This is a genomic window from Vibrio spartinae (assembly GCF_024347135.1).
Classification (GTDB): Bacteria; Pseudomonadota; Gammaproteobacteria; order Enterobacterales; family Vibrionaceae; genus Vibrio; species Vibrio spartinae.
On sequence record NZ_AP024908.1, the window covers coordinates 403,701 to 865,073 of the forward strand.

Here is a 461,373-nt window from a genome sequence, read left to right on the forward strand (position 1 = left end):
GTCCGGTATTGCCGATAATTAATACGTTCCCGTTTCATCACTCCGAAGAATCCTTCACAGGCCGCATTGTCTCCACCGTGACCTACGGCACTCATGCTGCTGAGCAGTTAATTGCGTTTGAGCAGACTCTGGTAATCAACACCGGTAAATTGTGTGCCGCGACCAGAATACCCCGCTAAACTGAGTTTTTAGTCGAGATCAGCAGACAGATATCAACTCAACGCCACCGATATGCGCCGTACGGTATATCGGCTTATTGATATCTGTCTCATTTTCGAACTAACCCGTGCTCTGAATGTCTGTAAAGGGAGATGTAGACCGCGAAAAGAAGCAGGAGCCTGAAAGTATGCGAGGGTTAAGCACGATGATTCTAATTGCTGTCGGGTGTTTGATTGGATATTTCACACCCCAGTCGTTTGGCAAGAAACACCACCGCACCAATATGCAGGTGGTCTCGGAGAAAATTGCACCGGGCGTGGTGCTGACGGGTTACCGGGAGCCCGAAGAAAGCGAAGAAAGCGAAGAAAAAGGCCCTCAAGGTTACCATTATCTTTATTATCTGCACGCTCCCGATGAAGCGCTGAGCGATCCCTTCCTGATTACCGATACCCCGGAATTTCACCTGCGTCAGTTAAGCTCTCACCATTTGAGTATCCGTTTAACCGGACATGTTTTTCACTACCAAAGTTTGTCGCAGGTCGAATGGCATAAGCATCTCACCACCATTGTGGTTGATCTGACGGCTCACAACCCAGCGCTTTCGTCATAGGATCGGTGTTGTCAATCGACAAACGTCTGAGCGAGCAATCGCGGGACGTGTAACCTGTTCTGTTCCTTTATGTTTATCTGCAAAAATCTGCTAATTTAAATAAGATAATGATTCTCGGAGGCAGCATGAGTCAAAGTGCGTTTATAGCAGCTTTATTATTTGATGGGCAGGGTGGTGCGGTTGCGCTGGATCTGGAGCAGGTCAATGCCTGGCAACCCGAACAGGGCACATTATGGGTACATATCGATTGTGCCAATGAACAGGGGTGTCACTGGTTGTCGCATCAAAGTGGTGTCGGGGAGTTGGTCGCAGATGCCTTACTGAGTCATGATACGCGTCCGCGAGTGAGTCACGTTAATGAACAATCATTGATCTTTTTACGTGGTGTGAACCTGAGTGAGGGCGCAAGCCCTGAAGATATGGTCTCGGTGAGGATTGTGATTGATGCGCAGCGGATTATCTCTACCCGGCGGCGGCGGTTATTGTCGGTCAGTGATTTAATTCAATCTCTTCATCAGGGGCAAGGGCCAGTCAACCCTTCTGATTTTCTGGTGAGATTGTGTCATTACCTGACGTTGCGGATTGAGGCGGTGTCTACCACGTTTGAAGACCGGATCGTGCAGATTGAAGAACTCGTGCTTGAGGCGTCGGATCCTGCCAGACCACGCAAAGAATTGATGGAAATCCGGCGTCAGACGATTCATCTGCGGCGCTATCTGGCACCTCAGCGTGAGGCGATGTTGAAAATGATGGCTGAGCGCAAGGCATGGTTACTGGCGGATGACCGGCTCTATTTACAGGAGAGTACCGATCGGTTGATTCGTTCCGTCGAAGAACTGGATGCAGTTCGTGAGCGCGCGGTGGTGACTCAGGAAGAGTTGGTCAGTCAGGTCAATGATCAGATGAACCAGCGGATGTATGTCATGTCGTTGATTGCCGCGCTGTTTTTGCCGCTTGGATTTTTGACCGGGCTGTTGGGTGTCAATATCGGCGGGATTCCGGGGACGGATAATCCCGGTGCCTTTCTCTGGTTTTCTGCCATGCTGATTGTGGTGATGTTCATTATTTTAGGACTCTTCAAGCTCAAGCGTTGGTTTTAGTGCTGACGTAATAAAACAGCTCAGCACGATATGCGCTGAGCTGTTTTGATAAGAGAGACGGTCTGAAATCGAAGACCGTCTGTCAGGGGGTGAGGAGCATCGGTTAATCCGGTAAGCTCATTATTACCATTGATGGATTATCGATAAATAAACCGATTGACCAGATTTTCCAGATATTCTTGCTGGCCGGATACTTTTTGTGGCGCGATGTCATTGTCTACAGCGAACTGAGCCAGCGATGCCAATGAATGCTCTCCGGATAGGATGTCACGGCCCAGTGATTGGCTCCAGTCGGCATAACGTTGTGCGATATGTTTACCGAGAAGATCATTTTCGATCATGTCTGCTGCCCGTTCGAGTGCCAATGCCATGATGTCCATGCCACCGATATGACCGTGGAACATATCTTCGGCATCAATGGATGGACGACGCAGTTTGGCATCAAAGTTCAGCCCGCCGGTTGTGAAGCCACCTGTTTTGAGAATCTCGTACATGATCAGCGTGTTTTCTTCAACACTGTTCGGGAATTGGTCGGTATCCCAGCCAAGCTGCGCATCACCGCGGTTGGTGTCAACAGAACCGAAAATACCCAGCGCTGTTGCTGTCGCGATTTCATGATGGAAACTGTGCCCGGCCAGTGTGGCATGGTTCGCTTCAATATTGACTTTCACTTCATCTTCAAGCCCGAACTGTTTTAAGAAGCCATAAACTGTTGCACAGTCGTAATCGTACTGATGTTTAGTGGGTTCTTGTGGTTTAGGTTCGATCAGGATGGTGCCTTTAAAGCCGATTTTGTGTTTGTGTTCGACAACCATTTGCATCAAGCGGCCAAGTTGTTTGCGTTCCTGACGCAAATCGGTATTCAGCAAGGTTTCATAGCCTTCGCGGCCGCCCCATAAAACATAGTTTTCACCGCCAAGCTTTTGGGTTGCACTCATCGCATGGAAAATCTGAGTGGCTGCAAAAGCAAATACTTTTGGATCCGGATTCGTGGCAGCGCCAGCCATATAACGTGGATGAGAGAACGCATTCGCAGTACCCCATAACAGTTTGACGCCGGTGTCCTGTTGTTTTTGTCCTAAAACATCAACCATTTCTGCGAAATTATTCGCATATTCTTTGATGGAATTGCCTTCAGGAGCGACATCGGCATCGTGGAAACAGTAGTAGGGCACACCGAGTTTGGTAAAGAATTCAAATGCAAGATCTGCTTTTAAGCGAGCCAGTTCCATTGCACTGCCGCCGTGATGCCATGGTCGGTCGAATGTTGCTGAACCAAATACATCAGCTCCCGGCCAGACGAAGTTGTGCCAGTAGCAGGCAGCGAAACGCAAATGGTCTTTCATTGATTTGCCAAGAATCATCCGGTCCGCATCATAATGATGGAATGCTAAGGGATTCGCTGATTCTGTCCCTTCAAATTGAATGGGTTCAATGTGTTTAAAAAATTCAGTCATGATGGTTTTCCTGTATGAGTGGTAAATGCAGAGCGAATAAACTCAATTTCTATTCATCATGAAGGGATTGTTGAGTCGACGGCAATTGTGATTTTTCTTATCGCTATTATTCATTTTTTTAAATTTGAACTGCGTTGTTTTTTTAAAATATGGGCTTATCTACATGATCACATAAATAAAAAATCATAATTCCTTTGAATTATTCCATAATATGCAAACCTGAATCGTTTGACTTTATATATAGCCAGACAACGCCAAGGTGAGGCGAAATCTGCATCTTGAGATTGTGAGATAGAAAGACTCCCTACAAATATAAAAGAGGTCATTCAGATGAAAACAGGTACAAATGTTATTCACCTAACGCTGGTTGTAGCGTTAGGTGGATTGTTATTTGGTTACGATACCGCAGTGATTTCCGGTGCGGTTGAAGCACTGCAAAATTATTTTCAACTTACCGCAACCGAGTTGGGGTTTGCTGCATCCTCTGCTTTAATCGGTTGTGTTCTTGGTGCCGCGTTGGCTGGTTATGCCAGTAACCGTTACGGACGGCGAGGCGCATTAATTATTGCCGCGTTACTCTTTCTGATTTCTGCGATTGGCTCCGCGATACCAGAGTACTATTGGACCTTTGTGACTTATCGGATCATTGGGGGCATCGGTGTGGGAATCGCGTCGATGGTTTCTCCGATGTATATCGCAGAAGTCGCGCCACCTGCACGTCGCGGAGGATTGGTGGCATGGAACCAGTTTGCCATTATTTTCGGTATGTTGGTGGTGTACTTTGTCAACTACGGCATTGCACTGCTGGGCAGCGATAATTGGCTCAATGACGTGGGCTGGCGATATATGTTTGCATCGGAAGTTATTCCTGCAATCCTGTTCTTCGGGCTGTTGTTTACCGTACCGGAAACGCCACGCTGGCTGGCACTGAAAGGGCGTGATCATGAAGCACATGGCCTGCTGAAAGCGATGAATCCACAGCAAGATATCGAGCCGCAATGGCAAGAAATTAAACAGTCGTTGATTAAGGTTAATCGGCCGGGGATTGTCGCTGCGGGATATCTGGGCGTGTTACTGATCGGTATTATGCTGAGTGTATTGCAACAGGTCACGGGGATTAATGTGTTTCTCTACTATGCGCCAGCAATTCTCAAAAGTTTCAGTGATTCCACCACGGATATTGCACTACTGCAAACGATTCTGGTCGGTGCCGTCAATTTAAGTTTTACCGTGTTGGCTATTTTCACCGTGGATAAATTCGGACGTCGGCCGCTGATGATGATTGGTGCCGGTTTGATGGCGGTCAGTATGTTAGCGATTGGTACCGCTGCCTATCTGAATGCAATTGGTAGTTATCTGTTAGTGTTTATGCTGATGTATATTGCTGCGTTTGCATTGTCACTGGGGCCGGTGACTTGGGTTCTGTTGTCTGAAATCTTCCCCAACAGCGTTCGTTCCAGAGCATTATCCATTGCTGTGTTTGCGCAATGGTTCGCTAATTTTGTGGTGTCTCAGTCCTTCCCGATGATGAATGAAAAAGAGAGTTTTATATTCCAGCAGTTTCATGGCGGTTTTCCATTCTGGTTGTATGGGATTATGGGGATATTTACCGTTTACTTTATTTATCGCTGGGTTCCGGAAACCAAAGGCAAGTCGTTGGAACAACTGGAAACTCTCTGGCAGCGTGATTCAGAGCAAACTGGTAATCGCATGAAAACGGCTAAATTATCTTGAGCGGTGAGGATCACTTGGTGCCATCTGATGAGGTTGATGGCTGATCTACATAAAAGAATGATTTGATGGTCATGATTATCGTTCTGTGCAGTTGCCCACCGGGATTCGGTGGGCCTGCCTATTCAACCACTGAGTTATTGTGGTTATAGCGCATCACGATGACGCCATCTGTCGTGATGCTGTTCGCGAAATTCTTTCGGTGTACATTGCTGATGTTTTTTAAACACGCTGTACATGTATTGCAGTGAAGGATAGCCACATAATTCAGCAATTTCGGCGACCGGTAATGATGTGGTTGCCAGCAGATGACGTGCTTGCCTCAGCTTAGAATTATGGATTTCCTGATGAATGGAATGCCCGCATTCTTCTTTAAAACGGATTTCCATGTTGGAGCGAGAAATACCGACATAGTCGAGAACCTGTTCGACTTTAATACCTTTGCAGGCGTGATGACGGATAAAATGCATCGCCTGAATCACATAGGGATCTTTCAGGGCTTGATAGTCGGTACTCTGCCGTGCGTGGACTTGTGTCGGAGGAACCAGCCGACGCGTTTGCCTGAGTGCCTCTAACTGCTCTGTCTCTTCGGGGGCGGTGGTCAGCAGGCGGTGCAGTAGTTTGGCAGCCTGATAGCCCATCTCTTTACATCCTTGTTCGACCGAAGATAACGACACGCGGCTCAGATAGCGGGTCAGCTCTTCATTATCAATGCCAATGACGGAAATTTTGTCCGGCACCATCAACTTCAAATGATCGCAAACCTGAAGCAGGTGGCGAGCCCGGGCATCGGTGACCGCAACAATGCCGACCGGTGTCGGTAGTTGCTGCAACCAGTCCGCGAGACGATTCATATCGTACTGCCATGTTTGCGGGCTTACCTCATTGCCCCGATATACCGAACCGGAGTATCCCTCTCGTCGTAAGAGTTGAATAAAGGCCTGTTCTCGTTCATGAGACCAGCGTCGCCATGATTCTTGCGGCATCCCGTAGAACGCGAAATTTTCAATCCCTTTGCTTTTGAGATGCTGAAATGCCAGTTCAATCAATGCCTGATTATCGGTGGCAACATAAGGGACATCCGGATAATCGGATGGATGTTCATAAGAGCCACCAATTGCGACAACCGGGAGCGTGGTGTCTTCGAGCAGTTCCCGAATGTGAGGGTTGTCGAAATCAGCAATTACCCCGTCGCCTTTCCAAGTATGGAAATTCTCCAGATGCGTCGTGAATTCTTCTTCAAGATAAATATCCCAGTTACATTGCGACGCCTGTAAATATTCGCCGATACCTTCGATTACCTCCCGGTCATACACTTTATTGGCATTAAATAATAGTGTAATCCGATAACGGTGATCGATGAACTGACGATATAAGTTGTGAGGGTAAGGTTTCAGAGCTGTCATGGATGGGGTTTTATTCATAAATAATATTAATTATATTTTGTCCATAATTTTTAAGTCTAACAGGCAAGTACTGTGTTAAATGTGATCCTTCACTCAGTCGTTAAATCCATGAAGCTATCTATGAAAAATCGTAATTGTTTCGTGAACTGAGAGACTTATGATAATGATTCGATAAATAAAATCATCACGAAGCGTAAATATATCCGGATGGCCCCATGACACTGTGTATTTCCTGAGGTTATCCGAGTCTATAGAGTGAAAATGAAAGGGTAGCTTATGTATGTTGGAATCGATTTAGGGACATCCGGCGTTAAGGTCATTGTACTTGCGGAAAATGGTGATGTGGTGGCGAGCGAGGTGGCACCACTTGAGATATCACGTCCATTTCCGCTGTGGTCAGAACAAGATCCGCAGCATTGGTGGCAAGCCATGTGTCAAGCCATTCAGGCGCTGGGAAAACAGACAGATCTTCGCGCGGTGAAAGCCATCGGGTTGTCGGGACAGATGCATGGTGCGGTGCTGCTCGATCAGCAAGGGCAGGTGCTGCGCCCTGCGATTTTGTGGAATGACGGTCGCTGTCAGGCACAATGCGCCGAACTGGAGCGGCGTGTCCCCGACAGTCGTCAGATTACAGGGAATATGATGATGCCGGGCTTTACCGCCCCGAAACTTCTGTGGGTCGCAGAACATGAGCCGGCGGTTTTTGCTCAGACAGACAAAGTTCTGTTGCCGAAAGATTACTTGCGTTATCGGATGACGGGGGTGTATGCCTCGGATATGTCCGACGCCGCCGGGACCATGTGGTTAGACGTCGCCCAGCGAGATTGGAGTGATGAGCTGCTTGATGCAACCGGGCTGGCGCGCCGCCATATGCCGGATCTGTATGAAGGGAATGCGATCACCGGCACGTTGAGTCGCGAACTTGCCAATGCATGGGGCATGCCTGAAGTACCCGTGATTGCCGGTGGCGGTGATAATGCCGCTGGCGCTGTCGGAGTCGGGATTATCGAACCGGGGCAGGCGATGCTCTCTTTGGGAACCTCCGGTGTGTATTTCGCGGTTAGTGATGGTTTCCTTGCGAATCCGGATTCCGCATTACACAGTTTCTGTCATGCATTACCGGGAACTTGGCACTCCATGTCGGTTATTTTGAGTGCTGCATCTTGTTTGTCTTGGGTATGTGAATTGACCGGATTTACCGATGTAAGCGAGATGTTGAGCGAGACGGAAAGTCATGCTAATCCCGATTCCGGGGTGGTGTTCCTTCCTTATTTGTCGGGCGAACGGACACCGCATAATGACCCGTATGCAAAAGGTGTGTTCTTCGGCATGACCCATTCGACATCGAAGTACGAGTTGATTCAGGCGGTATTGGAAGGGGTGGGTTTTGCATTTGCCGATGGGTTTGATGCATTACATCAGACGGGTTTATTACCGGAAGAGGTGGTCCTGATTGGCGGTGGGGCTCGCAGCCAGTATTGGCGTCAGATGTTGGCGGATATTGTCCGGTTGCCGCTGGCATATCGTCAGGGCGGTGATGTTGGCCCGGCGCTCGGTGCAGCACGACTGGCGATGTTAGCCGTCAGGCCTGAAATGACGGCTCGGGATATTTGCGCGTCACCGCTATTGATCGAAAGACATACGCCGGATGAAGAACAAACGGTACATTACCAACGCAAGAGAGCGGTTTATCAACAATTATATCGTCAATTAAAGCCGCTTTTTGTGTAAGCAAGATAGATTTGCCTCGGCGGTGTCTCGGTTATTTTTCAATGATCGAGTGTATAAACTGAATGGTGCCATAAACTGAATGTCATAACCGAGCGTCATAAAATAAATAAGGAGCCATAAGGCTCCTTATTTTGATCTCGCTGAAACTTGTGCCGTTCAACTCAATTGTCTCTTAACACTTCATTGTATTCTCAATATATTAAGCAGTATTTTCAATATATTAAGCAGTTTGAGTCACACTGTCAGCGTCTTGAGGTTTTCGGTTCATATGAGAGGTTTGTTCTGCACCGTGCATCCACATAACCAATTGATTAGAAAACAGGAGCAGGACGAGGCCGGAGATTGTCGCAGTGACGGCAATGCCACCAAAAATCGCTAAGGCGCCGAAATCGCCAACATGGGCACCGATCAGCCCGGCAATGTAGTTGGCTATCGCATTAAATCCGAACCAGACACCCATCATCAGTGAAGCAAGACGAAGCGGTGCCAGTTTGGTGGTCATCGATAAACCGATTGGTGACAGGCACAGTTCCCCGATGGTATGAAAGAAGAATGCACCAACCAGCCAGAACATGGAAGTTTTCACACTCAGATCGCCACCTTGCTCTAACACCGCACCAATCATGCACAAGAAACCGATCGCCAGAAAGAATAGTCCAAATGCAAATTTGACGGGTGAGTTGGGTTCTCGGCTGCCAAGTTTAACCCATAGTGCAGCAATCAGCGGTGCACAGACAATGATGAAAAATGGATTCAGAGACTGGAACCAAGCCGCCGGTACTTCAAAGCTGCCGATCATTCGATCAGTATACTGTTGGGTGTAGAGGTTCATCAAACCACCGGCTTGTTCAAATCCGGCCCAGAAGACAATCACAAATAATCCCATGATGATAATGACCTTCATGCGGTCAATTTCTTCTTTGGTTAACGGTTCTTTCTTCGTTGATTTTTTCTGTTGTAAATCGCGCGCGGCAGCCGGTTTGAGGCCGATATCTCCCAGCCAGCGTTGAGCAAACAGGATTTGGATCACGAAGCTGATGAGCATACCGATACCTGCTGCAACGAAGCCTGCTTTCCAGCCAAAGCTATTGGTCGCAATACCGGAAATAATCCCTGCGAGTAGCGCACCGATATTAATGCCCATATAAAAGATGGTGAACGCACCGTCGCGACGATGGTCGCCTTCTGTGTATAGATCGCCAACCATGGTTGAAATGTTGGGTTTAAACAGACCATTCCCGATGATCAACAGTGCCAGACCAAGATAGAAACTGTGCGCGGCATCAAGACCGAGTAATTGATGCGGCAGTGCCAGCGTAAACTGACCGATTGCCATCAGGGCACCACCCGCGAGAATCGAGCGACGTTGACCGAAATAGTTATCAGCCAGCCAGCCACCGATTAAGGGCGTAATATAGACCAGCCCGGTATAGATACCATAGAGATCCAATGCCTCTTTGGCTGACCAGCCCATGCCACCGTTTAGTGTTGTGTCTGTGAGGTATAAAACCAGGATTGCTCGCATTGCGTAGTAGGAGAATCGTTCCCACAGTTCAGTGCCAAACAAAAGGAACAAGCCACGAGGATGGCCTAAGAATTGATGATTGTTGTGATTCATATTTGCTTTGTTTAGATTATTTATTAGCTTTTTATTTTACTTTAATGTTACATATTGGGTAAATGATTTGGTTTTTAACATTTATGCAATATATTATAAAGTTGTTTTTTTAACGTTTTGAAATTAAAGAGTTTTATGATTTTGGCTGCCAAGGAAGAAAATCGGGGTGAACTAAGTTTTCATTTATGAAACAATTGTTTGCATGGTTGATACAAAAAAATCAGTAAATATTAAAGATTTGTGACGGTGATTGATATAAAGATAAAAAAAGCCAGCACGGAATGCTGGCAAGGTCCCACAAAATGAGGATATCAGAGCGTATTGGTTAATCTGTACAGATGCCGGTTAAAGTCCAGGCGTTATCACTACCGGGAATGGACGTTGTATACCAGTTGGCCTGATAGAGCTTATTCTGATACACCATGTAGTCACCGTCCTCGCTATGGTCGTAATTTCCGTGTTCCCATGACTTACGTGTCCAGTTCGGATAGACATTGATACCAGCACAATCTTGTGGCGTGCGATTATCGAGTTTATATGGCCAGTTCTCGATAATCGATTTTACTTTCTTACCGGAGGGGGTCAGCGTCATGGTATCCGGATAGTAGGTCGATGCGCCTTCGTCCTTGTCGTTCAACGCCCAGTTCGCATTGCTGAGGTCATGCGCTTTCATGAAATTCACCCAGACGTCAGTCTCTGCTTGATTGACATCGCCATCCCCATTGGCATTGATTGTTCCCCATTCGGTTACGAATAGCGCAATACCATTATTCATCGCTGTGATCGCTTTATCTCTGAGAAATTGTCCGTGTGTTCCGGCATAAAAGTGCAGTGTATAGGCGATGTTTGTGCCGTTGATCGGGTTCCAGGATGCGGTATCGACGTCTTGTGACCAGCTTGGCGTGCCGACAACGATTAAATTATCCGGATCAAATTCACGGATTGCTGCAATCACGGTTTCTGCATAGGGTTTGATGACGTTATCCCAAGAGATTTGCAGGGGCTCATTGTAGATCTCATAAATGACATTGGGGCTGTCACCATATTTCTGCGCCATTTCCCGGAAGAAGCTGACCGCTTCGGCAACATTGTCTTCAGCATGATGAGAATGCCAGTCGATGATGACATACATATCGTTAGCGATGGCAGCATCTACGACCGTCACCACTTTAGCTTTATTACCTGCGGGATCATCAAGATAGCCACCTTCCTCCTGAATGCCCATTGAGGCTCTGACGATACTGGCATTCCAGTCTTCCCGGAGCATCTTAACAATGTCTGCACGGTAGAATTTTTCACCGCCCCACTCATTATTACTCCAGAACAAGCTATTTCCTGAGAAGCTTTTGATGGTATCGCCGGCATAGATTTTATTGCCGGAAACGGATAAAGGTTCAACAGCATATGCTTGCTGTGTTAATCCAATCAATAGGCATCCCAGACAGGAAAGCAATAATTTTTTGGCCGAGGAACGACTTTTCCTCGTGGATAGACGTTGTATTGGTAAATATGACATCAGTTCACCTCTAATTAAACATGACGTACCATTCATTACGAGTTGAATGACTCATGATAATTGTATTGTTAGCAGAAATTATGTTTGACAAAGATTGCCGCTTAATAAATTAGCAACTACTTTCAATATAGGCGGTAATAACAAGGTGGGGATACAAACTATAATAGTTGTGACAGTACACTAGATAGTCGATTGTTATATTTTTATTTATATTATTAATGAGCCTGTTTTAAATTTATTGAAACGATATCTGTGATCTGGATTTGAATCGTCAGCATGAACAAGGAATGATAAATCATAAAATAAAATATTCTGTGCTGTATAAATATGACATTCCGTCCTATAACACCGGACGGAATGACGACATGGTTCAACCATACATCTATTCTATACAGAATAAAAAATGATGGTATGCGCTCTTTGTTTTGTCGGTAAAATTACAACCCATACTTGGATGGTTGGCGATTATCATTCTGAATCATGGTTTTTAAATCAGATAAATATTGCAGATCATCGTCATTATTTTCCCAGTAGAAATGACCGAATGCTTCAACGGCTTCGCGCATTAAAATCGCTTTGACTTTGCTGACACCGGATTCGCGCAGTAGCTCATAGAACAGTTGGTCTGCATCTGAGCGGCTTAACAAATGTGTGTAATAAAGCCAATCGTGAATAACCGCTGCTTTCATAAAACGCGGGTTAAACGGCGTACCGATAATGCTGTAGGCAGCACTCGGGATACTCGCACCATCATACTGAAAGAACTTCGGTACCCAGATTGCTGTTCCTTGGTTCACGATGCCAAAGTCTTCAGCGACCTCGTAGGCTTCATCGAGTTTGCTGTTGTGAGTTTCAGTCACCGGAAATATATATAAATTGCTCATAGTTGAGTCTCCATATTGAAGCGTGTGATTTGGTTGTTGTGTTCGTCCGGACGGCTGAGGCACATAATCCGCAGCAGGGATAGACTATGTGCTTCGACGACGATTGAATAGGGGGGCTTGCGAACAGTTTTGCGAATAAATATAAGATTTACAGCGAGTTATATACGGGATTGGCGGTGAACGTCGGAGAAAATGCGGGGAAGTTGCCAAGAGTAATACAGTCTGTGCATTTTATGTTTTTTGTTGCATACTAGTCGTCGCGTGGTAAGAATCGTCGCGTGGTAACAATCGTCGCGTGGTAACAATTGTCGCGTGGTAACAATCGGATGAAAAACCAGAACGGAGAACATCATGAGAGCGATTGGCGAAAATATTTGGATATTTGATGGTAAAGCGGTCCCGTTTTTGACCTTGCCTTACTCAACCCGGATGACGATCGTTCGGCTTGCTGATCAATCGTTATGGGTCCACAGCCCGATTGAATTAAATCCTGATCTGAAAGCTTCCGTCGATGCTTTAGGGACAGTCAAGTATTTGATAGCCCCCAACCAACTTCATCATCTGTTTATTTCCCAATGGCAAGATGCCTATCCAGAGGCGTTCACCTATGGAACGGAAGGGGTGCGTCACAAACGTCAGGATTTAACATTCAATACGATTTTGTCTGTACAGGTGGATTATCCTTGGACGGATGAACTGGATAACGTGTTATTTACCGGTTCTCGGGTTATGGAGGAATGTGTCTTTTTTCACCGTTCGAGTGAGACTTTAATTGTGACTGATTTGATTGAGAATTTCTCACCGAAGGCTTTCAATGTCTTTCAGCGCTTTTTGGCTCAGCTGACTGGGGTTCTGGCACCGACAGGGAAAATGCCACTAGATTGGCGGTTAACTTTTATGACCGGAAAAGCGACGGCCCGGGCGCATCTGAAAAAGATCCTGAGTTGGCATCCTCAGACCATTGTTATGGCTCACGGTCTCATTGTGACTGAAGATGCTGAAACATTCTTACGCCGTTCGTTTCGTTGGCTGTTGTAAATCATGCGGCATCATCGAGTATGAACTGGCCGATGAATGACAGACGTTTTTCCTGTGTCATTCATTTTCATTGAATGATCACATCGCTTAAATAATCCTCAATAGATGATGGAACGAATATTGAGGTTTCTGACTCCTTCAACTAACTTAAAATTATCGCTTTGATGTTGGACAATGATATTGATGTCATCTCAATCAAAAGAAATGGAATATAAAATTATTGGCGTCTCTTCCGGGTTGCATTGGTATCATTGGCTTGTGATCTCTCTGTCTCTATTATTAACGTTTGGTGCTTATTACGTGACCGAACGTCAAACCAATCTTAAAATCGCTAATCAATTTGGGTTTCAGTCACAGCAAATTGTCGAGCTGGTACAAGAGCGAATGATACGCTACGAAGAAGCATTATGGGCGGGCGTTTCTGCATTGAAAATGTTCCCGCATGATGCTGCGCGGGCAGATTGGCGAACGTTTTCAACCAGCTTACAGATTGATCAGCGTTTCCCGGGAATTAACGGGATTGGCGTCATTCATTATGTTCCCCCGGAAAAGCTCTCGAACTACCTGTCATGGCAAAGATCATCACTGGATGATTACGCGATTCATCCTGAACACGTTGAGCCGGAATACTGGCCGATCACTTATATTGAACCGCAAGCGGAAAACCGCAGAGCGGTTGGTTTAGACATGGCGCACGAAATCAATCGATATACCGCAGCGAAAAAAGCACGCAATACACATCTGGCGAACATTACCGGCCCGATTACTTTAGTTCAGGATGACCAGAGAACACCGGGATTTTTATTTTATGCGCCGTGGTATTCATCGGGTCAGCCTTCTGACCAATATGGTGAAACGAATGGTGATTTTAAAGGGCTGGTGTATGCGCCTTTCATTATGTTCAAATTGATGGATGGCACGTTAAAAAATGTCAACCGCCTCGTCAATTTCAGCATCTATGACGGTGACACGTTACTGTACACCGAACTGGATTCAAATTCTGAAAATCTCGATCCTGACCCATTGTTCCAACGAGAGATTACTCTGGAACTCTATGGGCGGGTATGGCGTTTTAGTCTGCAATCGACAGAGCTATTCCGAGCGCAACAAAGCTATGCTCAGCCTTTCATCATTTTGTTTGGTGGCTTGGTGATTGATGTGCTGCTCTTTGTTGTCTTCTTTATTCTCGCCCGATCAAATCGCAATGCGATTGAGTATGCCCACAAAGCCACCGCCAATTTGAAATTGCGGACAGAAGAACTGGAACAGACCAGTTACAGCCTCCAGCAAAAAAATCGAGATCTGGAAGAGGCAAACAGCGAACTGGATCAGTTTGCCTTTGTGGCCTCACATGATTTAAAAGCGCCGCTCAGAGGGATCAATCAGTTGGCGCAATGGATTGAAGAAGACAGTGAAGGGGCGCTGACAGAAACGACTTATTCGCACCTCAATTTAATGAAGAGTCGGATCTCTCGCCTTGAGCGTTTATTAAATGATTTACTTATCTATTCTCGTGTTGGCAGAAATGACGAATTGACCAGTTCTGTGAATGTCGTGTCTATGATTGATGATATCTTTCATTTGCTCAATCACGACAGTCGTTTCTCGTTAACCGTCGAGGGACCAGATGAAGAGGTGATAACGATGGTCACGCCGTTGGAACAAATTATCAGAAATCTGATCGGCAACGCAATGAAGCATCATGACCAAGAGACGGGAAATATTGCCATCACAGTGTCTCAGTCTCCTCAATCTCTTCACTTTGAAGTGAGCGATGATGGGCCGGGGATCCCGGCTGAACATCAGGAGAAAGTCTTTGAATTGTTCCATACCCTAAGACCGCGAGATCAGGTTGAAGGCAGTGGCTTGGGGTTATCGATCATTAAAAAAATATTAGACCGGTACCACTGCGCATATCAGATTCAGTCCGATGGGCAACGTGGGCTCACTTTTTCATTTGCTTGGCCGATTGGTATGCAGCCACAGAATACAAAAGACGATGCAAAAGACCAATCATAAACCCGTCTCAAGGTGTGAAGAGGAAGTTGCACAGGCTTAGCAAAATATAGGTTATCAAAACACGGGTTTATCAAAACACAGGTTTATCAAAACACAGGTTTATCAAAACAATGTGGCCGAGTATATCGTGGCCGGATATATCGTCCAGTCATCGATCAATCAAGATTTCGAACATGTATCAGGATGTCTCGAACACGACTGGCGATTGACTGAAATCTCGCATGAAAGGCAGGCGCTCTATGGATATTTTGATTATTGATGATGATGCGGTTGACCGGATGTCAGCCATCAGAACTTTGCGTAAATCAGAACTGGTTTTAGATAGAATTGATCAGTCTGATACTGCTGCCGAGGGCATTCGTCTGGCTTCTGAGCACAACTATGACGTGATTTTACTCGATTACCAGATTCCGCCTTCAAACGGTATTGAAATATTGCGTGAGATTCGGGGCGGCAATGATTATTCCACCGCGATAGTGATGCTAAGCCATAGTAATGATGAAAGACTGGCGTTGGCGTGTGTCGAAGCCGGTGCGCAAGATTTTATTATGAAAAGTGAAGTCACATCGTCACGTTTGAAACGTGCAATTTTGATTTCACAAGAACGGCATTCGCTTGAGCAAGAAGTTCGTTCAAGCCATGATCAACTGCGGTATATCGCGGAGCGTGATAGCTTGACTGGGTTACGCAATCGATATTTTTTTGATGAGACACTTCGTGATGCCGTGACCAGAAACTCACGCACTGGTGAGCAACTGGTTTTATTATTATTAGATTTAGATAACTTCAAAAAAGTCAACGATGTGCTGGGGCATCAGGCCGGAGACCGCCTGCTTCAAGAGATTGCCCGGCGCCTGGAGCAACCGATCCGAGAAAGTGACAAGTTGTGCCGTTTAGGCGGTGATGAATTTGCGATTCTTGTTTATGATCTGCCGCAACTTGAGCATGTCCGGTTACTGGTTACTCGTATTTTTAAATCGTTAGAGAAACCGCTGATCATTCATGGACAAACCGTAGAAGTCACTGTAAGTATTGGGGTTGCGACTTATCCATTATGTGCGACAGATGCGACAGGATTAATGAAGTGTGCTGATGTTGCGATGTATCGCGCCAAAGAGCTTGGACGCAATCGCGTTCAATATTATTCCGTTGATTTCCATGAAAAAATGGTCTCGCGGATGCAACTGGAATTTGACTTAAAGCAAGCGATTAAAGGCGATCAATTGACTCTGTTTTTCCAGCCACAATTGGATACACATTCAGAGCAGTTGGTGGGTGTCGAAGCCCTGATTCGTTGGCAACATCACACATTAGGCATGATACAACCTGATGAATTTATTCCGATTGCCGAGGAGTCGGACCTGATTATTGATATTGGTCGCTGGGTGATTGAAGCGGCTTGCCGCCAGTTTAGTCAATGGGTCGAGACCGCCCAAGGAACGCATATCTGCTTTTCCATCGCGGTCAATCTTTCTGCACGTCAATTAAAGGATCATGCGTTGTCGGAGTTCCTGCAACGCTGTCTGGCACAACACAATATTCCCGCAGATCTCGTTGAATTGGAGTTAACGGAAAGTCATTTAGAAAATAGCCTCAGTGCGGTTGAAATGCTAAATAGTCTGTCCGCAACGGGAGTGCGGCTCTCTTTGGACGATTTTGGCACCGGCTATTCATCTTTATCGCACCTGAGTCAGTTTCCGTTCAGTATCTTGAAGATCGATAAATCCTTTGTGCAAAGCGGCGATGATAAGCAGCAACGAACCTTACTCAAAGCTATCTGCGCATTTGCCCATTCATTGGGCTACGAAACGGTGGCTGAAGGGATTGAAACCGAAGAACAGAAACAACTTTGCCAGTCACTGAATGTCAATCGACTCCAAGGTTATTTATTTTCACAGCCTATCTCGGCAGAGTCATTTGAAAACAACTGGCTTCAGAGCGTGGTGTAAACTGTCTGCACTAGGGATTGATGCCGGTATTGCGCTATATTGATATTGATACCACTGCATTATATTAGTACCACTGCGTTATATTAGTATCACTGTACTCTCTTTGATCATTGCACTATATCTGCATCGCAGTGACCGTGCCTTGATGAATGGCTCGTTTGGCATCGAGTTCAGCAGCGAGATCAGCCCCCCCGATCAAATGGTAGGGTTTATTCAGGCCCTCGGTCAGTGTCCGCAGCGGTTCTTGTCCGGCACAAATGATCACATGATCCACGCAGAGACATTGCTCTTCGTGGTTGACGTGTAGCCACAGGCCATCATCATCAATCCGCACATACTCACAGCCTGATATCATTTGAACGCCTCTGTTTTGTAAACTGGCGCGATGAATCCAGCCGGTTGTTTTGCCTAATGCTGCACCTACTTTGGCTGTTTTACGTTGGAGAAGATAAATCTGGCGTGGCGATTTCGGGTGGGAGGGTTGCATGCCTTCGATGCCACCGCGGGCCTTGAGATCCATATCAATCCCCCATTGCTGCATAAAGGTCTGGGGTGTGGTCAATGCGGCTTGACCCGGTGCATGAGACAGATATTCCGCTACATCAAACCCAATACCTCCGGCACCGATGATCGCGACTCGTTGACCGACAGCGTGTTGTTCCCGTAAGACATCGAGATAACTGAGCACTTTTGTGTGATTGATCCCCTCTATTGCGGGTGTCCGGGGAAAGACGCCGGTTGCAATGATAACTTCATCTACATCCGACTGATTGAGTTGCTCAACATCAACGTGTGTGTTGAGCCGAATATCGACCGGCAATAACGCGAGTTGACGAGCAAAATAGCGTAGCGTCTCGTGAAACTCGGATTTGCCCGGAATTTGTTTAGCAATATTAAATTGACCACCAATGTCAGATGCGGCGTCAAATAAGGTGACTCGATGACCGCACCGGGCCGCTGTGACAGCCGCGGCTAGTCCGGCCGGGCCGGCACCAACCACCGCGATTTGCTTCGGTTGAGCGGTGGGGCTGATCACGAATTCGGTTTCATGACAAGCCAATGGATTCACCAGACAACTAGCGATCTTGCCGGCAAAGACATGGTCGAGACACGCCTGATTACAGCCGATACAGGTATTGATTTCATCACTGCGGCCATGCTGGGCTTTGTAGACGAATTCGGGGTCGGCCAAAAAAGGGCGAGCCATGGAAACCATATCGGCATCACCACGGGCTAAGACACTTTCAGCCATTTCCGGGGTGTTAATACGGTTGGTGGTAATCACCGGAATCTTAAAGGCTTGACGAAAATGTTTTGTCACCCACGTAAAAGCGGCCCGTGGGACACACGTTGCAATCGTGGGGATTCTGGCCTCATGCCAGCCAATGCCGGTATTGATCAGGGTTGCGCCGGCGGCTTCAATGGCTTGACCGAGCTCGGTAACTTCTGCAGCACTGGAGCCACCCTCAACCAGATCCAGCATCGAAAGACGGTAGATGAGAATGAAATGTTGACCCACTGCGGCTCTGACGCGTCGCACGACTTCTAACGGAAAGCGAATGCGATGGTGATAGTTTCCTCCCCAGTGATCATCGCGTTGGTTGGTACGCGTCGCAATGAACTGATTGATCAGATAACCTTCAGAGCCCATGATTTCGACACCATCATAACCAGCCTGTTGTGCGTTGAGTGCCGTTTGCACAAAGTCATCAAGTTGTTTTTCGATACCTGATTCATCGAGGGCATTTGGTTTGAAGCGGTTAATCGGTGCCTGAATTGCCGATGGTGCCACCAGCGCGGGGTTATAAGCATATCGTCCGGTATGCAGAATTTGCAGGCAGATTTTGCCACCTTCGGTATGAACGGCTTGGGTGATCACCCGATGGGCCTGAATTTGTGCAGCGGTGATGAGCCCCGGACTATTCGGATGTGTTGCGCCTTCGGGGTTCGGGCCGATGCCACCGGTCACAATCAAACCGACGCCGCCTCTGGCACGTTCGGCATAATAAGCGGCAAGGCGTTTTTCACCGTGAGGGATGTCTTCCAATCCGGTATGCATCGACCCCATCAACACTCGGTTTTTCAGGGTCGTAAACCCTAAATCCAGTGGTTGGAACAGATGTGGATAGTGCGGATGAGCAGATGCCGTCATAAATCATGTCCCTCGATTGTTATCTTGACAGTGTCAATATTGTCGATGATTTTGACACTGTCAAGATTCATGCTAATTTACAGAGTATGAAATCAAGAAAATTGAACTACCATCATGGTGATCTGCGGCGAAGCTTATTACAGTCAGCCGATCTTATGCTGAGAGACACAGGGATTGAAGGGCTGTCATTACGCAAGCTGGCGGACCACGTCGGTGTGTCACGGACCGCGTTATATCACCATTTTCAGGATAAAAATGAATTACTCTGCGCGTTGGCTGAGCAGGGGTTTCATCATTGGTATCAGCGTACCCGTCAATTAGTCGAAAGCGCAACGCATGATCATCACGAGACGTTTCGCCAGTTCTTTTATCACTATATTCAGGATGCGACCACAACGCCGGAAACATATGAACTGATGTTTGGCCGGGCTATCTGGAAGCAAGCACAGGCCACTCCCGCATTAAAAGAAATTGCCTACCTCTGTTTTCAGTATCAGGTCGACATCACCGCTCGCTGGCAGCAATTGGGGCTTTTTCCTCAGGAAGAAACAACCGTACGGCTCGCACAGGTTATTTGGAGCACCATGCACGGTTTAGCGCGATTGGTCATCGATGGCGTGTATGCCGATAGTCAACATATTGAAGATATGTGTGATTGTGCGATTCGAATGTTGGTCATACCAAAAGCGGGTGAATGCGAATAGAGAGAAAAGCGGAGAGAAAAACATGTTGGGTGTTGCCTTGGACTGATGGCGCGACCCAAACATGTGGGGGAATTTCTTTAAGAGCTACTTAGTCGATGGTAATCAACTGAGTCAAATGAGCTACGAGCTGAATCGAACTTCTCCAGACTCATTGAGACAAAGGTGGGCTTGGCGATTTTTGAGTAATTGAACAGCAAGTATTGGACTGACAGCGAACAATTCACCTTTAGCATGAGCAATCGGTGCTTCCCAAGCGTGGTCTCTATGTTTGCCACTTTGATCAAACTGAACTAAAACTTTCATATTTACTTCTCCTCAACAAAGGTTTTTATTGAATTTTTTTAGTAACCTGTGTGTAAACGTAGCGTAACTAAAGTGTTACTTCACTAGTTAAAAGTGAAAGATTAATTTGATGAAATAGTTATTAATATCATTAGTGAATGTAATCTCATTCTTATATCGAAAAATTCTACGACTGATGTTGAGTATGACCTGCCGCAACAGGACAGCCCACTTGACTCAGCGGAGACACACGATTGATCTTTTTCAGGTTGAGACATCCGGGTCATTTCCCTCCCCTCCCTTATATCAAGACATCAAGACATCAAGACATCAAGACATCAAGTTTTTGACATCGCACAGTGAGCATTATCTTTAATCCGTGATCTTGGTGAGTGGTGCCATTTCTCTATGTAATATACTGATCTATATCGCGTACTTATCGACTTTCAATACGAATGGAGTGTATGTGGTGAATCGTTTCGACCACTAAGAATGATGACATACTGCGGAATACGACCGAGATTACGGAGAGACATTGATGAGAATTGTGATTGCCCCTGATTCATTTAAAGAGAGCCTGAGCGCCGTTGAGGTTGCTGAAATCATTGCACAGAGCTGGCAGCAAGTTTTTCCTGAGGCAGAGTGTATCAAAAAGCCGGTCACCGATGGCGGTGAGGGCTTTGTCGATGCGCTGGTTACGGCATCTCAAGGGCAAAAAGTGACGACGCGCGTTCACAACCCGATTGGCGTTGCCATTGATGCGAAGTGGGGGATGAGTCATGATCGACATACCGCGTTTATCGAAATGGCGGCAGCCAGCGGATTAGCATTACTGACGACAGATGAACGTAATCCGTTACTGACGACGAGTTTTGGTACCGGACAATTGATCAGTGCTGCACTCGATGAGGGGATTCGTCATCTGGTGCTGGGAATCGGCGGGAGTGCCACCAATGACGGTGGTGTCGGGATGATGCAGGCGTTGGGGGTGTCGTTTGTCGATGCACAAGGGCATGAGTTGCCGCCCGGTGGCGCGACGTTGTCTCGGCTCGATTCAATCGACCTTTCCGGCTTAGACCCACGCTTGCAGTCATGCCGGATTGAGGTCGCTTGTGATGTGACGAATCCATTAACCGGAGAATCGGGCGCCGCAGCGGTTTATGGACCGCAGAAGGGTGCGACCCCGGCGATGGTTCGGGCGCTGGAGCGGGGCTTGGTTCATTATGCTGATGTGATTGAAAGGCAGTTCGGTCAAGCCGTTGATAAACGGCCCGGAGCGGGGGCCGCGGGTGGGGTTGGCGCTGCACTGATGGCGTTTCTCAATGCCCGGTTGTCTCCGGGGATTGAACTCGTGATCGAAGCGCTTGATCTAGCACCGGAAATTGTCCGCTGTGATTTGGTCATTACCGGTGAAGGATGCCTTGATGCACAAAGCCTCAATGGTAAAGTGCCGGTTGGGATTGCCCAGCTTGCAAAACGTCATGGTAAACCTGTTATCGCGCTTGCCGGAAGCGTGAAAGCGACGGACCAGCAATTGCATGCGGTGGGGATTGATGCCGCTTTTGGTACGGTACAAGCGGTCATGACACTAGAGGCTGCACTCGCTCAGGCTGCCAGTCATCTTGCACAGACTACGGTTCAGATCGCCCGTCTGGTCCATATTAGTGGAAAGCAGATCACTGGTGAGTCGACATAAAGCGTAAAAACTTGTGGTTTTCAGGACAAAAAATCGACTAAAATCTTGAAAGTTAACTATAAACCGCCACACTTTGATAAGTAATAAATAGATAAGTAGTAAATAGATCAGTAATAAAGAGAACAGTCATCAACCGATATGATTCAGTTGATGAATTTCAGTGGCAGCATAAAATTTGGCGGCACAATAAGCGTGGGGGAACCGGATGAAACGACCATGGAAGTCATGGATGATATTAATGCTGTTTAGCGGACTGGTGGGATGTAGTCATTCGGGGTCTGTTGGTGTGGCGGTATCAACAACACAGCAGGATGCAAGCCAGGCGGATCGTGACAAAGCACTGCAACCGATCGATCAAGCCTATGGGTATGAATTCGCACCCCAGCAGAGTGATGTGGCAACGCAAGAGACATTGAGTGTGCCAGCGGATGTCACTGATGAGCCCGAGGAGATATCTGCTGAGCCAGTGCAGTCGGAACGCCTTGATGAACAGGCGATGACGGATATTCAGACGACCACACATGTAACAACTGTCTCTCCGGCTCAGCAGTCAGACGTCGCTCAGAAAGATTGGGTGTATCTGCCGGGGATCAATGAGAAATTTCCGGTTCAGCTTGATCGGGATGCTGAGATATCCCGGTTATCGACGACCGATGTCAACTATTTTCAGCGCAGTGGTCAGGATTGGGTTCAGTTCAGTATTCAATCTGGTCAGCGCAAAAGCGCTGCCGTCAGTTTACCGGTAATGCGCTGGATGAAGACAGCATCGGGCAACACTGATGCTGCCGGGGAACGACATGCCGTGGTAGTGACTTGGGTTGAATTTGGCCAAGAGATCAAAGAGCGAACTGAATTTATGCTGACCGATGCTTCACAGCGGACGCGTTCTCCCGTACTGCTCGGACAAAGCTTTTTTCGAGATATGGCATCTCATGAAACGGCACAAATTATTGATATTTTCAACTAAAGACAAGTAATAAAATTAAAATGATGGTTTAATAACAATGAATTAATATAATGGATTACTCAATGGCCTCAAGGTATTTTATACCCTGAGGCCATTTTTTATTCATATCATATTGATAGAAGGCCAAATTTGTTCTCCATTGATTGCAAACGTTAATTCAACGACGCGATCACAGATTGATACTTCGTTTTAAAAATATATGGACGCAAATAACAAAAAATTAAGATGGCATATCTCATATTTTTAATTTGGTGATATTCTATATGCGACCTGATTTATATTTCTGGTCTATATTTGAGCTGTTTGTCATGGGCTTTTTCATTATCGAAAAATTCGCTTGATAAACAGTGATATCAGCGTCTTAACGCAAAGGAGAAAACATGAAGGAAATAACACAACGACAATGGCTAGGCTTCAGTGCAAAGCAGGTTCGGACAGGGCCGATTTTAACGGCTTTGGCTGCCCTGATGATGCCATTCATGAGTGCGACTGCCGACACTCAGGCAGATGTCAGTGCTGCAGCGTCATCTGGGTTCGAAGCATATTATGCTTCTGAATCATTTGCTGGTTTGGCAAATAATGGTGGTGTTGAAAATGGGTTAACCAACTGGTCATCAGTTGGGGGGTATATCACTCGTACGAATCAAGCAAGTCATAGTGGGGCGGCAAGTGTCCAAATCTTAAACCGCAACGCGACTTGGAATGGTATTACGTTTAAGCCTGCACCATTAGTCAATGGTAAAAAATATAATGTATCCGTTTGGGTCCGGTTAGCGCCGGGATCTCAAGGTGCGAACATTATTCTGACTGGTAAACGGACGAATAATGAATATGTCCGGATTGGAAGCGTACAGGCTAAAGATTATCAGTGGGTTGAGCTGAAAGGGTCATATAGTCAGTCTGGCTCACCGTTCCAGCATTTCATTATTGAATCTGATAATAGCCGCGTCAGTTACTATGCAGATGATATGTCGGTTGAAGATGTCGGCGGTGGTGATCCTGGCAACCCCGGAAACGGTAAAAAATTCGTCGGAAATATCACCACTTCTGGTCAGGTTCGTGGCGATTTTGCCAGATACTGGGATCAGATCACACCAGAGAATGAAGGTAAATGGGGATCCGTCGAAAGAACCCGTGATGTTTACAACTGGAGTGGGGTTGATGCCTCTTATAATTATGCGAAACAACATAATATTCCATTTAAACAGCATACGTTTGTCTGGGGAAACCAGTATCCGTCTTGGGTCGATCGCTTAAGTCCATCTGAGCAGGCGGCCGAAATCGAAGAATGGATGCATGATTTCTGTCAGCGCTATCCTGATGTTGCGATGATTGACGTCGTTAACGAAGCAACACCGGGCCATGCTCCGGCTCAGTATGCCAGAAGAGCCTTTGGTAATAATTGGATCACCAAGTCATTCCAACTAGCACGTAAACATTGTCCGAATGCAACATTGATTCTTAACGATTACAACGTGTTAAGCTGGAACACGGATCAATTCATTGCGATGGCAAGACCTGCGGTACAAGCTGGGGTTGTCGATGCGATTGGTCTTCAGGCCCATGGGTTAGAAAACTTCTCTGTATCTCAATTGCAATCGAATCTGAACAAAGTGATCGGACTGGGATTACCAATTTATATTTCCGAATATGACGTTGCCAGAGGGAATGATCAGGAACAACTGAATGTCATGAGACAACAGTTCCCGTTATTCTATAACTCCGATGCGGTTGCTGGGATTACGTTGTGGGGATATGTTGTCGGCAGAACATGGGTTGATGGCTCAGGTCTGATTTATGACAATGGCGCACCACGTCCGGCAATGAATTGGCTGATGAACTACTTAGGCCGATAATCAATGGAGTGATACTGATACGTTCTATTTACCATTTGGAACCGGTGGTTGAGCGAGCGTATTGATCTACTACATTGACGATCCCCTCAGACATTGGGTCTGAGGGGATTTTTTATATCTGGTTATTTATATCTGGTTATTTATATCTGGTCATTGATAGCGAGTCATCAGGAGGAAGCGTCGCGATGGTGACGTGTTTTATCTGTCATGACCCATCTTATGGATGAGCGTCGAATATAAAAAAGCCAGTGGGAAATTATTCCCACTGGCTAACCGTTTTCAATGGAGCAAAATGATATGCCCCAAGGGGTTTAGGAGACTGCTTTTTCTAACGCTGACTGAGGTTTGAGCATCGCATAGCCAATACCGGTAATTGCTGTACCGACAGCAATCGCAACCAAATACATCAGCACTGGTGAAATTGCATTTGGAATTAACAGTACGAACAGACCACCGTGCGGTGCCATCAGCTTCGCACCAAACAACATTGATAATGCACCGGTGACTGCACCACCAGCCATACAAGCAGGGATGACGCGCATTGGATCTTTCGCTGCAAATGGAATCGCACCTTCAGAGATGAAGCACAGACCCAGCACGAATGATGCTTTACCTGCTTCTTGTTCACTTTTCTCAAATTTACTTTTGGCGATAAAGGTTGCAACACCCATACCCAATGCCGGCACCATACCGGCAGCCATGATTGCCGCCATTGGCAGATATTGTTGAGAAGCCAACAGACCAACACCAAAGGTATAGGCTGCTTTATTGACCGGACCACCCAAGTCAAAGCACATCATTGCACCAAGAATAATCCCCAGCAGAATCGCATTACCTGAGCCCATGTTCTCAAGGAATGTGGTCATTGCTGACATGATATTCGCAACGGGCGTACCCACGATATAAATCATGATCAAACCGGTCGCCAGTGTGGCTAAGAATGGGATGATCAGAATCGGTTTCAATGCTTCCATCGACTGAGGCAGTTGTACTTTATCTGCAATCAGTTTTGCTGCGTAACCTGCGATGAAACCAGCGACAATACCACCGAGGAAACCAGCACCGATAGAGCTGGCTAACATACCACCGACTAAACCGGGGGCAAGTCCGGGACGGTCTGCAATCGAGAAGGCAATGTAACCCGCCAGAACCGGAATCATCAGCGCAAATGCGGAACCACCACCGATTTTCATCAGTGCAGCGGCAAGGGTGCCTTCTTCTTTAAAGGCTTCAATCCCGAAGACGAATGACAAGGCGATGATCAAACCACCGGCAACCACTACGGGCAACATGTGTGATACACCAGTCATCAAGTGCTTATAAACACCTTTTTTCTCTTCAGTTGCCGCTTCACTGGAACCGGCAGACCCCTGATAAACAGTTGCCTGAACGAATGCTTTTTCGATCTCTTCCTGTGTTTTTTTCAGGGCCGGGCCTGTTTTGGTCCGGTAGAGTGTCTTACCGTTGAAACGATCCAGTGGTACCTCAATATCCGCAGCGATGATCACGAGATCCGCTGCTGCAATATCTTCGGCAGTCAGTTGGTTTTTTGCACCGACAGAACCACGCGTTTCCACCTTAATTTGGTGCCCCATGGTTTTAGCCGTGTTTTCCAGTGCTTCAGCCGCCATGAATGTGTGCGCAACACCCGTCGGACAGGCAGTAATTGCCACGATTTTTTTGGCTGTCCCTGCTGATGCAGCCGGGGCCGCAGCTACAGATTGTGCTTTATCAAGGACTTGCGCTTGTTCAGCGGCTGTTTTCAGATATGCAGTTGGATCTGCTGTACATGCGGCAATATCGCTTTGGTAAACTTTTTTGCCAACGAAACGGGTGGTATCAACAGGTGTATTGGCAGCAATGACAACCAGCTCCGCTTCAGCAATATCGGCGTCAGTGAGCGTATAGCCATCGACAACGGAAGAGTGACATTCAACCGTTGCTGACCAATCCAGAGACTTCGTTGCTTGTTCTAACAAACCGGCAGCGAGAATACTATTTGCGACGCCACTTGGGCACGCAGTTATAATGGCAATTTTCATAGTTACGACCTTATTGTTGTCCTTAATTACTAGCCTCAGGGCTATACGGTTGTAATTGGATCTGCTGTTGTAGGGTGTTTAACTGTTGGATATCGGCCACACCGACACCCACCTGACTTACTGCGAGTGCAGATAGTGCCGTTGCAAAGGTAAGTAGTTCCTCCTTCTTCATGGACTGCATATGTCCCCAGCACAACCCGGCAACCAGCGTATCACCGGCTCCGACGGTACTGACGACATTCATCCGAGGTGGTTGTGCATGTAGCCATTCATTGTTGTTGAGCCACATCACCCCGTTTGCACCCATTGAGACAACGATATTCTCAATCTCTTTTGCCGCGAGTTCACTCGCTGCTTGCTGACATTCAGCCGCAGACTCAAGCAGTCTACCGACGAAATGCGACAATTCTTCATCATTGGGTTTAATTAACCACGGATGAGCGTCCAGACCAGCGGCAAGCGCATCGCGGCTGCTATCGAATAACACTTTCTTACCCAGTTGGTGGAGTTGCTCGATCCAAGATGCACAAAGCTGAGGAGAAATGCCTTTCGGCAAGCTGCCTGCCAGAACAAAGTATTCGTGACTTTCAGCCAGTCGGAACAACGTTTTTTCAAATGCTGTAATCGCCTGTGCGGATACTTCGACACCGGGGAAGTTGATATCGCTGACTTCACCGGAAGATTCAACCAGCTTCACGTTGATTCGGGTTGCGCCATCAACGCGGATAAATTCATCCGTTGCGCCCATTGCTTCAAATGTCTGACAAAAAATGTCTTGATTGTCTTTACCCAGAAAACCGGTCACGGTGACTTCGGCACCCAGATCACTAAGCACCTGAGCGACGTTGACCCCTTTTCCTGCGGCATGAAGCGAACCTTGATTGACCAGACTGACCGAACCGACTTGTAATGTGTCAAGGCTGCCAGTCAGATCCAGTGCCGGGTTGAGTGTAATGGTGACTACTCGATTCGTCATAATGACCCCTTAATGTTCGCCTAGACCCGCATTAATCGCGGCACCCAGCGCTTCAAGTGCTTGGCTTGCATCTGAACCGTTAGCGGTAAATTCAAGTCTGTGCCCGCATTTCACACCCAGTGCGATGACTTTCATCAGGCTCTTCGCATTAACGACTTTACCATCGCCATCGAGATTGGCGACTTTGATGTCAGATTCAAATTTCTTCGCTTCCGCCACCAGCATTGCGCCCGGACGAGCGTGCAGACCATGTGAATTTTTCACTTGGAAAACCGCACTGTTGGCGCTGTCGTTTGCACTTGCCGGTACCGCCTCTGCCATGCCAAACGCTGCCAGAACGGCTTGTTTGTCACTGGTGAATAGGGCTTGTTGATTTTTCTGGAAGACAATCTCAGTGATTTTTTGCATCAACGGCTGATGTGCGCCATTGCAAGCAGCAACGACGATCAGTCCTTTGACTGACTGACCTTGGATGTCAAAAGCATCATTGGCAGTGATGAATGCCAGACCGGTACGGGCAACACCGCGATTGCTACTGGTGAGCCACAAACCACCACCGAGTGGGGTTGCCTCTTTGGCGACCACATCGGCCACAAACTCGCTGTTCACACAACCTTTGTTTTTCAGCAAGCCGCTGGCGACCGCAGACAGCGGTGTCATGTCCGTTGCCGGGAATTGCAATTGAATCAGCGAGTCATCAAAGTCAGCTTCAAACTGAACATCACCATTAAGCAGGGCAATGATTTCTTGCGCTTGAGTTGCCTGTTGCAGTTTTTGTTCAACACCATCGGCTGACAGCACTTTGGTCAGCTGTTTTAAAATACCGAGATGCTCGTCAGATTTGGCAGCGATACCGATTGCGACATAAACGGTATTGCCATCACCCCAATCAACGCCCTGAGGAAAATGGTGCACAGCCACACCGGTTTCTTTGACTAAAGAGCGGGTATCGGTTGTACCATGCGGAATGGCAATACCATTGCCGAGGAATGTTGAATTTTGTGCTTCCCGGTTGAGCATGCCATCGACGTAACCAGCATCAACGAGTCCCTTCTCGCTCAGGTGGGTCGCAATTGCACGAATTGCATCTTGTTTATTCGATTGAGACTGTCCCAGATGGATGTCATGAGGAGTGAGTTGCAGCATGTTTGGCCCCTTTAATTGCCTTATTTGGCGCTTTGGTGCGGACATATCCGATAACTCTCTAAATGGAGTTTCTGGTTGGGAAAAACATCCCTGGGTGTCTGCACCATCGTTTTGTTATGAAAATAGCTGAATCGTTTCAGTATCTATTTAAAAAAAGTCAGCAAAAATCACTTCATATTGCTCATAAAATGGAAGTTATCTAATAAATAGTCCAAAAAAGTCGATTTCGCTATCATTTTTGAATTTTGCTGAATCCTTTCAGCTTTTATAGTGAATCGATTCAGCTTATAGTTCAATCCTATTGAGGATCTTAATTTTTATTTCTATGATCCGACGCACACTAAAAAGAGTAGCGATATGACACTAGATGAAATTGCCAAATTAGCTGGCGTGTCGAAAACCACTGCAAGTTATGTGATCAATGGAAAAGCACAAAAGTATCGCATCAGTGAAAAGACTCAGTTGAAAGTTATGGATGTGGTGAATGCGCATAATTACCGTCCCGATCACACGGCTTCTGCTTTGCGCGCCGGGAACAGTCGGTCATTCGGATTGATTATTCCGGATCTAGAGAACACCAGTTATGCGCGTTTATCTAAATTACTGGAGCAGAACTCCAGACAAGCGGGATATCAAATTCTCATTGCTTGCTCGGATGACAATCCCAAAACGGAAATGTCTGTCGCAAACACGCTGATTGCTCGCCGGATTGATGCTTTGTTTGTTGCCAGCTCGATTCCGAACGCCAATGAATTCTATTACGGGCTGCAGCAAGCCGGAACCCCCGTGATTGCGATTGACCGTCCGTTGGATGATGAATTCTTCGCCTGTGTGGTCAGTGAAGATTATAGTGCTGCTTTAGAGTTGACCGAATCGGTTTTGGACGATCAGCTTCAGTCGATTGGTCTGATTGGTGCATTGCCGGAGCTGAGTATTTCTACCGATCGGCAGTTGGGATTTGAAGCAGCAGTCAAGCCCAAGGGGATTCAGATTTTAGAAGGGTACGGGAATCACTTTAACCGCGAAGAAGGGAAGAAAATTTTTTCTGAGTGGGTGAATAAAGGCACCGTACCGGAAGCGATCGTATCAACCTCATATACCTTGTTGGAAGGGATTCTGGATGTGTTACTGGAACACCCACAACTGATGGACAACATCCGCTTGGCAACGTTTGGTGATAACCGGCTACTCGACTTTTTACCGCTGAAAATTAACTCCTTACCGCAGCAGTTCGAACTGATTGCAGACAGCGCACTGGCAGTGGCTTTAAATGCAACCGCGAAACGCCATCAGCCCGGCATTGAATTGGTACCACGAAAATTACGGGTGCGTCGCAATCTCAATCTTTCATGACAACCTGACTCAAATCTAGCTCGCTGTTTATCCTACTGGATGACAATATAAAATGAGGGCGACCGTCTGTATCCGATGGTCGCCTCAGTCATCGATGAACCACGTATCAAGACTAAATTCAGTAAAAAGTTACCTTTTATATGTTACCTCATCAGATGGTGTGCCTTGCTCAAATCCCTCAGGCAACGAGTGATCCGTTGATTGATATCCTGTCTGAACCACAGAATTCAAGCGGCCTCCGTGATTTTGGTTTCGGTCAGTCTTGCTGTACATTTGGCGAGTTGTTGCAAGGGATGTTACCCAATGGGCAAGACTTCCTCGTGACTTTCCCGATTCATCGCTACGTGAAAGCAAAGTTTTATCGCGGCGAAGATGATATGGGATTGCAAGTTTGTCCTCCTCATAAGACTAAGGCACTGGCTTTGGCAGATGCGCTGTTGCGTCGCTATCAACTGCCATGCACTGGCTTGCTTGAGATTGAGTCGGATATCCCTGAGAGTAAAGGATTAGCAAGCTCATCAGCCGACCTCGTTGCGGTTGCCCGGGCAATTACCGACCATTATCACATGCATATCAGCGATGCCGATCTCGCTCATCTGTTGTGTCAAATTGAGCCAACAGATGCTGTGATGTTCGGCCACTGTGTCGCATTCCATCAAAATATCGGGCATTTAATTGCCGATCTTGGCCCATTACCTCCAATGGTCATTGTTGCTCATGATGAAGGGGGAAGTGTTGATACCGTGACGCATCAGAAAACGCACCCCGGCATGGGTATTGCCGAAAGAGAGCAATATCAGGATTTGTTGCAGCGCATCCAGCATGCAGTCAAGCACGGTGACTGTGATGAGATCGGTCATGTCACCACGATGAGTTCAATTTTAAACCAACGGTTCAGACCCAATAAACACCTGAGTTTATTCATTGATATTTGTGATCAGTATGGTGGGCTCGGCATTGCCGTCGCACACAGTGGTACCTATATCGGCATCCTTCTCGATGCCAGTGATATCAAGCTGACCGACAAGAGAACAGCAATAGAGGATGCACTGAAAGCCAATAACTTAGCGCCTGAAACGTTTTGGAGCTCATCGACCACGAGACGGTTACCTCATACTGCCAAAAAGTAATCCAACACCGGGTGAAATTTTCCTGTTTCGAGCTGCAACTTTATTTGTATTTATGTATAAAGATAGACGTTGAAATATAATACAAGTTTTTATTTTTTTGACACATGAAGGACCGTATGTCGCTATTTTAAGATTATTCATCCTATTTGAAGAGGCTAAATGTTTTCGTCAAATCCTTAATCTCGGAAGTATTACCAAACATACATATACCAAAATACTCCAAATCATGGTCTTCGGTTTCTGAAGTTGCTTTTAGTTGTTCTTCAGACGTACCGATGATCATCGTATGAATAAAGTCAGTGAATGGAATCTGACGTTGTATCAGCTCATTCCGCACTTTCCGTATTTTATTTGAATTATCCGCTCTCAAAACAATAAATGGATAATGTGAAATCGAAGGATGAACGCCTCCGTCCATGTCTTTGTATTCTAAGAAACACAGACTATCAACATCTTTAATCTGGGCAATAAGTCCAGAGGTCATGTGCCCAAGAGCATTCAATAGCCTTCCTATATCAACTTTTTTATTCAATACGGCAACCAATCTTTTAGCATTTTCATCTGGTAATTCATTTATTGCAAGCATATAAAACCTTTTGTTAGAAATGCGGATACATGATGATTATCGGTAAGATTTCGTACAAACCGTCATCAAGTGTAGATTTTTATTCACTAAATTTACAATTATTCAATGAATCATTCAAGCGATTAACACCCTTGCAATCCTTTTCCTTCTCATTTATTATGCCCGCAGTTGATTATATATGTGTTATATTGCATTTTTAATGAGATGTTCTGCTGCAAAAGTGTTAACCAGATTATATGCTGATAATTTGTTAATTAAATGGCATGTTAAACTATTCAGCATTTTAGAAGAGATGAAAGCAGAATGTTACAAAAAAATCAGTTGTTCAGAGCACAATCAGTACATATCAAGCGCCATAAGTAAATTTACAGTGTGAATCAATTGAAATGGTCGAGATCAGAACGACTGAATATGTGTTAACCATATATTCTTCCACAATAGTGAGTAACGAATGAATCATGTCACTAGATAATCTATGGATCCGTCTATTTCTATTAACACGGATAAATCGTTATCTACAATTTTATATATTTCTCAGCACAATGCTTTATATCGAATCAATTATAATTTAGTAAAAAGGCAATTATACGATGATCATCGAAAATGATATTTCCGACAGTAATTACAAAACGGATACGGATTTTGGCACACCACTCACTTGTCAAGTGGACGCATATTCTAGTATGACGGATCTTGGGTTTTGTTATTTACGTTCGAATGATTTCACTCTAAGTATGAGTCAGCAGCATGACTTAAATATGATTCAAAAGCATTTTGATTCTCTTGCTAACGATCCATACGATCAAAACTCCGGCCGTTATCGTCAACACAGTAAGTACATATTCTTGCCTTGTTATAAACTCCTTGTTCCTCATGCTTCTGAGACTACGTCTTATTACAAGCAAGATATTGGATTCAATGATGAAGTCATCAGTCAAGCGAGAGCGTTTCAACCTGTACCAGATGACATATTGTCAAATAACCTAATTCGGTCAATGGTTCTTCACGACTTTGAGAATTCTCCATTAAGACAGCATCCTTCAACACTTCCGATGGAAGTTGGAATCCATTTTATTCGCATGGAAGCGAAAGTTGATTCACCTAGCATTTCAGTACCTAACCGACTTCATAAAGATGGTGAGCCATGTACGTGGATCCACTTGATAAATCGTGTCGGTGTGTGTGGTGGTGAGAATATCATTACAGATAATACGAAGACGAACGTTCTTTGCCGACAAATCATGCATGATACGCTTGATTCGATCGGCTTAGTTGACGAATTAGTATGGCATCAAGTAAAGCCCATTCATGTAGACGAGCAATCAGAAATCGGTCATCGGGATGTAATTCTCATTGATTTCACGCCAATGTTAGCAACACCAAACACGCCATATTAACCACGATATACATCGTGTGATCATAAACCCACACCTACAGTTACTATATAAAGAGTATCAATCGTGCAATCAAAACAAACTATTGCTGTTCACAGCGGGACAATAAAAGATGACATGCATGGTGGGATCCTATCGCCACTATTTCCTTCTAGTTCCCATCGACATCTTGATATGAATGAAGATGTTTATCCAAGGCATGCAAACTTACCTAATCAACGTGCAGTTGCTCAAAAGATGTGTGCATTAGAGAGTGGTGGTGAAGCTGCATTGATCTTGAGCTCAGGTATGGCTGCTATCTCGACAGCGATGCTTTCACATTTAAAAGCCGGTGACCATATTGTTCTACAGAATAGTGTTTATTCGGGAGCACTAAAGTTTGTTCAGAATCATTTCTTAAAGCTTGGGATCACATACAGTGTCTCCGAAAGTTGTGACGTTGAGAGTATCCTCAAAGCAGTAAATTCTAATACTAGGGCTATTTATATAGAAACACCGACCAATCCATTATTGAAGATTATGGATATAGAACGATTAGTCAAATTCGCAAAAAGCAAAGGGCTATTCACGTTCATAGATAACACCATTGCGACACCAATTAACCAAAACCCATTGGACCTCGGGGTTGATATGGTGTTACACAGCGCGACCAAGTTTTTAGGTGGGCACGGCGATGTATCAGGCGGTGTTGCTGTCGGTAGTGAAGCGTCGATTTCACTGATGACTGACTATATGAACGATTTTGGCGGATGCTTAAATGCTCAGGCTTGCCACCTTCTTGAAAGGAGTTTGCGTACATTGGCAATCCGAATGGATAAGGTGAATCAGAATGCTTTGGAGCTTGCTTCTCGATTAAATGAACACCCAAACATTACGAAAGTCCACTATCCCGGCTTACCCAGTCACGAAAATCACAAGATAGCATGTGACCAGATGCGTGGCTTCGGGGGAATGGTTAGCTTTGAGTTATCACACAAATTTGATGCGACAAGTTTTCAACGGCAATTAAACTTAATTACTCCATCAAATAGCCTAGGTGACTTAGAAACCACATTAAATTCGCCTTATCAGGCTTCATCATCTTTCAGAAGCCTAAGTCCACAGGAACAAAAAAAGTCTGGAGTTACGACACAGTTAATCCGAATGTCTGTCGGGATCGAAGACGTTTCAGATCTATATGAAGACTTAAACCAAGCACTATCATGAATGCATGTGGAAAAGATAATGAAAACGAGTTTAAAGTTAAACCGTGATGAGATTCAGCATATTGAATCCGTCTATGGGCTCACGATAAAAACCAGTGCTTTCCTGGGGGAGGGCTCTGGCAATACCAATTTTCTTATTGAGACGAATATTGGTGACTGTGTTCTGAGTATTATTGAAGAGCAAACCCGCGATGAAGTTGAAATCATGGCCAATACACTTGTTTGGCTGGCGTTAAATGAGCTTAGGACTTCGCTCTTAATCAGCCCTAAACAACAAGAAAACTACGCGATTACACTCAGGGGAAAACCATCGCTATTGCGAACTTTCGTGCATGGTCATGTCCATAAAGATTTGAGTGAAAGAATGCTCAAACAACTTGGTGTGACGATGGCTAAATTACATGAGATACCGGCCCCTGACTTCATCGGTGATTCTATTTTCTATGAGCAGAAGAAGTTTATGGATACTCTTGACGCCAATATCGACATTGAGTATGAAAACTGGGCTAAACTCAGGCTTAGTGAGCTGGCTGTAGACCGTATCCACGGTTTACCTACATCAGTGATTCATAGTGACCTTTTCTACGATAATATGTTATTCGACGGAGAGCACTTCGTCAGCATGATTGACTTCGAGTTGGCCTGTATCTACCACTCAGTCTTCGATATCGGTATGGCTATCGTCGGTACTTGTAGCATCGATGGGGAATTATCACTGACAAAAGCAAAATCGTTAATTACTGGCTACCAATCAAGAAGAGTTATATTGGAAACCGAGTTTAATGTGTTAAAAACCTATACGGAATATGCGGCTGTACTGACCTCACTTTGGCGTTATTGGAGATACAAAATATATCAGAGTGAAGAACATAACGCGGACAAATATTTAGAAATGATGACGTTAGCAAAAAACATTGAAGGTGCTGATTTTTCCACATTAGTGAAACCGTCTACTAATGCAGTATCACGAGATAACAGACTTGATACTATATATGATATCTAACCGATGATGATATTTTTGGGGTAATACGTAATATGCAAGTTGAACATTCACAAAAAGTTGTAGTCCTTGTTGATGCTTATTCATCGGGTAATGTTCTCGCTCATGAATTTATTAAAAAAGGGTGCCGGTGTGCCCATGTACAAAGTAGAAAAAACCTGCCGACAAGTATTTTAGATAGTTTCAGGGCTGATGATTTTTTCATCAACCTCCATTACGAAGGCAATGACACAATCAATACATTGAAGGATTTTGACGTAATTGCTGTCATTGCCGGTTGCGAAACTGGTATTGAAGTTTCAGATGCTTTAGCCGCTGAATTACAAGTGAACGGAAATAATAAAAATACAAGTCATGTTCGAAGGAACAAATACTTGATGCAGCAAAGTCTGAGTGATTCCAATCTGAGACACATACCGACCTACCGCATCACGACACAGGCCGACGCGATTGATCATGCAGTGGAATTATTGAATGACTATTCTAAAGTTGTCATCAAACCGGTTGACAGTGCAGGTACTGATTCCGTATTTGTATCTGGCAATTTAGATACGGTTATAGAACACTCAAATCGGTTACTAAATGAGAGTAACCGACTCAATTTAAAAAACGAGGCTATCATATTACAACCCTTTATTGACGGAGAAGAATACGTTGTAGATACCGTTAGTTACGCTGGTTCACACAAAATTTGTGCTATCTGGAAAATGGGGAAAGGGAATTACAATGGCTGCAATTCAATTTGTGAGTTTACAGAGCTAACGTCACTTGATGCTCAAACCTATGCTACCCTCAAGGAATATGTATTTAGTGTTCTGGATGCTATCGGAATAGAATATGGTGCTGGTCACTCAGAACTGTTTTTAACGCAGGATGGATGGAGACTCATCGAAACCGGTGCCCGACCTCACGGCTCCGGTTTTCCAGCGCTATCTTCCTTTGCGTTGCAGCGAACGCAGATTGATGAGTTTGTACTGAGTATATGTTCACCTGAGCAGTTCATCGCCTCAATTGATGAAGACTATCAACCTTTCCAATATTTAAAAATTAAAGAACTGATATCATCGAGTTCAGGTATCGTTGAGTCGATCAAAGATGTCGAGACTATTCTGACATTACCGTCTTACAAGGCGTCACATATGCCGTCTCACGGTCAAAAGGTTACGGTCACGACCGATGTATTTACTTCGCCCGGTTGGATCGCGTTAAGTCATTGTAACTATGACCAACTTACTGCTGATTATCATTTTATTGTCTCACTTGAGGAAAAAGGAATGTTTAACTTCCATGAATAACGATAGTAAGACAACGGGTCAATATTTTATTCTTGGTTATTGTATCTTAGGATCGGCCATAGATGTATTATTATCAGGGTTATTGCAAAGCGTCGCATTATTTGTGTTACTGTTTTGGACTTTCTCTTGTACTTGGCTTGGTTTTGTACTGGTGACACTCACAATATCACCAGTAAAATTTAGTAATTTAATTAAAAGTTACAAATTAATTATTTTATTAAATATATCGACCCTAGGCTCTTGGGTTGGACTATTTATTGGGTTGAAATGGACGGAACCCTCAATAATGGTTGCTATTATTTTTGCGCTTTGCCCGATAATATCAGTCTTGGTTGAGCTTGTTACTGGCAAATCTATTGACTCCAAAAATACTGTCATCACCGTCATGTTAGCGATTATTGTAACGATGCTAGTTATGCTTGCTGTTGAGTCCACAAGGTCAAATGTATTCCATTCTGATTTAACATTTACGCTGATGCTCAGCTTTGTTTGTATCTTAACTTCAGCTTGTCTGGTTATGGGTACTTATATAGCAAAAAAATTATCAAAGATGTCATTCAAAGCAGAAAGTATACAATCATTCCGGTTTCCACTGCTGATCTGCGTATGCTATTTATTATTACCAACACCTGAATCTTTAACGGAGGTACAACCTAGTTTTTGGGCGTACCTTCCAATTATAGTTGTATTAGGGAATATACTGCCGTTATGGATGCTTCAAAAGGGTATCGAAAGAACAAGCGTCATTAAAACGAACATTATCATTAATATAACGCCCTGCATTACATTTTTATTGGAGCTTTTTGATTCAACAATAGAATACAACAACATGAAGCTTGCTGTATTAGTTTTGCTTCTCCTCGTCATGCTCATAAATAATGATGATATTTACATATTCATTAGAGATAAGATAAAGCAAGTACCTAAACGTATAATGAATTAAATATTTTAAGCAATCTTCCGCCTGTTCTCAACTAGAGAATAGGTGGTAGACACCTTTTGTTTCCCACCTTTTGTTTTCCACATCGGCGTATCATTTCACAGGCAAGAACACAGTACGGTGATGGTGACAAACCACCGCATTGGTGTGATTGCATTGATGAATTTACTACGTAATCCCACCACTCATTAATTTGTATTCCATAAATCGCCCGTTTGTCGATAAACGTGTCACTAGGCTGACCCTCATGAACTCCCTTTCCCCTCGTTGGTGATGGAGATGTGCCGTATCACTCGTTGCGTCCTCTTATGCTTCTCATTGTCGAATGAGTGTACGAGAGGATTCGTCAATCTTGTTTTGGTGAGTCGCACCGTACGTATGAGGGGGAGAAGAGAGTCTCAGAATGGTATGCAACAAACCTGTCATTGCGCTGACTTGATGATCATCCTCTTAACAGGTTGATCATAATTGTGACCAGTATTAAAAATAGGTTAACAAGTATGTATGACTTGGTGAAGATTAGTGTAACTTTACCCTCAGAGAGCCTCAATCACACGACGCTGAGATGTCAGTCTCACAATGAGTCAGAAACGGTTGTCAGAGTCACCGGATATCTTATTTGTGGCGGTTGAATTGAGGCGATTAATAAATATAACGATTTGTTAATTAAGATTTTTTTATTGTTAGCATACATGAACGAAGCAGTTTGCTTTTAAAGGAAGTCACAAAGGCAATGCGAATTTTAATTGTAGAGGATGATCAATTAATCAGTGAGTCACTTGAGCAACGGTTTAGCGACCTTGGTCATGGTGTTGACTGTGCTTATGATGGCGATGTTGCCTACTCACTGGTTTCACACACCCAGTACGATTTAGTGATTCTGGATCTTAATCTACCGAAACGCTCAGGTGAAGAAATAACCAAGAGAATCCGTCAACGCTCAAATACCCCGATTCTGATTTTAACGGCACGTAAAGACGTTTATGACCGCATTCATTTGCTTGATTTGGGCGCTGATGATTTTTTAAGTAAGCCTTTTGATTTCGGTGAGCTAGAAGCACGTTGCCGCAGTGTTGTGCGTCGCAGCCGGGGGAATGACCATAACGTGATAGAACTGGGTAACCTGAGTTTTGATTCCGTCACGGCGACAGTGAAAGTGAACGGTGAAAGTATCCAACTCAAACAGCGTGAGTACCGACTCCTCGAAGTTTTTATCAATCATCCGAATCGCGTCCTGAGTAAAGAGGACATCATTGACCATTTATATGGCTATGATAATCCGCCCAATCAAAATGCGATTGAAACCTATGTAGGGCGATTACGCAAAGCACTGGTGACCAGTAACGTTGAGATTAAAACGCTACGCGGTTTGGGTTATGTATTCGCTGTGCAGCCATAATGTTTTCTTTATCTTCTATTTCAACCCGCTCACTCCGTTTTCAGCTTCTTGCTTACTCCGCAAGTGCTTTACTTTTTATCGGCTTGCTCTCCATGTTGGCGGTGAAGCGCTACGCCTATCAGACCGCGCAGTACACCTTTGATCGTCCTCTGGCAAATGCAGCATTACAAATTTTGGAAGATGTGCTGTTAGACGGTGATGAACTGAGTGTTGATTTACCGTTCTCTGCATTTAGCGGGCTGGCTGACTCACCGCGTGATAAAGTTTTTTATCTCGTGACGACCAAACAGAAGGCATTTGTGACCGGCTATCAGGCGCTATTATCTGAAAAGACGGTGATCTCACAAATCGATGCTCATCCGCTTCAACTGGAAGTCGCGCCCCATTTCTTTGATCTGGTGTTTAAACAGCAACATGTGCGTTTTGCACTGGTTGGCCGGGTGATTAACACCAGAAAAGGGCCGCATCAGGTGTATGTGTTGGTCGGACAAACAACAGAAGCGAGGACCGATTGGGAGCAGCAATTATTGAGTGTGGCGTCCAAGCTCATTTTTGGTGTGGTCTTTTGTACCATTATCGTCATTGTGATCTTAATCGCCCAAGTGATGAAGCCGCTGAAAAGTATTAACCGAAAAATATCGAAACGTTCAAATGTTGACCTGACGCCGATAGACGTACAGGGGCCCGAAGAAGTGACGCATCTGGTTAAAACGATTAATAGTTTCATGTTCCAGTTGGATGAAACCTTAGTGAATCTGAAAAACTTTACCAGTGAGGCAGCGCATCAGTTAAAGACGCCTGTCGCAGGGATGCGGTCTCAAATTGAGCTGATGTTGAGTCGGGAAAGTTCGCCCCAGACCGCCCAGTGGCTGATGCGGCTCTTAGAAGCTTGCGGCATTTTGGAGCGCACCATCGAACAACTGTTGAATCATGCCATGATTAAACACCGTTTTCGCAGTGTCGAACCGACCAATAACAATATCAATCAACTTGTCCAGTCCATCTGCCGAGAGCTTGCAATTAACGCATTGAAACGAAATATAGAGCTGAGTTATCAGCAACATGGTCAATACCAAATCAAAGGCGATGAATTTGCGTTAACGCAGATGCTATCCAACTTGATTGAGAATGCGATCAAATATTCTCCCGACAATAGTGTTGTCGAAGTTGAAGTGGCTCGTCGTGGCACAAAAGCGATTATTCTGATTCGAGACTTTGGGGTCGGAATTAAAGATGAAGACAAGCCGCATGTCTTTAAGAGATTCTACCGAACCTCAGGCAATCGCCACTCTGGGACTGGATTAGGCATGACTATCGCGGCCGATGTGGCGAGGACGTATCACGCTCGGTTAATTTTACATGATACGGTCCCTCAGGGGTTGACGGTCGAAATACAGTTCCCATACCGGAAATGGAAGGAGATTCAATGACTATCCTGCGATTGTTCTGCTTTGCTGTATTATTGGGTGTGAGCTTTTCGGGGGCGTTTGCCAGTGAAAATCAACCGCGGGTGATTCGGATCTTTGGCGCGGCTTATTTGTCAGAAATGAAACCCCTGTTGGATGACTTCTCTATGCGACACCCCGAAATCAAGATTCAGTACCGGTGGATGAGCAGTGACGATCTCGACCGTTATATCCGCGAGCGGAAGGCCCCTCAACCGGATGTCACCATCAGTTCGGTGATGCATTTACAGCTTGGTCTGGTCAATGATGGTTATGCGCTTGAACATCAACGTGAAGCCTTGAACGGTAGATATAACGACCTTGTTTTGCCCGCTTGGAGTCAGTGGCGGGATGAACTCTTCGGGTTTAGTTTTGAACCGGCTGTGATTGTATTCAACAATGCATTCTTAGCGGGTAAACCCGTTCCCACCAATCGAATTGAACTCCTGTCTTTTATCCGCCGTTATAGTGACGAGCTGATGGGAAAAATCGGATTGTACGATATTCGCCACGTGGGAATCGGATATTTATTCTGGTCTTTTGAACGACAACAAGCGCGTAATTACGGACAATTTCTGGAATTATTTAATTATCATAATGCCCGCACATTTAATAGTTCACGAGAAATGCTCGCAGCGCTAAGCAAGGGCGAGATTGCGATGGCGTATAACATATTAGGCTCTTACGCGCGGAGCTGGCAAATGCTGAATAATAACGTAACAATAACAACGATGTCCGATTATACACCGGTGATTATTCGCACAGCGCTCATCAACCGAACCACAAAAAATGCCCACGATGCAAAACTGTTTATCGATTATTTACTGTCATCCTCAGGTCAATGGGTGATGGCCGAGCAAACCAACATGCCCCCCATCCGCTCTGATATTAATACGGTGAATTCTGCTTCCTATATGCGAGCACAATATGCAGAGCAACTGAAACCGTTACCCCTCGATGTCCGTTTATTGGTGTTTTCTGATAAAAGTAAACGTCAGATTGTGACCACGGAATGGGAAAATGCCCTGAAAAATTATGACTGATATAACGTGAACGCATTTTACCGAATGACGAGTCAGTGATTTGACAGGTTCATTTTGTAGCTTGATACCACCGCTTTTGGGACTTGAAAGCGAACGTAATGGTAAGGAGCTCAAAATGACACATTCCCGATTTATTCCTTGTATGCTGATTCGTGGTGGTACATCAAAAGGTGCCTATTTTCTGGCAAGTGATCTGCCCCAATCTCCTGAAGAAAGAGATCAGTTACTGATTCAGATTATGGGATCCGGTGACGCCCAGCAAATTAATGGCATTGGCGGCGGAACAACGTTAACGAGTAAAGTCGGTATTATATCGCTGTCGCAGTCACCAGAGGCTGAGCTGGACTACTTTTTTGTCCAAGTCGGTGTCGAAGAAAAAATAGTCGATACCAAACCGTCTTGCGGCAATATCTTATCCGGTGTTATCGCATTCGCGGCAGAAAAAGGGTTAATTGAATTAACTGAAGGCTCGACAACCGTCCGCGTGCGAAATGTGAATACCAATACGATTATCGAAGTGACCGCTGAAACGCCTGATAAAGCACTAAAATTTGATGGTGACACCTCAATCGACGGTGTCCCCGGTTCTGGCTCTCCAGTGTTACTGAACTTTTTAAATGTCGGTGGCGCGAAAACCGGTAAACTGTTCCCCACCGGATCAACCAGAGAAATGATCCATGGCATTGAAATCAGTTGTGTCGATGCCGCTGTCCCGATGGTCCATATCCCTGCTCAAGCTCTGGGTTTAGTGGGCAACGAATCCAAAGCAGCCATCGACAGTAACCCTGATTTGCTCAGTCAAATAGAATCGATTCGTCTCGTCGCCGGTGAGCGCATGGGGCTAGGGGATGTCCGGGGCAGTGTCATCCCCAAAGTCGCCATTGTTTCTCCGCCTCATGCGGGAGGCACCATCACTTCTCGTTACCTCGTGCCGCATAATTGCCATGCCAGCCACGCGGTTACCGGGGCAATCTGTGTCGGCGCTGCAAGTTTGATTGAAGGCACGGTGACCCACCAGCAAGCCCAAATTTCCTCAGAACTCGTCAGCATCGAACATCCCAGCGGAAAAATCGACGTGAAACTCACCTTGCTTGAAGGTGAATCTGAACCTGTGATTGCTCAAGCCGCGTTAGTCAGAACAGCAAGACCACTCTTTAAAGGAGAAGTCTATATCGCTTAGCCGATTCCGGCTGTCTCCGGCGCTTGGGCTTAATTGCGCGATCTATGTATCAATATTGTTAATAATATGTAGGTATGTCAGTTTGGTGACAGCTTGAATCTTTACGGTGAACCCATCGCTCTGCCGCGATAGAGATTAAATCATACTGTAAAAGGAGGAGGCGCTATGCTGCTTAGCAATCATTTTAACAAAAACGTATTCCGTGTCAGCAGTCAGATAGTATCCACAGTGTTCATGACATTTTGTCTGACATCAGCAGGGAATGCACAGTCGGTCAGTAATTCACAATCGGTCAATAATGAACAATCGGTCAGTTTTGAAGATGAACGGATTGAAGTGACCGTGCCTTATAAAGAAGGTGGCGGTACAGATACCTGGGCTCGTTTCTTCGGCCCTTACTTTTCACAGTCGCTTCCCGGTAAGCCCGTGGTGGTGATCAGAAATATTCCCGGTGGTGGTTCCACCAAAGGAGCAAACCAATTTGCCCGACGCGCCAGTGATGATGGTTTAGATGTTCTGGCAAGCTCGGCATCGACGCACTATACATATCTGCTCAATGACCGTCGTGTCAGATACGACTACAACGATTGGAAACCGGTTCTCGCCACACCGACAGGGGGCGTCGTTTATATCTCCGCAGATGAAGGTATCAAGAATGTCGAGCAATTTGTAAACAATCTGGACAAGCTGCAATTCAAATATGCGAGTCAGGGCGCGACAACCATCGATCTGGTCCCGCTACTGGCCTTAGATTTAATCGGTGCCGATGTTCAGGCGGTATTTGGCATGAAAGGACGTGGTGCGGGCCGGCTGGCATTTGAAAGAGGCGAAGTAAATATCGATTCACAAACCAGTTCAGCTTATTTGAAAAAAGTAGTGCCGCTGGTTGAAGAAGGGAAAGCAATTCCGCTGTTCAGTTTCGGCGTCGTCGATGAACAAGGTCATCTGCAACGGGATCCCAACTTTCCGGATCTGCCTCACTTTGGTGAAGTGTATCAACTTGCGAAAGGGGATATCGATAGCTCACAAGGTTTTAAAGTCTGGCGTTCATTCTTTATCGCAGGATTTGTTGCCCAGAAAGTTTTCTTTTTACCCAAGTCAACTCCGCAAGATGTTCAGGATGCATGGCGTGATGCAATGATTAAATTAGTCGCCAAACCCGACTTTCAAAAACGAGCCAAAGAGGTATTGGGTAATTATAAACAGCTGACAGGCACCGAAGCGGATCAAGCGGTCGATGCCATTCTTTCTTTAGATGAAAATAGTAAAAAATGGGTGGCGAAATGGTTGAAGGAAAAATACAACACCAGACTTTAATCCGTCTGACTTATCAATATTAATCATTCGTCGATCGATATTCGACAGAACTTTATCAAATGAAGCATATAACGGCGCACTGTGGCTGTATTCAGTGTGTTGTTTATATGCTTCATTTTCCAACACTGATATTGCAATGTGACATTATAAGGATTCAATGATGTTGAATGAATTGCTTACCGCTTTGCAGACGATTTTAACATTGCACCATCTTATTTATATGCTGAGTGGTGTATTGCTGGGTCTTGCAATTGGAATTTTCCCCGGACTGGGGGGGATTGCCGGTTTATCTTTATTACTACCATTCTTATATGGTATGGAGCCTGTCTCTGCGCTCGCGATGCTCATCGGTTTGGTTGCAGTCATCCCAACGTCTGACACCTTTACTTCCGTATTGATGGGGATTCCCGGATCGAGCGGTTCGCAAGCCACCGTACTGGATGGCTTCCCGATGGCTAAAAAAGGACATGCAGCGCGGGCGCTGTCTGCTGCTTTTACCGCCTCTCTATTCGGGGGACTATTCGGTGCCGTGGTTTTGACGGGTTTTGTGCTCATCGCACGCCCTGTGATTCTGGCTTTTGGATCAGGTGAACTCTTCATGCTCACCTTGCTTGGACTGACCATGGTTGGTTCACTGGCAGGGAAGAGCCTTGCCAAAGGGTTGTCTGCCTGTGGTTTGGGGATGCTGTTAGGTAGTGTCGGCAGTGCGCCTGCAACGGGTGAATATCGAATGACATTCGATAATTTCTATCTGATGGACGGCATCCCGTTGGTTGTGGTCGGGTTGGGAATTTTCGCTTTGCCGGAGATTATTGACCTCTTACGTCAGAACAAACCCATCGCCAATGCCAGCAAATTAGGGGCTGGGTGGTTTCAGGGCGTTAAAGACTTCTTCGCCAATAAATGGCTGGCACTGCGGTGCAGTGTGATCGGCTGTATTGTTGGGGCACTGCCCGGCTTAGGCGGTAGTGTGGTGGATTGGATCGCTTATGGTCACGCGGTACAAACCACGAAAGATAAGCCTGATTTTGGTCATGGTGACGTCAGAGGTGTGATTGCACCCGAGTCATCCAACAATGCCAAAGAAGGCGGTGGACTGGTTCCGACACTGTTATTTGGCATTCCCGGTTCAGGCAGTATGGCCGTATTCCTCGGCGGCATGGTTCTGGTTGGTTTAGAACCGGGCCCGGCGATGGTCGGCAAAGATCTCGACATCACATATACCATTGTGTGGTCGCTTGCACTGGCAAATATCTTTGGTGCAGCCGCATGTATGCTTATTTCACCTTGGGTCGCAAAATTAACGACGGTTCGTTACGCACTTTTAGCCCCCTTTATGGTGATGGTGATCTGCTTTGCAGCTTTCCAAGCAACGCGTGATCTGGCTGATTTGGTCACCTTGCTCGGTATCGGTGTGCTTGGCGTACTGATGAAACGATTCGACTGGCCAAGACCTGCCTTTCTGATTGGCTTTGTGCTTTCTCCGGGCATGGAAACCTATTTATACCAAGCGATTCAATTTGATGGTATCGAGTTTTTGTTGCGTCCCGGTGTGATGATTATCGGCGCCATCATTCTCTCTTCACTGGTATTCATGATTCGTCAAAACATGAAAAAGAATCACACCGTTGAAAAGGCAGCAAGAGCACCAACCCGCAAACCGCAAGTGTTATTCGCTATCCTCGTGAATATTGTTTTTGCATATGGCATTTATGACAGCAACCAGCACAGCTTTTTGGGCGGCATCTTTCCGACCGTCGTCGCGAGTGGGATGTGGTTTTTATCCGCCATTGTGATTGTACAGCTTCTGACTCGTCCGGAAGGATCACCGGTCTGCTATGACCACGAATATGTCCAAGGATACGCTTATGACAGTCATACCGCGTCAGTGATGCATTATATCTACTGGATAGCCGCATTGATCATCGGCAGCTACTTCGTCGGATACATTATTTCAATTACGCTATTTTTCTGTGCGTTTTTAATGAATAAAGCCGGGATGGGATTGTGGCGCGCATTCGCTGTAACCGTTGCGGCAGTAGGCTTTTTGATTGGTCTGACCCACATCATGATGCTTGATTTGCCAATCGGCTTGTTACAAGAAAACGTTTCACTACCGTGGCCGCTAGGTTAAAAGGAGTACCGCATGCCAATCAAATCTATCATTATGCCGTTTGCTTCTCAGGAACACGGTGAACAACGGTTAGAGGGCGCACTCAATGTTGCCAAATTCTTCAATGCTCATTTAGACGTGTTACATGCACAAGTTGGCGCAGAGAAATTCATGCCCAGCGAACAGCGTTTAGTCTCAAGGAAATTTTACGACCAGATCGATAAGTTGGTCCGTGATTATGTCCATGATGATATGACACAGGCCAAACAGAGCTTTGAACGTTTATGCCAACAACTGGGCATTCAGGACGAAATCATCGATTCGGATCAAGTCAGTGCAAAATGGCATGATATTTTCGGTTATCGAGGCGAAATCGTTGCTGAGTGGGGGAAAGTCTCTGATGTGATCATTATTCCTCAATCTCTCAACGGACAAACCAGTGTGAGTTTTGAGACGGCGGTCAGTCATGGCGGTAAACCGATTTTAGTGATGCCCCGTGAGCAAACACACTTCGCGCCAGAGACGATCATGATAGCCTGGAACGGTGACAAACCGGGTGCAAACTCGGTCAATAGTGCATTGCATTTACTGCAAAGAGCGAAGCAGGTCGTTGTGGTTACCAGTGAAAAATACCTGTCGAAAAGACCGACTCAAGTTGATTTAGTCCGTTATCTGGCCCGACATAAAATCGAAGTTGATTGCATTACATTCGCGCATAAAAGCAGGAATACGGGGTCGCAACTGTTAGAAGTTGCCGCCGGGATCAATGCTGATGTGATTGTGTCCGGTGCTTTCGCCCACCAAAAACTGCATCAAAAAGTATTTGGTGGTGTGACTCAGAAGCTATTGATGCGTGCTGATGTGCCTTTATGGATGATGAGCTAATTACAACGATGTCAGCTTGACGACAGGTTCATCGATTATCTTAAAATACATGGCTGGTTAGTCATTAATTCGTCCCCCCTAAGAAAACACAAGGTTATCAATCTCCTGCCTTGCTTAGCTAACCAGCCTTTTCTTTTTTATCATGATGTTTGGGTGCGGTTAAACCGCGGTATCTTCATTCTCAATTCTTAATTTTCCCAGCCTTCGGCTCTCCAGATTTGACGCACAATTGAGTTTTTCGGTTTCAGGGATATTGGTGTTCTGTGCGCCAGTTCATCTTTCAGAGATGAAAGACGAACCAGAAAATCTTTTTTTGTTTGACTGAGTCGAACGTTGTCCAGAACCGCCTTTTACGGGCGTCCTGCCCGGAAAAGCCTAACCATTCTTCCATGAATGGTTTTCTTGGTTTGGTGGTTGATTTGAATTGAGTGACACATAGCAAAAGCCAATTTGATCGATGAAATGAAAGGACGTACCGATTAAATAAAATATACCCATAATGAATTGAATTTGATGGGAAAGTAGACTTAATAAATTATTCTGAATGAATTCAAATATCTAACATGTCCTCAATCCAAGGGGAAATTTCAAGGATGAAATTTAAGATTTTCATGAGCAGGAGCGAATAAAATCGTCCCGGCCAGTGTCCACGAACTAAACCGTTCTTTTGGGTACTTTTGGAACGCCAAAAGTATCTGGGGCGCGTGCATCAGATGCCGCAGAAATTAATAAACTCTTTGCGCACCAAATCACTACACCCCAATTTTCAACCTTCCCAGCCTCCGGCTCCAAATTTTGACGCACAATTGAGTTTTTCGGTTTCAGAGGCATCGGTGCTCTGTGCGCCAGTTACTCTTGCCAAGATGCAAGAGTAACCAGAAAATCTTTTTTGTTTTGGCTAAGGCGCGCGTTGTCCAGAACCCGCTTTTACGGGCGTCCTGCCCGAAAAAGCCTAACCATTCTTCCATGAATGGTTTTCTTGGTTTGGTGGTTGATTTGAATTGAATGAAACATTTTAAGAGCCGACTTGAACGATGATCTCAGGGTAAAATTCAGGGATGAATTTTAAGCTATCCCTTAACAAAAAGGCTGAGCAGGAGCGAATAAAAGCGACCCTGATCACGCGCGCTGAAGTCAAACTCAAGGCACTTTTGGGGACTTTTGCTGCTGGGCAAAAGTCTCTGGGGCGCTTTCGGAGATGTGATTGAAATCGAGGAAAGTAATCGCGCACCAAACCGCTGTACCTCAACTTTCAATCTTTCCAGCCTCTGGCTCCAAATTTTGACGCACAATCAGCCTAACCATTCTTCCTTGAATGGTTTTCTTATTTCAGCGACTGATTTGAGTTGAGTGAAACATGACAGAAGCGAAAGCCAACTTTATCGATGCACTCAGGATGAAATTTAAATCATTTAGACCTTCTTTTTTTGCCCCTAAAAAATAACCAATAAAAACAGTAAGATACAGAAGGGCAATTTTAACAAGGTAAAAAAGGGTTTTTGTGGCTAACACCTTGCCAGTGCTTATTTTTTCGTGATATGTTCATTGTTCACTGCCGCATAGGCAGCTTAGAAAGAGACGCGGTCGAGTGCCGAACTAACGATCCGGTTCACTGCCGCATAGGCAGCTTAGAAAAACAGTATTTGCAATCACAGAGGATTAATCATGTTCACTGCCGCATAGGCAGCTTAGAAAAATCTGACGGAAATCCTCTGTCAGGATCAATGGTTCACTGCCGCATAGGCAGCTTAGAAATTTTCGAGAATGCCTGACAGCGACTTATTCAAGTTCACTGCCGCATAGGCAGCTTAGAAACGGCGCGGCGTCCGGTCGTCGTATACCGGTCGGTTCACTGCCGCATAGGCAGCTTAGAAACGTAAGGAACGGTTATGACGAAAGAGCATACCGTTCACAGCCGCATAGTGGGTAAGCAGAACTATTGCTTTGAATTGAATCGCATTTTTCCCAGTAATATGCGTAACGTGAGGGTTGATGGTGTTCTTTGTCAGCCCCTTCTTTTATGCTAACCTCATTCATCCACAACCAGCCCCATGCCACGATTATGAAAACAACCCTCGACCATCTTCCCGAATATAAACAGCATGAGCTGGCGATAATCTCAACGATTCTGCGTGACACGTTAGATGATTATCTGCAAGGCAAAACGGGCAGTAAAAGTGAGTTTCGTATACTGAAAATCATCCTGTTTGGCAGCCATGTCAAGGGGAATTGGGTCAGTGATCCGGTCAATGGCTATATCAGTGATTACGATATTCTGGTGATCGTCAATAAAGCAGCGTTGGTTGAAGATTATGTGGTCTGGCAGTGTGCCGAAGAGCAAATTGATCGAAAAGTGAAATCGGCCCCATTGGGTTTGATTGTGCATGATTTGAACGAAGTGAATAATCGACTGCAACAGGGTCATTATTTCTTTAAAGATATTCGCGAAGAGGGGATTGAGCTGTTTGCCGCGACGCCGAAACCACTGGCGGAGCCGGGTGATCTGACTAAGGACGAAAAACGGGAAATCGCCCGTAAGCATTATGAGCAGTGGATAGAGAATGCTACTGATAGTATTAAAGTTTTCCATTATACTTTTCATGAATCCATGCTTAATGAAGCAGCCTTCAACCTGCATCAGGCAACGGAGCGTCTTTTTGCCTGTACATTATTGACTTGTACTAACTACTTACCGAAATCCCATAATATCGAGAAACTTGGCAACCTATGTGCACAGATTGATCCGGCCTTTGCTGAGATTTTCCCGATGGACAATAAATTTCACCGTCGTAGTTTCCGCCGTTTGCAACGGGCGTATATTGATGCGCGTTATTCAGCCCACTACGAAATCACTGAAGAAGAACTTAATTATCTGACAACCGAAGTGCAGCGTTTGCAGGCATTAACGGAGCGGATTTGTCGGGATAATATTGGGGCTGAGCGCCCCTGAGCGCTGTATTTTAACTTTGATTTACCCAGCCTCCGGCTCCGAAATTTGACGCACAATCTTGTTTTTCGATTTCGGAGGCATCGGTGTTCTGTGCGCCAGTTACTCTTGCCAAGATGCAAGAGTAACCAGAAAATCTTTTTTTGTTTAACTGAGTCGAACGTTGTCCAGAACCGCCTTTTACGGGCGTCCTGCCCGGAAAAGCCTAACCATTCTTCCCTGAATGGTTTTCTTTGGTGGGTGGTTGATTTGAATAAAGTGAAACATTGAATCAACAAAGCTCAATTGATCGATGCTCTCAGGGTGAAAAATCAGGACGATTTTTCAGGATTGCCTGAGCAGGATGCGAATCAATCCGACCCTGATTACGTGCGCTGAACTCAAAAAGATGCTTTTGGTTACTTTTGACATCTATCAAAAGTAACTGGGGCGCATTCGGAGATGGTAATGAAATCGAGGAAAGTGATTGCGCACCAAACCGCTGCACCTCAACTTTCAATCTTTCCAGCCTCTGGCTCCGAAATTTGACGCACAATTACGTTCTGCGATATCAGAGGCAGTGGCGTTCTGTGCGCCAGTTACTCTTGCCAAGATGCAAGAGTAACCAGAAAATCTTTTTTTGTTTAACTGAGTCGAACGTTGTCCAGAACCGCCTTTTACGGGCGTCCTGCCCGGAAAAGCCTAACCATTCTTCCATGAATGGTTTTCTTTGTTCAGAATTTTATTTGAATTCAGAGAAACATATACAAAGCCAATAGGATCGATGGACTCAGGGTAAAATTCATGGATGAATTTTTAGCTTTTCGTGAGCAGGAGCGAATAAAAGCGACCCTGATAACGCGCGCTGAAGTCAAACTCAAGGCACTTTTGGGTACTTTTGCTGCTGGGCAAAAGTCTCTGGGGCGCTTTCGGAGATGCTATTGAAATCTAGGAAAGTGATTGCGCACCAAACCGCTGCACCTCAATTTTTATATCCCAGCCTCTGGCTCACGGGCGCTGAAGTCAAACTCAAGGCATTTTGGGATACTTTTTCTGCCGTGAAAAAGTATCTGGGGCGCAGTCGGAGATGCCATTGATATCCTGTACGTTAGTGACTTTTGCCAAACCACAACCGAGTCATTTCAAGTCGCGCTTCATGTTATTCCCGTTCCAGAAATCATATCTCGCCCCTAAAACTCCAGATTAGAGCATGATTTATAAACTTTATTGAGTATAATTATGCATTCATATGAAAATAATATTATCAATAAATATCAATCACCATCAATCAGGAAACAACACAGACAGACTTTTATGACCCGACTTAAATTTAAACTCACCATTGATGGCGTCAATGATGAGACATTGGTGGTCCGTGACTATCAGGGCGTCGAATCGATTTCAGACTCGGTGGATGATCAGGGTCAACCAGTTTATGGCTATCGGTATCGCATCGATATTGCCAGCCGCAACAGTGACCTGAGTTTCGAGCAGATGGTCGATAGCAGTGCATTGCTGGAAGTGCTGCGTGATCAGGAAGTGGTGCAAAAAGTTCACGGCATTATCCGCAACTTCAGCCGGGGCGATACCGGGCATCACCATACATTCTATTTACTGACGTTGGTGCCTTCTCTGGAAAGACTGTCGCTACGCCATAATAGCCGGATCTTCCAGCAACTGGATGTGCCGGAAATCCTCTCGGTGCTGTTTCAGGAAATGGATATCAATGATTATGCGTTTTCGGTACGCCGTGAGTGTGCCAAACGCGAATACTGCGTCCAGTACCGCGAGACCGATTTAGCATTTTTCCACCGTCTGGCGGCTGAAGAAGGGCTGATGTACCACTTTGAGCATCAGCAAGACAAGCATGTGTTAGTCATCACCGATAATCCCGAAGGGTTCGGCCGCCTTGCCATGCCGGTGCCGTATAACGCGCTGTCCGGTGGGGTGTTTGAAACTCCGTATATCTCGACCCTGACCGAGCATAAACAAATGGACGTCAGTGACGTCCGACTGGGCGATTACAGTTTTAAAAAGCCATCCTACAATCTGGCCCAGTCCGCCACTGGCGCTGATATGAGTTATCAGCGCGGTGACTATGAGCACTTTGACCATCCGGGACGATTTAAAGACGACCCCAGCGGTCAGGCGTTTACGCAAATCCGTCTTGAAGCCTTGCGCCGACATGCGCATACCTTCAGCGGTAAAAGTAATGAGGCGCAACTTCAGGCCGGGAAGCGCTTTGATTTGATGGAGCACTTGGATGGTGAGATGAATCGCAATTATTTGCTGATTCAGGTGACGCATCAGGGCAGTCAGCCGCAAGCGCTGGAAGAATCCGGTGGCAGCGGTGCCACCACGTACGCCAACCAGTTTGCTGCGGTGGGCGGTGATCAGGTGTGGCGCATGACCCCCCGCAACAAACCCATTCTGAAATTCCCGACCATGGCGAAAGTGGTCGGCCCTGACGGTGAAGAAATCTACTGCGATGAGCATGGTCGGGTGAAAGTGCACTTTTCTTGGAACAGAAAGGCGTGGGATAGATACGGCAGCTCAAATGAGCAAAGTTCTTGCTGGTTACGTGTCACACAAGGTTGGGCCGGCGCGCAATATGGCATGATGGCCGTACCGCGCATCGGGCATGAAGTGGTGGTGCATTTCCTCAATGGCGACCCCGATCAGCCAATCATTACCGGTCGGACTTACAACGCCAATAATGTGACGCCGTATCCGTTACCGGAGCACAAAACCAAGACCGTGATCCGCACCGAAACTCACCAAGGCGAAGGTTATAACGAACTGAGTTTTGAAGATCAGTCGGGCAGCGAGAAAATCTATCTCCATGCGCAAAAAGATACCGACACGCTGGTCGAAAACGACGCGACCACGCATATCAAGCATAACCAAAGTACCACCATCGACAATGACCGTTACAGCCATATCAAGGTCAACGATCACCACACCGTCAGCGGTGAAGCGCGCACCAAAATCGCCAAAAGCCAGACACTGATGATTGAAGGCGAATTACATGTGAAAGCCGGTAAAGTGTGGGTCAATGAAGCCGGTACAGAAATCCACATCAAAGCCGGTGAGCATGTCGTTATTGAAGCGGGTAACGAAATCACCCTCAAAGCCGGTGGCAGCTTCGTTAAAGTTGATCCGTCCGGTGTTTCCCTCAGCGGTGCCGGGGTGAACCTCAACTCCGGTGGCAGTGCCGGGAGTGGCAGTGGGTTTAGCGGCGAGAACGTGATTCTGCCGCACCTGTCAGCCAAGGCGACTGCCGGTCAAAAGGCTACTTATTTTTCGAAACAAGCCACATTGACCACGGCTGATGCTGTGGTGAAAACTCAGATGCCAAACAGGGTGAAAGAAAACAGCGCCATGAACATCACCGAAGACAGCACGGATGTTGCGGCGAGTGCTTCAGCAGGTTCGGGAGAGCCCGTAAAGGTTGACCCGGAGAATATGTACTGGCCCAACTATGACTTTATTCACCATCGGGAGATTGCGGTGGAATATACGCAGAAGGCGGTAGACCTAGCGGTGCTGTCGCTCGAAGAGGCGGAAGAGTTTGCCAATAATTTGTGGCGGGAATACAACGGTAAAGATACGCTGGACAATACCAAGAAAGTTTGGGATGGTGCTGCCAACGCCCATGATGCATATCGACTGGCAAAAGGGTTGGGCGGCATGGGTGTCGTCGTGTACACCAAACCCTTCAACGGACGGGATTACGTGATTATCAAAGGGTACAAAAAGCATCTAAAAACCCTGATGAAAGGCAATCGCTGGCGCGCTAATAATCCGCAGGTAGTTCAACTCGGTCTGGGCACGAAAAACATGGCGAGAAACATGCTGCGAGTGGGGCTGGTGGTAGATATTATCTTCGCCGTTGCAATTAATGCCGTTGATTTTTTTGTTCATGATGAGAAAACCATGGCAGATTTAGTGGGTCGATCCGGTGTGGATATTGCCAAAGGGATGATCGCGACGGGGGCTGGTACTGTCGCGGCTGTGGTTGCAAGTGTTTATAGTGCTCCATTAATAGCTGTGGGATGTATTTTCGCCGGAGTCGGTTTTATTATTAGTGTCGGGCTTGACTGGGCTGATAATGAATGGGGGATTTCCGATGTGATTGTAGAAAAATTAAAAGAGGTCAATGAATGATAGTGAGAATCGCTGGGCTTGTATTTTTTGTGCTGATTTTAGGCGGAGATCTTTTATTGGCACCAAATCTATTACTTCCATTTCAACCTCTTGAAGCAAGGATCCGTCTTCTGGCATATACGAATTTTGTCGCTATCGCTGCTGTTATTCCATTAGTCGGTGGCGGTATATTAGTTGGTATTCACCAACTATTTCACCCAAGAAAAGATACAGGGGAGTATGTGACTGTATATCGCGGTGCTTGGATGAAGATTATGTGGGTCACGCTAGTTGTTACCATTGCTGCTATTTCTGCCCGTTTCTACCTTGGCTACAAAGTCGATCAAGCCGGATATGTAAAGTGCGTAAAAGAATCTCGCACTTCAGCAAAAAGTAGCTGGCGAGTCTATGCCAAATCAGAAAATTTATGTAAAGACTCTTCTGGGATTTATGGGGGGTAGATATTCTGTTTTGGGAGTTAAATGTGTATTCGGTGCCGTTCCCATTCAGAGTCTAAGCTATCTTTTAAAACGAGCCGCACTCGCGGCTCACTTTCTAACCAATCATCACCGCTCAGATGAAATCTTCTGCATCAGCAACTTTATGGTACCGACAATAAAGCGGTAGATATATTTGTTCATGATGAGAAAACCATGGCAGATTTAGTGGGTCGATCCGGTGTGGATATTGCCAAAGGGATGATCGCGACGGGGGTTGGGACTCTTGTTGCTGTTGGAGTTAGTGCAATGGGATTTCCGTTAATTGCAGTAGGAGGCGCTTTTGCTGTGGTAGGGTTCTTAGCTAGTCTCGGGTTAGACTGGATAGATAATGAGTGGGGAATATCTGATTTATTGGTAGAGAAATTGAAGGAAATTGACTAATGATTTTGAGAATTTCATTTGTTTTATTCATGGTACTGTTCTTAGGTGGAATCGCTGCATTAGGAATATTTTCATCTTTACTTTTACCTTTTCAACCACTAGATGATCGTGTTCGATTGATATCATACATAAATTATATAGCTGTTGCTGCCGCGATCCCACTCTTAGGAGGATTAACATTAGTGGTCATACATCAACTATTTCACCCTAAAAAAGATATTAGTGAATATGCAGAAGCTTATCACAGCGTTGGGATGAAGATTATGTGGGTCACGTTAGCAGTTGTTATCGTTGCTATTCCTGCCCGTTTCTACCTCGGCTACAAAGTCGATCAGGCCGGATATGTAAAGTGTGTAAAAGAATCTCGCACTTCTGCCAAGAGTAGTTGGCGAGTCTATGCCAAATCAGAAAGTTTATGTAAAGACTCTTCTGGGATTTATGGGGGATAGACAAAGGCAACGGTGTTGAAAGGTTATCGGGCCCCATAAATGTTACCTTCCCAGCCTCCGGCCCCAAATTTTGACGCACAATTACGTTCTGCGATTTCAGAGGCATTGGCGTCCTGTGCGCCAGTTCATCTTTCAGAGATGAAAGACGAACCAGAAAATCTTTTTTGTTTGGCTGAGGCGAGCGTTGTCCAGAACCTGCTTTTACGGGCGTCCTGCCCGGAAAAGCCTAACCATTCTTCCATGAATGGTTTTCTTGGTTGAGAGGCTCATTTGAGTTGAGTGAAACATTCTAAAAGCCAATTTGAACGATGATCTCAGGGTAAAATTCATGGATGAATTTTTAGCTTTTCGTGAGCAGGAGCGAATAAAAGCGCCCCGGTCAGCGTCCACGAACAAACCGTTCTTTTGGGTACTTTTGGAACGCCAAAAGTATCTGGGGCGCGTGCATCAGATGCCGCAGAAATTAATAAACTCATTGCGCACCAAATCACTACACCTCAATTTTCAACATTCCCAGCCTCCGGCCCCAAATTTTGACGCACAATTACGTTCTGCGGTTTCAGAAGCATTGGCGTTCTGTGCGCCAGTTACTCTTGCCAAGATGCAAGAGTCACCAGAAAATCTTTTCTGTTTTGGCTTGGTTACGTGTTGTCCAGAACCGCCTTTTAAGTGCATCCATGCCCTGAAAAGCCTAACCATTCTTCCATGAATGGTTTTCTTGGTTGAGGGGCTCATTTGAGTTGAGTGAAACATTCTAAAAGCCAATTTGAACGATGATCTCAGGGTAAAATTCATGGATGAATTTTTAGCTTTTCGTGAGCAGGAGCGAATAAAAGCGCCCCGGTCAGCGTCCACGAACAAACCGTTCTTTTGGGTACTTTTGGAACGCCAAAAGTATCTGGGGCGCGTGCATCAGATGCCGCAGAAATTAATAAACTCATTGCGCACCAAACCGCTGCACCTCAATTTTCAACCTTCCCAGCCTCCGGCTCTCCAGATTTGACGCACAATTGAGTTTTTCGGTTTCAGGGATATTGGTGTTCTGTGCGCCAGTTCATCTTTCAGAGATGAAAGACGAACCAGAAAATCTTTTTTTGTTTGACTGAGTCGAACGTTGTCCAGAACCTGCTTTTACGGGCGTCCTGCCCGGAAAAGCCTAACCATTCTCCCGGAATGGTTTTCTTGTTTCAGCGACTGATTTGAGTTGAGTGAAACATAGCAAAAAGCCAATTTGGTCACAGGACTCAGGGTGAAAAACCAGGACGATTTTTCAGGATTGCTTGAGCAGGAGCGAATCAATCCGACCCGGCCAGCGTCCACGAACTAAACCGTTCTTTTGGGTACTTTTGGAACGCCAAAAGTATCTGGGGCGCGTGCATCAGATGCCGCAGAAATTAATAAACTCATTGCGCACCAAACCGCTGCACCTCAATTTTCAACCTTCCCAGCCTCCGGCCCCAAATTTTGACGCACAATTACGTTCTGCGATTTCAGAGGCATTGGCGTCCTGTGCGCCAGTTCATCTTTCAGAGATGAAAGACGAACCAGAAAATCTTTTTTGTTTGGCTGAGGCGAGCGTTGTCCAGAACCTGCTTTTACGGGCGTCCTGCCCGGAAAAGCCTAACCATTCTTCCATGAATGGTTTTCTTTGTTCAGAATTTTATTTGAATTCAGAGAAACATATACAAAGCCAATAGGAGCGATGTACTCAGGGTAAAAATTCATGGATGAATTTTAAGCTATCCCTTAACAAAAAGGCTGAGCAGGAGCGAATAAAAGCGACCCTGATCATGTGCGCTGAAGTCAAACTCAAGGCACTTTTGGGGACTTTTGCTGCTGGGCAAAAGTCTCTGGGGCGCTTTCGGAGATGCTATTGATATCGGCAAAAGTAATCGCGCACCAAACTGCTGCACCTCAATTTTCAACCTTCCCAGCCTCCGGCCCCAAATTTTGACGCACAATTACGTTTTCCGATTTCAGAGGCATTGGCGTCCTGTGCGCCAGTTACTCTTGCCAAGATGCAAGAGTAACCAGAAAATCTTTTCTGTTTTGGCTTGGTTACGGGTTGCCCAGAACTAGCTTTTACAGGCGTCCTGCCCGAAAAAGCCTAACCATTCTTCCATGAATGGTTTTCTTGGTTGAGGGGCTCATTTGAGTTGAGTGAAACATTCTAAAAGCCAATTTGAACGATGATCTCAGGGTAAAATTCATGGATGAATTTTTAGCTTTTCGTGAGCAGGAGCGAATAAAAGCGCCCCGGCCAGCGTCCACGAACTAAACCGTTCTTTTGGGTACTTTTGGAACGCCAAAAGTATCTGGGGCGCGTGCATCAGATGCCGCAGAAATTAATAAACTCATTGCGCACCAAACTGCTGCACCTCAATTTTCAACCTTCCCAGCCTCCGGCCGCAAATTTTGACGCACAATTACGTTCTGCGATTTCAGAGGCATTGGTGTTCTGTGCGCCAGTAACTCTTGCCAAGATGCAAGAGTAACCAGAAAATCTTTTTTGTTTGGCTAAGGCGCGCGTTGTCCAGAACCTGCTTTTACGGGCGTCCTGCCCGGAAAAGCCTAACCATTCATCCGTGAATGGTTTTCTTATTTCAGTGGCTGATTTGAATTGAGTGAAACATTCTAAAAGCCAGTTTGATTGATGCACTCAGGATGAAATTTAAACCATTTAGACCTTCTTTTTTTGCCCTTAAAAAATAACCAATAAAAACAGTAAGATACAGGAGGGCGATTTTAACAAGGTAAAAAAGGGTTTTTGCCGCTAACCTCTTGCCAGTGCTTATTTTTTCGTGATATGTTCATTGTTCACTGCCGCATAGGCAGCTTAGAAAGCAATGTGGGAGAGCATATAAACATTTTTTTTGTTCACTGCCGCATAGGCAGCTTAAAAAGAATTATGAACCGCTTATCAGAAATGCAATCTCATGCATTTCACCAACAATCACCTCTGGTATGATGAGTTGAGATGATTGCTTGAGGCAAACCTATGGATGACCTTTCTCCCTCAGACTTAAAAACCATCCTGCATTCTAAACGTGCCAATATGTATTACTTGGAATATTGCCGGGTGATGCAAAAAGACGGACGCGTGCTGTATCTCACCGAATCGAAAAAAGAAAACCTCTATTACAACATCCCCATTGCCAATACCACGGTATTACTGCTTGGTAATGGCACATCCATTACGCAGGCAGCCATGCGCATGTTATCTCAGGCTGGCGTGTTAGTTGGGTTTTGTGGCGGTGGCGGGACGCCACTGCATATGGCGACAGAAGTTGAATGGTTTACCCCGCAAAGTGAATATCGCCCGACCGAATATCTGCAAGGCTGGCTCGCTTTTTGGTTTGATGATGCAAAACGCCTTGATGTTGCCAAACAATTTCAAAATGCCCGTATTGACTACTTACAGTCGGTATGGTCGAAAGATCGTGAATTAAAAAGCCATGGCTTTGTCTTTCAGGATGAGGCCATCCAAACCGCTTTAGCCACTTTTCATCAGCGGACCGATAAAGCGACCCAAACCGCAGAATTACTGCTGACCGAAGCTCAACTGACCAAGGTACTATACAAATACGCTGCCAATAATACCGGGCTGAAAAACTTTACCCGTCAACATGATTCCACCACGCTTGCCAATGATTTTCTTAATCATGGTAACTATTTAGCGTATGGCTTGGCGGCCAGTTGTTTATGGGTGTTGGGGATCCCACATGGGTTTGCGGTGATGCATGGTAAAACCCGACGTGGGGCGCTGGTGTTTGATGTGGCTGATTTGATTAAAGATGCGGTGGTGCTGCCATGGGCATTTGTCTGTGCCAAAGAAAATGCAACTGAGCAAGAGTTTCGTCAGCAAGTGCTGCAAGCTTTTATCGATCATCAATCGATGGCCTTGATGTTTAATACCATCAAAGCCATTGCTTTGGGGGAATCTGTTCAGTCAGGAGACCCCGCATAATGATGGTGACCTTTGTCTCTGAGTGCGAAAAGAATGCCCTCAAGAAAACCCGCCGTGTTTTAGATGCATTTGCTGATCGAATCGGTAACAACACTTGGCAAACTTTGATCACCGAAGATGGCTTACAAACCGTAAGAAAAATGCTCAAACAGACCGCCAGTCGCAGTACCGCGGTGAGTTGTCATTGGATTCGCAGCCGCTCTCGGAGTCAACTGCTATGGGTGGTGGGTAATCGGGCTCAGTTTAATTTAGACGGTCTGGTCGCGGTGAACCGCACCTCACTCAACCTTGAACACCGCGAATGGGAATCCGGCTGGTATTTGCATGAAATAGTGGCCTTAGCCAGCGCAGTCGCGGGGCTGTTTCATGATTTTGGTAAAGCGAATGCATTGTTCCAACACAAGCTACAAGGGACAACGCAGCACAAAGGAGAGCCGTATCGCCATGAATGGATCTCACTGCGCCTGTTTGAAGCGTTCACCAAAGGAAAAACCGACTCGGAATGGATCCAACAACTGGCGCAATTCACCGATCCCACAGTCGCAAAACAGTGGGATACCCAACTGACCCAAGCGATGTTTATCGATGCGCCGGATGCCCTGCAAAATCCGTTTGCTCAATTCGCACCTTTTGCCAAACTCATCGCATGGTTGGTGGTGTCACATCACCGGTTACCGAAAAATAATGACCGCGCTAAGCCCGTGAATATTGAGGAAATGGCGGGCTGGTTAGACAAAGATTTTGATTGTCATTGGAATTCTCCCAACGCGCTGGACCTGTCTCAATATAGTCCACAAGCCTTGCAAGAGAATTGGACATTCCCCCATGGTACACCGATGCTCAGCCGGACTTGGCAAAGAAAAGCCGCCAAGCTGGCGCTGCGTTTGCAAAAGACCCCATTACTCGTAAGCAGTCCGATCCCTTGGTTCGAACAGCGTTTTGTCAGTCACATGGCGCGCTTATCACTGATGTTGGCCGATCATTACTATTCCTCTCTCAGTTTGGCCGAGGGCAAAACCGCGTGGCAAGATCCGGCTTATCAAGCCGTTGCCAATACCGACCGACCATCTGCGCATGACTCAAGCACCGTGCCGAAGCAGCAATTAGATGAACACAATATTGGTGTCTGTGTGAATGCGCAGCGATTTGCCCGCAATTTACCCGCACTGAAATACACCTTACCGGCCATTACCCAACATCGGATCTTCTCTAAAAGTGCCGGTATTGAAAAATACCGCTGGCAAGATAAAGCTTATGCCAAGGCTAAAATCATTGCGAAAGCCACGGAGCGGCAAGGTTTTTTTGGTGTGAATATGGCCTCCACCGGCTGTGGTAAAACCATTGCTAATGCCCGTTTTATGTATGGGCTGGCGGATGAGCGGGAAGGGTGCCGGTTCTCGGTGGCGTTAGGGTTAAGGACTTTAACACTGCAAACCGGTGATGCTTACCGTGATTTATTAAAACTGGGTGATGACGATCTGGCGGTTCTGATTGGCTCGCAAGCCGTACAGGCACTGCATCAACTGAATCATAGCGCGACCAATCATGGCAGTGAATCGGCAGAAGATTGGTTTGAACAGTTGTTCATTCACTATGAAGGGCAAATTTACGATGGCCGACTGAAGCACTGGCTCAGCGCCAGCCCAAAATTAGAACAACTGGTCAGTGCGCCGATTCTGGTTAGCACGATTGATCACCTTATGCCCGCAACCGAAAGCCAACGTGGTGGCAAACAGATCGCACCGATGCTGCGATTACTCACCGCCGATTTAGTGCTGGATGAGCCGGATGATTTCGGTTTAGAAGATCTGCCCGCTTTGTGCCGTTTGGTGAACTGGGCCGGAATGCTTGGTTCACGGGTTTTGTTGTCCTCCGCCACTTTGCCGCCTTCGTTAATCAAAACCTTATTTGATGCCTACCAAGCAGGCCGTAAGCAATACAATCAGGCGCAATTTGCCGACCAAAAACAGCCCCCGATTTGGTGCGGCTGGATTGATGAATTCACCACGCACACCCAAGAAATCACGCAACTCAGTGATTTTACTGCCATGCATCGCCAATTTGTGGATAAACGTGTCACCAAGCTGAGCAACAACGATCTGCCACTCCGCCAAGGGAAGATTGTCACGGTTGAGCCGCTTACTCTCACCGATTCTATGCAGCGCTCAGAACGTCATCACGCGATTTACGATCATGTGGCTCACACATTATATGAGCAGATTCATCAGTTACATCAGGCGCACACTGTCGAAGCGCCAAACGGTAAACGAGTTTCACTGGGGGTGATTCGGATGGCGAATATCAACCCGATGGTGGCTACCGCACAGGCGCTCACGCAGTTACAACCCCTGCCGAATTTTAGAATCTGCTACTGTGTGTATCACGCACAGTTTCCACTGGCACTCCGTTCCGACAAAGAGCACAAACTAGACCGGATTCTTGATCGTCACGATCCCGAAGCATTATGGCAATATCCCGAAGTCAAACACGTTTTAGAGACCGCCAGCGAAGAGAACATCGTTTTTGTGGTGCTCGGCACGTCAGTGGTCGAAGTCGGGCGCGATCATGACTACGACTGGGCGATTGCAGAACCCAGCTCGATGCGGGCGCTGATTCAGTTGGCCGGGCGGATTCAACGTCATCGCCGGCAAATCCCGACACAACCGAATCTCATGGTACTCAATCAAAATATCAAAGCGCTGAAAGGTGAGTCGGTGGCGTATTGTCATCCGGGCTTTGAAAGCAAAGCGCTGCCTTTGGCCTGTCATGATATCTCTGAATTGCTGCAAGGTGAGTTGGCCCATATCTCAGCGATAACACGCGTGAAAGAACCTGATTTTGGATTTGTTGACCTACAAATTGATCAAAGCAAAGGGGAAAGGTTCGCCACACCCGTTCAGCGATTGACCGTGCAAGAACACCGCGCGCTGCGCTTTGCATTAACCCGTTTAGACCGAGAGAAAATCCCGCTCGCGTATCAGTCAAACAAAGAAGCCTGTTTGTGGTGGGCTCAACCCCATGCGATGTGGAACGCCGAGTTTATACGACAAACCGAGTTTCGCAAATCCGCACCACAGGAGCCGTTTGTGTTGCGCTGTGATGAAGAAGAACAGCTTGAGTGGTGCCAACTGGATACGTCATGTCAACCGTATCGGTATGTCTCTCAATCTACGCGCTTTCACACCGTTGAGTTGCAAATGGCACCGGGCTGTCAGTGGTGGTTCACACCCTCTCCGCTTGATATTTATACGCAGTTCGCGGAACAGTTTGGCCAGCCATTGACCCGAATTAGCAGCCGGTTGGGAGAAATACAACTGCGTACCGGCAAACAAGATCAAACCATTGAGTGGGCTTGGCATGAGCAACTCGGTGTGTTTCAACCAGAAAATCAATAAGGAAGGCGAATGGACGAAACATTAAGTGCCGCAATCGCGGCATATATCGAACAGCGCAAACAGACCAAGCTTGAGCCGTTGCAAAAAGCGCTCAATAAAGCGCTGGCGCAAAGCGATGACCCGGTCGCCATTGCACAGGCGCAAGCTGAATATCATGAAAAGGCGGAGCCCATTGAAACGGCTTATGATCCGGTGACTTGGTTAACCGATGCGGCATCCAAGGCTAATAAAATATCAGTAGCAACACATGTTCCTAAATTTACTCACAGTAGCGCCAAAGCAAGTAGTGTTATTGTTGTTCCTGAAAATAATGGTACAAGTAAATATCTGACTACATCTTCTTTAAAAGAGGTTTTGTTAGATTTCAGTGTTTCTGACGCTAAACTATTACCAATTGCTGGGCTATTACAACTTGAAGTCAATGGAGAATCACTACTAACTCAAGTTCGAGAAAATACCATTGACGCACTAGCAGAATTTACTCAGGATGCCGCTTTATTAAAATCATGGCTACTTGGTTTTAGTCAAGCTCTTAGTGACGATGTAATTACATCTCACACATTAATGAAACAAGTTTATTTCCCGATCAATTCAAGTTTGACTCAGGAATATCACTTACTCTGTCCAATTTATTCATCAACATTGGCTGATAACTTGTTTAATAAAATTCGTCGATCTCGTTTTGGTGACTCTATAGACATTCGTGATGCTCGCAAAAAGGGACTTTACGATAGCCGTATAGATATAAGTTTTCCCGCTACTGCTGTACAAAAATTCGGAGGAGATAATGCTCAAAACGTATCTCAACTGAATAGTAAACGCTACGGCCAAGGCTTTTTACTCAATTGCGCACCGCCGACTTACCAAACGCAAACCAAACCACCGCTTCATCATCTCTCAATGTTTAATCGTCAATTTGGGTACCGGACCGCGACGTTAGTGCGTGAATTCAAAGCCTTTCTGGCCGGTTTGACCGAGCGTGATTGCAACTTTAAAACCCGCTATCAACGTGACTACCATTATGTCAAACCGATGATTGATAGCTTGTTGAATTACATCGCTGATATCCAAGCGATTCCCGATAGCGCCGGTTGGACTCACTCACCGGAGTGCAACATGAAACGCGCTCATCAACTGTGTTTAGATATTCATAACCCAGACAGCGCTTTTCAGCGTGAACGGGAGCAAGGCGATTGGTTAGCCGTAGTGGCGAATGATTTTGCGCATTGGCTGTTACGCCAGTCAGACAACAAACAGGCATACCTGCTCGGGGATGTCGAACAGCGCTATTTTAAAAAACTGTGCTTCAATGAATTACGGGCTTTTGAACGGATGAACATCGTACCAGAGGAGCATCACGCATGAAGCATTATCTCTTATTGAAAAAAATAGCGGTGCAAAATGCCAACGCGATTGCCGGGCTGACGTATGGCTTTCCGGCGATCACCAATTTTTTAGGCTTTGCCCATGCTTTATCACGCCAATTATCGCAACAGCTCGCGGTGAATTTAGGCGGTGTAGCGGTGATCAGCCATAAAAATACGGTTCATGCCCGTCAGCCTTCAGGGTGGGGGGATTACGTCTTTGCTTTAACGCGTAATCCGCTTACTCAGCAAGGTAACACGGCGCCAATCAACGAAGAAGGGCGAATGTCGATGCAAATTTCCCTGTTGATTGAAATCGAGGGGATCAGCGGTGGTGACAGACAAACGGAACAGACGCTGATTGATGCATTGAAAACACGGGTCCCGTCGATGCGTTTAGCCGGCGGGCAGATCACCCATATAGAAGACTATCAGTTATTAACCAGTGCGCACCAACAGCAGCACGCATTACGTCGGTTGATGCCGGGGTTTGTACTGATCGACCGCCACGATTATTTAGCCCGGCATTTTGCCCGGTTACAGCAGCAAGACCCGACTCTCACTTTAATGGATGCCTGGTGTGATTTTGCGACGCTGAAATACCGGGCAATCCCGCGGGAAGATGAGGCGCATTCAGCAAGCAGCGAGACGCAACAAAAGGCGGTCTGGCAATATCAACCCAAACCGGAACCCGGTTATTTAGTCCCGATTGCAACAGGATATTGCGCAATTTCTGAATGCTATGCGCCGGGCAAAGTCGCTCATGTGCGTGATAGCTCTGTCCCGGTCGCATTCGCTGAAACGGCTTATTCCGTCGGCGAGTGGCTCAGTGTGCACCGTTTACAAGAGATACAGCAAGGGATCTGGCGTTACCACCATGATGACTCTTGGTATTTAGCGAGAGGCGGTCTGGTCGCGCAGATGGTTATCCCTCAACCAGATGAATATGACAATCAAGCAATTGTTCCACAAAATTTACTGGATTAACAAGGACATAAAATTATGGCTGATCAAAAATTAAAAACTCCCTCCGTACTGGCATTTGAAGCGAAACTGATTCCGTCTGATGCCTTAATGTTTGCCGGCAACTGGGCGCAAAATGAATGGTCACCAATTATGGTGGGCGAAAAATCTGTGCGCGGCACGATTTCCAACCGTTTAAAAAATGCGCTGGCGAATGACCCTGCCAAGTTGGATGCTGAGGTAGCAAAAGCAAACTTACAAACCGTCGATACAGCGGCATTACCTCATCATGCCGACACCTTGAAACTGGTTTTTTCACTGCGTGTGCTGGGTGGGCTAGATGTGCCTTCAACCTGTAACGATCCTGACTACCAACGCGCGCTGGCGGATAAAGTTCATCATTACCAGACAGAGACTGCATTCAAAGAATTAGCACAACGCTATGCGCTCAATATTGCCAATGGCCGTTTTCTCTGGCGCAACCGGGTCGGTGCTGAGAATGTCCGTGTGGTCGTTGACGTTGCCGGAGAAAGCTTCACCTTTAACAGTGATGAATATGATTTGCGCGTTTTTGAAACCAGCGAGCAAGTCGATCAATTAGCTGCGCTGATTCAGCAAGGTTTACAGGGTGATACTGTCTTTTTGAAAATTGCAGCTTATACCAAACTGGGGGAAGGTCAGGCGGTTTTCCCGTCTCAGGAGCTGGTCATGGGCGGTGGCAAAGGGGATAAAAGCAAGTTCCTTTATCAGTTAGACGGTCAGGCCGCGATGCACTCGCAAAAAATCGGCAATGCCTTGCGCACCATCGATACATGGCATTCAGCCGTCGATGAAGTGGGCCCGATAGCGGTAGAACCATATGGTTCGGTCACGAACCGCGGCGCAGCTTACCGCCAGCCGAAAGAAAAAATGGATTTCTACAAACTGCTTGATAGTTGGATGTTAAAAGATCAGACACCGGCAATCGAACAACAACATTACATTATGGCGATGCTGATTCGTGGCGGGGTCTTTGGCGAATAAGGGCAGGGTATGAAATATTATCAAGACATTACCTTACTGCCGGATGCTGAGATCTCTCTCGGCTTTATCTGGGAGAAAGTTTATCAACAAATACACTTGATGCTGGTGGCGCATAAAAACGGCGCTGATGTCTCTGATATCGGGGTCAGCTTTCCGGCTTATGGCGATCAAGCGTTTCCGTTAGGCAATCGGTTAAGGCTGTTTGCTGAAAATGAATCGCAGCTGAGCCGTGCCAGTGTGGCGCAATGGCTACAGCGTTTGCGTGACTATGTCCACATTAAATCGATCAAACCGGTGCCAAATGATGTGACGGAATACGCGTGTTTTTCTCGCTGTAATCCTAAATCGCAACAGCAGCGTTTAAAACAGCTCGACCGCAGAGTCGCCTGTTTATCACAAAAACACAGGGTTGATGAAACCGTGATGCGGGCAGAATTACTCAAATCAGTGCAGCAACAGACGGGGAAAAGTAAATTACCCTATATTCACGTGCAAAGCTTATCGACGCCCGCTGAAGGTCAGTCGTACCATAAATTTATGCTGTTTATTCAATGTGATAAATCAGAGATCGCGCCAAATCATCGTAATGGTTTTACGTGTTATGGCTTGAGTTCGAAAGCAAAGGAGCAATCAACGTTTGTGCCGTGGTTTTGACCTTTATTTTCAGAGGTTAGACCCTTTATTTTTTGCTCTTTAAAAATATCAATGAAAACAATAAGCTACAGAGCGGTGTTTTGAACAAGGTTAAACAGGGTTTTTCTGGCTAACACCTTGCTGTGGCTTATTTTTTCGTGATATGTTCATTGTTCACTGCCGCATAGGCAGCTTAGAAATACCGCTTCACTCAACTTTTCTTTCGTATCACGTTCACTGCCGCATAGGCAGCTTAGAAATTCACGCTTAGTGGCACCGTACTGATGGAAACGTTCACTGCCGTATAGTGGGTAAGCAGAACTATTGCTTTGAATTGAATCGCATTTTTCCCAGTAATATGCGTAAAGTGAGGGTTGATGGTGTTCTTTGTCAGCCCCTTCTTTTATGCTAACCTCATTCATCCACAACCAGCCCCATGCCACGACTATGAAAACAACCCTCGATCATCTTCCCGAATATAAACAGCGTGAGCTGGCGACAATCTCAACGATTCTGCGTGACACGTTAGATGATTATCTGCAAGGCAAAACGGGCAGTAAAAGTGAGTTTCGTATACTGAAAATCATCCTGTTTGGCAGCCATGCCAAGGGGAATTGGGTCAGTGATCCGGTCAATGGCTATATCAGTGATTACGATATTCTGGTGATCGTCAATAAAGCAGCGTTGGTTGAAGATTATGTGGTCTGGCAGTGTGCCGAAGAGCAAATTGATCGAAAAGTGAAATCGGCCCCATTGGGTTTGATTGTGCATGATTTGAACGAAGTGAATAATCGACTGCAACAGGGTCATTATTTCTTTAAAGATATTCGCGAAGAAGGGATAGAGCTATTTGCCGCGACGCCGAAACCACTGGCGGAGCCGGGTGATCTGACTGAGGACGAAAAACGGGAAATCGCCCGTAAGCATTATGAGCAGTGGATAAAAAGTGCTACCGAAAGCATTAGAATGTTTCACCATGCTTTTAATGACTTGATGCTTAATGAAGCAGCCTTCAACCTGCATCAGGCAACGGAGCGTCTTTTTGCCTGTACATTGCTGACTTGTACCAACTACCTGCCGAAGTCCCACAATATTGAAAAATTGGGGAAATTGTGTGCACAAATTGATCCGGTCTTTGCTGAGATTTTCCCGATGGACAATAAATTTCACCGTCGTAGCTTCCGTCGTTTGCAACGGGCGTATATTGATGCGCGTTATTCAGCCCACTACGAAATCACCGAAGAAGAGTTGAATTATTTGGTGGCAGAGGTGCAGCGGTTACTGGGGTTGGTAGAGCGGGTTTGTCGGGAGAGGATTGGGGCTGAGCGCCCCTGATGAGGGCTGTATCTTTACTTTGATTTTTCCAGCCTCCGGCTCCGAAATTTGACGCACAATCTTGTTTTTCGATTTCAGAGGCATCGGTGCTCTGTGCGCCAGTTCATCTTTCAGAGATGAAAGACGAACCAGAAAATCTTTTTTGTTTGGCTGAGTCGAACGTTGTCCAGAACCCGCTTTTACGGGCGTCCTGCCCGGAAAAGCCTAACCATTCTTCCTTGAATGGTTTTCTTGGTTGGGTGGCTTATTTGAATTGAGAGAAACATTTTAAGAGCCGACTTGAACGATGCACTCAGGGTAAAAATTCAAGGATGAATTTTTAGCTTTTCGTGAGCAGGAGCGAATAAAAGCGACCCTGATTACGCGCACTGAAGTCAAACTCAAGGCACTTTTGGGGACTTTTGCTGCTGGGCAAAAGTCTCTGGGGCGCTTTCGGAGATGCCATTGAAATCGGCAAAAGTAATCGCGCACCAAATCACAGCACCTCAATTTTTATATCCAGCCTCCGGCTCTCCAGATTTGACGCACAATTACGTTCTGCGATTTCAGAGGCATGGGTACTCTGTGCGCCAGTAACTCTTGCCAAGATGCAAGAGTAACCAGAAAATCTTTTTTGTTTGGCTGAGTCGAACGTTGTCCAGAACCCGCTTTTACGGGCGTCCTGCCCGGAAAAGCCTAACCATTCTTCCTTGAATGGTTTTCTTGTTTCAGCGACTGATTTGAGTTGAGTGAAACATGACAGAAGCGAAAGCCAACTTTATCGATGCACTCAGGATGAAATTTAAACCGTTTAGACCTTCTTTTTTTGCCCTTAAAAAAGAACCAATAAAAACAGTAAGATACAGGAGGGCAATTTTAACAAGGTAAAAAAGGGTTTTTGCCGCTAACACCTTGCCAGTGCTTATTTTTTCGTGATATGTTCATTGTTCACTGCCGCATAGGCAGCTTAGAAATATCAATGCTTCGCACTCTGATTCACTGATGTGTTCACTGCCGCATAGGCAGCTTAGAAAGGATTGGAAACATTCGACACGACCTCCGTAATGTTCACTGCCGCATAGGCAGCTTAGAAAAGAAGCCGCTCGATGATGAAAAACGGCGTTATGTTCACTGCCGCATAGGCAGCTTAGAAAGTTAATCTTAACTTTGCTTCCGTTGGCGACGAGTTCACTGCCGCATAGGCAGCTTAGAAACGCATGAAGCGCCGCCAACCAAAGGCATTCTTGTTCACTGCCGCATAGGCAGCTTAGAAATCTGTGAAGGTTAAGTCGAACACTACCCTATTGTTCACTGCCGCATAGGCAGCTTAGAAAAGTTGATTCAGTGTTTCAATACTGTCTACCCCGTTCACTGCCGCATAGGCAGCTTAGAAATTTCTAGATTTGATTGTGCAGATATCTACTGTGTTCACTGCCGCATAGGCAGCTTAGAAATGCTAAAACGCCACTCACGGCATCGCCTGTTGCGAGTTGAGTGAAACATTGAATCAACAAAGCTCAATTGATCGATGCTCTCAGGGTGAAAAATCATGGAAGATTTTTCAGGATTGCCTGAGCAGGATGCGAATCAATCCGACCCTGATTACGTGCGCTGAACTCAAAAAGATGCTTTTGGTTACTTTTGACATCTATCAAAAGTAACTGGGGCGCATTCGGAGATGGTAATGAAATCGGCAAAAGTAATCGCGCACCAAATCACTGCACCTCAATTTTTATATCCCCAGCCTTCGGCCCCAAATTTTGACGCACAATCAGCCTAACCATTCTTCCGTGAATGGTTTTCTTATTTCAGCGACTGATTTGAGTTGAGTGAAACATGACAGAAGCGAAGCCAACTTTATCGATGCACTCAGGATGAAATTTAAACCATTTAGACCTTCTTTTTTTGCCCCTAAAAAATAACTAATAAAAACAGTAAGATACAGGAGGGCGATTTTAACAAGGTAAAAAAGGGTTTTTGCCGCTAACCTCTTGCGAGTGCTTATTTTTTCGTGATATGTTCATTGTTCACTGCCGCATAGGCAGCTTAGAAAGGAAAGTAAGGGGGCGTTATGGCCTTGAGTAAGTTCACTGCCGCATAGGCAGCTTAGAAACCGATATGATCCAGCTCTGGGCCTTTGGCATAGTTCACTGCCGCATAGGCAGCTTAGAAAACTAAGGTGGCCGATTCGCGGCGAACCCTTGAGTTCACTGCCGCATAGGCAGCTTAGAAATCTTCGTGACTAAACTCGCGATCATCAATCTGGTTCACTGCCGCATAGGCAGCTTAGAAAGTTCCGTTATTAGATTTTGTAAATTGAATTGCGTTCACTGCCGCATAGGCAGCTTAGAAAGATCAGAGGATGCAATCCGTTGATATTGGCTCGTTCACTGCCGCATAGGCAGCTTAGAAATGCTAAAACGCCACTCACGGCACCGCCTGTTGCGAGTTGAGTGAAACATTGAATCAACAAAGCTCAATTGATCGATGCTCTCAGGGTGAAAAATCATGGAAGATTTTTCAGGATTGCCTGAGCAGGATGCGAATCAATCCGACCCTGATTACGTGCGCTGAACTCAAAAAGATGCTTTTGGTTACTTTTGACATCTATCAAAAGTAACTGGGGCGCATTCGGAGATGGTAATGAAATCGGCAAAAGTAATCGCGCACCAAATCACCACACCTCAACTTTTATATCCCAGCCTTCGGCTCTCCAGATTTGACGCACAATTACGTTCTGCGGTTTCAGGGATATTGGTGCTCTGTGCGCCAGTTACTCTTGCCAAGATGCAAGAGTAACCAGAAAATCTTTTTTGTTTGGCTGAGGTGCGTGTTGTCCAGAACCTGCTTTTACGGGCGTCCTGCCCGGAAAAGCCTAACCATTCTTCCATGAATGGTTTTCTTGGTTGAGTGGTTTGTTTGAATTGAGGGAAACATTTTAAAAAGCCAGTTTGATTGATGCACTCAGGATGAAATTTAAACCATTTAGACCTTCTTTTTTTGCCCCTAAAAAATAATTAATAAAAACAGTAAGATACAGGAGGGCAATTTTAACAAGGTAAAAAAGGGTTTTTGCCGCTAACCTCTTGCGAGTGCTTATTTTTTCGTGATATGTTCATTGTTCACTGCCGCATAGGCAGCTTAGAAATTGTTCGGCAGTGGTGACGACGTCGAAGTCTCGTTCACTGCCGCATAGGCAGCTTAGAAAGAAATCAGATTCAGATACAGGCCTTCCGGTTTGTTCACTGCCGCATAGGCAGCTTAGAAATGCTAAAACGCCACTCACGGCACCGCCTGTTGCGAGTTGAGTGAAACATTGAATCAACAAAGCTCAATTGATCGATGCTCTCAGGGTGAAAAATCAGGACGATTTTTCAGGATTGCTTGAGCAGGATGCGAATCAATCCGACCCTGATTCGGTGCGTTGAACTCAAACCTTAGGCATTTTGGGGTACTTTTTCTGCCGTGAAAAAGTATCTGGGGCGCTTTCGGAGATGCTATTGAAATCGGCAAAAGTAATCGCGCACCAAATCACTACACCCCAATTTTCAACCTTCCCAGCCTCCGGCCCCAAATTGTGACGCACAATTGAGTTTTTCGGTTTCAGGGATATTGGTGCTCTGTGCGCCAGTTACTCTTGCCAAGATGCAAGAGTAACCAGAAAATCTTTTTTTGTTTAACTGAGTCGAACGTTGTCCAGAACCGCCTTTTACGGGCGTCCTGCCCGGAAAAGCCTAACCATTCTTCCATGAATGGTTTTCTTGGTTGAGTGGTTGATTCGAATGAAGTGAAACATTGAATCAACAAAGCTCAATTGATCGATGCTCTCAGGGTGAAAAATCAGGACGATTTTTCAGGATTGCCTGAGCAGGATGCGAATCAATCCGACCCTGATTACGTGCGCTGAACTCAAAAAGATGCTTTTGGTTACTTTTGACATCTATCAAAAGTAACTGGGGCGCATTCGGAGATGGTAATGAAATCGGCAAAAGTAATCGCGCACCAAATCACTGCACCTCAATTTTTATATCCCCAGCCTTCGGCCCCAAATTTTGACGCACAATCAGCCTAACCATTCATCCGTGAATGGTTTTCTTGTTTCAGCGACTGATTTGAGTTGAGTGAAACATGACAGAAGCGAAAGCCAACTTTATCGATGCACTCAGGATGAAATTTAAACCATTTAGACCTTCTTTTTTTGCCCCTAAAAAATAACTAATAAAAACAGTAAGATACAGGAGGGCGGTTTTAACAAGGTAAAAAAGGGTTTTTGCCGCTAACCTCTTGCGAGTGCTTATTTTTTCGTGATATGTTCATTGTTCACTGCCGCATAGGCAGCTTAGAAAACTGTACGCCGTCCGCGCCCGGGGTCAGTCCCGTTCACTGCCGCATAGGCAGCTTAGAAAATGATGTCCACCGAGGAAAAAGCCAACTTCATGTTCACTGCCGCATAGGCAGCTTAGAAAATTAGGGTGATGGTTAAATCCACATCTTTTATTGTTCACTGCCGCATAGGCAGCTTAGAAAAAACAAACCAGAAGAGGGGATCGGATAATGGCGTTCACTGCCGCATAGGCAGCTTAGAAAATGTCCAGTCGGTTAGTTTACCGTTTATGTATGTTCACTGCCGCATAGGCAGCTTAGAAATGCTAAAACGCCACTCACGGCGCCGCCTGTTGCGAGTTGAGTGAAACATTGAATCAACAAAGCTCAATTGATCGATGCTCTCAGGGTGAAAAATCATGGAAGATTTTTCAGGATTGCTTGAGCAGGATGCGAATCAATCCGACCCTGATTACGTGCGCTGAACTCAAAAAGATGCTTTTGGTTACTTTTGACATCTATCAAAAGTAACTGGGGGCGCTTTCGGAGATGCTATTGAAATCAGCAAAAGTAATCGCGCACCAAATCACCACACCTCAACTTTTATATCCCAGCCTTCGGCTCTCCAGATTTGACGCACAATCTTGTTTTTCGATTTCAGAGGCATGGGTGTTCTGTGCGCCAGTTCATCTTTCAGAGATGAAAGACGAACCAGAAAATCTTTTTTTGTTTGACGGCGTCGCATGTTGTCCAGAACCGTCTTTTACGGGCGTCCTGCCCGGAAAAGCCTAACTATTCATCTGTGAATGGTTTTCTTGGTTGAGTGGTTTGTTTGAATTGAGGGAAACATTTTAAAAAGCCAGTTTGATTGATGCACTCAGGATGAAATTTAAACCATTTAGACCTTCTTTTTTTGCCCCTAAAAAATAACCAATAAAAACAGTAAGATACAGGAGGGCAATTTTAACAAGGTAAAAAAGGGTTTTTGCCGCTAACCTCTTGCGAGTGCTTATTTTTTCGTGATATGTTCATTGTTCACTGCCGCATAGGCAGCTTAGAAATGGCGGCTAGAGTTGTTCAAAAAACAAACAGAGTTCACTGCCGCATAGGCAGCTTAGAAATCACAGACGTTTTGTAGACGGTAAAACCTTCTTGTTCACTGCCGCATAGGCAGCTTAGAAAATCACCAGCTAGGCGCTCATGTAAGTCTCTCTGTTCACTGCCGCATAGGCAGCTTAGAAAGGTACACAACATATAGGAATTATTACGATGGAGTTCACTGCCGCATAGGCAGCTTAGAAAACCCATGTGGAGGATTGGGAGCTGATCACCACGTTCACTGCCGCATAGGCAGCTTAGAAATGCTAAAACGCCACTCACGGCACCGCCTGTTGCGAGTTGAGTGAAACATTGAATCAACAAAGCTCAATTGATCGATGCTCTCAGGGTGAAAAATCATGGAAGATTTTTCAGGATTGCCTGAGCAGGATGCGAATCAATCCGACCCTGATTACGTGCGCTGAACTCAAAAAGATGCTTTTGGTTACTTTTGACATCTATCAAAAGTAACTGGGGGCGCATTCGGAGATGGTAATGAAATCGGCAAAAGTAATCGCGCACCAAATCACCACACCTCAATTTTCAACCTTCCCAGCCTCCGGCCCCAAATTGTGACGCACAATTACGTTCTGCGATTTCAGAGGCATCGGTGTTCTGTGCGCCAGTTCATCTTTCAGAGATGAAAGACGAACCAGAAAATCTTTTTTGTTTGGCTGAGGTGCGTGTTGTCCAGAACCTGCTTTTACGGGCGTCCTGCCCGGAAAAGCCTAACCATTCTTCCATGAATGGTTTTCTTTGTTCAGAATTTTATTTGAATTCAGAGAAACATATACAAAGCCAATAGGAGCGATGGACTCAGGGTAAAATTCATGGATGAATTTTTAGCTTTTCGTGAGCAGGAGCGAATAAAAGCGACCCTGATAACGCGCGCTGAAGTCAAACTCAAGGCACTTTTGGGGACTTTTGCTGCCGTGAAAAATGTGTCGGTTTATTATGTATATTGGTGCATTTGATCTAAAAACGCCGTTCAGGTTCTTTTTATTTCAATTCAATCGATTACTATGGTTGAACAGCGTTGAAAGTAAGGATTGCTCATGCGAAGGAAAACTGAAGACAAGTTCGGATCACTCCAAAATGCACTTGATGCTCCCCCGCGCAAAGCTTGGCAAACCTACCAATGTGAATTAGTCACGCCTATGTATGGCGGCGGTGTGGAAGCGGGCAAGGTCGATGAGAAAATGCCCATCCGAGCCAGTGCCATTCGTGGGCATTTGCGTTTTTGGTGGCGTATCGCCTGTGGCCCTTTTAATAGCCCCAAAGAGATGTTTGATAGAGAAACCGCGATTTGGGGTGGGATTGGTGATGATAAAGCCAAGTCCGAGCAGAAAGAGTCATCTGAGCCTGAAAAGTATGGCTCAACAAAAAGTAAAGTACAAATTCTAGTATCGAATGTTGTCTTCAAAGGTGAAGAAAAAGCTTTTGAATATGAAAAGAAGACAGACGGCAAATATAAACAGGTTCCAGCCTCTGAGACTGGTTATGCTTATGTGCTTTTTGCTTTGCAAGGGAAGTTACGTAAAGGGGCGACAGAGTTAGTCGAAGAAGCAAAAAACATAGCAAAATCAGGTTTGACTTTTGATTTAAATATCCATTTTAAAACACAAGGTAAACGTGCTTTAACACCAGAGCAGGTTGGTGAGGTACACGAAGCAATACGCTGGTGGGCAAGCTTTGGTGGCGTTGGCAGTCGAACACGTCGCGGTCTAGGTGCTGTTAAGGTGATTGGCGAGGGAATTACCCCAGTAACTCGTGATGAAGTGGAAGCAAAAGGTGGTGTATTAACTTTAGTCTCTCGAAATGGAAAGCCAGAGACTGATGCCCATGCTGTGGCGTGTTGGCGGTATGGTTGCGATAAGTTAAGAGATTTTCGTCAAGGCAAAAAAATAGGTCGTAATGAAGGGAGTAGTGACCCTAAACGCCCTGGTCAAAGCCGTTGGCCTGAACCTGATCAACTGCGTCGTTTTACGCAAGATTGGAAATTCAAGCATGACCCTAAACATGAAGCGGGTAATGTCTTTCCTCGTGCTGCCTTTGGTATGCCGATTATTTTTGATTTCAATGATAAGACGAGAAAAGAGCCTGACACTATGGTTCTACAACCTATCGATTCTGAACGAATGACAAGCCCTTTGATTTTGAGACCTTATAGAGATGGCGATCATTGGCGTGCCGCAGCGTTATTACTCCCTAACTGGAAAGAAGTGTTAGCTCAGCCATTAGAATTAATGCGGCCATCAGAGCATAAAAAATTAGATTACCAACCTAATCATTGGCCTATCTTACCAGAAGAACAGAATAAATTAGCGCAGCGTATAGAGCCAATGTGTGGCCGCGCCAATGACCCGCTCTCCGCCTTCCTCGATTACTTTAAAGAAGGAAATTAAGAATGGATTATTTAGTGGCTATCAGCATTGGCCCAGTACAAAGCTTGATCGAAGCGGGGCGGCGTAGCCAAGATTTATGGTGCGGTTCGTGGTTATTATCCGAAGTCTCACGGGCGGTGGCAGAGTTTTTAAAGGTACACCCCGCGGCAACGTTGATTTTCCCTGTTCTGGATGAAGTTGATTTAAAGCATAAGTATGAAGCCAATATTGCTAATGTGGTGCGTGCTGAAGTAAAAGGTGTCTCAAAAGAGGACTTGAGCGAACTAGTTGAAAACGCCAAAAAGGCGGCGAATCAGTGTGTTCAAAAGATTTTTGACGATACGTTGCAGAGCCTAGATTTCTCATTAAACCAAACGCGTTGGCAAGCCCAACAAGACGATGTACTGGAAGTCTTTGCCGCGTGGGTTGTCTTTACTGAACCTGACTATCAAACTGCATCAAAACGTTTAGGGCAGTTACTGCAAGCACGTAAACAAACCCGTAATTTTGCGCCAATAAAAGACAATGAAGATGGCTGGTTTAAATCCTCTCTGGATGGGGCTAACAATACCGTGCTGCATCAGACTCGATGGCAAAAGCTTGATCCCAAATCAGATGAGAAATTGATCCAAGCTTTAGGGCTAACCAAGGACGAAGATTTGGATGCTCTTGGTGTCGTGAAACGTAAAGCGGGTGATTCGGAGCAGTTTACGCCATTTAGCCGTATTGTTGCCCATAGTTGGATTCAGCATCTCAGCTCGGAGGCATTACAAGAGCTCAAACAGTTATACCAGCCATTACAAAAATTGGGAAAGGTAACCAAGGTCACAGGTAATGACGCTTGCTATGCGGCTTTCCCATATGATGGTGAGTATCTATTTAGTAGTCGTCTGGAACGAAGTGATATTGATCAAGAGACCCAAAAGCCACTGTTAAAATTTTTAGCAGAACAGGGAGAGCCTGTGTCTTATGGCGTGTTGCTAAAAGCGGATGGCGATCATATGGGAGACTTGCTCAAGGAAGCCAAAACACCTGGGCAATCCCGTGATATCTCTCGTTGTTTGCATGGATTTGCGACTCAAGTGCGCAGTACTGTTCGTCAGCACGGCGGTCACGCTATTTATACGGGTGGGGATGATGTATTAGCATTTTTACCATTGGCAACGGCTTTTGAATGTGCGCAAACATTGGCGCAAGACTTTAAGCAATGTATGGGTCAATTAGCAGAACAGTTAAACGTGGCGTGTCCAACTTTATCCGTAGGTTTAGCTATCGGCCATTTTGTACAGCCGATGCGTCAGTTAAGGCACCGAGCCATTGCAGCGGAAAAATTGGCAAAAGGGAATGAGCAGGCAAAACCGCGCAACGCGCTGGCGATCCAATTAGGCATTCGCTCGGGACATGAAATTGCATGGCGTTGTCGTTGGGATGACAAAGCTACGCTCACGGCCCTTAGTACGCTGAGCGATGCCTTTGCTGAAGGTCAATTGCCGAGCCGAATTATGCAAGAGGTGCGTGCCATGGCACAGCGTCTAGCTTGGGCCAAGGATCACCATGGCATTCAGCAAAGTGAATTTGAACGCATGCTTGATCGAGCGATGGAACAGGGCGGCGAAACCAAGATTAGCAGCGATACCAAAGCGCTATTGCGCCAATTAAGCCACAAACACTCGCTCTCAGAGCTGGCCAATTTACTGATTATTGCTCGCTGGCTATCTGCTAAAACCCATTCTGATATTCGAGGGAACGACTAATGAAGTATTACTTAATTAAACCCAAAGACCCTTTGGTGATTCGTTCCAGTCGTCCATTTGAAGAAATATCTGACGCTAAGGCGGCACGCTTTCCGCCACCGTCTACTGTTGCGGGGGCTATGCGTAATCTATACGCTCGCAGCCGTGACCTTCCACTTGATGCAGAATTGTTAAAGGTAGCCGTGACTGGCCCTTTAGCCGTGAAATTAAGCCTTGATGACACAGCGCCAAGTGAAAAAGATATTCTGGTGCCGAAGCCTGCCGATGTTCAGTATTTCTGTGAGCAAAAACAAAATGGCAAAAAATATCTAGTGCGTTCTGTGCCAACCCAATTGGATCAAGAGCAAGAAGGCTGTGATCTCCCTGATAGTGAATTAATGCCTTTGCTTCCCAGTGCAGAGAGTACGAACGGTAAGCCAGTCAATGGCCCTCAGTGGTGGTCTTTGAAGGATTTACAAGAATGGCGTCAGGGTAAAATGCTTACGTTTGGGCAAATTGAATCCAACGGTTGGAATCCGACAGATCCTGATATTCGCACCCATATCGCGCTTGATAATCCCCACAAACAAGCCAAAGAAGGCATGATCTTTCAAACCACAGGGTTAACCATGTGGCAAAAGCCTCAACCTAATTCTGAGTCGCCATTCCCCGAAGTTTCCATTGCGCTTTTAGCTGGAATAGAAACCCAAATGGCCGAGCCGTTGCCTATGATGAATTTAGGTGGCGAACGGCGCTTAGCACAAGCGCAAGCTTGTAATCTATGGCCTCAACGGCCTGAAAATCTTGCTCAAAACATCATTGATCAGAAGGGCTTAACCATCACCTTTCTAACACCAGTATTGTTTAATCAAGGTTGGCTGCCCGGCTGGATTGATAGCGACACGCTAATAGGCACGCCGCCCTGTTGTAAAAAATTAGAGCTTAAATTACGCGCTGCAGCGTTGGAGCCTTGGTTACCTCAATCCGGTTGGGATCTGGTCAACAGGCGTCCCCGTGCGGCACAAAAGATGGTTCCCGCAGGGGCAACCTATTGGTTTGAGCTGAACAACCCTGTTGAAGCTGACATTAGCGATATCGAAGCATTATGGATGGCGCATTTATGCGACCCTTCTCTAGCCGATCAGTATCCCAATAATCAAAGCGGCTTTGGACTCGCGTTGCCCGCGGTCTACACCTTCACTCATTCATAGCGTTTTAGGGAATTTACCTATGACTTTTCAAGTTTACCAATTAGTTAGCCAAACCATTTTGCATTGTGGTGCAGGCCAGTCTGTCGGCATTGTGGATCAACCGATTGCTCGAGACCGTGCCAGTAATTTACCCATTGTGCCAGGTTCAAGTATTCGGGGGGTATTGCGTGCCGAGATGGCTCAGCAACAAGATAAAAACCTTTCAGCCACCACTTTATTTGGCAGTGAAAGTAGCGCTGAAAAAGGTAATGCGGGGGCATTATCGGTGAGTGATGCGCATTTACTTTTGCTCCCTGTTCGTTCTATCTACGGCGTTTTAGCGTACGCCACTTGTCCGTTTATTCTGAAACGCTATAAACGCGACCTGCAACTCAAAGAATTAAGTGTTCCAGTCCCCGACCCAGACCAAGTGTTATATGCCAAAGCTGGTAGCCCCAATGAGCACAACAGCCAAATTTTATTGGAAGATTTGGATTTGCAAGCCAAGCATTGTGCAACCACGCAAGCTTGGGCAGAGCATATCGCTGCGAGTGTGTATGAGGAAAGTAAACATAACGACAGCGATTATCAAGATATGATGCAGCGCATTATTATATTGCCAGATACCATATTTTCTTTCTTAGCGGACACGGCTACAGAAATCCGTACCCGCATTCGCATTAATGCCGACACCGGTGTGGTAGACAGTGAACGCGGCGCACTATGGAGTGAAGAAAGTCTCCCTGCTGAAAGCATCCTCTGGGGCGTTTATTCGTTTAATGACTCGTTACTGAAAGAGCAAAAAGCCCAGATTAAAAGTGCTTTCGAGAAGTATTCAACCCAAGCACCTCTACCTTTACTACAGGTAGGTGGTCATAGCAGTGTTGGCGGTGGCTTGGTGACGTTTTCTACTGTTAAGCGAGGTGCTTAACATGCAACCTCGTAGCCAAATTATTGCTTCTAAAGTCTATGACCAGATCAAGGCACGGGAAGACACACCGGACAGCCAATACAATGCCTTGGTAAAAGAACTCCCCAGCATGATCCTACAAAATGGACTGGTTCAGGCCACTGGCTTTTTATGGTCTAAATACGAAAAAGAGCCTCACTTTAAAAAAGTTCTGGATGACTTGCGGCGTAGCTTCCAAAGCATTAATGAGCCCAGTGCCGAGGCGTTCCACAATAAGTTAGTTGAGTCAAAGCTTTACGACAGTATTCGTTATACCCGAGAAGCTCTTGAAATTGCAGGTTGGATGCGCCGGTATGTGCAAGGGATCTTAGATCCGAAGGAAAAAGAAAAATCCAATCAGAGTCAGGAGGCGAGTGCATGAGCGAGCCTATCCCACTTGTCCGAAAAGAACTCAAAGATGGTTGGCGTGATACCCAATCCGCTAATCCAAGTTTACTGATGCAAAAAGGTTTTATAGAAATAGAAAACCCTAAGGCACTGAAAAGCAGTGGTGAAGAAGCCAAGAAATTTGCGCATTTGAATAAGATGGCAAAACTTCCTGCTCCAAGTATCTACCAAAGAGCCTTTAATCGCTGGTTTAACCTGACATCCGATAGCGATCACTTCGGCCAACGAGTAATGAAGCTAGAGAATCGCCTGCTGATTGGTCTTTCTGGCTCTGGTGCATTAGAAACGGGTTGTTCTCTGAGCTATGGTTACGGGATGCCCTATATTCCGGGTTCCAGTGTCAAAGGCGTGGTGCGCGCTTGGGTTGAGCAAAATTTTAAAGACAATCACCCTGATGAACTCGCCGAGCTGTTTGGTACCCGTGATAGCGATGATATTGACTGTGTGTCTGGCCTCGTCACCTTCCATGATGCGTGGTGGATACCTCATGCTAAAGGGAATACTAAGCCAAAGCCATTTGTATTAGATGTGGTTACCACCCACCACCAAGCCTATTACAACGATAAGCAAGCCGAACCATCGGATAAAGATAGCCCAATCCCGAACCATCTTCTCGCCGTGCAAGGCAGTTTTCTGTTTGTTATCGAAGGCGCACCCGAGCACGTCGAACTGTGCCAGAAAATGCTGACTCAAGCGCTGCAAGATAACGGCATCGGCGCTAAAACCGCGGCTGGGTATGGGTATTTTAGAGGTGATGATCAAGAAGCATTGGACTTACTGAGCTGTTTACAAAAACTGTCTCGTGAGCGTCGAATGAGTGATGAAGAAAAGCGTGAGTATGATGTTGAGCATCTTACCGAAAAGCAGCTAACGACTATGTTTAGTAAAGATCTGAATAAGACCAAAAAACGTGATGATATTCAGTGGCTTATCGCAATGGTTGTTAAGCATCATGGCGAGATTATTGATTCTTGGAAAAGTGAAACAAAGAAAAGCTCTGTAAATCGTTGGAAGGCATATAACTTTTTAGTTGAGGAACAATAATGAATATAAAGCGAACATGGCCTTTTTGGCTGGTGGTATTTCTAGTACCGCTTTTAGCGATTATTTTAGCAGGAATATGCGGCAATGAAATTGGTATTCATTTTATTAATAATGAGTCTAATTTTTATTTGAAAGGGAGTTTTATTCATAGCCTTGTCGTTTCAGTATCAACCAGTTTGATCGCGGCGGGGGTTGTGTACCTCTTTATTGATAAAAAGTTACGAGAGTTGTTGGCTCACGATGAAGTGATTACGGTGATCTTAAAAACGAAAGAAGGCAAAACGAAAGAATGCCCTCCGATGAGCCGTAAAGATTTTTGTCGTCAAGAAGTGTTGGGTTACTTAGGAATGCTTGGTGGACCGGAGCGGTTTACATTGAGTTATATGAAAAAGAAAGAGTTCGGAAATCGCATCCTAGCAATACAACAGGGTAAGGGGAGCGATAAACTGATCATAGAATGTACAGATGATGAATTGAAACAATTCGACCCAGACCACCACGAAAATGATGATATTACAGTTGTTCTACAATCTAAGTCGAATCTCGACAATAAGATAACTTGCCCACCAATGCCAAGAAAAACCTTTAGCCGCGCAGAGGTGCTCGGCTATATTGGTATGATGAGTGGTGCGCAGCGCTTTGAGATTGCAAGCTTAAAAACCCCTCAATTCGGTGCAGACCTTCTTAACGTGGCGAAAAGTAAAGGTGCGCAGTTGCTCGTCGTTCATTGCACTGATAAAGAAATAGAACAATTCAAAGCGCCTTGATGGGGATAAAATGAATTGAAACACATTTGTTAGTCGGTTGTTTTTAGAATCACTGCCGCACAGGCAGCTTAGAAAAAGCTGGAGAATCAGCCAAGACCGAACCAAGTGCAGGCCGCCTGTTGGAGGGATTTTTCAATTTCAGCCGATGGAGGGGGCATTCTTGTTACTTGGAGTACTGTGAATCAGTGTATTTTAAGTCAGTGAATAACAGTGTTAAGTGAAAACATATATTGAATATATGATGTCAATTTAATTATTCATATTAGTTGTGAGCAAAAATGACACACGAACAAGATTGACATATCTGAAAAAATTAATAATCTTTATGCCTATATAATTAAGGGAATATTTATTCTTTAACAATTGGGTTAGGTATATATGGCTGAATATGAAAATAAGAAAGACTTAGTTATATCTGAGCAAGAAATTGTTCATCTAAATGAAATGATGAAAAGTTTTGATTCCGATATTTCTGCGGCAATGTCGTATGTCAGGCGGGTGCAAAAATTAACATTCAGCCAATTAGAGAAACGGTTTTCTGGAATACAAGGAAATACCTTAAAACGGTATATGCATCAAAGTTATCCTTCGATGCGTCCTATTCATGTGGTTGCTGCATATTCATGGCTTACCATGGTTCCAATGACGGCATTCTTTCATGGATTTAAGAGAAATAAACGCTATAGTGGCATGGATGATAGTTTAGTTGAGGCTTTAATTCGTATTGGACGTTTACCAACAGAATTAATGGAACTTTTTCTGGCGATGATTTGCAGTATACTCAGTGATGAATCGAAACAACAATTCCTGATATTCAGACAAAAAATAGAAAATAAGTATAATAAAATACAAGAGAGTAATGATATTGTTCCTCCTAAAAATCTAGATATAGAAGCTTTTGCTATTGATTATTATCGTTCAATTGCACTGACTGTGAAACAATTCAGACAAGAAAATAATTTTGCTATCAATACTATGTCGAGAGTACTTGGCTTATCCGATTATCAGTACAATATTTTGGAAAATCCGAATAGAACAACACACTTTCCCGTCTCAATCGGATTTAGGGTGATGCAGGGATTTCAGCTTGATAATTATGTGAATTTTACCTGTGAAATGAGGTGGTTTCCTGAATTCCATGAACTCAGACAGAACCAACATGTGCAGCATGTCCGAGAACTATTAACCATTGAGGCACTAGGATACCTCAAAACGAGTGAGCGGAAATACATGATTAATATCCTGATAAACTTATTAAATATTGCATAGATGCACGTTATATTAAATATACAGATCGTATTTACCTACACAGATAGTACAGGCAGTGCTGTCAAAAAAGCCTAACCATTTTCCCTGAATGGTTTTCTTGGTTGGGTGGTTGATTTGAGTTGAGTGAAACATAGCAAAAGCTAATTTGGTCACAGGGCTCAGGGTGAAAAATCAGGACGATTTTTCAATTATCCCCTAACAAAAAATCTTGAGCAGGAGCGAATCAATCCGACCCTGATTTGGTGCCGCTGAACTCAAACCTTAGGCATTTTTGGGGACTTTTGCTGCTGGGCAAAAGTCTCTGGGGCGCTTTCGGAGATGCTATTGAAATCGGCAAAAGTAATCGCGCACCAAACCGCTGCACCTCAACTTTCAATCTTTCCAGCCTCCGGCTCCAAATTTTGACGCACAATTATGTTCTGCGATTTCAGAGGCATGGGTACTCTGTGCGCCAGTAACTCTTGCCAAGATGCAAGAGTCACCAGAAAATCTTTTTTGTTTGGCTGAGTTGCGCGTTGTCCAGAACCTGCTTTTACGGGCGTCCTGCCCGGAAAAGCCTAACCATTCTTCCATGAATGGTTTTCTTTGTTCAGAATTTTATTTGAATTCAGAGAAACATATACAAAGCCAATAGGATCGATGGACTCAGGGTAAAATTCATGGATGAATTTTTAGCTTTTCGTGAGCAGGAGCGAATAAAAGCGCCCCGGTCAGCGTCCACGAACTAAACCGTTCTTTTGGGTACTTTTGGAACGCCAAAAGTATCTGGGGCGCGTGCATCAGATGTTGCAGAAATTAATAAACTCATTGCGCACCAAATCACTACACCTCAACTTTCAACCTTCCCAGCCTAACCATTCTTCCATGAATGGTTTTCTTTGTTGAGTGGCTGATTTGAATTGAGTGAAACATTCTAAAAGCCAATTTGATTGATGCACTCAGGATGAAATTTAAACCGTTTAGACCTTCTTTTTTTGCCCTTAAAAAATAACCAATAAAAACAGTAAGATACAGGAGGGCAATTTTAACAAGGTAAAAAAGGGTTTTTGCCGCTAACCTCTTGCCAGTGCTTATTTTTTCGTGATATGTTCATTGTTCACTGCCGCATAGGCAGCTTAGAAACTGAACGTGCATGAGCTGAAATATTCATTGCTGTTCACTGCCGCATAGGCAGCTTAGAAACGCTCGTTCAGACATGAAATCCGGGGCAACAGGTTCACTGCCGCATAGGCAGCTTAGAAAGGCTAAAACGCCACTCACGGCACCGCTTGTTGCGACTGATTTGAATTGAGTGACACATAGCAAAAGCCAATTTGGTCACAGGACTCAGGGTGAAAAATCAGGACGATTTTTTCAATTATCCCCTAACAAAAAATCTTGAGCAGGAGCGAATCAATCCGACCCGGCCAGCGTCCACGAACTAAACCGTTCTTTTGGGTACTTTTGGAACGCCAAAAGTATCTGGGGCGCGTGCATCAGATGTCGCAGAAATTAATAAACTCATTGCGCACCAAATCACTACACCCCAATTTTCAACCTTCCCAGCCTCCGGCCCCAAATTTTGACGCACAATTATGTTCTGCGATTTCAGAGGCATTGGTGCTCTGTGCGCCAGTTACTCTTGCCAAGATGCAAGAGTAACCAGAAAATCTTTTTTGTTTGGCTGAGTTGTGTGTTGTCCAGAACCAGCTTTTACGGGCATCCATGCCCGAAAAAGCCTAACCATTCATCCGTGAATGGTTTTCTTGGTTCAGTGGTTTGTTTGAATTGGGTGAAATATTTTTAAAAACTGAGTCTCCCTGTTATTCCCATTCCAAAAATCACCTTTTCCCATCAGAAAACCAAATTCAAACATGCTTTATACTTCCTATTGAGTATAATTATTTATTCATATGAAAATAAATTTATCAATAAGCATCCATCAATAAAACAATCACGGCTCAGCCAACAACGTCAATGAACGATCAAACCATTCAAATCTATAACCTGATGGCTTATGAATTTGCTCAGGTTGAAGGGGATTTCATGTCCCTGCGCGAATCGGATATCAAATCCGTGATGCCTTCCGGCATACGCTTTGCTGATTTTCTCGAACAGCTTCGCAGCGGCCATCAAGTCTTACTCACGGATACGCCATCCATCCCCTTATTGATCCGGGATCGGGATGAATGGGGCAATCAATATTGGCGAGTCAATCCCGAGGTTGAGCCTCAGCTCGACGGACTGGCATACAAGGCTTATACCGCACGGGTTGAGCTGGTCAATCATGGCATAGGCTCATCTTACGTCGGTAGTGTCAACGCTTCGGTGTATACCGAGCCTTATGTTGAACGTGAACCTGTGAAACTCACTTTACAAGAGCGGCTAGTCAGGCAGCGTCAGGAGCGGTTACAGGAATTAGAGAACATACAACTGCCCCCGTCATCATGGCAAGACGCGTTTAACAAACCAGCGTTTAAATCGGAGCCTAAACTGCAACAGGTATTTGCCAAATCATCTCTCGTACCCAGCGGCACCTGTGATATCGGTACAGTGAAAGAGCCCCTCGCTGCTATTGGTCAGGTGGCCGTCTATGGTGCTGTTGTGGCCAAGGGCACTACCGGGGAGATCACACTTGCCGAAGTGGGCGGATCGGTTCTCAAGACTTTTAGTGATATGGCACTACGGCTGGTGAAGGGGGGAGCATCTCCGGCCACTGCTGCCCTTGCGTTATTTATGCCGACCAAGGTCGCAGACGGCACCTTATACGATGAGGACAACCTGCGTAATATGGCCGTTGCCAACACCAACATCCGTTTGGGCTTCGACGCGTCAGGGCAACTTTACGGCTACCATGTCAAAGGTGCTGATATTCCGGTGCGTCATGTTGAGCAAGTGGAAGACAAGTTTGTCGTTGGACTGGAAGTTGGAAACACCCTAGAGTGGGTGCCGATGCATCCGCAAGACAAAGAGAGTCACATTAATGCGTCGCCAATTCCTGCTTTAGACAGTTATCATATCTGGATCGACCCAGAACACGGTGAAGCGGAATTGGCTGGGGCAAATGGGCCGTACACCACTCCGATTCATCAAGTCGATGTCAGAGATTACATATTGACCTTTCCGACAGAAAGCGGATTACCAGCGTTGTATGTGGTGTATAGTCAATCAATAGATGACCTGAAATTTGTTCCTTCACCGAAAGGCTATCCTCCTCTTCCTGCGTTTCCCGATGCTGTAAAAGCAAAAAGAAAAACATTGGTTCAGGGAGGTGGAAAATTGCGGGATCGCTGGAAAGATCGTAAAGGACGAATTTATGAATGGGATTCTCAACATGGGCGTGTTGAAGTCTATTCAAAACAGGGTAAACATCTTGGAGAATTTAACCATGTGACAGGGAAACAAACAAAATCCGCAGATCCAAACAGAAAGGTAGAAAAATAATGAAAGTCGTTATTGAAGCATATGATAAAAAAACAGAATTGCTGGTTAGCGAAAGGGAAATTCAAGATAAATTCTTAGCGGAAGTAATGCATAACATTGGATTCTCATCAGAAGACGAATCTTTCCTCTGCTCTGGCTCTGGTGGTTTTAATCTGACTGAAGAACAAGTCAAGATAATTGAAGCGATCATTGATGAGTCTATCTACAGTGTGAATTATGATTTCCAATTAGGAACAGCCTAACCATTCATCCGTGAATGGTTTTCTTGGTTCAGAATTTTATTTGAATTCAGAGAAACATATACAAAGCCAATAGGATCGATGTACTCAGGGTAAAATTCAGGGATGAATTTTAAGCTATCCCTTAACAAAAAGGCTGAGCAGGAGCGAATAAAAGCGACCCTGATTACGCGCGCTGAAATCAAACTCAAGGCACTTTTGGGGACTTTTGCTGCTGGGCAAAAGTCTCTGGGGCGCTTTCGGAGATGTGATTGAAATCGGCAAAAGTAATCGCGCACCAAATCACTGCACCTCAATTTTTATATTCCCCAACCTCCGGCCCCAAATTTTGACGCACAATCTTGTTTTTCGATTTCAGGGATATTGGTGTTCTGTGCGCCAGTTACTCTTGCCAAGATGCAAGAGTAACCAGAAAATCTTTTTTGTTTGGCTGAGGCGAGTGTTGTCCAGAACCTGCTTTTACGGGCGTCCTGCCCGGAAAAGCCTAACCATTCTCCCGGAATGGTTTTCTTGTTTCAGCGACTGATTTGAGTTGAGTGAAACATAGCAAAAGCCAATTTGGTCACAGGACTCAGGGTGAAAAATCAGGACGATTTTTCAGGATTGTTTGAGCAGGAGCGAATCAATCCGACCCGGTCAGCGTCCACGAACTAAACCGTTCTTTTGGGTACTTTTGGAACGCCAAAAGTATCTGGGGCGCTTTCGGAGATGTGATTGAAATCGAGGAAAGTAATCGCGCACCAAATCACTACACCTCAATTTTCAACCTTCCCAGCCTCCGGCACCGAAGTTTACGCACAATCAGCCTAACCATTCTTCCGTGAATGGCTTTCTTATTTCAGCGACTGATTTGAGTTGAGTGAAACATGACAGAAGCGAAAGCCAACTCTATCGATGCACTCAGAATGAAATTTAAACCATTTAGACCTTCTTTTTTTGCCTTTAAAAAATAACCAATAAAAACAGTAAGATACAGAAGGGCGATTTTAACAAGGTAAAAAAGGGTTTTTGCCGCTAACCTCTTGCGAGTGCTTATTTTTTCGTGATATGTTCATTGTTCACTGCCGCATAGGCAGCTTAGAAATCACGGTTATCCGCAGTCGCCCGGCGTGATTCGTTCACTGCCGCATAGGCAGCTTAGAAATATCTCGATGTTTGTTCTCGCGTCCTGCGAAAGTTCACTGCCGCATAGGCAGCTTAGAAAACCACCATCACCAAGGATCATTGCGCCAGCACGTTCACTGCCGCATAGGCAGCTTAGAAACGTAAGGAACGGTTATGACGAAAGAGCATACCGTTCACAGCCGTATAGTGGGTAAGCAGAACTATTGCTTTGAATTGAATCGCATTTTTCCCAGTAATATGCGTAAAGTGAGGGTTGATGGTGTTCTTTGTCAGCCCCTTCTTTTATGCTAACCTCATTCATCCACAACCAGCTCCATGCCACGACTATGAAAACAACCCTCGACCATCTTCCCGAATATAAACAGCATGAGCTGGCGACAATCTCAACGATTCTGCGTGACACGTTAGATGATTATCTGCAAGGCAAAACGGGCAGTAAAAGTGAGTTTCGTATTCTGAAAATCATCCTGTTTGGCAGCCATGCCAAGGGGAATTGGGTTAAGGATCCGGTCAATGGCTATATCAGTGATTACGATATTCTGGTGATCGTCAATAAAGCAGCGTTGGTTGAAGATTATGTGGTCTGGCAGTGTGCCGAAGAGCAAATTGATCGAAAAGTGAAATCGGCACCATTGGGTTTGATTGTGCATGATTTGAACGAAGTGAATAATCGACTGCAACAGGGGCATTATTTTTTTCGGGATATCCGCGAAGAAGGGATTGAGTTATTTGCCGCGACGCCGAAACCACTGGCGGAGCCGGGTGATCTGACTGAGGAAGAAAAACGGGAAATCGCCCGTAAGCATTATGATCAGTGGTCTTATTCAGCGCAGCGTTTTTTTCGTTATTATGAAGTTGCTGCTTCTGATGAAGATTGGATTCATGCAGCCTTTATGCTTCATCAAGCCACAGAAAAAGCTTATGCCTGCACTTTACTTACTTGTACCAACTACTTACCCAAATCCCACAATATTGAAAAACTAAGCAAGCTGTGCGCCCAAATCGATCCTGAATTTACAACAATTTTCCCGCTCGACAACAAGTTTCACCGCCGCAGCTTCCGCCGTCTACAACGCGCTTACATCGAAGCTCGCTACTCTGAGCATTATGAAATCACTGAAGAAGAGCTTAATTATCTGGCAACCGAAGTACAGCGTTTGCAGGCATTAACGGAGCGGGTTTGTCGGGATAAGATTGGGGCTGAGCGCCCCTGAGCGCTGTATTTTAACTTTGATTTACCCAGCCATTGGCACCGAATTTTGACGCACAATCTTGTTTTTCGATTTCAGAGGCATTGGTGTTCTGTGCGCCAGTAACTCTTGCCAAGATGCAAGAGTCACCAGAAAATCTTTTTTGTTTGGCTGAGTTGCGCGTTGTCCAGAACCCGCTTTTACGAGCGTCCTGCCTGGAAAAGCCTAACCATTCTTCCATGAATGGTTTTCTTGGTTGAGTGGTTGATTCGAATAAAGTGAAACATTGAATCAACAAAGCTCAATTGATCGATGCTCTCAGGGTGAAAAATCAGGACGATTTTTCAGGATTGCCTGAGCAGGATGCGAATCAATCCGACCCTGATTACGTGCGCTGAACTCAAAAAGATGCTTTTGGTTACTTTTGACATCTATCAAAAGTAACTGGGGCGCATTCGGAGATGGTAATGAAATCGGCAAAAGTAATCGCGCACCAAATCACTGCACCTCAATTTTCAACCTTCCCAGCCTCCGGCTCCAAATTTTGACGCACAATCAGCCTAACCATTCTTCCTTGAATGGTTTTCTTATTTCAGTGGCTGATTTGAGTTGAGTGAAACATGACAGAAGCGAAAGCCAACTTTATCGATGCACTCAGGATGAAATTTAAACCATTTAGACCTTCTTTTTTTGCCCCTAAAAAATAACCAATAAAAACAGTAAGATACAGAAGGGCAATTTTAACAAGGTAAAAAAGGGTTTTTGCCGCTAACCTCTTGCGAGTGCTTATTTTTTCGTGATATGTTCATTGTTCACTGCCGCATAGGCAGCTTAGAAAGGATCATTTCTCGCTTGGACGTCACGCAAATGGTTCACTGCCGCATAGGCAGCTTAGAAATGCTAAAACGCCACTCACGGCACCGCCTGTTGCGAGTTGAGTGAAACATTGAATCAACAAAGCTCAATTGATCGATGCTCTCAGGGTGAAAAATCAGGACGATTTTTCAGGATTGCTTGAGCAGGAGCGAATCAATCCGATCCTGATTACGTGCGCTGAACTCAAAAAGATGCTTTTGGTTACTTTTGACATCTATCAAAAGTAACTGGGGCGCATTCGGAGATGGTAATGAAATCGGCAAAAGTAATCGCGCACCAAATCACCACACCTCAATTTTCAACCTTTCCAGCCTCCGGCCCCAAATTGTGACGCACAATCTTGTTTTTCGGTTTCAGAGGCATCGGTGTTCTGTGCGCCAGTTCATCTTTCAGAGATGAAAGACGAACCAGAAAATATTTTTTGTTTGACTGAGGCACGTGTTGTCCAGAACCGCCTTTTACGGGCGTCCTGCCCGGAAAAGCCTAACCATTCTTCCTTGAATGGTTTTCTTTGTTCAGAATTTTATTTGAATTCAGAGAAACATATACAAAGCCAATAGGATCGATGGACTCAGGGTAAAATTCATGGATGAATTTTAAGCTTTTCGTGAGCAGGAGCGAATAAAAGCGACCCTGATTACGCGCGTTGAAATCAAACTCAAGGCACTTTTGGGGACTTTTGCTGCTGGGCAAAAGTCTCTGGGGCGCTTTCGGAGATGCCATTGAAATCGGCAAAAGTAATCGCGCACCAAATCACAGCACCTCAATTTTTATATCCAGCCTCCGGCTCTCCAGATTTGACGCACAATTACGTTCTGCGATTTCAGAGGCATGGGTACTCTGTGCGCCAGTAACTCTTGCCAAGATGCAAGAGTCACCAGAAAATCTTTTCTGTTTTGGCTTGGTTACGTGTTGTCCAGAACCAGCTTTTACGGGCGTCCTGCCCGGAAAAGCCTAACCATTCTTCCATGAATGGTTTTCTTGGTTGAGGGGCTCATTTGAATTGAGTGAAACATTTTAAAAAGCCAGTTTGATTGATGCACTCAGGATGAAATTTAAACCGTTTAGACCTTCTTTTTTTGCCCTTAAAAAATAACCAATAAAAACAGTAAGATACAGGAGGGCAATTTTAACAAGGTAAAAAAGGGTTTTTGCCGCTAACACCTTGCCAGTGCTTATTTTTTCGTGATATGTTCATTGTTCACTGCCGCATAGGCAGCTTAGAAATGTGGCAACGAAAGTTCTACATTCTTTAAAGAGTTCACTGCCGCATAGGCAGCTTAGAAAACGATCGCGGTTTCTGGGTTTTCAATGATGTCGTTCACTGCCGCATAGGCAGCTTAGAAAGTTTGATGTGTACACGGTGTTGAGCAGTACGGTTCACTGCCGCATAGGCAGCTTAGAATATTCGGAGTGGCTGCTTAGCTGAGGCTGCACCACTCCGGTTTTTATACTTGGTTCAATCCCACACGCACTTATTCATCAAGCATTATTTCTTCTTTCCTCAGGTTCATTTCATCAAAGGTGATCAGATTGTTGAGAAACAAGAGAATTTCCCGCAGTTCAATTTGGTTGACACTGGGAGCTGTATTGGTCACAAAAAAATCAATCAGATAGCTGCGGGCGGTTAGGTGTAGATTTTGGTTAGGTTGTAGATTTGGCATCATTGCTTTCCCTCTGAGGCGTGATCGATTCACCACTCAAAGGTTCCTAATCTTCGGGTGGTGAGTTGAACAGGGTTAGGAACTACCGCCTCAAAGGATTACGGCCAGCTAACGCTGCCCTGCCCAACACACCATAATTGAGAGGTGAAAGGCTACACATAAAGACTATCTTGTACAAGATGACATTTTAGTGCCTTTGAGAGTTATACGGGGTCCTAATCCCGACACCGGATTTTTCGGTGCCAGAGCAGGGTAAGTCGTATCGGACTTGTTGGCGAGTAGGCGCAGCGCAAAATGCGTGTGGTATGGCGAAATCTCATTCTTTTCTCATCCTTGGTTAATCATTTTTTGCGAGTGATTTCAAAGTATTATCGATATGGCGCGACGGTGTCGCTCGGAGGGAGAACAGAATCACCGCCGACTTACCAATGTTCTACTACACATACGGTGCGATTGGTCACCGCCCCGTGATCGACATTAATCCAGTCCGGGGCGGTAATCGCGCAGGTCTCTTGCGGCCGGGTATAGACTGTGACCTCTTCAGCACTGATTTGATCATTTTCATAGATGATCAGCCGAGACTTTTGTAGACGGAGAGACTGGGCATCCAGCCATAATTGCAGGCTGACCGATGTGTTGTGTTCCGGTGGTGTTTGCGCCATTCGCAGGAACAGATAAGGGGTGTGATGAATCGTGGCACGACCGATGTATTCGAGTTGCTGCGCTGGCAGCCCGGTCGCAAGGTGTTCCGGCATGAAGTGTTGGTTGAAGGTAAGCCGTTCTCTGATTTGTGCCTGATCTTCAATATCGAACCATAGTCCTGTATTGACAAACAGGTGCTGACCAAGGCTGATCCACTCGTCTAAAGCATATTTTTCCCCGTCCCGAATTGCCTGACTGACATGCGCTTCATCCGGTTTGACACAGTCGATACGCCAGCTCTGAAGGATTCCCTTGCCGACGGCACTTTGATATGACAGTGCGGAAAAACACCGCTCACCGTTCGCTGCCTGAATGATATTGTCGATCAATCCCGCTGGCGGTTCGATGGCGGTCCACCCTGCATCTGGCAACTGAATATTTCGTTGCAGAATCAGCGCGATTTCTCCGCTCATTTCATGCGGTGTTGTGCCGGAAAAAATACTTTTGGCTGTTGGTGACGTCGTTAGCTGAATATTCGCTACATCTTGTTTTATCTTTTTTTGATAGAGGTATGCAAGCCAAATTGTTCTAACCATGATGACGCCAAAGAACACAGCCATACAAGCAATGATCAAAATTGCTGGCTGGCCCATCTGATTACCTATCCAAACTGTGCAACTGATAGACTTATTGTATACCCGAATAATTGTATATGCGTATGATTGATTGTTTTATTGCCACTTCGGTGAATGTTCAGTGAACGTGATGCTGTCAGATGAGTGTCGTGCGGTACAGGGGCATTTATTCCGTCGAAACCACCGAGTTTCGTCGCAATAGCGTCGGTAACATGGCGAAAATAAGCTCAGCATGACGGTCAGAACCGTACTTAGCTGAGGCGTATTTTTTGTGGCAGGGAACGCGATGACAGAAAAAGTCATGACAGAGAAAAACATGGCAGTCAAAACTATATTATGTGCTGTTGTGGTCGGGATGTTTGCCGGGAGCTATCTTTTGCTCTCACGACCGTTGCTTCATGATTTATCGAGTGCCATGCCATCAACGGCCAGGGTGTCTGAGACTACATCTAAACCAGTCACACCGGCTGCATCTCATTTGTCTCCGGTTGAGAAATCAACATCGCGACTGACCGCAGAAAGCGGTGCGCCAGAATCGGCAGCCATTACATCATCAAGCGATACAACCGGGGCGCAGCATCAACGGGCGCAGGGAATTGATGTTTCCCACGATCAGGGGCGGGTGGTGTGGCGTGATGTGATTGCGTCCGGTATCGATTTTGTTTATCTGAAAGCGTCTGACGGTATCACGTTCCTCGACCCGATGTTTGCGACCAACATGCAGGCGCTCATGCCGCATCAGATTCTCGTCGGTGCTTATCATTTCTTTGAAGCCGGTGATGACCCTCACCAGCAACTGAGTAACTTTTTGCGTGCGACCAAAGGACATCCGCTGACTCTGGCACCAATGGTGGATGTTGAGGTATCCAGAGGCGTCAAACCGCAAGTCTTACAAACGCGTTTGCGGCAATTTTTAAGTGGCGTCGAGAAGGCAACGGGGTGCACCCCCGTCATCTATTCCTATGGTGATTTCTGGCAGACTTATATCGGACGCTCATTCAATCATTATCCGTTCTGGTTGGCTGATTACTCACCGGAAATCACACGACCAGCCGGGTTGCAGCATATCCAGCTCTGGCAGCATTCTGAACAAGGGCGGTTGCCGGGCATCCGGGGCGCGGTCGATCTGGACAAAGCACTTGATCATACCGCCCTTGAAACGATTCGGTGTCGAGTCCGTCAGGAGGCTATATGAGTCCAACCACCGCATCCAAACAGCAAGCCCAACAGGGGCCGTCTCAACAAAGGGCATCTCAGCAGCGGGAATCTCAACAGGGAACGCCCGCTGAAAAATCACCCACGTCGCATCAGCAAAAAACGTCTTCGTCCGGGCAGACGGCACCTGCTGACCAATCATCCGCACCACCAATCAGCCGTTGGTGGTTGCTGTGTGCCATTGTGATGCTCGGGGGCGCGGTGTTGCTCTGGTTTCCCGGTTCGTTTTCGCCGTCAGGCGGTGAGCCTTCTCGCGATCTTTCTCATGATCCGGTATATCACGCCAACTTATTGTATCTGACACATACGGAGCAGGAAGTCGGTACAGAATTATTGCATTTGCTGGAACTGGATGCGTTGATCAGTGTTGCCGGAAGCAGTCAGTTCGGGGTGTCATTTATTGTTGATATGAATGTTGAAGTGGGTCGCATTTTGAAGCGACTGAATCAGGTTCTTGAACGGGGCACAGAAGCGATTGCGATGTCTCTGGCTGCAATTGCATTGTTGCGGGTGTTCGTCATCGGTGCGGAATTGGCAACGCCTTGGCTCTTTCTGATATTTGTCGGCCTGTCGCTTAGCTGGCTGATACTGGCGCTGTTTCACCGTGCGATTTTGCAATGGTCGGTTGCCCGAAAGCTGTTACGCCTGACCGCAACCCTGTTTTTGCTTTGCTGGTTGATCATTCCCTATGCACTGCATTTGAGTGTTGTGGTGGCAACTGTGATTGAGCAAGGTTTTACGGAGCCGACGAGCTTTGGGTATTTCTCTGAGGTTGCCGGTGAACTGAAAGGTCATCCGCGTCATCATCGTGATCTGAAAGGACACGCTAAAAGCAGTGTGAAGTTACTACATAAGGCAACGTCGGCAAAACTTCATCACAAGGTGGAACGCGGTCTTCTGGTGGTGATTCAGTTTGCCATCAAAATGTTATTGGGGCTGATCGTCGTGCCGCTGGGGCTTTCGGTGCTATTACACCATCTGTTATGCCGGGTTTTACTTCATCATTTCATGGTCGAAAAGGGGATGGTTAAAAAAGTTATAGCTGAAACCCACCATCCCTGAAAATGAGCGTTGGAGCCGCTCCCCAACCTGTGTCGCGTCATCATAGGGTTATGCTGTTTGCTCAGGCATTGTGATGCCTGGGCTGCATGCGACGATCATTTCTTATACTTCCGATTTCATAATCATCATTCGCTCATCAAATCATGCTTGTTCAGTGATCCCGTTCAATTTTTTTAGCGAGTTTAAGTGACTTTCACTGATCTGCTTCACAGTCTGTATTTTACTGGGGTTCATTCTTTTCAGATTGCGATATGATTTTATCGAAACGTTTCGATGAGTGTTTTTTATACAACTGGTCGAAACTCAACGGCAAAAATTGATCACGACGTTGATCAATGGTTTGCACGACTGTTGAGGCATTGTGATGAAAAAAAATCAGTTACTGAACTCAGAGCTTTCTTATTTGGTTGCGACATTAGGACATACCGATGAAGTGACCGTCTGTGATGCCGGATTACCGATTCCGGAAACGACATCGCGTATTGATCTTGCTTTAACTCATGGTGTACCGGGATTTATTGAAACGGTACGCACGTTATTGGCAGAGATGCAGATTGAAGGGGTTGTCCTTGCTGCTGAATTTCGTGAAGTCAGCCCGAATTTACATGAAGAATTGCAGCATTTGCTGCAAATTGAAGAGCAAAAGACCGGTAAAGCCATCCGTCGAACCTATATTAGTCATGAAGCGTTCAAGAGCCGCACCGAAGGTGGTCGTGCGGTCGTGCGGACCGGTGAATGTACACCGTATGCCAATGTTATTTTTCAGGCTGGTGTCGTTTTTTAGTTCGAAAACAGGTTGCTTTAGTTCGAAAACAGGTTGTTTGAGGACAAATTGAAGTTCCGGCAGCATTCCAGAGTCAATTGAGGTGAAATCATGATAGAACCCATTTTAGCGCTCAGCCAGATAGACAAAGCATTCCCCGGCGTGAAAGCGCTCGATGGTGCCAGCTTGAATGTCTATCCGGGACGAGTGATGGCGTTGATGGGAGAGAACGGCGCAGGAAAATCGACACTGATGAAAGTGTTGACTGGTATTTATTCGAAAGACGCCGGAGACATTCTTTATCAACAAGAACGCGCTGCTTTTGCAGGGCCGAGAGACTCTCAGGAAGCCGGTATTTCTATTATTCATCAGGAATTAAATCTGATTCCTGAGTTGACGATTGCAGAGAATATCTTCTTGGGACGGGAAAAGACCAATGTTTTCGGTCGGATCTTGTGGCAAGAGATGTATCTGGAGGCGGACCGTTTGTTGAGTCGCCTGAATGTCCGTCGTAGCTCGAAAACACCACTGGGTCAGTTGAGCCTCGGTGAGCAACAGATGGTTGAAATTGCCAAAGCGCTCTCGTTTGAATCGAAAGTTATCATTATGGATGAGCCGACAGATGCGCTGACCGATACGGAAACGGAATCACTGTTTAGTGTGATCCGGGAACTCCGTGACCAAGGTTGTGGCATTGTCTATATCTCTCACCGACTGAAAGAAATTTTTGAAATTTGTGATGATGTCACGGTGTTGCGCGACGGAAAATTTATTGGTCAGCGCCCGGTTGAGGAGATTGACGAAGATACGCTGATTGAGATGATGGTCGGACGTAAACTCGATGAGCAGTATCCGCGGGTCGATTCGATGAACGGTGACATCTCGATGGAAGTGAGCGGTCTGACCGGGGCCGGGGTTCATGATGTGAGCTTTGTCCTGAAACGCGGTGAAATTCTTGGCGTATCCGGATTGATGGGCGCAGGACGGACCGAGTTGATGAAAGTGATTTATGGCGCATTCCCGCGGGAGAAAGGGGAGATTAAGCTCAATGGCATGGTCATTTCACCCAATACCCCACAAGAAGGTTTGGCCAGCGGGATCGCTTATATCTCGGAAGATCGTAAAGGCGACGGGCTCGTGCTGGGCTTATCCGTTAAAGATAATATGTCGCTGTGTGCCTTGAATTATCTGTCGAAAGGGATGCAGATTAACCATCAGAATGAGAGAGAAGCCGTCGCAGATTTCATTCGTCTGTTTAATATTAAAACCCCTTCTCAGGACCAGATTATCGGTAACTTATCCGGTGGGAATCAGCAGAAAGTGGCCATCGCCAAAGGCTTGATGACGCGGCCTAAAGTGCTGATTCTCGATGAACCAACGCGTGGTGTGGATGTTGGTGCGAAGAAAGAAATTTACCAACTCATTAACAAATTTAAAGCGGAAGGGATGAGTATCATTCTTGTATCTTCCGAAATGCCGGAAGTCCTCGGAATGAGCGACAGAATTCTTGTCATGCATGAAGGACGCATTAGTGGCGAGTTCGCGGCGCAAGATGCCAATCAAGAAAACCTGCTGGCGTGTGCCGTGGGTAAGCATATGCACGAGGTAGCAGCATGAATACCAATTCTATGAATCAACCGACATCCAAGCAACGCAAGTGGTTCAGTAAAGAGTGGCTTATTGAGCAAAAATCATTGATAGCACTGCTTTTTTTGATTCTTGTTGTGTCGTTTCTGAACCCTAACTTTTTTACTGTTGATAATATACTTAATATTTTGCGTCAGACCTCAGTGAATGCCATTATGGCGGTCGGGATGACATTGGTTATATTGACCGCAGGAATTGATTTGAGTGTCGGGTCTGTTTTGGCCCTCTGTGGTGCCTTTGCCGCGAGTATGATTGCGCTTGAGTTACCGGTGTTTGTTGCGGTTCCGGTGTCGTTACTGGCCGGTGCCTGTTTGGGTGGACTGAGTGGCCTGATCATCGCCAAAGGGAAAGTGCAGGCGTTTATTGCGACCTTGGTGACCATGACATTATTACGTGGTGTCACGATGGTTTATACCGAGGGGCGGCCTATCTCAGCCGGATTTACGGACGTTGCCGATGATTTTGCTTGGTTCGGAACCGGTTATGTATTTCATGTTCCGGTACCGGTCTGGATGATGGTCATCGTGTTCGGGCTGGCGTGGTATTTGTTAAACCACACTCGATTTGGACGTTATGTTTACGCATTGGGTGGCAACGAATCGGCAACCCGTTTATCCGGTATCAATGTGGATCGCGTCAAAATTGGTGTCTATGCTATTTGTGGTCTGATGGCGGCTTTGGCGGGTGTGATTGTCACCTCTCGTCTTTCTTCCGCACAACCAACCGCTGGTATGGGGTATGAGTTGGACGCGATTGCCGCTGTTGTTTTGGGCGGAACCAGCCTGATGGGTGGTAAAGGCCGAATCATGGGGACATTAGTCGGGGCGTTAATTATCGGATTTTTGAATAATGCGCTCAATCTGTTGGATGTCTCTTCCTACTATCAGATGATTGCCAAAGCGATCGTGATTTTGCTGGCAGTTCTGGTAGATAATAAAAATAAGTAGTTTGTGTTTAACCAGTAGTTCGTGTTTAACCAGTAGTTCGTGTTTAACCAGTAGTTTGTGTTTAACCAGTAGTTCATGTTTAACCAGTAGTTTGTGTTTAAACAATAGTTCGTGTTTAAACAATAGTCTGTGTTTAAATGATAAGTCATTAGCAACACCCGTAGTACCTATACAATCATGGAATCTTGAATCGGGTTAACGGTCGATTCAGAACCTGAAAATAAGGAAAACAAGATGAAAAAACTAGTTACGCTAATCTCTACAGCTTTACTTTCGTCTACGATGTCTATTGCAGCGCAGGCGCAGGACACCATTGCGATTGTCCTATCGACATTGAACAATCCATTTTTTGTCAGCATGAAAGATGGTGCAGAAGCGAAAGCCAAAGATTTGGGCTATAAACTCATCGTTCTGGATTCACAAAACGATCCAAGTAAAGAGCTTTCCAACGTGGAAGACTTAACGGTTCGTGGTGTGAAAGCCATTCTGATTAATCCGACAGATTCCGATGCCGTTTCGAATGCCATTCGTCTGGCTAACCGTGCCAAAGTGCCAGTCATCACACTTGACCGTGGTGCCAACCATGGTGATGTGGTCAGTCATATCGCATCGGATAACGTTGCCGGTGGTGAAATGGCAGGTGATTTCATTGCTGACAGACTTGGTGATAAGGCCAAAGTGATTCAGTTGGAAGGGATTGCCGGGACCTCTGCCGCTCGTGAGCGTGGTGAAGGTTTCATGAACGCTGTGAAAAAACGTCATCTGAACCTTTTAGCCAGCCAACCTGCAGACTTTGACCGGACAAAAGGGTTGAACGTCATGGAAAACCTATTGGCGGCAAACTCTGACGTGCAAGCTGTCTTTGCTCAGAATGATGAAATGGCGCTCGGTGCAGTTCGTGCTGTTCAGGCGGCAGGCAAAAAAGTGATGATCGTTGGGTTTGACGGCACAGATGACGGTATGAAAGCGGTTCTGCGCGGTCAATTATCAGCAACGATTGCCCAACAGCCGGATGTTATCGGTGCGCTGGGTGTTGATATCGCTGATAAATTACTCAAAGGCGGCACTGTGAACAAAAACGTTCCTGTACCTTTGAAAATTATTAGTAACTAAGCCAGATAGGTCAGCGGCGGCCGTCGCTGACCTGCCTTTTCTCGATAATGTTCGTGAGTGAAACGCGCCACAGCATCCTGAGAAAACCTGCTATTCAAGATAAAAAAAGAAATCGAATATCGTAAGGTCTGCATTGTTGCGAGAGTTCAGACCTTACATATATTGAACTGATTTTCGAGGAAATCCTTATGAGTAAATTAGTTGTACTTGGCAGTGTTAACGCTGATCATGTGTTGCGAGTTCCGACTTTTCCACGTCCGGGAGAAACACTTCATGGACATGATTATCAGGTAATTCCTGGCGGGAAAGGGGCCAATCAGGCGGTTGCAGCTGCTCGTTTGGGAGCCGATATCAGTTTTGTCGCCAGTGTTGGTGACGACCCGTTTGGTGTGAACATCCGGGAAAGTTTTAAGCTGGATGGCATGGATATCTCCGGCGTGAAAATTCAGCCGGATTGCCCGACTGGGATTGCGATGATTCAGGTTACTGATAGCGGTGAAAATGCGATTTGTATCTCTTCTGAAGCGAATGCCCGCCTCACGGCTGAATCACTGGACAGTGATCTGACTCGCATTCAGCAAGCAGCGTATTTTCTGACTCAGCTGGAAACACCGCTTGAAGGGGTGATTCGTGGCGCTCAGACTGCAAAAGCAGCGAGCACGCAAGTGATTCTCAATCCTGCACCCGCGCGTTCGCTGCCGGATGAATTGCTCAGTTGTGTTGATATGATCACGCCGAATGAAACCGAAGCCGAGGTTCTGACGGGTGTGGCTGTCACGGATGAGCCAAGTGCTGCGCGTGCGGCTGCGGTGCTTCATGAGAAAGGCATCACCACAGTGCTGATTACCTTGGGCGCGAAGGGCGTGTGGCTCAGTGAGAACGGACAGGGAACTTTGATTCCCGGATTTCGGGTTGACGCTATCGATACCACTGCTGCCGGAGATACATTTAATGGCGCACTGGTGACCGGACTATTGGAAGGGTTGTCAATGCATCATGCCATTCGCTTTGCCCATGCATCGGCTGCGATTTCTGTGACTCGTTTTGGCGCACAGACCTCGATTCCGGCGCGACAGGAAGTGGATACTTTTCTTGCACAACAAGCATGACAGATAAATCATGATGTAGACGGTTCAACCACAAAGGAGAGATCACATGGCGACGATGAAAGATATTGCCAAACGTGCTGGCGTTTCGACCTCAACGGTCAGTCATGTGATCAATAAAACTCGTTATGTGAGTGATGGCATTGCCGCCCGGATCAATCAGGCGGCGAAAGAGCTGAATTATTCGCCTTCTGCATTAGCACGTAGTCTCAAAATGAATCGAACCAAAACGCTTGGTATGTTAGTGACGACCTCGACGAACCCGTTCTTCGGTGAAGTGGTGAAGGGTGTTGAGCGGAGTTGCTATCAAAAGGGTTACAATCTCATCTTATGTAATACCGAAGGTGATGACCATCGGATGAAAGAATCGATCAATACTTTGCTTGAGAAGCGGGTGGATGGTCTGATTTTGATGTGCTCAGCCCTTGAAGGGGAGCATATTGATGCGTTTGATCGTTTTCCGGAAGTGCCTGTGGTCGTGATGGATCGTGGCCCCGTCCATTTTGCCTGTGATAAAATTCAGGACAATTCGTTGCTCGGTGGATTGATGGCGACCAATCATCTGATTGAGTGTGGCCATCGGGAGATCGGTTGTATCACGGGGCCGTTGCAGTTGCATCAGGCTTACATGCGTTACGAAGGCTTTAAGAAAGCAATGACAGAGGCCAAACTGTCGATTAATCCGGCATGGATCGTTGAAGCCAATTTTGAGTGTGACGGTGGCGTTGATGCCTTTCAGCGTATCTGTCAGCGGGGTCAGCTACCCAGCGCTCTATTCGTCGGGAATGACATGATGGCGATGGGGGTGGTCAATGAAGCCCACGTCCGGGGCATCCGGATTCCTGAGGACTTGTCGATTATCGGTTATGATGATATCTACATTGCCAAATATATGACCCCGCCATTAACGACCATCCACCAGCCAAAGCATCGTTTAGGAACGGCTGCGGTTGAAGCGTTGGTCAATCGTCTTGATAAACGGCAGAGTGATGCACAAGTCGTTCATCTTGAACCGACACTGGTGATTCGGGATAGTGTCCGTCAATATGTTGTTTGATTCCGAATGAAGCATTACCACCAGCCATGAACATTCAAAATATATAAAAATCATTAAATCGATTCATTGAACCTATTGTCCTCACAAATTGAACACTTCCCTTTCCAGAACTCTGATTAATGTTGCAATTTTTAACCTTTATCAAAAATAAGACAGATCGAAGGCTATAGACTGATTTTCAGAGCATTTATTTTTGCACACTGGTGATTCAAAACTATTTTATTAAGTGCAGATAAATTTAATTTTTTCATTTTTTAAATCTGATAACGGAAGTAATAACTATGGGCGAAGTCGCACTCTCGATACTTGTCCTGTCCTTGGTGGCAGTGATTGGGTTGTGGTTAGGTGGCTTGAAAATCAAAGGTGTCGGGCTCGGTATTGGTGGCGTGCTGTTTGGCGGAATTTTCGTCGGGCATTTCATCAACCAGTTTGGCTGGCATCTTGATAGTCATGCTATGCATTTTATTAAAGAATTCGGGTTGATTCTGTTTGTTTACACCATCGGGATTCAGGTCGGGCCGGGGTTTTTTGCCTCTCTGAAAAGTAGTGGTCTCAAGCTGAATGGACTGGCGGCAGGAATTGTCGTGGTTGGTGGTTTAACGGCAGTTATCCTCCATTTTATTTTCAATATTCCGCTGCATATTTTCCTCGGAATCTATTCCGGTGCGGTGACCAATACGCCTTCTTTAGCGGCCGGACAACAAATCCTGCATGAGCTGGGAGAAGTGGACAGCCAAGTCGATATGCTGGGGCTCGGTTATGCCATGGCTTATCCCTTCGGGATTATCGGGATTTTGCTGTCAATGTGGGTTATTCGGATTGTTTTTGAAATTAATGTGGATAAAGAAGCCGAGTCTTATGACAGCCGCAGTCAGGGGAGTAGCAAAGACCTGTTATCGGTCAATGTGATGATCGACAATCCGAATATGGATCAGATGAAGTTTGCTGAATTGGTCACCTTGATTGGTCAAGGGGTCGTGTGCTCCAGAATGAAGACACAGGGCAACTTGGTTGTCCCCGGTGAGGATACCACGCTCCACATCGGTGATTACCTGCATTTTGTCAGTGACCGTCAGGAACTGTTGCATAAAGCGGTCTTGATTGTCGGGCGTGAGGTTTCAGAATCGTTATCCACCAAAGGGACTGTGCTGAAAAGTGATCGGGTGGTGGTGACCAATGAGAAAGTGCTCGGTAAGCATTTGGGTGAACTGAGCCTCAAATATAAACATAATGTGGTTATTTCTCGGTTGAACCGGGCTGGTGTCGAACTGGTGGCAAACCAAGATTCGGTGCTGCAATTCGGGGATATTCTGTATATTGTCGGCCAGAAAGAAGATATTGAATATGTCGGCAAAATGCTCGGAAATACGGCAAGTAAGCTACATCATGTGCAGATGTTGCCGATTTTTATCGGTATTGGCTTAGGTGTGTTACTGGGGTCGATTCCGTTTCAGCTGCCACATTTACCAGCGCCGTTGAAGTTGGGACTGGCCGGCGGCCCATTAATTGTTGCTATTATTCTGGCAAGAATCGGCAGTATCGGTCGGCTTTACTGGTTTATGCCGCCAAGTGCGAACCTCGCTTTACGGGAAATTGGTATTGTGCTCTTTCTGGCGGTGGTTGGGATCAGTTCCGGTGGTGATTTCTTTACCACCATTATGGATGGTGAAGGGCTGACGTGGATGGGGTACGGCATTATCATCACGCTGATCCCGTTGATCACCGTCGGGATGTTCGCTCGCTTTTTCGGTAAAGTGAACTATCTGACGATTTGCGGACTAATGGCGGGTTCGATGACCGATCCACCGGCACTGGCATTTGCCAATGCGATGCATGCGACCAGTGGCGCTTCATCACTGGCTTATGCGACGGTTTATCCGTTAGTGATGTGTTTAAGGATTCTGACACCGCAGGTGATTGCTGTGTTGCTGTGGGTGACCGGCTAGTTGATTGTCACCGAAAATATGGGTTGTCACCCACATATTGATTGTTAAAAAATATTGATTGTTAAAAATATTGATGGTGACAAGACAAAAAATACCGCCAACCGGCGGTATTTTTTTATGTCTGTCACTGAGTATGCAGCGCAGCGATCAATGGGAGGTGCGGGTGTTTGTCTCTGGTGACGGTTCGTTGAGCATTGTCATCCGGGTTTTTAGTTTGGTGAAGGTGAGTGCCAGCATAAAAAATGTCGCCTGAACGAGTACGATACATGCGCTGGTCGCGCCATCGATATGAAAACTAATCAGAATCCCGAGAATGATTGCGCTCAGCGAGACACCCAATGCGATCCACATCATATAGGCGAACTGTTTGGTGAGGATAAAAGCGGTCATGCCCGGCGCCACCAGCATCGCGACCACCATAATGACCCCGACGGCTTGAATGGTTGCGACGATGGTCAGTGACAAGAGCACCAGTAAACTGTAGTGAATCAGCACCACGGGGAGTCCGACAACACGCGCGTGGCTGCGGTCAAAGCAGTAAAGTAAGAAATCTTTCCTGAATATGACGATAATGGCAAATACAATCAAGGATAGGGTCACGGTTTGAATGAATTCAAAATCCTGAATACCAAGCATATTGCCGAACAGAATATGTAGCAGGTGCTGATCGGTTTGTATTTTGGTGAACAGGATCAGACCCAGTGCAAACATGCCCGAATAGACAATTCCCATCACGGTATCTTCTTTGACCCGGCAATTTTCCTTGATATAGCCACTCATCAGGGCACAGGTCAGGCCGGAGATAAATGCACCGATTGGTAATGCGATCCCCAATGCGTAGGCAATTACGATGCCCGGTAATACAGCATGAGAGATCGCATCGCCCATCAGCGACCAGCCTTTCAGAACCAGATAGCACGAGAGTACAGCACAGACCGCACCCACGGCCAGACCGGCCCACAGGGCGCGCTGCATAAATTCAAACTGGAAAGGTTCACTGAACCATTGTATGAGATTATCCATCATAACCCCCTGAGGGAACGGTGTTGGGAGCGTGTGTCTGGTTTACGGACTTTTGGTGAAAAGTCTTCTTGTCACTCGGCTTGTCAACCGAGGTTCGATGTCTGGCATTTCTCCGGTTCGCGAGCACTCCATATTTCGGTGCAAAGACAAATGCGCAGAGAAAGATCAGGGTTTGCAGCAGTACAATCGTGCCGCCCGTTGCGCCATTGAGGTAATAACTGAGGTAGGCGCCTAAAGCGCTGGTGACAAAACCAAGCGTGATGGCAATGATTAACAGCAGGCCAAATCGGTCAGTCAGTAAATATGCTGTCGCCCCCGGTGTGATGACCATAGCGATCACCAGAATCGCTCCGACGGTTTGTAGTGAGGCAACCGTACAGGCACTGAGAATGGTAAAGAATATGACTTTCAGAGCCGTCGGTGATAAACCAACGGATGAGGCTTGGGTTTCATCGAAGAACACCAGCATGAGATCTTTCCACAGTAATGTCAGAAGCACAAATGACACCCCGGCGATGATCAGCATTTGCATTAAATCAGACTGACTTACGGTTAAGATACTGCCGAAAATAATTCCTTCAATATTAATTGACGTTGGATTGAGTGAGATCAGCAGTAGGCCAGCGGCAAAAAAAGTGGTGAAAATGAAGCCGATAATGGCATCTTCTTTCAAATGGGAAAGTGACCGGAGCAGCGCGATCCCGAGTGAAGCCAGAAAGCCTGCGATAAATGCACCGACGGAGTAAGGCAATCCCAGCGCATAGGCGCCGGCAACACCGGGAACCACCGAATGAGACAGCGCATCGCCGATCAGTGACCAGCCTTTGAGCATCAGGAAAGCGGATAAGAATGCACACACCGCCCCGACGATGGCACTACTTAAAATGGCGTGCTGCATATATTGATAGTGCAACGGTTCCAGAAGTAATTCCAACATGGCTGTTACCTCGAGGTTGATTGAGGTTGTTCGGGAGACTTGTTATCCCGAATCAGTGTGGCACTGTGTTGGTCTTTGCCATAAAAGACCGCGGGTTTTTCATGGTCTGAGAAAATCGTGACGGCACGTTCATCCTGATCCTGATGGAGCGTTTCACCGAGAATCCCGACGTGTTTCAGGACCCCGCCGAATGTGGCGATCAGATTTTGTTGGGTGAAGGTATCGTGAATATTGCCGGCTGCAACGATGGTTCGGTTGATAAACACCACTTCATTACAGTAATCGGGAATATTCCCCAGATTGTGTGTCGATACTAAAATCAGATGACCTTCATCTCTGAGTTCACGGAGCAGATTCATAATCGCTTCTTCGGTGGTAAAGTCGACACCGGTAAACGGTTCATCGAGTAGGATTGTCTGACTCTCCTGAGCGAGTGCCCGGGCGAGAAACACCCGTTTTTTTTGTCCGCCGGAGAGTTCTCCGATTTGACGGCTCGCCAGATTTTCAATGCCCATGCGCTGCATCGCCTGCTGAACTTTGTCTTTATCCGTCAGACTCGGGTGGCGCAAGAAATTCATAAAACCATAACGTCCTTGCATCACGACATCCCGAACCAGAATCGGAAAGTCCCAGTCGATGTCTTCACTCTGCGGCACATAAGCGACCTGATTCTGTTTGAGTGCATGTCGGATCGGGTGTTGGGATAGGCGAATCTCTCCTTGAGAGGTTTTGACCAATCCCATGATGCTTTTGAATAGCGTTGATTTACCACCGCCATTCACACCAACCAGCGCACAGATGGTGCCACCTTGCAAACTGAAGCTGACATCATGAATTGCTTTAAAACCATTATTGTAAGTAACACTTACTTGGGTTGCTTCAAGCGTGACGGGTTGATGGCTCATGATTGTAATCCTCTGACAATGGTATCGGTGGTGACCTTGAGTAGATCAAGGTAAGTCGGAACCGGCCCGTCCCGGGTCGAGAGAGAATCCACATAAAGGATACCACCATAGGTTGCCCCGGTTTCTCTGGCCACCTGTTTGGCGGGGCGGTCAGAGATGGTGCTCTCACTGAACAGCACATGAATATGATACTGATAGATGGTATCAATTAAGGCTTTCACTTGATGCGGTGTTCCTTGTTGATCGGCATTAATCGGCCAGAGAAACGCTTCTTTTAAACCATAGTCTCTCGCCAGATAGCTGAAAGCGCCTTCACTGGTAACCAGCCAGCGTTTTTGTTCAGGGATGGCTGCCAGTTGTGTACGGATATGCTCATTCAGTTGTTTGATTTTTTTCTGATACGCTTGGGCGTTGTGATTGTATGTTGCAGCATGGCTCGGATCGTATTTCACCAGTGCCTGACGGATATTTTCTACATAGATCAATGCATTTTTCGGAGACATCCATGCATGAGGGTTGGGTTTATTTTTATACGGGCCGGTATAGATCGAGAGTGGCTGAATACCATCGCTGACGACGATGGAAGGCACGTCTTTTACATTGGAGAAAAAACGGTGGAACCACCGCTCTAGATTCAGGCCATTCCACAACACCAGATCAGCGGACTGCGCTTTGATAATATCTCTCGGTGTCGGCTGATAGTTGTGAATTTCTGCGCCGGGTTTGGTTAAAGAGACTACCTCGGCAGCGTCTCCGGCAATATTCTGTGCCATGTCCTGAATAATGGTAAATGTTGTTACAACTTTAAACTTCGCCCAGGCCATGCCGGGTAAGAGCATCAAAGCACAATAAAATGAGGTCATTAAATATTTTTTCATACAATCGCCACCTTCAGGCCTGATTGAAAACTCTATATGATAATAATTATCATTTATATTTGATGAGTTGTCTACTGAGCATAGCAAAGTATTCCATCTGCCGGACCGATATCTGTGATAGGAAGAAACAATGGGGAGATTGCAACGGCGAGAGGGGGAATGGATCAAATGATTGAAATTTTGTGCATGATGGCACTGTTTTTGTATGTAATAGAGAGTCTGGTCGTTTTTAATCTTTTATTTTACATCAGATTGAACCGGGAAATATGAAGATTCTATGACATTGATTTATAAGCTGAAAGCTAAAAATGGGCTTCATTTGAAGCAAATGGAGCCTATGCATGCAGAGCGAGCATACCAGTGCTGGGTGATGTTCTAATAAAATGGCGTTTTATTTGTAACTTAATGAAAAATATATAAAAAACACTGTTCAGTTAACGCATGTACGCCCGAAAGTATTTGCACCTTTCTGTGAAGTAGTTCAAAATCAAACTGTTATAGACTTCATAATAATGAAGCAAGGAGTTGAGATGAAAGTCGTTGAACTGTTCAAACAACGTGGTGAAATATTAAGCAAGCAGCATGCAGAACTGATGCAGAAGATGCCGCCGGCGATGCGCGATTATTGGGAAGAATTGTTGACAAAAACGAATAACTTTCACCTGTTTTCGTGGATCAGAGATTTTCATCAACCAGCGGTGAATGAAGAAGTTAGTTTGCCGAATGATGCAGATAATGCTGCGTTAAAGCGTGAATCTGCGACCTTTGCTTATGAGTCGCTGAAGTTAACCCCGGAAGCTCAGGCTTTGTATGAAGAGCTACGGGAGAAAATTGGTGAAGTGATCCATGTTGGCGACTGGCTGAATATTGACCAATCCCGGATTGATCAATTTGGTTCTGTGACTGAGGATACACAGTGGATTCATATGGATCCTGAGCGGGCATCCGTTGAATCACCGTTTAAGACAACCATTGCACATGGTTTTCTGACGTTAGCATTGTTACCGAAACTGACCGATAGCGTGAATCCTGAAGTGCCGTTATTTCCGACCGCAAAAATGGTGGTGAACGTCGGTCTGAATCAGGTACGCTTTCCGTATCCGGTAAAATCGGGTGATCGTGTCCGGGCGAAAAGTATTCTGACCAAAGTCACCCCCGTGCGTAAAGGGCTGGAAATCGAGCGTGAAATTCGCGTTGAGATTGACGGTATCAGACGTCCTGGCTGTATCGTTGTGTCGGTGATTCAACTGCATTTCTGAGATGGTTACATTATTTTTAAAGACATATTGTTTTTAAAGACATATTGTTTTTAAAGACATCGTGTTTTTACAGACATCGTATTTTTACAGACATATAAAAACGGGGGCTTTGATGCCTCGTTTTTTTATGCTGCGACTTGCTCTTCCTCAACCATGACAGCATATACCATGGGCTAGAACCGTAGCGGAGCATGGTGAATGACTTCTTTCATGACAAAGAAGGTTCGGATCTGTCGGACACCGGGTAGGGCGATTAAGTGATTGGCATGAAGTTGATTGAAATCCGCCATATCTTGCACCCGGACCCGAAGAAAATAATCAAATTCCCCCGCAACTAACTGGCAATCAATAATGACAGGCAGGCGAATAATTGCCGCTTCAAATTCGGCAAAGCTTTCCGGTGTTGAGCGATCCAGCACCACACCCACAGTGACCAAGGTGCCCAAATCAAGATCCTGTGGATTCACTTCTGCTCTGACTGACTGAATTGTCCCTTGCTTGAACAGGCGTTCAACACGGCGGTGACACGTCGCCGGACTAATGTTGGTTTTTTCTGCCAGAACGGCATTACTCGTTCTGCCATCTTGCTGTAACAGGCGCAGCAGTTTCAGATCGATTCGATCAAGTGATTGATTCATGAAATTATCTTTCATTTTAATAGGAATATATTCATTAAAATATCTATTTATAGTACATATGTAAAATTAATATTAAAAAAATGAAAACAAATAGAAAGCACATTTCATTTCAGATTGCGTAATCTAAATGTATATCCTTTCAAACAAGATTGATTGGTTTGGTCATCGCATATAAGGAAATTTGTCATGAAATTGGAGAAGTTTGAACGTTACCCGCTTAATTTTGGTCCGACCCCGATTGAAAAACTCAGTCGCCTGAGTGAATTTCTCGGAGGCGAGGTTGAAATTTATGCAAAGCGAGAAGATTGCAACTGTGGGCTGGCTTTTGGCGGTAACAAAATTCGCAAGCTGGAATATATTGTCCCTGAGGCGCTTGCCAGTGGTGCCGATACGTTAGTCACCATCGGGGGTGTGCAATCAAACCATACCCGTCTGGTGGCTGCGACAGCGGCAAAGCTCGGTATGAAATGTCGGCTGGTTCAGGAGAGCTGGGTACCCTTTCAGGATGCGGTCTATGATCGTGTGGGGAATATCCTGATGAGTCGGGTGATGGGGGCTGAGATTGAACTTGTTGATGAAGGGTTTGATATTGGTATTCGCGAAAGTTGGGAAAATGCCATCGAAGATGTGAAAGCAAAAGGCGGTGTTCCTTATCCGATTCCTGCCGGTGCATCAGAGCATCCATATGGTGGGTTGGGGTATGTCCGGTTTGCTGAAGAAGTTCGCGAACAAGAAGCCGAAATGGGAATCAAATTCGATTATATCGTGGTGTGTACAGTGACGGGGTCGACAATGGCCGGGATGGTTGTCGGCTTTGCGGCTGATGGCAGAGCACAGAATGTGATCGGTATTGATGCTTCAGGCACGCCGGAGAAAAATCATGGGCAGGTGTTACGGATTGCACAGCATACGGCTGATTTAGTCGAACTGGGTCAGGAAATCACAGCAGAAGATATTGTCATCATGGACGATTATGCTTATCCGGCTTATGGCGTTCCTTCTGATGAGACCAATGATGCAATTCGAATTGCAGCGCGCACGGAAGGTATGATGACCGATCCGGTTTATGAAGGAAAATCAATGCAAGGTTTGATTGATCTGACACGTCAGGGATTCTTCCCGAAAGGTGCCAAAGTATTATATGCACACTTGGGTGGTGTACCGGCAATTAATGCCTATAGTTATATTTATCGTAACGGCTAATTGACTGAAATCAATTCGCTCATATATCTGGCACAATATTTTTTGTGTCAGATATATTGAATATCTCCATTATTTTATTTAGATCAATTTTTGTTTATTTATTCTTTGGTCAATAATGGGATGCACCAAAAAGGTGATCTAAGTACTGTTATTTTTGCGTTGGTACGGTATGATGAAACCCAAAATCAGGATAGATTTTTAAACTAATCTTTGCTCAGAAAGGATTCTTATATTTTAGTGGCAGGCAATCATTACATGATTTCCGACATAATAAACTAAGGATTCTTGATGATTAATATGAGAGATATTTCCTACTCCTATCTATTCGTCTCCCTCGATCAGGTTAACCTGTCAAGACTTCCTCCGTTTCTTCTATTGTCACTGAATATGAAACAACAAGCGTTATCAATTTAAGTCATCTATTTTACCGATAGGGAATAATAAAGTTTCAATCGATTTATTCAAATGATCAATTGTTTCAAATGTAAATATAGTGTGTTTTTTATTTGTAGATTGAGGAAAAATATTGATTTCATAAATATATTTTTGTGTTAAGAAAGTTATCTATCATTTTATTTTTTGTAACAAAAAGCAAGACAGAATTCGTAAATTAAAGTCGTTATTGAGTGGTTGAGACGTAAGGGATTTTAGTTTGTGAGAGGGTGCTTGCAATGGATCTGCTATCAATTGCCCCACTAAGTCATTATTCAATATTGAAATAATAATTTTTAATTAAAATACAATAACTTAACGAGGTATCATCATGGTAGCAGTAGAGCTGTTTATTGTCCTGCTCTTCATTTTTCTCGGCGCCAGAATTGGCGGTATCGGCATTGGATTTGCCGGCGGGGCAGGTGTCATCATCTTGACAATGGGATTGGGGATGCACGCTGGTACTATCCCGGTCGATGTTATTTTAATCATTATGTCCGTGATTACCGCAATTGCAGCGATGCAAGTTGCCGGTGGGATGGACTGGCTGGTTGACTTGGCAGAAAAGTTTTTAAGAAAAAATCCGAAACATATTACCTTTTATGCGCCTATCGTAACTTTTGTGATGACACTTTTGGCGGGAACCGGTCATACGGCATTTTCAACCTTGCCGGTTATTGCTGAAGTGGCGAAAGAGCAAAAAGTCAGACCGTCACGTCCACTGTCGATTGCGGTGGTGGCATCTCAAATTGCGATTACAGCATCCCCGATTTCTGCGGCTGTGGTCTTTTTCTCCGGTATTCTTGAGCCATTAGGCGTCGGTTATCTGATGTTGCTGGCCGTATGTATCCCAACCACGTTTACAGCATGTATGGTGGGTGCTTTTGTCGCGAACTTCTTAGGTAAAGATCTGGAAGACGATCCGATTTATCAAGAACGTCTGGAAAAAGGTCTGATTAAAGTCCGTGGTGTGACCAAGCGTGAGATTTTACCATCCGCGAAGACGTCGGTTTATATCTTCATCATTGCGATCGTTGCTGTGGTTGCTTATGCCACAATGATTAGTAAGGCTGTCGGATTGATTACAGATCCTGCAATCGGTCGTAACCAAGCTATTATGGCGATTATGCTAATGGCCGCGACGGCAATTATCCTGTTTACCAAGGTCGATGCTTCAAAAATCAGCTCGGTTTCAACGTTTAAATCAGGGATGAGTGCTTGTGTCTGCGTACTTGGGGTTGCTTGGTTAGGTGATACTTTTGTTTCTGGCCATATCAACGAAATTAAAGAATTATCTGCACATATTCTTGAACAATATCCGTGGATGCTAGCGATTACATTGTTCTTCGCATCAATGCTTCTTTATTCACAAGGTGCAACAACCACCGCATTGATGCCCGCTGCGCTGGCCATCGGGGTTGCACCGTTAACAGCCGTGGCTTCTTTTGCAGCTGTGAGCGCGCTCTTTGTTCTGCCAACTTATCCAACATTATTGGCGGCAGTGGAGATGGATGATACGGGTTCAACCCGAATCGGCAACTATGTCTTCAATCATCCGTTCTTTATCCCGGGTGTGGCGACCATCACTTCAGCCGTGACATTCGGATTTATCTTCGGTGGTATGATTCTGTAACAGCGTGATTGGTTGTATCTGAAAGGGGGAGCTTCTATCGCTCCCCCTTTTTAATGGGTTCAATGTTAAACAGGTTCAATGTTAAACAGAATGTTAAATGGGTTTCATGTGGGCAATCACTGTCCCGATGATTTGACAGTTACCATTGATAGATAAAAACCGCAACTCTGGCGGATAGGAAGGATTGAGCGCCTTCAGATAATTTTTATTATCAATGACTTGTATCTGTTTGAATGTTGCTTCTGCCGAATCGGTCAGCATCGCAATGACGAATTTGTTGTGTTCTGGCTCGACGAGATTCGGATCAATAAAGATCAGGTCGTTTTCCTCAAACCTTGGCTCCATCGAGTCTCCCCGAACCCGAAGAATATAAGTGCCGGGGCCACTGTGCACCGGGCAAGGATAATATTCATATTCATCCGGCGCGTACGGCGTTACTGCTTCAGAAAAATCACCGGCTTTGACCCAGGAAATCACCGGACACATGGTCGAAACGGCAGGGCCAGTACTGACGTTTGCCTGCGACGCTGTTTCAGCGTGTTCGGCATTGGCTGAATTGGTGCCGTATACGATCCATTCCGGTGAACATTCTAATGCTTTAGACATCGCCAGTAATAAGCGGTCTTTCATACTTGACTGAATGCCGTTCTCGATCTGGCTGATCGTAATTCGGTTCAGACTCAGTGATGAATCAATCTCTTTTACTCGGGCTGTCAGCATGTCTTGGGTGAGCCCTAAACTTTCTCGTCTGGCTTTGAGACGTTCGCCTAATTCAACAATCATAAATCACAATGCCCGTGATAACGGGATATCCTCAATTGGTTGTTTCTTTTCAGAACCCTGACAGGTGTTCGCATTCAGAGTCCCAATCATAGCCCTTTTCAATCCAAGTATACAGCACTTTTGTAATGATTTTTACACCAAAAAAGAAAATTTTATTACGTCGTTATATTTACACTTGCTGAAAGTTTCCTTACTATTGCTATCAAAATAGCGGTGAGACGTTGGATCCTTACCCGTTTTTCAGTATGGCAAAGGTGTGATATTCCGGCGGTTAACAAGGTGTATGAATGAGTATTAGACGGGCCAAGCGGGAACAGTGTTTTACGTTGGTCGGCAATCATATTTTTCAGGAAGGGCATTTGTCTTTTCAGGCGATGGGGATGTTGACTTATCTGCTATCGAAGCCGGACCACTGGCAAGTCAGCCCGGCGCATTTAGCCAATGTGACACAAGGATCTGCGAAGAAAACCGGTCGGGATGGTGTCTACGCCATTTTGAAAGAGCTGCGACAGGTCGGCTATGTCACGACACAAAAGCGTGCCACCGGAGAGATTGAATATATTGTTTTTGATGAACCAAAAACGGTTCATCCGGATAAGGCTATTGGGGAAATGCCTTGTGCTGAAACGGATAAGCCAGATCTGGCTGAACCAGATCCGGCTCAGACGACACAAGTAATGACTGATCCAAAACAAGAACAGAATGATCAATCAATGATCCTTGCTCAGCCATCAGCAAAAGTTGATGTGGCTATGGCCGGGTCATCACAACAACAAGCGATGCAAGCAGTGGTTGTTCATCTGAATCAAACTGCACAGACACGGTTTCAGCCGAAAGGTCAAACTGCCAGTTTCATTGTGGCTCGCTTACAGGAAGATTTTTCAGTTGAGGAGCTCATGGCTGTGATTGATCACAAAGTTCGAGAGTGGGGAAATGATGCCCGGATGCGCCAATATTTGCGTCCGGCCACGTTGTTCAACACCAATAAATTTCCGGGCTACCTCTCACAAGCGCAGTATGTGCGCGAGAACGCTAGCGCGGGGCAGTCGTTGCGAAATTGGGAGCCTGATGATGAGGATACCGGTTGGATTCATGCGTTACATCAGTTTCCTGAACAACATAACTGATTCATAACACGGGTGAGGGAATCGATGATGAAGTCAATAACCGATAAAGCAATCCAGAATGAATTGAAGGTTTTGTCCGCTGACCGTGAAGCTTCCGCAGATCAGCAGTCTGCCGATACTTTTGCAGCCCAGATCGTCAACATGATTTTACGTGAGCTACGGGGGATTCATCCGGCATGGCGCGCCTCAATCCGGAGTGAACAGGAATACGAAACGCTCAAGTTGAATTATGTCAAAGCCATGATGGAGCAGGGCGTGAATACCATGGTGCAGGTGCAACGTGGTCTGCGGATGGCACGGGCTAATTCATCCGATTTTATTCCCGGGCCGGGAAAGTTCTGCGCCTGGTGTTTGGATGATGAGGCGTGGTTGTCTGCTTATCAGCGCATGATGATGCGACGTGTACCACAAAGTCGTCTGGAACAATTGGTGCGCAACGAGTGTGAATTTGATGTACGTAAGTTAAATCAGGAAAAAGCGCAGCAGCTTTTTGAAAAAACGTATCACAAATGGGTACAGCGGGAACGGAATGGCACGTTACCCCCGCAGGTTAGCCGACTGTCATCACCACTCGTGACGACTGAATTTGACCGATTGCGTTGTGAGCGAGGGGTACCGGATCCGAATACATTAACCGGCATATTTAAACGTGTCGCTGAGCTAGGGCAGCGATATCAGAGCAATAAAATGGGGAATAAATCATGGAATTTACCACAGTAGAAATTAACGCCATGCGTAAAGAACTCATGAATTATGCGTTCTCAGCTTTGGTCCGGCGCATGCCGATGAATAAGTGTAAAGCTTATGAATATATTGCGAATTATCTCGGTGTGAAATACAGCACCGTAACCAATATGGTTCAGAAAGGGATTTCCGCAAAACATGCTGCCGGGTTATCTGCCATCGCATCCCGGTTTAAAACCCGAATGTATCGTTATCAATTTGCCCCGACCGATGCCATTTGTCAGGCATGGCTGGAACATGATTATCGCTGTGATAAAGGTAAGCATGCCAGCAAACATCTGTTCAAGCATTGGGAGCGGGATATGAACAAGTTACATATTTATGAGGATGCATGAATGTTCCAAGACAAATCTGACGGGGTTCATTTCAGTGTATTCAATATCAATACAAATCATCCTTTCTGCCTGAAAGGAGAACCACAACGATGAGTCTTTTTTCTTTCAAAACCGGACATGGGGGAGCAGTTATTTCTGAAAAAGCAACGATGTCAATTGCTGTTGGAAGTGGTACGGGAGTTGGTGTCAGTGTCGCTCAGGGTGCAGAGAATTATCAGTCGATGATGAATTCGAGTTTACATGACATCCTGACGGGAAACTTTGTCTGGTATGGTTCAGATATCGCTTTCCTCATTGGCACAACCTTATCCGTGATCGGCATTGGTATTACATTGGTGCGTTTGTTTCTGTTTCAGTCACAAAGGTAAAGGTCAAAATAAAGATAGAGGTCAGCATGAAATATAACCGATTGATTGGTACGGTACTTTTTGGTGCTGTGGCGGTCACCGGCACATTTGAAGGTCAGCGAAATGAGGCTTATCAGGATCCGGGAGGGGTATGGACGGTCTGTTTCGGAGAAACGGCAGGGGTTCGTCAGGATATGTCTTACAGTGATCAGCAGTGTGCCATGATGCTCGCCAGTTCCCTGAATTATCATAATCAACCACTGGAGAACCTGCATTATCAATTGCCACCCAATGTGCACATTGCCGCTCTTGATTTCAGCTATAACCTCGGGACGAATGCGCTGCGCCGCTCAACACTCTATCGCAAACTGAAGCAGCAGGATATTGCGGGGGCGTGTCTGGAGTTTAATCGGTGGGTATATCTGAATGGCAAAGACTGCCGTGTGACAGGGAATCGTTGCCGGGGGATCGTCACTCGCAGAGAGATTGAAACTCAGCTTTGTCTGGGACAGATTTCGGTCAGGGATGCATTGATACAATTGGGGCATACGCCCTCGGATTCTGAGGTGATGTATGATCTTTAAAGGATATGTAAGACTTGGCATTTTGGTGCTGCTTGGGTGTGGGGTTGGCAGTGTTATTCTCAGAATCAAATGGTTGGTTGCTGAGAATGAAAAACTGACCGCTCAAGTCGCTCAATCGAGTGTACAGATTATGATGCAGAAAAATGTGCTGGATCAGGTTGCTCAGGAACGGGAACAGATCAATCAGCTCCTGATCAGAAGAGCCCGGAACAGTGCTGATAACGAGGAAAAACTACGCCATGAGATTCAAACACTACAACAGGAAATATCGGGTCATTCTTGCGTTATCCCTGTTACCGTTACTGAACGGTTGCGCGAGTCATACTGACCCACCGCCGGTGATTCAGACACAGTATATTTTGCCACCGGAAGGCATGATTGTTCCCTGTTATAAACCAAGCATCAGCGGCACTTGGCCGGAGATTATCACGGAAGATATTCCCCGGCTGAAATCAGCGTTGAGCCAGTGTGCTGGCCAGGCTGATGACTATCTGCAATGGCGGGCATCCAAAGTCACGCCTTGAAATCTTTTCCCGCAACATCCTGAGTGATGTGGTCAAGATGCGTCACGCAAATCCGATATTCACGCTAAAAATCTTTCTGTTGATTCCCGAGGCTAAGTCGTTTGGGGATGAGGCTGGAAGATTTTTTGATATTTGCTGCTTCTATACCGGTTCGCTGCATCGGCTTGCGGTGATGCCAACACGTCTTATCGAAGCTTTGTACGCTACTTAATGAAAGATAATTTACATTCATCCTAAGTCGGTCTGGCAATGTGATGAGGAAACAGAAAGGAGAAAAAATTCAGTCAGCCGATAGAGAAAAAACGCTAAAAACGGCTGACTGAAAAGGAGAGAAAAGGATTAAATTAAAGACAATTCTTGTTGCAGACTGGCGCGGCTTTCAGGCGGCAGGGATTTAATTAGATTGCAGACTAACTGGTTGGCGGCCTTGGCCGAAGGGCTCAGAGTGTGGCTGTAAGATAAATTCATGACGAACGTGTGACCGCACTCAGGATCACTACAACTACAGTACAAATCAGCATGACTGTTGGTAATCCGGTTCGATTTTTGGATCCGGCTTTTCTGACCACACTCAGGGCATAACACTCTCATATTTATACCTTCCCTCTGATGAATAATTGACACAATTATAACAAGGTTGATGGCATACACCTAGCGAAATGTAAAAAAACTTACCAAGAAGTGCGAACAATCGCAGTGCAACGTTGATGCTGTCTGACGTGCGCGGGTTTTGCTGCGATTGGGCACAGAAGTTAGACCGCGGTCGTCGCCGAGTTATCCCTGACATGTTTGCTGAAGAACGTTGATGTCGAACGATATGATGTTGAACAAAATATCGACAAAACAGCACGGTTCATCACTCATTTTATCCTGATTGATTCCAGTCTGTTCCGTTTTATGCCATATCCGAATCAGGCCGAATTCAACGTGATGCATCTTTTTTCCAGACCGAGTATTCTTCTCTCAACCCAACAAAACGGGGAAATAAAACGAAGTTGCTGTTATCTAATAAATTGATATTTATAAATAAATTATCAAATGAAGAGATGTCAGACTCGGGAAAGCTAACCCATAGTAAGGTGACAGTTTCATGGCTCAGTATGAAGCGGGCGATAAGCTCAGAGAACTTAAAACATTCATCACGACGTGTGTCGGAGACGAAATTGCACAAACCCTGACAACCCAAATGAAGAATATCTCTCTGAGTCTGGACAGTCAGTTTCTGGGCAACGGTTGTCAGTTACTAAGGATGCGGTATCACGCTCGTCTGGTGTTCAATCACTTTCCACATCTCACCTATAGCCCTGCGGTACTTTTTGCCAATGTAGGGGCTTGGTTGATGGATCATGACTCAGAGCGGGAAACTGCCGCGATACTGGCAAATCCAGTCATTGAGATGACGACCGTCGATGAAACGTATTCGACAATCATTATCGAGATTGAGTTTGAAGAACCTGTCAGCGTGACAGAAGACACTGCGGGACCAATCTATTGGCGTGGTAAACAGTGGCGCATTGATGCATATGAAATCTGGGTGGCGGAAACATTGGGCAATTTCACCACAGGCCGACGTTAAGCGGCCGGAAATTGCAGAACAAAATTTCTGATTCACCCATACCAAAGGCGATTGAATCCCGACCGGGATTTGATCACACAAAGCGATTGTCTGGCATTGTCAGTGAGCGATATGACAAGCAAGCAGGACAATCGGATGATCACATAAATAGGAGCGGATAACATGGCGTGGCCCAGCGTTATTATTAATATTAAAAACATGATGAAAGGCCCCATTGCCGGGGTGGAATATCACTTTCTGTTTGTCGGATACGGAACTGTTTCCGGTGCCAAGCGTGAGTTAACGGTTGTTGATGCTTCAACCGATCTGGAAACGGCATTATCTTCAGCCGGAGAGTCTCTGCAAGCGACGGTGATGGCTGCGCAGTTGAATGGTGGCAGCGAATGGACTGCCGGCGTGATGGTCCTTGATCAAGCCGATGACTGGAAAGATGCGGTCCGTAAAGCCAATGAAACTGCAAGTTTCGAAGCATTCGCTCTGGATTTTCCTGCAACGGATAAAACCTTGCTTGAAGATGCGATTGCCATGCGTACCGAGCTGAAAAATGCACTTGGCCGGGAAACCTTCGCCGTTTGCTGTTTGCCGGAAATCGATAATACCGACGCAACCAACGGTGAAACTTGGGAAGCTTGGTTAGCGAAGTCGGTTGCGATTGTTGACGGTGTTGCCAGCCAATATATTACGGTTGTGCCATCGGTTCATGCGGATGGCTCAACACTGGGTAAATACTGTGGTCGTCTGGCGAATCAAGTGAATGCATCGATTGCTGATTCTCCGGCCCGGGTTAAAACCGGTAGTGTTGTCGGTTCAACGGATTTTCTGACAGACAAAGACGGTAAAGCGTTAGCACTGTCTGTATTGAAAACACTTGAGTCAAACCGAATTGCCTGCCCGATGTGGTATCCGGATTACGACGGCCAATACTGGACAACCGGTTGTACACTCGATGTTGAAGGCGGTGATTTCCAGGATATCCGTCATATCCGTGTGGCAATGAAAGCGGCCCGTAAAGTTCGCATCCGTGCCATTGCCCGTATCGCGGATCGTACATTCAACTCAACGCCACAGAGTGAAGCGCAGGCAAAACTCTTTATGACGCAGGATCTGCGTGAAATGGCACTGATCGGTAATCCGGGTGAGATTTATCCACCGGAAGATGATGACATTCAAATCAAATGGGTCAACAGCACTGAAGTTGAAATTTATATGGCTGTTCAGCCGTATGAATGCCCGGTCAAAATTACTGTTGCAATCTATATCAGCCAAGGAGATGAAGCATGAGTGCCCGTTTTTCCGGTCGTAGCTTTGATACGACATTATTTGGAGTATTTGTCCATGTTAAAAGTGCGACAGCGACGATCAGTGATGAGTCAGCCGTTGCATTTACTCGCGGTGTCACTGATGGTTATACCGACGGTAAAGTTAGCTGTGATGTTGAGCTTGAAATGGATCTGAAACAGTTCCAGAAAATCCATGCAGCCGCCAAAGAAGCGGGCAGCTATCGTGATATTAAACTGCAAGAGCTTCAGTTTTATGCGCATAACGGTGAAGATGAAGACAAAATCGAACTGTACGGTGTGAAATTCCTGGTTTCAGATCTGCTCAATATCGACTCAGAAAGTGCGGATAAGTCAACCCGGAAACTGAAAGGTTTCGTCACCAGCCCGAACTTTGTCCGGATCAATGGTGTGCCTTATCTGTCTAAAGCGGATACCCGTAACCTGATCAGTTAATCGATACGGGTTCAGATTAAATGGATGGTTGAATGAAAACGTATGGCATTTTTGCCGACAGAAAAATCACAATCGGACCTGTTTTAAATCCGGCTGATTAGGCCGTTATTCCAACAACGGGGAACAGCCTGACATCATCAGGCTAGCGATACCGAGGCTGAGAAAATCATCGAGAAACCACTATATCAGGGTCAGCTCTGAGGGATTTTTGCGGCCTGAATTGATGGTTGTGCCCCACTTAACAGCAATTTTATACGTGCCTCAGTGCACATAATGAAGAGAGAAACAGACATGACTAAAGCAGCTTTTACAATTCAACCGGTTGTCGTCACGATTGGTGAGACTGATTTTACGTTCAAACCAACAGTGAATGATGCCAACAACTACACCAACCATGTATCGATGGACAGTAAAATTGAACCGGCACGAACTTATCTGGAGCGTACGGTTGATGCTGAGCAGAAGAGTGAATTAGTTGAACTGATGAACACGGTTCCCGGTCTGGTGATGGAAGTTTTCGGTCTGGTTCATGAATCTTCCAAAGGCGGGATTTCAATTACCCTAAAAAACTAACAGAGCGGGTGAAGCGCATTGAAACCAATGGGTTGGAACAGGCGCTCACCCTGCGGCGGCATTACTTTCCGGACGGAGAGGATGAGCCGCAAGAGTTAGCCAGGGCGCTCTGGCTCGATCAACACGAGAAAGAGCGTATGGAAGTCGCGGTTATGAGTGCAGTTGCGAGGTTATTTAATCACCGATGAACGATTCAGTCTTAATAGAAATCAATATGATTGATCAGGTGACTCAGCCCTTATCCGGTGTTGTTGACGAGATCAATCAGATTGTCCAAACCGCCAGTAGCGATTTTGACAAGGTAAAATCCAGTGCCTCAGATGTCGTACAGACGTTCACTGAAATGGGAACGTCACTTGAACCGATATTGACGATGGATTGGGAGGTCGGCGGTGCCGACTCTCTGGAAAATGTCGGTCGCATTCTTGAGCATGTTTCTACAGCATCGAGCGAGATCCTCTCGCTCGGGCTTGGGAGTCAACTGGTCCAAGTGTTTAAAGATGCAGAAGGAGGCATTAATCAGTTTGCTGACAGTCTTGATCAGGGGATCGACACTATCGTTGAAACGTTTGATCTGGCTAAAACGAAAGCCAAAGATTTTTCCAATGCTGCCAAGGCGCAATTTGCAGCGTTGTCACAACGAACCCAGAATTATATTCAAATTGGTAAGCACCTGACCACGTCATTTTCGGCGAATGGTGTCAAGGGGTTTGCCAGCGCTGTAAAACAACAGTTTGCAGGCATTTCACAGCAAACCCAAAGTCTGATCGGCCGTATCAAAAACGTCGGAACGGTTTTTTCTACCGGCGGATTTAAAAATGGTGCCAAGAATTTTGCGAAATCTGTCAATCAGCAATTAACGAGTATTTCGCAAAAAGCAGCAGGGCTGTCTGGCATGGGCGGGCGAGCACAACAGTTTTTAGGTCCGATTTCTTCCTCGCTCGATAATGTTAAAAATAGCCTGTCTCAAGGGATGGGGGAAGGGATTGCCAAAGTCACCGCATTGGGTGAAAAGTTCCCCTTTCTGGCTGGTGGCACAGAATTAGTTGCTGCCGGCATGACATCCCTTGATGGGGTCATGAAATCGGCTTCCGGGACTATCGGTGGGGTGCAAAGTGCGATCACATTGGTCTCCGATTCTGCCGGTATTTTCCAAAATGTGATGGGATCGGCTTCAACCGTGATCACCACGTTTCAAGGCGTCATGGGCGCGATGTCAAACGTGATGGCTGTTTTTGGCCGTTTGATTCCGAGTGTCTCAACCGCGATGATGGTGATGACCAGCCCTGTCACTTGGATTGTATTGGGAATCGTTGCGTTGATCGCAGCTGTTTATCTGATTATCAAATATTGGGATGACTTGGTTGCGGCCATGTCGAAAATCGAGATTTTCCAGCAAATCGGCAATCTGTTTGGCTGGCTGGGCGATATGTGGGGACAGTTTGTCTCTTATCTTTCCGGCACAAGTTTTGGTGCCATTTTCGGTAAGATTTTCAATCAGATAAAGTTCTATATTGATAAGATTATTGGGATGTTCAAAAGTATTGGCTCTGGTATCTCCTGGGTAGCAGGCAAGCTTGGTCTTTCATTCGGCAGCGATGATGCTGAGAAACCTGAACAAGGTGTGTCCACGGAGACCCGTGCAGCGGAGAACATTCAAAAGCAGGTTCAATCCGTTAATCAGACATCGGAGTCCGTCAGTGAACGTCCATCCGGGAGTGATTCTGTGATGGCTTACAAACAGAAACAGAACACTTTGCCTTCCGGTATGGTGCAGAACATGAACAAGACACAAAGCCAACAGGTGAGTGAGGTGAAACGCTTTGGTGACATTTACATCACCGCACCGAATGGTTTGACACCGGATCAACTCGCAGAATGGGACGAACTCAATGTCGGATAAACAGTATATCGATATCAAAGTAGTCGATGGCGGCTGGGATATTGATGCCGGTCAACAGCCAACTATCTGTAGCGATACATACAGTATCGCTCAGGATGTCAAGCACGCCATCATGGAATCCGGCTTAGCCAGAGCGCTTCAGGCTGAGAGAAATCCAGTGCTGCGGGCCAATGTGTTACTGCAAATTGAACAAATTGCGGAACAGGATCCCCGGATTATTCCGGGCACAGTCACCGTGACCGGAGATGTATCCGGCACCATCGGGCTCTCTGCTCAGGCATATGACAGTGAGGGCGTTATCAATACAGAGGTAAACACATGAGTAACAGACCCCAAGCCGATTTTTTAACCATTCTGGCGGAATCCGGCGTTCCGCTGAACGAGCAGGCATTAGAAGACCAATTGAAAACCGAAGTGTCTGCGGCTGGCAGTTTACTGGCGAATGACTCTGAAATGTCACCGTTCTGGCGCTGGGTCCGGGCGGCGGTCATCAAACCCGCATTATGGATGACCAGAACGCTTTTAGTGACACATGTCATGCCAAATATGTTCGTGGCAACCGCAGAACGCTGGGCACTGGAACTGAAAGCGTGGGAACTGAATGTGGAACCGAAGCAAGCTGTGAAAACGCAGGGTAATCTGAAGATGACCAAAGAAAATGCCAATGATGAAGTGCTTGTCGAACGGGGTGTTTTTATACAGACACTTGCAATTGAAGGCGTTGTTTATCGGGTTAAGGTTACTGAAGATACGGTGATTCCTGCCGGACAGACAAGCGGACAGGTTCCCGTTGAAGCAGAGCAAGCTGGTGTCGCTTATAACCTGCCTGCCGGTTATCTCAATATTTTACCGACAGAGGTTGCGGGCATTGTTGCTGTGGTGAATGACGCAGGATGGATTACCCGGTTGGGCGCGAATGAAGAGACTGATGAAGAGCTCGCATTGCGACTTCAAAACGCCTTCACCGGTTCCGGTGAGTGGCATATTAATGATGTTTACCGTTCGATTATTGCCAGTGTTGCGGGCATCCGCAGTGATAATATTTTCTTCCGCAATACTGGCGATATCACACCGGGGACGGCAGAAGCGCTGATTTTGGTTGAAGTGGGTGAAACCCCGCAGTCGATCATTGACACACTAAATGATTACATCATGAATCAGGGCCATCACGGTCATGGTGATGTGCTGACCTGCAAACCGATTCCCGAAACACGTCACGATGTGATTGCAGATGTGGTACTGGCAAAGAATCTGACTGTCGCACAGATGACAGAAACACTTCAGGAAGTGAAAGATCGGATTCGCGCTGCATTTCGTGAAACCAAAGCATATGACGAAATGACCCGCGCAGCGCCACAGAGCCGGTTTAGTATCTCCCGTATGGCGACAGAGATTCACAATAACATGGCCAATGTGAAGTCAGTCCGTATCACGCTTGATGGCGAGATTCAGGAAGACATTGTCAGTGGTTATACGCAGCCGCGTTTAAACGCTTTAACGGTTGGGGAGTTGGCAGATGAATAGTAACAATGCGCCTCAAATGGAAGAGATTGTGATTCCGTGGTGGGAAGATGGTGAAACGACCTCGGAAGCGCTGAAAGAACCTTATTTTCTGACCCGGGGGGTGAAAGCTTTCCTCAACAAAATTCGCTCGGGCTTGCTGTTTCCGTTGCAACAGATCGATGCACTGACCTGTCATGAGTCCTTGTTGAACCTATTGGCTTGGGATCGCGATATTCAACGTTTTGCCGGAGAGCCGTTGAGTTTGTTCCGGTCACGGGTGAAATATGCCGCGATTAATGCCAAAGATGCCGGCAGTGTTGCTGGGTTTAAACGCATTTTTGCCCGGTTAGGCGTTGGGATTGTCGATTTTAAAGAGCGGCAAGACCCGACCGAGTGGGATGTCTGTCTCATCCAGTTAACTGACAGCGATATCTCGATGAATACCCGCTTGGTTCAGACCTTAATTCGCCAGTACGGCCGCACTTGTCGCCGTTACCGTTTTCAAATTGTCTATCCGTCAACGGTAACACTGGCAGCCAACGGATTTCATCAAACGTTTGCACTGTATAGTGCATCACTGTAATGGGGGCGATGATGAGTCAAGTAGCAATTCCTTTGGCCTTTGAAAACTATCTGCAAGATCGAGTGGTCAACGGTCTGGCCCCGGATATGAATGAGATGATCTTTGCTTATCTGCCGGATTTGGACTCGGAGCAAGTGATTGATCGCCATTTAGGACTACCGGCGCCGAGTTATTGGGTGTATCGGCAGGATATCACCCAGAAAGCGAAACTGAACGATGATTCCGTGGCTTATTCAGTCGTGATACCCAGTGAGGTTGAAGCGTTTACTTTTAATGCGATCTACCTGCATGACAAACAGACTGCGAATTCTTGTGGTCTGGTGGTGCACAAAAGCGCGGAAACCAAAGAACCGGGGATGTCGAGTGTCCGCACTTGCGTGCAGCAATATTCCGGAGCTGCAAGGGCAGCCAAGATTACCGTAACACCAGAAAGCTGGCAGATCGATTATCAGGCCCGTTTATATGGGATGGATGACGACTTACGTTTGGCATGTTTGGACCTGTTTGGGAAGGCGTCATTCTTTGCCGATGGTTTTTTGGTTCAGGCGGTTGATGGTCAGTATGTCTGTGCAGCCGGAACCGGTTATGTTGCCGGTCTGCGTTGTGTCAATGACCATCAGGTTAACATCATCGATGTTCAGGTCGGTGCCGGCATTTATTTGGATGCCAGTTGGCAGGGACAAGTGGTGAGTCGCTGGACGACGGACTGGCAATTAGTCGCGAGTACCACCCCATTAACCGATTATGTTGAAGACGGTATTCAGCACTATGTTACGCCAATTGCCCGGGTTGAAACGGATGGTCGCGTGACGGATTTGCGGCATTTAGGGCTGGATGAGAACAAGCTTCCGGATGCGACGAGTCTTGCAAAAGGTGCCGTCATTTTAGCAACTGATCATCAAGCGAATACGGGGCAGGGAACTGGTGTTCTATCTGCGCAGCAATTGAAACAAGCACTGGGCCAGTTTGGCAGTTTTGGTACCGCCATTGATTTAGGCGTTATTGCAAACAATGCGGCGTTCGATTCTGTCCCGACCGGGTTGATTCATTTTGCCTCCAGTCTGATCTCCGGCACGCAAATCGAGTATCAGGGGATGAAAGTTCGGCATCCCAGTGGTGATTACTCAGTGATTGCCGGCGGATATCACGCAGGTAACAATGCCTTGGTTATGTATCACTCGTCTGGCAAGAAATGGACAGATGTGCTGATGGCGGATCATGCGAACAGCATGTGTCCGGTCGGAGTCCCCCAACCATGGCCGACAGATACCGCGCCCGCGGGATGGGCGATCATGAAAGGACAGGCGTTTGATACAAAAGTTTATCCGGTACTGGCTGCTTTATACACCGATGGGATTTTGCCGGATATGCGCGGGCTGGCGATTGTCGGTAAGAAAGATGAGGAGTCAGTGCTTTCTTATGAAGCCGATCAGGTTAAACGGCACGGACATACAGGTACGATGGCTAACGCGGGTGCACACTATCACTATCGCGGTAATATGAATATTTACGGTATGCTTAGTGGGGTTCAGTCTGGTGTCAGTACGGTAATTGGAGCCAATGGTGCTTTTTCTGCTAGCAAAACGACGAATAATGGTAACTCGGCTGCGGGGGGATCCGGACAATATAATATTTATTTTGATGCCAAGCATAACTGGGTTGGTGGTACTTCAATCTCTGGTGAACATACGCACCCGATCAATATTGAAGCTTATGGTGCAGAAGAAAACACGATTAAAAACCGTAAGTATAACTGGATTGTGAGGTTAGGATAATGAATGCTTTTATGACTGAATCTCAACACATCGAGGTCTCATATATCGATGGTCACGGATGGTGGATGGGTAATGGTGTTGAGCATGTGGCTGCAGGGACAGCCCTTGGGGAAGACTGCACGCCGACTGTGTATCGTCCGTCGGCTGCCGGAAAAACAGCGCGTTTTCATCCTGAAAGTGGCACATGGTCGGCAGAAATTGAGAATATGGCGGCAAAGACCTATTACTCGGACACCGGTGCAGCATTCACCATTGGCGTGCCTGACGGGACATATCCAGGAAACGCGATTACAGCACCACCACCAGATTATGACCCACGTTCTCAAGCCGTTTTATATAAGGACGGTGTGTGGAAAATTTATCGCAACCGGATTGGGATGTCTTATTGGGATCATGAAGGTCATGAGCACACCATTACTGAACCGTATTTTGATCTGCCGGCAGATTGTACCTTTGAGGTACCACCACCGCCAGAGGATGGTTACGTTGTTCGCTTGATGGATAACCAATGGCAGCAAGTGGCAGACCATCGGGGTGAGATTGCTTATGTCAAGCTCCGAGCGAGTGATACGGACGCAGATTATCAAATCACCGAGTTAGGTGCGGTTGCTGAAACTCATACATTGATTGCTCCCGATTTATTCGATGCCTGGGATGACAGCTCGGATACATGGGTCTATGACGTCGAGAAAGAGCGTCACTATAAAATGTCAATCGAGAAAAACTGGCGTGATGAGCAGCTTCGCAATGTACTCGATCGCATCGACCAGTACGAAAAAGATCAGAACTATGAGCAACATTACCGGACTTCTCCGCTGAGTGAGACCGAGTATTTAGGCTTGCTCGGCTATCGAAAACTGCTGTGCGATTACCCGGAAAGTGATGGTTTTCCGTTTGGTGAGCGTCCCGTTGTGTCGTATCCCGAGTCGGTTGAAGAACCACCCAAACCGACCATGATGCAACGTGTACTGAACAAAGTGAAGCCTCGCTGAGGGTGTGATCACAATCATCATGTCATTCAAAACACGATAACGATAAGGCAGCTGACAGATATTTCGGATGCTGTCATCCCTTTCTGCATCGTGTTCAAGAAAAAGGTTTATTATGAGTCAAGTTGTTATTCCTCTGGAATTTGAAAGCTATTTACAAGATCGGCTGATCAACGGGCAGGCCCCGGATATGAATGAGATGATCTTTGCTTATCTGCCGGATTTGGATCCGGAGCAAGAGATTGATCGTCATCTGGGGCTGCCGGATCCGTCTTATTGGGTACATCGACAAGATATTACCCAAAAGGCAAAGTTGAATGATGATGCTGTCATTTACTCGGTAGTGATCGCCGGTGAGATTGAAGTGTTTACCTTTAATGCCATTTATTTGCATGACAAGCATACTGAGCATTCTTGTGGTTTGGCGGTACACAAAACTGCGGAAACCAAAGAGCCGGAGATGTCGAGTATCCGTTCTTGCGTGCAGCAATATTCCGGTGCCGCCACTGCGGCGAACATTCATGTGACGCCGGAAAGCTGGCAGATCGATTACCAGGCGCGCTTGTATGGGATTGATGACGATTTACATTTGGCATGTTCTGACCTGTTTGGCGCAGCTTCGTTTTTGGCGGATGGTTTTCTGGTCAAATTTGTGGGGGGCAAATATGTCTGTGCTGCCGGGACGGGCTATGTTGCGGGGCTGCGTTGTGTTAATCACGGGCAGACCGACATTGCCGATGTAGCGCCCGCGTCCGGAATTTACCTCGATGTGAGTTGGCAAGGAGAAGTGGTAAGCCGTTGGCGCAGCAACTGGAAACTCACGGCCAGTACCACGGCTCTGACCGACTATGTTGCTAATGGCGTTCAGCATTATGTGACGCAAATTGCCCGGATTGAGTCAGACGGTCGTGTGACGGATCGCCGTCATTTGGGGCTTGATGAGCACAATCTTCCTGATGCAACGAGCCAATCCAAAGGGGCGGTTGTGCTGGCGAGTGATGCACAAGTCAATGCCGGACAAGGGCGTGGTGTGGTGTCTCCGCAGCAGTTGAAGCAGGCATTCGATCAGTTTGGTACATTTGGTTCAGCGGTGGATTTAGGCGTTGTCACAGATGATGCACAATTAGATGCCGCGCCGACCGGGCTACTCCATTTTTCAGCGAGCTCTCAACAAGAGAGTCAGGGCATCAAAATCCAACATCCGGAGGGGTATTATTCTGTGATTGCCGGATCTGACAATCACAATAACCCCAGTGTGTTTTTATATCATTCTGTATCAGGCTCATGGCGGAGAATGACAACCGACAATGATATCCAGCGGAGTTTTGTCGGCATGATTGCTGATTTTCAAATCGCAGCACCTCGCCCCGGTTGGTTGAATGCCAACGGAGGCGAAGTTTCCCGCACCACCGACGCAATTTTGTGGCAATACGCTCAGGATGCCGAGCTGATCATTGAACAGACGAACAAAGATGCTGACCCGATGAAGTATGCCGCCTATTTTGGTGATGGCGATGGTTCAACAACGTTTACCTTGCCGAATTTCCATCTGGGACATTTCCGGCGTGGTGCGAAATCGGGTGTGGCACATGGTGCAACACAAGGCGATGCAATTCGGAATATTTATGGAAGCATTGATGGTATTCCACATAAAGACGGTTTTGCTACATCTGGTGCAATTAGTGTGGCGGTATCTAACATTTCACCATCAAATTTAACCGATGGTGGAGCCAGAGTTTATTTGCACACATTCGATGCCTCTCGAGTTGTACCAACTGCTGATGAAAACCGCCCGTATACGGCAAATATTTCGGTGAAAATTTTCAGAGGATGGCTATAAGCATGAACAAAAAAATTACCGCTTATCATTATTCATATGAGACTGGTTTGTTCGCCGGTACCAGTCTGGCTTTCATTGAATACGGCTACGATCACTATATCAAACCGCAATGTGCCACATTTACACCGCTGCCGGAATTCGATAGCGCGACCCAGCAGTGCCGTTATCTGGCAGAGCATGATCGCTGGGCTGTTGAGGCGATTCCTGAAGAGCCAGGTGACGATACTGAAGCGACGCCAACAATGCTGTCGGAGCTATCTGAAGCGTCATCATCCGTCATCGATGAACAGACACACTCTGCGCAAGCGAAGCCCGGAGCGATGCGACGGCTGTTGAATCGACTCTCTTCCCGCTGAGCGCAGAGCACACAATACGGTTAACCATGCTGAGCGGTGCAAATTCAACTTTATAAACAGAGCTTTATAAATATAGCTTGATGTTTTCATCGCTCAGCTCATCAAAAAAGGTTTTTATCATGAGTCAGGTTGTGATTCCTTTGGAATTTGAGCGTTACCTGCAAGATCGGATTATCAACGGGCAAGCCCCGGATATGAATGAAATGATCTTTGCTTATCTACCCGATTTGGACCCGGAACAGGCCATTGATCGTCATCTGGGATTGCCGGACCCGTCTTATTGGGTCTACCAACAGGATATTACGCAGCAGGCGAAACTGAATGATGATTCTGTTATTTATTCGGTCGTCATTCCCGGTACGGTCAAGGCATTTACATTTAATGCCATTTATCTGCATGACAAACAGACCGCCAATTCATGCGGTTTGGTTGTGCACAAACTGACAGAGACCAAAGAGCCGGAGATGTCGAGTGTTCGGTCCTGCGTGCAGCAATATTCAGGGGCTGCCACTGTCGCAAATATTGATGTGACACCGGAGAGTTGGCAGATCGATTATCAGGCCCGTTTGTATGGTATGGATAACGACTTACACTTGGCATGTTGGGATCTGTTTGGCGATGCGTCATTTTTTGGCAGTGGATTTCAGGTCAAAGTGTCGGGCAGTGATTATTTGTGCTCTCCCGGTGTCGGTTATGTGGGCGGATTGCGTTGTGTCAATGACACGCAAACAATCCTTCCGAATGTGCAAGTCGGTGACGGGATATATTTGGATGCAAGTTGGCAAGGGAATGTGCTGAGTCGTTGGACAACGCAGTGGCAATTGGTTGTGAGTGCCACTCCATTAACCGACTATATGGACCACGACACACAACATTATGTGACTCAGATTGCCTCCGTGAAAGCGAATGGGAGTGTGACTGATCTCAGACATTTAGGCATTGATGAGCGCAAGCTGCCAAACGCGGCCACAACCAGAAAAGGGGTCGTGAGTCTCGCGACTGACGGGAATGTGAAAGCCGGGAAAGGGACTGGCGTGATCTCTCCGCGGCAGTTGAAGCAGGCATTGGATCAGTTCGGGGGATTTGGTCAGTCTGCCGATTTGGGGATGATTACGGATAATGCAGTATTAGATGCAGCACCGACGGGATTTCTTCACTTTGCCTCTCATCTGATGACGGGAACACTAGCAGAATGTCAGGGGATGAAAATTCATCACCCGGATGGTTATTACTCGATTATTGCGGGGTCAGGCAGTCAGCAGGAACCAGCGCTCTTTTTCTATCATTCGGTACAGAATGAATGGACGTCTGTCCTGACAAATCTCAACGCTCAATTCGCCCCATATCAATCAGATCGAATCTATCGAACTGGTGATGTATGCACGACCTATGATTCTGGTACCGGTGAGCGAAAATTCTGGCAAATGTACGCAGGCCCGAATATGACTTGTGTCGGGAAAGACCCGGAAGATCTATTAAATCGACATGATGGGTGGTCAGATCCGTCAGCGCCATTTTGGTGGATCCCATATGGTGGAAAAGTAGGGCAACCCTTTTTCTGGCTTGATACGACCCCTCCAGAAGAAGCGGTTATGGAAATTAATGCTGACTTACCTATTTCAGTTTACTGGCGCTTAGCCAGAGCATATCCACATCTGGTGACCGGAGATACGATCAACACAGGTGAAATCCGCGGTGAGTTTTTGCGTGTGCTTGATCAAGGGAGGGGCGTTGATTCTGAGCGCAGTATTAACTCATGGCAGAATTCATCAGCATTTGTGGGAGATGGTGATGGTTATAATATTCTGGTCCCTAATTTAAGGTCGGCAAAACACAAAAAAGTTTTAGGTTTTGAATTTGATAAGGCAACTGATTCAATATCAGCAAATTTCGCTGCGCTTGATAATAATGATCGAAATTCAAAAGTGATCACTTCTGGGGCAAAAAGTCTTGAGACAGCGAATATAACATCAGATTTTGCTCGGTTGAGGGTTCGTAATATCGCTCGTCCAATGGCCATTTATATATAGAGGATTCACGATGAAATACTGGCAATTTGACACAGTAACAAGAGAAGTTTCTACCGTTGCAACAGAGGCTTTAAAGCGTGGGGGTATATATCATATTCCAACCAATGCAATTACGGTTTGTCCTCGAAAACCTAAATCTGGATTTGCCGTTGTTGCTTTCAAAAATAAGAATGGCACAAAATATATTGAGGATTATCGCGGATCATTAATTACTCATACAACCAATCATTCGACAAAAGTTCACAATATTCTCGGACCTATTCCGGAAGAGTGGACACTTAAGCCTCGGCCTTTGCATGGTTATTGGGATAGCAAGATTAGCGATTGGGTGATTGATAGCGCTTCCCAGAAAAGAGAGATAGCAGAATCTGAATACCAATGGGTTCAAAAAGAACTGGCTGATGTAGATATCCAGCTCAAGTATCACGCCACCGGTGATACCAAAAGGCAGCAACTGACCGCTGAAGACTGGTATGCCTATGCGATTGCGCTACGTGATTACACCAGCACTGACGACACAGGCAATCCGATACTGGTGGGCGATGTGCGTCCGAATCGGCCTACGGGGGGGCGCTGATGATGTGGACTCAATCATCACTCACATGGCCAACATCGGCCAACGAGATTCAAATCCGCGCGTCCTCGGTGATCGAGCAAGTCGGTGCTGATCATGGCGAAGAGCGCTTAGCGGCACTGGAAAGTGACGCAGCTTTCGGCCGTCACCCACTCAGTCAAGATGCTCAGGCATTGCTGAATTTGCGCACGGAACTGGATCGTTTACTCAGTCAGGGGCAAGTGCTGACGGTGACGCCGTATCAGTTTCAGGTCGGGGGGGAATCGGAATCCGGAGAGATTCTTGATACCGATGCTGCGGTTAAGCGCCTGGCTGAAAAGCTCAGAGACTATGCAGATACGCACCGACCCAATGGTCAGCTTCACGCGATTGTGGTGATGTTGACGGCTCCGACCCGACAGCAGTTTGCCGAGCAGCTTCAGCGTGTGACGACCGTAATGCCGCTGCCTGAATGGTGTCAGGCCCAGCGTCACACAGAGTCGTTACTGGCCGCAGACCACGAAAAATTACGCAAACCGGCGGCCATTATTCAGCCTCGGTTTAAACCGGTGGCGCCTGTGTCGACGACGCCATTTGCCGACATGAATGCTGCGCTGGGAACGCACATTGCAACGTTGGAATCACTGGCCAGTGATCGGGTTAATGTTATTGGCAAGCTCCGTCAACTGGCGGAAAAACGTCAATCGACACTGCAAACGGTCAGCGACACGCTCCAGGCAATGCAAACAATGAATGCACAAGTTTGGTCGGTTGCTTTAACGGGTGAACTGGCAAGCTTAAGTCATCAGTTAGCGGAGATGTTGCCGCCCAATTATCATCGCTATGCGGTTGCCAGTTTAATACTCAGTGCATCTCCGATGCCATTCTTCGAGGAGCTACTATGTTCGCCTTAAATAATCAGACATTTGGATTAAAGAATCTTACCGTCAGCTTTGAACGGGAATTAAAAAGCAAAGATATGAGTGCTCAGTCGTCTGGCACGCAAGAAGCGGAACAGGGTGATAAAGCCGCAACACTCAATGTCTCCGGTCTGATTGCTTTTCATCACATTCGCAAGCTGGAAGAATTGCAAACCATGAGCTCGGCAAAGGACGATAAGGGTAATCGCATGGTCTATACGATTGTCGAAGAGATGGCGAATGCGTTTAAAATCAAGAATGTCAGATTCTCCGGCCGTTTTTCTGCAACCCAACAGGAAAATATGATGGCCTGGAAGGTCTCTTTTCAGCTGAAAGAATCGAATAGTGTCGCAGAGCAAAAAGAGACACGGCAAAAAGAAAAAACCAAAGCCAAGCCGACTCAGAATCCTCGTCTTCAGCAGTCATTGCAACAAAATCAGCGGCAAACAGAACAGACCAAAGCCAAACCGATTCAGAGTTCTCGGTTTCAACAGTCATTGAAACAGAATAAGGAGGCGACCCGATGAATTTGGAAAAACGGCTCTATATTTCCGGGGAAGAGGTATCTCTCGCCCGACAGATGATCAGTCTGAAACTGTCGCTGGGTAGCAAGGCCATTTTCACCATTCAGGCTGAACACGCCCCGGAACGGTTCGAACTGGTTCGGCTGGATATCGGCTATGAGCATGACCTATTTATCTTTTTTGAAGGTTATATTGATAAAATCCAACCGGCAGAAAATGGCTTCTTCAAGATTACGGTCAAAGAAAATGCCGGAATTCTCAGCCAGCGGTGGCCAATCAGTCTTGAGCATCCGACAGCGATTGATGTGCTTGATCAACTGGCTTTACTGACCGGACTGGATTTTAAATATCCGGATACCGACTATATGCGGCAAATGATTCCTAACTTTGTGCATCAGGGAAATGGCTATCAATGTTTGGATGCGCTGGGCAAAGCATTTGCAATCGAAGACTGTATTTGGTGTCAGGATACCGATCAGAACATTTATGTGGGTAGCTATGCCGATAGCCGCTTTGCCGGAAAACCGATGTCGGTTCCGGCTGAGTTCACTTCTCGTCAGACGAGTAATAGTGTTACGTTTGTGCCATATCCGATGCTGCGACCCGGCAGAGTGATGAATGGTCACCGGATCACGCGGGTTGATCTGATCGAAGATGAGATGACGGCTTACTGGCACCCCGTCAGTAGTGAAGCCGCAGCACAGAAACAGCAGATCTATAATGAGTTTCCTGAACTCTCGGCAGGATATCATTTGCCGTTGTTCGGCCGGGTTGAAGCGGTTCGTGATGCGGTGCCGCAAGGGAAGATCGCAGATTCATTTCGGCCACGTTATGCGGTTGATGTGCAGATGTTGGATGCGGATCTTCAGCCCGATTATTCTGTGCCGGTCTATCGCTCAATTCCGTTGCCGATCGCGATGGGCGGTGTTGAATCGGGGTTACTGGCGTATCCGCTCGAAGGTATGTTGGTGGAAATCGCTTTTGCTTACGGGCGCAGTGATCGGCCGATCATTCGGGGAGTTTATGGTCTCAATTATATGCTGCCATCGATTGAGCCCGGAGAGCAATTACAGCAACAGCGAGATGAAGTCAGTCGACGGATCGACGCTGCCGGGAATATCACCGATAGAACCGATCAACAGATGATGCGAGCAGCGGAGCAGATACAGGATCAGGCACAGCATTATCAGGGCGCATTCGGTCAGCATCAGTTGGATATCCGGGAACATAGTCAGGAAAATATCTCGGGTAAGAAACAGATTGAGGCTTTGGGCGCGGTTGAATTGCTGGCCGGAGATAATCTGGAACTTGGTAGTCTCGGCAATTTGCATATGGCAACTGCCGGAGACTGGATTACCACGGTTGGCCAGCTGCGGAACACCGTCATTCAACTTGATGAGCGGCTAAAAGTGATGGGGAACCGGCTGGAAGTGATTGAAAAAGACTGGGAAGCCTCAGCGACCAATATGCGTTTTACCGCAGACTTGATCACGATGAATGGTGGCAGTGGTGTTGTGCAGGGCGACTGTATCTGTGCCTTTACCGGTCAAAAACATTCTGATTTCTCTTCAACAGTTAAGGCAGGAAAATAATGGCACTGAGTAAAAAATCATTAAAAAAACGGATTATCACGGAACTGAAAGAGCAAAAATTTGTAACGGAAGGAACACATGCCCGCTCAGATGAACTGGCCACTGCACTGGCAAACGCGATTGTTGATGAAATCACAGAAAATGCCAAGGTTATCGTTGCCGGAGGAAGCTCTGCGGGACAGTGGCCAGTCAATTAGTCCGCTTGTATAGAATTCATCGATAGCATTTTATGAATGCTGCGTTTCAAACCGGATCGTAGTCATCAGTGATAACACCACTTGTTTGAGATTGGGCGGCATTTGATGCCAGAGGGTCAGGTATTCAGCGTTGTTGAGATGATCCGCTTGCGTCATCTCAGCAACGCCGAGTACCAGCATAATTTGATCTCGCATCTCTAGCGTCATGGACTGGCGTCCGGATAGAACACGTTTAATTTTGGATTCGTCGATTCCGGAAAGAGTTGCCAGTTGCGCATAAGAGAGCCCTTTATTTTTTAATATTTTCCGAATGAAGATAACAGTGGGATGCAAAATCAATCCTTAAGACAACGCATATGATAGTTAACAATATTATCATTAAAGGTATTGATTCTATTGCCGATTTTATGATGGGAGAGTAGTTCGCCTGTTGAACCTTTTTCGCTGCTCAGTTTGTTTTTCGGACTAATTGAAAGTTGTTGGTAGCAGATCTCATAAAATTTATTGCACTATAGCAAAATAAACAAATTCAACGTGAGGTGTAGGGTTATTATGAACAGAAAAATCAAAGAATTAGAGTATATTGCTGATGAGGCTGAACTGGCGGTGCTGGCACTATCTTCTACATTATTGATGGAGTATAAAGGCGTAGCGGTACTACAAAGAAAGATGTATGAAATTAGTCAGAAAGCCCATCAGCTGATCGCACAGGAAACACGTCAGCGCAAAGAGGTGGTTTGCAAGGCTGAACCTGAGACAAAAGAATATCATCCATCGGTTTGATAAATGGGTTGAGATTTCATCTCGTTGATTTAGAATAGTTGATCAGGTACTCAGGATGGTGCATCCGTATTTGCATCAAAATGGGTACTATTTTTATGTCGCGCGTTTTGCTCTGAAAAAACAAAATGTACGAATTAATAAAGCAAGTGTTGCTTGGTGCGCAACACCACTGTAAAGGATAAATCATGCCTATTATTACTCTTCCTGACGGTAGTCAACGTCAATTCGAAAACCCAATTTCTGTTTCAGACGTTGCCTTGTCTATCGGTGCAGGTCTTGCGAAAGCAACCATTGCCGGACGTGTTAACGGTGTTCGTGTTGATGCCTGTGATCTCATTGAAAACGATGCCAGCTTAGAAATCATCACCGCAAAAGATGACGTTGATGGTTTGGAAATCGTTCGCCACTCATGTGCCCACTTATTGGGACATGCGCTCAAACAACTGTATCCTGATGCCAAGATGGCGATTGGTCCAACGATCGACAGTGGCTTTTATTACGATATCGATGTAGAACAATCATTGTCGCAAGAAGATTTAGAAAAAATCGAAGCGCGAATGAAAGCGCTGGCGAAAACCAAATATCAGGTGGTCAAAAAGAATGTCAGTTGGCAGGAAGCCCGTGATGCGTTTGAATCTCGTGGGGAACCATACAAGATAGAAATTCTGGACGAAAATGTGGCGCGTGATGATCGTCCCGGCCTTTATCATCATGAAGAATATATTGATATGTGCCGCGGCCCTCATGTTCCTCATATGGGGTTTTGTCAGCATTTTAAACTACTGAATGTGGCTGGTGCTTACTGGCGTGGTAACAGCGACAATAAAATGTTGCAGCGTATTTACGGCACGGCCTTTCATGATAAGAAAGCCTTGAGTGCACATTTGACTCGTCTGGAAGAAGCAGCTAAACGCGATCACCGTAAAATCGGTAAACAACTCGATTTATTCCATATGCAGCAGGAAGCGCCGGGAATGGTGTTTTGGCATCATAACGGTTGGTCCGTCTTCCGCGACTTAGAAGTTTTTGTGCGTGAAAAACTGACGGAATATGATTATCAGGAAGTGAAAGGTCCACTGATGATGGATCGCGTCCTGTGGGAACGTTCAGGGCATTGGGATAAATATGCCGAAGCGATGTTCACAACGAATTCTGAGAATCGTGAGTACGCGATTAAGCCAATGAACTGTCCCGGCCATGTACAGATTTTTAATCAAGGTCTGAAATCCTACCGTGATTTACCGTTGCGGATGGCTGAGTTTGGTTCATGCCATCGGAACGAGCCGTCGGGGTCTCTGCATGGCATTATGCGTGTTCGTGGTTTTACTCAGGATGATGCGCATATTTTCTGTACTGAAGAACAGATTCAGCAAGAAGTCACTTCTTGTATTAAAATGGTCTATGATGTTTACCAGACATTTGGTTTCGACAACATCGCGGTGAAGCTTTCTACTCGCCCTGAACAACGGGTTGGTAGTGATGAAATTTGGGATCGTTCTGAAGAAGCATTAATGCTTTCGCTGAAATCAATGAATATTGATTATGAAATTCAGGAAGGCGAAGGGGCATTCTATGGGCCGAAAATTGAATTTACATTGCATGATTGCCTTGACCGGGCATGGCAGTGTGGTACAGTGCAGCTCGATTTTAATCTGCCGAACCGTTTAGGCGCGACTTATGTCGGTGAAAACAATGAGCGTCTGGTGCCTGTGATGATTCACCGGGCAATTTTAGGCTCACTGGAACGGTTCATCGGTATTTTGATTGAAGAATATGCAGGATTTTTCCCGACTTGGCTTGCACCAGAGCAGGCGGTCGTATTAAATATTACTGATAAACAATCTGATTATGTTCAGAATGCGGTACGAAAACTACAAAAATGTGGAATTCGAGCAAAAGCAGACTTGAGAAATGAAAAGATAGGCTTTAAAATCCGCGAACATACTTTGAAACGTGTACCGTATATGCTGGTTTGTGGTGACCAGGAAGTAGAAGCTGGCGAAATCGCAGTACGGACACGAAGAGGCAAAGACTTAGGTAAATTTAAGCTGGATGATTTCATTGAGTTGGTCCGGACCGAAGTCTTAAGCCGTAAGCTCAATCTGGAGGAATAAACTATTAAAGGTGGAAGACGTGGCCAAGTGCCGGCCAAACAAAACCAACATCGTATCAACGGAGAAATTCGGGGTGTACGTGAAGTCCGTTTATCGGGAGCAGAGGGTGAAGAATCGCGGATTGTTTTAATTCAAGAAGCGCTTGATACGGCTGTAGAAGCCGGTATGGACCTTGTTGAAATCAGTCCCAATGCAGAGCCGCCTGTCTGTCGTGTGATGGATTATGGTAAATTCCTCTTCGAGAAGAGCAAAGCTGCAAAAGAGCAGAAGAAAAAGCAAAAGCAGATCCAGATTAAAGAAGTAAAATTCCGACCTGGAACTGATATTGGAGACTATCAGGTAAAACTACGCAACCTGTTACGTTTCCTTGAAGAAGGCAACAAAGTGAAGGTAACAATTCGCTTCCGTGGCCGAGAAATGGCACACCAAGATATCGGTGTCGATGTTTTGAATCGTCTGAAAGAAGATACAGTAGATATTGCTGTTGTAGAATCTTTCCCTAGTCGGATCGAAGCCCGTCAAATGATTATGGTGTTAGCCCCTAAGAAGAAGTAATGACCGGCTTGCAAGTAATAAGCCCCCGCTGTCTGAGTACGGCGGGGTTTTATTCGCCCTCATTACATGGTTATTAAAATCGAAACAATGCGGAGTTATTCATCATGCCTAAGATGAAAAGCAATAGAGGTGCTGCTAAGCGTTTTAAGAAAACTGCTGGTGGTATTAAGTACAAGCACGCGACTAAACGTCACATCCTGACTAAGCGTACAACTAAGAACAAGCGTCAGCTACGTCCAAACTCTGTCCTTCCTAAATGTGAAGTGGCTGCAGTTGCACGTATGTTGCCATACGCTTAATTCTTTTTTAGTTTTTAATTCGTTTAGTTTAGGAGAAGCAGAATGCCTCGCGTAAAACGTGGTGTACAAGCTCGTGCACGTCATAAGAAAGTTCTAAAACAAGCTAAAGGTTACTACGGTGCTCGCTCTCGAGTTTATCGTGTTGCTTTTCAAGCAGTGACTAAAGCTGGTCAATATGCATATCGCGACCGTCGCAACAAGAAACGTCAATTCCGCCAACTGTGGATTGCACGTATCAATGCGGCATCTCGCCAAAATGGTCTGTCTTACAGCCGTTTCATCAACGGTCTGAAGAAAGCATCTATCGAGATCGATCGTAAGATCTTAGCTGATATTGCTGTATTTGATAAATCAGCATTCGCTGTGCTTGTTGAGAAAGCAAAAGCCGCACTTTAATTCAAAGTTGTAGCCCAGTTTTCGAAAAGGAGAGCTTTTAGCTCTCCTTTTTTTATCTGTATAGAAAATGAATCGTCCCAGTTTTCTTACTGAATTGAGTTGATTCAGAGCTTGTCGATGTTTTGAGCATAAAGGAATTATTGGATGAAGTTTGAACTTTTTAGAGGGAATTCAGGGGTATATTTCTGGTTAAATGGACTAGCAGCAATGGCTTTCTCATTTATTTTACCAGTGATGAGCTTGTTTCTTATCGAAGGTTTAGGCATTGAACCGATGTATATCGGGATTTATACAGTGGGTACTGCAATTTCTACCATTCTAATTAGTCAGATATTAGGACGTTTGGCAGATAAAGGCATCAATAGTAAAACATTGTTGCTGATCGCAATTGGCTTTCTTTGTCTGGCGGCATTATGTTTCTCTCTACTGACGCAATTCTGGCAGGCGATTATTGTCGGTTGGTGCTTTATGGCATTTGGTGCGTCATCGATTCCGCTGCTACTGGCAATGATTCGGCGTTTCGCAGAGCAGTCTGGTAAGGACAGTACCAAGCTTAATTCTCAGATGCGTTCTTCGGTTTCACTGGTTTGGATTGTCGGTCCGGCTCTGGCTTTTGCATCGGTTGGTACTTTTGGCTTTCGGGCAAACTTCACTCTGGCTGCGACTATTGCGCTGCTCGTTTTTGTGATGGTATGGCGATTGTTACCGTCTGCATCAAAACCGGCGACCTCCCAAACCGCTCATCATGAAACTGTGCCCCCTTTTCCTTATAAAGTCTGGTTTCTTGGGATTGGTATTTTATTTGCGAACATGGCCAATAGCACTTATATCAATGCGATGCCACTCTTTATCACCAAAGAACTCGATTTGCCAGTTTCATATCCGGGAATTTTTATGGGATTGACTGCCGCATTAGAAATACCCGTGATGCTCCTTTCCGCATCTTGGTCACACCGCTTCGGCAAAATGCCGTTGATGATGGTGGGTTTTGTCATTGCCATGTTTTTTTATATCGGCATTCAATATGCTTCGACCATAGAATGGTTGTTGGCTTTGCAATTGTTAAACGGCCTTTTTTACGGAATTTTCGTCGGTTTGGGGATTACGCTTCTACAAGACTCGGCACCGAAGCGAGTGGGGCAGGTTTCTGCTTTCTATACGAACGCGATGTCAGTCGGCACGATGTGTGGTACTTCATTAATGGGCTTCGTTGCACAACAATATGGGTTCCGCAACGCGATCTATATTTCATTCGTTGCCATTGTGATTTCATTGATTATCTTTCTGATGATTCATTTACATGAAAGTAAGCGGGACAGGCTTGCCGAACAACAATTACCGCTTTTGTGAGCCGTTAGGTTCCTATTGCGTGTAACCCGAGTAATTGTATGTAATTGAGCTATATCACGGTAGAAAAAACTGAATGTGTTGCGGCAGGATGTTGATTGCTTGCAAAAATAATGATGCCGTCGTACGGTGATTGCCCTGTCAGAGATTTTACCGGAATGTTATGCTTTTGGGTAAAATGATGTCAGTATAAATGTAGAGAACAGAGCTAACAGGAAGTTAGAAGGGCTATTAAATGGATATTCGAGTAGCTGAATATAATGATTTTGAAAAAATTGCCGAACTACATGCTCAGAGTTGGCAAAAGAATTATCAGGGAGTGATGGAAGCTCATTACCTTCAGGATGAGGTTGAAGAAGATCGGCGTTTAATCTGGCAAACCAGATTAATTAACCCACCGATTAATCAGCATGTGGTTGTGGCAGAAGAAAAGGGTAAGCTTTGCGGTTTTATTTGTGCGTTTGGGAATCACGATTTTGAAAAAGGTACGGTGATTGAATCGTTGCATGTTGCCTCTGAATTTCAGGGAAAAGGGATTGCAAAGTTGTTGCTGAAAGACGTCACTGAATGGATTCAGCACTATTTCTCTGATCGCGGTGTGTATATTGAGGTCATGGAACAGAATATCCGGGCCATTGAATTTTATGACCACCTCGGGGGCTTACATACGCTGGATAGAATCTGGCACTCTCCATGTGGTAGTGACGTTCCGGAATGGATCTACACTTGGGAAACACCTCAGGCGATTCTGTCTGCTATCGGATAAAACCAAGTGGGCCTGCGGGCCCATTTTTAGTCTGTTTTCTCATAAGAAAAGTGGCTGCCAGTACGAAAGAAGTAGGAAAGAAGTTTATGAATCAGCCAGAACCCGCTGCTCACGCCTCCCGGCCATGTCACATTGAGCATGTTTCTCAACCAGAGTTATTGAACCACCTTTCCCAATATAAAGGACTGATTTTTGATATGGATGGGACGTTGCTTGATACCATGCCAGCGCATGTTGAGTCTTGGAAAAAAGCATCGGAACATTTTGGCTTTCCTTTCACGGCACAATGGCTGCAAAGTATGGGTGGCATGCCGAGTATCAAAGTTGTCGGTGAGATTAACCGACGGTTTGGTTTATGTTTGAACCCGCACGATGTTTCACTATTTAAACAGGATATGTTTCGCTTACTTGATTATCAATATCAGCGCATTGCACTGACCTGTGACATTCTCGAACAAGCATACGGAGAAAGGAAGCTTGCGGTCGGTACCGGTAGTCACCGGGATAATGCACTGTCACTATTAAAAAATGCAGGATTGCTGGATAAACTGGACACGGTCATCACCGCAAGTGATGTGGAAAATCATAAACCTCATCCGGATACGTTTCTTAAAGCCTGCCACCAAATTCAACTGCAACCGGAAGAGTGTGTTGTGTTTGAAGATACCATTCTTGGGAAACAAGCTGCGCATGCTGCGGGGATGGATTGTTTTTTAGTCACGGAGCAGGGGCTAGTGTTTTATCCACTGATCAATAAGGCGTCATGAGCTGCATCGCGAACGATGTGAACTGATGATGATAAGAGCTGCATGAGCAGCTCTCTTGATTTTGGTATGACGGATAATAAATACTACTGAATATCGATGAGTTCAACGTCAAAAATGAGTGTTGAGCCTGCAGGAATTGTAGCAATGCCGCGATTACCGTAGGCTAGCTTTGCCGGAATAAATAAGCGCATTTTCTGGCCGACAACCATCAATTGTAATCCTTCTTGCCAACCTTTAATGACTTGTTTAACGCCAAAAGTAATCGGTTTCTTGCGTTCAACTGAACTATCGAACACTTTACCGCTTAATAATGTCCCATGATAATGCACCGTAACTTTATTGGTCGATATTGGGTGTTGCGTGCCGGTCCCTTCTTCCAAAATCTGATATTGCAAACCGCTTTCTGTTGTCACAACGCCGGCCTGTTGTGCATTTTGTTCCATAAATGCTTTTCCTTCACTGATATTCTTTGCGGCTGTCTGACTTCGTTTCCAGTTCCGGTAAAGAAAAATAGCGGCGATGACAAACATAAAGAGCGAAAAAATATAATTTTTATCCATGATGAATCTGTTCCTTGGGTTGAATCAATGCTCCCATCCACAATCAATCACTCGAAGACGCTGCCGATGAGAGAAAGTATTGTTGAATGAGTTTTTCGTCTGGGAGCTTGCAGATAGATATATTTCATCGAAAAGAGCGGGTAAAGGCAATCTTTGTTGTCTCACAATCAGGCAAATGTCGAAAAATCAGCTATAAAGTTTTTATGATTTAGCCGATAAAGTGAGTATGTCGGAAATGAGGATCGTGAATCAATGAAGTTTATCGTTTATCTATTAAGCTTCAGTCTTTTCGGGTGTGGTTCACTCGTCACTGAGCGTTTGTTTGATGACAATTTGCTGGACCGGGCGCCCAAGAACAGCTCAGATGTCATTTATCCTGAGTGGGGGAAACACCCTAAAGCAACGCGCTCTGGTGTTCAGGGGCCGCAAGGGCAGAAGAGAGCCGATAGCGCTTATCTATCACTGCAACGGTTTTTGCTCAAGAACCGTATTGATTACGAAGTCTTACCGGGTCAGTTTATGGTTGTTCGGGTGAAGCGGACCATTCAATTTGCGGTTGGTTCTGCGAATGTGAGACCGGAATCGCGGCTCTGGTTAGAAAAAATCAAAAACTATCTGGCAACTGCATACGGTCTTGAGTTGGTGATTGACGGGCATACGGATGACCTTGGAGATTCTCGTTACAATGATAAATTATCGAAAAAACGAGCTGAAGCCGTCAAACGAATTATTGCGAATAATCGTGTTTCTCTCGACTCGATATACACCCGTGGGTATGGTGATGTTATTCCGGCATGTACCAATCAGACGCAAAAAGGGAAAGCGTGTAACCGACGTGTCGAACTGTTCTTTATTCTGCCAAGCTAGTTTATTTATTGGGTCACGATTCAAAAAAACGCCAGCAATTTGCTGGCGTTTTTGTCATGATGTTTGATTCACTGTTTTTAAAAAAGGTTTACCCCAAAGACAGTGCCACTTCCACGACATTATCTACGGTAAAGCCGAACAGTTTGAACAGTTCGCCAGCCGGTGCCGACTCACCAAAGCTATTCATACCGACAATGCGACCATTGAGGCCGACATACTTGTACCAGTAATCCGCAATCCCCGCTTCGATCGCAACTCGTGCAGTCACTGAAGCTGGCAGTACCGCTTCACGGTAAGCGGCATCCTGACGGTCAAATGCATCGGTTGAAGGCATGGAAACCACACGAACCTGCTTGCCTTTCGCTGTTAATTCCGCTGCCGCCTGAACGGCTAAATCAACCTCAGAGCCGGTGGCAATCAGAATTAAATCCGGGGTGCCCTGACAATCTTTCAGGATGTAGCCGCCTTTGGCGATGTTTGCCACCTGAGCCGCATCACGCGCTTGTTGCGCCAGATTCTGACGAGAGAAAATCAGCGCAGTCGGGGCATCTTTGCGTTCAATCGCCAACTTCCAAGCCATCGCGGATTCAACCTGGTCACAAGGACGCCATGTGCTCATGTTCGGTGTCAGACGCAGTGAAGCAATTTGTTCAACCGGCTGGTGGGTCGGCCCGTCTTCACCCAAACCAATGGAATCATGGGTGTAGACCTGAATGTTCTGCACTTTCATCAGCGCTGCCATGCGCATTGCATTGCGCGCGTATTCCATAAACATCAGGAAGGTCGCACCGTAAGGAATGAAACCGCCATGCAGCGCAATCCCGTTGATGATGGCCGTCATGCCGAATTCACGCACACCGTAATGAATATAGTTGCCGGATGCATCATCGGTCGTCAGTGATTTCGAGCCAGACCACATGGTCAGGTTAGATGGCGCAAGGTCAGCCGAGCCACCCATGAATTCAGGCAGTAACTTGCCGAAGGCTTCCAAAGCGTTTTGCGACGCTTTACGAGAAGCAATCGAAACCGGATTGGCTTGCAAGTCAGCAATAATTTGGCTGGTTTGCGTTTCCCACTCCGCAGGCAGTTCACCATTGACCCGACGCTTGAATTCAGCCGCCAGCTCAGGGTAAGCCGCCTGATACGTTGCGAACTGCTCATCCCATGCCGCTTCTTTCGCTGCGCCGGATTCTTTCGCATCCCACTGCGCATAAATGTCAGCCGGAATCTCAAACGGGCCATATTCCCAACCCAGTTGCTCACGTGTCGCTTTGATTTCATCCGCACCCAGTGGCGCACCGTGGCAATCATGAGAGCCGGATTTGTTCGGTGAGCCAAAACCAATCACGGTTTTGGTACAAATGAGTGTCGGACGTGAGGTTTCCGCTTTGGCTGCGGTAATCGCCGCTTCAATTGCCGCCGCATCATGTCCGTCGACAGCCGGAATCACATGCCAGCCGTACGCTTCAAAGCGTTTCACGGTGTCATCCGTGAACCAACCGTCCACATCACCGTCAATCGAAATGCCGTTGTCATCCCAAAACGCAATCAGTTTGCCCAGCCCCAAAGTACCGGCCAAAGAGCACGCTTCATGAGAAATTCCTTCCATCAGACAGCCATCACCAAGGAAGGCATAAGTATGATGGTCAACAATATTGTGCTGCTCACGGTTAAACTGCGCGGCAAGCGCTTTTTCCGCAATGGCCATACCGACCGCGTTGGTGATGCCTTGTCCGAGCGGCCCGGTAGTGGTTTCAATCCCCGGTGCATAGCCGTACTCCGGGTGACCCGGTGTTTTTGAATGTAGCTGACGGAAGTTCTTCAGGTCATCAATCGACAGGTCATACCCCGTCAAATGCAACAGCGAATAAATGAGCATCGAGCCGTGGCCGTTAGAGAGCACGAAACGGTCGCGGTCAGCCCAATTCGGATTTTGTGGGTTGTGGTTCAAGTGAGAGCGCCACAGCACTTCAGCGATATCCGCCATCCCCATCGGGGCGCCGGGGTGACCTGAATTGGCTTGTTGAACACCATCCATACTTAACGCGCGGATTGCATTCGCGAGATGTTTACGGTTCATAATTTTTTCCAACAGATTATATAAAGATTAAAAAGCGGTATAAATAGAAAGAGGACTGTGGGTACAGTCCTCTCAAATATCGTCTTAAAGCTGCTTGCTGATCATCACTTCCAGCTTGCCTTGGTCAATCGCGAAATTGCGAATCCCCTCAGCCAGTTTCTCAACTGCCATCGCATCCTGATTATGCTCCCACAGGAATTCAGCGTGAGTCATTGGTTGCGGGCGTTCTTGAACGCGAGTTGCCGGAGTGAGTTTCACATCGACTTGGCTTTCGGTTTCTTCCAGCGTCTGGAGTAATTGAGGGCTAATGGTCAGGCGATCACAACCAGCGAGTTCGAGGATTTCACCGGTATTACGGAAGCTGGCACCCATCACGACAGTGTCATAACCATGTTCTTTATAGTAGTTGTAGATTTTCGTGACAGAGAGAACACCCGGATCTTCATTCGCTGCAAAGTCGCGGCCTTCTTTCGCTTTGTGCCAGTCCATGATGCGGCCGACAAATGGTGAAATCAGGTAAGCTCCGGCTTCTGCACAAGCGCGGGCTTGCGCAAAAGAGAACAACAGGGTCAGGTTACAGTTGATACCATCTTTTTCGAGCACTTCAGCGGCACGAATGCCTTCCCATGTGGAAGCGACTTTAATCAAGATGCGATCATTGCTGATCCCGGCATCGTTATACAGACTGATGAGCTTGCGAGCTTTTTCAATGGTCTTCTCGGTATCGTAAGACAGGCGTGCATCAACTTCAGTCGAGATACGGCCGGGAATACTTTTCAGGATCTCTTTACCAATGGTGACTGCCAGCATGTCACTGGTATCTTCAAGCTGTTGTGCTTTGTCATCACTTTTAGATTTGGCATAAGCGACGGCCTGATCGATAAATGCTGCATACTCAGGAATTTGGGCGGCTTTTAGAATCAACGATGGGTTCGTTGTTGCATCTTGGGGCTGATATTTTTTGATGGCATCAATCTCGCCGGTATCAGCAACGACAGTGGTATATTTGCGAAGTTGTTCTAGTTGATTGCTCATATTCCGATCATCCTCTTTTAGGGCAAAAGCACAGCTGAAAGACAAACATGACATTATGAGGGTGTCTGTTTCAAGAGCTGGCTTGATAAATCTTCAACATTTGTACCATTGCTCTGAACATATGATCAAATGTTGAGTAAATGATAGGTCCATATTTATCTGAACGATTGAGAAAGTCAACGGCTATCATGAATTTATTCTAAGTAGTGCTGATATTCAGAAAATGTGGTGAGTTTTTCCTGTTATTTTATCGTTTTTTCCTAAAATAAGTATCATTTTTCAGTTAAAAATACGGTAGTTCTTTGTGAGCATTTGTCTTGTTGTTGAACATTTGATATATAGGTAAACATTGTTCATGATGATATTACTGCCGCTTTAATTGTCTTGAGTGGGTAAATCATTACTGCTGTGAGCCAGATGCATTGGAGGTGTATATGACGGGGTTGCAAGAGATATCCGTTGAGGATTCGGATCTACTGACAGAGATTTCGGTTGCCTATTATCAGGATGGTGCAACACAGGAAGAGATCTCTAAGAAATATGCGATCTCCAGAGCCAAAGTGGGGCGGATGCTGAAGCAAGCCCGGGATGAAGGCATTGTCGAAATTACGGTGAAATATCATCCGGTATTCAGTGCAAAAGTCGAGCAACGATTGATTGAGCGGTTTGGGATTAAGCGTGCCCTCATTGCCTTGGATCAACCAAAAGAGGCGCAACAACGTCAACAAATTGCCGGGCTGGTTTCGAATTATTTATCCAGTTCACTCAAAAGTGGTCAGGTGATCGCTGTGGGTCAGGGGAGAAATGTCTCGGCTGTTGCTCACCATGTGGGGGTAATTTCACCGAAGGATGTCAAATTTGTTTGCAGTATGGGTGGGATTCACCCACGGGGCGGCATGTTTAACGCAGACCATATTTGTCGCCAGTTGGCAAAAAAATATGGGGGGACATCGGAGACCCTCTATGCACCGGCATATGCCGTGAACCGAGCGCAGAAACTGGCATTTATGGAAAATGATACCATCAAGCAAACGCTGGACTTGGCGAGAAAAGCGGATGTTGCGCTGGTCGGTATTGGCGATATGAGTGAGAACAGTTATATGGTGGACTTAGGATGGTTTACACCACAGGAAGTGGTTCAGTCTCGTCTTGAGCAGGGGGTTGTCGGTGATTTTGCCGGATATGATTTTTTTGATATTTACGGGCAGATTGCCAAAACGGCGATGAGTGATCGAATTATCGGATTAAGTATTGAAGAATTCAGACCGATTGCTGAGGTAATTGCCATTGCCGCAGAAAATAGTAAGCCATTGGCGCTATTAGGGGCCTTGCGTACCGGTGCCATTGATGTGATTGCAACCAGTGTGTCCAACGCGCTGACGATTCTCAACCTTGATGAGCAAATGAGCTTTAAATCAGTGTAACCGCGGTTACACTGAGGTGATGCAAGCAGCGCTGCGTCATACTTGATGCTCAAATATCCGTCATCGTGACCAAGCCTGCGTGCTCAAGTCACACCGACTCAGACACCGTGAGCGAGATGATATTGTGTCCGTTCACCGTGTCTTGTCTGGTTATCCGATATGCTTGTTTCATTTATCTGTTGCGATGGGATGCTGGGATGATCCCCATTCGGTCCATGAGCCGTCATAGACTTTCAGGTTTTGATAACCGCAAATATATGCTGCCAGCAGAACAATACAAGCTGTCACACCAGAGCCACAACTGAAAATATACTCATCGGCATCATGAGGCAGTGTCTCTTGTAGTACTGTGCGAAGTGCTTCCGGTGATTTCAGCGTGTGTCCATCGATGAGACATGTAAACGGCACACAGACTGAATGAGGAATATGGCCGCTCCGAATACCGGCTCTGGGTTCGGCCACGGCACCCGAAAAACGCGCCTGAGAACGGGCATCGATTGTCAGGCTGTTTTGCTGCATGATTTGCCCGAGGACATAGTCGGCATCCACAAAGAAATCAGGGGTGAGCTGACCAGAAAAATTACCGGGTGCTGTCGGCTTCTGAAAGCGCGTCGCAAGCGGATGTCCCTGGCGTTTCCATTCGGGCAATCCCCCGTTGAGAATATAAACGTGTTTATGTCCCATCACCTTGAGCATCCACCATGCCCGGGGAGAAGCCAGTGTGCCGCTGTTATCGTAGACGACGATCAGTGAGTCCTGATTGAGTCCGATTTGGCGGGCACATTGATTGAAATGCCCCTCGTTCGGCATCATATGTGGCAGGTAGCTATCCGGATCGCAAAATATCTTATCGTAATCAAAGCGCCGCGCACCGGGTATGTTATGCACGGTATCTTTTTCCGTTTCTGAGGGGATTTGAAAAGCAATACTGCTGTCTAAGATGACCAGTTTCGGGTCGGATAGATGTTCTGACAGCCATTGCGGTGAGACAAGTGGTGACATGATTTATATTCCTTCTATTGTTCAGTGAACGCTCATCCGGGAGCTTTTTAGATGAATTTGTGACATTGTCACTGAATTGTATTAAATCAATTGTATTAAACAACTGTATTAAACAACTGCATTAATCAACTGTGCTGCAACAGCAGACCGGGCAGTTCTCTCGCTGGGGGAGTTTCATTACTTGCCATGACAGTGTCATCGCATCGAATAACAGCACTTTCCCTCGCAACGGTTGGCCATAATTTGCCAAGACTTTGAGCGTTTCCAGTGCTTGCATTGCCCCAATTACACCGACGACTGGTGCGAGTACACCATTTTCGACACAAGTCGGGGTATGATTGCCAAATAATGTACTGAAGCATTGATAACAAGGTTCACCAGCTTGATAGGTGAAGACACTTAAGAAACCTTCCATACGGATTGCAGCACCGGAGATAAGCGGTGTCTTACTTTGAAAGCAGAGTTGATTGAGCTGATTACGGGTTGCAATATTGTCACTGGCGTCCAGAACGGCATCGTGATGTTTCATCAGTGCCAGTAGCGCAGGCTCGTCAAGCCGTCGCGCAATGGTTTCAATCTGGAGGTAAGGGTTCAATTGACGCAGCGAATCTGCCGCAGAATCGACTTTCAGCCGCCCGATATCCTGATCAGTATGTAAAATTTGCCGCTGAAGATTGGATAATTCCACCACATCATCATCGACCAGTGTGATGTTGCCAACGCCTGCACTGGCAAGGTACTGGCTGGCTGCGCACCCCAAACCTCCGGCACCAATGATGAGCACCCGACCTTCTTTCAGCGCTTCTTGTCCCTCAAAATCAAACTGTTTCAAGATAATCTGGCGGTTGTAGCGCAGATGCTCGTCATCACTGAGCAGCTCGTCATGCGTCGTCATGTTGTTTCTCTCTAATATAGCGCTGGATTAAACGGTTCGATAGTGACGGTTTCACCGGCTTCAACGGACCCGCGTTGCTGTTCAAGAACAATGAAGCAGTTGGCTGCACTCATTGCGCGGAATGCGCCGGAACTTTGATTTCCCGCGTTATCGACAACGATTTGTCCATTATCCACGCTAAAAACCCCGCGTTGATAATCGGTTCGGCCGGGGGATTTTTTAAACGCAACCTGACTGACCGCTTGCATCTGCACAGGTGCTTGCCATTGGGTGTGACCCGCAAGTTTGGCGAGCATCGGTTGAACTAAAACATATAAGGTCACCGCTGCAGAAACCGGATTACCCGGCAGCCCGCAAAACAGCGAATGATTCAGTTTACCGAAAGCAAAGGGTTTACCCGGCTTAATGGCTATTTTCCAGAAATTAATTTTGCCGAGAGATTCGAGAATCGTTTTAGTGTAATCGGCTTCTCCGACACTCACGCCGCCCGACGTTATGACAACATCTGCAAGCGATTGTGCTTTTTGGAATGTTTCAGTGAGTTGGGTCTGATCATCGGGAATGATCCCTAAATCGAGCACATCGCAACCGAATTTTTCGAGCATGGGCCGAATGGCATAACGATTACTGTCGTAGATTTGTCCTGCGTCGAGTGTTTCACCTACGGGTTTGAGTTCATCCCCGGTTGAGAAAATGGCAACTTTGGGCTTGCGTAGCACCAGTACCTGACCAATTCCCAGTGATGCCAACAGTGGTAAATCTCTGACGGTCAGACGACTGCCGGCAGGGAGGACAACCTCATTCTGCTTGAGATCATCACCTTGAGGACGAATATTGGCCTGTGCTTTCACGCGAGAGGTAAGGAAGCGAATGCCTTCAGCAGTTGATTCGGTTTTTTCCTGCATAATCACGGCATCACAACCCGTTGGTACGGGGGCGCCTGTCATGATTCGAATACAGGTATTTGTCGGCCAATCTCCGCTAAAAGGCTGTCCGGCAAAGGCTTTTCCCGCAAGAGGGAGTGTGTCTGTTGTGGTAAGGTCTTGCGTACGGACGGCATAGCCATCCATTGCTGAATTATCAAAAGGGGGCACATCAATTGGAGAGTGGACATCTTCGGCGAGAACATGACCTAATGCCGTTTCGATGGGGAGTTTTTGACTGATTTTTAGCGGAGAAACATCAGCCAGCATGGTTTGAATCGCATCTTCAATTGGGAGAAGTCCTTGGGTATCACAGCATCCCATATCTGTTTATCCTAATTCGCATTGTATGATGTTGAGGGGGTACTTTAGCATGAATCGTTGCATTCCGAGTGTGCTTTCATGAATATTTTAATGCAATGTGTTGCATTTTATAGGGCAGGTATACGGATTCATTCGTAAATCATAATGCACTGAGGGGCTTCTGATTTCCTGCCTTAAATTGTGGATGTAATTATGACAAATTCCGAGTATCCTTGTCAGCCATCCGGAAGGGTTGAATCAGAGAGGTTATGTCATGTCAGGTCTGAGCGAGTCTGCTTTGCTGGTCAAAAATGCACTCGAAAATCGTGGTTTAGAAACGCCGATGCGTCCGAATCCTATTGGGCGAGAAGAGAAGAAAGAAAAAATAGAATATCACATGCGTGAAATTCTCAATCTGCTCGGACTGGATTTAACGGACGATAGCCTTGAAGAAACACCGCATCGTATTGCTAAAATGTATGTGGATGAAGTTTTTTCCGGCCTTGATTATTACAATTTTCCGAAGATCACCTTGATTGAAAATAAAATGAAAGTCAGTGAGATGGTTCGGGTCAAAGACATTACCGTAACAAGTACCTGTGAGCACCACTTGGTCACCATTGACGGAAAAGCGGCTGTTGCCTATATTCCCCGAGGCAAAATTATCGGTTTATCGAAAATTAACCGGATTGTTCGCTTCTTTTCTCAGCGTCCGCAGGTGCAGGAAAGAATGACCCAGCAGATTCTGGTGGCGCTACAGGCGTTGTTAGAAACGGATGATGTTGCGGTAACGGTTGATGCGACCCACTATTGTGTCAAAGCTCGTGGCGTGATGGATGCAACCAGTGAAACGACGACGACGGCATTGGGGGGACTGTTCAAGTCTAACCCCGCGACGCGCTCCGAATTTTTACATGGTCTTTTAGGTTAATAGTCTTTTAGGTTAGCCTCTTATGGTTAACTGTGGCTGAGGTGAATGACCGCTTCAGTTCATCGATCGGTTAACATAGAGAACAGGTTCAAAGAGAAAACCGAGTGGTTAGAGCCCCTCGGTTTTTTTATGGATGTTGCAAACACATCAGTCAAAAACACGTTAGTCAATAAAATGCTTGAATCAGAACGTGTCACGCGATGGACGGGGAAGTTGTCTCGCAAGGTGATGGAGTGAAGGATTCTGGTGGATGGCCTGAATCACGAGTTGAGCAATCCGTTGTGCGCCTTGCTGTTGAAAGTGGGTGGTATCGGGTTTGGCGAATGAACCAGTCCGATCGGCATAGTAAGGATATTGTGTCGGATCCACGGCCAGCCAGATTGATTTCCATTCATCACCGGTTGTCTGATTCGCCATATCAATGACCAGAGCCTGTAGATCGATCAGCGGTACATGATTGAACTGTGCGGTGTCTTCAACCGTTTGGGTATAGTTTCCGACATATTGATAGCCGTTGTCTGCATTCTGTGTTGTGACATGCTGTTTTGCCGTAATGGGCGTGCCATTACCGCCATACAGACTTTTCGCTCGAGGCACCGGGGTGATCAACACTGGATGCATGTGATGACGACGGGCAAAATTCAGATATCTTTCCAGTGAGTGCTGGAAGGAATTGTGCCATGCCAAAAATGGGTATTGAGGATTGCCCCAGGCATCATTCGGGTAGGTACATAAGTTTGCCACATCAACCGCTCCTCGCCCTGCTTTTGCACCGTTGCATTTCTCATCATTGTGTCCAAACTGAATGAGCAGGAAATCATGAGGCCGGACAAGCGAATCGATTTGGCTGAGCCAGCGAGCATTGATGAAATCTTTGGAACTTCGTCCTGAGCGAGCAGCATTGACCACCTGTAACCGACGACCATTGGATACCATATCAGCAAATGCCTGTCCCCATCCCATGCGTGGATAAACCGTATTGTCATAGTTTGAGACGGTTGAATCACCGACGAGAAAGATCCGACGTTTAGCCGATTGGATTTGTTGCTGAGTGTCAGCAAGCTGTTCACCGGTGACTTGGTATCCTGCAACGGTTTCTGCGGCAAGGATCGAATGAAATGACAGGTCGGTCAGGGCGGTTTTTGCCGTCAATCCGGTGTGAGTATCATAGCCGCGATTATGGATGACCTGACTGGCAAGTTTACGAATGATCGGCTCATAGAAATCACCATAACTGACAGGATCCCACGACTGTTGCGCATCAATCCCATATGCGTCGGCCACAGACTGGAAGGCGGTTCTGAAATTTTGCTGTGCTTGTTGGAGTACCGTTGCTGAAAAGGCCGGTAGTTTATCCATATCATTCAGCAAGGCCGGGCCGTTAATCCCTTCATGCGCAGCAAGCTCGGAAACGATCAGGTCACTGAACGGATTGACATTGCCGATCGCCGTGCCGTTATTGGTGATGTCACTGACCAGAGCGCTGGCACAGACCGATTGGTAGGAATCTCTGTGGAGACAGGAAGCACCACTTTGATCGTCAACCGCAACCAGAATCGGTGGCGTCATGCCTGCAATTGAGGCTTGATAGTATCCGGCGGAATCAGTCAGGGTCGTGACTGTCTGGCCGCTACTGCCTTTCAGATGGACATTGGCAGGAAAACTCATCCGTGCATGAATGACCTGACCTTTGAGCATACTTTGTGGACCGAGAGAGACATCGGGTTGCCAGCCGGACAAAATATGACTGCGGGTATATTGTGCCGCATCGGTATCACTCAGTTGTCGTCTTGCCGTATCGGAAGCGTCGGCTGTGCCGGCTCCGGTATTCTGATATTCCCAGAAACGACTGTCTTCAGGATAGAACCAGATCACATTGCCGTTGATGTCTTTACCGCTCATTTTATCCCAACCGAAAATATGATCGTCTACATCACAGTTGATGAAAGCGGTGTGGCCGATTGCATTCGGATCGGCATAGCGGCCATCCTCGAATGTCCGGGTGGGATGCCAAGGGCGTCCCAGACCATAACTTGCAGCCGGAACCGCTTCTTCTTTTGACAACTGACAATCTTTAAATACGAGACCAAAAGGAGAGTTGATGTTCGTGCTAGGGGCGGTGAGATAACCTTGAATGTTACCCGGTGACACATCATCACGATAGCGAGCGATCAACTGACTGTTTTCGAAAAGAGCTGTGCCTTCACCGAAGATAAAATCGACGGTTCCGGTAATCACGGAGTTATCAACGTAGGTGTGTGGTGCGCGGAGATAGACTGTATCCTGATAGCTCACCAGCCGGACATCTTTAAACTGTGAGTGATCCGCTTTGGTCGAAACCAGGAGCGCAACGGCTTGTGTCCCACGGAGCTTCGTCGGGTCATCATCACTTTTAGCTTGATTGGCCGGAAAATCAAACCCGTTTTTGATGGTCAGAGAACGGGCAGTGAAATTAGCGGCATTGATGTACACGGTGCGGCTGCCGGATGTACCGTATTTCTTGCCATTTTCATCCAATGTGCCATTGGCGGTTGTCGCGGTAATGACCGTTTGATCGCGATTTTCACCAATGAGCATCACATTGGGGCGAGAGACATTGAGTTTTTCGTGATAAATGCCATTGGTGACATAGATAACATACGGTCTTCCATCATCCGGAGCACTGTTAATCGCCTCCTGGATTGAAGTAAAGTCCGCAGAACCATCTAATGCAACCTTACTGTCATAGAGTGGGGCTGCGATGGCAGAAGAAAGACAAAGGAGGGAAGAGAGTCCCAAACCCGTCGTTGTCAGGTGATTCATACAGAGGTTCCTTCTGTTATTGGTTATGCTGTTATTGGTTAAAATAAAATAAAGTTATTTTAATTTTGAAATGGTGTTTTATTTTATAATTTTCAGAATAGATTAACTGTGATCAAATGAATAAGCAAGCCACGAATGAGTGATAGAATGGTCAATATGTGAGCAGGAATTCATTGATAAGTGAAATGTCTGGGTGAATCAATGACATCTCTTTTGTTTGCATAAGATGGAAGCGATGAATGCTGAGAGATTAGAGATTAGAGATTAGATGGTTTGGCTGTGAGGATTTAAAAACGATCGGAGATGCCGATCGTTTGTCAGTGATCTGAGGGTATCGTTGAGAATCGATACGATCTTAAAAAGCTTAAGCCAGCTCGACGAGTTTCTTGACCAGTTTATCGATGCCTGAAGCGGCTTCTGAAACACTGCCCGCCAGCATATAGGCTGGTGTCGATAATACGTTGTGGCGTTCGTCATAAACAATATCATCAACCGGACAATTGATATGTTCACCACCGAGAGCCTGAAATGCAGCGGCCATATTGGGGTCATGGCCGATTGTGCCACGAACGCCTGCTTCGTAAATCATTGGGATAATCGCCGGTGCAATGCACAGATAACCAGCCGGTTTTCCTGACTGGGCGAACGCCCGACATGCAGAAGCTACGTGAGTGTTGATACTGCATTCTGCGCCATTGATAGCAAAATCTGTCAGATTTTTCGCGGCACCGAATCCACCCGGTAACAGCAGTGCATCATATTCGCTGGGATTGATGGTCGAAAGGTCGGTAATCTGGCCACGAGCGATGCGGGCAGACTCTGTCAGAACATTTCTTTTCTCTTCGGTGACATCACCGGTTTTATGGTTGACGACGTGGTGTTGCTCAATATCGGGAGCAAAACAATGCCAGCTTGCACCTTGACGTTCGATAGCAAGCAGTGCCAAAACACTCTCGTGGATCTCCGCTCCATCGAAGACACCGCAACCGCTTAAAATGACAGCTATCTTTTTCATGTTGTAATCCTTTCTGTGATTCAATTGTGTCGTGATTTGTATAAGCCTAGCATGATTTTTACCGTGCTGAGACTGTCGGTTCAATCTGTTGAAATGCCTGATCCCAATATGGTGTATCGATACCGAATTTTGATTGAATGAAGTCAATAAAAAGGCGCACTTTATGCGGCAGATACTGCCTGTCTGGATAGACCGCATAAACCGCATGATTTGGTAGGTGATAGCGAAACATAACGGGGATCAGCAGCCCTGCGGTTAAATCTTTACCAATCATAAATGTCGGGAGCTGTGCAATCCCTAATCCGTCCAATGCTGCCCGACGAATGCCTTCACTGTTATTCATGACCAGATTTCCTTTGGGAACGACTTTATATTCTTTGTCTCGCTGGTGGAATGTCCAAGCCTGTCCACCACGAAAATATGAATAGAGCAGGCAGTTATGATGACGGAGATCGGTTGGGTGTTCCGGTAATCCGAACTGAGCGACATACTCGGGAGATGCACACAGCACGGATTGACAGTCGGTGAGGCGTTTGGCGATCATATTCGACATCGGTAAACGGCCGATTCTGATCGCCAGGTCGAATCCGCCCTGCAACAGATCAACCATTTGATCTTCAAGCTCGACCTCGATATCGAGTTTCGGATACTGCTTCATAAATTCACTGATATAAGGGGCGATATGCCGGACGCCAAACGACATCGGGGCCGCAATCTTCAGTTTTCCCTGAGGCTCTCCCTGAAGTTCTAACACCGAATCCAGCCCTTGTTTTGCATAAGACAGAGACTGAGATGCATAAAAATAAAGTCTTTCTCCCGCTTCGGTCAGATGAATTTTTCGCGTGGTACGATGAAATAACCGCACGCCAAGCATTTCTTCGAGCTGGGTCAGACGTTTACTGACCGCTGACTTGGTAATATTGAGCTGGCTCGCCGCTGCGGAAAAGCTGCCCAATTCGACAACAGCAACGAAAATCGGTAATGAAGAAAATTTAGGACTAATCATTAATGTTGACCTACAGGAAACAGTTAGTTTCTTTAGTAAGGGATTATAGCCAATTCAAAAACAGTATAAACTGATTGTACACAAATGATCGGCAGATGCATTTGATCGGCAGAAGCATTGTGAGGGTGAGCAGTATGATACAAAAGGATAATTTATGAAATTTGACTGGATCTTATTCGACGCGGATGAAACCTTATTTCATTTTGATGCGTTTACTGGGCTGGAGAAAATGTTTTCCGCTTTTGGTGTGGACTTTACCCCAGAAGATTTCAAACAGTATCAAGCACAAAATCAACAGTTGTGGCGCGATTATCAAGACGGAAAACTTGATGCAGCGACCCTGAAACATCAGCGTTTTACGACATGGGCTGCACGGCTTGGTCAGACGACCGAAGCATTGAATCTCGGTTTTTTTCAGGCAATGGCCGAGATCTCTACACTACTACCCGGAGCCAGAGCTTTACTGGAACAGTTACGCGGGCAGGCTCAGCTCGGGATTATTACCAATGGTTTTATCGATTTACAATCCCACCGTTTGGAAAAGCACGGTCTGACCGATTATTTTGCTCAAGTGACAGTTTCTGAACAAGTCGGTGTCGCCAAGCCGGATCCGGCAATTTTTGCCTATACGCATCAACAGATCGGTTATCCCGAAAAAAGTCGAGTGCTCATGGTCGGTGATAATCCAGTGGCAGATATACAGGGGGGGCACCAATATGGGTTTACCACGTGCTGGCTGAATACCGCTCAGCAATCGATTCCCGAGCATGTTGTTTGCCACTATGAAATCCAATCTTTAACCGAATTATCAGCGGTGATTTTTGCCTGAATATCACCGGACACGGTTTGAGCGGTCTGACGGAAAAAGATCTCATTGTATCCGCAGAGAAAGCCCGTTAAATTGAGTGTATTCGTTTCTTTATTGTGACAATGTCACTTTGAGTTGGTTATCCGTGCAATACATTAAAATTAAAGAAACCATTGCCGAACAGATAGAGCAGGGCATGTTGGCCGCTGGGCAGAAATTGCCTTCAGAGCGACAACTGGCTGAAACATTTGCCACCACTCGGGTGACGTTGCGTGAAGCTTTGTCGTTGCTGGAGACCGAAGGATTGATTTATCGGGAAGATCGTCGGGGCTGGTTTATTGCACCGCCGCGGATCGACTTCCCCTTATCAACGGCTGAAGACTTTCTCGTTCTGGCAGAAAAACAGGCACGTCAGGCGAGTTTGTCGGTCATTCGTGCGAAAAATACACTGGCGAATAAACAGGTGAGTGGCTGGCTTCAATTGGGGCCTTTTGCTGAAGTGTATGCTGTAGAAATGTTGCGTTATCTAGAGAAGCGTCCGGTTTGTCTGGTTCGTTACTGGGTTCATGCTGAGAAACATACAGTACAGAATTGTGATGCAGCGCAAGAGTTATTTGCATGGCTCCGGCAACGAGAATCACTGCATGAGCTCAATGTTAGTGATAGTGTCACTGTTGGTTGCCTGACCGGTGAAACAGCGGTCAGGCTTCATGCTGCCCCGGGGACTCCGGCAATTGTGATAGAAAGAAAGGTGTATCGTGGTGAGTATCCTGTCGCAGCAGAAATCACCATATGGCGGCATGACACTTTAACCGTGACTTCAAATGCTGTGCATTTGTCTCAATGAATTTTTCCCAATGAATCGGTTTGTCTGTCAATTGATTGATATGAATCGAATGAGCCTGCTGAAAAGGATTTCGGGATGTTTCGTTGTTGATATGAAACATCCCGTATTTAATACTGAAATATGAAATAAACCGGTTTATTTAACGATAAATACTTTCATGGATATTGATCTGCTTGCGCGGTTGCATCGCAGCATGGGTTTTTATGTAGAGTTGCGTTGACACTGCTGAGTAGCTGATGAGCGCATAACACAGTAGTTCAGTGCCTTCCTCGACAATGTTTTTTACATTACGAATATAGCCTTCTTGCATGACCATATGCCAGAAGCTCCCCATCCCAAATAACCGTGAAAACGAAATTAAAATGATGACGCTACAGACTAACAAGCGCATGTTGGGGATGCTGAGAATTTCAGCCATTTCATGGAATACCTGATCTTTCCCTCGCCATGCATAAATCAAAGCGCTGATGGTGACGAGAACAGCCGGGTAAATCCAGAAACCATGCCATATATGATCAAACAGGAAGTCGAGTTCTCGGATAAATAAGACCATAAAAAAACCGCTAATCAGGATAGCTGCATGACGTAGGGGCTCATGACAAGCCTTGATCCGATAAAACGCGATGACCGCAACACCCAAGAGAATTTGTTGAACATACTCGGTGACAGAGGTTTCACCAATATAGTGGTCTCCGTACAGGTAGTCGAGCCAGAGACAGGCAATTGCCAGTACACTTGATCCGAGGACGCCCAGTATCAACATACCGGTATCAATCCATATTTGCTTCGTTTTCTCGTGTTGTTCATGTTGAACATGAATCGATGACGACGAGTGTTGATTTTTCATAGTAGTCACCTATTATTGATAATAGTATATATTTATTTTATTAATCAAAGACATATTATATAAATTGTTTCACTGCTCATGTGTTGCAGTGCAAATTGAGAAAATATGTCAGATCAAACAGTAATCATCCTTGGTTCATGGTACTTTGTTCCGGCTTGCTTCGAGATATGGAACTCGAAGTACTGAAAATATTGCATTTTATTTTTTGCTAACTTATTGTTTTTATGGCCGATGGTCATCAGCATTTGCAATTGATTAGCAAGGACAGACAAGGAGAAGCCCTTATGAGACATCTGGCCACATCAGTCGATCCTGAGGTGCAAGCCCAGAAGGATTTTCAGACACAAGTTCGTCTGGCTAGTCGAGCGATTGTGCTGAACAAGCAGAACGAAATTTTAGCACTGTATACCGACCGTTTTGATGATTACAGTCTACCGGGAGGCGGGTTAAGAGACGGTGAAGACCCGATAGTCGGCATGGTTCGTGAGCTGCAAGAAGAGACCGGCGCCTACAATGTGCACAATATCCAACCCTTAGGCATTTATGAAGAGTTCCGGCCGAAAGGCACCGAAGCCGGACAGGTTGTACATGTCGTCTCTTATTGTTATGCCTGTAAAGTTGCTGACCAACTCAAAGAACCCACACCGGAAAATTATGAGATCCAGAACGGAAGTCATCCAGTTTGGCTCGATATTCATCAGGCTATTGCGCATAATGAGCAGGCGTTGATGGATCCATCCCATCATGGGGAGAATCTGGGGCGGGAAACATTTCTACTCCGGTTGGCTGCAAAAGAATTATTGATTTAGGAAAAGTAATCGTATGGGTAAAGTAAGACTGGCTTTATTGAGTTGTGGCTTGATGATATTCAGTATGGCCAGTTTTGGCAAAGTGATTGAAACGACCCGCTTGGTTGGATATGGTCAGGCGAAATATCCTGAGAATTTCAAGCATTTCGATTATGTGAATCCGAACGCCCCGAAATATGGCAAAGTCACTTATGGTCAAATCGGGACGTTCGATAATTTTAACCGCTACGCTTCACGGGGTGTCCCGGCGGTTGCCAGTGGAGAGCTATACGATAGCTTAATGTTTTCTCCCAGTGATGAAATCGACACCTACTACCCGCTGATTGCGACCAAAATTCGTTATTCGGATGACTATCTTTGGCTTGAAGCCGATTTGAATCCGAAGGCTCGTTTCCATGACGGGCAGCCGATTACAGCCCATGATGTCGCATTTAGTTTTAACAAGATGAGCACCGAAGGTGTGCCTCAATTCCGCGTTTATTATAAAGATGTCAAAGCGGTAATAGCACTCAATGATCGGACCGTTCGGTTTGAAATGTCACAACCGAATCGGGAAAAATTGTTCAGCCTTGCTGAAACGCTTCCGGTTTTACCCGCGCATTTCTGGAAGGATAAGAACTTTGCCGAACCGCTGGCGACGCCACCGGTCGGTAGTGGTGCGTACAAAATCATCGATTATAAAATGGGACAGAGTATTACTTACGGTTTGGTCGATGATTATTGGGCTCGGGACTTACCGGTGAATGTCGGACGGAACAACTTTAAGGTGGTTCAGTACGATTATTACCGGGATGATACGGTCATGCTGGAGGCTTTTAAATCTGGTGAATTTGATTTTCGTCAGGAAACCGATGCCAAACAGTGGGTAACCGCATATACAGGCGTGAATTTCGACAATGGTGATATTATCAAAGAAGAAATTCCGCATCAGAAACCGGCACCGGCAAAAGGGTTTGTCTTCAATACGACCCGGCCAGTGTTTCAAGACCGACGCGTCAGAGAAGCGTTGACGTATGCACTGGATTTCCAGTGGATGAATCAACATATGTTCTATAACCAATATACGCGGACGAGAAGTTATTTTCAGAATACGGCGTTTGAAGCGAAAGGACTACCGTCTGAGGCCGAGCTGGCGATTCTGAACCCGTTGAAAGATCAGATCCCGCCACGGGTTTTTACCCAAACGTATCAGCCGCCGGTCACCGATGGTTCCGGACAAATTCGGGCTCAGATGCGTCAAGCGTTCAGGTTGCTTAAAGCAGCAGGATGGCAGGTCAAAGATGGTGTCATGACCGATATGAAAAGTGGTCAGCCATTCACATTTGAGTTGTTAATTTATAATCCGACCGATGAACGCATTGCGATCCCTTTGCAGAAAAATCTAAAGCGGATGGGAATGACCATGAACATCCGTACCGTGGATACGACCCAATACACCAAACGTCTCCGTGACAGAGATTTCGATATGATTTCAAGAGGGTACAGTGCGAACGCTTATCCGTCATCGGATTTGATGATCGTCTGGAATTCTGGCTTTATTAACTCAACGTACAATCAGGCGGGGGTCTCGGATCCGGCAGTGGATCAACTCACGGAAGCCATTGCAGCGAATCAGCATGATGCACAAAAGCTGGTCGCATTAGGGCGTGCATTTGATCGGGTATTGCAGTGGAATTTTTATATGATTCCGCAATGGTATGTCAGCACCTATCATGTTGCGATGTGGGATAAGTTTGAACGCCCGAAAGTGATGCCAAAATACACGCTCGGTGTGGATAGCTGGTGGATTTCAGCCACTAAAGAACAGGCGTTGGCAAGCGGTAAAAGCCATTAGAGGAAATTATGGCTGCATATATATTCCGTCGGTTGTTGTTAGTGATCCCGACGTTGTGGGCAATTATTACTATTAATTTTTTTATTATCCAAATTGCACCCGGTGGGCCTGTTGAGCAGGCGATTGCGCAAATGCAGGGGCTCGGTTCAGGGGTGATGGAGCGGCTCGGTGGTGGTGGTCATGATGTCTCCCTTTCAGACGAAAAAGCGGGACACTCAGGCTATAAAGGTTCAAGAGGACTCGATCCCGAAGTGGTTGCCGAGATTAGACGGCAGTTCGGCTTTGATAAGCCGCTGCTGGAACGGTATGTCGAGATGCTAAAAAACTATGCCACGTTCAACTTTGGTCAAAGCCTGTTCAAAGGTGGGGATGTTATTACCCTGATCAAGGAACGCTTGCCGGTTTCTATCTCGTTGGGTTTGTGGAGTACCTTAATTGTCTACCTTATTTCGATTCCGCTTGGGATTATGAAAGCGATCCGCCATGGTTCGCGTTTCGATCTTTGGTCCAGTGCCATGATTATCATCGGTTATGCGATCCCCGGTTTTCTGTTTGCGATTTTGTTGATTATTGTCTTTGCCAGTGGTAACTATTTCGACTGGTTTCCACTGCGGGGATTGGTCTCGGATAATTTTGAACAACTGACGTGGTATCAGCAAGTTGGTGATTATTTTTGGCATCTGACCTTGCCGATTCTGGCGATGGTGATCGGTGGATTTGCGACATTGACCATGCTGACGAAGAACTCGTTTCTCGATGAAATTAATAAACAGTATGTGGTCACGGCCCGGGCGAAAGGGTTGGATGAGCGCAGTATTCTGTACCAGCATGTGTTTCGGAATGCGATGTTGATTATCATTGCTGGTTTCCCCAGTGCATTTATCAGTATTTTCTTCACTGGTTCGATGTTGATTGAAGTGATGTTCTCACTCAACGGTATTGGTTTGCTGGGATTTGAATCGACAATCCAGCGGGATTATCCGGTGGTATTCAGTTCTCTTTATATTATGACTTTGTTGGGGTTGGTGTTGGGCATCATTTCAGACTTGACGTATACCTGGGTTGACCCGCGTATTGATTTTGAGGCCCGTTGAATGGCGTTGATCAAGATGAATCCAATGAATGCTGAACGCTGGCAACGCTTCAAAAAAAGCAAACGGGGTTACTGGTCACTTTGGCTTTTCAGTCTCCTGTTTCTGATCAGTTTGTTTGCTGAATTCATTGCCAATGATAAGCCCCTTTTCATTTCTTATGACCATCATTGGTATTTCCCGATCATGTATGTGTACCCTGAAACTCAGTTTGGTGGTGAGTTTCCGACGGAAGCTGATTATACCGATCCGTATGTTGATGGCTTGATTCGCGAAAAAGGCATGATTGTCTGGCCGTTGATTCGGTTTAGTTACGATACCATCAATTTTAATATTGACAGTGGCAGCGTCCCGTCGTCGCCGGATGCGGTTAACTGGCTCGGAACAGATGATAAAGGACGGGATGTCTTAGCCCGGATTATCTATGGGTTCCGTATTTCGGTCTTATTTGGGTTTGTACTCACGCTGGTTTCTTCTGTGATTGGCGTTGGGGTCGGTGCGATTCAGGGATATTACGGCGGGTGGATTGATCTGTTCGGCCAGCGTTTTATTGAGGTTTGGTCAGGCATGCCAACGCTGTTCTTACTCATTATTCTGTCTAGTTTTGTTGAGCCGAATTTCTGGTGGTTACTGGGGATTATGGTGTTGTTCAGTTGGATGAGTCTGGTGGGTATTGTGCGGGCTGAATTTCTGCGGTGTCGTAATTTTGATTATGTCAGAGCAGCACAGGCGATGGGCGTCTCCGATCACCAAATTATGCGCCGCCATATGCTGCCGAACGCCATGGTGGCATCATTGACAATGGTGCCATTTATCCTTTCCGGTTCGGTGACGACATTAACGTCACTGGATTTTCTGGGTTTCGGTCTGCCGGTTGGGTCACCATCACTCGGAGAGCTGCTGGCGCAGGGGAAAGCGAATCTCCAAGCCCCTTGGTTAGGTATATCAGCCTTTGTGGTTCTATCGTTGATGCTGACTTTACTGGTATTTATCGGTGAAGCGGTGCGAGATGCATTCGATCCACATCAGTACGGGAAACGCACATGAGTCAGGATGTATTGAGTTTAAAGAACCTGTCGATTGGCTTTCGTCGTCAAGATCGTGCCGCACAAGAGCGTATTGAACAAGTGACACATCAGGTTAGTTTCTCTATCCGTAAGGGGGAGACTCTTGCTCTGGTCGGGGAGAGTGGTTCCGGAAAGTCGGTGACAGCCAATGCGATTCTGAAGCTGTTGCCACTTCATGCTGCACACTACTGTGAAGGTGAAATCTTTTTTGATGGCATCAATACATTAACCTGTTCTGCCCGTCAATTACGCGGGATTCGCGGTGGACGGATTGGTATGATTTTTCAAGAACCGATGGTGTCACTGAATCCGCTGCACAAGGTTGGCAGACAGTTGGTAGAAACTCTGACAATCCATCGGGGAACCCGGTCTCGTCAAGCTGAAGCAATTGCATTGAACTGGTTAGAAAAGGTTGGTATTCGTGAACCGGCAACGAAAATTAATGCTTATCCGCATGAACTCTCCGGTGGTGAACGGCAGCGAGTGATGATTGCGATGGCATTGATCAATGAACCTGAGCTGTTGATTGCCGATGAGCCGACCACGGCATTGGATGTTTCGGTACAAGCCCAGATCCTTGACCTATTGAAAGCGCTCCAACAAGAGCTGGGTATGGCAATGCTGTTTATTACGCATGATCTGAGTATTGTCAGGCGGATCGCCGATCGGGTTGCCGTGATGCAACAGGGACATTTGGTCGAAACCGGTGAAACACAGCAACTGTTTACGTCACCGCAACATCCTTATACTCATCAGTTAATTCATGCCGAGCCCAGAGGAAAGCCGGTTACCGTCGCTGATCACGCCCCAACATTGCTTCAGGTTCAAGATCTGAAAGTCTGGTTTGCGATAAAAGGCGGCTTACTAAAGCGCACGCTCAGTCATGTTAAAGCGGTCACGGATATGCAGTTCAATCTGCGAGAAGGTCACTCAATTGGCTTGGTTGGAGAGAGTGGATCCGGCAAGTCAACCACCGGATTAGCAATTCTCAAATTGCTTCATTCCGAAGGTTCGATTCGGTTTCGGGAGACAGAATTACAGTCACTGGATCGTCAAGGGATGTTGCCTTTCCGTCACCAGATGCAAGTGGTATTTCAGGACCCATTCTCGGCACTCAACCCAAGAATGTCCGTCGCTCAGGTGATTGGTGAAGGGTTGCGAGTCCATCAGCGCTTGAGTGATGCAGAGATTGATCAGCAAATTTGCGAAGTGATGATTGAAGTCGGGCTCGATCCGCACAGTCGTTATCGTTATCCCAATGAATTTTCCGGTGGTCAACGGCAGCGGATTGCGATTGCCCGGGCATTGATCTTACAACCTCAGTTTATTCTACTGGATGAGCCGACATCCTCGCTTGACCGGACCGTGCAGGCGCAGGTGTTGGATTTGCTGAAAATGTTGCAGGAAAAGCACGGTTTGACTTACTTATTTATCAGTCATGATCTGAATGTGGTGAAATCCTTGTGTCATTACACCATTGTAATGCGCCAGGGGAAAATGATTGAACAGGGAGAGACACAAACACTCTTTGCCGACCCGCAACATGAATATACCCGAGAGCTGGTGGCTTTATCTTCATTGTCATAATCTTATTGTCATAAGATGTGAACATCGTCAGTGTTGAGTGATGAGCGAAAAAAAGCCGCTTTAGTTGAGAAAGCGGCAAGCACTCAGGTGCATGATCAATGTCATCGGTATACGCAGAAGAGATATCGATAAACTGACGGCATCGATCGGTCATTATTATTATGTTGTGGAGACGAAACTGGTTATTGGGCCGGATAAGTTTGGTAGCGAACGCCCATCATCTGTTCCATACAGTGAATCACCTGACCACTGTAGCCAAATTCATTGTCATACCAGATATACAAGACACAGCGAGAATCCTGAGCAATCGTTGCTGCACCATCGATGACTCCGGCATAGCGCGAACCGACCAAATCAGTTGAAACGATTTCAGTGGATTCGGTGTAATCAATTTGTGGTGCCAGCGGTGAATTCAGCGCGATATCTCGCAAGTAGTGATTCAGAGTGTCTTTGTCGGTATCCGTCGCTAAATTTAAGTTGGCAACTGCCATCGATACGTTCGGGGTTGGCACTCGGATCGCATTACCAGTGAGTTTCCCGGCAAGTTCCGGCAGTGCTTTTGCAACTGCTTTGGCCGCACCGGTTGAGGTCAGCACCATATTGAGTGAAGCACTTCGTCCACGACGTTCACCGGTGTGAAAGTTATCAATCAAATTCTGATCGTTGGTAAATGAATGAACGGTTTCAATATGACCCGATAAAATCCCATACTGTTCATGAACGGCTTTTAGTACCGGAGTGATGGCATTGGTTGTACAACTTGCAGCGGAAATGATGGTGTCATCAGGCAGAATCGTTGATTCGTTGACCCCGAAAACAATATTTTTCATCTCACCTTTGCTCGGTGCCGTCAGGAGCACTTTGGCTGCGCCTTGACATTGCAGATGCTGACTTAAACCTTCTTGATCACGCCAGACCCCGGTATTATCGACAATGAGTGCATCGTGAATCCCATAATCGGTATAGTCGATGTCTTGTGGCTGGTTGGCATAAATCACCTGAATATAGTTGCCATTGGCAATGATCGCTTTACGCTCATGATCAACGGTAATACTGCCGTTGAATAGACCGTGAACCGAGTCACGACGTAATAAGCTGGCTCGTTTCTCCAAATCTCCGTCTTTCCCGCCGCGCACTACAATCGCCCGTAAACGTAACGGATAGCCGGGACCACTTTTTTCGATCAGCAGGCGTGCCAGTAAACGACCAATTCGACCAAACCCATAAAGCACAACATCTTTGTGGGCGGCTTTCGGTGTGTGACTCAAAGCATCGTGCAGTGATGTTTGTAAATAGTCCTTCAGGCCGGATTCATCATTGTGGGTCTGCCAGTATCGATGGGCGAGTTGGCCAATATCAATACGGCTCGGGCTTAATTCAAGTTCGGTGAGCTGTTGTAAAATAGGGCGTGTTTGTTGTAAATCGAGAGGAGAACCAATATAGCGCCGGGCAATCCGATGCGTTTTAATAATTTCAATCGTTGCTGCGTTGATTAGCGTTTTACCGAATAAAATGACTTCAACCCCGTGGTTTCGGTATAGCTGCCCGATAAGGGGAGACATGGATTCCGCAATCGTTTGGCCAGCGTGCCAGTCGAGTAAATGTTTCTCTGGGCTCATGATTCAGGGACCTTTTTATTTTGTTTACGTTGAGCTTAAGTTCATACCTGAGGTATGAATTCAGTCATCACCTGTGACTAACGATTGTCTGTTGCAAGGGATGGCTGTTGTTATGAATTTTATGGGAGGCGATTCTAATCTGAGTTGTTTTATTTTCCTAGTAAAAATAAAACGACATATTTTACTGTAAATAGAGAGTAAATTAGTTTTTTGAATGGCAAAAGTATCGATGCATATCGAATGAAAGGATGGACTTCAATTCTGCGTGAATTCGAAATGATGCATCGGCAAGATTTGATGATTTGCCGTTACGATTTTTTTGGGGATGAGCAGAGTGGGACGAGGATCGACATTAGGCCCATTGCAACACAGCGTACAGTTGAATGTATTTACGCACCAATTGCTGATCTTTGGAGCGTCTGAGTGGGTGACCATACTTAATATAACAAGGCGAAACCGCATGACAGGTTTCTAAATGTTGGCTTAATCGTGAGTCACTTTCATATAGCGTGATGCCCTGAGCATTGTACTCGGCGAGCTCATCCGGTAACTGTCCCATCCACCAATAGAGCAATTCCCGGCTGGTGGTTCGACGCGAAATCCAGTGATCAGCGAGCAACAATAGTAGGTCTGAGGGTTGAATGGCATAGGCATATTCTTCTTTCCAGAGGGTAATATCCTGAACCAGTTTTTCCCGGCATGTCTTTCCGGCACTGACAAGATGGTGCGTTAAGATCCACACGGTGCCTATTTCTGAGGTCACGCGAAAATGATGGGGGAGTTCATGGTGGACATGCAGGTCGATCGGCATATATTCACAAGAATGGCCGAATTCAATGAGCGTACGGGCGAGTCGTCTGGCAAATGCTTTGGCAAGGTGATGTTCAGTCATTCCCTGATTGTGAATTGTCGGATAATGCTTTTCACATAACTTCAGACAGTCAGATTGAAACTCATTGACACTTTGAATCAGGATATCCAATAACAAGATTAACACTCCTTGTAAGAACAACACTCAGCGTAGCATATTTTATACCGAACTCGATTTTTTTTATTCTTTTCGGAGAGCTATTCGACTAAAAATCTTGAGTTTTTGTGATGTTTTCAGCGCATTTGAATCAGTTAATTTGGGCGAGAGATCACCGAACAAAATGGGGGTAATCAATGATGAACACGCCAATGAAATGCATTTAAATGCGTATAGTTCAATAAATTAGAATGAGTTCATCGATTTATTAAGGTGTTCGATGAAATATTTATAAGAAATACTTATTAAAGAAAGTTAAGATATACCAATTTCTACTATAAGTACTATTGGAGCAACAATTGTTTTCTATTTGGGGAAACCATTATTGGGCAATGATTGTTATGAGCAAATAGACCGTCAGGAAGGGCAATATGAGCACTGATGTTAAAAACTATAATCTTGTCGCTAGGTGCATACACTGGCTCTCGGCAATCGTTATCGTGGGAATGTTTGCGGTTGGTATTTGGATGGTTGATCTGTCTTACTACAGCACTTGGTATCATGAGGCGCCTTTTTTACATAAATCTGTCGGGATACTTTTGGCTCTTTTGACCATTTTCCGAGTGATTTGGAAAGCCTCAACCGTATCACCAAAAGTGACAGGGTCTCGTTTTGAGAAAATTGCATCGAAAGCCGTTCATCATACGATGTATCTTGATTTGTTTATCATCTTTATCTCCGGTTATCTGATTTCTACAGAAGATGGCCGAGGCATTGATGTGTTTAACTGGTTTACCATTCCCGGCGCGGGCGCACTCTTTGAAGGGCAGGCTGATCTGGCTGGGGTTGTTCACGAAATCGCAGCTTGGACATTGATCATTATGGTTGTTCTGCATGTCTTGGCCGCGCTACAACATCACTTTATTTCCAAAGATGATACGTTACGAAAAATGATAGGAGCATCTAAATCATGAAAAAGACATTACTAGCAACAGGATTGGCATTCGCGACAACATTATCTTTTGGTGCAACTGCTGCCGATTATGTTATCGACACAGAAGGTGGTCACGCATCGATTAACTTTACCGTGAGTCATCTGGGGTACAGCTATATTCAGGGACGCTTTAATCGTTTTGACGGCACATTCTCTTATGATCCGCAGAATATCGCTGCATCAAAGGTTGAGGTTAAAGTCGATACGACTTCTCTGGATTCAAACCACGCAGAGCGAGATAAGCACCTTCGTGGCGGAGAATTCATTAACGCAGGTAAATATTCAACAGCAATGTTCAAAAGCACCAGTATTGATGATCAGGGTGATGGTGAATTTACGATCAATGGTGATCTGACGCTGCATGGACAAACGAAGCCAATCAGTATCGATGCAGAACTCATTGGTGCAGGCCCTGATCCATGGGGAGGCGAGCGTGCCGGTTTTGAAGGGACGACCACACTACAGTTATCGGACTTTGGCATCAAAGCAATGGACATGGTTGAAACCGTCGATATGCAGCTTTATGTTGAGGGTATTAAAAAATAAATTGCATCCGATACGATAGATAAAGGAAAGCCTCTCGTTTGAGAGGCTTTTTTGATCAACGTTCGTTTTGATGAACGGTGCAACCATCGATGATCCAATCATCCATTTGCGTTGGTGTTTATTAACGCTTAGGCATCACTTTTAAGTGCGTCAACTTGCGGCATGGCGTCTGCTTTTTTCTGATTCGGATGGCTGAAGACAAACCAGTTACCTAAACCAACAAGGAAAGCCCCACCGACAATATTGCCCAGAGTCACTGGGATCAGGTTGGCAAACACAAAGTGAGAAATCGTCAGATCAGCATATTGACTGGCATTTGTACCGACAGCGTGCCAGAACGTATCCGGTGCGAATGTTTGAATCGCAATGCCTAATGGCACCATAAACATATTGGCAACACAGTGTTCAAAACCTGAAGAAACGAACAGCGCGACGGGTAAAATCGTCATCATTGCTTTGGTTGCTGCATTTTTTGAACTGAACGTTAACCAAACGGCAAGACAGACCAACAGGTTACACAAAATGCCGAGGGCGAATGCTTGAATAAAAGTGTGGTGGAGTTTGTGTTGCGCTACATTCAGAGCATTAAGACCCCATTGCCCGTGAGCGCCACCGTACAAACCTGCCGCCATCACTAATACTAACAGCAACATGGCACCTAAAAAGTTACCCAGATAAACTTTGCCCCAAATGGTCAGCATCTGTGTGGTGTTTATTTGTCGATTTGCCCGGGCAAGAATAGAGAGTACAGAACTGGTAAAAAGTTCTCCGCCACAAATCACAACCAGAATCAACCCCAGGCTGAAAGCGATACCACCGGCCAGTTTTGCTAATCCCCAAGGGATATCAGCAGAGCCAGTTGTCACTGTAATATAAAATACAAATGCAAGCCCGATAAAAAGGCCAGCCATTATCCCGAGTCCTAAAATCATCCCTGTTGATTTCTTGGTTTTACTCTGCGCGTAATGTTCTGCTTCAACCATCATTTCAGCAGGCGTTAAGTAATCGGTGTTGTTCGCCATATGGGCTCTCCAGATATAACTCAAAGCGTTTAAATTGTGTGCTACAGCACATTCCTGTGCGTAGAGTACCTAATTTTACACCATACGGTAAATTGGTAATTCTGAATATAACTATCAATTTGATTGATAGTTGCCGCAAGCCCCGTAGAATAAAGGTGTCGTGGATGCACAATGAGATAGGTAAATCGGTGAGATATACATTAAAACAGATCGCTGTCTTCGATGCGATTGCTGAGAACGGCAGTGTCAGTCAGGCTGCGGATTATTTGTCTCTGACACAGTCTGCAACCAGTATGTCTTTGTCGCAACTGGAAAAAATTTTGGGGCGCGCATTATTCGAGCGTCAGGGTAAACAGATGCGACTGACTCATTGGGGAGAATGGCTGCGACCAAGAGCAAGACGTTTGTTGCAGGACGCCCGACAGATCGAGACTGGTTTTTTTGATTTGCAGGGCATTAGTGGTGATCTGACGCTGTGTGCCAGCCAAACACCGGCAGAGCATTTGCTTCCGGAACTGATCAGCCTGTTGGATCATCGTTACCCCGATGTCCGGATCAAAGTCAGTGTCAAAAGTTCACATAATGTCATTGAAGATGTTCTGAATTACCGCAGTGATTTAGGCATTATCGAAGGTCGTTGTGATGATCATCGACTCTGTCAGGAGATTTGGTGTAGTGATCAGCTGATGATTGTTGCTGCGCCTGATCATCCGTATGCAAGCTTGCCCTCTGTCAGTTTCGAGTTACTTGCACAAGCTCGCTGGGTGTTAAGAGAACCCGGATCAGGCACTAGGATGGTGTTTGAAAGTGCGATTCATCCATATGTTGCTCAGTTGGATGTCTGGCGTGAGTACGATTTTGTGCCGCTCCTGTGCAGCCTGACAGCACATTCAGATTATTTGACCTGCTTGCCGTATCTTGAAGTCAAACCGTTAATTGAAAGTAACCAGTTAGTCGCCTTGAATGTTCCTGAATTAAAGATGGATCGGAGCTTGTCTTTTATCTGGCGTGCCGATGTCGGTGAACATCCATTAATCGACTGTATCAGGACAACCGGCCTGCACATGGTCGAAGGCCGGTCTCTGTTACGATAGACAAAGTTACGATAGACAGACGCTTGGTCTGGAACCATAGCAGAGTCAGCGTTTGGTTTAATATTAGGTATTGCCATTTGCCATTGTGACAATCCGTTTCAGCGTTTGTCTGAGGAGCTTCGGAATACAGACGACACCGCGTTGTTCACAATAAGAAACAATCGCGAGGGCTAAATCAGGTTTTGCATATTTCTTGAGTACCCGAATGACCACTTTCTTGGCGGGAATCGGGTGGTCGTGTGGGATTTTAAGCATATCTTTAAAGAAAAACTCGAAGCCGTGATTATATAAGAAGTGTTCGATATCGCGGTCCGGGAGTTCGGTCAGACGGTGTAAGAGCTGATCATGTTCCAGTAATGCGTGAACGGTTGCCGCATATTTCTTGCCGGCTGAATCTCCGTCAGTGACAACATGCCAATCGATGCCGAATGCTTTGGCAACTTTAATTAATGACTTGAGTCCGGATTGCGCAAATTCGATGATCTGTATCCCTTCAGCCATCAAATCATAACCACACTGGCGAGCCAGTTCACTAAACAGCCAGACCTCGGTTTCACCTTCGACCAATAACCAGCAGCGGGCGAATAAGGCACTGGAGCGATGAAAGCGAATGTGAAAACCGATACGACGCAGGTCGTCCTGAGATAACATTTTATCCGGGACAGACATCGCTTTGGTCCGGTCTGTCATTCTGACCAGTCGTCTGATTGAATAAAGGGGCACGGCCGCAAGCAACTCCCCACTGTTCGTCGTGAGAATCTTTTGCATTGGTAGCAATTGTAAAATCGTCCAGGCCCGTGCCAAATGCGTCGGGTGCAATCGGCCTTCCGGATCTTCAATAATGAGAATCGGTCGGGCACATCGGCGGAGATCGGTCGGGCCTTTGGCTTGTAGATAAGCATTCAGTAAGCGCATCAACAACAACCGACTCTGACGGTTTTTGGTTTCTTCAATATATTGAATGAAAGTTTTTTCTGATGCGGGTGAGGCATACACCAGACTGGTTCTCTCAAACCTCGGCTTCTTTTTACTCCGGCTTTTGAATGAGAAGTAGTGTTCAACCAATGAATTCATTGAATTGAGGCTACTTTTGATCTCCCCTTTATTCACGTGTCCGGGGGTTGCCAGCAACCGACGACAGGTATTGTCGATTCTTTTCTCTATTCTGGCATTCTTACTGTGATTGTTGCCATTGGTTGAGACTTCGACATGTCGCGAATCTCTGAGACGCAGGACGGGATGAAGACTGCTTAACTCTTGGGCGAGTTTTTCTGAATGGTGTAGCCTGAGCGGTTCGCCATCCTGATCAAGAAAGTGATGGATGGTTGTAATTCGATCATGTTCTCTGGTACCACTGATCCGATAAATGATCCGGCTGAATCCCCGGGGTGCAGGTTGCCAGATTGGCTTAAGTTTACGATATCGTCCGGATTTCGGCTCATATTTCTCGGTGGTGATAAAACAGAGCACAATTTGCAGATGTTGAGTCTGTGGTTGAGAAACCGCGTAATTGACATGAAAGTCCTGAAGCGAAAAATGATACAGACTACCGTCAGGTGGAAGGGCAATACTGAGTGCGTCCAGCAGGGAAGACTTTCCCCAAGTGTTTTCTCCGATTAAAGTGGTGAGCGCTTCTAAACTCAGTGATAAACGACGGATTCCTCGGAAGCCGGATATTTCGACTCGCTCTAAATGCATAGGCATCTTCCCAGAGAGATAGCTCTTCGTGTAAGAATAATATAAAAAGCCAGGCATACGAGTTACTTACATCACAGATGATGAATATTGGTGGTGTGGCTGCTTGAGAGACAAAAAAAGTTTGAACTCTATTTCACAAACAGAGATGAATCTGTCATGCTTTTCTATCCATGATACAAAGGGAAATGCTTGAATCTATGCATCACCATCACCAGCCACTGTCCATCACGATTGCACACTTAAACGACACCCACTCATACTTTGAGCCTTCATCATTGCAGCTTGAAATGACCGTGCATCAGGATGAAATTTCACCATATGTCAGTGCGGGGGGATTCGCCCGCATTGCAACTCGCGTCAGTCAGTTGAAAGATGAGGCCCAAAGCCGTGACCGTCCTTTTTTACTACTGCATGGCGGAGACTGTTTTCAGGGAACCTTATATTTCTCCCTGTTTAAAGGGGAAGCGAATGCCACTTTGTTGAATGCATTGGGGGTAGACGCGATGGTGTTGGGGAATCATGAGCTGGATTTAGGCAATGAACCTGTCGCTCGGTTTGTGCGAAATATTAATTTTCCGCTTTTAGCGGGCAACTGGGATCTGAGTCAGGAACGACCAGACAAACCATATCGGTTGTCTGATCAAACCAATGTGTACCGATATAATGTTCAGCAGCAAACAGCCCAATGGTTGGTGCGGGAATATGAGCAAGATGCTGTGGCGATCTTCGGGCTTTCGCTGGATCGGATGGATGATATTTCAAATCCGGATGCCGATACGCCGTTTGTCGCTGCACTGGCGGTTGCTCGTCGGACAGTGGAGGCAATCCGGCACAGTGGTATCAATAAGATTATTTTACTGAGTCATCTTGGGTATGAAATGGACAAACAGCTTGCCGAAGCGGTCAGCGGCATCAGTTTGATTATTGGCGGGCATAGCCATATTTTACAAGGTGACTTTGCGGATATTGGACTGGAAGCGGCCGATCCGTACGGGATCAAAGTGGGAGACACCCATATCGTGCAGGCCGGATGCCATGCGTTGGCGTTGGGGCACTGTCATATTGACTTTGATGCCGCAGGCAACGTGGTGCGTTTTCAGGGCAAGAATGAGCTGTTAATTGGTCGGCGTTTGTTTGTCGATGCGGCCAGACAGTCCCTTGGCAGTGACTGGCGGCATCAACATGCCTGTGATTATCTGGAACAACATCCCATGGTGTGTGTTTGCCGCAAAGATCCTCAGATTCAAGATATATTGAATCGTCATTACCTGCCGGTGGTGCGTCAACAGCAAACCAAAGCAGTGATTCGTCTGACACAACCTTTATTCCACACTCGGATCCCCGGAGAAAATGGCGGAAGTGAAATCGCACCGTTGGTCGCCCGGTCATTTCATTATGCGATGTCTAAGCGAGGGCATCCGGTTCAGTTTGCGGTACATAATGCCGGGGGCGTGCGTTGCTCTTTGTCAAGTGGTGTACTGACGGTTGCCGATATTGCCGGTCAATTATTGCCATTTGCCATTCCGATCGGCGTGTATTATGTCACCGGCACGACTCTCAGACGTTTACTGGCCGGTGCGATTGACAATGCGTTAGGCTATCGGGCAGAGAGTACCGGTACGGGAAGTTATCCTTATTGCCATGGTCTCGACTTTCACTATCAGGCCGACATGCCGGCAGAAGAGCGGATTCAGGCCTTGAAGATTTATCAAAATGGTCACTGGACATCTGTTGATGATTCAACAGTTTATTGTGGAACATCATCGGCCTATACGATGAAAGGAAAAGAAGGTTATGAAGCCATCCTTGGTATGGTTCGCCCCGGTATTGTTTCGAATATCTCAATGGCCGATGCTTTGATTGAGATGTTTAAGGATAAACCTGAATGGCTTGAAACATCTGTCGAAGCACAATTTATCAGCTAATTTTACCCGCTTCATGTACTGAACATCATTATGGCATTGTCTTTGCTTGTTTGATGATGTTGAAATAACCTCATCGGTGAGGAGGGAATATGCGGCATAAAGATTGGTTTGATGCGCTGGTGGTTGTCAGTTGGATAAGTATCTGGTCATTACTGGTTTATTTTCTACCCTATTCGGTTGTTTAAATCAGTTGGTCTTTCACATGGATAAATGCTATTAAGCAGCTATTGAAATTGAAAATAGCTGCTTTTAATATTGCGCTGCCTGTTCTGATAAATGAAGCTTGGTTATTTTCCTGTCAGCTCGTCGTCGTATTGTTAAAATAACCGTTTACAGGTTTGGAATCGATATCTCATTTTGGTTAGTATTCTGCAAAATCTCCGAAAAAAACATCCAGAAATAGTCAATATCCCATCAATTCCGCTTGCCTAAATAAGTGAGCGCTTTAAGATCGGTGCGTTGTTTTTCATATCTTTGCTAGGTATATAATCATAATGACTACACAAAAAATAAGTGAATCTATCTCGGTTATTTCTAAGGCCGGTTTTTTTCTCGGTGCAGTAATAACACTGATATATTGCTCAATGATTGGGTTCTATCCTCAAGGCCTTACATTAGGTGACGGGGCATTCATTGGTTTCGTATTTCTCTCGTTCGGATTCTTAGCCACATTATTCATCTTTTTGTTTTCGATCTCGTCTTTATCGCTGGTCAATGTACTGATTTTTCTGTTTCGGTTGCCATCGTTTATCTTTAAAACGTTGTCGATGACCAAGAAAGAGAAACATTTGCGTGGCATGGTGTTTGGCGGGATGCTCAAAAACTTTATCAAAGACCATCATATCGGTTCGATCTCTTTCTTAGGATTGGTTTGGTTGGTTCCGCTGATTTATATTATTTGTCAGTATGCGACGGTCAGAGATTCAGACTGGTTTGCAACCCTCCTCATGTTTACACCGCTGTTGTATTGTGGCATCGCCTGTAAGATGTATCTCAATCATAAAGAGAAGAATATTTTCAATAGTCTGGTGACACTATTTATTTTATTAACACCTTTTATGGTGGTGCCCGGATTATTTAAATATACCTTATATACCGCGATGGAGAATATTGGTGTCAGGGATAGCCATGTCTCACTTTATATCAACAATCAGTATGTTCCAGTTGTGAATGATATTATCAATAAAAATGAGTTGAGTGACTATCAAGTGACCAAGGTTGATGGCAATTTCAGTCAAATTGATAATGTTGATGTCATTTTCACCGGGGCAGGGAACCGAAGCCTTTTGAAACTGGCGGATAAACGAGTGTCGGTCAACTTTGTGTTACCGTCGGATGCCTTTTATACAGAAAAATCCTATTTGAATCACGACTTGAATCGTCTTATTGCAGCTATTCAAGCGAATAGCTCGGATGCGTTCCAACACAATAAAGTTTCGTTTGATTATCATCACATGGTGTTGAATTTTGGTTCGTATGGCTATTTTAAAGTCGGAGAGTATACCGTTTCACCTCGGTTTGAAACCGCGATTACGTCGACCCTGAACCCATTATTTGATGTACTTTCACAGTATCCGGAACAGATTCAATCTCTGGAAGTGATCGGATTATCCAGTCAGGAATGGAAAGGCTCAAGGGATAATCTGGATGCTTACAAGTATAACTATGATCTGTCTGTGAAAAGAGCGTTAGCGGTGTCTAATGTCTTGTTTGAAAGTGAGATGTTACAGCCATACGGACAGTGGTTGAGTGATAAGCTGGTGATTCGCGGAGAGCTATCTCAACAAGATGGTCGGGATAAAAAATCAGACCGGAGAGTGATTATCAAATTGAACTTGAAACAGTAACGTTGTATCAAGAAAAGTTGTATTAGTAAAAAAACCGGCGTCAGAGACTGGCACCGGTTTTTTATTGCATCAAGATTTATATCAAGTCGGCTTTATTTTTTACGGGTATATTCAGCAATAATATACATCGACTGACCGTTTGCTTTTCCTGAAACCAGCTTCGGATCATCGCTCAGGCTGATGCCACGAACAACCGTTCCTTGCTTAATGACTTGGGAAGAGCCTTTAATCGGTAAGTCTTTAATAATAGTGACGTCGTCACCTTTCTTAAGCTCAACACCGTTGACGTCGCGAGGTTTCTCAGCATCATCATCCATGCCGATCATTGCCCAGTTGGCAACATCTTCTTCCAGATACATCATATCCAGCAAATCATGAGCCCAAGCTTCAGATTCTGATAAATGCTTCAGTTGACGCCATGCGACGACTTGAACGACCGGCGTTTGATTCCACATACTGTCGTTCAGACAACGCCAGTGGTTCGCATCAGCCGTTTCCGGGTTTTCAATTTGACTCTTACAGGTGTCACAGAGCATCACTGCATGATCGACTGTAATTTGTGTATGAGGTGCAACAACAAATGGTTGAAGCTGAGCGGTAGACGAACAAAGTTCACATTTTGATTCACAACGTTCAAGCAGCGCTGATTCTGTTGCCATATGATTGGACTCCTGTAAAAAGAATAAGGGCGTATTATCCACGTCGTGGCAACAATTTAAAGTTTTTTATCCATTAAGATGATGTTTCAGCAACAATGAATAAGGAGAGGAAACCATATCAATGAGATACCAACGCTCATCCATATGAATATCGTTTGCTGGCGTCAGCTATGCTTGTCATGCTATTTTCTGAGCGGAAAACTTCGGCTCACTCACCTCTGTTCGATTTGTGAAAGGTAGATTATGCGTATCTGGAAAAGACCGATTGATATTGATTTATTGAATCAAACTTCAGTCAACACCATGATGGAACATCTGAATATTGTTTATACAGAAGTTACCGATTCAACGATATCGGCAACGATGCCGGTTTGTCATTTTACCCATCAGCCATTAGGGATGTTGCATGGCGGAGCTTCAGTTGTGCTTGCAGAAACATTAGGCTCGGTTGCGGCAAACTGTTGTGTTGATGAAAATGCTTATTGTGTTGGGTTGGATATTAATGCCAATCATATCCGAGCGGTCAGAAGCGGTACGGTTACAGGGGTTGCCCAACCGATGCATCTCGGTGTGTCGACACAAGTATGGCAGATCAATATTCATGATGAGCGGGATCGATTAGTGTGTACCAGTCGTTTGACCATTGCCGTCAAAAATAAAAAATAACAATAATATGCGGACTAAGTTTGCAGAAAAGGGGAAAATAGGAAACTATAGAGCTATGGATAATATCATCAATTTCCCCCTTTATTTTTATGAGTAGTCCAAGATTACGTGTCCAGTTTGAAACCTTATTCGAACACTTTGACGGTCAAAATATGGAAGTCCATCTGGAAGATGTGACGGATATACTGTTTTGTACGCGCCGTAATGCCCGTATTGTCTTGAATAAGATGGAAGAAGAAGGCTGGATCGAATGGCATCCGGCAGCTGGTCGGGGCAAATTATCACACCTGATTTTTAAACGCAGCCGGAATGATGTCAGTGAAAATCTGGCGCGGCGATACCTTGAAGAAGGGAAGTTCGGACAGGCGTTCTCCGTACTGGATCAGAATGCTGATAAACTGACCCAAGTCATCCAAAATTATCTTGGCATCCAGCATCAGCAGGGACGCCAAGTTGTTCGCCTGCCTTACTATCGCCCGTTATCAATGCTCAATCCTCGCAAACCGATGCGGCGTTCTGAACAGCACATTGCCCGGCAAGTTTTTAGTGGTCTCACTACCTTCGATGAGAATGAAATGCTTCAGCCCGATTTGGCGCATAGCTGGCAGAGTCTGTCTGCAAACCATTGGCGGTTTTATTTACGCCCCGGTGTCCGATTCCATAATGGTCAATTGCTGACATCAGCGTTGGTCGTTGACAGTCTTTGTGAGTTGCAGCATTTCAGGTTGTTCCATCATATTGAGGAGGTCTCATCACCGGGAGATTGGGTGATTGATATTCATCTGAGTAAACCCGATTTTCATTTACCGACTTTATTAGCTGAAACGTGTGCAAGAATTGTGAGTCCCAACGTTCAGCAAGAGAACGAGTTTGATATTATGCCGGTTGGTACCGGACCATTCAAAGTGGTGATTAATGATGATAAACGACTCATTCTGGAAGCATTTGATAGTTATTTCGGTTATCGTCCGCTGTTAGATCAGATTGAAGTCTGTGTCATTGATGAAGCGGACTCTTCTTTGGTATTTCCAACCCTGAATACACCACTCAAACTGAGACGAGGCGCGTCTCGTGAAGATGTTGATTTGGATCCGGGATGTATTTACCTACAATTGAACCGTAGAAACGGGATTGCCTGTGATCGTGTGTGGGCTGAATACCTGAGTAGTAAACTGAGCGCACTGAGTCTGTTTAGTCTCTTGCCGGAAGAAACCGTTGTGACGTGGGGAATGTTACCGGCCCACGGGTTGAAACCCGGATGGTATCACCATCGTCCCTGTCGCCAAATGATTCTCCCTGCGATAACGCGTCCGGTTCGGATCGCCTATCATGCCAAGCATCCGATGTTTCCTCATTTGGTTGACGTGATTCAGACTTTATTGACGCAAGATGGTATTCAGGTTGAACTGAGTACGTATGAACATGCGGTGGATGTAACCCAAGAGATTGATATCTGGATAAAAGCAATGGGCATATCAAACCATCGCGATGATGCACTGGCGGGATGGCTTTTGGATTACTCTCATGTTAGTCATACCAGTCAGCCAGAGGATTTTGCCGGTTGGCAGCAGTTGATTGATTGCTGGCGGACTGAGCCTGAACAGCCATTTCCTGCCAGAGACATCGGCAAGTCTTTGATTGAAAAATATCAAATAGTGCCACTGTTTCACAGTTGGTTTGGCATCAGTCACGACCAGTGTGGTGCATTGCAAAACGCCAAATGTAATGCTCTGGGATGGTTTGATTTTGGTCGGGTATGGGTCAAACCGGAGCTGGATTGAGCCCGAGTGGGGTTCATGATGTTTCATCAACTCGCTTGAATAAATATGGTTTTAAAGCATATGGTTTTTAAAGTACATAGTTTTTAAAGTATATGGGTTTTTAAAGTATATAGTTTTTAAAGTATATGGTTTTTAACCAGCGTTTAAGAAAATAGCTTAAGGATACTGATTTTGCATAGTCCTATTACATTAGAAGCGCTTTACATTCTCGATGCGATCGAACGGCGTGGCAGTTTTGCTGCGGCTGCACATGAGATGAATCGCGCACCAAGTTCCCTGAGTTATCAGATTCAAAAACTGGAGCAGGATCTCGATATCATCATTTTTGACCGCTCCGGTCATAAGGCCAGTTTCACTGATGCCGGACGATTGCTACTGGATCACGGGCGACAAATTCTCTCTGAAACCGACAAACTGGTGAATGATGCAACGGTTCTGGCAAATGGCTGGGAACTGGATCTGACGCTGGCTTATGATGGTATTATTCCGGTGGATAATTTCTTTCCATTGGTGGAAGCGCTCGGTAATGTGAGTAAGACCAGAGTCCGGCTTCAGGAGGAAATTCTGGCGGGATGTTGGGAGTCACTGGCATCGGATCGTGCTGATCTCTTGATTTGTCCTCGTCTTGAAACCATGCCTCACGATATCAAAGTTGAGTCATTGGGATCCATGTCGATGGTGTGGGTGGCCGCAACCGGACATTACGTTCATAAACGGAGTGGTGTTTTTGATGAAAATGCGCGACAGAAGTATCGGATTATTGCGATTGCAGATACTGCCAGAGAGCAACCACCACTCAGTGTGAATATACTGCAAAAACAACCGCGGCTGACTGTGACAAATTTTGCGGCTAAGTGTCAGGCGCTTACGTCCGGGCTTGGGATTGGGACGCTACCACAACAGGTGGCACAGCCCCTGATTGATGCGGGCAAACTACAAATCATTCACGGTACGGAAAAGAAAGATGCAGATATAGTGCTGGCTTGGCGTCGGAATAAAATGGGAGAGGCCAAATCTTGGTGCATTCAGTATTTGAAAAAGCATTGGAACTTACTCAATTGAAGAATCATGTGACATAAAACAGCGCAAAGGAACAGAGTCGCAGATAAGCGACTCTGTTTGCGTTTGATCATCATTATTCACTCGTTTGAGATAACAATAGTTGCATTTCTGCCGTTCCATCTTCGAAATCAACTTCCACATGAAATCCGAGTTTTTGAGCCAGTGATAACATACCTTGGTTACTTGGCATGGTGATGCCTGATATTTGTTGCGTTCCCTTATTGGTACAATAGTCGATAATCTTTCTCATCAGAATGCGTCCCAGTCCCAGACCTTTTAAGTCGGAGCGGATTAAAATTGCAAATTCGGCATCACTGTTGTCCGGTGAGATTAATGCACGCGAGACACCGATAATCTCGTGTTCAGGGGATGAACGAACCGCAACAAAAGCCATTTCTCTGTCATAGTCAATCTGAGTCATATTCGCTAAAGCTTCATGGTTGAACGTGCCCACTTCTGTAAAAAAGCGTTTATAGAGATCCTCTTTGGAGACTTTATTGATGAAGTCTGCATGATCGGGTTCGTCTTCCGGTAAAATAGGACGAATCAAAATGGATTCTTGGTTTTTCATCACCACCTGAGCTTCCATCTCAGATGGATAGGGACGGATGGCTAACCGCTGTTGCGCATCACCGTGGTAAGGTTTGAGATGCAAATCGGCATCCAGAATCGTAAATTGATGACCATTGACCAGCAGGGGATGAATATCTAATTCATGAACTTCAGGACACGTTTCGATTAATTGTGAAAGTCTCACTAAAAACTGAGAAAGCCCGGCAATATCAATCGGAACCGGAAGTTTTTGCAGGCGGATTTTATTGTTCTTGATCGCTTGGACGATTAAATATCTCGCCAACGTCATATTTAATGGTGGCAGTGCCGCTTCAGCATCTGTTGCTTCTTGCCATTCGGAGCCTCCTTGTCCCAGAAGAATCACCGGGCCGAAGGTCTCGTCATGTTTGACTTTGATCCGCAGTTCTTCGCCGCCAGCAAGTTTCGCCATCCCTTGCACAACTAAGCCATGAATGAGTGCTGCCGGATAAGACAGACTCACCCGGTCAAGGATTGCCTGTGAGGCACTTTCAACTTCGTGACGATTTCTGAGGTTGAGCATGACGCCTTGCACATCTGATTTATGCGCAATATCCGGTGAGCGTAATTTGACCGCAACCGGATAACCAATAGTTTCGGCAATATGGACGGCTTCGCTACTATCTTGTGCCATCCAAGTCGGGAGCACATCAAATTCAAAACAGGTCAGTAAGTCACCAATTTGGTGGGTATCGAGTAATGTTGCTTGCTGGTTTGCAAGATGGAGATGTTCTTGAATCCACTGTTGAGCTTTGTGAATTTTTTCTGGTGGAAGAAAATCAGCAGTGGTTGGTGTCTCCATTAATTGCTTTTGATTGCGCTTGTACTCAACCATATGCATAAATGCAGTTACTGCACTTTCCGGGGTGCGGTAAGTCGGAATTCCGGCTTGATAAAATCGTTGCCGAGCTGCTTTAGCGGTGAGTTCACCCGACCAGTTGGTCAAAATGTTAAACTGGCGGCTGCGTGGATGCTGATTTAAGGCATCAATCACTGCCTGAGCGGTCTGCTCTGACTCTGCAACGGCTGAAGGGCAATGCATAATTAAAATCGCATCGGCAACGTCTGAATCTAACACGGCATTCAGTGCTGACACATAGCGTTGATGCCCGGCATCGCCCACAAGATCAATGGGATTGGCGTGTGACCAACTTGGCGGCAGGCACTGATCGAGTTCGTGCATGATGTCATCATCCAGCCGTGCTAATTTGCCACCCCGTTCGAGTAAGGTATCAATGGCCATAATGGCTGGGCCGCCACCGTTGGTAATAATTGCCAGCCGTTCACCACGGAGTGGGAGAGGGTGAGTTAAGGTTTCCACTGCGGCAAACAGTTCATGTGTGTTATGAACACGCAACATACCGCTACGCCGAATGGCCGAGTCATAAATAATATCGAGGGTATCGATACCACCGGTATGTGCTTTGGCCGCTTTTCTACCTTCCAGCGTTCTTCCGCCTTTCAATACCAGAATTCTTCGATTTCGTGAGGCTGCCCGGGCCGCAGAGATAAATCGTCTGGCATTTCGAATTGTATCGATATAGAGCAAAATCGCATCGGTGTGACGATCTGTACTGAGATGGTCGAGCAGATCATTGAAATCAATATCGGATGCATTGCCCAGAGAAATAAAGGCAGAAAAGCCAATCTGTTTTTCATTGGCCCAGTCCAAAATAGTGGTACACACCGCCGCTGACTGAGAAATAAAGGCAATATTGCCTTTCAAGGCTGGGACCGGAGAAAAAGAGGCATTAAATGAGATCCAAGGGAGAATGATCCCCAGACTATTTGGGCCAACAATCCGCATATTCGCTGCTTTTGCGATAGCAAGACACTGTTGTTGAATCTGATGATTTTCTGGATCATTGCTATACATATCCGAAGACAAAACCACCACGTAAGCGACTTTTTTCTCGGCAAGCTGGTGGAAAAGCGAAATATTTCTTGAGGCGTGCGTACATAAAACTGCGATATCCGGTATGATAGGCAGTGAGTCGATTGTTTGGTAAGCCAGTACGCCACACACAGAAGTATAACGGGGGGTGACCGGCATGACCGTGCCATCGAAGTTACCGCTGAGCAGGTTTTTCATCACGACATGACCGGCTCGTAGTGGGCGATTGGAGGCACCAATGACGGCAACCGATCTGGGCTTTAAAAAATGAGACAGGTTGTTCATTTTTATTTCTCACATCAGCAAGGATATCCGTCTGATTATACAATTGGATTGATGAAAGCAGGGATATGGAAAGCAAAACTTGGATATTCGCTTAATATTGTTTAATACTTTGTGTTTTATATCACATGTTATTCATTTGAATTTATTACCTAAACTTGATTCTAGACTCGGCTATGGGCATGATTGATACACTCTTTATGAAAGGCACGAAAACTATGGAAAAAAAAGTCATTCTCGGTTTGTCTACGTTACTGCTGGCGGCATGCTCTTCTGGTACCTATGTAACGGACGTGACAACTGAAAGCTACCAGGAAGAATATCCCACGGCCAAAATACAGCAGCCGGTGGTTTCTCAGCAGGGAACAACCGCTGAAGGTGTGACAGAGATGAATGTGGTTCGGACGACAGGGCAACCGGCAACATCTCAAAAAATGTCTCAACCGAGTCAGTCCGCTGTGACGATTACTCCGCCAACGGCAAAACAGGTGGCAATGAATCCACGTTTTGGTTACACCATTCAGGTGGTTGCGGTTGGTAGTCAAAGTAAAGTGGATAAATTTTCTAACAAGCTTCCTAAAGATGGTCAGCCTGTTTGGGAAAACTACAAAGTCGTGAATGGGACGAAGTGGTATACGGTCTTATACGGTGATTTTGCAACGCGTGCTAAAGCGCGTCAGGCCATTCAGATGCTGCCGGCTGAGTTCCGTCAACTCAAACCTTTTGTGAAAAGTATTGACGCAATTAAAAACTCAGAATATCCGACTTTAAACAAACTTAATTAAACAGAAAAAGGGCCCGGAGCCCTTTTCTTGTATAAATAAAGAACGGTTAGCTATTTAGGGCAAGATTAAGACTACAACTTTATCTGGAATTATCTATGATAGGGGCGGTTTAAACTGAAAGGAACTGTGGAAGAATAATGGACCGTATCAATATATTATTGCTTTGTGGTGGTGGTTCATCAGAGCATGAGGTGTCATTGGTTTCTGCGAATTATGTTCAGGAACAGCTCCAAACTAATCCTCTCTTTGACGTAGAACGTATTGAAATAAAACGTGACGGATGGTTTACCGAAGACGGCCATCTGGCATATTTGGATATCAATACTGCAACCTTGAATACTGATGTTAGTCGTCAGAAAATTGATTTTGTGGTGCCATGCATCCATGGTTATCCCGGAGAGACCGGTGATATTCAATCGATGCTTGAATTAGCTGCCATTCCATATCTGGGATGTGGTCCCGAAGCGAGTTCAAATAGCTTTAATAAGATTACCTCGAAGCTTTGGTATGATGCGTTAGGTGTGCCCAATACCCCCTATTTATTCTTGTCTGAATTTACGGATCAGACGGTTGCACAATGCGAAGAAGCATTGCATCGTTGGGGCGCTTTATTTGTCAAAGCAGCACGACAAGGCTCTTCCGTTGGATGTTACAAGGTCACTGATTTAGCGCAATTGCGTCAGTCTGTTGCCTCGGCATTTCAGTTTTCTGAACAGGTTCTCGTTGAAAAAGCAGTGACACCGAGAGAGTTAGAAGTCGCTGCTTATGAAATCGGCGGGGAACTTCATATTTCAGCACCGGGTGAGGTTATTGCTCCGGCTGACGCTTTTTACACCTATGAAGAGAAATATAGTCAAACCAGTCACTCTCATACCAAGGTTGAGGCTGAAGGTCTTACTGCCGAACAGCTTGCCTCTATTCGTGCATACAGCGAGAAAGTATTTCGCCATATGAAACTTCGACATCTTGCCCGGGTTGATTTTTTCTTGACCTCGGATGGACAAGTTTATTTGAACGAAGTGAATACATTCCCAGGCATGACTCCCATCTCAATGTTCCCGAAAATGTTAGAAAACAATGGCCATCATATGGCAGATTTTTTAACGGATTGCATTGAACGCTCATTGGAACAAGTTACGACTTCCAAGGTTTAAACGATTTAAATTGTTGCATTCCAATTTCAGCCTGGCGATGCTTTCCAACGTACTGAGAAGGCATCACAGGGCTTTGCCAGCGACCAAAAGACTGAATTTCTTTGATTTTCATCCCTTGTTGATAGAGTTCTTGTGTTGCTCCGATGCGGGTCGACTGACCTGAAAATTTAAGATGAGCAATCCCAAGTCGTTCTCCTGCGCCTCTTAAAATTCGATAGATCGATGAGTCATTCAGTTTTTCAATCCCGATGTTTTGATGACGATCGATCGAACGAAAGACATAAGGTGAAGCGTGGATATCAATCAGCTGATACCAACGGTGAACGGCTTCAGAAGCCGGTGGAGACAGTTGGTAATCATTGCCTCTGAGTTCAACCCGTACCTCTGAGTCCGAGTGAAAGGTCAGCTGTTCCACGCGAAGTTCTCTGAGCTCAACTCGTTTTAGTATGCACTCAAACATCAGATGATAGATGGCAAGATCTCGAATATCTTTGGCTTCTTTCGATGTAGAAAGCTTTGTATCGAGTTGTTCAAGATGTTCCCGGCCTAATGCATCTGCTTGACTATTATCGCCTTTTTTCTCTGTTCTTAAAGACATTAAGTGTAAACGGACCTGATGATTTGTGATTGGATCCGGATACCCAAGCAATTTATGGAGCACAGTTATAGTGACGGTGTAACGACGCAAGGTTGAAAACTTCCTAATCCGTGATTCCTTTTCAAGAAAAAGGCGAATCATATCCGGGGATGCCGGATAGGGAGCAACATGCTGATTCTGACAAAATTCTACAAATAGATTCCAGTCTTTGGTCATGGCAAGTAAAGAACTATTTGAATACTGATGTTGCGTCAGTTCATCGAGTTGTTCTTTATGGATAAAAGCACAAAGTTGCTTGGTATAGTTTTCTATTATTGTCTTTTTTGTGATTAATATTGGTTTTTTTAACATTTTAATGCACTATAACTAGTCTATTAGCCATAAATATACTTGATCATGTGTCGATTACAATTAATATTAAATAGAAATACATAGAAGAGCTGAGTAGGCATATGGCTGTTGCAACATACCGAGGGTTTACCCTCAAATCTGCCGGTCAATCCAGTGATATCTGGCAAGTAAAAATCAAGCATCATGTCCTTTCCGGTAATAAAACAGCGGTGCAAAAGAGTATTGATTGGTGGTGTGATACTGCTTCGATTATTGATCCCAAAGAATTTTCTAACATCGAAGCTAAAAGAGAGCAGCAGACAGCGAAACAAGAACAATTTGCTGGCTTTACTCTGAAAAATGATACGGGTGAGCCGAATGATTGGTACTGTATATTCAATGGACGTTTGCTTAAGGGCTCCAAGCTCGCAATTGAAAAACACATTGAAAAAACAATTATAGAACTCCGTCAGGCGAAGGCAGCCGCAGCAGCAAAGAAGTAATCAAATATGACATTAGTATATTCCACAGAAGTTGGACGCATTAAACCTGAAGATTCACAGCCTCAGCGGCCGAAAGGCGATGGTATTGTAAGAATACAAAGACAAACCAAGGGGCGAAAAGGGAAAGGTGTTTGTGTTATCACAGGTCTTGATCTTGATGATGCAGCATTGAAACTCTTGGCAGCAGAATTAAAAAAACATTGTGGTTGTGGTGGTGCAGTAAAAGACGGTCATATCGAAATCCAAGGGGATGACCGGGAAAAAATCAAAACGCTTCTGGAAAAGAAAGGCCATACCGTTAAACTCGCCGGTGGTTAATTCCAGATAAAATCAATCAGAAGGCTCCTTAGTGACAATGTCACAATGGGGCTTTTTTATCCTTATACAACACAATATTTATATTCCCTTGGTTGAGTCAATCATCCATATTGCTCCTGTTGTACAAAAAATATCTAGCGATTTCATATCCATAGAATTTATTCGTGATTAATGATTCAAATCAGTGTTTCACTGCGCTTGTAAGCATATTGTATATTGAATCACATTTTCATATGCAAACTATAGGAGATAAGTATGAGCGTCATGAGATTTTCTGTACCCAGAGACATTATCTATGGAGAAGGGGCGCTGGCTGAATTGGCAACGTTAAAAGGTCAAAAGGCTGTGATTGTGACCGGTGGGAGCTCAATGAAAAAATTTGGGTTTTTAGAACAATGCCAGGATTATCTGTCGCAAGCCGGTATTCGTAGCATCATCATTGATGGTGTTGAGCCAAACCCATCGGTTAAAACAGTATGGCGCGGTGCTGAAGCCATGATGAGTTTTGAACCTGACTGGATCGTGGCGATAGGGGGTGGATCGGCTCTTGATGCAGCCAAAGTCATGTGGTGCTTCTATGAACATCCTCACTTAAAATTTGAAGATATCATTGAAGTCGGCTCCATGCCGGCATTACGTCAAAAAGCGAAATTTATTGCCATTCCATCAACCAGTGGCACCGCTTCTGAAATCACAGCATTTTCTGTGATCACTGATACCGAAAACCATATCAAGTATCCCATTGTTGCTGCTGACATGGTGCCGGATATTGCGATTCTTGATCCCAAACTACCAGAAACGATGCCGGCACATATTACGGCCAATACCGGTATGGATGTCTTGACACATGCTGCAGAAGCGCTTGTTTCCATTGCTGCCACATCATTTACAGATCCGTACTCGATTGAAGCCATCAAGCTGGTGATCGATAACATTGAAACGGCGTATAAAGAACCTGATAATAAAGAAGCTCGCTATAATATGCATAATGCATCCGCGCTTGCAGGGATGGCATTTACCAATGCCTCATTAGGATTGGTCCATTCACTTGCTCACAAAATTGGTGGTGAGTTTGGCGTGACACATGGCCTGTCAAACGCGATTTTGCTACCATATATCATTGATTTCAACAGACAGTACACCGCCAAGTATCAGTTTGCTGAAAGCATTCTCGGTATTGATAATTTGGCCCAAACAGTCAGAGAGCTAAACAAAGCATTGAATATTCCATCTTGTTTTAAAGATTGTGATGAGGTTGATTTCAGCGAAGAAAAATTCATTCGAGTATTGGAAAGAATGAGTGAGCGGGCCTATGGTGATCCGTGTACATTGACCAATCCAGGAAAACCAACCGTTGAAGACGTGAAAAACTTATACCGTAAAAGCTATTACGGAGAGTAATCTTCAATTGTTAGGAACCAAAATGACATACCAGAATAACAAAGCCCCGTATTGGGGCTTTTTGCTATCAATTAGCTGTTGTGTTTGTCTCAGTAACACCGATATTTGCAATACTTGTTGGATGAGGCCAATCAGTGGCGGTACAGTATCGACGGCTTGGGATTTTTACAATGATAACTGGGATGATCTTAAAGATGCTCTTGCCGGGATTCCCATTTTGGAAAGAGCAACATTAGAAAGATAGCTTTGAATGAACCCATGTATCAGATGGAAAGGATAAAGGACAACGATAAAAAAACCGCTGTCATTCGCGGTTTCTGTAATGAGGGGGACAGAAAGCCTTAACAGATTGAATTGCCTGAATTATCCTATTTAACATAACGTACATAATGCGCACTTAATGTGTTAAAGCAATCGTGAGTCGTATTCCGATTTTTCTGACGTTTGCTCAATAAAACTACAACTTGCCCATATCTAAAGAAACACTCCGTCAATAATAGATGATCACTTTGAGGCCCGCACACAAAACGTAAGCCTCGCATCTATTAGCCATGCTACCCGGAGAACTCATCCAAATCGATGACTCCCATCATGACCGAAGCGACAAATGCAGCCTATTAGTGTTCATTGATACCGACGGATAAGCCGCCGCTCGTCCATTCCATACATTGCCGCACATTCCATATACTAGTCAGAGCCTTTACTTCATTCTCATTCGAATAAGTCTACGGTATCAAAAACTCACTTTCTCTGTGGTTATCCTAGATTTGTGACTGCATCGAAAAACCTAATTCAGCCCACCCATTGAAGATAAATTTTTTATTTGTTGTGGTTGTTATTTTTAGTGCTGTGAAATGAATCGATTATTGATTACGACATTCTTAGTTATAGTGCATCAGGATATGTATCTAGCGTGATACTGTCACTCAGCAGAAGTATTCACTAACATGAGATCCTAAAGGATCGTCTTTCTTTGAGAAACGTATACTCGGTTAATGCACATGCTATATGTAGTAGAACATATCGGGATAAGTTAATGAAAAATATAAAGTTTGCATGGTTTTCATTAAAAAATGGTCACGAACAGTAAAACGATCAACTTATTTTTCATAGAGAATTAACTGGGCAATGTAAGTAATTACTACGCGCTGTGGTGTTGGTATATTTGGTTCAGATTTCAGAAAAGAAAAAAGCCCCCTCTTTTCAGAGAGAGCTTAGATAGGCGTGCCGTTAAGAAAAGAATAAACGCGTTAGTATGTGGACAGGAAGTTCACATAAGCACCTTTGGCATGGGCATTGGTATAACTGACAGCAGCATCAAGCTCAAATAGTCCAAGTAGGGATAATCCTATCCCCGCTGTATATACCCCATCGGAACCACTATAAACCAGGTTCTTTTTATAACCGGCTCGTAATTTTAGCTGACGCAGAATATCAATTTCGCCACCGACACGCAGCATCTGTGTATTGTCGTTGAAATTGGTATAGCGCTCTTCCTCATTCAGGTCATAATCGACGCTAATCGAGGCATAATCACCAATCAGCCCAACACCAACCGTATACAATGGTCTAAGTTGATAACTATATTGCAGATCCGCCTTGCCAGATATACTGGAAGCAACTAGCCGGGTCGTGATATCACGAGAAACCAAATTGGTTGCCGCAAATCCAACTCTGACTGGTCCATAAAACCACAGAAGGCCTGCATCTAAGTTAAATACCGTTTCCCCGGTACTGTTGGCATCGATATCACTGAGATCGTAGTTCTTCAAACTGGCTTCATATACATAGGTATACACGCGTTGAAGTTTGGGAGAAACTCCGACTGAGATATGTTGCCCGAGAAATGTTTGATACTTTGCCAGAGAAAGTCCCACCTCAGTAACCGCAACAGAAACAGCGTCGATCGTACTATTCTGCGCATTATCAAGCGTTGAGGAACCGGTTGTCGCAATTGATGGCGTCACATAAGTCTCTGCATAGGCTTTACCAAACAAATTCATCGAAATATATTGATTGGGAATCCCTATTGCGATCGCACCACCAATATCAGCTTTGAGTTCTCCGCCATTAAGCGCATCTAGCTGACTTTGGAGCTGAGCTTCTTGTGATGAATCTCCGCCTTCCACATTTTTGATTAAGTCACCCACATCATCAATGGTATTTGAAATATCATCAGGATCGTTATAGGTCAGTCCAAAACTGGGAAGTAACATTCCCGCATCATCGTTTTTTCGATAAATGGCGACAATAGCAGGATTATAGAAAGGAGCAGTGAGATAATTGGCAGAAACAACCCCGGTGCCTCCCATTGCATCCCCTCGGGCTTCAACAGCGTAGGAAGCTGCCATACTCCCGGATGAAACAACGAGAAGTGAAGGAATTAAATATTTTAGTTTTATATCCATATGCGCTATAAACCGAATAAAATTTAATGTTTATAACGACAGATTGTCATATATCTTTAGCTATTCCTCTAGTGAAACATCATATGTTTTACTAATAACTTGAGATTGCTCAATAGTTATCGGCCCTTGCCACCGCTGATGATTCATCGATACCGCCAGAACATATCGTCCCGGTTCTAATGTTTTAGGTGGCAACTCGCTCGGATAATTAGACTCATAGGTCTGTTTCCAAACGTCTGAGTATTTCCCATTATGATAGCTATACGCTGAAACTCTCATTTTGGGTAATGGGCAGTAACGATTCGGAATCGCTGTTTTTTCGACACGCCATTGTTCTTTTGAACGCCAATGAATCGTGTGATACGTCTTCGGATTATCAAGGATGATCCAAGAACTCCACGATTCACCATTTTTTCGAGAAACGATCAATCGATAGAGCCCCATCGGCAAACGATTATTCAGATTATAACGCTTCACGTAAGTGAGCTCACTTGTGACACCGTCACTTTTTGTCTGGGAAAAAGAGCTATCGAGTGAAATTGAATGATCAATCCAGCGAGTGAACGAAACCTCTTCTATTTGTGACGTTGTCACCATATTAATCAGTAATTGGAATGCATCCCGTCCCGGACTCTGAATCTCTACTCTTCGTACTGCGAGAGATTTAATCCAATCAGGAAAAGGGCCACGCTCCAGACTCTTTCCACAATCTGCGCTTAAAGATTGGAGTAACAAGTCATTCAGATGACTGCTGAGGTGATTACTTTTAGCGTTCTGCCATACTTCAACTAAAGAGTTAAACATTTTAGGCAGATCATCTTCCAGCAGATGTTCATGGGCTTGAGTTAATGGCGTGTTGCGTTCAAACCAATTCGCATAAACAGAATAGCTGGGAGCGCATATCAGTACTCCCAGTAAGAAAAAACTCTTTTTTCTCATCATCAGGCTTTCATTTTATAGCCGACACCCCGTAAGGTTTCAATTTCTAGTCCGGAAAGTTTTTGTCTTAATTGCAGAACATGCGTATCAACCGTTCTTGTTGTTGGAAAGTGATTGTAGCCCCACACATGATCCAATAATTCATCTCTGGTAAATACTCGGCCTAAGTTACTGGCCAGAAATAGCAGTAAATCAAACTCTGTACGGGTCAACGTAATCAACTCACCTTTGTAATGCACTTCTCGCGTGGCTTTATCAATCGTTAGTTCTGTTGTGACTACCTTTGTATCATCCTGCGACTCTCCATCAGGCGCTCGAAGTTGCGCTCTCACTCTGGCAAATAACTCGGCTTCAGCAAATGGTTTGGTTAGATAATCATTCGCACCAGAATCAAGTCCTGCAACTTTATCTTTCACCGTGACCAGTGCCGTCAACAGAATAACCGGAACATCTTTCAGGTTTTTCCAATCAACGAGGTGTTCAACTGAATCACCATCAGGAAGCTGTCGATCCAAAATCACTAAATCAGCCTGCTCCCAATACTGTCTTACTTCTGAAATCTTCTCCGCATGTAAACAGTTATATCCGGCTTGTTCTAGACTAACTAATAATCCATCAGCCAAGTTTTTATCATCTTCAACAAGAAGCAACGTCTGTTTCACAAGGTATCTCCAAAATAAATGTTGTTGGTGGCCCGACTAGAGACATCTTGCCTCCCATTCTCCCAACCATTGATTCTACTATTGTTAAACCTAGGCCTAAACCACTTTTACTGACGAAGGGCTTACGTAGCTGACGCCAGTCTTTCTGTATCAGCACACCCTGATCGATGACCTTGAACGTAACCATATGACTTGACGTCGTTACATCCAACTGCACGGGGGCAGTACCATATTTAATGGCATTTCTTAGCAAATTATCTATACAAGTTCCCAACCAATAGACATTTAATTTCGCTGCAACATCCTGATTGATTGAGAAATGAATAGATGATTCAAATTCTTCCTCTAATTTATATTCTAACCACTCAGCGACTGACGGTACCCAATCCACCGCTAAAGGTTTGGTATCAGACTGTAAATAATCTTTACTGGCCTCTGCCAACTGCCTCAGACGGCGGGAATCTTCACATAATCGCCGAAATTCATCATAAACAGTTTCGGGAAGCCGCTCAAACTCTCGTCTGAATCCTTCAACAGTCAGTGAAAGGCTGGCAATTGGTGTCCGCAATTCATGTGTCAATATCTGTAAAATAAGCATGCGGCTTCTCAGTTCAAGCCGCTTTGTATTCCAACGATAGACAAACCAACTAATCACTAATAAAACATTGAAAGCAACAAGGCCAACGAGGATATAACGTAAAATATCCGATTGGTCTTCTTCTTCCCAACACAAGTTACCGCGTCGAACAAAACAAGTTGAATCCTCATTATTGACATAACTGAAGACTAAACCCGCCTGTTCGGCATTATTCTTCCACACACGATCAGCAAAAACGTAATACCGATCACCTTTTCTCAACCAAAGCTCATCTTGCTCACTAAACATTGAGTCACCTGAGATTAATGAGGTGACCGAGTCACTGTCCATCCGCTGCAAACGCCCTAATAAAGTATCTTCGGGTGCTTGAGGACGCTCCTGAATATGCATATAACCTTTTAGCTCATCATAAAGCTTAGGGTATTTTTTTACATATCGTGCAGCATATGTTCCCCCACCCGGATGAATCAAAGCGCTTCTGGCAAACCAACGCAGCGGGAGCTTCGTCCCTTTACACATCGCCCGGGTAAAAACCAGCGGCTCTGTCGTTAAAGGGCTCAGCGGTAAGTTGCCGGTACAATGCTGCGCTAAAGCGTAAAGCTGCTGAATATCTTTCAAAGGATATTGAAATGTCTGAGGCAGCATAGATTCGGGTGTAATAAGTCTTGTGGCATACTCCGCTTCTATTTTTCTCAAATCATATGAGACAAGTGCCTCATTATATCGAAACAAGGATATAAAATTATCGATTCTTGCTGGCAAAGAGTCCGCATATGCATATGGAATAGTAAACATGAACAACAGCACGAATCGTTTTAATATCATTTTTTATGTGACTCTATATTCTCAGGCAAGTTTCATGATCCGGTTAGCATTATGACAAAAATAGTTACCTACGTGTTATGCCGGTGTCAATAATGTGCCCCCTAAATAAATAAAGCCAGCATTATTGCTGGCTTATATTACAAAGTTTTCTACTGTTTTTTAGTCGTGATTAATCCAAATGTTCCAGAATCTGCAAACATGATGCTTTTGCATCCCCAAATAACATCTGAGTATTCTCTTTAAAGAAGAGCGGATTCTGAACACCTGCGTATCCGGTATTCATTGAACGCTTAAAGACAATCACATCTTTGGCATGCCAAACTTCCAAAACTGGCATGCCAGCAATTGGACTATTCGGATCCTCTAGCGCTGCTGGGTTGACCGTATCATTCGCACCGATGACCAGTACAGTATCTGTTTCACTTAAATCATCATTGATCTCATCCATCTCTAATACGATTTCATATGGAACTTTGGCTTCAGCCAACAGCACATTCATATGGCCGGGCAAACGCCCCGCGACCGGATGGATCCCAAAACGCACTTTGATACCTTTGGCTCTCAGTTTCTCGGTAATTTCAGAGACTGGGTACTGAGCCTGAGCCACCGCCATACCATATCCTGGTGTGATCACGACAGACGTTGAGTTTTTAAGCATATCTGCAACATCTTCAGCCATGATCTCGCGATGTTCACCTTGCTCTTCTCCATCATCACTTATCACGACTTCCTGACCAAATCCGCCCGCAATCACGCTGATAAAAGAGCGGTTCATCGCTTTACACATGATATAAGACAGAATCGCCCCCGAAGAACCGACAAGTGCACCAGTCACAATCAATAGATCATTCGCCAGCATGAATCCAGCCGCTGCGGCGGCCCATCCTGAGTATGAATTCAGCATTGAAACGACAACGGGCATATCTGCACCACCGATCGACGCAACCAAATGATAGCCAAAAACAAAAGCGATCAGCGTCATCACCATTAGTGCGAAATAACTCCCGTCAACATTGACAAAGTAGAACAACAATAGTGTGGAAACGATAACTGCCGCAAGATTCCACTTATGTTTATGAGGAATATTCAACGGCGAAGATTTAAACACACCATGGAGTTTGCCAAACGCAACGATCGAACCGGTAAATGTAACCGCCCCAATAAAAACCCCCACAAAAACTTCAACCAAATGGATAACATGTTCAGCATGTGTCACGGTTTCTGGGGCTTCAATAAAGCTATTATATCCAACCAACACAGCGGCCATACCGACAAAACTATGAAGGATTGCGACCAACTGGGGCATCTGTGTCATTTCGACTTTCTTCGCAAAATAGATACCGATCGTCCCACCAATCGCCATTGCAATGATAATCCAGGCAATTCCCGACGTATCGGGAGCGAAAATAGTCGCCAATAAGGCAATCGCCATCCCGGTGATACCGTAATAGTTACCAGCCCTCGCCGATTCCTGTTTCGACAAGCCCGCCAGGCTCATCACAAAAAATAAAGCAGCAACGATGTACGCCGCTTGTACTAATCCTGCAGACATTCGCTACTCCTTGTTATTTTTTACGGAACATTTCAAGCATACGCTTGGTGACGGTAAAACCACCGAAGATATTGACACTTGCGATCAACACAGCAATAAACGATAAAAATGTAACAAAGCCATCGCCCTGACCAATTTGCAATAAACAGCCGATGACAATAATCCCTGAAATGGCATTGGTCACGGACATTAAAGGTGTATGGAGTGCATGAGTCACATTCCAGACAACGTAATAGCCGACCACGCAAGCAAGAACAAACACCGTAAAGTGACTGAGGAAGGCAGCAGGTGCAACAGAAGCAACCCAAGCGAATGCACCAACACCGACAACGAGGCCCAATGCCTTCTTCATCGGGGACACTGCTTTTTCTTCTGTTTTCTGGGGCGATTTTACTGGCTCAGGTTTAGCCTGTGGTTGTGCTGAAACTTGAATCGGAGGAGCCGGCCAAGTCACTTCACCTTCCTTAACGACGGTCACACCACGTTGAACAACATCTTCGAAATCGATATAGACTTCACCATCTTTTTCTTTGCACAGTAATTTCAGCAGGTTAACCAAGTTGGTGGCATACAGCTGAGAAGACTGTGTCGGTAGACGCCCGACCATGTCGCTATATCCGATGATCTTCACACCATTCTCAGTCGTCACCACTTGATCGGCCACTGTATATTCACAGTTTCCGCCATTAGCAGCCGCGAGATCGACAATCACACTGCCCGCTTTCATACTGTCAACCATTGCTTTGGTAATCAGTTTGGGCGCAGGCTTCCCTGGAATCAATGCGGTCGTAATAATGATATCGACATCTTTTGCCTGCTCTGCATACAGTTCAGCCGCTTTGCGATTAAAATCATCAGACATCTCTTTGGCATAGCCGTCTCCGGCACCGGAATTTTCCTGAAAATCAACGGAAAGGAACTCCGCGCCCATCGACTGGACCTGCTCTTTTACTTCAGGACGAACATCAAACGCCCGGACAATAGCCCCCAAACTACCAGCGGCACCAATCGCAGCTAACCCTGCCACACCGGCACCAGCGACAAAAACTTTTGCAGGCGGTACCTTGCCGGCAGCCGTAATTTGTCCGGTAAAAAATCGGCCAAATTCATGTGCCGCTTCAACGACAGCCCGGTATCCGGCAATATTGGCCATCGATGACAAAGCATCAAGTGCCTGCGCCCGAGAAATACGTGGCACGGAATCCATGGCAAGCACATTAATTTTTTTACCGGACAAGGCTTCAAGTAACTCTGGATTTTGTGCCGGCCAAATGAAGCAAATCAACGTCGCCCCTTCTTTGATCAGCTCGATTTCTTCAGCAGTTGGCGCATTAACTTTCAAAATAACATCTGCACGCCATACGTCTTCATGAGACACAACCTGAGCGCCAGCAGCTTCGAAACTCTGGTTGTCAAAACTCGCTTTGTCTCCGGCATCGGTTTCAATAAGAATATCAAAACCTAACTTTAGCAGCTGCCCTACCGAAGTCGGTGAAGCTGCAACTCGCGTTTCACCCGCAAGTCGTTCTTTAGGCACACCAATTTTCATAGTTATTTCCTTATAATTGGCACAGTAATATATTTAATCTAACGGCTTACTTACATATTCAAGCAGCTGACAACCACTTGCACTTCTTTGTAACATATTGTTTATAATGTATCGTCTATAACATGTTGTTTCTATGGCATTGATCCAACATCTGCCATGATGTCATCACCATACTAACGAGAATGTCCAGTGAATTGAATATCATGGTAAAAATTAATCATCGCAAAAAAGAAACCACAAGCTTATCGGCTTGTGGTTTCTTTCATTATGATTTTAATCAACTTGGGCAACACTCAACTGAAAAGCTTTTCTCCCATCTGATCAATAAACATCTTCGCCTTATGGACCATCAGATCATCAGCACTGCCGCGACTGGCCAAAACATCCGACCGAATGAAGCGATGCTCTTTGATTTCCCCATTGATTTCCCGGGTAATCCGTCCGGCAACCCGATACTGACCATTTTCGGCAATCGCTTCAGGAAAAATGGCAAAATCTTTGTAATAAACAGGTTCAACAGGTGTTGACTCTTGCTGACGTTGACCAAACAACCGAGATAAAAATCCCACTTACTTCTCCTTTTGATATTCTGTTTGATGACTAATAATCGGGCTTTCATGCCATTCCAATTCAAGGTCATCATCATAACGAGCCGTTGCAACAACAACAGGAACCTCACGATACTCAGGGTTCTGACGACGGTCATTCTTGATCATCGTCTCTCCGGCTTCAACGGCATCTTGTGCAAACTGCTTTAACTTCACTAAACGAGCTTCCGGAAGCGTGGATAGAAAATCGATATCATGGCGAATGTATACAGGACGCAACTGACTTAGCGCTAAACAAGCCAAATCAGCCAATTGTTCATGACCATAGCGAGCTTTAAAATCATCTGAACTCAAAATTTGACCGACTAAAGTTTCCATATAATTATGGACATCAACACTGATATGCATATTTATTCTCCAGTAACTGTTAGCATCCAAATGGATATAATCTTCAGGATTCAGGGATATCTATATCATAAACATAGTATCAGATAACCAGCCTGACATATTTTTATACATATCAGTAACAACCATGTGAGCCAAATAATGTGAATATTCTGTATTTCTTTAGTTTTTTGGTATTCTCATCTTTGTGGTTCATTGATGCATTTAGTTACGCATACCTCACCCAAAATTCAAGAAAGTCGTATAAAAAACGACAAAATGGTGTATTTTTTGCTAAAAATCACGTAAAGTTCAGTCAATTATTTGACGAATCAACCATCTATGTTTTCAATGTCGGTCAGTTCTTCCTGGTTCCGCTGTCTACTTCCTATTCTGTTCATTGTGGCTATCCATATCGGGATGGGCCACGAGATGTTTACGCAGCTATCAAATTCCAATGTACTGCTTAACTTACCTTATGTTTTACTTTTCACGGCATTAGCGGTTGCGCAAATATTCAAACAAAGTCGTATGGGCATGTTAGCTGTTGCTCAGATACTGGCCTATGTTGTCATTCAGCTTTGTTTGCAAACACCGTTAATCAGTGGCTCAACACTTTTAGAGTTATCTTTACTTGCTTTGCTCTTTCCAATCAGTTGCGTCATCTGTTATGCGTTCCATGACTCAGATCTTTTCACTAAAGAATTTCTGTACTATTTACTTATCCAAGGTCTGTTCTTCGCTTGGTCACTATTAATTCTGGATTATTTTAACCAAGGTGACTTTCCGGAGCTTTTTACGCAGTTATTGTTATCAGTGCCTCAGGTATCACGATTACCGTTTATTCTATTCCTTTACCTGATTGTTTTAGGTGGTCTCACCATGCTGCGGCTATTGAGGAAGAATCATAAACTTGATGCTATTGTTTACACATCTGTTCTACTTATTTCAGATGTCTTTGTTTCTTTTCATCTTCCGCACATCTCCAGCATACTATTCTCTATCTCTGGTATTTTTCTGGTGCTATATGTTATTGCTGCCGGACATGAGCTGGCGTTTAATGATCGACTCACCCACCTCCCCGGTCGCGCAGCGCTCGACCATACCATGAAGTCTCTGGGACGACATTTCACCATCGCTATGATTGATGTTGATCATTTTAAACAATTCAACGATAACTACGGCCATGATACGGGAGATGAAGTTTTAAAACTGGTGGCGAGCAAATTACTCCAAGTCAAAGGTAAAGCAAAAGCTTATCGCTATGGCGGCGAGGAATTTACCATTATTTTTAAAGGAAAAAGTTCAGAAGAAGCATTTGATTACCTTGAATCTTTACGCCAAGATATCCAAAATTATGACATGTATCTACGAAATACGGATAAGCGCCCAAAAAATGATAAAGTGGGACGCCAGAAACGGCAAAAAGATCAATCCAACGGTATTGTGAATATTACGGTCAGCATCGGTATCAGCGACAGTCGGTCAACCCGAAATCCCCAAGAAGTCATCAAATCCGCAGATCAGGCTCTCTATAAAGCGAAAAAATCTGGGCGGAATCAAGTGTCGGTGTAAACGGAGCCCGAATAAACCTCACACCTATCGATAAATTAGCATTAAAAATAAAACGAGAAGAATCAGTCTATTTATGACTAAAAATACAATTATCAATTTTATCATTCAATATTGATTTTATCGCTATACTGCCATTTTCATTTAAGTGGTCACCATTCCAGAACATTTTAGTTGGCAACGAGTAATTATATAAATTGATATAACAATCAGCACCTAACTGGTTCATATGATGATTAAGCATATTTAAATCAGGCACATCATATTTTGATAGATAATTTTTGAGCTGATTGATATAAAGGTCATGCAATGGCATAGAAATCAGAATAACCACATGGTCTTTGTGTTGCTTTAATAAGTGAATCATTTTTCTTAACTTATTTTCACTATTTTTGTAATAGTTTAAATCTGGTTCTTCCCCTTGAAAATGGGACCTTCTGAACCAATCCCCACCACCACTACTATGTACACCATCATTGACTTTCCGCCCATTCGATAAAAAATAATCATGGTTTGAATTGTTATCGAATATAGATAATGGTGATTTTACCAATTTATCTTCAAAAAAGTCGATCAAATCTAGCGGCTTACTGACATATAATAAATCATTATCATTAGATAAGGCATTTATTCCTTTATATAATTCTATTGGTGTAAGGTTAATAATAAAATACTTGGCATTTTTAAAATCACTCACCCCCAGTTTTACTTGCTTCATTCGCCGTTTAATATCAGCTCCATCTTCATTAAGATAATATACATTATTTCCATTCATCAGAATTTTATAAGCATGAGAGTTGCCTATAATGAGCCATTTCACATTTTCAGAGTTAGTAATTCTTTTAAATGAATCATCCGATATCATAATATAAATAAGATGGATAATAATCACACTAAAAAAAACCAGTGATATGATTTTAATTTTTCTAAAACTGTGCATAATAGAATTGCCCATCTACTTTTCTGAAAAATAAGGTAAATGCTACAAAAACCAGACATAATATAATAACAACTAAAGGATGATGATTTATCGTTCTTCGAACTAACGAAAAAGACTTATAGTCAAAAAATAGCATAATAAAAACAGATAATACCCATAAGAGAATATATAACCAGTTCAGAGAAACGGGTATAAAATGATTCGGTAGAAATCCATTGAATATAAATCCTATAAAAGAATAGTAGAATATCTGACTTGCCCATAATAGTTTATTATGCTTTTTCATTCTATTCTGCAAGAAAAAATAAATAAAGTTAAATACTCCAAAAAAAATAAAATTAAACCCCACCCCATGCCATAAGGCTAAAGAGCCAGTTGCAATACCTATATTAGTATAAGCCCAAAACTTGTTGTAAATCTTTATTTTAATGAAATCCATACACCATTGATAAATGGTTGCATTCCATCTCCTATAAAACTGAGATATATTCTTACTAAAAAAAGGTGATTTAAAACTAACTGGCATCTTAAATCCTGAAAGGCCAGCAATACCAATTCCCATTAATGACCAAGAGAGAAAGTCAGAATACATATATGCCCACCAATATATAGAGTTCAGAAAGCTATCATCATTGGAATAATTATAATGTGTTATATAGGTAATATATGTTTTGTAGAATAGCCCAACAGAAAATATAATATGATATAGCGCCAAAGACTTTATGTTCATCTTTTTCTTTCTTGCAAACCCTGAAGGTTTGACGACTGGACCACAGTACATTTGAGGGAAAAAACTCAGTCTGCTCACGATTGTATATAATGACATATCTTCTTTAATATAATAACAAACTTGAAATAGTACAAAACTTAGCCCAAGAAGATTCTCTTTAATATCTGTCGACAATAGCGTATTTTTGAATGAAATTAAAAATAAAACAGCCAAAGCCAATATAAATTCTCGATTTTTAACAAATCGGTTAAATTGAATCATAAGAAAAGCTAAAAGAACAATCAAAATAAAAGTTACGGGATATAATACACATGACATTAAGACACCACAAAAAATAACAATATCTTTAGAGTTGGTCATGGCAGATATAAAATATATCAGAATTAATATAGTAACCAAATCCCACCCTTGCCATTATCGTTATCGTTATCGTTATCGTTATCGTTATCGATTAGAAAAATCAGTATATTACAAGTCACAAGTTAGTTCACCTTGTTTGAGAGGATACCTAGAAGTAAAACATTATTCATCTATAAGCATATAAATACAAGTGCTCACACGTTCAATATTATACAAAAGGAAAAATCAGGAACGGTGAGCCAATCGGAGATGCTCATCTGAACCCAGAAAAAGAAGCGGCTTGATACTTAAGCAAGTTGTGACAACTAGCTTGAAAAACGCCGTCATTTTCCATATTTTATAAATGCTTATATTACGTTCATTATAAATGGCATATGATAACTTGCTGTTTTTTACATGATTTCCTATATTTAGTCAATACAGATGCTGGGTATTCCTGTTGAGCATCAGCCGTTTTTGTGGAACTACCACGTTATAAATTTATCAAGTATGATTTTTAGGCAGGGGTGCACTTGAGACAGAATCAACATAAAAACAGTAATAGTGATGTAAATAATCTAAAATTAATGTCTAATCAAGACTTTGGTTTTATACTTTCTATCATAATGCTTACTTTAGCCGGCTACCTCAACGCTGATGAAGTAGAAAATCTTAGTACACCACTGGCATTTTTAGGAGGGAGTGTTGCATTTGTCGCAACCATTCAACCTGAACGGTTGTACAAACTTAACTTTCTATGGACTTTCACCGGACTCCTGTTAGGAAAAGTCACTCAGACCATCACACTTGGCCTCATTTTTTATCTCTTCTTTTTACCTACAGGCTTGGTGATGCGTCTATGTGGCAAGGACGAATTAAAATTAAAACAGACGCAATCATACAGTTTCTGGTGTTACCGACAGCAACAGCGAGTTCCCCTTGAAGATACATTCAAGAATCAATTTTAATTGTTGGATTTAATATGGATCATCTCAAAGAACTTTTAACTTTTCTAAAAGTGCGCAAAAAATTATGGCTTGCCCCGATCATGATTGTCATGTTTCTCCTATGCGGATTATTCTTTTTAGTTCAGGGGACAGTCGTTGCACCATTTATTTATACCCTATTCTAGGAGAAATAATGTACATTTTGGGGATATCGGCATTCTACCATGACAGTGCGGCCTGCCTGATTTTCAACGGAGAAATCATTGCAGCAGCACAAGAGGAAAGATTCACCAGAAAGAAACATGATGACAATTTCCCTGTAAATGCTGTTCAATATTGTGTGGCAGAAGCAAACATAGCTGCCTCTGATATTGACTATGTTGTTTTTTATGAAAAACCATTGATTAAATTTGAAAGGTTAATAGAGACATATTTAGCATTTGTTCCCCATGGTTTCAGCAGTTTTCGTTTGGCAATGTCATTATGGATGGAAGGAAAACTATTCCAAAAATCACTCCTTGTCGATGGGCTACGCCAAGCATTTGAATCCCGGATTAATTGGAAAGAAAAACTCCGATTCTCAGAGCATCACCTGTCTCATGCTGCAAGTGCTTTTTTCCCTTCACCATTTGAACGGGCAGCAGTGCTGACACTGGATGGTGTGGGTGAATGGACAACAACATCTCTGGCTATCGGCCATGGGAACCAATTAAATATCATTAAAGAGATGCACTTCCCTCACTCTCTTGGGCTGCTTTACTCATCGTTTACTTATTATCTCGGTTTTAAAGTCAATTCCGGTGAATACAAAATGATGGGATTAGCCCCTTATGGAACACCTAGATATTCTCGCCTTATCAAAGAAAAACTGGTCACGATTGGCGAAGATGGCAGCTTCCATCTGGATATGCGCTATTTTAACTATTGTTCTGGGTTAACGATGACGAATAAACGGTTTCATCACCTTTTCGGAGGACCGCCACGTAAACCAGAATCGACAATTACTCAGCGAGAAATGGATATTGCAGCCTCGATTCAAAAAGTCACAGAAGAAATTATTACCAAATTAGCACATGCGATTGCCCAAGAAACAGGTGAATGCAATTTATGCCTCGCAGGAGGTGTCGCACTCAATAGTGTTGCCAATGGTGTGATCTTGCGAGAAAAAATATTCGATAACATATGGATCCAGCCTGCTTCAGGTGATGCAGGGAGTGCCTTGGGCGCTGCACTTGCGTATTGGCATATTCATCATCAAGGAGAACGCAGTTGCCCTTCCACACTACGAGACCATATGCAAGGCGCTTATCTGGGGCCAGCTTATTCAGATCACACGATAGAACAAGTTTTGAACAAACATGATGCGCGATACAAAAAATTGACGGAAGATGAATTGATTCATAAAGTCGCTATCCTGTTAACGGAAGGAAAAGTCATAGGATGGATGCAAGGACGAATGGAATTCGGGCCTCGAGCCCTTGGTGCAAGAAGTATCCTTGCCGATCCGAGAGCAGCTTCTATACAGAAAACACTGAATCTTAAAATTAAATTCAGAGAAAGTTTCAGGCCATTCGCCCCCAGTGTTTTAAGAGATCATATGGCAGACTGGTTCATGCAAGATGTTGATAGCCCATACATGTTATTGGTCGATCATATAAATACTGACAAGCACTATAAGGTAAACGATGTTGAAGCAACAGGGATAGAAAAGCTACACTTTTCCAGATCTGTCATTCCTGCAGTAACGCATGTGGATTATTCAGCGCGTATACAGACTGTCCATCATGATACCAACCCTAAATATTATGCATTAATTAAGCGTTTCTACGAATTAACGGACTGCCCGGTTATCGTCAATACATCATTCAATATTCGTGGCGAGCCGATAGTCTGCTCACCGGAAGATGCTTTCCGATGTTTCATGGGGACAGAAATGGACATTCTAGCCATCGGGAATTATCTGTTGATTAAAGATGAGCAAGATATATCACAGAGAAGTAACTATGTGAGCCAGTATGAACTGGATTAAGCTGATATCAATTAACCTTTGTGTGCTTATTATTCTGCTGCTTTTTTTGGAAGTCGGTGCTCGACTGGTATGGACGTTAAAAACCTGTATAACGGGTGAATGTGATTCAAGTCGGTTAAGGCACTTAGCAGTACGAGAGCTTCCTGAAGATATCAACATTGATTTTATCGAAACCAATAACCAGTTAGGTTATATACCTACACCAGGATTCAACCAGATCGTCAACTTCCGTCACTGGCCTCAAATCAAAGTGTCAATTGATGAAAACGGTTATAGAAAGAATGACAATGACGCCATTTACACTCATTCCATACTTGTGGTCGGAGACTCATTCACATTTGGTGATCAAGTATCGAATCATGATACGTGGCCATCCTGTCTTGAAAGAAACTTAAACAAAGGCATAACAAATGCTGGCGTTTCTGGTTACGGCGCAGCTCAAGCTGTGAAGCGAGCAGATAGTATCTTAAAAACAAATCATTACGATACCGTGATTTTATCTGTCTTCTTAAGTGATGATTTCCACAGAGATCAACTGGATTATTTTTCCGGTTTTCCTCGTCCTGCGGTCATCACAAACCACAATATGATTGAGTGGGCATCATTATCATCACTGAATGCGCAAGGAAGTAAATGGACCCCTGCCCCGCTATCCCCCTCACTTACAATCCTTAGATATGCTTGGCTCAACTCGATTATTGCCGCAACCCTTATAGACCGAATATCTGCCATGCAAGGTATATCAATTGACTGGACAGGCCGTCGTTTGACGCGAAAACATCCCGACGCAGCACCCATTAATTCGATCATCGATTTCACATTCGGAAAATTATCACGTTTACCCGTGACTGAAAAATATGTTCTATTTCAATATTCACAAGGTGATCTCTTCAATCCTGAAATTGAAAAAATTCGTCATATGGCGACAAACGCAGCACAACATCGACATATAAACATATTAGACAGCTTTGATGATTTAAAAGCAGCAACAAAAAAATCCTCAATCCCCATATGGGATGGACATCATACTGCCTACGGAAATCAATTGGTCTGTCAGTTTGTAGTATCTAATATAAAATCGAGATAGCTCACTAGCGAGTAAGGAGTAAGGAGTAAGGAGTAAGGAGTAAGGAGTAAGGAATTGGAGCGGGCAGCGGGAATCGAACCCGCATCATCAGCTTGGAAGGCTGAGGTAATAGCCATTATACGATGCCCGCATCGAGATGACGGTGTTAATATGCCACAATCGACGAAAAAGAAAAGTGCTATTTACAAAAAAACCGTTTGATTGCACACTTCATAATCAAATTGATTTCAATTGGTTATCATACAACCAGTCGTGCGTTATCCAACTTATATCCTGCGCCAATCATTCATACATTACATATTCGTATACAGTGGGCCGCCTCCACCTTCCGGAGGTGTCCAAGTGATATTTTGGGCCGGGTCTTTGATATCACATGCCTTACAATGGAGGCAATTTTGTGCATCAATAACAAAACGTTTCTCATCATTTTCTTCCACGATGTTGTAAACACCGGCAGGACAATACCTTTGTGCCGGCTCTCCATAAACAGCCAAATTTTCTGCTAACGGAATGTGTGGGTCACGTAGTCGAAGATGACAGGGCTGGTCATGCTCATGAGAGACTTTGGCAATATAGACAGAAGAAGCACGATCAAAACTCAACTGTTGATCCGGTTTGGGGTAGTTGATCGGCTGACATTGATTCATCGGTAACAATTGAGCATGATCTGCTTGATTATCCCGGACACGCCATGGCAGACGCCCACGGAATATATTCTGATCAATAAAATTAAATAACCCGCCAGCCAAAGGCCCAAACTGATGCATTGCCGCACTACTATTTCTTGCCGCATATAACTCTTCATGTAGCCAGGAATCCTGAATCGCCTCTGCATATGACGTTAAATCGGCACCTTGCATCTTCTGCAAAAGTGCGGGATAAACTGTTTCCGCAGCCAGCATCCCAGATTTCATGGCAGTATGAATTCCTTTCAGTTTCGCGCCATTCAATACACCCGCTTCACAACCAATTAATAGACCTCCGGGAAATGTCATTTTAGGCTGAGCATGGAATCCCCCTTTGGTTAAGGTTCTTGCCCCATAAGACAACCGCTGTCCGCCACGGAGATACCGAGCGATCTCAGGATGATGTTTCATCCGCTGAAATTCGTCAAACGGGCTCAAATAAGCGTTCTTATAGTTCAGATCAACCACCAGACCGATAGCAACCTGACAATCATCAATAAAATAGAGAAACCCTCCGCCATTCGCATGACGCGTCAAAGGCCAGCCAAAGTGATGAATCACCTGCCCCAATTGATGACGCTCAGGCTCAATCTGCCAAACTTCCTTTAATCCTAAGCTAAAATGCTGCGTATCAGCATCTCGATCCAATGCATAACGCTCAAGCAGTTGTTTACCAAGATGTCCCCGGCTTCCTTCAGCAAATAACGTATATTGACCTCGTAATTCAATGCCCGGCATATGGTCGGATTTCGATTCCCCCCTGGCATTTAACCCCATATCACCCGTGATGACTCCACAAACTTCATTCTGTTCATTGATGAGTAATTCTGCAGCAGTAAACCCGGTAAAAATTTCTACACCAAGTTGTTCTGCTTGTCTGGCGAGCCACTGACAGAACTTCCCTTGTCGAATCAGATAGCTCCCTTGATGATGCATACTCTGAGGTACAACAAGGTTGGGAATACGCCATGCCTTATCTTCATCCCGGAGATAGAAGAGCGCTTCCTGCTCAACTTGGGCAATCAGCGGCACATCTTGCTGTTGCCAGTCGGGAAAGAGCTCATCCAAGGCGCGACTTTCCATAATCGCGCCTGATAACGCATGGGCTCCGATTTCTGCACCTTTTTCAATCAGACACACGTTCAGTTCCTGATTCTGCGCTTGTGCCAGTTGCATCAGACGGCAGGCGGCCGATAAACCAGCGGGCCCGCCACCAACAATCACAACATCAAATTCCAGAACTTCTCTCATGAATTTCCCTTACTTCTCTCTCACAGGATGAATGATGGTGGCTGGCTTGAGTGATCTCACACCATTTTTTCTATCAATTCAGGCAGCACTTCCAGACAATCCGCCACAAGCACATAATCCGAGGACTGAAATATCGGTGCATCAGCATCATTGTTAATTGCCACAATCGTTTTGGCATCTTTGACACCGGAAATATGCTGAATAGCCCCGGAAATACCGACAGCAATATACAAATCCGGCGCAATCACTTTCCCCGTTTGTCCAATTTGCAGATCATTGGCAGTAAACCCGGCATCGACCGCTGCTCGTGTTCCCCCGATTGCAGCCCCAAGCTTGTCGCCCAGCGTCTCTAACAAAGCGAAGTTGTGTTCATTTCCCAATCCACGGCCACCACCAATCACAATATGTGCCGATGACAATTCCGGACGAGAAGATTCAACGGTCTGATGACTGATCACCTGTGCAAGCTTGACGTCTGCTGTGACCGGTATTTGAACCACAGTCGCTGCACCGCCCATATCAGCACTTGCAGAGAAAGCGGTTGTTCTGATGGTTAACATCTTGATCGGATCCATCGATTGAATCGTGGCGATGGCACTCCCCGAATAAATCGGCTTGCGGAAAGTATCATCACTCTCGATATCAATGACTTCCGAGATCAAGGACACATCCAACAATGCAGCCGATCTGGGTAAAAAGTTTTTCGAAAATGACGTCGCAGCAGCAAGGATATGGGTATAATCGCTTCCGATATCAGCAATGAGATTGGCAATATTTTCAGCTGGCGCACCAGTATAGATATCAGAGTCAGCAACGAGAACCGTCGAAACATTGCCCACCTGGGTGGCATGTTCAACGACCGACTCACAATGATGACCAATAACAAGTAAATGAATATCATCACCGATCTGTTTACCGGCCCCGATCGCATGGAATGTCGTCTCGCCTAATTTGAGATGATCATGCTCCGCAATAATCAAAATAGTCATCAGATTACCCTCGCTTCATGCTTTAATTTATTCACCAACTCATCCACGTTTTCGACTCGGATACCCGCCCGATGACCATTTAACGATTCAACATTGATAAGACGCGTTCGCCGATGCATCGCAACGTTTAAGCTCTCCGCTGCAATCGATTCGATGGGTTTTCTGCGGGCCTTCATCACATTAGGGAGAGAAGCGTGGCGAGGTTTATTTAAGGGTAAGTCAGCAGTAAGCACCGCTGGAAGCGTGACCCGGATAACCTGTTGACCATGATCGACTTCTCGCGTCACAAGGGCAGAATCGGATTCAAATTCAATATTTGAAGCAAACGTTCCCTGAGCGATGCCGAGCAACCCCGCCAACATCTGGCCGGTTTGATTATTGTCACTATCCACTGACTGTTTACCGGTAAAGATGATTTGTGGCTGTTCTTTCTCGACCACTTTGACTAATAATTTAGCAATCACCAGCGGGTCCAAATGATCTTCTGACTCAATATGGATCGCACGATCTGCACCCAGAGCGAGTGCCGTTCTCAGCTGATCCTGACACGGCAGCGTTCCGACAGAAACGGCAACGATTTCGGATATCACCCCGGCTTCTTTATGCTGGATTGCTTCTTCCAATGCAATTTCACAATAGGGATTCAACACCATTTTGGCATCGGATAAATCAACGTCCCGTTGATCACTCTGAACACGAACCGCCAACGACGGATCCGCGACTCGTTTGATTGCTACTAATGCTTTCATATACCTAGCCTTATTCGTGAACTGACTGACTCAGAGTCCCAATTTTCTTGCGATGATGCCTCTTTGAATATCATTCGATCCGGAGAAAATTCTTGAGGGAACCGCATCCAGTAATAACTGCATGATTCCCATTTCTTTTTCGATTGCGGAACCCCCGAACGTCTGAATGGCATCCAAACCACACTGCACAGCCGATTCAGAGATAACCAACTTACTCATCGCAATTTCCAACTCACTATCTTTCCCTTGGTCGTAAAGCCAACCCGCGCGGTACAGCAGCAAACGCGATGTATCCAGATTGATTTTCATATCAACGATCCGGTTAGATACTGATTGATTCTGAGCGATCGCCCGACCAAACTGCTTTCGTTCCTGCGCATGATGAATAACTCTTTCAAGCATTCGCTCCATCGCTCCCACGTAATACGCGAACAGGCATCCTTTTTCCCAAATCATCGAATCATAAAACATCGCCCCGCCGGCACCTTCCGCACCAACACGATGAGATTCAGGGACAAAAACATTCTGTAAATAAACTTCTGACCACAGGCAAGTCCCTAAGCCATCTTTGGCATGGTGATTCCCGACGGTTAGCCCTTCAGTATCTTTTGGCACCAAAAAGGCACTCACACCTAGGAACCCCATTACCGGGTTTGTTTTTGCGTATACGAGGAAGTAATCAGCGACAGGGGCATTAGAGATGAAACATTTTTTGCCATTTAAGCAATAACCGTCCGAAACACGTTCTGCGGTAGATTTCATCCCGTAAATATCAGAACCGGCTTCTGGTTCGGTCGCGGCGTTTGCCATAATACAGGAGCCGTCAATCAATCTCGGCAGATAAGTTTGTTTGAGGGTTTCACTGGCAAAACTACTGAAAGGAACAACACAGGCGAACAAGTGAGCAGAAAGCGAAAACGCCAGCCCTAAATCATGACAACCTTTGCCCAAAGCTTCGACCATAAGCATGGTTTCCAGTGTTGATAAACCACTACCGCCATCCGCTTCAGAAATCGGAAGACTGGCATAACCGAACTGTGCGGCTTCCTCCCATACCTGACGATCAAAAGTGTGTGTCGCCATCCGTTCAGCTGCACCTGGTTCTAAGACATCCGATGCAAAACGGAGTGCGGTATCATAAAGCTCTGTTTGTTGTGGTGTTAACTCAAAGTTCATGCTTACATCCTTATTAGGAATGAATTATCAAAATGGTGGGGACAACACATCCATTAAAATAAGTGCAGCACGATTAAATTACATTTATACTGTCTAAATGTAATTTTAGCTGATGAGATTATTTCTTATTTTTATCAGAGATTGATAGTAATATTTATCAATCATTAAATTATAAAAACCTAACCTAGCCTGTTCATCGATATGTCGGTTTAGAACCTGCACTTTATTATTAAATATCAGGAAGTGTCTGAATTTAAATTATTAATATGGTAATCATCATAAACACACATTTTTCAATGTAGCTAGTCATATCTGTCATATATTCAACTCAGCCCACAGATTTAATTATATTTTTAATATATAAATATCAATAAAACTAATTCAATTTATAAATCTTAGTTTTTAAATTAGTGTATTTATTCTATATCAACATCAGATGACAATTAATGAACAATTTTGTTTCAACGAATTTAATTTTCATAGTTCACATGAACTTTTCATGAAGAAAAAATGACACTTATCGTAAAATATATGGGGCTTAAAAATAAGAACCGCCCTTGAAAATACATTGGCGGCTCATTTTTAGGATGGTGTAGTTTGTGGTCTTATGGGGTGACAACTCACTGCTCAGTGAGCCGTTCTAACTTGATTAATATTGCGGTTTCAGGATCCAGAACCGGCAATGCAATCCCCACTTCACGACACCAAGAACCAGAAACCTCGCCCCCCGATAATGTCCATTGCGGCTGCGCATGCACAATATTTTCGTAAAATGATGGTTTGTCCAAAACAGAGATTCGGTACATCGCCTGATCATCCAAACCGGGAATTCTTAAACACCCACTCAAGGCATGAGTCGGCATTGCCAACTGCGCAATCAGCACGACCGCCTCTGACTGATCAGCAGCGACCACCGCTTGAGCCTGATGCGCATCATCATCCGTCGGAATTCGCCAGTTGGTTCCGGAGTGAAGCAAAGGTCGTAAAGATTGATGGAGTGCCACATAACGTGCAAAATTTTCTTTCTCCGTCACATCTTCTTTCACCGGGTCAAGCTCGATCCCCATATGGCCGAACAACGCAGTCAGACCACGAAACTCTATACTGTGCCGCCGGCGTGTACTGTGACAATGCCCAGCCCCGATATGGCTGCCCATCACTTCAGGTGGGAAAAAGTAGCTCATCCCACGCTGAATCCGCTGCCGCTCCAATGCATCATTGTTATCAGATGGCCAGAATCGATTTGTGCGTTTGAGGACCTCATAATCAATTCGTCCGCCACCGGAAGCACAAGATTCGATACTCACATGAGGAAATTGCAACCGTAACTGATCAACCAAGGCATAAAATCGCTCAGTCTGCCGCACGCCAGATGCCCTTCCTTGATGTCCGGGTTGAACAATTTCGCGATTCATATCCCATTTAATATAAGCAATATTATATCGACTCAAGAAATAAGACAGCCTTTCATATAAATAATCAAATGCATCATCATTCTGTAAATCAATCGCGTACTGATTTCTTCCCGTCGGTTGTTCATACCCGTCTAGCGCTAATAACCAATCAGGATGCGTTCGGTAAAGTTCAGAATTTTTATTGATCATTTCCGGTTCAAACCAAAGACCAAATTCCATTCCCAACTGATTGACATGTTCAATCACCGGCTCAAGACCATCAGGATATTTACTTTCATCTAAAAACCAGTCTCCCAATGCTGCCGTATCATCATTTCGTGCGCTGAACCAACCATCATCAATAATAAACCGCTCAACACCTAATTTGGCGGCCTGAGTGGCCATCGACATAATATATTCAGGCTCATGCTCGAAATAGATACCTTCCCATGTATTGAGATGAACTGGCCGAGGCTTTGCAACAAAATCAGGTGGGCATATTGAGTGGCGGACATGCTCATGGAACTGTTGACTCATCCCATTTAACCCTCGCCCACTGTAACTCGCATATAACCATGGCGTTGTCAGACTTTCTCCTTCCTCAAGTGTCACTTCACCGGGTAAATAGATCACTTCAGCCTGCATATAACGTCGGCCGTCCGCTTTTACATCAACCCGGAGTCGATGATTGCCGCTCCATCCAAAGTGAAATCCCCAGACATCACCATGCAATTCATCAAAATTCGACGAACCGGCAATCAGAGCCGGATAGTGTTCATGAGAAGTTCGCCCGCGCCGATTTTCTTGCTGATAACCGCCCTGAAGCAATGGCTGGCGCTCAGTCTGAAATTCTTTCACCCAGCGTCCGTAGAATGTCATCAGCTCTTTCGCTTTCGCCGGTAATGGCAACGTATTGGCAAAACGGTTGACCTGATAGGCCCCAGACTTGATGTTTGTTAGCTGATGACGCGTTTTCACCACATCATATTCGTCCAGATGAATTTCTGTACTCAGGCGAAGGCCCGCCAACGGATCCTCACTTTCCAGATATAGTGTCTGTCCTTGCAACGGCGTCTGTCCTTGTAACGCTTTTTGCACACTTTTCAGCATGAAAACCGGTGCCCAGTCTTGACCATTGCGATGACCTTCCAAGCCCGGACTGCTGAACACCCCGCGTCCTAATTCAGGTGACAGGGTTATCGCGACATCTGCATCCAGACGGCCATATGGGATAGGACGATGTAAAGTCGAGCGGTAACGCGCTATCTCACCATCGACTTGGTTCCCCCAATACAGTATTTCTGCAAATTCTCCCAACTCAATCATTAACTGAGTTTGCTTGCCGGTTAATTCAATCAGTTCTCGCTCTTTCATCACAAGTCACTCTTTCGTTCAGTTCGCGCGGTGTGTTGTCACATCAGGCAGGTTATCTTTGAGAACATGAGCAACACTTGCAAAATCACATGAAAATAACTATCGGGCGAGCGCCCCACGTTCCGTTGTAAACAAATTAATCGACTCAGACATGGTCAGCAAATTACATTCAACGCATATATCACAAAATCTTACTTTTCCGGATAATATGGCAGAATTACCAAACCGGACTATGGACTTTAGTCAGGCGAAAATCATAATATCTTGGTGATATTACTTACATTACATATTGTTTACAGTAGATGTTGTTTACAATATAGACATACCGGCTGTGTGGCATCGTTCTTATCACCGAGCCTTACTTTTAAGCACTCGGCGGTGAGCGATTCATGCAGAGTGATATGCGCATATAGACCGATATGTTGATATAGACAGATGGAGATAAAGACATGGATGAACCATTCATCCACACACCGGACAATGATAAAATTCAAGCCTCCCCTGAGCATCACGGCCCATTGCTTGATGGTGAAGCGGAGCTAAGCTTTGAGCTCCGTCAGCCCTTCTACATGGAGGCGTATCACTGGCACCAGCAAATTGAAGTCAATATTCTTTATCAGGGGACATTGACGTATACGTTCAATCATACCGACGTATTGATAGAAAGTGGTCAAATGGCCATGTTTTGGGCCGTCACTCCCCACCGGGTCAAACAGACCAGTGATCATGCACTCATGGGAATTATCAACATTCCTCTCAACATGTTGCTAAGTTGGCCACTCCCTCAGGAATTTGTTCAACAGATCATGAATGGCGGTGCGATCTCAGCTCGTCATACAGAGATCGTCAGCTTTGCAGAGAATCAACGCTGGATCGCGGCGTATCGGGAAGGCCATGAGGTTCGTAATCAAATTGTTCAAGAAGAGATCTTCTTAATGCTTCGCCGGCTTTGTTCCTATAACTATCATGTTGAAATGTTCAACTTTATGCGTGAAACCCCATTACGCCATGCTAATTATACCGGCTATAAAAATGTTCAGTTCATGCTTGATTACATTGCTAATAACCACAACAGGGATATTAAGGTTGAAGATATCGCGTCTCATGTAAAACTCCACCCTAAATATGCCATGAGTCTATTTAAAAACATGCTCAGTGTTTCTATCAAACAATACTTAATTATTATGCGTATCAATCATGCCAAAGTGTTACTCGGCAATACCCGTCACCCCATTAAAAATATTGCGACCCATAGTGGTTTTAAACATCCGAGCTCGTTTTTTGCAGCATTCAGAAACCATACTGGCATGACCCCACAAGCATTTCGAGAGCAAAGTCAGCAGCAAACGGTACTGTAATTGATTCAGGTAAGGATTTGGACGTTGTGAGACATTAACAAAAACATGCCAACATATCGGTATAAATCGAAAGTGTTGAGGAGAACTGGAGCGGGCAGCGGGAATCGAACCCGCATCATCAGCTTGGAAGGCTGAGGTAATAGCCATTATACGATGCCCGCATATCGGCTTGAGGTCGATAAGATGCCATAACTAAAAAAAAAGAAAAGCGCTTTTTGTCTAAAAACCGTTTGTTTGTACACTTCATCAGCAAATCAAGATCAATTGGTTACCGAATAACCATAAAAACAGTGATTTTAATCATCATCACTCGTCGGACCGCAAAAGTTTCCGCTCCCCGATCATTTGACTACACTTTTTACTACACTAACACTGAGTACCACAGTGAGATACACCATCATCGATAGCAGGAGGTGCAATATGAACATTCGCGATCGTATTGAATCACTTGAGCAGCAGATCTATGTTGCTTGCTCCGAAGGTGATTACCAAGCCGTCAATCATCTGGAACAACAGTTAGAACATTTACAAGGCATCGTAGACCATTCAATGAATGACGAAGGCCCATATGCGCTGGAAGGCAAAGACATCTTAGATGAGGACTGGCGTTAATCATCGAGGAACCGATTTTGATAAGAATATGCCCAAATAGCCCATGCTGTTTGGGCATATTGATATGCGTTCAGCTCGGATCAGGACAATGCCACAGACTTGATTTGTGCCCACACGGACATGCCGGCCGATAACCCCAATTCAGATGCTGATCTCAGCGTAATTTGTGCCAGCAAACGATGGTGACTGGACAATGCCAGTACCACAACCACCTGTCCTTGCTGCGCCTTGCGATGGTCAATATCGACAATCACAGCCGGCAGGCGATTGAGCATTGTGGTTTGTTCCGGCTCATACAGCGCAATACTGACATCAGAAGCCAACACCCGGCACCGGTACAACTGACCTTTCTCCCCGATATGTCCGGGTGCCCAAATCGTGACATTGTCACTTTCAAGTTGTGTGACCCGATCCGAATGATGGTCAACTACGCGGGTATCAAAAATACTCCCCAACTCCTCACCAAATATATCCTGATGACCAGGATCGGACATCACAACCTCGGCTTGATCACTGACCACGACTTGTCCGTTTTGAAACAACACGACATGATCGGCTAAACGAGCCAGCTCCCGAACCGAATGTGTCACATAAATCACCGGAATGGACAGCTCCTGATGAATCTTCTCCAAATACGGTAGGATCTCGGATTTCAGTTTGACATCCAGTGCAGATAACGGCTCATCCATCAATAATAATTTGGGACAAGTCAGCAACGCGCGCGCAATCGCAATTCGCTGCTTCTCTCCCCCTGAGAGTTGATGAACCGAGCGATCCAACAGATGACTCACACCGATAAAACGACAAATACTGTCCACAGAGATCCGCCGTTTACTGGCTGGGATCCGTCGATAACCGTATTCCAGATTCTGCTGAACGGATAGATGCGGAAATAATCCGGCCTCCTGAAAAACATAGCCAATATCACGCCGATGTGTCGGCAGAAAAACCCCTTGTTCAGAACACTGCCAGATCTCGTCACCGACTTGTAGTTTCCCGTGCGCTGGATTTTCCAACCCGGCAATCGCTCGCAGGCATGTCGTTTTTCCAGAGCCGGAGGGCCCAAATAACACCGTAATACCGGAAGCGGGTAACGTTAAATCCACCGCTAAAGAGAAGTCAGGATAAGTAATGGCGAATGCCGCATGAATAGAACTCAAAACTTACCTCTCCGAATAATGATAGCGATGGTTCAACCAATACATCACCAACAAGGCAATAAAAGAGAAGGCAACCAGACTACCGGCAAGTAAATGCGCTTTACCAAATTCAAGCGCTTCAACGTAGTTGTATATCTCAACCGACATCACCCGAGTTTTGCCCGGAATGTTACCACCAATCATCAAGACAACCCCGAACTCGCCCAGTGAATGACAAAACCCCATAATGGCTGCCGAAAAAATCCCCGGCCAGGCCAGCGGTAGAATCACAGAACGGAAACGATCCCACGGAGAAGCTCTGAGCGTTGCCGCGACTTCAATCGGTAATTGACCAATCGCGAGAAATGCATTTTTCAAAGGTTGTAAGACAAATGGAAAAGAATGAATGGTACAAGCAATCGCAATCCCAGTAAAAGAAAAGGGTAACTGCCCAAGATGGAGTTGTTGCAATAACTGACCAATCATACCTTGAGGCGAAAATAGCAGTAACAGATAGAACCCCAGTACCGTCGGTGGTAATACCATCGGCAGAGAGCAAATCGCCTCAACGACTCCTTTATAGCGACATTTAGAAATACATAACCACCACGCAACCGGGATCCCAAGCACCAACAAACTGAAAGTGACGACCCCGGCTAGTTTTAAGGTTGTCAGCACAACAACGCTGTCAATTTCCATCCCTTTACCTTTATGCTCACTTTACCGATATCCATAACTTTGGATGATACGCTGTGCCCTATCCGTCTGCAGATAATTCAGAAATGCCTGCGCAGCCTTATTCGTCTGTCCGGCTGGTAACACCACCGCATCTTGCCGGATTTGTGCATAATCTTCACACGGAACTTCCCAGTAAGAACCGGATTGATAATGATGATTCTGATAAACCTGAGATTTCGCCACAAACCCTAGCGCAGCATTGCCGGTGACGACAAACTGGAATGTGGGATTCAATCCTTTACCTTGGACGATTTTATCCTGAATTTTCGAATATAGTCCCATTTTTTCAAGAACCTGTTGCGCAGCAAGACCATACGGTGCTAATTGAGGATTTGCCATCGCGAGATGTGCATACTCCCCGCTCAGTAAGAGATCTTTCACCGCAATCTTCGGCTGTGCAGACCATAAAACTAATGTGCCTCGCGCATACGTAAATTGATCACTCGCCTGCTGATCCTGAACCAATTTAGTCGGGCGGGCAGTATCCGCTGCAAAAAACAGATCAAACGGTGCCCCTTGCGTAATCTGAACATATAACTGCCCAGTCGCACCGGTTGAAATTTCGATATGATGTGGAAACCGTGACTCAAAATCTTGACTCAACGCTTTCATTGGCCGATAAAAATTATTCGCAACCGCAAATAAAGCATCTGCTGACCAACAAGACGCACTCAATAACAATCCACTCATCAATACGATGAACCGAGCTTTCATACTTATATCCTTAATCGACAGGTAACGATGACTCAACCTATTGAATATTCATCAATTGAATCAGAATATACCCAAGTTGGCCTAAGATGAAGTTTTAACAGCGATTATTCAACAACTGTTATTCCCCAGGCGAAATCAGCCATGAACCGACATCTCTGGTATGAGCCCAAAGGATGGATTGAAAAATATGAGGGAGATGGCGTTGAGGGAAAGAGAAGAAAAGAGCCCTCGGGCTCAAACCACGTCTGATATATCTAGCCGTTCGATACGTTTGCTATATTTGACATTATACATTGATTTGTCAGCATGAGAGAGTAGCCCTTGTTTATTGGATGCATCATCCGGAAAACAACTCATCCCGATACTGACACCAACAGAAACTTGTACATCGTTCACCGAAACCGGTTGAGAGATCTCTTCTGACAAACGTTGAATTCGGGCTTCAATACAATCGATATTTTCCAACAAATCCAAACAAATCACGAATTCATCGCCACCGATACGTCCGGCAAAATCAGAGGTTCGGATATGATGATGAATCCGTTGACCAATGCTGCGGATTAATTCATCACCGATTTCGTGTCCGTGATTATCATTTATCTGTTTAAATTTATCCAAGTCTAAAAACAAGACCACCACTTTCACACCAGAGCGATTTGCTTTGATTAAAGCTCGCTCCAGATGCTCCTCAAAAGCGCGCCGATTCAACAATCCGGTCAGATAATCATGTTCAGACAGAAAAAGCAGACGCTCTTTTTGCGCTTTTAGCTCCTCAGTTTGTCGATGGACTTCCGTTTGCAAATCATCCCGGGATACCATGGTCTTTCTCAGTGCACTTTTCATCTGGTGGAATAACTCCGCCAGTGAAACAAATTCTGAGTCTAAATGACTGGTTTCTATCTGACTGCTCAATTTGCCTTGCGATAGCTCATGAAAACCATGTTTCAGGGCTTTAAAACCATACTGGAAATGTCGATAAATCAGCAAAGCGAAAACCCAGACAAACGCAGAAAAAATCAATAAATTCGCGGCAGTCAGCAACAGCGTGATCTGTTGATTTTTCCGACTTTGATTTAATGTTTTCCTTTGCAAGTCGAGCAGATTTTCCGTCATATTCTGCACCAGCATGTTATATCGGGCATGAAGTAAATCCCGGCCAGACATTTGTCCTTCCCTTGTCATGGCAGACAAGCCAGATTTTATCTCCTGAGCGACCAAAACCGATAAATGTTCATTCATCCGGATCATATTTCTCGTATAGCGGTCTGAATAAGCAAACTGTTCTAATTTTTCCGATAGCTTTCTCTGTGCCACAGAAACCTGTTTCAACATATCGGTGTCTTCATACTGTAAGAATCCCCACAACTGACTACGCAGTGAATCAATACTCAACTGAATCTGCATTATGGACTCTAAATTATTCCGGGTCTGAGCTTGATCTTGGGCTAAACTCCAGAGCGAAAAAATAATCAACCCGAACAGGAGTAAGGTCGAGATTAATAGCAACAGTAGTTTTCGAGAAATTGAACGGATCATGGTAAGACGCCCTGTTGATCCTGTAACCGTTCTAACGTATCTGACGCAAGCATCTTGCGGTAATCCGGCAACGGACCATTGATGATACCGGTATCAATGCCCCAACGCGCCTGCAACTGCAAATTAGACAACAATGCATTGCCTAACGAAAGCCGGAAAACATAATCTTTCCAAGTACTTTCCAGCTGAATTTTCTTGACAGAAAGTGCTCTACCGACAATGCTCCGGGACGATTCAGGATGTTGATGAATCCAATCAATAGTTTCTGCCAATGCTTGTAACAAACGTTGATGGGTCTCTTGTTTTTGAATATAAGACGTACGCATCATCAACAAATTGAATGAGAGTTGATACACACCGCTTAAACTTAAATCAACCAGAGGTGTCGCTGATTGTGACGCTGCCTGATAACCATAGGGTTCCCATACAGATATCGCCTCAACCCGGCCCTCAAACAGCGCAGTGGTCAGCGCTTGTGGCTTTAAATAAACTTTTTTAACTTGATCATGGGTGAGGTTATGTACCAATAACAAAGCATCCAGATAGAACTCTGAAGCACTTGCTTTAACCACCCCCACAGTTTTACCAATTAAATCACTCACTTGACGAACACCGGTACGTTGCAATGACAACAGTTTTACGTCATGGTCTGACTCGACAAAACTACTCAGAACCATAAAGTCTTCGCGTTTAAAACTCTCAAACATCACCACTGACTCAGAAGCCGTGGCGTAATCCACCGCACCTGAAAATAATTCATCAATACAGGCAACACCGCCATAACAGGGAACAAACGTCACATCTAATCCATATTTAGCGAATATGTCTAATTGCCTTGCAACCAAAAATGGCGAAGATAATGGTGTCTGAGAAACAGCAATACGAATATGCTCTTTCGACTCTTGTATCATGATTGATTGCTCTTTATGCACCCAAAGTAAAAATATAGAAAAACCGACTGCCAGTATGATCAGCAATCCGATCCACCGGAGAAAAGTAAAACGAGTTCTCATCTATCCATTATCCATATTTCTCCACCCCTGAATGAAGGTTCAGGAGCGACTCATGATGTCATCAATAATCTATTCAGTTAGCCTGGCTTAACCTGAAACTGAGACATTAAATGACGTAAATCAGATGCTTGTACCGATAGGTCTTCACTGGATTGTTTGGTTTCATCCGTACTCATCAGTACGGATTTCCCGGAGTCTCTGATATGAACCATACTGCGACTGATCTGCTCTGCCGCAACCGACTGTTGTTCACTGGCCGTCGCAATCTGAACATTCGCCTCGTTCAATTCGATGAGAGCTTGATCAATAAGCCCCATTTGTTGCCTGATATCCTGAATCAACACTGAAGACTGACCAATTTGCTCACCGCTGACCTGAATCGCACCAACGGCCGAGTCGGTATTGCTCACCAATGATTCAATTAGTGCGTCAATTTCTTGGGTCGCTTCCTGACTACGTGCTGCCAACACTCGGACCTCATCGGCAACCACAGCAAAACCCCGCCCCTGTTCACCCGCTCTTGCGGCTTCAATCGACGCATTCAACGCCAGTAAATTGGTCTGTTCTGCAATAGCATTCACGACAGACACAAAATCCTGAATTTTCGTCGTGCCTGCCTGTAAATTGGTGATCAGAGCCTGTGATTTTTCAGCACTTGCCACCAAATTCTCCGCAAGATGACTGGTTTCTTCAATCATCCGACACCCATCTTTCACATAGGCTTCCGCTCGTTGACTGGATGAGGAAGCGTCTTCAGCATTGGCGGCAACCTGCGTAATTGTCGCGGCCATTTCAGTCATGGCACTTGCCACCTGCTCAGTATTCTGCTGTTGTTCATCAACCGATTGTCGGTTACTACTGGCAACAGTCGATAACTCAACCACCGAGGTCGCAATTGAATCACTACTCTTCATCACTGACGACACAATATTGCCCAATGCGTTCGACATCATCTGCATCGCGCCTAATAAACGCCCGACTTCATCATGACGATCCACCTGAACATCAAGATCAAAGTTGCCTTGAGCCATCTGCTCAGCAACCGTACAGGCATAAGACAAAGAATGAACTAACTGACGACTGATAAATAAACCAATCAGCAAACCGACCGATAGCGCGATAGCCACCAATAAAACCATCCCCCATATAGCCTGTTGCTCTTCGAGCTCCGTTTGCATCAGCGATGATGTGGTGAGTTTTTCAACTTCGGCTAAAAGTGCCCCAAGCTCATGGTTCTGAGCGGTTTGTTGCGCTTCCAGTTGCTGGGCTTTTTCAGATAATGTTTGACTGGTTTGATGATCGGCAACGGCCTGAAGGATCTCGGTGGCAGAGTCTTCATAGCGCTGGCGATGGACAATCACAGCATTTAAATGCTGCAATAATCGTTGCTCTTTCTCAAGCATTCCATCCTGATGATCTTGCAACATCTCTTTCAGGTTGGACTGTGCTTGCAGAACTTCCTGATCAAAGGTCTGCGAAACAAGGCCAAAGTTCTGTTGTAGCCCTTTTAACTCTTCCACATCAACATCTACTGTAAATTCCGCAGCTCGCAGTGCTTTTTCAACAATCAACGCACTTTGTAGCTGTTTCACAGTGGCATCATTGATAAGTTGAATCAAAGGTATGTGCTCATGAGCAATTCCTTTAACCTCTTCAGCAACTCGATTCATCTTAAACAGGCTGAAAGAAGAAAGAATAATGGTCAGTATGAGCATCGTCCCAACAAGAAAGACCATCTTGACAGTAATAGACTGATTCTTTATCCATTGCATCATAAAACCCGGCCAATTGACGTTTATATTTTCATGAGTCAGACATATTCATACATATGCTATACAATCACGTCAAAACTCACATATTTAACTTAAGTGTATCGGGCTATTGCGTAATTGCTCATATTTTTTTGGTAGTAGACCACAAAACAGGCTTGCATCTCTGCTTAAAGCCTGAAAAAACAATCGGTAATATCACTCAAAAATATAAAAATGGTCAGAGAGACTCAATCTCAGCAGTCAAGTTGTTCCACACGTGAAATCAAATAAATATCATTTTATCAGCACATAATGAGTGGCTTTCTACGCCATGGTAAGTACATCATTCACTTAAGTGATTAAGTCCGAAGTCCCAGCCCCCGTAAAACCATATCGACAACAAATTGCGTCGCATCGTCAAACTCTTGATCATTAAGCGGACGCTTTTTGATCAGGATAATTTCTGTATCACAGTCGGCATAAAATTGTGTCGTTCCCCAAATCATGAATAACAGATACAACGGTTCAATTGGGCGAATTAACCCCCGTTCAATCCAGATTTGGATAACCGTGGCAGTTTTTTCTGTCCACTTCATCATTGGGAGCTGCATGGCGTTCTGGATATGTTGTGCACCATTGATCAACTCCAGCGCAAAAATTTTTGACGCTTTCGGATGGGTGCGGCTATAACGCATTTTCCCTTGGATATAACGTTCAATCACTTCATCTGGCGGTTGCTCTAAAGCCGCTTCGGAGAAGCCTTGGTTCCAGAGATTGAGAATATCTTCCAGCACGGCTAAATACAGACCTTTTTTGGAACGAAAGTAGTAAAGAATATTTGCCTTCGGCAAATGCACCCGATCAGCAATAGCCTGAACAGATGTGCCTTTATAACCATGTTTGACAAATTCATCCGTAGCAGCCTGAAGAATCAGTGCTTCATTGCGCTGACGAATCATACCGGTCTGAGCTTGACGCGACGACGTTTGTTGCATATGAAGCAGAGTCCCTTATTGAGGCATTGATGGAGTGGATCCCTTATTCCTGATCCCCTTCATCGCTGTCAAGTTTTTCTCTGATTTTTAGTTGCGAGGACAGACACTTTTAACACATCGTAATTACAACGTAATTACAAGGACAGGCATCGTAATTACAAGGACAGGCACTTTCAGGTATTCCTACCCAAACACTGCCTATACATTATTCACCATATTGATAATAAAGTCAGTAAAAACTACACAGTTGGTCAGTTTTTTGCATTACGCCTGCTGATATGTTGAAGGGAATACATTGAATATGACAAAAATACCACTCTTGGAACTCTGGAATGTCAGTAAATTTTTTCCGGGGGTTGTGGCAAATGATCAGGTGAATTTGAAACTTCATACAGGTGAAATTCTAGCCTTGTTGGGTGAAAATGGAGCCGGAAAATCGACCCTTGTCAAAATGATATATGGTGTCACACGCCCCAGCCAAGGATCGATCTTATGGGATAATCATGAAGTTGAAATCCATTCTCCTAATCAAGCCAGAACAATGGGAATTGGCATGGTTTTCCAACATTTCTCAGTGTTTGAAACGCTGACAGTATTGGAAAATATCGAATTGGGTCTGGATCGAGAATTTCTTCACAAAATTGATAATCTGAAACAGAAAGTGTTGGAAATCAGCCAACGTTACGATCTGCAAGTTGATCCGGACCGCTATGTGCATCATCTTAGTATCGGCGAACGGCAACGGTTGGAGATATTACGCTGCCTCATTCAGGATATTCGCTTACTCATTCTTGATGAACCCACATCTGTTCTAACCCCTCAGGAAGTCGCCGGATTATTTCGTGTGCTACGCAAACTCGCCGGTGAAGGTTGTAGTATTTTATTTATCAGCCACAAACTCAAAGAAGTTACAGCCCTGTGTGATCGAGCGCTGATCCTCCGTGGTGGCAAAGTCACAGGGGCGTGTATTCCGGCACAAGAAACCCCGAACTCAATTGCCCGAATGATGGTTGGTAGCGATACCGAACTCTCAGAAAGTTATCCAAAATCGTTGGGGGGACAGACACTTTTACAGACCAATGCGCTGACTTTATCGCCAACCCACCCGTTTGGCTGTGGCCTGACGAATGTCAACCTGTCGATGCACAGTGGCGAGATTCTCGGCGTTGCCGGTGTGGCCGGAAATGGTCAGGAAGATCTGTTGGAAGCGTTAAGCGGAGAAGATCACCGTACACCAAAAGAGAGCATTTTCTTTCATGGTCAACCTGTCGGGCATTTAGATGCAGGCGCCAGACGCGCACTCGGCATGGCGTATGTACCGACCAACCGTTTAGGACAAGGTGCCGTACCGGATATGACGCTGGAAGAAAATACACTACTGACACATACCGCTGAACTGACCCGTTTCGGCTTTATTCAGCAAAAAATGATGCAAACCCTCGCCCGCAAACTGATCCGAGATAATCAGGTGAAATGCCGGAATGAACAAGCTCAGGCCAAGAGCCTCTCCGGAGGGAACCTACAAAAGTTCATTATTGGCCGTGAAGTCAATCAACAACCGACCATCTTGATTTGCGCCCACCCGACTTGGGGCGTTGATATCGGTGCAGCCAGTGCCATTCATCGTCAACTGATCGCCTTAAGAGATGCCGGTGCTGCCATTATTGTCATCTCGGAGGATATCGATGAACTGTTCGTCATTAGCGATCGGCTTGCCGCCATTTATGAAGGACAGGTGTCTCCAATCGTCAAGACCAGTGAAACCAATATCGAGCAAATCGGACAATGGATTGCCGGTGGCTTTTTAAAGGATGAGGAACTCGCCAATGCTTAAAGTTCAACCGCGCGTCGAAAGTTCACGCATCATGGCATGGTTTTCACCACTGATTGCGATTTCACTGACATTACTGATTTCCAGCCTGATGTTATTCTGGCTGCATGTCAGCCCGGTCAAAGCTTTCAACGTCTTTTTACTCCAACCTTTCAGCGATAATTACAACCTTGGTGAATTGATGGTGAAAGCGACCCCTTTACTGCTCTGTGCTGTTGGTCTGGCTATCTGTTATCGGGCAAATATCTGGAATATAGGTGCGGAGGGGCAACTGTTGATCGGTGCCGTCGCCAGTAGTGCTGTCGCAGTTCATGCCAGTGAAGATGCGGGTATGGCCATGTTAGGGCTCGCCTTATTAGCTGGAATTATCGCGGGCATGTGCTGGTCGGCAATCCCCACATTACTCAACCGACTGTTTCATACCAATATTATTCTGACTACGATCATGCTCAACTATATTGGACTGTATGTTCTGCTTTGGGCGGTTCATGGACCATTGAGCGATCCCGATGGTTTTGGTTTCCCTGAGTCGATCATCTTCCCTGACAGTGTCATGTTACCACTCTTGTTTGACAGCGGACGCGCATCGGTCAGTATTATTGCTGCCATTGTGATTGCCTTCATTACCGCCATCCTTCTGTTCAAAACATTGCCGGGATTTAAAATCCGCGTTTTCGGTGAGGATGCCTCCGCGGCACAATATGCCGGATTTAACCGGAATAAAATTGTCTGGGGCGTCATGCTATTTGCCGGCGCATTAGCCGGATTCGCCGGTGCTGCTGAAGTGACTGGTCCGATCGGGCAATTGATCCCTTCCGTCTCTCCGGGATATGGCTATGCTGCGATTATTGTCGCTTATCTGGGCAGACTCAATCCAATCGGAATTATTGTGTCATCTTTCTTCATGGGCGCCTTATACATGGGGAGCGATCTCGCTCAGATTGAATTAGGTCTGCCGACCGCAGTCACCGGCCTCTTTCAGGGCATTCTGCTGTTTTCACTGCTCGCGTGTGATTTCCTGATCCATTACCAAATCAAAGTCCGCAGAAAAAGACCGACCGTCACAACGACCGCTTCTGCAATCACACCAGCTCTCGCGCTCTCAAATGAGACGGTTCCCCCTCAAACCAGCCACCAGCAAAATGATAACGGAGCGGCTTAATGGACATACTTTTCATCCAACAAATATTAATTGCTGCTTTAAAAACAGGCACCCCATTACTGCTCATTGCTCTGGGGGAACTGGTCTGTGAAAAATCAGGCGTACTGAATCTCGGTCAGGAAGGCATGATGCTCATGGGGGCAATGGCTGGATTCGCCGGTACCTACTTCAGTGGCAGTCTCGCCTTAGGATTGCTCATCGCAATGTTTGCCGGCACCATGATGGCGCTATTGTTTGCCATACTGACTCAGACCCTGAACACCAATCAGGTCGCCACCGGCTTGGCCCTGACGATTTTCGGTACCGGGCTGAGCGCATTTCTCGGCAGTCAATTGGTAGGGAATACCATTGAAGGGTTTCAGGAGATAGCCATTCCCGGGCTCAGCCAGATTCCTTTTATCGGCCCGATCCTATTTCAGCACGATTTATTGGTCTACCTCAGTTTTATGATTGTCGGTCTGACTTGGTGGGTCATGCATAGAACTCGCTTAGGACTGACCATCCGTGCCGTGGGAGAAAACCCACATGCAGCGAATGCATTGGGGATTCATGTCATTCGCCTTCGCTATGGCGTCATTGCATTTGGTGGGGCGATGGCCGGGCTTGCTGGCGCTTATATGTCACTGGCTTATACCCCGATGTGGATGGAAAATATGACCGCAGGGCGAGGATGGATCGCGCTCGCACTGGTCGTCTTTGCATCTTGGCGAATTGGTTACCTGATGCTCGGTGCCTACTTATTTGGATGCAGCTCAATCATGCATTTGGTGATGCAGGGATTAGGCATTGATATCTCCCCCAATTTATTAGCGATGATTCCCTATCTGGCGACAGTGATTGTCATGGTCTTGATCAGTTCTGATGCATTACGTCAAAAATTGGCAACCCCGATGAGTCTGGGAAAACCATTTGATCCCAAATTACATTCATAGCTAAGTTCGTTCATAAATAAGTTCGTCCATAGATAAGTTCGTTCATAGATAAGTCCGTCCATCGCTAATTCATCATGCAGTGGCACCACCATTTAATCACCCATTATGGGGCAATGCTTGCACCATAATGGGAATTTTCAGTTCAGATTTTCCACTCCCTGCCCGACTTTGAATACACCGCTAACCCATTTGAAGCGGTTCAATCGATAATTAAACGAAATGACACTGCGCTGAGATTTGATTTTGCCAAAATACAACCATGTGGTCAGTTTTTTGCAAGTCTGTCTTTGATCAACGGTTTGGCAAAATTGTGTTTGATAAAACAGCCCCTCACCGTGAATGTCTATACCCAATTAATAATCACAATAATCAATAGAATGATGAAATGGAGTTTTTCATGAAAATGAATCAGTGGTTGTCCGTCGCAGCCTTGTCGCTGTCAGCGTTGTTTTCCACTTCTACACTTGCCAAAGACCCCCTGAAAGTCGGATTTGTCTATGTCGGACCGGTTGGTGATCATGGTTGGAGTTATGAACACGATCAGGCTCGCCAAGAAATGGCAGCTCACTTTAATGGTCAAGTCAAAACAACATTTGTTGAAAATGTTTCCGAAGGCGCTGATGCTGAGCGCGTGATTACGCAACTGGCAAAAGCAGGCAATAAGATTATTTTTACCACCTCTTTTGGATTCATGAATCCGACACTCAAAGTTGCCAAGCGCTTTCCCAAAGTTGTGTTTGAACATGCCACTGGCTATAAGCGCAGCAAAAATGTCGGCACTTATGCCCTGCGCACTTATGAAAGCCGTTACGTCTCTGGCGTTGCCGCTGGGATGACGACTCAATCGAATGTCATTGGCTATATTGCCACCTTCCCGATTCCAGAAGTGATTCGAGATATCAATGCGGTTTATCTCGGAGCGAAAAGCGTCAATCCGGATGTAAAAATTAAAATTGTCTGGGTCAATACTTGGTATGATCCCGGTAAAGAATCTGATGCAGCAAATGCATTGATCGATCAAGGGGTTGATGTTCTGTTGCAACATACGGATAGTCCTGCACCACTGATTGCCGCAGAGAAACGTGGGGTGATGGGAATTGGACAGTCATCAGATATGCAACACTTCGCCCCCAAGTCACATATGTTCTCAGTCAGAGATTACTGGGCACCTTATTACATTAAAACCGTTCAGGAAGTGATGGACGGAACGTGGAAATCCACAGACTACTGGGGAGGACTCAAAGATGATGTCATTCATATTACGTCGATCAATCCGGCTTTACCGGCCGATGTCAAGACAGCAATTCAAGACACTCAAGACAAAATCAAATCCGGTGCGATAGTCCCGTTCGCCGGTCCGTTAAAAGATAATCAGGGCCATCTGAAAGTTGCCGCAGGCAGCGTAGCATCAGATAAAGAACTGGTCGGAATGCATTGGTACGTCGAGGGAATTGGCGCCAGCATTCCTAAATAGTCACTGAACTCACTTCGTTCGATACATGCCACGAAGTGAGTTTTTTTTCGACATAACTTGACCAAATGGACAGCTTTTTCAGGGAAGGAAAATCATGCTCGAAGTGATGATCAACAACCAAATCGTCAGTATTCCTGCGATATCTGCCGATATGATGCTACTGACTTATCTCAGAGAACACCGTGCATTAAAAGGCACCAAAGAAGGCTGTGCCAGTGGTGACTGTGGTGCATGTACCGTGGTGATGGTTGACCAAGATGAACACCATGCACTGCGTTATCGCCAGATCAATGCATGCATTACCCCATTACATGCGGTACACGGAAAACAGATCATCACCGTCGAATCCCTGAAACAAGGGGAACAGCTCCACCCGGTTCAGCAAGCCGTTATCAATCGGCATGGCAGTCAATGCGGGTTCTGTACCCCCGGTTTTGTGATGTCACTCTATGCGCTCTCAAAACAGAAAAACCGCCCCGAGAACCCCGCTGATTTTCTAGCAGGCAATCTATGCCGCTGCACCGGATACGGCCCGCTCATTCAAGCCGCCCATGATATCGTTCAAACCAATTCCCCCGATCCCCTTGATGCGGATCAACATGCCGTCCAACATTGGCTGGCTCAAGTACCACCACTCCAGTCTGAACACTATTTCATGCCGGAGACTCGTCAGGCGTTAGCTCAGTTACGCCAAACGCACCCCACGGCAAAATTGGTTGCCGGAGGGACCGATCTCTCTTTGGAAGTGACACAACGGTATCAGTCTCTCCCTTTGTTGATCGATGTTTCCAAAGTCGATGATCTGCTCACCATCACTGAAACCAACGATGGCTGGCGACTGGGCGCGGCGATCCCGATGTATCGTGTTCATCAATTTATGCAGCAGCACTTCCCGTCAACCGATGAAGTGATTGAACGCTTGGGAAGTATAACCATCCGTCACCGCGCGACGTTGGGCGGCAGTCTCGGCCATGCCTCACCTATCGGTGATATTGCACCTTTACTCATCAGCTTAAATGGTCAGATTGAAGTTGATAATGGCAGACAACGCATCCGATATGCGCCCGAAGATTATATAACCGGTTATCGTCAGACTCGGTTGCAAGATGATGAATGGATCAGTGCCATCTATCTACCCAAACTAGCGCAACAGCAGCGCCATGCGATCTATAAAGTCAGCAAACGTTATGAAGACGATATTGCCACCGTTGTACTCGCCTTAAATTTCACGTTTGATACGCATCAACATATCAGTCACTGCATTATCGCCGCCGGTGGCGTTGCGGAAAAATCCGTGCGTCTGACAGCATTAGAGACCCCATTTATCGGTCAGCCCCTGACCCAATCGCTGATCCGTGACGTTCAGACACGGGTTCCTCAGGTTATCCATCCACTGAGTGATATTCGCGGTTCAGCCCAATATCGGATTCATCTGGTGCAAAACCTGCTTCAACGTTATTTCTTAGAAAATCAAAATATTACAGTGCAACAGCAACAACCCGAACATCAATCTCCCTCCATTCAAACGAGGTTGACTTATCATGCGTAAACTTATTCGTCAGCCCTATACGGCACAACCAGCCCACTCTTCTCAGCATCGATCAGACGTAGTTGGTCAATCGTTACTGCATGAAAGTGCTAAAAAGCAAGTTTCCGGAGAGGCATTGTTTGTCGATGATTATCCGGAACCACACGGATGCTTACATGGTGCAGTGATCACCAGTACCATCGCCAAAGGCACCATCAAGCATCTCGATCTGTCTGAAGTACAGCAGTCTCCGGGAGTCATTCGCGTCATAACCCATCACGATATTCCGGGTCATAATGAAATTGGCACCATTCATAAAGGCGATCCGCTGCTATGTCAGCATGACATCCGCTATTTTTGTCAACCCATTGCCTTTGTCATCGCAGAAAGCCACCAACTCGCTTGCCAAGCGGCACGCAAAGCATTGATTGAATATGAAGAAGTCAGCGATCCCGTGATCTCGTATCAACAAGCGTCGCAACAGGCTCATTTACTTCCACCTCACCAGATGGGAACCTACCGAGGACAGACGTTTTTAACCAATTCTTACCGAGGACAGACACTTTTAAAACCGACACTTTTAAAACCTGCAACAAACCCCGTAAACATCAGCGGTACGTTGGCGGTCGGCGGACAAGAGCATTTCTATCTGGAAGGACAAATCAGTCTTGCCGAGTTGACGGAAGACGGCGGCATTTTTATCCGGGCATCAACCCAGCATCCGACCGAAGTGCAAAATCTGATTGCTGAAGTGCTGAACATCCCTTTCAATCTCGTCACAGTTGATATGCGCCGTATGGGTGGTGGATTTGGTGGCAAAGAGACGCAAGCCGCGGCATGGGCTTGTCTTGCCAGTCTGGGTGCAAAACTCACCCGGAAAGCGGTTAAATTCAGACTCCCGCGAGCAGTTGACATGTCAACAACTGGTAAACGCCATCCCTTTTTTAATCGTTATGAACTGACGACAACTGACGATGGGGAAATACTGGCGGCGAATATCGAAGTCAATGGATTATGCGGTCATTCCGCCGACTTATCTGATGCCATTGTTGATCGCGCCATGTTCCACGCTGACAACGCTTATTTTCTCGGACAGGCCAGCATCCTTGGCAACCGCCTCAAAACGGATACCGTTTCACATACGGCATTTCGAGGGTTTGGCGGACCACAAGGGATGCTGGTGATTGAAAAAGCGATGCAAGATTTGGCAATTACATTGCAGCAAGATCCGTTCGATATTCGTCTCAAAAATCTCTATCGCCCGGGGAAATCCGTCACACCTTATGGGATGGAAGTCGAACAAACCGCTGAACTTTATGAGGTACTCACCCGACTGGAAACTTCCTGTGATTACCGTCAGCGACGTCAGGAAATCCACGTATGGAACCGACATCATCCGGTGCTCAAAAAAGGATTGGCGCTGACCCCAGTTAAATTTGGTATTTCGTTTACAGCAACACACCTCAATCAAGCTGGTGCACTCATCCATATTTATACCGATGGAACAGTGCAGGTTTCACATGGCGGTACCGAAATGGGCCAAGGGCTCCATACAAAAATCCAACAAATTGTTGCTCAGACATTCGGCATTCCCACCGACTGGATCTTAGTCACATCGACGAGAACCGATAAAGTACCGAATACTTCACCAACGGCGGCTTCTTCCGGGGCCGACCTCAACGGCATGGCTGCACATAACGCAGCTATGGCCCTCAAGGAGCGACTGCTCGACTTTGCGGTAAATCATCACGAGTGTCTGTCCTCTCAGCACGCCTCTCAGACACAACGACCGGCTCACGGATGCCTGTCCTCGCAACCTCTATCCTCGCAATCTAGCTCGCCCACACCTGAGATTAAAGATGGCATCCTCTATCTCGATACCGCAAAAATTGAATGGGCCACCTTAATTCAGCAGGCTTATTTAAATCGTGTGTCCCTGTCTGCAACAGGTTATTACAGTACCCCTAAAATTGGTTATGACCGCTCACAGGCTTGTGGGCGTCCCTTTTTCTATTTTGCCATCGGCGCTTCCTGTTCAGAGGTGATGATCGATACACTCACTGGAGAAATGACGGTCGAGCGAGTGGATATCTTGCATGATGTTGGCAGTAGCTTGAATCCAGCCATTGATATCGGACAGATTGAAGGGGGATATATTCAGGGATTAGGCTGGCTGACGACTGAAGAACTCGTCTGGAATGATCGAGGACATCTGGTTAGCCATAGTCCGATGAATTATAAAATCCCAAGTATCTGTGACTATCCGAAGCAGATGAATATTGAACTCTACGAGGTTCCCAATCCGGAACATAGTATTTACCGTTCCAAAGCGGTCGGTGAACCCCCTTTTATGCACGCAATCAGCACTTGGTGTGCGATTTATGATGCCATTGCCGCAATTTCTGAACATCAGTTCATTCCTGATCTAGACACCCCTGCCACAGGCGAAAGAATACTCACGGCTTGCCAACAACAATATCAATGGTTGGCACACCAAACACAGACAACGATGGTTCACCGTCAAGCAGATAGCGAGGGATAAAAATGACTGTCCATTCATCCCAATCATCCGTTTATACATCTCTTTGTACTGCAATGCACTGGCTGGACGCTTGCCATATGTTGCAACAGCAAGGTTGCAACTACTGTCTGGCGACCATTGTTGCAACAGCCGGGTCAGTGCCACGCGGTTGCGGGGCGAAAATGGTAATCACCACACAAGGACAGTATGACTCTCTCGGGGGCGGAAATTTAGAGCGACAAGTCATTGAGACGGCCAGAGCCGAACTGCAACGTCGCTGTCAGCAGCCTAATCAAGATCCGACAGTGTCGATCGAGCGATATAGTCTGGCTGCGGATTTACAACAATGTTGTGGTGGTGCCGTTCAGGTCTTGTTCGAATATTTCAACACACATCAATCTCACGTTGCCATTTTTGGTGCGGGTCATATTGGGCAAGCTCTCGCCCCGATTATTGATAAGTTACAATGTCACGAAACCGTTTTTGATTCTCGCCCGAACTGGCTGGCACCGCTGAGTGAACAAGGGATTTCAACGCAGTGCTTTGACTCCGCTGAAACCGTGATCGCATCGTTACTCCCCCACACTCATCTGGTGATCATGACACACGACCACCATTTAGACTATGAGCTAACCCGGCTGGCTTTGGAAAGACAATGCTTTCCATATATTGGTCTCATTGGCTCTGAAGGTAAAAAACAGCGTTTCACCTATCGACTCACAGAGCAATTAAGTCAGCCCGAACTCATCTCTCAGTTAACTTGCCCAATCGGACATCCCGATATCAAAGGCAAACGACCGATGCAGGTGGCTCTTTCCATTGCAGCGCAGTTGAGTATGCTTTTTGAACAACAAGAAGCGTCAATTCGGAGCCAAGTCGATATTGAAGCGACGTCCACCGATTCAGCTCAAAAAAAGCAACGACAGCTCTGGCAACAAGCCAATGTATTGCTTAAAAAGATGTCCAAATCTCCCTACCAATAAGGAAAGAGATGAACGCTGCAATTCGAACCATTCATTTAACGCCGCCCCAACTGGCTCAAATCTGCACCAGTACATCGTGGCAGCAGTTTATGCTTGCTCATATGCCGAGTCCTGACTATGCGACATTTTGTCAAAGTGCTGATGTCGCATTTGCACAACTGTCAGAATCTGACTGGCTGGAAGCGTTTGCAGGTCATCCGATGATTGGTGATCTTGACACGTTACAGAAGAAATATAGTCAGGGAAAACATCTCAGTGAACAAGAACAAGGAGAAATCAAACAGGCATCAAAAGCTGTACTGCATGATCTTTTGTATTACAATCAGGCCTATCTGAAAAAATTCGGTTTCATTTTCATTATTTGTGCGAGCCAACAATCGGCAGAACAGGTCTTGGAACAGCTAAAGGCAAGAATCAAAAATAATCGCAGCGATGAATTAATGAATGCGGCCATAGAGCAACAAAAAATCAGTCGCCTGCGTATGGAGTCTTACCAATGAGTACATTAAGTTGCCACATTCTTGATACCGGTTCCGGTATGCCTGCTGCTCATGTATCGGTGACACTGTATCGTTACCAGACAGGAAAACCGCTCGCATCAGCAACAACCGATGCCGATGGTCGTATCCGTTTTGAAGATATCACGTTATCATCCAATAATTATACGCTCTCATTTGATGTGGCATCTTATTGTGAGAATGCCTTTGGTCAGGCATTTTTCCCCCAAATCGATGTACATTTTCATGTGACGGAACAAAAGCATTACCACATTCCATTACTTCTCTCGCCCTACGCCTATTCAACCTATCGTGGAAGTTAAGAGTAAAGTATGCAGAAAACATTTCACCGGGGCGAGATTTTGCACTTCCCCAAAAGGACACACAGTCCTGAACAAAATTACCAATATCTGAATGACGGCATTCTCGTTATCGAACAAGGGAAAATCATTGATCTACTCGATGCTGATGTTTTTTTCCAGCACCACCAGATTGCCCCGGAACAAATAGAAACACATTCGGGATTATTGATACCGGGAATGATTGATAGCCATGTTCACTATCCTCAAATGGAAATGATCGCCAGCTATGGTCGTCAACTCCTAGAATGGCTCAATGACTATACATTCCCAGTCGAAACAAAGTATGCCGACTCATCCTATGCGGCACTGCAAGCTGATGCTTTTCTCCACCAACTGTTTGCTCACGGCACAACCACCGCCAGTGTTTTCGCCACCGTCCACCCACAATCCGTCGATGCTTTCTTTACTGCTGCGGCGACTTATCAGGCCCGCATGATTTGTGGCAAAGTTTTGATGGACCGCCATAGTCCTGAGAATCTACGTGATACCGCTGATTCCGGCTATCGTGAGAGTAAATATTTACTGGAAAAGTGGCATCATCAAGAGCGGGCGCTGTACGCTATTACGCCTCGATTTGCACCAACAAGCACGCCGGAACAATTGGCATTAGCAGGACAGTTGGCACAAGAGTACCCAGATGCTTTCATTCAGACCCACTTGAGCGAAAACACCGACGAAATTCACTGGGTCAAAACCCTATTCCCGGATGCCCAAGATTACTTGGATGTTTATGAACGTTATGGATTAGTGCGTGACAAAGCATTATTCGGCCACGGGGTTCACCTTGAACCCAGAGAATATCAAGCACTGGCTCGCAACCATAGTAGTGTGATTTTCTGCCCAACCTCCAATCTCTTTATCGGCAGTGGTTTATTCCCTTATTTTACCGTGAAAGAACATGGGATACCGGTTGCCATTGCCAGTGACGTCGGGGGCGGTACCAGCCTCAATCTACTGGTAAATCAGGCTGAGGCTTACAAAATCTTGCAATTACAGCATCAAAACCTCAATCCTTTTGAATCGTTATATCTATGTACACAAGGAGCTGCTGTTGCAATGCAGTTGGATCACCAAGTTGGTAATTTAAACCCCGGCACAGAAGCTGACTTTATTGAACTCGATATCAACGGTACACCAATGCTAAAACAACGCATGGCGCAAGCAAAGACATTAGAAGAGAAGCTATTTGCTTTAATTATGCTGGCCGATGAACGGGTTATCCGTCAGACCTACGTGAATGGACAACGGGTTTATCATCGCCCATAAACTGCGGAAAATGTCGGGACTCATGTTGATGTCCCGACATTTTTCAACGATAGCGAATCAACCAACCGATTATCCTCGATGACATTGAATATTATCTGGTAAGTTTTTCGCTTTTAACGACAAGCGTTGTTGATCCAAGCGGACAATATCCAGCGTTCCCCCTGCATGTTTAGGGATATATTGTTTAAGATTCAGCATCGCTTCCCATTCAGGATGTGTCAGGTTCTCCACCTTCAGCTCATTCGCCTCAAGGATCAACTTATCTCCTTTCATTTTCCAACTACCATTCCCAGCAACAGAATATGACACTTCAATAGGCTGTCCTGGTAAACGAGCAATCAGTGTCCCTTTGGTCACATATTTATGGGACGCAAGATAATGTTCCTGAGTGGTTAAATTTAACTGATACAAAGGCTGGCGAAGAGATGCAGAGCAATCCCACTTTCCCCGCAATAAAGACTCATTTTCAGCGGCTTGAGTTGCTACCGAAAATCCAATGGGTAAACAGCAGCATAGCAAATAAAAATAACGCATCACAATCTTCACTTCATCTGAACAAGTTTTCGAATCATAACTAATTTTAAGCTAAAAGTGTCAGCATCAGGTCGAAACTCTTCTCTGCCAAAGAAACTCTTCCAAGGACAGACGTTTTTAGTCCCATTCCAAGCATTATAAGGACAGACAAAATTATTCAATTTGTCACTTGTAATTCAGGCAAGAACCATGCATCTTTAGGCAGATTAAATATTTGATAAAAAAGGATAATATAAGTGAATATATCCAAGGCTCTATCATTCACCAGCATGATTTTATTAAGTGGTTCAGCAATGGCATCGGTCACGATTGATCTTCCAGAAGCCGTTAACGTTCTGGTAGCCAATGGTGGTAAAGCAAACATATCAAGTGATGGTTTTTTTAGCTCACAAAAAAAACTACAACTGGAAGATGGACTACAACAAATTGTCTTCCGTTATGAGCCTTTCTTTCAAGAAGGCAAAGACAATATCGGTATCGAAAGTGATGTGACGGTTGCAGTATTTAATGCGGCAGATGCAGAACTGACGCTGCAAGTTCCTCAATACAGAAGTTCGCGCGAAGCTCGGGAACATATCAGTGGTATGCAATGGTCGCTGACCAATCAAGACGGACAAAAAATCCCTGTTACGCAGGACAAACTACTCAAAGACGGTATCCAGTTTGGACGCAACTATTATACCGAAATGTCTGTTTACAATCAGTCTGACAAAGTCGCATCCGTTCCTGAGTACGCGCCTCAATCAGGATTATCGGCCAAAACCATTCCGGCTCGCTCACTTAGAACGTCTTCTCAAACCAAGGCTTCAGCAACCACAGCGGAAACAATGTTGCATTACTGGTATGAACAAGCGGATGCGAAAACCCGGTCTCGTTTTAAACAATTTATCAACCAGCAATAATTTTCTTACCACTGACAGCTGATCTTTCTGTTCTATATCGAACACAGTGAGTCTATCAGTAAACGGCCACCGTCCCGCATCAGGACGGTGGCCGCTGTTTTATTGAGCGACCGAATCTTTTTAAACAAGCAATGCCACTCCTCGTTGTTCGGTATCACGATATCAGCAGATAATGGTGTTTGATATCCTGCACATTATTTCCCACAACTCACCCACTCAAATGTGAAATCACTTCAGCCCTCATTGTCGCTCTTTCCGATGATGATCACTAAACTGGTATAAAAGGTAACGTTATGGCAAGGTACTTATCATAAAAACAGGCCATGCTATAAAAACAAGCCATAACATTTGCTAAGTAGATAGATTGATCATAAGGATAAGCAACATGAAACCAATAACATCCGCAGTCGCTTTATGCCTACTGATTGGCATAGCGGGTTGTCAGAGTACGCCGCATCAGACATCATCGGATAATCCAACCGACGAACAATCCCAGTCTTATGCGCTGTTTACTCATATTCAAACCACTTATCAGCAATGGGATGAAACGCTCACGGATGTTGAATCGTTCAAAATTTACTCCGAATCTCATTACAACAAGCTACAAGATGCATGGAAAGATGCTCAATCTTTATATCAGGAGATTCAGTCCGATCCATCAAGAACCACCGAAAGTGTGTCAATTTTCTCCAGTCAAACTTATGCAGACAAATTTAACCAGTATATTGACACGATCGAGCAGCAGTTAAACCAACTTCAGACCTTCAAAGAAAAAGCGGATCACTTCCTTGCCGATGCGATTGCTGAGATGGATTATTTAACAAAGATCGATGCACAACAGTATGATCGCAGAGCATATAAACGAGTGAATCAGCTATACCATGACTTATTTGAATATGTTGCTGAAGATAAATTAGAAAAGGCACAGACAAAACAGGTGGCGTTTCTGAATCTCTCTCGGAGCCTTGAAGTGAAGGTAATGCGCCTCAAATATGTCCAGCCATTACAGAAGAAACTCACATTATTGAAACAAGAAGACTTTAATGAGGTGGCTCCCATCACCTTTGCGAAAGCCAACCATCAAATCCAATTGGTTGAGGCAACGGTTCAGTCCAATCCTCGGGATATTACAGCGATAGAAAAAGCAGCACAGTCCGGTCAGTTTGAAATCGCTCATCTAGAACAAGTCACACACATGGTGAAACAATTACGTAGTATTGAAGATGGTCAATTCGAACCAATTGTTCTTGAGATCGAAAACAAACTACTGGCTATTTCACAAGCTATCGACCATTCAGACTTCCGGGATCAAGTGCTAAGAGAACAGACAAATCATATTCTGGAGAGTGTCGCAACCCTTCAACAACTCGCGCAAACACAACAAGAAAACTGGCAGGCCAAAAACACGGCGCAACAGCAAAATAATCAGAAGCTACAAACAGCACTGACAGAAGCCTATCAGCAACAACAAACACTACAAAAGCAATTGCTTCAAGAACAAACGCATATAAAAAATCTGGAAACATTGGTGACACGATTAAAATCACAGCAATCACCATCAAAAGCCGCGCCTCAACCAGAACAAAACAAATTAGGGGAAGCAGCGGATAAATCCCCGGCCTCCCAGCAAACGGAGTCGGAAAATTTACAAGCACAGTAAAACAACTATCCACGCCAACCCATTTATTTAAAATAATTTTGCTCGCAGGGATGACAAGTTTGTCATCCCTGATATTTTGATCGTTTGATAGTCCATGGTTGTCAGGGGGCGCCGCAGGCCAGGTTCTTTTTTCTTCTAGGGACAGACGTTTTAAGGAAACTGAAACACATTCTCTTCTCATGGGGACAGATGTTAAAGCCAACAAGTATGTCATTCTTTATCAACATCAAAATTACACCGAAAAAACCGACATGACTCGTATCATGAGAATCATGCCCTTCCTCGCTATTCTTTCATTCGACATACTTCCAGCTCAATTCGTTGATGCGGTTTCTTTTTATGACTATCCCCAGAACACAGTTGGTTTCTCCTGATATCACAGCCTACTATCACTGCGTGTCACGTTGCGTCCGACGAGCATTCTTATGCGGAGAAGATCAACTGACCGGGAAATCCTACGAACATCGACGTTACTGGGTTGAACAACGTATTTTGGCTTTAGCCCAAGTATATTGTATCGACATCTGCGCCTATGCGGTGATGAGCAACCATTATCATTTGGTCGTTCATCTTAACCGACAAAAAGCAGAACAATTATCGGACAGGGAAGTCATCATACGCTGGGGAAAGGAGCATCAGTTGCCATCATTGATCCTGAAATATCTAAAAAATCAGACGACCAATTCTGAAATTCAGACCTGTCGAACAATCATCTATCTTTGGCGAGAGCGACTCTATTCTCTAAGTTGGTTGATGAAAGAAATCAATTTCAGTATTGCTAAACAAGCGAATCAGGAAGATCAATGCCGCGGGCATTTCTGGGAAGGTCGATTTAAATCTCAGGCTTTACTAGATGAGAAAGCGCTGCTGGCAGCAATGGCCTATACAGATCTAAATCCGGTTCGAGCTGGCATCGCTAAAACACCAGAAGCTTCAGAGTATACATCGATTAAGAGACGGCTTGATTTACTGAATGCAGCTCAAGCCCCACGCTCAAGGCTTTTTCCATTTGTTGGTGAATCCTCTCATAAAAAATCTGATGGGATTCCATTCCGCCTGATTGATTATATTGAGTGGATTGATTGGGTTGGTCGACAAATTCGAGAAGGAAAACCGGGCCGTATTGACAACAAACAACCAACCATTCTCATCCGATTATCTACCAGTCATCCCGACAACTTCGACTTATGTACCCGACTAGAACGTAAGCGATGTTTATGGGTCGGTTCATCAAAGCGACTTCAAGTCGTGAAACATCGATTGAATAGGCAACGTTTACATGGATTATCCATCTAAATAGCGCTCCAAATATCCGTTCAACTTGTATTTGACAACTGCACGAAGCCAGTCACTGGCCATACCCTTACACCATTTAAAACTCATTCTATAATCCAACACTCTTATTCCATCTCAGAACATCGCTCAACTGACACCCATTAAGAACTCGCATTAAGAACTCGGCTGCGGAGTTGGAATGCCTGTCCTCGTAACTCTCGTAACTTAAACCCGGTTGAAACGTGTGTCCTTATTAATATGTCCTTATTAATATTAATGCTTATGAATGCCACTTGTGACTTACCAACGCTTGTGGCAGATTAACCATTCAAATATGTCTGAGATACACGTTGTTTATCCACTTTACTTACCATGGTCTCCCATCCTTTATGAAAAAGCTTTCAAAACAATGGTTGTTATTCGGTATCATTTTACTCTTGGTTCTCTCAGTTGGTGTCACTTACTGGTGGCTGCAGCCGGAGCCACAGCCGGTTTACGCGACACAAACAGTCAAAAAAGGACACATTGAAAATAATGTCCTTGCGAATGGGATGTTACAAGCTTCCAAATTAGTCAGTGTCGGTGCCCAAGCCTCCGGACAGATTGTGACTTTACCCGTCAAGCTCGGTGAGCAAGTCAAAAAAGGGCAGCTCATCGCACAAATCGATAGCCTGACACAACAAAATAGTCTTAAAGAATCCCTTGCCTCGCTTACGAGTTTGAAAGCACAGTATCGTGCTAAACAAGCGCAAATCCGCCAAGCTCGACTGGCCTATAACCGTCAAAAAGCAATGCTGGCAGACAATGCCAGCTCCAAAGCCGATTATGAATTAGCCGAATCAAACCTCGCTGTCTATCAAGCAGAACTGGATCAACTGAGCGCCGGTATTGAACAAGCTGAAATCAATGTTGATTCAGCCAAAGTCGATCTGGGTTATACAACAATTTCAGCACCGATGGACGGGACAGTCGTTTATACCGCAGTGGAAGTTGGCCAAACGGTGAATGCCAATCAGACAACCCCCACCATTGTTGAACTGGCAAACCTAAATCAGATGACAGTGAAAGCTGAAATATCCGAAGCAGACGTCATCCATGTTCATGCGGGGCAACCGGTCTACTTTACTATTCTAGGCCAGCCAAACCACCGTTATCACGCGACTTTACGTGCCATTGAACCCGGCCCGACTGTGATGGACGGTGACGATAGTGATATGACATCGAATGATTCAGAAGCGATTTATTATAACGGTTTGTTTGATATTGATAATCCAGATGGTGTGCTACGTATCGGTATGACGGCACAAGTGACGATCGTCCTCAATCAATCTGACGATGCGTTGATGATTCCCTCTCAGATCTTACGCTCCAGTGACAATGATCCAAACGGTTATCAAGTCCCGGTATTGGTGAAAGGCCAAGTCGAATTTCGTGATGTTACGATTGGTATTAACAATAAAGTCCGGGCGGAAGTTCTCAGTGGTTTGAACGAAGGCGATCAAGTGATTCTCAGTTTACCAAATGATGACTCACAGACACCCCGCCGTTTCCGCCGCTCAACGAGGATGTAACAGATGAAGGATGCATTACTCCATTTGTCTGGTGTATCTCGCAGTTTTCCTGCCGGAGAACAGACGCTGACGGTTTTGAAAGACATCGATTTGACGATTGAGCGCGGTGAAATGGTCGCCATTGTCGGCGCCTCCGGTTCGGGGAAATCGACACTGATGAATATTCTTGGTTGTCTCGATAAACCCTCACAAGGTCATTATCTCATTAATGGCCAAGATACCTCGACAATGCGGGGAGATGATCTGGCCCAACTCCGTCGGGAATATTTTGGGTTTATCTTCCAACGCTATCATTTATTGGGTGATTTAACCGCAGTCAATAATGTTGAAGTTCCGTCCGTTTACGCAGGGAAAGCGCGCAAAAGTCGTCGAGAGCGATCCAGTCAACTGTTAACACGTCTTGGATTGGGTGAGCGTTTAGATCATAAGCCCAGTCAGCTCAGTGGTGGACAGCAGCAACGAGTCAGTGTCGCCCGGGCACTGATAAACGGTGGCGATGTCATTTTAGCGGACGAACCTACTGGCGCTTTGGATAGTCACAGCGGTGAAGAGATGCTCAAGCTATTACAAGAGCTGCACCAAGATGGACACACGATTATCATCGTTACCCATGATATGCACGTTGCACAATTCGCCGACCGCATCATTGAAATTAAAGATGGTGAAATCATTCGTGATCAACAGCATCACGCACAACGACATCAGACACAGCGACAACCGCCATCTCCGCAGGTTCAACGTTGGTTCAACTGGGATCGTTACATCGAAGCGTTCAAAATGGCTCTGCTTGCCATGTCGAGCCATCGACTCCGAACGTTTTTGACTATGCTGGGAATTATTATCGGCATTGCATCTGTCGTATCGGTTGTTGCCTTAGGTACCGGATCACGACAAGCCATTTTGAAAAACATCAGTTCCATGGGTACCAACACCATCGATATTCGGCCGGGAAGCGGATTCGGTGACCGGCGAGCCAATCGAATCAGAACGCTGAGTGCCAGTGATGGTGATGCACTGAAAATACTACCTTTTGTCGATAGCGTGACCCCGTCCATCAGTAGTAGTGTCACCATTCGCTATACCAATCAGGCTGTGACAGCCAGTGTTGAAGGGGTCGGGCCTGAATATTTCCGTGTCAGAGGTTACGAGATTGCAACAGGGCAATACTGGGATAGCAACAGTGTTCAGTCATTAGCACAGGAAGCGGTGATTGATAACAATACAAAACAGTCACTGTTTCCACGGAGCGACCCTATCGGTCAAGTCATTTTTCTCAATACATTACCCGTGCGAATCATCGGTGTCACCCAACCGAGAGAAAGTCCATTCGGCAATAATGATTCACTAAGAGTCTGGGTTCCCTATACCACCGTAGCGGGTCGGATGCTCGGTCGCCCTCATTTAGACCGACTCACCGTTAGAATCAATGACTCCGCACCCAGCCAAGCGGCCGAGCAGGCGATCATCTCGCTTCTGACAATGCGTCACGGCACGCAAGACTTCTTTACGATTAACACAGATACCATCCGCCAGAATATTGAAAAAACAACCGCGACAATGACCCTACTCATTTCGGCCATTGCTGTTATCTCGCTCATTGTCGGCGGTATCGGTGTCATGAATATTATGCTGGTTTCCGTTACGGAAAGAACCCGGGAAATCGGGGTTCGTATGGCGGTCGGCGCGAGACAAAGTGACATCTTACGCCAGTTTCTGATTGAAGCAGTACTGGTTTGCCTCTGTGGGGGTATATTAGGCATTTCTCTCGCCTTCCTGATTGGCGTCATATTCTCGTATAGTGGTGGTGGCAACAACTTCCAGATGATTTATTCCACAACATCCATTATCACTGCATTTCTCTGCTCAACACTTATTGGGGTGCTGTTCGGATTTTTACCTGCACGTAATGCGGCACGTCTGGATCCAATCGAAGCGCTGGCAAGGGATTAATGACCAATGAATTCAATCATGATCAAACCATTGTTGCACATTGCGATATCAACCCTGCTGCTATCGGGTTGTTCCTCGCTAACTCACACCAAGTTCACACCGCCACAAGTAGACGTTCCGGCGGCATGGCAAACCCAACAAGTGACCGATCAGGTCAGCCTTAGCCCATGGTGGGAACGATTTAACGATCCGGTACTCAATCGACTCATTCAACAGATGTTGCGCATCAATAATGATCTGACGCTGGCAACACTGACACTGCAAAAAGCGCGTCTGGAAGCCGGCCTGAGTGAAACGGATCAATACCCTGAATTGTCATCGACACTTGCCGCTTCACACTCGAAACGATTAGATTCAGGCACCAATAGTAAAAATTACTCGGCCAACCTTTCTGTTCGCTATGAATTGGATCTATGGGGACGGGTCGCTTCATCCGTCAATGCAGCCCAATGGACCGCAATTGCCAGTGCCGCAGACAGAGAAAGTACCGCACAAAGCCTCGCCTCAACGACGGCTTCACTCTATTGGCAAATTGGTTACCTAAAAGAACGGGTCGCACTCAGTGACAAGAGTATCGCTTATGCCAAACAAATTCTGGCGCTGGCGCAACGCCAATATCACAGTGGTGCCGTTTCCGAACTGGATGTTCTGGAAGCCAAACGTAGTTTAGCCGGGCAACAAGCTGCCCATAGTGACTTGCTGCAATCTTTGACCGAAGCAGAAAATGCGATGGCAATACTCTTCAATCAGCCACCGAAACAGGGTGAATTACAGATTCAGTCGCTCCCTAAAGAGCCGATTCCCGAAGTGGCTGCGGGCGTTCCGGCGGATCTGTTGATCAGAAGACCAGATGTCAAAGCTGCTCTTTATGAACTGAAATCAGCATTGGCGACCAGCGATGCAACGGTTGCCGGATACTTACCGACGCTGACGCTGACCAGTTCTGTTGGAGACGCTTCTTCGCAGTTGCGTCATCTTCTGACCGATCCACTCGGCACGCTGGGGGCAGAAATGATCCTGCCTTTTTTACAATGGAATCAAATGTCCCTGAACCGAAAAATCGCGCAAACCAATTATCGAACGGCACTGGTGAATTATCGTCAGACCCTGTATACCGCGATGACGGATGTTGATAATGCGCTCTCAGCGAAACAGCACTATCAATATCAAGGGTTTAGACTCAAAGAGCAGTATGACGCAGCAACAGCGGCAGAGCAGATTTATGCCAGTCAGTATCATCATGGTGCCGTGAGTATCCGAGACTGGTTAGATGCACAAGAAAACCAACGCAGTGCGCAGGAGTCGTTACTGGAGAACCGTTATAACCAGTACCATATTCAGGCCACGTTATATCAGGCGCTGGGAGGAAGCGATATCGCCCCCCCTTTAACCGCGTCCAATCCTTAACGCATCGATATGGCGGTATTGATCAGCACACAACCAAACGGCCGGTGTAAACCGGCTGCAGTGCTGAACTCAAGGTTCTGAATTCAAAACTCAGAGGGGTGGTATCTCAGATATCGCCCACTCACCCAAGAGACTTCATTTCTGAACTGAATCATCGCCCAGCCACGAGAAAAACGATAAACATAAATGTTCTCGCCGTATTCCAGCTGACCAACCGGCCGACCATCCAGTAAATTATCGCCACGCACATTTAACCGTTTTGCCGTCACCACATAGTTGCCAGCACCCCGGTAAAGTTTTTCCCGGCTCTCTTTATGAGCGGATAACATCGGCTGAAGCTGATGATATCCACTATTCTGAACATGATGACATGTCTGTCCTTTCAAACAGCTATTGGCTTGAGCGGTGAGTGTGAAAGACAACCCCATACAGCACAACATTATTATTTTCATACTTTTTTTCATCATTTTTTCATACTTTCTTTCATACTTTTCATATACGACCTTGCAGCATGACCCAACTGAAAATAACCGCATTGACGTATATTCTATACACAACTGATTTCAAGATACAGTTATCGTATAACAATGACGCATCCTAATTCAGGATATGAATGATTTGGTTGATAATCACCCATTGCCCCCAGCAGTCATGTTCTCTCTCAGAGAAAGGCTGGGTGCAAAACGTGACTTCGCTATTGACTAGAGAATCAGCGATTTGAACGCGAATGAGACTGCTATCTTAAAAAATGCCGTACACCGGATTTTTATTTATGCCATTTTTAGCAGTTATAAAAACTAGCTACCAACAACATTTATAAGGCAGTGAAGATGAACAGCAAGATAATTAGCTTCTTCATTTGATATATTTTATTTGTACGTATAAAAAATATAATCACGAGATTTAAATGCACCATTCATTGCTTTAGGATATTTAAAATAAAAATACTCAAATAGAGGAAAATCATTATCATGTTACATTTGTCTAGTGCAGAATCTCTCTAGAAAAAATCAATGTGAGCAATACATCTCATATAGTGAATCACCCAACGCTTCAACATACAAGTGGTTAACTAAAACTGGCCATGATTTGAGCGTTTTCCTAATAAAAATAACCTTATCATCTTCATAAGAAAACATTATTCTATCCTTTAAATTTAAAGTGTATTGATAATATCAAATGGAATGAAAATAAAATTCCCGATACCAGTTTACGAATTCCAAAATACCATCACTATAATGCGTTTGAGGTTGGTATCCTGTTAGATTTTTCAGTAAAGTACAATCAGCCCAGGTTGCTGGAACATCACCCTGTTGCATCGGAAGATAATTTTTTTTCGCTTTCATGTGCAATGAATCTTCGATGGCTTCAATAAAGTCCATCAATTTGACTTTTTCTGAGTTCCCAATATTTACGATGCGAAATGGGGCAACACTGCTGGCATTCTCATCATAATCATTTTCTAACGTTCGACGCGGAATTCGCTCAAGTAGCAGAATGATTGCTTGTGTAAGGTCGGCAACATAGGTGAAATCACGATACATTTCACCACCATTATAAATATCAATGGGATCACCATTTAATATACACTGAGTAAATTTAAAAAGAGCCATGTCAGGTCTTCCCCATGGTCCATAAACAGTAAAAAACCGGAATACCGTGATAGGGAGCTCAAATAGATGGGAGTATGAATGTGCCATAATTTCACCACATTTTTTAGTGGCAGCATAAAATGTCAGTGGATTATCGGTATGCTGACTTTCATCAAATGGTAATGATGTATTCGCTCCATAGACCGAAGATGTCGACGCCATAAGCAGATGCTTCACTCGCGTAATACGCGCGCATTCAAGAATGTTAAACGTGCCAGTAATATTAGTATCCAAATATTCATTCGGATGATCAATGCTATAGCGTACACCTGCTTGAGCAGCCAAATGAACAATAACCTCAGCTTGGCTCTCTTCACAGACTGACAATAACTTCTTCTTATCTTCCAACCTAATGGTGGTATGCTGATAAGAAGAGTATTCTTGAAGAATACTAAGTCTTTTTTTCTTCAACTCGACATCATAATAATCAGTCAGTGCGTCAACACCCGTAACTTTCAACCCCATCTGCAACAAATGAAGAGTCAGATGAAAGCCTATAAACCCAGCGGAACCTGTCACTAATATATTTTTCACTATAACCTCACACATAATGTTCTCCCCAACTGAAAATGGTCTAGTATCCACGAAGATGGAATCTGATTCTCCTTACCCATTACAGCGATAGATTTCGGCAGTTATACAAAGCCATCTGACTGCTAATGATTATCGAGAATGGCGACAATTGCCCAGGTTATCGCAATACCCGTTTATTTCAGTGCAAATGGGAAAGCTCTACTTACCAACATACATTTTCTGGGGAGAATTACATTTAAATATGCTTTATTTTCCAATTTTTATTAACAAATAAACTCAAACAATAAAATTAATTTGATTAGCTTCTAATTTAACAGGTGCAATAATGTCAACATTATTAATATAGAGAGTTTATTTCTTATAATTGAATTATAAATAAAACGTCGACTATAAATTATATATTGGTAAAACACCAGATCTCTATACACTATCAAACTTCTGAGAACACTGCCTTTCATACTTATTTGGTGACAGTCTACAATTAGTACCATGATTCCATTTAGGGTTGAAGCACTCGATATAATCAAATATCTCTGAGCGAGCTTCATCACAGATTTTGTCTGTTTTCCTCTTTATCCGATCTTTCTTCAGTAACGAGAAAAAACTTTACCTACAGCATTATAATGATAGTTTCCCTTGCGACCCATGCTGATTTTCATATTGTGTTCCTTTAAGAAGCTTCGTCAATCACTAGAAGTATATATTGAACATTCTGTCTGAGTGGATAAGAACTTTTCTCTTCGATCCTCGACGCCAAATAATATAGCAAGGTTTAAACTTGAAGCTGCATATTTGGTCCTTGACCAAGGTTATTCTATACCTGAAGCCAGCTGTTCCCTTGATATCGGTGAAACGGTTCTCCGACATTGGGTTAAACAGCTTGAACAAGAGAGAACTGGCGTAATGCCAGGCAATAAAGCGTTAACGCCTGAGCAGCAAAAATTCAGGAGCTTGAAGCCAGAATTAATCGTTTGTAACGAGAAAAAGCCATATTAAAAAAGGCTTCAGCTCTCTTAATGGCGGATGAATGAGAACGTACGCGCTGATAGACCAATTGAGGGAGCATGAAGACACCGAACTGGTCTGTGCATCATTCGATATCGCTACATCTTTTTTTATGGTTATTTAAATCGTCGTCAATCTATTGATTTAAATAAAATTACTTAGCGAGCTGAAACGGCTATTTCGAATTAGCCGAGGCTCAGCAGGAAGTTGGATGCTCATTTCGATGATGAAAGCTATCGGATATCAGGTCGGTCGCTTCAAAGTCCGTCGCTTAATGAAAGAAGCTGGCTTAATATCAAAGCAACCCGGTGTTCACCGTTATAAAACCGGTGGTATGAAACGATCCGATATACCCAATCAGCTCACCAGACAGTTTGATGTTCATTCTCCAAACGAAGTTTGGTGTGGTGACATCACTTACATCTGGGCTGAAGGTCGTTGGCGTTATCTGACTGTCATTCTCGATTTATACACTCGTCAAGTGGTCATCCGCAGTTTAAAATCGGAATGGATACCAGAAATGGGTTACTCATCGGTTCGGGAAGCAAAACAAGATATCAGTGGACCTGATGGACTATTACAACTGGCAACAACCTCATCAACGTATACGCTCAATTCTCAGCGTAATTCCATAATCTGAGTGAAGACCGATAATGACAGTCGTCATTACTTAACTGGAGGTCTTCACCATGTCACTTTCACCGCAAGCCTAGCTTGGGGTCTGCTATAGCATTGTGGAAACTGCAAAGCTGAATGGGCTTTAACCCTACGAATACCTTCATACCGTTCTGACTAAACTACCGTATGCCGAGACGGTAGAGCAAATCGAATCTCTTCTTCCGTGGAATATCGCCAGAGGTTAATACTTCTGGCTATCAACCTTAATACTGCTGAGAATAAATCGCTTACTCATCAACATAATGATGGCGTTCCGCCTGCAATTGCCGAAAATCGGCCTAACCGCGTGTCCGGTTTTAGTTACCTCTATATTTCTCCTTAGGTGTCTTTAAGGTAGTTGGAATTTTGTAGGTATTGTTCTCTCAGAAAGAAACGAAAAACTCACCAACAACATTTTTGGCCAAACTAACGAGGTTCACGATCAAATCGATGGATAACCTGATTACTGGAGCCACACCAAAGTAATTCAGGATCATATTTGTCTTGTTCAAATTTGCCATCGATCAGCACATCAACCATATCGACAATCGCACGCTGTGACTCTGATAGCTCATTGAGCGTATACCCAGTCCACATCCAGATATCCTTATCAGGACACTCAGTTTTTACTCTGGAGACTAATTGATATATAGCCGAAAGATTTGCAGGATGAAGGGGATCCCCACCAGATAATGACAAACCACGGCGTTTGATACGAGTGTCTTGTAAATCGGCAATAATCTGGTCTTCCAATTCTTGTGTAAATGGATGGCCAGAACGAGGAGACCATGTACATTGGTTATAACAGCCCCGACATTGATGCTCGCATCCTGAAACGAAGAGAGTACACCGCGTACCCTCTCCATTCACAACATCAACCTGATGATATTGATGATAATTCATAACAGTTATAGGTGCTTCACTCGTCGTTTAACTTCTTCTTGCTTACCAAAATTGAACGGTCGAGCATCAGGGCTGCCTAAATAGCCGCATACCCGGCGGATGACGGACACTTTGGCCGGGTCATGGTTACCACATTTCGGACAAACAAATCCTTTACTGGTACAAGAAAATTCGCCGGTATAACCACACTCATAACATTCATCGATCGGGGTATTGGTCCCGTAGTAAGGCACGCGACTGTAGCTGTAATCCCAAACGTTCTCCAACGCTTCAACATTACGCTGCATATTCGGGAACTCGCCGTAACAGATAAAACCACCACTCGAAAGCGCCGGATATGGCATTTCAAAGTCAATCTTGTCGTATGGATTGACCGTTTTCTCTACATCCAAATGGAAACTATTGGTGTAGTAACCCTTATCGGTTACACCGTCGAACATCCCAAACTCTTTGGCATCAATACGGCAGAAACGGTTACACAAGTTTTCACTCGGTGTACCGTACAGACTGAACCCATACCCCGTTTCTTCCGCCCAGCGGTTGGTGGCTGCTTTAAGGTAACCAATAATTTTTATCGCTTCATCCCGGAGTTTTTGGTGATCATAAACATGCTGTTGATCACCAAACAGTGCGTTGATCGTTTCATGAACCCCAATATAACCCAGTGAAATCGATGCCCGACCATTTTTAAAGATATGAGCAATCGGCTCATCCGCTTCCAGTCTGACCCCACAAGCACCTTCCATGTACAGAATCGGAGCAACCCGCGCGCGGACTTTTTCTAAACGGCTAATTCGGGTTTCCAGCGCCCGACGCGCCAGTGACAAACGTTCATCAAGAATTTGGTAGAAGCGCGTCAAATCCCCTTTGGCCTGCAATGCAATCCGCGGCAGATTTAGACTCACGACCCCAAGGTTATTGCGGCCGTCATGTATTAATTCGCCATGCTCTTCATAGGTACTGAGGAAACTCCGGCAGCCCATCGGGGTTTTAAAGGAACCGGTAACGTCAACCACACGGTCATAGTTGAGAATATCCGGATACATCCGCTTGGTTGCACAGTCGAGCGCCAGTTGTTTGATATCATAATTCGGCTCACCCGCTTGATGGTTTAAGCCATCTTTAATCGCAAAAACAAGTTTTGGAAACACAGCGGTTTTATGATTTTTTCCTAAACCGGCAATCCGGTTTTTCAAAATAGAAATTTGAATCAGCCGCGAAGCCCAACTGGTACCCAGACCAAAACCGAACGTCACAAAAGGAGTCTGTCCGTTGGCAGTGTGCAGCGTGTTCACTTCATATTCCAGCGATTGAAATGCGTCATAACACTCTTTTTCAGTCCGCGTGGCCGCAAATGCTTCGGGATCGTGAATATCCCATTCGTGGGCAACATCAAGATGTTTGTGATAGCTTGCCAGAACGTAAGGTTCCAAGATTTCATCAATGCGATTAATCGTCGTCCCGCCATAAATGTGGCTGGCAACTTGAGCAATAATCTGGGCCGTCACGGCTGTTGCTGTCGAGATCGATTTCGGTGTATCGATTTCTGCATTGCCCATTTTGAAGCCGTGCGTCAACATGCCTTTCAAATCAATCAACATACAGTTGAACATCGGAAAGAAAGGTGCGTAGTCCAGATCATGGTAGTGAATATCGCCGGCTTCATGTGCCTGGACGATATCACGGGGAAGAATTCGGGTCTTGGCATAGTGTTTCGCGACAATCCCAGCCAACAAGTCACGCTGAGTCGGAATCACCTTGCCATCTTTATTGGCATTTTCATTTAGCAAGTCAGCATTGCTTTCATTGATCAACCCTTCAATTTCTCGTGTCAGCGCACTTTGTTTCTCTCGGGCAATATCACGATCATGACGATATTCAATGTAAGAACGAGCCAATGATTTATAAGGGCCCTGCATTAATTCGTTCTCAACCAACATCTGAATTTCTGCAATATGAACTTCTTTGTAATCCTTGAGCTTCAACTCTACAGCCAGCGCAACATTTAAGGCATAGATGGCCAGTTCTTGATCAGTATGTTCGGCTGCTGCTTCAACAGCAGCCTGAATTCTGTCTCGATGAAACGCTGCTCTTGAGCCATCGCGTTTGATCACAATCGGTTTCACTTTATCTCCTTACCCATCATCATTCACTTTGGGTGAAACACATGATATAGGGTTTCATATCGATACATTAACACTACATATTGTAGTGCATTTAACGAAAAGCCCCTTCGGCATGTATTGATCAAGATCAACAAAGCACAGCGAATGGATAAGATAAACACGATTATTATCAGCAGATCTCATTTATGAAAGAACATCCCTGAAAACAAAAAATTTTCCACCACCAAGGTGGATTTTTTACTCAAAACGATTTTTCATCACCGCAAAATACAGCACCGGTATCACGATTAATGTCAATAACGTGGACACAAATACCCCGAAAATCAAACTAATCGCGAGCCCATTAAAGATTGGATCATCGAGAATAAACAGAGAGCCAATCATTGCTGCCAACGCAGTCAACAGAATTGGTTTTGCCCGTACTCTGACAGAATTGATCACGGCTTCAGAGAAGGCCATCCCCTGTTGATGTTCCTGACGAATGAAATCCACCAGCAAGATAGAATTACGCACAATGATCCCGGCTAACGCAATCATGCCGATCATGGAGGTCGCCGTAAATTGTGCATGCAAGAGTGCATGTCCCGGCATCACACCAATCATCGTCAGCGGAATCGGAGACATAATAATCAGCGGTGTCAGGTAGGATTTAAAATGAGCCACAACCAATAGATAGATCAAGATCATCCCGACAGCATAGGCAATCCCCATATCCCGAAACGTTTCATAGGTAATTTTCCACTCACCATCCCACAAAACCGAGACCTGACTAAGACCCGATGGTTGATTGATGTAGTTTTGCTCAACCGGAAACGGCAGCGTTTTCATCCGGCTGGCTATCTCAAACATCCCATAAAGCGGACTATCCGTACGACCGGACATATCACCGACCACCATCACCATCGGGACCAGGTTCTTATGCATAATATAATCATCTGCCGCAACCTGACGCACCCGAACCAAATCAGACAGCGGATACGCGATCCCATCCTGACTGGTAACGCGCATCTCAAGCAACTGGGACAGATTTGCCTTATCGCCTTCAGTTGCCTGAAGCTGAATCGGGACCGGATACTTACTATAATCGGTATGCAGATAACTGACAGGCTGCCCGCCAATGGCGGTGGTCAGCGCTTGCACAATCGATGCGTAAGGAACCTGAACAAGCGCAGCTTTATGACGATCAATCCGCACCTGCCACTGTTGATGAGGTTCCGGCAGATAAATATCGACATCGACGATATCGGCACTGGTCTGGAATAAGTGACGGATCTGTCTCGCAGCCTGCGAACGGACCTCAGCCGTCGGCCCATAAACTTCAGCTAAAATCGGAGACCAGACCGGCGGGCCCGGTGGCACTTCGACCACTTTCACTTTTCCGCCAAATACGCTGGCAACAGCCACTAATTTTGGCCGTATTTCGCCGGCAATCTGATGGCTGTCTTTATCCCGATCGCCCTTCGCCAGCAAATTCACCTGAATATCCCCCTGATAAGGGCTAGAGCGAGTAAAGTAATGTCGAACCAGACCATTAAAGTTCATTGGTGCAGCCGTACCGGCATAAATTTGGTAGTCATGCACTTCAGGTGACTGATCAAGTACGGCCGCCATCTCAAACAACACCCGCTGCATGCGTTCTAACGACGTATCATCCGGCATATCCAGTATCACCTGAAATTCAGATTTATTATCAAACGGCAACATTTTCAGGACGACAGCCTGATAGACAGGTAGCAACAGAGACCCGATAATCAGCATCACAATACCGCAACCGAGCAACCAGCGATTACGCCGCTGTTGGGGCGATAGAACAAATGGTGCCATGATTCGCTGCACAATCGCCTGATTCGGTTCTTTTGACTCTTTTGACTGCTGATGAGGCCGATCACGCAGTAATTTCACCGCTAACCAAGGGGTTAACACAAAAGCGACGGCCAGCGAGATAAACATCCCCATCGAGGCATTGATCGGAATCGGACTCATGTACGGCCCCATTAATCCGGTGACAAACGCCATCGGTAATAGCGCAGCGATTACCGTAAAGGTCGCCAAAATTGTCGGCCCCCCGACTTCATCGACAGCATAAGGCAGCGAAAATTGCCGACCTTTTAATGACATATGTCGATGAATATTTTCCACGACCACTATGGCATCATCCACCAGAATGCCGATGGAAAAGATCAACGCAAACAAAGAGACGCGGTTAATAGTGAACCCCCATGCCCATGAGGCAAACAGCGTCATCATTAAGGTAATCATCACCGCGATACCAACGACAATGGCTTCTCGCCATCCCATCGTAATCAGTACAAGAATCACCACAGCACAGGTTGCAAACATCAATTTACCGATCAGTGTATGGCTCTTCTCCGCTGCGGTATTGCCATAGTTGCGCGTCACATCGACTTTCACATTCGCGGGGATCAACTGGTTTTCAAGTCCCTGTAATCGCGTTTCAACATCCTGGGCAACCGTCACCGCATTTTCTCCGGCCTTTTTAGCAATGGCGATAGTGACCGCGGGGACTAAATTGGATTTATCACTGGTCCAAACATGCTGAGTCGGCGTATTGGCACCTAAAGTCACGGTCGCAATATCACTGAGGTAGACCGGCGCCTGATGATGCATACCGACCAAGAGTTGCTTAACATCTGACACGCGATGGAGAAACTGCCCGATTCGGACCGGAATCGCTTGATTATGATCCGTGATGATCAACTGCGGCGAATGGACGTTTGCAGACTGAAATACCTGATTCAGTTGATCAATGGTGATGCCAAAACTATTCATCCGTACCGGATCGAGCCGGACATCAACAATCATGTCATGTCCCCCGACGGTATAAATATCCCGTGTTCCGTCAATCGTTTTCAGCGTTGTTTCAAGGCCATGAGCCACTTCTGTCAATTGCTGTTGAGTCATCTGACCGTCTGGATTACTCAGGGTAAGGCTGACAATTGGCACATCTTCAATACCTCGCGGTTTAATCACCGGCTCACCGACACCCACGCCGCTCGGCATCCAATCTTTATTCGAATACAGTTTATTATAGGTTCGCACCACTGCATCATTGCGCGAGACACCCACTTTGAAAATCGCAACAATCAGGGCCCCGTCCGGCTGTGAAAAAGAATAGATATTATCAATTCCCTGAATCTCCGAGACTATTTGCTCTGCCGGGTTGGTGACCAAATGTTCAACTTCGGCCGGAGAAGCACCGGGAAAAGGGATATAAATGTCGGCAAAAGTCACATCAATTTGGGGCTCTTCCTCTTTCGGTGTCACCAGCACAGCAAACACGCCCATGAGTAAACCAACCAATGCTAACAGAGGGGTAATTGCCGAGTGTTGAAACAGTGCAGCAATACGCCCGGAGATGCCCAGTTTTTTTTCCATTATACGCCCCTCCTACTGTGCATCGATTGGAAACACATGGGTCACAATCTGATCCCCGATTTCCAGTCCGGATAAAATTTCAACCGAGTCACCATAATCCTGCCCGAGCCGGACTGGATTCAGTCGCTGTGCTTTTCCTTCGCCCTTCACGCGCAACACCGCACTGAGCTCTCCTCGTCGGATCACCGCAGTTTTCGGCACCAGCACAACTTGTCTGTCCCCAGTATGGAATGAGGCTTTCACCCACATCCCCGGTGCAAGTTCAGCGTCACTTGTCTCAGGCAATCTCAAGCGCATCGTAAACGTATGGGATTGCGGATCTGCATAACGGAATAACGTATATTGGCTGGGTTGTAGAATGTGTCCGTCCGGCAATTCAATCGAAAACTGTTGCGCCTGTGTCACCAAAGCACGATATCGTTGCGGCATTTGAAATTCGACCCGCAGCGGTGACATCCCATAACCACTCAATAATGGCATGCCGGGCGAGACGGTTTCTCCCAACTCAACGTGACGCTGGGTTACAATCCCTGAATAAGGCGCTTTGATACTGGTATAGCCTAACGCATCTTTCGCTTTCACCGTCGCAGCCTTGGCCGCTTGAACTGCCGCAGCAGCGGTTCGGGCACGTGCTTCTGCACTATCCAGTTGCCCTTGAGAAACCGCGCCTCGTGAGATCAACTGTCGAAAGCGCTTCACCTGAGTCTGCGCTTCTTTATTCTGAGCAACCGCCTGATTCAGTTGTGCGATTGCGGCATCGTAAGACGCTGTTTGTTGTGTCGCACTGATTTCAAGTAACACATCACCTTGTTGTACGACATCATTCACATCCACGTACATTCCCACGACTCGCCCGGAAGTTTGAGCCGCAACCGTTCCTTGATTGACCGGCTGAACAATCCCATCGAAGGTGACTTGCTCGGGTATCGTTGCCCGCTTGACGATCAGTGTCTGTCCCTCTAGGCGCTCCGTTGTCTGTCCCGCTAACGATTCTCCTGCCTGCGCCTCAAAAAACGTCTGTCCCGCTAAGACCACCACCAGACCCAAAGCCAGTTGCCGTATATGCTGTTTCATCAGATTCCCCTCCTTTGGCGAACCTCTTGTTGTTTTCATTTTCATTGATGATATGCCTGAACGAAGCCCACCGAATCAATCACCCATTGCATAAATACAAACCGATTGTTTTTACCAAGTGGGAGGTTCACACAATGGGGGTTCACACAATGGCTTGCCACCAACATGCTCATGACTTCTCACTCAGTGATTCTGGTTCTTCACAAAATAGCATCTGCAAATTGACAATGATTTGTGCAGCCCGGCTATCGGTCAGTGAATAAAACACCTGCTGTGAGGATTTGCGGCACGCCACCAAATGATGTTTACGCAGCACCGTCAAATGCTGAGAGAGTGCCGACTGACTCAAAGTCGAATTCTGTTGGAGTTGTCCGACGCCGACCTCTCCCTGTATCAATTGGCACAACACCATCAATCGTTCAGGGTGTGCCATCATTTTCAAAAAATCAGCCGCATCCTGGGCATGGGCTTTGATTCGCTCAACCTCAGTGACTTGGTTTGGTTCATGGTTAACTTGCATGAGCACTCCACGGGGAAAAATCTCAATGCCTTTATATTAGTCAAAACTTATTTAGAAAAGCAAATATTAGTTAATAATAAATTAGACTTTGCTAATTTTTAGATCTATAGTCACAAAGAATCCAAAAAAAGGAGTATGTCATGACCATTGAAAATGGCGTCCGAGTCATCGCTGGCAGCATGGTACTGCTTTCCGTTATTTTGACTTATTTCGTCCACCCCTACTTTGTCTGGTTGACAGTCTTTGTCGGGCTCAACCTTATTCAAAGCGCATTGACTGGTATCTGTCCGGCAGTCTTTATTCTCAAAAAGCTCGGATTGAAAGCGTAGTATCAGTCTCAAACGTGAAAAGGCTTACTTTATGACAAAAATCGTAATTATTGGCGGCGTTGCGGGCGGTGCATCTGCAGCAGCTCGCGCGCGCCGTCTTAGTGAAGATGCTGAAATTATAATGCTTGAACGCGGTCCCTTCGTTTCGTTTGCTAATTGCGGGCTGCCCTACCATATCGGTGGAGACATCAAAGAGCGCGGCCACCTTCTACTGCAAACACCGGAAAGTTTTCTGGCACGTTTTAACGTAGATGTACGCGTCATGAATGAAGTGCTCCGTATTAACCGCGCAGAGAAAACGCTCACGGTTCGTAACCTTTCAGACCAAAGCGAGTACACTGAAAGCTACGACTTCCTGCTTCTCAGCCCAGGTGCGGGGCCGGTTGTGCCGCCCATTCCGGGGCTAGACAATCCATTAACGCACTCGCTACGTAACATTCCAGATATGGATAAAATTATCCAAACTATCAATACCAACCAAGTTGATCACGCAACGGTTGTGGGCGGTGGTTTTATCGGTTTGGAAATGATGGAAGCTTTCCACCAGCTCGGTATTCAAACCACACTGCTGGAAATGGCTGACCAAGTGATGACCCCAGTCGATCGAGAAATGGCAGGTTTTGTACATGCCGAAATCAAAGCAAAAGGCATTGATTTACGTCTGTCCACAGCGTTGCAATCGGTCGAATTCAAGCCAACCACCTCACTGGCAAGCATGGATTCAGGTCAAATAGAACACCAGCACGTGAATGGCGAACTCGATCTGACACTCAGCAATGGCGACACACTGACCACTGATATTCTGATTATGGCCATTGGTGTTCGTCCTGAAACCAAACTGGCTTCAGAGGCCGGTCTGCAAATTGGTGAGCTTGGCGGCATTTACACCAATGAATACATGCAAACGAGCGATCCATCGATCTACGCGGTTGGTGATGCTATCGAAGAGAAAGACTTCGTCACGGGTAAACCGACACTGGTCCCTTTAGCGGGTCCTGCAAACCGTCAAGGCCGGATGGCGGCCGACAATATGCTTGGTCGTCGCGAAACTTATCAGGGCACTCAAGGCACTGCGATTTGTAAGATTTTCGATTTAGCCGTGGCATCAACGGGTAAGAATGAGAAACAGCTCAAACGTGAAGGTACCGAGTACGAAAAAGTGTATGTCCACACAGCGAGCCACGCGAGCTACTACCCGGGGGCAGAAGTGGTGTCGTTCAAAATGCTGTTCGATCCAAAGTCAGGCAAGATTTTCGGTGCGCAAGCGTTGGGTAAAGATGGCATCGATAAACGTATCGACGTCATGGCAGTGGCTCAGCGTGCCGGAATGACCGTCGATCAGTTACAACACCTTGAGCTGACTTACGCGCCACCTTACGGGAGTGCGAAAGACGTGATTAACCAAGCCGCATTTGTCGCAAACAACCTCATCAAAGGCGATTCTGCAGCGATTCACTTTGACGAAATTGATCACCTCACTGCCGACCAGTTGTTACTTGATGTCCGTAATCCCGGCGAGTTACAAAACGGTTATCTGGCAGGTGCTGTCAATATTCCGGTCGATCAACTCCGCCAGCGTATGCATGAGTTACCGAAAGACAAAGAGATCATTATTTACTGTCAGGTTGGGTTACGCGGTAATGTCGCCTATCGCCAACTGGTGAATCATGGTTTCAGAGCACGAAATCTGCTCGGTGGCTATCGCACTTATCAGTTCGCCACAGCTTAGTGGATGTTCTGTCATTTAACGCCCTCACCACCACAAAAAACGCGCCGGGTATTTGCAACCCAGCGCGTTTGATGCCAGTCACCCGATATCGGGTGAAATGGTCAATCTATGCGGTAACACTACCGTGTGGATCAATAACGAATTTTTTCGCTGCGCCACCATCAAAATCAGCATAACCTTGCGGTGCCTGATCCAACGTGATCAGCTGAACGTTCACCGCTTTTGCAATGTTGACTTTATCAAACAGAATCGCCTGCATCAGAGAGCGGTGATATTTCATCACCGGGCACTGACCGGTATGAAACGAATGGGATTTCGCCCAACCGAGACCAAAACGCATACTCAACGCACCGATTCTTGCCGCTTCATCCGTTGCGCCCGGATCATCCGTCACATACAGCCCCGGGATACCAATTTGGCCACCGGCACGAGTGATTTGCATCGCTGAGTTTAACACAGCCGCAGGCGCTTCTTTATGGTGTCCGCCACAGCCACAGCCATGCGCTTCAAACCCAACACAGTCAACAAAACAGTCAACTTCTCGTTCACCGAGAATCACTTCCAGTTTATCTTCCATATCGCCGTCTTGACGCAAGTCGATCGTTTCACAGCCAAAGCTTCGTGCCTGTTCAAGACGTTCCTCTATCATGTCACCCACGATCACACACGCAGCCCCCAGCAATTGGGCCGACACAGCAGCAGCGAGACCAACCGGACCAGCCCCTGCGACATACACGGTTGAACCGGGACCGACACCCGCGGTCACACAGCCGTGGAAGCCGGTCGGGAAGATATCAGAGAGCAATGTCAGATCCCGAATTTTTTCCATTGCCTGATCTGAATCAGGGAACTTCAGCAGATTGAAATCAGCATACGGTACCATCACGTACTCTGACTGGCCACCGACCCAGCCCCCCATATCGACATAACCATAAGCAGCGCCGGGACGTGCCGGGTTGACATTCAGACAGATGCCCGTCATACCGGATTTACAGTTGCGACAGCGTCCACAAGCAATGTTGAAAGGAACGGAAACGATATCACCCACATTCAGGAATTCAACGTCGTCTCCTTTTTCAAGGATCACACCGGTGATTTCATGACCCAGAACGAGTCCCGCCGATGCGGTTGTCCGTCCGCGGACCATGTGCTGGTCACTCCCACAAATATTGGTGGTCAGAACCTTCAGGATGACGCCGTGATTACACTTCCTTTTTCCCAGAGCCAACTCCGGAAAAGCGATCGATTCAACGGCGACTTGTCCCGGTCCTTTATATACAACACCGTGATTACTGGAATTGCACATTCTGTTCTCCTTAAGCGAATTATTATTGTACTGCGTCTGCCACGTTAGCGAGCATGAATTCACAATAGATATTCGTATACGACACCATTCAGTCAAGTCGCGACTCATGACTGTCAAGAAAGTATTTTCTGTGGTGTTGATTAGACTTTTATCACCACAGAAAAGATCCCCGTCAATCATCGCGTTCAATCACCCATGTGATAGCCAGCAATTATCTCAGTTCCGATAAAATAGATTTTTCCTATCAAATGAATAGCTACAAGTGATTTTATTTTGTGGTGCGGCAGTGCGAATATACATCTCGAAGGCAAGATATTGCAAAGCTAACCAACTGAAAGGAAAGTAAAAAAATCATGATCAATACAAAAATCAAACCATTTAGTGCAACCGCTTATAAAAACGGTGAATTTGTTGAAGTCACAGAAAAAAGTGTCGAGGGCAAATGGGCAGTATTTTTCTTCTATCCTGCTGATTTCACATTCGTTTGCCCAACAGAATTAGGTGATCTTGCCGATCATTATGCTGAGCTTCAAGAGCGTGGCGTTGAAGTATTCTCCGTCTCAACTGACACCCACTTCACGCACAAAGCATGGCATGACAGTTCTGACACGATTGGCAAAATTCAGTATTACATGCTTGGTGACCAAACCGGTAACATCACCAACAACTTCGGTGTGATGCGTGAAGGTCAAGGCCTTGCAGACCGTGCAACATTCCTCATCGATCCTGAAGGTGTCATTCAGGCAATGGAAATTACTGCTGAAGGGATTGGCCGTGACGCTGAAGACCTGCTGAGAAAAGTCAAGGCAGCACAATATGTTGCAGCACACCCAGGCGAAGTTTGCCCGGCAAAATGGAAAGAAGGTGAAGAAACATTGGCACCTTCACTGGATCTTGTCGGCAAAATCTAACGATTTTCTGATTTAGATTTTTTAATTTGAGAGTGGGCTGGATGTACCATACGACCAACGCATCCGGCTTGCTCTCTCCCCTCTCTCATTATCTAGAGTGGTCACTCTCTTTATCTATCTAAAGACAAGGTGTAATCGAAACATGCTAGACCAAGCGATCAAACAACAATTAAAACAATATCTCACAAACTTAAAAGAAGATGTCCGCTTAGTGGTCAGTCTAGATGAAAGTAAAACATCTCAAGAAATTCTTTCACTGGCTGAAGAGATCGAAACATTAAGCGATCATGTCTCGGTAGTACATGATAACGCGGCCAGTGAACGTAAACCCGTCATGGCGGTCACGAATCCGGAGAAAGGTACACAATTGCGTTTTGCAGGTGTGCCGATGGGACACGAGTTTACCTCATTGGTTTTAGCGCTGCTCCACTCGGGTGGTCATCCGATGAAACTTGAAGATGAGACCATCACGCAGATTGCCAGTCTTCATAAAAAACTGGATGTGGAAGTCTTTATCTCCCTCTCGTGTCAGAACTGTCCCGATGTGGTTCAAGCTTTCAACATGATGGCTGCAATCAACCCAGACATTCGGGTCACGATGATTGATGGTGCCCTGTTCCAAGATGAAGTCAAACAACGTGATATTCTGGCAGTGCCAAGCGTTTTTGTGAATGGTGAGTTATTCGGGCAAGGCCGGATGTCATTAGCAGAAATCTTAACCAAAATTGATGATGGTGCAGCGGAAAGAGCAACAGCCAGTATTAATGAAAAAGACCCATACGATGTATTGGTCGTCGGTGGCGGACCTGCCGGTGGTGCTGCGGCTGTTTATGCCGCTCGTAAAGGCATCCGGACAGGTATCGTTGCGAAGCGTCTCGGTGGTCAAGTGATGGACACGATGGCGATTGAAAACTTTATCTCCGTCAAGAGAACCGAAGGGCCGAAACTGGCAGCCGATCTGGGTGAGCATCTCAAAGAATATGATGTGGATATCATTACTGATCAGCAAGCAGACCGGTTGATGGGTGCAGCTTATACCGAAGATGGGTATATTCACGTCAATCTTGAAAGCGGTGCAACCCTCAAGAGTAAAAGTGTCATTCTCAGCCCGGGCGCACGCTGGAGAGAAATGAATGTTCCCGGTGAACATGAATACCGCAATAAAGGGGTTGCTTACTGCCCACACTGTGACGGTCCACTGTTTAAAGGGAAGAAAACAGCCGTTATCGGTGGCGGCAACTCCGGTATTGAAGCCGCGATTGATTTGGCCGGGATTGTCGAACACGTCACGGTCCTTGAATTTGCCGATATACTTCGTGCAGACCAAGTACTGATTGATAAAGCAAACTCTCTGCCGAATATCGACATCATTACCATGGCACAGACCACCGAAGTGATTGGCGATGGAAAACGGGTGACCGGTCTTAAATATAAAGATCGCCATACCGATGAGATCCATACTCTCCTGTTATCCGGTATTTTCGTGCAAATTGGTTTGGTTCCCAATACAGAATGGCTGAAAGATTCAGATGTAACGCTCTCACCAAGAGGTGAAATCGAAGTCGGTAGCCGAGGCGACACCAGTATGTCAGGAGTATTTGCTGCCGGAGATGCGACGACTGTCCCTTATAAACAAATTATTATCGCTATGGGCGAAGGGGCGAAAGCCAGTCTGGGAGCATTTGATTACCTGATTCGTCATCAGGGGTGATGGGTTCGAGTGACTGTCAGTTCACTCATACATGAGTCATTGATAGTTACTTATATCCATTGACTCTCAATAGGCAAAACGGGCGCTTAAAACAAGCGTCCGTTTTGGTAGTGTTCAAATTTCTGTGTCATTTCTTTAAACTGAACCAAAAAGGAAATGACACCTTATGTCTGACGATAAATTCGAAATTGATATTCAAGCTTTTGCCAAAGCATTGCAATCCGGTCAGGGCCTCAACGGCAAAGACGGTTTGCTCACCCCGTTGATTAAGCAAATCACTGAAGCCGCGCTCGGGGCTGAAATCGAACAGCACCTTGAAGCTGAGCCCGACAATCGCAAAAATGGAAAATCCCGCAAAACCGTTAAAACCTCATCCGGGGAATTTGAACTTGAAACGCCCCGTGACCGAAATGGCTCTTTTGACCCGCAAACTGTCAAGAAGCACCAGACCCGACTGACCGATGAGATGGAACGTAATGTCCTCTCCCTGTTTGCCCTTGGCAACAGCTATCAACATATCCGGGAATATCTGCTGGATATGTATGGTATCAGCGTTTCCAATGGCACGATTAACGCCATCACCGACCGTCTTATCCCTGAGCTCAGAGCATGGCAGGAGCGGGATTTAGACCCCGTCTATCCGGTCGTCTGGCTTGATGCCGTTCACTACAAAATCAAGGAAAACGGTCGCTTTGTTTCCAAAGCCATTTACACCATCCTTGCACTCAATATCGAAGGAAAAAAAGAGCTGCTGGGGATTTATCTCTCTGATGCCGAAGGCGCGCATTACTGGCTCAGTGTCCTGACCGACTTACAAAATCGCGGTGTCAAAGATATTTGTATTGCTTGTGTCGATGGCCTCAAAGGGTTCCCTCAGGCGATTGAAACCATTTACCCGCAGACTGAAGTCCAACTCTGTGTTATCCATCAAATCCGTAACTCGATGAAGTATGTCGCCAGCAAAAATCAGAAAGCGTTTATGGCGGATTTAAAATGTGTTTATAAAGCGGCAACCCTTAAAGCTGCCGAACATGAGCTGGATGAGCTGGAAGCCAAATGGGGACCACAATACCCGCTGGTGATTCAGTCATGGCGCAATAAATGGGAGAACTTATCGGTGTATTTCAAATATCCCGAACAGGTCCGCAGAGCCATTTACACCACCAATGCGGTTGAGGCGGTACATCGTCAGTTCCGCAAACTGACCAAAACCAAGGGCGGTTTTGCTAATGAAACCAGCTTGCTCAAGCTGTTGTATGCAGGTATGTTGAAAGCCAGTGAAAAGTGGACGCATCCGGTGCAGAACTGGAACCTGACACTGTCTCAGCTCAGCATCCACTTTGAAGGCAGACTCACTCCATATCTGGATTTATAAAAATGGGCGTGACACAGAATAATGAACAGTCTCTCCGTTTTCTGTTGTTACCTTTGCCTGTCCCTCTAAATCTCTCTAAATCGTCTGTCCCTTTTAGCCCATTTCGTCAGCCCCTAAATCGTCTGTCCCTGTAATTCAAATTCATCTGTCTCTTGAGTTCTTCTCTTCAAGTGTCTGTCCCTTCAAGAGTACAAGTGTCTGTCCTTTCAATTGCTTTTCGATACAAATCAATCTCGACCGAAAATATGCGAGTTATGTCTTTTGCGCCTGAATTGTCTATAGTAGCTTAAGAATCAGTTACATCGTGCATAAGGACGTTCAATCATGCTCAGATATCTTTTCATCGTGTTTGTGATGATCGTGACTCTCAGTTGTAGTGGTGGGGACTGGCGCACCGCAAGCCGTCAACCCGCAGGTATAGCCCCGGAACCGGGACAAGAGAAAGAAGCGGTGATTGAAGTGTATGCCGCCGACGCGTTCGGCTGGCGCGGCTGGTTTGCGGTGCACACTTGGATAGCACTGAAACCGAAAAATGCCCCTGAATATACCGTTTACGAGGTGATCGGCTGGCGACTCAAACAAGGACGCTCGGTTCTGACCCAATATCAAACCAAACATCCGGATCGCTACTGGTATGGTGCCAAACCAGAAAAAGTTTTATCCCTCCAAGGAGAAAAAGCGAGCCAGTTGATCCCTGAAATTACGGCTGCCATTGAATTTTACCCGTGGGCAGATGAATACACCCTCTTCCCCGGACCGAACAGTAATACATTTCCGGCATGGGTTGGCTTACAGGTACCCGCACTGGGATTAAAAATGCCTTTCCGGGCGATCGGGAGCGGCTACGCGAATTAGCCGAATGGTAAGTTGGGTTGCTCACAGATTTTGCGCTGTCTTCGGTTCGCTGTGATCGACACTCAATGCTCATGGCTGACAATGCATCCACATGATCACCAGACATATTCACACTTGTGCACATGCTTGAAATGAAATAGCATACGTAAAAACAGACTAACTGTGTGGTTGTTGTCTATTTCATGAATAGTTTCATATAGATATTATCATGTTGGTGAATTATCCAGTGAATCGATAGATTTAATTTCGTTCATTTCAATTAAAAATTATCGCCGATACTCATCTCAAAAATACACCAAAATGCGAGCATACTTTTAATGATTCAGTCATAATGAATCATTGAAAGTATGAGAAGTGCATCAGGACGATCACACTGTTTACGAGCTGGATATCAAAAGCTCTGATGATCAGAAATACTGATTATCAGAAACAATGGAGAGTCATCATGGTGAATATTATGATCGATGGATCAACGTATACAGTCGATCCGAATCAAACGCTGCTCAGTGCGACAAGAGCCTGTGGTGTTTCCCTGCCTTCACTCTGTGATACCGATGCTGCTGGCAGTATTCATCAACACTGTAAACTCTGCGAGGTTGACATTCTCGGTACAGGTATCGAGCCCGCTTGTCAGCAAATGCCAGTAGAAGGCATGGTGGTCACCACAACATCCAGCCACCTCTCAGAACGCAGAAAAAAACACCTTCAGGACATTCTTTCTCAACCCAATATCATCTGTAGTGAACCGCCTTGTCAAACTGCCTGCCCTGCCCACGTCGATATTCAGCAATATCTGGCGCTCATCGCACAGGGTAACTATCAGCAAGCAATTGCCGTCATCAAAAAAACACTCCCGATGCCGCTGTCAATTGGCCGGGTCTGCCCGGCTTTCTGTGAATCCGGATGTCAGCGCCAACAGTTGGACGAACCACTGGCAATCCGTCAGTTAAAACGCCATGCAGCCGATCACGATCTGGCCGCGTATCAGTCTTATCTGCCAGAAAGAAAAGCAGAGAAACATAAAAAAGTAGCGATTGTCGGTGCCGGACCAGGAGGGCTCAGTTGCGGCTACTTCCTCACCAACGAAGGCTATGATGTCACTATCTTGGAGGCCATGCCCCAAGCAGGTGGATGGCTTCGCTATGGCATTCCCGAATACCGTCTGCCGAAAGCAATTCTTGACCAAGAAATTGAATTGATGTGTCGTCATGGCATGGCCATCAAAACCAATCAGCGACTCGGCAAAGACTTCCTGCTCTCGTCACTGAGCGATAATTATGATGCGGTTTGTCTGGCAATTGGTGCATCGCAAGCCAGTGGTATGGCTTATCCCGGTAGTGACCTCGACGGCTGCTATCTCGGTGTGGATTTCCTGAAAGATCACATGCTCGATCAACAGTATACCGTCGGTCAGAATGTTGCGGTCATCGGTGGCGGTAATACTGCGATTGACTGCGCCCGGACCGCTTTACGCCTTGGGGCGCAAGCAACGATTATTTACCGTCGTTCCCGAGAAGAAATGCCGGCAGAAGATTATGAAATCGAAGAAGCAGAACATGAAGGGGTTCAATTTTATTTTCTGACCAACCCCGTCGAGAATATCGCAGATCAAAATGGTCGGGTCGGTCAGGTCAAACTGGAAAAAATGGCTTTAGGTGAACCAGATGCTTCCGGACGCAGACGCCCTCAGCCGACGGGTGAGTACATCATGGAATCCTTTGATACCGTGATTTCAGCAATTTCACAGCAAACGGATGTCAGTTTTCTCGATAATGACAACATCGCACTGCCACTCAACCGGTATCAGACCATTGATGTGAATGAAGACAATATGTTCTCCGGCTCACGCAATATTTTTGCAATCGGTGATTTTCGCCGCGGCCCGGCAACCGCAGTGGAAGCCGTTGCCGATGGGCGCAAAGCGGCATACGGCATTGACCGTTTTCTTGGCGGCGATATGGAAAAACTGTACACCGAGTCCTTCCGGGAAAGAAATATCACCAGAAGCCACCTGATCCGGCCTGAACATGTTGAGAAGCTCAAAGACGAACTCCGTTCAATCGTTCAGGGCGATACTCAGGCACAACGCGATCAAGCGCTGACACAGGCACTGCAACACATTCTGAGGGCCAAAATGCCGGAACTGACATTAGCTGAACGCCGGCATAACTTTAAAGAAGTCGAAACAGGCTTCACCGATCAGGTCGCAATGCACGAAGCCCGTCGCTGTTTAAGCTGTGGCTGTCCGGATGGAAATGACTGCAAACTCCGCCACTATGCGACGGAGTATCATGTCGATAAATCTGTACTGCCACATTCAGATTGTGCTTAAAGCAATGATTCTTCACTGAAAACAAACAATCGTGCTTCAGTCAGAAGAATGCCGACACCCCCCACCCAAATACAACAGGGGCAGATATTTTCTGCCCCTGTTCAGTTTCAAGCCATCAACATGATCACTTTTGGATCATTAAATGACGCTCATTGAATCAATAAGGGTTCACTCTGCGCCGGAGCCAACACGACCGCCACCGTTTTCGATGTGGGTGTATCACTCCAGTCTCCTTTGCTGTCGAGTGGAATCAACGCATTCGCTTCCGGAAAATACGCAGCCACATTTCCCTGCGGGATTTGATACGGGACAACCTTAAAGTTATCAATTTTCCGCCGCACATCATCCGTCCAGATCGTCTCGATATCGACTCGCTCTTCCGGTTTTAATCCCAGTAATTCAATATCTTTCGGATTCAGGAAAATAACCTGACGCTCACCCCGGATCCCCCGATAGCGATCATCATACCCATATACCGTGGTATTGTACTGATCGTGTGAGCGCATTGTCTGAAGAATAAAGACCGGTTTATCCGTCATACTTTGCGGGTCAAATGCCAATATGTGCTCCGGTAGTGGATTGGCAGCGATCACCGCTTTCCCTGAGGTAGTTTTCCAGTTGAGCTCTCTGGCACTATTCCCCAGGTAAAACCCGCCCGGTATATCGAGGCGCTGATTGAAATTGTCAAAACCGGGAATCGTTTGCTCAATCAAATCACGGATATGATCATAGTTATCCGCCAGTGCTTGCCAGTCGACCGGGTTGTGTGCCCCCAACGTTGCTTTAGCGATACCAACCACAATTGCCACTTCTGAATGAACCGACTCTTCACTCATATCCACCCGCCCGGATGAAGCATGAACCATTGAAAATGAATCTTCGACCGTCACCCGCTGTTCACCGCTGGCCTGCATATCAATATCGGTTCGCCCCAGACACGGTAAAATCAACGACGCTTTACCGGGATTCACATGACTCCGGTTGAGCTTCGTCGCAATGTGGACCGTCAGTTCACATTGACGCATCGCCTGTGCGACCCGGGCCGTATCCGGTGCTGCCGCAACCAGATTGCCTCCCAAGCCGATAAACACTTTACTGTCGCCACGCGCCATCGCTTGTAATGCATGATGAACATTATGCCCATGCGCTTGTGGCGGTCGGAACCCGAATACCTTTTCGATATGATTTAACAACGCTTGCGGCGGATGGTCATTGATACCAACGGTCCGATCACCCTGCACATTCGAATGCCCACGAACCGGACACAATCCAGCGCCCGGTTTGCCGATTTGGCCAAACAGCAACTGCAAATTGACAAACTCTTCAATGATGGCAACCGAATGTTTATGCTGAGTAATTCCCATTGCCCAGGTCACAATCCGCCGTTCCGCATGAAGATAAATATCGGCGGCTTGGATGATTTCATCCTGAGTCAGACCCGATTGCTGAATAATCGCCGACCAAGGGGTGGCTTCAACCTGTTCGAGGTATGCAGATAATCCTTGTGTATGCTGTTCGATAAACACTAAATCAAAAACCGATTCACCACGTTGTACGGCTGCCTGATGATACCCCAGCAGCACTTTGACGATACCGCGAACGGCAGCCATGTCGCCACCCAACTTCGGCATGAAATAGTGGCTGGTGGTCGGTGTCGAACTATTACTGATCATTTCGAGCGAATGTTGCGGATTGGTAAAACGCTCTAACCCGCGCTCTTTCAGATTGTTGAAAGCAACAACTCTGGCACCCCGTCGGTAAGCATCACTCAATGTTTCGAGCATTCGAGGATGGTTCGTGCCTGGGTTTTGTCCGAATAAGAAAATTGCATCCGCTTTTTCAAAGTCATCAATTGTCACCGTGCCTTTACCGATACCAATACTTTTCCCCAGCGCATAGCTGGTCGCTTCATGACACATATTGGAACAATCAGGAAAGTTATTCGTACCAAAGCGGCGGACCAATAGCTGGTAAACAAAAGCAGCCTCATTACTGGTCCGTCCTGATGTATAAAATTCAGCCTGATTGGGATCATCAAGTAAATTCAGATAACTGGCGATCATCTCGTAGGCATCGTCCCAACTAATCGGCTCGTAGTGATCCGTTTCTGGATTATAACTCATCGGCTCATTGAGGCGCCCCTGATATTCGAGAAAATAGTCCGTCTGTTTGTTCAACCATTCTACAGAATATTGTGTAAAAAATTCCCGGCCGACCCGACGAGATGTCGCTTCCCAGTTGACGGCTTTTGCACCGTTTTCACAGAAACGAAAACGTCCCGGAACACCTTTCTCTCCCCAAGCACACCCCGGACAGTCAAACCCGTGATCTTGGTTGGTACGCAGTAGATTGGATATATTTTTTGCAACATTCCCACTTTTGAACAAATGCTGAGTCGTCGCTTTTAAAGCCGCCCACCCACCGGCAGAACCTGAATATTTTTTATAACTCATTTGCTTCTCTTCTTATTCTTGATGTTCAGAAAACATCCGCCAACGCAATGCCATCATACAATCATGCATCCGTATCCGGTCAGTCAATCAGGCTTCTCTCCCATCACATTTCCCATCATATCAATAGTCGATAAAGACGAGAGCGATAGAAATATATCTTCTCTTATTAACGAACCAACGAACACGCATCGAGAATATCTAAATGATAACAGTCTCAAAAACCGACAAATGACTAAAAACGACAAATGTCAGCTTAGTTTCACCGAAAATAACGCAGGTATTTGTTAGGAAGCCAAATTCATGTTGAAAAGAAAGAAACCTGATTTGAATACACCAAAAATACTCCTTAGCAATGACCAGGGTCAATAAAAAGCAGTTCATCACTGCCTTTCCTCAAATACTCGTTTTGCTGCATTTAATGCTAGTTGTTGAGTATTGGCTAACGTTTTATGCGATTTCGCCACAAGGTTACTAATAAAACCAAAAATAGAATCATATTTTCCATAAATGGGATACACAACTAAGCATCAATTCCCGGTTGTTGCTTTCAACGTTAAATTAATATAAGCATTAAAATGCATATTAATATTTCTATTTGCGAACAGAAAATTCAGATGACCCATCCGTATAATCATGTCATTTTATTTACATCTGTGAGGTAAAATGTTGCAGGTACTTTCTTAGAAGTATGCGATTACCCATAGTGAGAGATGATGAACTTCAAAAAAGGTGGAACCATAATTTTATGACGAAGATTTATGCTATATGTGGCTTTATTGGCTCAGGGAAGACAACATACGCGAAAGCTCTGGCGGAAAAATGTGGAGCGTTTCGCTTTTCTATGGATGAATGGATGATCCCGCTGTATGGCGAACATATGGAACGGGATGTATTTGACCATCGCCTGTCAACGCTAAAAGGGCTATTCGAAGATGCAGCATTACAGCTTTTCTCTCTGGATACCCCCGTCATTTTCGACTTTGGGCTTTGGACCGGCGCTAAACGTCAAGCTTTTAGGGACTGGGCATCTGATATTGGCGTGGATCATGAAATTCACTACTTGGATGTTAGCTTTGATATCTGCAAACAGCGGGCACTTGCTCGCAATTCAGAGCGCGAAAGAAAGTCTTACGCAATGACACCGGAAATGTTGGATTTATTCTGGTCCAAGTTTGAAGTGCCACATCCAGATGAAAATGTGATTTGGGTGCAAACAACAATGTAACGAACCTTCCTGACTTCTTTCTCACTCCCGATCAATCGATCATCATCAGCCGATGGGCATATCAAATGTATTGATGACATCCGCTCATCATCAATACATTTGCCTATTCGAGGACATATGTAATGCCTAGCAGCAAGCGCATGACATGCTCCGCATTTTTATCGATTACTCATAACATTTGGTTGATAAACCAGACAACTATCGTCATTTTGTTCTGAACCATACCTGTGGCGTGAAGCCCTCGAGAACATTGTCCATAAAGTTGGACATCAATAAATATAATTAGGCCATGGATATTTACCGAGATCATTTACCAATTGTCGCCCTTCCACACAATGATTCAACCAAACCAGCATCGTGCGTTGATTTATTGCTAAGCATGAATAGATCCATAAGAGAGGAGTTGAATACTAAAATAGCGCAAATGCCACCCGCACATAAACAATCAAAACAATTTATTAGCGCGGTGCATTAATACTATACAAAGCATTTAAGAAGATGTGGCACACGTAAAAATCCCATCTGCGTTAGGATTGATAGCACTTTGCAAACGTTTGTACTCTGTTGTACCAGCACCTTTAATATGTTCAGGCTGTAAGGGAAGTTATGTTTCAAAAATTAAGTATGATTCTATTGTCTGCACTGATCACTGCATGTTCCGGTGGAACAGTTGGTGGATTATTACCCGCCCCCAAAATATTGCATGGGAAATTAGAGGGCTTAACGTATACCTCACCGCAAGGTGACTTAACAATCACAGCCCCCGCTACAGAAGATCATGGGGAATGGACCTACACGCAAATAAAAGAACATTCTGAAAATACACCTGACCAAATTGATACTTTCGTCGGATTTAAAACACCTTATGACAGTCACTTTTACTCTGCTGAAGTAGTAAGTTATAAGCACCTTCCCCCTCTCACTGACAAGCAGTTTTTGCGATTTAAAAATGACAATTTAAAGCGCATGATAAATGCGACAGAAGAACGTTGGGGAAGCAAAGTTGAGCGACTCAATGAAACCCGGATTCATTGCGCAAACAATCAATCTTTTACCTATACGATATTGAAACAAAAAATCACATCTTACGAACTCAATTTTGTAAAATACTATTTAATTTCTCAATCTTATCAGGGAAATAGCGTCGCAGTTGTTACCAGTGAACTCAATTTTGATTTAAGAAATGAACGTACGCCTGAAGCCGATATAAAAAATGCAAAATATACCAAGCATCGGGCATTCACCTGTTCTTTAAAATACGTTACCTCTGCTCACTAAAAGCCATCCAAAAATGCCGCTTGTACTGATGCAGATGCATAAAGCGGCAACTTCCTCTCTCACCGAATAGATAAAGCTCTCATCAAGCCCAAGTTCGTGCTAGAATCGCGCGTTTTGTTCATTCAGCTGCACCAAAATCACCAGAGGTCACTATGTCATTCGCGAAACTCGGACTCAGCACGCCCCTCATTCAAGCGATTAGTGAGCTTGGGTATCATCAACCGACGACGATCCAGAGTCAGGCTATCCCTGTGATTCTACAGGAAAATGACCTCATTGCTGCGGCGCAAACCGGTACCGGTAAAACAGCAGGGTTTGTCCTCCCGATATTGAACAAACTCGCCCAAGGACAAACACAGCGTAAAAAACGCATTCGGGCTTTGATTTTGGTCCCGACTCGTGAATTAGCAATGCAGGTCGCGGAGAAAATCACCCAATATGGCAAATATCTCTCCCTGACATCACTTGCAGTTTATGGCGGTGTTGATGAGAAACCACAAAAACAACACCTGATTGAAGGCGTTGATGTGCTCGTCGCAACACCGGGACGGCTCCTCGATCTGTATCATCAACGGGCAGTGTACTTCGAAGAAGTCGAAGTGTTAGTCCTCGATGAAGCAGACCGAATGCTGGATATGGGATTTATCGATGACCTGAATAAAATTCTTGATCGATTGCCAGAAAATATTCAACACTTATTATTCTCTGCGACATTATCTAACAAAGTCCGCGATCTCGCCAAAACGGCCGTCCATCATCCGCACGAAATTACCATTGCAGCAAATCAGGCTTCCAAACCCAATATCGAACAGTGGCTGATCACCGTTGATAAAGACAAAAAATCAGCGCTGCTGGCTCATCTGATCCAAGAAAATCAATGGGGTCAAGCACTGATCTTTATTGAAACCAAACATGGTGCCGCCAAACTGGTGGCTCAACTGGAAAAACGAGGCATTCAGGCCGAAGCCTTTCATAGCGGTCGTAGTCAGGACATCCGAGCCAAGTTGCTGGAAAATTTTAAAAACGGCCAAATCAAATATATGGTGGCAACCGGTGTAGCAGCACGAGGCATCGATATTGATTCACTGCAACGTGTCATCAACTATGATCTGCCTTTCCCTGCGGATGAATATGTTCACCGTATCGGCCGGACCGGAAGAGCCAATGCATCCGGTGAAGCGATTTCTTTTGTTTCTAAAGACAATTTTAAAAATTTGTGCATGATTGAAAGCCGTCTCGGTCACCTAATCGAGCGCAGAGACGTTACCGGATTCGAACCGAAAAAACCGGTCCCCATCTCCATTCTGAACTATGTGCCTAAACATAAACGGACGGATCCTTAAACAGCGCAACTGATATTTAGTTCGACGTCCCAACCAACCGTACCATTAACCATCAGCGACCTAGTTTCAACTTATATGAGGAATGCCCTGTGAGCCAATTACCTTTTTCTTCTCTGCCTTTATCTCCGGAACTGTTGCAGAGCCTTGACACCCTTGGCTATACACATATGACGCCGATTCAAGCGCAAAGTCTGCCTTTTCTGCTTCAGGGAAAAGATATTATCGGACAGGGGAAAACCGGATCGGGTAAAACCGCAGCATTTGGCCTCAGCTTATTACATCATCTGAATGTGAACCGCTTTCGCGTACAGTCGCTGGTCCTGTGCCCTACTCGCGAGTTGGCGGATCAAGTGGCCAATGAAATCCGTTCACTGGCAAAAACCATACACAATATTAAAGTGCTGACACTCTGCGGTGGCATGCCGATGGGGCCACAAATCGGCTCTCTCGCTCACGGCGCGCATATTTTGGTTGGCACTCCCGGACGGATTCTTGATCATTTACAGAAAGGTCGCATTAACTTATCAGAATTAAATACCTTGGTCTTGGACGAAGCAGACCGGATGCTAGAAATGGGCTTCCAAGACGCGTTGGATGCCATTATTGACCACGTGCCGTCTCAACGACAAACATTGTTGTTCAGTGCCACGTTTCCGGCGCAGATTCAGTCGATAGCACAACGGATTATGCAGGATCCAGAGTGGATCAAAGTCGAATCTACCCATGATGACACCTCCATTCATCAGGTGTTCCATCAAGTCGGCGGGGATGATGATCGCTTACTGGCCCTGAAAAAACTGCTACTTGCTCATCAGCCGGAATCGACGGTTATTTTCTGCAATACCAAACGTGAGGTTCAAGAAGTCGCGGATACCCTCTACCATGACGGGTTCAGTGTCATCGATTTACATGGTGATCTGGAACAGCGGGAGCGTAATCAATCACTCGTTCAGTTTGCCAATAAAAGTGTGTCGATTCTCATTGCAACCGACGTCGCAGCGCGTGGTCTGGACGTTGACCAGCTCGATATGGTCATTAACTACCGTCTGTCACGCGATCCTGAAGTCCATGTTCACCGAATCGGGCGGACAGGCAGAGCGGGCAGCAAAGGTATGGCATGTAGTTTATTTAGCGCCAACGAAGGCATTCGGGTTGCTCAAATCGATGAGTACATGAACACACCGATTGATCCGGTTGCGCTACCGACTGACGACGTACTCAGCCGCTCACCATTTCAACCCCAGATGGTTACGATTGAGATTTCCGGTGGCAAGAAACAGAAAGTCCGTGCCGGCGATATTCTCGGAGCCCTCACCGGTCAGCAAGGCATCGAAGGGAAACAAGTCGGGAAAATTAATCTGTTCGATATGCGGGCTTATGTGGCTGTACACAAAAGTGTCGGCAAAAAAGCAGTGAAAAAATTAGAAAATGGCAAAATTAAAGGGCGTTCTTTCAGAGCACGAATCATCAAGTGAGGATATATCACCATACCATTGAGGTAATATTTATCTGGTAAATTCATCTCAATGAATTTATTTTCCTCTGGAATCATATGAAAAATATCCCGGCATTGGATTGATACCGGGATATTAAGAGAATGATCATCCAATTAATATGGGGACAAAAAATTCGTAATTGGGATCATTCAGAAATTTGAAACTCAATGATATGACACATGTGTCCAGCGGGTGTATCTACCCCTTGAGTAACAACCTTGACGGTTTTCTTCGCCACATATGCTGCCATTAAAGCGGACATCATCCCTTTACTCCCCGGATCATTTTCATTGATATATGACCAAGACGGATTTTTAGGGCCATTGTGACAATGCCATGCACCGGGATTATTTGAAATCACCCGAAAGTGAAAATTCGTCGGTCCCGACATAAAAATAGCACTAATCTTGAATGCTCCCGGATATTCTGCAGCTTGAATGACTCCACTCAAAGTAATTCCCATCACAATTAAAATTCGAAAAATATTCTTCATTGATATTCCTAGTTAATATTAAAAATAATAATAACACCTGAGTCCTGAAATAAAATTATTGGGTGTCATCATAAGAGTCAGAAATTGTATCAGTCTAGTAAAATGTTTCAACGATTCTGATATTTAGATTAAAGAATTGAGTGTATTTTTATAATTCTGCTGAAGAAAACACTAAAGCGTCTGTCCTCATAGCATATCTGTTCTCATAGCAATCATCCTTACAACAATTCAATATGTCGCTACGATTGTGCTAAAGCGTCTATGCCTTTATTCCAACAACTTTCCATCACTGTTATGAATACCCGAAGAGCCCGCTAACGTGTCTGTCCTCATAACTTCCATAACTTTTGTTCTCATAACTTTGTTGGACACAACAGGCGCTTTATGAGTAAAGTAATTGATAACCAAAGCCTAACCAATACCCGACTATTTCACTAAGTTAAATATGGTACACTTACACTAATGCAAACTTCCCACCGTAATATTACGTTAGGCAAACCCAGTTTATAATCAAATAGCAAAAATCCAGAGGTACTTATGAAAACGTCCAACCCACGACTGACGTTGCGTGTGATTGAAAAGAGCGACTACGATGAGCTCGCAGAACTCATGGATCTCGTCTTTCCCGACGTAGGTGGGGCATGGCCAAAAATGACCATCATGGATCTGATTCGCCAATTTCCAGATGGACAGATCTGTATTGAAGACAACGGAAAAATTGTTGCCGCAGCGCTCACGATCAAAGTTGATTACAACCGTTACTCACTGCCCCATGTTTACACCGACATTGTTGATGAAAAAAATGTCATTCAGCATAACCCACATGGTGATGCAATGTATGGGCTCGATGTCTTCGTTCACCCTGACTATCGCGGTATGCGTTTAGGCCGCCGTTTATATCATGCGCGCAAAGAACTGTGTCAAAGTGAAAATCTGAAAGCCATTCTGACTGGTGGCCGGATCACGGGCTACCACAAACTTTCTGATGAACTCAAAGTCGCTGAATACATTGAACAGGTTAAGCGTAAAACGATTCATGACCCAATTCTCTCTTTCCAGCTTGCCAATGACTTTGATGTCAAACGGATTATGCGCCACTATCTGCCTGAAGATGATAAGTCTCAGGGCTACGCGACTCTCCTTGAGTGGGATAACTTCTTTTATGAAGAAGACCAATCATCCATCCATGAGATTGATAAAACGCTGGTTCGTATTGGCATCGTGCAATGGCAAATGCGTCAAGTCACAAGTCTGGAGGATTTACTTGAGCAATCAGAGTTCTTCATTAGCTCATTATCGAACTATAAAGCCGACTTTGCGCTCTTCCCTGAGTTTTTCAATGCACCACTCATGGGGCTTCAGCAAGATCAAACCTCAGTCGAAGCGATTCGCTATCTTGCATCCTTTAGTCGCGCGATTAAACAGCGCTTTTCTGAGCTTGCTATCACATACAACATCAATATTATCGCCGGAAGTATGCCTGAAGAACGGGATGGCAAGTTGTACAATGTCTCTTATCTGCTTCAACGAGATGGCATGATTGATGAGCAGTTGAAGATCCATATTACACCACACGAACAACGCGACTGGGTCATTGATGGTGGTAATGAAATAAGGGTATTCGAAACCGATGCGGGACGGATTGGTATCCTCATCTGTTACGATAGTGAGTTTCCTGAGCTTGGCCGAATGATGGCAGAAAAGGATGTACAAATCATGTTTGTGCCGTTTTGGACCGACACCAAAAATGGCTATCAACGCGTCCGTCTCTGTTCACAAGCAAGAGCCATTGAAAATGAGTGTTATGTCGCAATTGGAGGCAGTGTTGGTAACTTACCACGTGTGGACAATGTCGATATTCAATACGCACAATCTGCGGTATTTTCACCATCCGATATCTTCTTCCCACACGATGCAACAATCACCGAAGCAAGTCCGAACACAGAGATGATCATCTTCGCCGATGTTGATCTAGATAAATTGAAGCAACTGAATACCGAAGGATCCGTGACGAACTTACGTCACCGCCGTCTCGATGTTTACGGTGGCTTTACTCAACCCAAACTAGGCAAATAATCAGAAAAAAGGAGGGGTAACCCGATAACCCTCCTTTCTTTTCCCACCGACTTAAAGTGTCTGTCCTTATAACTCAATAACCCTGTTCATCCCCGTGTGTACGGGGAACACTGGAAGCAAGTCGCGGAAGAGGCGAGACAGCGCGGTTCATCCCCGTGTGTACGGGGAACACGGTGAGTTGCTAAATGGCTTATTGGGTACATTCGGTTCATCCCCGTGTGTACGGGGAACACTCTAGTTGTAGTGAATTGATTTATAAATATAAATTTCTACATTTACAATCTACCAACATTTTTTGTCTGTTTTAACGTTCATCGATCCAACCGAAAATGGTAAAACTATCGAGGACTTGGACGCTATAGTGTCTGTCCTTATAACTTAGTGTCTGCCCTTATAGCTCACTTTCTAGCGGCTTGAATTTCACAAGTCTCAACCCCTCAAAATCAATCGGCTCTCGACGGTTTTCTCCATACGTCTGAAAGTCAAAACCAGATTCAGTATTGGTGGCCCATGCCATCACCACATTGCCCTCTTCAGCAAGTTGAATCACTTGCTCCCAAATCATCTCGCGTATTCTTCTAGAAACATCACCGACATACACACCAGCTCGCACTTCCAACAACCACACGGCCAATCGGCCACGTAAGCGTGGCGGGACAGCCTCCGTGACAACAACCAACATACTCACGACTATTTACTCCTGTGTCCGGCATCACCGTAAGACTCCGGTTCAGGAATTGCAGGTGGTTGGGCATCTTCCGGTGGCATTGGTGGTTCAATTTCTCCAGCAGCCAATACATCTTCAATCAGTGGAATCAGTTTTTTGAGGGTCTGATTTTTTCGAAAGGCTTCTCGACATTCCTGTCGTACTTTTCTATCGGGTTCAAGCGGCCGATACGAAGCGACCTTAAACGCGACAGGAACAACGGTATCAAATTTAATAATGTCAGCGATGTCATACACAAACGATAAAGGCTTACCGGTATGTAAAAAACCAATGGCAGGGGCATACCCAGCCGCCAAAATTGCGGCTTCAGTCACCCCATACAAACAAGCCGTTGCCGCACTGATACATTGATTGGTGATATCTCCTTTTTGCCAATCTTTGGGGTCATAGCGGCGTCCTTGCCAATCAACCCCATACTGTTTAGCGAGTATCTCGTAGGTTTTACGTACCCGAGCCCCTTCGATTCCCCGCAACTGGTCGACACTCCGACGCTCTGGCGGGGGCTCTTTAAAGCGAAGCTCGAACATCTTACGCACCACTTTTAAGCGTAGTGTTTCATCCAGTGCTAACTTTGCCTGATAAAGCAGACGGTCTGATCGCGCGCCACCCGGTTGGCCGACGGAGTAAAGACGAACCCCGGCTTCACCAACCCAAATCAATAGTGTGCCCGTGGTTGAAGCTAATTTTACCGCAGCATGACTAATCCGCGTACCGGGTTCGAGCAGAATACAAGCCAATGAACCGACCGGAATATGCATCCGTTCCCCATTGACTTCATCAATGACGACAAACGCCCCGTCACGAACATCGATTCTCCCCATCGCGATAAAAATCATCGAATTACGTTCTTTCATCGGGATCGGTTTAAGGGGAATAAATGACATTAGGTCCTCCTGATCAACATCAGACCACATCCCATAGCTTTCTCCCTGCCAAATCCCTCTGCATACTGGCTTAAGAATCGCTCTGGATCGGTTACACTCAGGATCCCCTGAACATCAACACTCGAAAAACGAACATGATGTTCATGCTTCTCCCGACGTTTTTTCTTATAGCTACGATGCTGCGTATAACGCTGAATATCAGGTACGGTGACCAGCTCAATCCCCCATCTGGTTAAGCGCGTTTCATTCCCTAACCATTGATGAATTGCCTCATCCATCTGCTGTTTCAGCACTGGTGGTGGCAATTTCTCACCTTGGAGCTGATGCTTGGTGTGCATCACAACATCATGACGATGTTGGTGCCCATCCTTGGTGATACAAATCGTTGGATTGACACGTAATTGGTAAGCGAGTTGCTGCCCAACCTGAAGCTGTGGTGCAAAAATTTTACTCTCGACCCGACAGTTACGACTGTATGGATCCGGCTGTGTTTTCGAGAGCGTGTAAAATAACGGCAGTTGATGAGAATTGACTTCCTGACGGTAGATAAACTGACGTTTTTCATCACGATGGAAAAGCTCACGCCATAAAAGCTGATGTGATGCGTATGCATCGTTATGGTCAAGTTCGAGGAGTATCTTGGCTAAATTGGCAGAAGGGCTCAGCGTGATTTTTGATAAATACAGTTGCATGTTTATGCCCTCTGATCTGCCGGAGCTGATGCTCCACTGTCTTTCTCTGCACCAGATTCAGCCACGGATAGCTGATACATCGTGCGTGACTGAAACTGCCAACGAGCCCGGTTTTCCGGTTCATCCCACGGAAACGTAGTCAAAACTGTCTCAGAGTGATCCGGTGCAATCGCTTGAGGGTTACTTTCCCAAAAGTAAGTGATCCACCCATCGTGTCGCAGCAAAAAATCATCCCCCTTTTGACTCCAACTGAGTGTATGAAATTCAGTGTCCAAGGCAGTCCTCAGAGAACAATCAGTAACAATTCGTGGTGATAAAGGCACGGCTGGTGGGCAGGACTTTCGGCCTAAATAGAGCGGGAAAACAGGGGTTTTCAAAGCTGAATTTAGTTCAGCAAGGGTATAATTTGACTGAGGCGTCAAAGTCACCGCAACCGTCCACATCCCGTCACATCGATAATCTCGGCTGGAAAGTACCGTATTCAGATGTGATTCAGACAATTCGCTCTTGCGTGTCCGGTGTGTAAACTTCCGATCCGCTGACGGAATTTGGGTGGTGTGATAATCACGAATCAGCCTTCCCGGTACCAACTGCTTTACCGCTATCTCGACACTCTGTTGCAAAGCGTGTAGCTGAGCTTCATCATCCCGTCGGATCCCCAATGCCGCACCCAACAACCCCAGAATCGCCGAACGGGATGGAGCAACAGCCGTCTGTCTATCCCCACCGACCGCTGGTAATCCCCAGCTAACCATCGGGCCATAAAGACGAAATACGAGATAAGATCTCATCATCTCTCCTTATTCAGCGACAAATTGCTGAAGTTGTGTCAGAGAACCTTCTCCGGTAAATGCATTGATCTGATAACGACTGTCGGCACAGTCACCGTAAATGGCGTCGAAGTTCTTAGCTTGTGTTTCCAGCGCATTCACTGCGGCTTCTCCCATATCGACATCCGCAACTGGCTTGAGGAAGGCGACAGAAAGCGAGCGTGGCTGCTGATTGCCTTTTTCTGCCATAACAAAACTCGCATAAGCACGTGAACCAAAACTGTTCTGTTTACCACTCGGTGACACTTTCACCACGGCTTCAGTGAGCGCCTGAATAGCCTGATTTGCCAACGCCTCATCGCCTTGTAAACTTTCGATCAATTGTGTTTTGTTAATGCAGATGTAGCTATAGAATAGTGCAGCAGCAAAGCCAGCTTCTCCAATATGGGCAGAACCGCTGTCGGTTTTTCCGTCATTTAAATCATCAACCGCTGTAAAATAGTCATCTTCTACCGTCACCGAATGCACACTAATCGCATGGGCGACCTGACATGCCGCTTCCACATTAAATTCAGGAGCAGACGCTAACATCCGACCGAATAACGCAATATCAACGCTAGTTTGTTTGTTTTTGAGCGCTTTGAGCTCTTCAGCACTTGGGGCGCGATCTTCTGCTGCAAGCACAGCAACCAGCGAGAGTGCGGCATCTTGCTCTGCCGGGCTGATATGGGCCAACTGTTCGATTTCGAGCGAATCTTTTTTAAGCTTACCATATTGACCCGACATGTCCGCAGCCCATTTTTGTGCTGATTTTTCTTTCACGCCCGCTTCAATGAGCGCCTCAAATAAGCTCAAACCAAATCGTTTCGTCCGAATGCCCAAATGTCCGGCCATCGACTCTTCAAATAGATCAGAGGTTCGCCAATGGCGTTTTAAACTTTGAGAGCTCACTCGAAGACGCTCGGTTCCGCCCATGATCGCAGTTTTTGGCCGCCCTAAATCATCACGATTTAAGTTTGAAGGGGCATAAGATGTTAACAGATGAAGCTGAATAAACTGACTCATTGTTGGTAATCCTTCATTGATAAATAAGGTTCACAGCACGAGATTCGTGCAAAACATTGAAACGTGATATGACGTGTCGGTTCACAAAGGTTTTCGCTAGTGTCCGGCAGCGCGGTAATAATCCATGGCCCATTGCACAGCAATACGTTTATCGGCTTTGTTAGGACGCATACTGTGATGTTCGAAAAACCATTGCTCAATATCTTGAGCCAGTGCCAATGAGGAGACTTGGCCTTTGACTTGTTGCAATATCCGACGTAACCGACGCAGAAACTCATCTGGCGTTTTGGCCGCTTGAAGTTGAGCAAAACGCATTTCACTGACCGCTGATTTATCATTGTCCCCTTTTTTTCCTGCAGCACGCGCGAATAAGGTTTTATATTCAGCCGGAATATAAACCAGTGCCGCTGCGATTGTGGCCCAGCATTCGATATCCTGTGGTTTAGCTTGCTCAGTCAATGCTTCAGGGAGTGCCATCCATAACAAACGAAATCCTTCCGTCATCATGGCACTATCAACCGAATCACACCGTTTTAAACGAGCCTTCGCACCACTCGGAGCCGGATAACCATCCATTTTTTTCAGTTCATCTTTCGATAACACCATGCTTTGCCACCAACGCTGTAAGGTCTGTCTGACTGCGCTATGATGACGGATGGAGAAAGACGTGGGCTTACTCTGTTCCATTACACCGCATCCTGTATTGTTGTCACTCGATAATCATTGATAAACCGCCGGACTGGATTCTTATCTTTACTGCTATAGAGCCAGCCTAGCAGCATCCGACGCGCTTTAATCCGTTTTGCCATATCACGCTGGTTCACAAGTTCAGCGGACAATGCATATTCATCGAACAGCGCCAGACAGCCACGCTTAAGTTGCTCGAACCACTGCTGTGCCTGCTCGGGAGTAAGTTGGTCCCCTGCTTGTGCCTGAGCAACCATCTGTTCAACAGCGATAAAAAAGCTATTTTCGCTACGCTGCCAGAAAGCAAGATCAATAAAAGAGGTATCCCCTTTGATATCTCCCGGTCGTTCGAACCATGCCTGTTTGATTTGAGTCCGGGTATGCCATAATGCTTCATTCGCAAGACTTTGTAAGCGTTGAACTTCACTGGCGATTTCGTCTTGTATGTCGTGTTCAATCTCAAACAGAGGCAGAGCGACTGAATACCAACCCCGGGCTTTCATATTGTCCATGTCATAACCGAACACCCACAAACGGGGCAGTTCATTCAGTTTCGCTTTTCGAGCAATAGACTGATAATGCGTCACGACTGAAGCGCATCGGATCCCCTGCGCTGAACTATTAAATGTAAGCACATCCCAAATTTTATAGTTGATCCCACCCGGCTGCCCTTTCATAGAAAGATGTTCTTCATCCGGTTTTTTCGGATCCCATTTATAAGGCGTGAGCGGATGATCCCAGCTCCCGCTGTAGTTGCCGCCATAATTTTTTGTCCGGTACTGACTTATCGATAATGGGGTTTCTCTGCCACTGATCTGGCATTGGCATGTCACTGTATCAACGAGTAAGCGGATACGACGCGGCATCGCCCAGAACATGTGCAGAGGATGGACATCCCTCGGATAGATTGCGCTATCTTTTTTCTGGCTTTCCCGGGTTGGTGCGAGCCAAGGAAAGAGGCAACCATCATTAAAATCTGGCTCATCATAGCGCCACGCTTCTCGGTTGATCACATTCAACCATAACTTTTGCCATAACGTACTGTCACTGTTTGCAGGTAACACTAATGTGGTCAGCGGCCCACCGCCTCGAAGACCAACCCGATGCCCGACCCCACCAGCAGGTGCATTGATCTGCATGGTAAATAAGGCTAATGCAGCCATCTCCAATGACATCACGTCACCAATACCACGTTTAATAAAATGATCAGTGTTGTGCCGTATCCCATTCGCTCCCGGGGCTTCAATCAACAAAGCAGACACAGGCGTCGGCTTCTGGTCTTCTAACGGGTCAAGGTCTTGCATAAATAACGGACCATCACCAAGCAAATTAAATGCGTGAGCGGCCCCCTCAAAAGCGGTCTGTAGCTGGGTGATTTGTGGCGATTGCTGAAAGCGCGCCCGCCACTGAGCAGCATCTTGTGGTGCAAACACCGTTTGGAGAACGCCAATCGTAAATTGATAAGCAGCCCCCTGAAAATCAGCCCGTGGCAGCGCAAAGTCCACAATATCTGGATCAACAATGTTGGCCAGGGCTAATACTTTCTCGGTGCCATCCCGCATTCGAAATGGCAACCAAGGTTGTTGTAACAAGTTCATCGCACCTCCTGTTTTTGCTGCGCACAAAAACCTGCAGTTTCATCATAAGTAAACAATGGATCCGTTTCTGGCATCCAGAGTTGTAGATACTTGGTCGTCGGATATGCGCGATGGACGGCATCAGTCTGCACCTCACTGAGCATCACTAAATGATCAGCAAACTTTTTTTTACCAACTTTGACCGTACTCAAAGCGATAGCAAATTGCGCATCATCGACCCACGGAACAAATTGACCATTTTCAGTCTGTTTCAGTAAAAGAACACTGACCATTTCAACATCACTATAACGGGTGCCAATTTCCTGATGATCTTCTGTCCAGTATTGTGAACTATTCGTATGATAGCCGTAGCGGAAATCAATCAACTGAGACCATGCCCGATTGGCTTTAGCGCACTCATCTCCCATCAGAGCCTCTTCTTGACTTTGCAGACTCGTGGGAATGCTTTCTGTTGCGGTATCACCATAGACCGCTTCAATCAATTGACGAGCCTGTTCAGGCATTCGAATCGCTTCGAGCTGGCGTAAAATACGCTGACCGAGCCATAAACGTCCCGGAGAACGGTAAACAAATTCTGTATTGCGGAAATTTCGGCTCAACCAGTCTTTGGCAGGCTCATCTTCCCACTCTGGCGCATGTACATATAAAATAGGGGCCGAACGTTGATCGCGCCCCTGAGCCATATAACAGCCACTCTCATTCCGAGTGTGACGGTGTAACCGACCAGCACGCTGAATCAGATCATCAATCGGACATAAATCAGAAATCATCACATCGGCATCAGCATCTAAACTTTCCTGAAAGACCTGAGTCGCAATCAAGACTTTACCCTGTCGATGTAACCCTGTACTTTTCTTACCGAACCATTGCAATACTTGTGTTTCTATCCGACGACGATCATTGAGAATGAAACGGCTATGGAACAACAAACAGTCATCCGGCCTCGCCAGTATCGTATTGAGCAACCGATAACCAGCCAATGCATCATCAACCGAGTTTCTCACCCATACCACACATTGTCCCTGTTCCACAGCAGACACGATCCGCTCAATACACACTTGCTCATGATGAACAAAATCAACCTGAACCGCTCGACTGACATCTGCACGACTGGCTAAAGGTTGCTCTCTGACTGGTGTCGGATTGCCATAGATAAGCTGGGTTGCTAAAGGAAAGTGTGTTTGTTTCAGAAGTAAATGTGGGCCGGATTCGGTATTCAGCCAGATATCAGCCAAACGCTGACGCTGTTTCAGGGAGAGTGTTGCCGTCAGTAAAATCGCTGATCCGCCTTGATGTAAATGCAACCGAAGCAGAGCCTCAAGTAACTCAAACATATAGTCATCTGCTGTATGTATTTCATCAAAAATCAGTACTTTTCGATGCAAACCCAATAAACGGAGTGACTGGTGACGACGCGGTAACACTGCCAATAGTGCCTGATCGATGGTTCCTACACCAACGGGGGCCAGTAATGCTTTTTTACGTGAATCCGCCAACCATTGACTACACTGAGCCGTTGCACTCCGGTCCATCTCCGCATAATTCGTATCTCTCGGGCCTGATTCCAGTGTTGCTTGTTGGAACCGTTCATTCATCTCCCGGGCGGCATGTGCCAAAACAATACTGGGAATATTGTCCTGATCCGCAACGAACATCTGTTGGTAGTAATCTGCGATTCTGTCGAACATCGCATTTGAAGTTGCCATAGTCGGCAGACCAAAATAAAAGCCATCAGCCGCATTCGCAGACATTAAGCGATGTGTCAGCACTAAAGCGGCTTCTGTTTTACCGGATCCGGTCACATCTTCCAACACAAATAACTGCGGGGCATCATCGAGAGGAACCTCTTCAGCCCATTGTTGTAATGGTGTCGGCTGAAAATGAAAATGAGCCTCTACAGACTGAAACGGTGCAGGCCGACTATTCTGCGATAAACCAAACATCTTGAGAGCCTCAGTTGCAGCCACTTGTGCCTCATGCCAATAGTCACAAAGAGGTTTCGGCTGACACTGATACTGAAAGTACACTTGATTCGAGCCAATCCAATCCGCCAACACAGCGATGCCAGCAAGCTGCCAACTCACCTGTGCCAGACGACTGCCCCATGCTTGATCGATCAACCTTTCCAACGGTATATCCGGCTGTATCAGATGATAAGCGTCATGAACAAAATGGCCAGCAGCATCAAGGTTATGCGGTTCAGTAAACTTTTTCATTGTCACCATTGCTGCATTTTCAACGGGTTGACCGTGATGACCGAAGACACAATGAAGCATCATCAACAGAGTTTGATCGAGCTGGTCTTGTTCGTTTTCACAATATTGGGTCAAATCGGAAAGCTCTGAATAGAACGAATCTTTCAATACTTCCCAAAAAAATAGCCCTAATCGATCATGTCGATACATGCTGCCATCATATGTCCGACGGCAATTTGGTAACCACAAAGCCTCCGGAGGCTGATATAACGCCTGAAAAGCTGAGGAAAATTTGCCTAGATCATGCAGAGCAAGCGCAAAAGTAAACAGACGATTAAGCTGACTAGGAGTGATATTTAGAAAAGCAGCCAGCTCGCAGGTTAATGGTTTTTCAGGATGTAAGAATTGCTGCCCGACCGCTGCGACATCAAGGCTGTGATAGGGTAGAAGATGATAGTCATCACCACCATGCTGTGGTGCTTGATGTGCCTTGCCCCAGTATAAGAAGTAGGCTGGTTCTTCCACGAGATGTTAATCCCATAAATAAATTTGGTTTCATCAAGTTAGCACACCGATTCGTCTATACGGGGGAAATGTTGCAGACCAAGAAGGCACTCAAATTTATTTACAAAATTAATGACAAATCCATTACTAACGATGGGGTATACCAAAATGCTCACATTGATTAATGCACGATCCCCGTGCATACGGGGAACACGGAGCTAACCATCAACCTAATGATGGAAATATCGGTTCATCCCCGTGCATACGGGGAACACACAACTGCTACATCGGGTATGGATTGGATGGGCGGTTCATCCCCGTGCATACGGGGAACACTAAATTATAAAAAGCGCGGTAAACGCTCGTCCCGGTTCATCCCCGTGCATACGGGGAACACCCATTGATGATCGATACCCGCGTGCATAATCTCGGTTCATCCCCGTGCATACGGGGAACACTATGGATGCCTATTTAGGTGTTCCTAATAAGCCGGTTCATCCCCGTGCATACGGGGAACACCGAATCCATGACTGACTGAATGGCTTCAATTTCGGTTCATCCCCGTGCATACGGGGAACACTCTAATTGTAGTCATTTGATTTATAAATACAAATTTCAGCATTAACAATCTACCAACATTTTTCGCCAGTTTCGAGGTAAATCGATGAGACCGGAGATAAAGAAACTATCGTGGGTTGGGTACGCTCAAAATTTGGTTTTGCCAATGTTTCACTTCGTTCAAATAAGCCGCTGAGGCTGCAACTTAAAGTGTCTGTCCTTATAACTAGACGGACCTCAATAAATATAAAACTTTCTTCATATAATATTAATGATTCCAATGACTAACTCAAAAGGAACACCATGAGAAGAATAATCCAGGCGTCCATGTCACTACTACTTGGCTTGGGAATATTGTCGAATACATATGCTGCACAAGTCGAAGTACATGACCCAGTGCTGGCACGCGAAAACGGGACCTACTATGTATTCAGTACCGGACCGGGCATCACCATGTACTCATCCACAGACAAAGTGCACTGGAAATATGCTGACCGAGTCTTCAGCAGCGAGCCCGAGTGGGCAAAGTCGGTCGCCCCGGAATTTAATGGCCATCTCTGGGCACCCGAGATCTACAAGAAAAATGGTAAGTTTTATCTGTATTATTCTGTTTCAGCATTCGGTAAAAATACCTCCGCCGTCGGTGTCACGGTCAATACGACACTCAACCCAGATTCACCCGATTATCAGTGGCAAGATCAGGGGATCGTGATCCAATCGGTTCCAGAGCGCGATAACTGGAATGCTATCGATCCGGCCATCGTCGAAGATGACAATGGCAATACTTGGATGAGTTTTGGATCATTCTGGAGTGGTCTGAAACTGGTCAAGCTTAACTCAGATATGAAAACCCTCGCGCAGCCGCAAGAATGGTTTGATATCGCAGCCCGTCCGGGAGTTACCGATAACCCGGTTGAGGCGCCCTTTATCTTTAAAAAAGATGGTTACTACTATTTATTTGTCTCATTTGATTTTTGCTGCCGCGGTGTGAACAGCACTTATAAAGTGATGGTCGGACGAAGCCAGAATGTCCAGGGGCCCTATTACGATAAGCAGGGTGTCTCAATGCTAAACGGTGGCGGGTCTCTGGTTATTGAAGGCAATCAGGACTGGGCAGCACTTGGCCACAATGCTGTCTATACATTCGATCATCAGGACTACATGGTGCTTCATGCTTATGAAACCGCAGATGATGGCGTACAAAAGCTGCGTATTCTGAAAGTTAACTGGGAGAACGGCTGGCCAGTCGTCAATCCTGACGACCTCAATACCAATACCACTGAACTGATTGAATAACACCACGCCGATAAAGCAGTGTGGGGACAGACATCTTTGGTACCGAAAAAATACGACTGGTGGGCTCCCTTCCTCGTCTGTAAAGCTTAACCATCCGACAGGCTCAGATCAGTGCTGATCTGAGCCTGTCGTTCTCGGACTAATTTATAACCGTGTAATGAATGACTTAAGTTTCAACACTAGAGCACTTGAAGTGTCTGTCCTTGAAAGGCCGTTCTTGAAAGACCATTATTGCCAATACAGATCCTGTATCTTAAACCATCCACCTTCACATCCATTAATTACCACTGTGAGTTTTTGTCCTGCTGTTTTTGCTGCCAGAATGACCGACTTAAACGCGCCATCTGCATTAGACACGCCAGCCCAACCGTTACTACCGGCACATTGACCAGAACTCACGGCATTGGGATAACCTTCATGTAATAGCAAGGCAATTGCGCCTGAAGGACTGACATACACTTTACTCACCGTCCCCGTATCTTGAGAATAATTAGCGGCATTCACAGAAACACTCAAAAACAGAGAACTAATCATTAGGATTTTCTTATACATGTAACATGTTTCCTTATTATCAAATTTATGTTGTATGGATAATGAGATAGTGACATCCATAATATCACGCGCCCTATAAACTGACTGAGTCTGTCCTTACAAAAATATTAAAGTGTCTGTCCTTACAAGAATATCTGCCCAAAAATAAAGCGATAATCTCTCCAATCTGCTCAGAATACTGACAACTGTCTCATTCTGCATACAGAATGAATTGACAAGAAAAAACTTCCTTTTAGCATGGGGGTTTTAACCCGATGAGTGCCTTTTATGTCTGATACGACACAATCCCAAGAACCTCAGGTTCAGCTTGACGAACTCTCTCCTGAATTACGTCAGGTCATTTTATTTGATGATGTGCCTCAGGAAATGTTTACCATGATTGCTTCGATCCATGAAGTCTCGGAAGAAGCCGTCAGAGAGGCATGGAATAGTCTGCCGGCTAGTGCGCAAAATATTTTAGATAATTTTGAACAATTTCATGCGCTGATATCGGTGAGTCAGGCTTTTGCCGGTATTGAAACGATGGAAGGAATTGCAGAGATGGACTTACCGGCTTCGATGGATGATCAAGCCAAAGAAGATTATCGGGCACAAATGCTGGATCAAGTGTTATTCAACTGTGTGAAAGATATGGTGAAACAACTGAAAAAAGCGCGTCGGGATCCAATTCTGAAGCGTGAATTTATCGAAGTCTTCCAATCGAATTAAACCATCGATTAAAGCGACTTCGATCAAACGGCAGGTCATTGTAAAATATTGCCCTGCCGTCTCTTGGGTAAGCTTTTATTCACAAACAAAAACCTGAGAATCAACTAACGGGAGTCGATTGATTTCTGGCTCTGCAAAATAAAAACCTTGCATAAATCGGATGCCTGCACGCTTCAACCAAAGCATTTCTTCTTTCGATTCAATCCCTTCTGCGATGACATCAATGTTCAGCTCATTCATCATATTCAACGAATGCTTCAAAATACACTGACGAACCGGATCTTGATGGATGTGCCGAATCAGAGACATATCTAGCTTAACGATATCAGTTTGCAGATCAGCAAGTAACCCGAGTCCCGAGTATCCGGAGCCAAAATCATCAATCGCCGTTTTAAACCCCAAGTTCTGGTATGTTCGGATAATTTCAAGCATCCCGGTAATATCTTCAATCGCTTCAACTTCGGTAAACTCAAAAATGATATTCTCGGTCGGAAATTTAAATCGCTCCGCCACTTCCAGCGTTGCTTGTAAACATTGCTCAGGATGCAAGATTGCATTCGGTAGAAAATTAATACTCAAGAGCAGATCCAAGCCAAGACGTGATGCATTTTCGATCGCCCTGACCCGGCACATCTGATCAAATGCGTAACGGCTGTCTTTTTTTACCGAAGCAATGATAGTATCGGCGTCTTCATCATTCTGACCCCGAACCAGTGCTTCATAGCCAACTATTACATTTTCCTGACAATCCACAATCGGTTGAAATGCCGTTAAAAAGTGTCCCATGCGTTGTCCTTCACGATGAGATGAACAGCAGTGCAGCAGATGTTCTGAGGACTTTGTTTTCATCAATTATCGCCTGCGTCAAAAAATATTCTCATTCTAACCCTAACCTGCTCTTATCACTGACACAAGTCCCTTTGTTTATACAACCTCATTAACTATCTGATAAGCATCATATATGCATATATTTTATGATCAATCAGTTTACCTGTTTCATGAGAATGTGATTTGAATGTTACCTAATCGTCAGTATCTTGGCGAGGTCAACATATCATTAGTGATAGAATGAAGAACGAATCCCTAGTGCTCAAATATAAAGGATGATTAAATCGGATGCGAATCACTAATCTATATTTTTGATATTATTCAAAAATATAACGTTCCCAAGTTTCTGTCTATGCTGCTATTCTGTCATCTATGTCATGCTTTTCAAAGGTTTGTGCTTGGATGACATCTGCATTTCAAATACAGTAAAATGATATTTATTTCACATTGAATATATAATTTTTCATTTATAAACATACTTTCGCGCATAAGCTTCTATAATTATTCATATCAGTGAAAATATTGAGTAATTGATACCTTTGCTATATTTTTTAATCCATGATTATTAAGGATTTTCTCATGTTTTTGAGCCGACAACTAAAATCAGACTTACAAAAAACACAACAACAATTACATACACTGCAAGGCACAACAACATCAATCGAAAAACATGTTGCTGTGGTTGAATTTGATAATGATGGCAAATTGATAAATATCAATGACATCTTTCTGGATACGTTAGGCTACAAACGAGAAGAAGTCCTTGGCAAACACCATTCCATGCTCTGTTTCGATGACTATCGTCGCAGTCAAGAATATACTCTATTCTGGAAAAATCTGACTGCCGGTCAGTCACAACAAGGTACATTCAAACGCAAAAGTAAAAGTGGTCAGTGTGTCTGGTTAGAGGCTACCTACTTTCCGATCGTCATCGACAATAAAGTAGTTCGGATTATGAAAATCGCCAACGATGTCACGGATAAATATGAGCAAAATCAGTCCAGAGAAAGTATTCTCGACGCTTTGAACCGCTCGCTGGCAATTATTGAGTTTGAGCCTGACGGACAGATTATCAGCGCGAATAAAAATTTCATGCAGACGATGGGTTATTCCCAAGAGCAACTTAAAGGCAAACATCACCGAATATTCTGTGATGAGGCTTTTATCCGCAATAATCCCAACTTCTGGCAAGAATTAGGGCAAGGCCTGTTTAAATCCGGTAAATTTCTCCGGATTTCGCGTCATGGAGAGCATATCTGGTTGGAAGCGACATACAATCCAATTCTTGATGCGAATGGTAAAGTGACGAAAGTCATTAAGTTTGCATCTGATATAACCCAGCAAGAAAAACGTAATATTGCGATTGCCGAGTCTACTGAGTTAGCTTTCAGTACTGCCGTGGAAACATCCCAAATCGCAAAACAAGGCGCGGGTCAACTTGATGAAGCGGTCGAAGTCTCTAAAAAAATCACCAGTCAGGTTCAGGAAACTTCAGAAAAAATTCAATCACTGAATGATAAATCCAAAAATATCGAGGAAATTGTCGATACGATCCGGGGCATTGCCGAACAAACCAACCTTCTCGCATTGAATGCTGCGATAGAGGCTGCTCGTGCCGGTGAGCAAGGACGAGGATTTGCAGTGGTTGCTGATGAAGTTCGCAAACTTGCGTCTCGGACGGCTCAGTCCACGGAAGAAATCGCCAAAGTCGTCAATGAGACCCATCAACTGATGCTTTCGGCAGCTTCGGCGATGTCTGAAGTCAATCAGATTGCTGATGAAGGTATGGATAAAATATCTCAGGTCGCAACCGTAATCGATGAAATTTATCTGGGTGCAGAGAATATTTCCCGCTCGGTCAGTGACTTAAACGAAAACCTTTAAACCCACGGCAATATCCGAACAACCCGGCGATTGTGTTCACGGTCACCTCGTTCAACGAGGTGACTCACTTGTGGGCTGCAATCCATCTCTTCGGCTGTACCACGTATCAATTCAATATTTTCGAATAGGTTAAGCGAATATTCCTACTTCTTTATTCTAGTCTGCGTCACTAAAATATTTTCCTGTTTACAGTTCACATGTTCCCAACTAAACAAGGAATTTATTATGTCTCATGTTCTTGCTCTGAAATCTAGTATTCTTGGTGAATATTCTCAATCCAGTAAACTGCTTGATGCGTATCTGGAAAAATTCAACGGTGCACAGGTAACGCTCCGTGATCTAGCGGTGAATCCGCTTCCTGTACTCGATTTCTCAGTTGCCACAGCACTACGTGCCACTGAAGACCTGAGCGATGAACAACAAGCCGTTGTCAATCTTTCTGACCAACTGATTGCTGAAATTAAAGCGGCCGATAAGATTGTTATTGCTGCGCCAATGTATAACTTCACTATCCCGACTCAATTGAAAAACTGGTTCGATCTGATTGCTCGTGCTGGTGTGACGTTCCAATATACGGAAACCGGTTTACAAGGGTTGCTTGAGAATAAAAAAGTTGTGGTGATCACCACTCGTGGCGGGATTCATCAGGGTAGTGCGACTGACAACGTCACACCATACCTCAAAACAATTCTGGGTTTCCTTGGTCTGACTGATGTTGAATTTGCATATGCTGAAGCACTGAACATGGGTGAAGAGTCTGCTGCACAAGGGATCGCAGCCGCAAAAGACCAATTGAAAGCCATTGCGGTTTAATTTTCCAAGCCGTCATTGGTTAAGCACAAAACAGCGCAATTTGCGCTGTTTTGTGCATTCATCTCGGCGATGAAACGCAGCCCTCCCCCATCGATGTGCTACTGGCATATATAATGGATGAGTGACTTGATAAATTTATAAAGTCACTTGTTTCTGAATCCCTGATTCATTAGCAAAGTCATCATCATGGCTAACCAAAATGAACCCCCCACGATAATTTCGCAGCGCCTGCGCAAGCATGATTTTAGAATCGAGATCGAGGTGATTGTCCGGCTCATCGAGAAGTAACAACGGTTGTTCGGGTTGATGACTGACGATCAGCATTGCTAATTTCATTTTTTCTCCCCCGCTAAGCACGGCGCCAAGACGAAATACACGATCACGACGAAATCCAATCCCCGCTAGCAGTGTTCTGGCATCGCTCTCTTGCATGCCTTCACACTGTTGTATCAAATTATCCAGCATCGACAACCCGGGCTCAATTGCACCAAAATGCTGCTCAAGATAATACAATGATGTATTCAAATGCAGTTCCCCTTGTTGAAGTGCCAGCTCTCCTAGCAATGTTTTCAACAAGGTTGACTTGCCGCAACCGTTTTTGCCCGTCAGATGAATCTTATCATCAGCATATACCTGAAGGGTGATCGGTTGACCACGACCAAAAGGCAATACCCCCGCCAGAATCGAAACGACTTGATGCAATCGGCTTGTGTTATCAGACAGATAGAGCTTTTGGCGTGTTACTTGTTCTTTCCTCGCTCTCAACACTTGTTCTTTTTCGTTTAAATGAGCTTGACGAAGTTGTTCATTTTTATGGCGGTTCGATGCACGAGCTGTTGCGGTATCTTTTTTGTAATCAAGTAAGAGTTTGGACTGACCACCGGCTTTACGCAACTTATCGCCTTTAGCCGCTCTTTGAGCAGCCTTTTCTTGATTACGCTGAGCTTGCGCTGCCAACTTTTTCTGCTGCTTACCCACACTCACGAGTTGTCGTGCGACGGCTTGCTGCTCGGTACGCATTTGTTGAATGTAAGCATCGTAATTTCCGCCAAACACTTGTAATCCCAGTCCTGAAAGCTGCCAGATTTCGTTCATTTCACGCAATAACAATCGGTCATGGCTGATCAGTAAAATCGCGCCTTTGAAAGCCTGTATTGATTCGATCAACCACTGCTTTGCATGAGCGTCAAGATGGTTGGAAGGCTCATCGAGAATCAGTAATTCAACGCCACTTTCAAACAACTGCCACAGTTGCAACCGGGCCAATTGTCCACCGCTCAGCTGAGCACAGGGAAAATCGGGATCTAAGGGGAGCCCCATCTCTTCGAGTTGCTGAGTGAGTCGCATGGAGAAATCCCATTGCTCCCCGATCACATCGAACCAATAGGCTGAACAATCCCCTGATTCAACCTGCTTCAACGCTTTCAGTACGTCGTCCTTACCCAAAAATTGCGCGATGGAAAGCTTACCAGATAACAAGTGTGATGGTTGCTGACGATATACCGCACATGACTTAGGAAAGATGACCGTTCCGCTCGATGGCTTTTGTTCACCACTTAAAATCGCAGCGAATATCGATTTGCCAACACCATTATGACCAACCAACCCAACTCTATTTCTCGTCATTGAGCATGATAATTGTTGAAACAGCACCTCGCCGTTATCAAATGTCTGGCTAATGTTGTGAACCTGTAATATCGGCATCGTTTGTCTCCTGTGTGACAGGGACAATAGCCGTAGCAAGTCAGTATGAGAGATGAAATCCATGCAAATACACACACTTATTCAAGTGTTCAAGTGTCAAAACATAATTGCAGAGAAATATCGGAAAGTGAGCTACGCCTACTAACCCTGTAAATCCAAAAAAATAAAATGAGAAATGGATGACAGGTTTAGTGATTCATATTGGCGTAATCTCCTAAAGAAGTGATGGACAAAGATTACTTGATTCACACGCATTCAGTCAAGGCCCACCATACTGACAAAGCAAGCCTGCAAATAACGTTTGACGGGGAGGTGGGGCTGAACGGGGCCCCTTCTTTGGCTCAGTCGCGAGTTTGAACAGGTATCAGTGCCCCTAGTGATCAATACTTTGCTAGAAATGCCGCAGCTATAGCATGTCAATGATGCCATCAGGATAAAACGGGAGGCTGCCGTTCAAAATATCATCCTCATCAAACCAACGGACAATAATCCCCTCTCCGTCCGCTTCAATCCCGGGAATGTTCTCCCGTTGATAAAACGATTTGTCTTTGAATTCTGCCTCGTAGACAAACACAATTTCATGTCCCGCGGCGCTACTGGATGTAAACATATTCTCACAGATCCCCAGCAGCCTCAGATTATCGATTTCTGCCCCGATTTCTTCGAAGGTTTCTCTGCGAACTGCATCTGTAGACTTCTCACCAAATTCAATCCCACCCCCGACTGGAATGACATATTTTTCATCTTTAATCAGGTCATTCCCTTCGGTGAGTAGAATTCGATGCTGATGCCGGAACAGGCAGACTACTTTAGCTCGGATATGTCGCATAAGGGACTCTCACTTCAAATCACAGGGAAACGTCTATCAAATCCTATTCAATCCATCACATACAATCAATGTTTGAACTATCGATCCCACAGAAATGATCCTTGGTCGAAACGGGAGCTAATTGCTCACTGACCGTTTTCGCTAACCTTCTCATTCTTTCTTTGGGATAACTTATCGTGATACATGCTTTTATCGGCCTCTGATAATATGTCATTGATAACAAGATCTCCTGATGGACCTTGAAAATGATAATGTCCGATACTTAAAGAGATCTCTATTTCATGGTTACGCCAACGTAAAGGGTTGGACTCGAAGTAAATATGTATCTTGTGGATGATCTGTTCAATATATTCTGGTTTTGTGGTGCGCTGGAGAATCACAACGAATTCATCACCACCAATTCTAGAAATAAAATCTGATGATCTTAAACACTTGGTTAACGACGATGCGATATATTTCAAGACTTCATCACCGGCCTCATGCCCTAACGTGTCATTAATCTGTTTGAACCGATTTAAATCAATATTCAAAACCGTCAATTCAATCAGAGTTCCGCTTCTTAATTTTATTCTTTCAAATTCATTGAATAAATAACGCCGGTTAGGGAGCTTAGTCAGTTCATCATGCAATGAAAGCTCATGAACACGTAAATAATTGTTAATCAAAAACAATATCAGAAAATAGACGACAGAAAATGTCATAAACCCCAGTGTGTAGAAAAGATTCTCAAACTGACTCACGCTCTCAATTTCATGAAAATTTTTATATTTAGCAAACAAAGTCCAATTCACATTGGGCAGATATATGGGATAGCTGATATCAAAATCTTTGAGAATCGCGTCATCACCTTCAATGAGTTTGCTGGTTGTACCATTATAGTTATTTGCAACTAAGGCGACGTCAACATCCTTGAACTGATGCAAATTAGACAGAGCTATCAGCTTGTCATAATTAATCACGACACTGAGTCCTCCCCAATAATTAGCGTTATGCGGTACATCCGTAAAAATCGGGTATCGGGCAATCAGCGCAGTACCGCCTTGGACCAATTCCAGTGGACCAGCAATGAAAACCTTTTGCGTCTCTCTGGCAATCTGAATCGTTTTATACTGTTGAGGTAATGTACGAAAATTGAGTCCAAGCGCTTCTTCATTCCCTTTTAAGGGATAAACATGGGAGATGATGTTATTGGGGGCAAGTCCGATATTTCTGACCAGAGCGGCTTTCGATAAAAATTGCTTGGCGACGTACTCCCAATTTTTCATAGCAAATTGAGGATTTAAAGCAACCACGGAAGCAAAGCTATCTGCAAGGTATGTATCACGAAAGACGTTGGCTTCAATACTATATCGGACCAATGCCAGCTCATGTTGTATGATCTCTTTAATCTCTTGACTCTGTTTGTTAACAAAGCGCTCCGTGACCAAATTTACGGCCATAAAAGAGAGTAAAACATACCCTATCGTCAACAGACAAAAGATCCATGGGTTGAACTTATATATTTTGATAATCACATCCTCCCATGGCAAGGCCAAACATTGACTGAAAACTACCTTTATAATCATATACTAGATATACAAGATCTGTTGGCGTTTTAGTCGAATTCACCTTGGTCGTTCCAAATTAGGTATTGCTCTCCTAGCAATGATAACCACCGATAACCACCGACTGAAGTCGGTGATTTAGAGCTGAAAGAAGGAAAAGGCACCGAAAGGTGCCTTGAAAACGTTTATGGTCGGATGTTAACGAATACAAGCTATGTCTTGATCTTAAATTTTCCGACTTGAGCAATCAGCTTCTCTGACATCCCATTTAAGTGCTGCGCTTGTATAGCGTCTTCTTCAGAGTCCTCACTTAGACTGTCAGAGATCACCTTGATGGACTCAGTGTTGACGTTAATCTCTTTACTAACGACCGCTTGTTCTTCTGCTGCGGTGGCAATCTGCGCTGCCATATGATTGATAGCCTCTGTAGATTCTTTGATTTCTTTGAAGCTCTCGGCAGCATTGCTGGTATCATCAACACTTTGAATAGCCAGATTGTGACACTGATTCATCACATCAACAGCCTCGGAAGTCGTTCCTTGCAGCTTACTGATCATTTGGCTTATTTCTTCGGTTGACGTTCGCGTTCTTTCTGAGAGTGTGCGCACTTCATCAGCAACGACGGCAAAACCGCGACCTTGATCCCCAGCACGCGCGGCCTCTATCGCTGCGTTTAGCGCTAGCAGGTTAGTCTGTTCAGCAATATCGTTAATCGACGAGACTATCGTCGTGATCTGTTCCCCTTGCTGATTAAGGTCTGCAATGACTCCACTTGCACTCTTAACCTCTTCAGAAAGCTTATGAATGGATTCCTCACTCTTTTGTGAAAGCTGGTTACCTCTGTTGCTGACTTCGACCGTATTTGTAGCGCTTTGAGCAGTCTCTTCGGCGATGTTAGCAATCTCACCTGTCGTGGTCGCCATTTCCGTCATAGCCGTTGCAACCATAGTGATTTCATTCTGTTGATTGGCGATTCTTGCCTGTCTTTCACTTGAAGATCGCGCACTAAGTTCTGACTGATTGAGTACTTCGTGTGATATCTCCTTCACTGTTGAGATAATACTGTGCAGCTTTTCGACAAACTGGTTAAAGCTTCTTGCCAGCTCGCCGACTTCGTCATTGCTCTTGGCATCAATACGTACCGTTAGGTCACCTTCACCCTTAGCGATATCGTTTAGTGCTACAGATACCGAAAATAGGTTTGAAAGCATATAACGCAGAGCACCACCCAAGATAACGATTGACAGAACAAACATAATAACCGCGGTTATAATTTGGTATGTCAATTGCTTCTTCATCGGTTTAAGGAGCACTCCCTTTTGACTCATGAGCACCAAATACCAATCAGTTCCCTTCACGTTAGATACGGTCAATAAGTTCTGAACGCCGTTTACTTTAATATCTAACAGGCTAGTCTTGTTAGCATGGCGAATCAACTCATTCGCCGTGACATCGCGTGTCAGGTCTGTCAAGGGCTTATTCCCCAACTCTGGGTTTGGATGCGCGATGATGGTTCCGGTTGAGGAAAGCAAGAAGGCTTTTCCGTCACCGGGAACCTTAATTGAGAGGATGTCATCATTAATTTTATCAAGAGGCAGAGTCGCCATCACGACACCCGTGACTTTGCCATCAATAATAACTTTCTTTGAAACAGTTGTGATAAGCACACCACTTGATGCACCCACGTAAGGTTCACTGAGGTACACATCTGAACTATTGATAGCATCTTTATACCAGGGGCGAACTTTAGGGTCGTAACCGGCTTTGGTATTCAACCCCTTTGCACGGTAGGTATCACCCGCAACGGTGCCATATAGCACTGAACCGAAACCACCTGCCATATCAATTGTCTTAATCTCGCTGGTAATTTTCTCTGTGGTATCCGTTCGGCTTAAAGCATCTGCAAATGCAGAGACCATACTCTTCTTCTCATTAATCCATCCGCTTACCGTCCGAGAACTACTTTCGCCATAAAGTGTATTCGAAGATGTAATGCTATTAAGTATTTGCGTTTGAATCGAATAGGCAGAAATGCTTGCCTGAACAAACGCAAGAACAGCAACGATTAAGCCGCTGATAATAAGTAGTTTCTTGGTAAGAGTCATGGGTTAACTCCTTACTAACCGGTTTGACACTCAGGTAAGTTTATACCACCACAGAGTATCATGTATCCGCAACATTGCAGTTTAATGATCCCGATCCACTTAAGGTGATAAATAACGAGTAAAAAAAGAAGTGTTTGATCACAAAACAACGTCCACACAACAACGTCGCTCATTTTCAGCAACATTTAAACTCTATACTGTCAGTCTCTCGATCAAATTCACACAATTTCTGGACCCTATTGGTCTCGATGCTCTCGGAAAACGGTCTTCGCCATTGGGTTAAACAACTTGAATGTGAAAAAGTCGATATAAAAAGGCCGAAAACCAAAAAAGCGCCCCAATCGGAGCGCTTCAGAATCAATATTCAACTATTCCCAATCAAGAATCACTTTCCCGGAAGCCCCGCTACGCATAGTGTCGAAGCCTTGCTGGAAGTCATCGATTTTGTAGTGATGGGTAATCATTGGCGTCAGATCGAGACCGGATTGGATCAGGCTTGCCATCTTGTACCAGGTTTCAAACATTTCCCGACCATAAATTCCTTTGATAATCAAACCTTTAAAAATAACCTGATTCCAATCGATTGCCATATCCGATGGTGGGATCCCCAACAGAGCAATTCGTCCACCGTGATTCATGGCTTCTAACATAGTGTGAAATGCCGCCGGAACGCCGGACATTTCTAAACCAACATCAAATCCTTCGGTCATTCCCAGTTCTGCCATGACATCATTGAGCCGCTCTTCTGCAATATTGACAGCTCGTGTAACGCCCATTTTCTCAGCCAATTGCAGACGATACGGATTAACATCCGTGATCACCACATGGCGAGCACCAACATGTTTCGCAACCGCGGCAGCCATAATACCAATCGGTCCGGCACCGGTGATTAGCACATCTTCTCCGACCATGTCGAACGACAGCGCGGTATGAACCGCATTGCCGAATGGATCAAAAATCGCAGCCAGATCATCGCAAATACCATCTGGTATTTTGAACGCGTTGTAAGCCGGAATGACCAGATATTCGGCAAATGCACCCGTCCGGTTCACACCGACACCAATGGTATTACGACATAAATGCGTTCTGCCACCACGACAGTTACGACAGTGACCACAAGTAATGTGTCCTTCTCCGGAAACGCGATCACCAATAGAGAAACCCCGGACTTCCTGACCAATACCCACGACTTCACCGACATATTCATGGCCGACCACCATCGGCACCGGGATAGTTTTTTGTGACCATTCATCCCAGTTATAAATGTGGACATCGGTACCGCAAATGGCAGTCTTCTTAATTTTGATCAGCAGATCATTATGTCCCATGACTGGCATATCGACCGAGGTCATCCAAATGCCCTGTTCAGGTTTTAGCTTTGATAATGCTTTAATTCTCATATGACTATCTCTGTCACAATTATCGACGATCACAACTGTCTCTACGACCATCATGATTCCGCTGATGTGAACAGAACAACATTACAGCGTACGGTTCACATCTCTTGGGCATTCAACCGTTAACTTACAACGACGAACCGGTGATAATACCCATCTCACGGCCAACCTGAATGAAGACGTCAATTGCCCTGTCCAGCTGCGCTTTTGAATGCGCCGCAGACATCTGAGTACGGATTCGTGCTTGCCCCTTCGGCACAACAGGATAAGAGAACCCAACCACATAGATGCCCTGCGCTAAAGCCCGCTCAGCAAACTCAGCCGCCACCTTCGCATCACCCAACATGATTGGAATAATCGCATGGTCTGCCCCTGCCAGCGTAAAACCGGCATCACTCATCCGCTGACGAAAATGCGCGGCGTTCTCCCACAGGTGTGTTCTCAGTTCACTGCTTTCTGCCAGTAAGTCCAACACCCGAATCGATGCGGCAACAATGGCAGGGGCAACGGAGTTAGAGAACAGATAAGGCCGGGAACGCTGACGCAACCAATCAATGACTTCTTTTTTACCGGCTGTATAACCACCGGAAGCCCCCCCCATCGCTTTACCTAATGTGCCGGTAATCAGATCCACTCGCTCAATGACCTGATGATATTCATGAGTTCCACGTCCATTTTCACCCATAAAACCAACCGCATGAGAATCATCCACCATCACTAAAGCATCATACTGGTCTGCCAGATCACAGATAGCCGGGAGATTAGCGACCACACCATCCATAGAGAAAACGCCATCCGTGACAATCATTTTATGCCGGGCACCCGCTTGATCAGCAGCAATCAACTGCTGCTCCAGCTCCGCCATATTGTTATTGCTATAACGAAAACGCATGGCTTTACACAACCGGACACCATCAATGATCGATGCATGATTGAGCGCATCAGAAATAATGGCATCTTCTTGGTCTAATAGTGTTTCAAACAGTCCGGCATTGGCATCAAAACATGAGGTATACAGAATAGTATCTTCCTTTCCGAGAAAGGCAGAGAGCTTCTGTTCTAAGGTTTTATGGATATCTTGCGTACCGCAAATAAACCGAACCGAAGCCATTCCGAATCCGTGGCTATCCATGCCAGCTTTGGCGGCTTGAATCAGTTCCGGGTGATCGGCCAGTCCCAAATAGTTATTGGCACAAAAATTCAGCACTTCATCACCAGTATTGATATGAACAGCCGCTTGCTGTGCAGAGGTGATGACGCGCTCCGACTTATACAGACCTTCTTCTTTGATGGATTCGATCTGATGTTGGATATGTTCGTAGAATGCAGAAGACATAATGATTCCCTTGCTATTTTTAGTTCACTGCCGTGATGATGCTGCAATATTTACAGTGTAAAGAGACGTGGTTGATCAGTGTAATCGATGTCGCAAAAAGCGATTATCCCTTATAGGGGAAAATCATTATTGAATTTAATTCACAAATAAAGCGTATTCCCATTTGTTCGGCTTGCCCAAGTTTTTATGCCATTCGACGGCTCTATTTTTGTTATCAACATCACATAATGGGATGAATGGCACAGTTTCACGGTGATCTCATTGATCTTGATTTCATACAGAATCTATCATTGGAACCGGTTCCAAAATTACAATTTTATCAAAATTACGGAGGAGTTAAATGAACCCGAAATTTCCGGAGAATTTCCTATGGGGAGGCGCTGTCGCCGCTCACCAGCTTGAAGGCGGCTGGGACAAAGATGGCAAAGGGATGAGTATTATTGATGTTGTAACCGCTGGTGCCTATGGCAAACAACGCAAGATTACCGATGGTATTCAGCCTGATGAATTTTACCCAAACCATGAAGCAGTCGATTTTCACGGGCGTTACAAAGAAGATATTAAACTCTTTGCCGAGATGGGATTCAAATGTTTCAGAACCAGTATTGCCTGGACGCGCATTTTCCCGACCGGAGAAGAAACGACCCCATGTGAGGCGGGATTGCAGTTCTACGATGATATGTTCGATGAACTATTGAAATACAATATTGAACCGGTCATCACCCTCAGCCATTTCGAAATGCCCTATCATCTTACTCAGAAGTATGATGGCTGGATGAGCCGGGAAGTCATTGATCTATTTGTAAAATATGCGATGACGGTGATTGAGCATTATCAGCACAAAGTGAAATACTGGATGACATTCAATGAAATCAATAACCAGAAGAATGTTGCCCTTGATATCTTTGGCTGGACGTGTTCTGGCGTCAAATTCACACAGAAAGAAAAGCCCGAAGAAGCCATGTATCAGGCAACGCATCATCAGTTTGTTGCCAGTGCTAAAGTCGTTGCCCAAGCCCATGCCCTGAATCCGGCGCTGAAAGTCGGATGTATGGTGGCAATGGTGCCATTCTATCCATATTCATCTCATCCTGACGATGTGATGCTGGCACAAGTCGCCATGCGGGATCGCTTTATTTTCGCGGATGTGATGGCCAAAGGTCACTATCCGACTTACGCCCGGAAAGAGTGGGAAGAGAAGGGCTATACCATTGAAATTGCTGAAGGCGATGACGCAATTCTCAAAGCCGGAGCAGTCGACTACATCGGGTTTAGTTATTACATGTCCAATACAGTCAATTCCCAAGCGACAGAAAGTAATCAGGAAGAACTGGTTGATGGGAGCCGTAAACATTCGGTCCGTAACCCGTTCTTGAAAGCCAGTGACTGGGGATGGCAGATTGATCCTGTCGGTCTGCGATATAGTCTGACAGCCCTCTATGAGCGTTACGAGAAACCGCTGTTTATTGTTGAGAATGGTCTGGGTGCCGTCGATAAAGTCGAAGCAAACGGCGAGATTCACGATGATTACCGTATCGACTATCTACGCACCCATATTCAGGAAATGGCGAAAGCAATTCATATTGATGGTGTCGAACTAATGGGTTATACCCCGTGGGGATGTATCGATCTGGTCTCTTTCACCACCGGAGAAATGAAAAAACGCTACGGTTTTATCTATGTTGATAAGCATGACGATAATACCGGTACGCTGCAACGTTCACGGAAGAAGTCATTTAATTGGTATAAGAATGTGATTGCCTCTAACGGTTCAGAACTCTAATCGGACAGAAGCAACGTCCAGTGATTCATATTCTGTTTAACGCTCATCGCGTCTTTGGAACTCAAAGACGCGATATATCTTCAATCTGATATCTGTGGTACTACCTTCAATACCCGCCCGTCGTTACCAATAACATCATTGCCATTGTAACAATTGAAATCATCACTGAATTTTCCCCAATACGTTTATTTTTTCCATCCCACTTAAGATATTTGTTAAACGTCACTTTTATTGAAGCAACGATAGTGCAGATGCAATAAATATATGAACTTCCTTCAATAAAGTACAATCGATTCAATCATTAGACCACTCACCTGAACGTTATTGATTACCATGTGCAAGCATGCCAATTCAGTATCTCATCATATATAACAAGAATAAAACAAGCCTTTCCTGAGCGCTTGAAATATGTTGATTGTGGTGTTGGCCTTTAGTTCTCAATCAAAGTGCAACACCGACATTTCCTGAATGATAAAAATAAGTCGCCCCTACAAGGAATATAATAATGAATCAATCTACACATCAAGGAAGTGAGGTTACTTTCAGACCTGACGAACTCTTAGTCTCAGCAACCGATTTGGATAGTTACATTACTTACGCCAACGATGAGTTTTGTAAAATTTCAGGCTTTAGTGCGGCAGAGTTGATTGGTAAACCCCATAATATGGTGCGTCACCCGGATATGCCGAAAGCCGCGTTTAAAGATATGTGGACACAACTGCAACAAGGACGAAGCTGGCACGGAATGGTGAAGAATCGTTGTAAAGACGGCCGCTTTTATTGGGTTGATGCATTTGTGACACCGCTATATGAAGGCGATAAAATGATCGGTTATCAGTCTGTCAGACGCTGTCCTCAACGTGAACATATTCAAGCGGCTGAAACGCTCTACGCCCAGATCAACCAAGGAAAACGCTCAATCTCCCTTCGAGAAAGCGATGGAATTAAACGATGGTTCGCCATAACATTCGCTGCGGGGTTGCTCGTTGGCGCATTCGCTTTATCAGGTATGTTGGCTGCGATGATATTATTGCTCTTCATTTTGATATTTCTCTATCTGTATTATGATGAACTGATCAAACTACCTCAATATATCAAACAACGGCAAACGGTGATGGAAAGTCCGTCACGTCTGGTTTTCAGTGGCTCGGGGCTCATCGGTAAGCTCAGTTATGACATCCAATTTCACGATGCCAAAATAAAAACGATCCTCGGCAGAAGTGCTGATAATGGTGCTGATTTGATCGCCTTATCACAAAAAATGAAAGATATCAGCCAGCACTCTCTCAATAGTATTGCAGCCGAAACAAATGAACTGACCCATCTGGCAACCGCAGCCACTCAGATCACCGACACCATTCATGATGTGAACACGAATCTCAGTTCGACCCATGATTATGTTCAGCATGTGAAAAACGAATGTAACCAAGCGGTACAGACCCTTCACGCCAATGGTCTTTCTTTGGACAACCTGCATCAAGGTATCGGAGAAGCCGCAGAAACGCTGCATAAGCTCACCAAAGATACCGATAATATTGCAAAAGTGATGGCAGAGATTCAGGGGGTTGCCGATCAAACAAACTTACTGGCACTAAACGCTGCAATCGAAGCAGCAAGAGCCGGTGAACAAGGCCGGGGATTTGCCGTCGTCGCTGATGAAGTTCGTAACCTTGCCGGCAGAACGCAAAATGCGACGCTAAGTATTCAACAATCGGTCACGGATTTACAAACATCGATGCATAACTGGCAGAAAACGATGTTAAAAAATCAGGAAACAGCAGATGGTTGCAATCAAGAATCACAAACCGTACGGCAAATGATGAATACCGTACAAGAGCAGATTACGATACTCGAAGAAAAATCGGCTCAGATTGCAGTAGCGATGGAAGAACAAGGGACCGTCATTACCGACATGACGCAGAATATGAATGATGCACAACAGCACGCTATTGACAACTATGAACTGGTCACGCAAGTCAGTGAGTATGCAACACAAACCGATGAACAAGCGATTTCTATTGCCCAGTTGAGCAGTACCTTTCGCTAAATCATACCGGTGACGAAAAGCGGCCCGCTCAAAGAGATCCGGCACGCTGCGTACAACATACGACTGAACAGAATACATCTCAAAAAAAGAGGGAAGCGCAAGCGCTTCCCTCTTTTCATTCAGTCTGACTGATTTATGCTTCAGTGTGACGTCGGGCGTGACCGCGTTCACCACGATGAGCACCTCGATGATCCCCACCACGATTACGATCAAAACGGCGTTCGCCTTCACGACGACTATTATCGCGGGAGCCACGACCTTCACCACTACGGTTTGGACGACTACCTTCACGACGGCCGCGAGATTCACGGAAGTCATCAAAGTCACACACGACAGCTCCGACATCTTTCTGACGAATCCGAAGTTTACGCAGCTTACGGGTCACGTCAGAAGACATGCTTTTCGGCAATTGAACGAATGTATGGCCTTGTGCCAGTTTAATGGCCCCGATTGAGCCTTTACCAAGCCCCAGTTCGTTTGCCAGTGCACCGACGATATCTTTAACCTGGACACCTTGTTCACGACCGACTTGTAGTTGGTAAGTATCCCAATCCTGATTTCCCTGACCATAACTCCGGCGGCTATCATCACCACCGTCACGACGATCACGACGACGTGATTTTTCACGCTCGATCTCAGCAATCATCGGGTCGTCACCCACGTAGAATAATGGACGTTTACCCTGTTGACGCTTCAGTAACATCGCTGCCAGTGTTGTGGTATCGATGTCTAAAGAATCTCTGAGGCTTTCAATCAGCTCGGAAAATTTTTCCAATGCTTTATGTTCTTTTTCAGTTTCAAGTTCTTGGCTCAGTTGAACCAAGCGTGCCTGAGCAACTTTGTCACGATGCGGTAACTGAATTTCTTCCATAGAAGAACGCGTCACTCGTTCGATCGTACGCAACATGCGGATTTGGTTTGTACGAACCAACAGGATCGCTTTTCCTTTCCGTCCGGCACGGCCAGTACGACCAATACGGTGAATATAAGATTCGACGTCAAATGGGATATCGTAGTTGAATACGTGCGTAATTCGAGGCACATCCAGTCCACGAGCAACAACATCCGTTGCAACCAGAATGTCAGTGACACCTTTTTTGATGTGCTCAACCGTTCTTTCACGTAAAGACTGAGGAATATCACCATGCAGCGCTGTCGCTTTAAATCCGCGAGAAGAAAGCCAGTCAGCCAGACGCTCGGTGTCTTGACGGGTACGCACGAAAACAATGGATGCATCCGTTTCTTCCGTCTCAAGTATACGAACCATGGCTTCATCTTTTTCAACGCCTTTCACAACCCAGTATTGCTGTTCTACTTTAGCAACGGTCTGGTTTGAACCTGCCACATCCACGCGGGCCGGATTACGCAGATAACGGTCTACAATGTTTTTGACCATTGGCGGCATTGTAGCTGAGAACAAAACACGCTGAGCAGTTTCAGGAGATTGTTCCATAATCCAGGTCACATCATCGACAAAACCCATTTTCAGCATTTCATCAGCTTCATCGAGAATAAAGGTGTGACACTCATCCAAATGGAGACGATCACGGGTAATTAAATCTTTAACCCGTCCCGGTGTACCCACAACGATATGAGCTCCCGATTTAAGGGCACGCATCTGATCAACAATCGATGCACCACCATAAATTTCTAATACTTTCAGGCCTGCAATTTGTTGGCCTAAAGTTTTGATTTCTGCAGCAACCTGAATTGCCAGCTCACGCGTCGGTGCCATGACAATGGCCTGAGGCTTACGCTGATCCATAATCAGTTTGTTGAGCAGAGGTAGAGAGAATGCTGCGGTTTTTCCGGTACCGGTTTGTGCTTTACCTAAAGCATCACGGCCTTCCAACAAAAATGGAATTGCAGCAGCCTGAATAGGTGTAGGAGAAACGAAGCCCATATTGTCTAGAGCAGAGAGGATTTCGTTTTTGAGCGCTAATTCTTTGAATTGAATTACATTTTCTTGCATGGGGTTCCCACTAATTTAGATGAATAACAAGGCCCCATGCGCTTTACCATTTCTAATCCAGTCAAGGATAGATTCCTTTCCGTACGGTATTAACTAAAGACCGCTTTAAAGCGACGAGGGACATAACAAAGGAGGCGGATTATTCCTTAAATGCATAAAAAAATCTAGAAAAAATTGAAATTCATCACATATTTTTCTCAATGCGAACAAAAACCTCCTTTTAATTCCGTCACATAACATATTGTCATCGTTTTTTAAACCCCACCGCTACAGATTCAATGTTGTACGATGCCAATGAAAATCAGTATAAGTCATGAAAATCAGTACAAGTATAGCAACATAACATCACTCCCGTATCACATGACCCAATAATGCCTGAGTACCTGCAAGATACAAAAATGTCTACTGATACGCATTCTCTCCAAAATCACTACCGAAGCACAATATCAGCAGGTATGCTCATCAGGGAGTCATATACTTTCCCCTGATTACCGAGTACCATGTGGGGTATATGTAATATTTACGGATATTTCGCAGATATTCGATGCCATGTACTGGAGAAGACTTCGCGAAATTGAGGAGAGCGCCCTCTCCTGAGCCAAAAGATGAAAGGTTAAAATAATATCTGATGTTTCAAGACAATCCATTACTTGCCCAGTTAAAACAACAGATTCAGGAGAATCTGCCGAAAAAAGAAGGGACCATTAAAGCAACTGATAAAGGTTTCGGCTTTTTAGAAATTGACAGTAAAAACAGTGTCTTTATCCCACCTCCCTACATGAAAAAATCAATGCATGGCGATAAAGTCATTGCAATCATCCGCACCGAAAACGAACGTGAAGTTGCCGAACCACAAGAGTTACTCGAACCTGCCCTCTCTCGCTTTATTGGCCGTGTCAGACTGCACAAAGGCAAGCTCAATGTTGCACCGGATCATCCACAACTGAAAAAACAACCGCTGAAAGCGAAAGTCAGAAAAGGATTGGATCCAAACACGATTGCGGAAAACGACTGGGTGGTAGCACAGCTCACGCGTCATCCACTCAAAGGTGACAATGGTTTTTTCGTTGAAATTACTCATAAAATTACCGATGCCGACGACAAAATTGCCCCTTGGTGGGTCACTCTGGCAGCAAACGATTTACCGAATCAAGAGCCGGAAGGGATCGAGCACTGGGAACAGAAAGATGACCCGGCACTGACTCGGGTTGATTTAACCGATATTCCATTTGTGACAATTGATGGTGCATCGACTCAAGATATGGACGATGCACTGTACGCCAAGCGTACTGAGTCCGGTGATTTTGAGTTAACGATTGCCATTGCGGATCCAACCGCTTACATCACGCCTGATGATCAGATGGACAAGGTAGCCCGTGAACGGGGCTTTACGATTTATCTGCCGGGACGCAATATTCCAATGCTCCCGAGAGAACTCGCTGACAACTTATGTTCGCTGCGGGAAGGTGAAATACGCCCAGCCTTGTGCTGTACAGTCACAGTGGCTCAGGATGGTACCCTGCAAGATGATATCCGCTTTTTCTCAGCACAAATTCAATCTCATGCCCGCCTGGTTTACGATCATGTTTCAGACTGGCTGGAACTCGGTCAGTCAAGCGATTGGACACCTTCCGATGAAATTGCTCAGGTCGTCCGAGAGTTATATGCCTTTTCTCAGGCGCGTGCCTCATGGCGGGCAACCCACGCGGTGGTGTTCCCCGACAGACCGGATTACCGCTTTGAACTCAGTGAAGATAATGATGTTATTGCCATTCATGCCGATATGCGCCGCAGTGCCAATCGTCTGGTTGAAGAAGCGATGGTGACAGCGAACGTATGTGCCGGTAAAGTGCTTCAGCAGCAATTCGGGACGGGGGTCTTCAATGTCCACGACGGGTTTAAAACTGAACGGATTGCTGATGTGATTGCGCTTATTACCGAACACGGCATGAGTGATCACAACGATGAAACGGTTAAAACACTGACAGGTTTTTCCGCCCTACGTCGTTGGCTTGCCACTCAAAACACCAGTTATTTGGATAACCGTATTCGTAAATTCCAAAGCTATAGTGAAATCAGTAATCAGCCAGCACCACATTTTGCTATGGGGTTGGATGTCTATGCGACATGGACATCTCCGATTCGTAAATATGGCGATATGATCAATCACCGCTTACTGAAGTCTTATATTGTCGGTAAACCGCCGGTGCAATTACCGGATGAACGGGTTGGTGAGGAGCTGGCAATTCATCGGAAACATCATAAGATTGCAGAAAGAAACATCAGTGACTGGCTTTATGCCCGAACCTTGGCTGAAGAGCCGCAGAAGCAAACGCACTACCATGCGGAAATCTTTGATATCAACCGTGCCGGGATGCGGATCAGATTAATCGAAAATGGTGCCACGGCATTTGTCCCTGCTTCGCTGATCATGGATAACAAAGAACGTATCGAGTGCCATGCAGAACAAGGTTATATCTACATCGATAAAGCACTGGTGTATAAACTGGGAGATACCCTTGAAGTCACACTGAATGAAGTGAATCAAGAAAACCGGAACATCATTGCCAAACCGACTGCAGTTTTTGCTGAGCCAGCTCAAAGCGACGAATCAGAAACGGCTTGATGATGCGTTTGTGCTTACGGCTGCTTAAAGTAGCCGTGAGTTACGTCAAGTGCCGATATGATTCAACATCTATTGCGCATAAAAAAAGGTATTCATATGAATACCTTTTTATTTACGTCAATCCGAAATATGGTGTGGTGTTTTATCTTAGCAGCCGATGCATCTGACTTGGTTTCAATAAAACCACCGACCTCCCAACAAATTAAGACCAAAACAAGGATTTTGGGTCTTTTTCAACTTCGCGGATTAATGCGGTTAAATCTTCACTTCGGCCCAAGAAAGGGTATGGCATCCAAGTGTTTTTATCATTCGGCACATAGAGTGTCCACACTAGCGCTTGTTGATCCCACTGAATCTTTGCCACTGGCGTAGAATAATCGTAATGACTGGAATCAAGCTTATAATGGTGTTTGAGAAATTTGACACCATCCACAATCGGCTCAAAGCATGATTTACCAATGCCAACCGGCAATCCCTGATTGCGATTTTGGCATAATAGTTCAGCTCGGTGTTCGATCTGACGTTGTAATAGGTTAACGACCGTCATCTATATCTCAATAAACCTCTGAATCAACTAAGATAAGCAACCATGACACATTTCTGATTCTGATTGCATTGATCTCACGATGTACTGAGTATAAACCATTCCCTTCTTCAGAACGATACACAAAGCTGAATTCTGCCTTGTCACCTCAAGGAAGGGTTTATCAAATATCACCTTCCCAAGTACCTGCCGCATATTTTCACTGTTGCGGCTTGCTGGTAAAAGTCCATTCCCAAGTTGGAGCCATATGTCGAAACGTCATATTTCTCTCCGATTCACTCATCATTAGTCACAAAAATGTCATCAAAGTCTCATAATATCGAGGCTTTATTAGATAATGTGGAGTGGATTATGTTGCGGGTTGTTATCGGCCTATTTCTCAGTGTATGGGTTATGTCATCGCAGGTTGTTGCCAAAGAAATCAATGTGTCAGGGTCAACCTCAGTCGCGCGAATTATGGATGTTCTTGCTGAAGACTATAATAAATCGCATCCAGAAAGCTTTGTTGCTGTTCAAGGCGTGGGCTCAACTGCGGGAATTACCCTGTTGAAAAAAGGTGTTGCCGATATTGCAATGAGTTCCCGCTATCTGACTGAAGGTGAGCTGGAAGAAAATCTAAAAATACAACTCATTGCATATGACGGTTTGGCAATTGTTGTGAATCTCGCCAACCCGATCAAGAATCTGACCCGAGACCAACTCTACAAAATTTATAAAGGTCAGATTACCAACTGGAAGGTTTTAGGGGGAAATGATCAAAGAATTGCGGTCGTGACACGAGAAGCGTCATCCGGCTCCAGATTTAGTTTTGAGAGTCTGTTGGGATTAACCCGGGTCGTCAACAATCGCCTAGTCTCCGATATCAATCAAAGTAACCTTGTCGTCAATAGTAATAGCATGGTCAAAACATTAGTCAATCATAATCCCCGGGCCATTGGCTTCATTTCGACCGGCTCTGTTGATCAGTCAATTAAGGCGGTTCCATTTGAAGGTGTGGTGGCTTCGACGAAAACCATCTCTGATGGTTCGTATCAGCTTTCAAGACCATTTCTAGTCGTTGATTATTCAGATAAAATCAGTCAGGAAACTCAAAATTTTATCAAATACCTTCAATCGGATCGAGCACGGGAACTGATTGACAGCTATGGATATATTCCATCGATTCAATAAACGATTGATCATTAACATTCAATCTACATATCAATGATGTAAAAAGGACTGGCTTAGCCAGTCCTTTTCTTATTCTGAGACACCAGCCATCATTAAACGACGGGGGTCTCCTGCGGTGGTAAATCCTGCTGACGCAGTTTGTCGTTTTTCAGAGTCCGATGGAGTAATTGACTGTATAGTGGCTCTCCACCAAGTAACTGAGCAAAGACAACCGCTCCCAATACAGTAATGATCAGCGGTAGAATCAAATAATAGTTATTGGTCATCTCAATCACTAATAAAATACCGGTAATCGGGGCTCGAACTGTTGCAGCAAATAATGCGCCCATCCCTGCAATCGCAAACATTCCCGGATCGAATGCCAGTTCAGGCAGAAAATTATGGGAAATCAGACCAAATGCATACCCAAACAACGTTCCTAAAGCCAACATAGGGGCAAAAATACCACCAGGCGCACCGGAGCCAAAACAAAGCATTGTGGTTAAGATCCGTCCCAAAAATAGCAGCATTAACAAACTCGCAGTGTAGCCGCCATTGGTAATCACCGGAATAAGTGAGATACCGCCACCGGTTAGATCAGGAAGATACAGCAGCAGGATGCCAAAACACCCGCCGAGAAACGAACCGATCAGTAAATAACGCTTGCGGTCATTGCGGTGGATTTTAACAAAGACATCCTGAAAAAATGTCACCAGACGATTGAAGAATACCCCGAAAATCCCAAATAGAATGCCCAGCAATAAAAAGAGCCACAATGCTTCGATTTCCGGCGCTTGATACTGAGGCATGGTAATCACAGCCGCCTGACCATTAATCATCCGAAATACAATATTGGCAAAAACAGAAGAAATGATTACCGCTTTAATCGAAATCAGCGTGTAACGAAACTGGGGCCGCATCTCTTCAACCACAAACATAATGCCAGCCAGTGGTGCGTTAAATGCCGCAGATAACCCACCAGCAGCACCAGCGGCCAACAACGAATGTCGAGCATCATCATTTTTAACCCGGAACAGACCTGAAATCATCCGTCCGATGGCACCCCCCATCTGAACGGTCGGACCTTCACGTCCCAGCACCATGCCAGATCCCAGCGCACCGAGTCCACCAAAGAATTTTACTGGCAGCACCCGCCACCAACGCACTTGTCGCATCCCGTCCATCGCCCCTTCGATTTCAGGAATCCCCGAACCTGCGGCTTCCGGCGCAAAACGGTGAACCAGAAAGTAACCGATAAAAGCCAGACTCGCACTAATTAAAAAGGCCGCCAGCCAAAGTGGCAATAGATTACCGATTTCACTAATTAGCCAGCTCGTCCGGGTTTCTGAAACAAAATGAATGCCTAACTCAAAATAGGTCCCGGCCAAGCCAGATAAAACCCCGACAAGAATAGAAAGCAGCAGAACAGAGACCGGAGTCTTATCTTTTGAGAGAAACTGATTAATGGCGTCTTTAGGCACTTTGGCTAGTAGGGAAGGTTTGAATCTCTCTTTAGATCTCATTGAGTTAAGGCCTCACAAATGAAAGTATCAGTATCAACGAGCGTGAATTATACGCATCCTTATCATCTTCTATAGTTGCAATAATGCAATGTTGTATTTCATATTTATACTTAAGTCTCTTTCAAAATACGACTTCATGAGCAAATTGAAAGAATGCCACTCCCTGATGATAACCACAGTTGCAGGTGAAACACAAATTTGTGAACCACATAAAAAAACGGTACAACAAATGATCATCATACTTGAAATACCAGTATATCGGGCCATAATCAAAGTGTAAGGCAATTGAAATAATCTTAACTGGAGGAACGATTTAGTCTTACATACAATTTGGATCAAGGAATAGAACTCCTAAGACCATTCCCGCCATTAGCTGGTTCACACACAACCAGATCGCAAGCTCACGATATGAGTCGCGGGAAATTAAGGCGCGCTTTTATAAGTGCGCCTTTTACATTTTATCCCCTCGCAGAATCTTTGTATACTGCCACCCCGAACCTTCTTCAATTTGGAGTTGAAGTCATGACTCAACAAATTCCTGCCAATGTCATCACCGGATTTCTGGGAACAGGCAAAACCACAGCGATTCTGAATCTACTGAAAAATAAACCTGCCGATCAAAACTGGGCGGTTTTAGTCAATGAATTTGGTGAAATCGGCATTGATGGCACCCTCTTGTCTCAACAAAATGCTTTGGTGAAAGAAGTTCCCGGTGGTTGTATGTGTTGTACTGCCGGCGTGCCGATGTCTGTTGGGATTACGGCATTGCTGCGACAAAAACCGGATCGGCTGCTGATTGAACCCACCGGACTGGGACATCCCCGGGAAATCGTATCAACACTGACCTCAGTACAATATCAGCCCTATCTGGATTTAAAAGCAACAATTGCGCTGGTCGATCCGCGTAACCTCAGCAATCACAAATATACAACTCATCAGAACTTCAACGACCAACTGGCCAGTGCAGATGTCATCATCGGGAATAAAGTCGATCAATGTCATGCCAGTGATATCGACACATTCAATAACTGGCTCACCGACCAACAACCGGCCAAGATTTTTCACAAACTGACCCGGTTCGGTGATATTCCATCAGAGGTGCTGGATCTCCCGCGACGGGAGGACCCACAGCAAGTATCCTCTCAATCCCATCATGAGCATCAGCATAGTCAGGCTGAGCCGATCTTTCAGTTAGCCCCCGGAGAATCGTATCTGAGAAAAGAGAATCAGGGTGATGGCTACTACAGCTGTGGCTGGGTGTTCGGAGCCGAAATCGATTTTCCTTTTGATGCGCTGTTTTCATTATTCAGTGAGCTGACAGCAGAACGGATCAAAGCAGTTATCAATACAGACCGTGGCTGCTATGCATTCAACGTCAATCATCACGTTGTTTCCGTACATGAGATATCACTGGATGGATTTGAGTCAAAAATAGAAGTGATTGATTCCCAGCTGATGCCTTGGGATGAGCTGGAACAGATTCTGCTTGAACTCGGGCAACGGACTGAAAAATAATCGACCGTATGGGGTATCCATCTCTGTCTTTCGGCCATTGACTCGGATAAACAATAACGACATAAACAATAATGACAGCGTGATGCTGTCATTATGTTGAATGAATTGATGAAGGATAAATCGCAGATGGATTAACGTTTGTTCCGTAAATAACGTTTACGGCGTTCCTCTTTATGCTTTTCTTTCTCCGCGGCTTTTCTTGTCGCTTCCAGTTCAGCATCAATCAATTCCTGATGGATCATCTCCGGCCGCTCCAGCGTCATTGCCCCAATGGTGCCGGCTCGTAATTCATGCAACAGAATCTCTGACGCTTTATGCAAATCAATCCGTCCACCTGCCCGTAAAGCACCGCGTTTACGACCAATGGCCTCCATCCATTCGATATCCGATTGAGGATCTTCATCAATCTGATAACGCGTTTTCAATAAATCAGGATAAGCCTGAGCCAGATATTCAACCGTGTAAAACGCCACTTCATCATATTCCATCGCGGTATCTTTCACCGCACCGGTCGCAGCAAGGCGGAAACCAGAATGTGGGTTCTCAACTTTGGGCCAGAGAATTCCCGGTGTATCGGATAACACAATCCCATTTTGCAGATTGATCCGTTGCTGACGACGCGTGACGGCTGGTTGATTTCCGGTCTGAGCAATCGTCCGGCCGGCCAAAGCATTAATAATCGTTGATTTACCGACATTGGGAATTCCCATGATCATCGTCCGAATATTCTTGCCGATTTCTTCCCGGTGAGGTGCCAGCTTACGGCACAGTTCCATGATCTGATTGACCTCCTGAGTATTCTGGGTCGTAATCGCCAACGCTTTTACGCCTTGCTCTTGCTCCAGGTGCTCAATCCAGAGTGCCGTTGTGACGGGATCGGCCAAATCGCGTTTATTCAACACTTTCACACAAGGCTTGTCGCCACGGAGTTCAGCAATCATGGGATTTTCGCTACTAAATGGAATACGGGCATCCAGCACTTCAATAATGACATCAATCTGGGGAATGACTTCTTCGATTTCCTTGCGTGCTTTATGCATATGTCCCGGAAACCATTGGATTGTATTATTAACCATTTGAAACGAACCTTTCACCGATATCCGTTTGTTCTGTTTCTCTGAATGAATGCGTTGTTATCGCCTTCAGGAGATGACAAACGGACGGATTTGATAAAATGATGGCATTCTAACATGCTCTGTATGAAATGGGAGACAGTTCTTTGATTATGCCCGCTATGGACGACAATCAGTCAGGAAATTGCAGTCAACGGCTCACAAGTAACCGTAATTCAGTACAGCACCAATAAAAAAGTGCCGCCTAAAGGTAGGGACGGCACAAGGGTATAGCTATCGTTGAGATAGGCTATTTTTCTGCAGATTGGAGATCTTCTGCCATATTTACGGATGAATCATGCTCAGTTGGCGGAACAGGCAAAACCTGACGAACGTACTCTCCCGGTGCATCATCGAGGACAGGATAATTATCACTGCCGACAGCAAACGGTTCAATTTTTTCCTTCGCACAGAAACCACACAGCCACTCATTCCAGTGATTCCACCATGAGCCTGCTTGACGCTGCGCATTTGCCAACCATTCATCAGCATTTTCTTCCTGCGCATCATTCAACCAGAACCCATATTTCTTTTTATCCGGATGATTAATAATACCGGCAATATGACCAGATTCGCCCAACACGAACGTTTTATTACCACCGGTTTTCATCGCACCGTCATAGGTTCCTTGCCATATCGCGATATGATCTTCTTTGGTTGAGATGAAATAACTCGGGATCTTAATCTTATCCAGATCAATCCAAACACCACCGACTTTCACACCTTTATTCTGAATCAGTTTGTTCTCCAGATAGAGATCTCTGAGCAAGAAATTATGGCTCGCAGCGGTCACATTGGTGCTGTCACTATTCCAGTACAACAGGTCAAAATCGACCGGATTAGACCCTTTCAGATAGTTATCGACATAGTAGTTCCAATAGAGATTATTCTCTCGCAGTAAGCTGAATGTCACACTCAGTGAACGGCCATCCATGTAACCACGAGATAAGTTTTGCATCTCAATCGCACTAATCACAGGATCATTGATATAAGCACCGACTTCACCCGGCTGTGAGAAATCCAGTATAGTCGTAAAGAAAGATGCAGATTTAATCCGTTTTTTCATTCGTTTCGCAGCATAATAAGCAATCGTCGTTGCCAGCAAAGTACCGCCAATACAATAGCCTGCTGCATTGATTTGCTCCTGCCCGGTAATATCTTCCACGACAGAAACGGCTTTTACAACGCCATCGATGACATAGTTTTCATACCCCAACTCGGCCTGTTCTTTGCCCGGATTTCGCCAAGACATCATAAAGACACTATGGCCTTGTTCCAGCAGCCAACGCACCATTGAGTTCTTTTCTCGGAGATCGAGAATATAGTATTTATTCACAAACGGCGGCACAATCAGTAACGGTGTGCTGTAAACTTGTTCAGTCAGCGGTGTGTACTGAATCAGTTCAAACAACTCATTTCTGAAGACGACTTTACCCGGTGTCGTTGCAACATTCTGACCGACTCGGAACGCATTGTTATTGGTCATCCGAATTTTCAAAATATCGGCACTGGAGGCTACATCCTCTTTTAGTGCTTCCATACCATCAACCAAATTCTTTCCGTTAGACTCAAGTGTCAACTTCAGTAATTCTGGGTTTGTCGCGATAAAATTGCTGGGCGACATTGCATTGATGGTTTGACGTGAGAAGAAGCGTAAGCGCTCTTTCACTTTGTCATCCAAACCTTCAATGGCATCAATGGTGTCAATATATGTTTTGCCAAACAATAAATAGGATTGCATGATAAAGTTAGACATAGCGTCATCTTTCCATGACTCATCCGCAAAGCGCTTATCACCATGCTCAGCTTCAATCAGTAAATCTTTATTGCCAGCAAGAACAACATTTTGCCAAATTTCTAACTGTTTTTGCCACCACGCCATCTGAAGATCGAGCAGTGCAGCCGGTTGGTCGGCAGCCCTTTCAAAAAGTTTTGCAGTATCCTCAAAACTCACTTCCTGCATCGCTTTATTCAAGGGCGAACGAAAGACTTCCTGTTGTGCTTCAAAATCAGTCCACCATTTATGATTGGTTTCCTGAATTTTCATCAGGTAGTCAGAGAAGAAGTGTTGAATCATAACCTACTCCCTAGTTCAGAAAAAAGGCCGCCCGCAAAGGCGGCCAAAAGACACGGAGTTACGCAGGAGTGACTGTTGAAATGTTTTCTGAAGTTAATTTCTCAACATCATCTTTAAACTCTTTGGCAACCGCCTGAAGTTTATTGCTGTCATCAACCATTTGTTGCGACAGTTTAGAAAGCGCACCCATTTGCTGAGTGTTGAAAGCAGTTAAAGAAGCGACGTCTTTCACATCACTCGCAGCTTTCATCTGAGCAAGACCAATATCACTGTAAGTTTTCATTGAGTTCAACTGTAGCTGAGTCAATACTTCAACGTTTTTAGTCACTAATTTATTGAATTTAAAATAAGGTTCTAATGTTTTTTCTGTTTGATCAGTAAATGATTTAAAGAAGTCCGTATACATAATTTTTTATCTCCAATTGTGGGTCAAATCTTCATTTTTATTTAGCCAACAGCCTTCACTATGACCGCGGTTCCCATTCCTCCGCCGATACATAATGATGCCACTCCATACTGGTCACCTCTCCGCTTCAATTCGTGGATAAGCGTCACCAATATACGGTTTCCAGATGCACCAAGTGGATGACCAAGTGCGATCGCTCCACCGTTTACATTTGCTTTTTGAAGAATTGCTTCTTCAGAAACTGCATGTTCTCTTGATAAGCCTTTGACAACGCCCAATGCCTGAGCCGCAAATGCTTCATTCAATTCCAGCAGATCCATTTCATCTAATGTTTTTCCAGCCCGTTTTAATGCTTTCGCTACCGCAGGAACCGGGCCAAGTCCCATCACTTTCGGATCAACACCAGCTTGCGCATAGCTGACAATCTCAACCAGTGGTGTTAAGCCAAATGCCTTGACTGCACTTTCAGAGGCAACAATCACTGCACTGGCACCATCATTTAAACCGGATGCATTCCCGGCAGTCACCGTGCCATCTTTCATAAAGGCTGGGCGCAGGCCAGCTAAACGTTCGATTGATGTCTCCGCTTTAGGATACTCATCGGTATCGAACATGACGCTATCCCGCTTAATTTTCACTTCAACCGGTACAATTTCATCAACAAACTTTCCAGCTTTGATTGCTGCAACGGCTTTTTGTTGACTACTCAGTGAAAACTGATCTTGTGCTTCGCGGGAGATATCATATTCTCCGGCAATATTTTCTGCGGTACACCCCATATGATATTGATTGAACACATCAGTCAATCCGTCACGAATTAACAAATCAACCAAGGTCATGTCACCCATTTTATGACCGTCCCGGATGTTGCCCGATAAGGCATAAGGAATTTGAGACATCACCTCAACACCTGCGGCAACCACGACTTGAGCATCGCCACTAAGAATGTGGCTGACACCTTCCATCACCGATTTCATCCCACTCCCACAAACCATATTGATGCTATAAGCGGGTGTGGTTTCAGGAATGCCAGCGAATAACGATGCCTGACGACCAATTCCCATGCCCTGCCCGGCACCAATAACATTCCCGACAATCACTTCATCAACAGCTTCGGGAGCGAGTGATGCTGCACTTAATGCACCTTGAATAGCCACGGCGCCCAGATGTCCGGCATCCATATTTTTCAGGCTGCCACCAAACGAGCCGACAGGCGTGCGCTTTGCCGCAACAATAAATATTTTTTCCATGATTTTGCTCCCGATTAGCTCATGTATAGTCCACCGTTGACAGACAATGTGGCCCCTGTGATATAGGCGGCCCCATCACTCACTAAAAAGCTGACTGTCTGGGCGATTTCTTCGGGTTTGGCAAGACGTTTCATCGGGACTTGTCCGACGATAGATTCGAGGACTTCTGGCTTCATTTCTGCCACCATCGGCGTGGCTGTATATCCGGGTGCGATGACATTGACTGTCACACCAGAACGAGCGCCTTCAGCGGCTAAAGCTTTGCTAAAACCAATCATGCCGGCTTTCGCGGCAGAATAGTTTGTTTGACCAAACTGGCCTTTCAGGCCATTCACTGACGAAATATTAACCACGCGACCATAGCCTTTATCACACATTGCACCGAATAAAGGTTGAGTCACATTGAACACACTGTTTAAATTTGTATCGATGACATCCTTCCAGTGTTGAGCCGTCATCTTCTTAAATACACCATCTCGTGTGATACCCGCGTTATTAATCACGACATCGACACTTCCTTCCTCCTCAAGGAGCAACGCCAACCGTTCTGCGCACTGCGCTGTATCGGTAACATCTAACTCAAGCAGACGGACCTGATCTTCAGTAAATCCTTTTTCATTAAACCAATCGATAGCACACTGATGTGCCCCGGTATAATATGTTGCGACAACACGGAATCCTTCCGCGACGAGCTGACTAGAAATAGCAGAACCAATACCGCCCTTTGAGCCGGTAATCAAAGCGATTCTTTTCATTCAAGACTCCATCCTAAAATAATCAATTCAATATATTTTCTAATGAAAGGTGTCAATGAGGAATGGACACCAACCGACGAATGTTAAAATAATGTAACAACTTCAAAGCCTTTGAAATCAAATAAAATTATTTTCTTCACTATTTAAACTAATATAAGGATCCAACTTTTCAAATAAATGTGAGAATAAATTTACCAACACTGACCGGCATCACAAAAAATACCTATATTATTATATAAATCTAACAATACAATATAAGTATTTGATTTTTATGACTATTTTTGATGGTTATTTTTGAGGATTTATGGGGATATACAGCACAATCAATGGGTTAAACATGAAATAAAATAAATAATCAATGAAATAAAATTATCACAAACATAAATTAATTCGTATTTTTTTATTCCGTATGGAATTATTCATATCGGTATAAATAAAATATGATGCAATCTTTATTTAATATTTAATCTACTAATAAAATATTTCTCCACTATCCGCGTCGAAATAAATTTTATCGATTGATTTCAAACCACCACAATAAATAAAATAGACATTACGTTCTTGGTAACGAACAGAACGAACCCAACCTTTTAGCTCGTCAAAATCTTCCGGTGAACACATTTTTTCATCAATTAACTGCCCCGTGATTTGGATAAATTTTTCTTTATACATTGGTAAATCGTCTGATTTGTTAATATAACTCATCAGAATCTCTTCTTTTTCTTCCTTAGAAATGACCGGCACCTGTTCACTCAACTGATCCATCGCCACCCATTCTGCGATTTCCGGACCACCTTGCTGATAGACAAAATATCTGGAAATCCTTCCCCAGCCTTGCTTTTGCTCTAACACAGTAAGCGGATCCCCTTTGTACAGATATCGTACAGGGAATGACTCTGGATCGGGGGCATTTCTAATCGCCAATTTATGCTCATTCACGTAAAAATGCGTATTGACTTTTACCTCAGCCGTTTTATCAGGTTGCGCTGTCGAAACGTTCGCCAATACCGGTTTTTTCTTCTTTGCCGAGTCTTGCGCAGCGGCATCTTGTTCCGGCTTCATATAAAACAGATAGTACCCCGCACCAGCACCACCGACGCCCAGCAATAAGATCAAAATCATCAATACTTTTTTCATATAATCAGAGTCTCTTTAGTATCTACATTATTATCGGCAACAGCGAGATTCACTTAACAGTAACCTGTATCAAATCATCTGCATCGATTGTAGCGTATAAAAACTAGCGTAAAAACCACATACCTTCATGTTGTGAGTTGCACCAAAATTGCTCATCCAGGACAATTTTATGCACCAATATATATCACCTGAAAGCATCGATGCTTCTGAATCATTGCGCATAGAAGCATTTACTTGTTGGCTTGAAACTTGTACTGCTCACTGCAATTGAAGAGAATTGCACATATATAGGGAGATAATAAAGATGCAAGAAACACTTACAGTTGTGCTTGCTGGTGGAATTGGCTCACGTCTTTCTCCATTAACGGATCACCGGGCAAAACCGGCTGTTCCTTTTGGGGGTAAATACCGCATTATTGATTTTACCCTCACCAACTGCCTGCGTTCCGGCTTGAGACGGATTTTGGTATTAACCCAGTATAAATCTCACTCTCTGCAGAAACACCTCCGGGATGGATGGTCAATCTTTAACCCAGAGCTGGGGGAGTATATTACCGCTGTTCCGCCTCAGATGAGAAAAGGCGGCAAATGGTATGAAGGGACTGCTGATGCCATTTTTCATAATCTGTGGCTGCTTTCGAGAAGCGATGCGAAGTATGTCATTGTTCTATCCGGTGACCATATTTACAAGATGGACTATGCTGCGATGTTAGAAGAGCATATTGCCAAGCAGGCAAAACTAACCATTGCCTGTATGGATGTTCCCCGAAACGAGGCCAGTGCATTCGGGGTTGTTTGTGCCGATGATTGCGCAAAAATTACAGGGTTCATTGAAAAACCACTCGATCCACCGGCAATGCTCACGCAACCAGAGCGTAGTCTCGTGTCGATGGGCGTCTATATTTTCAATATGGATGTCCTGCAAGAAGCATTAATTGATGACTCCGAACGAGAGCATTCGAGCCATGATTTTGGAAAAGATGTCATTCCCGAGCTGATTAAAACCAACGCGGTATTCGCATATAACTTCTATGGTGACAAAGGGCGAGTCGCCAAGGACTGCTACTGGCGGGACGTCGGTACAATTGACTCTTATTACGAAGCCAACATGGATCTGCTGGAACCACTCCCGCCGATGAACATTTACCAGAAAGATTGGGCCATCCGTACCTATGAACCCCAGTTGCCACCGGCTCGGACCGTTTCATCAGCAACCGGAAATGAAGGTATCTTTATTAATTCCATGATCGCGAGCGGGGTCGTCAATTCCGGTGGGTCAGTTCAGCACTCGATTATCTCTTCCAATGTGCGAATTGATGATAGTGCCACCATTGTCGATAGCATTCTTTTCGATGATGTCGAAGTCGGTGAAGGATGCCAGTTGGTCAATTGCATCATTGATAAGCATGTCCATATTCCCCCATACACTCAAATCGGGGTTGACCCCGTTCAGGACAAAACACGCTTCCATGTGTCAGAAAAGGGCATCGTTGTCGTTCCAGAAAGCTATCACTTCACCAACTAACCGTTAACCGTCCTCTCCCCTCTCAAGCATAAAAAAACCGTATTTCTTGCGAAATACGGTCAAATGTACTCTCTTAAAGGGAATATTTTCAGGGGTGACCTTGAATAGAGTATGGAGCAGTGTGTATGAGTACAATGTATATGAGTACAATTTATATGAGTACAATTTATATGAGTACAATTTATATGAGTACAATGTGCATGAGTATGGGGCACCTTTGCTCAGGGAAAAACAGTAAAAACCCCACGGATTCTATTCCCCTTTTACAATGTACTGGTTTCATTCAATTTTCTTAAAAGAGAATAAATCAAACCTCAATTATCAATAAAAATAATTGATTTATATAGAATATTTCGTATATAAATGATCTAACTTGATGACTTCAAGACAGACCTTCGACGAGAGTCATCCATGATCATGGAGCAAAATTAATGCAAACGATTCAACGCAAATTATCGGAAAAGAAACATATTGCCCTTGTAGCGCACGATCACCGCAAGGCTGACCTACTCGCATGGACCAAGCAAAACCAAGCGCAACTCGCCAATCATACGCTTTACGCAACGGGCACAACCGGTCACCTTTTGCATCAAGAGACAGGCCTCGACATTATTCAAATGATTAGTGGTCCAATGGGCGGAGATCAGCAGATTGGCGCTTTAATTTCTGAATGTAAGATCGATGTTTTAATATTTTTCTGGGATCCGCTCAACGCAGTGCCGCATGATCCAGACGTAAAAGCACTCCTGCGAATTGCCAGTGTCTGGAATATTCCGATGGCACTCAACCGCGCCACAGCCAATTTCATTTTTTCATCCGCGTTGATAGCACAGAGCACCGATATCGAGATCCCTGACTACCAGTCCTATATCGAGGCCCGGAAAATACTATAAACAGCTGAATTATAATTTAGACACCGCGTATGGCCCCTCAAGAAGCTCTTTGACAAAGGTGGAACCGCCTGCATTGTAGGCAACCCAAACTTTTTCTCTTGCTCGGGTCATTGCAACATAAAATAACCGCCGTTCTTCTGCATTCGGGAAAGTCTCATTTGATAATGTTAATACATCATCTAAATGCAAGGTTTTCGTTTTGGTCGGAAACTGCCCTTCATCCACATTCACAATGATCACAAAATCGGCTTCTTTGCCCTTACTGGCATGACAGGTCATGAACTGAATATCAAGCTGTTGGTATTGCTTTTGCCATGCTGTCAGTAATTCCGGTTTGTGATAGTGATTTCGGCCAAGAATTAATAGTGATTTGACTTCATTTTTGGCTGAACGCTTGCGATTTAGTTGCTCGATGACCTTTTCAATCCGTGCTTGGGGCAACAATGCCACCGCATTGCTTTTCTGTATTTTCAGACTATTGAGTGACTTCGGTATCTGCTGCGGATTAGCCTGCACAAAGGTATTTGCTACCTCAGCCAATCGGTTATTAAACCGATAAGTGGTGTCAAGATGCGTCACTGTCGATGCAGGAAAACGCTGCTTGAAGCCCGTGGTTAAATCAACATTGGAACCGGCAAACTGATAAATTGATTGCCAGTCATCACCGACGGCAAAGAGATTCCCGTTCGATTGATACTGTTTGCAAAGCGCCTCTAATAACGCAAGACGCGGCGGCGAAATATCCTGATATTCATCAACCATGATGAACGGCCAACGGGATTGATACTTTTTCTTCCTGACATAAGCTGTCGCCTGGCTGATCATCAGATTAAAATCCAGTTGTCCCTGAGTCTTAAGCATCTCATTCCATGCCTGATAACATGGCCAGCATAATGCAAGCTCACTGTTCAGACGCGGATAATCTGCTCGCTCGACGATTTTTTGCTGAATCTCTTTTTTACTCGCTCCCAACAGCGACAACTGCTCGACTTGCTGAGCCAACCAAGAAATCAATTTAGGGTTTTCGACATGACTCCCCAGCTCTTCATCCCCTTTGATATAAGCAATCGGCCATTGATTTAGGTGTTTTTGCCACCGTTTAAAGTTTGTCGGTGTCATCCAGTGTTTTTTGAGCCAATCGGTCATCCAGGCTTCTTTGAGCTTGGTTTCGCCAACGATCGGGGATAGTTGCACGCCTTGCCCTTCCACCTCATGAATAATCCGCAATCCAAGCTGATGAAATGTATTCACTGTGACATGTTGCGCTGCCGGCCCCACCCGGTCTTTCAATCGTTGTTCCATCTCTAATGCCGCATCTTTACCGAATGAAAGCAATAGGATTTGATCGGCCTTTGCCAACCCACTTTCAATCAAATAGGCAACCCGGGCAGAAAGCACGCTGGTTTTTCCCGAGCCGGCACCAGCGAGCACCAAATTGTAATCATCATTCAAAAGAACGGCGGACTGCTGCGATGGATTTAAAGGCGAGGATTCCAGTGAGTGAAATAACGTCTCCCAGCGCTCACGCTGTGCCTCAATCCATGTTTCGTTACGCTGTGACAACATTACGGAAGGTTGATGATACCATGCAACAATCTCTGCAATCAGCCCGGGAACCCGTTGCTCAATCTCATCGAGAGACATCCCCAATGCTGTCAAATCTTGGCTCACCTGCCGGTGCCATTCTCTGATCTTGGAATGCGCGAGAAAAGCGGGTTCATTCTGACGTTGACTCAACGCTTGCTGCCAAGCCGGTAAGTAAGTTGCAAGCTGAGCACACTGCGATTGGTGCCATTGACGATAGGCAGCAACCGCTTGGTCAGCAAACTTTCGGCACTGAGGCCAAGGTAATCCGCGAATTAACCAACTATAACGCTGGCCATCATGCACATGGGCAAAAAACTCAAGTTCGCCCCACACAATCCCGCGTCGGACACGGACCGAACCATCCCAGACTGCAAATGGAATTCTTTCTTCTGCAACACGAGAACGGACGATGAGTTTTTCGCTATCAATCGCGACTTGGTAAAACTCATCATTCATAAAATATTTCGCAGTATTACTGGCTTTCAGCTGCATCAGTTATGCTCATTGACTTAAATTTCAACGTATAAGTTGGGTTACACGCGTAAGAATATCTGAAGTATACCCTTCGTGCAGTCTAAATCCTGCCCGAAGGACACGAGGGTCTATTTATATATAAAATAGTCAATTATCTCAACGATTCTGAGGCATCATACCAACATCATGGTTTGGCTAACATTCACAGACGCAACAAATACCACAACCAGGCAGTTTGATACGTCAACGGTTTGTCATTTCCCAATTGAGGATGACACCATATTTTTCATCCTTCTTGCGACAAAGACGGACAAAAGTTCAATACGTTACAGCGCAGTTCTGATATCATCCACAATAGTGGCACAACATGAATGAAATGGTTGAAATCCTGTGAAATTCCTCAGTCGGGTTCGTGGTTATTGGGCGAATAAAACGTTCCATTATTCTGTCTTAATTTTAATTGCACTGTTAGGCGTGGTGGTGCCGACTTGGCATTATCAACTGTCTACTTGGATCACGCCGCTGATTCTGGGGATTATTGCCGCAGCACTGACAGAACAAGATGACAGCATTATCGGTAGGCTCAAGACCATCGGTCTGGCACTGATCTGTTTTGCGATTGCGACATTTTCGATTGAAATTCTGTTTTATCACCCTATTCTGTTCGCGATCGGTTTATCAATTTCCACATTTGGTTTCATCATGCTCGGCGCAATCAGCTCTCGTTATGCCAGCATTGCTTTCGGCTCATTATTGATAGCCGTATATACCATGATTGGTGAACACCAAAGTCCCGGATTCTGGTTTCAACCGACGTTACTACTTGCTGGCGCGCTATGGTATTTTCTTATCTCAATCGTATGGCTGATCCTGTTCCCGAACCGCCCGGTACAACAGAATCTCTCGGCTGTCTTTCTCAATCTGGCTGATTACTTTGCGCTGAAAAGCGAACGGTTCCACCCGGCCTCACAAATGCAGGTCCAACCCTCTCGGATCCGTGAAGCCAATTTCAACGCACAGATTGTGACAGCATTGAATCAATGTAAGGCGACCTTACTTTCCTATAGTAAAAAAGGTCAGATTCATACCACCAGCCATCATTTTCTGAACACTTACTTTCTCGCGCAGGATATTCATGAGCGTATCAGTTCAACACACTATCGATATCAGGAACTCGCGGAACATTTCGGGCGCAGTGACATTCTTTTCCGTTTCCGGCATCTTTTAGAAACGCAAGCCCAAGCGTGTCGGGAAGTCGCAACAAGCATCAAAGAAAACCGGACATACCAACACCCGAATGCATCCGCGATAGCACTCGATGAACTGCACCTCTCGATGCAGTATTTGCACACACATTCCCGTCCTGAGTGGAAATCGTTATTCGCCCAGCTCCATTATCTTTTTAGTAACTTGTCAACTATCGAAAAGCTGCTCAGTAATATTGGGCATCCAGAAAGTCAGCAGTTTGATGAAAACCAACTTTCCGATACTAATCCTTATGGTTTGAGAAGTATGTGGCAGCGTGTCTGGAATAACATGAACCGCGATTCACTGTTGTTTCGTCATGCCATTCGCATGTCCGTGACATTCACAACCGGATATGCCATTTTGCAAACGCTCGATCTGGAACTGGGATACTGGATACTCCTCACAACACTGTTTGTCTGTCAGCCCAATTTCGCCTCGACCCGACAAAGAATTACGCTCCGCGTTATCGGCACCATTTCCGGGCTGTTTATCGGTGTCTTACTGCTCACTTTGTTTCCCTCACAGGCAAGCCAAGTCACCATGATCGTTATTTCTGGCGTGATGTTTTTTGCATTCCGCAACAATAATTATGGCTACGCGACCGGATTTATCACGGTCTTGGTACTCTTTTGTTTTAATCAGATGGGCGCCGGATATGCGGTGGTACTGCCGCGTTTACTCGATACCCTCATTGGATGTGGCCTTGCTGTGCTTGCGGTGTCTTTTATTCTGCCGGACTGGCACGCGAAAAGGCTTCACCGAGTCATGGCTGAAGCCATTCGGAGCAATAAAAATTATCTGGATCAGATGATGGTTCAATACCGTATCGGCAAGAAAGATAGTTTGGGCTATCGTGTTGCGAGAAGAGAAGCGCATGATCAGGATGCCGCGCTCACCACAGCAATCAATAACATGTTATCTGAACCGGGTAAATACAGAAAAGCTGAAGAAGACTGTTTCCGCTTTTTAACCTTAAATCACGCCCTGCTCAGTTATATTTCAACCATCGGTGCACACCGGACACTATTGGGAGATGAATCGTTTCTCCACTTGGTTCTTAACGGGCATCGTGTCATTCACCAGCATCTACAACAGCTCCACGAGCAGCTGGAAAATCACCAAAACAACGCTGATATTAGTCAGATTGAAGACGCGGGATTAGAAAAGCAGCTGGCAGAATGGCATGAGGAAGATCAAGGCTCGGTCCGTTTGGTATTGCAACAACTGCACCTGATTCACCGGATTCTTCCTGAACTACACTCACTGACCAATAAACTGGCTGGCAGCGTCGAACAGGCATCACGCTGAGACAACCCGCCCGGCTCATTGTCCAGACGCGACACAAGACCGCAATATCATCGGTGAGGAAATGCAGCCGAATGCATTTGAATTGGCATGCTTATGCATATCAAACCGGCCAATACTGATGTTTCGTTGCAAATATACCCACCCCTATGCAGCATTCTTGCTTTTGTCTGACATTACACGGACAAAAAAAGCCGTCGAAAAACTTAGACTCTGAACTTGGGCTATACAGATTGGGCCGTACAGAAAAGAGACAAAATCACAATGTTGCGGCCTGACTTAATCATCAGTGATGGAGAAATGGAGTATAACGATGCAGACACAACTCAGTCATAGTTACCATGATTTCCCGGTATCCGCACCTAGTCTGTCAAGCTACCAGTTTGAATCATTAAAAGCGCAGCTCAAGCAGTTGACGCCAGCACAATTGCGCAGCCTTCAGAACGAAATCGATGCAAACTTATCTTCGGAAAGTTCGCCGCTTCTGACTCACGAAGAGTTGGATGTGCTCTCCAGCCTGTTTTAAGCGGCTGTCCGTGATACATCAGTTTACTTGCACTTATAGCGCTCAAGAAAAAAATGTACCTGAGTCATATTTTGGCTATAATATAAACACGACCAAGGGAGTTTTTATGTCTATATCTGCACTTCAGTCCGGTTATCAAATGATCGATCATGCGACTCAAATGACCAATGAGGCAAGTCGTGATCTGAACCGTACGGCGCGCCATCGCTCCGACGAACAAATGCAGCAAGAACCCCGCGCGGTCGATCCATCACTCGCCCCTCAACAAAATACGATTCGCCAGCAAAAAGAAACTGCTGACAAAAATCCGGATCAAACTCAGGTTGACGCCCTCATGAAATTGAATCAGGCAACACAATATAACCGTGTTGGAACCAACGTGATTCAGCGTGAACAGGACATGATCGGCTCTTTACTCGATGTTCAAGTCTGATTGCAACACTGGATCGTCGTACACATAAAATTCATATCCATAAAAGTAAAAGTACGAAACTCTCGCTTATTCCACTAGTTCCGGCCACAGCAATGCCAAATCGAGATGTGCTTCAATGGCATCAGCAACCCGATTGAGCGCATCTTCTTTCCGCTGTACGTGATCAAGTGTTTGGAGCTCTCCGCTACCAGCCCATTGACACAAACATTGCATCACTTCCGTTTGATCAAAAATACCATGCAAATAAGTCCCAAACACCTGATTCGCATCATCCACTAGGCCATCTTCCCGGCCATCTTGTAACTGAATTACGGGCCGATCACCATTGCCATCGCGCCGCTGTGAGTGTCCAGCGTGAATTTCATATCCTTGTACCCAAGCATCCTTCCCCGCAAGGCTGAGTGAGCCTTGCACGTTCGTCAGATGCTTTTGCGCCACCAGTTCAGTATCGATATCCAATAACCCAAGCCCCTGACTCACACCCGGCTCCCCTTCGATCCCCAATGGGTCACTCACCATCTGACCAAGCATTTGGTATCCGCCACAAATACCGATGACTTTACCGCCATAACGCAGATGCTGCATGATATCTTTATCCCATCCTTGCGCGCTCAGCAATGCCAGATCAGCACGGGTTGATTTACTGCCGGGAAGAATGATCAGATCCGCATGACGGAGGCTTTCTCCTTTCCTGACATAACGAAACGAAATTTCCGGGTGATGACGCAAAGCATCAAAGTCAGTATGGTTGCTGATACGAGAGAATACCGGTACGACCACTTTTAGCTTCTCATCACCTTCACGGACTTCGGTGGCAACAATCGCATCTTCAGCCTCAATATCCAATCCATGTAAATAAGGCAGTACACCAATCACTGGTTTCTGGGTTTTCTGCTCCAACCAGTCAAGTCCTGACTGAAGTAAACCAATATCGCCCCGAAACCGATTGATAACAAAACCAACGACTCGCGCTTGCTCAGACTCAGAAAGCAATGCCAGTGTGCCATACAAATGTGCAAAAACACCGCCACGATCAATGTCCGCAACAATAATCACCGGCACGTCAGCCGCTTCAGCAAACCCCATATTGGCAATATCATTTGTACGCAAATTAATTTCGGCAGGGCTGCCAGCCCCTTCAATCATGATACTGTCGTATGATTCACTAAGATGCTGAAAGGAATCCATCACCACATGCAGTGCGGTCTTCTTATAATCATGGTAACAATCCGCTTCCATATTGGTGACAGCTTTGCCTTGCAGAATAATCTGCGCTCCCGTATCGGAATTCGGTTTGAGCAATACCGGATTCATATGCACGGAGGGTTCAATCCCTGCCGCGAAAGCCTGAACCGCCTGAGCACGACCGATTTCTCCCCCATCAGGTGTCACGGCACTATTCAACGCCATATTCTGAGGCTTAAAAGGCGTGACCCGAATCCCCCGACGATAAAGCACCCGACACAGTCCGGCAACGAGGACACTTTTCCCTGCATCAGAGGTGGTTCCCTGAACCATCAGTGCATTCAACGAAGATTTCATAATCGAGCCGCTCCATCAGAAATAAGCAACTGTCACTATCAGAATTTTGGAATTCACTCAAAGAATCATAACCAGCTGATAGGTAACACTTGAATATCTTCCTTAATCGTTTAAATTAAAAATCAATATATTATACTTCTCTATATACAAAGGGAATTAAACCGATAGGACGTTTTATGCTAAGACAGGCTTTCAGTCTAACCATCACCGGCCTTGCTTTTATCTTTGCGCCGCTGGCAGCCCATGCTGCAAATTTCAATTACAACTATCTTGAAGTCCGAGTCGGTGGCGGGCCTGAATCTATTGGTTCTGAATTCAGCATGAGTATCGTGGACAACTTCCATGTGCTTGCGCACGCTGACACCCAGATGGATAACGATTGGGATCTTGCAGGGGGGATTGGCTTTAACGGGCCAGTGACACAGTTTGCAGACATGTTCGGTGCCATCTTGTTACATCAAATCAAACGCCCGGAAGATGAAGGTGGTAAGTCCGATACGCTGGGAGAGATTAATATCGGTGCTCGGCTATGGCTGGGTGAGAAACTCGAAGTCTATGGCAAACTGGGTAAGCTTGATGAACATTCTGTCGTCAGCTTCGGTGCGCGTTTCCACTCGACTGATCAACTCTCTCTCAATATGGGATTTGACAACAACGGGCTTTGGGGGCCGCGAGCTATCCTTGGGGTTCGTTACGAATATTAATCACCGCTGACCGGTTTCTTGCTCTGGAAGCCGGTCAAAGCATCTCATCAGGGATGCCCCTCCCATACACCGCAAATAATCCATTAATGTGATTGTAGCGCTTTCGATGTCTGCGGCGTCCAATGGTTATCTCTGAAATGAACCAGCGCCTTATATAAGTTCTCTTCCCGAATGGGTTTAACCAGAATGTACTCTGCTCCTGCATGTAAGAAATCATTTTTCGTTTTTTCAGTATCATCCGCAGTACATGCATAAATGGGGGTATCTAGCCTGAGTTGATGTTTCACAAAATCGGTGACTTCAACCCCATCCATTCCCGGCAACTGGTTATCCATCAAAATTAAATCAAAGCCCATTTTTTTAAGCGTTTCCACCGCAACCGTTCCATCTTCAACCCATGTCACCCGCAAGCCAAAACGCTCACAGAATGCCTTCGCAATATAGGCATTGGTCTTATTGTCTTCAACTAATAGTACATGAGGAGATTGCTCGAACAACTGACCAGACGGCACCTGATCAATCGTCTCTTTCACTTTTTTAGCATGGTATTGCTCAACCTCAATCGGGATCGTGAACTCGAAGCTGCTTCCTTTACCAACCTGAGATGAGACCGATACGACGCCTCCCATGAGTTCCACCAGATTTTTCACAATCGATAGCCCTAAACCACTCCCGCCAAATTCGCCGTTCGATGCCGTACCGCCTTGAATAAAGGGTTCAAAGATCAACGAAAGGTCATCATGTCCAATGCCAATACCGGTATCAGAGATGAAGACATGAAACATTGCCCCTTCTTCTGAATGGTTTAAATTGATCAGTACACAAATCTCACCTTCACGGGTAAATTTAATGGCGTTATTCAGTAGATTAAAGGTGATTTGATTCAGACGGATTTGATCAATCACCACGATGGTATCTTTCTGAATATTGGTCATGACATCGAGTTCTAGTCCCTTTTCCTGACATAACGGCTGATAAATCCGCTCGATGACTCGAACCATCTCAATCAAGTGGAAATGAACCGGATTCAGTTTGAACTTATTTTGCTCAATCTTGGAGAAATCCAGAATATCATTCAAAACCGCAAGCAGATGTTCGCTACATAAACTGAGCACACCAACCTGTTCACGCTGCTTGTCATCCGTCACACTCTCTTTCAATAATTGTGAAACACCCAAAATCCCATTTAAAGGTGTTCTGACCTCATGACTCATCCGGGCCAGAAAACCGGCTCTCGCACCAGCAGCTCTTTCTGCTTCACTGCGCGCCAAATGGCTTTGCTTCTCAGCTTCAGCGATGGTTGTGACATCCTGCCCTTGAGTCAGGACCGACTCAACATGGCCTTCGCTCACTATTGGTGAAATCGTCCAGCGGAATATTTGACCTTCAAACTCAGTCGCAACTTCGTTCAGCGTCTCTCCGCTGGATGCCTTTTTGATACTCGGAATTAATCGTTCTTTTAGTTCATAGAACGTAGCGACTTGATTCTCTTTTGAAAACTGTTTCACCGCGGCCGGATTCATCCGTAGTAAACGGCCATCTGCGCCCCATAAAATGGTTGGAGCAATAGAGAAGTTGAACAGATTCTCAAATTGCTTTTCTTGTTCAGATAAACGCTTAAAGGTATGTTCAAGTGCTCGCCCGAATAGGTCAAACTCCTCGATCTTTGAACCATGAAAAACATGCTCGGCCCCACGGTCCACAATTGAGCGACTAAACTGCACCAGTTTTTCAATCTCAGCACGAATGCGCTTATGTAACCATCGCCACAAGATGAAAGAGAACAATACGGTCGCCACGAGAATAAACACCACACCATAATAAAAATTACGCTTCAGTTTGACCACATTCTGATTATCCTGAACGGCATACATCATCAGCTGTGTCGGTTTATCATCAACATTCAGCTCAGTCGTGTTGACCGTATAAGACTCAAGCCGATCAGAATGTTGGGGGTTAACAAGCACATCCTGCTCTGAGTATGACTCTTCTCCGTTGAGCGTCGTCGAAAGCACATTGGACCCGATCGCTAAGATCAAATTCTGCGAATTACTGCGGGAGCGAATTTGTTCGATAAGATTGTAATTATTATTAATCACAAACATGACGTATAAGTAACCGATCAATTCACCAGAATTACTCACCAGCGGCGTTCTTCTTGCCAAACCATAAACGGTCTCCAGTAAAGACGGTATTTTCACCAACATCCATTCACTGTTCACTGCAATCCGGTGTGAAACAGATTCCAATTCATTCGGCACAATGCCATAGAACTGAGCGTTCCCGTCATCCCACAGCATATGATTCAACCCAGCAATAAAACGGACATCCGGGGTATTATCCGGGTCAAGCTGGTCAACGGCACGGAAATATTGATCAATATATTGCGATTTCCCAGAACTTACCGCATGTAATAAATCAGCATTTTTCGCACTACCATCTTGATGGATTTTGAGTAAAGACAGACGGAAATTGACCATGCCCTGCACTAATCCTGAAGTCTGATTTGCCGTTCGCTGCACTTCCTGAGCGATCAACTGACTACTGATCTGATAGTTTTGAAACAGGACACTAAAGGTCAGAATGACAATAATAATTGTAATTGCCCGAGTAAAGTAGGTCGCTATCTTCTGTTTCTGATGAATAGGGCTCGGTCTGACATTCATAAAACATGGTCTCTTTCTTTATCTATCATTTCCGATCGGATCAGTGTCGATCAGAATACCGGAATGCTCGTTGTTTCAACGCTTCAACTCGCTCGGGTTGATCTGCACTGGAAACTACCTCAAAGTCCCCGGAATAAACCGTCGGTACCTTTTTCCCTTCAAGATCCCACTTGATGGCTTCTGCCATTGCAACACCGGTGTCATCATTCATTCGCATCACCGTGACATCCAAATCATGATGCTGTATCGCCTCCAGCTCGGCAGAACCGCCACCCCAGCCATTGATGAGAACATCCTCTCTGCCGAGTTCTTTCAAGGCTTTCACTGCACCGAGAGCAACATCGGTTGAACAGGCATACAACAATTTAATCTCCGGATGCTCTGTCATATTCTCAAGTGTAATTTTATAGGCACTTTCCTGATTGGCCTGAGTATAAAATGATGAGACGAGCGGGTATTCAGTCATCGCTTGAATGAAGGTATCACCTCGGGCTTCGCTCACATAGCCTTGTGAAAAATACAGTACAGAATAAGGTGAATGGGGTTTCAATTTTTTCTTAAAATAATCCACCAACATGCCAGTTCCAATTTCATGGTCAAAACCGATATACATCCAAGGTTGTTGGTGAGCCCAGTCTTTCACGGGTGTCGTCACATTCTGTAAAATCATTTTGGTTTCTCGGCCTCTTAACACATGCTCAATAAATTTTCTGTGTCTGGTGGTATCGAGCGTAAAAATCAAATAGTCGGATTTATTCTTTAATGCTTCCATCAAAGACAGACTTTGTTGACGAATATCCAGATTCGGGCGCGTAAACACTTGATGAATTTCATACTTGATATCCAGCTCATTCAAGCGTAATTCAAAAGCCCGAATGTTACGGCTCCAATAATCCGAGACTTGCTGGCCGGGATAAATCACCGATATTTTTACTGGGTGTTTCTGAGTCGCCTGTAATGGCTTCGGCTCAAGCCGAACCGCATTTGCCAAAGAGAGTGTCAATTGCTTTTGCTTGGGGTTTAAATCAAGAAATTCGTTGTAATGCCAATAGCCGCTTAACGCATACGCTGCTGAATGATAAACAAGGAAGCAGGTGGTTAAAATAACGCCAAAAAGTCTCATTATCATCTTCTCATTAATTGAATATGTTCAACAGAAACAAAAGAAAGAGCTGTCGTGATACGCTCGTAGTACATTAAAAATAAAGGGAAAGTGAGCTGAACGACCCAATACGGGGGACGACAAAAGCAAGGTGAATCGCATCGCTGAGGTGATACAGCCTTAAGTGCCACAAAAGAACATACCACTGCCATCAATCGATAATTCTTCATCAATACCCACCTTATCTCATAAGTGATCGATCTAAGATTAGTACAAAATGAACGTTCTACAGATAGTTATGCATCTTTGTGATCAAAAATTTGCGACGGAAATAAATTTTCGAGCACTATTTTTTCTTTGCGGGTTTTGGAAAAACGTTTGACCTTCGCTTCCATGCGCAACGCGTCACGATGTGTGCCGACCGGATGGCTCCAGACCAGCGTCAGAGGAGATTTGCCCCGTAATGCCTTTGCTCCCTGACCACACTGGTGCTGCTGAAAGCGTCGTGCAATATCGGTTGTTATACCGCAGTAAAGCGCATTTTGGGGCGTTCTGATCAAATAAATCCACCATTCAACGGTTTGTTTGTCAGTCATCAAATCTTATTCATGAGAAGAAAGGAACTCATCCATTTGTGCGCGTAACCACTGAACTTCCTGCTTTAATGCCTCCACTTCTTGTTCAAGGGTGTCGAGTCGTTCTGGTTGTGCTGGAGCCTCCGCTACCGATTCTGCAATATCTTCACTTGCATCATAAGGTGTAAACGTCTGACGATAGCGAATTTCTCTTTTGCCCGGCTCCCGCGGCAATCTGGCCACTAATTCTCTTTCAATCAGCGTTTCCAAGACATGTTCCGTTGTTTTCATATCCGGCAAAGCACAGAGACGATTGGTTCGGGTTCGTAATTCTCCCGGAGTTTGCGGACCACGTAACAACAAGCAGCAAATAATTCCCAGCTCTTGCTCTGTCAGTTGCAAATCTCCGAACTCCGTATTGCAAAAGCGATGTTGGTATTTGCTGGTCCGGCTGTGAAAACCGCTTTCATCACTGACAAACCGACGAGCGATTAAACCTTCCACGGTTTCAATCACTTGAGATTCAGATAAATTCATCACTGGCTCTCGGTTGCTTTTCTGATTGCAGGCAGTGACTAGACTATTGAGACTCAGCGGATAGTAATCCGGTGTGGTAATCGATTTTTCAATTAAACTGCCGATAATCCGCGCCTCATGCGCACTAAGCTCATACTTCATCATGATTTCCTTCATGCTCTATTCAATTGAATTCGGTATAACACCAATATTCAACATCATTAATGTTCGACAACAAAACTACATTTAACTATATGACCATCCTCATCCAACACAACAATTCGTGAACGAAGTAATTCGATATCCGTGAAACTATACGATTTTCTTGCTGTGATATAGCCAGTTCTGAGTTTATCCTGACATGGGTCTTCGAACGGTTCCTCAAAAATAGGAACAATAATCTCTGATGATAATGACATGACTTTTGACGAGTGATAATAGGAATGTCAGTATCATATAGTGACTGACTAAGAAAATAAATCATGTTCAACCGGGGAATCACATTTCCAGCTGCCTCAGATGCTAATCGCTAGAAAATTCAGCAGACAAAGCTACTTTTGATTGATCTCAGGGCTGTTCCCAAGGCGATGGATATGATTTAATTCTGGTAGACCATTTAATAAGACAATAGGAAAGGAACCGATGAGCAGCGTATTTGAAATTGTCTCGCTAGCACGCCGTAAGAACAAACTAAAACGGGAGTTGATCGATAACGAGAAAAAAGTTCGGGATAACCGTAAACGTGTTGACCTGCTTGATAACCTGCTAGATTACATCAAACCTGAAATGACACACGATGAGTTCATTGCCATCGTGAAAAACATGAAAGCAGACTATGAAGATCGGGTGGATGATCACATCATCAAAAGTGCGGAAATTTCCAAAGAGCGCCGGGAAATGAGCCGTCGCATTAAAGAGCTAACCGAACAAGATAAGCTCCAGACTCAGGGTAAAAAATAATCCCTACAGCATCGTAATTGATCCAGATAAACCCACAGCCATGTGGGTTTTTTACGCTGCCATATTTTTCAACGTATAAGCTTTCAACGTATAAGCTTTCAACGCATGAGCTTTCAACAACATGAGCTTTCAACAACATGAGCTCTCAACGACATAATTGTTCTCAGCGACATGGCAGCACACGCTTGTCACCATAGAAAACACCTTTATCTCGTCATAATCCCCTAATATTTTTATGTTTTTATTGATCTGATTTCAAGCTAGACTCAATGGAAGCCCTCATATCAATAAAAGGAAAACATCATGATCGAACAAGGTCAGAAACTCCCTGCAGCAACGTTAAGTCAACTGACAGCAGATGGCATCGTCAATCATCAGGTTCAAGAACTGTTTGCCGGTAAGAAAGCGGTTTTATTTGCTGTTCCCGGTGCATTTACACCAACCTGCTCGGAAGCTCATCTGCCCGGCTATGTTGTGCTGGCCGACCAGTTAAAAGCGAAAGGCATTGATATTATCGCATGTGTTTCTGTCAATGATGCATTTGTAATGCAAGCATGGGGTGAAGCGCAGAATGCTTCAGAAATTATGATGCTGGCTGATGGCGGTGCCAGTTTCACCAAAGCGATCGGTCTGGAAATGGATACCGAGCAATTCGGTGGCATTCGCTCGCAACGCTATGCCATGATCATTGAAGATGGCGTGGTCAAGCAGCTCAATGTTGAACCCCCGAAATCATTTGAAGTCAGCAACGCTGAAACAATCCTTGCCAGTCTATAAATCGCATTGGCAGAGATCAAAAAAAAACGGAAACCGAGGTTTCCGTTTTTCATGTATTGAGATTCACCGCACCACACAATCAGTCACGCTATTCACGCCGTTAAATTCGGTAATATCGGGCTGCCTTTTAAACGATGGAATTCAGACAAGGCCACTTTATCTGCCAGCGTGTCAACGTGTGCTTCAGACAAGTCACACCAAAAGACTTCCTCAGCTTCGAAAGACGAGATACTGCCATCCCAAAAACTGACAACATAATAATGCAGAAGTTGTATCTCTGTTGTCGGGTGATAGAGCGAACAGAGATAGTGATAATTTTTCGGGGTAACACCGAGTTCTTCCTGAATTTCACGGAACAGCGCTTCTTTTTGCGACTCACCCAATTCAATATGACCACCGGGAATAGCAACAATATCAGGATCACATGTTTTATCTTTCGAACGCTTTTCCAGCAGGACCTGGGTATCATCAACCAATAAAAAAGACACACATTCATGCACTTTCATCATTTTATTCTTCCTCCGGGCCATAACTCACACACCAGCATCACTTCATGATAAACCGATTCCTATCGTCCAGCATACACCGATGTCAACCAACAGTGCTAATACCGATACCAGATACATCAGTCGAATCGTGCGCTGGATATCATCTCGCTCAATCGGACGGTGATACTCACCAATCCAAGGCTTTTCTATCCGCTGGCCGAAATAATCATTTGCACCGCCAAGCTGTATACCCAAAGCACCGGCAACCGCCGCTTCCGACCATGCACAATTCGGGCTTTTATGTTGATAGCGATCCCGCCAACCAATGGTGAATGCGCCTCGCGCATCGTAACGCAACAACAAAGCAGCCAGAGAAAATAGTAACCAGCTCAAGCGCGCAGGTAACCAGTTCGCCAGATCGTCCATTTTGGCAGAAACATAGCCCAACGCTCGGTATTTTTCATGATGATAACCCACCATTGAATCCAACGTATTGACCGCTTTATACGCCATTGCCAGCGGCACACCACCAAGAAACAGATAGAACATCGGTGCAATAACCCCATCAACCGTATTTTCTGCAACCGTTTCGACCACAGCACGAGAAATCTGAGCATTGTCGAGGTGACGGGTATCGCGCCCCACAATATAAGATAATTGTCGGCGACTCTCTTCGATATCGCCCTGCCCCTGCGCCCGATAAACCAGATTGGCACAATCAGCCAAACATCGACCAGCCAATGTGGTATAAGCCAACCATGCGGTCACTATCACACCAACCCACGGATGAATCGCTGCGGCAGCTTGTAACACCAGCCAAGTCAGCCCCCAACTCAGCGCCACAATCACAATCCATAATCCGGCCCCTCCCGCATACAGCACACGCTCACTATGACTCAAACGACGAATCATCTGTTCTGTACGCGTAATCGCCGTCCCGATCAACCGAATCGGGTGCGGCCAATGAGGCGGATCACCAAGGATTAAATCGAGAATAAAGGCACTGCAATAAATCAACAGGCTCATGGGCGAACGCTTCCCCGTCGGAACCAATGCAACAATAAATCGGGATTCTGACCAAAATGGACATGGAGATAACTCGCCAGCGTATTCTTGACTTGATACCCGCCTTGCCAACGCTGCAAAACCTGACCGTCCCGCACTTTAGTACAGGTGAAAACCGGAACAAGGTCGGTTGTGAATTCGGAGTAATGAAACTCATGCCCCCGAATCTCCTCACCTTGTGAAGCAATCAACACATCTTGGTTCGCAGCAACCTGACAATAACCAAATCGCTTCAGCGAAGTCGTCATCGAACTATACCCCTGAAAAATACCACTCATGGGATGGGTCTGCCCGGCTTGATCAACCAAACTTTCACCCAAATACATGAGTCCGCCACACTCTGCATAGATCGCAACCCCTTGCTCATGAGCACGCTTTAATGCTGCCAGCATGGGTTGGTTGGCTGACAACTGTTCGGCATACAATTCAGGGAAGCCCCCGCCAATATAAATCAGATCCGCATCAGGCAGAGCCTGATCCTGCAAAGGGCTGAAACGAACTATACGAACCCCGCTTGCTGCCAAGAGATCAAGGTTATCCTGATAATAGAAATTAAAGGCATCATCATAAGCCATTGCTAATGTCAGCCCGTCTCCTTGCCCTGTTAGAGCCAGCGCCAGCGTGTCATCAGTTACTGGTGCCGGCGGCAACGCTGAGAGCTGAAGCAGTAAATCCAGATCAAGGTGCTGTTCAATCTGATCGGCCAGCTGATCCCAAGCGTCATCATAAGCCGCTTGCTCATGCGCCGTGACCAACCCGAGATGACGAGAAGGTAATTCAATCGCTTTGAGATGCGGTAAACGCCCGATCACCGGAATGTCGGTATAACGTTCAATTGCGGTTTTCAATAAATCGAAGTGACCGTCCGAATTGACTTGATTGAGAATCACACCGGCGATGTTCAAGGTTGGGTCAAACTGCTGAAACCCCAGCACCGTTGCAGCTGCCGACGTTGATACCGCTTTTCCGTCAATCACCAGAATCACCGGACAAGCCAGTTGTTTTGCCATTCCGGCACTGCTGCAATAGTGAGGGTCCGTGCCGTAACCATCGTATAACCCCATCACCCCTTCAATGATGGCAACATCAACCTGAGCGACACGTTGGTAAAACGTATTCAATAACACCGCCTGCGGTAACATAAACTCGTCCAGATTTCTGGATGAGGTGCCAGAAACCCGCGAATGCCATGCCGTATCAATATAGTCGGGACCGACTTTGAACGGCTGAACCGACAAACCTCTGCGTCGAAATGCGTGCAGTAAACCTAAGGTGAGGGTCGTTTTGCCACTGCCACTGCTCGTGCCACCAATTAAGAATGCATTCATGTCGGTTTAACTCTCATGTCGGTTTAAAGCTGATTTCTAATCAAAACAACACCATAGCAGAAGTAACCAGACCTGATCACCACAAAGTTATCGTTCTGCCTCACTTGAATCTACAAAAGTGTTTACAAAAAGCGCCATCGCCGATAAAGCTGAGAAATCACCCAATATCCATCGGGATAACATGATGAACGGAATCGAACATCAGATACGTTATCAGGATGATATCAAGAGCTTCATCAAATTTTCATATTGATGACCGATAATACAAAGATCAGACGACAGGACATCCGCAACCGGCTTGAAACCACTCAAACGCTATCAGTACGAACATTATGCCGTACTTTGTAAACTCGCCTACCCTCGAATATTCAGGCATACCCGGTATGGTTTTGATCCTAACGGGCAACGTATCATTCGTGATCGACACAGTAAAACCATGATCCGGGTACTATGGAGCCGCCAAAAGGACGAAGTCGTGGTTGTGTTTAAAGGCTCTCATTCCGTGAGTGATTGGGTGTTAAATCTCGCACTATGGATGAAAGACTGTCGGTCACTCGGGCTGCCTTATCATATTCATGCCGGTTTGTACTATCTGTTGCAACAGGAAAGCCAGCCAGTTCGTAATGAAGATAAACTCGGTGTCAGTATACTGGAAAGGCTGGAAACGATTTTGTTACCACTGATTGAACAGGGGAAACGCATCGTACTCACCGGACATTCATCCGGTGGAGCAATGGCATGTGTTGTGGCGGACTATCTGGAACGCAGAACACCGAAATGTATTAAACGCGTGGTCACCTTTGGTCAACCAGCCGTCGGCAACTGGCACTTCTATAGACAGTATACGTTAAAGCATAAAACCTATCGTATCTGTTGCGACATCGATATTGTGACCTTTTTACCACCATTTCCGTTTATCTACTGGCATGTTGGTAAACTGCTCTGGCTTTATAACGGGCGTATTTATGAAAATACTCCGGCCTTGATCCGACTCGGGCGTTCGCTGCTTAGTTGGGTGATTCGTCCGTTTTCTTATCATTTGATGAGTAAGTACATTCGCAATAAGGATTTCTTTGACGAGCGCTAGAGATGGGATGAGGTAAAAAGACTGACCGGTAAGTCGGTGCCGGAAATATAAAAAGAGATATAAAAAAAGACGCTTGAAGCGTCTTTTTTTATCACAATATGGAGGCGCGTCCCGGAGTCGAACCGAGGTCCACGGATTTGCAATCCGCTGCATAGCCACTCTGCCAACGCGCCAAATTATTTCGTTCTCAATCATCGTAGATGGTGCCCCGGGCCGGACTTGAACCGGCACAGCGCGAACGCCGAGGGATTTTAAATCCCTTGTGTCTACCAATTCCACCACCAGGGCAACGCTAAAAGCGATGGTAACACCATCTCTCATCGGTATGAACCGTGAGAACGAAGCATACTTTATCGGATTAAAATTGGAGGTCAACAAAAATTTCTCTATTATCAATCAAATGGCTAATAAACATGCGCATCGGTATAGACAGCGTACAATCCGGATAAAAACCAGTCACCCCCCTGTAGCCACAATCATGGCCTTTTCATGTCCAGCACTGCGCTGGTAACCGCGTTCATTCCATTTTCAAGCATTCAGGCATTTTCTCTTCATATTTTTATGTCATGTTACATGATTTTTGAATCTATCGGATTTCTCACAAACTGATTCCCCTTCTATATTCAACGGATTATGATGACCCCTATCATTAACGTTCAGCCACTCGGCTTACCAACAAGAGCGAAAAGAAAAGGGGAAATTCAGATGAGTGAGAACCAATACGTACCACCTAAAGTCTGGAAGAATGAACCAAGTTCAGGGAATCAATGGGCGAATATTAACCGTCCGGAAGCAGGGGCAAGATTTGAGAAAGATCTGCCTGTTGGTGGGCACCCATTCCAACTTTATTCATTAGGTACACCGAACGGCCAAAAAGTCACAATCCTGTTTGAAGAGCTATTAGCATTGGGCATTAAAGCAGCCGAATATGACGCTCATCTCATTAACATCGGAGACTCTGAGCAATTTTCATCGGGATTCGTTGCCGTCAATCCAAACTCAAAAATCCCTGCTTTGGTTGATAACTCAGGAGATGAAGCTGTTAACGTGTTTGAGTCAGCTTCTATATTGGTCCACCTTGCTGAAAAATTTGGCAAGTTTTTACCGACAAGTGGTTCAGCAAGAACTCAAACATTGAACTGGTTGTTTTGGGCGCAAGGCTCCGCACCGTTTTTAGGCGGTGGTTTTGGTCATTTCTATGCGTATGCCGATGAAAAACAAGAGTATCCGATTAACCGTTTCGCGATGGAAGTGAAACGCCAGTTAGATGTGTTAGATAAACAACTCGCAGAAAATACTTACGTGGCTGGTGAGGAATATACCATTGCGGATATGGCCATTTGGCCGTGGTATGGCAACCTTGTGTTAGGTCAGGCATATAACGCTGCTGAGTTTTTACAGGCTCAGACATACGAGCATGTTGTCCGTTGGGCAAAACAAATTGAAGCTCGTGAAGCCGTCCAGCGTGGCCGTATTGTCAACCGTACGTTTGGTGAAGAATGGGAACAATTGGCTGAAAGACATAGCGCAGAAGATATTGATAAAGCTCTGAAACTAAAACCATAGAACAATTCAATCAAGCGCACTTGTGAGAGTGCGCTTTTATTCATGACAAATTGGTCTGCTCATATGCTGAGTCAGGACGCCATTCCCCGCTGTTCAAATCATTCTCCCTCGCTATCGATCACTCGATAAATATATTGCTTTTCTCTAATGAAGTATTAGAATCCGCGTCGTTTTGATGCTGTCAAACAACCAACACGACAGTTTATTCCTCATCTATTTGTAAAGGTAAGTATTCATGTCAATGAAATTAGCCAACCCGGCCCCTCTTGGCTTAATGGGTTTTGGTATGACCACGGTATTGCTCAATATTCACAATGCCGGGTTCTTCCCCCTCGATTCAATGATTCTGGCCATGGGGATATTTTATGGCGGACTCAGTCAAGTCATTGTCGGCATTATGTGTTTTAAACGTGGTGACACATTCGGTACAACTGCGTTCACTTCTTACGGTTTATTCTGGCTAACCTTAGTCGGCCTGATTGTCATGCCCAAAATGGGTCTGCCAGCCAGCCCTGCTCACTTTATGGGGTGCTACCTCGCATTGTGGGGAATTTTCACCGGATTTATGTTTATTGGGTCTTTGTGTTATCCAGTCGCCAAGCAAGTGGTATTCGGCTCTCTGACTATTCTGTTTGCATTGCTGGCAATCCGGGATTTCACCGGTAATGAAACCATTGGTATGATTGCCGGTTTTGAAGGTATTTTCTGTGGTGCAAGCGCTATCTATTTCGCGATGGCGCAAGTGCTCAACCATGAATATGGTCGTGTGATTTTACCCGTGGGTGATAAACGCAAGGTCAAGGTTCAACCCGCTGCTGCTTGATCTCATGTCGCCCTTGCCCACTGAATCCCTCCCTATAGAACAACGGTGAGAATCATCATAAAAATCAGCCTGTTTCAACAGGCTGATTCTGTTTGTGTCACTCAGTCATATTTATGATTCGGTAAATCTGACAAAAATAAATACCAAAGCGTTCATCATCAAGACAGTCAATAATTCAACGCACCATGAATAAGTCATGATGCAACTGAAAATTGAACGTCACAACTATCTGATTATAAATCTCGACCAAGCATATCATTTTGAACCATCATACAGACTGTGTTACTCTCAGTAAGCGTATTTTTATCAATGTAAATCTCTTTACTCGTCTTGTCTGTAAAGCAAGAAATTACACTTTATATACATAGGGTAAATAATAAAAACAACTTTGTTAGGTGATCAGGAGCTTTAATGTCAAACTTATATTTAAAACAGGTTTTATGCCTTATTCCGGTATCATGCTTAATCGCTTTTCCGGGATATGCTGCAGAAAATGACTTCTCACTCGGTCTCGGTGCTGCATATTCAACGTCAACTTATAAAGATTATGATGAAAATGTCTTTCCGCTACCGATAGTCAATTACGATAATAAGGTTTTCTTTGTTCATGGACTCTCAGCTGGGGCCTACTTGTATCAGGATGAATACAATGTGTTACAAGCGTCTGTGTCTTACTATGCTCAGGAGTTCGATCCGGATGATGCCAACAATAGCCAAATGAAATTGTTGGACAAAAGAGACAGCACAGCGATGGGCGCAATCTCTTATACATTTCGCTCCCCACTTGGAAATATCACTTCCTCGCTTGCGATCGATGTTCTCGATGAAAGCGATGGCGGCATGATTGCTTCCGCACAATATAATTATCCAATTCCTTTTACTCAGCAATTAACCATCATTCCTGAAGCAGGTATCAAATATAGCAACAGTGATTTGAACCAGCATTATTATGGTGTCAGTTCAAGCGAATCGGCGCGGAGTGGATTAACAGCTTATGATCCCGGCAGTGCAGTCACACCTTATTTCGGCGTCGCATTCAGATATAATGTTTCTGATACTTTAAGTGCATTTATTGCCAGCCGTTATCAAGTATTACCCGACGAAATCCAAGATAGTCCAATGGTTGATTCTAGTCACACCATTCAAACAAGTGCTGGTATTTCTTATCGCTTTTAATTGCATAAAAACCAAAACAGAGAGTCAATCGACTCTCTGTTTTTTTTAAATGATTTGCTGTTTTTAAATAAAGTCATCTGACAGACGAACGACTTTTTATCAAACGACCGATAATACCGGGATAATAACGCCAGTTGTAATCAAATATTTCCATTAATTGTGGGTTCCCATAGCGAGAAAGGCTAATGGCATGAAAACGATTATGCTGTGCCTTTAGCGTATTGATTGCTTCATTTAACTCTTGAGAAGGTTTCGGTGCCATAAAATCAGAAATCACCACCAAATCAGCATTCTTATATCGATCACTGTGCATGGTCTTAATCGCATCCGATAATGCCAGTTCTAGGTCAGTGCCGCCTTTAAAGGTATAACTCAGAAAGTCACAAACTTCCCTCAGCCCATCTTGCTTCGTTAGTTGATAGGTAATGATTTGTGTTGAGAAAATCACAACATAGCAGTCCCGGTTATCCGCCAGAGCAATCTGCATCAAAGCATAGGCGACCGCTTTGGCACACTGCTCCGGAAACCCGTTCATCGAACCGGACGCATCAATACACACCACAAACGGCCCTTTTTCAATATCCACTTGAGCATTGGCTGGTTTTGTCGTGGTCACTTTTGATAATGTTCGCGATTTACCCTGCATACGATAGTTCAACAACCGCTTATCAATCAAATGCTTATAAAAAATCACTTCCAGCTCAGGATGTGCTAAAAATAGCATCTCATTGGGAAGAATTTTATTCAAATCATCACTCTGATGGACACCAACAATATCGTCGGTGGCCTGATCAGATTGTTCTTCAACCAACTGTAGTGTTTCGACACTTGCCTGCTGCAGATCAGGATCATCCACCTCGCTGGCCATACGACCAAGATTTTCAGCGATCTGTTGAATTTCCTTATGTTTTTTAAGAAATTCAGCATGTTTTTTCATCACGGTCAAATCAACTTTGCCTAACTTGGCACCGGCCATATTCCACAAACGGCGGATACTTTTTATATCGTCGGTATCCGTGACTTGATCCATAGAGCGCAGTGTTTCAATCCGCTTATATAAGTCGTCCAATACCTTATCTTTATTCGCTTCCAGCTCCATCACCTGCGCCTGTTTGAGCGCATTGGATAAACTGTTATACCATTGATCGCAAAAGTAATGGGGAAACATCGGATTACTGAAATTTTTCTTTTGCCCACATAACTGGCGGGCGGTGGTATAAAATGCAGAATGCCATTCAAGTTGTTGTAACACCTCAGGGATTTTCTGAAAAAATGTCTTTTCATCCCAATGAATCACTTCCTGATATAACGCTAATTCCTGTTGAAATCGCTCCGTTTCACAAACATTGGTCATTCTTTTCTTCACCTGACCACGCCACTTGAGCAAATGATTTTGTACCGAAGTATTCACACCTCGGTTTTCAACCGCGATCAACAGCTGAATGTTGTCCATCAGTTCATTCACCGCGGTATCAATTAAACCCGAATCGGCGATTATCATTGCGAGATTTAGTCCGTCAACACCTAACATCACAATCTCCTAAGCGAAATACTGACCGAAATGATTCATCTGCTGAGCGGCTTCTTCACTCGCAGTAATTGATTGCTCCAACTGTTGTTGTAATTGCTGTAATGAACTTTCCATCGCCACAGGCAGCTCAGGATCGATGAAATGATGTGGCAATGCATCATGAAACTGCCGAGATGCCTGACGTAAATGCGTGGCGGCTTGCGCCAATTGATGATGAACCTGTTCAATCCGTGTTTGCCATGCCTGAAAGAGTTGATGCTGATTTTGATGTTGTGTCGTCACGACAGAAACCAGTACCGAACGATTGGCAATATCTTTGATAATCAACAAGTCTTCTGAGTCAACGCCAAACTGAAAAGAACAAAGGGTGGTATTTTGGTTCACATAACCGAATAGCTCACCGCCCCCTTCGCGGATAACCTTGTCAAACTCGGCTTTAGGGACATAAACCCAATGACAATACTTATCAGTATTCTCTGCATCGGTGACAGTTGTATGACTTTGGAGTAACACGATTTTGAGGAGATCTTTGCGATTACCGGATTGATATGTCTTCGCATGTGTCAAATCATAGCTATAGACCTGTTTCTTAATCAACCCTGCGGTTTTCTCAACCGCCAACGGCATTGTATATTTCTCTTCCAGTTCTCGTTGAATATCGGTCAACGCTTCCTGACCGATCTCCATTTGGTGCTCAACATCCTGCTGATCAAACGCATATTTCAACGCAAACTCACGAATTACGTCCTTCACAATGGCAAGAGAATCAGGGCTATTCCACAAACAATCCTGTAACAGAAACAGATCCAGTGGATTAATGCTGTCACGACCGTTAAAGAAAGCACAGGCTTTGAGCAGTTTGACGGCTTTTTTCCAACGTCGGTCAGAAACATACATCTCATCAGATGTCGTCAATGTACTGTTTTCCGCTGCTGTATCAAGCATTGACTTGAGCTGGTAGAGTTTTTCAAAAACATCGTTACTCAACGTCAATTGGTCTAATGCCTGCTGCCACTCATGATATTCCTGATCGGTAATCGCCAATCCTTCTGGAATATGGGCTTCTTGCGGTGTACCCACCGTCAGCATCGACTTAAAATTTTGTTTATCCTGGATGCGATTGACAAAGATCCGCACCAGAATCCGGTCAAATAACGCTTCCAGACCACTGTCTTTATCTGGTAACTCATTCGATGCCGACACCAACAGACGCATGGGTACTCGCTCAACTTCACTACCGTTGTTGAACGTTTTTTCATTCACGACCGTCAGCAATGTATTCAAGATAGCGGGGCCGGCTTTCCAGATTTCATCTAAGAAAACGACCTGAGCCGTGGGTAGATAACCTTTGGTTAACCGAAGGTAACGTCCGTTATCCTTTAATTCTTGAATGCTCAAGGGGCCGAACACCTCTTCAGGCGTTGAAAAACGCGTCATGAGGTATTCGAAATAAGAACTATTTTCGAAAGCTTGAATCAGACGTTTCGCAATCAAACTCTTTGCTATACCGGGAGGCCCCAACAGAAACACACTCTCACCAGCAAGGGCAGAAAGCAGACAAATTTTAATCGCGTGCTCCCGTTCATAGACACCATCAGCCAGTGCTCTGGCTAATTTATTGATTCTTTCTGACAGCAACGCCTTCTGCGAATGACTCGCAGGAATTGAACTTACCATGAAATGACTCACTAGATTCACAAGATACTGAGCTCTTGTTGTAATATTTTTATACAACTTCAGTTTATTATAATTTTATCGTTTTGTTAATTAGATGTTGCACAAGATTTAATTTGTACTGTTGTTTTTATATCAGATTCATAATTCGTGCGATTGGTTGAAACCTATGTTTCCAAATATGAGTTCTGTATCATTATCAACACTGAGATTTATTCAAACTAAAAGCCTTTATTTTTGAGTGTCATAGCGGTATCGTTTCTCCAAGAATACCCGATCACATTTCCGAGCCATCACAGGCCGGATAAGTCAAAGGACTGCATGCGTAAAACGATACATCAGTGGAAACAGATTTCTTTGGTTGAAGAAGAAATCATGCTACCAACCCACCATCCAATCCTTCATACGACGATCATTCATCCCGGAGCCGCGGTGATCCTGCCTGTCAATCAACAGGGAGAGATTGTCATGTTACGACAATTCCGCCCATCAATTCGAAAATGGCTCCTCGAATTACCCGCCGGTACCCGCGAAGCGCCAGAGACACCACTGGCATGTGCACAACGAGAACTCGCTGAAGAAACGGGCTACCTTGCCAGCGAGTGGGTCGCTTTAGGGCAATTAACCCCGCTTGCCGGCTTTTGTGATGAAATTCAGCATCTGTTTGTGGCCAAAGGTCTCTCTGTGACACAAGATTACCAACGCGACGATGATGAGGTCATTGAGATCTTCTGCCTGTCCGTTCAAGCGCTGGAAAAAAAGATTATCGATGGTGAAATTACGGATACCAAAACCATCGCTTGTCTGAGTAAAGCCAAGCTTTGTGGCTATCTATGATAGCGACTTATCAGTTGTCCCGTTGATAAATCGGAATACCATCAAAACAGCGCGCTCAAAAGTTGGATACAATTGGGGAAACGCTCAACACTGGAATCTCTCAACACCAAAACATCGAAATGACCATAAAAAGACAAGGGCGTCGAAGCGCTCACGATGCTGAACTGACGCGCCAGCAAATTTTACGAATTGCAACTGAGCTGTTTTGTGAGTTTGGTTATGCGCAAGTCTCGCTGCGAACCATCAGCGAAAAAGTAGGCATTTCACACAGCCTGATTCGCCACCATTTTGGCAGTAAAGAACAAATCTGGTATTGCATTAACGACAACATGCATCAATTCATTACCCACTATTGTCAAACCATACTGATGCATTTATCCAAAGACATACCAGTCAATGAACTCCTTTATCAGTTTATTGTTCGGATGCTGGCTTTCACTCTCATGAACAAACAACCGATCCAGTTGATGGCAGATGTGGTGCGCCAAAAAGGCAGCAGATTCGACTATTTCATTGATCAGTCCGGTGAAGTGGAGAAACTGATTTCCCATCTGGCTGAAGATTACAACCAACGTTTCCCGAAACGCGCCATTAAAATTTGGGAAATTAAATGGCACATGATCATGTTTGCCCACGGTGCCGCCTCTCTGGGCCCTTTCTTGAATGAAACCTGGTCACAGGAATGTGATACTGAAAACGAATGTCTATTGAAACATTGGCAGATGTGCGATGAAATCATGGCGAGAAAATTGATGATACCCGCGTCATCCCGTTTACAGCCTCAACAGCTTGACGAACTGGTCATTCAACTGGACGAGTCATACCCTACAACCCAAGTAAGGTCGATTTAAAACGGTCCATCACTCATTTGACTCGATTGGTTTGCAAACGAATCACGTTTGCAAACCTAAGGTCACTTTTTCAACAGTTTTTTCAACATGAGACCGACATCTTCAATCAGTCATCCTACATATCCGGATAACCATCCGGATTGTTTGACTGCCACCGCCAACTATCCTGAACCATGTCATCTAATGAGCGGGTGGCACACCATCCTAATTCTTGCGTTGCTTTGGCTGGGTCAGCCCAACACTCTGCAATATCCCCCGGACGGCGTTCAACCAATTGGTAAGGAATCGTTTGACCACACGCTTTTTCAAACGCATGAACCATATCCAGCACACTGTAGCCAATCCCGGTTCCGAGATTGTACACATGCAATCCGCCTTTGGTGCCAACGTTTTGCAAGGCAGCAACATGTCCATCCGCGAGATCCATCACATGAATATAGTCCCGAACCCCCGTACCATCTTTGGTCGGATAATCATCACCAAAAATAGAGAGACTCTCACGACGTCCGACAGCAACCTGGGCCACAAACGGCATCAGATTGTTCGGGATCCCTTGCGGATCTTCACCAATCTCACCCGACGGATGTGACCCCACCGGATTAAAATAACGAAGCAACGCGATACTCCAGTCCGGATTCGCGTGTTGGAAGTCAGTGAGACATTCCTCAACGATCAGTTTACTTCTGCCATATGGATTCGTCGCCTGAGTCGGAAAATCTTCGAGGATAGGCACTGAAGCCGGATCACCGTAAACCGTTGCAGATGAACTGAAAACCAATGTTTTCACATTCGCGATCCGCATCGCATCAACCAATACCAAAGTACCACTCACATTATTTTCATAATATTCCAGTGGTTTTTGAACCGATTCGCCAACCGCTTTTAAACCTGCAAAATGAATCACAGCATCAATCTGATGCTCATTCAGCACTTCAATCAATAGACTACGGTCACGAACGTCACCTCGGATAAATACAGGTCGGTAACCAGAAATCTTTTCAATACGTTCCAACACGGCTGATTTGCTATTGTAAAGATTGTCTAAAATCACAGGCGTCATGCCTGCTTCAATCATCTGAATACAGGTATGGCTGCCAATATAGCCCATACCGCCGGTAATCAATACATTCATTGCCTAGCCTCTCCCATGTAACACTTACATTGGTGATATTACCACACCAATGTAATCGTAAAGTCATTCTAGCTTGAAATTCCTGCGACATCTGTCCGGATTATAAGAATCATGCGACGGATCCAGGCAAACGTAACGACGGGATGAGATTAACAACCAACAGTTTTCGCCAGTTCAATGGGATAACCTCGCGCCTGAGCCAAATCAATCGCAAATTGTTCAATGCTATCGGCTTCGAGCGAAAGACTAATCGGATGCAGTTGCTCAATCGACACTGACGTAGAGTCATGGGCTAACTGCCAGTGCGATATCAGCTTCCTTGCCGCTTCTAAAGCCGATGAACCTTTGACAATCTCGATCCGGGCATAATTGTGACCACTGAACGACACATCAGCGGCACGCAGCGTCTCATCTTTACCCGGGATCTGTTGGGCTCCAAACAGTGGCTTACCGTCCGGGTAAGCGCGACAATAATCAGGCATAAACTTGCCGATATGCGCAATCGCATGGCGCGTTCTGGCTTCAACCACAGCAACCGGCCAACCGTTGGTCAGTTTCATCTGCAGCACATCAGGCAAAATTGGTTGTGATGAATGGATCGAACTCCGTGTTAACCCATCATCAAACAAAGTGATAGCTTTCGTCATACCATGCAACTGAAAAACGCCGTCAGCATATGGTGTCAACTGAGCCATTCCCTGCGGTGTGCCGCGCTGACCATGAAATATCACCTCGGGCCAGAGACTATGCTCATCAGGCCATCTCGCAAGATATGCGGCTTTAAATTCAGCCATCCGGTACTGAGGATTCTTGGTGAGATCATCCAGTTTGCCCGTCTCATATCCACAGGCATTGACCAAATAATCCACAACCAACGTATGGGGTTGTGAATCTTGATCATGATAAGTTAGATGCCACTGTCCATCATGCATTTGCGCATCGAGCAACGTACTGTTGGTGAGCAGTTGACAATGAGGCAGCTGTTGGAGGGTCAACATCGCGGTTGCAGCAAGGCGGAAAACACTCCACCCATATTCTTGTACCGCAATAACAGGATACTGAATCAGCGCCAAATCCACATGCTTTGCAAAAGGAATCAGCCAGTCATCCATGCTGACAGGCTCATTTGGCTGGGTGCATAACTTGAGTCGTTCTAAATCAGCTCGTTCATAGAGTTGATAGTATTCGTCCGGGTTCCCCAGAACTTCATTGCGGGCATCCTGTTGAACCATCGCTTGATAAGCCTGTTTTATTGCTTCTAACCGGGACAATAATGCTCGTGGATGTTCGGGATCAATCGTCGGGGTCGCGATCACAGTCGGACGCTTGTTGACGGTATGTCGATATAGCCGGATCGTCTCAACGGACTGTCGTAATAATTCCAGACATTGTTGTTGAGAGATCTCTCGATATAGGTTTCCCCCGGCATGAAGATGACAGATTGGCGGACCATTAACCAAACTCGGGCCTCGTTCCATAAGAACGACGTCTAAGCCCTGTTCACCTAAATGAACCGCAGCCGTCGCTCCCGCAACGCCACCACCAATAATCGCAATCCGAGGTTTTTGGCGATTCGATGAATTATTCTGCATCATTACTCTATCTTGTCTGACGTGTCCACATTGTATATGTACAAAAATTTAATTTAAATCACATTTTTGATAGGGTTTTCCTTGAATCATCCATTCATCTGCAAGAATAATTTTTTCAAAAAAAACACTTGACGAGAACTCTATCTCCCTCGAATTTAGGGTGCTCAACACCTCAAAACTGACGGTAACATATTGAATGTACACATGTGATATCTCAAACGACCGGTCATGCTTGTCCACTTATCCCAAACTTTATCCACTGTTTTTGTGGATAACTGCTCCGACAACTGAACACGCAACACTTCAAATCAGAAGAGCAAGGGAATGGGTCACGATTCACAACTCATAACCAACTTTACCTTGGCTTACTTCTCTATAACTGAGACACTTGTGTCGCAACTTACATTAGGCAAAACAATATGAAACTTTTAGTCCGCAATCTAGCGCGTACAATGACTGAGCACGACATTCGTGTTCTTTTTTCTGCTCATGGCACCGTCACTGAGTGCAATTTGGTTCTAGACCAAACCACGGGATTATCAAAAGGCTTCGCATTTGTCGAAATGCCCGACGACAATGAAGCAAAAGCTGCCATCCAAACCCTCAACCTTTCAAGCGTCGCGAAAAGTACCATTCGGGTGAAAGTCGCGCACAACTAATATTCCCCGGAGCCAGTCATATATAGCGACTGGCTCTTGTGGCCTGCCCCCTTTCTGGTCTTATCGATACTGAGCCATGTGATTCCACCAGCGGACTGCTCAAATATCATGTCTCGATAAACCGGAGTCGGTGACGGAAGCCAATCATTGAAACATCACTTCTGTTTTATCCCTGAACATCAGAGTTCATGAATATCAATGACGAATACAAGTCGCCTGGTAATTTCCTTGTGACGTACTTAAATAATATTGATGATTGCGGAACACATAACCAACACCGATGACACGGTATTGGTCCTTGGCTGTAGGGAATACCACATATTCAGCGGCATCCTGACCATAATATGGCTGTTGATATTGCACATATATATTGGTCTTCACACCGTAAGGTTTATGCTCTCTCACGAGAGTGACTTTCCCCTCATGAATATCATTTGAATATTCAGTCACTTTTGCAGCAAGCGTTGCACTATCCCAGGCAATCGTTTTGATGCCAAATTCACTCTCTTCTAATTGACAGGTCGTCGATTGTGCAACCACTATCGGGCTAAACAACATCAATACCCGGGTCAAAATCGATATCTTCATCATTTTCCCTTGGAATATAACGCGAAGGACCGTCGTCGAGCACTGAAAAAAGAACACCTCGGCTGCATTGTCTTACCTCACTCGATTAAATGTATGACTCGATTGAATTCACTACTTGATTGAATGTACTACTCGATTGAATGCACTAAATGTTCAAAGCCGTTTTCAACTAAGCTCGTTTCCATGATTGCAATCACTTTTCGGCTCGTCTCAGCCGATATCAAGTCGGATTGATACTGCTGTTTAAGAATAAGCGCAGAGATGTGTTCAATCTCGTATTCAAATCCACCGCCTCTCGCAGGGGAAATAATCTTATGGTTTTTGCCTTGATAGAACAGATCAATATGTTGCGGGTTCCACCATTTGTCATGAATTATGATTTTGACTTCCGGCCCTTGAATGACCGCTGCGCGTTTTAGATCTCGTGTAATCGAAGCACCAATACGACCATCGATGTCACCATCAAAAATGAATTCAACATGTTCGTCGACTTCAGATTGCACATTATCTTGACAATAGTGCACCGTTGGTTTGAATACCGGGCTGTTCGTGAGTTGGCATAAATCGACATAGAGCCATAGCGCATATACACCAACATCTAACGTTGCTCCGCCACATAAATCAGGATTGAATATGCGTGACAGGCTGTCGAACTCATGCCGATTACCAAAGGCCGCCTCAACCGTGTCGATTTTTATGTTGTGCTCCTGAATAAACTGCCGCAATGATTGATAAGCGGGGAAAACGACTGACTTCATGGCTTCAACTAACAGTAAGCCTTGTTCTTGTGCAAGTGAGGCCATGTCATCCCAGTCATTGACATTGGTAAATGCTGGTTTTTCAACCAAAACATGTTTCCCGTGTTTTAGAAACAGCTCAACCACATTTTTGTGAAAAGGATGAATGGTCGCAACATAGACAACATCAACGTTTGGGTCTTGTGCGAGCGCCTGATATGAACCATAACTTCTGTGACACTGATATTCATCAGCAAACGCCGCTGCTCGCTGCGGGTCTTTTGCAGCGACTGCATATAACTCACCATTTGGAACATGCTGGGTCAGGTCTTTCACAAAACGATGTGCGATTTGGCCTAAACCAGCAATCCCCCAACGCACTTTCTCATCAATCACAGACATACCTCACTAAGTTAAAATTCTAAGTTCAAAATTGAAGCACAATATTACCGCTGGCATTCAAAGTACCACGTATCGTCACCTGTGTTTGAATCCGGTTGAGGGATTCACGGTTGCTCGGTATCAGAACCAATACCCGATTCACTTAGCCGACATCCAGTTGAGACCGGACCACAGACAAACGCTCTTCAGCTTTGCGCTTGCGCCTATCCTGATGACTCAAATATGCCAACGGCAAAATAATAAATAAAGCACCGATCACCAGGAATAAATCGACCGGCTCGTTAAAGATAATCCAGCCCAGTATCGCTGCAAATAACAACCCTGAATACTCAGCACTGCTCACTTGACTGGACGCCACATAACGATAACCTTGTAAGCACGCCAAACTATAAAAAATTGAGCACACGGCAGAACCGCCAGCGTAAAGTAAGCCATCAAAATTCCACGGTTCCCCTTCCCAAAGCGCCAGACAAGCTGTTAATGGCAAAGCAGAAACATGGGTAATCAACAGCCCGAAAAACAGATTCTGATCTTTCGGCAACTTACGGATTAACAAACTATTGGTCGCCAGCACCACAGAAAACGACACGGCACTGATCATGCCCCAGCTGAATTCTGAAGGACGCAAAATAATCAGCACCCCCACAAAGCCAGACACCGCAGCAATCACAATACCTGCGGTAATTTTCTCTTTAAAGAAAATGACCGCAAACAAAACAATCAGAATTGGAGCGATATAAAACACCGCATTCGCTGTAGCCAAAGGGAGCTGCGTCAAAGAGAAGGCCAGTAAGAGACTCGCCAACACCCAAAGGTTGCCTCTCAACACATGCAGTTTAAGACCAACATCCCCTTTAAAGTGAATATGCTTATAGGCCAGTGGCAGCACAACAATACAGCTCATCAGCAGCCGCATGAAGGTAAACTGATACACCGCCACACTACTGCCCGCCATCTTAATAAACACGTCACAAAGAATCGCGAAGAGATTACCGATCACGAGGATCAAAATCGCACTACCAACCGTTTTTCCAGACACTGTTCCTCCTCGCATTGATCAGATAAATCAAACATTACAGCCTAGCCCTAGCCTTGAACGTCACCAAGCATAAAATGATATATCCTGACTATAAAGGTCAACTAAAACCGCACATAAAAATGTCAGCACCAAATCGGGGCCGCGAGGGAACAAGATCAATACGGGGAGAACCATCCACCACAACCGATGGATGAGACAGTGGAAAGCAGGTCAATTGTGATGCGTGCTGGCTTGGACTTGATTAATCTTTAACCAAAAATCTTCTTGGCACTGATTGGTAAAACTTTTCCGGTTCGGGGTGATTGTCAAAGAATCAGGCTGCGAGAGAACTTCATAAGTGATCCAACATTCAGAGCAAATTTCATCGTTAACGGGTGCAATCTGATCAACTTCGGTTTGCTTTCTTAGGATGACTCCATTGTCGAATCTTACAACGAATTCACTGCTTTCTATGAAATCGTCATCATCTTCAACACAGCTATCGTATTGTGTTTTTTCCACGACAGATAAACCGACGATATTCTTTTTCATCGCTAAAACATAAGTAAACAAATGATTCATCATATGAGTATATTCACCTGATTTTATATTACACTAAACAATGCTGGCGCTCATTTTCAATCGCCAAATCGTGGCAATGCGAGGTCACGGCATATTCTAATCAATAAAAAAGCTACCCGTAAGTAGCTTTTTCTCTCGTTGTTGCTTAATCGGTCTGATGACTGCTTGTATCAGTGTCAAAAGCCATATATTTATCCTAAAGATAAACTTATCGAAGAGACGGATCCTTTACCAGGATGCATGCTCATCCAAGAAGCTAGTCACCCAGAAGAAAGGCGCATTCCAGTTGACGGTCACTTCATTCATTGTCCAAGCACCAATATCATCAATCCAGCAGGTTTGCCCGGTACAATTTCCCTTCAATGTAGCCGCAACCGGATCACTGAAGTCGATAGAGTTTGGCCCGCCAGAAATAACTCCGGGTGGGACCATGGGGAGCTCAGCATTTTCAGAATATGCCCAGAATCGATGATGAGGATTGAGCAACGGATAAGTGCCATATCCTGAAACATAAGAATGATCCATCGGGTTACGTCCTAAAATATAATCGATTGAATCAGACATAGCCTGTAAATACTTTTGGGTTCTCGTCCAGTCAAACGCAAGCCCGAGGAAAATACTGCGGTTCATCAGATTAGAGTTTGAACCCCATGGATATTGATCGCTTTGATAAGGAATCAGATATCCTTGCGTCTTCACACTGGCTTCATAGGCATCCGCTGTTTTGAGCAGATTTGAACGGGCCTTCTCAATGGTGCTTTCATCAAGATCGTTCGGTACGAGTGCTAATGAAACCGTTCCGGCACTGCCCATATTTGACCATGTCAGATCATCGCTTGTCGTCGGTGTGGTTAAATAATAAGGGGATTGTTCAAGCGCGGTTTTATATTCATTTTTCCCAGTCGTAACAAACAATTCAGCCGCTGCCCAGTAGAATTCATCCTTCAGACGGGTATCGCCATAAGGACCGGAGCCGTCAAAGTTATCATAGGCATACACATCTTTGTGAACATTTGCCGCCCGCCATGCTTTTTCAGCCGCCGATAAACATTTGTCTGCATAAGTGGCGTTTAGCGGACGCCAGATACGGGCACATTGTGCCGCTGTGGCTGCCAGATTCAGTGTTGCCGCAGTACTTGGATAACTCAGGAAACGAGGTTGAGGATCTTCATAAGGCGGAAGTGGTACACCGGTCCATTTGGCATCGGCGATTTTATGAAAAACCATGCCGCCAGCATCGATTTCGGTCAGTTTTAATTCTGACAAATTACCGGATTGATCGCCAATAGGCACCGATACTTTTTGATGTTCCGGTACTTGCATTGCCAGCATAAAGTCCATCATCCATTTGGCTTCATCAAGTAAATCGTTGTACTGATTAGACTGCTCCGGGATTTGAACCATGCCATCAGAAAACGCACTGGTATGATCGGCTTTATAGAGATTCTCACGTTCGTAATAATTCATCAGGGTCCAGACAGAAATTCCGCCATTCACCACATATTTGCCGTGGTCACCGGCATCATACCATCCCCCGGTGACATCCAGAGAAAAATTACATCCGGGCCAATCATTGCCTTGAGCATCAGTTTGATCAAAACAGGTTACAATTTCCTGAGGATGACCTGCCGGGCGGGCTAAATCAGCACGCTGAACATAGGCATTTTCAATTTCAATCCCGCTGCGTTGTTGGTAGAAGAAAGACAGCGCATCATATTTCATCGTCTTGTAAATATCATGACTGATATCAAACGGATGACTTTTCTGACCATCGACTTCAAGGATGACATCCTCTTCCGGGGTCTGAACCTGGCTGAAATCAGCAATCTGAACCTGCTCTCCTGAAGCACTATTAAGACCAAACGGCGTTGTTTGACCTTCGGCAATAACCTCTCCCTGAGCATCTAACAAATGCCACGGCAACGATGTTTGCGTTTTGGTCTGAATGGTTGCCCGTTTTTTGGCATTTAACAGATAACCAACCTGATTGACGCGGACTGCTGAGCGCAGATCTTCCTCTTCGTATTTTGGACCATACAAGGAAACATCACTCAGGCACACGGTATTCGGCTCCTGCCCCCCGACTTGAAAAGCCAACTGTGCTTTTTTATCATTAGCAGATGGTTTCACCTGAAATTCAAATGATTGAACCGTATTATTTAAGGGCAACATCTGATTCAGATAGTTGGTATAGGGTTCACCATCGTGCTGGACCACAGCTTTTAAATTGGCTGTATTCTGAGCCATCGCACTAAATCGGAGGGTATATATTTCATCTTTGAGTAATTTTAGCTTCGACTGACCTAAAACCACATCCCACGGATTCTCTCCGCCATTGGTGAATGTAATACATCCCATTTGATCCTGAGTCTTGAAGGTACCACCAGATGCCCACCAACCGGTATCTCCCTGAAAATTACCATTGATCAGAATCTCTACTGCTGAATCTTGTTGATTTTGTATATTCTTCGGAGCGGGTGAACTTTGCGCAGCATAGCTGCCGTTCACACCAATCAGGCTGCAAACAATCGCAGCGAATACTGTGGATTGAATATTTTTCATCTAAGCCTCTTATGTATTAATGCCACTGTAAATAAATCCGTTAACTTATTGACTGTTATTAGGATTCGAAACAATTTTAAATCATAGCCAATGAATACCCTTTGCCCAGCAAGTTCAAGACGCATCTTTAATGTTTATGAACAAGGTTCAATATATTCATGTATTAGTTATCTCTAATAACAATAAGCATTGAGTGCTGGGATGGAGAGCTTTATATGGCGGGTTTTATGTGGCGGGCTTTATGTGGTGAGAGTTACCCATGGTTCAGCGACCAGATATATGGCAATACATGGCAAAAATATCAACGGTGAAAACTTTGGATATAGTATCTACGGGGAAAGACCTAGGTATTGCAGTGAGTTACTGACCGGTATGACGTCATTGAAATTCGCCATTTGACGCTAATTGAGCGCCCTTTGTACAATTTCACGGCAATGAATTTCCGTGGTTGAGAACAGAGGAATCCCCTGATGTTCAGAAGCTGTGAGTAATAAAGGAATTTCAGTACAGCCTAAAATGACACCCTGCACATTCTGCGCAACTAATTCTTCAATGACGGATAAAAAACCATGCTTTGTTGCCACGCTAAATTCATTGAGTACCAACTCTGATATGATTTTGTCATGAACATACTGTCTAGACGCTAACTCAGGCACGACGACTTCAATGCGAAGACTTTGCAGCACCGCTTTATAGAACTCTGTTGCCATCGTTTTCTGTACACCAATCAGTCCAACACGCTCTAAACCCACTTTTTGGATAGCTTGAGCAGTCGCCTCTCGAATATCCACGAATTCAACATCATACTTCGCTTCTATCGCAGGCATAAAACGGTGCAAACCGTTGGCACATAACGCAACGACCTCTGCACCGCCACAAACCAGCACATCCACTGCGTCGGTAATCATTTCCTCACACAATTTTTCGGTTGGATCTTTGCTTTGATTTTCGAGAAATAGCCCCTCATCAAGACTCTCAATGAGGATGTGAGCACTCCGATGACCACCGAGATATTGGTTGGTCAATCCATTGATAAGTTTGTAATATTCAAGTGTCGAGACCCAACCGAGACCACCCACTAATCCAACCTTTTTCAATGTCTATCCTCCTTTATATTTTTTGCTTCGTTTTTCATAAACGGCCGCATTAGCTGCTGATATTCGAACTCTGGAAGAGTATATATGCATCGTGGACGCCTTGTATGAACATTTGAGCGCCGATGATGGTGAGAATAAGGCCCATTAATCTTGTGGTAATACTCACTCCCGCCTCGCCGATTTTCTCAATTAATTTGGCGCCATACAAAAAGCACACGAAAGTAATGAGGCACAGTGAAGCAAATGAAATAATCGTGATCACAATATGCAGCATTTCTCCGGACGCTGAGTAGTTCATGGCGGTCGCAATCGTGCCGGGGCCAGCCAGAATTGGCAGCGCCAAAGGCGAGATGGCAATATCTTTATCGTCATCGTCGTCATCTGCCGTGGTCGTTGAATGGGAGTGAAGCTTGGAAGCGCTACCATGTAGCATATTATAACCGACGATAAAGACTAAAATACCACCAGAAAGGCGTAATGCCGGCAAGGTAATCCCAAAAACTTCGAAGATACCTTTGCCCAGCAGACAGAAAGCGGTGATGATAAGAAAAGCAGTGAGTAACGCTTTAATAGTGGTATTTTTTCGTTGTTGCTGATTTTGGTTCGCTGTCATTCCGATGAATACGGCTGTATTCGCAATAGGATTCATCATGGCAAAAAAGCCCATAAAGACAGTAATCGCCATCGTTGTTATATCGTGCATCATGAGGGGAGCTAGCTTGATCTGATTGATAAGAAGTAGTTAGTTATCATGTTTCATGGTGGCTTGTCTATAGATGAATTTGCATTTGTGTATCGATGAAATATCAGTAACGCACCCTCAAATTTAAGCATCCAGCACTCCTGAAAAATCAGGAACCACGCAAGTTCCCCGCCAAATACCGGGGAACCCGAACGCCAACTACTGCACATTCAACCCACTCATCAGGGAATGCCGCGAATGGGTCAGTTGATAAATCAAACGCCCGACCACCACCATCACCATCACCAAAGCGAACACGGGCTGTATCCCCCATAACAGCAGATGAACGCGTGGCGTGAGTTCAAAAGCATAATGGATAATTGCTGCCACCATCGCATCCGCCCCCAAACCTGACACACAACCCGCCACAACCGCAATCAAACCGAATTCGGCCAGCACCGTCCACATCAGCCGCCGTCGGCTCATTCCCAAGGTGCGGTAGAGTTTCATTTCTTCCTGCCGCTGCATCAGACTCAAGCGAAGTAACGTATAAATCAGCAGTAAACCGGCAATCACCCCAACCACAGCCAGAATTGAAATGGCATTGATAATTTGCGAGAGCAACCCTTGAATTTTTTCGGTCATCTCACGCAAATCAAGCAGACTGACCGTTGGGTAAGCATGGGCTAATTGTGATAGCTGATGAGCGGCATCGGCGCCGAGACCAAAACTCACCATCCAAGTTGCCGGCAGCGGAGCCAGACGATCCGGTGTGAATATAAAGTAAAAATTAGGCTTCATTTCACGCCATTCCACTTGCCGAATCGAATTGACTTGGGCGGTGACGGATTGACTGTTGATCATGAAGGTTAATTGATCACCGACTTTCACCCCCAATTCACGCGCGACACTTTCTTCCACCGAAACCCCATTGCTTGGCTGCCAACGCCCGGCAACGATCTGATTATAGGTTGGTAACTGTTCGGCCCACGTGAAATTGACTTCCCGACGCAGCACATTACTGGCTTCTCGCCCACCCGCGTACTTGATCGCATCAGTGCCATTAATCAACGCCAGACGGCCGCGAATGATCGGAAAAATAGGCGAATGGACAATATCGAGTTGCTGTAGCTGATGCAGATAATCATCTTTCTCGTGTGTCGCAATATTCAGCGCAAACACATCGGGGGCATTGTCAGGAAACACACTTGACCAGTCCGAAAGTAAATCCGTTCTGACTAACCATAAAGCCGCAAATAACATCAGCGACAAAGACAACGCTCCCAACTGAATTCCCGAGGCCAATGGCGTGCGATTGACCCGTTTCAGTGCCAGTTTGAATGCTGCGTTTAACGGCAATGCCTGAACGGCCCGAAACAGCAGCAACCCGATCCCGGCAAGAAGTGCAGAGGATAGCACGATCCCTCCCAAGACCAGCCAGACCATAAACTGGTTGCCCCAGTACAACGCAGCACCTGCACAGGGAAAAACCCATAATCCCCACAGATAAATCGATTTGTGCTGCCCTTGGGTATGACTTTGCAGGCTGGCAAGCGCATCAGTCTCAATCAATCGATAAAGTGGAATCCCGAGCCCCGGAATCGCAACCAGCAAACAACTAAGCAATGCCATCACAAACGGGGTCATGCCCAGTTCAGGCAATGGTGATGGCAGTAACCCAACTAACGGCAACCTTAATAATCGTTCCAAGCCGTATCCCAGCGGTAATCCCAACAACAGTGCAATGCTCATCAGCATTACCACTTGAACGGTCAACCAGCGCCAAACCCAGCGTTTCGATGCACCGAGACTTTTCAGCATCGCCACAGTCTGGCGACGAGAAGCGACATAATGCTGACATGTCAGCAACAACGTCATCGTCGCCATCAACACCACGATAATCACAACCAGCGATAGATATTGCTCTGATTTGTTGAAAATATCCTGTGTTCTGGACCGCTCTCCGACATCACGCCATTCGTCACTGGGCGTCAATTTCACTTGTTGCTTTAACTGTTGAATGATGTCATCCCGGGCGTTAAGGAACAGTTGATATTCGACGCGACTGCCGACTTGCAGAGCCCCCGTCTCTGGGATCTGAGACTGATGGATGAATACGGTTGGCATCTGACGGAATGGATTAAAGCTAAATCCCGGGGCTTCGGTGATGGTGCCAGAAACCACATGTTCCATGTCACCGATGCTGATCCGGTCGCCGATTTTGATCCCGAGATCGGACAATAACTGCGGATCCAGCCAAACTTCGTCTGGCGCAACATGAGACGCAATGGCGTGACCGTCAGATAATTGTAGTGTCCCGCGCAGCGGGAATACGTCGTCCACCGCTTTGACAAGGACCAGCTTCATCCCCTCTCCGCCAAAAAGCATGGTGGAAAACTGCGTCATCTGCGAGGTTGTCCCTCCCAACGCCCGGGCTTGGGTTATCAATGTGTCAGGAATCGGATTGGCACTGACAAAAACCGTATCCGCCATTAAGGCATCTTTGCCTTGTTTGACAATGACCTGATCCATACGCTGAGCAATTGCAGATAGCGCAAACACACTGGCAATAATCAGTACAAACGCCATCACCACCAGCCACAACTGTCCCTGTCGAAGCTCCTGCCAGCACCATCGCACCAGTGAGCGATTGACCAGATACGATGACTTCATGATTCAATCTCCTCGATCCGCCCTTCACTCATTTGCAACCGTCGCTGGCACCGTTGTGCCAGATGGTGATCATGGGTGACTAATACCAGTGTGGTCCCGAATTCTTCATTGAGCTGAAACAGGAGTTCAATCACCACGGCAGCCGTCTTTTGATCGAGGTTTCCGGTCGGTTCATCCGCGAACAGAATTTTAGGCTGAATCATAAACGCCCGTGCGATTGCGACCCGCTGCTGCTCCCCTCCGGAAAGCTGAGCCGGTGTATGATGGAGCCGATCCCCCAGCCCGACAGCGTTTAACAGCGATGTTGCCCGCTCCCGATCTTCAGCCTCTCCCCGAAGTAGACAGGGCAAAGTGACATTATCTAATGCAGACAAACTGGGAATCAGTAAAAAGTTCTGAAAAATAAAGCCGACCGATTCACTGCGTATCGCGGCACGTTGCTCATCATCGAGCGTACTCAATGGCTGCCCAAACAACGCAACATCTCCTGAGGACGCGATATCCAGCCCGGATAACAGTGCCATCAATGTTGACTTACCCGCCCCGGAAGTCCCGACAATTGCCACGCTTTCTGTTGGATAAATATCAAAATGAGCCGCTTTAACAATTGTCAAATCCTGCTGATTCATAGACACTGTTTTACTCAGATATTTTGCAGAAATCACAGGTGTGTTCGTCATGCGATGGTTATCCTTTCTTCTGGTTTTGACTTTTTCATTACAGGCTCATAGTGCCGCCCGGTTACTGATTGTCGGTGATAGTTTGAGTGCCGGTTATCAAATGTCGGCCGATCAGGCATGGCCGAGTTTACTCCATCAAGCCTTACAAAAGTACAATCGCTCGGTCACCGTCGTCAATGCCAGTGTCTCTGGTGATACAACTGGTAACAGTTTGGCTCGTTTACCGCAGCTGTTACAGCAACATACCCCAGATTATGTGCTGCTCGAGCTGGGAGCCAACGACGGGCTCCGCGGTTTCTCACCACAAATTCCGGAGCAAAATCTGGCCCAAATGATTGATCTCATCACTCAGTCCGGCTCACGGGTCATTCTGATGCAGATTCGGATCCCACCGAATTATGGGCAGCGTTATAGCAAAGCTTTCGCCTCTATATATCCGAAACTGGCGACGGAAAAACAGGTTCCGTTACTGCCGTTTTTTCTGGAACAAGTCATTCTTCGCCCGAAATGGATGAAATCCGATGGACTCCATCCCAATGAACAAGCACAACCTTGGATTGCCGAATGGATGGCACAGCATCTGCACCCCTTACTAGAGCAACCCGCAACCCCAGAGAAGCAATCATGATTCATAGTTCAGCTTTTTACTGCCCTAGCTCAATAAACATCAGGTAATTTTGCGTTAATGTAGCTGATGTGTTAACTGAAAAGTCAACATATTTAACTTGTTCATCATCATGATATTTACCACCATCATAGGGTAACCGACATGCACATAACCCCACAGATCAATGGTGTTGTTGCACATAGCGCACATCCTTACGGTTGCGAGCAATCGATTATACAACAAATTCAGTATGCGAAGACCGCAACTCCGATTCAACACGGCCCCAAACGCGTACTCATCTTAGGTGCATCTTCCGGACTGGGGCTTGCTGCTCGGATCGCACTGACGTTTGGCGGTGCTGAAGCGGACACAATCGGTGTCTCTCTCGATAAGCAACCACAGACAAATCAATCCGGTAGTGCCGGGTTTTACAACAACTACTACTTCAAGCAGTATGCGCAGCGTGAAGGTCGAACCGCAATTAATATTCAGGGGGATGTCTTTTCCCGCGGCACCAAAGAAGCGGTAATCGAAGCCATTGAAACTTATTTCGAAGGCGAAGTTGATCTCATCATCTATAGTGTTGCCTCCGGTAAACGCAGACAAGCAGAAGGCAGTGACCGCTTCTGGTATTCCGCGATTAAACCGATTGGTCACTCAATGGAGAGTGTATTGCTCGATTTGGGTCTGGACCAATGGCACGATGTCATGCTTGAACCCGCTTTAGAAGAAGAGATCGACGCAACCCTTAAAGTCATGGGCGGAGAAGACTGGGAAGCATGGATCGATACATTGATTAATGCGGAATCGATTGCTGATGGTTGTCAATCCGTTGCATTTTCTTATATCGGTTCACCATTAACCCATCCCATCTATCTGGACGGTACACTGGGACGGGCGAAAGTCGATTTACATCAAACCAGCCATTCCCTTAATCTGAAGCTCGCCAACTATGGCGGTCATGCTTATGCGGTAGTCTGTCAGGCGTTACTCACCCGGGCCAGTGTCTTTATTCCCGGTCTGAGCCCTTATTTGATTGCTTTGAATCAGGCCATGCAAGCTTTAGGCGTGAATGAAAACTGCAACAGTCAGATGCAACGCCTGTTCACGACAAAACTGTATGGTCCTGAGACCGTCCCTGTCGATGGCGAACGACTTATTCGCTTGGATGAGCGCGAACTTTCTCCGGAAGTGCAAACCAAAACGCAGCAGTTATTGGCAGCAATCAATGCCGATAATTTTTCTCAGCTCGATGCTTATCAGACATTCAAAGAAGCATTTATGCAGTTGAACGGTTTTCACTGGCCAGCCGTTGATGCTCACGCACCGGTTGACCTCCAACCTTTTATCAGGTTCTCAGCCAAAGAATAACGATGATATCGTTCTCACCATTGACATTTTTATAGCTTCGGGTATGTGCTCGAAGCTTTTTTTTGCTAGATTATAAGGAGAGTGCTGACTTTCATGAAACAGCTGAGCTCAGGAAAATCACAACATGCCTAATAATCACCCGAACCATTTGATCATCCCGGAACACATTCTGGATAACTGGCAGAATATTGTGAATCTCGCTGCTGGGATTCTCTCTTCTTCGACGGTGGTGCTGCTACGTTGTCGTGAAGGTATGAACGAGCGAATATGCCATAATCATCACTCACAGAGCGAGCTTAATCTTGATGAGCTCAGTGCGAGTCAACTCCATCAGATTGTTCTCGAATCAGGTCAGCCGCTATGGGTCTCCGATATAGAAGAAGAGCCGACTCTATCGACGTATTTACCGGATTCGGTCATGTCCTATGCGGGGTTACCACTCTATTTTCCCAATCAAATACCATTTGGCATGTTGGTGATTATCGATAACCAAGTCCATCATTTTCATGAGCTTGAATTTCAATTATTGGAAAACCTTCAGTCCGCGATCGAATCTCATTTGAACGTATTGACGCAACAATCTGAGATCAACCGACTCAATCACTACATTGAAAACACGCTTTCTCACGACACCGTTGATTACGTCAATCTGACGCAGACGCTCCATCAAGAAATCGATCGTCGCAAAGTTGTCGAACGTCAGTTGCAATATAATCAGCGTCATGACCCCAGTACCGGTTTTCTCAACCGTTTCGCACTTGAAGACGAACTGAAGAATCGCCTAATAAACTGTGCTGCTTGCGGGGAAAGATTTGCAGTGATCCATATCGGTTTCAGCAATGCCCGGCATTTGCAAACCCGCTTTGGTTATCAAGAGTGGGAAGGCGTCCTGAAACACTATCATACGCAACTCGAAGCGCTGGGACTTGAAGAGATTGAATGGTTAACGGCTCGCCCTAATTCCACCGACCTGGTGCTGGTCGTGCAATCCAGTCATCTGAAACGGGACGTGGATATGCTGTGTGAAAAATTGGTATCGATCAGCAAAGCTGCCTTTAACATTCATCATCAGTCGATTCACTTACATGCTTATATTGGCATTGCCATTTCCGGTGAAGATACCACAGTGACCGAACTGCTAGGACAAGCTTCCGCAGCCATGATTTCGTGCAAAGACTCCGGCCATTTCTATTACTACCACTCCGAAGCACTCGCCCAATCCCAACTCCGTCTTCATCAGTTAGAAAACTACCTGCTCCACGCGGTGAGAAATGGCGATCTGATGCTCTATTTTCAGCCGAAAGTCTGTCCGACAACACGGCTTTGGATGGGTGCAGAAGCGTTACTGCGCTGGCGTCATCCTGTTCTGGGGGAAATCTCCAGTGAAACGCTGATTCACTTGGCAGAAAAAAATGGTCTGATCTTTGAAGTGGGTAACTTTGTGCTGAAAACGGCAATCGAAAAAGCCAGCCAATGGACGCGCTATATGACCGATTTTAAAATTGCGGTCAATGTTTCAGCCAAGCAGCTACGGGACATTCGCTTTGTTGAGCAAGTCAAACAGTTTTTGGAAGCCTATCAACTGCCGGCCCATCATCTGGAAATCGAAGTCACTGAAAGCGGTTTGATCACCGATGAAAAAGTGGCCAGCGATATTCTTCAGATTCTTCATCAACTCGGCGTGACGCTATCACTTGATGACTTCGGTACCGGATATGCGTCGTTCAGTTATCTGAAAAAGTTTCCGTTCGATTGTATTAAGATCGATAAAAGCTTTGTGCATTCACTGGCAGAAAGTGAAGAGGACAAAGAAATTGTGCGCTCTATCATCCAAGTCGCCAAGAAGCTCAAATTACAGATCATCATTGAAGGGGTTGAGACAGAAGCACAAGAGCAGTTTATCATTGCGGAAGGCTGCCACTATGGACAAGGCTTTTTATACGGACGGCCAGTCCCTGCTGATGTGTTTGAAAAAAGTCTGGACCAACAAATGCAATCGCAATTCCGGCAGATCAATTAACGCTGTGAGTCAATGACTATCAAAGACTAGTGTCCAAATCTCCCACCACCACCCAAAAAAGTTCTCGTCTGTTTTGGATGACGGGCTGACAATTGACTCGCTTCGTTGGTTTTTTTAAGGACACAAAAAGGTGACAACGTCACCTTATATCATTTTATCCGCAGCCGTCTGACGCAAGATATGCCATGCTTCACACAAGGTGCGGAACCTTTCGGTATCTCCATTATCTCGATCCGGATGCCAGCGTAGCGCCAGCTTGCGCCATGTTTTACGGATTTCCGTATCACTGGCATCCACGGGTAATTCAAATAACCGTAACGCTCTGGCTCGATCCATATCGGTCACATTGTCATCCTGACCAATATATTGCCGATAACGAGTCCAGAATTCATTCAGCAGTCGTTTGACTTCACCTTCACTCGCTTCATAATTACTCCAGTCGGTATAATACATGCGTAGCGGATCTGCCTGATCAATGAAATACGCAACATGACTACTCACCAACCGTAACTCAATATCCATCGCCTCAACTTGAAGCCAACGCTCGGGATAAAGTATCTCTTGCAGTTGATAGAGTGCATTCATAATCAAAAAATTGCGTTTAAAGATATCCTTTCCCGGTGATGCGTCTAACTCTGGGACATAACCCAACTCATTCAACCGAGCTGAAAGCGTGTGGACTTTCCAGCCCGAACATTCCCGCTTCAGCACTTCCAAAATAGGCCAAATGAGTGGATTTTCCATCTGGGTGTGGAACACCGTTTGTAAGTTCTGATTTCCTGACATTACTGCACTCCTTGAGAGCCTTTTTACTGCCGTCTATCTATTTAAGGATATTCAATACAGATTATCCTGTTCTTCCCTATTTTCCTATACTCACATCAGTATCCGGTCTTCTTTCTGTGACGTCATTGCCAGCGTCACGCAATAACCATTGCCTTTACTCATTGTCGTTACAGTAAACATGCTCGTCAGTGATCCAAAGACACCGTTCCAACCACCAGCGGGGAAGCCGTAGATTTATCCCTGCTCTTCCGGATGCTGTGTCACTGTTTCTATCCAATGAAGATAAGCCTGAAATCCATCCGTCACTGGGATTTGAATAATTTGTGGGACCTCGTAACAATGGACTTCCCGAATCGCCAACTCAACCGCCTGATAGTGACGACTCTGCGTTTTCATCAACAGTAATATCTCCTGATCGGTACAAATTTCTCCCTCCCAGCGGTAATGGCTATTGATCGGGAATGTCTGAATACAAGCAACCAGTTGTGCAGACAACAGACGTGAGATAATCGTCTGACAACCTTCCTGACTATTGATGGTGGTCAGCACCATACAAAACGGTGTTTCAGCCATCTGACTTATCCTTTGTCCTCTTATCATTTCCTGATTATAGCGCAGTCGCGGAAAACATGACCGACCATCAAAAACGATGAGATATCGGCCCCATAAAATCATAGTATCGATGAGGAAAACCATCATTATGGTGCGGCAGGAGGCTGACGCAAGCCATGAGTAGCGATTATCAGGGGAGACGAGGAACAAGCAGTAGTGCAGTAGAGAAATAGAGAAATGGAACAATCCGTTGAACAATGTGAGACCGCAGAGACAAAATATCAACCTTACTGAACGATCAATAAGGTTGATATGAATTACTGATCAGGATGCTTGAGCATTACCACCAAGCTTCAAACATTGCCCCGACTGTCAGTGTGTCTAACTGAGTCGATTGCATATTACCTGTCTTAGTATCGAAGCCAACATATTCATTGTCTGCTTTACCGACCGTGGTATAAAAACGCAACATTGGACGAGCGGCCATTGGAGAACCAATCACAATATTTTGAGAAAGTGTAAGTTTCCACGAACTGTTTTTAGCATTAATATCTTTATAATCAACAACGCTGTAGCCCGCTTCTAACCAAGTAGAATTAATACTATCCCAATTATAGGTAGGTCGCACAATCACGTTATAGTTTGCCCGATCTTCAACACCTGCCACATCTAAAAACTGGTATGCGGCAAGGTACTCGATAGCAGCTTGCTCAGAAATATTGGTCGCACCGTCAAAACTGGCTAACCAAGCGCGCTGATCTTTAGCCAACTCAAATACACTATCTTTCGCATTATCAGCATAACGGAAAAGGAGGTGATGACCCGACATCGATATATCAGCCGCTAACTGATACGCCCTGGTACCATAATAAGACTGGTCTTGTGCTTTCTTCGATGTAAAACCGTAGTTAGCATAAAACGCCAGCGACGCATCATCAAACAAGTTGATACCGTGTACTTTTGACGTCACGGCATATTTGCCGTTATCACCAACCAGATCGCCATCGACTTGACCGACAGCACCGAAGTCGAGTTTTACGCCACCCAGATTCAGATTATAAAAGCCGGCACCTTGTCCATCATGCGTCATCCAGAAATAGTCATTCAGACCCGTTTGTGGGCGCTGATGGAAATCTCGCCCGGCCCATACCTTTAACTCAGGTTGAGAATCAATGAAGTTGGTGACACTCGCATACGCTTTTTTGACTTTGAGACCACCGGTTCCACTTGTCGCCCAAGGTTCATCAGAATAGTGGTCAAACAACACCACAATATCCCATTGATCACCAAGATCACTGGTGTACCCTTTTGATAAACCAAACTCCCCACCATTACTCTCGTTCCCCAACCGGCCAGTTGCGTTCCCATTCAACGCACCCGCTGTTGAGACTTTCTTTTCATCCTTATCCTGAAAAGCGGCACCATAACGTGCATATCCGGAAAATCTAAATCCGTCATCAGCAAAAGCTGAATGAGATATAATTGGTAAACCCACTGCTGTACATACAGCAATTAATTTTAATGCTTTCATGTTTATGTCCCTATTTATTGGAATTTAAAACAACATAAATTATTTTTTATATCTGTTTTTAATATCACTACTGAATAAAAATACGAGTGGCGTAATTTAAAAAGCCTCCTTAATTAAAATATTTACAAAGCTATACATGGCTTAGTTGATTGATAATCTTTCCTCGGTTTTGTCACGGCTACATTGGCGAATGAAAATTCAAGATTATTCATTTGATCCCATACACCACTAACATAGAATGCTTTCTTCACTGAACTCAGGTTAGAAGTCGGGATCATTGAAGAGACGGGCATCTGGCAGCGATACCATTTGTCGTCTGCCGGTAACGAACTACTATCCAGCGAGAAGAATGTCCCCGTATCAGCCGTCTGACCATCCATCCGGGCTTGAATACTGCCTGAGTCACCATAACTCTTGACTTTCATATCAACGGTCACAACATCCGTTGTATGGGAAGAAAAATCACCTTTAGCATCATCAGTGCCTAAGAACACCCCATTATTCTTGCTGAACGATACGGTAATGATATTATTGACACTCTTAACATTGCCGCTAAAATCATTAGGTGGATAAGCACTACTCAAATCTTGTGCTTCGGTCATATCGCCTGAATAAAATAACGCGGTGTCCCCTGCAACCAAATCCGGGGCTTGGTTGACAATATTTTTTGCCGCAACATCACCACAGGTAATGGGATCGACAACCGGTGTTTGATCGGTGGTTAACCGATAGGAAATATCGGTAATTTCGTAATTAAATGCTTCTTTTACATCAAGATGGAATGGATTCTTGACCTGACTCAAATCAACGGCCGTCGCACCATCAAAAGGTTTCATACACGCAACCGGTACCGCGAGCGTTTGCCAGCTAGCGTCGTCCGCCAGCTTGCCAGATAAAACCAGACTACTTCTGACCGGCCACTCATTATCAATCGAGAGGGTTATTGCTGATGGCGGGGTACTTTTCGGCCGAATTTTAAATTGAATATACCCAGACTTATATTGACTCACGTCTATTTCAGATGTCGACTGCATCATCAATATACCGCTGCCCGAACCCGCAACCTGAACATCAACGGTGTCATCGATTAATGCGGCACTGATACTGGTCATGCTGGTTTGACTTGCAGTGACAGCCGCAAGGTTCCAGGCATCTTTTTCAGACTGAATCCAAGGTGATGTATCACTACTTGAACCAGCACTTAATAGGACTAAATCATTACTTTTTTTACTCACATCGATATGGTCAATATTCTTTTCAAAATTACACCCGGCAAGAATCATCGGTGTAAGCGATAAGATAAGGGATTTCGCTGTTATTTGTTTCATAATATTCAACCGCTCTAAATTAAATATAAAGATAATTATATTTGTATTAAATTAATCTCTTACCAACGTTGTTTTATATTAAATTGATTTCTTATTGTTTCTATTTCTTATTTTTCTTATATGAATTTTATTCTGTTTATTATTTCTACTTTTAATTAAGCAACTATGTTCAACATAGTTCAGGTATAAATAAGGTATAAATAAGGTATAAAGGTCCGCGGCGCGGGGGATGCGCTGCGGAAACCTGATAATAAATTAATATATGTTTAATATTTGATCGATGCTTCAATAGCCAGTCATAAAGGCAGCGATTGAAATACAGCAAGATCAATCATAACGGTTGATTCTTACATATCTATATTTTGCGTAAGCTGGACGGCCATTATAACGGCTAGGTGGGAAATTAGGGTTGGCACTAATCCAGTCATTCATAAATAATTGCATATAACTTGTAACACGTTGATTAACACGTCTGACCGTTACCCAAGAATTATTATAGCGACTAAAGACTTCCCATGTCACGCCATTCGCATCAATGGTAAATGCATACTTTTCCATACTCCAGATAGACATCCCATACTGGCCTAAATCAATATCTAATGGGAACTGACGGCCACCGATCCATACATTGGTATGCAATAAGTTCGTGCCACCCATTAATTCGATATCCACTTCATAATGGCTGGATGTACCGGATTGACCCGTGTAGGTAAAAAAGGAGCTAATTGTACCGGGAACCGCCGCGGCTTGCATTTCGACTTCATAGCGACCACGCCGGTAATAATTCGTTGTTCTCACTTCTGAACAACTCTTATAACTTCCTTCATTCTTCGCATGCAATATCAAAACACCTGATTCTTGCCATACGTTTTTGGCTTGCCATGTACAGTCAAACTCACTGCCGCCATTTTTCCAGCCGTTTGAAACAGACCAATTCAAACCACTCCAACCAAGAGCGAAACTGGAAGATACAAATAAAATATTTAATAAAACTACCTGAAAAACTAATCGGAATGTTGTCATCATGTTCAACCTCATATCCTTGTTGTGGCAGACGTATTCTGATGCTTACACATAAAAATGCATAGACATCAAACCTTTTTGCTTCTCGGAACCGTGAATTGACTTTAATGATATTTATAAAAATTTGTCTATAACTAGATTTGAAAACTAGATTTCGAATAACCACAAAAAATAAAAATGAAGGCGTTAGTCACAATTTATTCATCATCCATGAAATGTTTCTTTTCATTAATTCTGATGATTTGAATAGTATAGAAAAACAAAAATAACAATAAGCTTCACAATTTAAAAACTAACACTTGCATTATTATTTTAACTGTCGTTTTATCAATAATATCGAGTGTGTCAATTCTAAATACGATCTAACCCAATTTATCAAGGGAAGACAACCATACAGATATAATTATTTTTTATTCAACAATGAATATCTATCTGTATTCTTTAAAAAATAAAGAGGTTAAAATGAATCAAAAGCGGTTAACTATCGCGACTATTATTAGTTGCGGTGTTATTGGATTAGGTGGTTGCTCGGTGAAGTCCGCTTCATCCAACCATCATGACAGTGTCCATTCAGAAAATTTACTCACCAATGGTCATTTTTCTCAAGGAACCGATGGATGGTGGGCCGCTGGTGCGACACTGAAATCGAGCGATCAAATGGGGTGTATTACCTTTGATAAAAAAGGTGCTAACCCTTGGGATGTCATTTTAGGCCAATCCGGACTCGCTCTGAAAAAGGGAGAAGTTTACCAAATTCAATTTCAGGCGAAGGCATACCAACCGATCCGGGTAAAAACCTTGGTCCAACATGATGGCGCGCCCTACACCAGCTACTTTCTCAAAGATACAGCCTTGAATCAGGAACTGAAGTCATTCCACTATTCATTCAAACCCTCAGCCAACGATGCTAAGGTGCAACTTCAGTTTCAAATGGGAACGGCACAGCCGACGACTGTTTGCGTCAAAGATATTTCACTCTCCGGCCCTCAATACATCAAGAAAGCGAACCTCTCGAAGGTTCAGGTCAATCAAGTTGGCTACTTCGTTGATGGTCCTAAGCGAGCTGTGATTGCCACACAAAAAACATCGCCCTTAGCATGGAAACTGTTAGACGCCAACAATCATGAGATTGCTCAAGGAAAAACCACACCATTTGGTCTGAATAAAGCCTCCGGTGAACAAGTTCAAATGATCGATTTTAGCAATGTTCACAAACCTGTCAGCAAAGCAGTACTCGAAGTTGATGGTCAACGTAGCCATCCCTTTACCATTGATAACGCGATTTACCGGAAAATGAAATACGATGCGCTTTCTTTCTTTTACCAACAGCGGAGCGGCATTGATATTTTACCCGAATATGTACAGCGAAAAAATCTGGCTCGTCCGGCGGGACATCTTCCGGAGGTGGTTACTTGTTTCAATAAAACCGATGCCAAAGGCAATGATTGGCCGGGATGTGATCTCTCTTTAGATGTGACCGGTGGATGGTATGACGCCGGGGATCAAGGGAAGTATGTTGTCAATGGTGGCATCTCTGTCTGGACCTTGATGAACTACTACGAACGAGAAAAACTGGCCCACCCGAACCACACCAGTGCGTTTGCTGACGGTCAGGTGAAAATCCCAGAAAACCATAACAAATATAATGACTTGTTAGATGAATCCAGATGGATGATGAGTTTTATGCTGGCGATGCAAGCCCCTGAACATTCAAAAGTCTGGGTACCGGTTGGTGACCAATCTAAACAATTGAACCATTTGAAACTGACACAGATTGATGCCAGTGGAATGGTTTTCCACAAAGTTGCGGATGATGCGTGGACAGGCATGCCGCTGCCACCGCATAAAGACCCCAAAAAACGTTTCTTAAGCTACCCAACCACCGCAGCAACGCTGAATCTGGCAGCCACTGCCGCACAATGTGCACGAGTCTGGGAAAACACGGATCCAGCCTTTGCTAAACGGTGCCTTGTTTCAGCAGAAAAAGCATGGAAAGCCGCGAATTTACATAAAAATGTGTATGCTTATGACAACTTTGTCGGCTCCGGCCCATATGATGACACCCAATTAAGTGATGAATTCTACTGGGCAGCCGCTGAATTATTTACCACCACAGGCAAGAAAGAGTATCGAGATGCCATCCAGTCTTCACCTTATTATCTGACCACGCCTAAAGGGGATGCCAATGCGACCGGTGATCTCTACTGGCAAGGCGTCAGCACTGCGGGAACGATCACGCTGGCCATGGTACCAAATCAGTTACCTAAGGCAGACAAAGCAAAAGCACGAGCGAATATTATTCATACTGCCGATATGTATCTGCGCGCAATCGCCAAAGAAGGTTACCACATTCCTTACAGTGCAACTGAGTATACATGGGGGTCAAACTCTAATTTCATGAACCGGAGTATCTTCTTAGGCATTGCTTATGACTTTACCCATAATCCGAAATACGCTGACGCAGTCATTGATGCCATGGACTACATTTTAGGACGCAATCCGCTTGATCAGTCTTACGTGTCTGGTTATGGCAGTCGCCCGCTGATGAATCCGCATCATCGTTTTTGGGCCCATTCAATCGACCAGAACTCACCACTGGTCCCACCCGGTGTGTTGTCTGGTGGCCCGAACTCGATCAGCTTCAGTGATCCAGTCGCATCATCAATGAAAGGGAAATGTATCGGACAAATGTGTTGGAAAGATGACATTGGTGCGTGGACGCTAAATGAAGTAACCGTTAACTGGAATGCGCCATTCTTCTGGACAGCGAGTTTCCTCGATGATTTTAGAGCACATAAATAATCAGTACTGACTAAAATATTGGTTTGCAAGGCCGGAAATAATCCTATTTCCGGCCTTTGCTATTGATAATTAATATTTATTAATAACCGACATTTATTGATATGTATTATTAATAAATTATTGATACCTCGATTTAGTGGAATCCCGGGTAATTAAACTCATTGGTGGCAGCCTGACAACCTCTGTTTCACCACTTAACAGCTTTAAAATACATCGCGCACTAATCGCACCTAATTCATCTAAAGGCTGGTGTAAAGTCGTCAACGACGGCGTAAAATAAGGAGAAATGGGGAGATCATCAAAGCCGATCACAGAAACGTCATCCGGAACTGTATACCCATACTCGTTGAGTGCCCGAATGACGCCATAGGCAGTTAAGTCATTCGCGGCAAAAACGGCTGAAAAATAGACTTTGGATTCAATCAGTTCAACCATCTTCTCATAGCCGGTCTTGATACTAAAATCACCTTCGACAACGAGTTTATCTTTGAATCCGATACCGGCTTCATCGAGTGCCTTTTTATATCCTTCAAACCGAGAAATCGCATCGTCATGATCCGCTAACCCTTTGATATGGGCAATATTCACATGGCCTAGCTGGATTAAATGCAACGTTGCTAAATATCCTCCCATTGTATTATCCAAAGAGATCGATTTAATTCTTTCACCTTCAATATTGTACCCAACCGCAACGACCGGCATTTTCTCTGAGCACTTTTGGATCAATTTTTTATCAACATTGCCGGAAATGATGATAATCGCATCGACATTGCTTTTAAGCAGATAATCTAAAGAGTGTGAGATCAACGTCGCCTGCCAGCTATTGACGGAAATCAGAAGAGAATACCCATGTTCTACGAGTACCTTTTCCATATCAATCAGCAAACTACTGGTATATGGACTGTCGGGGTTTTGCACCAGCACACCAATTGTCATCGAACGTGTTTTTTCGAGTCGATCAACATGAATATGAGGTTTATACCCTAACGCCCGAATTGCTTCTTCTATTTTGGCGGTCTTGTCATTGGACACATAAGACGTTCGGTTAAAGTACCGGGAAACGGTACTGGGGGATACATTCGCAAGCTTCGCTACTTCGTAAGCGGTAGGTGCCATGTTCTTATTAGTCTTATCCATAATCAACCTATTTAATAATATTAATCTACTCACACTAAACACTTTTAGCATAAGTCATATACCCAAGTCACCATAAGGTGTGCAGGATTCAGCGTATATTCAATTTGCTTCATTCAGAGGATATTCCGGCCGGAATATCCTTTTTAGTCACTTGAGGATGTAAATAAGTGAAGAATAAGGGCTGCATTTCATCACAACCCTTATGATGACAACAGGATTAACGATAAATATAAGAAAAAATCATCCCCGGTCTAAAATAACGCCCTGCGGTATATTTCATACTTTGTCTGATGAGCCACGTATACAGTGTTTCAACTTGCTCCTCATCGAACCCCTTGTCGACAAACTCACGCATGAATTCCGCCTTCTCAGCACAAAGCGTCGGACTAACGCGCCCGTCTTCAAGCATCGCATGAACCGATTTTAAAGACTGTAGGCATCGGTTTGCCTCAGTCTCATTCAGCGCAAGTAACATCTGTAAATCACAGGCGGTCACCCGGGCAGATCCATTGAATCCTTCCGGTGCTGCAAACGGAATTTTGGCGGAGTGATACAGCGTATTATAAACGGTCTTCAGTAACGTCTCGGCCTGATCATATTTCCCGGCTAATTTAAGCGCACTCGCGACACTAAACTGAACCCCACCCCAAACATCCTGAGCCTGGAAAGCATCATGCGGTGCACCGTCAGCAAGGGTCATATTGGCAACCCCCAAATGGGGACTGTTTTCTAAGTAATTAGTTTGGTAGATAAAATCGAGTGTCCGGTTCACTCGATCTGGACGAAATAGTCCATCCATCCCCATCAGTTTCAGATAGGTATCTGCAACCAACGCATCACCGAAACTATTATCAGAATCCATGGCCATCGCATGATATTCTTGGCTGAATGCCAGCGGAGCAATTGTTAAAAGCTGCTGTTTCTTCTCCAATCGCTGTTCAAATCGAGACTGTTCACTGTGTTGATCAACACGATTAAGATAGTCATTCAAGAGCCGGACATCGGCCATACGATCCCCCGACAGGGCCAGCCCTAACTGTTTGAGAGGCTGGTAGTCGTGCCCAGTCAGGTGTTTCACTTGAATCGGGGTTGCAGAGAAATGGTAATAGCCTTTTTGCTCATCCCACAAACTCTGTTCTAAGGTTTCAAGAGCAGCATCCGCGCGTTGTTGATATTCGCTTGCGAGTAGTTGTTCCCCCATCATTTGGGCTAATTGACTCGCCACCTGCAACCCTGCAACCCACAAACTCGCACAATAAATGGCAACGCCATGTGAAGAGAGATTATCAAATGTATCATCGGTTCCATGCACTAACGGCAGCGTGTCACCGGGTTCAATCAGAGAAGACAAATAATGAATACTCTCTTGCACCGCAGGCCAGCAAGCCTCAATGATCGCGTGATTGCCGGTCTCCTGATAATGACGATAAACCATTAAAATAAACTTAGGCGCAAGGTCTTTCCATTCTTTAACATTATGCCAGCTATAAGCATCTGGCTGGATATCGAACGGGCTGCCTAAATCATGAATAACGGCACCGTAAACCGCACGGACCCCTAAATATTTATCATCACTCACGTCAGCACAAGGCCGCTCGGCATATTCCCAATAACGCCGGGGGGTATCATCCTCAGACAAGATAGCCTGCGCAAATGCCTCCATCACTTTGCCATCTAAGCGTGGTAACAGATAAAGAATCGCAAAAGAGCCATAGAAATAGACATCCAGCGAATTAAAGAACGGATAATCCACACACTCTTTAACTAAAAACCGATCATCACAGTCCCAAACCGTTGACTCTGCAAGAAACGATAAGGTATTCATCGCCATGGTAGAAAAGCTGACCGCACTCTCGCGCGCTTTCATCTGTTGGGCAACCGAGTCATAGAGTGCGATCTGTTGCCGGATGATACGTTCTTCAATCGATTCCAGTTGAGACAGCATTTCTGTCGCCATGAGTGTCGCTCTGTCACGCTTCGGGAAAAAGCGGCTATAGGCCTTTTCGGAATGCCAATTATCCAGCCAAATTTTACTGTGATCCATCACTTGTAAAAATCTTAAATCCAGCGATTCTCCGGGCTGTAATTCGACTTGTACAACCACTAAAGCTGACAGTGATTCGCGCCCCGTGTAAGTTCCACAATCAAAATAGCGATTGGTGCTTCCGATATTTAATGCCGCAACTAACACCTCATCCAGTTGCGAGCCATACAGGGTCGGTTTTACGGTAATCGTCACTTTACCTGAATTCAGGTCCGCATGATCCGCCACCACACCATATAGAACTTCCCCTTCAATATCAGAACGATATGGAGAGTCACTGGTTAAACTCACTCCGATAAACTGCCGCTGTTCATCGCTTATTTCGGCTGCGTGATGCTGCTGTTGAATCGCGTTGCGAACCAGTGAACATGATGAATCCTGAACACCTTGACGGCTTTTCTGATAGGTTGAACCAATCAGGTTATCAAAAGGCTGCGCTAACGTGACTAACTTGGTGACCCCGGAACAGTTTTCTAAATGAAAGTGATTCCAGTGCAGCGGCAGAGAACACAGTTTTTCATCCCCTTTCATGATCGGAGACACGACTTTACGCTGTACTTTAACCTCATCAAAGTGGGTGTATTCATACTGTGCAATCGGGTATAAGGCTTGATAATGGATATCTTCTGATTTTACGGCATCAATATCAGTGGTGCGACGAGACGCCAGAGAGGATATCTCGGCTGACTCATTGACCAGTAACCCATTAAAGAACTCCATCGCGACCCAAAGTTGGGTTGCCAGCGCCTGAGGCGCTTGGTGAATCAAATGCTGTGTTTTCTCGGTAAATTCAATTTGCCAACGAGCAAATCGTTCCTGATTCTCAAGATAGAAATTTAAACCACACAGACCCTGTTTTATTCTTGATAAGGTGTTCGATTCATCATCGATTTCGAGCTCAACCCCAGCAAAAGTCACTGGATAGAATGTCAGGAAGCGCTCTAACTCCTCAAGATGACGAATACGGAGATTATCAACATCAAGGTCATCCATCACCGAAATATAAAAATCATTAAAATTAATTTGTTCTTGGGAACAATCAATATAGATGCCGGGAATAAAACTGAAATTCGGCGTCTCGCCTTTTGGGGTCAGTGTGAATGTCGACCCAATGCCACCGACAGCCATCCCCGTATTTTCTGGCGTGGTCGAGACGGGTGTATACCACGGCTGAAGAAACTCAACGGCTTCGCCTTGACTGCAGAGTTCACTCGCAAGCCCATAATAACTTGTATAGGGTATTTTGTTATTCATCATTCATATCCATCGTAATTTAATCTTTCACACGATTGAAAAATATTGATTCTGTGTTTTGAGATGGAAGGGCACACCGATGTGCCCTTTATTGATTATTCACCGAAGATTATTCACCTAAAGTGATCTCGATGTGATGCACACCATCGGTAAATATCGGTGCTTTGTTTCCTTGGACCACAACACCATCGACGCGCATCTCTGCGACGCCCCGATTGACTTGATGCGGATTGACGACATGAATCTGGTAAATCGCCCCTCTGAATTTCCGCTGCACGGAAAATTCGGGCCAATCACTGGGAATACAAGGATCAACACATAAACCATCGACTTCAGGGCGAACCCCCAAAATCCACTGCGTGCCGGCGACGTAGGTCCATGATGAAGTGCCTGAGAGCCATGCATTACGACCTAAGCCAAATTGTGGATGCTCGTCGCCCAATATATTTTGCGGATAACAGTAGGGCTCGGATTCAAAAACCTCGACCTGATCATTCTTAGACGCCGGGTTAATTTGTCGGTAATATTGGTAAGCGCGATCACCATTGCCGACTTTGGTTTCAGCAATCATCATCCATGGGTTCGCGTGCAAGAAGATCCCACCATTCTCTTTCGCTCCGGGCGGATACGTAGACACCCCACCCAGTTCGGGCGAGAATCCGTTATATCCGGGCGTCGAGAGCTTAATCCCATTTGCAGTATTTAATTTTGTATAGACGGCATCCAAAGCTTGCGTCGCACGCTCAGGTGTTGCAAACCCAGAAATCACCGACCAGCTTTGTCCATTGGTATAGATCTGTCCTTGGGCATTGGTATGCGATCCGATTGGTGCCCCTTTTTCATCAAAGTAACGGACGAACCACTCTCCGTCCCAGCCATGCTGATTGACGATGTGTTGCATCTGTTCATATTGGTCTTGATAACGCTGTGCGAGCGATGTCTCACCACGCAATTGACACAGATCGAGCATATCCAGTAACGCTTTACCGTACATATGAGCGACCATCAGTGACTCAGCCCCCGTCGGTAAATTCACCGTATCATTCCAGTCCGCAAATCCCAGTAGCGGTAAACCATGTTGCCCGGTATGCGTTTGTGTAAACGCAATCGCACGGCAGAGATGATCCCAGACTGTCCCTGAATCAACCGGCTTGCCCTGCTTATCTTTTTGATAGTAAGGAATGGTTTGATTGAGGAAATCCGCATTGCCGGTTTCTTTGACATATTGAGTGACGGCATAGACGATCCACAGGTGATCATCACCATAATAATCCGGGCGATCTTCCTCTTCACGCGAGTCACCGGCATTGGCTTCCATCGTTGAAGGGAAGAATTGATGCATGGCAGAGCCATCGGTATTCTGTACCGAGAGTAAACGTTCGATAAATTCCCGCGCTTCTTCAGGCATGTGCGTCATCACACCCAGAATATCCTGCGATGAATCACGGAATCCGATCCCACGCGCCCCATAACCAAGCTGATACAGCGATAAATAGCGAGACCAGTTTTTAGTGGTATGACACTGGCGAGGGTTGTGCACATTCAGCATTGAGTTCATCGCTGAATCAGGTGTTGTTACTTGAATAGCCGACAAATAGCCATCCCAGAATTCGCCCAGGTCAGCAAAAGCCTGATCGACTACTTGATGATCGCGATATTTCTCTAACAGCGGTTGCGCGATAGCGAGGCTCGCCATTTGGGTCAATTGGACAACGGTACGTTCGGTTTGCTGTGGCTTCAGCCAGCCTAAACGTAAGTTCAGCGCCCCGATATTATCCCCGCGCAAACATTCGCTGTTGGTCAGCTCAGCACCATTTAATGCTTCAGGTGCCGCCCAGCTCCCATAACCGTGATTCCCGAGGAACTGCTGGCGATCTCCGTCAAATGACGTCGCTGGCCGGTCAGCGGTCAATAAATTCACCGCATAGTCTCGCTTCATGAACGCATACTGTTCCAAAACGGTATGTCCCTGCGCTTGTTGATGCGCTTTCAAGATCATCGTCTGAGGGACCCAGTCAGCATTGACCAGTTGCTTTAATGCATCAAAGTGGGTGAATTCAACCACCGGAATGACATCGACATGCAAATCGTCACCGGAAATATTAGTGATTTTAATATCTTGCAGTAAAACCGGATCTTGTTTCGGTACAAAGAAGGTGCTCTCACATCGCACACCATACGCTTCTGCAATAATGGTGGTGTAAGATAGTCCGGTATGATTCTCAAATTTATCCAACGGCTTCAGGGTCGGTGTATAAAATGGCGAGAAAATCGTAACTTCCCCATTTTGATGACGAACCTTTAGATATAATGTCGAACCTTTAAAGTCGGCATTTGGCATCTGGGTAATATATTTGGTGATGCGATTCAGTGCGGGATCCTCCTTACAGAGTAAAATTCCGCCGTTACTATCCACCAAACCACCGAAATTTAAGGTTCCTACATAATTACACCATTTGATTGGTGTACAGGGTGTTGTAGCAACATATTCTTTATTTTTATCGTCAAAATATCCGAATTTCATGATGACTATCCCTAGTCCCCTTTATCAATAAAGGGAACAATTGATTTAAATATATTGTGATTTAAAAACTAATTTATATTTAAAATAGCGACACTAACTGGCTAAAGAATTTTCACTTAATGCATCAAATAAATGGATTGAATCCAGATCTAAATAAAGTTTTAATTCATCGGTATTCACTTCAGCCGCTTGTGTTTCCACCGTCAGTGGTTGACCCGCAATTTCAGTTTTCAACAAAATACTGGCGCCGAGTAATTCTTTGTCTTTAATTTTTACGGAGAATGGGAACACACGATCATGATCGATATGTTGCGCGCGTAAATGAATGTCCGTCGGACGAACCCCCAAATGTAATGCTAAGTTTTTCGAAGCGAGTGCTTTAAATCGTTCAGGCAGCGGGATCAGATTGTCGCCCAATTGAATATAAAATGCTTCCTCTTGACTGATGAGCTTCGCATCCAACATGTTCATTGACGGGCTACCGATAAACTGAGCAACAAATTTATTGGCTGGTCGTTGGAAGACATCGGTTGGCGTCCCGACCTGCGCAACATACCCATCTTTCAGGATCACAATCCGATCCGCGAGTGTCATGGCTTCAATCTGGTCATGGGTAACGTAAATCGTCGTTGTTTTCAGCTCGCGGTGCAGCTGTTTAATCTCTTCACGCATCACACCCCGGAGTTTCGCATCGAGGTTAGAGAGCGGTTCATCGAATAAAAAGACTTTGGGTGTACGAACCATCGCGCGTCCCATCGCGACCCGCTGACGCTGACCACCCGATAACGCTTTCGGTTTGCGATCCAGTAATGGCTCCAGTTCCAGCATTTTCGCTGCTTTACGAACTTCTGTATCGATATCCTTTTTGGCCATGCCTTTGAGTTTTAACGCGAATGCGATATTTTCGTAAACGGTCATGTGGGGATAGAGCGCATAACTTTGGAAAACCATGGCGAGGTCCCGGTCTTTCGCATCCACTTTATTGACCAGCTTATCTCCGACATAAATATCGCCGGAAGTAATATCTTCAAGCCCGGCCAACATCCGCAATGTCGTTGATTTACCGCAACCTGACGGCCCGAGGAATACCACGAACTCACCATCATTCACGGTGAAGTCGAAATGCTTCACGACATCAACATCACCAAAAGATTTCTTGATATTTCTGAATTCAACTTTAGCCATTACTTGTTCTCCTCAGCTCGCTCTAACAACATATTTTTATAAGCAATAGCGCTTTGTTTCAGTGTTCTCTCTTGGGTCTGATAATCCACATAAACCAAACCGAATCGCTGACGATAACCAAATGCCCACTCAAAATTATCCATTAAACTCCAGGCAAAATAGCCGTCGATCCGTACTCCGGCTCGGATGGCCTGATCGATGGCTTCAAGATGCGTCTGAAAATAACGGATACGTTGTTCATCGTTAACTTGGCCATCAACACAAGTGTCGTCGGTCGCCGCACCATTTTCAGTCACATAAATGGGTGGCATATTGTCATAGCGTTCATTTAAACGGACGAGTAAATCCGTCAGACCTTGAGGATACATTTCCCAGCCGATATAGGTATGCTCATTCTCAGGTTGGGGAACGATTTTAATCTCACCATGCTCATCATAACGAACCACATTACGGGTATAGTAATTGATACCAATATAATCGACAGGCGCGGAAATAATCTCGAGATCCCCTTCCAGAATCATCGGCATATGCATTGCCTGATGCTCAGTGATTAAAGCCGGATATTCACCTTTCAGTACCGGGTCAATAAACCATTGGTAATTGTCAGCATCTGAATAATTGGCGGCACCGATATCTTTGTCTTCCAAAGGGTAAGCCGGTGATGCACTGAATACCACGCCATGTTTCGCATTCGGAGCATTCTTACGCAGTACGGGCATGGCTAACCCATGTCCTAACATCAGGTGATGGGATGCGAGAAAACCTTCACGTTCTCCGACAACGCCCGGCGCATGAATCCCCCAGCGATACCCTAAGAAAGCCGCCACAAACGGTTCATTTAATGTGGTATAAACATCGATCTTATCGCCAAAATGACGGCTGACGACATCCGCATACTCAGCAAACTTATACGCGGTTTCACGGTTGAGCCAGCCCCCTTTATCTTCGAGATATTGGGGCAGATCCCAGTGATACAGCGTGACGTACACCGTCATTCCCCGGGCATGACATGCATCGATGATCTGCTCATAAAACGCCAGACCTTGCGGATTAACAACCCCGTCTTCGGGCAGAATACGCGGCCAGGCAATCGACAAGCGATAGGCATCCACACCTAAATCACTGATCATTTCAATATCTTGTTGCCAAAGATGGTAGTGATCACAAGCCACGTCACCATTATCACCATCGTCCACTTTACCCGGCTTTTGACAGAACGTATCCCATATCGATGGTGTCCGGCCACCTTCTGCGACACCACCTTCAATCTGATAAGACGAAGTAGCCACACCAAAAACAAAATCTTTATGACGTAATTGAGAGTCTTGAGGAAGTTCGTATTTATTCATGATCATAACCTTTAAAATCTTTAACCTTTCACTGCACCAGACGTGAGCCCGCTGATCATCTGTTTAGACGCAAACAAGTAAGTCACGACAAGAGGCAGTATCGAAATTGTTGTCCCCAACATCACCGCGCCCCAAGGGGTATTCGGGATCCCCTGAACACTACGGAGTGCCTGGGTGATGACGTAATTCTCAGGTGTTGTCAGCACCACCAAAGGCTGCATAAACATGTTCCAGAAGAAGACAAACTGGACGATTGCTAATGTCGCCAAGGCCGGTTTCATCAACGGCAAGACAACACTCCAGTAAGTTCGCAGCTGACCGGCACCATCAAGTTTCGCCGCTTCCAACAACTCTTTTGGCACAGAAGCCACGATATGTTGACGCATCAGAAAAATCCCGAATGGCGTGGTCGTAAACGGCAGCCATACCGCAATGTGGTTATCTAACAAACCCAGAAACTTAATAATCATGAAATAAGGAATCAGACTCAGCACCGGGGGAATCATCATGGAGCCGACTAACATCCCGAATATCAGTTTCTTGCCTTTAAATTGAAAGACACCGAATGCGTAGCCACCCATGCTACAAAACAGCAGTGAGACCGCCGTCCCAAGGAAGGCCACATAGATCGAATTAAACATCGCCTGCCAAAATGGCATGATTTCTTGCAGCTTGGCATAGTTGATTGCCAAGCTATCCCCAATCGCAAAACTAATGCCCGAACCAAAAATTTCAGTCCGGTCACGGGTTGATAACAGCGCCGACCAAACAAACGGAAACACTGTCACAATTGCAGAGATAATTAAGATAAACGCTAAGACAATCATGGCTAACTTTGTCATCACCGCGATGGTTTGATCACTCGGTTTTAAAGCACTCAGGCCCGAAGGTTTTTTCTCTAATGAGTTCGCCAACATTTTATTGTTCCCCCAGTCCTTTTTTGCCGAAGAAGAAAAATTGAATCAAAGTACATATTGCAATCAGAGCAAACAGCAGCCATGAAATTGCAGAAGCGGTGCCCATTTCTAACCATTCCCAACCCACTTTGTAGAGATACATTGAAATCGTTAAACCTGACTGGCCGGTACCACCGGTACCACGGGTCAGAACAAACGGTTCTTCAAATAGTTGTAAGTTGCCAATAATCGTCATGGTGACGGCAAAGAAGATAAAAGGACGAATCATCGGCAATGAAATGCTCCAGAAACGACGGATAGCATTGGCACCATCCATCCGGGCCGCTTCTAAAATATCTTTCGGGATCGTCATCAGCCCGGTGGTATATAAAACAATATTGAAACCGGTGTATTTCCAGAACACCATAATCGCGATAGACGGTTTTACCATGGTTGCATCATCAAGCCAGCGGATCGGCTGAAATTGATTAACCCACGCAAAAGCCCAACCGAATAAAGAGCTATCAGCAAGTGAAGTCAGCGTCTGATTAATAATGCCCGAATGGGGCGAATACATATTAAAAAAGATCAGAGACGCGGCAACGGTGGAAGTAATGTAAGGCAGAAAATAAGCAGACGTTAACCAATGGCGTAGTCGATCTGCCATTGAGACCAAAATATAAGCGACCGGAATCGCGATGAGGTGTTGTGCGACACCGGAAGTAATCGCGAGCCAAAATGTGTTTTTAAGAGAACGCCAAAGCCACGGGTCGGTTAAAGCGATTGAATAGTTCTCAAACCCGACAAATTTCATCGCCTCTAAACCTTCAACAGGGTTCCATGCGTGAAATGAAAGATAAACAGAAAAAACTAATGGAAAAACACCAAACACCGAAAAAATACATAAGAATGGGAATAAAAAACCATAGGGTGTAAGCGCTTTCAAATATCTATTTAAAAAACGCTCATCCGATGGGCTTCTATTTTCATCTCTTGACGAATGCTTCATAATTACAACCTCTTTACAAGGAAGTCATACTGACTTCCTTGTATACATACCAATACATGAATTAAAGATTACGAGTACGACGCTTAATTAAACGCTCAGCTTCTTTTAGTGCAGTTTTGATGTCTTTATTCTCATCAAGAACTTCCATGAGTGCATTTTCGAAAATAATTGAGCGAGCAATATGATCCCCTTTTGAAGGTTGAACCGGTTTGATATTTCGTGCCACTTCAGCAAATAACAACCGAGCCTGTTGCCCTCCCAGAAAATCAATTTTCTCTTTAAACATGTCGTCATCGTACGTGGTGACATTAGCAGGGAACGCGGCAATCGTTGCAAAGTGCTTCAGCTGGATGGCACGGTTGGTCGTCATGTACTTAATCAACTCCCACGCTTCATCCTGATGTTTAGATTGCTTCGGAATCGACAAGAACGATCCGCCCCAACTGCCGTAAATCCCATTCGGTAAATGTGAAACTGCCCATTTGCCTGATGTTTCCGGTGCGATCCAGTTCTGCAAATGACCGAGCAACCAAGCCCCTGACAATTGCGTCGCAAAAGTACCTTTACGGAATCCTTCATACCATTCATTTGACCAAGCCAGAATCTGACCATCTAACCCTTTATCACGAATTTCTTTGGCCACTTGAAACGCATGCACAAAGCGCTCGGATGTAACAACCGATTTACCATTCTTATCGAAATAGATGCCTTCACCCTCAGGGACCGTGGTAAAAATGATAGTTTGTGCGACATCAGCAGCAGACGGGATTAATTGAATCCCAATTTTTTTAAGCTTTTCACCCGCAGCAATGTATGAGTCCCAGCTTTTGATCACATCATCGACTTTGAGCCCGGCTTTTTTAAAAATATCGGTACGGTAATACATCACCCCCGGACCTAAATCCACCGGCATCCCATAGACATCACCATCCCCGCCTTTTCCTTGAGACCAGGCATAAGGTGCAAAACGGTCTGCGTACTGATCAGCACCATATTTTTTAGAGAGATCAACCAAACCACCCGAGGCGACGAATGGACCGATTTTCTCAACATCAACAACAATGACATCACCAGCACCCGAGCCTGTTGCCAAGTTGGTTGTGAGCTTGGTGTGATGGTCACCGTGGTTATTCATCAGGTAATCAACATGAATCCCTGTTTTTTTCTCGAAATCAGGCAGTATCACTTTCAGGCTGCTATCAAAATCAGGGAATCCATCAAAGCGAATGCGCTTATCCGCATCCGCAGAAAAAGAAGGCGCAGACACGATTCCCATCAGTACAACCGAGGTGAGTGTTAAGGCTTTTATTTTCATCATTTATCCTTAAATAACTTATAGGGTATTTATTACGTTCTTGACTGAATCTCTAATGACTAGAGAAGGTACAAGTTTAAGATTCACATCAGATTTATTTTTATTGATTTTATGAATTGCTAGTTTTACTGCTTCTTTGCTCATTTTCTCAATCGGAAAATCAATGGTTGTTAACCCCGGAGTGAGATAACGAGCAAAAAGAATATTGTCAAAGCCAACTAACGAAATATCATCCGGCACAGAAAGTCCGACTGACTTCAGCACTTCACGCGCACCGAATGCCATGTGATCATTCGCTGCAAATACAGCAGAGAACGGACATCCGCGATTGAGCAATTTGTTCATGGCGCTCATCCCTGTTTCTTCGGTAAATCCGGCCTCGGAAACAAGCATTTCGTTATATTCCAACCCGGCATTTTCCAATGCTTTTCTATAGCCTTGCAAGCGGCCCCTTGCATCAGATTTATTCAGCGGCCCGGTAATGCAAGCAATATGTTTGTGCCCCATTTTGATCAAATATTGCGTCGCAAGTAACCCACCGGCTTCATTATCGATATCAATGCAACTGGTCACCATTTCAGGTACGACCCGGTTAATTAAAATAATCGGTAACCCTCGCTCTTCTAACATGATTAAATAATCATCATCGAGTTGTTGTGTATGGAGAATAAGTGCATCAACCCGGCGGCCTAAAAGAAATTCAACAGCTTCTTTCTGACTTTGCTCAGTATTTGCTCCTGCCGTAATAACAGCATGATAACCGAGCTGACGTAACTGTCCTTCAATACTTTGTAATATCCCTGAATAAAATGGGCCACCTAATTCGGGGACAACAATACCAACACTTTCTGTACGGCTAGAAGCCAATGCTTGAGCAATAGAATTGGGGCGATAACCCAATTCTTTAATGGCTCTTTCAACTTTTAATTGTTTTTCCCGACTGACTCGGGTCGACCCATTGATAACTCTGGAAACGGTTGCTTGTGATACACCTGCTCGTTCTGATACATGTTTAATAGTGACCAAATGAACCTCTGCTTGAAATCGCTTACAACTGGAGTATTCAAGATTATTGGTCACTTAAGCGTGACATTAATCACGGTAAACCTGAAATTTATTTAGTGATTAAGAAAAAATTGAAAAGCTTTGCAGTTTTCTAATAAGTCATGAAATCATTTCACATCGGTACGGTTGTTATCATTCATGACATAAAAAACCCTACATACTCAATGTGTTTATTTTATTCACACTGAATACTAATTGAATTGCTTATCATAATTTAAACGAGGATGTGAGTTCAGATTGATATTCTGCCATTTGTTCTAATGCTTTACTCTGCTCTGCTAAATTTTCAGATCGAATCATATTTTGATGAGACAACATCTGAATCTTATTAATATTTTCTTTGACTTGAATTGCAGCAAACTGATGTTGCTCCGTCGATGCTGATATTTTATGACTACGCTCTTCAATTTTATTCAGATTCATATGCACCTCATTTAAAGAGGCATCGACATCCTGAGTCTGAATGATACAATTTTCCATATCATCCACACATTCTGATATTTGTTTCACTGCTAAAACAGAGCTTTGTTGTAGTTGTTCAATTTTTGATTGTATTTCTTGGGTACTTGCTGTGGTTTTTTCAGCTAACCCTCTCACTTCATCTGCAACCACAGAAAAACCACGACCTTGTTCTCCGGCTCTTGCCGCCTCAATCGCCGCATTCAAAGCGAGCAGATTCGTTTGTGAAGAAATATTAGAAATAATATCCAGAATCGACTCGATACCGGCACAATAGCTTTCTAGCTGATATATCGTTTGGGTCGAATCTTTCAAGCGCTGAGACAGGTGATTCAATAACTCAACATTTTTCTGCATCAATACCTGTCCGGAATTCGAACCGTTTACTGCAACGGTTGCGATAGATAACGTCTCACTGACCGACTCTGAAATATCTTTCACTGTGTACTCAATTTCTTCCATTGCTGTGGCAGTCGATGCGGTTTGTGAGGTTTGTTCTGCAATCGCAAGACTCAATTCTTCACTGGTCTGTTGATTATCGAGAGAAGCATCATTCAGTTGCTTCGCCGTCGAGCGCATTTGATGAATGATATGGGATAAATCATCGATGACCATATTCACCGCCTTAGACAACATCCCAAATTCATTATTGGTTTGATAGTTAACACGTGAACTGAGATCTTTTTCTGCGACCTGACCAAGCACGCGTTGCAAGCGTCTGCTTGGCCTGCGAATCATTGTCGCAATCACAATGCCGATCAAGAGAGCAACCACGACGGACGCAATTGACAGTATCACCAGTGTAATCACGGATTCCTTCGCCTGATCGGTTGATTCAACATAACGTTGCTCTGCGATTTGAGTTGCATATGCTGAAAAGTCATCAATATTTTTCAATTGTGCATCAATATCTAATTTGACATCACCTTGCTGTTCAGTCAGCTGGTCATAGAGTTCAACCGACGCAATATGCCTTAAGACAGCCCCATCAGCGGAGAAGGCTTGCTGCTCCAATAGCTTCAGCGGTGTTTCACTTTGACGAAAAAATGATGGTGATGCAGACTGGAAGGTTGCAATCGCTTGATCTAAACGCGTTTTCCGTATTTTAAAGCGCCGCTCTAATGCACGTGTCTCAATCACATCTTGTAAAGAAAACGCTTCATTCACTTCACCAACCAGCAAGCCGATTTGGGTGAGCAGTGCTTCAATCGACTGACGTGCATCAGGCTGATTTTCTGCGGCAAGATTTTCTAACAAATTATTATTAATTTGCATAATGAGCGATTGAAGTAATGCCCGTTGTTTGACATTTTTATCTTTCATTTCCAGATACTTCTTATAAGCATCCAGTGTTACATTGATATCTTGAAATGTCTCCACTGCTGTTGATTCTATTTTCTCTACAAACGCGCCAATGTGATGATCGGGGTCAGGTAGCGCCTTAAACCATGCAAGCTTGGTCCGGAAATCTTGCATCGATTGCTCAATAGACTGACTTAAAGGCTCTAAATCTTCCGGGTATAGCGTTGATAAATATGACATCATCGTACGATCAATATTCAAATAGTTGATCGTCAATTCACCCGAACGTAATATGAATGGTGCTGATTGTTTCAACATGAATTCCATATTGGCAGAAACTTTATGATTACTATTTAATAATGCACCGGCTGAAATTAACATGGTTAGAATAATAGTAAAAAAACCCAGATAAACTCTAGATACAATTAAATTAAGGTTCATATTACAGCTCTTCAATATCACATGAGTAAAAAAAAAGGCACAACCGTGCCTTAAATTCATTAGAATAAAACAGTCTTGAAAAAAACTCGCCGAGTAGATTTATTTAAAATCACTTGACTATTAAAAATATTAAACAATGAAACGGCTGAAAACATCGCTAGAATTCACATTAATCTATAAATTTCGATATTACTTAGACAAACCATTACAATTCAACTGTTTATAAAAAATTGCTTAATGATATTGCATAAAAAAAGTCGATAGTAATCACAAAACATGACGCCATATTGGAGATTGACTATCGAATATTTGAAAATATTGTCATGCTTTTGAATATGTTTCATAAAAATAATAGTGGACAATACCTCTTAGCGGATACACTAGACTGTGCAGTAACCGATTTGCTCCCTGATTCGAATACAGAAATACTCGAGGATCTTAGATCCAAGTAGATATGTAGAATAAAAAGGAGCAGCTATGCTCCTTTTGCTACTTACGATCAACAACACTGCGTGAGCAGTGTTGCTTCACCTCTTTTCTAATTCAGGTTATTTACTTAAAAGACATACCAAAACCCTTGCCTAATTGTATGTGTTGAACAACCTGTCGCCCGTATCAGGCCCCTTCCCATTTGAAATAACCTGAACCTTCGCTCCCTCATATTTGTTACTTGAAACTCGCACAGTATACAAATCGTGACTTTTAAGTAATTCTGTAGAAGTGCTTGGGATGACCGTTGTAACAAGTTTTATAGGGTTAGTGTCTGGCAGTTGCTCAATCAAACTAAATACACTTTTCCCCGAATTTATAACAGCATCAACAATGATGATTTCTTTTCCTTTAACCAGTTCTAGATCTTCTTTAGAAATCTTATCATCGCTAACAAAAATGATTGATACAGTTCCGCCAAGTTGTTCTAGCTTGTCAGCAATACCATTACCAAAGCACAGACCTGCACGCATCAGAATCAGTACAGCATAGTTTTGCTGATGATTCGAAGACTGTGAGATTGGTTTTGCAATGATCTCACCTAGCTGATAGTGTGCGTTTCGAAGTTTGTAGCCCATCGACATTGAACTGCTTTTACAAATCTCAATCAGTTGATCAAAACTATGCTTTTGAGTGCTTTCATTTAATATATACATAATTATGCTTCTTCTAATTCACAACATCTTTTAAGGTTATAAGATACTTCAACGTCAAATAGTTGATCGATATTTGTACATCCTACTCTAGCTATGTAAGACTCCACAGCTTTGTTCAATTTTTCGTGAGCGACCAAATACCCTTGATTTGCTATTTCTAACATTGGAATGTCAATCATCGAATCACCAATAGCTACTACGTGTTTGCCTTTGTCTCTTAGTCGCTGCGCTATTGCTTTCTTGAAATATGGAGTTACAAGGTATTCAAGTTCTGGTTTACTTGTGTTGCCTAACAAAACATCAAAAATTTTATATTTGTCATTAACTAAAGTCCAAATATCAAATACACCTGAAGTAACACCAATAACAACAGAATCTTTCTGACACCTTAAGTATTCGAAAACATTCTGACTTAGATATATATTATCCAAGGCTTGATTAGCGGATTCTTCTACTTTTATAGGGCTTTGCTTTTTGTACATATTCCATACTTTAAAAAATTGGTATGACGTATATCTATCATTTCTAAATACAGATTTTAATTTTTCTTTCCTGATTCCCAATTTTTCACAAAAATCATATGTACCATCATTAATTGAAACTGTTTTGTCACAGTCAATAAGTATAATCTGTGTTGGTTTTTCTAGTAACTCTTGGTATTCAGTATAAAACTTATTAGCGAAGGTTTGACTACAAAGTTTTGATGAGTATGAGTCCAACCAATAATAAATAAATTGAACGCTAGATTTAGTATCTTCATCTAAGATAACTAACTCTTTGTGATGATAATTGCAGATCTTATCTAGTTCATTTTTTTCAAACTCTTTCCAATTTCGTACCTGACCTTCAGTAATATCTAAATTTTTTCTATCACCTTTGCTTTTTCTTGAAAATTCTACAATCATTTCTGATGGAGTATCCAAATAGAAGAAGTGATCGTAAACATTTTCATCTTGTTCAGTGAAGACTACTTTGTAAGAATCGCCATCTATAAAAGAATAGTGACCATCTACTAGTACGAGATCGTATTCTGAATTTTTTTCATCCACTATTTCAGTAAATTTTTCTCGTAAAATTTTTTTGCTTGATTCTTCGAGACTTTTAAAAGGTTTTTGGAACATATCTTGAGCAATTTCATTCAATGTCTTTGAACCCTGAATATGAATAGCAGTTAACTGAGTAGTTTGCTGTAGATAGGCTATTACATTGTTGATCAAATAATCTTTACCAGCTCTAGATACACCATAGATAGCTAACTTCATCATTTAACCTCAACATACTTATCGTAGTAACATTCACCGTCCTCTAAAGGCTTCATCTTACCCATTTGAAACTCTAAATTTTCAAGATCCATATCGAATGCACCATAATTGTAACCTTCATTTCCATAGAACCTACCACACGGATAGATGCCACGTTTAGTGATGAAGATATTTGTGCGACCTACTCCACAGAGCGTGCCATACATTGTACAGTCATATTTCTTTTTATTATTTTCATCGAGTTGGCGAACTTCAAACTGACTACCTTTGAAATCCTCAAGTAAGGATTGGTATTCGTCTTTTGATATAGTCATGCTCTCATCGTGAGAATCAAAAAGGCGCGAGAATGTTACATCTTTAAAGTTGTTGTATTCAAGATAATGTCTAAGTTTAGTTTTGTTTAAAATTGTTTTACTATGCACTGTACAGTTTATAGGAGGCTTATGACCAAATTTAGACTCATACTTTTTTATACCTTTAAAAACAACGTTATATTTCTCTCTACCCAGATTATGAAGCTCTTCATAACCATCTAGTGAAAAACACATTTTTATCGAATCCTGGTGGTCCAAGAAAAAACTTAATATCTTATCTGTTAATATTGTCCCATTTGTTATGGTATAAAATGCCAACCGATCCAGATTATTTTGTTTTACATATTCGATAAGACTAACAATTTTTCTATATTGTAATATTGGCTCACCAGAACCAACTATCCCGATTTTGAATATTTTTAGCTTGTTAACTACTGCATAGTCATTTAAATTTTTAGCTATTTTTATTAACTCATCAGTAGTAAACTCTTGTGGTATTCCACTTAACTTACCATTACCTTCATTATGAAAATGGCAGTAAGCACACTTCAAGTTACACTTCTCACCAAGAGATATACAAGCTCGATCAATCACTTCAACTTTCCTTTGAATAATTCAAATATCTCACTACTTTTCAGATTATCAGTATCTAAATAGTCAATTGCAGTTTTGTTATTTCTACACCGAATCATCAAGTCTGTTTTATCTATTAACTTTTCGACCATTTCTAAATTATGCTTAATACAAGCCTTCATTAAAGGTGTGTAACCATTATTATCTTGTTGGTTTGTACAAGAGTCGTGAGATAAAAAGTAATCTGCTGCTTGTAGAAACCCACTCCACGCAGCAATCATTAGTGGCGTATTCCCAGCATTCTTGCCTCCACTCCCAAAGTCAATATCAGCTCCGTTTTCGACCAATAGCTTTATCACTTCGATTTCTTTTATCTGTGTAGCGTGATGAATGGCTGAGAATCCGTATTTGTGCTTATCTCTCACATCAAGGTTGATTTCTTTCAATGTGACAAGGTATTTGATCATTGGTAAATCACGATTTCGTACAGCACACATCAATGGTGTTAAGCCACTATCAGGACTATGAAAATTGACATCAATGCCACGCATATCAAACTCCATTATATGTTGAAGTTTCCTTCCTTTAACTAAAGAACCGAACTCAATAGAACGTACAACATCATAATCGTTGTCTGTGGTGTGAAACTTCTCTATATAGATATTGGGGGTAATTGCTGTGAGATTTCTTGGCTCTCTTGTCAAGAACTGAAAATAGATATCATCACTTAGTAAATACACGTCATCGTAAGGGCAAGCTTTGGATCTCTTTATTGCTATATCAGCGATCTTTTCATCATTGTTTCCATCTGTTTTGAAGGCTTTTTCTATACAAAACTTTGCTTTCTTCTCAGTAATGGATTTCATTACCAACCAAGCTTTTTGTTTTGTAGAGGGGTTCCCTCTGTCTTTCAGGTTATTCAATTCTGAAATGACTACTTCTGGTATCACAACCTCCTCAAAAAACTCTTCAAGCTCATCAATGATCGATGGTCTTTTGATCAATGCAGAGGTATCTACAACGATAACTTTCTTCGTGATCGAAGTATTTCCAACTAACTCATCAGTCGAAGTTTTGAATACTTTCGACAGTTTGAACAACTGAGACGAAGATGGCTCATTTTTTCCATTTTCCCAGTTTGATATCACAGGCCTAGCAACGTTAAGTTGTTCTGCAAGTTCTTTTTGAGACAACTTTTTTTCATCTCTACATGCTTTGATGTTCTTTCCAATTAGCTCTGTCAGCATAATTTACATTCATATCCTTTGGCTATGCAATCAACGTCTTATGTGTATTGAAACATAACAGGCCGCTAGAAAAAGCACAAGGAGCAAGTCACTGATGTATAAATACTTTACAGCGTGTAACTATGCGTGACACATTTCTTACTTACATAACTCTGAACATATACCCGTTTAAAGCCACTCTGACTATAAAATTTTCAGACAACTTCCAATTATCAACTAAATTGCATACTTTTCTGCTCGGGAATCTGGTTGAATATATCTATGTGTCTGATCTTCAGGAAGTTTGGTTATGCTATCTAGTACTCAAAGAATGGGAATTCGGTTCTGTCTCAATAACAATGGTGTTTTGATAGATTCAAAGGAAAGTCATAACTTAGCGGGGCGTTGTCGTGTTTGCGGCAAGAGCGTCCAACGTAAGAAAAGCTTTCAACTATTTCAACATTCGGATAAGCAATGTGATCACCTTGTCTTATCCGGGATCTTCATTATGCTCTCGGCTTAGTTATCGGATATATAACTAATAACACACACCCAAAAACTGAAAATGAAATAATTCATATAAATCAACAATTTGAAAAGATTTGTTAATTATAGTCATCTGAAGATTTATGCACTTCATCGTTTAGTAAGTTATTCATTTTTTTCAATGACATAATCATTAGACATAAAAAGTATCCACCGGCATAGCCGGTGGTTTTTCATATGCGCCTATAAGGCTCTCCTACTGGCAGGCGCGTAGTGATCTGACATTTGCATATGACTAGTTCCTGCGGCCCGTAAACGGGCTACCTGAATACGGGATCGACAATTGCTCTCCCATTTTATCCTGCTCTAGTTGCTGCTTGATGTAATTTTGTATCTTGCTCGTATTCTTACCTACCGTATCTACATAATAACCTCGGCACCAAAATTCTCGATTTCTATATTTAAACTTCAAATCCCCGAATCGTTCATAAAGCATTAGGCTACTTTTACCTTTCAAATACCCCATAAACCCTGAAATACTCATTTTGGGCGGTATTTCTAAAAGCATGTGGATATGATCCGCGCAACATTCCGCTTCAAGAATGTTCACATTTTTCCATTCACATAGTTTCCTTAATATTTCACCTATTGCTCTACGTTTTTCTCCGTAGAACACTTGCCTTCTATATTTCGGTGCAAAGACTATGTGGTATTTACAGTTCCAGCGCGTGTGCGCTAAGCTCTTTTCGTCCCCCATTGGGACCCCCTTTCAATTCTTAATTAATTCTTGTAGTTGCCAGACCACAAGACGTTTTTATCAAATTGAAAGGGGTTATATAACTGACTTATAGCTGTAAGCTTTACGGAACCCCCAGCCTAGCTGGGGGTTTTCTCTATACAAAAAAGCCAACCTCATCAAAGGTTGGCCTGCAATACTTGAATATCAATGATATCGAGTCATATTAATCTAGTAATGCAACTGACTGCTGTACAATCACCAACTCTTCATTGGTCGGGATCACCATCGCAACTGTATTGTGCATTTCAGAACGCGCAATCACACCGGAATGACCAAACCGTGCCGCCTCATTACCTGCTTCATCTTCCACAAATCCGAATACCCGCAAAGCATTCAAAATTTCGCGCCGAATCGGTAGTGCATTCTCGCCGATTCCGCCAGTAAATATAATCGCATCAACGCGCTGAAGCGGAATCATGTACGATGCAATATATTTTGCAACCCGATAGGTAAACACTTCAAAAGCAAGTTTGGCATCTTCATTGCCCTGCTCCATAGCTTCTAACACACCACGGGCATCGGAAGTCAGGCCGGATACGCCCAGAAAACCTGACTTTTTATACAACATGTCGAACACTTGTTCTTGTGTCCAGCCTTTCTTTAATAAAAACTCAATAACGGCCGGATCAATGTCACCACAGCGCGTCCCCATCATCAATCCAGCCTGCGGGGTAAATCCCATCGACGTATCAACACACTGACCATCGCGAATCGCACAGACAGATGCCCCATTGCCCAGATGAACAGAAATGACATTGGTGGCATTGACATCTTTATCCAGCATTTTTGCCGCTTCACGGCTGACATAATAATGGCTGGTGCCATGAAAACCATAACGGCGAATCGCATATTGATCGTATAACTCCGTTGGAATCGCATATCTGTAGGCTTTGGGCGGCATGGTTTGGTGGAACGCAGTATCGAATACGGCAAACTGAGGTAGCGAAGGGAATGCTTTCATGGCAGCACGAATCCCTTTACCATGGGCGAGATTGTGTAAAGGTGCCAGTTCCGCCAGTTGCTCAATTTCGTCAACAACCTGTTCATTGATTCGAACCGTCGAAGTGAATTTTTCGCCCCCGTGGACAATCCGGTGTCCGGCGGCAATGATTTGGTCACTCAACCCAAGTGCATCAATCAGTTTGACAATCCGATCAACCGCATGTTGGTGATGATTATCAGGATAACCGATCATCTCCTCAGTTTTTTCACCCTGATACTTCCAGCTGATAGCCGCCTCGGGTAACCCGAAACACTCACCTAATCCACTCACAATGGCTTCACCACTTTGAGCATCAATCACTGCAAATTTAAGGGATGAACTACCTGAATTAACGACCAACACATACGAGCTCGACATAAGGTTTTATCCTGTATCCAAATGAATATTGAAGCAAATGCTTCTCCTAACAATCAACGGTTCCATTATTCAATATTTTTTGAATGTTTCAACTTTATTTTATTTTGCAACGATCCTTAAGCCATTCTTTTATGATCGAAAACAAGGAATAGTTTATTTTCAAACTAAAAATATATGAATTTTCTCAGTCAGTACGTCTATGCCTGTAACTCAACGCAGCAAGCGCGGGCGGTCTCATTCACTTGGCTGTGCTTTAAGATCTGATATGCAAAATCGAGCGGAACATCATAAGCTGAACAAGTTTTCGCAATGACTAAATCAGACACCAGAATATCGGTTTCTGTCTGGGTTAAAATCCCTGCGGCAACGGGTTTACCCTGTTCAAAACCAAGATACAATTCACAAGGCGGCGAATAGATAATTTGTGTAAAGAACTCGATAATGGCTTCTTGTTCTGTCAAGGCGTGGTATTGCGTGGCTTGGAGCTGCGCAAACATGACCGTTAAGCGATGAAAATCAACGCGATAAACATCCTGAGGCATCAACTCAGTCACCGTCTTTAATTCGATATTTTGATATGCGCATTGCTGAACCGATGCCAGATAAAGATCACGACCCGCTAAACTTTGAGGCGTTGGATACGCAACATCTACTTGAGCCGATAACCACTGGTTTTTTATTTGTGCGATATTCATAAACCCTATCATTTCAATATCAGGGAGATACACCATCTTACGCGAATCTGTGCCGAAAAGGGGATAAAAGTGGTCCCTGTGTTGATCACGAACCGAAATCTTCCACAATAAGCATCATCATTCCACTGCGGTATTGAGATACCCTATCAAGGTAATCCTTTTACCTGACTCACTTTATTTGGGAATCATCGAATATCTTGATATGATGGGCACCACTCATTTGACGGCTGGAAACCAAACATGAGACTCAAGAATATATTCATCGCGTCACTACTTTCTCTGGGGCTCACCGCCTGTGATAACAGCGAAGTGGGTGATGTCAGTTTAGGTCTATTTACAACCCAAGATATCAAAATCAATCAGCTCATTGATCCTATCGTGACAGGGGTGACTTGTCATATTGCCAGCATTGAAGCTGATCTCAGTTTATCAGATCCATCAGACTCATCGATTGCTTGCCGACAAACAGGAGAGATTACCCCTGCAATGATTGCAAAAATTGATAAGTCCGATTCGGGTGAAGTGATTTTCAAAAAATCCAAAAGTATTTTCTTTAAGTCAATGAAAATGAGAAGAATATATGACCCGCAGACACAAACGTTGATCTACGTGTCTTACTCAACCAAAGAAACGTCCGGCAGCTTCAAACACAGTATATCAACGGTCCCACTGTGGGGGACAAAAGCCTATCAAATATCACCGAAGCCGAATCATTAAAAATAAGCAGAAATGTGAGGCACATATTTCTGTGCAGTGGCTAGCGAACAGTGAGCATTTGGAACAAATGTCACACTTTTATTCATCCTGACAGAGTAGCTCAATCATTTATTTTTATTGATATCAATTACACTGATACTACCAATCTGGACAAATCACATTGATGAGCATATAGACTGGCGTCAAGGAGCCTTCAATTTCATGCAAAAAGACTTGGGGGAAGCGGTGTTACAAGTTCAGCCGCCCAACAATGAATATAAAACACGCCTCATTCATATTTTTGATGTGTTTAATGAGGGGATATTTCATTTGGATACAAAAGGACTTCTGACATTCTACAATCCCGATTTTTATGTCCAGTTTGGTATTCATTCCCCCACGATTCATATCTCCGCATGGTATGCACTTGTTCATCCTGATGATCAAGTATTACTGATCGACCGAGTCAACGAGCATATCGATACTTTAGAACAACGGATACTCAATCAATATCGGGTAAAAAAAACTGACGGTGATTACTTATGGATCGAAGGGTGTGCGGTCAGTTTAACGGAAAAGAGTGAAACTTACGTCGTCGGGAGTCACCGAGACATCTCTGATAAAAAAAGGATGGAAACCTATCTTAAGGAAGCGGCTTTCTATGATGATAGCTCTGCCCTATTCAATCTGAGAAAACTACTTCTAGATCTGGATTTACTCGTTCAGTCACCAGATAACAACTTTTCAGTCATTTATATCCGGATTCATGAATTGCAATCCTACCTGATCGAATACGGAACCGATCTCCTCAAAAATGTCATCACCAATGTCAAATCAGCGGCCAAAGTCTTTCCTCCCGAACACGCAACGCTTTATCGGGTCAGTTTGGATACATACGCGATACTGTTCAGAAATTCGGTATCACATACTTCTCTCAGAATGATGTGTGCTCAGTTCGTGCTCCGTTATCAGACCTGTATGGCACAACAAAATACCCTCTTTGCCAACGGCATGAGCCTCGGTATCTATCCTGATTGTGACCAGCTTGAAAGTGAAGAAATCCTGAGTATTGCCTTTCGAACATGCGCATTCGCCAGTGAACAAAGTCAGTCTCAAATCGAATTATATGAAGGTTATACGCGACAGAAAGTCGATCGCTATTTTTATATCGAAAGTGGTTTAAAAAGTGCGCTAAGAAACAAAAGTCTGTCAGTCAAATATCAACCCATTATTGAGACCACGACAGGCAAAGTCTCCAGTTTCGAAGCTTTAGTCAGATGGCACTCCAAAGATTACGGTAATATCTACCCCGATGAGTTCATCCCCGTGGCTGAGAATAAAGGGCTCATCGTTGAGCTGGGTTATCAAGTGTTTGAAAAGGCATGCCAGTTCATCAATCACTATAACGTCACGAACCAGGCTTCCGCCCGGGTAAACGTCAATGTATCGGTATTGCAATTACTGAACAGTAACTTTCCCGATGAAATGTTACGGATCACATCAGAATCAGGTCTGAATCCGGCTTCAATCATTCTCGAATTAACTGAAACCGTGATTCTCGATGAACATAAATACGCCCTTCAACAGATCAACCGACTGAGTTCTCTTGGCTTTTTACTGTCTCTGGATGATTTCGGGGCTGGTTTTAGCTCGATCCACAGCTTTTTTGATCTGCCATTTGATCAAATCAAGATAGACCGATACTTCTCAATGAAAACCATGAAAAATGGTAACTCTTGCCAGTTTTTGGAATTTTTAATCGAGTTATGTCGGAAAGAGCAGATCAGTGTCGTCATCGAAGGCATTGAAAACAATGAGATGTTACACCAATTCTACGCAATGGGGGCTTCTCACCTGCAAGGTTACTGGTTTGCCAAACCATTATCGATTGCAGCTGCCATGAACTATAATCCATCAGACGTGATGGAGATGCCAGTCTCATCGAATTGTGGCAGATGCCAACCCCTTCCATCGATATCCCAAAGTACCGAATAGTAACCACAACAAGTGCCATCCTATCGAGCCGCCGCCTGAGCTACTACTACTACTGGTGGCGGTGGAGGAACTGTCACTTAAAGATAAAATCTGTGTCTGATAATACGTCTGACGTTTTGCATCCGTTGCAATATAGTTTGGCGCAATCATGCCATTCAATACATTGGTTATCCAACTGTCATAATCAGCAACCTCAGTAAAAACCCCCGTAACCGAGCCAGAACCACAAATCGTCGGTCCAAAGCTGGTTATACCAACTTGACGCAGTGTGCCACTGTCATTCCAGTAGATCGGCCCACCGGAATCTCCAGAGCAAACACCATTATTCATCGTGGGTGAATTTCCCCCGGAAAAACAGATCTGAGTATTATGCAACCCACTATATTTTGAAGAACAGGTTGAATTATCAACATAACTCATTGATGTTTCTAATAATTTATAGGTTGTGGTATTGACTGTGGTATTCCCATGACCAATGGCAATAAAACTCTGACTATTGTTGCGATAAGAGTCATCAGTTGGTGGCCGATTGACGGTTCCGCCAGTATTCAACGGTGATGTCAGTTTAATGATCGCAATATCGTCTTTCCATAAATCACTTTCTGAGTCACTAAACGAATTAAAATAATAAAACGCAGCCGGTCTGACTGGGGTAATGTTATAAATCCAATCCGTTTCATCATCAATCTGACCAACGGTCATAAACAACATGAACTCTTCATTAATACTGCCGCCACTAAAAATACAGTGTGCAGCCGTCAGCACATACTGACTATTCAACATGGTTCCACCACACAAACTATGCCCACCATACACCCGATCATACTCTGTTCGATCATAAAACAAGCTGACAAAATCAGGATAGGTGACGACTGATGTTTCCGTTCCGTTGACGATATAAGGGGAAACATCACTCGAAAATACGGATGAAGACAAGAAACAACAGCAGCACAGCGCAGTACGAATCCATTTTGAAAACATGAGAATATTTCGACATTGATAAAAGTATGACTATCATAGCCGCGCGAAAAAAAAAGGAAAATACTTTCTGTATTTTCCTTTTCAATTTGATTCAATGAAATCATTTACCCCGATAATAGCGCTGAGGCACAAACGGCATTTTGGTCACCGTCATCGGCAACATCTTACCGCGCACGTCAGCGTAAATCTCCGTTCCAAGGGTGGCACACTCACGGGCAATATATCCCATCGAAACCGGCTGTCCGGCCGTTGGGCCCGATGTGCCGCTGGTCACAATGCCGATATCCTGGCCTTGCTGATTAAATAACACCGTCCCTTCCCGAACCGGTGCTTTGGTCTGTCCGACCAATCCGACACGCTTGCGTTTTGCGGATTGTTGTTCAATCTGCTCCAGAATCACTGCCGCCCCGGGAAATCCACCGGCTCTGGCACCATCACGTCGGCGAACCGGGCTGATAGCCCAGAGTAAACTCGCTTCCACAGGCGTCGTCGTCTCATCCAAATCATGACCATAAAGACACAAACCACATTCCAACCGCAGCGAATCACGCGCACCAAGGCCAATCGGAGTGACCTCATCAAATGTCAGAAGATGACGAGCCAGTCGTTCCGCCTGATCGGCCGGGACAGAAATTTCATAACCATCTTCACCGGTATATCCACTTCGACTCACAATACATTCGATATCCAACAGCGACACGCGACGAACATCCATAAAATGCATGTCTGCCACTTCCGGAGCCAGTTGTGATAATACGCTGACAGCCATAGGCCCTTGCAATGCCAGTAGCGCCTGATCATTCATCTCTTCCAAAACCAGATGTGCTGGCAAATGCTGTTTCAGATGTGCGATATCCTGCTGTTTACAGGCGGCATTGATGACCACAAACAGACAGTCACCTAAATTGGCGATCATTAAATCATCACGGATCCCACCGGTTTCATTGGTCAAAAAACCATACCGCTGTTTACCGATCGGCAGATCAACAATATCGACAGGAACCAGCGATTCCAGCGCCAATGCAGCCCCCTCTCCCTTCAAGCAAATCTGTCCCATATGAGAGACGTCAAATAGACCGGCAGCTTCACGGGTATGTAAATGCTCTCTCTTGACACCTAACGGATACTGAACCGGCATTTCATAACCGGCGAACGGCACCATCTTGGCACCAAATTCTTGATGTAAAGCATACAACGGTGTTCTTAACAGCGACTGGTTCTCTTGTTCAGATGACATGTGGCTCTCCCTTTTCATACATCCGGTTTGCCCGATAAAGCAGACTTTAATTTTGTATTTTACGCATGTTTCCGATAAGAAACTTATTGAAACACACTCAGATTGATCATTTCGCAGTAACCCATAAAATCAGCGCATCAGAATCGCTGACAGACGTTAAGACATGCCCCATGTTGGCATCATAGTAGACACTGTCCCCCTCATTCAGGGTTATCGGTTCATAAAACTCGGTATACAACATCACCGAGCCTTCCAGCACCAGCAGAAACTCTTCACCATCATGCCGGACCCAATCCCCATATTCCTCAAACACTCTTGCCCGAACCCGAGTCTTAAACGGGGTCATCTTCTTGCCCGATAACTGAGTCGCCAGCAATTCATGTTCATACGTGGATGTCGGATGGGGTTTCCCCTGCTCCGCCAGAGTGATATCTCTGCGCCCCGTCGCGACAACTTTCTTCGGTGGCTCAAATAGTTGTGGCATCCCGATATCCAAGCCATGCGCGAGCTTTTGCATCGCCTGAAATGTCGGTGAAATCTGCTCATTCTCAATTTTACTCAGAGTCGACCTCGCCAATCCGGTCTTCTGACTTGCTTCTTCTAACGTCAGCCCGAGTTCAAGACGAATATCTTTAATACGCTGTCCTAATCGAAGCGGGTCGATATTATTTCCCTGGGATTCCTGCGTTAAAACCAAAGCAGGATTATCATCCAGTGTACTTTTCCCCATGATGTCTCCTCGAGTAAACATCAATGACCGTTCCCACCGGAACTTGGTCATCTCAATCAATATCGTTGCCTTCAGGTGCGACGGTTTTTCACTCACACGATGGTCTCGGTTTCCAACAAATCTCACTGAGACGACATCTTATGATGACTTGTTTACATACTAGCAAGAAAATTAATTTCCTATAAGAAATTTTTATTGCTTACCATTCTCTCAACAGGTAATGTTAGCGATATATGAGCCGGATTTTTACAGAGATGACTTATTTTTACAGGCATGATTTATTTTTTACAGTCGTGACTTAGTAACATCGTCCAAATTGGCTACGCTATGGGAAGAGTCGGATACCCGATGATTCCTGATGAAAGACAACGGTGAATAGCAACTAAAGCAGATTTTGTTTTTCATGATGTTTTGTAGTCATGCTCTGATTTTTACAGATTCTCAGGAATAAAATCTGAATCCGGTGACACTCTGATCACTCGTTATAATCGTTTTTTGGAGATAAATGCATGGATAACACGCTGAAGTTTACCGACAGTCACGAATGGGTTCTCAATCACGGTGACGGGACTGTTACCGTCGGCATTTCAGAACACGCACAAGAAATGTTAGGGGATGTCGTATATGTTGAACTCCCTAATGTTGATAGTGACGTGGATGCTGGCGACAACTTTTCATTGGTCGAATCCGTTAAAGCGGCATCTGATATCTATTCCCCGGTTAGCGGTATTATTATTGAAGTGAATGATGATCTCGAAGATCGTCCTGAGCTGATTAACGAAGAACCGTATGAAGGGGGGTGGATTGCCAAAATCCGCATGACGGATCCAACTGAATTGGATGATCTAAAAGACAGCGAAGAATATCTCAATACACTGGAAGACTGATCAACAAAAGCTGCTTACATCCCTTGTATGCAGCTTTTTTTATGTCCCGAGTTCAGCTTGTATCCAACGGATACCTTTTTGTGGTCACGGTAAGGAATTATGACTCAACTACTGCGCAACCTTTCTTCTCAAACAGAATTCGCAACACGTCACAACGGCCCGCGCCAGCGGGAACAAGCAATGATGCTGCAGGCCATTGGTGCTGAAAGCCTCGCAACACTCATCAGCGAAACCATTCCGGCCGGTATCCGTCTGGAACAACCACTCGCGTTACCTGCACCGCAGAGCGAATCAGACATGCTCGCTGCATTAAAACACATCGCCGGCAAAAACCAAGTTGCCCGCAGTTTTATCGGTCAAGGCTACTATGGCACACTCACACCGAGTGTCATTCAACGCAATGTTTTGGAAAATCCCGGCTGGTATACGGCATACACCCCATATCAACCCGAGATTTCACAAGGCCGTCTCGAGTCTCTGCTCAACTTCCAGCAGATGGTGATTGATTTAACCGGCATGGACATCGCCAATGCATCACTGTTAGATGAAGCAACTGCTGCGGCTGAAGCGATGGCATTATGTAAAAGAGCCGGGAAAAGTAAAAGCCACCGCTTTTTTATCGCGGATCATGTCCATCCACAGACCATTGAAGTCGTCAGAAACCGCGCTGAATTCATGAATTTTGAAGTCGTCGTGCTGCCGGTGAGCGAACTCCCCCGGCAAGACGTATTCGGTGCGTTATTACAATACCCGACGACCACCGGTGAAATCGACGATTTAACACCAGTGATCGAAGCGGCTCATCACAATAAAACCTTAGTGGCCGTAGCGACAGATCTGCTGGCCAGCACATTACTCAAACCCGCTGGTGAAATGGGTGCCGATATCGTCATCGGCTCTTCCCAACGGTTTGGAGTCCCCATGGGATACGGTGGTCCCCATGCTGCATTTATGGCAACCCGCGATCAATACAAACGCACCATGCCCGGCAGAATCATCGGTGTCTCCGTGGATGCCAAAGAACAACCTGCACTGCGCATGGCGATGCAAACACGGGAACAACACATTCGTCGGGAAAAAGCGACATCGAATATCTGTACAGCGCAAGCATTACTCGCCAACATGGCCGTGTTTTATGCGATATATCATGGTCCGGAAGGACTGAAAACCATTGCCCGCAGAACGCATCATCTGACAGCAATCATGGCGGCCGGACTGACGTTACAGGGTTACAAACTGCGCCACCAAACATTTTTCGACACCCTGACCATAGATACCGATAGTCAAACCGAAGCGCTGTATCAGAACGCACAGCAAGCCGGACTCAACCTGCGCCGCTATGAGCAAGCACTCGGTATCAGCTTTGATGAAACCACGACACTGGATGATATCCAAAAACTGTTCACCATATTCAACATTCAAGCGGACCCTGAAACAATTTCCGCTGATATTGCACCCAACGAATATGCAGCGATTCCGGCCTCCTGCCGGAGAGAATCGGCGTATTTAACCCACCCGGTCTTCCATCGTTATCACAGTGAAACGCTGATGATGCGTTATCTGAAAACGCTGGAAAATAAGGACTTCTCGCTCACCCATGGCATGATTCCTCTGGGTAGCTGCACCATGAAACTGAATGCCGCCTCTGAGATGATCCCCATCACTTGGCCTGAATTCAGTCAAATGCATCCGTTTGCCCCGAAAGATCAGGCCGCAGGATATACTGAGCTTGCTGAAGACCTGAAAGCGAAGCTGTGCACCATTACCGGCTATGACGCATTCTCGCTACAACCCAACTCCGGTGCATCCGGTGAATATACCGGGCTGATTGCGATTCAGCGTTATCATCAGAGCCGCGGTGAACATCACCGCCATATTTGTTTGATTCCCAGCTCTGCCCACGGTACCAACCCGGCTTCAGCCGCGATGGTGTCACTGGATGTCATTGTCGTCGCCTGTGATCAAGACGGGAATATTGATCTGGCCGATCTCAAGGCCAAGATCGACCAGTACCAGCAAGAAATCTCTTGTATCATGATTACTTACCCTTCAACGCATGGTGTTTACGAGAACCATGTCCGGGAGATCTGTGACATGGTCCATGCCATCGGCGGGCAAGTTTATCTCGACGGTGCCAACATGAATGCGCAGGTCGGACTCACCAGCCCCGGATTTATCGGCTCGGATGTTTCCCACCTGAACCTCCATAAAACATTTTGTATTCCGCACGGTGGCGGTGGCCCGGGTGTCGGCCCGATTGGTGTGAAATCCCACCTTGCACCATTTTTACCCGGCCATATTGAATCCGGCATTGAAGGCAACCAACATGCCGTTGCTGCCGCCGATTTAGGCAGTGCATCCATTCTGCCAATCTCTTGGGCATATATTACGATGATGGGTGAAGAAGGATTAACCGCAGCGACCCGGCTCGCGATTCTGAATGCCAACTATGTGATGGAAAGACTCAGCACCCACTACCCGATTTTGTACCGGGGAGACAACGGCCGCGTCGCCCATGAATGTATTATCGATATTCGTCCGCTCAAAGAAGCGTCCGGCATTTCAGAAGAAGACATTGCCAAACGATTGATGGATTATGGGTTCCATGCGCCGACCATGTCGTTCCCGGTCGCCGGTACATTGATGATTGAACCAACGGAATCAGAAGATCTGGCTGAGCTGGACCGATTCTGTGACGCGATGATCGCGATCCGTGAAGAAATCGACCAAGTTGTTTCCGGAGTCTGGCCGCTTGAGGATAATCCGCTGGTCAATGCCCCTCATACACAGGCAGACTTGGCAGCAGCAGCGTGGCAACATCCATACAGCAGAACACTTGCTTGCTTCCCGACCCCACACACTCAGACAGCAAAATACTGGCCGACAGTGAATCGGGTCAATAACGTCTATGGCGACCGCAACCTAATCTGTAGCTGCCCGCCAGTCAGTGATTATGACGTATAAGGTTGGGGTGTCCCCGAGTATTTAAAATTTGGACAAAGTAAAAAAATAGACAAACTCCGGTTTGTCTATTTTTCTTCTGAATAAAGACTCAAGCGCACATCTCAAAACCAAGATGCTTCTCCAAAATTCAGTTTGTTCTCATCAAAATATAAAGCGCTAATTGAGATTTAAAGGCTGACTGTCAATCCACAAATTATACAAATTTATGTAAAGGTTGAACTGAGGCGTATCGATCGCTCAATGCAGCCATAGACACAATATGAATTAGATTTTGATCAATTGGATGACCGGCTTGGTCCGGTAATGGGCGTGTTGCACAGGCGTCTTCACAAATAATCACGTCATACCCCAACTCTACCGCTTTGATCGTTGTCGCAGTCACACACATATGACTCATAAATCCGAGAATAATGAGCTGTTTGCATCCAGTTAAACGCAACATCTCTTCCAGATCAGTATTGAAAAATGAGTTCGGTAGTGTCTTGTGCACCACGGTTTCATTGTCATTAGGTTTAACAATATCCACGGCATCAGACAACGGTGAATCGCAGTTAAATACCGGTGATGATGAACTCGCTTTGTGAAGGATATGGAAAACTGGGGCATTCTTGCTTCGAGCAATATTTAACAGCTTTTCGGCGTTCGCCAAAGCTGTTTTACCGGCCTTGCCTAGCGACAAAATACCATCAACATATTCATTTTGGTAATCAACAAAAAGAACAGCTGCATTATTCCAGTCAACCCTATGCTCTTGTAGACCAGCAATATTTCGAAGCGTGTTTAATTGAGTCATGTTTGTTTCTCCTATAAAAATCAATTTAAGTATACATAAATATATTTATTGTTTGATTTCTATTTGTGCAAATGTCATGTGCAAAAATTATTGTAGACAAGTGCAAATAAAAATAGAGCCTCACTTTTATTCATTGCATATGACATGTGAAAAATTATTATCTATATTTAATTTTTGTTTTAACTTTTATTAAACCACGAAGGAAATATGAACAGCACATCATGACCAATATATAATGCTGTAAATAATATAATGCTAATGAAAATATTGAAAAAGCAATGGCAGGACATCCTGCCATTGTTTATGCGTAACTTCCTAGTTCATCCCTGAACATTTTCACCAAAGCTTCCATGACAAGCTTTTTCGGTGTGGACATCGAGGTCTTCTTCGAAGTGAGCATCCATATATCCCGAGTAATCGGCATTTCTAGCTCTATCGTCTTCAATGAACTTGCACGAAGCGAGAGTTTTGGTAAAAGTGCAATGCCGTAGCCATGTTCTGCCGCTTGCTTTTGAGCGGAGATTGTATCGGTTTGAAATTTTATAGCCTTGGTTCCGAACTTTTCAATCAGGAATTTGCATTCTGTAAGATGGCTGAACGCCGCAGTATAAGTAATGACATTGACTGGCTCATCGTTTTTCAATCGTTCTATCCAGTATTCAGTTCCACACAATACAAACGCGACCTCTCCTAACTTTCTACAAATCGATTCCCCCTTTTCAGGAAGCTCCAAGCGCAGTGCGATATCAGCCTCTTGTTTAGCAATATTCACGTTTCGACTCGATGTATCAATTTCAAATCTCAGTTCTGGACACTGTGCATGTAATTTCTTCAAGTTTTCGATGACAAAATATTCTGCTAAAAATGGCACCATAGAAATTTTGGCATGTTGGTTAAACTTCGCTTCAGGTGACAGCGACTCGGATAGGCTATTAATTTTATCTCTCAAGTCCACCGAACGTTCGTATAATTGCCTTCCTTCAAGCGTTGCATGAAATCCATCGCTGGTACGGTTAAACAACTTAACTTTTAGAGAATCTTCCAGTCGATCGATACGCCTTGAAACGGTTGCGTAATTGACATTCAATCTGTGAGCGGCCGTACTTACTTTGCCTGTCTCATAAAGCACTAAGAAAAATTTCAAATCATCCCAATTACTATTGTTCATTTCTCATCCCTGCATCTTTAATATCAATCGTATATTCACTCGTATCGACCTAACGTAAAAAATCAATTCAGCCACCGCTCACCTTTCGATAAATCAGATCGTCATACATCGTTCCACCGATTTCGACATCCTGCTTCACCACTTCAGCACAATGGAAACCACTTTTTAACAATACACGTTCAGAGGCATCATTTCCCTGAGTCACATTAGCTTGAAAACGTTTGATACCGCAGTTGTCAGCAAACTCGAGTAAACCATTCAAAGACTCTGTCGCATAACCCCGGCCACTAGCCTCCGGAGCAATCATATAGCCCAGCTCAGCCACATCATTCTGTAAATAGAATCCGGTAAGACCAACCCGCTGATGCGTCGATATTTCTTGTAATATCAAACATAACCAGAAATCAGACGCTGGGGTCCACTGCGGTAAACGAGACTCGAATCGCTCCCTGATTTGGGTCTCTGTCCGTGGATTAAAGCTGTATTTGATTGTGGTTGAGTCGGTTTGCAAGAAGTGAAAAAAATCCCAATCCGTTACATTGATTTGTCTCATTATCAATCGTTGGGTTTGCAATTGAATCGTCACCTTAATTATCCCTTGATCTTCAATATCAACGGTATGTTTACTCATACCAAAGCGAACATGTCAACATAAGTTGTTAAATCAGGGCAAGACGGAACGTGACGCCAAGTGATCGCATCAGTGCTTCTTGAGCAGTCGGTATTTGCCATAAAAAATGAGCAAGCAATAAACGAGTACCAGTAAAATCCAAAAACCAGTGTCAGATATGCTATGTAATATCGCGCATTGGTCTCACCAACATATTGATGTCCATCTAATACATACCACTCATATAATGGATATAAATCTTTCGCGACAGTAACTAGATACAATAAGAATAATACTAATGTTATGGTAATTGATAAGAATAATTTCTTTATAAAATTCATTTAGTTGTACACAAATATAATTAAAGGCGTCTGAAAGTCCCCAAACGCCTCATCTCGATTACTGACTAACCCAGAAAATACGGTTGCCATTCTCATCTTCTATCGGCCCCGGAGCTCGATCACCACGGTTTAATATAATTTGGTCATTCGTCAGATTACATAAAAAAGTGCCATCTATCGAACATTCATCTCCGGGTAAAACAATATAGTGCTTCTGCTGTTCCATTAGCTCCGGTGCAAACAATTGGTCATACCCCTGTGCTCTGGCGTAATCAACCAAATCTTTTGGATAGTAGAGCATGTGACGGTAACTGCTATCGTCCAAACCATAGAGTAATGTCACCATCCCCGCTTCAAATGCCCAGTAGCCAAAGAAAGTCGGGAATTGACCTTTATGGCGATTATACCAGTAGCAGTCTTTCATCCCTTTATACCAACCTTTGAGATACTGCTTGATACTTTCCTGCCGCTCTGTTTTTGTGGGAGAAACACCATCGCCTTTGATTGCATCGTAAAGATGTTGGTAGGATTTAGGAAATACTAGACTTTCATCTCGAGTACGAGGAAAACCGATGATCCCTAATCTAGCCAGAAAAATACTTAAAACCGGATCATCTTTTACATCACCAATTACAGATAACCATCGAGATAGTGGAAGTAAATACTCTTTTATTCCTAGTAAAACCGACAAACTATAAATCCACAAAATGTATTGAAACGAATCTTGTTCCCAAAATGGAAGAATATCATTACTATGATTTTTTATGTATAGTATAATATTTAAATATTTCATCAAAATCATTCTGAATAATATCTACTGACAGTCCTACAGAATAGTTTGATATGGTATTTTCAAGGTATGTAGTTAAGAAAAACCAACTAGTACTGCACTTATAATCAATAATTTTTGGGGAAACATTTCTTATTCTCTAAATATACTCCTTCTTCAAGAAAAGGGTCTCTTCGACAATGAGGAAAATTTGTACTCATAATTCCTTCTCCACAATATAATTAAACATAAATATCCGAATAAAAATCGCATTAAAATATCATTATGTTTTTTATATTTCGAATATTTTTTACACATTCATACTCCTCATTAGTAAAGGAACCATGAGCTTCTATTCCACCTAATGCCTTTAGTACCTTATCTAATAGTTCATTAAACTCATCAGTATTTTTTACTTTTTTAAGTTTATCTAAAGCACCTTCATAAATTTTTATACCTTGTTGTGAATTTCTTGATACTGCTAACTCATTTAATTTATCAAGGTTATATTCTAATTCTTTAATTTTCAACATGGAAAAAACCTTCTGGTAGTGGTGTTGTTTTTACTATTGTATCCTCAGTTAAATCAGTTACATCAATTAAACCCTGATAACCCAATCCATCTCTCACTTCATCTGAAAAATCAGCCTTCTGAGGCGCGGCTAAACCTTCGTATATCCAAGTTCCTTTATTAGGAAGAAATTCAGTAACATGAGTGATAGTCTCATATGCAAAAGAAAAATCCGTGAATAAAAATAGTAATATTATGATTTTTTCCATTTTATGATAACCTCGCCTTTTCCTACAGGAACCGATGATAAAAATGAAGCCCAATCATCAGGATGGATTGTCATACAACCAGCCGATCCTCTCCATGTTTTAGAATACCCCCAATGTATGTGGATATAATTAGCATTTTCCATATGATAAATGACTTTCCCTTATTAAACATCCATCTTCATAATCCAATTATTTATCAATTACATTTTACATCACAATATTTTAAATATTCATCATTGTTAAGATAAATATATTGACCATCAAACCCTGTTATATTAGACAAATGGACATCATGGAGTTTATTACCTTTATATAAAAAACTCCCACCAACCCAAAATTCTTTATCTCTATGGAATACAACTATATTATACAGCGGATGTTTAGATGACAATATTTTAAAACCATTACTATCATCTGGAGCATTAATCCATAGGATGCCACTAACAATTTCTTTTTTAAAAGAATCATCATTATCAAATTTCGCAATCGATAAAAAAAGCAATGAGATACAACCAATAAATGCGAATGAATACACTATTATTTTCTTTACGATACTCATTCATTTACCTCCAATATATCCGTTGAATAGAGACGGTGGAAAAATTCTAAATCGGTCTCGCGGTACTGGACGCAGTATTCGCGTTTGGCACACTCACGCCGTACCGAAAACGCATAATCATTGATATCCATTTCCTGAAACAGCACCGAGAGGATTTCCGGCACATCCAGTTGCTGGAAGATCCGGCTGTTATGGCGTAGCGACAGTCTTTCCAGAGAAGGCACCAACGTCAGTGAATAGAATGTATGGTGATGCCCGGTATCGCCCCGGCTGAAGTTGCGGATAATGCCGTGAACTTTTTGCACCACTTCCTGATCGCGCAGCACTTCCAGTAATGCACTGCTATCGACCATCTGCTCGAAACTCAGGTCGCTGTTGCGACTGGCAATATCGATAGTATACCGATAGCCATGGACCGATTGACCTTGATCATCCACCGAGTCTGAAATCGATTCGACGCCCTGATAGTCACGGACCACCAATGTCTCATCATTGACGCCATCAATGATGAGTCTGAATCCTAACGTTCCCATAATAAATTGAGTTGTATTGTACGCAGCATAACCTTCATCCAATTTTCATCCGACTGATTGTATACCCGTCTTAATCATCAATAGCGCTTCTCTTTTAGATTCCATCAGAAAAGTGAACTGACTCGAAGAACCTCATACTTTTTCCATACTTGCGTCTATTGTACCAGTGCCTGACGTTCATTAATCTAACCCTGTACCGGAAACATTCCGGGATGGGATTGGTCCCCCGTTGTTAAATACTTGGATAGATAAATACGGTTCTAACCGAGCTGTTTTTATGCGATTATCAGTGCGCCTAAATCATGGTGGGCTGAATCGGGCAGCTTCGGCTGGCCGTCATCCAAGTAGCGGTAGGACCAAACCCGGCTCAGTCCACCACCCAAAGATTGGTCCCTTTCCGTGGTGGAACAACATCATCTATTTTTACTTGGAGTTTATATGTTCGAAACCATTCACTATGATCCACAACTATCACAAAAAGCCCGTGAATACTTACGCCAACTGGAAGAGATTTTTCTGGCGGAACAACGGGAAAACCGACAGGAAATGTGTGAAGTTTTACTCTATCTCAACAACTTAATAACCACCCACTATTGTCGGTATCATGAAGACGGGGATGAAAATATTGCATAAAACCTGATTGGTGTTTGTGATAATCGAGCCGCATTTGCGGCTCGGTTTGATTTAGGCATCATTTTGAGTGGCTTATCTGGATTGATAGAATGAAACTCACAATATAATGAATAGTCTCGAACAACCTCCTATTGACTCACCCAAAAGATACGGTTGCCATTCTCATCTTCTATCGGCCCCGGAGCTCGATCACCACGGTTTAATATAATTTGGTCATTCGTCAGATTACATAAAAAAGTGCCATCTATCGAACATTCATCTCCGGGTAAAACAATATAGTGCTTCTGCTGCTCCATTAGCTCCGGTGCAAACAATTGGTCATACCCCTGTGCTCTGGCGTGATCAACCAAATCTTTTGGATAGTAGAGCATGTGACGGTAACTGCTATCGTCCAAACCATAGAGTAATGTCACCATCCCCGCTTCAAATGCCCAGTAGCCAAAGAAAGTCGGGAATTGACCTTTATGGCGATTATACCAGTAGCAGTCTTTCATCCCTTTATACCAACCTTTGAGATACTGCTTGATACTTTCCTGCCGCTCAGCTTTTGTAGGAGAAACACCATCGCCTTTGATTGCATCGTAAAGATGTTGGTAGGATTTTGGGAAGGCAAGGCTCTCATCTCGTTGCCGAGGAAAACCAATAACTCCCATACGAGCAAGGAAAATACTTAAAATTGGGTCATCTTCACCTTGAGGATTTTTAGATATCATTTCCACAACAGGTAATATAAATTCTTTTTTCCCTAGAAGAATCGAAATACTGTAAATCCATAGGATATATTGATACGCATCTGGCTCCCAATATTTTAGCTGTGTATGCCTAAACGACTTTTTATGGAAAATCAAACAATCGATAAATTGGGTGAACTCACCTTCAACTTTGACAAGGTCAATACCACCTGAGTAACCACAGAGGGAGTGCTCTAAAAATCTAACTACACGATCCCAGCTAACACGTTCTTTTTGTTCAGCGTCATCCGATGAATTTAAAATCTCTAACGCCTTAGAATCATTCCTTACTTTTGTTTCAAAAAAATCACGCTTCTTAAAAAAGACTGTTTCATCTAACAGCGGATCTCTTCTATCAGAATCGAATGTACTCATTGTCACTACCCTAACTTTAGTTTTACTGTAATGGGATTACTTCTATGGAATTCTTATTACTCTATCTCAACAACCTAATCACCACCCACTATTGTCGGTATCATGAAGATGGAGATGAAAATATTGCATAAAGCCTGATGGGTGTTTGTGATGTGATAATCGAGCCGCATTTGCGGCTCGGTTTGATAACGTAATAGATAATAAAATTCATATAAATTCATATATTAACTATTAATACTGAGAAAATATTCCAATCAAGAACATCATCATCTTACCTTGTTTTTAAAGTATTTATTTTCAATAAAATAAATGAAAAAAGAAGCGACCGTGAGACATAAGAAAATAAGTATAACTCGATATGGATGATATCCTATCCAAGTATAAAAAATATACACATTAACTGATATATATGCTAAAAGTTTATAACCATTTTTAACTAAAGATAAAACAATAAAATAAGGAATCATAATATATATAGCTATAAAATTAACAAACCCTAGCTCTATGCCTTTAGACATCACCTCAAAATAATTTACATAAAAGTGACGAAATAAGTCATGAAATGTAATAAATATAAAATATGCCACAAAAGATAGAACTATTTTTAATATTATATTCATAAATATTTCTCTTTCTGTTCAGCATTAATCACCGTACCTAAATTATCCGGAGAATAGTCAGTTACAGTCTCTATCTTTTCATCAAACTCCCAAAAGTGTTCACCATGAACTATTTCATAAGTATATTTTTGTGAAGCAAACAAAGCACCACGTAAGACAAGATAATTATCATATTCATTCGAGTTATCAGCTTCTTTGAAAAAAATGCCTCCATTTCCATATTCTTTCCCTTTGTCAACAACTTTCTGGATATCATTTTCTAAACGATATGTGTCAATAGCAAAGGGAATTTGTCCTATCGCATCAGACCAATATGGAAAATCACCTACCATTGATAACAAATATCCATCTGCACCATTCTCCACAGTTTTCCACAGTTTTCCAATCTCCTGATCCATTTGACCTGAAATAAATTGACCGTCTATCCTCTGCAGAGAAATTTTAAATATCATTGAAATTATTTATTTAAAATTAATTTTTTTACTGTTATTTTTCTCATAACATCACCAAGTCCAAATGTCGCACCACTATGAAATATGATTTCATACTTTTTAGGCAGAATAAATTTGAATTTCCCAGCAACCCAAATCCCATTAATTCTTACTTGACCAGATTTTACAAATATATCTGTAGTACATATATTGCAATCAGCTTTATCTATATTAGTAATAGACCAATTCTCACCCTTTGGAACTGTATATATTTGAGATCTATCCAGTTGTATATCAGCAACACTACTGAAAGAAATCAATAAAAAAGATAGATAAAAAACATGCTTTACCATTTCTTATACACTCCTTGATTGTATACATTTAACTCATAGTTTCTACGATTTTTCAAACTATCATTTTCAATACCCTGAGAGTAAATCCATGCTAACCATACAGCTTTAATATCACTTCCATATTCTTGAGAAGAGCCACCATTCACGATAGTTAATACCGATGAAGATTTAAAATTACCTACCCCAATATTATAACATAATAGAACCAAAGCATCATATTGGTTCTGTAACACATCAACTTCCACATAATCATTTACACAGTCTTCATATTCTTTTAGCTTATCACTAAACAGATCATCAGCTTTATCTTCTTCTATCCCATCCTTATATGTATTCCATTCATTTGTATAAAAACTATAATTAAAGACGTCTGGGAGTCCCCAAACGTCTCATATTGATTACTGATGAATAAGAATTTATATTATTTGCATTTTTCTCTATCTTTGTTTATATCTTTCAGATCACTATCTATAGACCATCTCTTCGAAAAATTCTCATACGTGTTAAAACTTCCAAGGTCATTTAGAATATTCATCACAAACATTACTTCGTCTTTGAATAGCCACATAATCATTAGCATATTTTCTTATTATCATAGGAAACTGAGAATCATAGCTCCCTTCTTTGGCTTTATCAGTAAAACAAACATAGATGCCTTTTTTATTCTCTTTGACAATATTTATTGTATAATTCCAATGTTCACTTTCAATATTTATTTTTGAATTTGTTATTGTAGGAGAAAATGATTTAAAATCAGAAAAATACTTTTCATCATTAGAAATCTTAGGAATGAGGGAACTATTAAATGAAGTTATATCTAGATGCTCATAAATATCTTTCGATGAATATGCCCAACATGAATTTGCTGATATTATTAAAACAATAAACAATCTAATTTTCATAATATTTTCCCTATAAGTTTGGCTTCTTTTTTTCTTCTCGTTGGATATTTATCTTCGAAATCCATAAGATTTTCATACATAGATTTCCAATCTTGATTTATAGCTTGATTCCAAAAATTCACTGTTTCTGTTGACAAATTACCATATTGATAAGAAACAGATGCAATAACAGTTTGAGCTTCTTTTGGTAAACAACCAAATTTTATTTTACTTGCTGAATTATTATATGCCTTTACAACTTTATCTGTTTCTGATTTTTTAACTTTTTCTTCCAAAGAAGACAACTCATCATCAGTTATAGATAATGGATGTTTTTTTAAGTAATCTTGAGCTGTTTTCTTTTTCTTTCCTAAATATGGAGTAAACTTCGTAACTAAATTATCTGAAAGGCCAAGAGATTTTAGATCAGCTAATGAACGAGCCCCAAGATCAAATCCAGAACCAATAGTAACGCCACTCTGACTATTTTCTGGGTCCGGAACATAACCATTTTTCTTACTACCTTCAAGTTGTTTGATGAAATCAAAATCAATATTTACTTCACACTTATCTGGATTATGAGTCCATGATTCTTTCAATGACTCATCTAATGCCAGTATTGTGTTCTGATCCACAATTCCATTAGCTGATTCTAGTTTGTATGATAAATGTACTTTATGGCTAGGAACATAAACATGTTGAAAGTGCCCCAATGAACCTTTTGTTTTCTTTCCAAAATCACCATCAGCACCGGCAACCCCTAAATCAAACCCAAGCTGAATTAGAGCTTTCTGAATTAACTCAACTTCATCTCCCTTATCACCTTTTCGATAAGATTTACGTTTCTTGACCGCAAGCTTGTTAAGAGCTTCCGAAGGTTTTAATAAATCTGACTTCAGAACGGTTGGGATAACATCAAGTACTAACTGGTTGTTTTTCTGCTTCGCTTTATCGTGATCGATATCGACCTCGATTTTAACGCGCGAAACTTTTTCAACCGGAATATTCTTTTTCTTCACTAAATCATCAACTTTCAGAAAGTGCTCAATCTTCTTCCCAAGAACTTTCAGTGCTTCAGGGATTGAATCCAGTATATTTCCCAGTTCATCCACAAGATGAATCGTTGCATTCACTGGTGTTCCATCCGGTAAATTAATTCTCTCACCTAAACGACATTGGCGGTGGCTTGCAATCTCAGCCAATGATTTTTTAGTCGGCATAACTGACTCCTAGTTCAACTCTATCCCCATCAGACAACGGCAACTCTGCCATCTCCCCACCAAACCCACTGCCACTCCCGGCACTGCCACCGGAGTTGAGGTTCACCCCGGCACCGCTGAGGGAAACACCGGACGGATCGACTTTAACGAAGCTGCCACCGGCTTTGAGGGTGATTTCATTACCCGCTTCAATAACGACATGCTCACCGGCTTTGATGTGGATTTCTGTACCGGCTTCATTGACCCACACTTTACCGGCTTTCACATGTAATTCGCCTTCAATCATCAGTGTCTGGCTTTTGGCGATTTTGGTGCGCGCTTCACCGCTGACGGTGTGGTGATCGTTGACCTTGATATGGCTGTAACGGTCATTGTCGATGGTGGTACTTTGGTTATGCTTGATATGCGTGGTCGCGTCGTTCTCGACCAGCGTGTCGGTATCTTTTTGCGCATGGAGATAGATTTTTTCACTGCCCGACTGATCTTCAAAACTCAGTTCGTTATAACCTTCGCCTTGGTGAGTTTCGGTGCGGATCACCGTTTTGGTTTTGTGCTCCGGCAACGGATACGGCGTCACATTATTGGCGTTGTAAGTCCGACCGGTAATGATTGGCTGATCGGGGTCGCCATTGAGGAAATGCACCACCACTTCATGCCCGATGCGCGGTACGGCCATCATGCCATATTGCGCGCCGGCCCAACCTTGGGTCACGCGGAGCCAGCAAGAACTTTGCTCATTCGAGCTGCCATAGCGATCCCATGGGAACTGCACTTTCACCCGGCCATGCTCATCACAATAGATCTCTTCGCCGTCGGGACCGACCACTTTCCCCATGGTCGGAAATTTCAGGATTGGTTTGTTGCGTGGTGTCATCCGCCACACCTGATCACCGCCCACCGCAGCAAACTGGTTGGCGTACGTGGTGGCACCGCTGCCACCGGATTCTTCCAGCGCTTGCGGCTGACTGCCCTGATGGGTGACCTGAATCAGCAGATAATTGCGATTCATCTCACCATCCAAGTGCTCCATCAAATCAAAACGCTTCCCGGCCTGAAGTTGCACCTCATTACTTTTACCGCTGAAGGTATGCGCATGTCGGCGCAAAGCTTCAAGGCGAATTTGTGTAAACGCCTGACCGCTGGGGTCGTCTTTAAATCGTCCCGGCTGGTCAAAGTGCTCATAGTCACCGCGCTGATAACTCATATCAGCGCCAGTGGCGGACTGGGCCAGATTGTAGGATGGCTTTTTAAAACTGTAATCGCCCAGTCGGACGTCACTGACGTCCATTTGTTTATGCTCGGTCAGGGTCGAGACATACGGAGTTTCAAACACCCCGCCGGACAGCGCGTTATACGGTACCGGCATGGCAAGACGGCCGAACCCTTCGGAATTATCGGTGATGACTAACACATGCTTGTCTTGCTGATGCTCAAAGTGGTACATCAGCCCTTCTTCAGCCGCCAGACGGTGGAAAAATTCTAAATCGGTCTCGCGGTACTGGACGCAGTATTCGCGTTTGGCACACTCACGCCGTACCGAAAACGCATAATCATTGATATCCATTTCCTGAAACAGCACCGAGAGAATTTCCGGCACATCCAGTTGCTGGAAGATCCGGCTGTTATGGCGCAGCGACAGTCTTTCCAGAGAAGGCACTAACGTCAGTGAATAGAATGTATGGTGATGCCCGGTATCGCCCCGGCTGAAGTTGCGGATAATGCCGTGCACTTTTTGCACCACTTCCTGATCGCGCAGCACTTCCAGTAATGCACTGCTATCGACCATCTGCTCGAAACTCAGGTCGCTGTTGCGACTGGCAATATCGATAGTATACCGATAGCCATGGACCGATTGACCTTGATCATCCACCGAGTCTGAAATCGATTCGACGCCCTGATAGTCACGGACCACCAATGTCTCATCATTGATGCCATCAATGGTGAGTCTGAATCCTAACGTTGCCATGTAAACACCCTTCGTGTGCTTTCTTTATGATTGTTGGGACATGGTGACTGAACACTGTTTAACCAAGTCTTTCCTGAGCCACCACGCTACCGCAGTCAGATGATTGATATAAAATAAAAATTAATCTGCAAGTCGGACCATTATATGCAACATGCAGGTTAGGATTCACGCATTATCAAGTCAGTTTGATTTTGGGAAGGCGATTTTTTGAATGGAGATAACATTTCTGTGTTTAGACGGATGGTGTCGGCACTGCAATGTTCCAGTTTTGGGGCCGGAGACTGGGAGATAAAACTTTGCAAGTCGCGTTTTGGTGCGCGTTATCAGGGTCGCTTTTATTCGCTCCTGCTCACGAAAAGCTTAAAATTCATCCCTGAATTTTACCCTGAGATCATCGTTCAAGTCGGCTCTTAAAATGTTTCTCTCAATTCAAATAAGCCACTCAACCAAGAAAACCATTCATGGAAGAATGGTTAGGCTTTTCCGGGCAGGACGCCCGTAAAAGCGGGTTCTGGACAACGCGCGCCTTAGCCAAACAAAAAAGATTTTCTGGTTCGTCTTTCATCTCTGAAAGATGAACTGGCGCACAGAGTACCCATGCCTATGAAATCGGAAAACACAATTGTGCGTCACAATTTGGAGCCGAAGACTAGGGATATAAAAATTGAGGTACAGTGATTTGGTGCGCAATTACTTTCACCGGTTTAAATTACATTTCCGACAGCGCCCCAGTTCCTTGTTATTGATGCGAAGATAACTATCGTTACGATTCATTGCGTAAAGCCTCTCGTTATTGCGTCGGGCATCGAAGTCCCTTTAACTTTGAACAACACAATGTCGCTTAGTAAAGTATCCAGCCAATCTGAGCCCCCATCAAATCAACACAAAACCCAATTAATCATAATAAATTCAATTGCTTTTATTTACACAAAAGAGAATAAAAATCATCAGCAGCTCACCGCTTATCAATCCCATATTCCACAACAGCCATATAAAACACATGCTTAATACAAAAGGGCATTTCTCTTAGATGTATAATCAGGTAGTCTTGTCGTTACAAAATATAAAAGTTAGACCATCACATTGCTGACATCGTGACCGTAATCTAACAGACAATTGTTCGGTTTGGGCTAGAAAATCCATGAGTGCTATCAAGAAAATATACCAACATATAGAACCTAACCTTACATTTATTAGTTGTATGGGGGTTATAGGATTTCCTCTCTATTACTATATCTGGGGAACTCTTTACCCTCAGCCTTATGAGACTTTGGGATTACGTCTGTTCTGTTCTATTTTGTTTATTCCGCTCGTTTTTCGGAAGTATCTTCATCCTTCATTAATGCGTTACCTCCCACATTATTATCTCGTGACAGTGGGAATATCTTTACCTTTCTTTTTCGGCTATATGCTGATTATGAACAATTGGTCCACGATTTGGGTTATGTCTCTGTTGGCCTCAATATTTCTGCATATTCTCGTCATCTATGAAACCAAGGTCATGCTGTCTCAGGCCGTTATTTCATTCATCTTTGCCTATACCTCCGCTTATTATGTCAATGATCACCAGATGACTGCGTCAGTTGAATGGTCCTACATACCCATTTTTTTATTTGTTTATATATATGGAAGCATATTCTATGTAAAAGGTAAGAATGTACATGAAGCCAAAATTTCAATTGCGAAATCCTTCGGTGCAGGGATTGCTCATGAAATGCGTAACCCACTCAGTGCCATCAGATCATCTGTAGACCTGCTTCAATCGCTGCTTCATACTAAGCATCCGACCGACTCGGTCCCCCATTACACGATCGAACAACGTGATTATCAGACGGTCAATGAGCTGCTTGACAATATGAGTAACACGGTTGATTCTGCGAATGAAACCATCAATCTGCTCCTTACTTCTATAGATCAAAACCGAATTCCGACATCGACGTTCAAAATCTACGCTGCCAGTGATATTGCACAACATGCCATCCAATCGTTCAGTTATAAAAACCCACTGGATCGGCTGGCTATTAATATTAATATCGAAGATGATTTCAGATTTCTGGGCAGTGATATTTTACTAAAGTATGCTTTTTACAATTTATTCAAAAATGCATTCTATTACCAAAATAACGAAAATTTTAATATTAATATTTCGATTACCAAACAAGAAAAGTGGAATCAAATAACGGTTACAGACAATGGCGCCGGGATTGCTAAAGAGCACCTGCAAGACATTTTTCAAGACTTCTATACACACGGTAAAAATGGAGGATACGGCTTGGGATTACCATTCTGCCGACGCATTATGGAAGCTTTCGGTGGCAAAATTGAATGTACTTCCGAGTTAGGGCAATGGACTGAATTTACACTCTTATTCCCGACCGAGTCATCTTCGGAAATGAGAAAACTCAAAGAAGAATTGGTCAATGCGAAGTCCTTACTTTACATTGGCAACGAGAGTGACCTTCGACTGCGGCTGAAAAAACAGGCACAGCAGATGGGGTTTCATATCGAGAGCATCACATTGACAGAAGCGGTCAAGCGCAAAGAATATGATTTCGAGTTTGACGTGATTATGGTCGATCTCAACCAAGTAAATCGTCAGTGGGATCTGCTTACTGTTCTGGAATCTCAGCTTCATTTCTCTGAAGCGCAAATTCATTATATTTATGATGCCGGCAGCCAGTATCCGATCCATATCGAGCGCCATCTTTCTGTCTATCCGCTGGAAAGAAACTATCTACTTGATCAAAGCTCCCCGATTTTATATCACTTATTTTTTGAGCTGCCAGAAAGAATTGAAGCCGATAGAAACGTGATCCCGCTCAAGCAGGAGCGCACCGAAAAATGCATCTTGATCGTGGACGATAATCATTCAGTGCGTAATCTGACTGCCATTCTTTTAGAGAAGCAGGGCTACCATGTTTTACAGGCATCAAATGGTCAAGAGGCTCTGGGAACGATAGAAATGCACGAGGTTGACCTGATTCTGATGGACATTGAGATGCCCGTTCTTGATGGCATCGAAACAACCAGTACGATTCGCCGTTCCCAGAAACCTTATCGACATATTCCAATTCTTGGTCACACGGGTGATACCAATACACCAACGCTGAAACGGATTCGGAATTCAGGTATGAATGACTATATTATTAAGCCAGCAGATACTGCTAACTTACTGGATAAATTAGCAGACTGGATATAATATAGGTATCATATCGACACATAGAAATTCAACACTATGCTATAACCTATTTAAAAAACACCTCATCATTTTGAACTAATAAATGACAGACGGATAATATTTTATCAATATCACTATCCGTCATAGAACTATTCAAGGAAAACCGAATTAGGTTGCTATTCTTAGGCGTCGCTGGACGGCAAAAAACAGCCCCAAATATTCCATTATTTTCTAAAATATCACGGACTAACTCAGTATTTCCCTCATCTCCAGTTTCTATTGATATGATCTGAGACTGACTTCTAATTTTAATACCGAGTTGAATGAGTCCTTTTCTGAGTTTATCTGAGAGATAAAAGAGACGATGTCTTCGATCATCTGATTCAGAGATTAAATCTAATATGGCACTAAGTGTATCGATATCATAAGGCAATAGAGCAGAACTAAATATCGCAGGATAACTCACAAAAGGTATACACTGATTAACATTATTATTTGCCCATATAGCACCGGCTCTGTACGCAAAAGATTTAGCTAGGCTGGCAGTCATAAAATCAACTTCTCTTGATAAATTCAGCTCCTCAATCAAACCAGCCCCATGTTTACCATAGATACCCAAAGAGTGAGATTCATCAATCACAGTCGCACAGCCAAACTCTTTTGCAATCTCAACAAGCTCTTTCAATGGTGTGATCGTACCTAATGTACTGTATATCGAATCGACAGCAATGATTCCCGGGCCATGTCTTTTAATTAATTTTCGTAGATGCTTCATGTTATTATGCATAAACGGATGTACTTTCGCATTTGCATATCGAGCCCCCTCCCATACTGACATATGAGTGAAAAAATCAATATAAACATTCGTATCCGGAGAGCAAATTGCTTGTAATAACCCAACGTTAGCGTTCCACCCAGATTGTGAGAGTAAGCAACTATCAAAGTTAGTAAATTCTGAAAGTCGCTGCTCTATAGACGGCTTAGAATTTTCATCTTGCAGATAAATGGCAGACATTAAGATGCTATCATCCATTCTCATAATTGAGTCGACCATTTGATGCTTTATAGTGCTATTATTTGCCAAACATAAATAATCATTACTTTGCATTACAATATCTTTACTACTGGGACGCTTACCTAAAACAAGATGTTTCCCGTTTTTATTAAATTCAATTAAGTCATGAATATGAAAATTGATCTTTGACTGAATAAAATCTGGTAATTTTTTACTAATATTGTTCATAACACCACCTCTGTGTTTTATATGTAGGCAGCAACATTCTCTCAATAAAAAAACACTTGTCATCAAAACAAATAAATTATTTTGCGTATCATTACAGATTCAATTATATTAAATTTAATGTTATTTACACATCATTACCATTTGGAGGTTTAATTAATTTAGAATATTTAATCTAATTAGATAAAACTTGTAATTTTTAAATATTTCCAATTTATTAAATTTTTACTATTAAATAATTTCAACGAGTTAAAATATTATTTTCACAACAAGTAATTCGCTGAAAAAACACACATAAATACTCAATCAAATGAATATTAAATTCAAGTGAAAAGTCGGACCTCAGATAATATTCACTCTAAATAATTCATCACATTATAACGCTTTCGAGGTACTTCTTAAAAAAGAGCGCTACCATACATTGGCAGCGCTGCTAGCAATAGGAAAGCGTTTATGTCTCTTGCTGTGATACTCCCCGCTTTTCCCACTGTAAGACCAGACTAATCGCAGCCGGTAATGCCGTTAACGTAATCACGGTTGCCGCCATTAATCCACCAATGATGGCATATGCCATTGGCCCCCAGAAAACTTGTCTGGCAATTGGAATCATGCCAAGAATGGCAGCAAAAGCCGTCAGCAGAATGGGTCTGGCACGATGTGTTGCAGCCATGACTATCGACTGATGCGCCCCATTGCCTCGCTTCAGATTATCATCCACCTCAGAAATCAGAATCACCGCATTACGAATAATCATACCGACCAAGGCAATCACGCCAAGCAACGCGACAAAACCGACGGGGGTGCCTGTGGGTAACATCGCTGCGACAATCCCGATCAACCCAAATGGTGCGGTACACAATGCCAGCATCATGCTGGAGAAACGCCGGAGCTGAATCATCAACAAGGTCAGCATCACAATGAGCGTTACCGGTAAAACCGCGTAAATTGACTCATTCCCTTTTTCTGACTCGCTGACAGTGCCTTCTTCTGTGACTTCGTAACCGGCAGGTAACTGCTGCCTGAATGCTTCGATCTGAGGGACTAACTCGGAAGAGACTTTCTCTGCCATGATCCCGGGCGCGATATCTGTCTGGACAGTAATAAAAGGTTCCAGCTGACGTCGCCAGATAATCGGATCCGTAATGGTATATTCGACTGTTGCCACTTGCCTGAGTGGAATGACTTGATCCTGACCGAGCGAAATTTGCAGGTTCTCTATTGTTTCAATATCCTGCTGCTCACTCACGCCACCTTTCACCACAATACTGACCGGATGAATCCCTTCCCGTAGTGATGTAATTGTCTGACCAGAGAAAATCGTCGCCAACTGTTCTGCAATTTGCTGGCGGCTCAGCCCGACAGCCCGGGCGGCAGTTTGATCAACATCGACACGCAGTAAGCGCTGTGGTTCTCCGGATGTCAGGTTGATATCCCGGGTGTCCGAATGTTCAGCAACCACATTCGCCAGTGACTGGGCATATGCCCGAACTTGATTCAGATCCGGCCCACTGACCCGATAACGCAACGGCCAACCGACCGGCGGCCCAAGTTCTAATGGCGAGACACGTGTAATCCATTCTCCGAAATCACGCTGCATGATGGTTTGTAACTCTTTGCGCAGCGTGTTGCGCTGCTCAATATCTTTAGCCACGACGACAACTTGGGCAATATTTTCCTGATTCAGCAAAATATCCATCGGCAAATAGAATCGCACGGCTCCGGAACCAACGTAACTCGAAAACAGCGCCACTTTAGGGTTATTTGCCAACTGAGCTTCCAGTTTTTTGACCTCAGCCAGCGTGTCAGTCTGAGCCACATTTGCCGGTAATCTCAAACTAACAAGCAGCTCAGGACGGTCAGATGCCGGGAAGAATTCAGAATGGAGCCGTTCAGATAACGCACCGGCGGCGACCAACAAAGATATCGCCAGAACAATGGTTTTCCATCGATGGTAAAGGACACCATCCATCAACCGCTGATACCCGGCAGAAAATCGTCCTTGCCTGGTCTGATGAGCTTTCCGGTTCTCCGGTAATAACCATACCCCTAATAACGGCGAGAAAAGAATGGCAACAATCCATGAACTGGCAAGTGATACCATCACCACCACAAACAGCGAATAGCAATATTCCCCGGCGCCTGAGGCCGCGAATCCGACCGGAATAAAGCCTGCAATAGTTACCAGTGTTCCCGTTAACATGGGAAATGCGGTATTTTGATAAGCCCACGCAGCCGCTTTTTTCCGCGGCCAGCCATCTTCCAACTTGGAAACCATCGCTTCAATTGTGATCATGGCATCATCAACCAACAAGCCGAGCGAGATGATCAACGCCCCGAGAGAGATGCGCTGAAAACCGATACCGGCAATCTCCATCCCGGAAAAAGTCATGGCGAGCACAATCGGAATTGACACTGCGACGACCAAGCCAGCTCTGGTGCCCAAAGACACAAACGACACCGCGAGCACTATCACGACCGCCTCGATCAGTACCTTGACGAAACCACCGACGGCATCTTTGACCACTGCGGATTGGTCGGCCACGGTGGTGACTTCAATCCCATATGGCAAATGATTCTGAATCCGGGACATTGCGTGACGTAAGTCCTGCCCGAATTTTAACATATTGCCATCAGGCGACATCGAAATCGCCAGCCCGATAGCCGCCTTGCCATTGACCCGAAACGCTGGTTTCGGGGGCTGTTCGGCTTGCGTATAAATGTTGGCGATATCGCGCAGGGGAATAAAACGATCATGGATGCGTAGTACAATCTCTTTCAGGCTTTCGGCCGAGCGGAATGCACCACTGACCTGAACAGATATCCGTTCATCATCCGTCCGAATCACGCCTGCTGGCGTCACGGCATTTTGTGCCTGTAAACTGTCAATCACCTCTTTGAGATTCAATCCGAGCCCTGCCAGCCGCTTGGATGAAATGGCCAGCACAACCTGTTGCTCCTGTGCGCCCATCACTTCAATCTTACTGACGTAGGGCACTCGCATCAGGATTGACCGCACGTCATCCACTTTATGACGCAGCTCTTTCATGCTGAATCCATCGGCCGTGAATGCGAAAATCGTCCCGAAGGTATCGGCAAATTCATCATTGACCGCAGGGCCGATAACACCACTCGGCAGCTCAGGGGACAGATCCAACATTTTCTTACGCGTCTGATACCAGATATCCGCCACTTGGTCTGGCGGTGTACTGTCGCGTAAGTTGACAAAAATGACCGTTTCTCCGGCTCGGGTATAACTTCTCAAATGATCAAGATAAGGGATCTCTTGTAGCTTCTTTTCTAACTTATCGGTTAGAAACTGCGTGGTTTCTTCAATCGTCGCCCCCGGCCAATGCGCCGAAACCACCGCAATTTTGACAGTAAACTCTGGATCTTCATTACGCGGTAAATTTTGAAAACTGATAATCCCCATGACAACGATCATCAACATCAAAAACGACACCATTTGTTGATTTTCCAGTGCCCAAGCGGAGAGGTTGAAGCGCTCTTCAGATGAATGAGATGCCATCATTACTCTCCCTGCATCAGGCGGACTTTCAACCCGGGTTGCAGTTGATTGACACCGGCAATGACAACCTGATCACCGGCATCAAGCCCTGAGGAGACATAAAGCGCATCGTCGCTGTAGCGAGTGACCGCTATCAACTTCAGGCGAAGCTCACTGCTCTGTCCATCGACCACATAAACAGCCGGCTGATCGCCTTGACGCGTCAAAGCGGCTTTCGGCACGATAACCTGATCAATGGTGGGGAGTTGTAATTGCCCTTTGACAATCGCGCCCAGCCCCATCAATTCTGGCGGATCAATCAGCGTAACCCGGACGCGGTATGTCCGGGTATACGGGTCGGCCTGCGGGGTGATATCGCGTAATTTAGCGCGTGTTTTGATCTCAGGATTGGAGAGAAGCGAGACCGTAATTTGCGGGTCTTCAATCCGAGTCTGTAAAACCTGCTCCGGCACTTCAAACACGGCGTCCAACTGACCATTGTAGGCGAGTTTAAAGACCTGTTGCCCCGCACTGACAACCTGTCCGGGGTTGGCATTGGTCTCACTGATCACGCCATCTTGTGGCGCAATCAGATGAGTAAACTGTAAATTGTCTTGCGCATCTTTGACGGCAGCCTGAGCCCTGTCAAGCTGGGAAGCAGCGGCTTGCCAGTCTGATTTTGCCTCATCGTAACGAGCGCGCGAGATCGCCCCGTTGGGTAATAGTTTTTTCATCCGGGCAAGGGTTCGCCGGGCGAGGGTTGCCGCCGATTTCGCATTATCCAGTTCAGCGTTGGCTTGCTTGAGTGCATTATTCGCATTACTGGGATCCAAGGTCGCTAAAACCGTCCCTTGATGCACGAGATCACCGACATCAAACCGACGCTCAAGCACACGTCCGGCGATACGGAACCCCAGCACCGTTTGCTGATAGGCTTCAATATCACCGACTTGTGTCACAACCGGCGTGGTTTTCACCGATGAGACCACCATGGTTTTGACCGGACGAATTGGTTTTGGCTCAACCGTCACCGGACGCGCATCATCATAACACGCGGTTAATCCACTGATTAAAATCCATAGCCCAAGCCACTGTCGCCCAACGCGAGACCGAGAAAACCGACCAACAATGGCTGGCGGTCTTTTCTGACAAATACGAAACGTCATTAGGATGTTCTCCTACTATTTTTATTTTGAACTCAATTGATATTACCGATTTATGGATCAGAATGAATGGAAATATCATGAATATAAGTGTGGTCAGACCGGACAAGCAGTCCGGGCATTCAAATCGGGGAACATGTTTGGAAGGAGGGTCTCACAGTGAGGCGGTGTGGGCTGTCATTACCATGAGACGTCATGTGAGCTTATCGTAAAAATGGTGCCATCATATTTAACATTCCGGCGTTTTCACCAACAAATTTCTCGCTTGTCGATGAATGCGATATATCGTTAACAGGTTCATACTCAATAGCGAGGTTTCCAACATAACCCCACCAATTGAGCCCACAATCATGTTATTGGTGAGCCAGCATATTCCGCCCAACAGAAACCCGATCCGCATTTTAATACCGGAAAGGCAGAAAACTGAATAGGTGCCGATAACTGTCCCCACCACTGACCAGAGATCCCACCAATGATCTGCCATCCATACACCGCTGACGAGAGTGATCACAATAAAGACCGCAGCAACGCGGATCGAAGAGACAAAGATAGCGGTGGTGGTTCGTGCGGCAGACAACATTGTGCTCAGTGCCGAAACCGTTGAACCCAGTAACAGATAATGAATACAGTGATTCAGGTTGAAAACCAGCATCACGATTTTCAGACGCCGATCATTCTTCTGATAAAAAGTCGAAAGCCCTAACGCAAAACTGACCAAACCTAATGCTTGCGCCAATGTATCATTGACAAAAATTGTGTCACCCACAGCAATACTCTCACCCTGAAATTTACAAAAAAGTAAATATAATCAATTGAATAAAAACAAAAACAGTCATAAATCCGAACAATTACTTGCGCAATAGTTGCACAAATTCAAATTTTTGAAAAGGTATTTTAAAAATACTGTTCATCTTTGCATGCAACGCTATAATAGCGCAGAACAGCATCAGGGTAGAATGAATATATGAGTACGTCGATCACGCCTAACATCCATGATTTTCTGGTCAGAATCGACCCGTTCGATAAGTTACCGCCCGCGTTGGTTGCTTCGATTGCCGATACAGTCAAAGTCAAATACCTCGTTAAAGGCGAAGCGATTGATTTTAGCTCACTGTGTGAACAACGCTATCTCTACATCATCAGAACCGGTGCCATTGAACAGCGAACTCAGACGGGTGAGCTACGGGCCAGACTCGGCCAGGATGATCAATTTGGCTTTACCTTTCTCAAACCACTGGTGAATGCAGAAGACGGCTATCAGGCACAGGCCATTGATGATTCGCTGCTGTATTTAATTCCCCATCAGGAGCTGACGCTGGTCTGTGAGACCTATCCGGATTTTGCTGACTATTTTGCTGCTCAGGCCAATATCCGGCTCACTTCCGCAGTAAACGATGTGAGTAAAAAAGAAGCCAAAGGGATTTTCTTCCGGACGGTCGGAGAAATCGCCAGTGAGAATATTACGATCGTCAACTGTCACGACAGTATCCGAGATGTGGCACGCATGATGTGCGGCAATATGCCCCATGACAAGCAACGCAGTTCCTGCGCTGTCGTCATGCAGGATCAAGACATTGTCGGTCTGGTGACGGATCGGGATATGACGCAATCGGTCGTTGCGACCGGACGCGACATTGATGAGCCGATTACAACGGTCATGACACGACATCCGCATTTGATCGAACACAATGCCAAAGTCATCCAAGCCATCTCACTGATGATGCAATATAACATCCGCTGTTTACCGGTCTTAACCGGCAAGCGAGTCACAGGGCTACTCACCACCACTCATCTGGTTCACAACCATCGTACCCAGTCGCTGTTTCTGCTCGAAAAAATCAAATACGCCAGTTCAGTCAATGCGTTGGCTAACCTCAAAAGCGAGCGGGAAACTATATTTCAGGCGTTAGTCGAAGGGGGCGTGAGTGCTGAAATTCAAGGACAGATCATGTCCATGATGATGGATGCTTTTACACGTCGCATCATTCAACTCAGTGAAGAAATCCTCGGCTCGCCACCCTGCGAATATGCCTGGGTGGTTGCCGGCTCGCATGCACGTAATGAAGTCCACATGCTTTCCGACCAGGATAGTGCCTTGGTCCTTTCGGATCATGCCAGTGATGAACATAAACTCTATTTTACACATCTGGCGATGCGCGTCTGCAATGCACTGGCAGCCTGTGGCTATCCCGTATGTGATGGTCGCTACATGGCCGCGTCCCCGAAATGGTGCCAACCGGTCTCCCGTTGGCAAGAATACTATCAAAAATGGGTATCCAGCCCGGAATATAACCGGCTACTGAGCATTAGTGTATTTCTTGAAGTCCGGGCCATTTATGGGAAACGAGAGCTGGTTGATCAGATTCAACACCATTTGCATGATTGTATCCAAAAAAGCTCCGGGTTTATTCCGGCACTGGTCCGTGATGCCGTTGAAACGCAGCCCCCTCTCGGGATTTTCAATCATCTGGTTCTCGAAAAAAGCGGGCAAAACAGCAATACCCTGAATATTAAAAAATATGCACTGAATCTAATCATTGATCTGGCAAGAATTTTCAGTCTTGCCGCCGGAGGGTCTCTGACCGGCACGGAAGAGCGCTTCCGCTATGCAGCCCGGCACGGTGTACTGTCTCAGGATAGTTGTGAAAACATTATTGGCGCCTACCGTTTTATCACGCAGGTTCGTTTTCGCCATCAATTGAATGCAATTTTGGCCGGAGCGACACCGAACAATCATATTATTCCCGATCATTTCAGCAGCTTTGAACGCAAACACTTGAAAGATGCGTTTAAGATCATCAGCGAATTACAGGATGTCGCCAAGCTGAAATTCGTCAAAGGAAGATAGACCATATCAAGGAAGACCCATGATGCTCACAGACTGGCTGCGACACTGGAAATATCCATCCGACGCTGAAACGCTCCGGCAACGGATTCAAATGGATCCGCGTTGGTCGGCGGCATTGCAGGCATATCTGTCTCATCCCTTTGTTCAGCCAGCAACGCCACTCAGCAACCTCCGGTTTCTGGCGCTTGATTTCGAAACGACAGGTCTGGCACCCGCACACGATCAGGTGCTCTCGATTGGGATGGTTGATTTAACCTTAGAAGCTATTGATATCGCCAGTCATGAAGAGCTGTTGATCAACCATGGTCAGTTTATCAAACCGGAGACGGCACAAATCAACGGGCTGACACCGCACGCCTTGGCGCAAGGCATCTCTCTGGCCGATGGGATGAATCGGCTGTTGGAACGGGCACAGGGGAAAATATTACTGGCGCATCATTGTCAGATAGAAAAATGTTTCATCGCAACCTTTCTCCGACATCATTATCAGCTGCAATCGTTTCCGGCCTGTTTTGTCGATACGCTCGATATTGAAAAACGGTTTAGTTACGCAGGAAAAAGCAGACAACATGACAGCTACCAGTTGGATGATTTACGCCGTTACTATCACCTGCCCGATTACTGTTCACATTCGGCAGCCAGCGATGCATTTGCCTGTGGCGAACTGTTTTTGGTCCAGACTAAAAAGCTGAACCTACAAAAAACCCCTATCAGGCAATTATTAACCCGATAGGGGGCTTGATTGATAGAGGGCTTGGTTGTCGTATCGATTGCGTTACGATTTTGCCCGGATGAATAATTCACCGACTTGCAAATGAATCACTTCTACTAGAGTTCCTTTGGTTAATGGCGCTTGGGTGATCAAACGCCACTCAATACCAGAGAAACGATACGATGTCGGTTTTTCCGGTGTGGTATCTTGCGGCAGTACAAAAGTGTGACCAATCAGATCACTGTGTACATTCGTGTGTTCAGGCTTTTTCTGAGCACGTTTAAAAATCGGCCACAATACGCCACCGGAAAGCAGTGTATAGAAGGTTGTCGCCACCAGCGCCCATTGCCATGTGGTGGGAATCCATTCGAAATACATGGACAGAGAAGCCAGTAAGAGCCCCATCCCCACCAATAACAACACAAACGTGCTCGCGCCCAGCACCAACACTTCAACCACTAACAGGATTAATCCCGTTACGGCTAATACCTGCACCAAGTGCGCTATAATAAAATCCATTATCGGCTCTTATTCAACTGACTGATGATCGAGGTCGCCTGTGCCACGATAGAACTGGCATCTGTCGCATTGTCCGGCAAAATCACCATGGACGACTCTTTGGCAATCGCCTCTTTCGCTGCAATCGCTTTGGTCGCCAGTTCAAGCTGAACCGCTTTCTGACCACTTTCCGTATTGGCTGATTCACCCACAGTTTGCAGGGCTTCCGCCTGTGCATTCGCCACGGCAATAATGGCTTTGGCTTCCCCTTCTGCACGGAGTATTTGCTCGGCTTTATCGGCTTCTGCTGACAACACAATTGACTGTTTCTCACCTTCAGCACGGTTAATCGCGGCCTGACGATCCCCTTCTGATTCCAAAATCTGAGCCCGCTTGACCCGCTCAGCTTTCATCTGGGCTTCCATGGCTTCCATGACAGATTGAGGCGGAATAATATCTTTGATTTCATAACGCAACACCTGAATCCCCCAAGGGCCTGCCGCCTCATTGATAGCAGAGACGATATTGGTGTTCAGCGCATCACGCTCTTCAAAGGTTTTATCTAACTCCATTTTACCCAGCTCAGAACGCATGGTTGTCTGAGATAGCTGAGTCACTGCAAAAATATAGTCATCAACACCATAACTGGCTTTATATGGGTCAAGCACCCGAAAATACAGCACACCATCGACATGCAGGGAAATGTTATCTCGGGTAATCGCACTCTGTTGGGGGACATCAACGGCCTGTTCTTTTAATGAACGGTCAGCAGCAATCCGATCAATAAAGGGCACCAAAAAATGTAATCCGGCTTCTTTGGTTGACAGATATTTGCCAAACCGTTCGATCAGATAAGCCTGATTCTGAGGGACAAAAATAATAGAGGACTTCAGTAAAAAGAATACAAAAATAAGCAGTGCGACAGGCACTGTTAGTACATTATTAAACAGTAGATTCACGATATCCATGGGCAAAAGTGTTCCTCAGTAAGCATATAAGCAGCTCAAAGTGTACTGCCCTCTCATCATCAAAGAAAGCATTTCCTTCCATTCATATTTATCGAATCAATCCCACATGAAGGTATCGGGAAAAAACGTGATTTGCAGCACAGGGCACAGATGATGATCACAAATTCTACGGCGCATTTTTGATCTTTCTGTTGGCGACGAACTATACCTATAGCGAAACAAGCATGCATATCACGCTTGCCTCCTCCAGCGGTGGTATGCAAATGACAATTCTTATAACGGCTTACATAAAGGACATCTATACTGAACTAATGTGGGTATGGGTGAGAATCAGTGTTTACCAAGGGTGGGCGAGATAAGTTGAACGATCATTTGATAACAACATCGTGCTCCCATCCATTGGTAAGACATACAACGGTCACCTCCGGAGGCAGTTATGGGTAAACCGAATCCGATTCTGACAGGCCATTCTTGCGCACCAGATGCAGCAACAGCCGTTGCAGAACTTCGGACACAAATTTGTCAGCCACAGATGGCGTTGGTTATTTTCTTCTGTTCCAGCAATTATGATTTACAGCAACTCACGACAGCCATTCAGCAGCACTTTCCTGATGAATTAGTGGTGGGTTGCACCACCGCAGGTGAAATTGGTCCGGCGGGTTATCTGAACCATAGTCTGACGGGTATCAGCTTTTCTGCGACATGTTGTACCGCAGTCGTAGGCCATCTGGATCAACTCCAATCTTTTGACATCGCTTATGGTCGCACCTTTGCCCAAGATCTCCGGCGTCAGTTGGAAAGTGCTGACGCTTATATTGAAACCAACCAAAATTTTGGCTTCTTATTGATTGATGGACTCTCTGTGCGCGAAGAACCGGTTACTCATGCTTTACAAGACGGCCTCGGTAGTATTCAGATGGTTGGTGGTTCTGCCGGTGACGAATTGAGCTTTGAACAGACTTGGATCTTTGCCGACGGGCAATTCAATCCCGATAGTGCTGCGCTGATCCTGATCAATACCTCCCTTAAGTTTCATCTGTTTAAAACACAACACTTTGTCTCTGGCTGTGAGCGAATGGTGGTTACCGAAGTCGATGCCAAGAACCGAGTCGTCAAAGAAATCAATGGATTGCCGGCAGCCGCAGAATATGCCCGCCTCGTCAACGTTGACCCCAATCAGCTGACTTCGACTCACTTTGCCGCTTGGCCAGTGGTGGTCATGATTGATGGGACGGATTTTGTTCGCTCGATCCAACATGCCAACCTGGATGGTAGCCTGACCTTCTATTGTGCCATCGATGAAGGTGTCGTGCTCAGAGTCGCTCACGGTGAAAACATGCTCGATAAGTTAACCACAACGTTAAAAGCGCTAGAGGAACACTTCGCGCATATTCAGGGCATGTTAGTGTTTGACTGTATATTGCGGAATCTGGAAGCCACCCAGGATGGCAGCAAAGCGGCTATCGGTGAATTATTCAGCCAATACAATGCGGTAGGATTCAGTACCTATGGCGAACAATTTGGGGGAGTCCATATTAATCAAACGCTGACCGGTATTATATTTAGTCACGAGACAGAGCTTGATAAAGAGGCAGGATTCGGCAATAAGGAAGACATTAATGACTGAGTCAGCCAAAGATGAAGCATCTCTGCGTCAGGAGATTCACCGCCTCAATAAAGTCGTCACCTCACTGATGGATCGGGCCGAGCGTGAGGCAAACAAATTGTCCGGCAACTACGGTCTGTTTCAGGATGCGGTGATGCTGGAAAATCAAGTCCGCCGTCGCACGGCTGAACTCGAATCCGCATTGCGTGAAAATGAGCGCATCAACCACGACTTAACCCAGGAACGCGAAGAGCAACGTAAATTGATCAAAAAACTGGAGGATGCCCACAATCAACTCTTGCAATCAGAGAAGCTGGCATCAATTGGTCAATTGGCCGCAGGCGTTGCCCATGAAGTGAACAATCCGATCGGTTTTGTCAATTCTAACCTCGATATGCTGAAAGGCTATGTTGAACAATTATTGGCACTGCATGATCAATATGCTCAATACGAAGCCGTATTGCCGCCTGAAATTCAAGCCCGGCTCGATGCCTATAAACACAGCATTGACATCAATTATCTGCGAGCTGACATTGTCACCTTAGTGAACGAATCCATCGATGGTGTGGCACGCGTTCGGAGAATTGTGCAAGATTTGCGCGATTTTTCACGTCCCGGTAATTGTGAATGGCAAACCACCGATATTCACAGCTGCATCGACAGTACACTCAATGTTGTCTGGAATGAAATCAAATTCAAAGCAGAGGTGATACGCGAATATGGCACACTTCCTCCGGTTGAATGTCTGCCATCTCAACTCAATCAGGTTTTCCTCAATCTGTTGATGAACGCAGCTCAGGCCATTCCCGAATGGGGCACCATTATCATCCAAACTGCTGTCGCGCAGGATCAGGCTGTCATCACGATTTGTGACAACGGCGTGGGTATCGATGAAAACATGATTCCCCACATTTTTGATCCATTTTTCACCACCAAGCCCATCGGCAAAGGCACCGGGCTAGGGCTCTCGGTCACTTATGGCATTATCGAAAAACACGGTGGACGTATTGAGGTTGATTCTACGCTGGGAAAAGGCAGCACATTTACGATTCATCTGCCAATAAAACGCGCCTGAGTTGCCTCGATTATCTCACACCGCCCCACATCACCGCAGTGGATTCGCGCTGCGTTTGTTTAAACAGTGACAAGATAAATTATGTAAACTGTATCGCTATTGAGATAATTAAAGATAACTACGCCTATATCAGGTTAATGCCATCCCGAACCATGGCATCATCTCTAAAAATGCTAGTATGACATGTCATCCTATTCAAATAATTCCAGATGATGTGACCTTTTCCACCCCATTTTTCGTCCAAAACAGAATAAGCAATTATGATGGTGCGTTTTGTATTGATTATTTTTTTGATGACCATTTATTGTCAAAATGCTTTTGCTGCGACAGGTCATCACAATAGCATTCCGACATTGCTGACAGATGTCACATATTTTCACGAAGACAGCACAACCCCCTTATCGTTTGCGCAAGCTGAGCAACACTTTCGCAGCGGAGAAAACCAACATCCGCCTCAAGACTTTATGTCATTCGGCATCAACAAACGCGCAACGTGGATTAAGTTAAATGTGCAAAATCATACGCACGTTGAACAATACCGGCGTCTCAATGCAGCGCAACCATGGGTAGATAGTCTGGCAATTTACTTGGTCAATGACCAAGGAGTCATCCAGACATGGCATTCCGGGGATGAGCAGGTTGCAGACTCACATCTGTTACCCGGTGTTGGTTTTGTGTTTGATATGAAACTTCCTCCCGGGCAAAGCCAGATTTTCATCCGTGGTCAATCACTCGATCCATTGACGCTCCCGATTGCTTTACTCGATGCTTATCAATCCAGAACCCTTGACGCACAAATCCATGTTACGTCGGGTATCTTGTATGGCATCTTGTTGGCCTTGGTCGGGATGAACCTTGTTTTATACCTGTCAATAAAACAGCTGGATGCACTTTTCTACTCGCTCTACATCAGCTGTTTTATCATCGTCAATATTTCTTACAATGGCTATGGCTTCGCTTGGTTGTATTCCAATTCACTGTTTATCGAAAATAATCTCACCCTGATCATGATGGTTTTTCATGGCGTCTCCGGATTAGTCTTTGTCTCTCACTTTCTGCGAATCCATCAACACTCGCCCAAATTAAATCTGACACTGTTGATCTATAGTGGCTTGGGCATCTTGACGATGGTGACCCTGATCAGCTTAAACATGCATCTTTGGGCAACCAAATTTGCATTTAAATTTCTATCGCTGACCACAATGCTGATGATCTTACTGGGTGTTTTAAACCTGAATAAAACCAAAGACACGCTATATTTTCTGATTGCAGTGATGTGCAGCATGTTAGGTCTGCTCATTACCACATTTTCAGTCTGGGGGGTCATTCCTTATAACTATTACAGCTATAACGGGGCGGTTTTCGGCGTGGTTTTTGAGGCGACGATTCTCGCCGTAATCGTGGCTTATCGATTGAAAGATTTTGAGCAACAGAGAATCACAGCAGAATATCTGTCGTCATATGACCCATTAATGAATCTGTTCAACAGGCGTTCATTTATGGCAGCCGGTCACCAGTGCATTCAACAGTCGAACCGTACGAAAAAAATACTCAGTTTCGTGATGATGGACATCGATCACTTTAAACAAATTAATGATACATACGGACATCACATCGGTGATCTTACCCTGAGCCACATTGCCAAGCTGCTCAAACGGCATACACGAGAAAATGATATTATTGCGCGCTGGGGCGGTGAAGAAATGGTGATATTACTCCCTGATACAAATGCAGAACAGGCGCTCGCTTATACAGAACATTTACGCGCCACCATTGCAGCAACGCCATTCCGTGACGAGGCGCAAGACATTCAGATTACCGCTAGTTTTGGGATTGCGACCCGGATGAATGGTGAATCATTAGAAACCCTATACCAACTCGCGGACAAACGACTCTACCGAGCCAAACAACAGGGAAGAAACCGCGTCGAACCCCAAGACAGGCATCTCCCCATCACCACGCAGGAGCAGTATTAACAATAACGGCTCCCAACTTACATTAATGCATCGAGATCGGCCTCTGCCAGCATTAAACCTGCGCGCAGACCGGTCTTCACCCCGGCATTCGGGAAAATCAGCCATTCATTGGCGTGTTCGACCCGATACATCACGTCGCCATCTTGGGCAATCAGCGTCCCTTGTGCAAAATTGGTGAAGTTTTTAGCATCATCACTGACATCAATAAAATGAAAATCATCCGATAATTTTTTCAGTTCACGCGCAACCTGATAAACCTTAATCGGTGCCAACATATCGGCAGAAAATGTTTCACCACAAATAAAACATGCCAGTGCTTTATCTGCTGCGGCAAACTGGCTGAGGTCATTCTCACCGAATGCCCGGGCTTTGCCTAACTCAAGCGTACAACTCTGCACCTGCAACACAGCATGAGTATAATAACTGAATGTGCCACCGGGAATCGGGTTAATCACCAGTGCTTCAAGCCCCATGCCGATCAAGCCGTGGAGAAAGTCGTCTGAAGCCAGTGTCTTTTGTGGTAACAGCCCGAAGCGGAGATGAAAGGATTCGCGAATCGCGGTATGCAGATCAAAATGAAATCGTTCGGTGCTGGTATCGGCAAAAAAGGTTTCGACAATATTTTCCAGCTCAATCGCGCGCTGAGTCTCCGAGCACTCTGGGTAATGACGATGGTAACCATGAAATAATCGATTCAGATCCACCGATTGGTAGCGAACCCCGGCCCGAATCGCATCCGGATTACCGAATACCACCAATAAGCGAACTGCCAATGGCATTTCCCCGTTTAACAAGCGGTTGACGTGCCGTGACAGAATTTCGATCGGGGCTGTCTCATTGCCATGCACACCTGCCGACATCAAGACATGTTTGACATCAGTTGCTGCGACTTTCGGTTCCAGCAGCAAGACGCCATCCGCCAGCCATTGCCAGGTTAACTCAGCGTTCTCACCAGAGGTCACTTGCGGAGGTTGTCCCTGTCCTTGTAGCATTGGTCCTTGTAACATCGTGTGAAGAAAATCCTTCATCTTGTTCTCCTTCCTACCGATTAACGCTGAAACGGATAGATGGATCCTAAATGCAGAATCCGGGTCAATTCATCCAGCGCGGTCTGGTTCTCGAGCAGCAACTGTGGATCAGCCAGATCATGTTCCGACAGGCGATCGCGATAATGTCTCTCGACCCAGTTCGTGAGCGTCCGGTAAACGTCATCATTCATCAGTACATGCGGATTGGTTGCCTGAATTTCAGCTTCATTCAAAACAACACGCAAACGCAGACAAGCCGGACCGCCGCCATTACGCATACTTTCCCGTAAATTGAAGACCTGCACTGCATCGATCGGACCGTCGCGTTGTATCAGTTCGGAAAGATAGCGCCACACCCTTTCATGTTCTCGGGCTTCCTGCGGGACGACAATCAGCATCTTACCATCGGGTTTGGTTAAAAGCTGGCTATTAAACAGATAAGTGTTAACTGCGTCAGCAACTGATACCTGTGCGCTCGGGACTTCGATCGGAATAAATTCACACGCGACCGCAGCCAGCTTGGCCCGAATCTCAGCAAATGCCGCGGATGGATTGAGAAATGCTTCCTGATGATGAAACAGTACCGGGCCATTACTGACGGAAATCACGTCGTTATGAAACACCCCTTGATCAATCACTTCAGGATTTTGTTGAACAAAAACCGTCTTTGCCGGATCCAATTGATGGAGACGGGCAATGGCTTGGCTGGCCTCACGAGTCTGGCGTGCCGGATAACGCTTGGGTTCAACTTGCCCGCCATAAACCTGACGACCATAGACGAAAACTTCCACACCGGCGGCCCCATAATGCTGACATAGACGATTATGGTTCGCAGCGCCTTCGTCCCCCATCACCAACTGCTGTGGCAATGCCGCATGATGGACAAAATGATCGGGGTCGGAAAAGATACTGCGCAGCGCATTGCCTGTGGTCTCTTCTTCAATGGCCCGGTGGAATTTATTATTCAGATTCGCCACCGTAAAATGTACCCGTTGATCTTGCGTATCTGCCGACGGTGAGATCGTGGCCGCATTCGCGACCCACATCGAAGAAGCAGAACTCACTGCGGTGAGAATTTCCGGGGCTTGCTGCGCGGCCTGCGTCAGTACCTGAGCATCGCTTCCGGAAAATCCCAACTGGCGTAACGTCCCAATGCAAGGCCGCTCCTGAGGTGGCAGAATCCCCTGTTTTAAACCGATATCCGCTAATGCTTTCATCTTCTGCAACCCTTGCAGAGCGGCCAACTTCGGATTGGCAGCCTGACTCTTGTTGCTGGTCGAAGCGACATTGCCGAATGACAACCCGGCATAGTTGTGGGTCAACCCGACTAAACCGTCAAAATTGACTTCAGCGGCAGACATGCGTGATTGTTTTTCTTGCGTCATTCCCATACTCCTTTCGCGGTTTACTCTACATCATCTGCTGTGGCAGAAAAATCCAGCCCCGGAGATACAGATGTCGGCATGGTAAGCAGTTCAGCTTCTACTGAGGCCATTGGCCATGCACAAAAATCAGCACTGTAAAATGCACTCGGACGATGGTTGCCCGACGCACCGATGCCACCGAATGGTGCGGTTGGAGCCGCCCCTGTCAACGGACGATTCCAGTTGACAATCCCGGCACGAATGGTCGCGGCAAATTGCTCATAATCGTCGCGCTGGGTCGAAATAATCCCGGCAGATAGCCCAAAGCGGGTCTGATTAGCAATGTCGATGGCTTCCGCCAGAGTCTGATAACGCATCACACTGAGCAGTGGCCCAAAATATTCTTCATCCGGCAGTTCACCAACATCAGACACGTCCAGTATACCGGGCGTGACCAGTGCAGTATTCGGATCGGGGCGAGTCATCGCAAGTAATGGTTTCGCGCCTAACTCACACAAATGTTGCTGTGTTTCCAGCAAGGCATCCGCAGCCTGGTTCGACACCACCGCCCCCATGAATGGTTCCGGCTGAGCATCCCAGCGATCGACACGAATCTGGCGCGTGACCGCCACCAGCCGTTCGAGCAGGCGATCGCCATCAGCGCTTTGCTTCACTAACAGCCGTCGGGCACAAGTACAACGCTGTCCCGAAGAGATAAAAGCAGACTGAATCACCAAATTGATCGCGGCATCCAAATGATCGTAAGACTCGATCACCATCGGATTGTTGCCCCCCATTTCGAGCGCCAGAATTTTTTCCGGCTGTCCGCCCATTTGACGGTGTAAGTGATAACCGGTATTCGCACTGCCGGTGAACAGCAAACCATCGATTTGCGGATGAGAAGACAACGCGATCCCAGTGTCTTTGCCTCCCTGAACAAGATTAATCACCCCGGCAGGCAAACCGGCACTGTGCCATATCTCCAATGTCAGTTGAGCTGTCCACGGCGTCAGTTCACTCGGTTTAAAAACCACACAGTTACCGGCTATCAGTGCCGGCACGATATGTCCGTTCGGTAAATGACCGGGGAAATTATACGGCCCGAAAACAGCTAATACGCCATGCGGGCGATGGCGAAGCACCGCTTTGCCGCCCGGAATATCAGCCACTTTCTCTCCGGTCCGTTCTTGGTAAGCCTGTATCGACACCTGAATTTTATTCATCATCCCTTGCACTTCGGTCAAGGCTTCCCAACGGACTTTCCCCGTTTCTTGCGCAATCACTTCAGCCAGTTCCTCTTTGCGCTCACTCAGTCGCTGGACGAACTGTTCCAGTAATGCGAGACGTTCTGCCATTGGCATCTGAGACCAGACCGGGAATGCCTGACGAGCGGCCGTAACGGCCTGTTCTACATCATCCGGTGCCGCAGCATTCGCTGACCAGATCACTTCGTTCGTCGCCGGATTACGCTTTTCAAACACATCACCGTGTCCGTTGCTCCAGACACCATTGAGATAAAGGCTTGGCTGACTCATGAGAAATTCTCCTGTGCAAAAAGTGGGGCCAGACGCACCGAGTCACCGTCGGTTACGCGCAGCGCTTGTGCCTGCATACTGGTCAATAAGACGTGAGATTCGGTGACTTGCGGTGTGCCGGTAATGACCCGATAGTCGGTCAAGCTTTCGTTACCGATCAAACAGTGAATCGCCCCGGATACTGCTGTCTGCGTGACCTTCACGCTCCGAGTCTGAGATTTACGCACCACACGTAAATCATCAATGTAGGCTTCGAGTGTCGGCCCAGCGTCGAAAATATCGACATACCCTTCGTAGCGCATCCCTTCACTTTCAAGGATTTTCCGCGCCGGAATCGTATTGGGATGAACCTGAGCAATCACGGCTCTGGCTTCATCGCTGAGGAAATCGACATACAGCGGGTGTTTAGGCATCAGTTCTGCAATGAACGATTTTTGCCCAACCCCGGTGAGATAATCCGCATGCGCAAAATCAATCGCAAAGAAATGACGACCGAGACTTTCCCAAAACGGAGAATGCCCGTGTTGATCGGAAACCCCGCGCATTTCGGCAATTAATTTCTCGGCAAAACGATCCTGAAATGTCGCAATAAACAGCAACCGACTTTTCGACAACAGATGGCCGTTTTTACCGTGGCGATATTCGGGGTCAAGAAATAAAGTACATAATTCGCTATAACCGGTATGGTCATTGCTGAGAAACAACGTCGGCATCTGCGTATAAACATCCAAAGCTTTGGAAGCATGGACCAGCGTGCCAACGCGATAGTTATACCAAGGTTCATTTAACCCGATGGCCGCTTCGATCCCACTGATACCCACCACTTTACCGGTATCGCTGTCTTCTAATACAAATAGATATCCCTGCTCCTCGCGTGGGGCTTGTTGCTCCCAAGTCCGTCGCATCCGTTCAATCCGATCATTTAACTGACTTTCGTCATTTTGCAACGAAGTAAATCCGACGCCCGTTTTAGTCGCCAGCTCTGTGATTGCATTGCGGTCGCTCCTTGCAACCGGACGGATCACCATCATTTTTCATTATCCTTGAATGATTTATGTTCACTATAGTCGAGTATCAGCTTTATCACTGACGGGAAAACACCAGATCTGTTTTCCCATATCCATTCCGTCGGGATTGCTGATTGCCAGTGTCTGCGACGTTTGCGGCTCAAGCAACAGCGTTGAACCTTCCAGCCATCCTTCTCCCATTACCGCACGGAAATCCGTCTCATGACTGACGCCAATCAGATATTTTCGTCGCTGGGGGAGACTTTCGACAACTTTCACACGGCACAATTTATGATGCTGCCAGAGATCGAGCGTATTGCGGTTCGCGGTCAAAATCGGACCTGCGTCGAAAATTTCAACGTATTTATCCGGTTCAAACCCCTGATCACTCAATAATCCACATTGTAGTGCCGCATCGGGATGAACCTGTCCCATTACCGCTTGTGCCTCTTCATGAATCAAAGGGACATACAGCGGATGATGCGGCATCAGTTCGGCAATAAAGGTTTTATCCCGGGTGCCGTTGTAGTATTCCACTTGGTTGTAATCAATCCGGAAAAATTTTCTGCCCACATGTTCCCAAAACGGGGCGCGACCCTGTTTATCCGCCATCCCCGGAATCACGGCCAACCAGTCAGTGGTAAAACGCTCCGGATGAATCGACATAAACAGCAATCGACCTAAGGTTATCAACGCCGGATAAAGACTATGCTTCAGTGACGGAATCACATAGAAAGAGCAAAGCTGAGAGTGGTCACTCAGATCATGGGTCATGGTCAACGCATGAATACGGCTATGAACGTTCAACTCCCGGGAGGAATGGATCAAGACATCGTTACGCAGTGCATAGAAGGGTTCCTGGTATCCGGCCAGTGCGTTGATTGCCCCCGTTCCGAGAATTTGTCCGGTCAGCGTTTCTTCCAGCACGAAGAAATAGCTCTCCTCCCCCGGAGAAAAGACCGCTTGCCGAAACGAATCTATTGAACGCTCGACTTTCTTGATCAGATGAGAACGCTGCGCAGGTAAGGTATACACCATCGGCCCGCTTTCATGGGCCAGACGTTCGATTTGTTGGATATCACTCAATTGAGCGGGACGGAAAATAATCATCAACACGGAATCCTTGTGCAACATTATTTCAGGACAAACTTGTCTGAGCATCTTAGATTACGGGACATGACAGGAAAAAGATTATGGAAATCTGACCTGATTTTACAATTTTACACCATCTTTACACCACCGCGTGCTGCAAGTTGCCATGCTCATCAGGTGCAACCCGATATGGACAGCATCGCGATTCGTTGATGGCACTAACCTTGTTCAGAATCCATCTTTTTTTCAGAACCCATTCTTTTCCGGAATAGTTGACCGCCCCGACACATTCATTGGTCAAGTATGCATTAAACTGCTTACTTGAATCTCGGTAACAGAGATTCAAGTGTATATTTTCAACGTACAGAGAGGCTTTTATGAAAAAAACATCTAATCTATTGTTTATCATCAGTATTTTATTTTGCGGATCAAGTTTTGCAGATAATCTCACAGATAATCTCACAGATAGTTCTGTGCATACTGGTGAAGGAACATTTTATGGCTATGGCGGTGGCGGCAACTGTAGTTTTCCAATGCCGGATGACACCATCTATACCGCAGCAATGAACGCAACGGACTATGATGGTTCAGCGGCTTGTGGTGCCGTCATTGAAGTGACCAATATGAATACCAACCAGAGTGTCATCGTGCGTATTGATGATCAATGTCCGGAATGCGCCAAAGGGGATGTCGATCTGGATCAAGATGCTTTTGCTGAAATTTCACCGCTTCAGGCAGGTCGCATCCCGATTTCCTGGAAGTATCTTGCGAACGAACAAGCCGGAAATATGAAGCTGTATTTCAAGGAAGGTTCCAGTCAGTGGTGGACCGCCATTCAGGTTCGTGATCATAAATATCCGATCGCGGCGATGTCATACCGGGTCTCCGGTGCAGGCACTGACTACACCCAGCTAGAGCGTAAACCCTACAACTACTTCGTCAAAAATGATGGATTTGGTATCGGCCCTTATGATTTCCTGATCACTGACTTTTGGGGACAAACCATCGAAGTAAAATCGGTCGCACTGATACTGAACAGCGAAATCGATACAGCGATGCAATTACCCACACATACAGGTAGCAACAGCTTATCGCATCGGTAATGACTGACAAAAGAAAGTCGACATGATGCGCGCACAAAAAATGCACCCGCGGGTGCATTTTTTACGTCGTTCATACCGATATGCCTCATACAGACGACAAATCGTCTGTGGTTTATGCGCTCTCAGGCATCGTTGCCATATCAATCACGAAACGATAGCGAACGTCAGAACGTTCCATACGCTCATACGCTTCATTGATTTCATCCATTCGGATCATTTCACACTCGGGCAACACATTATGTTCACCACAGAAATCAAGCATTTCTTGTGTTTCCGGGATTCCGCCGATCAGAGAACCCGCGATTCGACGACGACCAAAAATCATCGGTATTGTTGATGGTTCCTCCAGCAGCCCCACCTGACCGACGATAACCAGCGTCCCATTGACATCCATCAACGGAACATAGCCGGTCACATCATGCTTGACCGGAATCGTATCAATAATCAAATCAAAGCTGGACTGGGCTTGCGCCATGGCCGCTTCATCTGAAGAAATCAAATAATGCTGTGCACCTAATGCTTTCGCATCTTCAATCTTCGCATCAGTACGACCGACAACCGTCACGACTGCACCCATTGCCACGGCAAGTTTCACGGCCATATGACCAAGACCACCCAGCCCCAACACAGCAACTCTTGTTCCGGCTTTTACATCCCAGGCTTTCAGTGGTGAGTAAGTGGTGATACCGGCACACAGCAGTGGCGCAACACGAGAAAGCTCCAATGATTGCGGAATTGACAGCACAAATTCTTCACGGACGACAACATGGCGTGAATAGCCACCTTGTGTCGGTTCATGGGTATGGCGATCCTGACCACAATAAGTGGCGGTCATCCCCTCACGACAAAACTGTTCTTCCCCGGCGTCACACTGATCACAGTGCTGACATGAATCGACCATGCAGCCAACCCCGACCGTGTCACCGACCTTATAACGTGATACATCTGACCCGACGGCAGTCACCCGTCCGATAATTTCGTGTCCCGGAACAAGTGGGTAAGTTGAGCCGCCCCAATCATTACGAACCGAATGCAGATCCGAATGGCAAACACCGCAGTAGAGAATTTCGATTGCCACATCATTCTCTCTCAGCTCCCGGCGTTCAAATGCATACGGTTTCAAAGTTGCACCTTGATTGTATGCTGCGTAGCCAACTGTTTTCATGATCATCTCCTGTTGCGTGATGAATACTTGCTAATGACACATGATAATAAAGGTCAATCAGCGTAATAATGATATAATTTATAAGGACGTAAAAGCATAATACATTATCATCGAATTTCAATCATAAAATATATTACCCCCATTAAAATGAGGTAATTGATAAATATGAATTACCTCATGCCACTCTATATATCCATTAACACAATATATGCAATAGAATATATTCATCTGTAAACAAGATATATTATCATCTTGAATAGATTATATTTCCCTCCCTTTTTTCAGATGTTATACTGACAAATATATCACCCAATCATGACTCGATACTGCTCCCTGACCTGATTTTCTGCTCAGCGATTAATAAGCTAATCAAATAAATACCGATATCAGCCCGACTATTTCCGGCTTGATCTTGTGCCACTGCATCAAGGACAAACTCCACGGATTCAACAAAAAAATCCTGATCTTCTAATAGCATATGCTTCATCTACTCCATAAGTTATACCGTTTTCATCGCAAACGGTTCTGACAAAAAATAAGCATGACAGAAGCAAACAGGTCACAAACATCCAATCAATCATATCTTTTGCGACGGAGTACACGACCATTTGGCTGTTCTCCCGTACAGGCAGTGATATTATTTTTTCACTTGTCCGGTGAGGAGATATAACCGGTTTGAATCTGATGTCAGAATCTTAATTCTCTCCTTAAAACAGATAAAGCTTACCCGGGCAATCTCATACTAAAACCATACTAAAATAGGGCTCTAGGATGTCAAATGACAATATAAAGGCGTTTTCTTACCTTAAAGGAACGGCATTTACTAACAATCTAAAATACCAAACCCAGTGCAAAGATTATATAGAATTATCCAACTTTCTGAGTATTCCAAAATCGACTTTTAGCACTTGGAATGCACACAACCGGACCTCGCATGAACTGATTGTCCGGCTGCATCTCTCATTGGGGATTCCCGTCAAACAACTCGCTTTACCGAGAGACTATCCACGCAAAGATATCCATCCTTCGCTGTGGGAAAGTCATGAATTCATGCCTCAAATACAGGATCAGGCGAACTTTTACCAATCTCCGTCAGAAACCCGCCAGATTTATCAGCACGCCACCGTCATTCTGCAGCGATTCAGTCTCAAACACGGGGCGTTAATCAGTACCGGAGAATCACCCTATGCCGCGCAAAGAATGCATGAACTTCAACTGAAAGCGGCTTCAACGATCGAAGTCGAGACCACTGATGCAATCTATCTGATTGATCAACATATTCAGGAGATTGTTTCCGGTCGTTATCTGATGGATATCGATGGCAGAATTGTGCTTCACACCGCGCAACGGTTGCCGGAACAACAGATGCGCATCATGTTTCCGAACGAGGCGGTGACCATTGATACGAATAAAGTCCGCATTCTTGGACGAGTGGTTCTCACGATACAACGGTCTTGAGCAGACATTGATTGATCAAGATGACTGACTCCGTCATGATATTGAATCATCACAGGTATTAAACTCTAACGATAACGAAATAGGTGAAGATGATGTCCCAACCCATTAAGACGGCCGTGATTGGCTACGGTTATTCAGCCAAAACATTTCATATCCCGTTCCTTGAATCTTTACCTCAGTTTCAGTTTTGCGCCATTAGCAGTCGTCAGCAAGATGTGATTGCAGCACAATACCCGGCCGTCACCTGTTATGAAAGCGCAGACCGTTTGATTGAACAGTCGGATGCAGAGCTGGTGATCATTACCGCCCCCAATGATGTGCATTTCTCGTTGGCAAAAATGGCGCTGGAACACGGTAAACATGTGGTCGTCGAAAAGCCATTTGTCACTCGGGTGTCTGACGGAGAAACCTTGATCCGCATCGCTCAAGAAAAGCAACTGATGCTCAGTGTTTACCACAACCGTCGTTGGGATAACGATTTCCTTACTGTGAAAAAGTTGCTCGCAGACGGCAAACTGGGCGATGTCAAATGGTTTGAATCCCATATTGATCGGTATCGTCCGGAGGTCAGAGTTCGCTGGCGTGAATCGGCAGACGTCGAAGGCGCCGGTATACTCTATGATCTCGCGCCTCATCTCATCGATCAGGTCCTCGAACTGTTCGGTGCTCCGGACGCACTCACCGCGCAGTGCCGCTCAATGCGTCAGGCCGATGGTGCAACAGACTTCTTCAACCTGTTATTGCACTACCCGACTTTTCTGGTTCAACTCCATGCCAACCCATATAGTCCCGGTGACAATTTGCGCTATAAGATTCTGGGAACCAAAGCAAAATACATCAAAATGGGGCTTGATCCGCAAGAGTCATGGCTCAAAACAAACGGTTGTATTGAGAAGCAGCAGCAGTGCCAAGAATTTGAGAAAAACCAAGGACAACTCTCGACTGAAGCGCATGTTGAACCGATCCCGAATGAGCAAGGTGGCTATGAACATTACTTTGTTCAGTTAGCCAACTCAATTCGTCAGGGGACACCGCCCCCGGTTACAGCGCATGAGGCCTTAAATTCGATTCGTCTGATCGAGCTTGCGCTCAAGAGCAGCGACAGCGGGCAAACCCTCAAGGTCGATTTATAGGCGCGGTAACGCATTTATATATAGCATATGCCACATATAAGGTTTATGCTATGTAGCTTGTTTATACTTTTCGCACGATAACCATGATCAGCAACCACCCGATCATACCGGCATTCGTTGCGCATCGGGTCGGTGATTGCTTTGACACCGTTTTATCAACTACACTTTTATCAAGAAAGCGTTGTTCATCCCAAATTCAGTTCAGAACAAGCGCTAAAGGAGGTATCCGTGACTTACCTACTGACATTTGTTGTATTTATCATCTTAATCACCGGTATGGCGATCGGGGTACTATTTCATCGTCGATCCATTCAGGGAAGCTGTGGCGGTTTGTCTTCTATCGGAGTGGAACGTGCCTGTAACTGCAAAGATGTCTGTGAAAATCAGGAAAAAACACTCTACCAAATCCAAGAACCCGAAGAAGAGCGTTAATCGTTTAGATTATTGATATTTTACGTTTTCGCGAAAGGCGTTGGTGTGAGGCAAAAGTCTCGTTGCAGGGAAGCACAGCGTTTTCAGTGCACATGTTTTTGCAGAGTATGTTTTCGCAAAGCATGTTTTTAGAACAACCACCGAACTTGGCAAGCAACGAAACCTTACGGGTTATCGCTTCAAATATCATCTCACCTTGCGATGATATTCTGATCTCAATTCATCAATCGTTCTGAGCTTATCTTTGGCACTTTGTAAGTTGCCCTGATTGAGTTCAGATTCAACCTGATCAATGGCAACAGCAAGTTTTTGAAAACCTTCCTGCATGGTCTTTCCTCTGTCACCCTGATAATTTCCTTGTTTGAGATGACTCACGATTTTATCAAGTCGCCCCATTGCACCTTTCATCTCTTCAACACTTGAAGACTGAGCTGCATCTCCAAAGGCTTTTTTAATCTGTCTCATGGATGAATGCACATCACTACCTGCCCAGACTGGAGAAACACACATCACCAATAATAGTATTGCTATTTTTTTTAACATTGCATTGCTTCCTTAGGTATGTTTATGACTGACTGATATTGCTTTGCCATCTTAAGATAAACTCACTTTTCGGCAAAGTACACCGGATGGCGATTGATGCATACTCACGACTACTTTTTATTGCATCACTTTTCATTGTATTACTTTTTACTGTATTACTTTTTAATGTATTGCTTTTTACTGTATTGCTTTTTACTGTATTACATCAAAATCAGCAATCGCCTCACGCCCGCGTAATGCCAGAAACTGCAAAAACTGGCGGGCACTGTGTGTAATGACCTGCGTTGCGGGAATTTCAAGCTTGCCGATCAGTTCGCGGGCAAGGCTCAACTCGCCAACAGCGTGACAAAAGTGCGCATCGCTGCCCGTGGTAATCGGTGCGCCATACAACTTGGCAAGACGCCCTATCTCATAACATCGTTCAACACTGCCGACGCGGCTATGCCCCAGCAAGGTACTATTATTAATCTCAATCGCAACATGATGCTCGGCTGCACACTGAATCACAGTATCAAAGTCAAAATCATATCTGGGGTTGCCCAAATGTCCCAAAGCGTCCACTTCACCACGTTCAATCACACTCAGCAATGCTTGGGTATGGGTCTTTTTATCAACCGGTGCAAACACCGGCTCATGAAAACTGCCGATCACCCAGTCAAGTTGTGCCAGCACATGCGGTTGTAGGTCAATTTCGCCTTGGGTATTTAAAATATTAGCTTCGACACCGCGCATAATTGCGACTTCATTTAAAAAGCGAGGAATCACTTTCTGATTGGCAAAAAACCAAGGGTGAGGGGCTCCCGGCATCCGTTCAGCATGATCGGTAGTACATAAAATTTTTAGTCCATTTGCTTTCGCAACACTGACATTTTCCAGCAACGTACTATAAGCATGACCACTTGCATAAGTATGCGTATGCGTATCAACAACAATATTCATAAAGCCTCCCTTTTCTCTCCTACACAAAACTATATCAATGCACTTTGTGACTGGCTATCACCAATTTCAACGGTTTTTTTGCAACCTGACCACATTCGACAATACTTATACCCTAGTAACGGATACTTATTTTCTATAAAGGCTCGATTTACGGACAAATTTATGAAATTACGTCGCTATTCTCTTAGTCTTCATATTGGCAGTTTATTCTTGATTTTAACTTCAATCATTGGTGGCGTTTTAATTCTGATCAGTTACAACCACGCCCAAGCATTACTCACCGAAACCGCAAAACAGCTCAGTTATGAAAACAGCCGTAAGATCGAAACCGAGTATACACAAAGTATTGGCCCGATCCTGACCACACTGGATTTCCTTGCATTCAGTACATTTGTCGAAAAGGAGCACTCCCCCATTGACGATAAACGCTGGCTGGCATCAATGGCACTGGTGTTTCAAAAAAATCCCAATCTGGTTGCTATCTACTTTGCCGACGACAATGGTGATTTCACCATCATGCGCCCACTCTTGAATCAACAGGAGAGCAGACGCTTCAATGCCCCGAAAAACGCGACATTGTATGCACAGCAAACCCAAGCCAGTGGGCAAAGTGATATCTTTTTCCTTGATGAGCAGTTCCAGCAAATCAGCCATCGTCAGACCTTTGATAACCAGTTTGATCCGCGTGGACGTCCTTGGTTTCTAGCTGCTCAGTCCGACGGAAAAATTCGACTGACAGAGCCCTACTTCTTTTATTTTCTGAAAACACACGGGGTAACACTGTCACGAAGATCACCCGACGGTCACAAAGTTGTCGGTGCCGATTTCACACTCGATTCTTTGTCGAAACAAATCGATGCTATCGGCTTTTCTGAAGAGACCAAGCTCATCCTATTTGATCAAAAGTATAATGTCTTAGCCCAACATGATGCCGGCGTATCGGTGAGTAATACCCCGGCAGAAAATCGCAGCAAGCTGGAAAAGTCATTATTTACACCGGTTCTCCATCGGATGAGCAGTCAGGTGATTTATGAAACCGTCAACGATGGCGACACTGATTGGTCGATAACGTTGACACCAGTGACTTTAAACCCTTACGTCACTTTAATGTTAGCAGAAGCGACCCCACACAATGCCCTATTAGCGAATTTATTATCGATGCGAGACCAACAGCTAAAAGTGGTGATAATTCTACTCATCACCTGCTTTCTGACCGTTGCGATGATTGCATCAAGGCTGGCAAAACCTTTAAAAAATCTTGTTCAGCTTTCCGACAGCATTACCCGATTTGAATTTAAGAAAACGCGTTACCCTAAGTCGATGATTAAAGAAGTCGCGAACCTATCTCAGTCGTTGCAGTTAATGGAACACACCCTGTTCGATTTACTGAAATTACTCCGCAAGACCGCCAGTAATTATGATTTCAATACACTGGCAAAAACACTCACCCAGCAAAGCTATCAGATCACTCGGGCAGAAACGATCATTCTGTACATATTCTCCAATGAAACGGCGTCATTCACCATACTGACGAATCATGCCATCATTCCATTCAAAATAGATATCAATGACTTATTGAATGATACGCCTTGGCTCAAGTCACAATTACAAAAAGGAGAAGTGGTTCACCTCCGAAAACAAGATAACGTCATCAAAAAATACCGTGACCAGCTATTTAATACGGATGTTTACCTGTTCCCACTTTTAAATCGGCGGCAGCAACTGGTCGGTATTCTCAATCTCGGCTATGAACGTCCAATTACTCAGGAGCAATCTGACAAACACGCCTTCCTGCGTGAACTGATGAGCTTTGCGCAAATCGCCAAAGACAATATTGACACCCTGCAACAACAAAAAGAGGTGTTCTACGCATTCATCGAACTGATTGCTTCCACGGTAGATACCAAGTCTCCTCAGACACGCGGCCATTCCCAACGCGTTCCGGCCTTGGTGCAGTGGTTGGCAGAAGCAACGGTCACCGATACGCATTATTACCCTTATTTCAAAATGGACGCTTCGCAGTGGGAAGAATTAAATGTTGCCTCTTGGCTGCATGACTGCGGAAAAATCACCACGCCAGAATATATCTTCAATAAAGCGACCAAGCTTGAAACCATTTATAACCGGATTCATGAAGTCCGGATGCGTTTTGAACTGCTCAAACTTCAGGCTGAAACAGATTACTGGAAGGGATTAGCGGAAGGAAAAGACCAGACAACTTTATTGGCCGAGCTTGAAGCAACCCACCAGACCTTGGATGAAGAGTTTGTCTTTGTTGCCCAATGTAATGTCAGCGATGAACCGATGACCAATGAAAAAATCGAGAAATTACATCATATTGCACAACGCAGCTGGAAGCGCACATTGAATGATCAGGTAGGCGTCTCCTCGATTGAGCAACAACGCGCGGGCACATCGAGAGACCTGCCCGTGATGGAAAAATTACTCGATGATAAGCCAGGTCACTGTGTAACTTGGGAATCCGGCGACTACTCGAAAGAGGCATGGCAGGATCGTTTCTCACTCAAACCGGGTGAGCTGCTATACAATCGGGGAGAGCTGCATAATTTATCCGTTCGTCATGGCATGTTAACGGAAGAAGAACAGTTTATCCTCAATTCACACACCGTGCAGACCCTGATGTTATTGGAAAGACTGCCCTACCCGGAACATCTGAAAAATATTCCGAAAATTGCAGCGTGTCACCATGAACGCATGGACGGCCGGGGATTCCCCAGAGGATTAAAAGGTGAAGAACTCTCGGTTCAAGCCAGAATGATCGCGGTGGCTGATGTCTTTGAATCACTCACCTTCCGTGAGCGACCGGATCAAAAAGTCAACATGCTGTCAGACGTCATTGAACGGATGACAGAGATGGCCGTCAACGGCCACTTGGATCCGCGTCTCTATTTACTATTTCTGGAAAACAAACTGTATCAGCGCTATGCCGAGACATTTATGGAAGAAAAACAGATCACGCCGATTGACCCGAACGGCCACATCAAACGCGTCAAACAATACCTGAAAACCATGACGCATCAGCTATGATCGCGAAAGCGAAAAGCCAAATCAGACGGACACTCATATACAAAATAAGTTGATCAAAGCGACACTTTTGGTTGATGTAAATCAAATTGTCAGAGAGAATAGAGGTCAGTTTTTTACTCTTTTGTGATAGGTATCAATGGATATTGATAGTACCTATTATTGTCATAGAAAGAGCCAATTTTCTATTTTGGTATTGTGCTGTTACCGTTGGCACACGCTAAATACCTCGTTTTTAAGGGAAAGATGATGGTAATACCTGAAAACAGCAGCATCGTAATTTTTGGTGCTTCCGGCGATCTCACTTACCGCAAACTTATTCCTGCCTTATATCATCTATATGCAAACAATCAACTGCCAAAATCATTTGCAATTCTAGGTGTAAGTCGAACGGAATATAGTGATGATTCCTACCGGGAAAGATTGAAGAAAACCCTTCAAGAACTGGAAGAAACAGTGCCTGAAACGCTGGAATTTTTTTGCCAGCACCTTCATTATC

General features: G+C 45.0%; 377 protein-coding genes, 4 tRNA genes, 6 pseudogenes and 6 CRISPR repeat arrays (2 of these 393 running past the window's edge). Of the genes and pseudogenes, 203 read left to right on the forward strand and 184 right to left on the reverse strand.

The window, feature by feature from the left end:
* A pseudogene (locus OCU60_RS19625) lies at positions 1-170 on the reverse strand (IS3 family transposase) (its annotated part extends 117 nt beyond the left edge of the window); the annotation flags it as partial.
* A 176-nt stretch (positions 171-346) separates the two neighbouring features.
* Here OCU60_RS19625 and OCU60_RS19630 point away from each other — a divergent pair.
* The gene (locus tag OCU60_RS19630; protein WP_074373039.1) at positions 347-769 is read left to right on the forward strand and encodes a hypothetical protein; all 423 of its coding nucleotides are present in this window, start codon (positions 347-349) and stop codon (positions 767-769) included.
* Positions 770-894: 125 nt separating this feature from the next.
* Complete coding sequence (locus OCU60_RS19635; protein ID WP_074373040.1) at positions 895-1,869, forward strand: zinc transporter ZntB; 975 nt, start codon at positions 895-897, stop codon at positions 1,867-1,869.
* A gap of 137 nt (positions 1,870-2,006) precedes the next feature.
* On the opposite strand, the gene xylA is transcribed toward OCU60_RS19635, so the two are convergent.
* A complete protein-coding gene (xylA, locus tag OCU60_RS19640) occupies positions 2,007-3,326 on the reverse strand; it encodes a xylose isomerase (RefSeq protein WP_074373041.1) in 1,320 nt (439 codons plus the stop codon).
* 330 nt (positions 3,327-3,656) lie between these two features.
* Here xylA and xylE point away from each other — a divergent pair, with 330 nt between their 5' ends.
* Entirely contained in the window at positions 3,657-5,060 is a 1,404-nt protein-coding gene (gene xylE / locus OCU60_RS19645; protein WP_074373042.1) for a D-xylose transporter XylE, read from the forward strand.
* A 143-nt stretch (positions 5,061-5,203) separates the two neighbouring features.
* On the opposite strand, the gene OCU60_RS19650 is transcribed toward xylE, so the two are convergent.
* Positions 5,204-6,463 (reverse strand): XylR family transcriptional regulator, encoded by a 1,260-nt coding sequence (locus tag OCU60_RS19650; protein WP_074373043.1) that lies wholly within the window; start codon positions 6,461-6,463, stop codon positions 5,204-5,206.
* Positions 6,464-6,739: 276 nt separating this feature from the next.
* On the opposite strand from OCU60_RS19650, the gene xylB reads away from it, so the two are divergent.
* Positions 6,740-8,194, forward strand: coding sequence for a xylulokinase (gene xylB / locus OCU60_RS19655; RefSeq protein ID WP_074373044.1), 1,455 nt, complete (start codon positions 6,740-6,742; stop codon positions 8,192-8,194).
* Between the two features lie 220 nt (positions 8,195-8,414).
* Here the strand turns inward: xylB and OCU60_RS19660 are convergent, their stop codons facing one another.
* The 3 genes from OCU60_RS19660 to OCU60_RS19670 all read right to left on the reverse strand — a co-directional run bounded on the left by OCU60_RS19660 (position 8,415) and on the right by OCU60_RS19670 (position 12,212).
* On the reverse strand, positions 8,415-9,812 hold the full coding sequence (locus OCU60_RS19660) for a peptide MFS transporter (protein WP_074373045.1): 1,398 nt from the start codon (positions 9,810-9,812) through the stop codon (positions 8,415-8,417).
* Positions 9,813-10,137: 325 nt separating this feature from the next.
* The gene (locus OCU60_RS19665; protein ID WP_074373046.1) at positions 10,138-11,328 is read right to left on the reverse strand and encodes a cellulase family glycosylhydrolase; all 1,191 of its coding nucleotides are present in this window, start codon (positions 11,326-11,328) and stop codon (positions 10,138-10,140) included.
* 437 nt (positions 11,329-11,765) lie between these two features.
* Positions 11,766-12,212, reverse strand: coding sequence for a DUF1353 domain-containing protein (locus OCU60_RS19670; RefSeq protein ID WP_074373047.1), 447 nt, complete (start codon positions 12,210-12,212; stop codon positions 11,766-11,768).
* 351 nt (positions 12,213-12,563) lie between these two features.
* Here OCU60_RS19670 and OCU60_RS19675 point away from each other — a divergent pair, with 351 nt between their 5' ends.
* The 3 genes from OCU60_RS19675 (at position 12,564) to OCU60_RS19685 (ending at position 17,218) form a co-directional block, all read left to right on the forward strand.
* Entirely contained in the window at positions 12,564-13,250 is a 687-nt protein-coding gene (locus OCU60_RS19675) for a DUF4336 domain-containing protein (protein ID WP_074373048.1), read from the forward strand.
* Positions 13,251-13,433: 183 nt separating this feature from the next.
* Positions 13,434-15,269, forward strand: coding sequence for a CHASE domain-containing protein (locus tag OCU60_RS19680; protein WP_235862173.1), 1,836 nt, complete (start codon positions 13,434-13,436; stop codon positions 15,267-15,269).
* 239 nt (positions 15,270-15,508) lie between these two features.
* Entirely contained in the window at positions 15,509-17,218 is a 1,710-nt protein-coding gene (locus OCU60_RS19685; protein WP_074373049.1) for a putative bifunctional diguanylate cyclase/phosphodiesterase, read from the forward strand.
* A gap of 115 nt (positions 17,219-17,333) precedes the next feature.
* On the opposite strand, the gene OCU60_RS19690 is transcribed toward OCU60_RS19685, so the two are convergent.
* Positions 17,334-19,370: an NADPH-dependent 2,4-dienoyl-CoA reductase gene (locus tag OCU60_RS19690; protein WP_074373050.1), complete on the reverse strand. Its 2,037-nt coding sequence runs from the start codon at positions 19,368-19,370 to the stop codon at positions 17,334-17,336.
* An 86-nt stretch (positions 19,371-19,456) separates the two neighbouring features.
* On the opposite strand from OCU60_RS19690, the gene OCU60_RS19695 reads away from it, so the two are divergent.
* Positions 19,457-20,074: a TetR/AcrR family transcriptional regulator gene (locus OCU60_RS19695; protein WP_074373088.1), complete on the forward strand. Its 618-nt coding sequence runs from the start codon at positions 19,457-19,459 to the stop codon at positions 20,072-20,074.
* Positions 20,075-20,194: 120 nt separating this feature from the next.
* Here OCU60_RS19695 and OCU60_RS19700 read toward each other — a convergent pair whose 3' ends face one another.
* Positions 20,195-20,377: a hypothetical protein gene (locus OCU60_RS19700; RefSeq protein ID WP_074373051.1), complete on the reverse strand. Its 183-nt coding sequence runs from the start codon at positions 20,375-20,377 to the stop codon at positions 20,195-20,197.
* 517 nt (positions 20,378-20,894) lie between these two features.
* Here OCU60_RS19700 and OCU60_RS19705 point away from each other — a divergent pair.
* The 3 genes from OCU60_RS19705 (at position 20,895) to OCU60_RS19715 (ending at position 24,875) form a co-directional block, all read left to right on the forward strand.
* On the forward strand, positions 20,895-22,052 hold the full coding sequence (locus tag OCU60_RS19705) for a glycerate kinase (RefSeq protein WP_074373052.1): 1,158 nt from the start codon (positions 20,895-20,897) through the stop codon (positions 22,050-22,052).
* 205 nt (positions 22,053-22,257) lie between these two features.
* Positions 22,258-23,019 carry a putative ATP-dependent zinc protease gene (locus OCU60_RS19710; RefSeq protein ID WP_083602643.1) on the forward strand — a complete coding sequence of 254 codons (762 nt, stop codon included), beginning with the start codon at positions 22,258-22,260 and terminating at the stop codon, positions 23,017-23,019.
* 380 nt (positions 23,020-23,399) lie between these two features.
* A complete protein-coding gene (locus OCU60_RS19715) occupies positions 23,400-24,875 on the forward strand; it encodes an endo-1,4-beta-xylanase (protein ID WP_074373054.1) in 1,476 nt (491 codons plus the stop codon).
* A 311-nt stretch (positions 24,876-25,186) separates the two neighbouring features.
* Here the strand turns inward: OCU60_RS19715 and fruA are convergent, their stop codons facing one another.
* From fruA to fruB, 3 genes are read right to left on the reverse strand one after another with little or no spacing between them, the layout of a single operon-like run.
* Positions 25,187-26,917 (reverse strand): PTS fructose transporter subunit IIBC, encoded by a 1,731-nt coding sequence (gene fruA, locus OCU60_RS19720; RefSeq protein WP_074373055.1) that lies wholly within the window; start codon positions 26,915-26,917, stop codon positions 25,187-25,189.
* A 22-nt stretch (positions 26,918-26,939) separates the two neighbouring features.
* Positions 26,940-27,893, reverse strand: a complete 954-nt coding sequence (gene pfkB, locus OCU60_RS19725; protein WP_074373056.1) for a 1-phosphofructokinase — start codon at positions 27,891-27,893, stop codon at positions 26,940-26,942.
* Positions 27,894-27,902: 9 nt separating this feature from the next.
* On the reverse strand, positions 27,903-29,039 hold the full coding sequence (gene fruB / locus OCU60_RS19730; protein WP_074373057.1) for a fused PTS fructose transporter subunit IIA/HPr protein: 1,137 nt from the start codon (positions 29,037-29,039) through the stop codon (positions 27,903-27,905).
* Positions 29,040-29,396: 357 nt separating this feature from the next.
* Here fruB and cra point away from each other — a divergent pair, with 357 nt between their 5' ends.
* Both cra and OCU60_RS19740 read left to right on the forward strand, forming a co-directional pair.
* Complete coding sequence (gene cra / locus OCU60_RS19735) at positions 29,397-30,392, forward strand: catabolite repressor/activator (protein WP_074373058.1); 996 nt, start codon at positions 29,397-29,399, stop codon at positions 30,390-30,392.
* 140 nt (positions 30,393-30,532) lie between these two features.
* Complete coding sequence (locus OCU60_RS19740) at positions 30,533-31,522, forward strand: GHMP family kinase ATP-binding protein (protein WP_083602644.1); 990 nt, start codon at positions 30,533-30,535, stop codon at positions 31,520-31,522.
* 142 nt (positions 31,523-31,664) lie between these two features.
* Here the strand turns inward: OCU60_RS19740 and OCU60_RS19745 are convergent, their stop codons facing one another.
* Positions 31,665-32,099 carry a DUF2000 domain-containing protein gene (locus tag OCU60_RS19745; RefSeq protein ID WP_205410492.1) on the reverse strand — a complete coding sequence of 145 codons (435 nt, stop codon included), beginning with the start codon at positions 32,097-32,099 and terminating at the stop codon, positions 31,665-31,667.
* A 599-nt stretch (positions 32,100-32,698) separates the two neighbouring features.
* On the opposite strand from OCU60_RS19745, the gene OCU60_RS19750 reads away from it, so the two are divergent.
* From OCU60_RS19750 to cas6f, 26 genes are all read left to right on the forward strand, one after another.
* Positions 32,699-33,505 carry a 2OG-Fe dioxygenase family protein gene (locus OCU60_RS19750; RefSeq protein ID WP_074373060.1) on the forward strand — a complete coding sequence of 269 codons (807 nt, stop codon included), beginning with the start codon at positions 32,699-32,701 and terminating at the stop codon, positions 33,503-33,505.
* A 63-nt stretch (positions 33,506-33,568) separates the two neighbouring features.
* Positions 33,569-34,708 carry a trans-sulfuration enzyme family protein gene (locus tag OCU60_RS19755; protein ID WP_074373061.1) on the forward strand — a complete coding sequence of 380 codons (1,140 nt, stop codon included), beginning with the start codon at positions 33,569-33,571 and terminating at the stop codon, positions 34,706-34,708.
* Positions 34,709-34,726: 18 nt separating this feature from the next.
* The gene (locus tag OCU60_RS19760) at positions 34,727-35,710 is read left to right on the forward strand and encodes a phosphotransferase (protein ID WP_159439461.1); all 984 of its coding nucleotides are present in this window, start codon (positions 34,727-34,729) and stop codon (positions 35,708-35,710) included.
* A gap of 32 nt (positions 35,711-35,742) precedes the next feature.
* Entirely contained in the window at positions 35,743-37,002 is a 1,260-nt protein-coding gene (locus OCU60_RS19765; protein ID WP_074373063.1) for an ATP-grasp domain-containing protein, read from the forward strand.
* Positions 36,995-37,945, forward strand: coding sequence for a hypothetical protein (locus OCU60_RS19770; protein WP_074373064.1), 951 nt, complete (start codon positions 36,995-36,997; stop codon positions 37,943-37,945). The genes OCU60_RS19765 and OCU60_RS19770 overlap by 8 nt, the downstream gene beginning before the upstream one ends.
* 730 nt (positions 37,946-38,675) lie before the next feature.
* On the forward strand, positions 38,676-39,341 hold the full coding sequence (locus OCU60_RS19775) for a response regulator transcription factor (protein WP_074373065.1): 666 nt from the start codon (positions 38,676-38,678) through the stop codon (positions 39,339-39,341).
* On the forward strand, positions 39,341-40,771 hold the full coding sequence (locus OCU60_RS19780) for a sensor histidine kinase (protein WP_074373066.1): 1,431 nt from the start codon (positions 39,341-39,343) through the stop codon (positions 40,769-40,771). Before OCU60_RS19775 ends, OCU60_RS19780 begins: the two co-directional genes overlap by 1 nt.
* On the forward strand, positions 40,768-41,829 hold the full coding sequence (locus tag OCU60_RS19785) for an ABC transporter substrate-binding protein (protein ID WP_228449046.1): 1,062 nt from the start codon (positions 40,768-40,770) through the stop codon (positions 41,827-41,829). The genes OCU60_RS19780 and OCU60_RS19785 overlap by 4 nt, the downstream gene beginning before the upstream one ends.
* Positions 41,830-41,944: 115 nt before the next feature.
* Positions 41,945-43,009, forward strand: coding sequence for a 4-oxalomesaconate tautomerase (locus OCU60_RS19790; RefSeq protein WP_074373068.1), 1,065 nt, complete (start codon positions 41,945-41,947; stop codon positions 43,007-43,009).
* A gap of 165 nt (positions 43,010-43,174) precedes the next feature.
* Positions 43,175-44,326 carry a Bug family tripartite tricarboxylate transporter substrate binding protein gene (locus OCU60_RS19795; RefSeq protein WP_235862175.1) on the forward strand — a complete coding sequence of 384 codons (1,152 nt, stop codon included), beginning with the start codon at positions 43,175-43,177 and terminating at the stop codon, positions 44,324-44,326.
* A gap of 157 nt (positions 44,327-44,483) precedes the next feature.
* Positions 44,484-46,460 carry a tripartite tricarboxylate transporter permease gene (locus OCU60_RS19800; protein WP_228449044.1) on the forward strand — a complete coding sequence of 659 codons (1,977 nt, stop codon included), beginning with the start codon at positions 44,484-44,486 and terminating at the stop codon, positions 46,458-46,460.
* 12 nt (positions 46,461-46,472) lie between these two features.
* Positions 46,473-47,324 carry a universal stress protein gene (locus tag OCU60_RS19805; RefSeq protein WP_074373070.1) on the forward strand — a complete coding sequence of 284 codons (852 nt, stop codon included), beginning with the start codon at positions 46,473-46,475 and terminating at the stop codon, positions 47,322-47,324.
* 1,547 nt (positions 47,325-48,871) lie between these two features.
* A CRISPR array of direct repeats spans positions 48,872-49,199; the repeat unit is 28 nt; unit sequence GTTCACTGCCGCATAGGCAGCTTAGAAA.
* A gap of 187 nt (positions 49,200-49,386) precedes the next feature.
* On the forward strand, positions 49,387-50,274 hold the full coding sequence (locus tag OCU60_RS19810; protein WP_074373091.1) for a HEPN domain-containing protein: 888 nt from the start codon (positions 49,387-49,389) through the stop codon (positions 50,272-50,274).
* A gap of 1,290 nt (positions 50,275-51,564) precedes the next feature.
* Complete coding sequence (locus OCU60_RS19815) at positions 51,565-54,417, forward strand: type VI secretion system Vgr family protein (protein WP_235862176.1); 2,853 nt, start codon at positions 51,565-51,567, stop codon at positions 54,415-54,417.
* Entirely contained in the window at positions 54,414-54,857 is a 444-nt protein-coding gene (locus OCU60_RS19820) for a hypothetical protein (protein WP_074373072.1), read from the forward strand. Before OCU60_RS19815 ends, OCU60_RS19820 begins: the two co-directional genes overlap by 4 nt.
* 192 nt (positions 54,858-55,049) lie before the next feature.
* A complete protein-coding gene (locus tag OCU60_RS19825; protein ID WP_074373073.1) occupies positions 55,050-55,277 on the forward strand; it encodes a hypothetical protein in 228 nt (75 codons plus the stop codon).
* Positions 55,277-55,726 carry a DUF1240 domain-containing protein gene (locus tag OCU60_RS19830; RefSeq protein ID WP_074373074.1) on the forward strand — a complete coding sequence of 150 codons (450 nt, stop codon included), beginning with the start codon at positions 55,277-55,279 and terminating at the stop codon, positions 55,724-55,726. The genes OCU60_RS19825 and OCU60_RS19830 overlap by 1 nt, the downstream gene beginning before the upstream one ends.
* A gap of 328 nt (positions 55,727-56,054) precedes the next feature.
* The gene (locus OCU60_RS19835; protein WP_074373075.1) at positions 56,055-56,435 is read left to right on the forward strand and encodes a hypothetical protein; all 381 of its coding nucleotides are present in this window, start codon (positions 56,055-56,057) and stop codon (positions 56,433-56,435) included.
* 84 nt (positions 56,436-56,519) lie between these two features.
* Positions 56,520-56,729, forward strand: coding sequence for a hypothetical protein (locus OCU60_RS19840; RefSeq protein ID WP_074373076.1), 210 nt, complete (start codon positions 56,520-56,522; stop codon positions 56,727-56,729).
* A gap of 379 nt (positions 56,730-57,108) precedes the next feature.
* On the forward strand, positions 57,109-57,423 hold the full coding sequence (locus tag OCU60_RS19845; protein WP_074373077.1) for a hypothetical protein: 315 nt from the start codon (positions 57,109-57,111) through the stop codon (positions 57,421-57,423).
* Positions 57,424-58,724: 1,301 nt separating this feature from the next.
* Positions 58,725-59,693: a type I-F CRISPR-associated endonuclease Cas1f gene (gene cas1f, locus OCU60_RS19850; protein ID WP_074373078.1), complete on the forward strand. Its 969-nt coding sequence runs from the start codon at positions 58,725-58,727 to the stop codon at positions 59,691-59,693.
* Positions 59,693-63,088 (forward strand): type I-F CRISPR-associated helicase Cas3f, encoded by a 3,396-nt coding sequence (cas3f, locus tag OCU60_RS19855; RefSeq protein WP_074373079.1) that lies wholly within the window; start codon positions 59,693-59,695, stop codon positions 63,086-63,088. The genes cas1f and cas3f overlap by 1 nt, the downstream gene beginning before the upstream one ends.
* Positions 63,089-63,097: 9 nt before the next feature.
* Positions 63,098-64,453 (forward strand): type I-F CRISPR-associated protein Csy1, encoded by a 1,356-nt coding sequence (gene csy1, locus OCU60_RS19860; protein WP_074373080.1) that lies wholly within the window; start codon positions 63,098-63,100, stop codon positions 64,451-64,453.
* Positions 64,450-65,439, forward strand: coding sequence for a type I-F CRISPR-associated protein Csy2 (gene csy2 / locus OCU60_RS19865; protein ID WP_074373081.1), 990 nt, complete (start codon positions 64,450-64,452; stop codon positions 65,437-65,439). Before csy1 ends, csy2 begins: the two co-directional genes overlap by 4 nt.
* Before the next feature lie 15 nt (positions 65,440-65,454).
* A complete protein-coding gene (gene csy3, locus OCU60_RS19870) occupies positions 65,455-66,438 on the forward strand; it encodes a type I-F CRISPR-associated protein Csy3 (protein WP_074373082.1) in 984 nt (327 codons plus the stop codon).
* A gap of 9 nt (positions 66,439-66,447) precedes the next feature.
* Entirely contained in the window at positions 66,448-67,092 is a 645-nt protein-coding gene (gene cas6f / locus OCU60_RS19875; RefSeq protein WP_074373083.1) for a type I-F CRISPR-associated endoribonuclease Cas6/Csy4, read from the forward strand.
* 146 nt (positions 67,093-67,238) lie between these two features.
* On the opposite strand, the gene OCU60_RS19880 is transcribed toward cas6f, so the two are convergent.
* The gene (locus tag OCU60_RS19880) at positions 67,239-67,493 is read right to left on the reverse strand and encodes a hypothetical protein (protein ID WP_139302112.1); all 255 of its coding nucleotides are present in this window, start codon (positions 67,491-67,493) and stop codon (positions 67,239-67,241) included.
* A gap of 25 nt (positions 67,494-67,518) precedes the next feature.
* Between OCU60_RS19880 and OCU60_RS19885 the strand changes: the two genes are divergently transcribed.
* Entirely contained in the window at positions 67,519-68,406 is an 888-nt protein-coding gene (locus OCU60_RS19885; protein WP_074373092.1) for a HEPN domain-containing protein, read from the forward strand.
* A 925-nt stretch (positions 68,407-69,331) separates the two neighbouring features.
* Positions 69,332-69,840: direct repeats of the CRISPR family, unit length 28 nt; unit sequence GTTCACTGCCGCATAGGCAGCTTAGAAA.
* 570 nt (positions 69,841-70,410) lie between these two features.
* Positions 70,411-70,799: direct repeats of the CRISPR family, unit length 28 nt; unit sequence GTTCACTGCCGCATAGGCAGCTTAGAAA.
* A gap of 270 nt (positions 70,800-71,069) precedes the next feature.
* On the opposite strand, the gene OCU60_RS19890 is transcribed toward OCU60_RS19885, so the two are convergent.
* Positions 71,070-71,276 (reverse strand): hypothetical protein, encoded by a 207-nt coding sequence (locus OCU60_RS19890; protein WP_139302150.1) that lies wholly within the window; start codon positions 71,274-71,276, stop codon positions 71,070-71,072.
* Between the two features lie 1,427 nt (positions 71,277-72,703).
* Positions 72,704-73,033: direct repeats of the CRISPR family, unit length 28 nt; unit sequence GTTCACTGCCGCATAGGCAGCTTAGAAA.
* A gap of 708 nt (positions 73,034-73,741) precedes the next feature.
* A CRISPR array of direct repeats spans positions 73,742-74,070; the repeat unit is 28 nt; unit sequence GTTCACTGCCGCATAGGCAGCTTAGAAA.
* Between the two features lie 566 nt (positions 74,071-74,636).
* On the opposite strand from OCU60_RS19890, the gene OCU60_RS19895 reads away from it, so the two are divergent.
* The 9 genes from OCU60_RS19895 to OCU60_RS19935 all read left to right on the forward strand — a co-directional run bounded on the left by OCU60_RS19895 (position 74,637) and on the right by OCU60_RS19935 (position 83,550).
* Complete coding sequence (locus tag OCU60_RS19895) at positions 74,637-74,780, forward strand: hypothetical protein (RefSeq protein WP_159439498.1); 144 nt, start codon at positions 74,637-74,639, stop codon at positions 74,778-74,780.
* A gap of 81 nt (positions 74,781-74,861) precedes the next feature.
* Positions 74,862-76,211, forward strand: a complete 1,350-nt coding sequence (gene cmr1, locus OCU60_RS19900; protein WP_074374956.1) for a type III-B CRISPR module RAMP protein Cmr1 — start codon at positions 74,862-74,864, stop codon at positions 76,209-76,211.
* Between the two features lie 2 nt (positions 76,212-76,213).
* On the forward strand, positions 76,214-77,944 hold the full coding sequence (gene cas10, locus OCU60_RS19905; RefSeq protein WP_074374955.1) for a type III-B CRISPR-associated protein Cas10/Cmr2: 1,731 nt from the start codon (positions 76,214-76,216) through the stop codon (positions 77,942-77,944).
* Positions 77,944-79,134 carry a type III-B CRISPR module-associated Cmr3 family protein gene (locus tag OCU60_RS19910; protein ID WP_074374954.1) on the forward strand — a complete coding sequence of 397 codons (1,191 nt, stop codon included), beginning with the start codon at positions 77,944-77,946 and terminating at the stop codon, positions 79,132-79,134. Before cas10 ends, OCU60_RS19910 begins: the two co-directional genes overlap by 1 nt.
* A gap of 19 nt (positions 79,135-79,153) precedes the next feature.
* Positions 79,154-80,044 carry a type III-B CRISPR module RAMP protein Cmr4 gene (gene cmr4, locus OCU60_RS19915; protein WP_074374953.1) on the forward strand — a complete coding sequence of 297 codons (891 nt, stop codon included), beginning with the start codon at positions 79,154-79,156 and terminating at the stop codon, positions 80,042-80,044.
* A 1-nt stretch (position 80,045) separates the two neighbouring features.
* Positions 80,046-80,444 carry a type III-B CRISPR module-associated protein Cmr5 gene (gene cmr5 / locus OCU60_RS19920; protein ID WP_074374952.1) on the forward strand — a complete coding sequence of 133 codons (399 nt, stop codon included), beginning with the start codon at positions 80,046-80,048 and terminating at the stop codon, positions 80,442-80,444.
* The gene (gene cmr6 / locus OCU60_RS19925; RefSeq protein ID WP_074374951.1) at positions 80,441-81,514 is read left to right on the forward strand and encodes a type III-B CRISPR module RAMP protein Cmr6; all 1,074 of its coding nucleotides are present in this window, start codon (positions 80,441-80,443) and stop codon (positions 81,512-81,514) included. Before cmr5 ends, cmr6 begins: the two co-directional genes overlap by 4 nt.
* On the forward strand, positions 81,514-82,281 hold the full coding sequence (locus tag OCU60_RS19930) for an MATE family efflux transporter (protein WP_074374950.1): 768 nt from the start codon (positions 81,514-81,516) through the stop codon (positions 82,279-82,281). Before cmr6 ends, OCU60_RS19930 begins: the two co-directional genes overlap by 1 nt.
* A gap of 378 nt (positions 82,282-82,659) precedes the next feature.
* Positions 82,660-83,550 (forward strand): hypothetical protein, encoded by an 891-nt coding sequence (locus OCU60_RS19935; protein WP_074374949.1) that lies wholly within the window; start codon positions 82,660-82,662, stop codon positions 83,548-83,550.
* Between the two features lie 372 nt (positions 83,551-83,922).
* Here the strand turns inward: OCU60_RS19935 and OCU60_RS19940 are convergent, their stop codons facing one another.
* Positions 83,923-84,123, reverse strand: coding sequence for a hypothetical protein (locus OCU60_RS19940; RefSeq protein ID WP_074374948.1), 201 nt, complete (start codon positions 84,121-84,123; stop codon positions 83,923-83,925).
* 1,383 nt (positions 84,124-85,506) lie between these two features.
* On the opposite strand from OCU60_RS19940, the gene OCU60_RS19945 reads away from it, so the two are divergent.
* From OCU60_RS19945 to OCU60_RS19955, 3 genes are all read left to right on the forward strand, one after another.
* The gene (locus tag OCU60_RS19945; protein WP_074374947.1) at positions 85,507-86,973 is read left to right on the forward strand and encodes a colicin E3/pyocin S6 family cytotoxin; all 1,467 of its coding nucleotides are present in this window, start codon (positions 85,507-85,509) and stop codon (positions 86,971-86,973) included.
* Positions 86,973-87,215: a DUF7683 domain-containing protein gene (locus OCU60_RS19950; RefSeq protein WP_074374946.1), complete on the forward strand. Its 243-nt coding sequence runs from the start codon at positions 86,973-86,975 to the stop codon at positions 87,213-87,215. Before OCU60_RS19945 ends, OCU60_RS19950 begins: the two co-directional genes overlap by 1 nt.
* Positions 87,216-88,663: 1,448 nt before the next feature.
* The gene (locus tag OCU60_RS19955; protein WP_074374965.1) at positions 88,664-89,551 is read left to right on the forward strand and encodes a HEPN domain-containing protein; all 888 of its coding nucleotides are present in this window, start codon (positions 88,664-88,666) and stop codon (positions 89,549-89,551) included.
* A 10-nt stretch (positions 89,552-89,561) separates the two neighbouring features.
* On the opposite strand, the gene OCU60_RS19960 is transcribed toward OCU60_RS19955, so the two are convergent.
* The 3 genes from OCU60_RS19960 to OCU60_RS19970 form a co-directional block, all read right to left on the reverse strand.
* The gene (locus tag OCU60_RS19960; RefSeq protein ID WP_074374945.1) at positions 89,562-89,768 is read right to left on the reverse strand and encodes a hypothetical protein; all 207 of its coding nucleotides are present in this window, start codon (positions 89,766-89,768) and stop codon (positions 89,562-89,564) included.
* Between the two features lie 2,110 nt (positions 89,769-91,878).
* Positions 91,879-92,070 (reverse strand): hypothetical protein, encoded by a 192-nt coding sequence (locus OCU60_RS19965; protein WP_139302165.1) that lies wholly within the window; start codon positions 92,068-92,070, stop codon positions 91,879-91,881.
* 419 nt (positions 92,071-92,489) lie between these two features.
* Positions 92,490-93,362: a hypothetical protein gene (locus tag OCU60_RS19970; RefSeq protein WP_074374943.1), complete on the reverse strand. Its 873-nt coding sequence runs from the start codon at positions 93,360-93,362 to the stop codon at positions 92,490-92,492.
* Between the two features lie 268 nt (positions 93,363-93,630).
* Between OCU60_RS19970 and OCU60_RS19975 the strand changes: the two genes are divergently transcribed.
* The 9 genes from OCU60_RS19975 to OCU60_RS20015 all read left to right on the forward strand — a co-directional run bounded on the left by OCU60_RS19975 (position 93,631) and on the right by OCU60_RS20015 (position 104,200).
* The gene (locus tag OCU60_RS19975; RefSeq protein ID WP_074374942.1) at positions 93,631-94,539 is read left to right on the forward strand and encodes a glycoside hydrolase family 25 protein; all 909 of its coding nucleotides are present in this window, start codon (positions 93,631-93,633) and stop codon (positions 94,537-94,539) included.
* Complete coding sequence (locus OCU60_RS19980) at positions 94,536-95,621, forward strand: hypothetical protein (RefSeq protein WP_074374941.1); 1,086 nt, start codon at positions 94,536-94,538, stop codon at positions 95,619-95,621. The genes OCU60_RS19975 and OCU60_RS19980 overlap by 4 nt, the downstream gene beginning before the upstream one ends.
* 364 nt (positions 95,622-95,985) lie before the next feature.
* Entirely contained in the window at positions 95,986-96,405 is a 420-nt protein-coding gene (gene rbsD / locus OCU60_RS19985; RefSeq protein WP_074374940.1) for a D-ribose pyranase, read from the forward strand.
* A gap of 90 nt (positions 96,406-96,495) precedes the next feature.
* On the forward strand, positions 96,496-98,001 hold the full coding sequence (gene rbsA, locus OCU60_RS19990) for a ribose ABC transporter ATP-binding protein RbsA (RefSeq protein ID WP_074374939.1): 1,506 nt from the start codon (positions 96,496-96,498) through the stop codon (positions 97,999-98,001).
* The gene (rbsC, locus tag OCU60_RS19995) at positions 97,998-98,978 is read left to right on the forward strand and encodes a ribose ABC transporter permease (RefSeq protein WP_074374938.1); all 981 of its coding nucleotides are present in this window, start codon (positions 97,998-98,000) and stop codon (positions 98,976-98,978) included. Before rbsA ends, rbsC begins: the two co-directional genes overlap by 4 nt.
* 234 nt (positions 98,979-99,212) lie before the next feature.
* Positions 99,213-100,091, forward strand: a complete 879-nt coding sequence (gene rbsB, locus OCU60_RS20000) for a ribose ABC transporter substrate-binding protein RbsB (RefSeq protein WP_074374937.1) — start codon at positions 99,213-99,215, stop codon at positions 100,089-100,091.
* Between the two features lie 188 nt (positions 100,092-100,279).
* On the forward strand, positions 100,280-101,200 hold the full coding sequence (rbsK, locus tag OCU60_RS20005) for a ribokinase (RefSeq protein ID WP_074374936.1): 921 nt from the start codon (positions 100,280-100,282) through the stop codon (positions 101,198-101,200).
* Positions 101,201-101,246: 46 nt separating this feature from the next.
* Positions 101,247-102,254, forward strand: coding sequence for a substrate-binding domain-containing protein (locus OCU60_RS20010; protein ID WP_074374935.1), 1,008 nt, complete (start codon positions 101,247-101,249; stop codon positions 102,252-102,254).
* Between the two features lie 281 nt (positions 102,255-102,535).
* Entirely contained in the window at positions 102,536-104,200 is a 1,665-nt protein-coding gene (locus tag OCU60_RS20015; RefSeq protein ID WP_074374934.1) for a putative transporter, read from the forward strand.
* A gap of 147 nt (positions 104,201-104,347) precedes the next feature.
* On the opposite strand, the gene OCU60_RS20020 is transcribed toward OCU60_RS20015, so the two are convergent.
* Genes OCU60_RS20020 through OCU60_RS20035 form a run of 4 tightly spaced genes read right to left on the reverse strand, consistent with a single transcriptional unit; the run spans position 104,348 to position 107,943 of the window.
* Positions 104,348-105,223, reverse strand: a complete 876-nt coding sequence (locus OCU60_RS20020) for a metal ABC transporter permease (protein WP_074374933.1) — start codon at positions 105,221-105,223, stop codon at positions 104,348-104,350.
* On the reverse strand, positions 105,216-106,157 hold the full coding sequence (locus tag OCU60_RS20025; protein WP_449361639.1) for a metal ABC transporter permease: 942 nt from the start codon (positions 106,155-106,157) through the stop codon (positions 105,216-105,218). The genes OCU60_RS20020 and OCU60_RS20025 overlap by 8 nt, the downstream gene beginning before the upstream one ends.
* 8 nt (positions 106,158-106,165) lie before the next feature.
* Complete coding sequence (locus tag OCU60_RS20030) at positions 106,166-107,065, reverse strand: metal ABC transporter ATP-binding protein (protein WP_074374932.1); 900 nt, start codon at positions 107,063-107,065, stop codon at positions 106,166-106,168.
* Positions 107,062-107,943 carry a metal ABC transporter substrate-binding protein gene (locus OCU60_RS20035; RefSeq protein WP_074374931.1) on the reverse strand — a complete coding sequence of 294 codons (882 nt, stop codon included), beginning with the start codon at positions 107,941-107,943 and terminating at the stop codon, positions 107,062-107,064. Before OCU60_RS20035 ends, OCU60_RS20030 begins: the two co-directional genes overlap by 4 nt.
* A 512-nt stretch (positions 107,944-108,455) precedes the next feature.
* Here OCU60_RS20035 and OCU60_RS20040 point away from each other — a divergent pair.
* Positions 108,456-109,202: a MaoC family dehydratase gene (locus OCU60_RS20040; protein ID WP_370738702.1), complete on the forward strand. Its 747-nt coding sequence runs from the start codon at positions 108,456-108,458 to the stop codon at positions 109,200-109,202.
* A 173-nt stretch (positions 109,203-109,375) separates the two neighbouring features.
* On the opposite strand, the gene OCU60_RS20045 is transcribed toward OCU60_RS20040, so the two are convergent.
* On the reverse strand, positions 109,376-109,840 hold the full coding sequence (locus OCU60_RS20045; protein ID WP_074374964.1) for an Lrp/AsnC family transcriptional regulator: 465 nt from the start codon (positions 109,838-109,840) through the stop codon (positions 109,376-109,378).
* 186 nt (positions 109,841-110,026) lie between these two features.
* Between OCU60_RS20045 and OCU60_RS20050 the strand changes: the two genes are divergently transcribed.
* Positions 110,027-111,043: a 1-aminocyclopropane-1-carboxylate deaminase gene (locus OCU60_RS20050; RefSeq protein WP_074374929.1), complete on the forward strand. Its 1,017-nt coding sequence runs from the start codon at positions 110,027-110,029 to the stop codon at positions 111,041-111,043.
* A gap of 763 nt (positions 111,044-111,806) precedes the next feature.
* A complete protein-coding gene (locus tag OCU60_RS20055) occupies positions 111,807-113,108 on the forward strand; it encodes an anaerobic C4-dicarboxylate transporter (protein ID WP_074374928.1) in 1,302 nt (433 codons plus the stop codon).
* Positions 113,109-113,201: 93 nt separating this feature from the next.
* On the opposite strand, the gene OCU60_RS20060 is transcribed toward OCU60_RS20055, so the two are convergent.
* Complete coding sequence (locus OCU60_RS20060; RefSeq protein ID WP_074374927.1) at positions 113,202-113,891, reverse strand: LexA family protein; 690 nt, start codon at positions 113,889-113,891, stop codon at positions 113,202-113,204.
* Between the two features lie 287 nt (positions 113,892-114,178).
* On the opposite strand from OCU60_RS20060, the gene OCU60_RS20065 reads away from it, so the two are divergent.
* From OCU60_RS20065 to lysC, 7 genes are all read left to right on the forward strand, one after another.
* Positions 114,179-115,018, forward strand: a complete 840-nt coding sequence (locus OCU60_RS20065; RefSeq protein WP_074374926.1) for a conserved phage C-terminal domain-containing protein — start codon at positions 114,179-114,181, stop codon at positions 115,016-115,018.
* Between the two features lie 24 nt (positions 115,019-115,042).
* Complete coding sequence (locus OCU60_RS20070) at positions 115,043-115,738, forward strand: replication protein P (protein WP_083602767.1); 696 nt, start codon at positions 115,043-115,045, stop codon at positions 115,736-115,738.
* Positions 115,720-116,097: a hypothetical protein gene (locus OCU60_RS20075; RefSeq protein WP_074374924.1), complete on the forward strand. Its 378-nt coding sequence runs from the start codon at positions 115,720-115,722 to the stop codon at positions 116,095-116,097. The genes OCU60_RS20070 and OCU60_RS20075 overlap by 19 nt, the downstream gene beginning before the upstream one ends.
* An 89-nt stretch (positions 116,098-116,186) precedes the next feature.
* Entirely contained in the window at positions 116,187-116,465 is a 279-nt protein-coding gene (locus tag OCU60_RS20080) for a hypothetical protein (protein WP_074374923.1), read from the forward strand.
* Positions 116,466-116,491: 26 nt separating this feature from the next.
* Positions 116,492-117,028, forward strand: coding sequence for a lysozyme (locus tag OCU60_RS20085; protein ID WP_074374922.1), 537 nt, complete (start codon positions 116,492-116,494; stop codon positions 117,026-117,028).
* Entirely contained in the window at positions 117,018-117,356 is a 339-nt protein-coding gene (locus OCU60_RS20090; RefSeq protein WP_139302164.1) for a hypothetical protein, read from the forward strand. The genes OCU60_RS20085 and OCU60_RS20090 overlap by 11 nt, the downstream gene beginning before the upstream one ends.
* 10 nt (positions 117,357-117,366) lie before the next feature.
* Positions 117,367-117,552: an Rz1-like lysis system protein LysC gene (lysC, locus tag OCU60_RS20095; protein WP_205410543.1), complete on the forward strand. Its 186-nt coding sequence runs from the start codon at positions 117,367-117,369 to the stop codon at positions 117,550-117,552.
* Between the two features lie 339 nt (positions 117,553-117,891).
* On the opposite strand, the gene OCU60_RS20100 is transcribed toward lysC, so the two are convergent.
* Complete coding sequence (locus OCU60_RS20100) at positions 117,892-118,143, reverse strand: ogr/Delta-like zinc finger family protein (RefSeq protein ID WP_021019862.1); 252 nt, start codon at positions 118,141-118,143, stop codon at positions 117,892-117,894.
* A gap of 499 nt (positions 118,144-118,642) precedes the next feature.
* Between OCU60_RS20100 and OCU60_RS20105 the strand changes: the two genes are divergently transcribed.
* The 19 genes from OCU60_RS20105 (at position 118,643) to OCU60_RS20190 (ending at position 136,199) form a co-directional block, all read left to right on the forward strand.
* The gene (locus tag OCU60_RS20105; protein WP_074374920.1) at positions 118,643-119,128 is read left to right on the forward strand and encodes a phage tail protein; all 486 of its coding nucleotides are present in this window, start codon (positions 118,643-118,645) and stop codon (positions 119,126-119,128) included.
* Between the two features lie 162 nt (positions 119,129-119,290).
* Positions 119,291-120,409 (forward strand): DUF2586 domain-containing protein, encoded by a 1,119-nt coding sequence (locus OCU60_RS20110; protein WP_074374919.1) that lies wholly within the window; start codon positions 119,291-119,293, stop codon positions 120,407-120,409.
* The gene (locus OCU60_RS20115) at positions 120,406-120,861 is read left to right on the forward strand and encodes a phage protein (RefSeq protein WP_074374918.1); all 456 of its coding nucleotides are present in this window, start codon (positions 120,406-120,408) and stop codon (positions 120,859-120,861) included. Before OCU60_RS20110 ends, OCU60_RS20115 begins: the two co-directional genes overlap by 4 nt.
* A gap of 291 nt (positions 120,862-121,152) precedes the next feature.
* Positions 121,153-121,434, forward strand: coding sequence for a putative phage tail assembly chaperone (locus OCU60_RS20120; protein ID WP_074374917.1), 282 nt, complete (start codon positions 121,153-121,155; stop codon positions 121,432-121,434).
* 8 nt (positions 121,435-121,442) lie between these two features.
* Complete coding sequence (locus OCU60_RS23050) at positions 121,443-121,622, forward strand: DUF6890 family protein (protein WP_021019856.1); 180 nt, start codon at positions 121,443-121,445, stop codon at positions 121,620-121,622.
* A complete protein-coding gene (locus OCU60_RS20125) occupies positions 121,619-123,337 on the forward strand; it encodes a phage tail tape measure protein (RefSeq protein WP_074374916.1) in 1,719 nt (572 codons plus the stop codon). The genes OCU60_RS23050 and OCU60_RS20125 overlap by 4 nt, the downstream gene beginning before the upstream one ends.
* On the forward strand, positions 123,327-123,659 hold the full coding sequence (locus OCU60_RS20130; RefSeq protein WP_074374915.1) for a DUF2590 family protein: 333 nt from the start codon (positions 123,327-123,329) through the stop codon (positions 123,657-123,659). Before OCU60_RS20125 ends, OCU60_RS20130 begins: the two co-directional genes overlap by 11 nt.
* Entirely contained in the window at positions 123,656-124,861 is a 1,206-nt protein-coding gene (locus tag OCU60_RS20135) for a baseplate J/gp47 family protein (RefSeq protein WP_074374914.1), read from the forward strand. The genes OCU60_RS20130 and OCU60_RS20135 overlap by 4 nt, the downstream gene beginning before the upstream one ends.
* Positions 124,854-125,423, forward strand: a complete 570-nt coding sequence (locus OCU60_RS20140; protein ID WP_074374913.1) for a phage tail protein — start codon at positions 124,854-124,856, stop codon at positions 125,421-125,423. The genes OCU60_RS20135 and OCU60_RS20140 overlap by 8 nt, the downstream gene beginning before the upstream one ends.
* Before the next feature lie 8 nt (positions 125,424-125,431).
* The gene (locus OCU60_RS20145; RefSeq protein ID WP_159439497.1) at positions 125,432-127,198 is read left to right on the forward strand and encodes a tail fiber protein; all 1,767 of its coding nucleotides are present in this window, start codon (positions 125,432-125,434) and stop codon (positions 127,196-127,198) included.
* A gap of 11 nt (positions 127,199-127,209) precedes the next feature.
* Positions 127,210-128,190 (forward strand): hypothetical protein, encoded by a 981-nt coding sequence (locus OCU60_RS20150; RefSeq protein ID WP_139302163.1) that lies wholly within the window; start codon positions 127,210-127,212, stop codon positions 128,188-128,190.
* 112 nt (positions 128,191-128,302) lie between these two features.
* Positions 128,303-130,027, forward strand: coding sequence for a phage tail-collar fiber domain-containing protein (locus tag OCU60_RS20155; RefSeq protein ID WP_074374910.1), 1,725 nt, complete (start codon positions 128,303-128,305; stop codon positions 130,025-130,027).
* Between the two features lie 2 nt (positions 130,028-130,029).
* Entirely contained in the window at positions 130,030-130,383 is a 354-nt protein-coding gene (locus OCU60_RS20160; protein WP_074374909.1) for a hypothetical protein, read from the forward strand.
* Between the two features lie 119 nt (positions 130,384-130,502).
* On the forward strand, positions 130,503-132,413 hold the full coding sequence (locus tag OCU60_RS20165; RefSeq protein WP_074374908.1) for a phage tail-collar fiber domain-containing protein: 1,911 nt from the start codon (positions 130,503-130,505) through the stop codon (positions 132,411-132,413).
* A gap of 10 nt (positions 132,414-132,423) precedes the next feature.
* On the forward strand, positions 132,424-132,990 hold the full coding sequence (locus OCU60_RS20170; RefSeq protein WP_074374907.1) for a hypothetical protein: 567 nt from the start codon (positions 132,424-132,426) through the stop codon (positions 132,988-132,990).
* Complete coding sequence (locus tag OCU60_RS20175) at positions 132,990-133,880, forward strand: hypothetical protein (RefSeq protein ID WP_083602764.1); 891 nt, start codon at positions 132,990-132,992, stop codon at positions 133,878-133,880. Before OCU60_RS20170 ends, OCU60_RS20175 begins: the two co-directional genes overlap by 1 nt.
* Positions 133,868-134,413 carry a baseplate complex protein gene (locus tag OCU60_RS20180; RefSeq protein WP_074374906.1) on the forward strand — a complete coding sequence of 182 codons (546 nt, stop codon included), beginning with the start codon at positions 133,868-133,870 and terminating at the stop codon, positions 134,411-134,413. The genes OCU60_RS20175 and OCU60_RS20180 overlap by 13 nt, the downstream gene beginning before the upstream one ends.
* Positions 134,410-136,002, forward strand: coding sequence for a hypothetical protein (locus OCU60_RS20185; RefSeq protein WP_074374905.1), 1,593 nt, complete (start codon positions 134,410-134,412; stop codon positions 136,000-136,002). The genes OCU60_RS20180 and OCU60_RS20185 overlap by 4 nt, the downstream gene beginning before the upstream one ends.
* Positions 136,002-136,199: a hypothetical protein gene (locus tag OCU60_RS20190; protein ID WP_074374904.1), complete on the forward strand. Its 198-nt coding sequence runs from the start codon at positions 136,002-136,004 to the stop codon at positions 136,197-136,199. Before OCU60_RS20185 ends, OCU60_RS20190 begins: the two co-directional genes overlap by 1 nt.
* A 30-nt stretch (positions 136,200-136,229) precedes the next feature.
* On the opposite strand, the gene OCU60_RS20195 is transcribed toward OCU60_RS20190, so the two are convergent.
* Complete coding sequence (locus tag OCU60_RS20195; RefSeq protein WP_074374903.1) at positions 136,230-136,532, reverse strand: helix-turn-helix domain-containing protein; 303 nt, start codon at positions 136,530-136,532, stop codon at positions 136,230-136,232.
* 219 nt (positions 136,533-136,751) lie between these two features.
* On the opposite strand from OCU60_RS20195, the gene OCU60_RS20200 reads away from it, so the two are divergent.
* From OCU60_RS20200 to OCU60_RS20235, 8 genes are all read left to right on the forward strand, one after another.
* Positions 136,752-136,982: a hypothetical protein gene (locus OCU60_RS20200; protein ID WP_074374902.1), complete on the forward strand. Its 231-nt coding sequence runs from the start codon at positions 136,752-136,754 to the stop codon at positions 136,980-136,982.
* A gap of 185 nt (positions 136,983-137,167) precedes the next feature.
* On the forward strand, positions 137,168-139,096 hold the full coding sequence (gene thrS, locus OCU60_RS20205) for a threonine--tRNA ligase (protein ID WP_074374901.1): 1,929 nt from the start codon (positions 137,168-137,170) through the stop codon (positions 139,094-139,096).
* A 27-nt stretch (positions 139,097-139,123) separates the two neighbouring features.
* Entirely contained in the window at positions 139,124-139,651 is a 528-nt protein-coding gene (gene infC, locus OCU60_RS20210; RefSeq protein WP_261854760.1) for a translation initiation factor IF-3, read from the forward strand.
* A gap of 104 nt (positions 139,652-139,755) precedes the next feature.
* Positions 139,756-139,950, forward strand: a complete 195-nt coding sequence (rpmI, locus tag OCU60_RS20215) for a 50S ribosomal protein L35 (RefSeq protein WP_074374899.1) — start codon at positions 139,756-139,758, stop codon at positions 139,948-139,950.
* Between the two features lie 42 nt (positions 139,951-139,992).
* Positions 139,993-140,346, forward strand: a complete 354-nt coding sequence (gene rplT / locus OCU60_RS20220) for a 50S ribosomal protein L20 (RefSeq protein WP_021019837.1) — start codon at positions 139,993-139,995, stop codon at positions 140,344-140,346.
* A gap of 144 nt (positions 140,347-140,490) precedes the next feature.
* Positions 140,491-141,696: a sugar efflux transporter gene (locus tag OCU60_RS20225; protein ID WP_074374898.1), complete on the forward strand. Its 1,206-nt coding sequence runs from the start codon at positions 140,491-140,493 to the stop codon at positions 141,694-141,696.
* A 232-nt stretch (positions 141,697-141,928) separates the two neighbouring features.
* Entirely contained in the window at positions 141,929-142,459 is a 531-nt protein-coding gene (locus tag OCU60_RS20230) for a GNAT family N-acetyltransferase (RefSeq protein WP_074374897.1), read from the forward strand.
* 86 nt (positions 142,460-142,545) lie between these two features.
* A complete protein-coding gene (locus OCU60_RS20235; RefSeq protein WP_083602763.1) occupies positions 142,546-143,226 on the forward strand; it encodes a beta-phosphoglucomutase family hydrolase in 681 nt (226 codons plus the stop codon).
* A gap of 83 nt (positions 143,227-143,309) precedes the next feature.
* Here OCU60_RS20235 and OCU60_RS20240 read toward each other — a convergent pair whose 3' ends face one another.
* Positions 143,310-143,786, reverse strand: a complete 477-nt coding sequence (locus tag OCU60_RS20240) for an FKBP-type peptidyl-prolyl cis-trans isomerase (protein ID WP_074374896.1) — start codon at positions 143,784-143,786, stop codon at positions 143,310-143,312.
* A 252-nt stretch (positions 143,787-144,038) separates the two neighbouring features.
* Here OCU60_RS20240 and OCU60_RS20245 point away from each other — a divergent pair, with 252 nt between their 5' ends.
* On the forward strand, positions 144,039-144,653 hold the full coding sequence (locus tag OCU60_RS20245) for an OmpA family protein (protein WP_074374895.1): 615 nt from the start codon (positions 144,039-144,041) through the stop codon (positions 144,651-144,653).
* An 88-nt stretch (positions 144,654-144,741) separates the two neighbouring features.
* On the opposite strand, the gene tkt is transcribed toward OCU60_RS20245, so the two are convergent.
* A complete protein-coding gene (gene tkt, locus OCU60_RS20250; protein WP_074374894.1) occupies positions 144,742-146,733 on the reverse strand; it encodes a transketolase in 1,992 nt (663 codons plus the stop codon).
* Positions 146,734-146,817: 84 nt separating this feature from the next.
* A complete protein-coding gene (tal, locus tag OCU60_RS20255) occupies positions 146,818-147,768 on the reverse strand; it encodes a transaldolase (protein ID WP_074374893.1) in 951 nt (316 codons plus the stop codon).
* A 434-nt stretch (positions 147,769-148,202) separates the two neighbouring features.
* Between tal and OCU60_RS20260 the strand changes: the two genes are divergently transcribed.
* Positions 148,203-149,192, forward strand: coding sequence for a sugar-binding transcriptional regulator (locus OCU60_RS20260; protein ID WP_074374892.1), 990 nt, complete (start codon positions 148,203-148,205; stop codon positions 149,190-149,192).
* Between the two features lie 168 nt (positions 149,193-149,360).
* On the opposite strand, the gene OCU60_RS20265 is transcribed toward OCU60_RS20260, so the two are convergent.
* From OCU60_RS20265 to moeA, 3 genes are all read right to left on the reverse strand, one after another.
* The gene (locus OCU60_RS20265; RefSeq protein ID WP_182289154.1) at positions 149,361-150,197 is read right to left on the reverse strand and encodes a sulfurtransferase; all 837 of its coding nucleotides are present in this window, start codon (positions 150,195-150,197) and stop codon (positions 149,361-149,363) included.
* A gap of 118 nt (positions 150,198-150,315) precedes the next feature.
* Positions 150,316-151,089, reverse strand: a complete 774-nt coding sequence (gene moeB / locus OCU60_RS20270; RefSeq protein WP_074374890.1) for a molybdopterin-synthase adenylyltransferase MoeB — start codon at positions 151,087-151,089, stop codon at positions 150,316-150,318.
* Positions 151,090-151,100: 11 nt separating this feature from the next.
* Complete coding sequence (gene moeA / locus OCU60_RS20275) at positions 151,101-152,336, reverse strand: molybdopterin molybdotransferase MoeA (protein WP_074374889.1); 1,236 nt, start codon at positions 152,334-152,336, stop codon at positions 151,101-151,103.
* Between the two features lie 253 nt (positions 152,337-152,589).
* On the opposite strand from moeA, the gene folE reads away from it, so the two are divergent.
* A complete protein-coding gene (folE, locus tag OCU60_RS20280; RefSeq protein ID WP_074374888.1) occupies positions 152,590-153,246 on the forward strand; it encodes a GTP cyclohydrolase I FolE in 657 nt (218 codons plus the stop codon).
* Between the two features lie 183 nt (positions 153,247-153,429).
* Here folE and OCU60_RS20285 read toward each other — a convergent pair whose 3' ends face one another.
* The 3 genes from OCU60_RS20285 to OCU60_RS20295 form a co-directional block, all read right to left on the reverse strand.
* The gene (locus OCU60_RS20285) at positions 153,430-156,048 is read right to left on the reverse strand and encodes a pectinesterase family protein (RefSeq protein ID WP_074374887.1); all 2,619 of its coding nucleotides are present in this window, start codon (positions 156,046-156,048) and stop codon (positions 153,430-153,432) included.
* A gap of 364 nt (positions 156,049-156,412) precedes the next feature.
* Complete coding sequence (gene elbB / locus OCU60_RS20290; protein WP_074374886.1) at positions 156,413-157,063, reverse strand: isoprenoid biosynthesis glyoxalase ElbB; 651 nt, start codon at positions 157,061-157,063, stop codon at positions 156,413-156,415.
* Between the two features lie 58 nt (positions 157,064-157,121).
* A complete protein-coding gene (locus OCU60_RS20295; RefSeq protein WP_074374885.1) occupies positions 157,122-158,069 on the reverse strand; it encodes a LysR family transcriptional regulator in 948 nt (315 codons plus the stop codon).
* Between the two features lie 154 nt (positions 158,070-158,223).
* Here OCU60_RS20295 and yjjG point away from each other — a divergent pair, with 154 nt between their 5' ends.
* Both yjjG and OCU60_RS20305 read left to right on the forward strand, forming a co-directional pair.
* The gene (gene yjjG, locus OCU60_RS20300) at positions 158,224-158,898 is read left to right on the forward strand and encodes a pyrimidine 5'-nucleotidase (protein ID WP_074374884.1); all 675 of its coding nucleotides are present in this window, start codon (positions 158,224-158,226) and stop codon (positions 158,896-158,898) included.
* A gap of 124 nt (positions 158,899-159,022) precedes the next feature.
* Complete coding sequence (locus OCU60_RS20305; protein ID WP_074374883.1) at positions 159,023-159,724, forward strand: GntR family transcriptional regulator; 702 nt, start codon at positions 159,023-159,025, stop codon at positions 159,722-159,724.
* 139 nt (positions 159,725-159,863) lie between these two features.
* Here the strand turns inward: OCU60_RS20305 and OCU60_RS20310 are convergent, their stop codons facing one another.
* Entirely contained in the window at positions 159,864-160,571 is a 708-nt protein-coding gene (locus OCU60_RS20310) for a hypothetical protein (protein WP_074374882.1), read from the reverse strand.
* Between the two features lie 284 nt (positions 160,572-160,855).
* Here OCU60_RS20310 and OCU60_RS20315 point away from each other — a divergent pair, with 284 nt between their 5' ends.
* The 5 genes from OCU60_RS20315 to OCU60_RS20335 are packed head-to-tail and all read left to right on the forward strand — an operon-like array spanning position 160,856 to position 166,959.
* A complete protein-coding gene (locus OCU60_RS20315; protein ID WP_074374880.1) occupies positions 160,856-161,380 on the forward strand; it encodes an NUDIX hydrolase in 525 nt (174 codons plus the stop codon).
* A 52-nt stretch (positions 161,381-161,432) separates the two neighbouring features.
* A complete protein-coding gene (locus OCU60_RS20320; RefSeq protein WP_370738704.1) occupies positions 161,433-163,214 on the forward strand; it encodes an extracellular solute-binding protein in 1,782 nt (593 codons plus the stop codon).
* 8 nt (positions 163,215-163,222) lie between these two features.
* Positions 163,223-164,308, forward strand: a complete 1,086-nt coding sequence (locus tag OCU60_RS20325) for a microcin C ABC transporter permease YejB (RefSeq protein ID WP_074374878.1) — start codon at positions 163,223-163,225, stop codon at positions 164,306-164,308.
* The gene (locus tag OCU60_RS20330; RefSeq protein WP_074374877.1) at positions 164,309-165,352 is read left to right on the forward strand and encodes an ABC transporter permease; all 1,044 of its coding nucleotides are present in this window, start codon (positions 164,309-164,311) and stop codon (positions 165,350-165,352) included.
* The gene (locus tag OCU60_RS20335; protein WP_074374876.1) at positions 165,349-166,959 is read left to right on the forward strand and encodes an ABC transporter ATP-binding protein; all 1,611 of its coding nucleotides are present in this window, start codon (positions 165,349-165,351) and stop codon (positions 166,957-166,959) included. Before OCU60_RS20330 ends, OCU60_RS20335 begins: the two co-directional genes overlap by 4 nt.
* A 182-nt stretch (positions 166,960-167,141) precedes the next feature.
* Here OCU60_RS20335 and OCU60_RS20340 read toward each other — a convergent pair whose 3' ends face one another.
* Positions 167,142-168,578, reverse strand: a complete 1,437-nt coding sequence (locus tag OCU60_RS20340; RefSeq protein WP_074374875.1) for a glyceraldehyde-3-phosphate dehydrogenase — start codon at positions 168,576-168,578, stop codon at positions 167,142-167,144.
* A gap of 352 nt (positions 168,579-168,930) precedes the next feature.
* Positions 168,931-169,566 carry a hypothetical protein gene (locus tag OCU60_RS20345; protein WP_074374874.1) on the reverse strand — a complete coding sequence of 212 codons (636 nt, stop codon included), beginning with the start codon at positions 169,564-169,566 and terminating at the stop codon, positions 168,931-168,933.
* A gap of 410 nt (positions 169,567-169,976) precedes the next feature.
* On the opposite strand from OCU60_RS20345, the gene OCU60_RS20350 reads away from it, so the two are divergent.
* Together OCU60_RS20350 and OCU60_RS20355 are read left to right on the forward strand one after the other, a co-directional pair.
* The gene (locus OCU60_RS20350) at positions 169,977-170,519 is read left to right on the forward strand and encodes a cytochrome b (protein ID WP_021019305.1); all 543 of its coding nucleotides are present in this window, start codon (positions 169,977-169,979) and stop codon (positions 170,517-170,519) included.
* A complete protein-coding gene (locus OCU60_RS20355) occupies positions 170,516-171,085 on the forward strand; it encodes a YceI family protein (RefSeq protein WP_074374873.1) in 570 nt (189 codons plus the stop codon). The genes OCU60_RS20350 and OCU60_RS20355 overlap by 4 nt, the downstream gene beginning before the upstream one ends.
* A 161-nt stretch (positions 171,086-171,246) precedes the next feature.
* Here the strand turns inward: OCU60_RS20355 and focA are convergent.
* A pseudogene (gene focA / locus OCU60_RS20360) lies at positions 171,247-172,107 on the reverse strand (formate transporter FocA); the annotation flags it as partial.
* Positions 172,108-172,295: 188 nt separating this feature from the next.
* On the opposite strand from focA, the gene OCU60_RS20365 reads away from it, so the two are divergent.
* Positions 172,296-173,201: a LysR substrate-binding domain-containing protein gene (locus OCU60_RS20365; RefSeq protein ID WP_074374961.1), complete on the forward strand. Its 906-nt coding sequence runs from the start codon at positions 172,296-172,298 to the stop codon at positions 173,199-173,201.
* A gap of 63 nt (positions 173,202-173,264) precedes the next feature.
* On the opposite strand, the gene OCU60_RS20370 is transcribed toward OCU60_RS20365, so the two are convergent.
* A complete protein-coding gene (locus tag OCU60_RS20370; protein ID WP_074374872.1) occupies positions 173,265-174,899 on the reverse strand; it encodes an ATP-dependent endonuclease in 1,635 nt (544 codons plus the stop codon).
* Between the two features lie 197 nt (positions 174,900-175,096).
* On the opposite strand from OCU60_RS20370, the gene OCU60_RS20375 reads away from it, so the two are divergent.
* Both OCU60_RS20375 and OCU60_RS20380 read left to right on the forward strand, forming a co-directional pair.
* Entirely contained in the window at positions 175,097-176,824 is a 1,728-nt protein-coding gene (locus OCU60_RS20375) for a bifunctional metallophosphatase/5'-nucleotidase (protein ID WP_074374960.1), read from the forward strand.
* A 584-nt stretch (positions 176,825-177,408) separates the two neighbouring features.
* Positions 177,409-178,671, forward strand: coding sequence for an OmpA family protein (locus OCU60_RS20380; protein WP_074374871.1), 1,263 nt, complete (start codon positions 177,409-177,411; stop codon positions 178,669-178,671).
* Positions 178,672-178,763: 92 nt separating this feature from the next.
* Here the strand turns inward: OCU60_RS20380 and OCU60_RS20385 are convergent, their stop codons facing one another.
* The gene (locus tag OCU60_RS20385) at positions 178,764-179,330 is read right to left on the reverse strand and encodes a PhnA domain-containing protein (RefSeq protein WP_074374870.1); all 567 of its coding nucleotides are present in this window, start codon (positions 179,328-179,330) and stop codon (positions 178,764-178,766) included.
* Positions 179,331-179,573: 243 nt separating this feature from the next.
* Between OCU60_RS20385 and OCU60_RS20390 the strand changes: the two genes are divergently transcribed.
* The 3 genes from OCU60_RS20390 (at position 179,574) to OCU60_RS20400 (ending at position 182,839) form a co-directional block, all read left to right on the forward strand.
* Positions 179,574-179,996, forward strand: coding sequence for a hotdog fold thioesterase (locus tag OCU60_RS20390; protein ID WP_074374869.1), 423 nt, complete (start codon positions 179,574-179,576; stop codon positions 179,994-179,996).
* 89 nt (positions 179,997-180,085) lie between these two features.
* Positions 180,086-181,777: an SgrR family transcriptional regulator gene (locus tag OCU60_RS20395; protein ID WP_074374868.1), complete on the forward strand. Its 1,692-nt coding sequence runs from the start codon at positions 180,086-180,088 to the stop codon at positions 181,775-181,777.
* Between the two features lie 171 nt (positions 181,778-181,948).
* Positions 181,949-182,839, forward strand: coding sequence for a LysR substrate-binding domain-containing protein (locus OCU60_RS20400; RefSeq protein WP_074374867.1), 891 nt, complete (start codon positions 181,949-181,951; stop codon positions 182,837-182,839).
* Positions 182,840-182,912: 73 nt separating this feature from the next.
* Here OCU60_RS20400 and OCU60_RS20405 read toward each other — a convergent pair whose 3' ends face one another.
* The gene (locus tag OCU60_RS20405; RefSeq protein ID WP_074374866.1) at positions 182,913-185,609 is read right to left on the reverse strand and encodes a bifunctional acetate--CoA ligase family protein/GNAT family N-acetyltransferase; all 2,697 of its coding nucleotides are present in this window, start codon (positions 185,607-185,609) and stop codon (positions 182,913-182,915) included.
* Positions 185,610-185,824: 215 nt separating this feature from the next.
* Here OCU60_RS20405 and OCU60_RS20410 point away from each other — a divergent pair, with 215 nt between their 5' ends.
* Both OCU60_RS20410 and OCU60_RS20415 read left to right on the forward strand, forming a co-directional pair.
* Positions 185,825-186,391 (forward strand): SPOR domain-containing protein, encoded by a 567-nt coding sequence (locus OCU60_RS20410; RefSeq protein ID WP_074374959.1) that lies wholly within the window; start codon positions 185,825-185,827, stop codon positions 186,389-186,391.
* Between the two features lie 137 nt (positions 186,392-186,528).
* On the forward strand, positions 186,529-187,545 hold the full coding sequence (locus tag OCU60_RS20415) for a D-alanine--D-alanine ligase (protein ID WP_074374865.1): 1,017 nt from the start codon (positions 186,529-186,531) through the stop codon (positions 187,543-187,545).
* Here OCU60_RS20415 and OCU60_RS20420 read toward each other — a convergent pair.
* Positions 187,526-188,494: a tyrosine-type recombinase/integrase gene (locus OCU60_RS20420; RefSeq protein ID WP_074374864.1), complete on the reverse strand. Its 969-nt coding sequence runs from the start codon at positions 188,492-188,494 to the stop codon at positions 187,526-187,528. The genes OCU60_RS20415 and OCU60_RS20420 overlap by 20 nt on opposite strands.
* A gap of 101 nt (positions 188,495-188,595) precedes the next feature.
* On the opposite strand from OCU60_RS20420, the gene OCU60_RS20425 reads away from it, so the two are divergent.
* From OCU60_RS20425 to OCU60_RS20435, 3 genes are all read left to right on the forward strand, one after another.
* Positions 188,596-188,976 carry a DUF3319 domain-containing protein gene (locus tag OCU60_RS20425; protein WP_074374863.1) on the forward strand — a complete coding sequence of 127 codons (381 nt, stop codon included), beginning with the start codon at positions 188,596-188,598 and terminating at the stop codon, positions 188,974-188,976.
* A gap of 6 nt (positions 188,977-188,982) precedes the next feature.
* Complete coding sequence (gene yciH / locus OCU60_RS20430) at positions 188,983-189,294, forward strand: stress response translation initiation inhibitor YciH (protein WP_074374862.1); 312 nt, start codon at positions 188,983-188,985, stop codon at positions 189,292-189,294.
* A 255-nt stretch (positions 189,295-189,549) separates the two neighbouring features.
* Entirely contained in the window at positions 189,550-190,695 is a 1,146-nt protein-coding gene (locus OCU60_RS20435; protein ID WP_074374861.1) for an iron-containing alcohol dehydrogenase, read from the forward strand.
* 1,250 nt (positions 190,696-191,945) lie between these two features.
* Here the strand turns inward: OCU60_RS20435 and OCU60_RS20440 are convergent.
* The 8 genes from OCU60_RS20440 to OCU60_RS20475 all read right to left on the reverse strand — a co-directional run bounded on the left by OCU60_RS20440 (position 191,946) and on the right by OCU60_RS20475 (position 200,184).
* Entirely contained in the window at positions 191,946-193,103 is a 1,158-nt protein-coding gene (locus tag OCU60_RS20440) for a conjugal transfer protein TraF (RefSeq protein WP_074374859.1), read from the reverse strand.
* A gap of 60 nt (positions 193,104-193,163) precedes the next feature.
* On the reverse strand, positions 193,164-194,045 hold the full coding sequence (locus OCU60_RS20445) for a DUF2861 family protein (protein ID WP_074374858.1): 882 nt from the start codon (positions 194,043-194,045) through the stop codon (positions 193,164-193,166).
* On the reverse strand, positions 194,045-194,704 hold the full coding sequence (gene vxrB / locus OCU60_RS20450) for a response regulator transcription factor VxrB (protein WP_074374857.1): 660 nt from the start codon (positions 194,702-194,704) through the stop codon (positions 194,045-194,047). The genes OCU60_RS20445 and vxrB overlap by 1 nt, the downstream gene beginning before the upstream one ends.
* Positions 194,679-196,127: a sensor histidine kinase VxrA gene (vxrA, locus tag OCU60_RS20455; RefSeq protein WP_074374856.1), complete on the reverse strand. Its 1,449-nt coding sequence runs from the start codon at positions 196,125-196,127 to the stop codon at positions 194,679-194,681. The genes vxrB and vxrA overlap by 26 nt, the downstream gene beginning before the upstream one ends.
* A gap of 169 nt (positions 196,128-196,296) precedes the next feature.
* Positions 196,297-197,679, reverse strand: a complete 1,383-nt coding sequence (pntB, locus tag OCU60_RS20460; RefSeq protein WP_074374855.1) for a Re/Si-specific NAD(P)(+) transhydrogenase subunit beta — start codon at positions 197,677-197,679, stop codon at positions 196,297-196,299.
* A 13-nt stretch (positions 197,680-197,692) separates the two neighbouring features.
* The gene (locus OCU60_RS20465; protein ID WP_074374854.1) at positions 197,693-199,228 is read right to left on the reverse strand and encodes a Re/Si-specific NAD(P)(+) transhydrogenase subunit alpha; all 1,536 of its coding nucleotides are present in this window, start codon (positions 199,226-199,228) and stop codon (positions 197,693-197,695) included.
* Between the two features lie 293 nt (positions 199,229-199,521).
* On the reverse strand, positions 199,522-199,797 hold the full coding sequence (locus OCU60_RS20470; protein WP_074374853.1) for an HlyU family transcriptional regulator: 276 nt from the start codon (positions 199,795-199,797) through the stop codon (positions 199,522-199,524).
* Entirely contained in the window at positions 199,798-200,184 is a 387-nt protein-coding gene (locus OCU60_RS20475; protein ID WP_074374852.1) for a late competence development ComFB family protein, read from the reverse strand.
* Positions 200,185-200,502: 318 nt separating this feature from the next.
* On the opposite strand from OCU60_RS20475, the gene OCU60_RS20480 reads away from it, so the two are divergent.
* Complete coding sequence (locus tag OCU60_RS20480; RefSeq protein WP_074374851.1) at positions 200,503-201,735, forward strand: GGDEF domain-containing protein; 1,233 nt, start codon at positions 200,503-200,505, stop codon at positions 201,733-201,735.
* Positions 201,736-201,802: 67 nt separating this feature from the next.
* Here the strand turns inward: OCU60_RS20480 and OCU60_RS20485 are convergent, their stop codons facing one another.
* Positions 201,803-202,687, reverse strand: a complete 885-nt coding sequence (locus OCU60_RS20485) for a hypothetical protein (protein ID WP_139302160.1) — start codon at positions 202,685-202,687, stop codon at positions 201,803-201,805.
* Positions 202,659-203,720, reverse strand: coding sequence for a hypothetical protein (locus tag OCU60_RS20490; protein ID WP_074374849.1), 1,062 nt, complete (start codon positions 203,718-203,720; stop codon positions 202,659-202,661). Before OCU60_RS20490 ends, OCU60_RS20485 begins: the two co-directional genes overlap by 29 nt.
* Before the next feature lie 554 nt (positions 203,721-204,274).
* Here OCU60_RS20490 and OCU60_RS20495 point away from each other — a divergent pair.
* The 4 genes from OCU60_RS20495 to OCU60_RS20510 are packed head-to-tail and all read left to right on the forward strand — an operon-like array spanning position 204,275 to position 207,804.
* Positions 204,275-204,709, forward strand: coding sequence for an SxtJ family membrane protein (locus tag OCU60_RS20495; RefSeq protein WP_074374848.1), 435 nt, complete (start codon positions 204,275-204,277; stop codon positions 204,707-204,709).
* 14 nt (positions 204,710-204,723) lie between these two features.
* On the forward strand, positions 204,724-204,873 hold the full coding sequence (locus tag OCU60_RS20500; RefSeq protein WP_095533344.1) for a DUF5989 family protein: 150 nt from the start codon (positions 204,724-204,726) through the stop codon (positions 204,871-204,873).
* Between the two features lie 8 nt (positions 204,874-204,881).
* Complete coding sequence (locus OCU60_RS20505) at positions 204,882-206,717, forward strand: carbamoyltransferase family protein (protein ID WP_074374847.1); 1,836 nt, start codon at positions 204,882-204,884, stop codon at positions 206,715-206,717.
* The gene (locus OCU60_RS20510; RefSeq protein ID WP_074374846.1) at positions 206,704-207,804 is read left to right on the forward strand and encodes an SGNH/GDSL hydrolase family protein; all 1,101 of its coding nucleotides are present in this window, start codon (positions 206,704-206,706) and stop codon (positions 207,802-207,804) included. The genes OCU60_RS20505 and OCU60_RS20510 overlap by 14 nt, the downstream gene beginning before the upstream one ends.
* A 55-nt stretch (positions 207,805-207,859) precedes the next feature.
* Here the strand turns inward: OCU60_RS20510 and OCU60_RS20515 are convergent.
* The 6 genes from OCU60_RS20515 to OCU60_RS20540 form a co-directional block, all read right to left on the reverse strand.
* A tRNA-Gly gene (locus tag OCU60_RS20515) sits at positions 207,860-207,934 on the reverse strand.
* Between the two features lie 163 nt (positions 207,935-208,097).
* On the reverse strand, positions 208,098-209,741 hold the full coding sequence (locus OCU60_RS20520) for an electron transfer flavoprotein-ubiquinone oxidoreductase (RefSeq protein WP_074374845.1): 1,644 nt from the start codon (positions 209,739-209,741) through the stop codon (positions 208,098-208,100).
* A gap of 56 nt (positions 209,742-209,797) precedes the next feature.
* Positions 209,798-210,730 carry an electron transfer flavoprotein subunit alpha/FixB family protein gene (locus OCU60_RS20525; RefSeq protein ID WP_074374844.1) on the reverse strand — a complete coding sequence of 311 codons (933 nt, stop codon included), beginning with the start codon at positions 210,728-210,730 and terminating at the stop codon, positions 209,798-209,800.
* Positions 210,730-211,479, reverse strand: coding sequence for an electron transfer flavoprotein subunit beta/FixA family protein (locus OCU60_RS20530; RefSeq protein WP_074374843.1), 750 nt, complete (start codon positions 211,477-211,479; stop codon positions 210,730-210,732). Before OCU60_RS20530 ends, OCU60_RS20525 begins: the two co-directional genes overlap by 1 nt.
* A 30-nt stretch (positions 211,480-211,509) precedes the next feature.
* Positions 211,510-212,655 carry an acyl-CoA dehydrogenase family protein gene (locus OCU60_RS20535; RefSeq protein WP_074374842.1) on the reverse strand — a complete coding sequence of 382 codons (1,146 nt, stop codon included), beginning with the start codon at positions 212,653-212,655 and terminating at the stop codon, positions 211,510-211,512.
* A gap of 620 nt (positions 212,656-213,275) precedes the next feature.
* Complete coding sequence (locus OCU60_RS20540; protein ID WP_205410542.1) at positions 213,276-215,423, reverse strand: alpha-galactosidase; 2,148 nt, start codon at positions 215,421-215,423, stop codon at positions 213,276-213,278.
* Positions 215,424-215,872: 449 nt separating this feature from the next.
* On the opposite strand from OCU60_RS20540, the gene melR reads away from it, so the two are divergent.
* The gene (melR, locus tag OCU60_RS20545) at positions 215,873-216,781 is read left to right on the forward strand and encodes a transcriptional regulator MelR (protein ID WP_074374840.1); all 909 of its coding nucleotides are present in this window, start codon (positions 215,873-215,875) and stop codon (positions 216,779-216,781) included.
* A gap of 86 nt (positions 216,782-216,867) precedes the next feature.
* Here melR and OCU60_RS20550 read toward each other — a convergent pair.
* Positions 216,868-216,942, reverse strand: a tRNA-Gly gene (locus tag OCU60_RS20550).
* Between the two features lie 259 nt (positions 216,943-217,201).
* Here OCU60_RS20550 and OCU60_RS20555 point away from each other — a divergent pair.
* Entirely contained in the window at positions 217,202-217,393 is a 192-nt protein-coding gene (locus OCU60_RS20555) for a hypothetical protein (protein WP_074374839.1), read from the forward strand.
* Positions 217,394-217,473: 80 nt separating this feature from the next.
* Here OCU60_RS20555 and modC read toward each other — a convergent pair whose 3' ends face one another.
* From modC to OCU60_RS20590, 7 genes are all read right to left on the reverse strand, one after another.
* Complete coding sequence (gene modC / locus OCU60_RS20560; RefSeq protein ID WP_074374838.1) at positions 217,474-218,553, reverse strand: molybdenum ABC transporter ATP-binding protein; 1,080 nt, start codon at positions 218,551-218,553, stop codon at positions 217,474-217,476.
* Positions 218,554-218,556: 3 nt separating this feature from the next.
* Positions 218,557-219,231, reverse strand: coding sequence for a molybdate ABC transporter permease subunit (gene modB / locus OCU60_RS20565; protein ID WP_074374837.1), 675 nt, complete (start codon positions 219,229-219,231; stop codon positions 218,557-218,559).
* A 21-nt stretch (positions 219,232-219,252) separates the two neighbouring features.
* Positions 219,253-219,984: a molybdate ABC transporter substrate-binding protein gene (gene modA / locus OCU60_RS20570; protein WP_074374836.1), complete on the reverse strand. Its 732-nt coding sequence runs from the start codon at positions 219,982-219,984 to the stop codon at positions 219,253-219,255.
* Positions 219,985-220,218: 234 nt separating this feature from the next.
* Complete coding sequence (locus OCU60_RS20575; RefSeq protein WP_074374835.1) at positions 220,219-221,520, reverse strand: GGDEF domain-containing protein; 1,302 nt, start codon at positions 221,518-221,520, stop codon at positions 220,219-220,221.
* Positions 221,517-222,533 (reverse strand): ABC transporter substrate-binding protein, encoded by a 1,017-nt coding sequence (locus tag OCU60_RS20580; RefSeq protein ID WP_235862237.1) that lies wholly within the window; start codon positions 222,531-222,533, stop codon positions 221,517-221,519. The genes OCU60_RS20575 and OCU60_RS20580 overlap by 4 nt, the downstream gene beginning before the upstream one ends.
* Before the next feature lie 77 nt (positions 222,534-222,610).
* The gene (locus OCU60_RS20585) at positions 222,611-224,308 is read right to left on the reverse strand and encodes a methyl-accepting chemotaxis protein (protein WP_074374834.1); all 1,698 of its coding nucleotides are present in this window, start codon (positions 224,306-224,308) and stop codon (positions 222,611-222,613) included.
* Positions 224,309-224,643: 335 nt separating this feature from the next.
* Entirely contained in the window at positions 224,644-225,279 is a 636-nt protein-coding gene (locus OCU60_RS20590; RefSeq protein ID WP_074374833.1) for a TetR/AcrR family transcriptional regulator, read from the reverse strand.
* 301 nt (positions 225,280-225,580) lie between these two features.
* Here OCU60_RS20590 and OCU60_RS20595 point away from each other — a divergent pair, with 301 nt between their 5' ends.
* The 10 genes from OCU60_RS20595 (at position 225,581) to guaD (ending at position 237,835) form a co-directional block, all read left to right on the forward strand.
* Positions 225,581-227,113 (forward strand): ABC transporter ATP-binding protein, encoded by a 1,533-nt coding sequence (locus tag OCU60_RS20595; protein ID WP_074374832.1) that lies wholly within the window; start codon positions 225,581-225,583, stop codon positions 227,111-227,113.
* Positions 227,106-228,272, forward strand: coding sequence for an ABC transporter permease (locus OCU60_RS20600; protein WP_083602761.1), 1,167 nt, complete (start codon positions 227,106-227,108; stop codon positions 228,270-228,272). Before OCU60_RS20595 ends, OCU60_RS20600 begins: the two co-directional genes overlap by 8 nt.
* Positions 228,272-229,204: an ABC transporter permease gene (locus OCU60_RS20605; protein ID WP_074374831.1), complete on the forward strand. Its 933-nt coding sequence runs from the start codon at positions 228,272-228,274 to the stop codon at positions 229,202-229,204. Before OCU60_RS20600 ends, OCU60_RS20605 begins: the two co-directional genes overlap by 1 nt.
* A gap of 397 nt (positions 229,205-229,601) precedes the next feature.
* The gene (locus tag OCU60_RS20610) at positions 229,602-230,678 is read left to right on the forward strand and encodes a BMP family ABC transporter substrate-binding protein (RefSeq protein WP_074374829.1); all 1,077 of its coding nucleotides are present in this window, start codon (positions 229,602-229,604) and stop codon (positions 230,676-230,678) included.
* Between the two features lie 94 nt (positions 230,679-230,772).
* On the forward strand, positions 230,773-232,227 hold the full coding sequence (xdhA, locus tag OCU60_RS20615) for a xanthine dehydrogenase small subunit (RefSeq protein WP_074374828.1): 1,455 nt from the start codon (positions 230,773-230,775) through the stop codon (positions 232,225-232,227).
* Entirely contained in the window at positions 232,220-234,748 is a 2,529-nt protein-coding gene (locus tag OCU60_RS20620; protein WP_074374827.1) for a xanthine dehydrogenase molybdopterin binding subunit, read from the forward strand. The genes xdhA and OCU60_RS20620 overlap by 8 nt, the downstream gene beginning before the upstream one ends.
* A gap of 2 nt (positions 234,749-234,750) precedes the next feature.
* Positions 234,751-235,710: a xanthine dehydrogenase accessory protein XdhC gene (xdhC, locus tag OCU60_RS20625; protein WP_235862235.1), complete on the forward strand. Its 960-nt coding sequence runs from the start codon at positions 234,751-234,753 to the stop codon at positions 235,708-235,710.
* Between the two features lie 8 nt (positions 235,711-235,718).
* Entirely contained in the window at positions 235,719-236,210 is a 492-nt protein-coding gene (locus OCU60_RS20630; protein WP_074374825.1) for a 2-oxo-4-hydroxy-4-carboxy-5-ureidoimidazoline decarboxylase, read from the forward strand.
* On the forward strand, positions 236,207-236,530 hold the full coding sequence (gene uraH / locus OCU60_RS20635; RefSeq protein WP_074374824.1) for a hydroxyisourate hydrolase: 324 nt from the start codon (positions 236,207-236,209) through the stop codon (positions 236,528-236,530). The genes OCU60_RS20630 and uraH overlap by 4 nt, the downstream gene beginning before the upstream one ends.
* Before the next feature lie 9 nt (positions 236,531-236,539).
* Positions 236,540-237,835 carry a guanine deaminase gene (gene guaD / locus OCU60_RS20640; RefSeq protein WP_074374823.1) on the forward strand — a complete coding sequence of 432 codons (1,296 nt, stop codon included), beginning with the start codon at positions 236,540-236,542 and terminating at the stop codon, positions 237,833-237,835.
* Between the two features lie 69 nt (positions 237,836-237,904).
* Here the strand turns inward: guaD and OCU60_RS20645 are convergent, their stop codons facing one another.
* Positions 237,905-238,369 (reverse strand): hypothetical protein, encoded by a 465-nt coding sequence (locus tag OCU60_RS20645; RefSeq protein WP_074374822.1) that lies wholly within the window; start codon positions 238,367-238,369, stop codon positions 237,905-237,907.
* Positions 238,370-238,605: 236 nt separating this feature from the next.
* Between OCU60_RS20645 and OCU60_RS20650 the strand changes: the two genes are divergently transcribed.
* The 6 genes from OCU60_RS20650 (at position 238,606) to OCU60_RS20675 (ending at position 247,134) form a co-directional block, all read left to right on the forward strand.
* Positions 238,606-239,271: a DUF2057 family protein gene (locus OCU60_RS20650; RefSeq protein ID WP_074374821.1), complete on the forward strand. Its 666-nt coding sequence runs from the start codon at positions 238,606-238,608 to the stop codon at positions 239,269-239,271.
* 385 nt (positions 239,272-239,656) lie between these two features.
* On the forward strand, positions 239,657-240,931 hold the full coding sequence (locus OCU60_RS20655; protein ID WP_074374820.1) for a hypothetical protein: 1,275 nt from the start codon (positions 239,657-239,659) through the stop codon (positions 240,929-240,931).
* 339 nt (positions 240,932-241,270) lie between these two features.
* On the forward strand, positions 241,271-242,227 hold the full coding sequence (locus OCU60_RS20660) for a transposase (RefSeq protein WP_074374818.1): 957 nt from the start codon (positions 241,271-241,273) through the stop codon (positions 242,225-242,227).
* A 368-nt stretch (positions 242,228-242,595) separates the two neighbouring features.
* Positions 242,596-243,777 (forward strand): efflux RND transporter periplasmic adaptor subunit, encoded by a 1,182-nt coding sequence (locus OCU60_RS20665; protein ID WP_074374817.1) that lies wholly within the window; start codon positions 242,596-242,598, stop codon positions 243,775-243,777.
* Positions 243,778-243,780: 3 nt separating this feature from the next.
* The gene (locus OCU60_RS20670; protein WP_074374816.1) at positions 243,781-245,727 is read left to right on the forward strand and encodes a MacB family efflux pump subunit; all 1,947 of its coding nucleotides are present in this window, start codon (positions 243,781-243,783) and stop codon (positions 245,725-245,727) included.
* An 18-nt stretch (positions 245,728-245,745) separates the two neighbouring features.
* Entirely contained in the window at positions 245,746-247,134 is a 1,389-nt protein-coding gene (locus OCU60_RS20675; protein ID WP_235862234.1) for an efflux transporter outer membrane subunit, read from the forward strand.
* Positions 247,135-247,217: 83 nt separating this feature from the next.
* Here OCU60_RS20675 and OCU60_RS20680 read toward each other — a convergent pair whose 3' ends face one another.
* The 3 genes and pseudogenes from OCU60_RS20680 to OCU60_RS23055 form a co-directional block, all read right to left on the reverse strand.
* Positions 247,218-247,586, reverse strand: a complete 369-nt coding sequence (locus tag OCU60_RS20680; protein ID WP_139302159.1) for an SH3 domain-containing protein — start codon at positions 247,584-247,586, stop codon at positions 247,218-247,220.
* A 723-nt stretch (positions 247,587-248,309) separates the two neighbouring features.
* Positions 248,310-249,335, reverse strand: a complete 1,026-nt coding sequence (locus tag OCU60_RS20685; protein ID WP_074374813.1) for an NAD-dependent epimerase/dehydratase family protein — start codon at positions 249,333-249,335, stop codon at positions 248,310-248,312.
* A 405-nt stretch (positions 249,336-249,740) separates the two neighbouring features.
* Positions 249,741-250,079, reverse strand: a pseudogene (locus OCU60_RS23055) (IS3 family transposase); the annotation flags it as partial.
* Between the two features lie 3 nt (positions 250,080-250,082).
* Between OCU60_RS23055 and OCU60_RS20690 the strand changes: the two are divergent.
* Positions 250,083-250,960: pseudogene (locus tag OCU60_RS20690) on the forward strand (IS3 family transposase).
* 90 nt (positions 250,961-251,050) lie between these two features.
* Positions 251,051-251,188: pseudogene (locus OCU60_RS20695) on the forward strand (transposase domain-containing protein); the annotation flags it as partial.
* 220 nt (positions 251,189-251,408) lie between these two features.
* Here OCU60_RS20695 and nrdG read toward each other — a convergent pair.
* The 5 genes from nrdG to OCU60_RS20720 all read right to left on the reverse strand — a co-directional run bounded on the left by nrdG (position 251,409) and on the right by OCU60_RS20720 (position 259,001).
* Positions 251,409-251,885, reverse strand: coding sequence for an anaerobic ribonucleoside-triphosphate reductase-activating protein (nrdG, locus tag OCU60_RS20700; protein ID WP_074374810.1), 477 nt, complete (start codon positions 251,883-251,885; stop codon positions 251,409-251,411).
* Positions 251,886-251,890: 5 nt separating this feature from the next.
* Positions 251,891-254,011 carry an anaerobic ribonucleoside-triphosphate reductase gene (gene nrdD / locus OCU60_RS20705; protein ID WP_074374809.1) on the reverse strand — a complete coding sequence of 707 codons (2,121 nt, stop codon included), beginning with the start codon at positions 254,009-254,011 and terminating at the stop codon, positions 251,891-251,893.
* A gap of 237 nt (positions 254,012-254,248) precedes the next feature.
* On the reverse strand, positions 254,249-257,407 hold the full coding sequence (locus OCU60_RS20710; RefSeq protein ID WP_074374808.1) for an efflux RND transporter permease subunit: 3,159 nt from the start codon (positions 257,405-257,407) through the stop codon (positions 254,249-254,251).
* Between the two features lie 12 nt (positions 257,408-257,419).
* A complete protein-coding gene (locus tag OCU60_RS20715) occupies positions 257,420-258,469 on the reverse strand; it encodes an efflux RND transporter periplasmic adaptor subunit (RefSeq protein ID WP_370738703.1) in 1,050 nt (349 codons plus the stop codon).
* A 181-nt stretch (positions 258,470-258,650) separates the two neighbouring features.
* Complete coding sequence (locus tag OCU60_RS20720) at positions 258,651-259,001, reverse strand: ArsR/SmtB family transcription factor (RefSeq protein ID WP_074374807.1); 351 nt, start codon at positions 258,999-259,001, stop codon at positions 258,651-258,653.
* A 140-nt stretch (positions 259,002-259,141) separates the two neighbouring features.
* On the opposite strand from OCU60_RS20720, the gene OCU60_RS20725 reads away from it, so the two are divergent.
* Together OCU60_RS20725 and OCU60_RS20730 are read left to right on the forward strand one after the other, a co-directional pair.
* Positions 259,142-259,330 (forward strand): YgaP family membrane protein, encoded by a 189-nt coding sequence (locus tag OCU60_RS20725; protein WP_074374806.1) that lies wholly within the window; start codon positions 259,142-259,144, stop codon positions 259,328-259,330.
* Positions 259,331-259,361: 31 nt separating this feature from the next.
* Positions 259,362-261,059 carry an FAD-dependent oxidoreductase gene (locus OCU60_RS20730; RefSeq protein ID WP_074374805.1) on the forward strand — a complete coding sequence of 566 codons (1,698 nt, stop codon included), beginning with the start codon at positions 259,362-259,364 and terminating at the stop codon, positions 261,057-261,059.
* 106 nt (positions 261,060-261,165) lie between these two features.
* Here the strand turns inward: OCU60_RS20730 and fdhA are convergent, their stop codons facing one another.
* Positions 261,166-262,365 carry a formaldehyde dehydrogenase, glutathione-independent gene (gene fdhA / locus OCU60_RS20735; protein WP_074374804.1) on the reverse strand — a complete coding sequence of 400 codons (1,200 nt, stop codon included), beginning with the start codon at positions 262,363-262,365 and terminating at the stop codon, positions 261,166-261,168.
* A gap of 353 nt (positions 262,366-262,718) precedes the next feature.
* Here fdhA and ahpC point away from each other — a divergent pair, with 353 nt between their 5' ends.
* The 5 genes from ahpC (at position 262,719) to OCU60_RS20760 (ending at position 269,549) form a co-directional block, all read left to right on the forward strand.
* On the forward strand, positions 262,719-263,276 hold the full coding sequence (gene ahpC / locus OCU60_RS20740; protein WP_072961862.1) for an alkyl hydroperoxide reductase subunit C: 558 nt from the start codon (positions 262,719-262,721) through the stop codon (positions 263,274-263,276).
* A gap of 142 nt (positions 263,277-263,418) precedes the next feature.
* Positions 263,419-264,987, forward strand: coding sequence for an alkyl hydroperoxide reductase subunit F (ahpF, locus tag OCU60_RS20745; RefSeq protein ID WP_074374803.1), 1,569 nt, complete (start codon positions 263,419-263,421; stop codon positions 264,985-264,987).
* A gap of 166 nt (positions 264,988-265,153) precedes the next feature.
* A complete protein-coding gene (locus tag OCU60_RS20750; protein ID WP_261854726.1) occupies positions 265,154-266,362 on the forward strand; it encodes an IS256 family transposase in 1,209 nt (402 codons plus the stop codon).
* A 324-nt stretch (positions 266,363-266,686) separates the two neighbouring features.
* A complete protein-coding gene (locus tag OCU60_RS20755; protein WP_074371050.1) occupies positions 266,687-267,217 on the forward strand; it encodes a DUF3750 domain-containing protein in 531 nt (176 codons plus the stop codon).
* A 445-nt stretch (positions 267,218-267,662) separates the two neighbouring features.
* Positions 267,663-269,549 carry an FAD-dependent oxidoreductase gene (locus OCU60_RS20760; RefSeq protein ID WP_074371051.1) on the forward strand — a complete coding sequence of 629 codons (1,887 nt, stop codon included), beginning with the start codon at positions 267,663-267,665 and terminating at the stop codon, positions 269,547-269,549.
* Between the two features lie 149 nt (positions 269,550-269,698).
* On the opposite strand, the gene OCU60_RS20765 is transcribed toward OCU60_RS20760, so the two are convergent.
* Positions 269,699-272,002, reverse strand: a complete 2,304-nt coding sequence (locus tag OCU60_RS20765) for an FdhF/YdeP family oxidoreductase (protein WP_074371052.1) — start codon at positions 272,000-272,002, stop codon at positions 269,699-269,701.
* A gap of 745 nt (positions 272,003-272,747) precedes the next feature.
* On the opposite strand from OCU60_RS20765, the gene OCU60_RS20770 reads away from it, so the two are divergent.
* The 4 genes from OCU60_RS20770 (at position 272,748) to dbpA (ending at position 277,323) form a co-directional block, all read left to right on the forward strand.
* On the forward strand, positions 272,748-273,227 hold the full coding sequence (locus OCU60_RS20770; RefSeq protein WP_074371054.1) for an AAA family ATPase: 480 nt from the start codon (positions 272,748-272,750) through the stop codon (positions 273,225-273,227).
* Between the two features lie 606 nt (positions 273,228-273,833).
* The gene (locus OCU60_RS20775) at positions 273,834-274,505 is read left to right on the forward strand and encodes a hypothetical protein (RefSeq protein ID WP_074371055.1); all 672 of its coding nucleotides are present in this window, start codon (positions 273,834-273,836) and stop codon (positions 274,503-274,505) included.
* A 152-nt stretch (positions 274,506-274,657) separates the two neighbouring features.
* The gene (locus OCU60_RS20780) at positions 274,658-275,848 is read left to right on the forward strand and encodes a DEAD/DEAH box helicase (RefSeq protein WP_074371056.1); all 1,191 of its coding nucleotides are present in this window, start codon (positions 274,658-274,660) and stop codon (positions 275,846-275,848) included.
* Between the two features lie 89 nt (positions 275,849-275,937).
* Entirely contained in the window at positions 275,938-277,323 is a 1,386-nt protein-coding gene (dbpA, locus tag OCU60_RS20785; RefSeq protein ID WP_074371057.1) for an ATP-dependent RNA helicase DbpA, read from the forward strand.
* A 166-nt stretch (positions 277,324-277,489) separates the two neighbouring features.
* Here the strand turns inward: dbpA and OCU60_RS20790 are convergent, their stop codons facing one another.
* Entirely contained in the window at positions 277,490-277,837 is a 348-nt protein-coding gene (locus OCU60_RS20790; RefSeq protein WP_228449089.1) for a hypothetical protein, read from the reverse strand.
* A gap of 537 nt (positions 277,838-278,374) precedes the next feature.
* Here OCU60_RS20790 and OCU60_RS20795 point away from each other — a divergent pair.
* Positions 278,375-279,913, forward strand: coding sequence for a bifunctional GNAT family N-acetyltransferase/carbon-nitrogen hydrolase family protein (locus OCU60_RS20795; protein WP_074371058.1), 1,539 nt, complete (start codon positions 278,375-278,377; stop codon positions 279,911-279,913).
* Between the two features lie 391 nt (positions 279,914-280,304).
* Here OCU60_RS20795 and cas2e read toward each other — a convergent pair whose 3' ends face one another.
* From cas2e to OCU60_RS20835, 8 genes are all read right to left on the reverse strand, one after another.
* Complete coding sequence (gene cas2e, locus OCU60_RS20800; protein ID WP_370738653.1) at positions 280,305-280,595, reverse strand: type I-E CRISPR-associated endoribonuclease Cas2e; 291 nt, start codon at positions 280,593-280,595, stop codon at positions 280,305-280,307.
* Between the two features lie 8 nt (positions 280,596-280,603).
* Positions 280,604-281,524 (reverse strand): type I-E CRISPR-associated endonuclease Cas1e, encoded by a 921-nt coding sequence (cas1e, locus tag OCU60_RS20805; protein ID WP_074371060.1) that lies wholly within the window; start codon positions 281,522-281,524, stop codon positions 280,604-280,606.
* Complete coding sequence (cas6e, locus tag OCU60_RS20810) at positions 281,524-282,216, reverse strand: type I-E CRISPR-associated protein Cas6/Cse3/CasE (protein ID WP_228449088.1); 693 nt, start codon at positions 282,214-282,216, stop codon at positions 281,524-281,526. Before cas6e ends, cas1e begins: the two co-directional genes overlap by 1 nt.
* Positions 282,217-282,218: 2 nt before the next feature.
* Positions 282,219-283,007: a type I-E CRISPR-associated protein Cas5/CasD gene (gene cas5e, locus OCU60_RS20815; protein ID WP_074371061.1), complete on the reverse strand. Its 789-nt coding sequence runs from the start codon at positions 283,005-283,007 to the stop codon at positions 282,219-282,221.
* A 9-nt stretch (positions 283,008-283,016) separates the two neighbouring features.
* Positions 283,017-284,051: a type I-E CRISPR-associated protein Cas7/Cse4/CasC gene (gene cas7e, locus OCU60_RS20820; protein ID WP_074371062.1), complete on the reverse strand. Its 1,035-nt coding sequence runs from the start codon at positions 284,049-284,051 to the stop codon at positions 283,017-283,019.
* Positions 284,052-284,147: 96 nt separating this feature from the next.
* Entirely contained in the window at positions 284,148-284,738 is a 591-nt protein-coding gene (gene casB, locus OCU60_RS20825) for a type I-E CRISPR-associated protein Cse2/CasB (protein ID WP_074371063.1), read from the reverse strand.
* The gene (gene casA / locus OCU60_RS20830; RefSeq protein WP_074371064.1) at positions 284,738-286,336 is read right to left on the reverse strand and encodes a type I-E CRISPR-associated protein Cse1/CasA; all 1,599 of its coding nucleotides are present in this window, start codon (positions 286,334-286,336) and stop codon (positions 284,738-284,740) included. Before casA ends, casB begins: the two co-directional genes overlap by 1 nt.
* The gene (locus tag OCU60_RS20835) at positions 286,333-289,056 is read right to left on the reverse strand and encodes a CRISPR-associated helicase/endonuclease Cas3 (RefSeq protein ID WP_074371065.1); all 2,724 of its coding nucleotides are present in this window, start codon (positions 289,054-289,056) and stop codon (positions 286,333-286,335) included. Before OCU60_RS20835 ends, casA begins: the two co-directional genes overlap by 4 nt.
* Before the next feature lie 164 nt (positions 289,057-289,220).
* A CRISPR array of direct repeats spans positions 289,221-289,615; the repeat unit is 29 nt; unit sequence CGGTTCATCCCCGTGCATACGGGGAACAC.
* Positions 289,616-289,896: 281 nt separating this feature from the next.
* Between OCU60_RS20835 and OCU60_RS20840 the strand changes: the two genes are divergently transcribed.
* Positions 289,897-290,889 carry an arabinan endo-1,5-alpha-L-arabinosidase gene (locus OCU60_RS20840; protein WP_074371066.1) on the forward strand — a complete coding sequence of 331 codons (993 nt, stop codon included), beginning with the start codon at positions 289,897-289,899 and terminating at the stop codon, positions 290,887-290,889.
* A 228-nt stretch (positions 290,890-291,117) separates the two neighbouring features.
* On the opposite strand, the gene OCU60_RS20845 is transcribed toward OCU60_RS20840, so the two are convergent.
* Complete coding sequence (locus OCU60_RS20845; protein WP_074371067.1) at positions 291,118-291,441, reverse strand: hypothetical protein; 324 nt, start codon at positions 291,439-291,441, stop codon at positions 291,118-291,120.
* 267 nt (positions 291,442-291,708) lie between these two features.
* Between OCU60_RS20845 and OCU60_RS20850 the strand changes: the two genes are divergently transcribed.
* Positions 291,709-292,149 (forward strand): DUF3069 domain-containing protein, encoded by a 441-nt coding sequence (locus OCU60_RS20850; protein ID WP_074371068.1) that lies wholly within the window; start codon positions 291,709-291,711, stop codon positions 292,147-292,149.
* A gap of 75 nt (positions 292,150-292,224) precedes the next feature.
* Here the strand turns inward: OCU60_RS20850 and OCU60_RS20855 are convergent, their stop codons facing one another.
* Positions 292,225-292,998: an EAL domain-containing protein gene (locus OCU60_RS20855; protein WP_074371069.1), complete on the reverse strand. Its 774-nt coding sequence runs from the start codon at positions 292,996-292,998 to the stop codon at positions 292,225-292,227.
* A gap of 558 nt (positions 292,999-293,556) precedes the next feature.
* On the opposite strand from OCU60_RS20855, the gene OCU60_RS22980 reads away from it, so the two are divergent.
* Together OCU60_RS22980 and OCU60_RS20870 are read left to right on the forward strand one after the other, a co-directional pair.
* On the forward strand, positions 293,557-294,861 hold the full coding sequence (locus OCU60_RS22980; protein ID WP_074371070.1) for a methyl-accepting chemotaxis protein: 1,305 nt from the start codon (positions 293,557-293,559) through the stop codon (positions 294,859-294,861).
* Between the two features lie 225 nt (positions 294,862-295,086).
* Positions 295,087-295,674 (forward strand): FMN-dependent NADH-azoreductase, encoded by a 588-nt coding sequence (locus OCU60_RS20870; RefSeq protein WP_074371071.1) that lies wholly within the window; start codon positions 295,087-295,089, stop codon positions 295,672-295,674.
* Positions 295,675-295,809: 135 nt separating this feature from the next.
* On the opposite strand, the gene OCU60_RS20875 is transcribed toward OCU60_RS20870, so the two are convergent.
* The 6 genes from OCU60_RS20875 to OCU60_RS20900 all read right to left on the reverse strand — a co-directional run bounded on the left by OCU60_RS20875 (position 295,810) and on the right by OCU60_RS20900 (position 304,589).
* Complete coding sequence (locus OCU60_RS20875) at positions 295,810-297,378, reverse strand: ATP-binding cassette domain-containing protein (RefSeq protein WP_074371072.1); 1,569 nt, start codon at positions 297,376-297,378, stop codon at positions 295,810-295,812.
* 406 nt (positions 297,379-297,784) lie between these two features.
* The gene (locus tag OCU60_RS20880) at positions 297,785-298,207 is read right to left on the reverse strand and encodes an NUDIX hydrolase (RefSeq protein WP_074371073.1); all 423 of its coding nucleotides are present in this window, start codon (positions 298,205-298,207) and stop codon (positions 297,785-297,787) included.
* A gap of 125 nt (positions 298,208-298,332) precedes the next feature.
* A complete protein-coding gene (locus OCU60_RS20885; RefSeq protein ID WP_228449086.1) occupies positions 298,333-299,721 on the reverse strand; it encodes a diguanylate cyclase domain-containing protein in 1,389 nt (462 codons plus the stop codon).
* 242 nt (positions 299,722-299,963) lie between these two features.
* A complete protein-coding gene (locus tag OCU60_RS20890) occupies positions 299,964-301,856 on the reverse strand; it encodes a methyl-accepting chemotaxis protein (RefSeq protein ID WP_074371074.1) in 1,893 nt (630 codons plus the stop codon).
* Between the two features lie 368 nt (positions 301,857-302,224).
* Complete coding sequence (gene tdh, locus OCU60_RS20895; RefSeq protein ID WP_074371199.1) at positions 302,225-303,256, reverse strand: L-threonine 3-dehydrogenase; 1,032 nt, start codon at positions 303,254-303,256, stop codon at positions 302,225-302,227.
* 124 nt (positions 303,257-303,380) lie between these two features.
* Positions 303,381-304,589, reverse strand: a complete 1,209-nt coding sequence (locus tag OCU60_RS20900; protein ID WP_074371075.1) for a glycine C-acetyltransferase — start codon at positions 304,587-304,589, stop codon at positions 303,381-303,383.
* A 340-nt stretch (positions 304,590-304,929) separates the two neighbouring features.
* Between OCU60_RS20900 and OCU60_RS20905 the strand changes: the two genes are divergently transcribed.
* Positions 304,930-306,372, forward strand: a complete 1,443-nt coding sequence (locus OCU60_RS20905) for a 6-phospho-beta-glucosidase (protein WP_074371076.1) — start codon at positions 304,930-304,932, stop codon at positions 306,370-306,372.
* A gap of 505 nt (positions 306,373-306,877) precedes the next feature.
* Positions 306,878-308,419 (forward strand): methyl-accepting chemotaxis protein, encoded by a 1,542-nt coding sequence (locus tag OCU60_RS20910; protein WP_074371077.1) that lies wholly within the window; start codon positions 306,878-306,880, stop codon positions 308,417-308,419.
* A 133-nt stretch (positions 308,420-308,552) separates the two neighbouring features.
* On the opposite strand, the gene OCU60_RS20915 is transcribed toward OCU60_RS20910, so the two are convergent.
* Complete coding sequence (locus tag OCU60_RS20915; RefSeq protein WP_074371078.1) at positions 308,553-310,391, reverse strand: DEAD/DEAH box helicase; 1,839 nt, start codon at positions 310,389-310,391, stop codon at positions 308,553-308,555.
* 628 nt (positions 310,392-311,019) lie between these two features.
* Here OCU60_RS20915 and rnb point away from each other — a divergent pair.
* On the forward strand, positions 311,020-313,017 hold the full coding sequence (gene rnb / locus OCU60_RS20920; RefSeq protein ID WP_074371079.1) for an exoribonuclease II: 1,998 nt from the start codon (positions 311,020-311,022) through the stop codon (positions 313,015-313,017).
* 202 nt (positions 313,018-313,219) lie between these two features.
* On the opposite strand, the gene OCU60_RS20925 is transcribed toward rnb, so the two are convergent.
* Positions 313,220-313,564, reverse strand: coding sequence for a DUF3024 domain-containing protein (locus OCU60_RS20925; RefSeq protein WP_074371080.1), 345 nt, complete (start codon positions 313,562-313,564; stop codon positions 313,220-313,222).
* A gap of 348 nt (positions 313,565-313,912) precedes the next feature.
* Between OCU60_RS20925 and OCU60_RS20930 the strand changes: the two genes are divergently transcribed.
* A complete protein-coding gene (locus tag OCU60_RS20930) occupies positions 313,913-314,731 on the forward strand; it encodes a phosphate ABC transporter substrate-binding protein (RefSeq protein WP_074371081.1) in 819 nt (272 codons plus the stop codon).
* A 92-nt stretch (positions 314,732-314,823) separates the two neighbouring features.
* Here the strand turns inward: OCU60_RS20930 and clcA are convergent, their stop codons facing one another.
* A complete protein-coding gene (gene clcA, locus OCU60_RS20935; protein ID WP_074371082.1) occupies positions 314,824-316,233 on the reverse strand; it encodes a H(+)/Cl(-) exchange transporter ClcA in 1,410 nt (469 codons plus the stop codon).
* Between the two features lie 522 nt (positions 316,234-316,755).
* On the opposite strand from clcA, the gene OCU60_RS20940 reads away from it, so the two are divergent.
* Positions 316,756-317,748 carry a CobW family GTP-binding protein gene (locus OCU60_RS20940; protein ID WP_074371083.1) on the forward strand — a complete coding sequence of 331 codons (993 nt, stop codon included), beginning with the start codon at positions 316,756-316,758 and terminating at the stop codon, positions 317,746-317,748.
* Positions 317,749-317,879: 131 nt separating this feature from the next.
* On the opposite strand, the gene ylqF is transcribed toward OCU60_RS20940, so the two are convergent.
* The 6 genes from ylqF to OCU60_RS20970 form a co-directional block, all read right to left on the reverse strand.
* Positions 317,880-318,824 (reverse strand): ribosome biogenesis GTPase YlqF, encoded by a 945-nt coding sequence (gene ylqF / locus OCU60_RS20945; protein ID WP_074371084.1) that lies wholly within the window; start codon positions 318,822-318,824, stop codon positions 317,880-317,882.
* Positions 318,825-319,110: 286 nt separating this feature from the next.
* On the reverse strand, positions 319,111-320,937 hold the full coding sequence (gene phaC, locus OCU60_RS20950; RefSeq protein WP_074371085.1) for a class I poly(R)-hydroxyalkanoic acid synthase: 1,827 nt from the start codon (positions 320,935-320,937) through the stop codon (positions 319,111-319,113).
* 58 nt (positions 320,938-320,995) lie between these two features.
* On the reverse strand, positions 320,996-321,343 hold the full coding sequence (locus tag OCU60_RS20955) for a phasin family protein (protein ID WP_074371086.1): 348 nt from the start codon (positions 321,341-321,343) through the stop codon (positions 320,996-320,998).
* Positions 321,344-321,384: 41 nt separating this feature from the next.
* The gene (locus OCU60_RS20960; RefSeq protein WP_074371087.1) at positions 321,385-322,593 is read right to left on the reverse strand and encodes an acetyl-CoA C-acetyltransferase; all 1,209 of its coding nucleotides are present in this window, start codon (positions 322,591-322,593) and stop codon (positions 321,385-321,387) included.
* Positions 322,594-322,607: 14 nt separating this feature from the next.
* Positions 322,608-323,348 carry an SDR family oxidoreductase gene (locus OCU60_RS20965; RefSeq protein ID WP_074371088.1) on the reverse strand — a complete coding sequence of 247 codons (741 nt, stop codon included), beginning with the start codon at positions 323,346-323,348 and terminating at the stop codon, positions 322,608-322,610.
* Between the two features lie 471 nt (positions 323,349-323,819).
* Positions 323,820-324,485 carry an SH3 domain-containing protein gene (locus OCU60_RS20970; RefSeq protein ID WP_074371089.1) on the reverse strand — a complete coding sequence of 222 codons (666 nt, stop codon included), beginning with the start codon at positions 324,483-324,485 and terminating at the stop codon, positions 323,820-323,822.
* Positions 324,486-324,789: 304 nt separating this feature from the next.
* Here OCU60_RS20970 and glgC point away from each other — a divergent pair, with 304 nt between their 5' ends.
* Both glgC and OCU60_RS20980 read left to right on the forward strand, forming a co-directional pair.
* Positions 324,790-326,010, forward strand: a complete 1,221-nt coding sequence (glgC, locus tag OCU60_RS20975; RefSeq protein ID WP_074371090.1) for a glucose-1-phosphate adenylyltransferase — start codon at positions 324,790-324,792, stop codon at positions 326,008-326,010.
* Positions 326,011-326,441: 431 nt separating this feature from the next.
* Positions 326,442-326,903, forward strand: a complete 462-nt coding sequence (locus OCU60_RS20980; protein WP_074371091.1) for a methylglyoxal synthase — start codon at positions 326,442-326,444, stop codon at positions 326,901-326,903.
* A gap of 9 nt (positions 326,904-326,912) precedes the next feature.
* On the opposite strand, the gene helD is transcribed toward OCU60_RS20980, so the two are convergent.
* Positions 326,913-328,982, reverse strand: coding sequence for a DNA helicase IV (gene helD / locus OCU60_RS20985; protein ID WP_074371092.1), 2,070 nt, complete (start codon positions 328,980-328,982; stop codon positions 326,913-326,915).
* Positions 328,983-329,354: 372 nt separating this feature from the next.
* Here helD and yccS point away from each other — a divergent pair, with 372 nt between their 5' ends.
* The 3 genes from yccS (at position 329,355) to OCU60_RS21000 (ending at position 332,476) form a co-directional block, all read left to right on the forward strand.
* Positions 329,355-331,520, forward strand: coding sequence for a YccS family putative transporter (yccS, locus tag OCU60_RS20990; RefSeq protein ID WP_074371093.1), 2,166 nt, complete (start codon positions 329,355-329,357; stop codon positions 331,518-331,520).
* A 310-nt stretch (positions 331,521-331,830) separates the two neighbouring features.
* Entirely contained in the window at positions 331,831-332,043 is a 213-nt protein-coding gene (locus OCU60_RS20995; RefSeq protein WP_074371094.1) for a hypothetical protein, read from the forward strand.
* A gap of 106 nt (positions 332,044-332,149) precedes the next feature.
* Entirely contained in the window at positions 332,150-332,476 is a 327-nt protein-coding gene (locus OCU60_RS21000) for a hypothetical protein (protein WP_074371095.1), read from the forward strand.
* A 66-nt stretch (positions 332,477-332,542) separates the two neighbouring features.
* On the opposite strand, the gene OCU60_RS21005 is transcribed toward OCU60_RS21000, so the two are convergent.
* Positions 332,543-334,018: a cobyric acid synthase gene (locus tag OCU60_RS21005; RefSeq protein ID WP_074371096.1), complete on the reverse strand. Its 1,476-nt coding sequence runs from the start codon at positions 334,016-334,018 to the stop codon at positions 332,543-332,545.
* Between the two features lie 176 nt (positions 334,019-334,194).
* Between OCU60_RS21005 and OCU60_RS21010 the strand changes: the two genes are divergently transcribed.
* Positions 334,195-334,722 carry a hypothetical protein gene (locus OCU60_RS21010; protein ID WP_074371097.1) on the forward strand — a complete coding sequence of 176 codons (528 nt, stop codon included), beginning with the start codon at positions 334,195-334,197 and terminating at the stop codon, positions 334,720-334,722.
* Between the two features lie 83 nt (positions 334,723-334,805).
* Here the strand turns inward: OCU60_RS21010 and OCU60_RS21015 are convergent, their stop codons facing one another.
* The 4 genes from OCU60_RS21015 to OCU60_RS21030 form a co-directional block, all read right to left on the reverse strand.
* A complete protein-coding gene (locus tag OCU60_RS21015) occupies positions 334,806-337,388 on the reverse strand; it encodes a LuxQ periplasmic sensor domain-containing protein (RefSeq protein ID WP_074371098.1) in 2,583 nt (860 codons plus the stop codon).
* 40 nt (positions 337,389-337,428) lie between these two features.
* Positions 337,429-338,529 carry an autoinducer 2-binding periplasmic protein LuxP gene (locus OCU60_RS21020; RefSeq protein ID WP_370738654.1) on the reverse strand — a complete coding sequence of 367 codons (1,101 nt, stop codon included), beginning with the start codon at positions 338,527-338,529 and terminating at the stop codon, positions 337,429-337,431.
* A gap of 257 nt (positions 338,530-338,786) precedes the next feature.
* A complete protein-coding gene (locus OCU60_RS21025) occupies positions 338,787-339,086 on the reverse strand; it encodes a GIY-YIG nuclease family protein (RefSeq protein ID WP_074371100.1) in 300 nt (99 codons plus the stop codon).
* A 6-nt stretch (positions 339,087-339,092) separates the two neighbouring features.
* Entirely contained in the window at positions 339,093-339,743 is a 651-nt protein-coding gene (locus tag OCU60_RS21030) for a YceH family protein (RefSeq protein WP_074371101.1), read from the reverse strand.
* A gap of 480 nt (positions 339,744-340,223) precedes the next feature.
* On the opposite strand from OCU60_RS21030, the gene OCU60_RS21035 reads away from it, so the two are divergent.
* Together OCU60_RS21035 and OCU60_RS21040 are read left to right on the forward strand one after the other, a co-directional pair.
* Positions 340,224-340,541 carry a DUF496 family protein gene (locus OCU60_RS21035; RefSeq protein ID WP_074371103.1) on the forward strand — a complete coding sequence of 106 codons (318 nt, stop codon included), beginning with the start codon at positions 340,224-340,226 and terminating at the stop codon, positions 340,539-340,541.
* A gap of 303 nt (positions 340,542-340,844) precedes the next feature.
* A complete protein-coding gene (locus tag OCU60_RS21040) occupies positions 340,845-341,318 on the forward strand; it encodes a peroxiredoxin (protein WP_074371104.1) in 474 nt (157 codons plus the stop codon).
* A 92-nt stretch (positions 341,319-341,410) separates the two neighbouring features.
* On the opposite strand, the gene OCU60_RS21045 is transcribed toward OCU60_RS21040, so the two are convergent.
* Genes OCU60_RS21045 through OCU60_RS21055 form a run of 3 tightly spaced genes read right to left on the reverse strand, consistent with a single transcriptional unit; the run spans position 341,411 to position 344,199 of the window.
* On the reverse strand, positions 341,411-341,824 hold the full coding sequence (locus OCU60_RS21045) for an NUDIX hydrolase (RefSeq protein WP_074371200.1): 414 nt from the start codon (positions 341,822-341,824) through the stop codon (positions 341,411-341,413).
* Between the two features lie 45 nt (positions 341,825-341,869).
* Positions 341,870-342,832, reverse strand: coding sequence for an adenosylcobinamide-phosphate synthase CbiB (cbiB, locus tag OCU60_RS21050; protein WP_074371105.1), 963 nt, complete (start codon positions 342,830-342,832; stop codon positions 341,870-341,872).
* Positions 342,829-344,199, reverse strand: a complete 1,371-nt coding sequence (locus tag OCU60_RS21055) for a cobyrinate a,c-diamide synthase (RefSeq protein WP_074371106.1) — start codon at positions 344,197-344,199, stop codon at positions 342,829-342,831. The genes cbiB and OCU60_RS21055 overlap by 4 nt, the downstream gene beginning before the upstream one ends.
* A gap of 298 nt (positions 344,200-344,497) precedes the next feature.
* On the opposite strand from OCU60_RS21055, the gene OCU60_RS21060 reads away from it, so the two are divergent.
* Positions 344,498-345,286, forward strand: a complete 789-nt coding sequence (locus OCU60_RS21060; protein WP_074371107.1) for a lipase family protein — start codon at positions 344,498-344,500, stop codon at positions 345,284-345,286.
* 99 nt (positions 345,287-345,385) lie between these two features.
* Here the strand turns inward: OCU60_RS21060 and OCU60_RS21065 are convergent.
* Together OCU60_RS21065 and OCU60_RS21070 are read right to left on the reverse strand one after the other, a co-directional pair.
* A tRNA-Cys gene (locus tag OCU60_RS21065) sits at positions 345,386-345,459 on the reverse strand.
* 28 nt (positions 345,460-345,487) lie between these two features.
* Positions 345,488-345,574 (reverse strand) — tRNA-Leu (locus tag OCU60_RS21070).
* Positions 345,575-345,991: 417 nt separating this feature from the next.
* Between OCU60_RS21070 and yghU the strand changes: the two genes are divergently transcribed.
* The 3 genes from yghU to OCU60_RS21085 all read left to right on the forward strand — a co-directional run bounded on the left by yghU (position 345,992) and on the right by OCU60_RS21085 (position 348,851).
* A complete protein-coding gene (gene yghU, locus OCU60_RS21075; RefSeq protein WP_074371201.1) occupies positions 345,992-346,852 on the forward strand; it encodes a glutathione-dependent disulfide-bond oxidoreductase in 861 nt (286 codons plus the stop codon).
* 235 nt (positions 346,853-347,087) lie between these two features.
* Positions 347,088-347,675: an acetate uptake transporter gene (locus tag OCU60_RS21080; RefSeq protein WP_074371108.1), complete on the forward strand. Its 588-nt coding sequence runs from the start codon at positions 347,088-347,090 to the stop codon at positions 347,673-347,675.
* Between the two features lie 411 nt (positions 347,676-348,086).
* Positions 348,087-348,851 (forward strand): MipA/OmpV family protein, encoded by a 765-nt coding sequence (locus OCU60_RS21085; protein ID WP_074371109.1) that lies wholly within the window; start codon positions 348,087-348,089, stop codon positions 348,849-348,851.
* Positions 348,852-348,924: 73 nt separating this feature from the next.
* Here OCU60_RS21085 and viaA read toward each other — a convergent pair whose 3' ends face one another.
* Both viaA and OCU60_RS21095 read right to left on the reverse strand, forming a co-directional pair.
* Entirely contained in the window at positions 348,925-350,382 is a 1,458-nt protein-coding gene (gene viaA, locus OCU60_RS21090) for an ATPase RavA stimulator ViaA (protein WP_074371110.1), read from the reverse strand.
* Positions 350,383-350,391: 9 nt separating this feature from the next.
* Positions 350,392-352,059 (reverse strand): ATPase RavA domain-containing protein, encoded by a 1,668-nt coding sequence (locus OCU60_RS21095; protein ID WP_074371111.1) that lies wholly within the window; start codon positions 352,057-352,059, stop codon positions 350,392-350,394.
* Positions 352,060-352,377: 318 nt separating this feature from the next.
* Between OCU60_RS21095 and OCU60_RS21100 the strand changes: the two genes are divergently transcribed.
* Both OCU60_RS21100 and OCU60_RS21105 read left to right on the forward strand, forming a co-directional pair.
* A complete protein-coding gene (locus OCU60_RS21100; protein ID WP_074371112.1) occupies positions 352,378-352,893 on the forward strand; it encodes an NUDIX hydrolase in 516 nt (171 codons plus the stop codon).
* A gap of 119 nt (positions 352,894-353,012) precedes the next feature.
* Positions 353,013-353,744 (forward strand): TetR/AcrR family transcriptional regulator, encoded by a 732-nt coding sequence (locus OCU60_RS21105; protein ID WP_074371113.1) that lies wholly within the window; start codon positions 353,013-353,015, stop codon positions 353,742-353,744.
* Positions 353,745-353,859: 115 nt separating this feature from the next.
* On the opposite strand, the gene galE is transcribed toward OCU60_RS21105, so the two are convergent.
* Together galE and OCU60_RS21115 are read right to left on the reverse strand one after the other, a co-directional pair.
* Positions 353,860-354,876, reverse strand: coding sequence for a UDP-glucose 4-epimerase GalE (gene galE / locus OCU60_RS21110; protein WP_074371114.1), 1,017 nt, complete (start codon positions 354,874-354,876; stop codon positions 353,860-353,862).
* A 149-nt stretch (positions 354,877-355,025) separates the two neighbouring features.
* Entirely contained in the window at positions 355,026-356,468 is a 1,443-nt protein-coding gene (locus OCU60_RS21115) for an FAD-dependent oxidoreductase (RefSeq protein ID WP_074371115.1), read from the reverse strand.
* A 419-nt stretch (positions 356,469-356,887) separates the two neighbouring features.
* On the opposite strand from OCU60_RS21115, the gene OCU60_RS21120 reads away from it, so the two are divergent.
* Entirely contained in the window at positions 356,888-357,127 is a 240-nt protein-coding gene (locus tag OCU60_RS21120) for an RNA recognition motif domain-containing protein (protein WP_074371116.1), read from the forward strand.
* A gap of 195 nt (positions 357,128-357,322) precedes the next feature.
* On the opposite strand, the gene OCU60_RS21125 is transcribed toward OCU60_RS21120, so the two are convergent.
* From OCU60_RS21125 to OCU60_RS21165, 9 genes are all read right to left on the reverse strand, one after another.
* Positions 357,323-357,715 (reverse strand): hypothetical protein, encoded by a 393-nt coding sequence (locus OCU60_RS21125; protein ID WP_074371117.1) that lies wholly within the window; start codon positions 357,713-357,715, stop codon positions 357,323-357,325.
* A 128-nt stretch (positions 357,716-357,843) separates the two neighbouring features.
* Positions 357,844-358,854, reverse strand: coding sequence for a Gfo/Idh/MocA family protein (locus OCU60_RS21130; RefSeq protein ID WP_205410455.1), 1,011 nt, complete (start codon positions 358,852-358,854; stop codon positions 357,844-357,846).
* A gap of 142 nt (positions 358,855-358,996) precedes the next feature.
* Entirely contained in the window at positions 358,997-359,893 is an 897-nt protein-coding gene (locus OCU60_RS21135) for a DMT family transporter (RefSeq protein ID WP_083602534.1), read from the reverse strand.
* A gap of 210 nt (positions 359,894-360,103) precedes the next feature.
* A complete protein-coding gene (locus OCU60_RS21140; protein WP_228449084.1) occupies positions 360,104-360,457 on the reverse strand; it encodes a hypothetical protein in 354 nt (117 codons plus the stop codon).
* 225 nt (positions 360,458-360,682) lie between these two features.
* Complete coding sequence (locus OCU60_RS21145; protein ID WP_205410456.1) at positions 360,683-363,016, reverse strand: glycoside hydrolase family 9 protein; 2,334 nt, start codon at positions 363,014-363,016, stop codon at positions 360,683-360,685.
* 401 nt (positions 363,017-363,417) lie between these two features.
* Positions 363,418-364,113 carry an aspartate/glutamate racemase family protein gene (locus OCU60_RS21150; protein ID WP_074371120.1) on the reverse strand — a complete coding sequence of 232 codons (696 nt, stop codon included), beginning with the start codon at positions 364,111-364,113 and terminating at the stop codon, positions 363,418-363,420.
* A 49-nt stretch (positions 364,114-364,162) separates the two neighbouring features.
* Positions 364,163-364,816, reverse strand: a complete 654-nt coding sequence (locus OCU60_RS21155; protein ID WP_074371205.1) for a MarC family protein — start codon at positions 364,814-364,816, stop codon at positions 364,163-364,165.
* Between the two features lie 198 nt (positions 364,817-365,014).
* The gene (locus tag OCU60_RS21160) at positions 365,015-367,468 is read right to left on the reverse strand and encodes an ABC transporter permease (RefSeq protein WP_074371121.1); all 2,454 of its coding nucleotides are present in this window, start codon (positions 367,466-367,468) and stop codon (positions 365,015-365,017) included.
* Positions 367,465-368,148 carry an ABC transporter ATP-binding protein gene (locus tag OCU60_RS21165; protein ID WP_074371122.1) on the reverse strand — a complete coding sequence of 228 codons (684 nt, stop codon included), beginning with the start codon at positions 368,146-368,148 and terminating at the stop codon, positions 367,465-367,467. Before OCU60_RS21165 ends, OCU60_RS21160 begins: the two co-directional genes overlap by 4 nt.
* On the opposite strand from OCU60_RS21165, the gene tesA reads away from it, so the two are divergent.
* The 3 genes from tesA (at position 368,147) to OCU60_RS21180 (ending at position 372,146) form a co-directional block, all read left to right on the forward strand.
* Entirely contained in the window at positions 368,147-368,776 is a 630-nt protein-coding gene (gene tesA, locus OCU60_RS21170; protein WP_074371123.1) for a multifunctional acyl-CoA thioesterase I/protease I/lysophospholipase L1, read from the forward strand. The two genes, OCU60_RS21165 and tesA, sit on opposite strands and share 2 nt — an antisense overlap.
* Positions 368,777-368,917: 141 nt before the next feature.
* Positions 368,918-370,126, forward strand: coding sequence for a trans-2-enoyl-CoA reductase family protein (locus OCU60_RS21175; RefSeq protein ID WP_074371124.1), 1,209 nt, complete (start codon positions 368,918-368,920; stop codon positions 370,124-370,126).
* A gap of 124 nt (positions 370,127-370,250) precedes the next feature.
* A complete protein-coding gene (locus OCU60_RS21180) occupies positions 370,251-372,146 on the forward strand; it encodes a sensor domain-containing phosphodiesterase (protein ID WP_074371125.1) in 1,896 nt (631 codons plus the stop codon).
* 144 nt (positions 372,147-372,290) lie between these two features.
* Here the strand turns inward: OCU60_RS21180 and OCU60_RS21185 are convergent, their stop codons facing one another.
* The 5 genes from OCU60_RS21185 to OCU60_RS21205 all read right to left on the reverse strand — a co-directional run bounded on the left by OCU60_RS21185 (position 372,291) and on the right by OCU60_RS21205 (position 377,369).
* Positions 372,291-372,932: a DNA-J related domain-containing protein gene (locus OCU60_RS21185; RefSeq protein ID WP_074371126.1), complete on the reverse strand. Its 642-nt coding sequence runs from the start codon at positions 372,930-372,932 to the stop codon at positions 372,291-372,293.
* 234 nt (positions 372,933-373,166) lie between these two features.
* Positions 373,167-373,505: a divalent-cation tolerance protein CutA gene (cutA, locus tag OCU60_RS21190; protein WP_074371127.1), complete on the reverse strand. Its 339-nt coding sequence runs from the start codon at positions 373,503-373,505 to the stop codon at positions 373,167-373,169.
* Positions 373,506-373,824: 319 nt separating this feature from the next.
* Complete coding sequence (locus OCU60_RS21195) at positions 373,825-375,015, reverse strand: carbohydrate porin (RefSeq protein ID WP_074371128.1); 1,191 nt, start codon at positions 375,013-375,015, stop codon at positions 373,825-373,827.
* Between the two features lie 122 nt (positions 375,016-375,137).
* Positions 375,138-376,343 carry a putative glycoside hydrolase gene (locus OCU60_RS21200; protein ID WP_074371129.1) on the reverse strand — a complete coding sequence of 402 codons (1,206 nt, stop codon included), beginning with the start codon at positions 376,341-376,343 and terminating at the stop codon, positions 375,138-375,140.
* A 327-nt stretch (positions 376,344-376,670) separates the two neighbouring features.
* The gene (locus OCU60_RS21205) at positions 376,671-377,369 is read right to left on the reverse strand and encodes a family 16 glycosylhydrolase (RefSeq protein WP_074371130.1); all 699 of its coding nucleotides are present in this window, start codon (positions 377,367-377,369) and stop codon (positions 376,671-376,673) included.
* A gap of 459 nt (positions 377,370-377,828) precedes the next feature.
* Between OCU60_RS21205 and OCU60_RS21210 the strand changes: the two genes are divergently transcribed.
* Positions 377,829-380,168, forward strand: coding sequence for a glycoside hydrolase family 9 protein (locus tag OCU60_RS21210; RefSeq protein WP_083602536.1), 2,340 nt, complete (start codon positions 377,829-377,831; stop codon positions 380,166-380,168).
* Positions 380,169-380,285: 117 nt separating this feature from the next.
* Here the strand turns inward: OCU60_RS21210 and OCU60_RS21215 are convergent, their stop codons facing one another.
* The 17 genes from OCU60_RS21215 to OCU60_RS21295 all read right to left on the reverse strand — a co-directional run bounded on the left by OCU60_RS21215 (position 380,286) and on the right by OCU60_RS21295 (position 404,008).
* Positions 380,286-381,305, reverse strand: coding sequence for a LacI family DNA-binding transcriptional regulator (locus OCU60_RS21215; RefSeq protein ID WP_074371131.1), 1,020 nt, complete (start codon positions 381,303-381,305; stop codon positions 380,286-380,288).
* A 217-nt stretch (positions 381,306-381,522) separates the two neighbouring features.
* Positions 381,523-384,606: a GH116 family glycosyl hydrolase gene (locus OCU60_RS21220; RefSeq protein ID WP_235862112.1), complete on the reverse strand. Its 3,084-nt coding sequence runs from the start codon at positions 384,604-384,606 to the stop codon at positions 381,523-381,525.
* Positions 384,607-384,712: 106 nt separating this feature from the next.
* A complete protein-coding gene (locus OCU60_RS21225; RefSeq protein ID WP_074371133.1) occupies positions 384,713-387,127 on the reverse strand; it encodes a GH36-type glycosyl hydrolase domain-containing protein in 2,415 nt (804 codons plus the stop codon).
* A 93-nt stretch (positions 387,128-387,220) separates the two neighbouring features.
* The gene (locus OCU60_RS21230; protein ID WP_074371134.1) at positions 387,221-388,312 is read right to left on the reverse strand and encodes an ABC transporter ATP-binding protein; all 1,092 of its coding nucleotides are present in this window, start codon (positions 388,310-388,312) and stop codon (positions 387,221-387,223) included.
* Positions 388,312-389,661 (reverse strand): GH1 family beta-glucosidase, encoded by a 1,350-nt coding sequence (locus tag OCU60_RS21235; protein WP_074371207.1) that lies wholly within the window; start codon positions 389,659-389,661, stop codon positions 388,312-388,314. The genes OCU60_RS21230 and OCU60_RS21235 overlap by 1 nt, the downstream gene beginning before the upstream one ends.
* 20 nt (positions 389,662-389,681) lie before the next feature.
* The gene (locus OCU60_RS21240) at positions 389,682-390,503 is read right to left on the reverse strand and encodes a carbohydrate ABC transporter permease (protein ID WP_370738655.1); all 822 of its coding nucleotides are present in this window, start codon (positions 390,501-390,503) and stop codon (positions 389,682-389,684) included.
* Between the two features lie 76 nt (positions 390,504-390,579).
* The gene (locus OCU60_RS21245) at positions 390,580-391,566 is read right to left on the reverse strand and encodes a carbohydrate ABC transporter permease (protein WP_074371136.1); all 987 of its coding nucleotides are present in this window, start codon (positions 391,564-391,566) and stop codon (positions 390,580-390,582) included.
* A gap of 61 nt (positions 391,567-391,627) precedes the next feature.
* Complete coding sequence (locus OCU60_RS21250) at positions 391,628-392,881, reverse strand: ABC transporter substrate-binding protein (RefSeq protein WP_074371137.1); 1,254 nt, start codon at positions 392,879-392,881, stop codon at positions 391,628-391,630.
* A gap of 18 nt (positions 392,882-392,899) precedes the next feature.
* Positions 392,900-393,907 carry a LacI family DNA-binding transcriptional regulator gene (locus OCU60_RS21255; RefSeq protein ID WP_074371208.1) on the reverse strand — a complete coding sequence of 336 codons (1,008 nt, stop codon included), beginning with the start codon at positions 393,905-393,907 and terminating at the stop codon, positions 392,900-392,902.
* 246 nt (positions 393,908-394,153) lie between these two features.
* The gene (locus OCU60_RS21260) at positions 394,154-396,025 is read right to left on the reverse strand and encodes a methyl-accepting chemotaxis protein (protein WP_159439423.1); all 1,872 of its coding nucleotides are present in this window, start codon (positions 396,023-396,025) and stop codon (positions 394,154-394,156) included.
* 704 nt (positions 396,026-396,729) lie between these two features.
* The gene (locus tag OCU60_RS21265; RefSeq protein WP_074371139.1) at positions 396,730-397,293 is read right to left on the reverse strand and encodes a uracil phosphoribosyltransferase; all 564 of its coding nucleotides are present in this window, start codon (positions 397,291-397,293) and stop codon (positions 396,730-396,732) included.
* Between the two features lie 2 nt (positions 397,294-397,295).
* Positions 397,296-398,558, reverse strand: coding sequence for a haloacid dehalogenase-like hydrolase (locus OCU60_RS21270; protein ID WP_074371140.1), 1,263 nt, complete (start codon positions 398,556-398,558; stop codon positions 397,296-397,298).
* A complete protein-coding gene (locus tag OCU60_RS21275) occupies positions 398,555-399,463 on the reverse strand; it encodes a radical SAM protein (RefSeq protein ID WP_074371141.1) in 909 nt (302 codons plus the stop codon). The genes OCU60_RS21270 and OCU60_RS21275 overlap by 4 nt, the downstream gene beginning before the upstream one ends.
* Positions 399,460-400,689: an ankyrin repeat domain-containing protein gene (locus OCU60_RS21280; protein ID WP_074371142.1), complete on the reverse strand. Its 1,230-nt coding sequence runs from the start codon at positions 400,687-400,689 to the stop codon at positions 399,460-399,462. The genes OCU60_RS21275 and OCU60_RS21280 overlap by 4 nt, the downstream gene beginning before the upstream one ends.
* A gap of 760 nt (positions 400,690-401,449) precedes the next feature.
* Positions 401,450-401,911 carry an IS200/IS605 family transposase gene (gene tnpA / locus OCU60_RS21285; protein WP_074371143.1) on the reverse strand — a complete coding sequence of 154 codons (462 nt, stop codon included), beginning with the start codon at positions 401,909-401,911 and terminating at the stop codon, positions 401,450-401,452.
* Between the two features lie 205 nt (positions 401,912-402,116).
* On the reverse strand, positions 402,117-403,313 hold the full coding sequence (locus OCU60_RS21290; RefSeq protein ID WP_074371144.1) for an acetate/propionate family kinase: 1,197 nt from the start codon (positions 403,311-403,313) through the stop codon (positions 402,117-402,119).
* Between the two features lie 197 nt (positions 403,314-403,510).
* The gene (locus OCU60_RS21295; RefSeq protein ID WP_083602539.1) at positions 403,511-404,008 is read right to left on the reverse strand and encodes a hypothetical protein; all 498 of its coding nucleotides are present in this window, start codon (positions 404,006-404,008) and stop codon (positions 403,511-403,513) included.
* Positions 404,009-404,248: 240 nt separating this feature from the next.
* Here OCU60_RS21295 and OCU60_RS21300 point away from each other — a divergent pair, with 240 nt between their 5' ends.
* On the forward strand, positions 404,249-404,725 hold the full coding sequence (locus OCU60_RS21300) for a CreA family protein (protein ID WP_074371145.1): 477 nt from the start codon (positions 404,249-404,251) through the stop codon (positions 404,723-404,725).
* Positions 404,726-404,926: 201 nt separating this feature from the next.
* On the forward strand, positions 404,927-406,699 hold the full coding sequence (locus OCU60_RS21305; RefSeq protein ID WP_074371146.1) for an EAL domain-containing protein: 1,773 nt from the start codon (positions 404,927-404,929) through the stop codon (positions 406,697-406,699).
* On the opposite strand, the gene OCU60_RS21310 is transcribed toward OCU60_RS21305, so the two are convergent.
* From OCU60_RS21310 to OCU60_RS21320, 3 genes are all read right to left on the reverse strand, one after another.
* Positions 406,643-407,680, reverse strand: a complete 1,038-nt coding sequence (locus tag OCU60_RS21310) for a S1 family peptidase (RefSeq protein WP_074371147.1) — start codon at positions 407,678-407,680, stop codon at positions 406,643-406,645. The two genes, OCU60_RS21305 and OCU60_RS21310, sit on opposite strands and share 57 nt — an antisense overlap.
* Before the next feature lie 100 nt (positions 407,681-407,780).
* The gene (gcvT, locus tag OCU60_RS21315; RefSeq protein WP_074371148.1) at positions 407,781-408,917 is read right to left on the reverse strand and encodes a glycine cleavage system aminomethyltransferase GcvT; all 1,137 of its coding nucleotides are present in this window, start codon (positions 408,915-408,917) and stop codon (positions 407,781-407,783) included.
* A gap of 106 nt (positions 408,918-409,023) precedes the next feature.
* Positions 409,024-409,647 carry a helix-turn-helix domain-containing protein gene (locus OCU60_RS21320; protein WP_074371149.1) on the reverse strand — a complete coding sequence of 208 codons (624 nt, stop codon included), beginning with the start codon at positions 409,645-409,647 and terminating at the stop codon, positions 409,024-409,026.
* Positions 409,648-410,156: 509 nt separating this feature from the next.
* Here OCU60_RS21320 and gcvH point away from each other — a divergent pair.
* A complete protein-coding gene (gene gcvH / locus OCU60_RS21325) occupies positions 410,157-410,534 on the forward strand; it encodes a glycine cleavage system protein GcvH (RefSeq protein ID WP_074371150.1) in 378 nt (125 codons plus the stop codon).
* Positions 410,535-410,633: 99 nt separating this feature from the next.
* Positions 410,634-413,498 carry an aminomethyl-transferring glycine dehydrogenase gene (gene gcvP / locus OCU60_RS21330; RefSeq protein ID WP_074371151.1) on the forward strand — a complete coding sequence of 955 codons (2,865 nt, stop codon included), beginning with the start codon at positions 410,634-410,636 and terminating at the stop codon, positions 413,496-413,498.
* Between the two features lie 193 nt (positions 413,499-413,691).
* Here the strand turns inward: gcvP and OCU60_RS21335 are convergent, their stop codons facing one another.
* From OCU60_RS21335 to OCU60_RS21370, 9 genes and pseudogenes are all read right to left on the reverse strand, one after another.
* Complete coding sequence (locus tag OCU60_RS21335; RefSeq protein WP_074371152.1) at positions 413,692-414,291, reverse strand: isochorismatase family protein; 600 nt, start codon at positions 414,289-414,291, stop codon at positions 413,692-413,694.
* A 301-nt stretch (positions 414,292-414,592) separates the two neighbouring features.
* The gene (locus OCU60_RS21340) at positions 414,593-415,459 is read right to left on the reverse strand and encodes a LysR family transcriptional regulator (protein WP_074371153.1); all 867 of its coding nucleotides are present in this window, start codon (positions 415,457-415,459) and stop codon (positions 414,593-414,595) included.
* A gap of 67 nt (positions 415,460-415,526) precedes the next feature.
* A complete protein-coding gene (locus OCU60_RS21345) occupies positions 415,527-416,090 on the reverse strand; it encodes a GNAT family N-acetyltransferase (protein WP_074371154.1) in 564 nt (187 codons plus the stop codon).
* A 378-nt stretch (positions 416,091-416,468) separates the two neighbouring features.
* Positions 416,469-417,101: a DUF1911 domain-containing protein gene (locus OCU60_RS21350; protein ID WP_159439424.1), complete on the reverse strand. Its 633-nt coding sequence runs from the start codon at positions 417,099-417,101 to the stop codon at positions 416,469-416,471.
* Between the two features lie 61 nt (positions 417,102-417,162).
* The gene (locus OCU60_RS23060) at positions 417,163-417,336 is read right to left on the reverse strand and encodes a PoNe immunity protein domain-containing protein (RefSeq protein ID WP_370738656.1); all 174 of its coding nucleotides are present in this window, start codon (positions 417,334-417,336) and stop codon (positions 417,163-417,165) included.
* A gap of 115 nt (positions 417,337-417,451) precedes the next feature.
* Entirely contained in the window at positions 417,452-417,712 is a 261-nt protein-coding gene (locus OCU60_RS21355) for a hypothetical protein (protein ID WP_074371155.1), read from the reverse strand.
* Entirely contained in the window at positions 417,699-417,959 is a 261-nt protein-coding gene (locus tag OCU60_RS21360; RefSeq protein WP_074371156.1) for a hypothetical protein, read from the reverse strand. The genes OCU60_RS21355 and OCU60_RS21360 overlap by 14 nt, the downstream gene beginning before the upstream one ends.
* A gap of 196 nt (positions 417,960-418,155) precedes the next feature.
* Positions 418,156-418,518 carry a hypothetical protein gene (locus tag OCU60_RS21365; RefSeq protein ID WP_074371157.1) on the reverse strand — a complete coding sequence of 121 codons (363 nt, stop codon included), beginning with the start codon at positions 418,516-418,518 and terminating at the stop codon, positions 418,156-418,158.
* Positions 418,519-418,547: 29 nt separating this feature from the next.
* A pseudogene (locus OCU60_RS21370) lies at positions 418,548-419,051 on the reverse strand (contractile injection system protein, VgrG/Pvc8 family); the annotation flags it as partial.
* 438 nt (positions 419,052-419,489) lie between these two features.
* Here OCU60_RS21370 and OCU60_RS21375 point away from each other — a divergent pair.
* Positions 419,490-419,684 carry a hypothetical protein gene (locus OCU60_RS21375; protein WP_021020225.1) on the forward strand — a complete coding sequence of 65 codons (195 nt, stop codon included), beginning with the start codon at positions 419,490-419,492 and terminating at the stop codon, positions 419,682-419,684.
* Between the two features lie 128 nt (positions 419,685-419,812).
* Here OCU60_RS21375 and OCU60_RS21380 read toward each other — a convergent pair whose 3' ends face one another.
* From OCU60_RS21380 to OCU60_RS21410, 7 genes are all read right to left on the reverse strand, one after another.
* Positions 419,813-420,790: a PoNi-like cognate immunity protein gene (locus OCU60_RS21380; RefSeq protein ID WP_074371159.1), complete on the reverse strand. Its 978-nt coding sequence runs from the start codon at positions 420,788-420,790 to the stop codon at positions 419,813-419,815.
* Between the two features lie 616 nt (positions 420,791-421,406).
* Complete coding sequence (locus OCU60_RS21385; RefSeq protein WP_139302078.1) at positions 421,407-421,862, reverse strand: hypothetical protein; 456 nt, start codon at positions 421,860-421,862, stop codon at positions 421,407-421,409.
* 5 nt (positions 421,863-421,867) lie between these two features.
* Positions 421,868-422,194 carry a hypothetical protein gene (locus tag OCU60_RS21390; RefSeq protein WP_074371162.1) on the reverse strand — a complete coding sequence of 109 codons (327 nt, stop codon included), beginning with the start codon at positions 422,192-422,194 and terminating at the stop codon, positions 421,868-421,870.
* Positions 422,188-422,511, reverse strand: coding sequence for a lysozyme (locus OCU60_RS21395; protein WP_083602540.1), 324 nt, complete (start codon positions 422,509-422,511; stop codon positions 422,188-422,190). The genes OCU60_RS21390 and OCU60_RS21395 overlap by 7 nt, the downstream gene beginning before the upstream one ends.
* A gap of 201 nt (positions 422,512-422,712) precedes the next feature.
* Positions 422,713-423,096, reverse strand: coding sequence for a hypothetical protein (locus OCU60_RS21400; protein ID WP_074371164.1), 384 nt, complete (start codon positions 423,094-423,096; stop codon positions 422,713-422,715).
* Complete coding sequence (locus OCU60_RS21405; protein WP_083602541.1) at positions 423,093-424,295, reverse strand: pesticin C-terminus-like muramidase; 1,203 nt, start codon at positions 424,293-424,295, stop codon at positions 423,093-423,095. The genes OCU60_RS21400 and OCU60_RS21405 overlap by 4 nt, the downstream gene beginning before the upstream one ends.
* On the reverse strand, positions 424,285-426,261 hold the full coding sequence (locus tag OCU60_RS21410) for a type VI secretion system Vgr family protein (RefSeq protein WP_074371165.1): 1,977 nt from the start codon (positions 426,259-426,261) through the stop codon (positions 424,285-424,287). The genes OCU60_RS21405 and OCU60_RS21410 overlap by 11 nt, the downstream gene beginning before the upstream one ends.
* Positions 426,262-427,678: 1,417 nt before the next feature.
* On the opposite strand from OCU60_RS21410, the gene OCU60_RS21415 reads away from it, so the two are divergent.
* Positions 427,679-429,460 carry a hybrid sensor histidine kinase/response regulator gene (locus OCU60_RS21415; RefSeq protein ID WP_235862114.1) on the forward strand — a complete coding sequence of 594 codons (1,782 nt, stop codon included), beginning with the start codon at positions 427,679-427,681 and terminating at the stop codon, positions 429,458-429,460.
* A 46-nt stretch (positions 429,461-429,506) separates the two neighbouring features.
* On the opposite strand, the gene cqsA is transcribed toward OCU60_RS21415, so the two are convergent.
* The 4 genes from cqsA to OCU60_RS21435 all read right to left on the reverse strand — a co-directional run bounded on the left by cqsA (position 429,507) and on the right by OCU60_RS21435 (position 436,113).
* On the reverse strand, positions 429,507-430,682 hold the full coding sequence (gene cqsA, locus OCU60_RS21420; RefSeq protein ID WP_074371167.1) for an alpha-hydroxyketone-type quorum-sensing autoinducer synthase: 1,176 nt from the start codon (positions 430,680-430,682) through the stop codon (positions 429,507-429,509).
* Between the two features lie 448 nt (positions 430,683-431,130).
* Complete coding sequence (locus OCU60_RS21425) at positions 431,131-434,208, reverse strand: efflux RND transporter permease subunit (protein ID WP_074371168.1); 3,078 nt, start codon at positions 434,206-434,208, stop codon at positions 431,131-431,133.
* Positions 434,208-435,350, reverse strand: a complete 1,143-nt coding sequence (locus OCU60_RS21430; protein ID WP_074371169.1) for an efflux RND transporter periplasmic adaptor subunit — start codon at positions 435,348-435,350, stop codon at positions 434,208-434,210. The genes OCU60_RS21425 and OCU60_RS21430 overlap by 1 nt, the downstream gene beginning before the upstream one ends.
* 226 nt (positions 435,351-435,576) lie before the next feature.
* Positions 435,577-436,113, reverse strand: a complete 537-nt coding sequence (locus tag OCU60_RS21435) for a YgjV family protein (protein ID WP_370738649.1) — start codon at positions 436,111-436,113, stop codon at positions 435,577-435,579.
* Positions 436,114-436,311: 198 nt separating this feature from the next.
* On the opposite strand from OCU60_RS21435, the gene OCU60_RS21440 reads away from it, so the two are divergent.
* Together OCU60_RS21440 and OCU60_RS21445 are read left to right on the forward strand one after the other, a co-directional pair.
* Entirely contained in the window at positions 436,312-438,195 is a 1,884-nt protein-coding gene (locus tag OCU60_RS21440; RefSeq protein WP_074371170.1) for a DUF294 nucleotidyltransferase-like domain-containing protein, read from the forward strand.
* A gap of 19 nt (positions 438,196-438,214) precedes the next feature.
* Entirely contained in the window at positions 438,215-438,928 is a 714-nt protein-coding gene (locus OCU60_RS21445) for an exonuclease domain-containing protein (protein WP_370738650.1), read from the forward strand.
* Between the two features lie 42 nt (positions 438,929-438,970).
* On the opposite strand, the gene OCU60_RS21450 is transcribed toward OCU60_RS21445, so the two are convergent.
* Both OCU60_RS21450 and OCU60_RS21455 read right to left on the reverse strand, forming a co-directional pair.
* Complete coding sequence (locus tag OCU60_RS21450) at positions 438,971-439,426, reverse strand: NfeD family protein (RefSeq protein WP_074371171.1); 456 nt, start codon at positions 439,424-439,426, stop codon at positions 438,971-438,973.
* Positions 439,426-440,373, reverse strand: a complete 948-nt coding sequence (locus tag OCU60_RS21455) for an SPFH domain-containing protein (RefSeq protein ID WP_074371172.1) — start codon at positions 440,371-440,373, stop codon at positions 439,426-439,428. Before OCU60_RS21455 ends, OCU60_RS21450 begins: the two co-directional genes overlap by 1 nt.
* 436 nt (positions 440,374-440,809) lie before the next feature.
* Here OCU60_RS21455 and OCU60_RS21460 point away from each other — a divergent pair, with 436 nt between their 5' ends.
* The 3 genes from OCU60_RS21460 to OCU60_RS21470 all read left to right on the forward strand — a co-directional run bounded on the left by OCU60_RS21460 (position 440,810) and on the right by OCU60_RS21470 (position 445,030).
* Positions 440,810-442,000 carry an FIST N-terminal domain-containing protein gene (locus tag OCU60_RS21460; protein ID WP_074371173.1) on the forward strand — a complete coding sequence of 397 codons (1,191 nt, stop codon included), beginning with the start codon at positions 440,810-440,812 and terminating at the stop codon, positions 441,998-442,000.
* The gene (locus OCU60_RS21465) at positions 441,993-443,054 is read left to right on the forward strand and encodes an ATP-binding protein (RefSeq protein WP_074371174.1); all 1,062 of its coding nucleotides are present in this window, start codon (positions 441,993-441,995) and stop codon (positions 443,052-443,054) included. Before OCU60_RS21460 ends, OCU60_RS21465 begins: the two co-directional genes overlap by 8 nt.
* A 260-nt stretch (positions 443,055-443,314) precedes the next feature.
* Positions 443,315-445,030 (forward strand): sensor domain-containing diguanylate cyclase, encoded by a 1,716-nt coding sequence (locus OCU60_RS21470; RefSeq protein WP_074371175.1) that lies wholly within the window; start codon positions 443,315-443,317, stop codon positions 445,028-445,030.
* Positions 445,031-445,047: 17 nt separating this feature from the next.
* On the opposite strand, the gene astE is transcribed toward OCU60_RS21470, so the two are convergent.
* Genes astE through OCU60_RS21495 form a run of 5 tightly spaced genes read right to left on the reverse strand, consistent with a single transcriptional unit; the run spans position 445,048 to position 451,074 of the window.
* Entirely contained in the window at positions 445,048-446,058 is a 1,011-nt protein-coding gene (gene astE, locus OCU60_RS21475; protein ID WP_074371176.1) for a succinylglutamate desuccinylase, read from the reverse strand.
* Positions 446,059-446,078: 20 nt separating this feature from the next.
* A complete protein-coding gene (gene astB / locus OCU60_RS21480) occupies positions 446,079-447,419 on the reverse strand; it encodes an N-succinylarginine dihydrolase (protein WP_074371213.1) in 1,341 nt (446 codons plus the stop codon).
* A 44-nt stretch (positions 447,420-447,463) separates the two neighbouring features.
* The gene (gene astD / locus OCU60_RS21485; RefSeq protein WP_074371177.1) at positions 447,464-448,957 is read right to left on the reverse strand and encodes a succinylglutamate-semialdehyde dehydrogenase; all 1,494 of its coding nucleotides are present in this window, start codon (positions 448,955-448,957) and stop codon (positions 447,464-447,466) included.
* Positions 448,954-449,988, reverse strand: a complete 1,035-nt coding sequence (gene astA, locus OCU60_RS21490; RefSeq protein WP_074371178.1) for an arginine N-succinyltransferase — start codon at positions 449,986-449,988, stop codon at positions 448,954-448,956. The genes astD and astA overlap by 4 nt, the downstream gene beginning before the upstream one ends.
* Before the next feature lie 30 nt (positions 449,989-450,018).
* Positions 450,019-451,074: an arginine N-succinyltransferase gene (locus tag OCU60_RS21495; protein ID WP_074371179.1), complete on the reverse strand. Its 1,056-nt coding sequence runs from the start codon at positions 451,072-451,074 to the stop codon at positions 450,019-450,021.
* 359 nt (positions 451,075-451,433) lie between these two features.
* Between OCU60_RS21495 and OCU60_RS21500 the strand changes: the two genes are divergently transcribed.
* Positions 451,434-452,159, forward strand: a complete 726-nt coding sequence (locus tag OCU60_RS21500; protein WP_074371181.1) for an expansin EXLX1 family cellulose-binding protein — start codon at positions 451,434-451,436, stop codon at positions 452,157-452,159.
* 112 nt (positions 452,160-452,271) lie between these two features.
* Here OCU60_RS21500 and OCU60_RS21505 read toward each other — a convergent pair whose 3' ends face one another.
* Together OCU60_RS21505 and OCU60_RS21510 are read right to left on the reverse strand one after the other, a co-directional pair.
* Positions 452,272-453,324, reverse strand: coding sequence for an NAD(P)-dependent alcohol dehydrogenase (locus tag OCU60_RS21505; protein ID WP_074371182.1), 1,053 nt, complete (start codon positions 453,322-453,324; stop codon positions 452,272-452,274).
* Positions 453,325-453,637: 313 nt separating this feature from the next.
* Positions 453,638-453,811 carry a hypothetical protein gene (locus OCU60_RS21510; RefSeq protein ID WP_159439426.1) on the reverse strand — a complete coding sequence of 58 codons (174 nt, stop codon included), beginning with the start codon at positions 453,809-453,811 and terminating at the stop codon, positions 453,638-453,640.
* A gap of 284 nt (positions 453,812-454,095) precedes the next feature.
* On the opposite strand from OCU60_RS21510, the gene OCU60_RS21515 reads away from it, so the two are divergent.
* From OCU60_RS21515 to nqrM, 3 genes are all read left to right on the forward strand, one after another.
* Positions 454,096-454,782, forward strand: coding sequence for a helix-turn-helix domain-containing protein (locus tag OCU60_RS21515; RefSeq protein WP_074371183.1), 687 nt, complete (start codon positions 454,096-454,098; stop codon positions 454,780-454,782).
* An 89-nt stretch (positions 454,783-454,871) separates the two neighbouring features.
* Positions 454,872-455,915, forward strand: a complete 1,044-nt coding sequence (locus OCU60_RS21520; RefSeq protein WP_074371184.1) for an oxidoreductase — start codon at positions 454,872-454,874, stop codon at positions 455,913-455,915.
* 228 nt (positions 455,916-456,143) lie between these two features.
* Positions 456,144-456,347: a (Na+)-NQR maturation NqrM gene (gene nqrM / locus OCU60_RS21525; RefSeq protein ID WP_074371214.1), complete on the forward strand. Its 204-nt coding sequence runs from the start codon at positions 456,144-456,146 to the stop codon at positions 456,345-456,347.
* Positions 456,348-456,533: 186 nt separating this feature from the next.
* Here the strand turns inward: nqrM and OCU60_RS21530 are convergent, their stop codons facing one another.
* Both OCU60_RS21530 and OCU60_RS21535 read right to left on the reverse strand, forming a co-directional pair.
* Entirely contained in the window at positions 456,534-456,890 is a 357-nt protein-coding gene (locus OCU60_RS21530; RefSeq protein WP_074371185.1) for a cytochrome b562, read from the reverse strand.
* A gap of 192 nt (positions 456,891-457,082) precedes the next feature.
* A complete protein-coding gene (locus OCU60_RS21535) occupies positions 457,083-457,829 on the reverse strand; it encodes a phosphatase (RefSeq protein ID WP_074371186.1) in 747 nt (248 codons plus the stop codon).
* A gap of 162 nt (positions 457,830-457,991) precedes the next feature.
* Between OCU60_RS21535 and OCU60_RS21540 the strand changes: the two genes are divergently transcribed.
* Complete coding sequence (locus OCU60_RS21540) at positions 457,992-460,877, forward strand: HD domain-containing phosphohydrolase (protein ID WP_074371187.1); 2,886 nt, start codon at positions 457,992-457,994, stop codon at positions 460,875-460,877.
* A 246-nt stretch (positions 460,878-461,123) separates the two neighbouring features.
* A protein-coding gene (zwf, locus tag OCU60_RS21545; RefSeq protein ID WP_074371188.1) for a glucose-6-phosphate dehydrogenase crosses the window boundary here: on the forward strand, positions 461,124-461,373 show its start. It continues 1,253 nt past the right edge of the window; the window shows 250 of its 1,503 coding nt (coding positions 1-250); the start codon lies at positions 461,124-461,126; its stop codon lies beyond the right edge, outside the window.

What these genes read in the sequence shown, in the direction of transcription:
- OCU60_RS20910 (WP_074371077.1), top strand. Translation starts at nt 306,878, where the DNA reads ATGAATCAATCTACACATCAAGGAAGTGAGGTTACTTTCAGACCTGAC.
- OCU60_RS21495 (WP_074371179.1), bottom strand. Translation starts at nt 451,074, where the DNA reads ATGATTATTTTCCGTCCCGCTCAATTGAGTGATATCCAACAAATCGAA.
- OCU60_RS20620 (WP_074374827.1), top strand. Translation starts at nt 232,220, where the DNA reads ATGCGTAAACTTATTCGTCAGCCCTATACGGCACAACCAGCCCACTCT.
- OCU60_RS21455 (WP_074371172.1), bottom strand. Translation starts at nt 440,373, where the DNA reads ATGGATATCGTGAATCTACTGTTTAATAATGTACTAACAGTGCCTGTC.
- OCU60_RS21540 (WP_074371187.1), top strand. Translation starts at nt 457,992, where the DNA reads ATGAAATTACGTCGCTATTCTCTTAGTCTTCATATTGGCAGTTTATTC.
- OCU60_RS20245 (WP_074374895.1), top strand. Translation starts at nt 144,039, where the DNA reads ATGAAGTTTATCGTTTATCTATTAAGCTTCAGTCTTTTCGGGTGTGGT.
- OCU60_RS21155 (WP_074371205.1), bottom strand. Translation starts at nt 364,816, where the DNA reads ATGCACGATATAACAACGATGGCGATTACTGTCTTTATGGGCTTTTTT.
- OCU60_RS20200 (WP_074374902.1), top strand. Translation starts at nt 136,752, where the DNA reads ATGAACAGAAAAATCAAAGAATTAGAGTATATTGCTGATGAGGCTGAA.
- OCU60_RS21160 (WP_074371121.1), bottom strand. Translation starts at nt 367,468, where the DNA reads ATGAAGTCATCGTATCTGGTCAATCGCTCACTGGTGCGATGGTGCTGG.
- OCU60_RS19695 (WP_074373088.1), top strand. Translation starts at nt 19,457, where the DNA reads ATGAAATCAAGAAAATTGAACTACCATCATGGTGATCTGCGGCGAAGC.
- OCU60_RS20730 (WP_074374805.1), top strand. Translation starts at nt 259,362, where the DNA reads ATGACAAAAATCGTAATTATTGGCGGCGTTGCGGGCGGTGCATCTGCA.
- OCU60_RS20020 (WP_074374933.1), bottom strand. Translation starts at nt 105,223, where the DNA reads ATGGATAATCTCATACAATGGTTCAGTGAACCTTTCCAGTTTGAATTT.
- OCU60_RS20060 (WP_074374927.1), bottom strand. Translation starts at nt 113,891, where the DNA reads ATGATTGTTGAATTAGGCGAACGTCTCAAAGCCAGACGAGAAAGTTTA.
- OCU60_RS20915 (WP_074371078.1), bottom strand. Translation starts at nt 310,391, where the DNA reads ATGCAAGAAAATGTAATTCAATTCAAAGAATTAGCGCTCAAAAACGAA.
- OCU60_RS20665 (WP_074374817.1), top strand. Translation starts at nt 242,596, where the DNA reads ATGAAAAAGCTTTCAAAACAATGGTTGTTATTCGGTATCATTTTACTC.
- OCU60_RS19750 (WP_074373060.1), top strand. Translation starts at nt 32,699, where the DNA reads ATGATCATCGAAAATGATATTTCCGACAGTAATTACAAAACGGATACG.
- OCU60_RS21005 (WP_074371096.1), bottom strand. Translation starts at nt 334,018, where the DNA reads ATGAAATCTTCGTTGAATGCACTGATGGTTCAGGGAACCACCTCTGAT.
- OCU60_RS21510 (WP_159439426.1), bottom strand. Translation starts at nt 453,811, where the DNA reads ATGAAGCATATGCTATTAGAAGATCAGGATTTTTTTGTTGAATCCGTG.
- OCU60_RS20605 (WP_074374831.1), top strand. Translation starts at nt 228,272, where the DNA reads ATGGACATACTTTTCATCCAACAAATATTAATTGCTGCTTTAAAAACA.
- OCU60_RS20720 (WP_074374807.1), bottom strand. Translation starts at nt 259,001, where the DNA reads ATGCAAGTTAACCATGAACCAAACCAAGTCACTGAGGTTGAGCGAATC.
- OCU60_RS21460 (WP_074371173.1), top strand. Translation starts at nt 440,810, where the DNA reads ATGGGTAAACCGAATCCGATTCTGACAGGCCATTCTTGCGCACCAGAT.
- OCU60_RS20490 (WP_074374849.1), bottom strand. Translation starts at nt 203,720, where the DNA reads ATGTCATGTGTATTATATCCCGTAACTTTTATTTTGATTGTTCTTTTA.
- OCU60_RS21240 (WP_370738655.1), bottom strand. Translation starts at nt 390,503, where the DNA reads ATGACAAAGTTAGCCATGATTGTCTTAGCGTTTATCTTAATTATCTCT.
- fruA (WP_074373055.1), bottom strand. Translation starts at nt 26,917, where the DNA reads ATGAAAATTGCCATTATAACTGCGTGCCCAAGTGGCGTCGCAAATAGT.
- OCU60_RS20055 (WP_074374928.1), top strand. Translation starts at nt 111,807, where the DNA reads ATGGTAGCAGTAGAGCTGTTTATTGTCCTGCTCTTCATTTTTCTCGGC.
- OCU60_RS21030 (WP_074371101.1), bottom strand. Translation starts at nt 339,743, where the DNA reads ATGAAGTATGAGCTTAGTGCGCATGAGGCGCGGATTATCGGCAGTTTA.
- OCU60_RS20790 (WP_228449089.1), bottom strand. Translation starts at nt 277,837, where the DNA reads ATGAAGAATATTTTTCGAATTTTAATTGTGATGGGAATTACTTTGAGT.
- gcvP (WP_074371151.1), top strand. Translation starts at nt 410,634, where the DNA reads ATGACTCAACTACTGCGCAACCTTTCTTCTCAAACAGAATTCGCAACA.
- OCU60_RS20145 (WP_159439497.1), top strand. Translation starts at nt 125,432, where the DNA reads ATGATGAGTCAAGTAGCAATTCCTTTGGCCTTTGAAAACTATCTGCAA.
- OCU60_RS20285 (WP_074374887.1), bottom strand. Translation starts at nt 156,048, where the DNA reads ATGAATCACCTGACAACGACGGGTTTGGGACTCTCTTCCCTCCTTTGT.
- cra (WP_074373058.1), top strand. Translation starts at nt 29,397, where the DNA reads ATGACACTAGATGAAATTGCCAAATTAGCTGGCGTGTCGAAAACCACT.
- OCU60_RS20875 (WP_074371072.1), bottom strand. Translation starts at nt 297,378, where the DNA reads ATGCCGATATTACAGGTTCACAACATTAGCCAGACATTTGATAACGGC.
- OCU60_RS20190 (WP_074374904.1), top strand. Translation starts at nt 136,002, where the DNA reads ATGGCACTGAGTAAAAAATCATTAAAAAAACGGATTATCACGGAACTG.
- cutA (WP_074371127.1), bottom strand. Translation starts at nt 373,505, where the DNA reads ATGGCTGAAACACCGTTTTGTATGGTGCTGACCACCATCAATAGTCAG.
- OCU60_RS20260 (WP_074374892.1), top strand. Translation starts at nt 148,203, where the DNA reads ATGACGGGGTTGCAAGAGATATCCGTTGAGGATTCGGATCTACTGACA.
- OCU60_RS21195 (WP_074371128.1), bottom strand. Translation starts at nt 375,015, where the DNA reads ATGAAAGCATTAAAATTAATTGCTGTATGTACAGCAGTGGGTTTACCA.
- OCU60_RS19840 (WP_074373076.1), top strand. Translation starts at nt 56,520, where the DNA reads ATGGATGAATTTTTAGCTTTTCGTGAGCAGGAGCGAATAAAAGCGCCC.
- OCU60_RS19775 (WP_074373065.1), top strand. Translation starts at nt 38,676, where the DNA reads ATGCGAATTTTAATTGTAGAGGATGATCAATTAATCAGTGAGTCACTT.
- OCU60_RS20050 (WP_074374929.1), top strand. Translation starts at nt 110,027, where the DNA reads ATGAAATTGGAGAAGTTTGAACGTTACCCGCTTAATTTTGGTCCGACC.
- OCU60_RS21225 (WP_074371133.1), bottom strand. Translation starts at nt 387,127, where the DNA reads ATGAAATTCGGATATTTTGACGATAAAAATAAAGAATATGTTGCTACA.
- OCU60_RS20110 (WP_074374919.1), top strand. Translation starts at nt 119,291, where the DNA reads ATGGCGTGGCCCAGCGTTATTATTAATATTAAAAACATGATGAAAGGC.
- OCU60_RS20485 (WP_139302160.1), bottom strand. Translation starts at nt 202,687, where the DNA reads ATGGGCAATTCTATTATGCACAGTTTTAGAAAAATTAAAATCATATCA.
- xylE (WP_074373042.1), top strand. Translation starts at nt 3,657, where the DNA reads ATGAAAACAGGTACAAATGTTATTCACCTAACGCTGGTTGTAGCGTTA.
- OCU60_RS21025 (WP_074371100.1), bottom strand. Translation starts at nt 339,086, where the DNA reads ATGACTGACAAACAAACCGTTGAATGGTGGATTTATTTGATCAGAACG.
- glgC (WP_074371090.1), top strand. Translation starts at nt 324,790, where the DNA reads ATGCAAGAAACACTTACAGTTGTGCTTGCTGGTGGAATTGGCTCACGT.
- OCU60_RS21320 (WP_074371149.1), bottom strand. Translation starts at nt 409,647, where the DNA reads ATGGGGAAAAGTACACTGGATGATAATCCTGCTTTGGTTTTAACGCAG.
- OCU60_RS19630 (WP_074373039.1), top strand. Translation starts at nt 347, where the DNA reads ATGCGAGGGTTAAGCACGATGATTCTAATTGCTGTCGGGTGTTTGATT.
- OCU60_RS20660 (WP_074374818.1), top strand. Translation starts at nt 241,271, where the DNA reads ATGACTATCCCCAGAACACAGTTGGTTTCTCCTGATATCACAGCCTAC.
- OCU60_RS19795 (WP_235862175.1), top strand. Translation starts at nt 43,175, where the DNA reads ATGCTGCTTAGCAATCATTTTAACAAAAACGTATTCCGTGTCAGCAGT.
- OCU60_RS20980 (WP_074371091.1), top strand. Translation starts at nt 326,442, where the DNA reads ATGCAAACGATTCAACGCAAATTATCGGAAAAGAAACATATTGCCCTT.
- OCU60_RS19980 (WP_074374941.1), top strand. Translation starts at nt 94,536, where the DNA reads ATGAGTCCAACCACCGCATCCAAACAGCAAGCCCAACAGGGGCCGTCT.
- OCU60_RS20225 (WP_074374898.1), top strand. Translation starts at nt 140,491, where the DNA reads ATGAAGTTTGAACTTTTTAGAGGGAATTCAGGGGTATATTTCTGGTTA.
- OCU60_RS19715 (WP_074373054.1), top strand. Translation starts at nt 23,400, where the DNA reads ATGAAGGAAATAACACAACGACAATGGCTAGGCTTCAGTGCAAAGCAG.
- OCU60_RS20475 (WP_074374852.1), bottom strand. Translation starts at nt 200,184, where the DNA reads ATGCATATCAGTGTTGATGTCCATAATTATATGGAAACTTTAGTCGGT.
- OCU60_RS20585 (WP_074374834.1), bottom strand. Translation starts at nt 224,308, where the DNA reads ATGATGCAATGGATAAAGAATCAGTCTATTACTGTCAAGATGGTCTTT.
- OCU60_RS20075 (WP_074374924.1), top strand. Translation starts at nt 115,720, where the DNA reads ATGGAATTTACCACAGTAGAAATTAACGCCATGCGTAAAGAACTCATG.
- cas1e (WP_074371060.1), bottom strand. Translation starts at nt 281,524, where the DNA reads ATGTCATTTATTCCCCTTAAACCGATCCCGATGAAAGAACGTAATTCG.
- OCU60_RS20480 (WP_074374851.1), top strand. Translation starts at nt 200,503, where the DNA reads ATGTTTTCAATGTCGGTCAGTTCTTCCTGGTTCCGCTGTCTACTTCCT.
- uraH (WP_074374824.1), top strand. Translation starts at nt 236,207, where the DNA reads ATGAGTACATTAAGTTGCCACATTCTTGATACCGGTTCCGGTATGCCT.
- OCU60_RS19825 (WP_074373073.1), top strand. Translation starts at nt 55,050, where the DNA reads ATGGCAGATTTAGTGGGTCGATCCGGTGTGGATATTGCCAAAGGGATG.
- cas10 (WP_074374955.1), top strand. Translation starts at nt 76,214, where the DNA reads ATGGATTATTTAGTGGCTATCAGCATTGGCCCAGTACAAAGCTTGATC.
- OCU60_RS20070 (WP_083602767.1), top strand. Translation starts at nt 115,043, where the DNA reads ATGATGAAGTCAATAACCGATAAAGCAATCCAGAATGAATTGAAGGTT.
- astE (WP_074371176.1), bottom strand. Translation starts at nt 446,058, where the DNA reads ATGAAGGATTTTCTTCACACGATGTTACAAGGACCAATGCTACAAGGA.
- OCU60_RS20030 (WP_074374932.1), bottom strand. Translation starts at nt 107,065, where the DNA reads ATGAGCCATCAACCCGTCACGCTTGAAGCAACCCAAGTAAGTGTTACT.
- OCU60_RS21120 (WP_074371116.1), top strand. Translation starts at nt 356,888, where the DNA reads ATGAAACTTTTAGTCCGCAATCTAGCGCGTACAATGACTGAGCACGAC.
- OCU60_RS20530 (WP_074374843.1), bottom strand. Translation starts at nt 211,479, where the DNA reads ATGAAAGCATTAGTAGCAATCAAACGAGTCGCGGATCCGTCGTTGGCG.
- OCU60_RS20435 (WP_074374861.1), top strand. Translation starts at nt 189,550, where the DNA reads ATGAGCGTCATGAGATTTTCTGTACCCAGAGACATTATCTATGGAGAA.
- OCU60_RS20085 (WP_074374922.1), top strand. Translation starts at nt 116,492, where the DNA reads ATGAAATATAACCGATTGATTGGTACGGTACTTTTTGGTGCTGTGGCG.
- OCU60_RS19805 (WP_074373070.1), top strand. Translation starts at nt 46,473, where the DNA reads ATGCCAATCAAATCTATCATTATGCCGTTTGCTTCTCAGGAACACGGT.
- OCU60_RS21045 (WP_074371200.1), bottom strand. Translation starts at nt 341,824, where the DNA reads ATGAAAGTGCATGAATGTGTGTCTTTTTTATTGGTTGATGATACCCAG.
- xylA (WP_074373041.1), bottom strand. Translation starts at nt 3,326, where the DNA reads ATGACTGAATTTTTTAAACACATTGAACCCATTCAATTTGAAGGGACA.
- OCU60_RS21405 (WP_083602541.1), bottom strand. Translation starts at nt 424,295, where the DNA reads ATGCCGACTAAAAAATCATTGGCTGAGATTGCAAGCCACCGCCAATGT.
- cas3f (WP_074373079.1), top strand. Translation starts at nt 59,693, where the DNA reads ATGATGGTGACCTTTGTCTCTGAGTGCGAAAAGAATGCCCTCAAGAAA.
- OCU60_RS20890 (WP_074371074.1), bottom strand. Translation starts at nt 301,856, where the DNA reads ATGACTCTTACCAAGAAACTACTTATTATCAGCGGCTTAATCGTTGCT.
- OCU60_RS19930 (WP_074374950.1), top strand. Translation starts at nt 81,514, where the DNA reads ATGAATATAAAGCGAACATGGCCTTTTTGGCTGGTGGTATTTCTAGTA.
- OCU60_RS20850 (WP_074371068.1), top strand. Translation starts at nt 291,709, where the DNA reads ATGTCTGATACGACACAATCCCAAGAACCTCAGGTTCAGCTTGACGAA.
- OCU60_RS21365 (WP_074371157.1), bottom strand. Translation starts at nt 418,518, where the DNA reads ATGAGTATCGTAAAGAAAATAATAGTGTATTCATTCGCATTTATTGGT.
- OCU60_RS21055 (WP_074371106.1), bottom strand. Translation starts at nt 344,199, where the DNA reads ATGAATGCATTCTTAATTGGTGGCACGAGCAGTGGCAGTGGCAAAACG.
- OCU60_RS19790 (WP_074373068.1), top strand. Translation starts at nt 41,945, where the DNA reads ATGACACATTCCCGATTTATTCCTTGTATGCTGATTCGTGGTGGTACA.
- OCU60_RS20845 (WP_074371067.1), bottom strand. Translation starts at nt 291,441, where the DNA reads ATGTATAAGAAAATCCTAATGATTAGTTCTCTGTTTTTGAGTGTTTCT.
- OCU60_RS20770 (WP_074371054.1), top strand. Translation starts at nt 272,748, where the DNA reads ATGACGAAGATTTATGCTATATGTGGCTTTATTGGCTCAGGGAAGACA.
- OCU60_RS20015 (WP_074374934.1), top strand. Translation starts at nt 102,536, where the DNA reads ATGGGCGAAGTCGCACTCTCGATACTTGTCCTGTCCTTGGTGGCAGTG.
- OCU60_RS21080 (WP_074371108.1), top strand. Translation starts at nt 347,088, where the DNA reads ATGTCAATGAAATTAGCCAACCCGGCCCCTCTTGGCTTAATGGGTTTT.
- gcvT (WP_074371148.1), bottom strand. Translation starts at nt 408,917, where the DNA reads ATGTCATCTGAACAAGAGAACCAGTCGCTGTTAAGAACACCGTTGTAT.
- OCU60_RS20540 (WP_205410542.1), bottom strand. Translation starts at nt 215,423, where the DNA reads ATGAAAGAGCGAGAACTGATTGAATTAACCGGCAAGCAAACTCAGTTA.
- OCU60_RS20685 (WP_074374813.1), bottom strand. Translation starts at nt 249,335, where the DNA reads ATGTGTGAGGTTATAGTGAAAAATATATTAGTGACAGGTTCCGCTGGG.
- OCU60_RS20930 (WP_074371081.1), top strand. Translation starts at nt 313,913, where the DNA reads ATGTTGCGGGTTGTTATCGGCCTATTTCTCAGTGTATGGGTTATGTCA.
- OCU60_RS21270 (WP_074371140.1), bottom strand. Translation starts at nt 398,558, where the DNA reads ATGATGAAGTTAGCTATCTATGGTGTATCTAGAGCTGGTAAAGATTAT.
- OCU60_RS20090 (WP_139302164.1), top strand. Translation starts at nt 117,018, where the DNA reads ATGATCTTTAAAGGATATGTAAGACTTGGCATTTTGGTGCTGCTTGGG.
- OCU60_RS20415 (WP_074374865.1), top strand. Translation starts at nt 186,529, where the DNA reads ATGGACCGTATCAATATATTATTGCTTTGTGGTGGTGGTTCATCAGAG.
- OCU60_RS21215 (WP_074371131.1), bottom strand. Translation starts at nt 381,305, where the DNA reads ATGGATAAGACTAATAAGAACATGGCACCTACCGCTTACGAAGTAGCG.
- modA (WP_074374836.1), bottom strand. Translation starts at nt 219,984, where the DNA reads ATGAAAGCTCGGTTCATCGTATTGATGAGTGGATTGTTATTGAGTGCG.
- OCU60_RS20175 (WP_083602764.1), top strand. Translation starts at nt 132,990, where the DNA reads ATGATGTGGACTCAATCATCACTCACATGGCCAACATCGGCCAACGAG.
- OCU60_RS19800 (WP_228449044.1), top strand. Translation starts at nt 44,484, where the DNA reads ATGATGTTGAATGAATTGCTTACCGCTTTGCAGACGATTTTAACATTG.
- OCU60_RS20395 (WP_074374868.1), top strand. Translation starts at nt 180,086, where the DNA reads ATGAGTAGTCCAAGATTACGTGTCCAGTTTGAAACCTTATTCGAACAC.
- OCU60_RS20065 (WP_074374926.1), top strand. Translation starts at nt 114,179, where the DNA reads ATGAGTATTAGACGGGCCAAGCGGGAACAGTGTTTTACGTTGGTCGGC.
- OCU60_RS20350 (WP_021019305.1), top strand. Translation starts at nt 169,977, where the DNA reads ATGAGCACTGATGTTAAAAACTATAATCTTGTCGCTAGGTGCATACAC.
- OCU60_RS21010 (WP_074371097.1), top strand. Translation starts at nt 334,195, where the DNA reads ATGCTAAGACAGGCTTTCAGTCTAACCATCACCGGCCTTGCTTTTATC.
- rbsK (WP_074374936.1), top strand. Translation starts at nt 100,280, where the DNA reads ATGAGTAAATTAGTTGTACTTGGCAGTGTTAACGCTGATCATGTGTTG.
- OCU60_RS20765 (WP_074371052.1), bottom strand. Translation starts at nt 272,002, where the DNA reads ATGAGTTATAAAAAATATTCAGGTTCTGCCGGTGGGTGGGCGGCTTTA.
- OCU60_RS21450 (WP_074371171.1), bottom strand. Translation starts at nt 439,426, where the DNA reads ATGGATTTTATTATAGCGCACTTGGTGCAGGTATTAGCCGTAACGGGA.
- OCU60_RS21200 (WP_074371129.1), bottom strand. Translation starts at nt 376,343, where the DNA reads ATGAAACAAATAACAGCGAAATCCCTTATCTTATCGCTTACACCGATG.
- OCU60_RS21300 (WP_074371145.1), top strand. Translation starts at nt 404,249, where the DNA reads ATGAGACTCAAGAATATATTCATCGCGTCACTACTTTCTCTGGGGCTC.
- tkt (WP_074374894.1), bottom strand. Translation starts at nt 146,733, where the DNA reads ATGAACCGTAAACATCTCGCGAATGCAATCCGCGCGTTAAGTATGGAT.
- OCU60_RS21360 (WP_074371156.1), bottom strand. Translation starts at nt 417,959, where the DNA reads ATGGAAAAAATCATAATATTACTATTTTTATTCACGGATTTTTCTTTT.
- OCU60_RS19740 (WP_083602644.1), top strand. Translation starts at nt 30,533, where the DNA reads ATGTTACCTCATCAGATGGTGTGCCTTGCTCAAATCCCTCAGGCAACG.
- OCU60_RS20965 (WP_074371088.1), bottom strand. Translation starts at nt 323,348, where the DNA reads ATGAAAAGAATCGCTTTGATTACCGGCTCAAAGGGCGGTATTGGTTCT.
- moeB (WP_074374890.1), bottom strand. Translation starts at nt 151,089, where the DNA reads ATGACGACGCATGACGAGCTGCTCAGTGATGACGAGCATCTGCGCTAC.
- OCU60_RS20330 (WP_074374877.1), top strand. Translation starts at nt 164,309, where the DNA reads ATGGCGTTGATCAAGATGAATCCAATGAATGCTGAACGCTGGCAACGC.
- OCU60_RS20520 (WP_074374845.1), bottom strand. Translation starts at nt 209,741, where the DNA reads ATGAGAGAAGTTCTGGAATTTGATGTTGTGATTGTTGGTGGCGGGCCC.
- OCU60_RS20125 (WP_074374916.1), top strand. Translation starts at nt 121,619, where the DNA reads ATGAACGATTCAGTCTTAATAGAAATCAATATGATTGATCAGGTGACT.
- OCU60_RS19710 (WP_083602643.1), top strand. Translation starts at nt 22,258, where the DNA reads ATGAAACGACCATGGAAGTCATGGATGATATTAATGCTGTTTAGCGGA.
- OCU60_RS20580 (WP_235862237.1), bottom strand. Translation starts at nt 222,533, where the DNA reads ATGAGAACTCGTTTTACTTTTCTCCGGTGGATCGGATTGCTGATCATA.
- OCU60_RS20590 (WP_074374833.1), bottom strand. Translation starts at nt 225,279, where the DNA reads ATGCAACAAACGTCGTCGCGTCAAGCTCAGACCGGTATGATTCGTCAG.
- OCU60_RS21430 (WP_074371169.1), bottom strand. Translation starts at nt 435,350, where the DNA reads ATGACGTTTCGTATTTGTCAGAAAAGACCGCCAGCCATTGTTGGTCGG.
- clcA (WP_074371082.1), bottom strand. Translation starts at nt 316,233, where the DNA reads ATGAGATCTAAAGAGAGATTCAAACCTTCCCTACTAGCCAAAGTGCCT.
- OCU60_RS21145 (WP_205410456.1), bottom strand. Translation starts at nt 363,016, where the DNA reads ATGAAAAATATTCAATCCACAGTATTCGCTGCGATTGTTTGCAGCCTG.
- OCU60_RS20900 (WP_074371075.1), bottom strand. Translation starts at nt 304,589, where the DNA reads ATGTCTTCTGCATTCTACGAACATATCCAACATCAGATCGAATCCATC.
- OCU60_RS20710 (WP_074374808.1), bottom strand. Translation starts at nt 257,407, where the DNA reads ATGGAAAAAAAACTGGGCATCTCCGGGCGTATTGCTGCACTGTTTCAA.
- pntB (WP_074374855.1), bottom strand. Translation starts at nt 197,679, where the DNA reads ATGTCTGCAGGATTAGTACAAGCGGCGTACATCGTTGCTGCTTTATTT.
- cbiB (WP_074371105.1), bottom strand. Translation starts at nt 342,832, where the DNA reads ATGAGCCTGTTGATTTATTGCAGTGCCTTTATTCTCGATTTAATCCTT.
- cmr1 (WP_074374956.1), top strand. Translation starts at nt 74,862, where the DNA reads ATGCGAAGGAAAACTGAAGACAAGTTCGGATCACTCCAAAATGCACTT.
- OCU60_RS21125 (WP_074371117.1), bottom strand. Translation starts at nt 357,715, where the DNA reads ATGAAGATATCGATTTTGACCCGGGTATTGATGTTGTTTAGCCCGATA.
- OCU60_RS19945 (WP_074374947.1), top strand. Translation starts at nt 85,507, where the DNA reads ATGAACGATCAAACCATTCAAATCTATAACCTGATGGCTTATGAATTT.
- OCU60_RS21115 (WP_074371115.1), bottom strand. Translation starts at nt 356,468, where the DNA reads ATGCAGAATAATTCATCGAATCGCCAAAAACCTCGGATTGCGATTATT.
- OCU60_RS20230 (WP_074374897.1), top strand. Translation starts at nt 141,929, where the DNA reads ATGGATATTCGAGTAGCTGAATATAATGATTTTGAAAAAATTGCCGAA.
- OCU60_RS20120 (WP_074374917.1), top strand. Translation starts at nt 121,153, where the DNA reads ATGACTAAAGCAGCTTTTACAATTCAACCGGTTGTCGTCACGATTGGT.
- OCU60_RS21530 (WP_074371185.1), bottom strand. Translation starts at nt 456,890, where the DNA reads ATGTTAAAAAAAATAGCAATACTATTATTGGTGATGTGTGTTTCTCCA.
- OCU60_RS21380 (WP_074371159.1), bottom strand. Translation starts at nt 420,790, where the DNA reads ATGAGTACATTCGATTCTGATAGAAGAGATCCGCTGTTAGATGAAACA.
- OCU60_RS21445 (WP_370738650.1), top strand. Translation starts at nt 438,215, where the DNA reads ATGATGCTCACAGACTGGCTGCGACACTGGAAATATCCATCCGACGCT.
- OCU60_RS20500 (WP_095533344.1), top strand. Translation starts at nt 204,724, where the DNA reads ATGGATCATCTCAAAGAACTTTTAACTTTTCTAAAAGTGCGCAAAAAA.
- OCU60_RS19660 (WP_074373045.1), bottom strand. Translation starts at nt 9,812, where the DNA reads ATGAATCACAACAATCATCAATTCTTAGGCCATCCTCGTGGCTTGTTC.
- OCU60_RS21280 (WP_074371142.1), bottom strand. Translation starts at nt 400,689, where the DNA reads ATGCTGACAGAGCTAATTGGAAAGAACATCAAAGCATGTAGAGATGAA.
- astA (WP_074371178.1), bottom strand. Translation starts at nt 449,988, where the DNA reads ATGATGGTGATCCGTCCGGTTGCAAGGAGCGACCGCAATGCAATCACA.
- yghU (WP_074371201.1), top strand. Translation starts at nt 345,992, where the DNA reads ATGAGTGAGAACCAATACGTACCACCTAAAGTCTGGAAGAATGAACCA.
- OCU60_RS21295 (WP_083602539.1), bottom strand. Translation starts at nt 404,008, where the DNA reads ATGAATATCGCACAAATAAAAAACCAGTGGTTATCGGCTCAAGTAGAT.
- OCU60_RS20555 (WP_074374839.1), top strand. Translation starts at nt 217,202, where the DNA reads ATGAACATTCGCGATCGTATTGAATCACTTGAGCAGCAGATCTATGTT.
- OCU60_RS20750 (WP_261854726.1), top strand. Translation starts at nt 265,154, where the DNA reads ATGTCTGACGATAAATTCGAAATTGATATTCAAGCTTTTGCCAAAGCA.
- OCU60_RS19955 (WP_074374965.1), top strand. Translation starts at nt 88,664, where the DNA reads ATGAAAACAACCCTCGACCATCTTCCCGAATATAAACAGCATGAGCTG.
- OCU60_RS21465 (WP_074371174.1), top strand. Translation starts at nt 441,993, where the DNA reads ATGACTGAGTCAGCCAAAGATGAAGCATCTCTGCGTCAGGAGATTCAC.
- nrdG (WP_074374810.1), bottom strand. Translation starts at nt 251,885, where the DNA reads ATGAATTATCATCAATATCATCAGGTTGATGTTGTGAATGGAGAGGGT.
- modB (WP_074374837.1), bottom strand. Translation starts at nt 219,231, where the DNA reads ATGGAAATTGACAGCGTTGTTGTGCTGACAACCTTAAAACTAGCCGGG.
- OCU60_RS20445 (WP_074374858.1), bottom strand. Translation starts at nt 194,045, where the DNA reads ATGATGAGAAAAAAGAGTTTTTTCTTACTGGGAGTACTGATATGCGCT.
- yciH (WP_074374862.1), top strand. Translation starts at nt 188,983, where the DNA reads ATGACATTAGTATATTCCACAGAAGTTGGACGCATTAAACCTGAAGAT.
- OCU60_RS20610 (WP_074374829.1), top strand. Translation starts at nt 229,602, where the DNA reads ATGAAAATGAATCAGTGGTTGTCCGTCGCAGCCTTGTCGCTGTCAGCG.
- OCU60_RS21085 (WP_074371109.1), top strand. Translation starts at nt 348,087, where the DNA reads ATGTCAAACTTATATTTAAAACAGGTTTTATGCCTTATTCCGGTATCA.
- rpmI (WP_074374899.1), top strand. Translation starts at nt 139,756, where the DNA reads ATGCCTAAGATGAAAAGCAATAGAGGTGCTGCTAAGCGTTTTAAGAAA.
- OCU60_RS21520 (WP_074371184.1), top strand. Translation starts at nt 454,872, where the DNA reads ATGATGTCCCAACCCATTAAGACGGCCGTGATTGGCTACGGTTATTCA.
- OCU60_RS20045 (WP_074374964.1), bottom strand. Translation starts at nt 109,840, where the DNA reads ATGAATCAATCACTTGATCGAATCGATCTGAAACTGCTGCGCCTGTTA.
- OCU60_RS21230 (WP_074371134.1), bottom strand. Translation starts at nt 388,312, where the DNA reads ATGGCTAAAGTTGAATTCAGAAATATCAAGAAATCTTTTGGTGATGTT.
- OCU60_RS19785 (WP_228449046.1), top strand. Translation starts at nt 40,768, where the DNA reads ATGACTATCCTGCGATTGTTCTGCTTTGCTGTATTATTGGGTGTGAGC.
- ahpC (WP_072961862.1), top strand. Translation starts at nt 262,719, where the DNA reads ATGATCAATACAAAAATCAAACCATTTAGTGCAACCGCTTATAAAAAC.
- cas6f (WP_074373083.1), top strand. Translation starts at nt 66,448, where the DNA reads ATGAAATATTATCAAGACATTACCTTACTGCCGGATGCTGAGATCTCT.
- folE (WP_074374888.1), top strand. Translation starts at nt 152,590, where the DNA reads ATGTCAGGTCTGAGCGAGTCTGCTTTGCTGGTCAAAAATGCACTCGAA.
- OCU60_RS19895 (WP_159439498.1), top strand. Translation starts at nt 74,637, where the DNA reads ATGGATGAATTTTTAGCTTTTCGTGAGCAGGAGCGAATAAAAGCGACC.
- OCU60_RS19680 (WP_235862173.1), top strand. Translation starts at nt 13,434, where the DNA reads ATGTCATCTCAATCAAAAGAAATGGAATATAAAATTATTGGCGTCTCT.
- phaC (WP_074371085.1), bottom strand. Translation starts at nt 320,937, where the DNA reads ATGATTCAACACTTCTTCTCTGACTACCTGATGAAAATTCAGGAAACC.
- pfkB (WP_074373056.1), bottom strand. Translation starts at nt 27,893, where the DNA reads ATGACGAATCGAGTAGTCACCATTACACTCAACCCGGCACTGGATCTG.
- cqsA (WP_074371167.1), bottom strand. Translation starts at nt 430,682, where the DNA reads ATGAACAATATTAGTAAAAAATTACCAGATTTTATTCAGTCAAAGATC.
- OCU60_RS20905 (WP_074371076.1), top strand. Translation starts at nt 304,930, where the DNA reads ATGAACCCGAAATTTCCGGAGAATTTCCTATGGGGAGGCGCTGTCGCC.
- OCU60_RS21410 (WP_074371165.1), bottom strand. Translation starts at nt 426,261, where the DNA reads ATGGCAACGTTAGGATTCAGACTCACCATTGATGGCATCAATGATGAG.
- OCU60_RS20940 (WP_074371083.1), top strand. Translation starts at nt 316,756, where the DNA reads ATGACTCAACAAATTCCTGCCAATGTCATCACCGGATTTCTGGGAACA.
- OCU60_RS21335 (WP_074371152.1), bottom strand. Translation starts at nt 414,291, where the DNA reads ATGACTCAATTAAACACGCTTCGAAATATTGCTGGTCTACAAGAGCAT.
- xylB (WP_074373044.1), top strand. Translation starts at nt 6,740, where the DNA reads ATGTATGTTGGAATCGATTTAGGGACATCCGGCGTTAAGGTCATTGTA.
- OCU60_RS20855 (WP_074371069.1), bottom strand. Translation starts at nt 292,998, where the DNA reads ATGAAAACAAAGTCCTCAGAACATCTGCTGCACTGCTGTTCATCTCAT.
- OCU60_RS20370 (WP_074374872.1), bottom strand. Translation starts at nt 174,899, where the DNA reads ATGCATTTAGAGCGAGTCGAAATATCCGGCTTCCGAGGAATCCGTCGT.
- OCU60_RS20405 (WP_074374866.1), bottom strand. Translation starts at nt 185,609, where the DNA reads ATGAACAACCTGTCTCATTTTTTAAAGCCCAGATCGGTTGCCGTCATT.
- OCU60_RS19975 (WP_074374942.1), top strand. Translation starts at nt 93,631, where the DNA reads ATGACAGAAAAAGTCATGACAGAGAAAAACATGGCAGTCAAAACTATA.
- OCU60_RS20035 (WP_074374931.1), bottom strand. Translation starts at nt 107,943, where the DNA reads ATGAAAAAATATTTAATGACCTCATTTTATTGTGCTTTGATGCTCTTA.
- OCU60_RS19960 (WP_074374945.1), bottom strand. Translation starts at nt 89,768, where the DNA reads ATGGAAGAATGGTTAGGCTTTTCCAGGCAGGACGCTCGTAAAAGCGGG.
- OCU60_RS20505 (WP_074374847.1), top strand. Translation starts at nt 204,882, where the DNA reads ATGTACATTTTGGGGATATCGGCATTCTACCATGACAGTGCGGCCTGC.
- OCU60_RS21415 (WP_235862114.1), top strand. Translation starts at nt 427,679, where the DNA reads ATGAACAATTGGTCCACGATTTGGGTTATGTCTCTGTTGGCCTCAATA.
- OCU60_RS20970 (WP_074371089.1), bottom strand. Translation starts at nt 324,485, where the DNA reads ATGAAAAAAGTATTGATGATTTTGATCTTATTGCTGGGCGTCGGTGGT.
- OCU60_RS20780 (WP_074371056.1), top strand. Translation starts at nt 274,658, where the DNA reads ATGTCATTCGCGAAACTCGGACTCAGCACGCCCCTCATTCAAGCGATT.
- galE (WP_074371114.1), bottom strand. Translation starts at nt 354,876, where the DNA reads ATGAATGTATTGATTACCGGCGGTATGGGCTATATTGGCAGCCATACC.
- OCU60_RS21165 (WP_074371122.1), bottom strand. Translation starts at nt 368,148, where the DNA reads ATGACGAACACACCTGTGATTTCTGCAAAATATCTGAGTAAAACAGTG.
- OCU60_RS21345 (WP_074371154.1), bottom strand. Translation starts at nt 416,090, where the DNA reads ATGAGTAAACATACCGTTGATATTGAAGATCAAGGGATAATTAAGGTG.
- OCU60_RS21440 (WP_074371170.1), top strand. Translation starts at nt 436,312, where the DNA reads ATGAGTACGTCGATCACGCCTAACATCCATGATTTTCTGGTCAGAATC.
- csy1 (WP_074373080.1), top strand. Translation starts at nt 63,098, where the DNA reads ATGGACGAAACATTAAGTGCCGCAATCGCGGCATATATCGAACAGCGC.
- OCU60_RS20315 (WP_074374880.1), top strand. Translation starts at nt 160,856, where the DNA reads ATGAGACATCTGGCCACATCAGTCGATCCTGAGGTGCAAGCCCAGAAG.
- OCU60_RS20870 (WP_074371071.1), top strand. Translation starts at nt 295,087, where the DNA reads ATGTCTCATGTTCTTGCTCTGAAATCTAGTATTCTTGGTGAATATTCT.
- OCU60_RS20925 (WP_074371080.1), bottom strand. Translation starts at nt 313,564, where the DNA reads ATGACGGTCGTTAACCTATTACAACGTCAGATCGAACACCGAGCTGAA.
- gcvH (WP_074371150.1), top strand. Translation starts at nt 410,157, where the DNA reads ATGGATAACACGCTGAAGTTTACCGACAGTCACGAATGGGTTCTCAAT.
- OCU60_RS21500 (WP_074371181.1), top strand. Translation starts at nt 451,434, where the DNA reads ATGAAAAAAACATCTAATCTATTGTTTATCATCAGTATTTTATTTTGC.
- ahpF (WP_074374803.1), top strand. Translation starts at nt 263,419, where the DNA reads ATGCTAGACCAAGCGATCAAACAACAATTAAAACAATATCTCACAAAC.
- moeA (WP_074374889.1), bottom strand. Translation starts at nt 152,336, where the DNA reads ATGGGATGCTGTGATACCCAAGGACTTCTCCCAATTGAAGATGCGATT.
- OCU60_RS20755 (WP_074371050.1), top strand. Translation starts at nt 266,687, where the DNA reads ATGCTCAGATATCTTTTCATCGTGTTTGTGATGATCGTGACTCTCAGT.
- OCU60_RS20880 (WP_074371073.1), bottom strand. Translation starts at nt 298,207, where the DNA reads ATGCGACATATCCGAGCTAAAGTAGTCTGCCTGTTCCGGCATCAGCAT.
- xdhA (WP_074374828.1), top strand. Translation starts at nt 230,773, where the DNA reads ATGCTCGAAGTGATGATCAACAACCAAATCGTCAGTATTCCTGCGATA.
- OCU60_RS21385 (WP_139302078.1), bottom strand. Translation starts at nt 421,862, where the DNA reads ATGATATTTAAAATTTCTCTGCAGAGGATAGACGGTCAATTTATTTCA.
- OCU60_RS21000 (WP_074371095.1), top strand. Translation starts at nt 332,150, where the DNA reads ATGTCTATATCTGCACTTCAGTCCGGTTATCAAATGATCGATCATGCG.
- OCU60_RS21535 (WP_074371186.1), bottom strand. Translation starts at nt 457,829, where the DNA reads ATGAATATTGTTGTTGATACGCATACGCATACTTATGCAAGTGGTCAT.
- OCU60_RS20425 (WP_074374863.1), top strand. Translation starts at nt 188,596, where the DNA reads ATGGCTGTTGCAACATACCGAGGGTTTACCCTCAAATCTGCCGGTCAA.
- OCU60_RS21040 (WP_074371104.1), top strand. Translation starts at nt 340,845, where the DNA reads ATGATCGAACAAGGTCAGAAACTCCCTGCAGCAACGTTAAGTCAACTG.
- OCU60_RS20600 (WP_083602761.1), top strand. Translation starts at nt 227,106, where the DNA reads ATGCTTAAAGTTCAACCGCGCGTCGAAAGTTCACGCATCATGGCATGG.
- OCU60_RS20575 (WP_074374835.1), bottom strand. Translation starts at nt 221,520, where the DNA reads ATGATCCGTTCAATTTCTCGAAAACTACTGTTGCTATTAATCTCGACC.
- OCU60_RS20645 (WP_074374822.1), bottom strand. Translation starts at nt 238,369, where the DNA reads ATGCGTTATTTTTATTTGCTATGCTGCTGTTTACCCATTGGATTTTCG.
- OCU60_RS22980 (WP_074371070.1), top strand. Translation starts at nt 293,557, where the DNA reads ATGTTTTTGAGCCGACAACTAAAATCAGACTTACAAAAAACACAACAA.
- cas1f (WP_074373078.1), top strand. Translation starts at nt 58,725, where the DNA reads ATGGATGACCTTTCTCCCTCAGACTTAAAAACCATCCTGCATTCTAAA.
- viaA (WP_074371110.1), bottom strand. Translation starts at nt 350,382, where the DNA reads ATGTTAGGTGTTGACGGACTAAATCTCGCAATGATAATCGCCGATTCG.
- OCU60_RS20680 (WP_139302159.1), bottom strand. Translation starts at nt 247,586, where the DNA reads ATGAAAATAATAATGTTGTGCTGTATGGGGTTGTCTTTCACACTCACC.
- OCU60_RS20140 (WP_074374913.1), top strand. Translation starts at nt 124,854, where the DNA reads ATGAATAGTAACAATGCGCCTCAAATGGAAGAGATTGTGATTCCGTGG.
- OCU60_RS19845 (WP_074373077.1), top strand. Translation starts at nt 57,109, where the DNA reads ATGCCGCAGAAATTAATAAACTCATTGCGCACCAAACCGCTGCACCTC.
- astD (WP_074371177.1), bottom strand. Translation starts at nt 448,957, where the DNA reads ATGAGTCAGCCAAGCCTTTATCTCAATGGTGTCTGGAGCAACGGACAC.
- OCU60_RS20675 (WP_235862234.1), top strand. Translation starts at nt 245,746, where the DNA reads ATGATCAAACCATTGTTGCACATTGCGATATCAACCCTGCTGCTATCG.
- OCU60_RS21515 (WP_074371183.1), top strand. Translation starts at nt 454,096, where the DNA reads ATGTCAAATGACAATATAAAGGCGTTTTCTTACCTTAAAGGAACGGCA.
- OCU60_RS20240 (WP_074374896.1), bottom strand. Translation starts at nt 143,786, where the DNA reads ATGGATAAAAATTATATTTTTTCGCTCTTTATGTTTGTCATCGCCGCT.
- OCU60_RS20535 (WP_074374842.1), bottom strand. Translation starts at nt 212,655, where the DNA reads ATGAACTTTGAGTTAACACCACAACAAACAGAGCTTTATGATACCGCA.
- OCU60_RS20630 (WP_074374825.1), top strand. Translation starts at nt 235,719, where the DNA reads ATGAACGCTGCAATTCGAACCATTCATTTAACGCCGCCCCAACTGGCT.
- OCU60_RS19700 (WP_074373051.1), bottom strand. Translation starts at nt 20,377, where the DNA reads ATGAAAGTTTTAGTTCAGTTTGATCAAAGTGGCAAACATAGAGACCAC.
- OCU60_RS21100 (WP_074371112.1), top strand. Translation starts at nt 352,378, where the DNA reads ATGCGTAAAACGATACATCAGTGGAAACAGATTTCTTTGGTTGAAGAA.
- melR (WP_074374840.1), top strand. Translation starts at nt 215,873, where the DNA reads ATGGATGAACCATTCATCCACACACCGGACAATGATAAAATTCAAGCC.
- casA (WP_074371064.1), bottom strand. Translation starts at nt 286,336, where the DNA reads ATGAACTTGTTACAACAACCTTGGTTGCCATTTCGAATGCGGGATGGC.
- casB (WP_074371063.1), bottom strand. Translation starts at nt 284,738, where the DNA reads ATGGAACAGAGTAAGCCCACGTCTTTCTCCATCCGTCATCATAGCGCA.
- OCU60_RS21250 (WP_074371137.1), bottom strand. Translation starts at nt 392,881, where the DNA reads ATGAAAATAAAAGCCTTAACACTCACCTCGGTTGTACTGATGGGAATC.
- OCU60_RS21185 (WP_074371126.1), bottom strand. Translation starts at nt 372,932, where the DNA reads ATGTCAGGAAATCAGAACTTACAAACGGTGTTCCACACCCAGATGGAA.
- cas6e (WP_228449088.1), bottom strand. Translation starts at nt 282,216, where the DNA reads ATGCAACTGTATTTATCAAAAATCACGCTGAGCCCTTCTGCCAATTTA.
- rnb (WP_074371079.1), top strand. Translation starts at nt 311,020, where the DNA reads ATGTTTCAAGACAATCCATTACTTGCCCAGTTAAAACAACAGATTCAG.
- tal (WP_074374893.1), bottom strand. Translation starts at nt 147,768, where the DNA reads ATGAGCAATCAACTAGAACAACTTCGCAAATATACCACTGTCGTTGCT.
- OCU60_RS19890 (WP_139302150.1), bottom strand. Translation starts at nt 71,276, where the DNA reads ATGGAAGAATGGTTAGGCTTTTCCGGGCAGGACGCCCGTAAAAGCAGG.
- OCU60_RS19705 (WP_074373052.1), top strand. Translation starts at nt 20,895, where the DNA reads ATGAGAATTGTGATTGCCCCTGATTCATTTAAAGAGAGCCTGAGCGCC.
- OCU60_RS21375 (WP_021020225.1), top strand. Translation starts at nt 419,490, where the DNA reads ATGTTCGAAACCATTCACTATGATCCACAACTATCACAAAAAGCCCGT.
- OCU60_RS20180 (WP_074374906.1), top strand. Translation starts at nt 133,868, where the DNA reads ATGTTCGCCTTAAATAATCAGACATTTGGATTAAAGAATCTTACCGTC.
- OCU60_RS20655 (WP_074374820.1), top strand. Translation starts at nt 239,657, where the DNA reads ATGAAACCAATAACATCCGCAGTCGCTTTATGCCTACTGATTGGCATA.
- cas2e (WP_370738653.1), bottom strand. Translation starts at nt 280,595, where the DNA reads ATGTTGGTTGTTGTCACGGAGGCTGTCCCGCCACGCTTACGTGGCCGA.
- OCU60_RS20335 (WP_074374876.1), top strand. Translation starts at nt 165,349, where the DNA reads ATGAGTCAGGATGTATTGAGTTTAAAGAACCTGTCGATTGGCTTTCGT.
- OCU60_RS20130 (WP_074374915.1), top strand. Translation starts at nt 123,327, where the DNA reads ATGTCGGATAAACAGTATATCGATATCAAAGTAGTCGATGGCGGCTGG.
- OCU60_RS21355 (WP_074371155.1), bottom strand. Translation starts at nt 417,712, where the DNA reads ATGTTGAAAATTAAAGAATTAGAATATAACCTTGATAAATTAAATGAG.
- OCU60_RS21260 (WP_159439423.1), bottom strand. Translation starts at nt 396,025, where the DNA reads ATGTTGAAACAATCAGCACCATTCATATTACGTTCGGGTGAATTGACG.
- rbsB (WP_074374937.1), top strand. Translation starts at nt 99,213, where the DNA reads ATGAAAAAACTAGTTACGCTAATCTCTACAGCTTTACTTTCGTCTACG.
- cmr4 (WP_074374953.1), top strand. Translation starts at nt 79,154, where the DNA reads ATGACTTTTCAAGTTTACCAATTAGTTAGCCAAACCATTTTGCATTGT.
- OCU60_RS21265 (WP_074371139.1), bottom strand. Translation starts at nt 397,293, where the DNA reads ATGTATATATTAAATGAAAGCACTCAAAAGCATAGTTTTGATCAACTG.
- OCU60_RS20160 (WP_074374909.1), top strand. Translation starts at nt 130,030, where the DNA reads ATGAACAAAAAAATTACCGCTTATCATTATTCATATGAGACTGGTTTG.
- OCU60_RS21105 (WP_074371113.1), top strand. Translation starts at nt 353,013, where the DNA reads ATGACCATAAAAAGACAAGGGCGTCGAAGCGCTCACGATGCTGAACTG.
- OCU60_RS19685 (WP_074373049.1), top strand. Translation starts at nt 15,509, where the DNA reads ATGGATATTTTGATTATTGATGATGATGCGGTTGACCGGATGTCAGCC.
- OCU60_RS20410 (WP_074374959.1), top strand. Translation starts at nt 185,825, where the DNA reads ATGGAAAAAAAAGTCATTCTCGGTTTGTCTACGTTACTGCTGGCGGCA.
- tnpA (WP_074371143.1), bottom strand. Translation starts at nt 401,911, where the DNA reads ATGGGGGACGAAAAGAGCTTAGCGCACACGCGCTGGAACTGTAAATAC.
- helD (WP_074371092.1), bottom strand. Translation starts at nt 328,982, where the DNA reads ATGCAGCTGAAAGCCAGTAATACTGCGAAATATTTTATGAATGATGAG.
- OCU60_RS20155 (WP_074374910.1), top strand. Translation starts at nt 128,303, where the DNA reads ATGAGTCAAGTTGTTATTCCTCTGGAATTTGAAAGCTATTTACAAGAT.
- OCU60_RS21245 (WP_074371136.1), bottom strand. Translation starts at nt 391,566, where the DNA reads ATGAAGCATTCGTCAAGAGATGAAAATAGAAGCCCATCGGATGAGCGT.
- OCU60_RS21140 (WP_228449084.1), bottom strand. Translation starts at nt 360,457, where the DNA reads ATGATGAATCATTTGTTTACTTATGTTTTAGCGATGAAAAAGAATATC.
- OCU60_RS19835 (WP_074373075.1), top strand. Translation starts at nt 56,055, where the DNA reads ATGGATGAATTTTTAGCTTTTCGTGAGCAGGAGCGAATAAAAGCGCCC.
- OCU60_RS20465 (WP_074374854.1), bottom strand. Translation starts at nt 199,228, where the DNA reads ATGAAAATTGGTGTGCCTAAAGAACGACTTGCGGGTGAAACGCGAGTT.
- OCU60_RS21305 (WP_074371146.1), top strand. Translation starts at nt 404,927, where the DNA reads ATGCAAAAAGACTTGGGGGAAGCGGTGTTACAAGTTCAGCCGCCCAAC.
- elbB (WP_074374886.1), bottom strand. Translation starts at nt 157,063, where the DNA reads ATGAAAAAGATAGCTGTCATTTTAAGCGGTTGCGGTGTCTTCGATGGA.
- OCU60_RS20325 (WP_074374878.1), top strand. Translation starts at nt 163,223, where the DNA reads ATGGCTGCATATATATTCCGTCGGTTGTTGTTAGTGATCCCGACGTTG.
- fruB (WP_074373057.1), bottom strand. Translation starts at nt 29,039, where the DNA reads ATGCTGCAACTCACTCCTCATGACATCCATCTGGGACAGTCTCAATCG.
- OCU60_RS21220 (WP_235862112.1), bottom strand. Translation starts at nt 384,606, where the DNA reads ATGATGAATAACAAAATACCCTATACAAGTTATTATGGGCTTGCGAGT.
- OCU60_RS20840 (WP_074371066.1), top strand. Translation starts at nt 289,897, where the DNA reads ATGAGAAGAATAATCCAGGCGTCCATGTCACTACTACTTGGCTTGGGA.
- csy3 (WP_074373082.1), top strand. Translation starts at nt 65,455, where the DNA reads ATGGCTGATCAAAAATTAAAAACTCCCTCCGTACTGGCATTTGAAGCG.
- OCU60_RS20760 (WP_074371051.1), top strand. Translation starts at nt 267,663, where the DNA reads ATGGTGAATATTATGATCGATGGATCAACGTATACAGTCGATCCGAAT.
- OCU60_RS20310 (WP_074374882.1), bottom strand. Translation starts at nt 160,571, where the DNA reads ATGAAAAATCAACACTCGTCGTCATCGATTCATGTTCAACATGAACAA.
- OCU60_RS20595 (WP_074374832.1), top strand. Translation starts at nt 225,581, where the DNA reads ATGACAAAAATACCACTCTTGGAACTCTGGAATGTCAGTAAATTTTTT.
- yjjG (WP_074374884.1), top strand. Translation starts at nt 158,224, where the DNA reads ATGAAATTTGACTGGATCTTATTCGACGCGGATGAAACCTTATTTCAT.
- OCU60_RS20795 (WP_074371058.1), top strand. Translation starts at nt 278,375, where the DNA reads ATGAAAACGTCCAACCCACGACTGACGTTGCGTGTGATTGAAAAGAGC.
- tdh (WP_074371199.1), bottom strand. Translation starts at nt 303,256, where the DNA reads ATGAGAATTAAAGCATTATCAAAGCTAAAACCTGAACAGGGCATTTGG.
- OCU60_RS20170 (WP_074374907.1), top strand. Translation starts at nt 132,424, where the DNA reads ATGAAATACTGGCAATTTGACACAGTAACAAGAGAAGTTTCTACCGTT.
- tesA (WP_074371123.1), top strand. Translation starts at nt 368,147, where the DNA reads ATGCGATGGTTATCCTTTCTTCTGGTTTTGACTTTTTCATTACAGGCT.
- OCU60_RS21035 (WP_074371103.1), top strand. Translation starts at nt 340,224, where the DNA reads ATGAGCAGCGTATTTGAAATTGTCTCGCTAGCACGCCGTAAGAACAAA.
- OCU60_RS19635 (WP_074373040.1), top strand. Translation starts at nt 895, where the DNA reads ATGAGTCAAAGTGCGTTTATAGCAGCTTTATTATTTGATGGGCAGGGT.
- xdhC (WP_235862235.1), top strand. Translation starts at nt 234,751, where the DNA reads ATGACTGTCCATTCATCCCAATCATCCGTTTATACATCTCTTTGTACT.
- OCU60_RS20355 (WP_074374873.1), top strand. Translation starts at nt 170,516, where the DNA reads ATGAAAAAGACATTACTAGCAACAGGATTGGCATTCGCGACAACATTA.
- OCU60_RS21470 (WP_074371175.1), top strand. Translation starts at nt 443,315, where the DNA reads ATGATGGTGCGTTTTGTATTGATTATTTTTTTGATGACCATTTATTGT.
- OCU60_RS20010 (WP_074374935.1), top strand. Translation starts at nt 101,247, where the DNA reads ATGGCGACGATGAAAGATATTGCCAAACGTGCTGGCGTTTCGACCTCA.
- OCU60_RS20955 (WP_074371086.1), bottom strand. Translation starts at nt 321,343, where the DNA reads ATGTATACGGACTTCTTTAAATCATTTACTGATCAAACAGAAAAAACA.
- OCU60_RS21425 (WP_074371168.1), bottom strand. Translation starts at nt 434,208, where the DNA reads ATGATGGCATCTCATTCATCTGAAGAGCGCTTCAACCTCTCCGCTTGG.
- rbsA (WP_074374939.1), top strand. Translation starts at nt 96,496, where the DNA reads ATGATAGAACCCATTTTAGCGCTCAGCCAGATAGACAAAGCATTCCCC.
- OCU60_RS19665 (WP_074373046.1), bottom strand. Translation starts at nt 11,328, where the DNA reads ATGTCATATTTACCAATACAACGTCTATCCACGAGGAAAAGTCGTTCC.
- cmr6 (WP_074374951.1), top strand. Translation starts at nt 80,441, where the DNA reads ATGAGCGAGCCTATCCCACTTGTCCGAAAAGAACTCAAAGATGGTTGG.
- OCU60_RS21180 (WP_074371125.1), top strand. Translation starts at nt 370,251, where the DNA reads ATGCCTAATAATCACCCGAACCATTTGATCATCCCGGAACACATTCTG.
- OCU60_RS20150 (WP_139302163.1), top strand. Translation starts at nt 127,210, where the DNA reads ATGACTGAATCTCAACACATCGAGGTCTCATATATCGATGGTCACGGA.
- ylqF (WP_074371084.1), bottom strand. Translation starts at nt 318,824, where the DNA reads ATGGTTAATAATACAATCCAATGGTTTCCGGGACATATGCATAAAGCA.
- OCU60_RS20320 (WP_370738704.1), top strand. Translation starts at nt 161,433, where the DNA reads ATGATATTCAGTATGGCCAGTTTTGGCAAAGTGATTGAAACGACCCGC.
- vxrA (WP_074374856.1), bottom strand. Translation starts at nt 196,127, where the DNA reads ATGATATTAAAACGATTCGTGCTGTTGTTCATGTTTACTATTCCATAT.
- OCU60_RS19780 (WP_074373066.1), top strand. Translation starts at nt 39,341, where the DNA reads ATGTTTTCTTTATCTTCTATTTCAACCCGCTCACTCCGTTTTCAGCTT.
- OCU60_RS19760 (WP_159439461.1), top strand. Translation starts at nt 34,727, where the DNA reads ATGAAAACGAGTTTAAAGTTAAACCGTGATGAGATTCAGCATATTGAA.
- OCU60_RS20385 (WP_074374870.1), bottom strand. Translation starts at nt 179,330, where the DNA reads ATGGCAACAGAATCAGCGCTGCTTGAACGTTGTGAATCAAAATGTGAA.
- OCU60_RS20165 (WP_074374908.1), top strand. Translation starts at nt 130,503, where the DNA reads ATGAGTCAGGTTGTGATTCCTTTGGAATTTGAGCGTTACCTGCAAGAT.
- OCU60_RS20440 (WP_074374859.1), bottom strand. Translation starts at nt 193,103, where the DNA reads ATGGATATAAAACTAAAATATTTAATTCCTTCACTTCTCGTTGTTTCA.
- OCU60_RS19910 (WP_074374954.1), top strand. Translation starts at nt 77,944, where the DNA reads ATGAAGTATTACTTAATTAAACCCAAAGACCCTTTGGTGATTCGTTCC.
- OCU60_RS19935 (WP_074374949.1), top strand. Translation starts at nt 82,660, where the DNA reads ATGGCTGAATATGAAAATAAGAAAGACTTAGTTATATCTGAGCAAGAA.
- OCU60_RS19950 (WP_074374946.1), top strand. Translation starts at nt 86,973, where the DNA reads ATGAAAGTCGTTATTGAAGCATATGATAAAAAAACAGAATTGCTGGTT.
- OCU60_RS21175 (WP_074371124.1), top strand. Translation starts at nt 368,918, where the DNA reads ATGCACATAACCCCACAGATCAATGGTGTTGTTGCACATAGCGCACAT.
- rbsC (WP_074374938.1), top strand. Translation starts at nt 97,998, where the DNA reads ATGAATACCAATTCTATGAATCAACCGACATCCAAGCAACGCAAGTGG.
- OCU60_RS20510 (WP_074374846.1), top strand. Translation starts at nt 206,704, where the DNA reads ATGAACTGGATTAAGCTGATATCAATTAACCTTTGTGTGCTTATTATT.
- OCU60_RS20340 (WP_074374875.1), bottom strand. Translation starts at nt 168,578, where the DNA reads ATGAGCCCAGAGAAACATTTACTCGACTGGCACGCTGGCCAAACGATT.
- OCU60_RS20995 (WP_074371094.1), top strand. Translation starts at nt 331,831, where the DNA reads ATGCAGACACAACTCAGTCATAGTTACCATGATTTCCCGGTATCCGCA.
- fdhA (WP_074374804.1), bottom strand. Translation starts at nt 262,365, where the DNA reads ATGTGCAATTCCAGTAATCACGGTGTTGTATATAAAGGACCGGGACAA.
- OCU60_RS21310 (WP_074371147.1), bottom strand. Translation starts at nt 407,680, where the DNA reads ATGTTTTCAAAATGGATTCGTACTGCGCTGTGCTGCTGTTGTTTCTTG.
- OCU60_RS21095 (WP_074371111.1), bottom strand. Translation starts at nt 352,059, where the DNA reads ATGGTAAGTTCAATTCCTGCGAGTCATTCGCAGAAGGCGTTGCTGTCA.
- OCU60_RS19670 (WP_074373047.1), bottom strand. Translation starts at nt 12,212, where the DNA reads ATGAGCAATTTATATATATTTCCGGTGACTGAAACTCACAACAGCAAA.
- OCU60_RS20775 (WP_074371055.1), top strand. Translation starts at nt 273,834, where the DNA reads ATGTTTCAAAAATTAAGTATGATTCTATTGTCTGCACTGATCACTGCA.
- OCU60_RS20375 (WP_074374960.1), top strand. Translation starts at nt 175,097, where the DNA reads ATGCATCACCATCACCAGCCACTGTCCATCACGATTGCACACTTAAAC.
- OCU60_RS20105 (WP_074374920.1), top strand. Translation starts at nt 118,643, where the DNA reads ATGGCTCAGTATGAAGCGGGCGATAAGCTCAGAGAACTTAAAACATTC.
- rbsD (WP_074374940.1), top strand. Translation starts at nt 95,986, where the DNA reads ATGAAAAAAAATCAGTTACTGAACTCAGAGCTTTCTTATTTGGTTGCG.
- OCU60_RS21210 (WP_083602536.1), top strand. Translation starts at nt 377,829, where the DNA reads ATGAATCAAAAGCGGTTAACTATCGCGACTATTATTAGTTGCGGTGTT.
- cmr5 (WP_074374952.1), top strand. Translation starts at nt 80,046, where the DNA reads ATGCAACCTCGTAGCCAAATTATTGCTTCTAAAGTCTATGACCAGATC.
- OCU60_RS19690 (WP_074373050.1), bottom strand. Translation starts at nt 19,370, where the DNA reads ATGACGGCATCTGCTCATCCGCACTATCCACATCTGTTCCAACCACTG.
- OCU60_RS21235 (WP_074371207.1), bottom strand. Translation starts at nt 389,661, where the DNA reads ATGAATAAATACGAACTTCCTCAAGACTCTCAATTACGTCATAAAGAT.
- OCU60_RS20670 (WP_074374816.1), top strand. Translation starts at nt 243,781, where the DNA reads ATGAAGGATGCATTACTCCATTTGTCTGGTGTATCTCGCAGTTTTCCT.
- OCU60_RS20525 (WP_074374844.1), bottom strand. Translation starts at nt 210,730, where the DNA reads ATGACTATTTTGATTATTGCGGAGCATGATCATCTCAAATTAGGCGAG.
- guaD (WP_074374823.1), top strand. Translation starts at nt 236,540, where the DNA reads ATGCAGAAAACATTTCACCGGGGCGAGATTTTGCACTTCCCCAAAAGG.
- OCU60_RS20235 (WP_083602763.1), top strand. Translation starts at nt 142,546, where the DNA reads ATGAATCAGCCAGAACCCGCTGCTCACGCCTCCCGGCCATGTCACATT.
- OCU60_RS20960 (WP_074371087.1), bottom strand. Translation starts at nt 322,593, where the DNA reads ATGGAAAAAATATTTATTGTTGCGGCAAAGCGCACGCCTGTCGGCTCG.
- OCU60_RS20115 (WP_074374918.1), top strand. Translation starts at nt 120,406, where the DNA reads ATGAGTGCCCGTTTTTCCGGTCGTAGCTTTGATACGACATTATTTGGA.
- cas7e (WP_074371062.1), bottom strand. Translation starts at nt 284,051, where the DNA reads ATGAGTCAGTTTATTCAGCTTCATCTGTTAACATCTTATGCCCCTTCA.
- OCU60_RS20295 (WP_074374885.1), bottom strand. Translation starts at nt 158,069, where the DNA reads ATGATTAGTCCTAAATTTTCTTCATTACCGATTTTCGTTGCTGTTGTC.
- OCU60_RS19885 (WP_074373092.1), top strand. Translation starts at nt 67,519, where the DNA reads ATGAAAACAACCCTCGATCATCTTCCCGAATATAAACAGCGTGAGCTG.
- OCU60_RS21015 (WP_074371098.1), bottom strand. Translation starts at nt 337,388, where the DNA reads ATGAATGTCAGACCGAGCCCTATTCATCAGAAACAGAAGATAGCGACC.
- OCU60_RS19970 (WP_074374943.1), bottom strand. Translation starts at nt 93,362, where the DNA reads ATGGGCCAGCCAGCAATTTTGATCATTGCTTGTATGGCTGTGTTCTTT.
- OCU60_RS21505 (WP_074371182.1), bottom strand. Translation starts at nt 453,324, where the DNA reads ATGAAAACAGTTGGCTACGCAGCATACAATCAAGGTGCAACTTTGAAA.
- OCU60_RS20725 (WP_074374806.1), top strand. Translation starts at nt 259,142, where the DNA reads ATGACCATTGAAAATGGCGTCCGAGTCATCGCTGGCAGCATGGTACTG.
- OCU60_RS21205 (WP_074371130.1), bottom strand. Translation starts at nt 377,369, where the DNA reads ATGATGACAACATTCCGATTAGTTTTTCAGGTAGTTTTATTAAATATT.
- csy2 (WP_074373081.1), top strand. Translation starts at nt 64,450, where the DNA reads ATGAAGCATTATCTCTTATTGAAAAAAATAGCGGTGCAAAATGCCAAC.
- OCU60_RS19770 (WP_074373064.1), top strand. Translation starts at nt 36,995, where the DNA reads ATGAATAACGATAGTAAGACAACGGGTCAATATTTTATTCTTGGTTAT.
- cas5e (WP_074371061.1), bottom strand. Translation starts at nt 283,007, where the DNA reads ATGAGATCTTATCTCGTATTTCGTCTTTATGGCCCGATGGTTAGCTGG.
- rplT (WP_021019837.1), top strand. Translation starts at nt 139,993, where the DNA reads ATGCCTCGCGTAAAACGTGGTGTACAAGCTCGTGCACGTCATAAGAAA.
- OCU60_RS19810 (WP_074373091.1), top strand. Translation starts at nt 49,387, where the DNA reads ATGAAAACAACCCTCGACCATCTTCCCGAATATAAACAGCATGAGCTG.
- thrS (WP_074374901.1), top strand. Translation starts at nt 137,168, where the DNA reads ATGCCTATTATTACTCTTCCTGACGGTAGTCAACGTCAATTCGAAAAC.
- OCU60_RS21340 (WP_074371153.1), bottom strand. Translation starts at nt 415,459, where the DNA reads ATGAACAATAGTAATTGGGATGATTTGAAATTTTTCTTAGTGCTTTAT.
- OCU60_RS20420 (WP_074374864.1), bottom strand. Translation starts at nt 188,494, where the DNA reads ATGTTAAAAAAACCAATATTAATCACAAAAAAGACAATAATAGAAAAC.
- OCU60_RS20390 (WP_074374869.1), top strand. Translation starts at nt 179,574, where the DNA reads ATGCGTATCTGGAAAAGACCGATTGATATTGATTTATTGAATCAAACT.
- OCU60_RS21130 (WP_205410455.1), bottom strand. Translation starts at nt 358,854, where the DNA reads ATGTCTGTGATTGATGAGAAAGTGCGTTGGGGGATTGCTGGTTTAGGC.
- OCU60_RS20185 (WP_074374905.1), top strand. Translation starts at nt 134,410, where the DNA reads ATGAATTTGGAAAAACGGCTCTATATTTCCGGGGAAGAGGTATCTCTC.
- OCU60_RS20040 (WP_370738702.1), top strand. Translation starts at nt 108,456, where the DNA reads ATGAAGCAAGGAGTTGAGATGAAAGTCGTTGAACTGTTCAAACAACGT.
- OCU60_RS19965 (WP_139302165.1), bottom strand. Translation starts at nt 92,070, where the DNA reads ATGATGCCAAATCTACAACCTAACCAAAATCTACACCTAACCGCCCGC.
- OCU60_RS20100 (WP_021019862.1), bottom strand. Translation starts at nt 118,143, where the DNA reads ATGAGAGTGTTATGCCCTGAGTGTGGTCAGAAAAGCCGGATCCAAAAA.
- OCU60_RS21290 (WP_074371144.1), bottom strand. Translation starts at nt 403,313, where the DNA reads ATGTCGAGCTCGTATGTGTTGGTCGTTAATTCAGGTAGTTCATCCCTT.
- OCU60_RS19880 (WP_139302112.1), bottom strand. Translation starts at nt 67,493, where the DNA reads ATGAATGAGGTTAGCATAAAAGAAGGGGCTGACAAAGAACACCATCAA.
- OCU60_RS19940 (WP_074374948.1), bottom strand. Translation starts at nt 84,123, where the DNA reads ATGGAAGAATGGTTAGGCTTTTCCGGGCAGGACGCCCGTAAAAGCAGG.
- OCU60_RS19815 (WP_235862176.1), top strand. Translation starts at nt 51,565, where the DNA reads ATGACCCGACTTAAATTTAAACTCACCATTGATGGCGTCAATGATGAG.
- OCU60_RS20380 (WP_074374871.1), top strand. Translation starts at nt 177,409, where the DNA reads ATGATTGGGTTCTATCCTCAAGGCCTTACATTAGGTGACGGGGCATTC.
- OCU60_RS19675 (WP_074373048.1), top strand. Translation starts at nt 12,564, where the DNA reads ATGAGAGCGATTGGCGAAAATATTTGGATATTTGATGGTAAAGCGGTC.
- OCU60_RS19830 (WP_074373074.1), top strand. Translation starts at nt 55,277, where the DNA reads ATGATTTTGAGAATTTCATTTGTTTTATTCATGGTACTGTTCTTAGGT.
- OCU60_RS19650 (WP_074373043.1), bottom strand. Translation starts at nt 6,463, where the DNA reads ATGACAGCTCTGAAACCTTACCCTCACAACTTATATCGTCAGTTCATC.
- OCU60_RS19820 (WP_074373072.1), top strand. Translation starts at nt 54,414, where the DNA reads ATGATAGTGAGAATCGCTGGGCTTGTATTTTTTGTGCTGATTTTAGGC.
- OCU60_RS21400 (WP_074371164.1), bottom strand. Translation starts at nt 423,096, where the DNA reads ATGAAAATTAGATTGTTTATTGTTTTAATAATATCAGCAAATTCATGT.
- OCU60_RS19765 (WP_074373063.1), top strand. Translation starts at nt 35,743, where the DNA reads ATGCAAGTTGAACATTCACAAAAAGTTGTAGTCCTTGTTGATGCTTAT.
- OCU60_RS21390 (WP_074371162.1), bottom strand. Translation starts at nt 422,194, where the DNA reads ATGGTAAAGCATGTTTTTTATCTATCTTTTTTATTGATTTCTTTCAGT.
- OCU60_RS20080 (WP_074374923.1), top strand. Translation starts at nt 116,187, where the DNA reads ATGAGTCTTTTTTCTTTCAAAACCGGACATGGGGGAGCAGTTATTTCT.
- astB (WP_074371213.1), bottom strand. Translation starts at nt 447,419, where the DNA reads ATGTCTGCCGCTGAAGTCAATTTTGACGGTTTAGTCGGGTTGACCCAC.
- OCU60_RS20135 (WP_074374914.1), top strand. Translation starts at nt 123,656, where the DNA reads ATGAGTAACAGACCCCAAGCCGATTTTTTAACCATTCTGGCGGAATCC.